Here is a 461373-nt window from a genome sequence, read left to right on the forward strand (position 1 = left end):
TCTTTAAGACTGAGACGCATATCATCCAGTTTTTCCCATTCGCGGGATAATGCCTCCAGGTAGCCGCCATTTTTGTCATCGTGGCAGTGTTGCTCTATCAGATTAAATAGTTCGATAGCATAGTTGAGTGCTTCTTTATTTTTGGTCGCTTTGTAATATTCTGAGAGACCGTAAATTGCAAAGCCCTGTGCGTATGTCTGTTTACGGCCATCCAGCATCTCTCCTTTGTGGGAGATGCGCCAGTATATGCCTTTGTAATCCTGATCCCAAAAATATTTGATCAGATATTTATAGGCGCGTTCAGCTATTTTCAGATACTTGTCTTCTTTTAGAAAGTTGTAGGCAGAGGCGAAAGTCCAAAGAATACGGGCATTGAGTACGGCTCCTTTGTCAGCTGTTTTGTCCGGCTTGCCGTAGTTGTCTACTTCTCCCCAGAAACCGCCGTTTTGGGTGTCAATAGTATTTTTACTCCAGTATTCAAGAATATTTTTGTATTCTGTTTTAAGTCCCTCTTTTAGTGTTGCATTGTTCATTGCTGAGTCTTTGGTTCTTAAAAATAGTGAATCATTGAGCCGGGTGTCAGATTTTGGTTGTATTTTAATTAGTGCTTGTCCATAAACTAAGTGTTTGAAATATAAAGTTCAAATACCAGCCTTGCGAAGTCATAAAAATCAAGGTGTTTTTTTTCGTAAATGACTGTTTTTAGCAAGTATAGCACTTTATAGACAAACACTAATTAAAGTGACGAGAACGTCCTATTTGTTTAGTTCCATGAATTGTTTGTTGCTGTCGATTAGCCGGTTGATGCTATCTACCGATTCGGCGGAGCGATATTTGTCCTGTGGCGAATTGAGGCAATAATCAACTAGTTGATCGATACTTGACACCGCAACATGCATGCGTGTATCGGATGAAGCATAGTAGATAAATACAGTGCCGTTTTCGTCGTTGATCCAGCCATTGGAGAAAACCACATTGGAGACATCGCCAATGCGTTCGTTTTTTAACGGGGCTATAAAATGACCCGCCGGCTTGTGTGTCACAATCCATGGTTTTTGTAGATCAGTCATGAACAGATAAAGCGTGTAACGTAAGCCCGCCGCTGTGTTGCGTACGCCGTGGGCCAGTTGCAACCAGCCTTTGTCAGTGCGTATAGGCGCAGGTCCCAAACCATTTTTTACTTCATAGATGGTGTGATAGGCTTTGGCATCTACAATAACTTCTTCTTTTATTTCAGCATTGGTAATGGTTTTTGAAAGACCAAAGCCTATGCCGCCGCCTTTTCCGGTATCGATGAAGCCATCCTGTGGACGGGTGTAGAACGCGTACTGACCGTCAATAAAATGAGGAAATAGCACGACATTACGTTGCTGGCCGGTGGTTGATATAAGGTCGGGTAAACGTTCCCAGTTTGTCATGTCTTTGGTTCGTGCAATACCTGCAGCTGCAACGGCACTACTGGTGTCGCCATTTTGCGCATTGGGGTCTTTTCTTTCGGTGCAGAAGATGCCATATACATACCCATCGTCGTGTTTTGTTAAACGCATATCGTAAACGTTGGTATCAGGTTCTTCGGTTTGCGGGAGGGTGATTGGCCGCTCACGAAACCGAAAATTGTCAACTCCATTGGGACTTTCGGCTATGGCAAAAAACGATTTGCGGTCGTTACCTTCAACCCTTACTACCAGAAGATATTTGTCATTCCATTTAATGGCACCTGAATTAAAAACTGCATTGTAGCCAATGCGTTCCATAAAATTGGGGTTTGTTTCAGGGTTTAAATCAAAGCGCCAATGGAGTGGTACATGATTACGGGTCAAAATGGGATTTTTATAACGCGAGTAAATACCATTCGTGCTGAATAGCGCTTCGTTTTTTTCTTGTAGCAGTTTTTCGTACTCCGCATTTATCCTTTCGTATCTGCTTGTGAAAATTCCGTTCCCCATATTTATTGTTTTATTAATGGTTTTTTACTGTTAGGTTTCGAATTTGATAAATCAGGTTTGCGCTAAGAGCAAAAATGATTTTAATCATTACAATAATGCTGTGACATGTCTTTCACTTTAAATAAACTGGTTCGATAGGTTGAGACAGTCTGAGTATATCATTTTTGATTTTTTATTTTTGGTGTTAGAGTCAGCATTAAAACATCATGACCGGCTAATTTGGTTTTGATATTTTTTTCTGTGGTGCCGGAGTCTTTCCCGGTCCAAACGTTGCGAATTTTGTATGTCGTGGTGTTGAAATTGGCTTGTCGTTGAGCAAAATCGTCGTTAACAATATTTTCTTTCCAGTTGAATTTAAGTTCTATGGGCAATTCTCCGCGATTCAGGAAGCATACGGCCCAACGATCTTCAGTCAACGGTTTGAACCATATTTCAAGATCTTTTTCTTTTTTATATTGTAATCCTTGTATGCCTAACTTATCCTGATTTACGGCGATGACTTCAGGGTTGGTTAGAATATCTATGGTTTCCTGGGTGATGTTTCTCAGGTCGTTGCCGGCAATGAGTGGCGCTGAAAGCATTGCCCACATTGAAAAGTGAGCGCGGTCTTCGTTTACAGACATCCCGTTGCCAACTTCCAACATATCGGGGTCGTTCCAATGCCCGGGTCCGGCATATTCGCGCAGGCCTTCCTGCATATCTAAGATTTGTAATACACCCCATGAAAACCATCCGCCATGGTCGTGTTTACAATCCCAACAAAGGTAAATATCGCCTGTGGTGCGCCACATGTGACCAATATCCTGCGCCCATGTCCAGGGGCGAGCGGTTCCCCATTCACACATGCTGAAGAGGATGGGACGTCCTGCCTTGTATAGTGCATCCCGCATGGTGGTATATGCTCCAATGGGATTAATATTATCGGTGTTACACCAGTCGTATTTAAGGTAGTCAACTCCCCAATGGGCATACTGCAGTGCATCCTGATATTCGTATCCGCGACTGCCTGGGCGACCGGCGCAAGTTTCGGTTCCTGCATCCGAATAGATTCCGAATTTTAATCCCTTTGAATGTATATAGTCGGCCAATGCTTTTATTCCTGATGGAAATTTTTCCGGATCAGAATGAATGAAACCCAGACTATCGCGTTCTCCGTGCCAACAGTCATCAATAATTATATATTCATAACCGGCATCTTTTAAGCCGCTTGTAACCATTGCGTCGGTGATGTCACGAATCATCTGCTCATTGATGTCGCAACCGAAAATATTCCAACTATTCCAACCCATCGGGGGGGTGTCTGCAATATGTTCGTATTTTTGGCTATAAGTCATTTTTCCTAATGACAAAAGCAGAAGAGCGACTATTATTTTCTTTTTCATCCTAAAAGTGTTTGTAATGAAAACTAACGTAGATTCAGTAAGTTAGAGATTCTGTTTATTAAGGTGCAAATTAGTGGGTTATTGACGCTTTGACAAATACAATTTTATCACTTGCTTGTAGATTTGTATGATGTTATGAAACGAACATGAATTTTAGCATTCTAAAATACACACAGTAGAATGATTAAAATTCATCGAGAGTTCCATATGACCATTGAAAGATAAATTTAATCATATGAAAAACTATTGATGGATTTTTGTATTTCAATTTTTGCGGTGCCCAATCTGTTTTTTTTTGATTAGTTTAAATTTATTTTAAGTTCATAGTGTTGTTTCATAGGAATTTAGTGTCGCCGATTCCTGACCTCTGTTAAACTTTATCTGTTAAGGATGGTTCATTTTATTAATTTTGCAGGCACCACTGACGACTTCCTTTAAGGCGAATTGGATTGTTGTTGGGGTTATTAATGCTACTTACCGATCATTAAACTATTAAAGTATGTCTTTGATTCCTTTTACACATTTGCATGTGCATTCGCAATATTCTATTCTTGATGGTCAGGCCAGTGTTGCGGCATTGGTCGAGAAGGCGACTGCCGACGGAATGACTGCGATGGCATTAACCGATCATGGTAATATGTTGGGGATTAAGGTCTTTTTCGATATTTGCAAAAAGAAAGGAATTAAACCAATTGCCGGCGTGGAGGCTTATGTGGCTGAGCGAACCATAAATAACCGAGAAGATAAAGTCCTCGACCGGTCGGGTCGCCATCTTATTTTGCTGGCTAAAAACATGAAGGGTTATCGCAACCTTTTGAAGTTGACTTCAATTGCTAACGTGGAAGGTTTTTTTTATCGGCCGCGTATTGATAAAAATTTATTGAAAAAGTACAGTGAAGGATTAATTGTCTCTTCGGCCTGTTTGGGGGGCGAGGTGCCCCGTAAAATTATGCAGGGTGATTTGGAGGGAGCGCGTGATGTTATTTTATGGTATAGGGAAGTTTTTGGTGACGATTATTATCTCGAATTGCAACGACATCCCGCTAAGGATCCTCGTATGCGTCAGGCTGTATACGATCATCAGGTAATGGTGAATGAGAAAATCCTTGAGTTTTCAAAAGAATTGGGGGTGAAGGTTATTGCTGCCAATGATGTTCACTTTGCCGATGCGGATAAGGCCGAAGCTCACGATATATTGATTTGTATGAACACGGGTAAAGACGTGGACGATGAAACCCGTATGCGTTACACACAGCAGGAGTGGTTTAAATCAACTGAAGAAATGAATCAGCTTTTTGCCGATGTGCCGGAAGCCTTAATGAACACTCAGGAAATTACCGATAAGGTTGAAATTTATGAACTCAATTCGGCTCCTATTATGCCGTTGTTTCCAATACCTGAATCGTTTGGTACTTATGAACAATATCAAAATAAGTATCCGGAAGCTGACTTGAAGGAAGTGTATGGTGCCGAACGTTACGAAAAATTGGGCGGCGATTATCACCATTTGCTTCGTGTTAAGCTGGAATCCGATTATCTGGAACATCTTGCCTACAATGGGGCTAAAAGAAGATATGGCGATCCTATTCCTGAAAAAGTGAAAGAACGCGTTGAATTTGAGTTGGGTACGATTAAAACAATGGGCTTTCCGGGTTATTTCCTGATTGTACAGGACTTTATTAATGCAGCCAGGAATATGGGCGTACAGGTTGGCCCGGGACGTGGATCCGCTGCCGGATCGGCCGTTGCTTATTGTATTGGTATTACTGATGTTGATCCAATTAAATTCGATTTGCTCTTTGAACGGTTTCTTAATCCCGATCGTATCTCAATGCCTGATGTCGATATCGATTTTGATGACGATGGCCGTCAGCAGGTACTGGGGTGGGTGGCCGATAAATATGGACACGATAAAGTGGCTCACATCTGTACCTTTGGAACAATGGCTGCCAAATCGGCTATCAAGGATGTAGGACGTGTGCTTAAGCTTCCATTGTCTGAAACAGACCGTATCACAAAAAAAATTCCTGATAAGCCGGGAACTAAACTTTCAAACGCTTTTGTTGAGGTTGTAAAGCTTGAAAAGGAGAAGGGGTCGTTGGATGCAGCGCGCGATTTTATTTCTAAGAAGTTTGCTGAAGCGCGTTCAGCAGAGAATGATAAAGAGGCCACCAAATATGAAATCTTCCAGATTTTTGCTGAAGAGATAGATAAAGGGCGACGCGAAGGCGATGAGATCTTGCTTAAAACATTGAAACTGGCCTGTGAGTTGGAGGGTTCTATTCGGCAAACCGGCGTGCATGCCTGCGGTGTGTTGATTAGCCGCGATCCGTTGGATGAGCACATCCCGCTAATGCCTGCCAAAGATGCAAATCTGTTGGTAACACAGTACGAAGGAACTTTGGTGGAATCTATCGGACTGTTAAAAATGGACTTTTTGGGTCTTAAGACGCTTTCTATTATTAAGGAAGCGTTGGAGGCAATTCGGATATCTAAAGGCAAAGTGCCTGATTTGAACGCGATCAATAGTTACGACGACAAAAAAACGTTTGAGCTGTTTAGCAAAGGTGAAACAACGGCAATTTTTCAGTTTGAATCGGCAGGTATGAAAAAGTATCTGCGGATGCTTCAGCCAAACCGTTTCGAGGATTTAGTGGCGATGAATGCGTTGTATCGTCCCGGACCAATGGAGTATATTCCCAATTTTGTGGCGCGTAAAAACGGACAGGAAGATATTGTATATGACCATCCGTTGATGGAACCTTATTTGAATGACAGTTATGGCATCACGGTCTTTCAGGAACAGGTGATGCTTCTGTCGAGGGCGCTGGCCGGTTTTACCCGCGGTGAATCCGATACGCTTCGTAAGGCGATGGGTAAGAAGCAGATGGCTATTATGGCCAAATTGAAGGAGAAGTTCGATTCCGGTTGTAAAAATAATCCCGCTTTTATCGATGGCTGTAAGCAGAATGGGAAAAAACCGGAAGAGTTGATTAACAAGATTTGGAAAGACTGGGAGGCTTTTGCCAGTTATGCTTTTAATAAATCGCATGCTGTTTGTTATGCCCACCTCGCTTATGAAACGGGGTATTTGAAAGCGCATTATCCGGCCGAATTTATGGCTGGCGTTCTAAGTCGTAATTTGAATGATATTGGCAAGATTACCACCTTTATGGAGGAGTGTCGTCGCATGGGTATTGAAGTGCTGGGCCCTGATATCAACGAAAGTTTTCTCAAATTTACGGTGAATAAGAAAGGGGCGCTTCGTTTTGGAATGGCAGCTATTAAAGGTGTTGGCGAAGGGGTGGTTATTGAAGTTATTAATGAGCGGGAGAAAAATGGTCCTTTTAAGGATGTTTATGACCTGGTGGAACGGGTTAATCTTCAGGTGGTGAATAAGAAATCGATGGAAGCGTTGGCCGGCGCCGGTGCCTTCGACAATTTGAGCAAATATCACCGTGCTCAGTATTTTGCTCCTTTTCAGGGCGAAGAAGGAACGTTCCTTGAACGTTTGTTGCGTTATGGCAACCGCTTTCAGGCTGATAAAGCGTCCTTGCAAAGTTCTCTGTTCGGATCGGTCGATCTGGATGTTGAAATTAAGAAACCGGAGGCGCCTGCTTGTATTGAGTTTACTAACATCGAAAAGCTCGACCGTGAGAAGGAATTGGTGGGGATGTATATTTCGTCGCACCCATTGGATCAGTATAAACTGGAATTACGTAATTACTGCAATTTTCAGCTTAAGGATTTTGGTGATCTGGAAACGGTTAAAGGAAGGGAATTTACAGTGGGCGGTATGGTCACCAATGTTAGGGAGGGCGTTACACGCAACAAAGGAAGTCAGTATGCCATCCTGACATTGGAAGATTACAGCGGGTCACATGATTTTGCCTTTTTTGGGCGCGATTATGTCGATTTTGGCAATTATTTGCGAAACGGCATGTTCCTGATGATTAAAGGACGTGTGCAGGGCAAAAAATTTAAACCCGAAGAACTGGAAACCAAAGTAAATCATATCAGTCTTTTGGAGGAGGTGCTGGAGAAGGTCCGATCGCTGAAAATGCGCATCCCTTTGCAAAGTCTCACCAACGAAGTTGTTACTGAATTAGCGCATCTGGCATTGGAAAATAAAGGGAAGGTGACTCTTTATTTTCAGGTGTTTGATGAAGATGAGGAGCGGCAGAGTGTGCAGCTTTTGTCGCGTTCGGTAATGGTTAGTCTTACACCTGAGTTGCTGCAGTTTTTTGAAGATAAGCCGGAAATTGCAATGTCGCTTTCTTAATGTTATCTTTAAACGACGAAGGGGTTTTTGTAAGAAAAATGTATATCTTTGAACAACGTTCACTTTTTTCTGTTAATTACTAAACAAATCGGGCACATGATTTGTAGGTAATAGATGTTTAATCATATTTTCTGAAAACTAGATAATTATGGCTATTGAAGTAACTGATGCTAATTTTGAAGAACTGGTTCTGAAATCAGATAAACCTGTTCTTGTTGATTTTTGGGCTGAGTGGTGTGGACCATGCCGTATGGTAGCCCCTATTGTGGCCGAATTGGCCGACGAGTATAAAGACCGTGCCGTGGTCACTAAAATGGATGTTGACAGCAATCCCGAAATTTCTGTGAAATTTGGTATTCGTAATATTCCCACCATTCTTTTCTTTAAAAATGGAGAGGTTGTTGACAAGCAGGTTGGTGCCGTGCCAAAAACTATTTTGGCATCTAAATTAGATGCAATTGTATAATTAGTGTCTGTCCATAAACTAAGTGTTTGAAATATAAAGCTCAAATACAAGGCTTGTGAAGTCTTAAAAATCAAGGAGTTTACTTTTCGTAAATGGCTGTTTTTATGGCAAGCATAACGAAGAAGTTGACTTTATAGACAAACACTAATTAGTGTCAGCAGGGAAACATCATTTTTTTGTTACGCGCGCTTTAGCAGGCTTTAAAAATGAAGTTTTCTTATCTGCCTCCGGCGTTCCCGGATAAGCACTAATAATAAAATAAAAAAACCGCGATATATATTGTCGCGGTTTTTTTATGCTGTTTGCTCTGAATAGTGTCTCTTTTTGAGACTTTCATGCATAATTAGTGCCTGTCCATAAAGTCGGGAGTTTGAGCTAAAAGTTCAAATTTAGGGCTTGCGAAGTCCGGTAATGTGAGTTAGCGATGGTTGCTGGGTTTTTTCAGGACAGGCATAACGCATTTTATCCCATTATCATTCCAACAATAGTAGCCGATAATAATGATGCCAGAGTGCCGGCCAAAAGGGCTTTCATGCCCAGTTGTGACAGCATAACCCGTTTACCGGGTGCCAGTGAGCCTATGCCGCCAATCTGAATACCTATTGAGGCAAAATTGGCAAAGCCGCACAGTACATATGTTGCCATTACTATCGATTTCTGAAATACAAAGGCGCCGGTGGCTTTCAATTCACCTAAGCTGACATAGCCTATAAACTCTGTCATTATAATTTTTTCACCAAGCACCCGGCCTACCAGATCCATATCCTGCGGACTAACACCGATCAACCACATAAGTGGGGCAAAGAGATATCCCAGTATAAATTGAAGCGATAATTCGTTATAGCCTCCATTGGTTGCGGTGCTAATTAATTCATTTATGTTAGTCCAGTTCCCTATTTTTATGAAAATGAAATTGACCATTGCGATTAATCCGATGAATACCAGCAGCATTCCGGCCACGTTTACGGCTAATTTAACCCCTTCCGAAGCGCCGTTCGATATCGCATCCAATATGTTTTTGCCGATTTTTTCTTTGCTAACATCCACCTCTTTATTGATGGTCTCTGTTTGGGGTAATAATATTTTGGAGATGACTATAACCCCTGGCGCTGCCATTATAGAGGCCGCCAGCAAATGTTTCGCATAAATAAGTTCCTGAACGGGATCTCCGCCCCCTAATACTTTAATGTAAACAGCCAGAACACCTCCAGCCAGCGTGGCCATACCGCCTGCCATGACCAATAAAATCTCTGATTTAGTCATTTTGTCGAGGTATGCTTTAATCATAAGTGGTGATTCAGTCTGACCCAGGAAAATGTTCCCGGCTACCGAAAGGCTCTCTGCTCCCGATAGACGAAGCAATTTTGTCATGCCCAGAGCCAGCACATAAACTACTTTTTGTATGATGCCAAAGTAAAACAGAATACTCGTCAACGCTGAGAAAAAAATAATTGTGGGTAATATGGTGATGGCAAAGTTCAGCAAGGGTGATTCTATAACACCTGAGGCATAACTGGCAAAGAGAAATTCGGTGCCGGCTTCCGTAAAACTTAAAATTTTAACGAATATTTTACCTACAACGTCAAATACTGATTGGATAAATGGAATGTACAAAATACTTAATGCCAGCACCAGTTGAATGCCGAGGCCTGTCATCACAACCCGCCAGTTGATGGCCTTGCGGTTGGCGCTGAATAACCAGGCTATGCCAATAATAACAACCATTCCCAATAGGCCTCTCATTAAGCTGTTGAAGCTAAACCCGGCACTTGATGCCACGACCACTTCGCTGAGCGGACTGGCCGCCGCAGCCATTGATGTTGATACACCGGTAAATAAGGCCAGTACGGTCAGTATTATTGTTTTGTACATCCTGTCATTACTTTTGTCTCCGTTTAATTTCGTCTCGTATTTCTGAGGCTTTTTCGTAGTTCTCTGATTCAATGGCTTTGTTGAGCAGTTCCTGTAATTCGTCAATTGTTTTGGATCCCAGCGGATTGGTGGTCTTGGTTGTCGCCTTTGGCTGGTTGGCAGCCGCCTCCGGGGGTTCATTTAAATCGAGTACGATACCTGCTTTGGTTAAAATATCTTCGTAGGTGTAAATGGGGCAGTTAAATCGTAGAGCCAGTGCTACAGCATCAGAAGTGCGTGAGTCTATGCGCAGTAATTCGTCGTCTTTAAGGCAAACCAATTCAGAATAAAAAATGCCTTCTTCCAGTTTATAAATAACAACTTCAATAAGTTGTATTTTGAAGGCGGTGGCGAAATTAAGGAATAGATCATGTGTTAACGGGCGCGGCGGTTCTAAACCTTCCAGTTTGATGGCTATGGACTGTGCTTCAACGCCGCCTATTATGATGGGGATGCGGCGTTCTCCTTCTTCTTCGGCCAGCACCAGTGCATAAGCTCCCGATTGTGTTTGCGAATATGAGAGTCCCAGTATGTTGAGTTTCACTTTCTTTTTCTCCATGGAAACGACTTTTGATATTCAGAGTGTTTCAGGTTTCAATGTATTTTAATAAACCCGGTTTTGCTGTTAACAAATATAGGAATTTGTTTTAATGTGCGGTTTTCTTATTCCGTTTTACTATCCATTTTGCATCATTGGTTTCTTCCAAACCAACGGTATTAGTGATGGTATAGCCAAATTGAAAAACCATAATAAAAAGACACTCATCACAATTCCAATACTATTTCCAGATACGAGACTGAATAATATTATTCCTATGGAACCACGTAACCCAAGGTCCGCAATAGCAAATGAGGGTAGCATGGTGATGCCGCCAAAATAAATTGCCACCAATGCAATGTGTGATGGATGCGTTACAATGCCAAAATAGTACAGGATAAGCCAAAATTGAAAGCAAAAAACGGTGTATTTAAAGATGGTAAAAAAGATGACAAGGGCTATTTGTCTGTATCTGAAATTGCGTACGAATAAAAAAAATGAAGTTATCTTTTGTACTATATTGATGTTTTTCAGGAGCTTTACGCCAATCAGCAGCAGTATTTGTCCGGTTAAGATTAATAGGACAAAGTAACCGGCATATTTCATCAGTAGCAGTTCAAGCTTGCTGAGCATGGCCGGGTCCGATACGATGGCCCGGTTTAGACACAGAAGCCCGGTGATAGCGCCAACACCCAGAACAATATTTTGAATCATGATGCCAAGCATGGAGACCAGGAGACCACGTGAGCGCATTTCGGGCGGCAAGTAGATCACTCTCGATGGCGGATCGCCCAAACGTCCGGGCGTTATCATGCCGGCTTGCAAGCCTTTTAGTACCTGAAAAAATGCTTCTCTGAATGTTAATGGATAAATAATTTGTGTGAGTTGTTGCCATTTCAGACTTTCAAGCGATAGAGTGCTTATACTTAACACTATTTGTGCTATTATTATTAGTCCAAATTTGGGGCTGTGTTTGCTTAAATGATTGTAGAACGCATCCCACTGGTCAAATTGATATAACTTGTATATCACAAAAAAAACAGCCGCCAGCGTTATTATGACCTGGAAGGTTTGAAGCAGTTTTTTTTTGATTGTTAATTCCATTGACCTTGTTTTTCCAATTGAATATCTATTAATAGTTGACGTTGATATGTGCTTGTTTTGATCTTTTTGTTATAACTGACCAATCGCTGCGTGAATTTGGTATATTGGGCTTTTTATCACTATTTTATGCGGTGTAATGATGAAAAAAATATTAAATTATGCAAATCATTGGTCTGTTGGTTCAATGGTTTTAAAAAAATTCTACCTTTGCAGCACCCAAATAAGGTACAATGTTACGAAATGTATCTTTTTTAGCCAAACTATAGTGTTCAACCTGTTATTCACGGCGTAATTATGGACGATGACTCGTGTAAGACCAAAAAAATATTTAGGGCAACACTTTCTGAACGATCTGGACATTGCCAGACGAATCACTGAAAGTCTGCCAACCCCTCCGTCTCATGTCATTGAGGTGGGGCCGGGAATGGGAGTACTTACCCAATTTTTAATTCAACGTCCCGATATTAATCTGCGTCTGGTTGAAATTGATGCCGAATCGGTTACTTTTCTCTACAATCATTATCCTCAGCTTAAAGATCAGCTTATTGAAGGGGATTTTCTGAAACTGGATTTGAAGGCTTTGTTCCCGAAACAATTCTCCGTCATTGGTAATTTCCCATATAATATTTCAAGCCAGATTTTTTTTAAAGCTTATCACAATCGTCACCAGATTCATTCGGTTGTAGGCATGGTGCAACGTGAGGTGGGTAGGCGTATAGCTTCAGGCCCGGGATCAAAAGAATATGGGATTTTGAGTGTGCTGCTTCAGTCTTTTTTTAATATCGAATATCTGTTCACCGTTGATGAAGGTGTTTTTACGCCTCCACCCAAAGTGAAGTCTGCGGTTATTCGTATGGTTCGAAACGAGGTGGATCAGTTACCCTGCGACGAAGATTTGTTTCTTAGAGTCGTGAAGGCTGCTTTTAACCAACGTCGAAAAATGCTGCGCAATAGCTTGTCTAAAATAGCTTTTGACCTTCCTGCGTTAACGCATCTGCCTATTTTTAACAGACGACCCGAACAAATGTCTGTTATCGATTTTCAGGAATTGACGAAAATGATCCAGATGCATCCTTTGTGTGAATGAGTTTTGTTTATGTGTAACTGTTTAATCTTCCGGCTATGGCAAATTTTGAACTGACAAGAGAGCTGATTGACCAACTCCAAACTCTTATTGAACAGAAAAATGAAGAGCTGCTGACGGAAGTCCTTAAGGAGTTGCATCCCGCCGATATTGCTGAGATTTATGATGAGCTCAGTATTGATGAAGCCAAATATCTTTATTTTTTGCTCGACGACGATGTCGCCGCCGATGTCCTCATTGAGTTGGAAGAGGAGGATCGTGTCCGCTTTCTGAAAGCATTGCCCAGCGAGGTGATTGCCCGTCGTTTTATTGGTAAGATGGACTCCGATGACGCGGCCGATGTTATGTCTGAGCTGGACGAGGAGCGCCAAAAGGAAATTCTGTCCTATCTGGATGATATTAACACGGCTGGTGATATCGTTGATCTTCTAACGTATGGCGATAATACGGCCGGTGGATTAATGGCGAAGGAGTTTATCAGAGTGAAGGAGTCATGGAGCATTATCACCTGTTTACGAAGTATGCGGCGCCAGGCCGAAGAAGTCGATGAGATTTATTTTGTTTATGTGGTGGATAATGACGGGATACTCAAGGGAACCCTTTCTCTGAAGAAAATGCTGCTCAGTTCTACCGATACTTTGGTTCGCGATATTTACAATCCGGATGTAATTTCTGTGGGCGTGGATATTGACTCTGAAGAGGTGGCTAATATAATGGATAAATATGACCTGGTAGTGCTGCCGGTGATTGATGGTATTGGACGACTTGTGGGACGTATTACTATTGACGACGTGGTTGATGTAATGCGGGAAGAAGCCGATAAAGATTACCAAATGGCTTCGGGTATTACGCAGGATGTTGAAGCAGGTGATAGCATCTGGCGTTTGACCCGTGCTCGCATACCATGGCTAATTATTGGTCTGGTGGGTGGCCTTTTCGGATCGCGTGTCATTGGTTTGTTCAGGGGTAACATCTCTGCTTTTCCGGAGGTTGCCTTTTTTATGCCTATGATTGCGGCCATGGGTGGTAATGTCGGCATTCAGTCTTCTGCCATCATGGTGCAGTCTATTGCCAATGGCACCCTGGGGCTTGAGAGTAATTTCAGGAAATTGACGAAAGAACTGTCGGTGGCATTGCTCAATGCTTCAGCACTCTCAAGTCTCGCTTTTTTGTATAATTTCTTTATTGGCTCTGGTTATGCTTTAACTTTTACGGTTGCCTCTGCCATGTTTTCGGTTGTAATGTTTGCCTCTTTGTTTGGAACGTTTTTACCATTGCTGCTTGATCGTATGAAGATTGATCCCGCCGTGGCCACAGGCCCATTTATTACCACGCTCAACGATATTACCGGCACTTTTGTCTATCTTACGTTGTCGGCGTATTTTTTTACTGTATTTAATTAGTGTTTGTCTATAAAGTCAACTACTTCGTTATGCTTGTCATAAAAACAGTCATTTACGAAAAGTAAACTCCTTGATTTTTATGACGTCGCAAGCCTCGTATTTGAAATTTATATTTCAAACACTTAGTTAATGGACAGATACTAATTAGTGCCTGGATTGGAATCCGGTTTTAGTCAACTATGTACTAGCGAACCAGTTCGGGTTCGATTTCTGTATAGGAAGTTAAGCCTCCGATGGTGACAAACAGGTGTTCCTTCTTGCGCAACTCTTCTTTAATTTTCTAAAGCAGCTTTCTGCCTGAACGTTGGCTTTTGCTGGTGATCTGCTGCAGATCCTTGGGATATATACAACTTCGCTGTAAAAGCATAATCCATATTTTATCCATACTGAAAGTACCCTTCAAATTTTCGAAAAGCCTGCCAAAAACCGGAACAAATCCGGACAGCCGGTATGACCGTTCCCGGAAGGGAGGTTTAGCCACTGAAATGATTGCACTATAATTTGGTTTAACTCAAAAATTTTTGATTATGGCAAAACAGAAAGTAATTTATTATTAATATAATGCTCATTACTGTTAAAGCAGTAATCTAATAAATATCTTCTTAATTGATCATGCAAAATAGTATATTTTACCTTTTTGGCAGTAAAATGTGCAATATAGATTTGTTTTTATTATACGAATACACTAATTTTACCGCTTTAACGAGAATTTCATGTTGGAACCAGAGGTATTAGCAAATATCATTCGTAAACACCGGAAAGCTGCCGGGCTTAGCCAGCTACAGTTAGCAGAAATGGCAGGTGTTGGTAAAACTGTGGTCTTTGATATTGAGAAAGGTAAAGAAACAGTACAACTCAATACTTTGAGAAAAATACTGAAGGTACTTAATATACAAGTGCAATTAACAAGTCAATTAATGGACCAAATTTTGAGTGATGAGGGCAGCTAAAGTATTTGTGAATGATCAGGAGGCCGGTCAATTAAAGGAGCTGGATTTTGGTAAGAAATATACCTTTGAATATCTTTCAGATTACCATGGAGATCCCGTGTCTATTACAATGCCCATTCAACCATCCAGCTATGAATTTGATTCATTTCCACCATTTTTTGATGGATTGCTCCCGGAAGGTTACCAGTTGGATGGACTCCTAAAATTCAGGAAAATTGACCGTAATGATTTTTTTTCTCAACTTATGGCGGTAGGAGACGATTTGGTAGGTAACGTAACCATAAAGGAGGTTGAAGAATGAATCGGTGTCCAATAACCTACGAAAATTTTGAAGAAGGTATTTACAGTCCCAAAGGACTAAAACGATTATCTCCTGCTTTGAAAAAGCTGGCATTGCTTGACTACACTGCTGAGGAGTTAAGGGCCGAGGCTATGCAGCGGGCCTCTAAAATGTCAATACAGGGTATTCAGCCTAAATTAAGTGCTGTACTGAATATCAAAGATGGACGATTTGAAGTGGTGGATAAAGGAGGCAAATATATTTTAAAACCACCTCACCCGATTTTTCCGGAACTTCCACAAAATGAAGACCTGACAATGCGGCTTGCCGGATTTATTGGAATTGAAGTCCCTGTACACGGATTGGTTTATGGGAAAGATGGATTGCTCACCTATTTCATTAAGCGTTTTGACCGAAAAGGGCAAAAGGATAAGATTGCCGTGGAAGATTTTGCACAACTGGCTGGTTTGAGTCGTGATACAAAGTATAATTACTCTATGGAAAAGCTGGTAAAGTTGATCGATGAGACCTGTACTTTTCCTGCCATTGAAAAAAGCAGGTTATTCAAACGGGTTCTTTTTAACTATCTGGTTGGAAACGAAGATATGCATTTAAAGAACTATTCTGTCATTATCCGGAATGGGAAAGTGGAACTTTCACCAGCCTATGATTTTTTAAACTCATCTATTGTATTGAAAGGTGATATAGAAGAAATTGCGCTAACACTAAAAGGCAAGAAAAGTAATCTAAACCGCTCAGATTTTATTTATTATTTAGGTACTGAACGCTGTGGTTTAACCGATAAAGTGATTGAAAAATCATTATCCTCTGTACAACAAGCCATTCCTACATGGTTTAAGCTTATTGATAACAGCTTTTTGACTGATGTAATGAAGGAAAAATACAGCGATTTGCTTAAGCGCAGAATACAAATTCTCGGGTTATTGAGTAGCTTGTGAGGATTGTTTTATAAGAAGGTGTTATGTAAATATAGCTTGGGGCAGTTTGTTCTTTGGCGCGCGAAACGGTGGACATGGTTGGAGTGAAGCGGCTTTTTGTTCCCTAAGCAGTATTTTCCCCGTTCTATTCTGGAAAGTATTTTCTTATGTGCCAGATTTTCGACCAGCTCATTGACATCGTCGAATCGGTCACTGGCAAGCTGCTTTAATTCGTTTAACGTAAAGATATCCATCTCATAATCATCCAACATCAACAGGAAGCTAATTTGATTCTGTGTCAAATTTTCTGATATATAGGTACCTCTTGCCATTATAGTTTGATAATGTATAAACCCAAATAATTAGGGTTTATACATTGTTGAAATATACAACAATCATTAAATAAAGCAATAGGTGTTTGTTGGTTACTCTTGTTTGTCTTTAGCTTCTTTTGAAAAAGAGAAGAGGTTGAACATCTCCTTTTTACTACCTTTATTAGGACCCTTACTAAAAGTGTTCAGGTAAATGAGGCTTCAGCGATGCGGATTGTAAGATGGTTCGTGTTTGATGTCAATATGCTGTTTTACAGCCGTTTGAATTGATTAACTAAAATTAATGAATCATGGTTCACCGTACAGGTCTCATTTTTTGCTGAATTTGTCTAAATCGAACTGATTTATAAAAATTCCAAAAGTATGTAAATCAACGATTTTCAGGCGTGTAAATATAACTGTTAGTCATTTTGTCGGTATGCCAGCCCGAAAATTTCCCCGGCAGATGAAAAATCTTCATTTTCAAAGCTCGAAAGTTGTGAGTTTACTGGCGTAAAAGTTTTTTTTGAAAGCCTAAAGCCGGGGTTGCACTTGATGGACAGGGACTAATCAGAGCCTGTCCACAAACATTAGTTAGCCGGAATATAAATTGTGCCTGATAAGGGGGTGTACTTAATCTGGTAACTGCATGTTTCTTCCAAAATCCGTTCTAAAAAGCTTCGGGTATTGTCGGGATAGGTTACCGGAATCGGTTTCCCGTTATGCAGCCAGCTTTCAAACATCTGATTCGATTCGTTTTTTAGGTTATTTATAACTGTTACACCCATGCTTTGTAGCATGACGGCATTGTGCTGTTGCTCAAATTGTCCCCGCATTGGGATCACACACAGTTTCTTGTTTAAGAAAAGAGATTCGGCCGGCGTTTCGAACCCGGCAGTGCAAAAAACGCCTTTCGATTTAGCGAGACTTTCGGTAAAAGCCTGGTGGTTGATGGGGCGAATGATGATGTTTTGAAATGAATATGGCACACGTGAATGTTTTGAAAAAACTTCCCATCTGATGTCTCTAAAGCGTGCCAGAAAAGCAATTATTTTGATGTCGTCGTAAGCCGGCAGGTAAACCGTGTAATGTGACCCTTCTTGTTTGGGTTGTTGCCTGATGTCATTTCTTATTACAGGCGTGGTGATCCGGTCACCCAGTTCTTTGAAGTGAAAGCCATAAGCTTGTTTGGCCGGCGCGTAAGTTTTCATGAAGAATGTCGCTCCTCGGTTAACACCACGCGGTCGGGGGGCATCGGGGTGTAAAATGGCGGACTGGTGGCTGATGCCAACACATTTTACGCCTTTAAGTTTGGCAGCCCATGCCGAAACCGGTTCAAAGTCGTTTATTACAAGGTCGTACTGGCGTACAGGCAGTTGCCATATTTCTTTAATGAATGAAAAGAGGGAGTTGTTGTGAAGGGTTTGCCTATAGTCAATGCCGCCATTTTTGCCAAAAACGAACCCCATACCTTTTAGTTTGTACCGAATGGGATAGGGAATAGAAAGCTCGCACTGACTGCCACTCAACAAAATATCGACTTCAGCATAATCGTTTAAAATGGGCAAAATTTCCCGCGCCCGTGCCATGTGTCCGTTCCCTGTGCCCTGTATTGCATATAATATTTTCATACTAAATAGTTTTCCTTTTGGTTGTAAGAAGAACCTTTGACTTTCTATTTCGGTTTACCGTTTTTGTGTTGAGGCGCTTACATAATGTTTCGTTTTTTTTAAGAGCCTGTTCATCGGATCGGGTTTTTATAAAAAGGACGTTTTAATTTCTCAGTACAAGAATAATTATCAAATAAGAATTAATTGTGAGCTGAAGGCTAAATTTGTGTTAAGTTAATTCGTTGCTCATAATAGCCGGGAGCTGAATTTTACAGACCGGTTTCAACCACTGCTTTTTATGGGGACCTGCGGCTTCTCAACGGGCAGTAATTAGTCTATCATGCTATGACTCAGAGGTCTGTTGTGGTATTCTTATTTATAGTGCGTCAGCGCTCGTTTTTATTGAACTATCTGCCTTCCCAATCGTTTTATCTATCGTAAAAATAACTATGCTTTTTTACGGTTTTAATGACCGGAAAACTTTCTGCATATTTGTAGTACGATTAGATGTCGGATTTTTAAGGCCATCTAATCAAAAAAAATAAAAAATGGCAAATATTCTTGAGCAACGACGACATCGCCGAAAACCCGATTGGCTGAAAATTCAACTTCCCAATACTTCCGATTACAAATGGATGCATAAAACCATTAGTGATCATAAATTGCATACGATATGTACCAGTGGTAAATGTCCTAATTCGGCCGAATGCTGGGGCGCAGGAACCGCCACATTTATGATTTTAGGTGATATATGTACCCGTGCCTGTAAGTTTTGTAACGTTAAAACCGGTCGTCCGGAGGCTGTGGATCTGACTGAGCCTTTTCGTATTGCCCGTTCTATACAGATTATGAAGTTGCGGCATGCGGTTATTACATCGGTTGATCGTGATGACCTTGAAGATGGGGGCGCCGGGGTTTGGGTTGATACCATTCGCAAAGTGAAGGAAATGAATCCCGGTATCACACAGGAAGTTCTGATTCCTGATTTTCAGGGTATGACCAACCTGGTTCAGCTAATTATTGATGCACAGCCGGAAGTGATCAGCCATAATCTGGAGACGGTACGCCGGTTAACACCACAAATCCGGTCCAGGGCTAAATACGATGTAAGTCTGTCTGTGCTTAAATATATTGCTGAGGCAGGTGTTGTGGCCAAATCTGGTATTATGCTCGGTTTGGGTGAACAACCCGATGAGGTGCTCGCCACAATGGACGACCTGGTGGCAGTGGGTGTGAAAGTTTTAACTATAGGACAATATTTGCAGCCATCGGTTAAGCATCTCGAAGTTCATGAATATGTTAATCCCGAACAATTTAAATTTTATGAGGAAGAAGGACTTAAACGTGGTTTTAGGTTTGTAGAGAGCGGCCCGTTGGTGCGCTCGTCTTATCATGCCGAAAAACATATTAACGCCCTTAAGTAATTTTTCTATTTTATGTTACATACTACTCGCTTCGAAAATCTGGGACTCATCGATTATAAGAAGGGATGGGACTATCAGGAGCAACTTTTTAATGGCGTGGTGGCCGATAAGCTTTTTAATCGTGAGCATCCCGACCAGGTTCGGACAATAACACATCGTTTGCTGTTTTGTGAACATCCGCATGTATTTACGCTTGGTAAAAGTGGGGCTCCTTCTAATTTATTGATATCGGACGATTTACTTAAAAAGATTGATGCCGTATTTTATAAGATTAACAGGGGCGGTGACATAACCTATCATGGACCCGGTCAGATTGTGGGGTATCCCATTTTCGATCTGGAAGAGATGCAGCTGGGTATTAAGGATTACATCCATTTGCTGGAAGCTGCCATTATATCAACGCTCGAAGAATTTGGTATTGTTGCTACCCGTTTGGACGGCGCCATTGGGGTATGGCTCGATGTTGATGACCCGCAACGTACCCGAAAAATTTGTGCCATTGGTGTCAGAGCCAGCAGGTATGTATCAATGCATGGGTTTGCCCTTAATGTGAATACCAACCTAGATTATTTCCGTTACATAAATCCCTGTGGTTTTGTCGATAAGGGGGTCACATCCATGCAGGCGGAACTGAAGCAGGAAGTGGATATGGACCGGGTAAGGGCGACCCTTCTAAAACATATAACAAAGGCTTTTAAGTTGAATATCGATTAAGTAGTGCCTGTTCATAAACTCAGGTGCTTGATACAAAATGTTCGAATTCAAGACTTGCGAAGTCCGAAAAATGTGGGGTTACGCCTGTAGATGACCATTTAGTGGACAAAAGGAACGCGGAAGCAGGCCTTTTCTGAGCACTAAGTCGGATTGAAATATCATGGCGACACGGGTAAAAACCCTATATTTGTACTCACATTTGAACATGTAATAGTGCATGATATAAACTGGCTTAGTTTATTCGGCAGATTAAAGTGCTGTTTGTTAACAGTTACTGTTATCTTCATATTGTCGGAAGTACCATATTAAAACCCTGATGGAAAAGCGTTGGACCATAAAAGAAAAAATGAATCAAGAAGTTGTTGAAGACTTAAGTAAGGCTATCAACGTTAATCCAATACTGTCCGAACTTCTGGTTCAACGTGGCATTTGCACCTTCGATGAGGCCAAGGCTTTTTTTCGTCCCGCGTTGTCCGACTTGCACGACCCATTTTTGATGAAGGATATGGATATTGCCATTAACCGTCTGGAGTCGGCGATGCGCAACGGTGAACGGATTCTTATTTATGGTGATTACGATGTCGACGGTACCACTTCGGTCGCTTTGGTTTATTCCTTCCTGAGTCGTTTTTATGGCAATATTGATTATTATATCCCCGACCGTTATAACGAAGGCTATGGCATTAGTAAGAAAGGGGTTGAATACGCTTACGACTCTAAGTGCCGTTTAATCATATCACTCGATTGTGGCATCAAAGCGGTTAACCGTATTCGGGAGGCGCGTCAGATGGGTGTCGATTTTATTGTGTGCGACCACCATACGCCCGGCGAACAGTTGCCGGTGGCTTTTGCTTGTCTTGACCCCAAACGTAACGATTGTTCATATCCCGATAAGAATCTTTCAGGTTGTGGCGTGGGTTTTAAATTCCTTCAGGCTTTTTGCCAGCGACGTAACCTCGATGAAGAGTTGTTGTTTGATTATCTTGATCTGGTAGCGGTGAGCATTGCTTCCGATATTGTTCCAATTATCGGCGAAAACAGAGTGCTGGCCAGTTACGGTCTGAAACGCTTAAACGGGAATCCCGGGACCGGGCTGAAAAGCATTATCAAAATTGCCAATATGGAGAACCGGGAATTTCTTATCAGCGATATCGTTTTTAAGATTGGCCCGCGAATTAATGCCGCCGGACGTATTGAGTCGGGACGCGAAGCCGTGGAACTTCTCATCAGCAGCGACGAGCACCTGGCCAGGCGTATGAGTCATAATATTAACCAGTTTAATGAAACACGCAAGGATCTGGATCGTCTTACCACGCAGGAAGCGCTCGATATGATCGCCGCTGACCCCCGGTTGCAGAAACGCTATTCAACGGTTCTTTATAAGCCCGAGTGGCATAAAGGGGTGATTGGAATTGTTGCCTCACGGTTGACCGATAATTATTACCGCCCAACCATTATTCTGACTCAAAGTCAGGGTATGGCCACGGGATCGGCACGTTCGGTTGATGGTTTTGACGTTTATAAAGCCATTGATGCCTGCAGCGATTTGCTCGAAAATTTTGGCGGGCACATGTATGCTGCCGGCCTTACCATGAAACCTGAGAATATCCCGGCTTTTATGGAACGTTTTGAAGATTATGTGCGTGAAACAATTCTACCCGAGCAACTGGTGCCCCAGATTGAAGTCGATGCCGAGATATCTCTGAAAGATATTAAACCTAAGTTTTTTGATATCCTGAAGCAGTTTACGCCCTTTGGACCGGGCAATATGAAGCCTGTTTTTGTGACGCGAAGAGTGCAGGATTATGGGACCAGCAAATTAGTGGGCAAGGATCGCGATCATTTGAAACTGGAAATTATTGAAGAGGTTTCAGGTGCCATAAAACAGGGAATTGCGTTTGGCATGGGACAGTATATCGATCGTATCAAGGCTGGTGAGCCTTTTGATGTTTGTTACTCCATCGAAGAAAATGTGTTTAATGGCAAAACGTCCATTCAAATTATGGTCAAAGACATCAGATTTTCTTATGCGGACGATGAGACGCCCGACTTTTAGCACCTACCGCCAAAACAGCTCCGCCTAATACCATGGCTGCTCCCATATAGGTTAGTGGCGTCATGCCCGGGGCCTCAAACCAACTGACGTCAAGCCAGAGTAAACTCTCCATTATTATAAATGTAATGACCGGGTTAAGGGTTACAATAATGCTTATTTTATTGGCTTCGGTGTATTTCAGAGCGGCCGATAAACTGCCATAGGCTATGAGTGTGTTGAGTGCAACAAATAGTAATAGAAGCCATATCAGTACTGTATGCGGCTGAAACAGCGCGCCGAAATCTACAAATGGGAGATAAAGGAGTGTGGGTACAGCATATAATATCAGGTTGATTTGCATGGGGGGTATCTTTCTGACCAGTATTTTATTGATAATGGCATAACAGGTCCAGGTCCAGGCGCCTGCCACAAGGTATATTACACCCAGTTTTATGTGAGCCGCTTCGGCGGGTACGCTGTTCATCTGTTGAAAGAAAAAGAAGAAAAACCCAACGGCGGCCAGGATAAACCCGGATATTTTTAGTGGCGACGAAGGCTCTTTGAATCCAATGAATCCGACAAAAGCCAACGTAACGGCTCCCAGCTGAATAATCACTTGCGAAATAGCCGGCCCTGCGTAGTGAACCCCTTCCTGAAAACCAATGAAGTTTAAACCGAGTAAGAGCCCTGCCAGCAATAATAAGGCCGGTGGACGTCGTAAAATGACCAGTTGTCTGGGTTTGCGTATAAGAAAGTAAACCAGTAACATGACGAATGAGGCGGCAAAGCGCCACCATACAATGGTATACGAATCTATGTAATAAGGGTCACTTTTAGTGCTATAGCCAGCAATCCCCACATAAAGGCTGTTACACAGGCCAGCAGAATGCCCTTCGTTGAGTTGGTCATATCGACAACATTATAATTGAAATGACAAAAATAGAACAACCCAGCTATAAATTTATATTAGAATCAACTATATTTGTGTGAATAATTTATCGGCATTGACAAATGGCTTTATTCTTTTGTTCGTGCCTGTTTGCAAATGGCTGTAACGTCATTTGTTGGTATTTGTAAATCCGAATTAATAAAATCTATTGAAATGAGAAATCAAATTAACCCCAGATGTATTATAGGTCTTGTTCTGGTTGCTTTATTGACGCTTCCGTCCTGTAAGATGGGGCGTAAATCGCCGGGTGACACAGCGCAAAAAGAAGTTAAACTTGATAAAGAGAAGGTGGCTAAAGACGTTCGTGAGTTTGTCTACCCATTGCCAACCAGCTTTGAGGTGACCAAAATGCTAAACCGTATCGGAGCGGCCTATATCCTTTCTTTGTCAAATCCTACAACCAATGTCGAGAAATATCTCACCGAAAAAGCAAAGGCGCTTAATCTGGGTGTGTATAGTTCTGATCTTAGTTACGCCAGTACTTACAACCAAAAACAAACCACCATTGATTATATGAATGTGTCGAAAACACTTATTGACGCATTAAATATTTCGGCAGCTATTGATCCTGATCTCATTGAAAAGGTGGAAGCGATTGAAGATAATAAGGAAGAAATGATCACTCTTATTACCAATACGTTTTACGATACCTATGAGCACCTCAATCGTAATGGGCGCAGCGCTGTTTCTATGTTGGTGATTGCAGGCAGCTGGGTGGAAGGTTTGTATGTGGTGACTCATATCACCGAAGACACCTACAACGATAAGGAAATGGTTAAAATTGTTATGGAACAAAAGTCTTCGCTCAACAAACTGGTTGAACTGATGAATGTGGCCAGTGACGATCCGGCAATTGCTGAAACTTTGGCATTGCTCAAACCGGTGCGTGATATTTATAATTCAATTGAAAACGGTGCCATTACCGAAGCACAGGTGAATGCTATTACCGCTGAAATTGCAAAGGTAAGAGCAGCTATTATTGAATAGTAATCAGCTCAAAAGAACTTTGTTTGAAATATACGCGGATTCTTTTCGGGTTTCGTGGAAAACTTTTTATCTTTGCAGCCACTATTTTAAGTAGGTTGTATTAATCGTAATTATTTGAAACATGCCCGTAAAGATTAGATTAACAAGACACGGACGCAAAAGGTATGCTTACTACCACATTGTGGTAGCTGATAGCAGGGCGCCACGAGATGGCAGGTATATTGAACGGATTGGCTCTTACAATCCCAACACTAATCCTGCTACTATCGACCTGAATTTTGACAAAGCCATTCAATGGCTTGCCAACGGTGCCCAACCTACTGACACAGCCCGTGCAATCCTCAGCTACAAAGGTGTTATGATGAAAAAACACTTGCTGGAAGGAGTTAAAAAAGGTGCTTTTGACGAAGCAGAAGCAGAGCGTCGTTTTAACAAATGGATGGAAGAGAAAGAAGCTAAAATCAATGCCAAGAAAGAAGGTCTTGCCAGTGATAAAGCCAAAGTTCTTAACGATCGTTTGGAAGAAGAAGCCAGAATTAATGCTGAAAGAGCCGCTCAAATTGCTAAGAAAAAAGCAGAGTTGGCTGCCGAAGCTAAAGCTGCTGAAGTGGTGGAAGAAGCCCCTGAAGCTGAAGCTGCTGCTGAAGAAAGTGCTGAGGAACCTAAGGCTGAATAGTCTGAGTCTGAAAATTCTTCAAAAAAATAAGCCTGTCTGTTTTTACAGACAGGTTTTTTTGTAATTTTTGCCTATGATTTTGAAAGAACAACTGGTTAAATTGGGTGTATTGGCGAAGCCTCATGGTGTGGCAGGCGAGGTATTGCTTCGTGTTGTTCCGCAATGGGAAGGCTATTCGCCCGATCCTTCGTTTCTATTTGTGGATTTGAATGGCGGACTGGTCCCTTTTGAAGTGTTGACCATGCGCGAGAAAAATGACAGTGATCTGCTGGTGTCGCTCGACACCATTCAAACGGGTGACGATGCCCGCGCTTTGCAGGGCGCTGATGTTTATATTGAAGAAGAGGCCCTTGGCGAGCCCGGGGATGAAGAGGTCTCCCTGCGTCAACTGATTGATTATACCGTATCCGATGTTAACCGTGGCCTGTTGGGTAAGGTGACGGATGTGTCAGACTCCCCTGTGAACCCCTTATTGCAGGTCGATTATAACGGTAAGGATGTTCTGATTCCTTTTCAGGCGGATTTTATTCATCACATTGATCCTAAAAAACGAACCATATCGCTTCAAACTCCTCCGGGGCTTATTGATTTGTATCTGGAATAAGACAACCGTTTTCGAAGCGGTTAAATATTTGTCGCCACTCATCCGGAATGACCATGCTTTTGCTGGTGCCATAATAAAAGCCTGACAAAACAGAATCGTTCACAGCTTTGGGCTCCTTTTCTGCCGGATTGATGATCCATTGTAACATACGAATACTTTTGTTGCCCAGCTTATATATTTTTGTGCGAACTTCAATGTTTTCGCCCGGCATAATTTGTTTGTAAAAATCCGTTTTGTAGCTGACAATAACCAGTTGGCGGTCATCGCTTCCCAATATATCGCCCAGCGTTTCATCAAAATAGCTGATTCGCCCCATATCGAAAAACTCCTGTATTACCGCATTGTTAACATGCCCCAAACGGTCAATGTCGTTAAATCGAATTTGAAGCGTAACGCTATGGTTGAATGATATATCGTGGTGCATGGATGGTTATTCTTTAATGATTGTTATTTCTCCGTTGGGCCCCAGTTGAAGAACACCGGGAGCCCGGCTGTTTAAACGCTCATCCTGGCTGTATAAAGCCGTGTAGCCGGCCGAAGATTGAATGGTTTCATCAATTTCATCCGTATGGTTTGCCATTTGGCCATTACTGCCGGCTGTAATAATTAATAATGGTTGTCGGAGGCGGGTGCATAACGCCGAGAAAAAGGGATCCTGATAATAACGAATGGCCAGTTGTTTTTCTTGTATTAACAGGTCGGGTACTCTACGGGCTTTATTCAGGATGATGGTTAATGGTTTCTCGCTCATCTCCATTAAATCGAAGGCTAAATCGGGTATCTCTTCAAAATAATAGGTGAGTCGGTTAACGTTATCCGTTAAAAGAACGATGTTTGAGCCGGGTGTTTTTTTGCTTAGAAAAAAGAGGTCTTTGGCAGCTTCTTCGCTCTGTGGCGTTGTGGCCAGACACCATCCGGTGTCCAGCGGCAGTAAAACTTTGCCGCCTTCTTTAAGCGCGGTTACTGCTGACTTTAAATCCGGTGCTTCGTATCTTTTTTCCATTCTGTCATAATAAAGAATGCAGGCAAAAATAGTGCTTCCACCTTTTGCCTGCAAGTATTTATTCTACCTTATATTCAGAAAATTATACAGCGACGTCGAAATCGCGCAGCGCATTGTTCAACGATGTTTTTTTGTTGGTTGATTCTTTGCGTTGTCCGATGATTAAGGCGGCGGGTACCTGATACGATCCGGCCGGGAATTCTTTGGTATAGCTACCCGGAATAACAACCGAACGTGGTGGTACATAACCTTTGTAGATAACCGGTTCGTTACCCGTAACATCGATGATTTTTGTGGAGCCGGTGAGGACTACGCCTGCGCCCAGCACGGCTTCGGAGCCTACGTGACAGCCTTCGACCACAATACAACGTGAGCCGATAAAGGCATGGTCTTCAATAATTACCGGTGCTGCCTGTATGGGTTCCAGAACGCCGCCAACCCCTACGCCGCCACTCAGATGAACGCCTTTACCTACCTGTGCGCAACTGCCCACGGTGGCCCAGGTGTCGACCATGGTGCCCGAATCAACATACGCGCCGATATTAATATAAGAGGGCATCATAACCACCCCGCGTGCGATATAGGCGCCATAGCGTGCTACAGCATGTGGTACCACCCGGACACCCAGTTCTTTATAGTTGTGTTTCAGCGCCATTTTATCATGGAATTCGAAGGGGCCTACTTCTATGGTTTCCATTTGTTGCAGAGGAAAATACAAAATGACGGCTTTTTTAATCCATTCGTTCACTTTCCATTCGTTGCCATCGGGCTCGGCAACACGAATAATACCTTTGTCGAGTTGCTCAATGACTGTACGGATGGCTTCCTGTGTCTCTTTCTTTTCCAGGAGAGCATGGTCATCCCATGCCTGTTCTATAATATCTCTCATTTTTATATATTAGGTTAATTTGATGACTTTTGTTTCGATTTGTAAAAATAGTGGATTCGTGATGCAATGGCTAAAATTATTGGTCCTCATATTGTTAACAAATCATAAAATGGACCGGTTTAGGTTGAGTTGGTTCATTATTTGACATTACTAATTTAGTTGTTCAAAGTGTTTAACAAGCGATGGTGACTAACTTATGAATCAAATCAAAATTCTTTTTGCGTTATTAATGATACAATATCCTTTGTTGGTTCACAGTCAGCAGGATTCGCTTGTTAAGGTAACCGGCGTAATCCGGGCCGAGTCCTCTAAGGCCATCATCCCGCATGCCACCATTGCCAGCTACAGTCGCGTTGTGATGTTTATTGCCAACGACGAAGGCCGGTTCAGCATTACCGTACCACAAAACGATAGTTTAAAATTTACAGCTTTGGGCTTTGAGCCGGTTACGGTACGTGTGATTGATTTGAAGGTAGACTCAACGAAAAATATAGCGGTTTTTTTAAGACAACATTCGTATGCCATTAAGGAGGTGACTGTTAAAGGTTACAATGGCATTTTTGACCCGTTAATTTTTCAGAAGCATCTGCCCGAAGAGGAGTTGATTCAGTTAAATCTTCCTGGCAACTTTGGTTCACGAATGAGTAAATTACCTCCCAATGAGCGCCCTTTAGTGGGAAAGCCTACTGTATTATCAGCCGTTGCCAGTCCTGTAAGTGCTGCTTACAGTTTATTTAGTAAAAGAGAAAAATCATTACGTCATCTCACTAAGGCCAGAACGCAGGAAATTCAATGGGATCACCGGGAAGCTGTTGCCGGGCGTGACGTGATAGCTGCCGTTTCAGGTTATAAAGATGAGATGTTGGAAGCATTTCTTATTTATTGTAATATCCATCTTAAAATATCGCCCGCCGATACCGGAACTTCCGCTACACGTAAAATTGAAGCTCTGCTTGAAGAGTATGAGAAACTGAAGAAGGAATAGGCGGAAATGCACAGCTCTGTATTGTCAATCATTTTTTTTAAGTCCTGATCTCGTTTGAGCGAAGTCCTGATCTCGTTTCGGCGAAGTCTTGATCTCGTTTCGGCGAAGTCTTGATCTCGCTTCAGCGAAGTCTTGATCTCGTTGCGGCGAAGTCTTGATCTCGTTACAGCGAAGTCTTGATCTCGTTTCAGCGAAGTCTTGATCTCGCTACGGCGAAGTCCTGATCTCGCTACGGCGAAGTCCTGATCTCGCTTCAACGAAGTCTTGATCTCGCTTCAACGAAGTCCTGATGTCACGCCAACGAAGTCCTGATGACGTTGAAACAGGATGCCCGTCTCGTTTTATTTGTGTTTGTAGATTGTTTCAGTTAAAATCGTTTATTGGTCAACTGATGGGTCAAATTCTTCCAATTGAAGAATTCTGTGGGAGCCCAGTTCTTTATGGAGGCTCCAAATGGCATCGTTTCTGTTGCCTTTAATCAGGGCTACATGCCGAAGGGTGTCGGGATAGCTTAATCCTTTTGTATTTAGGTTCTTAACATTATGAAAAGTGAAGGCAGGTCCTTCCAGGGGATAAACAGCTACATTTTTGAGCACAATATTTTTTGACTCGGCAAATTCGGCACCCAACTTTGCGGATATGCGAATGTTCTCAAGGTGTATATTTCTGATATTCATTTCGGGCAGACCGTTAAAAAGCATGGCTCTGCGTGTGTTTGCAGAGGTGATGTTTTTGAAGTGAAGATTTCGGAATTCAGGTGTTTGGTCTGAGACTGGTGGAATATCCTTTTCCAATATGGCACTGGCATTTCCGTCGGCCAATACTTCGGTTGCTGATTTGCCGTCGTAATAAAGGTTGAATAGGAATGAGTCGGTTGTAATATCATTCATGGTAATATTTTCCACGAAAATATTTTCCACAACCCCGCCGCGGCCACGTCGGCTTTTGAAACGAATTCCCGCATCAGTGCCCAGAAATTGGCAGTTACGGACCAAAATATTACGCACGCCGCCTGACATTTCGCTGCCGACAACAAATCCGCCATGGCCCTTAAACACGATGCAATTATCGATGATGACATTTTCAGTCGGCCGGGCTCTTTTTCGTCCGTCCTCATTTTTGCCGGATTTAATACAGATTCCGTCGTCACCCACATCGAAACTACTGTTAACAACGATGGTGTTTTTGCACGATTCCAAATCAAGACCATCGCCATTTTGGGCATAGGAGGGATTACGAACTTTGATGTTGTCAATAATGATGTTTTCGCACATTAGCGGATGTAGATTCCAGCTGGGTGAGTTGGAGAAGGTAACCCCGTGAAGAAATATGTTTTTGCACTCAATAAAGCTGATCATTACCGGACGGAGGAAGTCTTTTACCGACAGCCATTCTTCTTCGCTTTGTAAGTGCCGTGGTACATTCATATCGCTGACGGTGTCGCCTCTCAGCGCTTTTGCTGTGGGGAACCAATAGTCGCTGCGTTTGAACACGCCGCCGCGCGCAATAAAACTATTCCATTGGCTTTCAGTTACATTTTGTTTTTTAACAGGCCGCCACGCATCGCCTGATCCATCAATAGTGCCATAGCCGGTAATGGCTATATTTTCCAAATTCCGTCCTGAAATAGGTGACTGGCAGCGTCGGGTATCGAGCCCTTCGAATATTGTTTCAACCAAAGGATACTCATTAAAATTACGACTGAACAGAATTAAAGCCCCTTTATCCAGATACAGATTGACGTTGCTTCTGAATGTGATTGGTCCTGTGAGCCATATCCCGGAAGCGACAAATAGCGTACCGCCACCTTTATCGGCCAAAGTTGTCATTGCTTTTTCAAAGGCTTTGGTATTTGTATGACGGCCGTCACCGATTCCTCCCACTTCCGTTATCGAGACCACGAAATCAGGAAATTGGGGCGGGGAGAGAATCGGCATGTTAAAGGGCAGACCTTTATAATAATCTTTGTAGGCATACTGATTGTCGGAGGTGGAGGATGCGCATCCCGACACTATAAAGGGTAAAAGAAGATATAAATATATTTTTAGTATTTTCATGTGTTTACAATGCGTTTGTTAAGGTCAGATGGAACTCGCCGAATTTAATGATCCTCTTGTGTGTGAAATAATTACTCATGACTCGTTTCATCATATTTGTGGTCTCACCAGGTCTGAAATATTGTTATAATGCTCCAATTATTATCTGAGTATAGATGACTGTATTTATTTGTTGTCTGCCTGATTTTTCGGGTCGATAGTATGACGCACAGCAGAATCAAAAAACGTTTTAATGTAAAATTTTAACTGTAAATACATTATTGTCCAGTTTAACCACGCAGGTGTATAGACCACGCGGCAACTGATGTAAGTGTTTCAGCACAATTTGATTGTTTGTGATGCTACAAGTTTTGTCAAATACCAGACTGCCGGCTAAATCGTATATCTGCACTGTTGCTTTACTTTGGGTAATAGCAGGGCCGATAGCGATGTAGACGAAATCGCTAAAAGGGTTCGGAAACAGCGAAATGTTGCTTTTGTCAGTAACCGGGTTTATGATTGAAGTGGCCGTTCCGGCATGCAGATCATGAATTTCATCGGAAGACAGAGCGGAGCTGTATATGCGCACATCATCCATATTTCCCGGGAATGGGGTGTTATAATAGCCATCACAATTTCCCAGTATCAGGTCGGTGGTCACGCCAACGCCGCCGGTTGTGATATCTGATCTTGAACCAACCGGCATTCCGTCAATATAAACCAGCAGTTTGTTATCATCTTTGTTTCTGACACAGGCCAGATGGTGCCATTCATCGTTAAACCATTGATTGGCATTGGCAATATCCAGATTTGATTTGTTCGCATTGTCATCGATGGCAAAGGTCAGGATATTTGATTTGTACTGTATTCCTATCCATTTGCCGTTACCACCATTTACGGCGTCGTGCATCCCTTTATGAAAGAGATATGAGTCGGCTATATTGCCGGGCGATTTAAACCATAAAGTAATGGTGAACGATTGATCGTTGAGCCAGATGTTTTCATTGTGCGGAAAGCGCAGATATGAGGCTGTTGGTGTGCCGGGGAAATAGATGGCATTTGCAATTTTGCCGCTCGCCCATTGCGGGGTAAAACCAACTGATTCGGCCATGTTGTTTGTTATAAGGTCAACGGCCCCGGTTCCTGATGTTTCATCAAACGGGAGGTGTAACAGCAACTCCCTTTCAACCATTTCGGCGGTTGTAAAGTGCCAGATATCACTCAACGATTCTCCCAGTACATTGGTGGCTTTAACCTGCCAGTAGTAGGTTGTGCCCGGGTCAAGCGATTCAACCAACAAAGACCGGCCTGCGATATTCTCTGCGAGCAAAGAGAGGTCATCCTGTGATAATCCCATGTAAACATTAAAATATAACGCGCCTCCCAAAACGTTTGTATTATTGGTCCATTCTAAGGTCAGATTGCGGTAATTTACCTTCGGCTCACTATCGGCGGGTATGGGGTTAACACTTGTGAAAGGGGCTGTTGCCTCGCCTTGTGTTGCAATACTGTATACGTCTGAATAAGCCGATGTTTTGGTACTGCCGACTGATTTTAATCTGAAATAATAGGTGGTGCCGCTTTGCAGGTTTTCAGTTTTGTACGAATCTGATGTTTGGTCAATGCGGGCTACTTCAGTAAATGCGGTATTGTCGTCACTTATTTCTATGATAATTTCATGCGTTTCAGTCTCTTCGTCATCCCATTTAAGTGTAATTGAGGAGGTTGTTAAGGCTTTGGCTGTGATAGCCACGGGGTATTTAAGAAATGGGGTAGCTGTTGAGATGCTGTTGATGTATCGTTCAATGTTGGTATAGCCATCTTCACCGGCTATCATGGCATCGTCAACCGCACTGTTTGTGCCAAGTATAACTTCCCATTCGTCAGGGATGCCATCGTTATCTGAATCTGTTAATACCGGGCCCCGGTATATTTTTCCCGGGCCATTGGTTGGCAGCTCATTTTCGGAACTGATTGTAGCACCCAGGGTTCCCAATGATGTTAACTGGTTAATGAGATAGGTGTCTACTTCGTCACGGGCAGGCAGTATTTTGCCGACGCTGTCAACAATCCAACTGTATGCTTCGTTGGCCGTCATAAGTATCGGGATATCGGGGTGCTTTTGGGGTATTTTATTGACATCCGATTCAGGAATTTCGTCCCAGTAGTCCGGGCTTTCAACCCAAAATGCAGGTCCGTAGTCCGGTTGTATTGACAATACGCCATCCAGCAACCCGTTTTTGTTTGAATCGTGATAATTTCCGCGGGCGTAAAGCTGAAAATTTTCATTGGCTCTGGAATAAGGGGTGCTGCTAGCGCTGGGGCCATTTATAAAGTAGTTGTTAACGATGGTAGCCCATGAAGTTCCTTCTGAATCGCCTAAAATGTAGCAACCGCCTCCGCCCCAGTTGTAAACGACATTGTTAACAAACTGGTTCAGTCCTTTTACTTTCGGATTTCGGGTGTGATTGTCAATATACAGGTTGCGAATCAGAGAAACGCCGCCATTGGTTTGAACCAATCCTCCGGCCGAATGGCTTAATAAACCTTGCCCAATAATTGAATTTTGAATGGTAATATTGGTTGGTTCGGTGCCTTTATTATCCCAGCTGACAGAGAATGTTTCATCGCGTCCCCATGTTACTGAAACATGATCAAATATCATATTTGAACCATTGGCAATGCCGGCTGCATCTTTTCCGCTGTCGCCACCTATGCCCATTCGGAATGCCATATTTCGGACAATGATATTGTTGGCGCCAGAGAATGAAACGCCATTACCGTAAACAACAATGCCTTCACCAGGTGCTGTTTGCCCCGCAATGGTCAGGTTTTTTGAGAAAATGAGTCTGCTTTCAATATTAATGATTCCGGCGACTTCAAAGACTACAATTCTGTTGGGTTGGCTAACGGCTTCCCGCAGCGAGCCGGGGCCATTATCATTCAAATTGGTGACCTTATATACAGTTCCGTTTCGCCCACCTGTGGCGTACCGACCGAAGCCAACGGCGCCGGGAAAGGCCAGTTGTTGTCCAAAAGATGAAGCTACCGTAAGCAATAGCAGGAATAATAAAAGAATCTTTCTCATAATGATGACATTAGAAATGAAACGAACATTTTACTGCAAGATAATTATAATTTGTTGCGGGAATATGAAGCAACATGTTCGTGTTTGGCTTAAATCTGATAGTCAGGATTTGACTGTTTGTTTAATATAATATGACGGGTTGTTTTAAGCTTAAGCCAAATTCTGACTATCAGTTAATTATAATAACAGCAGGTTTTTAAGTCTTTTAAATTTTATGACCGTTCTTAACTGAAGGTCTGGTTAGTGTCTGACTTTTACCTTATTCTACAATTATCTTTTTAACAATAACCTCTTCGCCGGTCGAAATTTTAATTAGATACAGTCCGGACTCTCTGTTGTTTAAAGATACTGGTATGTTGTTATTGTAAACCGGCTGGCTGAATACCAATTGTCCGATGGGATTATATACCTCCACAGAAACAACCTTTTGAGTTCCCGTTAGTATTGTAAATTCACACCATCTACAATTCTGATTGAACAAGATTGGTGAATTATTGTTACATATTTATGCATATTTATGCAATTAATGAACGAATAATTAGTACCACTCGCTCCTTTTTTGTAAGGATTTGAGGGCTTTTCAATATAAAATGAAAGAAAAACGAAACTTTTTATTGTAAAACCATTTGCATTTATGACAAAATTCATACATTTGCAAAGAACAATTATAAACAACGATTTAAAAACGGTTCGCAAAGCTATTACAGCTCTATAAAATTGTAGTTATTATGAAACTTTTTGTGTCTCTACTTCTCAATGTCATTATTATTCTCGTGGTCAACCAATAGAGAAGTGAGATAGGTATGTAAAAAGTTTATAAAAAAATATTTAAAACCCCTCTCACTTCAACGGTGAGAGGGGTTTTTGCTTAATAGAATCGTTGATCTTTGAACAAAAACGTTTAAACGTATTAAAACATCCCTGTAAGGGGAATAAAATATACCAGGTTATGAAAATTCCATTGAGGAGTAATACTACTACACAGGGCCGCCGAATGGCCGGAGCCCGCAGTTTATGGCGTGCCAATGGTATGAAGGATGAACAAATGGGCCGGCCATTAATTGCCGTGGTCAATTCATTTACTCAATTTGTTCCCGGGCATGCGCATTTACACCAAATTGGTCAGGATGTTAAAAGAATGATTGAGCAGCAAGGCTGTTTTGCGGCGGAGTTTAATACCATTGCCATTGATGATGGCATCGCCATGGGGCACGACGGCATGCTGTACTCATTGCCTTCGCGCGATCTGATAGCCGACAGTGTTGAGTACATGGTTAATGCACACCGCGCCGATGCCATGATCTGTATTAGCAACTGCGATAAGATAACACCGGGTATGTTGATGGCCGCCATGCGGCTCAATATCCCGGTGGTTTTTGTTTCTGGTGGGCCCATGGAAGCCGGCCGGCATGGTGACAAGGCGCTCGACCTGGTGGACTCGATGGTCATGGCTGCCGATGATAATGTGTCTGATGAGGATGTCCTGGCGGTTGAACAAAATGCTTGTCCTACCTGCGGTTCGTGCTCAGGAATGTTCACGGCTAACTCAATGAATTGCCTGAACGAAGCTTTGGGACTGGCACTTCCGGGAAACGGAACCATTGTGGCAACTCATGTTAATCGGCGTAAGTTGTTTGAAGATGCTGCCAATATGATTGTTAAAATGGCTTATCGCTATTATCAGGATGGCGACACTTCGGTACTTCCTCGTAATATTGCTACCAAAAATGCTTTCATGAACGCCATGACACTTGATATTGCCATGGGCGGGTCAACCAATACGGTGTTACATTTGTTAGCTATAGCCCACGAAGCTGAAGTCGATTTTACCATGAAAGATATTGACCAGCTGTCACGAAAAATACCGGTGTTGTGTAAAGTGGCTCCAAGCAGTCAGTATCATGTTGAGGATGTTAATCGTGCCGGCGGTATTTTGGGCATCTTAGCCGAGTTAGACAGGGGTGGTTTGGTTGACACTTCGGTTGGGCGTGTTGATTTTCCATCATTGGGCGAAGCCATTTCGGCTTATGATGTTATGAATGAAAATATTGATTCTAAAAATAAGGAGATTTATCAGAGCGCGCCGGGTGGTTTTGTGAATCTTAAACTGGCCTCCCAAAAGGCAATGTACGGCAGCCTTGATCTTGACCGTAATGAGGGCTGTATCCGTTCTGTTGAGCAGGCTTATTTTAAAGATGGTGGATTGGCCGTGTTATATGGAAATATAGCAAAAGACGGTTGTATCGTTAAAACGGCAGGTGTGGATGCATCTATTTTCCATTTTGAAGGCAAGGCGGCGGTTTATGAATCGCAGGACGCTGCCTGTGATGGAATCCTTTCAGGTGAAGTACAGGCCGGCGATGTGGTGTTTATAAAATATGAAGGACCCAAAGGCGGACCCGGTATGCAGGAGATGCTTTACCCAACCTCTTATATTAAATCGCGTCATTTGGGTGAGAAGTGTGCTTTGGTTACCGACGGGCGTTTTTCAGGTGGCACATCGGGCCTTTCGATTGGTCATGTGTCGCCCGAAGCAGCTGCAGGTGGCGCTATCGCTCTGGTAAAAACGGGCGATAAAGTGGTTATTGATATTCCTGAACGAACGATTAATGTTATCGTTAGTGATGACGAACTGGCCAAACGACGACGTGCCGAAGAGGCGAAAGGCGTTGCAGCATTTAAACCTCAACAACGGGAGCGGATGGTTTCCAAAGCGTTAAGGGCCTACGCCAGCATGGTTACATCGGCCGATAAAGGTGCCGTTCGGATCCTGCCCGGTGAGCAGAAATGATTTAGAGAGTAATCCCAGTAAAGCAGAAATGCCATGGAAACACAATTTCAAACAGTTATGAAAGAAACGAGCACGCAGACCATTCGTACAACAGGTTCAGATGCCGTTGTTCAATCTCTTCTGAAAGAAGGGGTGAAGACTATTTTTGGGTATCCCGGTGGCGCTATTATGCCGGTTTATGATGCCCTCTATGACTATAAGAATAAACTTCACCATGTGTTGGTCCGTCATGAACAAGGAGCTGTTCACGCCGCACAGGGCTTTGCCCGTGTCACCGGGGAAGTTGGTGTAGCCATTGTCACGTCAGGCCCCGGGGCCACCAATGCCGTTACAGGTATTGCTGATGCGATGATTGACTCAACACCTTTGGTGGTTATCAGCGGTCAGGTGGTTTCAACGTTGTTGGGAACTGACGCTTTTCAGGAAACGGATGTGGTTGGCGTTACCCAGCCTATTACCAAGTGGAATTATCAGGTTAAAAAAGCGGAAGATATTCCTTATGCTATAGCCAGGGCTTTTTATATTGCCCGTACAGGACGTCCGGGTCCGGTATTGCTCGACATTACCAAAGATGCGCAATTTGCCACCTTTGATTTTGCTTATGAGCCGGTTAAATTTATCAGAAGCTACGTGCCGGTGCCGGAGGTGAACATTAAACATATTGAAGCCGCAGCTCAACTGATTAATTTGTCGAAGAAGCCTTTGGCCCTGGTTGGTCAAGGGGTTATTTTAGGAAATGCAGAACTCGAGCTTAAGGCGTTTCTCGAAAAAACCGGAATTCCTTTTGCATGGACTTTGTTAGGCCTGTCGGCTTTGCCCACATCACATCCGTTAAATGTTGGAATGTTGGGAATGCATGGTAATTATGGCCCTAACATTAAAACCAACGAAGCAGATCTGATCATTGCAATAGGTATGCGTTTTGATGATCGTGTGACCGGTGATCTTAAGGCGTACGCTACAAATGCTAAAATTATTCACCTGGAAATTGATGCGTCGGAAATAAATAAAAATGTGCATGCCGATGTGCCGGTTCTGGGTAGTGTGAAGGATTCGTTACCCATGTTGACACAAAAAGTGAATGCGGCTAAACACGACGAATGGCTGGCTGAGTTCAGGGCTTGCGACCGCATTGAAAATGATCGTATTATTGCCAGAGAATTACATCCCGAAAAGCCCGGATTAACAATGGGTGAAGTTGTTAACAGAGTGTCGGACGCCTTTGATGACGATGCCATTATGGTAACCGATGTGGGACAGCATCAAATGGTTGGATGTCGTTATTTCAAGTTTAAACAGAGCAGGAGTGTTGTTACATCCGGTGGATTGGGAACCATGGGATTTGGTCTGCCCGCTGCCATGGGTGCTAAGCTTGGAGCCCCCGACCGTCCGGTTTGTTTGTTTGTAGGCGATGGTGGTTTTCAGATGACCATTCAGGAATTGGGAACAATCTTCCAGACCGAAATCCCGGTTAAAATTGTGTTGCTTAACAATAATTTCCTCGGGATGGTACGTCAGTGGCAAGAGTTATTTTTCGACAAGCGGTATGCTTCTACCGAATTGATAAATCCGGATTTTCAAACGATTGCCAAAGGATATTATATTGAGGCTCAAAAAGTAACCGAAAGAGAACAACTTGATGAGGCCATTCAAAAAATGATTGACCACGATGGCCCTTATTTGTTGGAAGTTGTAGTGGAGAAAGAAGGCAACGTTTTTCCAATGGTACCCTCGGGTGCTTCGGTATCTGATATTCGACTTGAGTAGAAATGCACATTGGAATAATCGTTTTAAACAGTTAAAACTATGAAAATGAAGGAAGAATTCACACTTACCGTATTTTCGGAAAACCGTGTGGGGCTGCTCAGTCAGATTACCAACGTTTTTACGCGACGCCATCTTAATATAGAAAGCCTTACAACCTCCGAATCGGCTATTGCCGGTATTCATAAGTTTACCATTGAAACTTATAGCACCCGCGATGAAATTGAAAAGGTTGCCGGCCAGATTGAGAAGAAAATCGATGTCATTAAAGTTTATTTTTATACTATCGATGAGATTATTCATCAGGAGGTTGCGCTTTATAAGGTAAATGCCGAATCGTTGCTCAATGGCAACGAAATAGAACAACTGGTTCGGAAATATGGCGCACGCATACTTGAAGTGACAAAGGAATATGCCGTGATTGAAAAAACAGGGCACAAGGGTGAAACACAGGAATTATTTGAGAAACTGGATAAGTTTGGCGTTTCTCAATTTACACGTTCAGGCCGTATTGCAATTACCAAAGCTAAAACGGAATTTCTGGATTCATACCTACGCAAAATTAGTGAGGAACAATCAGAATTGAATTAATAGATTAGCTTATCATATTTAATTAATCATAGTTATGGCAAAAATTAATTTCGGTGGTACCGAAGAAAATGTAGTTACCAGGGAAGAGTTTCCTTTGGAAAAAGCACGCGAGGTGCTGAAAGATGAAGTGATTGCTGTTATTGGTTACGGCGTGCAAGGCCCTGGCCAGTCGCTGAACCTGAAAGACAATGGCTTTAACGTTATTGTTGGCCAGCGTAAAGATTCAAAATCATGGGACAAGGCCGTTGCCGACGGCTGGGTGCCGGGAAAAACACTCTTCCCCATTGAAGAGGCGCTCGACAAAGGAACTATTATTCAATATTTATTGTCTGATGCTGGTCAGATCTCTGTATGGCCTACCGTTCAGAAATATCTGAAGCCCGGCAAAGCACTGTATTTCTCTCATGGCTTTGGTATTACCTATAAGGAGCGTACTGGTATTGTTCCTCCCGCCGATGTGGATGTGATCCTGATTGCCCCCAAAGGTTCAGGAACCAGCCTTCGTCGTATGTTCTTGCAAGGTCGCGGGTTAAATTCAAGCTATGCTATTTTTCAGGATGCCACGGGTAAAGCCAAAGAACGCGTTATTGCTTTAGGTATTGGTGTTGGTAGTGGTTATTTGTTTGAAACAACATTTAAAAGAGAAGTTTACAGCGATCTTACCGGTGAACGTGGTACTCTTATGGGCGCTATTCAGGGTATTTTTGCTGCACAATACGAGGTGTTACGTAAGAACGGACATACCCCTTCCGAAGCTTTTAATGAAACCATTGAAGAGTTGACCCAAAGTTTGATGCCTTTAGTGGCTGAAAACGGTATGGATTGGATGTATGCCAACTGTTCAACCACCGCTCAGCGTGGTGCTTTGGACTGGTGGAAGAAATTCCGTGATGCTTCTCTTCCTGTATTTACGGAGCTGTATAGCGAAGTGGCCAAGGGAAATGAAGCTCAGCGTTCCATTGATTCCAATAGTCAGTCTGATTATCGTGTGAAACTGGATGCTGAACTCAAAGAATTACGTGATTCGGAAATGTGGCAGGCCGGTGTTGCCGTGCGTAAGCTGCGTCCCGAAAATCAATAATTTTTTAGAGATCCTGAGGGCATACACCTTTGGGATCTCTTACACCTTTTGATTTTTTGCATCACTTTTTCTTACCAATTTTATCCGGGTATCCGGACTAAAAGAGACAAATATGAGCAACAACAAAGTCTATATTTTTGACACCACCTTACGCGATGGCGAGCAGGTACCCGGATGTCAGCTGAATACCATTGAAAAAATTGAAGTGGCTCGTCAGTTGGAAAAACTGGGTGTGGACGTCATTGAAGCCGGATTTCCGGTCTCCAGTCCGGGTGATTTTAACTCGGTCGTCGAAATATCAAAAGCCGTATCCAATCCTACTATTTGTGCTTTAACCCGTGCCGTTAAAAAGGATATTGAAGTGGCCGCTGATGCCCTTAAGTTTGCTAAACGTGGCCGCATTCATACCGGTATAGGAACGTCGCCATATCATATTTTCAGTAAACTCAACTCAAACCCTGAGGCCATTATCGAAAGGGCTGTTGAAGCGGTGAAATATGCTAAAAAATTTGTTGAGGATGTTGAATTTTATGCCGAAGATGCCGGCCGGTCTGATAATGAATATCTGGCCAGAGTTATCGAAGCGGTTATAAAAGCAGGGGCTACTGTTGTCAACATTCCCGATACAACCGGTTATTGTTTGCCGGCCGAGTATGGTGAAAAAATTGCTTATCTGGTTAATAATGTACCCAATATCGATAAAGCCATTATTTCAACTCATTGTCATAACGATTTAGGTATGGCTACCGCCAATACTATTTCAGGAATCATCAATGGCGCCCGCCAGGTTGAGGTGACTATGAATGGCATTGGCGAACGCGCCGGAAATACCTCGCTCGAAGAAGTGGTTATGACGCTTAAATGTCATCACGATCTGGCATTGGAAACGGGTATCGATTCCAAACAAATCATGAAGACTTCCGGTTTGGTGTCTACACTGATGCGTATGCCTATCCAGCCAAACAAGGCTATTGTTGGTCGTAATGCTTTTGCTCATTCTTCGGGCATTCATCAGGATGGCGTACTGAAGAGTCGTGAGAATTACGAAATAATTGATCCTGTTGATGTTGGGGTTAAAGAATCATCCATCGTTCTTACTGCCCGCAGCGGACGTGCTGCTCTTAAGCATCGTTTGAGCGTTTTGGGCTATGAATTGGAACCTTCGCAACTGGACAGCACATATAATAAGTTTCTCGATTTGGCCGACCGGAAGAAAGATATCACCGATGAGGATCTGGAAATTTTGATTGGTCATGAACATAAAACGGATAAGCAGTCGCTCAAGTTGGTTTCATTGCAGGTTATGTGTGGTTTGTCTATTATTCCCACTGCAACTGTTCAGGTCAGTTTTAATGGCGATGTGTTTACCGAAACGGCTTCGGGTAACGGACCTATCGATGCCGCTTTTACGGCTGTTAAAGCTTTGACAAAACGGCGTGTGCGATTGGAAGAGTTTCTTATTCAGGCTATTACCCGCGGTAGCGACGACCTTGGTAAGGTACATGTACAAGTGGAGCATCAGGGCCATATTTATTATGGTTTTGCGGCTCATACCGATATTGTCACCGCTTCGGTGGAAGCCTTTTTGGATGCATTGAGCAAAATATTGTAATGAAAAGCCATTCAAAGACAGGCCCGGGACGATTGTCATTATAGGAGAATTGGTGGAGTCTGTTTTAATCCTGGCGTTAAAAGATAGTATAGAAATAATCATTAAAATTAGAATACATTGGCTGGAAAAACACTTTTCGACAAAATCTGGGAAAAACACGTTGTGGACAACGTGGCAGGAGGTCCCAGTGTATTGTATATTGATCGTCATTTGGTTCATGAAGTAACCAGCCCGCAGGCTTTTGGTGGGTTGAAGGCGAGAGGGATTAAGGTGCGACGCCCTGATAAAACCGTAGCGACGCCCGACCATAATATTCCTACCATGGAGCAACACCTCCCTATCCATGATGAATTAAGCCGTTTTCAGGTTAACAAGTTGAAAGAAAATTGCGAAGCCTATGGCGTACAGATGTATGGGCTGAATCATCCGTATAATGGTATTGTGCATGTTATCGGACCGGAACTGGGCATTACCCAACCCGGTATGACCATTGTTTGCGGAGACAGTCACACCTCTACGCATGGTGCTTTTGGCAGTATCGCTTTTGGTATTGGTACCAGCGAGGTTGAAATGGTCCTGGCAACACAATGTCTGATGCAGACCCGCCCTAAAACCATGCGTATCAGTGTTGAAGGTCAACTGAAAAAAGGGGTGTTAGCTAAAGATATTGTTCTTTATATTATCTCACAGATTTCAACGGGTGGTGCCACTGGTTATTTTGTCGAATTTGCCGGCTCTGCTATTCGTAGCCTGTCGATGGAAGGACGTATGACCATTTGTAATATGAGTATTGAGATGGGAGCCAGGGGTGGCATGATTGCGCCTGACGACACTACCATTGAATATGTAAAAGGACGTGAGTTTGCTCCCAAAGGAACAGAATGGGATAAGAAAGTGGCCGAATGGAAACAGTTGCCATCTGATGCCGATGCTGTTTTCGACAAGGAGTTAACTTTCAAAGCGGAAGATATTGAACCCATGATTACCTATGGAACCAATCCCGGTATGGGCATTGGCGTTTCTCATCATATTCCGGAAGTGAAGGATATTGAAGCTGCGACTCAGACAACTTTCAAAAAATCGTTGGCTTATATGGGCTTCGACGCCGGTGATGCCATGATTGGGAAGAAAGTGGATTATGTTTTTGTGGGGAGTTGTACCAATGGTCGTATTGAGGATTTGCGCTTGTTTGCCCAATTTGTTAAAGGCAAAAAGAAAGCGGATAATATTACGGCATGGATTGTTCCGGGTAGTAAGCAAGTTGAAAAACAAGCTGAAGAAGAAGGTTTGCGGGAAGTTCTCGAAGAAGCCGGTTTTTATTTGCGTCAGCCCGGCTGTTCGGCTTGTTTGGCCATGAACGACGACAAAATTCCGGAAGGTAAGTACGCTGTTTCTACGTCTAACCGAAATTTTGAGGGCCGACAGGGCCCCGGCGCTCGTACAATGCTGGCCAGTCCTCTTACGGCTGCTGCAACGGCTATTAAAGGCGTAATCACCGACCCCCGGTCGATGCTTTAGCGGCAGATGGTTTTAATTACTTGAATGATTCATTTTTCAAAAAGAATAAGAAATATGCCAATAGATAAATTTGTTACACTCGAATCGAGTTGCGTTCCATTGCCGATCGAGAATGTTGACACCGACCAGATCATCCCGGCCCGTTTTCTGAAAGCTACCACCCGTGAAGGGTTTGGCGATAACTTGTTTTGCGACTGGCGGTACGATAAGAATGGAAAGCCAAAACCGGATTTTATTCTGAATCAGTCAACTTATTCGGGAGCCATACTGGTAGGTGGTAAAAATTTTGGTAGCGGCTCCAGTCGCGAACATGCCGCCTGGGCTATCTACGGATATGGATTCAGAGTGGTAGTATCCAGCTTTTTTGCCGATATCTTCAAGAATAATGCCCTTAACAACGGTTTGTTGCCCGTTCAGGTTTCCGATCAGTTTTTGGCTAAATTATTTGAAGCCATCGAAGCCAATCCGGCTGTTAAAGTTAAAGTGGATTTGGAAGCTCAGACAATTAGCATTCCGTCTTTAAATCTTTCCGAAGACTTTGATATCACGCCTTATAAAAAGGAATGCTTGATTAACGGATACGACGATATTGATTATCTGTTAAGCATTAAAAATAAAATTGAAGCCTGGGAAGTTAATGCCTGAGCTTCATAATGGTTCGTAATCCCGGAGCATACAGACTTCGGGGTTATTGCCATAAATTTCGTTTGAAATTCTTATATCATGATGAAGAACACCATTGAAGTAATGGACACCACCTTGCGGGACGGTGAACAAACCACAGGCGTCTCTTTTAGTGAGTCTGAAAAATTGGCCATTGCCAGACTTTTGTTGGATGAGCTGAAAGTAAATCGTATTGAAGTGGCTTCCGCTCGTGTGTCCGACGGGGAATTCAGATCCGTTAAAAGAATTACAGAATGGGCTCAGAAAAATAATCATCTTGAAAAGATTGAGATTTTGGGTTTTGTTGATCAGACGGTTTCGCTCGACTGGATAACCGAAGCGGGCGGTAGGGTCCTCAATTTGCTGACCAAAGGTTCTTTAAAACATTTGGAAGGGCAATTGCGAAAAACACCCGATGAACATTTGGCGGAGATTCAGTTTGTGATTGATGAGGCCGCCAGGCGTGACATTATCGTTAATGTATATCTGGAGGATTGGTCCAATGGTATGTTGAGCTCCATCGATTATGTTTATTACATGGTTGATTACCTCAGTAAAGCCAATGTTAAAAGAATTATGTTACCCGATACTTTGGGTATTTTAAATCCTGATCAGACCTTTACGTTTTGTAAAGCAATGACCGATCGGTATCCTCATGTTCATTTTGATTTTCACGCCCATAACGATTATGATTTTTCGGTGGCCAATGCATATATGGCTGTCAGAGCGGGTGTGAGAGGTGTGCATACCACCGTTAATGGGTTGGGTGAGAGGGCCGGGAATGCGCCTATGGCCAGTGTGTTGGGTATGATGAATGATCATCTCAAGATTAACAATACTTTAAATGAGCATAGTCTCACTCATGTGTCGCGGATGGTAGAATCGTTTAGCAGTATTCGTATTCCTGCCAATAAGCCGCTCACTGGCGAATATGTGTTTACACAATGTAGTGGCGTTCATGCCGACGGCGATAATAAGGACAACCTTTATTTTAATGAGTTGATGCCCGAACGTTTTGGCCGGGTTAGACAATACGCATTGGGTAAAACATCCGGTAAAGCAAACATCTTAAAAAATCTTCAGGAGCTGGGCATAGAACTTAATGCCACTGATTTGAAAAAAGTGACCCAGCGCGTTATTGAATTGGGTGATAAAAAAGAGTCGGTGTCAGCCGAAGATTTGCCTTATATCATTTCCGACGTCTTAAAAACAGGCGATGCCAAAGAAAATATAAAATTGCTGAATTATAGTTTGAATTTGGTGCGTGGCATGCGGCCGTTGGCGAGCATTAAAATTCAGATCAATAAAAATATTTATGCTGAGACAGCCGTCGGTGATGGCCAGTACGATGCTTTTATGAAAGCCCTGTGGAAAATTTATGAGCGATTGGATAAAACGCATCCGGTACTCGCTGACTATTGGGTTTCTATTCCTCCCGGCGGTAAGACCGATGCGTTGGTCGAAACGGTTATTACCTGGAAAAGTAACGATTATGAATTTAAAACACGTGGTTTGGATGCCGACCAGACTGAAGCCGCTATTAAGGCGACGTTGAAAATGCTTAATATCGTCGAGAACAGCGATTTCAAAATAAAAAAATAGTTTAAAACATAGCAAAATGAAGCTAAATATAGCAGTTTTGGCCGGTGATGGTATCGGCCCTGAAATTATTGAGCAGGCCTTGAAGGTGACCAAAGCCGTTTGTGTCAAATTTGGTCATGAGTTACAATACAAACATGCTATTACCGGGGCATGTGCCATCGATAAGGTGGGCGATCCTTATCCCGCTGCGACGCACCAGCTTTGTATGGATAGTGATGCCGTTTTGTTTGGTGCCATTGGCGACCCGAAATTCGACAATGATCCGACAGCCAAAGTGCGGCCCGAGCAGGGGTTGTTGCGTATGCGTAAACAGTTGGGTTTGTATGCCAATCTGCGCCCCGTTGAGACGTTTGAGTCATTGCTCCACAAATCACCATTGCGTCAGGACCTGGTGAAAGGGGCTAATTTTATGTGTATCCGTGAGCTGACCGGCGGCATTTACTTTGGCGAAAAAGGTCGAAGTGAAGATGGTAATATGGCGTATGATAATTGCGTGTATCACCGCGATGAAATTGAGCGTATACTGAAGTTGGGGTTTGAATATGCTATGAAGCGCCGAAAAAAACTGACGGTGGTCGATAAAGCCAATGTACTTGAGAGTTCTCGCTTGTGGCGCCAGATAGCACAGGAAATGGCCCCTCAATATCCTGAAGTGGAAACCGAATATATGTTTGTGGATAATGCTGCTATGCGCATCATTCAATGGCCTAAAAGTTTTGATGTAATGGTCACTGAAAATATGTTTGGAGATATTTTAACCGACGAAGCTTCTGTTATTACCGGTTCTTTGGGCCTTTTGCCTTCTGCGTCAATTGGTTTGCATACCAGTGTGTTTGAGCCAATCCATGGATCATATCCTCAGGCTGCCGGTAAAAACATTGCGAATCCAATAGCTACAGTGCTTTCGGCGGCAATGATGTTTGAGTATGCCTTTAATTTGACCGACGAAGGGGCGCTAATACGAAAAGCCGTAACGGCTTCTCTCGAAGCTGGTGTCGTCACTGAAGATATTGCCGGTGACGGTAAAAGTTATAAGACTTCTGAAGTGGGTGACTGGCTCACGGATTATGTTGCTAACAATTAATATCGGTCTCATCCCGGCAGGTTTTTTGTATCTGTCGGGTTTTTTTATTTTAAGCCTGTTATATTTGTATTATTAACATGATGATTATGATTCGTCTTTTACAGGCTTTTGTGTTTTTATTGTTGCTTACGGCTTGCGGAAGCCGAACAGAAACACCTCCGTTGTCAGGTATTTTATGGGGTGGAGAAGGTAACCGGATAATTTTACAATCGGTTTCTGATTCCTTATTGGTTAACGATACGCTGTTGATAAATCATGTTGGCGAGTTTCAATGGCGTCCTGATACAGTGATTCCAGGTCTCTATAAGTTGTCGAAATATACTGGACAAAGTGCCATTGTTGTTTTGGACGGGATTGAACCCGTCGTATTGGATGGTCAATATTTCAATTTCCCGGAACTACTATCTGTTAATGGACCAGTGCCTTCCGATGGTTTTTTGCACATCGATAAACTGGCTGTTAGCTGGCGTCAGGCACTTGAAAGTGAAATTGTTGCAACGGTAGATTCTAACTGGATTCCCAATAGAGCCAGGGTAGCACTTCTTCATCATAAATTAGATTCTATTGATCAGAACTATCATGCGTTGGTGTTCCCGCAAAATGGCCATCCTTTGTCACAAATGTATGCATTATTGCAAACTGCCGGGAACCGGCATCTTTACCATTTAATCGCCGATAGTGTTTTGTTTGTCTCTGTGACTCATGCATTACAGCCTTATTCTTATTTAACGGAAGTGAAACATTTCCTTCGGAAAACCGAGAATTTGAAAAAGGTGCTTTATAGCCGGCAACGATTGGTACCTGGCGCCTTGTTTCCTGATTTACCTATTAACGATAGTCTGAATTTTTCAGATTTAAGGGGCCAGATGGCCTATCTGGAGATATCGGATGCGAGCCGACAAAAGGGCCCCTCTTTTATTTCGAATCGCAACGACAGTCTGGTCTCTGTGCGTATTCTTTTTGATACCATTTCTGCATTGTCACCCAAAGGGTGGGATTATAGCAGCTGGAAAATTAAAGAGAATGACCGTGTCAGAATGACCAATGATTTAGGGCTTATTCAACTGCCGTCTAATTTTGTGATTGATACTTCCGGGGTTATTATAGCCCGCGATGTTTGGAATAGTCAGCTTGGGGCGGTGCTGGAACAATTAGTGAAAAAATAACTTATCTTTAGGATTTTTTACCATTACTGCTAAACTTCAATATTGTTATTATCATGAGGTATTTCATCTCCGTTATTTTGGCGGCTCTGCTATTGAGCTGCGGCAACAACAACCGTTTTATTGTACAGGGAAGCATTGACAATGCTGTTGGTGATACGCTTTTCTTCTCCCGCATGGATCTGGGAGGCGATGTGGTGCTCGACAGTACCATTGTAAAAAAGAACGGATCGTTTCGCTTTAAACAGGAAGCACTGTTATCGCCGGCATTTTTTAAGTTGAGTCTTTCGTCTGACAATTACATCACTTTGTTAGGTGATTCAACCGAACACATTGAAGTAACAGCCGACAAAAATCAGTTTGTTACAGGTTATCGTGTTAATAATTCTGAAGGTTCTGCGCTGGTGAAGAATTACAGTCTGGGTGTTATTCATCTTCGTAATTCGGTTGATAGCCTCATTAAAGTGTATTCTCATTTGTCTGATGATCAGAAGTTGATGCAAGTGGATACCATAAACAAGCAACTGGCAGAAACTATAGCGCAATACAAGCAAAAAACCGGACAGAAGATACTGGAATCTCCACGCTCGTTCGCCGGTTATTACGCTTTGTTTTTAAATTTATCGGATGGTTCTCCAATAATGAATGTGCGTAATAAAAATGATCAGGTTTATTTCTCCGCTTTGGCAACCAGCCTGAATTTGTTTTATCCCGAGTCACCACGTGTTCGTCAGCTTTATAATATGGTGCTTAGTGCAAAAGCTGAAGAACGAAGGGCACGTATCCTTGATATTATGAATAATGCTGAAGCCTCTAATTTACCTGATATTTCTATTCCCGATCGTAATGGAAATGAGGTGTCTCTGGCATCTTTAAAGGGGAAAGTGGTCTTGTTATCCTTTTGGGCTTCGTGGGACAAGGCGTCGTTACGCGAAAATGAGCAGTTGAAAAGTATCTATAAAAAATATAGCGATAGAGGGTTTGAAGTTTATCAGGTGGGACTGGAGCGAAGTAAAGTGTTGTGGGAGAATGCAATTGTTAAAACGGGATTGCCCTGGATTAATGTAACTGAATTACAGTATACCAGCTCAGAAGCAGCCCGTTTGTACAATATTCAGCAGATTCCTGCCAACTATTTGATCGATCGAAAGGGTGAAATTATTGGAAAGAATTTATTCGGTTCGCGGTTGGAGAATAAATTGAAGGATATTCTTTAAGAAAAAAATGTCATAGTTTCTTTGAATAATTGATCTTTGTGAAGAGTTCAACAATTAAGTAGTGCTTGCAGGAAAGGTGCAGACTTTTTTCTCAAGATGTTCATTTTAGAGGTCGGGGTTATAAATTTGGATTTGCAAGAGGTGTTTTTAGTTTGAAGATTTCAACATGGTTGCATTCTTCGCTTCAGCCTCTTAACTAATTTGATCTGCAATACTCAATGGTTTGTATCCCAGCTTTAAAGACTTTATGATGTGAAATGATTTATTTTCAATGAGAATGTAATGAACTTTTGTTTTACATATTTGATGCATTGTTCTCTGAAAATTAAATAAATACGTTCAATTGGTTGAGGGCGGATTCTGTTGGTTATGTTTGGAAAATATCCTTAAAAACAGATATATTTGTCGGTTATTAAAAGGAATGACCTTTTGCTTTTATAAATAGTTTGATTTGGTCTTAGAAAAGAAGATATATTTTGCTTCCGACGCTCATTTGGGAGCTCCTACAATTAAAGATGCCCGTGCGCATGAACAACGGCTTGTTCGATGGTTGGATTCTATTAAGGATACGGCGCGTGAGGTTTATTTGGTGGGTGATATTTTTGACTTCTGGTTTGAGTATAAAAAAGCGGTGCCAAAAGGGCACGTCCGGTTTTTGGGCAAATTATGTGAGTTGACCGATGCCGGTATTCCGGTTCATTTCTTTACCGGGAATCATGATATCTGGGTGTTTGATTATTTGCCGGCCGAGACAGGTGTTATAGTGCACCATAAACCGTTAATTACGGATATTGATGGCAAGAAGTTTTTGATCGCTCATGGCGATGGGTTAACGCCTTACGAAAAATCCTACAATCGTTTGAAATCTGTCTTTACAAATCCTTTTGCCCAATGGTTATTCAGGCATATCCACCCCGATTTTGGGATTTGGTTGGCTACCTTTTGGTCACGTAAAAGCCGGGAGAAGAATCAGAACAGCGACGGCGCTGTTTTTAAGGGGGAAGATAAGGAATGGTTGGTTCTTTGGGCCAAAGAACAACTTGAGAAAACTCATTACGATTATTTCATTTTTGGCCACCGACACGTGGTTAAAAATTTAGCATTAAATAATACAACACGATTTATTTATCTGGGCGACTGGGTCAAACATTTTTCGTATGGGGAATGGGATGGCTCAGATTTTGAGCTCAAATTTTTCAAAGAGTAGAAACGATTCTTGAATTTGAAAGCATGTGTGCAAAAAAAAACATTTATTCTGTTATTGCCGGTTCTGGTAGTTATATCCCGACGGTAGTTGTAAAAAACGAAGCCTTTGTTAACAGCGTGTTCATGAATGAAGACGGTAGCCGTATTGAAACACCTGGTGAGGATATTGTCAAAAAATTCGAACATATTACCGATATTGTGGAGCGGCGTGTGGCTGAACCTCAGTATGTGACCTCTGATATGGCAACCTTTGCTGCAAAAGAGGCTCTGAAAGCTGCCAATTGTGATCCCGAAACATTGGATTATATTATTTTGGCTCACAATTTGGGCGATATGAAACAAGGCACTTACTATCCTGATGTGTTGCCAACGATTTCGTCGAGGGTGAAGTTTAAGCTGGGTATTAAAAACCATAAAGCGGTGGCTTATGATATTACCTTTGGTTGCCCAGGCTGGATTCAGGCCATGATTCAGGCCGATTATTATATCAAATCGGGCGATGCTAAACGTGTGCTGGTGATTGGAGCTGATACCATTAGTCGTTCTTCAGACCCGCACGATCGCGATACCATGATTTTTTCTGATGGCGCCGGAGCGGTGGTTCTTGAGGGACGCGAGAGTGATGTCCCCGTTGGGATGCTCAAACATTCTATTCGTACCGATGTTATTGATTACATTGATTTGCTTACTATGGGCGATTCATATAATCGTGATTTGAAAGATGGGAAGATGTATCTTAAGATGTTGGGTCGCAAGCTTTATAATTATGCGTTGACCTACGTGCCTGAAGTGGCCAAGGAATGTTTAACTGCTAACAACATGGAGTTGAGCGATGTGAATAAGGTGCTGATTCACCAGGCTAATGCAAAGATGGATGAAGCCATCCTGAAACGTTTGTTCCGTTTGTACGGACAGAAAGAGGCTGATTTAAGTGTGATGCCAATGACCATTCGTACCTTGGGAAACAGCAGCGTGGCTACGGTACCAACCTTATTCGATCTTTTAGTAAAAGGAAAGATGGAGGGGCATTCGGTAAAATCGGGCGATAACCTCATGATGACTTCTGTGGGCGCCGGAATGAATATTAATGCTTTTATGTATAAAATGCCGTAAGGTATTTGTTTACGATAGTTTGAGCTCATCCGAAAAATCGGATGAGCTTTTTTTATTCTTATTCATCTTCGTCGTCGTCCAACGAACCTGTTTTGCCGCTTATTTCAGGGAAAACTGAACGTGTTTCCGCTTTGCTGAGTGCTTCCACACTTTTTAGTTTGCGTTGTATGGCACGGGTGCGTTTGCCCATTACATCGTCAAGTTGATTGAGACCGGTTTGGATGTTTTTCTGTGCTTTATCCATCATACCACCGAAATTTTCAAATTCATTTTTCACAGCGCCAAGTACTTGCCAGACTTCACTACTGCGTTTTTGTATGGCCAGGGTTTTGAATCCCATTTGTAAGCTATTAAGGATGGCTGCCAGAGTGGTAGGGCCTGTTACAATGATTTTGTAGTTGCGTTGTAAATCTTCCAGCAGTGCAGCTTTGCGCACCACCTCGGCGTAAATGCCTTCAAAAGGCAGGAACATGATGCCAAAATCGGTAGTAGCCGGCGGATCCAGATATTTGTCGCTGATATCACGGGCCATTTTTTTTATGGTTGATTCGAGATTTTTCTGTGCCAGCAAAATTTTTGACTGATCACCATCGTCGTAAGCTTCCTGAAGCTGTTCATAAATATCTTTGGGGAATTTGGCATCCACAGGCAGCCAGACGGGTGTGCCCGCATCGTCTCGACCTGGCAGCTTTATGGCAAATTCCACAACATCAGAGCTGCCGGCTTTGGTTTTAACATTGGCCTGATACTGGTCGGGTGCCAGAATCTGTTCCAGCAGCATCGATAGCTGAATCTCTCCGATGCCACCGCGCATTTTTACATTACTCAAAACTTTTTTTAATCCCCCGACATCGCTGGCCAGATTTTTCATTTCGCCCAGGCCTTCCTGCACGGCTTGAAGCTGTTTGCCTACCGTCTCGAACGATTGACTGAGCCTATCGTTGAGGGTCTTTTGTAATTTTTCGTCCACTGTACGACGCATTTCATCCAGCTGCTTGGTGTTATCTTCGCGTATGAATTGAAGTTGTTTTTCAACGGCCGTTTTAACCTCTTTGACGTTGTCGGTAGTTTGTTTGTTAATTTCGTTTTGTTGTATGGCAAAATCACCGAATTTCTGACGTAATAATTCATTTAAGGTTTTAATGTTTTCGGTGAATTTTGTCTCGAAAGTGGTGAGTGCCGCTGATTGCTCTTCACGCGCTATTTTGTTGTTGTCGAATGTCTGCTTACTGAAATCGGCCTGTTGATGACGCATTTCATCATATTTAGCCTTCAGACTGTCGTTAAGTTCTTTTACATTAATTGCTAATTGTTTGCTGAAGGCGTCCAGCGAATTGGTCAGTTCTTCTCTGTTAATTTTTGATAGTTCGTTTGTTTCGGTGCGGTTACGTTGAAATTCATCGCGAATCGATTTCTCGGTCCGGTCCAGTGAATTATTAAAATTTTGTACGGATTGATCTATCTTTTCCAAATTTGAGTTTAAATTATTCTCGTTTTTTTTTGTCAGGAAAAGGACCAGATGAATGGCCGACAAAACCACCAGTATTATTAGCAATGTTTCAATCATGTTGTGTTGATTTATAAAATGATTTTCGAAGATACTGAAAAATGAAAGTACGCGGAATAGATTTTTTTTTGATCACCATTTCTCAGGTAGCAGAACTCCGGTTAATGCGGTGTAAATAATGTAGAAGGGATAAAGTAGTGAACATAGAATAAATGGCAGAATTGAAAGGTGGGTGTCGTAAAAAATGGTGCCGGATTTTAGAAAGGTGTAATCGCTGACTAACTTAAGGACAAAGGCAGTCAGTACACCCCAAAGTGGCAGTAGGGGCAATAGAATAGTTGCAATGAAAAGCAGGAGATTTACAACAAAAACAAGACTGGCCAGAAGGATGGCGTCGCGGTCGGTGTAGGCGGTACTTTTGCCGCCCCAACGTTTCCTTTGTCGGAAAAAGTGACGCCATGAGGCAACGGGTACAGTGTAAACCATCGCTTTTTTATTATGTAGAAATCGTATTTTATAACCTTCCTTTTTAAAGGCATGAAGAAGAAACACATCATCACCTGAGGCCAGATGCTGGCCTGCCTGTTTATTAACGACTTTTGTCCAGGCTTGTTTCTCAAAAATGAGATTAGCCCCGTTGCCAAATACCGGATGGCCAGCCATTGCCATCGCTGCGCCACTCATTTGAAGCGACAGGAAATCATTTCTTTGGAAGAGGTGAAAGAAAGTGTTTTTACCCGTGGTTAGCATCACAGGGCCTAAAAGCATGGCCGTTGGTTCTGCGGCGTATTCTTTTAAAATGGTCTCTAGCCAGTAAGGCGAGGGGATACAGTCGGCATCGGTGGTCACAATTAGTTGGCCTGTGGCTGCTTCGATGCCTTTTCTTAGAGCTGATTTCTTGCCATAACCATCGGATTGGAGTACCTGTGCTTTTTCTATGAGCCAAAGGTAATCGTCGTCGGTTGAATGGTCGTTAACGGCGATTATTTCGTAGTGGTCGGCTGAAAGACTTTGTTGTTGCAGGTGTTTAATCAGGTTTGGCAGTGATTGGATTTCGTTATGAAACGCAATAATTACCGAGATACGGGGAAGCGGAGCCTTTCTTAATGGGTGTTTATCCGGTCTTTTTTTTTGCCAATGAAAACGCAGCCATAGAATTACTGTGGCATAAATAATGCTTGTTAGCAAAAGTGCTATGAGCATTATTTTATTTGGCGTTGATTGATAACACCCAGTTCTCCATACGGTATTTGTTGAGAATAATTTCCTGACGACGAAGCGCCTCGCTTACACTGGGATGCCATTCGGCACTTACTAAATAACGGCCATTTTTTTCAATTACTGAAGCATTTTTAAAGCCTTTATTAATAAGCTGATCTTTTAACGTTTCGGCACCGCTTTGGTTTTTAAAACTGGCCACTATCACGTGGTGTTGACGTGTGGTAACGGAAGTCGTTTTGGGGCTTTCAGGTTTTGATTCGGACCCTGAGTTAGTCGCTGTGCCCGTTGAATCGATCGGCTCCATTACGGTCGGTGTTGGAAGTGGTATTAAAACTTCAGTGTTCGATTCTGCTGTGCCGAATATACGTTCTGAAACCCCCGTAAAGAAGTAGAGTATAGACATCCCTGCCAGCAAAAGGACTATGATGATTAAAGCCCATAACCATCCGGGAACAGATGTATTTTCTTTTTTGGGAGGTGTTAAATCGGGTGCTTTTTTAGGTTTCGGCTTTGGCGTTTCCTTCTTTTTGATTGGTGTCTGATGTGGCGGTTTAACTTCTGCTTTTTTTGTTGATGTGTCAAGATCCAACAAATCATCTTCATTTAAAGTTGTTTGTTGTGCCGAAAGCGACTCTTCTTCTTTTTTATCAATGGGTTTTTCTACCGCTTCATTTATGTTGACAGCAGGTGTTGGTATGTTGGTCTTTAATTCTTGATTCTCTTTGGGTGATTCTTCCTTCATTTCCACTTTTTCGTTTTCCGGAATCTCTGCTTCAAAAGCTAGCGTGGTCCCTTCTTTTTGTATTAATGTGCCTATTCCTGCAATTTTAAATTGTTCGTTTTGTTTCAGGGTTTCTTTGATTTCGGCGACAAATTCATGAATGCGTACCAACGCCTTGTCTGAATTGATGCCTTCAGCATCACAAATATGACTGACCAGCAAGCCATCGTTAAAACTCAAAAAGTTATTGAAAAGGATATGTTGCCCTTTGTCGTGTGATACGATAAAAGCCCCAAAATCAGGTATGATAACACGGTTGTTGTTGCGGATTAACTCCTGTAAGTACTTTTCCATAGAATTGAGTTTGAGTTCCGGCAGGTTGCCTCTCAAAATTGGGTTTGTAAACGAATAGTTAAAGATATAAAGTTTTTATTGAAAGTTAAAAATAACGATGATTATTTGATTTTGTGGACTTTTCTGGGTGTTGTTAATTCGATTTTGACAATAGAGATCAGTTTCTACGTTCTGTTTGTGCTCAAAATGGTTATTTGCATCGGTATTCTTGCTTTTTTTTGAACTGCGAGAGCCTTGATTTGGGGTTTTATAACTTAAGCTGCTTATTTTAACGGGCAGGTGCTATTTTTGAGGGTTAAAGAAGTTTTTTGTTATGAGTTGCTTTGATGACTGCATCGATTACATTGTGTTTATTATCCGATCGATGGTTTAATATTCGTATTTAACCGAGGGAAAGATGAATAAAAAAGCCCGACAAATTATCTGCCGGGCTTTTTTTGATCTGTAAAATACTGTGTTATTTTTTCAACAGCGCGCAAACTTTTTCGAAGACTGCTTCACCTGTGAATCCGAATTTTTGGTCGAGTACTTTGTACGATGCTGAATAGCCAAAGTGGTCGAGACCTACCGTTATGCCATTGTCGCCAATCAGACCCTGCAAGGTTACCGGCAATCCGGCGGTGAGGCCAAAACGAGGTACACCCGGCAGTAATACTTCATCCTGATAGGCTTTGGGCTGGTTCCGGAATAAGCCTTCTGAGGGCGCAGAGACAATTTGAATTTTCAGTCCCTTTTTCTGACGAAGTAAATGTGCGCCTTCAATCAAAGTTGCGACTTCAGAACCGTTGGCAACGAGAAGAATGTCGATTTTACCGGCATCTTTGCTTACGATGTACGCGCCTTTTTTCGCCTGTTGTGATTTTTTAAAGTCATTATCCGGCAAATTGGTGATGTTTTGACGTGATAAGATCAATGCCGTTGGCGTTGTCGTGTTTTCCAAGGCCATTTGCCATGCCACGGTGGTTTCTTCGGCGTCGGCAGGACGTATCACCAACATGCTGTTGTCCCCTTTGTGGTTTTTTAATTTTTCCAGCAAACGAATTTGGGCTTCCTGTTCAACGGGCTGGTGAGTTGGGCCGTCCTCTCCAACTCTAAAGGCGTCGTGTGTCCACACATATTTAACAGGTAGTTCCATTAATGCTGCCATGCGAGCTGCTGGCTTCATATAATCGCTAAAAACGAAGAATGTACCGCAAACAGGGATGACTCCACCATGCAAGGCCATTCCGTTTGCCACGGCAGCCATGGTTAGTTCAGTGACTCCGGCCTGTAAAAATGAGCCTGAGAAATCGTTTTTAGTGAAGGCTGTTGTTTTTTTAAGAAATCCATCTGTTTTGTCTGAATTGGCGAGGTCGGCACTCATCACAATCATGTTTTCAACTTTACCCGCAAATGCTGCCAATACAGTTGATGATGCAGCCCGTGTGGCACTGTTGGCTTTTTGTTCGACGGCTGCAAAATCAAATTTAGGAGTTTCTTTGGAGAAGAAAGTCTTGAATTTAGCTGCTAATTCAGGATTTTCAGCTTCCCACGCTTTTTGTTCAGCCTTTTTCTGTGCCGCATATTTAGCCTTCTCGGCATTGGCTTTGGCGTAAAGTTCAGCTACTTCCGGGAAAATACGGAACGGATCTGCTGGATCTCCACCCAGATTGGCAATGGTTTTTTCAAACGAAGCGCCGGCCTGGCTGAGCGGCATACCGTGAGTGCTTACCTGACGCTCGAAGTTTGAGCCGTCTTCCTTAACAGCTCCTTTGCCCATGATGGTTTTACCGATAATCAGAAAAGGTCTGTTTTTTTCTGCCTGTGCTTCTTTTATGGCTGCGCGAATTTCATCGTGGTTGTTGCCGTCGATGGTTTTGACAGCCCAGCCCCATGCTTCATATTTTTTGGCGGTGTCTTCGGTGGTTACAGCCTTGGTTTTTGTTGAAAGCTGAATGTCGTTGCTATCATAAAACATGATGATATTGCTAAGGCCTAAATGACCGGCCAGACGACCAGCGCCCTGTGATATCTCCTCCTGAACGCCTCCATCCGAAATGAATGTGTATATATTGTGTGACATCCATGAACCAAAACGATTAACCAGGAAGCGCTCTGTAATAGCGGCGCCAACGGCCATGGTGTGTCCTTGTCCCAGAGGTCCGGAAGTGTTTTCAATACCGCGGGAAAAATCAACTTCGGGGTGTCCGGGGGTTGGCGTTCCCCACTGACGGAAGCCGGCTAATTCGTCCATGGTATAGGTTCCCGTTAATGCTAAAATAGAATAAAGCATGGGAGACATATGACCGGGGTCAAGAAAGAAGCGGTCGCGGTTTACCCAGCTGCGATCCTGTGGATCGTAGTTTAGAAATTCGGAAAACAGTACGTGCACAAAGTCAGCACCGCCCATGGCCCCACCGGGGTGACCTGAATTGGCCTTCTCGACCATTGCCGCTGACAGGATTCGAATGTTATCTGCAGCCTTTTTTGATATTGCATTATTCATATTGCGTGGTGATTTATATGGTTTACATTTTATTTTTGCTAAGTCGTTTTTAATGTGAAACAAAAATAAACATTTTTTTTGCAACTCATAAAACTAACTGATTATAAGTCATGACATTTACAACTTTGTGTGTGGAACAGGTCAGAACAGCTCAATTTAAAGCACTGTAATAAAATAAGCCAGCGATTGTTTTGTTGTTTCTTAACTGTTTTTGGTTTGAGTCATAACTTTAAAAGTACTTTTTACTTTTATGCGAAAGTAATTATCTTTTGAATAATAATTGTAGTTTTTTTTATTTTTGATTGAGTTTGTGAAAAAAATAGAACGTTTGGCTTGGGTTTGCTAAAGTGTTGTAGTTTCATAATTCGATAGGATAAAAGTGAGATCTGCTTTTTAGTGATTGTCCATAAAGCAAAAGTTATACTTTTCAGACAGCCCTGACAGGGGCTTTTTTATTTATTTTTTAATGAAAAAATGAAATACAGCTGATGGCTGGTTAAAAAATGGATTCTTTTTTAATCTGTAAGTCTTGACTATTTATTTTTGGCGGGAGTTAATAGCTTTATTAATGATGTTAAAAAAAATCTGTCTATAAAGTTCAGTTTTATCTGGCTGTAAGCAAAGAAGAAACAGGGATGAGCCATGAGAGTCATCTTTCATTGCGGGTGCTATTATTGGCCGAGTCTGTCGGATACCTGTACATTGTAAATATTGTATGTGATGAGAAAATTTTTAGTAATTGTACTGATGTTTAGCTGTTCATTTAACTTGTTGTTAAGTGGGCAGGAATACAAATCTTTTGAGAAGAAAGAAATGGTTCAAAATGGGGATACTTTGAAATATAGAATTCAATATCCTGAAAAGATGAAACCCGGCAAACATTATCCGTTAGTTCTGTTTCTTCACGGTGCAGGCGAGCGGGGTAACGATAACGAGAAACAACTGGTGCATGGGGCCGAACTTTTTCAAAATAACAAAAATAATAGGAAAGAGCCTGCGGTGATCATATTTCCCCAATGCCCGGAGAATATAATGTGGACGCATCGTACCAAGGAAAAAACAAAGGAAGGTATCTGGAAATTTGAGTTTCCGCTCTACAACGCGCCTACCAAACCTGCGGCAATGGTAAATATGCTCGTTGACGATATCATTAATTCTGGTATCGTTGATACAAAACGGATATATATAATGGGACTTTCAATGGGAGGAATAGGCGTGCTCGATTTTTTATGTCGTTGGCCTGAGAAATACACCGCTGGTGTTGTGATTTGTGGTGGTCATAATCCTGACTTCATTAACAGATATTATAATACGCCCATTTGGTTTTTTCATGGCGCAAAGGATGATGTAGTTCCATTAAAATACTCTCTTGATGTGTATGATAAATTGCATGACGTCAACCCGAAAACCAAATATACCATATATCCTGATGCGAATCATAATAGCTGGGATTCTGCTTTTGCAGAACCGGACTTGTTAAAATGGCTGTTTAAACAAAAGAAAAATTGAAATTTTTTTGATTCTTGTTTATCAATAAAATTCTATATAGTGCTTGCAAGCACTAATAAAAAATTATACTACGAAGCCACTTAAAAGGCGTAATGTAACAAAGGTAAGGGCCGTTTTCTTAATTTAAACGTGAAAGTAATGACTAAATACATTCTCATTTTTTTAATTCCCGTCTTGCTTCAATGTTCTCAGGCAGGTCAAATGCCAGGCATCTATAATGTTTACGATTATGGTGCAAAAGGTGATGGGATAACCAACGATCAGATAGCCATTCAAAGTGCCATTGACGCATGTAAAGGCAAAGGGGGCATCGTTTTATTGTCACAAGGAAATTTTCTAACCGGCCAATTAGTGCTGGGGAGTGATATGACCTTAAAAGTTGATTCCTCAGCGATCCTGTTAGGAATTCAATCTGACAGCGACACTGCTTACCCTCGTCACAAAATCGAGACTCAATTTCCCAATAGGATGTTACAGGATTGCCAACGTCGGTTAATTTATGGGAACCATGTGAAAAATGTTAGCATAACCGGGAAAGGGAAAATTGACGGTCAGGGATTTTACGATCCCTGGATGAATGTTAAAGAGCTGGGAACTGAGAAAGACAGACCTTCTATACTCGCATTTGTGGGGGCTAAGAATATTACTGTTTCGGATATTACCATGGTCAATCCGGCTTGTTGGACTCAGGTGTATATTGAATGTGATAGTGTTAATATCCGTAATATTAATGTGCACACCGGTGAATTGACACCAAACCGCGACGGGATTGATATTGTTGATTGCCATAACGTGTTAATAGAAGATTGTGATATTAAATCTGAAGACGATGGCATTTGTTTTAAAAGCGGAAGTGAGTATGGTTGTAAAGAAGTTGTTGTTCGCAACTGCACCATTGATAAGCTGAATGTAAATGCCGGTAATTGTTTTAAGCTTGGAACGGATGGCTTAGGTAGCTTTATAAATTTTCAGGTTTCTGGCTTAACACTGAAAAATGCACATCAGAATTCGGCTCTGGTTATTGAGTCTATGGATGGGGCGGTAATTGATAATATAACCTTTAGCGATTGTGTTATTTCTAATACAGGACAAGCCATTTTTATGCTTTTGGCTGATAGAAAAAGAACTGTGCCGGGAAGAAAATCACGAATTGGAAGCATCTCAAATGTTCATTTTAAAAATATTAGGGGAAGTGGTTTTACTATGCAATATCCCTCTATTATTACCGGGATTAAGGGGCACAATATCCAAAATGTAACCTTTGAAAATCTTAATTTTGAGTTAAAAGGAGGAGTTAGCACCACCAATCAAACGGTTATGGAGTATGATGGTAAATACCCTGAAGGAAGCAAATTTGGTAACACGAATGCACATGGCTTTTTTATCAGGCATACCGATCGTGTTGATTTCATTAATTGCAATATAACTACCGAATTGCCAGATGCCCGTGACTGGCTTGTACATGAAGATGTGAAATGCGTAAATATCAACTAATCAGGAAGACAGAGATTCTGACTCAATTTGACAAAAAGGCGCTGCTTAACGGTAGCGCCTTTTCTATTGGATAATAGTTTTATCATTTATTCATAATGTTTAAAGAGATACCTCATAATCAATACAAATGTGATGTGCCATAGTATGTCTGTTTTTATAAGTTGGGCACCAGTATTATGGTGCCGACATGACTGTAAATCAAATAATTGCTTCGCTTTTTTATCGAGTGCCTCAGTGGTTTAACCTCTCTCTTCTATTCGGGTTGTCCTGATAAACGATGATCATTGTTTGTTTGTCGATAAAATTTTCCCAACTGTCGATCATATAATATATAAGAAGGATGAACAAATACATTTGTATTAATAACAAAACAGAAATTTAGCATTGGAATAATAAAAATTCATTCCATGAGAAGAATAAATTCTGGTCAGTAAACAAAAGTATTTGAATTGAGCAATTAAGTATGCAGGTCGCTTATTTGAAAGAATATAGTTAGCCAGGTCCTCAAACACTTTAAAATAACAGTGATGGCAAAAATATTTGAAGAAGTCGAGTTATTTGATCCTATTTCGTTAGAAGAAATGGATAAGGTGAAACTAATGAACCGCACCGACACCAAATATTGGTTTCATATAAAAGAGCTCCATCGGTTGCTCGAAATGGTTAAGGCAGATTATTTTATTTTAAATATGCACAACGAGGTTGCGTTGCCTTACGAAACCGTTTATTACGACACAGATGTAAACAGTATGTTCATAGCCCACCACAACGGTAAATTAAATCGGTATAAAATAAGACGACGGAGCTATGTTTCCAGTGGTATTAGTTTTTTAGAGGTGAAATTCAAAAGTAACAAGGGCCGAACCATAAAAAAACGCATCTCAAGCGATTTCGAAGAACGTCGTTTCAATGAGGCTGAGGACACATTTATCCATGGCATCACACCTTTTACGGTTGAAAGTTTAAGACCCTCACTCATCAATAATTTTTCGCGCATCACCTTGGTTAACAGAAATTTTAAGGAGCGTTGTACCATCGATTTTAACCTGACTTTTAAAAGTGACAACCATCAGGTTGCGCTTAACAACCTGGTTATTGTTGAAATTAAGGCGGATGGTTGCTCCTCCGAATCATCGCTGGCCAGAGCGTTGCGTGATCAACGAATCAAATCCTCAGGATTCAGCAAATACTGCATCGGTCGAACCGTTACTGATTATTCTCTAAAACGAAATGCTTTTAAGGATAAAGTAAGGAAGATTGAAAAAACAATAAACACAACAGGATTGTATAACAATTAATTGAGAAAGATGAATATAACGGAAATGGTGGCCAATACATCGCAGCATGTAGTTCACGGCAATTTTGAGGCGTTGCTCAACTGGGCAGAAGACCTGCGCTTTTTAGACATTAAAATAATTAATGTGTCTGATTTTACAGAACTTGTTGTACGACTGGCATTAAATCTATTCGTAAGTTTTTTGGTTGTGCATTTTATGTATGCGCGTAACAGCCGAAGAAAAGATTTTTATTTTAGCTTCTTAGCAGTTGGTACCGTTGTTTTTCTATTGAGCTTTTTGCTTAACAGCGTTAAACTCGAATTGGGGTTTGCACTTGGTCTCTTCGCCATTTTTGGCATTATCCGCTACCGAACCGATGCCATTCCTATTAAAGAAATGACCTACCTTTTTATTGTTATAGGCATCTCGGTTATAAATGCTTTGGCCAACAAGAAAGTAAGTTATGTGGAGCTCATCTTTACCAACTCGGCTATTGTGTTTGGGTTATGGCTGCTCGAAAAGCGGTTGATGCTTAAACAGGAGGCATCTATAAAGCTTATTTATGAAAAGATTGAAAATGTGAATTTACAAAAGGAAGCGGTTTTAATGGCAGATTTAAAGGAGCGTACCGGTATTAATATTAGTCGTTTTGAAATTGTTAAGATTGATTTTCTTAAAGATGTGGCCCATATCATTCTCTATTACAATGTGAACGAAAAATATTAACACAAAACTCCACTTTTTATGAGAAGATTTCAGTCAAATAAAGTCAATTGCTTTTACGACCTTTTTAAAGATCCTTTTACTATGGTTAAATCAATTGTGCGAATTGCTGTTGTGTTGGTGTTTGTTCTGGCACCCCGGCAGGTTCAGGCGCAGGAGGTTAATAATGAACTTGAATACCGGTCAGGGATTGATTTAAGCTACAAACTCAATAAAAAACTGAAGGTTAGTTTTGTTCCCGAAATTCGGTTTGACGATAGTTTTGATTTCGATAAATACCTTTTCGAGGGCGGATTAACATACAAACCGTTGAAATTTTTGTCGCTTGAAGGAACCTACCGGTATACTGTTAATCCACGAACGGGCAAGGATACTGAGTATTCCAACCGATTTGGCTTATCGGCAAAAGCCGAAAAAGAATTGGGTCGTTTTGATGCCGGGTTTAAAATTAGGTATACCAATGATGCGGATGATGGGGCGTCGGACGATGAATTTTTTCGCTACAAATTGTCGCTTGGCTACAATATTCCAAAGAGCAAACTGACCCCCGAAATTGCCATGGAGGCTTTTCAACAGCTGGGAAATGACGGCGGTCTGTATAAAATGAGATTCTCGGCGGGTGCTGATTATAAGTTGTTTAAAAATAATTATCTGGGCCTGTCATACAAATTAGATTATTATCATACCGAGTATCTGAACAAGCATATAGTTTCACTTGGTTACAAAATTAAATTTTAGAAGTTGAAGATGTGAAACGGGCAGGATAGCCGTCTTTTACAAAGATGAATGATTATCCGGCGAGTTCCATGTAACATTAACAAACAAATTATAATTCATGAAAAGAATAAGTTTGATAGCAACGGCAATTTTTATTATGATGTTTAGCGCTTGTCGCGATGATGAAAATATCGTTTTAGATGAGGAAGAGGCTGAAGAAGAGGTTGTTGATACGGCTGATTATTCCGATTGGGACGATGCCACTCACAGTAAGAATGCTGAACTCAATTACGATGTGGTGTTTAACCAAAACGAAGTGTTACGTTTCGATATTACAATTGATCCCGACGATTGGTCGGAAATGCAATCAGATCTGGCTTCAATTTTTAGTTCTGGCAGTAGTCGGCCCGGACAGTCTCTCGACTTTGACAACCCTCTGTTTGTGCCCTGTTCATTTACCTTTAACGACACCGAATGGTACCACGTGGGTATTCGGTACAAAGGCAATTCAAGCCTGCAATCGGCTTATCAATCAGGTAATAACAAACTTTCCTTTAAACTCGATTTTGATGAGTTTGAAGATGATTATCCGGCCATTAAAAACCAGCGTTTTTACGGATTTAAACAGCTGAATCTTAATAATAACTACGACGACGCCTCGCTAATGCGCGAAAAAGTGGGTGCTGATCTGTTTCGTCAGTTTGGACTGGCTTCGGCGCAAACGGCATTCTGTGTGGTGTATATTGACAATGGCAGTGGTCCGCAATATTATGGCGTGTACACATTGGTTGAAGAAGTAGATGATACGGTGTATAAAACGCAGTTTGAGCAATCCTCCGGGAATCTTTACAAACCCGATGGTGATGCGGCTTCCTTTGCCAGCGGAACGTACGATACCGATGAATTCTATTTGAAAACCAACGAGGATTCGGCCAATTATTCGGATGTGAAAGCTTTGTACACTACTATTAACAGCTCCCTGCGCACGTCCGATGTTGAAACCTGGAAAACCAATCTCGAAGCTGTGTTTGATGTTGATGTTTTCTTAAAATGGCTGGCAGCTAACACAGTCATCCAAAACTGGGATACCTATGGTAATATGACTCATAATTATTTTTTATACAATAATCCCGAAACCAGTCAGCTTACATGGATTCCGTGGGATAATAACGAGGCTTTCCAAACCGGAAAACAAAACAGTGCATTGAGTCTTTCGATGAGTGAAGTGAGCAGTAGCTGGCCTTTAATAAAATACATTATTGATCAGTCAGAGTACAATGAGGTTTATGAGTCTTATTTACAGAAGTTTATTGATGAAGTGTTCATCCCTGATGAGATGATTAGTAAATATTCAGCCTACTACGATTTATTGAAAGATTATGCCTATGCTGAGGAGTCTGGTTACACCTATATTACTCGTGACAGTTATTTTGACTCAGCGGTCGAAACGCTTAAAACGCATGTTCAATCGAGAAACGATGCAGTGAGTTCATATCTGCAATAAAATATAATTATCAGCAACCCGGGGGAAAAAGAGATTGGCTTTTCAAGCCAATCTCTTTTGTTTATTACTGTTCGGGCTGCCATTGTTCTTCATTAATTTATTAGTCCTGAACGGGTATATTATAAACATGATGGGTGGCGCCCATTATGTTTTTTTATGCAAAAGACCAGGTCAGGCGAATTTTTAGCTTCGGTATGTAAACAAATTATTACTTTTATTCCTGATAAATAAAGAACTTCGCTTTTACGGGTTTTGAATGTATAAACCATGCCGTTTACGACTGACGAATATGCTGCTAATGCGTAATGGCTGGGATGACATCAACTGAAATATTGAGAACCGGTACCGTCCGTCATTTTTTGGCGGGAAATAATAGTTAACGTCAGATTTTTAAACAGATGAAGCGAACCATGATAAAGTATTTCTCACACAGGGAAATGTTTATACGGCGAGTTTCATATGACCATTAAAAGGAAAATTTATAAACACATTAAAGGAATAAGAAAATGAAAATTGTTGCCGACGATAAGATATTATATATCAAAGGGGCTTTGGAGCCCTATGCTGATGTGGTGTATAAAGAAGGGAAAGCCATTACGGCCGAAGATGTTAAGGATGCCGACGCGTTGTTGGTCAGGACCAGGACCAAATGCAATGGTGAATTATTGTCCGGTTCGTCGGTACAGATGGTGGCCACAGCAACGATAGGTACCGATCATCTGGATACGACATGGCTTGAGGGTGCCGGTATTGAGTGGGCCAATGCCCCGGGATGTAACTCCGGCTCGGTCCGTCAATATATTGCTTCCATATTATCGCATCTTATATTGGACGGGGTCAATCCGGCTAATACGACGCTCGGTATTGTAGGTGTTGGGATGGTTGGGTCAAAGGTCGCGCAACTGGCAGGTGCTTTAGGTTTTAAGGTGTTGTTGAATGACCCGCCACGGGCGCGTCGCGAGGGGGCCGATCTATTTACGCCACTACACGATCTGCTAAAGCAATCTGATATTGTCACTTTTCATACGCCATTGAATATGGCAGGGCCTGATAAATCTTTTCATTTGCTCGATTCATCGACGGTAAAGCTGTTAAAGAAAGGGGCGGTGGTTATTAACTCGTCGCGTGGCGAAGTGACGCAGACCGAAGCCTTGCTTCATGGTCTTGAGCAGGGTATTATTTCCCGATTGGTTCTTGATGTTTGGGAGAATGAACCGAATATTAACCCCGTTTTGCACGGTCGTGTATGGTTTGGAACGCCGCATATAGCCGGTTATTCGGCCGACGGAAAGGCCAACGGCAGTACGATGGCGGTGCAGGCGGTCAGCCGAAAGCTGAATCTTCCAACGGTTAACTGGCAGCCGTCGCACGTGCCAATGCCCGACAATACCACCATTCCGGCCCCCAATAGTATTGATACACCTCTTCAGATGGTTGCACAGGCCATTCTTGAGACCTACGATATTGCTGACGATTCGGAGCGACTGCGGCGCACACCAGATTTATTCGAGCAGTTACGGGGCAGTTATCCGGTAAGGCGTGAGTTTCAGTTGTGGAAAGTTGAAACACGACATAATTATCCGGCCGCAGCGCTTCGTCTTTTCAAGGATTTGGGGTTTCAATTGGTTTGACGTGATGAGGATGATGCCATACGCCTTGTAAATAATATTGTTCCAAACAGAAATGCGATGGAAAAATATCGCAATAAATACCGTATTCCTTCAGCCCGGTTACAACATTGGGATTATGGCACCAATGGGGCCTATTTTATAACCATTTGCACCGCGCATCGCCGGCATTATTTTGGCGCAATTGTTCAGAAAAGATTAATTGCATCAGAATTGGGTATATTGGCCCAACAATATTGGATGGAAATCCCCAATCATTTTTCATTTATTGAATTGGGTCGTTTTGTCGTAATGCCCAATCACGTGCATGGTATTTTAATTGTTGATAAAAAAATGAACGTATCAACCGACGTTCCACCCGTTTCGCCAACCCCACCACCCGATGTGCCAACCCCGGCCCCGCCCCCGACCAATAAAACGGGTGGTTTTGCCGGAAACAAAAATCCAATGATTCATGAAAATATATCGCGAATTATCCGATGGTACAAAGGACGATGTTCATTTGAAATGCGAAAAATAAATAACGGTTTTGGGTGGCAAACGCGTTTTCACGATCATATCATTCGTAACCATGCCGAATACAAACGTATTGACCAATATATTGCCAATAATCCCGCGAAATGGGATGATGATACGTTTTATATCGAATAAATGAATGTGGGATATTTGAAATCGTGAACCATCATTCAATACCACAAAATGGTGATGATTGTAATGATAACGCCCAGCAAAAAACCGGTATATATTTGTGATGGTTTATGGGCTCCCAGTTCCAGACGGGCCGAGGCGGTGATACCTGCAACCATCAGCAGCAGTATCAGATAAAGCGTTAAATCGAGGTTATAACGGATTGACAAGGCTATAATTAAACCGACGATGCCACCTATGCCCAGCATGTGAAGACTGATTTTCCAAAAGGTGGTAATAATGGCCGATATCGTTATTGCCAGCAGTGAGGCGAATAAGAAATGATTGATGACCCCCGATAATCCCATTTTTCGCAGTAGAACCAATCCCAGGTAGTTGAATACGGCGGTGACGACCAAAGGCAAAAGCCGTTCGCGGGCCGTCTGCATGTTAAACGTTTGTATGATGCGAAACTGGTAAAACAACGGCAACAGCGATGCAGGCAGAATTAATGTGGCAAGCAGTACCGTGATATATATGACCCGCTGTGCGTCGAAGGATAAGAATGACAGATGCGTCCCCGAATTAAAGATGATGAAAATGCCCAGCAGTGGCATCAGCATTGGATGAAACAGAAATGATATAATCCGGCTCAGTGATTTCATGTTATGATTTAAAGTTCTTTTCTTAATCGTGCAACGGGTATGTTTAGTTGTTCCCTGTATTTGGCAACGGTTCGTCGGGCTATATTATATGATTTCTCTTTCAGTATTTGTGCCAATCGATCGTCGGTCAGCGGTTTGTGTTTGTCCTCATTGGAAATGCACTCTTCCAGTATCTTTTTTATTTCGCGGGTACTCACCTCTTCGCCGCTATCGGTTTGTAGTCCTTCGGAGAAGAAGTATTTTAAAGGGAAGATGCCAAAATGTGTTTGTATGTATTTGCTGTTCGACACCCTCGAAATGGTTGAGATGTCGAGGTTGGTGATGTCGGCAATGTCTTTTAAAATCATGGGGCGCATACGGGTTTCATCCCCTTCAACAAAATAGTCTTTTTGATAGTTGAGGATGGCTTCCATCACCGTCATAAGGGTGTTTTGTCGTTGTTTAATGGCATCGATAAACCATTTTGCCGAGTCCAGTTTTTGTTTGACAAACATCACCGCATCTTTCTGTTCGCGGCTTTGATTTTTTTTGTTGGACTGGTATTCGCTGAGCATCGTGGAGTAGGTGTTACTGACGCGAAGCTCGGGTATATTACGTGAGTTCAGGCTTAACTGAAACTGGCCGTCTTCCACCTCCAGAATGAAATCGGGAATGATGAGCTGGACGGCTTTGGTCATGGGGTTACTGTACGAACCACCGGGTTTGGGGTTGAGTTTAAGAATCTCGTCCATGGCATCTTTCAGATCATCATCATCAAGATGCAGACGGCGGGCTATTTTGTCGTAGTGCTTACGTGTGAATTCCTCGAAATGATGTTTCAGAATCAGGTAAGCATTGGCCACAACCGGATTTGTCTGGTCTTTTTTTGCCAGTTGAAGCAACAGACATTCTTTCAGGTCGCGGGCACCTACGCCCGGCGGGTCAAAGTCCTGCACCACTGCCAGTATCTCAAGTGCTTCGCGTTCGCTGATCTCCAGGTTTTGAGAAAAAGCCAGATCGTCAATGAGCTCATCTACTTCGCGGCGCAGATAGCCATCTTCATCAATATTCCCAATGATGTATTCCGCAATGTTGCGTTGACGTTCGTTGAGAATTCTCAGTCCCAGCTGGGCAATGAGGTTTTCATGAAATGTGGTGCCATTTGAAAACGGAATGTCTTCCTGCTTATCGTCCTTGGAATAGTTGCGTGCCTGTAATTTGTATGCCGGGATGTCGTCGGTACTGATGTAATCGTCAAACGAGATTTCATCTTTTTCTTCTTTGGGCTCACGTTCTTCAGGTTCCTCGTCGCCATATTCCGTACGCTCGTTATTTTCGTCGGCATATTCCAAAACAGGGTTACCCTCCATTTCTTCCTTGATGCGTTGCTCAAGTTGAAACGTTGGTATCTCCAACAACTTAATCACCTGTATTTGCAGTGGCGATAGTTTCTGAAGCAATTTTTGTTGTAGACTCTGTTTTAGCATAAGTGATTTTGTATTGATGCCTTATCCCTGCAACAAAAATACTTTAATTTCGCTAATTAGGAAAAAAGAGAGGGGTTAAGACGTGGGAATATTCCTTAATGTCAATTTTTAAGGTGGAGGCAATCGCAACGTCATTCAAAATTTATGGCACCTTCATTAAGGTCGGGTTTTTAGCAGGCACCGGTTTTGTTGGATGAAAAAGGATGTTTTGCTACTATCAATAATTTTTTTTATTTTCAAAAGAATCTTTCTTTGTATTCATGATATTGTGTTGATGTAGTTGCCTGATACGATTCGTAATTTTAAAAAGTTGTTTGAGTGACCTTTCGGAGGCCTTTGTTTACGGGGCTTTCACGAGGGGGCAAAAAGTATTGATACTTTTGCCCAAAAGGATCAATACTTTTGCCTGAAAGTATCAATACTTTTCCCTAAAAGTATCAATACTTTTTATTGAAAGTATCGATACTTTCTTTTGAACGGATCAGGACTCTTTTTTTGGCCATTTAAAAAGTGATTGAAATTTGTTCTTTTTTGTGTTAAAAAATGGCTGTTTGATGTCTCGATATGTAACGTGAATTTATAAAACGGAATTTAGGGGTTTGTTGTATGTTGCCTTTTGGGAAGAAATAAATACACACTCATCAAAATGGATTAATGTATGGAAAGAAACCTGTTGGGGTTTTAACCGACGGATGAATGTGGCATTTCTTTGGTACTAACAGCAGTCATAGATGTATCTTCCGATTTTATCGGCCGACCAAAATTTTAAAGCGGATCCACATCGGCTGCAACAGCCACATAGCGCCATCGTTGTTGCGACAGAATGGTGTTGATGCAGTTTTGCATGAGTTGTTTCGATTTAGTGACCGATGCTTTGCGTTCCATCTTGAGCATGATTCGTTCCAGATACAGATCCTGGATCTTATTGATGGGTGGCATCTGAGGTCCTAATACGCGGCTGCCAAAGACTTTTCGTAATTCGTTGCCCAGCGCTACCGCAGCCTGGTGGGTCACATTCTGATTTTTATGACGGATGGTCAGATGCACCAGCCGGTAAAAGGGCGGGTATTTGTAAGCCTGACGTTCCTCAATTTGTTGTTGGTAGAAAGCGGCAAAGTCGTTGCGTTTAACAAAATCGATGACCGGATGTTCGGGGTTGGATGTTTGCAGAACAACGGTGCCCCGGCGGTTTTTGCGTCCGGCACGGCCACTAACCTGTGCCATCATCTGGAAGCTGCGTTCAAAAGCGCGGAAATCGGGATTGTTAAGCATTCCGTCGGCGTTGAGAATGCCCACCAGGCTGACGCGGTCAAAGTCCAGTCCTTTGGTGACCATCTGGGTGCCAACGAGTATGTCCATCTCTCCGTTTTCGAAGGATGAAATGATATTTTCGTAGCCTTTTTTGCTGCGTGTGGTATCTAAATCCATACGAGCCACCCGAGCTTCGGGAAACAATTGTTGTATTTCTTCTTCTACTTTTTGTGTGCCAAATCCGCGCAGTTCCAGCGATGGGTTGCCGCAGGCGGGACACGTGGTGAAGGTGGGGGTTGTGTAACCGCAGTAATGGCACACCAGATGATTGAGATGTTTATGGTAGGTGAGGCTCACGTCGCAGTGGGGGCATTTGGGGATGTGTGCGCACATGGTGCATTCCAGATAGGGTGCAAATCCGCGCCGGTTTTGAAACAGTATCACCTGTTCCTTGCGATTGAGGGCCGTAGTCATGGCTTCTGTCAGGGCCGGACTGAACAAGCCCTTCATGGTTTTTCGGCGGCGGGCATCGCGGGTATCAACCACCACTATGTCAGGGAGCTCAATGCCTTCGTAGCGGGTTGACAGCTCCACCAACTTGTATTTGCCCGTTTGGGCATTGAAGTAACTTTCGATGGACGGCGTGGCGGTGCCTAACAGTACATTGGCATTGAACTGCCGGGCCATCACCAGCGCCACATTACGGGCGTGGTAGCGCGGTGCCGGGTCGTATTGTTTAAAGGAGCTTTCATGTTCTTCATCCACAATGATGAGCCCCAGATTGGTGAATGGCAGGAAGATGGCCGAGCGGACGCCTAACACCACTTCGTAGCCATTGTGCTGAAGCAGGTTGTTCCACACTTCCACCCGTTCGGCATCGCTGAATTTGGAGTGGTAAATACCCAGTTTATCGCCAAAATGAGCTTTCAGACGGCTGGTGATTTGGGTGGTGAGGGCGATCTCAGGCAGCAGGTACAGTGCCTGCCGTCCTTGTTTTATTGCGTCGTCGATGAGGTGAATGTACAATTCAGTTTTCCCGCTGGAGGTCACGCCGTGAAGTAACACCGGCCGGTTTTCGTTAAACCCTTCCTTAACTTCATTGAGCGCTGTGTTTTGTTCGTCCGACAGCGGTTTTTTATCTTTTAACGTGTTCTCCCAATTGTCGAGACGTGATACCACGTGCTGGCTTTGCTGTAATATCTCTTTTTTAATGAGTTCGGCAATGGGAGCCGCGCTGCTGTCGCTGGCTGTCAGTAATTCTTTTTTTGCTATTTCACCTCCTTTTAATGCGGACTCCACGCCGCCGGACTTCTGCAAAAACGTCATAAGACAATGAAGTTGTTTGGGCGCCCGCTCCAGTTGTTCAAACCGAAGGCGTAAATCGTTTTCGTTATGAATGCCCGGGTGAAGCGATAAAAAAGGTTCTTTTTTGGGGCGATAGGATTGTTGTATGCGTTCGTTTACGAATACCGCTTCCAGTTCAATGAGCTGTTTTACTATGGGGTAGCTGTTTTTGAGGCCGGTAACATCGTTGATTTCCTGTATGGAAGCCTGTTTTTTACCGGAAAGAAAATCGAGTATTTCCGATTGTTTATTTGATAGCGGGCTTTCGGCCTCAAAGTCGGAATTGCAGGCAATGCGTGTTTCGCTTTCGAGTTTGAGACCCGATGGCAGTGCGGCTTTGTACACTTCGCCCAATGTGCATTGGTAATAGTCGGCAATCCACTGCCACAGTTGTAATTGGTCGGTTGTTATGACCGGCGCATCATCGAGCACCGACAAAATGGGTTTGGTTTCGTAGGCTTCGGGCGCTTTGTTGTGCAGACTGAATACCACGCCCGATAGCATTCTTTTTTTCCCGAAGGAGACCACCACGCGGCAACCGGTCTGAACCTCATTTTTGAGTTCAGACGGTATTTCATAAGTGAATAATAGTGGAAGAGGAACAGGTAAAATAATATCGGCAAACATATAATTTTTTTTAACCAGCACAAGCCTTGAAACTCCAACTGGACTTGATGATGTAAAGATATAAATATTGTAAGGATTCTTACTTTAAAACATGTGGCGTTGCTGATGAATCCTTTTAGGTGTTTTGTTTATGCGGTTGTACGTCAGAGTGATGCTGTTGTTTTGTTGTTAGTGTAAGACGCGGGTGCTGTTGCAGCAATGTTGTTTGTTGGTAAACTTATATTCCCGTTGTTTGTTTTTTGTTTCATGAGGGTTGATTTTGAAAGGAAACAGTGAAAATTGGTGTGTTGGTCACCAAAAAAGAGCTTTTCGTCAACATACATGAAAAAGATTGAGAAAACATTACGTAATTGTAATGGGTAAATTGTCATAATTTCATAGAACGAAAAGTTACACAGCCTTAACATTCTCTTCAAATGGAATTGTTTTTGGAGAAGTATCTTTAACAACGCTAAAACGAACGACCGGGATGTAAAAAGTTAATTATCAATCTGCAAAATTCCTGTACTATGACGAACTTCCGTTTTGAAAATCAGATTGACCAGAATGCCGTGCTTACGGAAGATACGCTTAATGAAAGAATTATTAAGCTTTGGTCAAAAGAGACGCTCTCGAATGAGCGTTTTTATCAAACAGGCTACGAAACGATATTGTATAACCAGAGCCATTATTATGCCATAGAGACGGTGATAACGTCGGTTTTGCCATGGGATAAGGAGCTTTTACTTATAGGTTCGTCGGAGGCTTGTGTGGTTTTGAAGGAATTGGTGCAGAAGCATGCTATAGCCGGTCATTTAATGAGCGACGAAACCATCAACACCACCAATGTTGCCAATGCTTTGCAGTTTTATCCTGAAATTTCGCATGTATTGATTCATATTGAATCGGCCGAATGGCTGGAACAATTTGCCATCGGCGATATTTTGAAGGCGATAATTCTGGCGGGTCGCGAGATAATTGTTAGTTGCGATGCTTCTGTTACGGGATTGGATGATGTTGTTAAAAGTATGATTGCCTATTTGGTGGGGCCGTTTGACGCCAGTGATGCGCAGTCGTTTGTGGTTGCCCGGCGCAACAAGCTGGTACAGACCGAAGGCAATGCCCGTAGCTTGCATTACGATTTGTATGCCAACTGGCAGTGGTCGATGCGCAAACGTACGTCGGTGATTGAGCCGATGGTGTTTCAATGAAAGGTAGATTATTTTTTCTTGAATATAGCAGAGCGCCTCATTTTGAGGCGTTTTTTTTTGTGCCGATAACGGGGTGCTGTTTTTTTTTGCGTGAGGGATTGGAGTGAAAAGCCCACAGCGGTTGTCTGCCCGATGTGTGATATGAAGCCAAAACCATGATGTGCGGTTATTTTAGTGACGAAGTGGTGATTAGCGAGGACTTGCAACGTAAAGCCCGACCCGAGGAACGAGGGGCACGCCCTGCAAAGGAATGACGTATAACCGTTTTATGAGGTTTTAAAAGGATGACGTTTGAAACCGGGGGTTGGACGGAATATCTTTTAGGGCGTAAATGGAAGGTTTTTGCCGGTGGGTTTTAATTTTGAATAATTTGGGTTTATCTTTGCAATTTATTTGTAGTGAACTGAAGGCTTGAAATTTTTACAATTTATTATACAATGAGTCATCTTGAGTTAAGTGAGCAGGAGCTTGTCCGCCGCGAGAGTCTTAAAGAATTGAACCGTTTGGGTGTGGAAGCCTATCCGGCAGCCCAATACCCGGTAACGCATTATACCGATGAGGTGCTTGCCAAATTTGATGCGTCGCCCGACGATTTTAAAGAGGTGTGCATGGCGGGCCGTATTATGGGTCGCCGAATTATGGGTAGTGCCTCGTTTGCCGAGATTAAGGACAGTAAGGGTCGGATTCAGATTTATGTGCGACGGGATGATATTTGTGCCGGCGAAGATAAAACCATGTATAACAAGGTTTTTAAGCGCTTGCTTGATATTGGTGACTTTATTGGCGTTAAGGGACATGTTTTTAGAACCCAGACGGGCGAGATTTCGGTGCATGTAACAGAACTTACCGTGCTGTCGAAATCGCTGAAACCGCTGCCGGTGGTCAAAGAGAAGGATGGCAAGGTGTACGATGCCTTTACGGATGCCGAACAGCGGTACCGGCAACGTTACGTTGACCTGATTGTTAACGATCAGGTGAAAGATGTCTTTATAAAAAGAAGCCGGATTATAAATACCATGCGTGAGTTTTTTAATGAGCGTGGTTATCTGGAGGTTGAAACGCCTGTTTTGCAGCCGATACCGGGAGGTGCTACTGCGCGTCCGTTTATTACGCATCATAACGCACTTGATATTCCGTTGTACCTGCGTATAGCCAATGAGCTGTATCTGAAACGTTTGATTGTAGGCGGTTTTGAAGGGGTGTATGAATTTGCCAAGGATTTTCGTAACGAAGGAATGGACAGAACCCATAACCCTGAGTTTACGGTCATGGAAATTTATGTGGCTTATAAGGATTACCGCTGGATGATGGATTTCACCGAGGAAATGGTTGAGAAGGTGGCAATGGCGTTACATGGCACAACGCGCCTTCAGGTGGGCGATAAGGTGATTGATTTTAAGCGGCCGTATAAACGGGTGACGATGATTGATGCCATTGCCGAACATACAGGAATTGATATTTCGGGTATGGATGAGGCGCAGCTTCGTGAGGTTTGTAAAAAACTGGACATTGAAGCCGACGACACCATGGGCAAAGGAAAGCTGATTGATGAGATTTTTGGTGCTAAATGTGAAGGTAATTATATTCAGCCTACATTTATTATTGATTATCCGGTTGAGATGTCGCCGTTGTGTAAGAAGCATCGCGATAACCCGGAACTGACCGAGCGTTTTGAGCTGATGGTGAACGGTAAAGAGCTGGCAAATGCTTACAGTGAGCTTAACGATCCCATTGATCAGCTGGATCGTTTTCAGCAGCAGTTACGCTTGTCGGAGAAAGGCGACGATGAAGCCATGTTTATTGATATGGATTTTGTACGTGCGCTGGAATACGGCATGCCTCCTACTTCGGGTATGGGGATTGGTATTGACCGGTTGGCAATGTTTATGACCAACCAGAGTTCTATTCAGGAAGTGCTGTTGTTTCCCCAGATGCGTCCGGAGAAAAAGCCGGTGGTTGATGGTGATGATAAGTTTACGGCGATAGGCATACCGACCGACTGGGTGGCTGTGGTACGTAAAGCCGGATTTCAGAAGGTGAAAGATTTAAAAGATTTGAATCCCAATAAATTACATCAGGACTTGTGCGGTCTTAATAAAAAGCATAAAATGGAATTAACAAACCCTTCGAAGGAAGATGTAGCGGGTTGGTTAGCTAATTTAAATGCATAAATTATGGACGTAACAACGTCGCGAATAGGGATAATCGGAAGCGGGAGCTGGGCAACGGCTATCGCGAAAATGGTGCTGATAAATGAGACTCATATTTATTGGCATTTCAGAAATCCCGATAGTATTAAGCAGTTTGAGAAACTCAAACACAATCCGAATTATCTTCAGTCTGTAATTTTTGATACCGAAAGGATCACGTTTACGACAGACATAAATGAAGTGGTGAGGAATTCGGATGCTCTGATATTTGCCAATCCGTCGGCTTTTTTGAAAGGCATGGTGTCGGCATTAACAGAGCCGCTGACCGATAAATTTATTGTCTCGGCGATTAAGGGACTGGTGCCCGACGAAAATCTGGTGGTGGGTAGTTATTTTCATAAGTTTTATGATGTGCCATTGAATCAGATTGCTGTAATATCGGGTCCTTGTCATGCCGAAGAAGTGGCGCTGGAACGTTTGAGTTATCTGACTATTGCCTGTCAGGATGTGAAAAGAGCGCGTGATTTTTCGTCAAAGGTGCAGTGCAGCTTCATTAAAACAACCATTACCGACGACATTTACGGAACAGAATATGCGGCCGTGCTGAAAAATGTGATGGCAGTGGCTTCGGGTGTTTGTCATGGACTGGGATATGGCGATAATTTTCAGGCGGTACTTATCAGTAATGGTATTCAGGAAATAAAACGTTTTGTGGATACGGTACATCCTATTATGCGCGACATCAAAAGCTCGGCCTATCTGGGTGATCTGCTTGTAACGTGTTACTCGCAGTTTAGTCGTAACCGCACTTTCGGGACTATGATTGGCAAAGGCTACTCGGTAAAAAATGCCCAGTTGGAGATGCTTATGATTGCTGAGGGGTATTATGCGGTGAAAAGTATTAAGGAGATTAATGATAAATATAAGGTGAATATGCCCATCACCGATGCGGTGTATAATATTATATATGAAAAAATTTCGCCGGCTATTGAGATTAAATTACTAACCGATTTGCTGCGTTAGTAGTGGCGTGGCTGACTTTGGCAGCCCGGTGTGAAGCTCTTTTTGTGGCAGAATGTTTTTGATAGCCGGGGCAACCGGTTGACGATGTGATAGCTGTTTGTATTTGCTCTTTTACATCGTGGCTTTGAAAATAGAAATTACAACTAAAATATACTCTATATGCAAAAAATTACCATCGACATTTCGAAAGCTGAAAGCTTCCTGTCGGCCGGAGCCGTAAAGGGTCTGGCAAGTAATGTGCTATCGCAACAGCAAAAATTACACGACAAATCGGGCGCCGGCAATGATTTTTTGGGCTGGCTCGATCTGCCTTCTTCCATTGCTGCTGATCATTTAACCGCTATTAAGGAAACAGCTGCTCGTTTGAGTGCTCAATCGGAGATTGTGGTGGTGACCGGTATCGGCGGCAGTTATCTGGGTGCGCGCGCCGTTATTGACGCGCTGTCTGATTCGTTTGATTTGTTACGTACCAATCGTAAAGCTCCGGTTGTTGTATATGCCGGTCAGAATATCGGAGAAGATTACACCTATGAATTGTTAGATCTTTTGAAAGATAAGGATTTTTCGGTGGTGGTGATTTCAAAGTCAGGAACGACAACCGAACCGGCTTTGGCTTTTCGTTTGTTGAAAGGCTTGCTGGAGAAGAAATATGCGACTGATGAGGTTAAAAATCGCATTGTGGCTGTCACCGATAAGAGTAAGGGTGCATTGCGCACTTTGGCCGATCGCGAAGGTTATCAGACTTATGTGATACCCGACGATGTGGGTGGCCGTTACTCGGTACTGACGCCGGTTGGTTTGTTGCCCATAGCTATTGCCGGGGTTGATATTGAGCAATTGGTTCAGGGCGCCCGCGATATGGAAGCAGCTACTGCTCCCAACGTGGCTTTTGAAGAAAACCCTTCGGCTGTTTATGCGGCTGTTCGTAATTTATTGTATCAGCAAGGTAAGAAGACTGAGATTGTGGTGAATTTCAATCCCAAATTGCATTTCCTTTCAGAATGGTGGAAACAGCTTTTTGGTGAGAGTGAAGGTAAAGATAATAAAGGCATTTTCCCCGCAGCTGTTGATTTTACCACCGATTTGCATTCTATGGGTCAGTGGATACAGCAAGGCGAACGTAACATCTTCGAGACGGTTATTTCCATTGAGAATGTCGATAAAAAAGTGGAGGTTCCTACCGATAAAGATGATATGGATAAATTAAATTTCCTGGCCGGGAAGCGTGTTGACGAAGTCAACAAAATGGCTGAGCTGGGAACTTTGATGGCTCATGTGGATGGCGGGGTGCCTAATATTCGTATTTCAGTGCCTCAGTTAAATGCTTATTATCTGGGTCAGCTGATTTATTTCTTTGAGAAAGCTTGTGGTATCAGTGGCTATGTGTTGGGCGTTAATCCTTTTGATCAGCCCGGCGTAGAGGCTTATAAGAAAAATATGTTTGCCTTATTGGGTAAGCCCGGCTTCGAAAAGGAAACCGCCGATATTCGTAAACGATTGTAAGTTTGAGAGGCCTCGTTGTTTAGTTGGCCTCTGCCGGAAAAATTCGATTGCTGCAATATGCTTTTCCTCAAATGATTATCTGCGGGAGTCAGCTCACATTTTTTTGATTATGCGAGTCTTGATTTTGAACATTTCCGGTGAAGTATTGTGTTATGGAATGACTGTAAAACAATGGGTTAATAAATATGACGGTGACCGTCGGGATAGAACCGGCGGTCACCGCTTTATTTATTCCTGTTCCAGTTCCATTAGAATTTGATCGCCAAATACTGCGTCGTTGGTCTTTATGTGAACGGCTTTTACTTTGGCATTACAGACCGCCAATACCTGATTTTGCATTTTCATGGCTTCCAGAATCAGCAGCGGTTCTCCTTTTTTTACGAGCGTGTCTTTGGTGACAAATACCTCGCATATTTTGCCCGGCATGGGCGACTTTAGAAGAAGCGTCTTGTCGTTGTCGCGCTCCGAACTGTTCATCGCTTTACGTTTAACCACGGCATCGGGCTCCACAACAAATTCATATCGGTTGCCATTTACTTCGACGGTCAGCCGGTTTTGTTTTTTGTGAACGAGTTCGCCGGTATAGGTTTGTCGACCTATTTTGACCTGGCATTTTCCATCTTCATCTTTATGGATTTCACGTTTCTTGCGTTTGCCAATAGTGAAGCCGGAAGTGGCAAAATAAAATTGTCGTGAACCTGTCACCACATATTTTTGTAATTTTTTCAATTCCATTTTTAAAAGAGTTTATTCCACATACGCGAAATCCAGGGCGTGGCATTTTCTGTTTTCATTTCGCCATAGCGGATGTTTTGCATCTCGTCGAGGTAGTATTGCAGGGCCATTAAAGCAGCCGCTTCTTCTTCATTGGCTTCCTGGTGAAAGGGCGTTTTCATACCGGCAATGAAGGCGGTGTTGAAATTACCGGATATAAAGCGGGGATCGTGTAACACGGCTTTGAAAAACGGGATGGTTGTTTTTACGCCTTTAATCCGGCTGCGTTCCATGATTTCAAGGGCGCGTTCAAGGGCTGCTTCCCGGTTGCGGCCCGAAACGATCAGTTTGGCCATGAGCGAGTCATACATCGAGGGTATGACAGATCCGGGTACAAATCCTGAGTCGACGCGCAGACCCGGATAAGCGGGGAAGTTCATTTCATCAATGATGCCAAAGTCGGGCGAAAAAGCAGCTTGCACATCTTCGGCATTGACGCGGAATTCGATGGCCCACCCTTTCTTTTTGACGTCTGATTGCTTAAATGTTAGTGGTTCACCACAGGCGGTACGTATCTGCCATTCAACCAGATCGAGACCGGTGATGGCTTCTGTAACAGGGTGTTCCACCTGTATGCGGGTATTCATCTCCATGAAATAGTGCTGTCCTGCCTTATCCAGCAGAAATTCCACAGTCCCCAATGTGAAGTAACCTGTTTTTTTAACCAGCGCCAGGGCGTCGGCCGTCATTTTTTTTCTTAATTCGTCTGTCAGCGCCGCAGACGGAGCTTCCTCCAGCAATTTCTGATGATTGCGCTGAATGGAGCATTCCCTTTCGAACAGATGGACGGCATTTCCATGTTTGTCGGCCAGTACCTGTACTTCAATGTGACGGGGTTCTTCAACATATCTTTCAATGAGCATGGCGCCATTGCCGAAGGCATTTTTAGCTTCGTTAACGGCCATTTTATAGGCACTTTCGAGTTCTTCGGGTTGATGCACGATGCGCATGCCTTTACCGCCACCGCCGGCAAGGGCTTTTAAAATGACCGGATAACCCGTCTCTTTTATTACCTGTCGGGCTGCTTCTATTGATAAAATGGGTTGGTCGCTGCCTTTTACAACGGTTAAGCCTGTGTCAATGGCTATATGCCGGGCCTGATTTTTATCGCCCATTTGTTCAATGAGTTGCGCGTCGGGGCCAACGAAGACAATGCCGGCTTCGTTGCATAGCTTAGGCAATAAGGGGTTTTCAGAAAGAAAACCATAGCCGGGGTGAATGCCTTCTATCTTATATTGCTTCGCATAAGCTACAATTGCTGCTGCATCTAGAAATATGGAGCGCGAAACGTTTTCGTCGGGCAGAACAATCACTTCGTCGGCCCAACGCAGGTAAACGGCATTGGCTTCCTGTGGTGTTTGAAAACAGAAAGTTTTTATATCCATTCGGTTGGCTGTTTTCAGCAACCGGATGGCTATTTCCCCTCTGTTGGCAATTAATAATGATTTAATCATGGTCTCCATTTTTGATGTTATAAAGGCATATTGCCATGTTTTCGCGGCATTTTATCCATGTATTTGTTTTGTAACAGATCAAAAGCCGAGATGAGTTTGCGTCGGGTAATGGCTGGGTCAATGACCTCGTCGATGTATCCGTATTCATCGGCGATATAAGGATTGGCTGTTGTTTCGCGATATTCTTTGATCAGCTGTTGTTTTAGTGTTTCGGGATCCTTGCTTGCGGCGAGTTCTTTACGGTGCAGTATTTTTATGGCCCCTTCGGGTCCCATCACCGCCACTTCGGCCGTAGGCCATGCAAAATTAAAGTCGCCACCCATGTTTTTGCTGTTCATAACAATATAGGCGCCGCCATAGGCTTTACGTGTTATGACGGTTATTTTTGGTACTGAAGCTTCGCCAAAGGCATAGAGTAGTTTGGCGCCATGACGAATGAGGCCAGCCTGTTCCTGTTCGGTGCCGGGCAAAAAGCCGGGAACATCTTCCAAAACCAGCAAGGGGATGTTAAATGCGTCGCACAAGCGAACAAAGCGTGCGGCCTTGACCGACGAGTTGACATCGAGAACGCCGGCAAGCACTTTGGGCTGGTTGGCCACGATGCCAATAACCTTTTTGTTGAGGCGGGCAAAACCGGTGATCATATTCATGGCGTAATTTTCAGCCACTTCAAAAAAGCTGTCCTGATCCACCAGATTGTCGATTACATTCAGCATATCGTATGGAACAGTATTCTCGTCGGGAATAATGAGGGATAGCTTTTCGGGTCTGGGAGGTTCTATACATTCATTGCCTGTTGACGGGGGCAGCTCGATGTTGTTGGATGGCAGATATTGTAATAGTTTACGTACGCCCATTAGGGTAAATTCTTCATTGTCGTAAACGAAATGAGCTACGCCGCTTTTGGTGGTGTGTATGTCGGCGCCGCCCAATTGTTCGAAGGTGACGTCTTCGTTTAATACTTCTTTAACGACTTCGGGACCCGTGACAAACATTTTGGACGTGTAACGCGTCATAAAAATGAAGTCGGTGAGGGCTGGAGAATATACCGCCCCGCCTGCAGCAGGGCCCAGAATGACCGATATTTGCGGAATGATGCCGGAGGAACGTATGTTACGCAAAAAGATACCACCGTAGCCCGACAAACTGCCGATACCTTCCTGAATTCTGGCGCCACCGGAGTCGATGAGGCCCACAATAGGATGTCCCATTTTTCGGGCCATGTCCTGAACTTTCATGATTTTAGCGGCGTGCGCTTCGCCTAATGAGCCGCCTAAAAAACAGAAATCCTGGGCGTAACAAAATACTTTGCGGCCATTCACCAGTCCGTGACCTACAATAACACCGTCGCCGTAGGCTGAGTCTTTGCCGTCGCGGGCACGTACAAAGGCATCCAGTTCTTCAAATGTGCCGGCGTCAAATAAAATTTCAATTCTTTCGCGGGCGGTTAATTTTCCTTTTTGATGTTGTCTTTCTTCGTAACCGGCGCCGTATTGCTCCTCCAGTTTATTGCGCCGGTCCTGAAAACGGATAAATGCACTTCTGTTGTCTTGTTGCATCGGTTCTGTTTTAGTATTTATTGCTTGTCAGAAAAGTTTGATTTCTGGTTTACGCTTGTCCTAAGAATGGTTACTTACGGCGGTAAACTGCCATTTTTCGGACTTTGTAAGCCTCTAATCTGAACGTTTCTTATTAAGCACTCATTTTCTTGTTTATGCTATTTAATTGTCCGGTCATCTTTAAATTATCCCGTTAAAATCTGTGTCCGGGGATGTCTGTAAAGTCAAACTTTTGCGTTGCAGATGCACACAAAATGGCACTTACGAAAAGGAGACGCCTGTTTTCGGGGTGTCGTAAGTCTTTGACCTGAATCTTATAATTCAAAAATCAGACATTCTGTCGGCAGTATCTTCCAAGCCTATGTTTTCATGCACAGGCTACACGTCAGTCTATATGTCTTTTTTAATACTGAGATAGTCATTTCTTTATTAGAAGGAGTTGGGCGAGCGTGTATTTGCTATTGCTTTATCCCGCGAAGGCAACTGCCTTTATATATTTTGTTGATATAGTTTAATTTATACGTTATGCTTGCCATGAAAACAGTTGTTTACGAAAAGTAAACGCCTTGATTTTTATGGCTTCGCAAGCCTTGTATTTGAACTTTATATTTCAAACACTTGGTTTATGGACAGGCTCTATTTACGTTTGCTTCTTATATTTCACCTTTCCATCTGTCTTCATATCAGTTTGAAATTGTTAGTTCATGGTTTCTGATTCAATCGCTATGGTATTATTTGTTTTGTTGATTACTAACAGAAATCAGGTAACTGAGGCATGTCTTACAACTGCGGTATTGGATCTTACAGTTGTGCGGCAGCTTTACACTGTCAACTAATTTTCTGTTAAACCCGTGTTGTAGGGAGTGTTACTTCAAAATAGTATTGAACGTAGGTGCAAATATACGATTATCGAAAGTAACGCAAGTCTTTTGTCCCATAAAACATAGGGGTTACTGGCCTTGTAGGCTTTGATTGAGCTGATTTTTTGTTAATTACGTCAATTGCTGATTTTTCATTTTAAATGTTAATTTTTATTGTTGTATGAACACAGCGACCTCTTTGTTCAGTTTGTTTTTAATGGACTTCGTCTCTTCGTGAGGATATGCTGACAATGAAGGGTTTGCAGTGAGACGTTTGAATCGGAAATGGTTTTGGCTATTTAGAGTCTGTCTATAAAGTTCAACTTCTGCGTTACGTTTGCTCTCAAAATGGTCATTTACGGGAGTAAACTCACATTTTTCGGACTTCACAAGTCTTGAATTTGAACTTTATATTTTAAACACTTAGTTTATGGACAGGCACTATTTAGTGTTTGTAAGAAATGTGATATTTCTGCGTTACGGTTGTCCTCACAAAGGTCATTTTATATAAAAATGTTTTTTCTAGTTTCATAAGCCTTGAGTTTAAAGCGGCGGACTTTATGCACCAGTGCTATTACAGATGACAAACCCCGTTAAGCAGTAGTTGCTCAACGGGGTTTCATTTTATATTTAGTGTTTGCGAAGATAGACCAACTTCGGTGTTATGCCTGCACTCAAAATGATTAGTTACAATAGTCTATTTATATTTTTTGAGTTGTGCAAGCCCTGAAAATGAGGGTTTGTTATCTGTCTCCCCAGTTTTCGGACAAACACTATATTATGTAGATGTTATAAAAACATGAGAACCATTATTTGTGCCAGCAGTACGCGTAAAAACATAACCAATGGGTAAACAGTGGCATAAGCTGTTGATTGTGCCTGACCGGGAACGATTGAATTGGCAAATTCCAGTGCCGGTGGATCGGTCATTGATCCGGCCATCATTCCGCAAATGGTAAGGTAGTTGATTTTCATCAGGCGGGCAATAATGCCAATGATAAGTAGCGGGATAAAAGTGATTGCTGCACCATATAGCATCCAGGTGTATCCGCCATTAACAATGGTTTCGATAAAGTGTTCGCCCGAAGATAAACCGACGCAGGCCAGGAACAGAACAATTCCTAATTCACGGATGAACAGGTTGGCACCTGGAGTCATATAGAAGTTCACTTTTCCGATTCGGCCTTTATGACCAAGAAACAGAGCAATGACCAGAGGACCACCTGCTAACCCCAGTTTTGCCGGTGCCGGTAGACCCGGGATGGCTATGGGAATACTCCCTAGAATAACACCTGCCAGAATACCAATCAGAACGGGGATAATGTTAGGATGTGATAATTCTTCGGTTGAATTACCCAGGAATTTTGCTGCTTCGGCCAATGACTTACGTTCTCCTACAATACGCACGGTATCGCCAAAATCCAGCGAATCTTCTTCTGTGGCCATAAATTCTGTTCCGGCCCGGTATATACGTGTTATATTAACGGGGAAACGGCGGGACAGACCTATTTGACTAATCGTTTTGCCAGCCAGTTTCTTGTTGGAGAAAACAACATGCATCATACCAAGGTTACCTGTAACTTCTATGTTGCCGGTTTTTGATAAGGACCCTACTTTCAGCTCCAGCGTTGGGAAGTTGTCTTCGGTTGAAACACCATATAAATAATCGTTTTCGCGTAGTATCTCATCTTCGTCGGGCATGAAGAATTCGCCGTCGCGGTACAATCGTGATAACCTAAACTCATCATTCAGGGTAGAGCGCATAAAAGCAACTGTTTTGCCTACCAGTGCCTGATTGATAATTTTGAGATTGATGGCCACTGGTTTGCCCGACAGTCCTGATACTTCTTTTTGATATTTGGCTGTTTCGTCTTTAACCGAGATACGGAATAATACCCGAAGTAATAACATGGTCAGTATAATGCCGATGATGCCAAAGGGGTAGGCAACCGCATATCCCATACCTGCAACCTGAGCCAATTCGCCCGAATGGCCTATTTGTTCGGTAATGACCTGTTGGGATGCGCCAAGACTGGGTGTATTGGTTACTGCTCCGCACATCACTCCGACAATGACCGGTATTGGTAAGTTAAAGGCAATTTTTAAAACCACGGCAACCAATATTCCCAGAACGACAATTCCGGCAGCCAGGAGGTTTATTTTTAGGCCGTTGTTGCGAAGCGATGAAATAAACCGGGGGCCTACTTCTTGTCCGATAGAATAAACGAACAGGATAAGTCCGAATTCTTTCACGAAATGGAGCATTTCGTGATTGGCTTCAGCGCCCAGATGGCCTAAAAATAGCCCGGCAAACAGAACGCCTGCAATACCTAATTTTATGCGAAATATCTTTATTTTACCAATAAGGATACCCGCAATTCCCACAAGGCTCAGAAATACGAGCGTTGAGGGCACGCCACTCTGCGTGAATAGCTTAATTAATTCCATTGTGTTTGGTTTATGATGAGGTTTTGTTTTTTTTAACAATTAGGCGCGAGGATTTTTATTACCTGACACGTTGCTGATTTGTTTTTTTCATTTTGGTCTTGGTTGCATCGTAACGGGTAAGCCGTTGTTCTTGTGATTCTTTTTGTTATACGAAATGTTATTTATGTCGATTTTTCTTGCGTAGCAGTTGATTGCAATTGTAGTTTTTTTTAAAGATGTTTTAAGTTTTCGTTGTAAAATCACGGCAACAAAAATACGATAAAGATGTTCAAAGCTTGTTTTTTACCTGTTTAAAACTTTATTATAAATGTTAAATAATGATTTAATTTCAGGCGTTTTTGTTTTGAATGTTAAACTTCATTAATGTCTTACTAGCTCCGGGTTTAAGATATATTTCGTATAGGTACTTTAGGACAGGCGTTTGGAATATACGATTCGGAATTTCGGATTGCGGAGTTTGATAAATTTGAGTTTTTTGGTGTGAATGAGATCTAAAAAGCAGGCCTGACTATTGGTAAACTCTATTTTGCGTTGAGTTGTCATGCTCTTTTAATGGAAGGCAAGATCCTTTCTTCAATTTTCCCTATCTTTGAATTTCTAAAACAATAATCGGCAATGATTGACCAGTCAACGGTTGACAGGATAATGGAAACGGCACAGATTCAGATCACTGATGTGATATCTGATTTTGTGAATCTCAAGAAAAGAGGGATTAATTACATTGGTAATTGTCCTTTTCATAATGAGAAAACGCCGTCGTTTATTGTATCTCCCAATAAGGGTATTTTCAAGTGTTTTGGTTGTGGCAAGGGTGGTAATGCTGTGAATTTTTTGATGGAACATGAGCAGATCACCTTTGTAGAAGCCATAAAGCTGTTGGGACATAAGTTTCATATTCCCATTGAAGAGAAGGAGGCGACGCCGGAGGAGCAGTTGCAGCGCAACGAGCGTGAGAGTATGATGGTTGTGACCGACTATGCGACTAAATTTTTTATTAAGTCGCTCTACGAAACCGATGAGGGACAATCGGTTGGATTGGGTTATTTTCGTCAGCGAGGTTTTCGTGATGATATTATTAAAAAATTTCAGTTGGGGTATTCGCCCGAACAACGTGATGCTTTAACCAAACAGGCACAGTCGCATGGTTATAAGCTCGAATTTCTCGAGAAAACAGGTCTGTCAATTGTCCGTGATGATTATAAGGCCGATCGTTTTCGCGGGCGTGTTATGTTTCCCATTCATAGTTTGTCGGGTAAGGTTATAGCCTTTGGAGGACGGGTGCTTAAGACGGATGCCAAAACGGCCAAGTATCTGAATTCCCCGGAATCTGATATTTATCATAAGAGCCGCGTTTTGTATGGCATATACCAGGCGCGACAGGAGATTGTGCGTCAGGATCGCGCTTATATGGTGGAAGGCTATACCGATGTGTTGTCGTTTCATCAGGCAGGTGTCACCAATGTGGTGGCTTCGTCGGGCACGTCGCTTACGGTGGATCAAATTAGATTGATTTCTCGGTTTTCGCCTAATATAACCATTATTTACGATGGGGATAATGCTGGTATTAAAGCTTCCTTACGTGGTATCGATTTGGTGTTGCAGGAAGGTATGAATGTGAAGGTTTTGCTGTTGCCCGACGGTGAGGATCCCGATTCGTTTGCAAAGAAAAAAGGCGGAGAGCAGCTACAGGAATATATCAAAGCCCATGAAACTGATTTTATAAGGTTTAAAACTTCGCTTCTATTAAAAGAAAGTGAAGGCGATCCCATTAAACGGGCGCAGCTTATTCAGGATATTGTTCACACCATATCGGTCATTCCCGACCCTATTGTGCGAACGGTTTACGTTAAGGAATGCAGTAGTCTGCTGGAGGTTGACGAACCGGTTCTTTATGGTGAAATAGGTAAACTTCAGAAGCGAAAACAGGGTAAGGAGTTGGTGGCTCGCGGGGCGTCGGCGAGGCAGTCGGGCCCGCAAATGTTTAAACCCCAACAGCAGGAAACCGTTTCTAAGTCCAATTCGGCCAATCCGCTCGAAAATGAAGAACATGAAGTGTTACGATTTCTTATTAAATACGGGACTTATTCGTTGGGCCCCGTTCAGCTGGGCGATGAGGTCAGAAATATGACTGTGGCCGAGTATATTATTCATGAGTTGCGGCAGGATGAACTCCGCAGTGTCGATGAGGTTCATAACATCATCATTGATCTTTACGAGCAAAAGATGAATGAGCCGGGTTTCTCAGTTGATAAGGTGCTGGTTGGACATTCTGATCCGAGGGTCAGCTCTCTGGTCACTGATCTCATTGTTCGCGAATACCCTCTGAGTCGTATCTATAAACGTTACGGTGTCGTTAAAACAGATGAGGATGTGCTGGATGTTTTAGTGCCCAAAGTGGTGACCGAACTCAAGTGGCGGTTGGTTAAAAATCATATTGAAAAGATTGGCGAGGAATTAAGAATTGCCGAACAGGCCGGACAGAGCGATCGGGTCAATGAACTGATGACAAAGATGGTTCAGCTCCAGCAAGTAATGGTGGTTATATCCAAACAACAAGGCGAACGAACTATTATTTGATGAAATGACCGGAATGAAAGTTTTTCACACAGTGGAACGATTGTATTTTGGACGTTTCATCAGTCAATAAAAATAAATTATAAGCGGAATAAATGAAGACTGTTTTTCGGAATGAGCCCTCTTTTATTGAGAGTGTGATACGTAAGTGCGATATCTGTTTTGTGGGGATGGTGACGCCTGAAGGATTTCCTTATGTTATACCCATGAATTTTGGATTTAAGGATAATGTTATTTATCTGCACAGTGCCCCTGAGGGTCGATCAATTAGTGCTTTGGAGCACAATCCTAATGTTTGCATTACTTTTAGCACCGATCACGAACTGGCTTTTCAGCATCCTAAGGTGGCCTGTAGTTACCGTATGAAATCAAAAAGTGTATTAGCCGTTGGAAAGGTTCAGTTTGTTGAAGATATGGAGCAGAAACGAGAGGCGCTTAATATTATTATGGCGCAGTATTCGGATAAACATTTTGACTATAACGACCCGGCAGTGCGTAATGTGAAAATATGGATGGTTCCTGTCGATCAAATTAGTTGTAAGGAATTTGGGACACCTCACGAGAAATAATGTGACTGTGATTTTTGCAGAATGGTGTTGTATAAAATATGGCATTCTGGCAAAGCGTCGGTTTTAAAATATCGCCAATGGTTTTGAACTACATTTGGATAGCCTTTTTTTTGATCGCCTTTGTGGTGGCTTTGCTGCGACTTATCTTTTTGCAGGATGTGGGCATTTTTTCGGAGTTGGTGAATGCCACCTTTGATAATGCTCGTACCGGTTTTGATATATCCATAGGGCTCACAGGGGTTTTGACCTTGTGGATGGGTTTTATGAAGATCGCTGAGAAAGGCGGTATGGTTGATTTAATGTCGCGGGCTATCGGGCCTTTTTTCAGTCGTCTGTTTCCTTCGTTACCCAAAAATCATCCGGCTTATGGCAGTATGATGATGAATCTGGCGGCCAATATGCTTGGTCTTGATAATGCTGCGACTCCTATGGGCTTAAAGGCGATGAAAGAGATGCAGTCGGTTAACAAAGTGAAAGATACGGCGTCGGACGCTCAGATTATGTTTTTGGTGCTGAACACCTCAGGGCTTACGATTATTCCTGTGACTATTATGGTGTACAGGGCACAGTTTGGGGCCGCTAATCCCGCCGATATTTTTCTTCCCATATTATTAGCCACATTTTTCTCCACATTGGTGGGGCTTGTCACTGTTTCGTTGATACAGCATATTCGCTTGTGGGACAAAGTTATTCTTACTTATCTGGGGGGGATGACTTTGTTGGTTGTATCTGTCATTTGGGGTCTTTCGCAAATGGATAAAGAGCAGATGCGGGTTGTGTCGCTGCTGGCGGCTAACCTGATCTTGTTTTTATTTATTATCATTTTTATTGTGCGCGCCGTCATACGTAAGGTTAATGTGTACGAAGCTTTTATTGAGGGAGGTAAAGAGGGTTTTTTTATTGCGGTTAAAATCATTCCTTATCTGATTGCTATTTTGGTAGCGATAGGAGTTTTCCGGGCTTCTGGCGCGATGGATTTTGTTGTTGACGCCGTGGCTCGTGTCGTTGCTTTTTTGGGTGGTGACACTGATTTTGTAGGTGTTTTACCTACAGCGCTGATGAAGCCACTTAGTGGAAGCGGTGCCCGTGGAATGATGATTGATGCCATGAATACTTTTGGTGTCGATTCGTTTGTGGGCCGTCTGGCTTGTACCGTTCAGGGGGCTACCGATACCACTTTTTATATCATTGCCGTTTACTTTGGCTCTGTGGGTATTCGTAATACCCGCCATGCTTTAGTCTGTGGCCTGGCTGCCGATTTTGCCGGCATTATAGCCGCTATTCTTTTGGGCTATTTTTTCTTTAGTTGATGTTTAGGCGGATTGTTATCTTAAAACACGTTTTTTATTCCGTTAAAGTTCACTCTGAATTCTGACGGTGTACTGCCTTGTTTTTTTCTAAAAGTGCGGTTGAAATTTGAGATGTTGTTAAATCCACTTTCATAACAAATTTCTGAAATGCTTTTTGTCGTTTCAATCAGCAGACGGGTGGCATAGCCCAGTCTTATTTCGTTGACAAATTCTATGAACGATTTACCGGTACGTTGTTTTATTAAACGGCTGAATGAGACCACCGACATGTTGAGTAAATCGGCTGCTTCGTTGAGCATGATCTTATTATTGAAATTGGCTTTTACATAGTTGTATATTTTTTCAATTTTTTCACTGTTGTGGAAGTCGTTGTTGTTTTGAAATGAGATGTTTGTGAGTAAATGTTGTCCGCGTGAAATCGAAAGATCATAGAGTAATGACTGAAATTCAAGAAAGGAGTCAAACCCTCTTTTTTGTGATAATGATACAATGCGAGGTTCAATTCGTTGTGTGGTTTCTTTCGTGAATAGAATGCCTCTGTTGGCATTGGTCAAAAGATCTTTTATAGGTTTTAAAAGATTTTTGTTGATGAGTTGCCCCTCAAAAATATCACGGGGAAACTGGATGGTTATTTCATGCGCCAGTTCTTTGCCTGAATTGTGATAATTTTCCCATCCATGATAGATGTTTGGACCTACCATAACAAGTTCATAATTATCTATTTCACCTATGTGATCGCCTACAATGCGTCGCCCACCTTTTGCATTAACGATGAAGTTTAATTCATACTCCGGATGAAAATGAATCGGAAAATTAAAAAGGTTTCTTTTCCGGTCGAAAACCAGGAAACAGTCATCTTCGTTGAGTGGCGTAATTTCCCGGTGTATTGTTTCTGGTAAAGACCCCATATGTTAATATGTTTTATTGTTCGTGTACAAATTTAATAATATCTTGATCATATTGTATAGGTATATGCTATTAAGTGGTGTTTGAGATGTGTATCTGCCTGTATTTAAGTGTTGTTGTGTTGTTTATTTGGTTTTAATCAATAGTTTGTATCTTTTTATTAGCCTGTGAATGTTTTATAATTACTTGTTTTATAGTCTTTTATACTTGCTTTGTAGATGTTAAGATTTGTGCTTGTTTATTAATAATACGCAATAATGACAAGATAGTATTTTTAAAATTGGAAGCATAACAGGATCTTTGTGATACGTATTTTTTTGCTTCATTTTAAAATTGTCTCGCTATGAATAAAGTGATAGGTTTCTTTTTTTTCGTGTTTGTGATGGCTGCATGTAGTTTTGGTAAATCGTCTGAATCAGCATTCGTAAAAGTGAATGACGGGCAGTTTACGGTGAACGGTCGACCTTATTATTTTGTGGGAACAAATTATTGGTACGGTGCAATACTAGGTTCGGAAGGCGAGGGGGGAAATCGTGAGCGCCTTATTAAGGAACTGGATTTAATGCAGTCGGTAGGTATTACAAATCTGCGGGTTTTGGTGGGGGCCGAAGGTGGTGAAGAGCGCCCATGGCGTGTTTGGCCCGCTTTGATTACCGAACCTGGTGTTTACAATGATACGATACTTGACGGGCTTGATTTTTTCATGGCTGAACTTGCTAAACGCAAGATGTATGCTGTTTTATTTCTTAATAATAGCTGGGAGTGGTCGGGTGGTTATTCTCAATATCTTAAATGGAATGGTTATGGCGATATTCCTTATCCGCAGGAAGGGCATTCATGGTCTGATTTCATGACCTATGTGTCGCAGTTTCATTCTTGTCAGGCCTGCATACAACAAAATTATGATTTCATTGAGTTTATTATCAACCGAAATAATCGATACACTGGAGTAGCCTATAAAGACGACCCAACTGTTATGACCTGGGAAATAGCCAATGAGCCACGGGCTTTCTCAGATGATAACAAGGAAGCTTTTGCGCATTGGGTGCGCCAGACGGCATCGTTTATAAAAGAGCTGGCGCCCAATCAGCTGGTAACAACAGGTTCAGAGGGAGAGTGGGGCTGCGAACAGGATATGGATTTGTTTACCCGTATTCATGCCGATGAAAATGTGGATTATCTGACATTTCACATCTGGCCTAATAACTGGAGTTGGATTGATAAGAATGACATTCCCGGGACGCTTGATGTTGCCATTGATAATACGGCTACCTATTTTGAGAACCATATAAAGGTTGCCCGGGAGCTCAATAAGCCGGTGGTATTCGAAGAATTCGGGTTGCCACGCGACAATTTTTCTTTTTTGCCAGGGACTCCTACTACTTCACGTGATCGATATTATCAGTTTGCTTTCGACATGGTGTTGAAGCATGCCCGCACTAATGATGTATTGGGCGGAGTCAATTTTTGGGCTTTTGGTGGGTATGCACAACCGGTTCCCAGGCAAGTATACTGGAAAAAGGGCGACGATCTTATGGGCGATCCGCCACAAGAAGAGCAAGGTTTAAATGCCGTGTTTGCAGAAGATTCTACCATGAATTTGATTCGTATTTTTAGTGATCAACTGAAAGGAGAGTTGGGGAAATGATTAAAGGTGTTGATGTTTCCACTATAATTTAAAAATGATTAAAAAGTATTGAGATTTGTTATTTAATTATTAGGAAGTTTTATCGCAAGGTTCTAATTTTGGCTTATATTTAGTAAGTGTAATTGTTACACCAATCGTTTTTAGTGTTCTGTTAATTAGGAATGGTTGGTTTTTTTTGATTCAGAAATGCTTTTGTTAAAAAAGGTGTAAAATGATTACAAAGTATTCTGTTTTAATTCAATCACGGTTTTCTTAAAGATGCGTTTCTATTTATACTCAATTTAATTTAATTCAAAAACTATGAAAAGAAGAGATCTGATTTTGATTCTTTGCTTGTTTTTAGGATTCACCACGTTTGCCCAAAAAAGGGTGACTGGTGTAGTCTTTGATGAACAGGAATATCCTGTTCCAGGCGTTACTATCCTGGAGAAGGGAACTTCCAATGGCGTTATCACTGACATCGATGGTAATTTTGCTATTGATGTAGCAGATGATGCTTCGGTGTTGGTATTCTCTTTTGTGGGAATGGAAAAGCAAGAGGTCAGTGTTGGAACGCAAACAAATTTGCGTGTTGTGTTATCCTCGGCCACGTCCGATTTGGATGAAGTTGTGGTAGTTGGCTATGGTGTTCAGAAAAAGAAACTTACCACCGGAGCTACAATTCAGGTAAAAGGTGAAGATCTTCAAAAATTGAATACTGTGAATCCCTTAGGAGCTTTGCAAAGTCAATCTCCTGGTGTTAATATCGTGCAATCTTCAGGTATGCCGGGCGAGGGTTTTAAAGTTAATGTGAGGGGGCTGGGTACCGTTGGGAATTCTTCGCCATTATATGTTATTGATGGTGTTGCTGGTGCTGATATCAACGTGTTAAGTCCGTCCGATATCGAGTCAATCGACGTGCTTAAAGATGCTGCGTCGGCTGCTATCTATGGTGCGCGTGCTGCCAATGGGGTTATACTTGTAACTACTAAGCAAGGTAAAGCTGGTAAAATGGTTGTAAGCTACGATGGTTATTATGGGGTACAAAATGTGTATAAAATGCCTTCTTTATTGAATGCAAAAGAGTATATGCAGATGCTTGATGAATCAGCCTTTAATAATGGGTTGTCTGGTTATGACTGGGCCAGTTATTTGGGCGGGACCGATGAAGGTAGCCTCTACAACAAAATAATGAATGGTGAGTGGAACGGGACCAACTGGCTGGAAGAAATCCGTGTTAAGAATGCTGCTACGCAGAGTCATGCTTTAAGTATTACAGGCGGCTCTGACGTCAGTAAAGTTTCTTTAGGTTTTTCCTATACCCAACAGGAAGGGATTTTTGGTAAGCCTGTTCAGACAATGTATGAAAGATGGACAGCCCGTTTAAACTCTGAGCATATTGTATATAAGAATGATGCTTTTGATGTTTTTACAGTGGGTGAAAATTTGACTTATAGTTATGATTCTCGTGATGGGGCACAGCAAATAGGCAATATTTACGGTAATGACATTCATAATATGTTAGTGGCTTCGCCATTAATGCCTGTTTATGATGAGGATGGCAATTATTTTGATTTGGAAGACAAAAAAGCAACCGGGTATGAAAACTATAATACCAATGAAGCCAATCCTATTGCATATTTGGATCTGCATAATGGTCAAAATTTAAGTAAAAATTATACATTACAGGGTAATGCCTATTTTGTATTGCAACCCATTAAAGATTTGAAATTAAGAAGTAGTTTTGGCTATAAGTATCGTGGTGAAAGTTACAGATCTTATTCTCCAACTTTAGAGTTGGCCTCTTCCGGGAATGGTTTAGCTACCGAGAACGGAACCCAACAGCGCATGAGCATGGGCTTTCAATGGCAGCTGGAAAACACTATTTCTTATGTTTTTAATACCGGAGATAATTATATTGATGTGTTGATTGGACAATCCATTGAAAAGTACGGATTGGGTGAAGATATGGATGTCTATAATGCTAAGAATAGCTTTACAGGGTTCGACTATGCCTGGTTAGATAACACTTCTGGTACAACAGCCGGAGTCACGAGTATTGGAGGTTCACCCTGGACCGAAGGTGCCCTGTCTTCTTTCTTTGGCCGTGCCAACTGGAATTTTAAAGAGACTTATATGGCTTCTCTTATTATGAGAGCTGATGGTTCTTCTAATTTTGCCAGTGGAAATAGATGGGGGTATTTTCCTTCTGTTTCAGCGGGCTGGGTATTGACCAATGAAGCATTTATGGAGCGATTTGCCGGCGCCGTTGATTTTTTTAAACTTCGTGGTAGCTGGGGTCAGAATGGTAATGCCGATATTGACCCTTTCCAGTATATTGCAACAATTGGTTTTCCTAAAGAAGTGAAATACTCTTTTGGAAATGTTAAGGATGATCAAGTACAGGGTGCCTATCAGGATATTTTAGCTAGTCCTGATATTTCATGGGAAACTTCAGAGCAAATAAACATCGGTCTTGATGCCCGGTTTATTAATTCTCGTTTAGGTTTGGCTTTTGATTATTATGTAAAGACTACCAAGGATTGGTTGGTTTTAGCGCCTATTTTGGCTACAGACGGGACAAACCCATCGTTTATTAATGGTGGTGACGTGGAAAATAAAGGTGTTGAATTGGCGCTCAACTGGAACGATCAGGTTGGCGATTTCAGATATGGTGCTTCTTTAAATTTTGCTCATAACAAAAATGAGGTGACGCGTATTGCCAATAGTGAGGGCATTATTCACGGTGAAACCGACATCCTTAGCCAAGGAACTTCCGAAATGTATCGCGCCGAAGTTGGTAAACCAATTGGTTATTTTTGGGGATTTAAAACGGCAGGCATTTTTCAGAATCAAGAAGAAATTGAGGCTTATAGAGCAAGCTCCAAAGGGGTGCTCGATAATGCTCAACCAGGTGACGTGATTTTTGTTGATACGGATGAAAATGGTGTTATTAATGATGATGATAAGGTGGAAATTGGGAATCCAAATCCTGATCTCACTTTGGGATTTAATCTTAATTTGGGATATAAAGGTTTTGATTTTTCTGTCACTACCAATGGTGCTTTTGGGCAGCAGGTTGCCAAATCATACCGTTCATTCGCCGATAGTGAGAAACAAAATTATACGACCGAAATATTTGGCCGCTGGTACGGTGAAGGCACTTCCAATAAATTGCCGAGATTAACGCCTGGAACACATACCAATTGGCAAAATATCTCAGATATTTATATCGAAGATGCTGACTACGTTAAGATTCAGAATTTAACGTTAGGTTATGATTTCAAAAAACTCTTTACGAATATGCCGTTGAGTCAGGCGCGTTTATATTTTTCTGCTCAGAATCTTTATACTTTTACTAATTATTCAGGCATGGATCCAGAAGTGGGATATGGTAATGGGGACGACAGTAACTGGTCCAGAGGAATTGATTTAGGATTTTATCCAAGTCCTCGTACTTATTTGGTTGGTGTTAATCTTAAATTCTAATTGTTTATCATTATGAAGAAACTATTATATTTTGTTCTTGGAAGTGCTTTAGTTTTATTTTCAGGTTGCGATGATTTTCTGGATACTGAAAGCTATACTCGAAAGGACACAACTAATTTTCCTCAAGATGCTGAGGATGTGGAAATGGCCCTGGTTGGTGCTTACAATACTTTGAATACGGCAGTCGCCGACCCTCAAAATACTTATTTTTATGCTGCGGAACTGGCTTCTGATGATCGGTTTGGTGGCGGAGGTGAGAATGATAAGCTTATGCAGGCATGGGATAAAATTATGAATTATAGTACCGATGCTTCACAACCTTTCTGGAAAGCCAGATATTATGGCATATTTAGAACCAATAGTGTGATCAATTCCGTTGAAGATATTGGCCTTGAAGGGGATGATATCGATGTTTTGAAAGGGGAAGCTTTATTCCTTCGTGCATTCTTTTATCATGAATTGGCAGAAATGTATGGTGATGTACCTCTTTTCACGACGACCTTAACGTCTAATATTCCAAGGACAGATGTTAATTTAGTTTATGCTCAAATTGCTTCCGACCTGAAGGAATCTATTGGTCTGTTGAAATCGGAACCCTATGATAATACGGAAGCAGGGCATGTTACGAAATGGGCTGCCGAGGCTTTGATGGCTCGGGTGTTTTTGTTTTATACCGGGTTTTATGAAAAAGAGACCTTGCCTTTGGTGGATGGTTCTGCTGTCTCTAAATCTGAAGTAGTTGCCTGGCTGGAGGATTGTATTGATAATAGTGGGCATGGCTTGGTGGGCGATTTCAGAGATTTGTGGTCTTATACAAATCAATATACATTGAAGGATTGGCCTGCAATGAGCAGCGCTGTTGGGGTTGATGGTGAACCGCTGGCATGGGCCGGTGATGGAAACAAAGAATCTGTTTTCGCTATTAAGTTTTCTAATTTCGCAGATTGGAATACAACTATTGGATATTCAAATCAATATATGCTTCACTTTGGGATGCGAGGTGGACAGCCTTATGCAAACACTTTCCCATTTGGACAAGGCTGGGGAGCAGGGCCTGTTAATCCTCAGCTCATTGAGGACTGGAAAGCCTATGAAGATAATGATATTCGTCGTGACGCTTCGGTGATTGATGTTAACACTCTGCCCGATTATTCTTTCGGTGGTTGGAATGATTTTATGGAAGAGACCGATTACTGGCAGATGAAATGTATTCATGCCACGGCCAAAGATGGTACTGATGCCGATGGCAATGATGTTTATGTATCGTCATATTCTGTTCTTGAATTCGGATCAACTGATAATTTTCAGTTGGATGGGGTTAATGATTTGATGTTAATTCGTTTTGCTGATGTTTTGTTGATGCATTCAGAGTTAACTGAAACCAATAACGGAATGAATGAGGTGCGGCAGCGTGCCGGTTTATCTGGTAAGCCTTATACCTTGGAAAATTTAAAGAATGAGCGTCGTTTTGAATTGGCATTTGAAGGTCGTCGTTGGGCTGACATTCGTCGTTGGGGTGATGCACCTGATTTATTGGAAAAACAGGAAGGACAGCCGATCTATCGTGCCACCACTGCTACAACAATGAAAGCTTTTGGTGGTGGCTATCGTGCCAGATACGAGGCGACCAATGGTTTCTTTGCAATTCCTGAATCAGAAATCAATTTATCGAATGGCGTTCTGGAACAGAATCCTGGGTATATTAATGGTGATGGCGCATACCAGGGATGGCAGGGTGTTAATTAATCTATAAAATAGGAAATTATGAAAAAAATATATTTGGCATATATAGCTGCTTTTCTCATTGTTGCTTGTGATCCCATCGAAGATCGGGATCAATTAGAAGGTAACGTGGCTGTTACAGATTTAGATCTTTCGGTTGATCCAATTGTTGAAAACGGTCTTACAACAAATAGCTTTATTGTAGAGAATAATTCCCCGCTATTGAGTCGATGGATCACTGACAGAGAACAGATACAAAATTCTTATTGCACAATTTCGTGTAATACGGCTGGTGATCAGGAGGTTAAGTTTGTGGGTCTGAACGGCGATGGCTCTTTCTTGGAACAACTATTCCCGATATATGTGGACACAATGGTCAATTTACCAGCTAATGTTAAGGCACGGCTGGGAATCGAGTATGCCGATGATGGTTCCGTTGATAAAACATCGGCTCCTTATTTTTGGGGAAAGGCTGATTATACAATTGACGTTGATTATGAAATTAGCATTACTCAGGAGAAAGATGGTGATGTTTTAGGTAATAAACTGACTATTGACTGTGGGGCACCTTATTTGTGTAACTGGACGTTCGGGACTGCCGTGGCCGACAAAAATAAATGCGATATTTTTGTCACCAGTACTGGTACTTTTACGCTGAGTCTTAATTTGACAAAGTCGGATGGAACTGTTATTGAAAATGCTTTTGTTCAGGATTTTGAGGTTGAGAAATTGACCTATGTGCCGCAAGTTTTGTTTGATTTATTTGGTGACTTTGTGGCCAATCCCGATACCTCTAAGACATGGCAATGGGCGCGCAAAGGTAAAGTTTGGGCCAACGGTCCTCTCCGCGGATTTACCGATCCTGGTAGCGGATGGTGGCAAAATGAGTATGCTGACATGGTTGCGCGTCAGGACGGTGAAATGACCTTTGAATTCTCAGATTTGTCTCTGACTAAAGTTGTTACAGGTGGCGATGAAACTATCGATGCCCCAGGAGAATACAAAGGTGGTGTTGTCGTTGATCTCGGGACCAAAACAGAAGGTTATTCTGTAGGTACAATTAAGTTGGACGGTATTACTATATTGAATGGAGTTGATGTTAATGATGGCAATAAGGCTTTTGTTGAAGTCTCTTTGGTTAAAGCATCAGCAAATACTTTGATATTAGGAGGTGATAGCGATGGAACAGGACAAACCTGGTTGTATAAATTTGAAAATGCCAATCCAGTAGAATAAGTAAATCATTTTAATTAGTTTAGCCCGGAGTATCTTCTCCGGGCTATTTTTTACAGTGTAATGATTGTGTTTATTTTATGGTAATATGAAGTGGTTTATATTTTTTTTATTCTGTTTTTTCGGATGTTCTGATAATTACATAAGTTATACTGTTCAAGGAACAGTTCCGAATGTTTCTTTTAGTGGGGAGTATATTTATTTATTTCCTTTCAATAATAATGATCTTTCAATGCTTGACTCTGTGCTTGTTGTTGACAGATCTTTTGTGTATCATGGCCTGGCCGACTCGGTTTATATGATGGTTGTGAGGGCTCGTAATCCTAATTCTCGTTTCGAATTGGAAGATATGTTATTTATTACCCAACCTGGAGATATTACAATTAATTTAAGTGAAAGTAGTTTTGTTAGTGGAACGCCATTAAATGATTCTATTCAAAAGTGGAAAGATGGCAAGGATATATATCGGGAAAAATTAATGAAGATGGGCGATGATGCTACTGTCGATTCTAATGTTAAGGGAGAAATTATCGAATTTCATTATCAGATGGCTTTAAATAACAAAGGAAACCCTTTTGGTCGTTTTGTCGTTTCTATGATGGGCAATTTGTTTAGTGAAGAGCAACTGTCTGAACTATCTCAGTAATCCGTTGCCTATATTGTACTCTAATTTAGGTCTTCGATTTGTTTTTTAGAATGTAACTAGTAACATATGATTAAGAAATTTCTACGGGGAAGGATAGCAGAATCTGTATTGGGGTCTGGTTTATTTGGCATTTTTGTGTTGGTTTTCTATGCATTTTTTTATCCGTATCATCTTCATTTTCAAGAGCAATTTCAGCTATTTATTTATACCGACGATTATCTTTTTTCGTTTATCAAAAGACCGGGGGGCTTAAGTGATCTTTTGGGTAATTTTTTAGTGCAGTTTTATTTTTACTCATGGATAGGGGCTTTTGTGATCGCGTCTTTGCTTGTTTCTCTGCAAGTTTTAGTTTTACGTCTTATATTGCGTTTTCATGCTGGAGCGTATCAGTCCTTTTTTTTACCGCTTTCATTTATACCTGCAATTCTATATTGGGCTTTGTTATGTAATGAAGATTATTTATTGGGTGGTTTAGTGGCGTTGGTGTTAATTTCCTGGTTGATGTTACTTTATGCCAGAGTTTCTACGCGCTGGGGAAAAGTAATATTAGCTTTTGTTCTTTTACCGGTTTTTTATTGGATGGTAGGAGGAATTATCCTCTTTTACGTCATTTTTATTCTATTATATGAATGGTCTCATAAAGAGTCTAAGTTTCTTTTTTTTCTCAGTTATGCTTTAATAGCTTTTGGGCTGATTTATATGGTCGCTATTTTGGCTAAAGGGCCTTTGGGGTTAATGTATCCTACTCCTTTCCTACTCGTTGGCGTGCGTTTTTTTAGGTATCCTGCAATATTGCCTGTTATAGTTGGCATAGTCGCATTGGCGGTGGTTTTTATTCCTTTTTTTAGTCGGTCTATTATAGGTAAATCGGGATGTAATGTGAAGCTGATTCTTTTTTCTCATTGGTTTCTGCTCATTGTGGGTAGCGCTATACTGATTCATTTTTCAGCAGATATGGACAAAGAAGAAATAATGGCTTATGATTTTAATATACGTATGCGTCGGTGGTCGCAGGTTGTTGATATGGCTGAACAGAAAGCGCCTTCGTCACCTTTGACTGTTGCATGCCTAAACCTGGCCTTAGCCAAAACGGGGCTGATCGGCGATAAATTGTTTTCGTATTATCAGAATGGGACCCAAGGGTTAATTCCGGATTTTAAAAGAGATTATCTGTCTTCTTCTGTTACAGGTGATATTTATTACCATTTGGGGATGATTAATACCTCACAAAGATATGCTTTTGAGGCCATGGAGGCTTTGCCTGATTATCAAAAAAGTGTTCGGTCGGTGAAGCGGTTGGCAGAAACAAATTTAATCAACGGGAACTATGACCTTAGCCGTAAATATCTTCGATTGCTTAGCCGTACAACCTATTATAAAAAATGGGCGCGCTTGGTCTTAGATCGCATTGGCGATGAGGATTTTATTAATTCACAAGAGGAATGGGGTTCATTAAGACGGTTTAAACCAACCAAAGATTTCTTTTTTAGCGAAAGGGAGAAAGATATGATGCTGGGCTTGCTCTTTACTCATAACCCAAGCAATAAATTGGCCTTTGATTATCTGTTGGCTTACTGTTTGTTGAATAAGGATTTGCCGCATTTTGTGGAATATTTCCCTTTGGGACTGCATCTTTTTCAGCACCGTATACCGAAAAATTATCAGGAGGCCATTTTTATGTATAATGAATTGGTTACTAATGAGGCAGACTTAATTAATATCCCAATTGATGATGTAGTTAAAAGACGCTTTGTGCAGTATGCACAAATTTATAATAGTTCGGATAATGCGAAGCATATTTTAAAGTCGGACTTTGGAGATACTTTTTGGTGTTATTTGCATTTTTAATCGTTGGGTTTTTAACAAGTGAAATTATGGGTTTAAAAGCTATTGTTAAATTATTTTTGGGCGTAATAGTGTTGTGTACTTCCTGCAGTGACTCTGTTAATATTGTTGAACGTCCTGTTTTGCCTGATATTTTTCCTGATTATGTTGGTGTGACTGTGCCTGTTTCCATAGCGCCGCTTAATTTTCGGATTGAAGGTGATTTTACTAAAATTTCGGTCACCTTTTCCGGATCTAAGGGCGATTCTTTTGTTGTAGAGGGTGATAATGCAATTGCAATTCCCGCTAAAAAGTGGAATAAATTATTGTTGGCTAACAGCGGAGATAGCATCCTGATTTCTGTATTGGGCCATCAGGCCGGAGAGTGGATTCGATTTGCTCCTTTTTCTGTTTACATTAGTGACGACCCTATAGACGGCAGTTTAGTATATCGCCGAATTGCACCAGGTTACGAGGTTTATAGTCACATGGGGATTTTCCAGAGAGAGTTGTCAAATTTTGATGAGAAATCGTTAGTTGAAAACACGCTCTTCACGGGGTCTTGCATGAACTGTCATACTTTTAATAATAACGACGGCTCTGAGATAATGTTTCATGTACGTGGTAAAGTTGGAGGTACTATCATTAAAACCGATAGCGGAATTGTGAAGCTCAATACCAAAACGGAATTTACAATGGGGAAATTTCAATATTCTTATTGGCATCCTTCTAAGAAGTATATTGCCTATTCGGTTAATAAAACCTCTCAAACTTTTCATACTGCTGATGCGAATCGGGTTGAAGTATTTGATGCGGCTTCTGATGTTGTAGTATACGATTTGGAAAATAACAATATTATAACCAGTGATTTGTTATTTTCAGACGGTAGCTTTGAAACGTGGCCTATGTTTTCGGCAGATGGAAGAAGTCTTTACTTTGCATCTGCTTCGGCAAAGTTGGTGCCTCAGGAACTCAAAGAGATTAAGTATAGTTTATGTCGTATTGCTTTTTATCCTGAAGACGGAACATTCGGTTCTGATGTTGATACTTTAATTAATGCGACAATGACAAATAAGAGTATTGCCTTCCCAAGAATGTCTCCTGATGGGAAGTATATAATGGTTACTCAGTTTGATTATGGTAATTTCCCTATCTGGCATAAAGAAGCTGATTTATATCTGCTTAATTTGAGCTCGGGGGACTATTTTCCTTTAGCTGAAGTGAACAGTGGCGATGTGGAGAGCTATCACGGTTGGTCTTCCAATGGTAGGTGGTTTGTTTTTAGTAGTCGTAGAGTTAATGGACTCTACACGATGCCGCATATCGCTTATTTCGGCAAAGATGGCAAACTGGGAAAACCTTTCCTCCTACCTCAAAAAGATCCTAATTATTACGATAACTCATTTTATTCTTTTAACATACCCGAATTTGTTAGAGGGGAAGTTAATATTGATGTTCGCGAACTGGAAAATGTCATTAATAGCCCTGGTCAGGACGTTCGATTTACGGATGGAAAACAGATGGTTGAGGATAAAAATTGAACCCTAAAAAATTGGCATTTATTAAATAGTGCTTGCAAGAAAGGCCAGATTCTTTGTTATGATTGTCCTTAAAGAGATCATTAACCAAAGTGATTTTACCTTTTTTAGACTTCGCAAGCCTTTAATTTAAATATTTCTTATCAAGCAACTGAGTTTTTTGCTGATATTATACAGCAAACTAAAAAAGGGTAGTCTTGTAAAATGAATAGAATTTATTCAATAGTTGAACCGGAAAAAGATGGAACTTTTGAGGCGCAATTAGGTCAATGTCTGAACTCTATAGATCAGTGCGCTGATGCAAATTCTCAATTGTATAGATTAGTGTTTTTTGTGTCCGTAAATTCCAGATCAGAATATGTAAACTACTACGGTTTGGTGGCTAAATCGGTCTATGATAGATGGGGAGAGGGTAGTCCTGTCTTTTCGGTTATTGCGCAATCACCACTCGGGGCGTGTAAAATCAGAGTCGAAGCCGCATGGATTAGTTGTGTGGTAACTGTTAATCGTTTGATCATTAATGAGAAGAGGGTTGTTGAGCTCGTTTTTCCTGATGGAGTCAGAGAGGTTTGGGCGGCTGTACATAGCGATTGGGGCGCTGATTGTGGCGTTTTTGATTCAGCAAATGTCGCTTTTGAAAATATGAGAGACATCCTGAAGGAATTTGGTTTTACTTTTAATCATGTTGTCCGCCAATGGAATTATATCCCCGGCATTTTACAATGCCATGATTTTCAGAAGCAGTTGTCGCAGAATTACCAGCTGTTTAATGAAGTTAGAAGCTATTATTATTCTATTTACCGAACGAAGGATGGATTCCCTGCTGCGACAGGTATTGGAACTTCTTTTGGCCCAGTCTGCATTGAATTTTGTGCTTTATCGGATGATGTGGATTCTTATCCGGTTTTTAATCCTGCACAAGTAAATCCATATCAATATGGTCAATTAGTTTTAGGGTCAGGGTCGGCCCAGGGTATGGACAAGAAGCAACCGCCTCAATTTGAACGCGCCAGGCTTGTGTTGTCAGGAAGTCAGTCTTTTGTTTACGTTTCGGGTACAGCCTCTATAAAAGGAGAGCTTACTGTTGGCGTTGATGATGTTGTACATCAAACCCGCACAACTATTTCTTTATTAGAGCAGTTAACAGCCGTTGAAAATTTAAATAGGAGTTTAAATGGTCAGACTATCTCTGAGGCTCATTGGTGTCTTGTTCGTGTTTATATTAAGAATCAAGAAGATTTCATCCTTGTTCGCAAAATATGTTTAGATTATTTTGGCGAAAAGGTTGCAATGTTTTGCGTGCAAGCTGATGTTTGTAGGGATAATTTGTTGGTCGAAATTGAAGGTGTGATGTCGATATCATGTTCCAATTAGTTTGACTGGTTTCTTTGGTTTCAGGAGAATACTTTACGTTTTTGGTAACAGTCTCTTTTATTGTGATATTGCATCTAATTTGCTTGTTTATAGTTGTCTATATCTGAGGCCAAAAATGGTTGTAAAAACTTGTTTTTTTAGGCTTATCGTATAGCTTTTGATGTAAAATTGTCTTTCTTAATAAGTCGGAGATTTCTTTAATCTTTACAATAGCGGTTTCACTCACGATATTTTTTAAGTTTTAATGTCTACCGTAAGGAATATTACCATTTTATCTGATTTTGATAAAATAGTATTTGTGTCAAATAGCAATTTCTTTGATACGGGAAGTTGTTTTTTTTATCAGTTATTAATAAAGGATTGTTTTAAGGTAAAAATATTTGATGCGGTTTTTTGGCTAAATGGTATCCTTTAGCTCGTTATTATTCAGATTTTTCGTACTTGTTATTTTCGGTTTTTACATTGTGATGAGTTGTTGGGTTAATATAAATTATTTGTTCTTTTATTGTTAATAGACATTAACAGAAAAATATAATTGTATAAAATTTGGATAAAATAGTATTAGTAGAAAGGTTGCTTTAAGTTTAAATTTATAAATTATTTACTGAATGTTATGGAGTCATGCTACTTTAGTGTAACTATTTTACTATGTATTGATTACGCATAACTTGAGTTTTGTAATTTTTAAAATTAATCTTATGTCCAAAAAAATGCGTTTGTTATCTGTTTTTATTTTGTTTTTTAGCCATTTTTTGGTTTTTGGACAAACAAAAACAGTGACAGGAAGGGTGACGGATAATTCCAATGAACCTTTACCCGGTGTTTCAATTGTTATTGAGGGCACTACTAATGGAGTAGTGACCGATATAGATGGTAATTATAGTATTCGTTTGACCGAAGGTCAGAGTGTTTTACTTTTTAGTTTTATCGGTTTTGACGTTCAGCATGTTGATGTTGGTGACCGTACGGTTGTCAATGTTGTTTTGCAGAACTCTGATCTCAGGCTTGATGAAGTGGTTGTGGTTGGTTATGGAACCATGAAAAAAAGTGATTTGTCAGGCGCTGTTGTACAGGTTAAAAGTGAAGAGTTGATGAAAGGAAACCCTGTTAGTAGCATTAATCAAGCCATGCAAGGCAAACTGGCCGGAGTTACCGTAAGTCAAAACGACGGCGCACCTGGAGCAGGAGTTTCTGTTCTTATTCGGGGAACGAATTCTTTTTCAACCAGTTCCCAGCCATTGTATATTGTTGATGGTGTTCCATTCGGAACGGCAGGAACCCCTTCAAGTGATGCCAATAGCAACAATAACCAATCGGCTAACCCACTGGCTCTGATTAACCCGCATAATATAGAATCTATTGAGGTGTTGAAAGATGCCTCGGCTACCGCCATTTATGGTTCCAGAGGGGCTAATGGTGTGATTATTATTACAACTAAAAGAGGATCGGCGGGAAACGATAAGATTGAAGTTTCGGCTAATTTTAGTGTTTCAGAAATTGGCAAGCGTGTAGAGATGCTTGATGCCTACCAGTATTCTAGCTATATTAATGAACAAACACTTAATGATGCACAGTATCTCGGGTCTTCGTATACTAATTTGCCTTACCCCGGAACCTGGGCTTATAGCTATGACGGTGAAGGAAATATTATTCCGGAGACGGGGAAATATACGCCAATTCCCAAAGATTATCTTAATCCCAGAACGATCTATGATAGCTACGGTAATTCATCAGTTATAAGTAGTACCGATTGGCAGGATGAAATTTATCAAACAGGTTTTTCGCAGGAATATAACGTAGGTGTTTCTGGTGGTAGTGACAATGGATGGCATTCTTTCTCGGGTAACTATATGGATCAGGAAGGTATTATATATGGATCAGGTTATGATCGTTACTCTTTATCAATGAATATTGGTAAAAAGATGGATGACTGGATTGAAATTGGTATGACTTTGAACTATACTAATTCTACGACCAATTTTGCAAAAAGTAATGCTTATGATTATAGTATTATTCGTTCTGCGTTAATTTTTCCGCCAACTTACGATCCGGGTGTGGAAGCAAACGTTTCTGACGAACTTAGCTGGCTGGCTGCAAATCCTTATATGTACGTGAGAACCACCAAGGATGAGTTGGTTTCAAATAATGTATTTTCTTCAAGTTACGCCGAATTGAAGTTTACCGATTACCTTAAATTTAGGCAGAATATAGGTCTCTCTTATTCTAATAATAATCGAAGTACTTATTATGGACGTCATACCCAGGAAGGGCGTGAACCTACCAATGGACTTGCAGGGCAGAGTGATAATTGGTGGCGGGGCACTACTGCAGAATCAATTTTGACTTTTAATAAAATATTTAATAACATTCATAATATCAATGCGGTAGGAGCATTTACCTATGAAGAAGGAAATTATGGAAGTAAATCGATGACAGCGAAGAATTTTCCTTCGGATGAGACGGGTGAGTATGATATGAGTCAGGGGCTGGAACCACAGGCTTTACAAAGCGGTCGTGGACAAAACAAGTTGGTTTCGTTGCTGGGTCGTGTTAATTATGTACTTAATGGAAAGTACATATTTACGGCTTCCTTTCGTCGTGATGGATCCAGCAAATTTGTTGAAGGGAATAAGTTTGCCAATTTCGCTTCAGGTGCTGTAGCCTGGCGTTTGTCTGAAGAGCCATTTGTTAAAAATCTCAATGTCTTTAGTAATTTGAAACTGAGAGGTAGTTTTGGTCAAACGGGAAACCAGGGTATTAGCAGTTATCAGACACTACCAGTACTTGCGACAGCAAATTATCCGCTTGGAGGATCTTTAAGCAGCGGTTTTGCTGAACAAAGCTGGCGTGGTCCCCTGAATCCCGATTTAGTATGGGAAACAACCGATCAATATAATGGGGGAATCGATTTTGGTTTTTTGGATAACAAAATCAGTTTTACCGTTGACTATTATTATAAAAAGACGTCTGATTTATTGCAGAATGTAAAGATTTCTAATAGCACCGGATTTAGTGGCATGTGGACTAATTTTGGAACTGTTTTGAACGAAGGTCTTGAACTTAGCGGTAATTTTAATGTGTTTACCAATCCTCTCTTTAAATGGAGTATTGATGCCAATATGTCTTTTAACCGCAATGAGATTGGTGGACTTCATGCCGACCAGTTTGCTCAGGAATTATGGTATTCTGCTGATCAGGCATTTATTCAACGCAATGGAATGCCTATCGGTGCTATTTATGGTTTTGTTGAAGATGGTTTTTACGATAATGAGGCAGAGGTGCGCTCTCGAAAAGAGTACGAAGGGGCTGCTGATGCCGTTGTTAAAGCGATGGTTGGTGAAATTAAATATCGGGATTTGGACAACGATGGGTACATTACCGATGTAGACAGAACGATTATTGGTGATACCAATCCTGATTATGTCTTTGGGTTAACCAACAACTTTTCATATCGGGATTTAACTTTAAGCTTCTTTATTCAGGGGTCTGTTGGAAACGATATTTTTAATGGTAACCTAATGGATATTAAAATGAGTAACATCGGCAATGTTACTGAGGATGCATATAATCATAGATGGACTGCTGATAATACCGCGAATGCCCAATGGCCTAAAGCCACGGGCGGTTATTCTCGTGTATGGAAATTATCCGATCGTTATGTTGAGGATGGTTCCTACATTCGGTTGAAAAATATTAATCTGGGTTACAACCTTCCTTCAATAGTTAAAGGCGTTCAGAGTATTAATATATATGGAAGTATTACCAACTTGTTAACCATTACTAATTATAGTTGGTTCGACCCTGACGTAAATGCCTTTGGAACTGATGCCTCAAGAAGAGGCGTGGATATATATTCGTATCCAAGTGCCAGAACTTATTCCTTGGGGGTTAAAGTTACTTTCTAATCATAAAAAAATTGTGTGTGATGAACAAAAAAATAATATACTTTGCTTCCTTAGTCTTTTCTATAGGAATCATTACAGGATTATCTTCCTGTGAGGAGATGCTTGAAGAAAAGCCATTTGACTTTATCAGTGGCGTGGAAGATTCTGATGCTGGTGCTGATCAACTGGTTATTGGAACCTATAGTTATCTTCTTGATGATATGTTCAGGTGGGATGAGTTTCCTAAAGTCTTGGATATGGATTGTGATTATGCGACGGGTCCTGACTGGTCTCTTTCCGAAATTGGAGCCGGAAATTTTCAAGGAACGATGGATCCTGTGTGGAATAAATCTTATACCTTAATTCATCGTGCTAATAATGCAATAGAAGTGATTAGCACAATGGGAAACGTTTCGGAGAGTAAAAAATTAAATGATCTGGGTGAACTAAAGTTTCTTAAAGCGTGGGCCTATTTTTTATTGGTTAGAGCTTATGGTGATGTTCCTATCTATTATGAGTCTGTCAATCAGGGAACTGACTTTAATCAGCCGCGGCAATCCATAGCTACTGTTTATGAATACATTATTGAATTGTTGAAAGAGGCTGAAAAGGGGATGTATACCAATCAGAATTCAAATTATGTGGAAGGTCGCGCTTCTGCTGGCGCTGCGGCTTCTTTGTTGGCTAAAGTATATGTTACCATTGCCTCGGCCTCATTGCCGTCAGGTGATGTTATAGTTAAAGGAGGAGTACCTTATGTTGAGGTCGATGGTGAAAAGGTTTTTACCAACCCCGTTAGTACCACTTTTACAAAGAATCAGGTAGCAGGATATGAGACATTTGATTCTAAGGAATATTTCCGTTTAGCCATGGAGAAGGCCGAGCAGGTGATGAATAAAGAGTACGGCGAGTACGGCTTGCTTAGTTTTGATAATTTGTGGTCACAGGCTTATAAAAACAAGACGGAACATATATGGAGTATCCAGGCCAAATCAGGAGATAGTAAATATGGTATGGGCCTGACGCTTTATTATACCGGTATTGAAAATTCTTCGGGTGTAGTTATTACTGGACTCTGGCATGGTTTGCGTGACCATTGGTACAAGCTTTTCGAAAAAAATGATCTTCGCGTAGCTGATGGCGTTATTCACCGCTGGATACGTTCATACCAAGATACCGAACAATGGCAGGGAGGCTCTTTTTATCCTAATAACGATGAGTGGTCTATTAAAGCACGCGGGTATTATGTGACGGGTGAAGATACTGTCAGAACCGACCCAATTACAGGTGAGCCATTTCAAAAGGACCCTTTGTTTGATGATGGACGCGACTATCAAAATGATAATAGCTCTGCCTACATTGCATTTCTTACTAAATATTATGATGCATCAGACCGTACTCAAAGTAAAACTGACGTTAATTGGCCTGTTTTGCGATATGCAGATGTGTTACTTACTTATGCTGAAGCTGCCAACGAATACAATGGTGCACCAACAGCTGAAGCTTTAAATGCGCTTAATTTGGTAAGAGGAAGAAGTAGTGCTTCTTTGAAGAGTTTGGATGGCGCCAGTGGTATTGGCGATTTGGTTAGTTTCAGATCGGCTGTACTTGAAGAAAGAGCCCGGGAATTAGCTCTCGAAGGCGATAGACGTTGGGATTTGATTCGTTGGGGTATTTATTTGCAGGTTATGAATAGTATTGGTGGAAATGATGAGGTAGGCATTCGTAAAATTAGGGAAGAAAAGCATTTGCTATACCCAATACCCACCGATGAGGTGCTAAACAATTCAGCTATTAATAAGAATAATCCCGGTTGGTAGTGTGTGATAGTTCATTTGAATTATTAACAATCGGACAAATTGATGTGATATGAAAAATTTTAAATTTCTGAACAAATTTTTATGGGGAGCGTCATTTTTATTGTTGACGGTCTTCTCTTGTGAGGATATTGTTACATATAACGATGGTTATGACGACCAGCTTACTTCCACCGGCGCTCCGGTAATCGATAGTATTACTTATATGCCAGGTGAAACCGCTATTGAGACGGCTTCTTTAGACGAAATGATAGCTATTTATGGTTCAAATCTGAGCAACGTTGAATCGGTTTTATTTAATGATGTTGAGGCTGATTTGAAATTAATTTATGCAGTTAATTCGAGGATCGTGTTGCCTGTGCCACGTGAGTTTCCGGAAGTGGTTACCAATAAGATAACTTTAAAGACGAAGTTGGGATCCACGGAGACTGATTTTATGGTTAGTATTCCTCAATTGCAGGTTACTGGTTTGTACAATGAATTTGCAACCGCAGGGGATACCGTCAAAATTTTAGGTAAGAATTTCGATCTCTACGATATTTCGGAGGAGTCGGGCGTTGTTAAAATTAATGACTCGCAGGTGCCCATTCTTGAGTCCTCAGCTGAGTATCTGATTGTTAAAATACCGGAAGGAACACCCGATGCAGCAATTATTTCTGTTAGCAGTCCTTCAGTGGACGTGCCGCGTGAAATTTCTTTCAGAGATAAAGGTTTTCAGATCCTGAACTTTGAAGGCACATGGGGAGATACGGATTTGTTTAAGACGGATGGGTCCAACACGGGTGACCCTGTTTTACCTTCAGGCATTGATGCAATGTTAAGAATTACTGGTTCTTTTGATGCGTGGTCGTGGAATGTTCCATACGGAGGCGGATTTAATTTCTCTGATCAGGAAATGAGCGACAATATGGATGATTACTATTTCAAATTTGAAATGCTGACGAAGAGTAATAAGTCATTGGCCATTGGTAATCTGATTATTAATGGGTATAGCTGGAATCCAGGAGCTGGAGGAGTCGCGTTTAACACATATAATAAATGGAAAACAATGACGTTTGAACTCACTGATATTTTTTCTGCCCTGGTGGTTGGCGATTGGAATGGCTTTAATATTGTTTTTCAACCTTCTGATGCAGTGGAGCCTGATTTTAGCGTTTGCAATATGCGTATCGTGAAAAAGTTGTGATGTTTTAATACCTACAGGAGTTGTGAATGAGTACATCCTGTTAATTTAATTTATATGACAATGAAAAAAGGAATTTTTAATATAAAGAGTGGATTGGAGCTTTGTCTGTTCTTGTCTTTATTAGCGTTTTCAGCTTGTGATGAGGATGACAAAGATATCCCTGAAATTATTGGTGAAGTGCCTACTGTTAAGAGTTTATCCCCCAGTCAGGATCTTCGGCCCGGAGACCTCATAACCATAACTGGGACCTTGCTTGATCAAGTTAAACAATTGCGTATTGGGAGCTCTTACCTGTTGGGAAGCGATGATTTTGAGGCTTCCTCTTCCGCTACAAGTCTGGTTTTTGCATTGCCCGCTAAAGCACCTGCAGGAGAAGTATACCTGGTGTCTGCCAGTCAAACTATTCCGAACGTTTTAGCCGGGTCTGTGACCTTGGTCAAACCTATGATATCTGAAGTTTCTCCTCTGGTGGTAGATGTTGCTACCAATGTGGTAATTGAAGGTGCTGATTTGGATCTGGTGAGTACTATAAGTATAGGTGATGTTATTCTTACCGACCTGATTCTTAATGAGACGAATACGGAAATTCAGGCTACTTGTCCTGAAAATATTAAAGGTGGTGTGCTGGTTCTTACAATGGCTAATAATGATGAGATTGAATTTGGAACACCTCTGACATTATACGTGCCACCTATTTTGCCCGAAATTGCCTCTGTTTCTGATGGCTTCCTGGGTGGAACTATTACGATTACAGGGAGTAATCTTGATATGGTGACTTCGGTGTCGTTTGGTGAGGGTAATGAGGTTAGTGATTTTGTGTCACAAACTGCTTTTAAACTTGAGGTACTGGTTCCAGCTTCTGCTTCTACAGGCGATGTTACAATAACACTTGACAGTGAAAATGGAGCCGTCGAAAGTCCTGCTTTTAATATTTTAGGTATCGATCCGGCGCAGTATGTCTTTTTCGATTTTGATAGTAAAAATTTAGGCTGGAAAGATTTGGGTGACGTTATTTCTGATGCAGAGTTGTCTGTTGATGGTTCTAAATTTTACGAAGTTAATGCCACCGTGGATGGTAATTGGACTACTTATTTTGCCGATAATACGGCCGGACGACTTAATCTTGAAGGGGTTTCTGCTGACGGTTATGCCGTTAAAATGGATATTAATGTGATTAATATCAGTTCGGGTATTGTTTTAAAATTTCGTTTAGGTTCTTACTGGTATGTTTGGAATATTGGTGATGCGTATTCTGCCTCAGGAACCGATGGATGGACTACGGTTTATTTCCCATTAAATCAATTTAAGGATGACAATGGTAATGGCACGGCTTTAACTACAGCGGCATTGAATGATGCCAGCCTTGTTAATGAATGGGCGCTCACTGCAGGTTGGAATGGTGGTGATGTTCATGTTAGAATTGATAATGTTGGCTTTGATGTTATGCCTGAGTAAGGTTTTGTAAATTTTTAAAGGGCATTTGTGTAATGAATGCCCTTTAAAAATTTAAACCATGTAAAGGTTAAGTTTCTGTAATTTAATTTATTGGTGTTTAAGTTTTAAATGATTGTCTGACGTTGTCCCAAAACTGGATATTTGTCCTGTAAGGACAGGTCATTTCAGCCCATTACATCGTCGTGGAGTATTTTAGTGTTTGCAAATTGTGACGGATTAAAAAGGTTTTTTTTGGCGGTTTGCGAAGCTTGAAGAATGTTAGTTTAATGGTGTAAATAGCCATTTCGAAAGCGTTCGTAACGCAATAACTGGAAGCTTATTGCTGGCATTATTTAAATGAAATTATCTGTGCCGAAAGCCCGGATTAATTTATCCTGCCTTTATCTGATCACTTACATTTAAGTTTTTTTGAATGCCACGCATTGGCTGTGACTGAAGTAAATTGTTCAGGACGTAAACTAAATTAGGGATTTAAATGGATATTCATTTAAATTTATTTTGCAGTATCGTGATACTAAGAAAATATTAATAACCTCGTTATAAAATCACTTGTTTACGCCTGTTAAATTGCTTTTATTGATTTGGCGTGTCTTGGCTTCACGTTTTTTTATACGATACTCAGAAATAATTAAGTTTTTTTTAACTCAATATAGAGATAGCTTTATTAATAGGCTAAATACATTTTAGTAATGACTTTTTTAATGGAATAATATGTTTCTAAAAATCCCTGTTTATAGTATTCTCATTTCGTTATTTGGTATTATTGCTTCATGTGCTAATTCGGATAATGAAAATGCGATAGCTCCTAATTTTTTGTCATCAACGCCTATTGACGGTGCTGATGATGTAGATATATCACAAACTGTTAGTGTTGTTTTTGACGAAGTGATTTCCCTGGTGCCCAATCATGGTATTACTGTTAATAACGAACAGGTGGAGGTAATTGTCACTGATCGGACGTTAACTTTGGAAGTGAATTTGGAATACGACAGTAATTATATGGTTGTGATACCAGCAGGGAATGTCAAAAATTTGTCAGGAGTAGTACTTCAGCAAACTATTGAATTTTCTTTTACAACAAGGATGGCCCCCTCTGCTCCTGCCTTTTATAGTAGTACCCCAATTAATGGAGCAATTCACGTAAATACTTTTTCTCAGGTTCGTATTCAATTTGATCAGACGGTTGAAAAGACCACTAATTTTAAGCTATCTCTAAATGGAGTCGCTGTCGCTGCCACAATCAGTGATAATATTCTTACCGCAGAAACTAATTTGGAACCAGGAGTAGAGTATGAGGTTCGGTTGGATGCCGGATCTGTTGTCAATCTGCAAGGTCTCACTCTGCAAGATGATATCGCATTTTCTTTTTTTACAGAACCGGTTGCCGAAGTTTCGTCGGAATTAGTTGTGTCAACCCCTTCATCACAAGCGGTTAATGTTTACAATTTTCTTAAAGAGAATTATGGCAAAAAGTTGATTTCTGCTACCATGGCTAATGTGAATTGGAATATTAATGAAGCGGAATGGGTTTATTTTCATACCGGGAAATATCCTGCTATGGCGACGTTTGATTATGTTCACTTGCCTTATTCTCCGGCTAATTGGATTGATTATTCCCAAATTGATTTTGTGGAGGAATGGTGGCGAAATAATGGGTTGGTAAGTGCGGGATGGCATTGGCTGGTTCCCGCTTCGTCAACGGAAGTGGACAATATTCAAAGTTACACATATAAACCTGAAGAGACTTCTTTCGATGCCTCGAATGCCTTGGTAGAAGGAACCTGGGAGAATGATTTTGTGAAGGCAGATTTACAAAAGATTGCCGGATATTTAAAGCTTTTGCAGGAACGAAATATCCCTGTTGTATGGCGTCCATTGCATGAGGCGGCTGGGAATATTTATGCTTATAATAATGGCAAAGCTTGGTTTTGGTGGGGAAGCGATGGCGCAGAAACTTATAAGGCGTTGTGGCGGTTTATGTTTAATTATTTTGAAGATAATGGCATTAATAACCTGATTTGGGTCTGGACGACGCAAACCAATGATGCTGATTTTTATCCGGGCGATGAATATGTTGATATTATTGGTAGAGATGTTTATAATAATCTTGATTCACAAGAGATTTCCGGGCAATTTGAATTGATTCAATCAACGTATCCCAATAAAATTGTGACTTTAAGCGAATGCGGTTCTGTCGCTGATATCTCAGGGCAATGGCAAAGTGGCGCCAGATGGTCGTGGTTTATGCCGTGGTACGATTATGATAGGACCAATGACGTTAACGAAGCCGATTTTTCTGAAACTGATCATGAACATGCTAATGCTGCCTGGTGGAGTGATGCCATGAGTCAGCAATACGTCATTTCCCGTGATGAGATGCCGGATCTAAAATAATGTCCTTTTTATTGTTTGGTAAATGTAAAGCTAGTAATCAGGAATGAGTGTGGGTTGCCTGATTTTGTATTAAATGTACGTAAAATGTTAGTCCCGTGGGTTTTAAAAGTAAGATAGTTGGTGCGATAATTCTTTTCGCAGGAGTTTTGGCTTCATGTCACAAAGAGCCTTATTCGGTGGTTTTTAGTACTAATGAAGGGTTTTTGCAGGATGCGAATGGAAGTGAGTTCCTAATCAGGGGCGTTAATGTCCCTTTTGCCTGGCATCCTGTGAAATCGTACCAGGCTCTTGACGAAATTGCCCGACAAAAGGCGAACTGCGTTCGTATTGTTTGGGAAAGCTCTTTGCCGGCCAGTGGTCTTGATTCTATTCTTCAAAAGAGTATAGATTTAAATATGATACCAATCGTTGAGTTGCATGATGCTACCGGCGATTCAACAGCTACAAAACTTTATCAAATGGCAACCTATTTTGTCAGCGATGAGATGAAGTCTGTAATTCAAAAATATGAGTCCTATCTGTTGATTAATATTGCCAACGAATGGGGTGATAATAATCTTAAAGCTGAATATTGGCGAGACGCTTATAAGGAATGTATTTCTCTTTTGCGTAATTCGGGTTATCGATCTACTATTGTGATTGATGCACCCGGATGGGGGCAAAATATCGATCCTGTTTTGTTGTACGGTCAAGCACTTATAGATTACGATCCTTTGCACAATTTGTTGTTCTCCATTCATATGTATGGTTCCTGGAACGATGAAGAAAAAATCAGACACGCCCTACAGGACGCCGTAAATCAATCTCTTCCCATTGTAGTGGGTGAGTTTGGTTATCATTACAATGAGGGTAATAATAATCTGAACTGTAAGGTTAATCATGAACAAATATTAGAGGTTTGTGCTGAGTTGAATATAGGGTTTTTAGCGTGGTCGTGGAGTGGTAATAATGAAGTAAATCAGTGGCTCGACCTGGTGACAAATGACGATTGGAAAACGTTGACTGATTGGGGGAAGGCGATTTTTAACTCTCCTTTGGGGATTAAGGAAACAGCCCGTAAAGCCAGTGTTTTTAATGATTAGTGAGAGTGTGGGATGAAACGAGCCATGAGAACATCTTTTTGTACAGAAGGAACGAAGTTTGGCAAAGTGAATGATTATGGTATATGAGTTCTGTTATTTTTGAAAAATAAAACGGTTACGGTTATGAGTAAAGTGTTGATAATATTAGCTGTGCAGCTGTTGTTTTGTACAAGCTGTTCAAAAAGCGAGAATAGCACAAGGCCGGCTCCGCAATTTGAAGCAAGTACACCTGAGAATAATGAAACCAAAGTAAAACTTTCAACCAATGTTGAAGTTGTTTTTGATGAGGTGATTTCTTTGGCTGCCAATCACGGGATAATGATTAATCAAGCGCCGGCAGATGTGACGGCTTCTTTTACGAAGTTAATTTTTGCTGTTGAATTAGCCTATGATACCAGTTATTCAATCAGGATTCCCCAAGGTGCTGTTGTTAATACTTTTGGTGTGCCGCTGGATTACGATGTTCAGTTGTCTTTTTCCACTGAAGAGCAGGTTGAGATTAATTCTACTTCCCTGCAATTTGTGGCCAATATGGGTGTTGGATGGAACCTTGGCAATACTCTGGATGCAAAAGGAATTGATGAGACAGTTTGGGGAAATCCGAAAACGACGAAAGATTTGATTGATGCAGTTCATGCCAAAGGATTTAAAACTTTGAGAATCCCGGTGACCTGGCAGTATCATATGGGGCCAGCGCCCGATTATACCATCGAAAAGGTGTGGCTCGACAGGGTTGAGGAGGTCGTGAATTATGGTCTGGAGAATGAGATGGTTGTGATCGTGAATATTCACCACGATGAAGAGTGGATTGTCCCGGAATATGATAATTTGGCGGTTGTAAAAGATCAATTGGGAAAGGTCTGGACTCAGATAGCCGTTCGTTTTAAAGATTACAGTGATAATTTAATTTTTGAAACACTGAATGAGCCCCGATTAAAAGATTCTAAGGAGGAATGGACAGGGGGAACTACCGAAGGGCGCGATTGTATCAACCAATTGCATCAGGTGGCTGTTGAGTCTATTAGAGCTACCGGGGGCGGTAATGACAAAAGGTATATTATGGTTTCTCCTTATGCCGCCTCCTCAAGCCAGGTGGCCATTGATGGGTTAATATTACCTTCATCTGTTAATCTTATCGTTTCCGTGCATAATTATTTCCCTTATGAATTTGCTTTGGCAGTAACGGGTTTTAGTACCCAATGGGGTACCGATGCCGAAAAAATAGCGCTTGAAGCCGAACTTGACCGTGTGGTTAATAAATTTATTAATAACGGAATAGCCGTTGTAATGGGCGAGTGGGGCAGCTTGAATCACGATAATTTGAGCGAACGTGCTGAGCATGCTGCATATTATGCCAACGAATGTATTCTTAGAGGGATTTGTCCTGTTTGGTGGGATAATGGAAATCTCAGTGATTTTGGAATCATCAACCGGGATAGTTATCAATGGGCTTTTCCTGAGATTGCAGAAGCCATTGTTAATGCCGGTAACAATTAAAACTTCAATAAAGCGATTCGTTAGAAAGTGTTTCTTTACACACATAAATGACCAATTCGTGTCGTTACGATAATGCATTGTTTTTGAATTTTTGATTAGGACGTCACAAAGACAAGGCTTTTGAAGATTTAAAACTGAAGGAGCCTATTTATTGTTTAGCTTTGCGTACATTTTTGAGATATGCTATCAGCAAAATTATTTTTTCAGGAGCGGAAGTTTTTTGCGCCTGCATTTATGTATGCCTCGTTTGCATTAGTGTTTAGTACGTGGATTATATACATCCCCTTTATTGTTGAAAAGCTTCAGATATCAGAAGGCAAACTTGGCGCTGCCTTATTTATGGCTTCTTTGGGATCGTTGGTAATGATTCCTGCCAGTAACAGATTGATCGATCGTCTTGGCGTCGGTCGCCAGGCTTTTTGGGGTTTTATATTGTATGGCACCTCATTGTATGGCATCTTTTTGGCTTCGAATTACACCTGGCTTATTATTGCGTTGTTTTATTATGGTATGACCAGTGCTGTGTTTTCCATTGCTTTAAATTCAATGGTCGCAGAGATTGAAAAGCAGGCCGGCAAGTATATCATGACCGGGACGCATGGATTTTGGAGTATTGGGGGTATCATTGGAGCTTCGTTGGGGAGCTTTGTGGCCGGGAAGTTTAACATGCCATTGGTGCATATTACCGTTTTATTGGTGGTATTGTTAACCGTTCAAGCAGGTCTGCGGAAGGAATATATTAATGTGAAAAGTACGGTACGTATCAAAAGTGTCAGTCGTTCTTTCCCTTTTAAACCATTGGTGATTATTGCGTCTATTGCCATGTTAATGATGGCTTCAGAAGGCGCCATTGCCGATTGGAGCGGATTGTTTTTAAAGCACGTGGTAATGGTGGCAGTGCAATATCTGGGTTTGGGTTATGCCTTTTTTTCAGGGGGTATGGCTCTGGGACGTTTTACCGGCGATGCTTTGAGCTACCGGTTTGGCTCGTGGAAGCTTTTAAGTTATGCCATGGCAACGAGTTTGTTGGGCTTTGGCCTGGTGTTGACCACCGTTCCTCTGGCAACTTTCTTCGGTTTCTTTGTTATTGGTCTGGGCTTTTCGATTATAGTGCCGGAATTATATCGTTTGGCATCTAATATTGAAGGGGTACGTGCGGCCGATGGTATTTCAATCATTGCAGCGACTTCGAATATAGGTATGCTTGCCGGTCCGGCTTTTCTTGGTTTTATTGCCGAAGTGTATGGCCTGTTTTTTAGTTTCGTCGCTCTCTCCTGTTTTGTTTTGTTGGCATTGGTCCTCACGACTGTGCGCAAAGGCTAATTTCGATTATGATGTTGCCTAGACTGTTTAAAATGTGTTATTTGCAATAACAAAAATTTGGCGTTTTGATTTTTTCGTCTAAATTTGTAAATAGTTGTTAATTTATTCTTAACTGGTGTTTGTCCGAAAAGACTTGTGTTGCATAATAAAATTTTATTTTTGAGGATTTTGAAGCTTTGAGAATGTTAGTTTATTGTTGTGAATAAACATCTTGAGAGTACGCATAATATAGGGTCGGATTTTATAGTCAGACTTAAAATGCATGCAGCAATTTAATATCTATGAAGAAATAAAACAGCTGTAATTTTAAAGAGTCGTTTTATTTGGCCTTAACGTGAACCGCTTTTACTGATGAAAAGAATATATGTTTTGATGTCTCTAAGTCATTGAAATTAATGTTCTTAATTTGTGATGAGTTTCATTCGGCCTAAAACAAAAATTAAATTTTGTGCGAATGAAACATCTATTTCTACTTCTTTTTCTGTTTTTTGAATTTGTTGCGTTTGGACAGGTGACTGAATATTTTGACGAATATAGGGTGACCCGTACAAGTGATCTTAGTAAAGAAAAAAAATTGTTGAATGAAACAGAGCATTTAACAGAAATATTGCTTCCCTATTTTAACGATTCCTTATTTTATGTTCGCCAAAAGGCTTACTCTTTCATTTTCCGGAAAGGTATGTCTGTTGCAGCCAGTGAAAAAGCATCTTATATTATTTTATTATTAAAAGGGTGTGATGATGCCGATGGTGGTATTATAGGGCAGAATATGATGTGGTTGCAATCATTTAGCCGTAGCGATTATACCGACGATGCAAAGTTTTTTATCAATAAGTTGCTTAATAAAAAACGGTTGCCACACCGAAAGCGATTGATCATGTTGGCAGGATATGTTGGAGCGGGCAAAGAAATATTGCAGCGACAATTGCTACAGCAAAATTTATCTTCCAAGGAACGTTGGTATATCCATTTAGCATTAGCCCGTTTGGGCGTGCAACAGAGTATTGATTTTTGTTCTCAAACATTTGATTCATTGCCTCTCGATAATAATTTGGTAGAATATGTAATGCCGGATATTATTTATACCCGCCAGAAGGCTTTATTGGATTTATGTATTGAACACCTTAATAGCGACCAGCTGGCCTGTATGACTGCCGATCCTGACAATGAAAAGCCTGTTTTATGCGGGTATCGAATTTTGGAACTATTGGCGCCGGTTATCGAAAGCTTTCCGATTGGTGTCAGTGCAATTGGTGGTCTTGATACGCCCGATTACCGTGCGGCATTGTTAACGGCTCGTCAATGGTTTTTTGAAAATCAGGATTTTCACGTGCGAGCTGATTTTTTTTGATGGTTGTATATAATTAGAGTCTGTCCATAAACTAAGTGTTTGCAAGAAAGCTTTTGTGAAAGATAAAGGAAGTTTCATTTTTGAGGTTTGCGATGCTCGAAAAATGTGAGTTTACTGGGGTAAATGACCATGTTGAAAGCGAGCGTAACGCAAGAATTAGTTGTAACAGTTAAAATTCTAACCTAACATGTTGCATAATAATTATTTATATTGGTTTTGTCTTTCCGTTTTTGCCTTGGCGATGTTTTCTCGGGGTGAGGTTAATGCCGCTCAAGTTGACATTCTGGCTCAGGTTGAGCAGTTGAGAGTTGTTAATGAGAAGAAAATTACGGCTGCTTTTGAAGCGATGGCTGCGGTTAAACAAGCTGGTGCTTATATTGATTCATTTTCCGATTTGGTGGAAAGTGGTGAGATAACCTTGCCTGTAGGAGTCAGAAAAGGTGATTATGAGCTTATCATCAGGGAGATTACCTATAATCAGGAGACCGGTAAAAATCGTGTTTATGCCTCTTGTGCCTTTAAGTTTAAGGAAGATGGACAAAAAATTGCTTTTGATGGATACGCCGATATTGAAGGTCAAAAGGGTTTGGGAACAAATGGCTTTCTTGAGTTGATAAGCCCTGTGAGACGTGATTTGGGACATGGTTTAATTCTTGTTTTTAATGTCGGGACAAAGGTTAATTTTGGGTGTGATGGCGTTGAATCTTTTTATGCTAAGATGGATTTATTGGTTGATTCCACTAAAATTAAACCAGTGGATGCAAATGGTAATTGCACAGGTGGCATGCTTAGCACTTCTTTTGATTCTTACTTTGATGATTTCGATAATTTTACGGCGAGCCTCGATTTTAATCAGTCGTTCGGTTTTGAGGGGCTTGATGGTTTCGTTTTTACGCTGCATGGCGCGACATTGGACCAAAGCGATGAATCTACACCCGCTATGGCTGTATTCCCCCAGGATTATGGAGTGGAAGCAGATGAAACAATGCGTAACTTATGGAAAGGCGTCGCAGTGACGAGTGCTTCTGTTGTTTTGCCCAATTTTTTTTCAAAATCGTCTACGAACCCCGAGGGCGATCAGGAGAAACCTATGACCGATAGAATTACATTGGCATTAGAAAATGTAATTATTGATGCTAATGGCTTTTCAGCTAAGTCCGTTACCAGTCCTGATATTTTTAGTAGTGAATTATTGGATAAAGATAAGTGGGATATTTCATTGAGGGAGTTTTCGTTGGAGCTACTGAAGGGGGATGTTGCCGGTCTTGGCTTCGGTGGTGATATTAATATTCCGCCGTTTGGTAAAAATTCGTTGTTACCCTATAAGGCTTCTTTTAATCATAGTACCAATAATTATGATTTTCAGATAGGGTTGTCGGGAAAATATGACTTTCCTGTTTTAGGCAGTACTGTCGATTTAAACAGTAATTCCTATATCGAGATTGAAGTTGCAAACGGAGGAATATATCCGACTATTAATGCTTGTGGTTTACTGTCTGTTAATGCGCCGCTTAGCAATAGAGATGATGCAAAAAAGTTGAAAATACCCGATATCCCATTTGAAAATATGCAGATCAGTCGTTCTGCTCCTTATTTTAAAATTGGCTCAGTAGGCTTAACAGGTGAATTGAAATCACCTGAGTTGGCAGGCTTTCAGCTTAAAATTGACAGTATTGCTCCTTTTAACAATGATGAAGGCAGTGGTTTAGCTTTTAATGTAGGCGTAAAGTTAAGTGAGATTTTTGGCGGTAACGCCGGCGTGCAATTGTATGGTGATTATGTGGGATGGAAGTTTGATCACGTTGGTGTCGATGAGATTTTTGTGGATTATAAATCGGGCGGTTATAGTATGAGTGGCTCTGTGAAATTTGAAGATGGTGATGAAATATATGGGACAGGGTTTCGGGGCGACATCACATTTGGATTGTTAAATAAGTTTCAGTTTGATGCTGTGGCGGTATTTGGCAAAAAAGATGATTATCGGTATTTTTTGACCGATGTATTTTATGAAACGTCGCCTGCTTCAGGTCTAATTCTCGCGCCTACGCCTATCTCTTTCTACGGTTTTGGTGGTGGTTTGTATCGAAAGATGCAACAATCCAGTGGTTTGGGAGCTCATAGTGATTTTGGAAAGTCGCTGTCTGGGATCAATTATGTGCCGGATAAAAGTGTAGGGATGGGTTTTATGACATCTACAAAATTTGGGTTGGCAGGCGTTTCAGCGGCTTTTAATTCAAAAGTGAGTTTCGAAATTCAGTTTAATGATGATGGCGGGTTGAATTTTGTACAGTTACGGGGAGATGCTGCTTTTATGGATGACCCCGCTAAATGGGGCGGATTGGCTGATAATATTAATGAAGCTGTTGGAAAGTTGGAGCAGAAAGGTGGAAAGCTGAAACTTTCTGCTAAAAGTGACTTAGCTATTCCTGAAAATAAAAAGTCGGGATTTTTAACGGCTTCATTGTTGATGGAGTATGATGCGGCCAACCATGTTTTTAATGCAGACTTGAATTCTTATCTCAATGCCGGGTTTATAAAAGGGGTGGGTGACAATGACCGAATGGGCTGGGCTTCAATACGCATTGCTGATGATAAATGGCATGCATACCTTGGAACACCTAAAGATCGGCTTGGGGTGGAAATATTGGGATTGACCCGTACTGACAGTTATTTTATGATTGGTGATGATGTGCCTGAATTGCCAAGTCCTCCCGATAAAGTACTTAAAAATTTGAGCCGTTCCAAACAGCTGAAGCTATCTAATCGTAGTACTTATGATATGGCACAGGGTAGCGGTATCGCTTTCGGACAGTCAATGAGTGTTGATTTCAAGGCTGAGTTGATGCCTTTTTATGCCTCGATGGGTGTCGGTATGGGGGCTGAATTCCTTTTGAAGAATTATGGCGTTAACGCCTATTGCGCCGGAGGTGAACCCCCTTTGGGTATTAACGGGTGGTATGCCAGAGCGCAAGCCTGGGCATGGGTGGAAGCCGATATTGGCTTACAAGCCACATTGTTTGGACATCGCAAAAAGTTTAGCATCCTTGACATTGCGGCCAGTACCTTATTGGAAGGTGCCGGACCTAATCCTTTTTATTTTTCGGGTGCTGTGGGTGGTCGGTTTAGTGTGATGGGAGGACTCATATCCGGGCGTTGCGATTTTGACTTTGAAATAGGTGATGAGTGCAAGGTTATGGGCGGTAGCCCTTTTGGTGAAGAAATTATTGCTCAGCTAACACCTTCGGCAGGAGAGTCGGATGTGAATGTGTTTGTGGCTCCACAGGCAGTGTTTAACATTCCGGTTGGTCTGGAAATGGAAGTAGAAGAGGATGAAGGAAAGAAAGCCTGGTATAGGGTAACTTTAGAGGAGTTTAAATGCATTTATAAGGCAACTGGGAAAGAGGTTGCAGGGGCTCATCAGCTAACCGACGAAGGACGTGTACTGGTACTTGATCCAGACGAGGCTTTGGAAAGTCAGTCTGACCTACTAGTGCGCGCTAAAGTTGGTTTTGAACGCCTCGTTAGTGGTGACTGGAGAAAAGTTTTGGATTATGATGGCAAACCCGTTTATGAAGAAAAGGAAGTGGACTTTAAGAGTGGCGACCGACCAAAGTTTATTTTGCCTGAACATGTTAAATACAGCTATCCGGTGGACCGGCAATATAACTACTATTCGGATGAGTACGATCAGGGCTATTTGCTGTTAAGTGAAAATTATAACTATTTGTTTTCTACTGAAATACCTGAAGGATATACCCAGGAGCTACGACTGACAGATAGCAATGGAAGTTCTCAGAATACTGAGTTTTCTTATAAAACACATGCTGGTGGAAATGAAATAAGGATGGAGATTGATTTTTCTACTGCTGCTTTTAACTTTAAAAATGATGAGATTTATCGGCTTGCTATATTGAATATACCGGAAACTATTTCCGCCCTAAGCGATAATATCTCCACCACCACCACCCAATTGGGTGAGGCCGACTCCCTGTTTGTCCAGAAAAAACAAGCCGAGGGCACCTTGGATTTACTTGAGGAGGATCAAATTTATGCCATGAATTTTCGAACCAGCTCATATGATACTTTTACAGAGAAGATCGGGAATGTGAAAGGGAACTCAGGACATTTATGGCAATTGTACCCACATGTTAATAGAATAGATTGTGGATTGTATGATTATTCTTCTCTTACAGAAATGTTTGATTATAGCGAGAACAATATGCCGGATGCCACCGACAATATGGTTCAGGTTAGCCCCCTTTATAATTCCACACCGTGGTTTATAAACCAAGTTAAGCCGCTTATCTATGGCAATGTGGATGTACTGAGAGCATCTGCAACTGAAGGGCTGATGCCGACCGGTGAGCCGGGAGTGGTAACCATAGGTGCTTATTCTACATCCAATAAGCTCACTGACGAGATGGTGAGAATGAACAATCGGGCAAATGTTAATCCTTTTGGTGCATTGAACAATGAAGTCACTTATTATATTGACAGGGATTATAAATATCTGCGCCGTGTTTTGGCTAATACTATAGTTGATAGAAAATTGAGAACTGAAAATCTTGCACGTTTTCTTGCAACCAATCATATTCCTGATCAGACATCCGGTAATTATGGTTTGGAGATACGTTATGTGTTGCCAGGAAAAGGAATCGTAACTTCAAAGATAGAGCGAATCATTGAAGTAAAATAGATTTTCATCGAATGGATATAGAACGCCATAAAGAGAATTTATATTTAACATCATAATATGAAACGAGCCATGAGAAAGCTTCTCACAAAGGCGCATGATTATCGTAGTGAGTTTCATGTGGCAATTGAAAAGCAAATTTTAAACACCTGAGAGTTATGAATTTATTACTCAATTTAATCCTTGGTATCACAGTTTTTTCCTTTGTTTTTACAGAACGTGAAAAAGAAGAAATCATACTTAGCGGCATTTTTTTTAAACCCACGGAATTTTCTCCGAAAGATGGCGAGATTATCGCCGGGCTTGAATCTGGGATGTCAAACATACGTTGCGTGAAGAATATCAATTAAGACTTTAATTATTTCTGTTGCTTCTTTAACCAGCAGTATGTTTGCTTTGCCTGTCAGCTTTTATAATTAATCACTGAGACTATGAATCTGCTTCGAAAGTTATTGGCGTTTATTATTGGACTGTTTATATTTTGTTCTCCTGCATTGGGGCAGGAGGATAATAAGAATCAATTCAAATACTGTATTGCTATTAAGCAGACGTTTGAGTCATGGGGTAATTGTAATCATGGTAAACCCCAGTTTGTTAAGGCGAATTTAAAACTGGAAACAAGTGGTAACAATCTAGTATCGGAAGAAAAAATAGCCTCGGAAGATTTGGGTGTAATAATTGCATTTAGTGAAACATTTAAAAGATCTTCTGATTCCAATATAGACCTTCCGAATCTAGAGTATGATAATAAAGCTTTAGAGGGGGTTGTTATTAATACTGAGGCGAAGGACATTAGAGTGGATACAAAACTTAGTTATACTGCAACCTCAGAAACTTGGAGAGTTGGGGTGAATGAGCCTGTGAGCGGAAGTGCCTCTGACCCTTGCAGCTGGCTTAATTTATCGGGAAACCGGGAGGGTTATACTATGTTTACAACTGTAATTATTGATGATCCTGTTATGATTAACTCTTTGCGGCAAGAACCTTTTGATGCGGAAAGTGAGTACTTGCAATTGGAATTCAATAATTTTTATTTGTCTGCTGAACATCAGGATGTTGTCCTGCAAATGAAGGTGAATTATGGTAAGCATGAGTGGGAAGACTTGAAGGAATTCAATATTAGACCTGGAAAGAAAGCCTATATTTCCTATTTTGATATTGCCGGCAACAAAAGTGATTCAAATTCTAATTATTATACATGGCTGGATAAGCCGATAAAATTTCGGATTAAAAAAGTGCTTCTAAACGACAGTATAACCTACGGTAATACAGTAGAAGCAACGTTTAATAGCAACGGGCCCCAATTCAGGGTTAAAGAAGTCAGGCGCATCTGGTGTGTAGATGAGCCAATTATTGAGGTTGAGTTTCTGGATCAGATGGAGATTGCAGCCATCGATGATGCAGCGATTAAATGGGAATTAAGGGGGCCGATTGCCGAGGCTGTACCTTGTGTCGGTAAAAAAGTTTCCGGCAATACCTACAGGATTGAGCCCGAATCCTCAACCCCTACAAGTCCTTTTACGACGGCTGGAACGTGGACCATTCAGCTGCAGATGACCTCCAGATCGGATTTGAAATTTGCTACAGAAACATTTGTTATACCCGAAGTGCTTGAAAAAGTAGAAGCTCAGCAATCTGCGGCTCTCTTCCCAGCTAGCGAACCAAAATATCACCTTCTTAGCGAAGAAGATCCTTATGCAATTATTAATATTTCCGATTCCGATAATCGTTTGCCTTATGTCATAGATAAAGTGGTGGGTGAGGATACGCTATTCGTTGATTCGTTGCATGTACAACCTTCTAATTTTTCGCTATTGTCGGAAAACGAACAAGATGCCATATATCAAAATTTCGTGAATAGATATTATTATATGGAAAAAGGGAAACGGAATACAAATTGGGAGAAGTACTTTTATTTGAGGTTTAATGATTGGTTTTTTGAGAATAAGCGGCCGGTTAAAACAACGATCGCTAACAAAACTAACTTTGGGAATTGCAGTTCTTCGTTTAGCTTTGAATATCTCTTTGTTATGTCGGACAATGCAAATTTTTTGGGAAGTGCTTATTTTTATAATTTAACAAATTCTAGACCCACTGGATTCATAATTAAGTTGACTTATGAATCCCAACAGATGGCAGAACAGTACCATTCTTTTTGGAAGAATTTTGCAAGAAGTGATGAGTTTTCATTTGACGAGGGTACGGCCTCGTCAGGGTCTAATTCGTTCAACCCGGGAACATGGTTAAGAATTGATAATGCAGGGCTTTGTGAGGCAAAATATCATACTTATAGTTACACTTCTGTATCTACTGGGGTGCCAGTTAACTATCAATTGGTTAATTATAATGGTTGTTCAATTGTTGGCAAAGATAATTCTGATAATTTCCATTTGGTGGGCACTCTGGGTGACGCATTTGGATTAAAGGTTGATCTTCCAGATTATTTTGACGGAATAATTGATGACACAGGTACAAAGTGTGCTTATCGAAATGAGGATGGCTCAAAACTTTTTTATTATGAAAGAGGAACAGGTGGAGTCCGTTTCTGGTCAGGAGCTCTGATTAAAAATATTCGATATATCAACACTACATCATTTCCAAATTACATTGTTTACGAAACAGCCTCAGGCGATAGATACCAGCAATTTTTGATTGATGAATCGAATAAGCAAGATGTCGCAGATCGTTTTTTTAGCACTGAAAGTTTATATATTGATTGGTATGATGATTATTTAGAGGAACAATGGCAATTATTTCTTTCTAATAATTACGGTTATCGGCTTTATAACCATACGTCAATAAATCCACCAAAAGCCGAGACTTACATCCTCACAGATAAGGATGGGTGTTCTTATGAATTTTTTATTGAAGTTAAAGTCCCTGAACAGCCTGACTTTGAAATTATCCAAAAAACGAATCCAAGTTCAAATTGCTCTTCAGATGGTATTGCAACTTTAAAGTGCACCAAAGGTTCTTTGCCTCTTAGCTACACTTCAGGGATAATTACTAGTTTAGATACGCCTTTTACTATTGAGGGGTTGAGCTGGTCAGACACAATTGAGTTTTATAATTCTGAGACGAGTCTTACGTATGCTTTCCCAGTTTATTTTGAGGATAATGCTTCTGGAATTCAAAAGATTACTACTGCACCACAAACCTGTGAATCTGCCCCCGACGGCTCTATAACGGTTCACTTTGCCACAAACTCAACTGGTAGCAAAACGTATAAATTAAAGAATTTACAGGGGGAATTGAAACGTGAAATTATTACAGATAGTAACGTGTGGACGTTTCCTGACTTAGAAGGGGATTTATCCTATCAGGTTTTCGTAGAAGTTGATGGATGTACCCTTGGAGGGGATTCTGTAATTGTTGTGGAAAATGAGGTTTTTACAATGCGTGTAGATGAAACTAATGCTGATGAAATTGGAGGGCTTGGGAATGCAAAAATTACTTTAAGCAACCTGCCAACCAATCCAACTTGGATTGGAGAGGCTTTTACTGAGGATATTACTACAAAAGACTATTCAGTTGGTTCATATACCATAAAAGCATTAGATGAAGGTTGTGTGACGCAATACACCTTTGACATTTTGGAACCAGGATTTTCTGGAAGTATTGAAGTGTTGAAAGACGATGAGGGTTTTAAGTTAGATGTTTCTGATTTAGTTTTTAACGATTTAATTAGAGACGGGCATTTTGAGATAAAGGATGTTGGGGGTGAAGAATATGCCTTTAATCAGAGTCTTTCAGACGGAAAGGTTTATGTTATAAATTTAATCTACGATGGGAAAATAAAAGAAGTTTATCGCTTTTCTAATGCTTTATTTAACACAAGCTCATTGGCGCACAGTATAGAACTAAGTCAACAAGTATGTCCGGATGACGAAGTGCAGGTCAAAATAGTGCCTGAAAGTACCGAAAGTGACTTTAAAGTGAACTTTGATGGGTTGTTTCTCGATGATTTGGAGACTTCGACGAATCAGGCAACACTGGAATATATGGTTCAAACTTCGGAAAGCCAAATAATAAAGATAGCCACAAGTCAATTGAATGTAAATAAAGTGCTCCAGGCTAATCGATCTGTGGAGATTCCTCATACACAAGTCGTTTCTGGACGTGTTTCGTTTGCAGATATTTCCTGTCACGGCCTCAACAACGGTCAAATTTCTATTCTGAATCCATCCGGTGGCAGCGGCAGTTATGCATGGCGTTTGGGCAATAGCGATGTGTGGATGGATACTGCTCAGGTTGCAGAAAATTTACAACCAGGGAATTATGATGTTTATATAAAGGACGATGTAAATAATTGTCCGGAAGTAAATGTGGGTTCTGTTACTCTTGAGGAGCCTGATGAAATGGTTGTGGCCGACTCCTCCTGGGTTGCTCCGGTTTGCTCGGATGGAAAAGGTTCGGTTTCAATGTCTGTGAGCGGTGGTAATGAGTGGTATAGCTTTGTTCTGAAAAATGATAGTACTGAGTTGGATGCGTATCCAATGGAGGAGTTTACCGATGAAACGAGCGTGACTTTTGACAGCCTGGTTGCTGGTGAGTATATACTTACTGCTACCGATCCTATGGGGTGTGCGGTAGATGCACAATTTGTGATGGAGCCTTATGATAATCCGGTAATTGATGGTATTTTGGTTGAGCCAGTTGTCTGTAATGGTGAAAGTAATGGTTCTATGGAAGTTTTGAATACGACTGGAACAGCTGATCCCGACTCGTTGTTTCTGTTTGATTTAAATACGCATGAACTTGGGCGATTGAAATGTCCTGATCAGAAGTTTGAGGCCCTTTCCGCCGGTACCTATAGGTTATTGTTGCACGACGTCAACGGGTGTGTTTCTGATACAGTGCAAAGAGTTGTTTATCAGCCGGATTCTTTGAGGCTGGAAATCGACACAATTCGTTCTGTTATAGGTAAGGGAACGGATTCGGGGTATATATTGAGTCGTGTGACGGGTGGAAATACAGCACAGGCAATGACTGCGTTGCTAACTCCATTAAATGGTTCTTCGCCGACAGTCCGGCAGCTTTCTGTCAGCGAACAAATTCCTTTTGTTTTTACTTCACTTAAGGCGGGTGCTTATCAGGTTGAAGTAAATGATTATAAAGCCTGTTCTGTAACAAGTGCTCCTATAGAGGTTTTTGAGCCTGATGAGGCATTGAGAGTTGAGGTGATTGATGTTCAAAATGCATTATGTAAGGCCGCCATTGGTAGTTTTACCATTCAGGGCGCCGGAGGCTGGGGCGATTACGTCTATAGGCGGGCAACCGATAATGGTTTGGCTCCAATAAAGACTTTTAACCGGTTATCGGCCGGTTCGTATAAGGTTTTTGTGGAAGATGCTTTGGGTGCTTCTGCTGATACCACCATTGTTATTACCGAACCCGATTTGCTTACCGTTGAAGAGGCTGGTGTTGTATTGCCTACTTGCAACGATAATGGGGTGCTTGAAGTGGCCGTTGATGGCGGAATGTATCCTTACAATCTGGTTTTTAAGGGGGATGCTGATACAACAAGGATGACGATTCCGGGCCGTTATTCTTTCAGCAACCGGTCGGTTGGTGGTTATCGGCTTGCTGCCATCGATAATAATGGTTGTAGAGCTGTTGTTGAGTCTTCTTTATCGGATAGCCTTCTTTTGTCGATTCAGGACATTGAGTCAGGCGTGCCTTCAAAACCCGGGTCTACGGATGGCTGGATGCGTGTTAAGGTTAAGGGTGGAAGGGAACCTTTGTTTTATGAATGGCGGTGTTTGACAGAAAATGCAACGATTTTAACGGCTGACAGTGCCACTGTATTAAATATTCCTTCGGGTTATTATCAGGTAACGGTTCAGGAAGCCGGTGGCTGCACTGTGTCACGTAAGCAATATTTACACGATGTTAGTGATGGGCTGTTGTCAATTACGGCAATTGGACATGAAACTTCATGGCAAGCCAATGATGGCTATGCAAGTTTTTCATCGGCCGTTTTGGATATTACACGTGTTGAAGTTTATTATCCCAACAATGCCGTAGTGCAATATGCAGGTAATGAGGATTCTGGTAACTTTAATATTGACGAAGCAACGTTTTCATTGACCAATCTCACTGGTGGTGAATATTTGGTTTTTGCTTATTCTGATGCAGGTGTTGAAGTGGCCGAATTTGAGATTGATACTTACGAGGCGTTCAAGTTTGGTAATATTGAGGTGCAGGATGTTGCGGCTCGCGGTGATGCGTCGGGTGTTATTAACGTCACGGTTGAAGGGGGTGTCCCTGATTATGATTTTCGATGGGAAGCCCTTGACGGTGGTAGTTTAGAGAATGCAGGTTCTGTGAATTATTTCAATGAGAGTATTGTGGAAGGAGTGCCGGCTGGAAGTTATCGTGTGGCGGTGACAGATATCTATGATAATTTAATTGAGACGGTTGTTGATGTTGCTGAGCCTTCTGCCAGATTGAATATTGTGGTGTCGGATATAACAAATCAGAGTTGCCGCGATTCTGTTGATGCTTATGTTGAAGTTGAGGCTTCTGGTGGGTGGGGTGACTATCAGTTTAGCTATGCCGATAAAGACAATTATCAGGATCTTAATCGTTGGGACGCCTTGCCCGTGGGGCGACACTGGGTTTATACCATTGACAAGAATGGAGGTGCTGATAGTATTTTCGTGATTATTGCAGAGCCTCCTTATCTGCGTGCTTCCCAGGTGCTGGTCGATAGTGCTAAGTGCTATAACGATGCCAGTGGAAAGGTCCTTTTCGACATCGAAGGAGGCACCGGTCCCTATCGGTTTGCTTTGGTTGATGATCCGTTAGTTTGGAAAAGTACCACCGAAATGGTGGATGCCGGAGACGGGCTTCGTGATTATTTTGTGGACGACAGATTGCCTGAAGGTCATCGGGTTTACCGTTTTACCGATGCCAATAACTGTCATAGCCTTGATACCCTGGCTGTATATATTCCCCAGCCCGATGAGTTACTTCTCAGCTTTACCGATGTTGTGCATACGACTTGCAATACCGACAATGGCAGTATAGAGGTTGGATTAAAGGGTGGCACCCTGCCTTATCGTTACGAATGGATCGATAATTCGGGCACAGTAATCAGCACTGCGCCCAGTGTGTCAGACCTGCGGCAACATGGTTTTTATTCACTGGATGTGTGGGATAAGTATAATTGCCATCTCCAGTTTGAGCAAACGATAAAGCCTTCTACACGGCCTGTTATTACAGATGTTGAGACCAATCCGGTGTTGTGTTATGGAGATAGTAACGGATCGGCCTCAATTACAGGGGTGGTCGCAGCTGAGCCTTATGCGCCATATCGTTTTTATTGGTCTGATGGCCAAACCGGGGATTCTGTTTCAGGTTTGGCTGCAGGTAGCTATTATGTGACCATACGGGATACTAACTTGTGTGAAACCACCAACTTTTTTGATATTAATACGCCCGATACGCTTGGCTTAAGCTTATTACAACTCCGAAATGCACATTGTTTTGGGTACAACGATGGGTTTATAGAAGTCAAGCCTTTGGGCGGAGTGGAAAACTACAGATATTTGTGGAGCAATGGCGATACAACTAACAGGGCGGTTGACCTTGTGAAAGGTGATTATCATCTTATTTTTACCGATGGTAACAAATGTGCCTTTGAGCAAAGCTTTTTTGTTGATGAACCTCCGATGGCAACGGTTAATATTGGTGACGATTTCACTATGTGTCCCGGCAATTCGGTGGTTATTGACGGGCGCGATTTTGCATCTCACCAATGGCAGTGTAACGGAGACATTGTTTCGGATGAACGATATATTACGGTTTCCGATGAAGGCAATTATTTCCTGAGGGTGACCAACGATATTGGTTGTTTTGCCTATGACACCATCACGGTAGCTATTGGGAATGATGCTTTGCAGGCCGATTTTTTGATGACTGCAGAGGCCTTTATTGGTGATACGCTTATGCTTTTTGAGTTGTCAAATTTGCCATTAGACAGTTTGTCGTGGTCGTTTCAGTCAACGGCATTTGTCAATGCAACGCCAGTGGGTGTCGACGATTATATTCTTCATTTAAAGACACTTCAGGAGGGCATGTTCAATGTTTCGCTCTATGCCTATTCGGGGGGCTGCTTCTCAAAACGGATGAAACAGGTAGAGGTGCAAAATGGTGAATATGATATGGATGGTGACGATTTATTGGGTTATAGCGATCCGCTCATTGAGTCGTTTATTGTTTCACCCAATCCCAGTAGTGGCCTTTTTAATGTTAAAGTAACGCTTCGCGAGGAGGCTGAAATACAGTTGTCCGTATTTAGTATTAGTGAGGGGGCCAAACTTGAAGAGAGAACTCGTAGCGGGTTGAAGGTATACGCCGAACCATTTGTGCTGACCAATGTCAATACAGGTGTGTATGTTGTAATTCTTACCGCCGGCAATGAGAGGCGTCAGGTTAAAATAGTAATTGAATAAGCTTTAATTGATGCGAAAAATTTTAATCATATTATTGTTCTTTTTTCGGATGTTTGGGGCTCCGTTGTGGGCGCAAAGTAACTATCCCATATTTGTGTCGCCCACGTTGATTCCACCCTATTCGCTCAATTTAAGCGATTACTGCGCGTATGGATCACAGCGACTGATGGTCTCTATTGTGGTAAACGATCTTGAAGTTGCTAATTTACCTGTTAAGTTGCATATTAAAATGGAAACGGCAGGTGTAACCATTGAAACGCCTGTAACCATTAATACTACACCTGTTTTTATCGATGGTGGTAGTGCGACTATTCTGTTTGGTGAAGATTTGTGGGATTATTTTAATCCGGACAATCTGCAGTTTCGGGGTTACAGCAAAGAGGCCTATCGAAGCACCGGGATGTTGCCCGAAGGGTATTATAAATTTACCGTTGAGGTGCTACACTACCATACCAATCGTGTCATTTCAAATGCGGGAAGTGCGATGGCGTGGATGGCTTTGGGAAAACCGCCGGTGCTGCGTTCGCCTGTTAATGAAGGGCAGCTTGGGCAATATGCAGGTATTCCGTTAACATTTTCGTGGCTGGCGAGTAATGTTGGCAGCCCGGTGTCAGCAGGTACGGTGCGCTATAAATTCGAAATGTGGGAGATGCGTGTGCCAGGCGTTAGTCCTTATAATGTGGTCGCATCCATGCCTGTGTTTCATGAGTCTGTCACGTCCGGAACATCCTATAGTTTTAACCCTGCCGCTGTAATGTTGGAAGCTGGGATGAACTACGCATGGCGCGTTACGGCTTACGACGAAAGTGGGCTGGTCCCCTTTGAGCAGGATGGTAAAAGTGAGGTCAGAACATTTACCTACAAAGCACTTTGCAAAGGCATCGATAATATTGAATCGACGGTGTCAGGTCTGAAAGGCGTTTTTTCATGGTTGTCCGAACCTACCCATACATCCTACAATGTGGAGGTGCGTAATGCTGACATGAGCTGGTTTTCGGCCAACGAAACGTTCGATAGTAAAGTAACGTTTTATGACCTTCAACCCGGACAAACCTATGAGCTTAGGGCGCAGGCTGTATGCAATGGAGACCCTGCCTCGACCAGTGATTTTTCAGACTGGGCAGAACTCCGCATTCCCGAATCGGAACCTCTGATCGATAAAGAGGAATGTCCCAACTGTGGTTGTGATGATGTTATTCCGACTGTTGAACTGACTAATTTTGAGCTTCGTAACGATTTGTTGCCAGGTGACATACTAACCAATAAAACCGGGACCACTCGTTTTATCGTTAAAAGTGTCGAGCAACAGGGAGATGGTATCTACAAAGGGGTCTTTTTATTTTGGGCTGAGATATGGGGTTTAAAAATTCCATGTGAGTTTTGGGATCTGCAGGTGAATACCGATAATGTTATTGTTAACATGGACTATAAAAGTATCGATGATCCTACTTTTATGTTCGATGTGGATGAGATGGTTGAGGCTTATAGTGATTTGCTTGACAACGCGGCTGTTCTGCTCACTGACGTCACAGTTAATGACACACTTTGGGTCACGGAATCCTATGATGCCCTGTTTGTTGATAAAGACGGCAGTCTGATAGCCATCACTTATGGTGAAGATGGTTCGGTTATCGATTCATCGGTTATAGCCAATGAGCAGAATCTTGATAACACGCTGATAAAAGCTAAGGACTCAACGCCTTTAGTGGTGACCCGCAACGGCGATGTTATGGGACTTGAGGAATTTGAAGAAACGGGCGGTAATAGTCAATTACTAAAAAATTACAACGAAGCGAAAGAAACGAATGAATTGGCCGCTACCGGAATGGTGGATTTTGTCGCTGCAGGTGATCAAAAGTATGGTTTTGATGCTTATTCAGATATAAAAAAGAGTATTGAAGCTCGTTATCCATCGTTAGCCAATGGCTATCGGCCTGCATTTAAAAGTGTGTCAAGTTATGGCCTCGATAAGGTGGGGGTAGATGTTTCGCCGGCTGTAACTTTTCGGGATGAAATGGGCGTGCCGTCAGCGGTTATTGGTGATGGAGTTGCCTTACGTGGCGCACAGGATGGCAGTATCAGTACATTGTATGCCTACCGTTCTGAGAATGATTCTACCGAGACGGTCGTTGGTAAGCTTAATGTGGTGAGTTTTGACAATGAAGCCAAACAAGTTCATATCATATCAGTTAATAACGCAGCTTTACCCTCGCCTTTAGAACTTCAACAAACACTAAATGACGTTTATCGACAGGCAGTCACCACATGGACGGTGGTTCAGGAAGATCCTGTTTTTGTTGACTTCCCGGGTGGCGTTATGACGCACGGCGGCTCCGGAGGTATTCAAACCTACAACGCTGATCAGAATGCAATAGTAGATGCCTTTGTTACCAACGACCGTCAGCTGCAACGCGGTGACTTGTATCTTTTTTTCGTGAAAGATGTTACCTTTAAAGATCGCAGTTTGTCAGGATATATGCCCCTGCAACGTCAGATAGGTTTTATTTACGGCAACCCGACCCTGAAGGTCGTTGCCCATGAGTTGGGACACGGCGCATTTAACCTGCGCCACACATTTAGTCCCCAGGCCCTGATTGCGCCCGAAGGGAAAACCCAAAACCTGATGGACTATGCCGGTGGTACCGAGCTGTGGAAGTACCAGTGGGACTTAATTCATGACCCTCAAAATATGTTGTTCGCATGGGCTCAAGATGAAGAGGAAGGGGCTTTGAAATCGGGAGATGATTTAATTACCGATGTATTAGGCAAAATTAGATGTGCCAAAGCTTCAAACAGAAGTAAAATATTTATTGGTTCAAATGGTCGTTATGTTTTAGGAAAAAATAAAACTCCTGAATTTTATGCTGAATTATACTTGGATGACAATAAAAGTAGATATGATTATTATGATATAAACCTTACATATACAAAGACTGAGTACAATTCTTCAAAGTATAAATATGATTTTGGAAATGATTTATATATCATGGTTAGCAAAGAAAAATCAAATGTTTTTGAAACATATTTAAGTAATTCCGATTTTACCACAGAATATAATACAATCTCACAACTTATTGCTAATGATAAAGCTTCTGAAGCAATTGATGAATTATATGATTTCTCATACTGTGTTTATGAGAAGCTATCTATTCCCGAACGCAAAAAATTACTATTAGCATTTGCAGATAAAACATTCTTACCTGAGAATTATGAAGATATGGTTTTGAATTTACTGCGTTCTTCATATACATCAGGAGAAAAAGAAGGAGCTAAAGCGGCATTAAATGCAATATTTAATAAGCGTGTTGAAAGGGGTATTGTGGGACAGCTTGCAGATAAGAGAGAGAGAACTTTATTTGATGTTCTAACTTCAGGTATGGATGATGCTAATGGTAAAGCAAACTACTCGGAATGGATAAAGGAATTGACTAATCTGTTCACCATTGCATATAGTGAAGAATTGAAAAATGGGAAATATCCCGATGGGGTAACTGTATTTCCAAACGGAATGGCAATTTCCAGTTCTACGCCATACTATTTTTATAATTGGAATTATGTAGGAGGTTCGGATGTGTCATTATATCTTGATAAGTACAGGTTGAATTTGGTAAATGGAACGAAAGAAGTTCGACCTAATGACATAATAAATATCCATTTTGGTCGTGATTTTGAGTTCACTCCTGAAGGTACAAAACCTGTTATTGCTATGCCAGCTTTTTGTTTGGTTTACCTCTTAAACCATGAACAGTCTAAATTAAAAGCTGATGTTGCTAAATTTATAATTACATCGGTCAATATATACGGAGCTTCACGAAAGTTAATTGTCACAAAAGGTAGTAAGTTTTTAGCGTCACTTGCGCTATTGAAAGAAGTTGCAGACCCTGTTTTTGGTAATGAAGATTTTCAAGCGTGGGCAGAAAAAGAATTAGGTTTATCTGCTCAGTTCTTTAAGATGTGGGACTATATAAATGCAATTGAAGTGACAAAGGCAAGTGCTAGTTCTATTGTTGGGGTAGTTACAAAACAAAATTGGTTTGGCACATTTTACACAAACTGGAAAGCAATTCAGGCAAATGAACAGCTTAAGAATAAAATTACTGCAGCAAAAGTAAAAGAATTGAATCAGGCAATTAACGATGTTAAAAACCATTTAGATAATGAAGGTATTGTTTACTAAAAGAATTAAAAAGCAATTATTAAAGACTTATGAATATGTTGCAGCTTTATGCGTTTTATTTGTTGTATTGTCTTATTTTTCTGTTCCCACGATTCTTAAGGGTAATATTAATGAAATTGAAGGGACAGTATCGGATATTTTTTTAAAACGAGAAGACACTTGGGCTAGGACTGCAGGCTCTAAAGGCTATATTGATTATTACGATATTTTTATAAGTGGTGTAGAGAAACCTTTTAGAAGCTATTCATTAGAAGAGCTTAAAATGTTTGGATTAGATTCGCTCAAAAAAAAGGAGGTTAGAATGATATATTTCCAGCATGATGATTATAAGGTGATAAATAAACTATATATTGATAGTAATGCAATTATTAAATCAATCAAAATAGGCATATTTCCCTTTGCTTTGTTCGTAGGTTTAGCTGTTATTACATTAGTTTGGTCTATCTGGGGCTTTTACATAACTTATCTTGCTTCTGATGAGAAACGAAAAGAAGTATTAGGAGAGTAAGTGTTATAAAATTGATTGAATTTTTCTCTTAGCAACAAATGCTTCAATTACGGAGAATATATTTTTTCGGTCTTCGTCTTCGAACTTAGAGACTTCAATAATAAGTTTTTGAATGTCTTTATCTATTTCCACATCCACCTTTCCAGTAAGGTAATCTAATGATACATCGAGAATATCTGCAATTTTACGGGCAATCTCCCCCGCTGCCGCACGAATCCTTTCGTGTGGTTTTAATTAATTGCTTAGTTAAATTAGCTTTAAGTAGAATTGCCCCCGCTACCGCACGATTGCATCGTGTGGTGTAATAACTAATGTCAACTGACAATTCAATAAAAATAATTATTTTAGTTCAACCAAGTTAATGTATCAGGGATGAGCTGAAATTATAAATTTAATAATCCTTTAGGCGTTTATTTTGTGAGCTTTGCAGTAGTTGATTGGCTAAATTTAAGGCCTGTGAAGTCATAAAAATCAAGGAGTTTACTTTTCGTAAATGACTGTTTTTATGACAAGCATAACGCAGAAGTTGATTTTATAGACAAACACTAAACAGAATAAAACCAAACCAATGAGTCGTAATTATAAATTCCATAATCCAGAAGGCGTATACTTTGTAAGTTTTGCAATTGTAGAGAGGCGCGATGTATTTACCAGAAATGAGTATAAAGATATTTTACCAGAGATTATAGTGGATAACAAGGTTTATTAGAAGGAGTAGTTGTAATAAAGTAAAACCACACGAGAGGAATCGTGCGGCAGCATGGGGTGAATGGCCAGAGGCCTGGGTGATACAACGTAGCGGGACGCTACGCCGAACGGAGAAACGACACTCAAACACATTAATCATCACCGGAGCCATCATCGATGCCGCAGTGTAAAGACGCACAGCCGTGCGTCTCCATATTAGGGCCTATGGCACCAATGGCCTAACCACAAAACACAAAAAAACATAACAGCATGGAGCAATCCTGCAGGAACAAACGCAGCCGATGAAAAAGAAATCATCTTTTTTTTTTATGGCGACCAGTCCGGAAGGAAGCCGTCGTTAAATACGCCGGGGAACTGGGTGAGTCAGTCACCTGGTCTTAGAATCTTTCACATTGAATGCACAACCTGATGTCGTTTTGTCGAAGTCTTGATGTGGCTGCGTCGAAGTCTTGATCTCGCTGCGCCGAAGTCTTGATGTGGCTGCGTCGAAGTCTTGATGTGGCTGCGTCGAAGTCTTGATGTGGCTGTGTCGAAGTCTTGATGTCGTTATATCGAAGTCTTGATGTGGCTGCGTCAAAGTCTTGATGTGGCCGCACCGCTGCCGCACGAGTCCCCTCGTGTGGTAAACTAAACTAAGCTAAGCTAAGCCTTTGGAATTTATTGAGTACTTAGAAATGATATATAGCCCCATTTTGCTTTTGGGTGGAATGGTACTATTGGGGTCAAAATGTACCCATGTGTCGTATTTAATATTTATGAGCAAAATGCTAAGCCTCTAAAAGAAGGTTCTATTGTATTGTATATTTTTTTAAAAAGATTCATGATTTTTAATTGTTACCGCAAAGCCTGTTTTGCTGTGTCTCCCATCTTCCAAACGCCATGTTTCTGCCACATTATTAAAGGTGCCCTCATGAAAAGATTTCAACACATGAAGAGCAATAATTTGCTTCTGTTTTTGCTTTTTAGAAGTTGTTTTGAGTGGCTTCTGAAGCCCTTTGTTTATAAGCCTTTCAGAAGGGGGCAAAAACTATCAATGCTTTTCCCTGAAACTATCAATGCTTTTTGGGAGAACCCTCAACAGATTGTTGGAAATCTGTACGATAAGATTTTTGTGGTTGGAAAAAGTAAGTGACATAATTTTTCTATCTTGCATATAATTACATTTCTTTAGCCGCAAGCGAGAACTGCTTTTTGTACTTTATTAAGTGTAAAAATCGGGAAATGGCTTATTTCTGCTGCCATTTATTTTTGGTTTAATACGCGTCGTGTTTAGTGCTTGCAAATAAAGCTTGTAGCCGAATTGTTCAACTTTTAACCCAGCAAGTCCAGATATTATGAGTCATGCATTAACTTTACCCCCTGTCAGTCAGCCATCCCGGGTTGTAGTATTTCTCTTTTTCTCTTTTTTTCTCTTTTTTTATTTTGTAGCAATATTTGAAAGCAGCGCCCAAACAGCAGGAGTAAAAGTGTTGGGTAGTCCGCGGGATTCCGCAATATTATTGAGGTGGGCACCTTCTTCACCTGCGGTATGGCGGTTGGGTAACCAATATGGTTACATGGTAGAGCGTTATACCGTGCTTCGTGATGGTCAGATACCGGACACAATCGAGGGCTTATTATTGCTTAACGATCCGGTGCATCCACAACCTTTGGAGAAATGGGAGCCTTTTGCCGATGACAAATATGTGAGCATAGCGGCCGAGTGTCTGTTCCATTCGCTTTATAAGGGGATTAGCAGTGGAGGCAACCCGCATGTTGTGTATCAGATGTATAAGGAGGAGCAGCATCGTTATAGCTTTGCTATGTATGCAGCAGATCAGTCATTGGTAGCCGCCGGGTTATCGGGTTTATACATGACTGATGCATCTGTCAGACCCAATGAAAAATATCTTTACAGGGTATTTATTTCTTGTCCCGACTCACTGGCTGTTGATACCGGGTCGGTCTTTACAGGGCTGTCTGAGTTTCAGCCTTTGCCCAGGCCTCAGCCGCCTGTCGCCCTGTGGGATGACAAGAAAGTGTCGTTGTCATGGAATATCTTTTATCTTAATCATATTTATAGTAGTTACGTGTTGGAGCGCTCTGGCGATGACGGTAATACTTTCGATCGGGTGAGTGATAATGCTATGGTGCAGTTGACCGACGACGATGTGTCGGCTCATTATATGTATCATACAGACACGTTGCCTGATAATCAAACAGTATTTTATTACAGGGTAAGGGGGGTTAGTGCTTTTGGTGAGTTGGGACCGCCTTCTGATTCCATATATGGTAGTGGTCGTCGGCATATCACCAGGGCGCCTGTGGTGGTGAATAAAGAAGTGATTGATAATAAGCAGGTGCGATTGACCTGGGAGTATCCGGCGGATATGAATCCTTATATTACGGGTTTTAAGGTTTATCGTTCCACGGGCCCTAAGACTCATAAAAAGGTTGTTTTAAATGGGCGTGATCCGCAACAGCGTTTTTTTACTGATTCAATGCCTGATATGACCAATTATTACCTGGTGTCGGTTTATGATGAGACCGGGGAAATGATAACACCGGAGACAATCTATGCGGCGCGGGTAGACAGTTTTCCGCCTGTAGCGCCGGTTGGATTAACAGGAAAGGTGGATTCTTTGGGTGTTGTGACAATTAGCTGGCTGCCCAATGGCGAGACCGATCTGCAGGGTTATAGGGTATATATGTCAAACCATCCTTCATTTGAGTATTTATTGGCGACGCCGTCGGTCGTAAATGATACTGTATTTCGCGATTTTGTCAATATTCATACGCTGACACGTTTTGTATATTATAAAGTGACAGCCATTGACGTTCGTGAAAATCAGTCCTCTTTTTCAGAGAGTCTGGAGTTGCAACGGCCCGATGTTATTGCGCCTGTGGCACCAAGGCTGTTATCGGTGTCGGAGACGAAGGAGGGGGTTGCGTTGAAATGGGTTAACAGCTCGAGTGACGATGTGGCGAATCATTCTATTTATCGGAAAAAGGCGTCGGACACTCTGTTTGTTCGTCTGGCTAACCTGTCGGATACCCGTGAGGAGATCTCCATCTATCAGGATCAGACGGCCGTGAAAGGCGATGCGTATTCGTATTATGTGATTGCAGAAGATGAGAGCGGCTTATTGTCCCCTGCATCTAACCAGGGTTTTATTCGTTTATCGGGTGATTCACCCGAAGGTATTCAATTGAGTTTTGTTCAACGAATTGATCGTGTGATATTGCAATGGAATATTACCTGTTCTAAAAAAGTGGCACGTGTGGTGGTTTACAGAAGTGAGGGCGATAAACCCATGCGTCTTTATGGAAATTCTGTTGAAGACGTATTTGTTGATGCGGTTTTGAGTCCGGGTACGGTTTATAAATACAGGGCTAATGCCGTGTACACCGATGGCTCAGTCTCGCCCATGAGTTTGCCTGTTACTGTTGAATTTTAAAAGCTGACTTTTTTTACCTGTTTAATATTAACCATTTAGGTATGCCTAATCCTTGCCGTATTATAATTAGTGCTTGCAAGAAAACTATCGTGGTGGATAAGAAATCTTTACTTTTGAGGCTTGCGAAGTCCGAAAAGTTTGAATTTGCAATGGTAAAGGACCATTTTGAAGACAAGCATATGGCAGAGGTGGGGTTTCTCATGCGCGTGCTAATTACTTTTTTAGTGTTTGTTTTGATGAATGTCCGGGCATTCAGTCAGGATGTTGAGCAAGTGGTTAAAGCCCCTATGCTAATTACAAATGGGGGCTTTAATGTGAGCCAGATAGCTTATTATTCGCCAGATTCAGTCGCAATGGGGAATGATTACGCCTGTTATTTATCAGGTAATTTTAACGCCTCTTTGTTTGGGGTCATTCAGTTGCCTTTTTCGTTTGCCTATACCAATAACCAGGCGACGGCCAGTTTACCGCAACCTTTCAATCGCTTTTCTTTGTCTCCTTCGTATCGGTGGATTACTACGCATCTGGGTTATGGGGCCATGTCGTTTTCGCCTTATACCTTGTCTGGTCATGAGTTTTTGGGCGGAGGGGTGGAACTGGCGCCTGATAACGGATTTCGTTTTTCTGCTCTTTATGGTCGTTTCAGGAAAGCGGTGTCGGTCGATAGTATTGGCGAACAAACGCCTTCACCTCGGCGCATGGGCGGGGGCATTATGATTGGATATGATGGAGACCGGCTGGCGGTGTCGGTTAATGTTTTTAAAGCCAAAGATCAGATTAGCTCCATTGATTGGACTGACGATCCGGCTTTTGAAGGTGTGAAGCCGGGGGATAACCTGGCTGGAAGCATGCGCCTTAGTTATCGCACGGAAAATGGATTTCTCATGATGGGCGAATATGGGGTAAGCGCCATTAATCGTGATATTAGTAGCAGCGATAGCCTGGCAACTGATTTTGGCGATCATCTTTTTAATGGTAATGGCGATGTGACTGTCCATCATGCTTTCAAAATGGCCATTGCGCAAACTACTTCGTTGGGCCGTATTGGCGCATCTTACGAAAGAGTGCAACCCAATTATACTACTTTTGGGGCCTATTATTTCACCAACGACTTTGAGAATATAACGGCAAATTTGTCTTCTACTCTCTATAAAAAAGTGACTATTGGACTTGATGCGGGCTACCAACGCGATAATTTGGAGAATCAGAAAACCAATACGGCCAAACGGGCTATTTATTCGGCCAATATTTCGGCGCCGGTCACTAATCGGTTGTCGTTGGGTGTTGCCTTTTCTAATGTTCAGTCGTATATGCACATTAAAGATATTTATGACGAAGTAACACGGTCAAATGAGTACCAGGATCTTGATACGCTTAGCTTTACGCAGCTAAACAGGTCGTTGTCCGTCAATGCTGGTTATGTTTTGCGGGCAACAGAACAGCAGCGGCAGAATCTGAACGCCGTTTTTTCCTGCCAGGAGGCCTCCGAACAGCAGAGCGATGATCGTCGGTATGTGGGTAGCCGGATTTATAATTCAACACTTTCGTATCTGTTTGCCGTTACGCCCTCACGTTTAAGTATGGCCGCCACGGTTAATCATAATCAGAATAGTATGCCCGGGATGACTATGCACGTGCTCAGTTACAATGTGTCGGTGCAAAAAGTTTTTGTGAAACAGTTCCGTACGGCTTTTACCGGTACCTACAGTAACTCGTTTAATGCCGATGATGCCATTGCAAATATTGTTAATTTAAGGCTCACGGGTGGTTATGCGCTAAAAAAACGACATAATTTTAATTTAAGCCTTGCAATGGTTAATAATCAGGCTCAACGTGGGCATACTACCAATTATTCCGTTAATCTTTCCTATAGTTATGTTTTCGATATGAAGTTGGAACGAGGAAAGGATCGCTTAAATTTTGAGGGTCATTTTTGAATTCTGAATTATTCTTATGACGGTTTGCGAAAATTAAAAGTTCCGTGTGACAATGACTGGTCAAACGGAACTGAAACCCGTTGCTTTTTCTCCGAAAGGAATTTAACAAAATTGCTTCTCTGATAATACTATAAAATCTGCAAGGGGTATTTCATTAAACAACTAAATCTAGCACTTTTTTTAGAGATGTTTTAAATGTTATTTCCTGACCAATAGAACTATATGTGTTTTTTAAGGGGCGGCTAATTATTAATATTTTACAACTTTTATATTTGATTGTATTAACTGCCAGAGGTTATCCTTAGCACGAATATTGTTTTTAGTAACATACGTGCCAGTAAGTAACGATTTTACTATTAACTGGGAACAATGGGCATTGTTGAAGCTGTTAAGTAATCTTAATTTTGAATTAACCTACTACTAATAGATGGAAGACTTTATTTAATCCTTGTGCCTGTACTTTTGCTTGTTTCATGCATTGCATCTGTTTTATTAAAAAGTGGTAAGAATACGATGGCGGTAAATATTAAAGCTTTAATGGTTTTAAGTGTTGCTGGTATCGCATGATGGTGTAGAATAAGTTAGTATTATAAATCATTCAGGTAATATTAGTTTAGGGTGAGAGTGAATAATAAATTAGGAATTTATGAAAAGAAGAGAATTTGCGAAGTTAGGTTTATTTTCAGCTGGAGCGCTTATTTTTCCATTTGGGTGTAGGATGAATTCAACACCTCCAATAATTGGTGGTGATGAAAAGCTTTTTTTGAATGAGCAGGATTTTGAACGAATAAGAGAAAATATAAAACGTTTTGATTGGGCAAAGAAACGTTTTGAAGTTTTAAAGAATAATGCTTGTAGGTCAGAAGATGAGTATTTTAATAGTCATTGGAGGGGCAGCTGGCGCCAATGGTCAACCGGACAATATTTGAAATATATAGCAATATATTACCGGCTAACTGGTGAAGACACAAATTTGATTCAGATTAAAAAGCATCTGATAAATGAATTTAAGTTGGACAAGATGGAAACCCCCTTCAATAAATTAGGGTTGCCGGTCAGCAAGGCAATCTGGTCATGGGGGATGTCTAGAATGAATTATTTCTGGGCATGGGACATGGTCAAAAACCATCCACTGATGAGCTCGATCAAGGATGCCTTAATGATCCGTTTTGAAGAGATTACCCGACAGTATTTTCAATATGAGGATAACTTTATTGGGCGATTGGGGAATACTCAGTTTTGGGGTATATCAGCAATGGGGGTCATGGGATTTTTAACATCAAATGAAGAAGCTATTGAACGCTCTATTAACGGTAAATTTGGCTTTAAAACTGTTCTTGAAAATAAAATACGGGATGGTAAGTTTTGGCCTGAACCAACGAATTACACCATCCACTATGTATTATGTGCTATGAGTTTATTGGCTGAAGCTTCAAGGATGAATGAGTATGAGGATTTATACCATTATGTATCTCCAGGTGGAGGTTCAATGAAAGGTATAATTGACGGATTGTTCGAAATATGCTATCCCCAGGGTTTATTAGTTTCGAATGGAGATGCAGCTTATCGTGCTATCACAAATTCAAATGGAGAAATAGTTAAGAATCAATATTCTGGAGGATATCTGTTTGATGATCCGTCGGATCGCGTGGTAAACAAATTTGAAATTTTTTATAAGGCCTACAAAGACCCAAGATATGCATGGGTGATTAACAAGCAAGAAGATCGTTTTTGTTTGGATGTGACTGTGTGGGGTGACAATACGCTTACTCATGGAATACCTTTGGAAAACGAAGCGGTTCCATCATTCAAAAGCTCGGTATTTAAGAGGTTTGGACATGCTTTGATCAGCACTGTGGAGGGTGAAGAGTATTGGAATGGTAAAAGTAATATCCTACATGTTCGAAATGGTAATACCACACAATACCACGGAAACGATGATCCTTTCCACATAGACCTCTTTGTAAACGGGAAAATGATATATCTTGACTGGGATTTAAGCTGGAACTATTTAGCCCCAAAACCTTCAAGAAACAATCGTAATAAAACCCCAATTTCGCATTACAGTTTAGGGCATAATACGGTGGTAGTCGATAAAAAAGGACCCGATAAGAGAAGGTATCAACTCCCTCAGCGCGTTGAAGAATTCAACGATATTGTTTTTTCTGAGATTGAAGATAGTGGCCGAATGAAAACAGTCTCGCTTGAGGGATCGATCTATAATGGTGTAACCCAAAGACGAACACTGGGAATAACTCCCAACTATCTTGTTGATATATTCGATTGTGTCAGTGATGATATTCACACTTATGACTATATTTTACATGATGAAGGCCGCTTTGAATTTTACACAAAAATAGATCTGGAAGATTATGATGATTTTAATAAGGATTACAAACTGGAACCGATAGATTCTGAATCAAAGGAAGAAGGTAATTCCTGGTTGAGAAAAGGTAAGAAAGGTTTCGTTAATGAATCCTGGCAGGGTGGTTTTACCGATGAGGATGAAAAACGTGTCATAATAAATGTTGGAGGCGAAGAGGGGACTGAGGTTTTTGCAACAAACACACCGATGTTTGTCGGCAATGGATGGGATGATACGCCTGAGAACATAAAAAGGATCTCCAAGCCAGTACTTATTATCCGACGGGTATGTAAAGCAACAAAATTCATCGTGGTACATCAACTGACAAATCTGGATAAACCGTTTAAAGTGAATAGGGAAAGAAATAAAATTGAGATTATTACAGCGGATTATTCGGATGTGATAGAACTAAAAGGTGATAGTATTTCCCTGACATCGAAATGATATTTCAGGTTATTTGAATCTTTAACGCATATCTTATGAAACGAGTCATGGAAATTGTTTTACACACAGAAGTATGATTATTCCGGCGAGTTCCATATGACCTTAAAAAATAAATTATAATCATATGAAGGTATTAAAAAGATGTGTGTTTCAAGTTTAATTATCGGTCTGTTCCTATTGGTTTTATATGCTCTTCAGAAGCAAGAAAAATTAATCAAAACAGGCAACAATTAATATGTAAACAGAAGGACTCAACTTTCCCGGTTCTGTAATGCTTGATTCTTTAAAAGTTGAAGCTTCGGAGATTAAGGAAACAAACAAAGATTGTGTTTTGAAAGAAGTAATTTATGACGGTCTGCGAAAATTAAAAGTTCCGTGTGACAATGACTGGTCACACGGAACTGAAATGGTGTTAGCAAGAAATTTTCAAGGCTTGTGAAGTCCTGAAAATGTGAGTTTACTCCCGTAATTGACCATTCTGAGGACTAACGTAGCGCAGAAGTCGGACGCTTCTGGTAAGCATTTAATATATGCGTTTATTTATCAGGCTTCTAAAGCTTGTTTAATATCTGCAATAATATCATCCGCATTTTCGATGCCTACTGAAAAACGGATTAAATCAGGTGCCACGCCGGCAGCTATCAACTGTTCGTCGGTTAACTGGCGGTGTGTGTGACTGGCCGGATGCAGCACCGAAGTACGTGCATCGGCCACATGGGTCACGATGGCGGCCAACTTCAGGTTATCCATGAATTTAATGGCGACTTCGCGTCCGCCTTTTAAGCCAAATGACAATACGCCACATGAGCCGTTGGGCAGATATTTCTGGGCGAGGTTGTAGTAGGTGTCATTTTTTAAACCGGGATAATGAATCCATGCCACTTCTTGTCGGTTTTGTAAGTATTCGGCAATCTTTTGGGCATTGTTGCAATGTTGCTTCATGCGTAAGTGCATTGATTCCAGCCCCAGGTTGATCAGGAAAGCATTTTGAGGCGACTGAATGGCACCCAAATCGCGCATTAATTGCACCACCGCTTTGGTGATGAAGGCGCCTTTGCCAAAGGTTTCGGTGTAGGTGATGCCGTGGTACGACGGGTCGGGCTGGGTGAGTCCCGGGAATTTATCGGCATGGGCATTCCAGTCGAAATTTCCACTGTCAACAATGGCGCCGCCAACGCTGCTTGCATGGCCATCCATGTATTTTGTGGTTGAATGGGTGACGATATCGGCGCCCCATTCAATGGGCCGGCAGTTAATAGGTGTGGCAAATGTGTTGTCAATGATTAAAGGTATGCCATTGCTGTGGGCCACACGAGCGAATTTTTCAATGTCGAGAACCATCACTCCGGGGTTACTGATGGTCTCAGCAAACAGGAGCTTTGTGTTGGGCCGAATGGCGGCTGCTATCTCTTCTTCTGAAGCATCCTGGTTGACAAAGGTGCTCTCAATCCCCATTTTTTTCATGGTAACGGCCAGCAGGTTAAAGGTGCCGCCATATATTGCTGATGAGCTAACCACATGGTCGCCGGCTGAGCAGATATTAAAGATGGTGAAAAAGGTGGCTGCCTGTCCGCTACTGGTGAGCATCGCGGCTGCGCCTCCTTCCAGTTCGGCTATTTTTGCTGCCACCGCGTCATTGGTGGGGTTTTGTAATCTGGAATAGAAATAGCCACTTTCTTCAAGGTCGAACAAGCGTGCCATTTGCTCGCTGGTCTCATATTTGAATGTGGTGCTTTGATAAATGGGTAATACCCTGGGTTCTCCCTTGCCCGGATGCCATCCACCCTGAACGCAGATGGTTTCTTTACTTTGTTTTTGTGTTGACATATTTTTTGTTCAATTTTTTGATGCTATAATAAAATGACGGGTCTTTAATCTTTTCTTTTTAAATTTTCATAGCTGTAGGTTAATCCGTTTTTTTCATCGGTCATCGGGCCTTCCTGTTCTACCATATCCCAATCATCGTAATTGATATCAGGAAACCAGGTGTCGGCATTTCTAAAGGAGTGATGAATGTGTGTGATGAGGAGGTGGTTGGCCAGCGGCATGAACATTTTATATATTTCGCCGCCACCAATAACGAATAACCTGGATTCATTTTTACAAAGGCTAACAACTTCTTTTGCTGTTGTTGCCATTTCGCAGCCGGGAAGTTTAAGTTCTTTGTTTCGCGTGAGCACGATGTTTCGGCGGTTTGGAAGTGCGCCTTTGGGCAATGCCTCAAAGGTTTTGCGCCCCATAACAATGGCATGGCCGGTGGTTAGTCGTTTAAAACGTTTCAGGTCGCCGCTGATGTAAGCCAGCTGATCATGTTTAAATCCAATGGCCAGCTGTTCGTCGATGGCAACGATGATTGTAATTTTCATAGATGTTGTTTATACCGAGATGGCACCTTTGATATGCGGGTGCGGATTGTAGTTGGATAGTTCAAAGTCTTCGTATTGAAACGCGTCGATTGTTTTAACAGCCGGGTTAATGGTCATCGTGGGCAATGGCCTTGGTTCACGACTGATTTGCAGTTTTACCTGTTCAATATGGTTGGTGTAGATGTGCGCATCGCCCAGTGTATGTACAAAATCACCCGGTTTAAGACCCGTTACCTGCGCTACCATCATTGTGAGCAGCGCATATGACGCGATGTTAAAGGGAACTCCGAGAAAGATGTCGGCACTGCGCTGATAGAGCTGGCAGCTCAGCCTGCCGTTGGCTACATAAAACTGAAACAGGATGTGACATGGCGGCAATTGCATGTCGTCTATCTGCCCAACATTCCAGGCACTAACCAGATGACGGCGCGAATTGGGGTTGTGTTGTATTGAGTCGATGACCTGTTTTATCTGGTCGATATTACCTCCTTTGTAGTCGGGCCACGAACGCCATTGGTAACCATAAATTGGCCCCAGCTCCCCATCTTCTTTGGCCCATTCATTCCATATCTTTACCCCGTTATTCTGAAGGTAGGAAACATTGGTGCTCCCTTGCAGAAACCATAACAGTTCATAAATAATGGATTTTAAATGTACTTTTTTGGTCGTAACCAATGGGAAACCTTCTTCCAGGTTAAACCGCATCTGATGACCAAATACGCTGATGGTGCCCGTGCCTGTGCGGTCTTCCTTTTTAACGCCTTCCTTTAGCACTCGTTTTATGAGGTCGAGATATGCTTGCATGGATTCTGTCTTTTTTGTGAGAGGGTAAATTTAAACATTTTAAATATTATCAAGCAGTGCTATTATACTAATTCGTGCCTGCCTATAAAGTCAGGCGTTTGAATTGGAAAATTCAAATCCGGGGCTGCGAAGTCCAAAAAAAATATGAATCTATTGTGGTATATGACTTTTTTGAGCACTAGCATAATGCGGAAGCTGGATTTTTCTTGCCAGCACTATATCAGCCAATAAACGATAATGATAGTCTGTTAGTAGCGGAATACTATCACCAATGTTCCAAAATAAGACACTTGTGACAACTTGTTATATATATGCCACATATTTGAAGTATTAGGACAAAGTGTTTTTGTTTATTGAGCATATTTTTGTGAAGGTAGATAAAGTATTTTGTATGAATATTAAAAGGATGATAAATGAAATTAAAGTTTGTAAAACGATATCTGGCCGTTTCTTGTTTTTTAGTGGAAGACAAGCTGTTTAAATGGTTGACAACACATGTAATATTATGAGTTTGATTGCAAATCGATGATCTTAAGTCTTGTTAACAGACTTATTAGTTATTAAAGAACAAAATTATTTAACAGATCAAATTTTTATATATGGAAATGCACGGTTTATTTCGTTTGGCGAAAAATCATCTTCGTTACCTAATTGTCATTTTACTATTGTTGACAGTTAACTCCGGATACGCACAGGAAAATAGAAATGCGCTATCTGGTTTGACTATTGAGGGGCAGGTTATTGATGATGAGGGGATCTCTATTATAGGCGTTACGGTAATAGAAAAGGGAACGACTAATGGGACGATCACAGATGTGAATGGGAATTTTACACTTGTTACTAAGAGTAATGAACCTACATTACTTTTTTCGTTTATCGGGTTGGTAAGTCGCGAAATAAAAGTAACGGATAATAATAAGAAGCTCTATGTAAGGATGACCTCTAGTGCTATTAATATCGATGAAGTTGTTGTTGTAGGATATGGTGTTCAGGAAAAGGAGAGTTTGCTTTCGGCAATTGATCAGGTTAGTGGGGAGAATATTGAAAAAATTGGGGCATCAAATGTTTCAGCCGCATTAAGTGGCTTGTCTCCTGGTTTACTGTCAATGTCAACCAGCGGACAGCCTGGCGCTGACCAATCGGACCTCTACATCAGGGGGCGCTCTTCATTAAATGATGATAAGGCACTTGTTGTTGTTGATGGAATAAAAATAGAGGGTGGTTTTGAATATATGGATCCTGAAGAAATATCTTCGGTTAGTATATTGAAAGATGCAGCTGCAACTGCTGTTTATGGTGTTGAAGGTGCTAATGGTGTTGTTATTATTACAACCAAACGGGGTCATAAAGGAAAAGCCAGAGTCTCCGTTAATGCCGATTTTACACTGAAACAGCCCACCGAACCTCTTGATTTGCTGGGTTCCTACGACTCGCATTCTCTGTATAATGTTGCTGCCAAAAACGATAACCAATGGAGTAAATTAACGAGTGATGAAGCACTTCAGCATTACAAGGATCAGGATTTACCTTATATCTATCCTGATGTAAATTGGTACGACGAGACAGTGCGCTCCTTCGCATTTGCTTCAAGAAGTAATATAACGGTTTCAGGCGGAAGTGATTTGGTTAATTACTTTACAACGGTGGGGTATTCCTACGAAGGTGATGCTTTTAAAAAGGGCGATTTTGAGTTGCCTTACGATTCACAAAATTATTTTCATAAAGTAACTTATCGTACGAATCTTGATTTTCAAATTTCTCCTACAACAACGTTCAGCACCGATTTTGCAGGCCGTTTTGAGGAACAAAATGAAAGTGGTGATTTGGATGAGATCATGAATAATATGTTTGAGTATCCATCCTGGGCAACACCCACATATTATCCGTCTGACATTTTGGATTCATATCCTGATTCAAATCCTTTTGCGCCGGCGTATGGGCAAATCAGATATGCCGGTAATTCTGAATTTACAAATAGCGACAATCCGTATATGTCCTTATATGGAAATGGGGTCACTGCAATTAGGCGAAATGTATTAACCGCCAATTTCGTGTTAAAGCAAAAACTCGATTTTATTACTAAAGGATTATCGGTTTCAGGTCGGTACAATTTGTCTGCTAATTATGCCTATACTCAAGATGTTGATTATAGTGCTGAGCAGTATGTGTTGGCGCCTGACGGTTCGTGGTCGAATCTTAGCAACGATGAGGATATTCAACAAAAAGCGCAGTTAAGTAGTCAAGACGCAAAATCAAAAAGTGATCGTTATTATTATAATGTTCAATTTGATTATAAACGTTCTTTTGGAAGTCACCATGTTTCAGCTTTAGGGCTTTGGAGTAGAAGTAAAAGAGTTTCCGGCAGTAATTTTCCAGACTATAAAGAAGATTGGGTGGGACGTGCCACTTATAATTTCAGAAAAAAATATTTAATGGAATTAAGTGGGGCCTACAATGGTACCGATCGTTTCTTGCCGGGAAATCAATTTGGTTTTTTCCCTTCCGGATCCATAGGTTGGGATATAGCCAAAGAATCTTTTGTAAAAGACAAATTTGATTTTTTAAACCAGCTTAAGCTGCGTTATAGTATCGGACAATCGGGAAGTGAAGCTGGCTCTACCAAGAGAATGTATTTCGGCTCTTTTGTTTATGCCGATAAAGGCGATGATATTGATGGTACAAAAGCTGAAGGGTATGGAGATATGTACTTTGGTGAGTATTTTGGAGATCAGGGCGGCTATGTGAGAGAAGATGAGGTTGGAAACCCAAATGCAACCTGGGAAACTGCCACCAAACAAAATCTGGGCGTCGATTTTGCTCTGTTTAACAAGAGGATTAGTGGTAGTGTTGAGCTTTTTAACGAAAAACGTGAAAATATTTTTCTGGATCCATCTAATACCATTCCTCTTTATTATGGTTCAACGGCAACATTTAAAGATGCAAATATTGGAGAGGTTCAAAAACATGGTTACGAAATTTCACTTAATTATTCAGAAGCGCTTAAAAACGGAATAAGCTATTATGTTCGGCTAACTTACGGTTTTAACGAAAATAGGGTGGTTGTTGCCAGTGAACCTTCCGAAACGCCTGAATACCAATCGCAGGAAGAAAAACCCATTGGCACCAATCAAGTTTATATTACCGATGGTTATTTAAATAGTATAGATGAGGTTCTTAATTATGTGACGCCAAGTTTTGGTGGAACTCAATGGCAGCCCGGAGATTTGATGTATGTCGATTACAATGGTGATGGCATGATTGAGTCGGAAGGAGATAAAATCTATTATGGATCGCCAAAGCTTCCGCAAACACAATATGGAATAACCATTGGTGGGCAATACAAGAATTGGAGTGCCAAAATATTTGCCACTGGAGTTGGGTCCCGTAGCATTAATGGGAGTAGTTACCTGGTACCGTTTCGGAGTGAATTGGCTGTTGGTGCCAGAGACATCCATTCCGATTATTGGACGCCGGAGAACCTGGATGCTTCTTATCCTACACTTCATGCTATTAGCGATGGATATAGCCGAATTAATCAAGCCAGCACATTTCAACTATTGGATGCCTCGTATTTCAGAATTAAAAATGCTGAAATAGCTTATAGCTTTAATATCAAAAAAAATCGGTTTGGCGTTGATCAACTGAGATTGACGCTTTCGGGTTATAACCTTTTAACATTTTCAGATATTGATGTTGGTGATCCGGAATTATCAGGGCCTAATAATTACCCTATAATGAGACGGTATACATTGGGATTTAAATTAGACTTCTAAACAGTTTTCTGAAAACATAAAATGTTAATACAATGAGAAAGTATTTTATATTTATTTCACTTGTGGTGCTAATGTCAAGTTGTGAGGACTACCTGGATCAAAGGGAGATTACTGATTCTATTGATGAAACAGAGGTGTTTGGAAGTTATTACAATATGCGGCGTTATCTGGAAGATGGTTATACAAAATTGTATCTTGTTGATGCCACTGAAACCTTTTCTTCGGGTAAAAATCATACCCATGTTTCTCAATTTAGTGACGAAGGTTCAACAAACAGGGATCGGGTTCCTGAATTTAAAAGTGGCGCCTGGATGGAGTACTTTGGTTATAAGTATAATATTTTTGGAGACAATGGAAATGGTATAGTCGAGTTTACAGCACCCTACGTTTTGGGTTGGCAAGGTATACGAATTGCCAATAGAACAATTCAGGAAATTAATTCCCCCAAGGATATTACGCCTGAACAACAAGAGCAGTTGTTGGGTCAAGCTTATTTTATAAGAGCTATGTGCTATTTCCAAATGCTGGAACGTTTCGGCGGAATGCCTTATTTTACAGAACCTTTGGACCAAAATAGCTATTTGGGGTATGAACGGCTTTCTTATCAGGAAACAGCCGCCAAAATTGTAGAGGATTGTGAGCTTGCTTTTCAGTATTTGCCTTTGGAATGGGATTCTGATAATATCGGACGACCGGTTAAATCGGTTGCATTGGCTTTAAAATCGAGAGTTTTGCTTTATGCAGCCAGTAAAACGTATAATCCCGGTAATGATTTGACCAAATGGAAAGAGGCCGCAGAGGCTGCCGATCAACTTATCAAATTTATTGAAAATGAGGATCCGTACCATGAGTTAGTTGATGCTTCAAATGCTATCAATGCCAGGGTCAGTAGTGTAAACGATGCTGATTATGCCGAGCCTGAGATAGAAAGCATTATGGATTACAGAAAAATATTTCTTTATGTTACCAGAAGTCCTGAGACTTTATTTAGTGTATATAGAGAGAGCGTTCGTGCTTCAGGAGGAAACTCATGGAAACGTTATACAACCAATTTAACTTATTATAGTGGCAAGGCTTATTTGCACAACAATACGCTTACGACCAGTTTATCTCCAAACGAAAATTTTGTTGAAAAATATGAAACGGTAAACGGTCTTGCTATTACTGATGATCCGGATTATAACCCTCAAAATCCTTATATTAAGAGAGATCCGCGTTTTTATAATAGTATTATTTATAATGGCGTTAACTGGCCTATAGGATCAACCGATAATATTGTTGAATTATATGAAGTGGGATCCGATGGCACATCCGGAGATGAAAGAACCGAAACCAATACCCCATATCCTCATACAGGATATATGATGCGCAAGTATTGGGCAAAAGGCGGATCTTCATCTGTTGCTGACGGAGGTCCCCGAGAAGTGGAGCTTAATATTCCTTATTTTAGAGTTGCCGAAGCCTACCTAAACTATGCCGAAGCAGCGTTCGAAGCTTCTGGCAGAGGTAATATCAACGCCGCTTATTCCAGCGATGGAACAGGTGCTGCTTATACCGCACTCTCTGCGCTTAATAAGGTGCGAAACCGTGTAGGTATGCCTGATTTACATTCTATGTATCAAAATACGAACCGTTTTATGGATAGGGTGAGAAATGAACGTGGCATTGAATTTTGTTTTGAAGGCGGGCACCGTTGGTTTGATATTTTGCGTTGGCATATGTTGGACCAAATAACTAAAACATACGGTATTCATCTTACCTGGAATGATGATATAACGACCTATCCAACAGGTTATAGGTTCGAAAAATATGAGATTGAAACTCTTGAAAAAACCTTTACCGATAAAAATTATTTTTATCCGATTGATCCGGAGGAAGTATATCAATATCCTGAATTTGAGCAAAACCCGGGTTGGTAAATGTGATGTGGAAAAAAGTGTGGTTTAAATAAAAACGAACTCAAAACACCCTGTTATAAGATGAATAAAGATAGAATTATAGTATTAATGTTTCTAATATTTGCGGGATTTACGATGACGGTAAATGCCCAAAAGAAGCAGCAATTTGAATCTATAGATATATCCGGTCGTGTTTATAGTGACTTCGGAAAACCCTTAGCCGGAGTTTTAATTTTAAACAGTATGGGGAATGTTTCTGTTTCAGATTCAATCGGAGAATTTACTATTAAAACAAAAGTGTTCGATTATATTTCTTTCGAGTTTGAAGGGTATAAAAGAACAATTGTTGAAGTAGATGGTGGTACGGTTAAGGATAGTAAAGTGGTGATGCAACGCAATGGCTTTTTTAATCCTGCTGATGATGTTGATATTCCATTTGGTAAAATAAGCCCGAACAGTTCGACTGGTAGCGTAATTCGTATTTCTGGCGAACAGTTACAGAAACATCCCAGCGGACAGGTTTATGAAGCGCTTACCGGATTGATACCGGGTCTTCAGATAAAACAGACCGGTTCAAGACCAGGTTTGGAAACTTATAGCGTGCAATATCACGGAAATGATGTTATGGTTCTGGTGGATGGGTTGCCAATGACTCAGAATCTTAGTTTAATGGAAGTCGATGAGGTCGTATTTATGCGTGGGGCTTCTGCAACTGCTTTTATGGGGGAAATCGGGTCGGAAGGTTTGCTGCAATTTAAAACAAAGCGCGGTGTAGCAGGTCCACGAAAAATTACGGTACAGGCTGAAACTAATTATGGTTTTCCAACCTCAATGGCCGATATGCAGAATTCCTATAATTATGCGCAGTCTATTAACAATTCACTAATCAGTGATGGCTTGAATCCCTTTTACAGCCAGAATGATCTTGACGCTTATAAAAATCATAGCGATCCGGTAAAATATCCGGATGTCGATTATCAGGATTTGGTGTACCGGGATATGGTTACACGCCAACAATATACTGCTCAGATTACAGGAGGTACAAATAGTACAAAGTATTTTGCTAATTTCTCTTACAATGGAATGCAGGGTATGGAAAATTCATCGGACCGAAGAACCAGCGAGGATTTTAATTTCCGAACGAATCTTGATGTTCGCTTAACCGACTTTTTAGATATGGATTTGGGTTTGATGGGATCATACAATGATCAACATACGCCGCAGATTGGTAGTGGTACTTTAATGAGCAGTGTAACCTCTATTCCTCCAAATGCCTTCCCGGTTATGTTAGGCGACTCTATTTACATTACGTCTCAGCAATATGGCAGAAATTTAAAATATGAGATGGATGAAGCCGGATATATTGATCAAACGGATCGTGTTATGAGTATTAATTTAGGCTTAAATTTCGATTTGGATCAAATAACCAAGGGGCTCGCGTTGAATCTTCGGGGAGCAGGTGATGTGTGGAATCAATCGCAGATAGGTATTAATAACGATGGCGATGAATATGAATTGATTTTTGAACCCTTATATGGCGGCGCAGACACCATGATAATCAATCAAACAGCGTGGGCTGACCCTCAGCTGAGTGCCAGTAGTCTGGGTACTTCCGTTCGGAGACGTTATAATTTTTCAGGTTTGCTGTCGTATAACAAGGTTATCAACGACCATGCTATTGATGCCGGACTTCTCGCTTATTTGTACAGATATGATTTTGATGATGATAATATCGACCGGTTTGTTTCCAATAGCTTTAATCTGAGAACAAATTACACCTATAAGCAAAAATACGCAGCTGAAATTATCCTAAATTACGCCGGGACCAATAAGTTTAATGATGGAAACAATTATAAGTTATTCCCAACGATTGGGGCATCCTGGATTTTGAGCGAGGAAGGGTTTTTACATGAAAGTGCTACAATTGATTATCTGAAATTAAGGGGCTCCTGGGGCCAACAAGGTTATCTTTCATCTTTTAATAACTACTATTCCTTTTTGGACAATTGGCGGATTACCGACCTTACCAAATTAACCGGCGTTGGAAGTAGTACTTCAAGTACGGCAGTTACATATAAGTCGCAAACAGCTTCTAAAGGACTCGACTGGCCGGTGATTACAACTACCAATGTTGGTATGGATGCTGTTTTGTTTGGAAATTTACTGACCGTTCAAATGGATTATTTCCATACCACAAAATCAGATTTGATTGCTCGTGGCGTTATGCTTGATATGGCGGGCGGAAGCTCTTATTATGCCTATCGCAATCAAAATGCAGAGGATGGAGATGCCTTTGAATTGGGATTGGCTTATAATAACCTGATCGGTAATTTACGTTATAGCATTGGTGGAAATATTGGCTATTTTAAAGCTGTGAGAACCAAATATGCTGAACCAAATTATTCTAATATTGAGGATCTGAGAGAAGGTGATGCCACCGATGCCATTTATGGAATGGTTGATAACGGATTATTTGCGACAGATGCTGCGGCTCTGGCTGCAGACCAATATGTTGGCGATGTATTCAAGGATGATATCGCATATCAGGATGTGAATAACGATGGTATTGTCGATACCAAAGATATCAGAGTGATTGGTAATAGTGATCCGCGGATTAACTATGGAATTAATGTCATGCTTGCCTATAAAGCTTTTAGCTTATACTTAAATGGAGCTGGGTTTGCCGGATACGACATTAATTTAAATGGAAACAGCCAATATCAGATTTCCGGTTTCGATTCCCGTCCTGTTAGTATGTACGATGAGTTGCCCAATGGTAAATCGGCTCCCCGTTTAACGGTGCTTGGCAGCGATAACAATTATCGTACATCAACTTATTGGTTAGTTCCTGGTGATTTCTTCCGATTGGAAAATGCTGAATTGGCGTATAACGTTCCTGCAAAACTCACCAGCCGTTGGTTTATATCTTCAGCAAAAGTTTTTGTACGTGGCAAGAATATGTTCGTGATGTCTAAATTTGATAACAGTGATCCGGAGTTTGTTGACGGAGGTTATTCTGATTATCCATTGTTTAAAGAATTTTCATTAGGATTTAATTTGTCATTTTAGGTTTAATTCTAAAAATAATCAGTTGAAACGAGTCATTGGGAGTTTTTAATTTAGTAGTAACAGCTAATCTATTCAATTCTTTATGACCACTCAAAATAATTCAGAATTATGAAAACTAATTATATTAAAATTGTTTGTGCAAGCATTACAATATTAACACTTGCTGGGGGGTGTTCTGATGTCATTGATCCTCAATATGTAGGGTATGAGGAAGATGTGGATGTTTGGTCAAACAGTAAATATGCACATGGTGTTTTGGATAAGGTCTATGACTGGGTGAACGATAATGCATCTGATTTTTATGGCATAGAGGATGATTACTTATCAGATAACTCGGTGCAGAATAATGATGTAACCAGGTTTGCCACAGGCGGAGCAAGCGCATCCTATTATCCCATTGGTAAGTGGGAGTTTCATTACCGGAATATTGTTAATATAAACCAGTACCTCGCATATGGATTGGATATTCCTATCAAAATGGAAGATACCATTCCTTCAAATCGGGTAGAGGAAAAATTATACCGTTTTGGAGAAGCTCATTTTTTGAGAGCCTGGTCCGAGTCTGAATTGCTTAAACAATATGCAGGACCGGTTGATGCTGCAAAAACAAAAATGCTGGGGATCCCTCTTTTAAGGGATGTTTATAGCACTGATGAGATTACTGAAATACCACGATCTTCTTATCAGGCATGTGTCGATTCTATTTTGGCAGACCTTGATATTGCCATTGCCTATTGTCCGTTTTACTACGACGGAAGTAGTGTTCTTACCAGTGTTCAGTATAAAGGGAGGGCAACGCAACGGGCCGCCTTGGCCTTGAAATCCAGGGTACTCTTATTTGCTGCAAGTCCGGCCTACAATGCTACAAACGATGTTGAGAAATGGACGAGTGCTGCTTCTGCTGCCTATGATGCCATTATGATGGATGGCGGTTTATTGGATTTGGGCTCTTTAAGTGATGAGAACAACGAAGAGCATGTGGATGTGATCTGGAAAACGTTATTGTCAAAAAATAACGATATGGAAAATTCACACTTCCCGCCTTCTTACTACGGTTCTGGCCGTTGTAATCCTTCTCAGAGTTTAGTAGATGCTTTTCCAATGGCTGACGGAACGCCCATTGTTGACGATGCAAGTACCTATAATTTTACAAATCCATACGAAAATAGAGATGCTCGTTTTGAAAAGTTTATTGTTCATAATGGAGATCCTTTATACGGATATAAAACGATACAAACATATGTTGGCGGAGCTGATGCTAAAGGCGGACTGAGAAATGACGCCACCAGAACCGGATATTACATGCAACGTTTTACGGTTGATTGCGCAACCGATAGCGATCCCAGGGTCAAGGACGGGAAATCAAGTAGTGGATTTAAATTTGTTCGATTGTTGGACCGCGAAGAGGTGTATCTGAATTTTATTGAGGCTGCAAATGAAGCTGGAACTGATCCTCTGTTAGTTCTTCCAAATATGAATTTTTCTGCTTACGATGTATTCAGAAAAGTAAGGGCCAGAGGTGGCGATAATGCTTTGGATTACACCGACTCGCTTGCCGCAAATGGACTTTTAACCAAAGAGCTGTTTCGGGAAATAATAAAGAACGAACGACGTATTGAATTTTGCTTTAGAGGATTCCGCTATTGGGATTTGCGTCGTTGGCTGGAGCCTTTGGATGTTATCAATGCGGCGGTTACTGGGATGGAGATTATTCGTGATACATCGTTGGGTGTTGAATTATATGAATATAACGTGATAGACGTTGAGTCACGTCGTTACCTTCAAAACACTTATTATGGGCCGCTTCCGTATGACGAGGTCTCCAGATCAGAGGCTCTGGTTCAAAATTATGGATGGTAACCTGGTGATCAAAATTGAAAATCGATAAAATGAAATTTTATCAGTTGTGTTTTTTACGATCAAAACAAATTAAATGTTGTATTATGAAAAATTCGGTTATCTGCGTGGCAATAATAGCGCTGTTATCTTTATATTCTTGTGAAAAGTATGATGACTATTATGGTGATTATGAGTATTCAACTGCCTATTTTGCCAATAGCAGTATGGATAGAAGTGTCATTATTGACGAATACGATTATATTCAGGTTGGAGCGGTTCTCGGTGGAAAAATTGAGAATAATCGCGATGAATGGGTGAAATATGAATTAGTTGACTCATTGGTTACAAATGCGGGGTATGAGGTGCTACCGGCCGATCTTTATGATGTGGAAAATAATAAGCTTGACGGTGTGACAAATGTTATTACCATCCCTCAGGGTTCAATGTTAGGTTTGATGAAAATTAATCTGAAAGCTGAGTTTTTTTCAGATCCAAAGGCCATTTCGTCTACTTACGCGCTGGCATTCAGAATTGTGGATGCATCAACGGATAGTATTGGTAATGATGTAACCATTGTTACTTTTAAATATGTAAGTAATGCTGTCGGAATTTATGATCATAAAGGTATCGCGATTTCTGATGTTGATACATTATCTTATGGCAACGAAGCTGTTGAATTGACTACTAATACACCTGTTGGAACCAATAGTGTGAGAAGTGAATCGGTACTTATAGGATCAGGAAAACTGGTCTTTGATTTAACGATGGATGCCGATAACAATATTGCGTTTTCGAGTGGTGATGGAAGTACCATTGATATAACGCCTGTTGAAGACGGGTTTTTCGACAGAGAAAATGACCACAATATCTATTTGGATTATACTTTCGATTATAACGGAAATACCTATCACGCTCAGGATACTTTAGTTTTTGTGAAACGAGTTATTGATAATGTAATTCAGTGGGACACAACTTATTTTTAAGATGTTGTTTGTGTGTAAGTGTTTTATGGAAATTTAGCTTTCACGTATGAACTATAAAATATCAATAGTAGCGTTCTGTTTCATTTTGTTAGCACAACTGGTTGCAGCTCAAAATGAGACAGATGGAGAGAACGTGGTTGGTGATCATACAATGCTTAATGTAATTATGATTATGGCCGATGATCTGGGTTGGGGGGATGTTGGCTTTAATGGTAATACTAAAATTATTACCCCTCATCTCGATAAAATGAGTAATTCCGGAATCCGGTTTACTCAATTTTATGCCGCAGCTCCTCTGTGTAGCCCATCCAGAGCTGCTTGTCTTACTGGTCGTGATCCTTTTCGACAAGGTATTTATGCTGCCCATACCGGTGGATTACGTGTGGCTGAGACGACCATTGCCGAGATTCTACAAAAAAATGGATACGCTACCGGAATATTTGGTAAATGGCACCTTGGTTGGGTTGAACCCGATGCAATAGATAAACGGGGTTACTATTCTCCTCCATGGCATCATGGTTACGAGGAATGTTTTATCACCAAAAGTGCTGTTCCTACATGGAATCCAACCAAAACGCCGGAGGGTTGGAACGGTTTCGGCTCTACAAAAGACGGTTCGTGGGGTGGATCCCGGTATATTCATAACGGGGTGGTCGTAACTGAGAATCTTGATGGTGATGACAGTCGCATTGTTATGGATCGAACCATTCCTTTTATCGAAAAATCGGTGGAAAGCGGCAAGCCTTTTTTTGCTACTATTTGGTTTCATACACCGCACGAACCTGTAGTTGCCGGGCCTGAATATCTTGCAAAATATCCGGGATTACCTGAAGAGCAGAAGCATCTGTATGGGAGTATTACGGCCATGGATGAACAAATTGGCCGTTTGGTTTCATTTTTAGAACAAAACAATCTGCTTGAAAATACGGTGATATTCTTTTCCAGTGACAATGGCCCCGAAGGACCAATTACCAGGCGAGGGATCGCTTCTGCTGGGCCTTTTAAAGGAACTAAGCACGAGGTGTGGGAAGGCGGCATCAGGGTGCCTTCATTAATGATGTGGAAAGGTCATTTGAATAGTGGCGAGTGTAATGCTGCTGTTTGTAATGTGGATTATTTGCCTACCATTCTGGATATATTAGATTTTAAACAAACAAAGAAACTACCTATTGACGGCGAGAGTTTCCTGCCTGTTCTTGAAGGAAAGAAGTTGAAACGTGAGAATGCATTAGCTTTTGGTTATAAACGATTATATAAGAAAACTGAAAAGTATGCGCTTATCAATGGCGATTATAAATTGGTTATTCCAAAAATGGGAGCTAACTCTTTTTTGTTTAATCTGGAAGTGGATTCTTGTGAGCAAAACGATCTGTCTGAACACGAAGCGCAATTGAAAAATGCTATGTTGGATCAATTGAATAGTATCATTGAGTCGTGGCAGAATAGTGATGATGGAAAAGATTATACATGGTAGTTCTGAATGTGCGTCTTCGTTTAAATTGAAAATTTAAAGAATAATTGGTGCAGCTATTCAGTCAGTATTAAAATGAAACCAGCCATTGACGTATTCCTTTGCACAAACCAATTTCTTTGGTGGATTTCATCGGATACCTATAAGGCACAAATAATTTTAATGAGATGAGAAAAATTCCTTTTTTAGTATTTATAGCTTTTTTGTTGGGTTATTTTCCATTTGTTTCATGCGACAAGGATTCTGATGATATTAACATCGTAGACGAGCCTGATTCAATTCCTGATGACTCGGCGTCCGAGGTTGTTGGAGTTTATATTGAGACACAGGAAGATTTCGATAAATTTAATAATCTATCATATTTACCTGGTGCAAATATATTTTTTGCCGCGGGCAAGTCTTTTAACGGACAATTTGCGCCCAAAGGGTCTGGTACCGCAACTGAACCAATTACTGTGACGGCATATGATCCTGAGACTAAAGAAATTTATTGGGATGATATTGACAACAAGCCGATCATAAACGGGCATGGAACGGTCAATTCTGTTTTTTATCTCTACAATGAAGATAACTGGATAATAAGTAATCTGGAAGTTACAAATACGGATGGAAGTGACGATGATCAGGGTGATTTGAGAGGAATATACGTCGTACAGGAGAATGTGGGTGATGCTGAAAATATTACGATCCGGAATTGTTACGTACACGATGTGAATGGAAAGGTTGAAGGCAAACAAAGGGGTGGTATTCATGTTCGGGTACTTGGAAAATCTATTCCCACAAGAATTAATAATGTACTTATTGAGAACAATGTAGTTAGCATGATAGGAGGTGTGGGAATTGGTAATACTTCGAGTTGGGGAGGTGTCAAGGATGAAGACTATTATCCTTGGGAGAATTATGTTTTGCGCAACAATCGTGTTGAATATACCGGACGTAATGGTATTATTATAAGAGATGGCATCGATCCTCTGGCTGAGTATAATGTTATTGCTTATTCAAGTCGCTATAGTACAGGACATAATATCTTTAATTTTAACACTCTTGGTTGCATCATGCAATACAATGAAGCCTATGGAAATACAGGTGATATTGACGATCATGATCGGGGTGGATTTGATGCCGATTATAATAATGAAAATACCATCATACAATACAATTACAGTCACGACAATCATTGGTTTTGTGGCATTATGTGCAAGTATAATAAAGGTGTAACCATTCGCTATAATCTAAGCATTAATGAAAAACTGGGAGCTTATGAATACGGCTTTCCCGACGATAACGAAATGGAGGATTTGTTGATTCATAACAATACCCATTATTTTGGAAGCGACATTTATCAGGCCGTTCCTTTTGTCAGCCCATCAAAGGTCCGCACGCCAAGAAACACCTCTATGTACAACAATATTTTTTACTTCGAAAATCCTACAAATTGGGGACTGATACCCGATAATACATGCGATGTAAGCTACAATGCCTATTATAATATTGCCGGTTTTGGAACTTACAGTTTGAGTGCGGATCCTTTATTTGTTGATCAGGGTAATGCTCCTTTTGATGTCGATATGACCGATCCCGACCGGCTTTCGGGGTACCGTTTAATGGCGAATTCTCCATGTATTGATGCCGGTATGGTCATTGAAGATAATGGCGGATTCGATTTTTGGGGTAACCCGGTTAACGATGGGAAACCTGATATTGGGGCTTTTGAAATGCAAAATTAAGGATGAAACGAGCATGAGAGTAATCTCTCACACAGGTGAATGATTAATTCCGGTGAGATCCATGTGATCTTAACAAACAAATTATAAACACATGAAAATGTCTGATAACAATTCTTTTTTTTATAAAGGTTTATTCTTTGTTCTGTTGATATTCATGTTTGCCTGTAATCTGGCTAAGGACAATGAAGTTGCCCGGGTGAACCATTTCCCGATTTCAAATGACGAGCTAAAGTTTTGGATGCTCCTTCAAAGAGCAGAGGTGTACAATTATTTTTATGAAAAATATGGCGTTGATGATAGTGACGTTTTTTGGAAGCAGAAAATTAACGGCGAATCGCCTTTGGAGATGCTTAAGAATCTTGCTTTGAAGAAAGCTGTGCGTTGCAAAATACAGCAAATCCTGGCTTTAAATAAAGGGGTGGTTCAACAAATCTATTTTGACTCTATTATGTCAAAAATGAAAGTTGAAAACCAAAGAAGAAGAACAAAAGTTGAAAATGGGGAGGTGGTTTATGGTTCTTTGAAATTTACGAATAGAACTTTTTTTGCTTATGAGTTTGATAAAATGCTGATAAAATTAAAAAGTGAACTTTTAAAGGAGGAACTGAGACCTACGGAAAAGGATTTGAGATTATTGGCTAATGATAAAGATTATTCGTTGGAGGATAATTATGGTTTCTATCAGATGCAGTATGTTGAAAAGAATTACGAAAAATTCATCGATGGGTTGGTTGAGGTTGCCGAAGTTGAGATTAATAATAAGAACTGGAATGCTGTTGATGCCGATTTTAACTAGTGTCAGCAATAATGCGCCATTTTCCCTATACTCTCGTTTCCAAAACAGTCATTTACAACAGTAACCCGCATTTTCAGGGCTGCGCAAGCCTTGAATTTATTTTTTTAGTTGAAAATTATGATTTTAATGGCAGGCACTAATTAATACCTATTCTATATGTCTTGATGTAGCTGTTGCAAACAGTTTGCCTGTCTTTAAAATTTTAAAATATTAAAACAAAATGAAAGCAAAGCTTTATAGTTTGATTGTAATGTGTTTTTGCACTCTCAATGCGATGGGGCTCGATCCCGGTTATCATATTCAACTTGATTTTTCAGATGGATCAAGTGATAATATCTCTGGGTGGACTACCAATGTTAGGTCTGAACACCCAAAAGGAGGCGTGCAAGTTATTAGTGGCCTGTATGCCCGGTTTAGAAATGGTGTGGCAGCCATGAAATCAAATTCTGCTTTCGCCTATGCAGGAACTTTGTCTTTTGTTTTAAAGCCGGATTCTTATGGCACTAATAATCCCTCCTTTAAAGTATATATTTCAACCGATGGAGCAGATTGGGATACTGGATGGACTCAGGTGTTTGAGATAAGTTACGATCAATTGCCAGGTGAAGGGGAGACTTTTAATGTGGACATTAATAGTGGAAGCACCGCCGTTTACATTAAACTGGAGAGCGTAAATGATGATGTTGATGACTCGGGTACGGAGTATTCATTTCAGATAGATGATCTTGAGCTGTCGGATGAGACGCCTGTTTCAGCTGATAATGTGGAAGTAGATGCCTTTGTGGCAAGTTGTATGTCGGTTTCGAGCGAAGCACTTCTTTTTGAAGAGGGAGCTGATAATGTTTATACTGCCCATGATTCTATTGGATTTGATGCTGATTTTAGTCTGCAATGTTTCCCGGTATCTCCTAAAGCAAGCGTTGAGGTTGTAAAAATGGCAAATCCTTATCCGGGGACGAGTGATACGGCTGTGTTTAAAATTACAGCCGAAGATAATGTTAACACTGCCTTGGTGAAGGCCATTGTGGCTCGCTCTGTCTATCAGGCAAAGTTTGGGTTTGTTTCTTCTATCGATGGCAAGACAAGCGAGTTTGACGGTTGGACTTTTGGTGGTAGTCGTTTCCCCTCAGGCAGTAAAGGGAATGGTGGTGCCTATCCGGGTGAAAAGGCCATGCGCCTCTACGAAAGTTCTGGAAGCATTACTTCGCCTATGTTTTCGGGGGTTAGCACGCTGAGCTTTGTCGCCAAATTCTCGAAGACCGATGGCGAAGCTTTAAAGATACAGAAAAGCTACGATGGTATTAATTTTACCGATGTTATTACTTATACGCCTGATGAGGGGCCGATTCCTGCTTACACCTCTGAAAGTGTAAATGATCCTCTATCTGAAACACAAACCGTTTCAATTAACGATAGAAATGTGTACATAAAATTTTTGTATGTCAATGGCGATTCAAAGAGTTCCCGCACTATGATCGATGACATTGCCTGTAAGGCTCTGTATGATCCTGATGAAACCTATGAAGCGGTATTTACGGTTACAGATTTTTATAACAATGTAGTGGCGGGAGCACAAGTTACACTTGGTGATGAGCAGCTGGTAACTGATAGTCAGGGTGAAGTCATATTTACTGATTTGTCTTTTCAAATGGAATCTTTGCCTTTTAAGGTTTCTAAAGGTGATTTTCTTGATAGGTTGGGTTCTGTTTTGGTTAAAAATGACATCAGCAAGAAAGTGGTGCTTACCAGTGAGGAGTTGGATATTTTCCTTGCCCTTGGTCAATCGAATATGGCAGGCAGGGCCGATATTGGCGATAACACCGACACTCTTAATGGAGCGTATTTGTTGAATAGTGAGGATGTGTGGACACCTGCCGTCAATCCGATGAATATTTTTTCAAATATCCGTAAAAGTCCTGAAGATCAAAAGCTCGGACCGTCCTGGTCTTTTGTTAAAACGATTTCGAAATATGTTGAGAATCCTGTTTGCATTATAACCAATGCCAGGGGAGGAACTTCAATTACAGCTTTCGCGAAAGGTGGAACGTATTATGAGCCGTTGATGACGCGCATATCCAAGGCCAATGATTTTGGAACTGTTAAAGGGGCTATCTGGCATCAGGGTGAATCGAACAGTAATAATTTTGGTTCCTATCTTGAACTGCTTAATTCATTGGTTGGCGATATGAGAGAAGCGGTGAATAACGATTTTTATTTCGTTGCCGGACAGTTAGGTGGGTGGTATTCAAAATACGAATCTTTTAATACGAATTTAACCAATATTCAAAGTGTCATAAGTAATTCTGATTATGTTGTTAATGACAGATTATGGCATATTGGTGATTCAACACATTTTAACACCTCTTCTCAGCTTTTACTTGGCGCCAGGTATGCTCAAAAAGTATTGGAAAAAGTTTACGATTTACAAATTGGTGTTTATGAGTTTTCCTTTTCTGACGAGCTGTTCCTGACCAATGGAAATGATACCATTCGATCGGGTAACAGAATTATTTATACAACACTTTGGAGCGATGAATTGACATTTGAAGTTCATGCCAGCGATGGTGAAGTGTTTCAAAGTTTAATGATAAATGGAACCGAAATAAGCAATGTGGACGGAATGTTAAGTTATAAAATTGATCCGGCTTCGAGGGATTCTGTTTTCAATATTGATGTAACGCTTAAAGGTGAGGCATCTCCTGTGAAAATATTATCCGGCGACGAATTGTTTTTCTTCCCAAATCCGGCCTCAGGAAAAATCTTCTTTCGAGGTGGAGCTGATGATAATTACAACGTTTCTGTTTTTGATATGACAGGACGAGTGCTTTTGGAAGAATCCGGGAAACCGGAGTTAGAGATTAATTCTCTTAAGCCCGGGTATTATGTTTTGTATTTGAAATCAGGATCGCAGATGGTTTCAAAACAGCTGATTGTATATTGATGAGATTAAATTGTAACTATTTCTAAACTAAGTGTTTGAATATATCTTGTCAGTTACTTTATTTTTCTTGCTTATACTAACAATAATTTTAGATTGGTTTTATGAAACGAGCCACGAGAGTGAATTCTCACAAATGTGAAAGATTATTTCGGCGAGTTACAGATGGCAATTAAGAAACAAATTATAAATATATGAAACGAACATGAATTTTAGCATTCTAAAATACACACAGGAGAATGATTAAAATTCATCGAGAGTTCCATATGACCATTGAAAGATAAATTTAAACATATGAAACGAGCCATGAGTAGGATTTTTCGCAAAGGAAGATTATTGTGTTGGCGAGTTTCATGTGACCTTAAAAATTAAATTATTACCACATGAAAAGTAAAAGCTTTATTTTTTTACTGGGTCTTATTTTGACCAGTTGTAGTACTCCACATCGGGATTTGGATATTTATCTGTGCATAGGACAGTCAAATATGGCTGGCCGGGCCACGATTGATGAAACTGTTGAAGATACGCTTGAACATGTATTTCTATTTACAAACGATACAACTGAAATGTGGGTTAAAGCGGCTAATCCGTTAAATAAGTACTCGACCATTCGGAAGAGTCTTAAAATACAGAAGGTCGGTCCTTCTTTTTCCTTTGGCGAGGTGATGGCAAAAATGCAGCCGGATAAAGAGATTGGACTTGTGGTTAACGCAAAAGGTGGGACTTCGATTAACCAATGGCACCCCGATAGTCTTTTTTTTAAGGAGGCTGTTCGTCGAACGAAATTGGCTATGAAATACGGACACCTGAAAGGCATTATATGGCACCAGGGGTGTGCTGATGCCCGTAAGTGGAATTCTTATTTGCCTAAGCTGCAATATATGGTCGCTCAACTTCGGAAGGAATTGGGAGATGCTGATTTGCCTATCGTTGTAGGGCAGCTGTCTTATGATAAACCCTTTAGAAAGTCTTTTAATGAAATGCTACTTGCGGTGCCCGATAGTATTAGCCATTCAGCGGTGGTTAGTTCTGAAGGACTTACTACAATTGACAAAACGCATTTTGATACCAAAAGTCAAGTTGTTTTTGGACAACGATATGCAGAAAAGATGATAGGTCTGATCAGTGCTCGCTCAGATAAGCCTGTGGCAGATTAGAAATTTTTATATCGGAGGTTTGTGAAGCTTTCAAAATGATTCTTTACTGTGGCAAATGACCATTTTGAGAGCAAGCGTAACGCAGAAGTTGACTTTATAGACAAACACTAGATAGTGCCTGTCCATAAAGTCGGGAGTTTGAGCTATAAAGTTCAAAATCAAGGCTTGCGCAGCTCGAAAAATGTGAGTTTACTTCCGTAAATGACCATTTTGAGAGCAAGCGTAACGCAGAAGTTGGACTTTATAGACAAACTCTAGATAGACTCTAAGAGATATTATTCAACACTTTATTACCTTTTTAATAGGATATAATTGGGGTGGTAACCCATTTATTTGATAGATGAAACGAACCATGGGAATTGATTCAGACACAGAGGGATGATTAACTTCGGTGAGTTCCATATGACCTTAAAAAACAACATATAATCATATGAAACAGATATTATTATTGCTTTTATTCGGCTTGTTAATTTTTGATAGCCAGGCTCAGGTTAGGTGTGAGTATTCCATTAATTCGAATTGGAAATTTTGTAAAGGGGATATTGATGCTGCCTCAAATGATGCCCGTTGGGAAAATGTTTCAGTTCCTCATTGTTGGAATATTGATGATGTAATGGACGATGAACTTGGCTATTATAGAGATACCGCCTGTTATAAAAGAGATTTGTATATCCCGGGTTCATGGCGTGATAAGGAGGTATTTCTCGTTTTTGATGCCATTGGAATTAGTGCAAGTGTATACATTAACGGACAGTTGGCTGGCAGTCATACAGGCGGGTATACTGCTTTTAACATCCCAATTACAAAATATCTTAATTTTTCAGATGAAGGGAACTCAAAAAATCAACTTTTCGTTAAAGCCAATAACAGTTATAATAAGGATATTCCTCCTTTAAGTGGTGACTTTACTTTTTTTGGAGGTATTTACCGGGATGTTCACCTCGTTGCCTTGGATAAGGTTCATTTCCGGATGGATCAGTATAATTCACAGGGGGTTTTTTGGACGACCCCAAAAGTTTCAAATGAGTCTGCTGAATTAAATTTAAAAGGTGCTTTTTCCAACTCTTTTTCTCGAACAAAGAAAGTGGTGGTGGAACATGTGGTGATGGATAATGCCGGAAAAGAAGTGCTTAATTATGAGAAAAAACGTACTGCTAAAGGAGGCGAATCAGTCAGTTTTGATTGTAAGTTAAAATTGGAGAACCCCAAATTGTGGTCTCCCGAAAATCCGTATCTGTATCGACTAATATCCCGGCTCAAAGTAGATGGAAAGATTGTTGATCAGATTGAAAACCCGATTGCTTTTCGTTGGTTTAAATTCGATGCCGAGAATGGTTTCTTTTTAAATGGTTCGCCTTATAAGCTAATTGGTGCTTCCCGACATCAGGATTTCGCGACGCTGGGTAATGCGTTGGATGATGCCGTACATATTCATGATGTGGAATTGCTTAAAGAAATGGGCGGTAACTTTTTACGCATTGCGCATTATCCGCAGGATGAAGCTGTTCTTGAGGCTTGCGACCGGCTGGGGGTACTCACCTCTATCGAAATTCCGTTAGTAAACAGCATTACAGAATCGGAAGCTTTTTTTCATAATTCTGAAATCATGTTACGTGAAATGATGGCTCAATATTATAATCATCCCAGCATTATAATTTGGGCTTATATGAACGAAATATTTTTGCATACTCCTTACGAAAAGGGATCCGATGAGCTGGCGCATTATCTTCATTCAACGAACCAACTTTTTACAAGGCTCGAAAATATTATAAGGGAAAATGATCCCTATCGTTATACGATGATGGTTGGCCATGGTGGAGGGCAGATTTATTCAGATGCCGGACTGATAAATATTCCAAAGATTTTTGGATGGAATATTTATACCGGATGGTACGACGGTAAAAGCTCAAATATTGGTAAAACAATGGATAAGAGACATGACCTGTGCAAAGGGGTTCCAATACTTGTTACTGAATATGGTGCCGATGTCGATTATCGAATTCATAACTTTGACCCCATTCGATTTGATAAGTCAGTGGAATATGCCATTGATTATCATCAGGAATACATTAAAGCATTTAAAGAGCGGAAGTTCATAAGTGGAATGGTGGTATGGAATCTGGCCGATTTTAGTTCTGAAACAAGAAATGAAACAACGCCACACATTAATTCCAAAGGGCTTCTCACGTATGATCGTAAACCGAAAGATACTTATCGCTTTTATAGAGCTAATTTCGGCGAGGAACCTTATTTGGAAATAGGATCAAAGGAATGGAATTTTAGAACCGGTCAGCAAATTTTGGCGGATAATGATTTTGTAGAGCAGCCTGTTCAGGTATTTTCAAACCTGAAGGAAGTTGAATTCTTTCAAAATGGTCGCTCTCTGGGGCGAAAAGAGGTAATTAACGGGATTGCGACGTTTAATGTGCCGTTTAAACAAGGTGAAAATCGATTGTTAGTCAAATCTGCGTTTAAGGGTTATGATGTTGCAGATCAGGCAAGCATCAAATTTAACATTGTGCCTAAGGTGCTTGATGATCCGGATCTTCCATTTCAAACCTTAAATATTAGTCTCGGTGACAAGCGATTTTATACCGATTATAAAAATCATGAAAACTGGTTACCTGCTCAGGAATATTTTCCTGGAAGTTGGGGGTATGTTGGTGGTGAAGTTTATAAGATGAAGAATACCAAAAGGCAAAATTTTGGTAGCGATATAAATATTATTGACAGCGATATGGATGCTGTATATGCAACGCAACAGCTTGGAATTGATGAGTTTCGGTTTGATGTGCCGGATGGAATTTATGCCCTGGTGCTTCATTTTTGTGAGCTGTCATCAAATGTTAAACGTCAGAATTTGATCTATAATTTGGGAAGTAATGGTGATAACACTGAGAATAATGAGGAACGGGTTTTTTCTGTGACTCTCAATAATAAGGAATTTATCAGTAATCTCTCAAATAACGAGGAGCTCCTGCCTGAAAAGGCTGTTTCATATAAAACAACAGTTGTTGTAACTGATGGCAAAGGTATTTCTGTTAAGTTTGATGCAATTAAAGGTAAACCCATATTAAATGGCATTCAGTTGCGAAAGAAATTGTGATATGGAATCTTTTTTCCTGACGATTTTATCATGTTAACTGATCAACCTGTACATTGTTTTTGTTAGTAAATCCGGCGAGTTTTAATATTCGCCGGATTTTGTTTGTTATTGGCGATTCAGAATATGACTAGAATTACGGCCAGGTGGCTGATGACTTTGCATCGTTTTATTCAACATACCCACATAAGGGAGGCGGAGTAGGCGCCCTAAATTCAGTCGTTTGTATCCTGAAAAATAAATGACCAGTCCCTCAATAAATGCAACGCCGAAGTAGGGCTCTACAGACAGTGATTGTTCATAAAGTCGGTCGTTTGACCTGTAACACAGCTCTTAATGGTTGCGCCGCGATTTATCCTGGATATATTCACTCGGTGAAATGCCATATTGTTTTTTGAACGAGCGTGTGAAATAGTTGTGAGAGTTGAAACCCACGGCATAACCTATTTCATTGATTTTTAGCTTCCCTTCATCCATTAATTTTATCGCATTCTTAAGACGTATATTTCGAATAAATTCAGTGGCAGATTGATTGGTTAAAGTTTTTAATTTTCGATACAAGTGCGTCCGGCTAAGGTTTAATTGTTCGGCCAATTTTTGAACCGATAAATCAGGATCACTTATATTGGCCTCTACCACGCTTACAGCTTTTAAAAGCAATTTTTTATCTAAATCAAATGATGAGTATTGATCTTCCCAGTTTTGGCGGTTGGAATCAAATGATTGTCGAAGTATTCTTCTTGATTCCAGTAAACTATTTATTTGCGCAATAAGTAACTGTTCATCAAATGGTTTTCCTAAGTATGCATCGGCGCCGGAATTGAGCCCGGTTATCCTGTCTTTGACGGAATCGAGCGCGGTAAGCAGGATGACCGGAATATGGCTGGTTTTAATATCTGTTTTTAACGTGTCGCACAGTTCAATTCCATCCATCTCTGGCATCATTATATCCGAAATCACTAAATCAGGAAATAGGGTATTTACCTGTTCCATCGCGAGTTTTCCGTTTCTGGCTTTTGCTACCCTGAAATAATTTTTTAATATGTCGCTTATATAATTTAGTAATTCAACATTGTCTTCAACTATCAGGACAAGAGCATTTTCATTAATTTCGTCTTCTTTGTTGAAGCTTTGTTTCTCATTTACTGCGGGGGTATTTTGAACCGAATAATTGGAAATAGTTGTTTCAATGGTTTCATCTGAATTGTTAAACTGTAATGATTCCGATTGATTTTGAGGTAGATAAATAGTGAATTCAGTGCCTGTATTTACCTGGCTATTTACTATTAACGTTCCTTTATGAGCTAAAATGTAGTTTTTGGCTAATGATAAGCCTATTCCGGTGCCTTGCCGGGTATCGTTAATTTGATAAAATCTTTCGAAAATTGCCGCTAAGTGTTTTTCAGGTATTCCGTTGCCCGAATCAGAAACGGTTATTTCTAAAAAATTATTTGTGATTTTTTCTCCGATGGAATAGGTATTACCCGAAAATTGTGAAACATGTTTTGCATTACTATATATTTCCAATAGTATTTCACCACCATCGGGAGTGTGTTTAAATGCATTTGATAAGAGGTTGAATAACAGTTTATCTACCTTGTCAGGATCAAAATCCATTTTAAGTTTCGATAAATCGGTGACGAAATTAAATTTGATATTCCGGATTTTTGCATTTTCTTCAAAGCACGAATAGATGTTACGACAAAAAGCTATGATTTCTGCATTTACCGGATTCAGCTGTAGCTTCTCTGAGTTTACCTTTCTAAAATCCAGAAACTGATTGATCAGACGCAATAAACGGTCTGTATTGTTTTTTATCAGTTGCAATTGTTTATATGATTCTTCTGGTTGAGCTTCGTTTTTTAATAAGTGATTAACAGGTCCCTGAATTAGTGTCAGTGGTGTCCTGAATTCGTGAGATATATTGGTGAAAAATTGAAGTTTTAGCTGGTGCAGTTTCTCCTTGTTTTTTCTGTTGATTCTTTCTAATTCAATTTCACTCTTAAGGATTTGTTGTTTGATAGATTGTTTTCTGATAAAATACAGAATAATTAAAAATGCCAAAATGTATGTAACATACGCATACCATCGCAGCCAATAGGGTGGAATAATTTCAATGAATATTTTAGTGGAATTCTTATTCCACACGCCGTCATTGTTAGCCGCTTTTACTTCGAAAGTATAATCTCCCGGCGGAATTTTGGTAAATGTTGCTGTTTCATTGTACTCAATATTAATCCAATCATCGTTAAACCCAATTAATCTGTATTTGAATCTGTTTTTTGATGGATCAATATAGTTGTTTGTAACAAACCTAAATCCAATGGAGTTTTGGGTGTAGTTTAACTTGAGGTATCTTGTTTTTTCTATTACATCATCTAAAATTTTTGTCTTTTCTCCAGGTATTACAAGCTCATTATTGACATAAAGCTCTGTGATTATAGTGGTGGGTGGTGTAAGGTTTTTGGTAATATTTTCAGGTTGAAACCGGATGAATCCATTGGTGCCTCCAAAATAAAATACGTCATTAGAGCAGATCGCCGAATTAGGGTTGAATTTATTGTTTAGTATGCCATTGGTGTTATTAAAAGATCTGATGGTCTTTGACTTCGGTTCAAATAAACAAAGCCCTTGATTAGTGGTTAGCCAAAGGCGATTGTTTTTGTCTTGAAGCATTGAAAATATTTCATTGCCTGTGAGGCCGTCTTTTGTGGTATAATGATCTGTATTATATGTTACAGTGTTGAAATAGTCAAGCCCTTCACCGTTTGTCCCAATCCATAAATTCCCTTCATCGTCTTCAAGCATGGAATAAATGAAATTACTGCTTAAACTCGTGGAATTATATTCCTCATGAAAGAAATGCTTGATTTCCTGGGATCCTTTTTTTAGTAAATTAAGCCCATTGCGGGTCCCAAACCAGATATTCCCATGCTTATCTTCTAGAATTTGTCTGACATTGTTGTTCGATATGGTATTTATATTTAACGGATTATGAATAAATTGTGTGAATTTATTTGTCTCAAAATTGTAAAAATAAGCGCCATTTGGATAATTACTCACCCAAAGACCTTCATCGGTTGCCAGTAAATAGAGTGCTTGAAATCCTTCGGTGAAAGGTGGGGTCAGTTTTTTGAATATAGTTGACGATTTTGTTTGATATAAAACGCCATGGCTGTATGTCCCGACCCATAAAGTGCCATTTTTATCGAAGCACAAGGATTTAATATTGCTTACGCTAATGCCATTGTAAGTCACTTTAGTCTGGGTGATTTTTTTCGAAATGGGATCAAAATAATTTAAATTGCCGTCTTCGGTGCCGACGATTATTTTTGAACTGTTCGGCACTTCTGTAAACGAACTGACAATATTAAAGCTTAATGAATTTTTCGAACTCGATTGTGTCTGATGATTGAAATAATTGCTGTGTTTACTGTGGAAGCATAAACCACCACAAAATGTCCCAAACCAGATGTTTTTTTGAGAATCCTGAAACAAGGACCAAACAGAATGGCTTGGCATCTCAGAATAGTTTTGCGGATTAATGACCGAAATGACCTCGTTGTTTTTAATAATGGCAATTCCTTCGTAAGTGGCTGCCCAAATCTGCCCAAGTTCGTCTTTTACTATACTTCGGACCTGATTGTCGGGAATTGCTGTTTGATCGTTATTCTCCGATTTGAAGTAGGTCTGTACCGATCCATCCAAATTTAGACAAAGCAAACCATTTGTTTCATAAGCGATCCATAACTTATCCTTGTCAATTAATGAGGAATGAATCGGCTGGGGGTATGCTTTTGAAAAATAGTAAAACGTATCTGAATCCTTGAGCTTATAATAAATTTCGCCGTCAGTGTAAAATACCCAAATAGAACCTTGGTCATCATTTGTGATAAGGCTTACTTTATTTGTTTTACCATCAATGTTTTTGTAAAAAACCTGCCTCTTATCTATGTTGAGAGTGCCAAACCCTTTTTCATCAGAAAACCAATATGTGCTGTCTTTCGTTTGGAAAAATGAATTGATATCCTTACCCGATAAATTGCCAAATTGATCTTTCAATGTGTAGCTACTGAAGTTGTCTTGTTTTCTGTTATACAGACAGAGTCCATTTTCAGTGGCAATCCATAGTCTGCCATATAAATCTTTATGAAGTTTATTGATTCGGTTGGTAGCGATACTGTTTGTGTCATTCTGGAAATGGCTGTAGCGTTTAAAGTCAATCGAGTTATAACGGTATAAACCATCGTTTGAACCAAACCATATAAATCCCATTTCATCTTCGGCTATACACATTATTGAATTATATGTGACGCCTCCCTCCGGGGTTACTCTTGTTAATGAAATAGAGGGTTCTGTATTCGCATTTGTATTTATTGAAAGCGCAATAAATATTATACAGGCAATGATGAATTTCATGTGTTTGAAATTTGTTTGTTTTTGTCACATGGATCTCCCATGAAAATAATGATTCTTCTAATTGAGAATTCCTTTCTCATGGTCGTTTCATGTGTTTGTAATTTGTTTGTTTTTGACACATCTAACTCGCCAAAACTAATCATACTTCTGCTTGAAAAGCAACTTTTTGTGTTCGTTTTATCTGATTGTCTTTTGTTTTTTAGGGTAACAAAGAACTCGCATGAGATAATTATTCCCCGGTATGAGATCTTATTATCCGGTAACAGCAATAAAATTCAAATGCTTGATAAAAAATTTTCAAATTCAAGGTTTGTGAAGTCCTGAAAATGCGGGTTTTTGAAGGTGAAGGTAAATGCCCATTTTGAGGATAAGCATAACGCCAAAGTTTGACTTTTGTTGCAAACACTGTTTGTTTCGATTCTGATGAATGCTTCGCATTTTATTTCAATTGACACATGAAACCTTGCATGAAATAATTATTCCTCCTTGTTTGTCAAATTTTCCTGACATAGTTTTTTTATGTGAGTTTTAGTCTTTTTTAAGAATCAACTTTATGCAATATACACTTTTTAAGGCATTTTGATTAGCACAAATGTCGTTTCAGGGAACATGTTTATTAGTAAGGAACAATATTACAATAAATTGGAATCCTTGATGTAATCTTTCATTGTTTAGCATTTTACATTTGTAATGTTAGATGTTGTATGATTTATATAAATAAAACAAAAGTAAAATTTTATGAGATTATATGTTTTTTTGGGGGTGCTTCTTTTTTTGGCGGTTTCCTGTAAAAGTAATGTAACGCAAAAACAATCTGACTCAGATCAGGAACTGTTAAAAAATATTTATGATCAGGAATTTTATGCTTTGAATTTGGTCAATAATTATAACGACAGTGACTATAGAATATTTCCCAGAACTATTGGTGCCAATGGGAAGTTGAAAAAAGTTGGTAGAAAAGACTGGACAAGTGGCTTTTATCCCGGCGTTCTTTGGATGATGTATGAATTAACCAATGACACAATGTGGATGAAAGAGGCGGCTAAATTTACAGGTCTTCTTGAAAAAGAGAAATATAATGGCGGTGATCATGATATTGGTTTTAAAATGATGTGTAGTTATGGACAGGGTTACAAGCTTACAGGCAACAAAGCCTACCGTGAAGTATTGATTCAGTCTGCACGTACTTTAATAACTCGTTTTGATGAAAAGGTCGGTTGCATACGATCATGGGATCATCATAAAGATAAATGGCAGTATCCGGTTATTATTGATAATATGATAAACCTGGAATTGCTTTTTTGGGCCAGCAGAGAAACTGGTGATTCTGTATTTGCCAATATTGCCATTAAGCATGCTCAAACGACCATGAAAAATCATTTTAGATCTGATTATAGCACCTATCATGTGGTGAGTTATGACACGATTACCGGTAAAGCGCTTAAAAGGCAGACGCATCAGGGGGCTTCTGATGAGTCATGCTGGGCAAGAGGGGAAGCCTGGGCTTTGTACGGTTATTCAATGGCATATAGGGAAACGCATTTGACGGAATTTTTAAGCCAGGCCGAAAAGGTTGCTAATTACATTTTAAACGTTGCTAAGCTTCCTGAAGATAATATTCCTTATTGGGATTATAGTTTGGCCGGTCTGCCCAATGAACCGCGCGACGTTTCTGCCGCAGCTGTTATGGCAAGTGCTTTTTTTGAGTTGTATTCGTTTGGTGTTGAGAACGGCGAGCAGTATCTGGAAGCGGGCAACAAAATAATGAAATCACTCCACTCTGAAGCTTATTTTAATGAAACCGGCACAAATGGTGGCTTTTTACTACGCCATTCAACCGGATCAAAGCCTTCCAACTCAGAAGTTGATGTTCCTCTTATTTATGCCGATTACTACTTTTTGGAAGCATTGCTAAGAAAAAAACAAATAGAGAATAGTCATTTACAATCTGTTAAATTAAAAGGATAGTCATGAAAAAAAATCTACAAATTTTGAATCTTTCATTAGCATTTATGCTATTTGCATCGCTGAATATCTTTGCGCAGGATTTCCATTTTACGCAAGGATTTGAAACCTCTTCTACGCCTGATGGTTGGGTGGCTGAAAATGTTTCTTATTCAAGCTCTACTAAAAATGCGGCCAATATGGTTGCAACAGATGCTGTTTATGCGGCAAAAATGAAAACGGATGAGTCCTATTCTTCGTTACAAACTCCCAAAATTAATGGTGCAACAGATTTAACGTTTTGGTGTAAAGTAAAGGATGCTGACATTGTCCCAACTGTTAAAATACAGACTTCAACAGATGGTATTGAGTGGACTGATTTTGTGACTAATCCCACGGGGTTGGACCTTGAAAATACATCAGATTTCCAAAATGTTACCGTTTCACTTAATATTGAGGGTGATGTTTATGTCAGGTTTTATGTCAGTTCTGAAACACCAGGTACTTCAAGTAAGGGCACATTAACGATTGATGATATTCAGATTGGCAAACCTGCTCCCGCCGTTAATGATGTATCTCTTTCATCATTAACCATCGATGGTGTGGTAATAGATAATTTTGATTTTACCAATACCAGTTATTCGGTTGAAATACCTTACCATGGAAATTATACAGTAGCCGCTGAAACCAATAATCCAAACGCAACGATTGAAATCACCCAGGTGAGTGATATTGATGGTACCGAGGCTGAAAGAACAGCTTCCATTGTTGTTACTGGCGAAGACGGTGTAAGTCAGGCCACAACAACGGTTGTTTTTGTCAGATCTGATTACTTTTTTAAAGAGGGATTTGCGTCTGACGCAGTAAGTTTACCCGGTTGTGTGAAGAGTCATACTTATCAATCGGCCAATAATGTGCCTGCTGGCAATCAAAATCTATACCCGGGCGACGAGGCTTTGAAGTTTACCGGAGGACCTGAAACTGACCCGGGTTATATCTTAACGCCTAAAATTAAAAATGTTGGAACGCTTACATTTTGGGTGGCAGCGCAGGCTGTTTTCGAAGGTCAGAGTTTAACCGTATATGTAATGAATGGTAATGATAGTACCGAAATGATAAGTCTCGATTATAATGAGCTGACGGTTGATTGGCAGGAAGTGGTTGTTCCTATTAATGAAACGACTGATTCTATTCAGATCAAAATAAGAGCGATTTGTGATATTAACGATGAATCTACCAGCCGGATTTGGATCGATGATCTATTGCTTACGGCTTATGAAAAATCAACGTCAGTATCAGATTTTGACGCGCCTAAGGTTCAGGTTTTTCCCAATCCTGCTATTGATAAATTAAATATCCAATTGCCGGACGATTTTTATCAAAGTGCCGAAGTCTTTAATATGGATGGCCGTATGGTGTTACATGAGGTTATTAATTCTGATCAATTAACCTTAAATATTAGTGGTTTAAGTAAAGGGATTTATGTGATATCTTTATCAGGCGAGAATAAAGTTTATAAAGCGAAATTTGTAAAGGAATAATGCTATAGCTGAAGGTGGGTGTTTGAATCTAACTATTTTTTAGGATGAACAGATCAAACACCCATTTTTTTATCCATTTTCATTATTTCTGTTTTATCCGTATTGCTAAGCCATCCAATTTGGATTTGTATATAAAGTTGAGCGTTTGATCGAGGCCATGCAGATTCAAAATTTTCGAAGCTTAAATCGTGGTTTTATTATTAAAATAATTGTTTTGAATGCGGGTTAACCGGCGAAAATGGTACTTTTTTGTAACTCTGTTTTATTAGTGCGAATGGTTTGTGTCAGTTTTTGAAGAGATTATAAGTTTGAATGAGTAATTTATTATTACCCGGTATTATTGAATTTAATTTTAATAAAAGAAATGAATCGACTAAATATTGCTTTGATTCTAATGCTTTTATTGTCAGCTTGTTCTGAAGCTGTTGGTAGAAAGCCAAATGTTCTCTTTATCTCAATCGATGATTTAAACGATTGGGTTGGCGCATTACATGGAAATAACCAGGTGTTAACGCCAAATATGGATCAGCTTTTCGAACAAGGGGTGTTATTTAGCAATGCACATTGTTCCCAAGCGGTATGTACAGCTTCCCGCAATTCCTTACTCAGCGGGATTCATCCATCTACTTCTGGATGGTATGCTTCAACTAAAGCAATGCAAGCGACCTATGACAAGGTGATGGGTGACCATAAAATGCTGCCTCAATATTTCAAGGATAACGGTTATGAAACCTTGGCCGTTGGTAAAATTTTTCATAACGGTGTTAGCGATTATAAAGATAAAATAACTGATTTTTGGGATGAAATAGCGCCTGACTATAAAGTCCCCAAAGACTTAAGAGACAGGGGAAATGGTTACAAGGGTAACCGGTTCTATCCATTCCCCAAAAATGGGAGTCAAATCGTAAATCATTACGGAAAGGAATTTTCCAATGGCCAATCTTTGTGTTATGGCGCGCTGGATCGTGAAGATATGCCCGGTGGTAAAATGTTTGATGAGCTCATTGCTGAATGGGCCATTGATAAATTAAATGAAGAACATGAGAAACCCTTTTTTCTCGCTGTAGGTTTTGTACGACCTCATGTACCCTATACCGCCCCCAGAGAATTTTTTGATTTATACGATTTCGATTCCATTAAATTACCTGAGATGCCGGCAGATGAAATGGCGGACATTCCTTTAATGGGTAAGTCTATTGCCTACGGAACTATTAATGGAGGGGATCATTATGCGGTTACAAATTTAAGTGATACTTACTGGAAGGAACTTATTTATGGTTATCTGGCATGTGTTTCTTTTGCTGATCATGAATTGGGCAAGGTTATCGAAGCATTGGAAAACAGTAAATATGCCGATAATACGATTGTTGTCCTATGGTCCGACCATGGTCAGCATCTTGGTGAAAAACACCATTGGCGCAAACAGGCGCTATGGGAAGAATCCACCAGGGTGCCTTTGTTCTTTAAAGTCCCTGGAATGGATGCGGCCGGTGAGGAATGTGATGAAGCGGTCAGCCTTTTGGACATTTATCCTACACTGGTGGATTTATGCAGCCTGCCGGATGATTCTGTATTAGAAGGAAATAGTATTATTCCTTTAATCAAAAATCCTCAATCTTCCTGGGACAAGCCGGTTCTGAGTACCTGGTATTACAAAAATCATTCGGTGCGTAGCAATAAGTGGCGTTATATCCATTATCGTGATGGAGGTGAAGAATTGTACAATCATCAAAATGATCCGGGCGAGCATGTTAATCTTGCAGGTGACCCTGAGTTTGAAGATGTTATTAAGGAACTGCGGAAATACCTGCCTCAGCACGATGCACTACCGGCCGGCTCTGATAAATGGGCAGGTGATGTTTTGGACCGAAGAATCAAGCATTGGATGGACAACGATTCAATCCCTTATTGGCTCAATTAGTAGTCGGGAGTTTGAGCTGGGAAGTTCAGATCCAGGGCGTACGCAGCTCGAAAAGTATGGGTTTATTGGTCTAAATGATCATTATGAGTGTAAGTATATCACAGAAGTTGGACTTACTTATTAGTACTATTATTGAGTTTAACTTTATCACAACAGAGTTAGCTATTATAAAGATAAAATAGCTGATTTTTTGGACGAAGTAACACCTGACTATAAGGTATCCAAAGATTTAAAAAACAGAAAATGGTTCCCATGGTAATAGGTTTTATTTATATTTTAAATATGGCAGTTAAAGAGTGAACCATGATGGAGACGTTTTAAATAGAAAACGATGAAAAGTGCATTATTTCAGTTTCTGTATTTATTTATAATTGTTGTTTTTCCGGCAATTGAAGTTTTAGGAAGTAAATCAACACGCATTGAACAAGTGTCCGCAGAATGGGATAGTTATTCTGCTGCCTATGATACTTATGTAAGAGCCGGATGCCATGAAAAAGAGAGTTTTGGCGCTGAACCTACTTCGGAATATGGCAATACTGCATATACAGACCAAGGTTCGACAACTGATGCATCTTATAATTCTCGTGTATCGGCATTCAATGCTGGTGATGAATCTGACTGTTTCAATGGGGCAACTGCGGGAACCGATGATGACATTATTCGGGATAATAAGCCGGGTAATATTATAAATACGGCCGATTACCCCTATTGGCGAGCCTTGGCAGACACTTCAGCTCTTTTCGCAGCAATGAAAGAGGATGCGCTTAATAATGATGGTACTGAGACCCGTGACGTCATGGGCGCAAATGCGTTATTATATGTCCTCGATCCGCAGAACAGAGCGGCTTATATTGCAAATATCTATGATCAATTTGAGTCCAGAATCCGGACTATGACTATCCCGATCAGTGCCTATTCATCTGTTAACTCTCACGAATTGTTTTTTGCTTTGCTGGCGCTGGACGTTGTCCGTTATGATATGGATTCCGATGCTCTTGCTGAATGTGAGGGCTGGCTTGAAGAAAAGATCTTTGACTTGGTGCTTGGCCGTTGGGACCCTCATGCCTGGGCTATGAGAATGTTATGGTATAAGTATAAAGGTGATGAGGCTGATTTTCAGGCCGCAAAACAGGCGTTTGATACCGGTCTGTCTGAACATTATATGCCCGACGATGGCGTGTCTCCAGCGGGTAATGGTTACTGTGTACAACGTTGGAATAGTATTGAACGTAGCGTTAAAAATACCACCTTGAATATTATGGAATACATGGGCTACAACGAGTACTATACCAACCCGGGAATTATCGGACTTAAGGAGTATATGTATGGCTATGCCGTGGCGCCCTTTGGACGTATTTTATTGTATGGTGATTCCCGGGATACTGAGGCTCAGGTGCCATGGCATCTCGAGGGGGATAATACGATTTTGTCGCCTCACATTGTTTCTGCTGCCCGTTTTTCGCCCGATGCCTATAAATATGCGATGTGGGTATTGCGTAATGGGGCTGGTGTCACCAATGGAAAACTAAAGGGTTATTTGTCCAATTTCTTGATTATGGCGGGCACGGCAGAAAAGAATGATCCCATAGGTTTTAATACGGATGATGCTCAATTGGCGCCGAGTCGAACATTTAAAAATTATGCTGTCTTTTTAAGCCATGAACAGTCCACTGACGCCCTCTTTTTAAGCATGCTGAACCTCACCGGGAACACTGAGTATCATACTCACTATGAGACCAATGCTTTAGCAATGGCTGCTTATGGCGAAATTTTATTGCGTAATGCCGGCTATGATGGTCCGGGTAACGATGTGACGGTAGATGGGGTAACAGCTACTTTTGATTTTTTGCATTCCGATTCAGAGGCGGCTAACGCCTTAACGATTGGTGGCAAAAGACATACGGAAAAAACGGGTGATGGCATACTCGAAGGCCTGCTGGGTTTGGATATTGAATATTTTCGCGGATCAGGCTCTGCGGCTATTGCAGGAACCCATTTAAGAGATGTGGTCTTTATGCAGCCTTCCAATGGCGTAAATGGTTACTTTTTAGTAATGGATCACGTCACCACAGATAATGCCGATGATAATGTAAACATTACCTGGCATCCCAATGCTTCAATACTTAAAACTATTCAAGGTGAAACCGAGTATTTCTCAGAAATAAAAATGGCCCCTGGTGCTCACGGACCTCGACTGTTTTCTGAAAATGAAGCGACATTGACCACTTTCCTTGGCACAAAGCCTGCTTCTGTGGAGATAAAACGGACGGCTAATCAGTCCAGATCAGGATATGCCTATGCGGCAGATTATATGTATGCTAATTATTGTACTCTGAATAATAAAGCTGACCTGCTAACGGTCCTTTTCCCGGGCGATAAGAGCCATACAACGGGCGATATGGATAGGATTAAATCAGGTGCATACTTTGGCGTTAAGATTGTACAGGAAGCTATTCAGGACATTGCTTTTACATCAGATGGATCAACAGCTGCCAGCTATGACGCGACTGATTTTAAAGGCGAAGACGTGGTCTACCGCAAGTCAGAAGGTCAATTCATTTCTTTCTTTGTGAAAGGGCTGTTATTTGATGATTCGGATTATGGTTTTCAGTCGGAAGATCCCGTTGCTCTTTATTTGAAAGCGTCTTCCGGCTCAGGTGGCATGAGCGGAAAGATCAACTCAAAGGGGACTGTTGTTACCTTCTATTGTCCGGGTATAGAATCGGTGCTATTGGATGGCCGTGCTGTGGATGTTATAGAGTCAGGTGCCGGTTGGATAAAGGTAGAGGTGCCTGTTGGAACGTTTAATGTAAGTATCGTTTCTAATGCAACGGTATTAGTGCCTCCTTTTTGGTCTGAGAAATCGGCACTGTCTGCTTTAGCCTGTCCCTCCTGAACAATAACTGCCTGTAACCCGGAGATATGATATTTATTAATGGACAGTCGGACTTTTTACAGATAAAAATTGAATAATATGTACAAGATAGTAGGATGTTTAATGTTATTGTTCCTGGCCGGTAGCTGTTCAATGGAAAAGAAGTCCATTGAATTGGACAGGCCAAATGTTGTATTTATTTCAGTCGATGATTTAAATGACTGGGAAGGCGCATTAATGGGACATTCGCAGGCTATAACACCGAATATGGATCGGCTTTTTAAGCAAGGTGTGTTATTTACCAATGCTCATTCTTCACAAGCGGTTTGTACTGCATCCAGAAATTCGGTCCTTAGTGGTCTTGACCCTTCTACAACCGGTTGGTATAGTTCTATTAAGGACATGCGCAAAAACTATGATCAGGTGATGGATGGCCATATGATGCTTCCTGAATATTTTAGGGCTAATGGCTATAATACCTATGCAACGGGGAAAGTTTTTCATGAAGGAGAATCTGATTTCCCCGATAAAACCTCGGATTTCTGGACCGAATATTCCCCCCATTTTTGGAATAATATGGAGCCTGAAATTAAAAAAGCAGGCTTTGGATATCGTGGTCGAATGTTTTATCCTTTTCCAAAAAACGGGGGACAGTTGGTCCAGTTATATGGCGAGGATTCCATCAATAATTACTATCGGCAGACCAATCGGTTTTATTCGTTGTGTGGAGGCCCTTTGTCTGAGGATGAAATTCCTGAAAAAGGAATGTATGATGAGCAAATTGCCAGCTGGGCCATTAATAAGATTAATGAAAAGCATTCCAAACCATTCTTTCTTGCCGTAGGATTTATTCGGCCGCACGTACCATATACAGCGCCCCAAAAGTATTTTGATATGTATAATATGGATACGTTGGAGATTCCCTCTGTCCCGGATAATGAATTTAATGACATCCCTTTGATGGGTAAGGCAATTGCTTATGGATATGCGCCCGGCGGAGGGTGGTATAATGTGGCTCAAAAGAAGGAGATTTTGCCCGAACTGGTTCAGGCTTATCTGGCTTGTGTCACATTTGTGGATGATCAAATCGGAAAGGTGATGGAGGCGCTCGAAAAAAGTCCAAACGGCAAAAATACTATTATTGTTTTATGGTCTGATCATGGCCAGCATCTGGGCGAAAAACGTCATTTCAGAAAACAGGCGCTTTGGGAAGAATCAACACGCGTACCTCTTTTCTTTAAAGTCCCCGGTCAAAAAAAACGTTCGGTCAATCGGGATCAGGTGGTTAGCCTTTTGGATATTTATCCGACGTTGGTCGACCTTTGTGGGCTTCCGGTGTCCGAAAAATTGCAGGGTAAAAGTTTGGTGCCATTACTTGAAAACCCGGATGTCAAATGGGATAAACCTGTTTTGAGTACCTGGCTTTATAAAAATCATGCTGTGAGAAGTGATCGTTGGAGGTATATCCATTATCGGGATGGCGGAGAGGAATTATATGATCACCAAAATGATCCTGGCGAACATGTAAATCTCGCAGGCGAACCCAAATTTGAAAATGTGATTATGGAACTCCGAAACTACTTGCCGAAATATGATGCATTACCGGCAGGTTCTGATGAATGGACTGGAGATGGCCTCGATCGGATAATCAATAGCTGGGCGGCGAATGATTCCATTCCAATGTGGCTCAGATAATTATTCAATATTGTTAGGCCTCTCATTCGTCGTCGTAAACTTGAGCTGGATGTCGAACTGAAAGAAAAATACAGTGAATTTATTCGAAAGCAAACACATGATGTAGTCATGAAACGAACCAGGAAAATTGTTTCACACTCCGAAGTATGATTAATCCTGATGAGTTCCGTATGACAACTGAAAGACAAATTATAATCAGATGAAAAAAATAACATTAATAGCTTTTTTCACATTGGCAGTTGCCTTGCTTTCCAAAGCACAGGAAACACGTCCCAATATATTATTATTAATCGCCGATCAGCACAGCGGTAAGGTTTTAACACAAAACGGTTATCCGTATCTTAAGACCCCCGGCATAGATAAATTAGCCGACGAAGGGGTCACTTTCACCAGGAGTTATTGCACTTATCCGGTATGCACTGCTTCAAGGTCTTCTTTTATGACGGGCGTAATGCCCAGTAAAAGTCAGCCCAACCTTACTTCCTATCCCGGTTTGGGCAATGCTTTGAAAAATGCGGGTTATGAAACCGCTTATTTTGGGAAATGGCATGTGGGTCACTCAAAAATTAAGAAGGTTGAAGACTGGCATGGATTCAGTGTTTATAAAGACGAAAGAGATGATTCAAAAACAGAAGCTATGACCATCGACTTTTTAAAGCAAAAGCACGATGCCCCGTTCTTTTTGGTGTCATCTTATCTAAACCCACACGATTGCTGTGAACTCGCCAGAAATATTTCGGGTCTGGGGGATAATTATCATGATGGACCGGTTGAAGAGAAAATGGCTGTTGACCAATGTCCGCCACTGCCCGTTAATTTTGCAATTCCACCGGATGAGGCAGAAGGTTTTTATTGTCGAAGAACGCCGGATCCTTCAGATCGTGTTATGTTTGGTAAGCATCCGGTGAAATATTGGGGCGAAACCGAATGGCGACAATATATGTATGGTTACGATCGCTTGGTTGAGAAAATGGATAGTCACATTTTAAGTGTTGTAAATACACTCGAAAAACAAGGTTTACTCGAAAATACTATCATCTTTTATACTTCTGATCATGGTGATGGTCATGCTTCTCATCAGTGGAATCAAAAAATGAATTTTTATGAGGAATCGGTCAATATTCCCTTTATCATTTCCTGGAAAGGACATACTAAAGCCGGCGTAATTGATTCTAAGGTTTTATTATCCAACGGGCTGGACTTGTATCCTACTATTTGTAAGTTAGCAGGTGCTGATTATGATGAGTCTCTGTTGGGCGAAGATATAAGTCAATATTTGCTTGGACATTCAAAAAAATTAACTAAAAAACGCAAGTATGTTGTTTCTGAAATCAATCAGGAAACCAAAACTGAAGATGGAAAGGTGGTTTTTAAAGGACGAATGGTCGTGAGTCAACGATATAAATATTTTCTCTTTGATGGTGGTGAAAACCGGGAACAGTTCTTCGATCTGAAAAATGATCCGGGTGAACTGAAACCTGTTACTGATGATCCTAAATATAAAAAGCAGCTTAATATTCATCGTCAATATCTTAAGGAATGGATTGAAAATGCTTCGGATGAATTCTTAATTACCAATATTCCTCAGATTTAGTTTGTGAATGATTGTTGCTGCCACCTTCTTTCTCAAAGACAAAGTGCTGACTATTGAAATGTTAAAATTTGAATATAATGATTATCAGCAAGCAAACTAAGGTGTCTGTAGATAAAGGTGGCAGTATTGTTCGAAACATCGTAGTCTGTAAAATTTTATGATGAATCGGGTGGTAAGGGTGTTTCTTAATACAGGGAGATTTTATCGGATGTCTGGACATCGTAAATGATTTGTAATGCGGAGGGTATCGATCCAGCCATAACGGACTAAAAGTAGTTTAATATTTTTTGAATTTTAAAGATCTTACTATGAGGACAATAATTGTAATTCTTTTTTCTGTTTTATTATTTAGTGGTAAGCAGAATGAGCATAATATTGTTTATATCAATACGCAGGCTGATTTTGATCGGTATAAAAACGCCGAATTTGAACCGGGTACGCAAATCTTTTTCGCGGTTGGGAAATCATTTAGCGGACAATTTGCTCCAAAGGGGTCCGGCACAAAAGATCTGCCGATAAAACTTACTGCTTATAATCCTAAGTCAAACAAAGCTTATTGGGACGACATTGACAATAAACCTATTATTAACGGGCATGGAGAAGTAAATTCTCCAATTTATCTGTACAATGGTGCTTTTTGGGAGATTAACAATCTTGAAGTGACCAATACAAATGGGACAGACGAGGAGCAGGGGGATTTAAGAGGCATATATATTGTGGCTGAAGATGCCGGGATTATAGAAAATATTACTGTTAGGAATTGTTTTATTCACGATGTAAACGGCAAAGTTGAAGGCAAGCGTCGGGGTGGAATACACGTGCATGTGAAGGGCAAAAAAGTAAGAACTAAGTTTCATAATTTGCTCATTGAGAATAATTATATCAAGAATGTGGGCGGAGTAGGTATCGGAAATTCCTCAAGCTGGGGCAAAATTAATTCCAATGATTATTACCCCTGGACGGATTTTGTTATCAGGGGCAACAGGGTGGAATATACCGGAAGAAATGGAATTATAGCCCGTGTGGGGGTTAATCAGATTGTTGAATATAACGTTTTGGCTTATAACAGCCGCTATAGCACCGGACATAGTGTTTTTAATTTTGCATCGATTAATTGCATTATGCAATACAATGAAGCTTATGGAAATACCGGGGATCCCGGCGATATAGATCATGGCGGATTCGACGCCGATTACAATGCCAGGGGAACCATTATTCAATATAATTACAGCCATGATAACAACTGGTTTTGTGGCATTATGCGACGTTACAACCGCGATATTACCATCCGCTACAATATTAGTATTAATGAAAGATTAGGAGCTTACGAATATGGCTTTCCACAGGATGATGAGGCCAGAGGCATCTGGATTTATAATAATATTCACTATTTCAGGGCGGGCCTGAATGCCAGTATCTTTGCCAGCCCCGGGAAGGTTCGTACGCCGAGCTATTCTTATTTCTATAATAATATTTTTTATTTTGAAGACAAAGGCACCTGGGGGGTTGAGCCCGATGAAACCTGTGAATTCAGAAATAACCTTTTTTATAATGTGGCGCCAAAAGGTAAAGGTGCAATTGTTGCAGACCCTCTTTTTGTAAATCCGGGGAAGGTCGATACAGATATAGACATGCATGATCCGGAACGATTGGCAGGTTACATGCTCAAGGATAACTCGCCTTGTATAGACGCCGGAATTGTGATAAATGACAATGGCGGCAAAGACTTTTGGGGTAATCCGCTTGGAACTGAATCTATTGATATAGGCGCTTATGAGCAGCAGAAGAATTAGTGTCTGTCCATAAACCAGGTGTTTGAAATATAAAGTTCAAATATTCGGTTTGCAAAGTTCTGAAGTGTGAGTTTGCTATTATAAAAGACCTTTTTGAAAGCCCGGGTGACGAAAAAAAGGCGTTCCTTGCTGACCCGGGCAGAGATAATTTTAAATCTAATTTTGACATATTATGTTATCGAAATTTCTTTTGTTAGTTGCATTTTTATATAGCACCCTGATTTGTTTCGGTCAGACCAGTCCAAATATTCTGGTCATCATTACGGATCAACACTCCGGGGCTATATTGAATCAAAAGGGGTATGACAATGTACAAACACCCGGTATTGATAAAATTGCAGAGCAAGGTGTTACATTTACTCGCAGCTATTGCACTTATCCCGTTTGTACTGCATCGCGAAAGTCTCTTATGACCGGGATGATGCCGAGCCTGGCCACTCCAACCAATTATACTTCTATTGCAACTAAACTGGCTGATGCGGGGTACGAAACGGCTTATTTTGGAAAATGGCATGTGGGCTCAACGGATATCGGTGAAGTTAGCGATTGGCACGGATTTCAGACGTTTAATGATGGTAATGACGACACTGAGATATCTGAATGGAGCCGGGATTTTCTTAAGCAGGATCATTCTAAACCTTTTTTCCTTATCACCTCTTTTCTGAATCCTCATGATTGTTGTGAATTGGCCAGAAATATTTCCGGTGAATCTGATTCTTATCATGATGGTGCGGTTGAAGAGCAAATGGATACTGCCTATTGTCCGCCAATACCTTTTAATTTTGCGATTCCTGAAAATGAGGCAGAAGGAATATCTGCCCGAAGGAACCAGGATCCGGGTGATAAATATTGGGATACTAATCCGTATAAACTATGGACTGAATCCCAATGGCGACAATATATGTACGGTTACGATCGCTTACTTGAAAAAGTTGATGCGCATGTGGAATCGGTTTATGATGAAATGAAAGACCAGGGGTTGTTAGATAATACCATCATTATTTATACTTCCGATCATGGCGATGGTCATGCTTCTCATCAATGGACTCAAAAAAAGAGCTTTTATGAAGAAGTGGTCAATATTCCTTTTATTGTTTCCTGGAAAGGAAAAACCAAAGCAGGAGTTATCGATAATAAAACATTGGTGTCTAATGGACTGGATTTGTATCCAACCATTTTGAAAATGGCAGGAATAGAGATTCCGGACTATTTGCAGGGAGAAGATCTCAGCGCAAGCTTTTTAGAAGATGCTGGTGACGAATCGCCTCTTGAGAGAGAGTATGTCGTTTCTGAAATTAAACAATCGGTTTATAAAAGTAATACGCCGGGTGATTTTGATGGACGAATGCTTGTGACGCAAAGATTTAAATATTTTTTATTCGATAATGGAGCCAATAAGGAACAGTTATTCGACCTGGAAAACGATCCGGGAGAGCTTTCCCCGGTTACTTATGATCCGGCCTATCATGACGATCTTATTGCCTGCCGCAATATGCTTAAAGAATGGGTGGCCAATAACAATGATGATTTTGATGTGGATGCGGCTCTGTTTTCCATCAAATATAATGCGAAGCGGCTGAATAACAGTGTGCCGATTATCACACAGGAAATGTTTACAGAAGCCGGTGCTGAAGAGGAAGGTGAAGATATTAACGGGCCGAGTGTAATTCGTATTCCTGATTGGATTGCGCCGGAGAACCGTGCCGACCCGGAGGCTGTTTACTATTGTTATTTTGCGCATCACAAAGGGGGGTATATCAGAATGGCCTGGGCCGCCGAAATCGAAGGACCATGGCATTTGTACCAGGTCGGTGCAGATATTCCTGTTGGCGATCGTGGTGTGCTGGATTTGGGCGATGACGTTATTAACCTTGATAATGGGATCGTTATTCCCAATAACCATCTTGCATCCCCGGACGTTCAGATAGATGATGAAAATCAAAGAATCGTAATGTATTTTCACAGCGGTTCATCGACTTATGTAAATGGCGAGAAAGTGAAAGATCAGTTGACTTATGTTTCTTACTCACCATATGGTCTTGATTTTTATGAAAATATACAACCCGTATTTTTGGGCGATTCATATTTCCGTGTGTTTAAATACAAGGATGATTTGTATGCTTTTTCCAATGGTGGAAGTATTTACAAAGCTCTGGATGCAGATGATCCATGGACGCCTCCTACAGGCTTTGATTTCACAACTAAACTTTGGGAAAAAAGTTCCTTCAATCCTTTTCAATCTGATATTACGGATATCGATGGAATTTCATCTTCCGAACTGCGGGTGCGGCATACGGCCATTAGATTAGTGGGCGATGAATTACAGGTCTTTTATAGCCGAAGAGGCGATCTGTTGGAAAATATCCAGATGTCAACAATCGATTTAAGTGCCGGCGATTGGAAACAGTGGGATGCCACCTATCCCCCCTATCAAATTTTACAATCATCACCCGGTTGGGAGGGTGGAGATCTGACTCCGGCTCCCTCTGAATCAGCCAGTGCTCCCGAAGATGTGAACCAGTTGCGCGATCCTTATGTGTTTGAAGATGTGGATGGTTCTCTCTATTTGTTTTATGCCGGTCGTGGTGAAGATGCAATAGGCCTGGCTCAACTTTATGAGGCACATGCGGACGTGAGCGCGACTAATCCCAGGCAAGATGCTTATGTTGAGGATGGGGGGGCTTCAGATACGAATTTCGGGACAACCTCTGTTCTTAAAGTTACCCAGGGAACCGGGTCTGACCTTCTTAATAAAATTTATGTGGAATTTGATCTAAGTCAGATTGACGAAGCCGACCGGGCTTTTGTCAGACTTTATGCTGAGTCTGAAATTGCCTGCTCTGTAACTGCTTATGAAACTTCAGATGACTCCTGGATTGAAGATGAAATTACATGGAATAATGCCCCTGAAATAGGGGTTGCCATAGCTACAACCCAAATTGGCGCCGAAAAAGGATACTATGAATGGGATGTGAGCAATTATGTTAAGGAAAATGTGGGGGGAAGTGTAACCATTGCTTTCCTGGATGCCTCTGCAAGTGATAACACGGTACGATTTAGCAGTCGTGAAGGTGAAAATAGCCCTGAACTGAGAATCTTTAATTATAGCTCAGAATATAAAATGCCACCTGCAGCTCCTGCTCCGCTTTCCGTCAGTGCAGTCTCTCCTTCCGGAATTAATCTTGTTTGGACCGATAACTCAATTAATGAAGATGGTTTTATAATAGAGCGCAAAACAGGCGATGGCGATTTCATGGAAGTAGCTACCATGGGGGTTAATATTACTTCCTATAGCGAGACAGACCTGGAGAGTTCTACCAATTATACATATAGAGTCTCTGCCTTTAATGACCAGGGACTATCGGAATACTCAAATGAAGCTTCGGCAAAAACGTTTTCAACTAATTTTGTCTCTTTTTCATATAATGTTCTCGAGGATGCTTTTGTCAGAGGGGGCGAATCCGCCAATAGTAATTTTGGAACAGAATCAGATCTTATCGTCAAAACAGGTAATAAAGAGAATTTCTTTCGTAAGACATTGCTCAAATTTGATTTGAGCAATGAAAATATTACAGTTGACAATTTGAGGAGTGCTGTTATCAGACTTTATGCAAATAAGGCCGAAGATTGTACTATTACTGCCTCGGAAGTGGATGACAACTGGACGGAGACTTCTGTTACCTGGTCAAGTGCTCCTGTCTCGGTAAATTATATTTCAACCGCCCAAATTTCTGCAAAAGGCACCTATTATGAGTGGAATATTACGCCGTATCTAAAAAATCAGATTTCGGAGGATGGAATTGTTTCTGTCTGTCTTGAGGAGCTGGAAGGTGTGGGGGCAGATGTTTTTTTCAATAGTAAAGAGGCGGCTGGTAATAGGCCTGAATTAGTAATTAGCGTAGATGAGAGCCCCCTAAGTACGAACGATCGGCTTGATAATGGATGTTTAATCAGTCTGTATCCAAATCCTGTTTCTACTGTTTTAAATGTTAATGCTGGGGATTGTACCATAAACAGAATTGTTATTTATAACCTGACTGGTCAAATCGTATTAAGTGAGAAAGTGGTGTCAAATCCTTTCCGGATTGATGTTGGTTATCTTAATGAAGGCATTTACTTACTCAAAGCGATAGGTGATTCAGAAGCTTATACCTTCAAATTAAATGTGAATAGTAGCGAAATATGCTTAAAATAGGATGATTTTTTAAAATAGTGTTTGCCCGAAAGCTCCGGTGGTAGCTTATAAAACTTTATTTTTGAGGCTTCAATATCTGCGTAAGCCTGAGTCCCCTGTCGTAATAACCATTTTGCGAGCAATCGCAACAAAAAAATGGTGTGTACTTGCCGATACTATCTGATACACGATTTGGAATTTTATAATTCGCCCAATTCGTGCCTGTCCATTACTTTAGTGTTTAAAATATAAAGTTCAAATTAGTTCTCAAAATGTGAGTTTGCTGTTGTAAACAACCATTTTGAGAGCAAGTGTTGATAGACATTCATCAATTATTTCCCGACATCAATGGTTGTGACAACCGGATAATGATCTGAGTAGTCCATGCGTAGTCGTTTGTACCCCGCAGATGTGAATGCCTGTGAGTGGAATATGTAGTCAATGCGGAAGTTGGGAAGCTGTCCGTTATAAGTACCGCTAAAGCCAAATCCCGATTCACGGAAGGCATCTTTTAGGTTGCCCTTCATTTTACGGTAAGTATATGACACCGGTGTGTCATTAAAATCGCCACATACAATGACCGGGTAGGGCGAATTCATTACCTGACGGGACAATGCTTCGGCTTGTTTGCTGCGCATCAGAAAGGCTCTGTTTAGCTTGCTGAATATGTTTTTTAACCCTTGTTTCTGCGAATGGGTCATGCGGAAGTCGAGACTGTCTAACACCTGTAGCTCGTGTGCGTTAAAGCCTATCGATTCCAGATGATTATTGAAAAGGCGGATTGTTTTGCCGCCGATGTTCAGATCTGCGTAGATCGACAGGTTGTTGCTGTTTTCAAATCGTATTACACCGCTGTTATTTATGGGATATTTGGAAAAAATGGCCAGTCCGTATCCGGTATTGCCTTTATGGGTTTTTAAATACTCCACGTGCTTGTATTTGTATCCGCGGAAGCGGGCTGCAATGGCATTGGGGGTGTATTCTTTTTTTCGTAATGTGGTGTAGTATTCCTGAAAACAGAGAATATCGGCATTTTCGTTTAATAACGCTTTAAAAATGACTTCGGGTGTGCCTGTCAGACCTGAATTTTTGTAGAAGTCGAACAACCGGGTATTGTAGGTCAGTATTTTTACCGGTTGCGCCATGAGTTCGGGTGACGCAGCCGTCCCTTTTATCTGAAATACGTTTTGCCAGCTGTTCCAGGTGATCACAAGGGCCAGAATAGGCAGTATAAAATGCCATTTTTTGCGCGCTATCAGCCAAAAAGCCATTGCTAAGTTAAAGAGCCAGAGAAGCGGAAATGCGAAGCCCGGGAAAGCGAAGATGTTAATATTTGCCGGGTTAACATACGATGTTCCCATTGCGCCGATTAATAGAATGGCCGGTATTACAACCAATAAAAGCTGGACTGAAGAAAAGAATTTTTTCAAGGAATGAGTCATTTGTTTGATGGCGACAAAATTATTGGTTTTGTACCAGTGTGTCAATAGCAATTTATTGGCAACCTGAATTAACGATCTTTGCTGGCATCAAAAAGCATCTTTTTCTCTGTTTGTGTGAGACTATCGTAGCCGCTGTTTTTTATCTTTTCAAGGATGCGGTCGATCTCTTTTTGACGTTGTACTTTAAGCGTGTTATACTCCATATCGGTTAACGGGCGTTTGTGCGATACCGTGAGGTTTGTTTTTTTGGATGGCCAGTTAAAAAAAGCTGAACCGCCGATCGTTGGCTTTGTCGCCGGAAGACCTTTGGAAGCCCAGCGCCATCCCAGGTAAAGCCCCATCAGCGCGCCTCCGATATGCGATAAGTGGCCTCCGGTATTACTCATGTTAGGGATACTGACGATGTCGATAACAAAAGCTATTAATGCCACATATTTTAAACGCACTTCGCCAAAAAACATAAGGTTTACGGGGTGGTTGGGCTGATAGGCGGACACGGCGAATAGAATGGCCATAACGGCTGCTGAAGCGCCCAGAAGCGTTGATGAAGCTGAAAATTGCCAGAATCCCGGTATCAGATTAAAGGCCAGAATATAGAATGCTGCTCCTGCCAGACCGCCATATAGGTAGGTACGTAACAGCAAACGGCTGTTAATGACGTGGGTAAATAGCTTTCCAAACCAATATAAATACAGGATGTTAAAGATCAGATGAATGAAGTCGTAATGCAGAAACATATAGGTGACCGCACTCCATGGGTGTGTCAGTAATGAAACTGGCGCCGATGGCACTGATAAAAACAGTATCAGAGGCTGTATGAAATCGCCATTGCCTGTTGCCAGAACCATAAGGAGCTGGATGAGTCGCAAAACCAAAAATACGCCTATGTTGATGTATATTAGTCTTGTTAATACCGAGCCGTAGCGGAACGATTCTTTTATTTCTCTGTATATCGACATAGCTTTAGTTAATAGTTAATGCCTTTCCGTTGCCAGTATTTGATGAGTATAAAACCAAATAACATACCTCCCAGATGCGCGAAGTGCGCCACATTATCGCCCGAGAAATTATGGATACCCAAAAATAATTCGGCCACACCGTACATCATTACAAAATATTTGGCTTTGAGCGGAATGGGTGGAAATAACAACATTAGTCGCAAGTTGGGGAATAGCATGCCAAAGGCCAGCAGAATACCAAATACGGCCCCCGATGCCCCTATTGTTACATGGGCATTAAGGAAGTCGGCACGGTAACCAAACAGATATTCGCGTGCTAAACCGGCTGCCATGTCCGGATCTGTGTTTGCTAATTTATTGTAAGCTGCCACAAACGCATCGAAATTTTCTTTCATTGCGTACGTGCTTATTTTCAGGTTGTTGTTGATGAATAGCTCCAGGTTTTCGTGCGTCGAGTTATTCATGTAATGGGTGATGGCTTTGAGCATTGGCATAACATCAATGTATTGCGTCATGAGGTGAACCAATGCGGCGCCTATACCTGTTACCAGGTAATAAAACAGAAAACGTTTTGGACCCCAAACGGATTCCAGCATGCGTCCAAACATAAACAACGCGAACATGTTGAAAAAGACGTGTGAAGGATCGGGGTAGGCATGTACAAACATGTAGGTGATCAGCTGCCAGCTCCTGAATTTGTCGGCCATAGGCAAATGTAAACCCAGATACTCCTCTATGTTGATACCCATGGAGCTGTGCAGCACTATGCTTGCCAGATAAACCAGAACGTTTATTATGAGGAGGTTTTTGACCACCGGTGGCATCCCTCCAAAAGGTGAATTTCCAATACGCATATAATTTCTTTTAAAGCAGGATTACCTATTTGGTGAAAGCCTGACTGTTTTGATCTTTTTATTTCTATTCTGCAATAAGAAGCCCTGACAACCCGAAAGTGAATTTCAGTGTTACGTTGTTGGTCTGAGAATGGAATAGCATTTTATCGTAAACAATAATTTAGCGGAAACGTTTTTCCAGTTCTTCATTGTCAATGATTGAAATAATGGTTTGTCCCCCTGGTGTGTAATGAGCCATTTGACAGGAAAATAAATTTCCTACCAACAGGGCCATCTCTTCCTGGGTAAGTGTTTCACCATATTTCATACAGGCATTGCGTGCCATGATGGCAGCCAACTGCTGTCGTACTTCTTCACCCGGATTTACTTCTCCGGTTTTATAGGCTTCTAACAGGTTCTCCAAAAGTTGTGCCGTATTCACATTTTCAAATTCAGAAGGAATCCCTTTCACTGTAAAAGTGTTATTCTCCTCCTTAATATCGAAGCCAAAAATGGCCAAATCGTTTTTTATGTCTTTTAACAAGGCTGTCTCTTCGGCGTTGAAACTTAATGGTTCTCCAAATAAGAGTTGTTGAGTGGTGCTTTTGCGAGTTTGTATTTTGTTGAGAAAACGCTCGTAAAGGACCCGTTCGTGTGCGCGGCGTTGGTCAATAATCATCAACCCCGATTTTACCGGCGTGAGGATATAGCGACTTTTAACCTGGAAATAAGCCGCCGAAATTTCGGGTGCCTCATTGAGTGAGGTATTATTTTGCGGCATGTCAATGTTATTGCTGCGCGATGGCAGGACAATGGTTTCGGGTGCCTCAAAATCATCGGGCTCGCTGCCGGCTTCTGATTCGAAACCATTGTACAGCGATTCCCAATTGCGTGGTGCGGACTGGCGGTTGTGCGTTACGTTATTGCCCGTGTTGAAGGGGTTGTAATCCGGGTTAAAATGAACTTCCGGGATTTTGACCTCCGCATTGGGATTGAGCGTTGGAATGTTGACTTGTCCTTCGGTGTCGAAATCGATGGATGGTACGATGTTAAATTTTCCCAAACTTTCGCGTATGGAGGCGTTGAGTACTTTCCATATCAGTTTTTCGTCGCTGAATTTTATCTCTGTTTTGGTTGGGTGAATGTTGACATCAATATATTCAGGGTCAATGTCAAAAAAGATGAAATAGGTGGGGATGGCATCCGGCGAAATAAGGTTTTCATAGGCATTCACAATGGCCTTGTGCAGGTAGGGGTGCCGCATAAAGCGATTGTTGACGAAGAAATACTGATCGCCGCTGGTTTTACGGGCGCTTTCAGGTTTTCCGGTGAACCCTGTGATGTTAACCACTGTCGCATCACTATCTATCGGTATGAGCTGTGTATTAATCGATTTATTCATCATGCCGGAGATGCGCTGACGCAGATTGGCTGCCGGCAGGTTCATCAGCAGCAGATTGTTGTGCGTAAGTTTAAAACTTACACGTGTGTTGGCCAGTGCCACGCGTTGCACTTCGGTAATGATATGCCGGAGTTCGGTGGTGTCCGACTTCAGAAATTTACGACGGGCCGGGATGTTGTAAAAGAGGTTGCGGATGATGAAGTTACTGCCTTTGGGGCAGCTTACCGGTTCTTGTTTCTCAATTTTTGAGGCCGCTATTTCTATGTGAACGCCCAGCTCGGACTCTTCGCGTCGTGTTATCAGTTCTACCTGTGCCACCGCGGCTATTGAAGCCAGTGCTTCACCCCTGAAACCCATTGTGCGAATGGAAAACAGATCGGTAGCCTGCCGTATTTTTGAGGTGGCATGACGCTCAAAAGCCATACGGGCATCTGTCTCTGACATGCCTGTGCCATTATCAATTACCTGAATCAACGTGCGTCCGGCATCTTTTATTACTATTTCTATTTCTGTGGCTCCGGCATCAATGGCGTTTTCTGCTAATTCTTTAATGGCCGAAGCAGGACGTTGTATCACCTCCCCGGCGGCTATTTGGTTGGCCACCGAATCGGGTAATAGTTGGATTATATCTGCCATCTGTTTTCCTGCACTTTTTTTGGTGTGGTTGATGTTATGTTGCCCTTTTTTTGTGTTATAGAAATTTGCTGTACCAGTCGTATCCGGCATTTAACAAATAATAAAACAGGGCCATGAGAATGATCAGAATCACTACAAGACGTAAATTTGAGGTGCGGCGTTCTTGTTGTCCGGCGTCGTAGCGGGTCCTTATCTTTGGCCGCATCTGTCCTTTTATGCGGCTCTTGAAGGTCGATTTATCCTCTTCGGTGTCGGCCGAGGGTGAAAGCCCCAACTCTTTCCTGATGCGCCGTTCTCTCTCAATGCGTTCTTCCCTGGCCTCATCATAATATATTGGCTGAAGGTTAAACTTGCGGTTTGAGGGGGTTTTTATGAATGAAAATTTCATAGTTGCTTTTTTTTTAAGCTGTTAACCGTAGTTAAAAGTTCTTTTTAATACAATGTATATAGTGTGCCAAATTGTTTTAACTTTTCTATAGGGGCCCCTGAATATGTTTTCTCGTCACAAAAATACAAAATTGTATTGGTCTTTGCAGATTTCTTCTTTTGCTGTAGTAGGCTTGTCGCATAAATGGATCAATGTCTTTTTATCATCCACCGGGTTTTAAATTTTTGCATTGTCAGGGTTAAGTTTTTGTTTTTTATTACCTTGTATGGGTTAAACCTTAAACTTATTAACTCATGCTTGTAAAAACATTTGGTGCGGCTGTTACTGGTATCGATGCTATTACTATCACGATTGAAGTGGATATATCGCGTGGTATTCGCTTCTTTTTGGTCGGGCTGCCTGATAATGCGGTTAAAGAGAGTCAGCAGCGAATTGAATCGGCTTTTAGGGTCTACCATTACAAATGGCCGGGTAAACAGATTGTTATTAATATGGCTCCTGCCGATACCAGGAAGGAAGGCTCGGCGTATGATTTGCCCCTTGCTATTGGTGTTTTGGCCGGTGATGAGTTGGTGTCGGATACCATGATTGGTGACTACATTATGATGGGTGAGTTATCTCTGGATGGTAGTCTGAAACCTGTGAAAGGCGCATTGTCGATGGCTGTTTGTGCTTTACAGGAAGGCTTCAAAGGCGTTATTTTACCCGTATCCAATGCCCGTGAAGCGGCTGTGGTTGAAGGTCTGGAAGTTTATGGGGCTTCTAATATCGGCGAAGTCATTGATTTTTTAAATGGCAAAGGGGGGTTGCAACCCACGGTGGTCGATACCAGAGCTGAGTTTATGAAAGGGTTATCCGGGAGTGATCTTGATTTCTCGGATGTGAAAGGGCAGGAGAGCGTGAAACGGGCAATGGAGGTGGCTGCTGCCGGAGGACATAATATTATCATGATTGGTCCCCCCGGATCCGGAAAGTCTATGCTCGCCAAACGTTTGCCGTCTATTTTGCCGCCGTTGCAATTATCTGAGGCGCTTGAAACCACTAAAATTCATTCCGTGGCCGGAAAACTGGCAGGTCATACTGCGCTTATTACTCAGCGTCCTTTTCGCAGCCCGCATCATACCATTTCTGATGTTGCTTTGGTAGGGGGTGGAACCTATCCACAGCCGGGCGAAATATCACTGGCTCACAATGGTGTGCTGTTTCTGGATGAGTTACCCGAATTTAAACGGGCTGTGCTCGAAGTGTTGCGTCAGCCCCTCGAAGATCGACAGATTTCTATCTCCAGGGCGCGTTTTGCATTGGATTATCCGGCCAGTTTTATGTTGGTGGCCAGTATGAATCCTTGCCCTTGCGGGTATTACAATCATCCTGAAAAGAAGTGCGTTTGTAGTCCCGGCGTGGTGCAGAAATATTTAAGTCGTATTTCGGGTCCGTTGCTCGATCGCATCGACATACATATTGAAGTGGTACCTGTTCCGTTTAACAAATTGTCGGAGGCGCCTGTTGCCGAAAAAAGCAGCGCCGTACGTGAGCGTGTCATCAGGGCCCGCGAGAGGCAGCAGAAACGCTATGCCAAATATCAGAATGTTTATTGTAATGCGCAGATGAGCAGTAAGATGCTCCGCAGCTATGCCATGCCCGACGAGGCTGGTAGCCTGATTTTGAAAAATGCCATGGAGAAGCTTGATTTGTCGGCCCGCGCGTACGACCGCATTCTAAAGGTGTCGCGTACCATTGCCGATTTGGAAGGCGCTGATACCATACAGGCGCACCATGTGGCCGAAGCCGTTCAGTATCGAAGCCTCGACCGTTCAGGCTGGGCCGGTTGATTAGAGTCTGACCATATGAAACGAGCCATGGGAATTGATTCACACACAGAAGTATGATTATCCGGCGAGTTCCATATGACCACTGAAAGATAAATTATAAACATATGAAACGAACATGAATTTTAGCATTCTAAAATACACACAGGAGAATGATTAAAATTCATCGAGAGTTCCATATGGCAACTGAAAAACAAATTATAAACATATGAAATATAAAAAGAGTTTGGGTGATAATTCTTCCCAACTGGTTGATGGCAGTTGTTTTTATTTTTGGTGACTGATTAAATAAATATCTGTTTTGTTTGATCAAATTTATTTTTGTTTTAAAGTTATAAAAGCCGTTATTTTGTAACCTATTTTAAGCAGTTCTATGATAAAAAAAGAAGAAAAAAAAATTTCAGAAGAACCTTTAGAAGAAAAAACACATTTGGAAAAAGATATGACTGCAAACAGTTTAATGGATCCTATTGGCAGGTTAATGGGGCTTAGGTATAAATCACATCCCTGGCATGGTATTGATATTGGGGCTAAAGCGCCCGACGTGGTAACTTGCTTTATTGAAGTGGTGCCTACCGATACAATAAAATATGAAATTGATAAAGTAAGTGGTTATTTGCGTATTGACCGTCCTCAAAAATACTCAAATGTGGTACCAACTCTTTACGGGTTTATTCCGCAAACCTATTGTGGCGATAAAGTGGGGAAATACTGCGCCGATAAAACCACGAAAACGAATATTAAAGGCGATGGCGACCCGCTCGATATTTGTGTGCTCACCGAGAAAGATGTGATGCATGGCGACCTGATAGCCGAAGTTATTCCAATAGGCGGCTTCCGGATGATCGACGGCAACCAGGCCGACGATAAGATCATTTCGGTGCTTAAAGGGGATGTTGTATATGGCGGTTTTACCGATGTCAGCGATTTGCCCGAGTTGGTGCTGGAGCGTCTAAAACACTATTTCTTAACGTACAAGGACATGCCGGGCAAGACGCGGGAATCGGAAATTACCCATGTTTATAATGCCGCGGAAGCACGTGAGGTTATAAAATTATCGATGGTTGACTATGAGGCGCGTTTTGAAAAATTACGCAATGCCTTATCGTCGTATTGATTTTAATGAAACGCCCGAATGGGGGCTGTAATCCGAAAATAAGTCTGTGGTATTGATAGTTATTGGTGTGAACAAGTTTTAATGCCATGGCTTATTAGTACATGATGAATTTCCCGCCTATCGAAATAATATTTGCTTTAAAGCCTGTATTTCTGCTATAGTTATTGAATAACAGGTCGATGCTTTTTAAGCCTAATTTCCAGATGTGTCTTTCTGTGAAGATGTCTGTATAGCTCACCCCAACGCCAAACTGATTGGCATTGAATTTGGATAAATCGTAGTCGGACGTATAGAAGGCCTGTGTGGAGACGTGTTGCTCATACGGTGCAAAATAATTGGCGCCCGATTGGTTATAGAACCGGTACGATGGGTATATCGTGAATTTATCCGTTATTTTGATGGGAAGCTCTATGTTTGCTGTATTTGATTGAATGCCCCAATCATCCGTATAGAATCGGTAATATCCCCTTACCACAATAATTTGATTAATATAGTAGTGTAAACGACCGCCAATGGCATACTTAAGCCTTGAATCCGGTAGCCGTTCAATGTCATCTGCCAGTTGAAAATTTTCGATGTACGAGTTTTCTACGTCTTGAAAATAGACTCTTTGAAACGGTGTTGATAATAAACCTTTTTGTTGGATAAAATCGAGCGCTACTGAGACTTGTAATTTTTTTGATAGTATCTGAGAAAATGAAATTCCCAATGCATAGGAGTTTCGACCTTTGTTGTCAAAAGGCTCGAATGATGGACTATAATTGGCATTACCCGTTATGGTGTATGCGTTAATGTTAAAAGGATGCTTATTGCTGCCGCCATCCAGCTCAACCGGGTATATGGGATGCCATGTGTCGAGATACATATTTGCATGTATCCCCAATTCCGTATTCTTTTCATTGAATAGTTTGGCATAGCTGCCTCCAAAACCAAATGAGGAATAGTCGAATTCGTTGGAGGCGGATAGTTTGGTTGACCAAATTTGGTTTCTGTCATCAGAACTATGACTGTACGAAATGGTTGCATTGCTCCACAAATCGCTTGATGATGCGCCCGAAGAGGCCTGATAAGGGTCGGCTGGTTTATCTCCGTCAAAAGGATTAATATTGCTGGAGGAGGCTGAGCTATAGGCCGAAATGCTGCCGTCGATGGTTAATATATCGTCATCATTTAAAGGAATAGATATCACAATTGACCCGGCACCATCGATTAACTCCTCTGTGCCGATACCGCCTCCAACAGCCGAATTATCGCCGTCCTGTGAATAATAGCTGTCGATAAAATCGACTTCAACCGTTTCAAGTACACGTTTTTTATAAACGTTTGCTTCATCGGGAATCTGCTCCTGCGTGTATCCAACGGTTGCAAGTAACATTAAAATGACTGTTCCTATCGTTTTTTTCATCCTGATTATTTCTTAATTTATAGACATTTCAGGCAAATCACCATGATGATGCGTCTGTGTGAAATCTCCTCTTATGACTCGTTTTATAGCTTAACAGCGGTTTTTTGTAATTGACAATTGGTTTAATTACAGCCACAACCGCCGCCCGTTTTTCCTTCATCGGCACCTACGGCAGCTTCCCGGTATGAATGAAAGGTTGACACATTGCGTTCTGTAGTTCTGTTTGATAACGCCATGTCTGGATCGTTTATATAGATTTTCTCATATTCTTTTAATGTCGCACACGAAGTAAAAAGAACTAAGGTGATTGCCAAAAGACCAGCTTTTTTTATCATAATTTATTGATTTTAATATTGTTGGATGTGAATATAGCCCCCTCGTCATCTATTATTACGCATTCAACTTTGGGTAATTGGTTAATTCTGTTTAAACCCACCTCTTTGCCCATCACGAACACGGATGTTGCCAATGCGTCGGCCAATTCGGCTTTTGGTGCGAAAACAGTGACACTTATGATACCTCTTGACGGATAACCTGTTCGGGGATCAATAATATGTGAGTAGCGTTTATTGTTAAATCGTACATATTTTTCATAATTGCCTGAAGTTACTACAGCTCCATTGCTTATTGGGAGTGTTGCAAAAACATGGTTTTTATTCAGCGGGTTTACTATGGCCACAGTCCATTTTTCTCCATTTGGTTGATTTCCCCAGGTTTTTATATCACCCGACGCATTTATGATACCCGATGTGACACCGGCATCCACTAAAATTGATGCCGCTTTATCAGCCGCATAGCCTTTGCCAATTGCCCCGAAACCAATTTTCATCCCTTTTAATTTCAGAAATACAGTATTGCTTTCTTTGTTTAAAATGATGTTGGTATAGCCAACTTTAGCAACGGAGGTCTTAATCTCTTCATCGGTTGGCATGGACGTCATGGTGCCATCAAATCGCCATAGCTGACTCATACCGGCAAAACTAATGTCAAAAGCCCCATCTGTAAGATGTGATATAGCCAGAGACCGCTCTATCAGCTGAAATAATTCGGCACTTACTTTTACCGGTTTAATACCGGCATTGCTGTTGATTTCTGATGTTTGTGAATTCTCATCCCACGATGATATGAGCTTTTCAATTCGTAAAATTTCATCCACAGCCATGTTAATATATTGCCCGGCCTCCATTGAATCTTTGGCTGAAACGGTAATCTCAAAACGGCTTCCCATCAATAGCAGCGTTTGTTTAAATGGCTGTGCGGCACATGAATGATGAATTAAAAGGACCAAAGCAATTTTGATAATGAGCTTCATCTGTTTGTTTTTTGTTCTTGACGGCTACCTGATGTTTTTACGAAAGACGCATCTCCGTATGTGAGCGTTTTTTATTATGATGATTGCATGTCTGTGCTATAAATAAAAGGATTCCAGTATTTTAATGTAGTCTTTGGGCGATGTTTTTTTATAACCTGTGGCACCCAGTACCGTCCCGTTCTTGTCGAGGACCAACACATATGGGAAGTAACCGCTTTTGTTATACATTTCAGCCAATTGGTTGTTTTGGGCCTGTTGTTTTTCATTCAACATATTTTCTTTTTTTCGTGGAAATTCAGCCTTGAGCATCACAAAATGGTCTTTGGCATAATCAATAAATTCGTTGGTGCTCCATATTTCTTTGTTTAGTTTTATGCATGCTGCGCACCAATCCGAACCCTGAAATACCAATATGATTGGTTTGTTATCTTTTGCGGCCATCGCCTTTGCCTGTTCAAAATCTGTTTGCCATACCTGGGCGTTACCATAGCCTGTTGCAAATAGAAATAGAAGTAAACCAATAGTGCTTGTTTTCATATGTTTATAATTTGTTTTTTAAGGTCATATGGAACTCGCCAGGATAATCATTCACCTGTGTGAGAGATCCCTCTCATGGCTCGTTTCATTTTTATATTTTTTTGAAAATAGATGTTCTCTTTTATGTTTGTTCTAATGCCAGCAGAGACCATTATGTCTTGTTGATTTCAGAAATGTTATAATACAAATCAAGCTTAGTTTAAAAACCACGTGTACTTTCAGGAAAAATCACGTGTGATTTTAAAAAAAACACGTGTGTTTTTTTTAAAATGACGTGTGTTTTTTCAAAAAAGACGTGTGTTTTTTTTGAAACCATGCGTATGTTTTTGTTATCAATCACTGATATTGCTCTGAGCCTTTGTTTTTCGGGCTTTTGGCGTGCATTAAGTTTTGTTGTAAATGGTTTTTAAATTTTAATCGGTTTGCCGGATCGTTTAGCCCATAACATTGAAACTGTTCGGAAGATGGTGCAGCATGCCATTTATTTTTGATGCTTTTAAATGAGGTATAACGACAATCATGAAACATTGAATTAACAGGCATTTGTCTGGTGCCCTCCATTTGATTATCCTAAACAGCCGACAATACTGAAAAGTTCATTTTCGTATTGCCGGCTGCTGTTATGTAATGGTTATCAGTTAATCACATCAGGTTCCCAACCTTTGCAGTCGCTTGTTCAGTTGTCGTAATCTGAAGGTTTCGAAGTAATGTATGATACGGCGCAACACATCGAGGTAAAGCATTCCGTAAAGTATTGCAATGCCTAACCATATAACAATGACATTAAATACCGGCGTAGAGATGGTAAGCGCGCCCAAACGTTTGGCCGGCGCATAAAAGTGGGCGCGTCCCCACCGGCCGGTAGGTTCCTTAAAAACCGGGTTCTTTTTCTGAATAAATGTGTTGTTCACGACTTCAAATTGGAGCACCTCTTTTCGGGCCAGCAGCCAATCAGCCAATGCATCGTTGTAATATTTCTGTTTGTATTTTACCACTGCATCTACCGATCCTTTTTCCTGAATGAGTGCTTCTGTTTTTTGGTCTTTTAAATGTGAATAATAGCTGTATTGATTGATGAATTTTTGGTGAGCCCGGTTTAGCTGCTCCTTAATTGTTTGGTGTTGCGACGATGTAATATTTTTGTTTGTCGGAAGATTTATTGTGATCAGGTCCGGAACGGCCTGTTGTAGCTGCTGCAGGCCCGATAGTAATAGCTTTGTTTGTGTTTCTGCCTGTGTATTACCTCGCTCCTGCTCCCACAAATAGGCATCGTTGATGCGCATCAGCTCAGGAATCAGGGTGCTGACGTAATACGAACTTTGACTCATGGCCTTTTCTACCTCAAAAAAATGGGATTCGTAGGCGTTGTTTTTAAATTGGTTAACGGTTAGTGCTTCATATCCCCATCGCGTTACCATGACGTCGCCTATGCGCGGAACAAATTCGCTGGAGGTGAGAGTGGGGTGTAATTTGGTGAAATCTACTATAACACCGCTAAATAGCAGGTGCGGCACCAATATCAAGGGTATCAGAACATAAATGGCAACCACCGAATTAAGTCCGCTGCTGATGTTGAGTCCGATCATATTGGAGAAGCAGGCTACCGAGAACAGTATGGCCCAATAGCTAAATGTCAGTCCCTGAATTTCGAGAATGTAATTGCCTATTAACACAAAACTAAGTGTCTGAAAGGCTGATATGATGAACAGGACAAATATTTTGCTGTTTAAGAAACTGAAACGACTTAGGTTTAGAAACGATTCTCGTTTTAGCAGTTTCCGATCTTTTATGATTTCTTCGGCGCTCACATTTAGTCCTATAAACATGGCTACTACCACACTCATAAACAGGTAGGCCGGTATATTGACGTTGCCCGAGAACAGATAGGTGGCATTGCCTGATCCCCCAACTACGAGGTATTTGGTGCAAAAGCCCAGAATCAGTGCTAAAATAGGCGCTTCAAGGATGTTGATGGCCAGGTATTGTTTGTCTTTGAGTTTTGACAATGCATCGCGCATGGCAAAAATGCGAAACTGTTTGCGTCGTCCTGGTATGCTAAACCAGTTTTTGGGTAGCGGCTCTTTTTTCTCAAGGTCAGTACGCTCCTTCCATTCGTATTTTTTTTCGAAATTGTCGAGGTAAAGCTGATACCACTCCTGAGGTTTTACTTTTCGTTTACGGATGAGTTTACCGTAGGGGTTTACCATACGTGCCTCAACGATACGCAGTGGTTGCTCTGTTTTGACGTTGCCGCAGACGTAACACTCTCTTTCTTCCGGGTTAACATAGTTGGCTTCTTTCTTGAAATAGGCAATGGCATCCATTGGGTTGCCGCTGTATATGATGCGACCGCCTTTGTCTATCATTAATAACTTGTCGAGTAATTTGTATAAGTCGGACGATGGTTGATGGATATTGATAATTACCAGTTTCCCTTTTAAAACCTGGCGTTTTAGCAATAACATAACTTTTTCCGAGTCCATACTTGATAAACCCGATGTTGGTTCGTCAACAAACAGTATCGATGGTTCACGTATCAGTTCCAGCGCAATATTTAAACGTTTACGCTGGCCGCCGCTAAGTATTTTGTTGAGGGGGGTTCCCACGACCAAATCGCGGGCTTCTACCAGATCGAAGTCCGAAAGGGCATCTTCAACCTGTTTTTTTATTTCTTCTTTTGTTAAGTTGTTGAAACAGAGCCGGGCGTTGTACCAGAGGTTTTCAAAAACGGTTAGTTCTTCTTTCAACAAGTCATCTTGTGGCACATAACCAATGAGACCATGTAGCTTTTCTTTTCCCTGGTGTAAGTTGTAGCCATTGATAAGTATGCGGCCGGCGTCTAATTTATAGTTACCGTTAAGAACATTCAGCAGGGTTGATTTTCCGGTGCCACTGCCCCCCATAATGCCCACCAGTTGCCCCGAGCGGGCTGTGAAACTGAACGGGTGAATGCCTGTTTGGTTGTTATTGAATTTGTATGAAACGTCAATGGCCCGGTAGATGATACGGCCGGCTTCTTTTTGATGGATGAATTTTTCTGCCACCCGGCTGTAATAGACGGGTGGCATCATTGAGGTCTTGATAACCGAGCCTACGGCCAGCGTATATGCGCGGTTGCGTTCTATTTTGTGCCCGTTGAAATAGAGGTTCCTGTCGCCTGAATATCTGAAAATAAAGGTGTTGGTGCTGGTGATGTGTAGAACCCAGACTTCCACCTGCTGTTTGGGGTTAAAAAGTAATTTGACGTCGGGGTGAGGTTTTTCGTTGCTGCCGCTGATGTATAGAAGAAGATTTTTGTCTTTTACCTGTAGCGGATCATGCAGAATGAATTGCTTCAGGTTGTCATAATCCGATGGTTCTATTCGGAATTGCTCGGCTAACAAATTGAGAAAACGGGTTTCGGCATCGCCTACCTCTTCATCTTTTGTGAGAAAGTCGAGCAGTTGTGCCAGCAGGATGATTTTGGGTTCCTGCTCCATTTCTTCATTTATTTTAGAGGCAATGCGCAGAATTCGTGAGAGGTTTTCGCTGCTCTGTTTTTCTCTAAGGTCCGGGTTATCGTTGAAAACTTCCGAATGGTAACGGTTGAGATAGACATCAAAACGCCCCAGGTATTGATTGACGTATTCGTTGTTGAAGTGCTTCGAAAGAAAATCCTGTACCATGGGACGAGCGCGTCCTGTTTTACTCTCCTTTCCAATGTCAGTTAGCAGGGCAAATAATTGCATTAAGGCTTCCAGCAGGGTTTCACTCATTTTTTGTCCAGGATTTAAGGAATCAGCAATCTATAAATCTGGGTGAAAGATAATAAATTTTCAGTTTGAAAGCGAAGATGGTTTTGCTTTGAAAAATAAAAGGTTGCCTGTCAGTCCGATAAAATGTGCATCGTCTGGCAAACAACCTTGTTTTATGCGAAAAGTTCTGTGTTATTGTTCCCTTTTTAGCATTTGTTCAATGCCCATCTCAAGACCGGTTAGTTCAGCCAGCCCTTTTAACCGGCCAACGAGTGGATAACCGGGGTTGGCCTGTCGGCTGTAATCATCGAGTAGTTTTATGCCATGGTCGGGACGAACCGGCATACGGGTGTCGCTGCGTCCTTCTTTGATGCGTCGCTGCTGTTCTTCCAGCAGAGCTTTCATCACTTCGTACATATCTACTACGCCGTGAATGTGTCCATATTCGTGGAAACATCCGTCGGGAAGTAATTGGTTGTTGCGTAAGTGAAGGAAGTGGATGCGATGACCAAATGAATGAATCATATCTACCAGTTTATCGCTGCTCCGAACCGATAATGAGCCGGTGCAAAAAGTGATGCCATTTGAGATGGAATCCACCTGTTGGGTGATCCATTCAAGATCTTCTTTGGTGCTAACAATACGTGGTAATCCCAATACCGGAAACGGTGGGTCATCGGGATGAATGGCCAGTCGAACGCCATTGGCTTCGGCCACAGGAATCACTTCAGTCAGAAAATCTTTCAGATGCTGGCGCAGACGGTCTCTGTCAATGGCTTTATAGGTGTCGATGAGCTCAAGGAATACTTTTTTGTAATCGGGCGTTGAGCCATCAACGGCCCCGTCAATAAAGCCCTGCGTTACCACAATAATATTGTAGGCCAGTTTTTCGGCTTCGGCAGGCGTCATCGATTTGAATCGTTCCCGCGCCTTCGCAACGATGGCGGCAGGATAATCATCTTCTGCGCCCGGACGCTTTAATACATAAGCATCGAAAGCCACAAAAGTGGGGAAGTCAAAATACATGACTTCTCCGCCCGATGGTAGTTTATAATGCAGGTCGGTACGTACCCAGTCGAGTACCGGCATGAAGTTGTAGCATACCGTATCAATGCCGCACTGACCAAGGTTTGTTAACGACTCCTTATAATTGTTTATCAATCGGGGCCAGTCAGCTGATTTGGTTTTGATACCTTCCGAAACAGGCAGACTCTCAACCACGCTCCAACGCATGCCTTGGGCTTCGATGGCCTTCTTTACTTTCATAATTTCGGCAACCGGCCAGACTTCGCCGTTGGGGATGTGGTGTAACGCCGTAACAACACCTTCAATACCCATCTGTTTCAGATCCGACAAGGTTAGCTCATCTTTTTGAAAGCCAAACCATCGCCATGTTTTTTCAAATGCCATAGATGATTATTAATTGTTATACGCCGCTAAAAGCACTGAATCCACCGTCAACAGGAATAATGGCGCCGGTGATAAAACTGGCTGCATCGCTACATAAGAATTGAACGATACCATTTAATTCGGTGATGTCTCCAAAGCGTTTCATGGGTGTTTTAGCCAAAACTTTTTTGCTTCGTTCGGTATATGATCCATCGGGATTGATGAGTACAGCCCTGTTCTGGTCGCCAATAAAGAAGCCTGGTGCAATGGCGTTAACTCTTACTTTTTCATCAAATTTGGTGGCGAGTTCCATGGCCAGCCATTGTGTGAAAATATTAACACCTGTTTTTGCGACTGAATAACCGGGAACGCGTGTGATGGCATTGTAGGTTGCCATTGATGATATGTTTATGATACTGCCACTGCCCTGCTTGGCCATGGCTTCTCCAAATACGAGCGCTGGATATACCGTCCCGTTCAGGTTCAGGTTGGTGACTTTATTGAAGTCTTCGATCTTCATGTCGAAAACCGTTTGCTCTTCAGTTAAAGTAGCGCCCGGCATATTGCCTCCGGCTGCATTGATGAGAATGTCAATACGACCCCATTTTGACATGATTTCTTTGCGGACGGCTTTTAAACTGTCCATGTCCAGTACATTACATACCAGACCTGTTATTTCTCCGAGCTTTTTAAGATCGCTAATGCGGTTGTCCAACGCTTCCTGACGGATGTCCAGAACAATGACTTTGGCGCCTGCTTTTAACAACGCTTTGGAGATACTACTTCCCAATACGCCCCCGCCACCGGTTACGATGGCTATTTTATTGGCAATACTAAAATTTGATTCCATATTTTTGTTTTTTATTTACGCCTTCGCGCAATGAAAATTAATTTATACAATGTGATTATGTCTCAAAGGCAAATTTAAGGCTTCTGAGTTCTCCCGACAAATACTATATTTGCATTGAATTGTATTCATTTTGCAAAATGCTAATGTTAAAAGATTCCAGAAATATTATGCACGAACAGGTGGTTATTCCTGGCGGCAGTCCCATTCGTGTTAAATGGAATGATTTTCCTCATTTTACTTTTCCCTGGCATTTTCACAGTGAATATGAAATTGTGTATATATTAAAGAGTCACGGAACACGTTTTATTGCCGATTCATTGGCGCCTTTTGAAGAGGGTGATTTAGTTTTGGTGGGTAGCCAGGTGCCCCATTATTGGAAAAACGACAAGGCTTTTTATGATGAATCAACGGCTCTGAGAGTTAATGCTATCGTGGTTCAGTTTTCGGGTGATTTTATGCGTCAGGCAATACTTGACTATCCTGAAATGGGGCACATAAAGGAGTTGTTGAATCGTTCTTCGCAAGGTATTCATTTTTCTTTGTCGTTTGCCAGACGCTACGACGGGTTGATAAAGGCATTGTTTCAGAACAAAGGCTTTAGCAGGTTGTTAAAGTTGTTGGAATTGTTGGATGGCATGGCCCGAACCAAAGAGTATTGCTTGTTGGGGAGCCCTGATTTTGATCAGCAAATGCCCGAAATAAGAGATCATCGGTTAAATAAAGTGTTGAATTATATTAGTCTGAATTACACCCAAAAAATGGTGGTGTCGGAACTGGCCTTTAAATTTGGGATGAATGCGGCAGCTTTTAGCCGGTTCTTTAAATCTAAAACCGGAAAGACGCCGGTTGAGTACATCAATGATATGCGGATAAATTATGCTTGTAAGTTACTGCAAAATGGTGATCTGTCTGTTTCGCAAACCTGCTTCGAATGTGGATTTAATAATTTGTCGAATTTTAACCGTATTTTTAAAGGTAAAATGAATATGACGCCCAAAGAATATTTGGTTCAGTTGGGAGGCTGGTGATAAATTGCGATTGTCCGGAAACGTCTGTGGCCGATAAAAAAGTTTTATTCTTGATGTTTTAGAAATTTCTGAAATGTGAGTTTAATGGTGTAAATGACTGTTTTGACAGCCACCGTAACGAGAAGGTGAACTTTATTGCCTGACTTTAAATGCGTCTGTAGGATGTTTTTCGACGTTGTAATTAATGATGTTGATATAGAAATTGGCTTCACTGAAATGGTTTGGTTTCTTTGTAGTCTTAAAATAAATTATATATGACCAGAACGGAATTGTTAAAGGCTGTGGCTCGTGAGCGTATTTTGTTACTCGATGGGGCTATGGGCAGTTTAATACAGAAGTATCAACTGAAGGAGGCTGATTTCAGAGGAGAACGATTTGCGAATCATCAGTCGTCGGTTCAGGGCAATAACGATTTGTTGTCGTTAACGCGCCCCGATATTATTTCTACCATTCATCGTCTGTATCTGGATGCCGGTTCCGACATTATTGAGACCAATACGTTTAATGCCAATCGGATTTCTCAGGCCGATTATCATATGGAGGGGCTGGTGTATGAACTGAACAAGGTGTCGGCACAACTGGCAGCTGAAGCTGCTGCTGCTATGTCCACGCCTGAGAAACCCCGTTTTGTGGCCGGGTCTATGGGCCCTACCAATAAAACGGCTTCGTTGTCGCCCGACGTGAATAACCCCGGTTATAGAGCTGTGACCTTCGACGATCTGGTGGAGACTTATGCTGAGCAGGCTGTTGGTCTACTGGATGGCGGTGTGGATATGTTGCTGCTCGAAACGATTTTTGATACGCTGAACGCCAAAGCGGCCTTGTTTGGAATCAAAAGAGAGCTCAGAAAGAGGCATCTCGAAGATTTTCCTGTCATGGTGTCTGTCACGGTGGCAGATGCCAGTGGGCGTACCTTATCGGGACAAACGCTTGAGGCGTTCCTGATATCAGTGGAACCCATGCCGTTGTTTTCCATTGGTCTTAACTGTTCGTTCGGGGCCAAAGAATTGAGAAGTTATGTGGAAGAATTAGGCCGCAAAACGTCTTTGCTAATTAGTGCTTATCCCAACGCCGGACTGCCAAATCAGTTTGGCGATTACGATGAAACGCCCGATGAAATGGCGCCTCAGATTTTTGAGTATCTAAATCAGGGGCTGGTGAATATTATTGGTGGTTGTTGTGGTACTACACCTGATCATATCGCTGCTTTTGCACGTTATATTAAAGACGGGAAGCCACATGTGCCACCGGTATTAAAACCGCAAACAAAGTTAAGTGGACTGGAGCCGTTGGTGTTTTCTGCTGAAATAAATTTTGTGAATGTGGGAGAAAGGGCTAATGTGGCCGGGTCTAAACGTTTTGCCCGTTTAATTAGTGAGGAAAAGTACGAAGAGGCTTTGTCGGTAGTTCGCGACCAGGTGGATGGTGGAGCTCAGATTATTGATGTTAATATGGACGATGCCATGCTAGATGCGGAGAAGGAGATGGTGACTTTTCTCAACCTGATGGCGTCGGAACCCGAAATAGCCCGTCTGCCTGTCATGATCGACTCGTCACGCTGGAGTGTTCTCGAAGCCGGATTAAAATGTATGCAGGGTAAATCGGTGGTGAACTCGATCAGTTTAAAGGAAGGTGAAGCTGTTTTTCTGGATCATGCAGCTAAAATTCGTCAGTATGGCGCGGCAGCTGTCGTGATGGCTTTTGATGAAAAAGGACAGGCCGATAGTTTTGATCGTCGCATTGCTATCTGCAGCCGTGCGTATAAGTTGTTGACAGAGAAAATAGGGTTTCCGCCCGAGGATATTATTTTTGATCCCAATGTGCTGGCTGTTGCAACCGGTATTGAAGTTCATAATAATTATGCCATCGATTTTATTGAGACCACCCGTTGGATAAAGGAAAATCTGCCACATTGCAAAGTGAGCGGTGGTGTCAGCAATCTTTCGTTTTCTTTCCGGGGTAACGACAAAGTACGTGAAGCCATTCATTCGGTGTTTTTATTTTATGCTATCAAGGCTGGCATGGACATGGGTATTGTTAACCCCGGAATGTTGCAGATTTATGATGAAATAGAACCTGAATTACTGGAATTGGTGGAGGATGTCGTATTAAACCGACGCCCGGATGCCACTGAGCGGCTGGTTGATAAGGCTGAAAGTTATAAGCTGGAGCCCACCGATGCTGTGGTGAAACATGATGCATGGCGCGACGAAACGCTGGAGAACCGTTTGCAGCATTCGCTGATTAAGGGGATTGTCGATTATTTGGAGGAGGATTTGATGGAAGCCAGAGCCATATATCCATCTTCACTCGATATTATTGAGAAACCCCTGATGGATGGAATGAATGTAGTGGGCGATCTGTTTGGATCGGGAAAGATGTTTTTACCGCAAGTGGTAAAAACGGCTCGTGTGATGAAAAAGGCCGTTGCCTGGTTGCAACCTTTTATTGAAGAGGAGAAGCGGGCTTCGGGTCAGGAACCCACAAAAGCCGGTAGAATATTGATGGCTACTGTTAAAGGGGATGTTCATGATATAGGTAAAAATATTGTGGGCGTTATACTGGCTTGTAACAATTACGATGTGATTGATTTGGGCGTGATGGTGCCGGCAGCGAAGATTCTGGAGGAGGCTGTGAAGCAGGATGTTGATATTATTGGGCTGAGCGGACTAATAACGCCTTCGCTGGAAGAGATGGCTAATGTGGCCCGCGAAATGGAACGCAATGGTTTTACCATGCCGTTACTAATTGGTGGTGCCACAACATCGGCTGTGCATACAGCGGTTAAAATTGATCCTTTTTATTCGGGTGCGGTGGCTTATGTTAAAGATGCCTCAAAGAGTGCACAGGTTGTGGGAGCCTTGATGTCACCGCGCGATCACGATAGTTTTATAAGCGGTATAAGTGACGAATTTAAGCGACTTAGGGTCGCTAACGATAATAAAAAGAAGCGTTCTTATCTTTCGTTGGCTGCGGCACGCGAAAAAAAATATACCATCAATTGGGATGCCGGTCAGGTGCATGTACCCCTTAAGCCTGGTATTCATGTCTTTGATGATTATCCCATTGATGAGATTATCCCTTTTATTGACTGGACGTTTTTTTATCACGCGTGGCGTTTAACAGGTAATTATGATGGGATGGATGCATTAACCGATGCGGATTCGGTTGATATTTGGCTGGAGAGGTTTAAGTCTGACGACGCTAAAGCAAAAGCCGGCGAGGCACTTAAATTATATCGTGATGCATTGCAGATGCTTCAGAAGATTAAGGATGATAAAATGGTGCGTCCCAGAGCCGTTATCGGTATTTGGCCGGCCAATTCGGTGGATGATGATATTGAAGTTTATGATGTTGATGATCCCGGAAAAAGAATGTGTACTTTTCATCACATCCGAGAGCAGCAGGAAAAACCAGGCAAGAAGAATTATTACTGTTTGTCCGATTTTGTGGCTCCTAAAGGGAGTGGTGTGAAAGATTATATTGGTGGTTTTGCGGTATCGGCAGGCGAGGGTATAGAACCATGGATTGAGAAATATGAAGCCGATAGTGACGACTACAAAGCCATTTTGCTTAAGTCGCTGGCCGACCGTCTGGCGGAAGCGCTGGCTGAGTTGATGCATTTTAGGGTGAGACGCGAGTTCTGGGGCTATCAGCCTGATGAGGTATTTGATCATGATAGCCTTGTGCGGGAACGGTATCGTGGTATTCGGCCGGCGTTAGGTTATCCGGCCTGTCCTGATCACAGTGAGAAACGGGCATTATTTGATTTGTTGCATGCCGAAAAAAATGCGGGTATCTCTTTAACTGAACATTTTAGTATGTACCCTAATGCCAGTGTTAGTGGTATCTATCTGGCACATCCCGAAGCTATTTATTTTGGGGTCGGTAAAATTCAGTCCGATCAGGTTGAAGATCTGGCCCGACGAAAAGGGGTTTCTGTTGCAGAGGTGGAGAAATGGATTCCTACAATGTTGGCTTATAAATAGTGACTGTCCGTAAAATTAAGTATTTGAAATATGAAGTTCAGCGTCATTATAATTAAGGTGTTTCCTTTTCGCAAATGGCTGTTTTTATGGCTAGCATAATGAAATCGTTGGACTTAATAAACAAATTCCAGATCGTTGTATTGTTTCCTTAACTGTGTCAATTATGTTAACAGCTGCCCAGATGATTCGGGAGGTCTCAGCTCCTTCTTTTTCGTTTGAATTGTTGCCCCCGTTAAAGGGGAACAGTATCAAACGTGTTTTTAATACGGTGGAGGTGTTAAAGGAATTTAAGCCTTTGTTTGTAAATATTACTTCGCATCGTGATGAGGTGTATCAACACGATGAGGAAAGCGGGCTGGTGGAACGTCTGGTTTTTCGTAAAAGACCCGGTACTGTGGCAGTTGCGGCGGCCATCAAACACAGGTACGGTCTGCGGGTGGTTCCACATATCATTTGTAACGGCTTCACAAAAAGTGAAACGGAATATGCGTTGATCGATCTGAATTTTTTGGGTATTCATGATTTGTTATTTGTGCGGGGCGACAGTCGTTATCAGGGTTCTCATTTTCAGTGGCGGGACGGAGGTCATAAACATACCCTGGATTTAATTCATCAGGTGACTGAACTTAATAAGGGGCATTTCCTCGATTCAACAGCAACTGAAGTTTTTGAAACGCCTTTTAGTTTTGGTGTAGCTGGTTATCCCGAGAAACATGTTGAAGCGCCTGATTTGGATTCGGATGTTTATTGGTTGAAAAAAAAGGTGGATGCGGGTGCCGAATATGTCATTACCCAGATGTTTTTTGATAACAACCGCTTTTTTGATTTTGTGAAGCGTTGTCGAAAGGTTGGAATTGATGTTCCCATCGTGCCCGGGTTGAAACCGGTAACGACCAAAGACCAGTTGAGCGTGCTCCCCGATATTTTTAATATACAATTTCCAACTCAGCTGGCTGCTGAGCTACGTCGTTGTAAAACCGATGAAGACGCTGCTCGGGTTGGCGTGGAATGGTCTGTTTGTCAATCTAAAGAGTTGCTGGCAAACGGCTTTAATCTGATTCATTTTTTTTCGATGATGGCGACCGGCAGTGTGAGTAAGATTGCCGGACAAATCTATTGAATGAGGTTTGAGTTTATCCGTCTTTTAGGTTATATTCGTATAAATCTTCATTAAATATGATTTGTTATGCTTATAAGATCCGTAAATCCTGCAACAAATGAGGTGGTTCGTGAGTTTGAAGAGATGCAGATGAGCGAGGTCGATGAAGTTCTCGATCATTCATTAACCGCTTTTTATAATTGGCGCAAAGTTTCGCTTGATAAAAGACGTGATTTAATCCTTTGTCTGGCTGTTTTATTGGAGGCCCAACGCGAAGGCTTAGCCTATAATATCAGTATTGAAATGGGTAAGCCAATTCGTCAATCACGAGCCGAAATTGATAAGTGTAGCTGGTTATGTCGTTATTATGCCGATCACGCTGAGGCTTTTTTGTGCCCCGAAGTGGTGGAAACTTCATTTTCCAGTTCTCGCGTGGTTTTTAGACCGTTAGGTCCGGTTTTGGCCATTATGCCATGGAATTTTCCCTTTTGGCAGGTGTTGCGATTTTCAGTGCCTGCATTGTTGGCCGGGAATACGGTGATTTTAAAACATGCCTCAAATGTTTCGGGGTGTGCTCTGGCCATTGAACAGCTCATGAAAGAGGCCGGTTTCCCATTTAAGGTTTTTCAAACTATTTTGTTGAGTAGCAACCGTATCAGTAGGGTGATTGGTGACAGGCGTATTCGGGCTGTTACATTTACCGGCAGTACGCCGGCAGGACAAGCAGTAGGTTCTGCTGCCGGGCAAAGTCTGAAAAAATCGGTCCTCGAACTGGGAGGAAGCGATCCTTATATTATTTTGGCTGATGCCGATGTGAAAAAGGCGGCCGAAGCCTGTGTGAAAGCCCGACTTGCCAATGCCGGACAGAGTTGTATTTCGGCGAAACGTTTTATAGTGGAGGCCCCTGTTTTTGACGAGTTTCAGCAATTTATGGTCCAGGGATTTTCTAAAGTGAAGATGGGCGACCCCCTCAATGATGATACTGATTTGGGGCCTATAGCACGGGTCAATTTGCGGCTCGATCTGGAGGCTCAGGTTAATAATAGCATTGAAAAGGGGGCCGGGTTGGTTTTGGGTGGTGCTATGGCGGGTATTTCTGGTAATTATTATCCGCCGACGATACTGAATGATGTGAATTCCGGAATGCCTGCCTGGCACGACGAGTTGTTCGGCCCTGTGGCGGCTTTGATAAAAGTACAAAATGCCGAGGAGGCCGTTTCTGTTGCCAATGACACTAATTATGGGTTGGGAGCGGCGATTTTTACCTCCGATTTGGATCGTGGTATTTATTTGGCCGACAATGAGCTGGAGGTAGGAACTTGTTTTGTGAACGATTTTGTTCGGTCCGACCCCCGATTACCTTTTGGAGGTGTTAAGGATAGTGGTTATGGCAGAGAATTGGGCTTGTTCGGATTGCGTGAATTTGTGAACGTTAAAACGGTGGTGGTGTGCTGATGGATTTTGCTAAGGCATTTGAGAAGGCCACTGCTTTGTGCGCCCGTAAAGAATACTGCGTTTCTGAAATGGTGAGCAAGTTGAAGAGATGGGAGACGCCGGAAGAATTGATTCCCCAGGTGATCGAAAAGTTAAAGGCAAATGCTTTTCTCGATGAAAATCGATATGCCCGGTTTTTTGTGCGCGATAAGTCTAAATTTAATAAATGGGGCGTTCGGAAGATTGCCTGGGCTTTGCGTCAAAAAAAAATTCCCGAGGATATTGCCGGGGAGGCGTTGGCTCAAATTAGTGCAGATGATTCGTTGGATACGTTGATAAATTTACTCTCAGGTAAAAACAGAACCTTGAAATTTGATGATCCCTATAAACGAAAAGCGGCCCTGGTGCGTTTTGCCATGTCAAGAGGATTCGATTATGAGATGACTCTTAAAGTTGTGGAGCGTTTTTTGTAACTTACCGACGATGAGTTTAAAGAGATCTGTGTCATTTATGTGAATGATATATTTGATCCTTATTGTTCGATAATAGCATCTGAAAACCTATATATTATGAACCGCATATTTTTAATCCCTTTTTTATTTTTTTTGTGTTATCCGTTGTCTGCCGAAACAGCGCGTAAGCCTCACTGGGTGAAACACAGGCCTTCGGGCGATGCGTATTATATCGGGATTGGCATGGCGCGTAAAGAGGCATCAGGCATGGAATACGCCCGTGAGGCGCGCAATTATGCGCTTCGTGAGTTGAGCTCTGAAATTAAAGTGACCGTGGCTTCCAATTCCATATTGAGTCAGTTTGAAAATAATTTTCAGTTTCGGGAGCAGTTTGAATCTAAGGTTTATACTTCTGTTGAACAGACTCTGGAAGGTTATGAGGTTCAAACCTGGGAAAATAAGAAGGAGTACTGGGTCATGCTACGCTTGAATAAGCAGCAATATGCCATGCGGCGTCAGCAGAAGCTGGATAAAGCCAAAATGTTGGCTTCAGGTTATTTTTCCGAGGCGCGCAGGAGTGTGTCTAAAGGAGATGTGGTGGCGGCTTTGACTTCATATTACAAGGCCGTAGAGGCTTTACAGGATCATGTTGGTGAAGATTTGACAGATCGTTCGGTGGACGGAACCGTGAATTATGCCACTGATATAATGAGCGATTTGAGGTCCTTGTATCGCAATCTCGAATTTAAGGCCGCATCGGGAACCTATCAGGCTGCTTTTTCGAAGTTATCCTCCCAACCGTTAATGTTAAATGTCAGGTTTTTTAATGATGGACAGGCTTTCCCGGTGGCGGGTTGCCCTGTGAAATTTGAATTCTCATCGGGCGATGGTGAATTGAGTGCCGATGCTGTTACCGAGGCAGATGGAATGGCTAAGGCCCTTATCACCCGTTTTATTTCAAAGCGAAAGCTTCAAACAGTTACAGCCAGTCTGGATGTTCAATCCTTACTTAAAAATACGGGTATCGAAAGTGATCTGGTGAAATGGTTTTTGCCCCAGTCTGAGATTCCTATGGCGTCGTTTAAAATAGCATTGCAGCGGTCAACGGCTCTTTTTTCTGCCGAGGAGGTTGTCTTTGGCTACAAGGACGATCGTCTCACTTTCTCAAATTTGGTAAAGTCGGTGTTGAATGATAATTATTTTTCTTTTACTAACAATCCCGATAAGGCAGAATATGTGGTTAAACTGCAGTTGCAGTTTCGTAAAGGAGAAGAAAAAAAGGGAACTGGTTACGCTGTGTTCCTGGTACATGCCGATATGTTTATAACGATTTATGACGTTGTGCAGCAGACGGAGATATTTTCTGAGAGTTATACCGACGTGAAGGGGATGTTACCGGGAAGTTATGATAAAGCTTTGCGTGAGGCACGTGATAAGCTGATGCAGAAGGTGGAATACGAACTATTGCCCCGACTGGATAAGCTGGATATTTGATGGTTTGTAATGGGGAAATGGCATTTCCCTCCTGATACCGGTGTTTTACTTATTGTGAGGAAAGGATGTTGGCCGGATGAATGGTATATATTATGCCCGGCAGAGCGGTGATGGCCGATGTTACGTAGAATAATAAGCTTAGTGTTACGGCTGTATTGGCATTGACTCCCAGTTGAGTGGCACCCCACATGAAGACCATTTCGCGTGCCCCGATTCCTCCAAGCGTTATTGGTACCGATCCGGCTATTGCAGAAAGAAAAAACAGGAACAGATAATCATCGTAACCGGAGCTGTTATTTACCCCCAATGATTTTAGAATCATGACCGCTGCAATCATTTGTAAACTTTGACTAAGAAGGGACCATAGCAGCGTCTTTATAAAGCCGGGTTTGAGTTTTTCGTTAAAAAAACAGAGAAAGAGGTAATAGCCCAGGGCTATCAATGGAACGGTAATCCAGAGCCATTGTCGTAGCGGAATTTGTATTTCAATAAATGCAACGAGCACTGCCAGCATCATTACAATGATTGCCAGTCCGCTGACGCGGTCAGAGAGAATGGCGCCTATTGTTTGTCTAAGATTATTGTTTTCGTGTTTGTGAATGAGATAGACTTTGAAACCGTCACCGCCTACACCACCCGGTAAAAAGAGATTGTAAAAAAGGCCCAGCCAGTAAAGCCTTAAATTTTGGATAAAAGTAATATTCAAGGGAAGCAATTTGAACAGAGATAGTAGGCGGCGTGACGCAACAATTTGTGACCCGATAAAAAATATCAGGGCTATCAGAAGCCATGCATAATCGGCTGAGGTGATTTTTTCCCAGGTCTTGGCGAGATTGATGTTGGAAAAAACGTAATACAGCGCAGCCGAGCTGAGTGTTATTTTGAGAATTAAATTGAGTAGCTTTTTTCTGCTCATAAATTGAACTCCTTTTATAAAAGGTGTAAAATTATAATTTTATTTAATTTTTGCTAATCGGGCAGCTGTTTGTCTATCAGTAAATGTGCCAAAAAAGAAGCAGACCCCAAAGAATTATATCTTGTTGGATCTGCTTTTGTGTGTTTGAATCAGCAATTATGTATTAGTCAAGAAGCATTTCGGCTAATTCTTCTTCAAAGAAAAATTCTTTTTTTCCGAAGGCCGGTTTTAAGTCGTCTATCCATAGTGCCTCAGAGCTGTATTTGGCAAAGAAAGGACGTGTGGTCCACTCTTTATTACGGCCTTGTATAAATTCCATTACAAATACTTTTTCGCCTAAGACTTCAGTTACTCCCACAATGCGGATTTTACCTGCTGTGCATGACATGCTGGGCCCGCGCACGGTTCTTGAAATGCCACTTACTTTGTTATAGGCGCGTCTGAATATGTCCCATGCCCGAACCAATGGTATGCCGAAATATTGCTGGGCACCGGTGTCACGTGCTATAAACATATAATATGGTATCATTCCCAATTGTACTTGTTTCTTCCACATTTCCGCCCATATTTTGGGGCTCGCATTAATGTGGTTGAGTAATGGCGATTGGGTTCTTATTTGTGCGCCGGTACTTCTGATGCGTTCAATGGCTTTTTTGACCGCTTCAGTGCTTAATTCACGCGGATGGTTAAAATGGGCCATGAAGGAGAGTGACTTCCCGGCTGCAGTGATTTTTTTGAAGATTTTTAGAATGTCGTCAGCATCGGGATCGGTAAGGTATCGATAGGGCCAGAATGTCAGTGATTTAGACCCGATACGGATGGTCTGAAGATTGGGAATATCCGCCTCAAGGATACTGCTGATATAAGCATCCAGAATATTGGCTTTCATTACCATAGGGTCTCCCCCTGTAATCAGAAGATCGGTTATTTCAGTATGTTCTTTCAGATAACCTATTATCTGATCAACCTCTTTCATGGCGTATTTCAGATTGTCCATACCGGTAAACTGTGGCCATCTAAAACAAAAGGTGCAGTAAGCATGGCATGTTTGTCCCTGCGATGGGAAAAACAGCATGGTTTCATTATATTTATGTTGTGCTCCGGCTAGTTTTTCACCTTTAAAGACGGGCACATTATGACTTTGTCCGGCAGGATGGGGGTTTAGTTGGTGCCTGATCTCATTGGCTGCTTTTTTGATGTCTGCTTCGCTTGCGCCGGAGGTCATAAGATAAGAGATGCGATTGAAGTGTTCTGTGCGAAGCATGTCCTTTTGTGGGAAGTTGAGGATAAACATGGGATCAGATTTATAATCATCCCAGTTAATTAACTCGTTTACCACATAATTGTTTGTTTTAAAGGGTAACACGTTCGCTACTACATCTATATTATGCAGGTCTTCTGCACTTATTTTTGCGATTTGGTCAATCTGTTTGTAGTTACGTGCCGTGTAAATTTGATACTTCATGGGCATGTTGATTTATTTGGTTGTTACAAAAATGCATAACTCGTCTGGTACGGGTTCTAGGCGTAGCAATCAGAGATTGATGAAATCGGTTAACTGGCTTGAGAGACAAAGGCCTGAAGTAACGAGGCCTTTTATTCATAATTTAATCAAATATACAACTATAAAAGGTTTTATACAACCTTTTATTCGAACATTTTTTATTTATTTTCAAATCCGGATTGGGTGTTTTCTGAAATAGAGTTAGTTGTTAACGAATTAACTGGGCTCTGTTGGTGTCGAGTTTCAGAAAGATAAACAAGAGGATTGTAAAACCCCACAGGGAGGAACCGCCATAGCTGAAAAAAGGTAACGGAATGCCAATAACAGGTGCCAGACCAATGGTCATACCAATGTTAATTGCCATGTGAAGAAAGAATATGGCTGCAACGCTATAGCCATATATTCTGCTGAAATTTGAGTGTTGGTGTTCAGATAGAATGACCAGGCGGATTAGTAAAGCCAGAAAAATCAGAATGACACCGGAAGTTCCGATAAAGCCCCACTCTTCGCCAACGGTACAAAAGATAAAGTCGGTGCTTTGTTCGGGTACGAAGTTGAATTTGGTTTGGGTGCCTTGCAGGAAGCCTTTCCCGGAGAACCCTCCTGAGCCAATGGCTATTTTTGATTGGTTGACGTTGTAACCGGCGCCCAACGGATCGTCTTTTAACCCGAGCATTACCAATATACGGGTGCGCTGATAATCGGTCAGCACTTTTTCGAAAAAGTAATCGGTTGAATAGGCAAATCCTATGGCCCCCCAAAATAAGGTGAGCGATATGAGGATGTGCTTTAGACGTTTTGACAGTGCGTTGTATAGAAGCCATAGGCTACTGAGAATAGCGCCCGATAACATAGATTGGTATTGGTTAACCGTATCGGAGGATGCACGGGTGATTATCGCCATTAGTGTATAGCCGGCTATTGCCACTATGATGGCAATAAAAGTGATTTTTCCGGTTTTTTTTAAAAAAAGATGAATAATGGTTGATGCGTATAATAGTCCAAGTATTAGTTGGTTGGAAATTAGAAGTGTTGATATGAATACAGCAATGGCGATAACACCAAACAATAGGATGTAAGGTGTCATCCCTTCCCTGAAAAATACGATCAGAAAAGCAAAAAATACAAGAGCTGACCCGGTATCATTCTGAAGAATAATAATGAGTATGGGGGCTAACCAAAGTGCTCCCAGGGTTAGTCTGTCGGGCCATTTGGTCAGTGAGAATTGAAATCGACTCATGAGTCTGGCAATGGCCAGCGTTGTGGCTACTTTTGCGAGTTCGACCGGTTGAAATCTGAAAGAGCCAACTTGAAACCATGAATGGGCTGCGTTAACTTCTACCCCTATAAAGATCACGGATATTAAAAGAATTGTGGTTATGATGTAAAATATGTTGGCAAATTCGACATAGAACTTACTGTCGATTAGGAAAATGAATCCTATTGAAATAGTAGATATGCCAATCCACAGTAATTGCTTGGTATATTCTTTGTCCATGGAAAGACTAAACGGAACGCCGGGTTCGGTATTCGCGGCATAAATGTTAAGCCATCCAAAACCAACCAGCAGGACGTATAGAATGACTGTTAACCAATCGATATTTTTCAGGGCTCTCGTACTGTTACTTGTCATTTTTTCCTGTCAAATTAAGGTTTAACATACGTTCTTCAAGCCATTTTCGCGATGGCTGAATGGCCCCTTTAAGGTACGATTCGGTGAGCAGACTGGCAATAGGTGCGGCTGATGACGACCCAAAACCGGCATTTTCTACATATACGGCAATTGCTATTTGGGGGTCGTCCTTCGGTGCGAAAGCGATAAATATACTGTGGTCTTCACCATGGGGATTTTGAGCGGTACCCGTTTTTCCGCAAATGGTGATGCCTTTAATACGTGCTATTCTTGCTGTTGATTCAAAGTCACTCCAAACAGCTTGTTCCATTCCTTCAATTACTGTCTCGAAATGATTTTCATTAATATTGGTGTTGTGAGTTGTCTTAAATCTTGAGGGGACAGTATCTGATTTGATGCTTTTAATCAGGTGTGGTGTCAGGTAGTACCCACGGTTGGCTATTGTTGCGGTCATGTTTGCCATTTGGAGTGGCGTAACAAGCATCTCACCCTGTCCAATGGCCAGCGAGATGACGGTAAGGCCTGCCCAACTTTTATGATAAATTCTGTCGTAATAACTACTGCCTGGTATGTTCCCTGTTCCTTCGCTCGATAAATCACTGTTCAGACGGTTGCCTAATCCAAAACGTGTGACATATTCACGCCATATATCCAAAGCCTTTTGTGGTGTCTCGTATTTGGGATTGTCAATCATGTTTCTGAAAACATTACAATAGTATGCGTTACATGATGTGCAGATGGAATGAATCAGATCAAGCGGCGATTGGTGATGGTGACATCCCACCGATAACCCTCTTGTGTGATAACCACTATTGCAGGTGAATTCCGTTTTTGGTGTGACAATGTTTTCCTGAAGCCCTATCAAAGCCATCAATGTTTTAAAGGTTGATCCCGGCGGATAGCTCGACATGGCGGCCCGGTTAAGTAAAGGTGAGAGGGTGTCGTTTGATAACACCGGAAAATTGACCGAGCGTTGACGGCCAACAAGTAATGTGGGATCGAATGATGGGGCTGATACCATTGCCAGGATATCTCCGGTGGAAGGCTCAATGGCGATGATGCTGCCTGTTTTGTTTTGCATGAGCTTTTCGGCATATGCCTGTAATTCAATATCCAGTGTCAAAGTAATGTCTTTCCCGGCAACTGCGGCTGTATCAAGACGTCCGCCACGCATGGGGCCTTTCTCACGCCCATGCACATCAACCATTACATATTTTGCCCCTTTTTTACCTCGCAGAAACTTTTCGTAGGTGTATTCAATGCCGTTAACTCCGGCGTAGTCACCCAATGAATAATACGGATCCTCTTTGAGTAATGACTCGGTGGCTTCGGCAACATAACCAAAGACGTGCGCCGCATTGGGATACTCATATTTTCGTACGGTTCGGCGTTGTACAAAGAATCCTTTGAATTTGTATTGTTTCTCTTGAAAAACAGCGTATTGTAAGGTCGACATTTGTTTGTAAAAAACCGATGGCTTAAAACCTGATATTTTGTTTCTCCTGAGATTTTGTTTGATTTCATTGAAGAAGCTTTCGCATTCTTCTCTTGTTATTGTAATGGATTCACAAAATTCGGTGGTGTCGAAGGGCACAACTTCGCGTGGTACGATCATTAAGTCATACACGGGTTGATTTGAGATCAGAAGTTTGTGATTGCGGTCGTAGACCAATCCGCGAGCCGGATATTCCGTAATTTTTCGTTGCGTGTTACTGGCTGCTGAGAATTTATATGAAGGGTCTACAACCTGAAGCACGAATAATCGTATGATAAACAGAATGCTTATCAATACAAAAATCAAGATTATGACGATGCTTCGATTGTTATTTCCCATGATCTGATCTTAAAAGCGTTTTTCTTTTTGATGGCCAAACAACATGGCAATTGTAATAATGAGAAGGGTAAATAGAGTGCTTACTGTTGTTTTCCATAAAGTGGCAAAGATGTTGGCAAAAGTAAAGGCTTCAATGAGAAAGAGAAACAGGTGGTGTGCAAATACTGTGATGGCACTGTATTTTAGAAACCATGAAAAACCAAAATAAGAGGGCGTGGGCAGGCTGCCTGGTTCATAGCCATCGCGGGGAGCCAGAAAACGCAGTAGAAAAGGCCTCAGAAAGGCGATGAAAACCGAAGCTGAAGTATGCATCCCCAGTGAGTTTAAAAAAACATCCATCAACAGTCCCAAAAAGAAGCTGATAACCAGTAATAACCAATCCGGAATCTCCACCGGAAGCGTCAGGATAAATAATACGTACAGAAAAGGGTTGATGTAACCACCCAAATTTAGGTTATTAAGTATTATAACCTGAATAAGGATAATAATAATGAGATTGAATAGATATCGCCCTAAATTGTTAATCATCTTCTGTTGTTTTTTCCAGTTCTTTTTGTTCCTTTCCGCTTATCTTTTCGACGACTTCAACATAGGTGAGACGACTGAAGTCAACCGATAATTTTACGGTGATTTCGTAGAATCCCTCGCCTTGTTTCAGCTCGTAATTTTCGATGGTTCCAATGAGAATACCTTCCGGAAAGATGGCTGAATAACCGCTGGTGATAACCGCATCGCCCACCGATAGTTTGGCATGGCCTGGGATTTCATAGAGGGTGGCCTGTCCGGGCGCTCCTCCTTTCCAGGTTAGTGAGCCAAAAAAGTCCGAATCTCTGAGTTTAGCTGAAATTTTTAGCTGAGTATTTAAAAGTGAGATGACGGTGGCATAATGGTCCGAGACATGTCTGGTAATGCCAACTAAGCCGCGCGCCGAAATAACGCCCATCCCTGATTTTACGCCTTGTAATTTACCAGCATTGATGGTCAGGTAGTTGTGTAGCTTGTTGACGGAATTATTGATGACTTTTGCAGGGGTGAAGAGGTACTGACTGTCTCTTTGTGCTGTGAATTGCGGTGAGTTGTGTTTTTCAATCTCCCCACTTGAGGCGTAGTCGTATACCCGGCTTCTTAACAATGCATTTTCTCTCGACAGTTCATCGTTGGCTCTTCGAAGCGAGAAGTAATCTCTAAAATTGGAGGTTAGTTCAAAGATGCTGGTTGCCAAACGTCCCGAAGAATTTAAAAACAATTGATGTTGATGCTGATTGTAGTTAACCAGTAAGTAGAAACTCAATGTTTCAAACAACAGAAACAATAGAAAGAAATGATATCTGAGGATGAACCGAATGATGTTTCTCATGGTTATGAAAACGTTTTTAAACTCCTAACATAACTGTTGGTTGTTGCCGTATAATTAAAAGTATAAAGAGACCGTCTGCCTGTATTATGTTAGTATTTTCAGGGTTTGAGGTCTCTTTATTTGGCTTATATTGCTGTTAGCGAATAAGAAATTGAAATTTGTGGCGATTTTTAAGCGCTATGCCAGTGCCGCGGGCCACTGCAAGCAAAGGGGTTTCGGCGATGTGGAACGGGATGTTTAATTTATTGGTTAAACGTTTATCTAATCCGCGTAACAACGCTCCGCCGCCGGCCAGATAAATGCCTTTGGCTACTATGTCGGCATACAATTCAGGCGGCGTTTGTTCCAGTGCATTAAGAATGGCCGTTTCCATTTTTGAAATAGATTTTTCCAGACAATGCGATATTTCCTGATAGGAGACAGGTACTTCAATGGGAAGCGCTGTCATCTGGTTTGGCCCACTTACAATGTAATCAGCAGGTGGCTCATCCAACTCAGGCAGCGCTGATCCTACCCTTATTTTTATTTCTTCAGCGGTTCTTTCGCCTATCTTAATGTTATGTTGACGCCGCATATACTCCATGATATCGGCGGTGAGATCGTCACCGGCAATACGGATGGATTTATTGGTGACAATGCCGCCTAAGGAAATAACGGCAATTTCGGTGGAGCCCCCACCGATGTCAACGATCATATGACCCTCTGGCGCTTCTATGTCGAGGCCAATACCCAGTGCAGCGGCCATGGGTTCATAAATCATATAAACCTCACGTCCCCCGGCATGTTCGGCCGAATCGCGTACCGCACGTATTTCAACCTCGGTGCTCCCCGAAGGGATACATACCACGATGGTTAAAGAAGGCGTAAAAAGACGTTTTTTATTTTGATCAATCATTTTGATCATGCCACGAATCATTTGTTCTGCAGCATTGAAGTCGGCAATCACCCCATCGCGAAGTGGACGGATGGTGTAAATGTTATCGTGGGTTTTCCCGTGCATTTGACGGGCTTTCTCTCCTATGGCAACCAATTTGTCGGTTCGTCTGTCAAGGGCTACAATGCTCGGCTGATCCACCATGATTTTGTCATTATGAATAATGACGGTGTTAGCGGTACCCAGGTCCATTGCTAATTCCTGAGTCAGAAATGAAAACAATCCCATTGATTTCGTTTTTAATGTTTGAAATGTCTGTTTCCGGTAAAGACCATTGACAGATTGTTTTGATTGCAATAATCGATGGTGTCCTTATCACGAACTGATCCACCGGGTTGAATAACCGAAGTAACTCCGGCTTTATGCGCAATTTCTACTGAATCGGCAAAAGGGAAAAATGCGTCAGAAGCCATAACAGCGCCATCCAATGAGAAATTGAAAGAGGCTGCTTTGCTGATGGCATGTTTCAGGGCATCAACCCGTGATGTCTGTCCTACGCCGCTTCCCACTAATTGTTTGTTTTTTGCTAAAACAATTGCATTCGATTTTGAATGTTTTACAATTTTATTGGCAAATAACAAATCTTCTATTTCGGAGTCCGATGGCGTCGTACTTGTGACAGTTTTTAAGTCGGCAGGTGTTTCAGTCTTCAAATCACGATCCTGAATCAGAACGCCATTTAACAGCGAACGTGAGGTCGTTGAGCTGGTTGTTTTTGCTTTTTGAATCAGTATGATTCGGTTCTTTTTTTGTTTTAATATTTTAAGTGCTTCCTCGTTGTATGTTGGTGCTATAACTACTTCGAAAAATATTTTATTCATTTCTTCTGCTGTGGCTGCGTCAATTTCGCGGTTGGAAATGATGATTCCGCCGAATGCCGATAATGGGTCGCCGGCTAATGCGTCGATCCATGCTTTGGTGAGGTTGTCGCGAGAAGCCAGACCACAAGCGTTGTTGTGTTTTAGAATGGCAATGGTAGTATCATCAAAGTCGTCTATTAATGCGGCGGCGGCATCTATGTCTAACAGGTTATTGTATGATATTTCTTTGCCGTGCAGTTGTTCAAACAATTGATTGAAATCGCCGTAGAAAACACCTTTTTGATGTGGGTTTTCGCCGTAGCGGAGGCTCATATTGCCATTGATGGCCTGACGTGAAGCCGGGAAATTGTCTTCATTGAAATAGTTGTAGATGGCCGAATCGTAGCCCGAAGAGACCGCAAAAGCTGCCGTTGCAAACCACCGTCTTTCTTCGAGGGTGGTTACGCCCTTGCCTGTTTTAAGTATTTCAAGTAAACGTGTATATTGTTGTACCGATGGAACAATAACAACGTCGTTGTAATTTTTCGCGGCGGCTCTGATTAAAGCAATGCCTCCGATGTCGATTTTTTCAATAACACTGGAATGATCAGCCCCGGAGGCTACCGTTGCTTCAAAAGGGTAAAGGTCTACAATCACAAGGTCGATGCCCGGAATTTCATATTCGTTCATCTGCTCCTGGTGTACCTTGTCTTCGCGGCGGCCTAAAATGCCTCCGAAAACTTTTGGATGTAAGGTTTTTACTCTGCCTCCAAGTATCGACGGATACCCTGTGAGTTCTTCAACGGGCGTCACTTTTATACCTAATTTTTCAATAAAAGTTTGAGTGCCACCGGTTGAATAAATTTTTACACCTTCCTGGTCAAGTGTTTTAACTATTTCATCTAAGCCGTCTTTATAGAATACGGAAATCAGTGCGCTTTTAATTTTTTTGGGAGTGCTCATTTTTCTTTGTTAATAATGGATAGACGCAAAAATAAGAAAATAAGCACAGTTAGCAACGTGTATTATGTTTTTTGTTTTTAGATTTAATGGGGCTTTAATTATTGGACGTAAAGAACTTGTTGGCGATAATGTGTGATTAATGCCGTAAACTCTAAATGAGGTCTTTGTTTTAAACTGAAAGTAATGTTGGTTTTGATGAGGTGATACATTTTTCTACTATACCCATCTGCTTTTTTCAATTGGCGTAGCCGGCCGTCATGATGCTGATTTTTATGTTTTTAATCGGATATAATTTTTGGGCACAGGCTTCGAGGGTGGCTCCGGTAGTAATAATATCATCAACCAGCAGAATGTGGTGATTTTCGAGTGAGGACGAGTTGACGACGAAAAAGTTGTCTTCGACATTTAACCATCGTTCGTAGTGTTTTTTGTGAGTTTGTGAGCTGTGGTGTGTTTTTCTGAAAAGGATGGAAGTGTTTACGGAAGCGCCTGTCATTTCGGCGATGCCTTTGGCCAAATATAAGCTTTGGTTATAGCCTCGTGATTGTTGTTTTCGTGGATGTAAAGGTACCGGGATGATGGTGTCAGGGTTTTCAAATAGTGTTGATTTCATTATTTTTTGTCCCATTAATCGACCTAAAAAAATGCCTGTGTCAGGTTTGTTTCTGTATTTTAACTGATGGACCAGTTGTTGCAGTAATTCGCCTTTTCGAAAGTGAAAAGCTGAGGCCGCAAAGTGTATGGGAACGCGTCCCCAAAATGTTTGAAACACAAGATTATTGGGTTTGTTTTCGAAGCCTGTTGATGGAAGATTGGCGGTGCAGGCTCTGCATAAAATCATCTCATTTTTGTTAAGCAGGATATGACAATGTAGGCAATGGTCCGGAAAGATTAAGGTTGATAATCCATCCATATAATTTTTAGCCATGCTTTTCAAGCTTGTCATCATTTTTTGAGGATTAATGTTTGAGTAATAAAAATCAGGTATTTTTTTTAAAATGTCAAATTGAAAACCTCTTCTCACCAGCGGGCCTTATTTTGGCGTATTGTTATTACATTTGAGACGTTAAACGAAAGTGTATGAGAATTCATTTTATAGCCATAGGAGGCAGCGCAATGCACAATCTGGCCATTGCCTTGAAGCAAAATGGACATATTGTCAGTGGATCGGATGATGAGATTTTTGAACCCAGCCGGTCGCGATTAACTAATCATGGGTTGTTGCCTTCAAAAGTTGGCTGGCAGCCTGAAATTATTAATGATTCTTTGGATGTTATTATTTTGGGGATGCATGCCCGTCCTGATAATCCGGAGTTGCTAAGGGCGCAGCAGTTAAAGTTGAAGGTTTATTCATATCCTGAATATCTTTATGAACAGTGTCGCAATAAAAAGCGTGTTGTTATTGGTGGTAGCCATGGTAAAACCACGGTGACGGCAATGATTATGCATGCGTTGCAGTACAATAAGGTGGATTTTGATTACATGGTTGGAGCGCAGTTGGATGGCTTTGACACCATGGTTCGGTTGTCGTCTGAGGCTCCGCTGGCAATATTTGAAGGTGATGAGTATTTGTCGTCGCCTATAGATTTGCGACCTAAATTTTTGTGGTATAAGCCTCATTTGGCTTTAATTACAGGTGTAGCCTGGGATCATATAAATGTCTTTCCGACCATCGATGCGTATAATCTTCAGTTTAAGTTGTTTGTGGAATCGGTTCAGCCAGGTGGTTACATTACCTGGTTTGGTGAAGATGAGGTGTTGGGATCTATAATGGAGAATGCCTCAAATGTTAAATCGGAAAGCTATTTTTCAGTTAAAAATAAACTGGAAAATGGTCGGTCGGTTGTTTTGTTTAATAATCAGGCTTATTCTGTACCCGTCTTTGGATCTCACAATTTTCAGAATATGGCCGGAGCAATGAATATTTGCAGGGAACTAGGGGTTTCTGCGGATGACTTTTTGTCATCGATGGCTACTTTCAAAGGTGCTTCAAGGCGGTTGCAGATTTTAGCCGAGAAGCCCGGCGGAACTGTTTTTTATGATTTTGCTCATGCACCTTCAAAGGTGAAAGCTACTGTTAAGGCCGTTAAAGAACGGTTTCCGGAGCGTAAGTTAAAGGCCATTCTTGAATTACATACTTTTAGTAGTCTGAATGCGGCTTTTTTGCCGCAGTATCTTGATTCTATGGCTTGTGCCGATGAGGCATATGTCTTTTTTAATCCGGAGGTTCTGGCTCATAAAAGGTTGCCCGCTATCACGTCCCGACAGGTGGCAGTTGCATTTAATATTCCTGAATGCAATGTGGTTACGACCACTGAGGCTGTGGCCGGATTGATTCGCGCAACGTCTTTGGAAAAATCGAATTTGTTGGTTATGACGTCGGGGAACTTTGGGGGGTTGAAACTACAGAAACTGGTCGATGAATTGTAATTGGATGTGATTTAAAAATAGATAGAGTTTGAACTTTTCAGCTCAAATTTCTGGGTTCATCGACAGATACTAAATAGTGTCTGTCCATAAACTAAGTGTTTAAAATATAAAGTTCAAATTCAAGGCCTGTGAAGTCATAAAAATAAAGGAACTGACGAACGAAGTAAAGGCACAAGCAAAGCTATTGCTTTGATTATGCTCTACTAAGGAGGAAGAAGACGGAGACAGTTTACTTTTCGTAAATGATTGTTTTTATGACAATCATAACGCAGAAGTTGATTTTAATAGACAAACACTAAATAGGCGGTTCACATACAGTGACCGCCTATTTGGTTGGAGTTTGAGTAACGCGTTATTTTTAGCGTCGAATAAATTTATAATGTGGACCAAATCTTTCAAAGGCTGCACGGTCAAGCATCTCGCGATGGTTGGGGTGGGCCACTGATATAATCAGGCGGGCGCGTTCCTGAAAAGTTTTGCCATACAGGTTTACAGCCCCAAATTCGGTCACCAGCCAATGCATGTTGGCACGGGTTGTTACCACGCCTGAACCCTCCAATAGTGTGGGGGATATTTTCGAGACACCTTTGGCCGTGACTGAAGGCATGGCTATAATAGGCTTTCCTCGTTCAGAGTGCCCCGCACCCCGGATGAAGTCGATTTGTCCGCCAACGCCTGAATAAAAAGTCGTTCCTATGGAATCGGCACAAACCTGTCCGGTTATGTCAACTGCCAAAGCTGAATTGATAGCTGTTACTTTGTTATTTTTGCGGATGATATCAACGCTGTTGGTATGGCAAACGTCCATCATGGCAACCATTGGATTGTCGTCAACGAAGTCATAAAGAGCCTGCGATCCCATTAAAAAGGAGGCAACCATCTTTCCTTTGTCAATTTGTTTCCGTTTACCGTTAACAACGCCTTTCTCAACTAACGGAAGAATTCCATCGGAGAACATTTCTGTGTGAACACCTAAGTCTTTATGGTTTCCCAGTTCGGCCAATACGGCGTTTGGAATGCCGCCAATGCCCATTTGCAGGCAGGCGCCATCTTCCACCAATTCGGCCACATTACGGCCAATGGCTTTTTCGGTGTCGGATAGGGGTGCGTTGTTATGAATGAAAAGAGGTTCGTCGTGTTCAACCACGTAGTCTATTTCGGTGAGGTTGATCATGGCGTCACCCCAGGCACGCGGCACGTGCTTGTTGACCTGAGCAATTACGATGTCTGCATGTTCCACAGCAGCAAGGCTGGCGTCTACCGAGGTTCCTAATGAGACAAAACCATGTTTGTCGGGTGGTGAAACCTGAACCATAGCAACATTAACCTTAAGGTAGCCTTGACGGATGAGCTTTTGCGTCTCACTTAAAAAGACAGGAATATAATCGGCAAAGCCTGCTTGTGTTGACTTTCGTACATTGGCACCTACAAAGAACGATTCCAGTTGAAAAACTCCTTCAAATTCAGCGTCGGCATAAGGCGCCGGACCTTCGGTGTGAATGTGCTGAATTTTCACATCCTCAAATTCTTTGTTCCGGCCACGCTCAACCATAGCTCTGATGAGTGCATGCGGTGTTACGGCAACACTGCTTAAATGTATTCTGTCGCCTGACTTAATGACTTTGACTGCCTCTTCGGCGGTGACTTTTTTGTAGCCCATCTGTTTGTTGTTTAATTATTTATTATTTAATCTGGTTTTGCCCGGAATAGATATGCAGGTGAGCTTCCATCCTGCCTGGGGTTGAACAAAAAACGACTTTCTCTGTTTTTGACCTGAATAGGGGGACTTACTATCACTACGAGTAGCTTTTTCCCGGTTTGTAGGACCTGTTTTCTGAAAACCGAAGCAAAAATACCATTTTATCTTTATTTTGTCATGGTCTGAAAATCTGTTTAATATCACATTTTCTCTCTTTTTTGAGGATCAATTTGGGCCGATTAATGTTTTGTTGTAATGGAAAAAAAATTGTCAGATATACGTACCGATTTTATAAAGGGTGGGCTAGAACGGGATGATTTGTCCCCGGATCCACTGACTCAAATTCAACAGTGGGTGGAGCAAGCTGTTTCTGCTAGGGTTGATGAACCAACGGCTATGTTATTGTCGACGGTTGATCAACAGGGAATACCTGATGCCAGAGTTGTCTTGTTGAAAGGAATTGAAGATGGGCTTATTTTTTATACCAATTACGAGAGTGTAAAAGGTCAGCAATTGGCTCAGAACGCAAATGTTTCAGTTGTCTTTTTTTGGCCTCAACTTGAGCGTCAGATACGTTTACGCGGCGTTGCTGAGAAATTATTGCCCGCCGCGTCCGATGTCTACTTTGCATCCCGGCCGCGCGAAAGTCAATTGGGGGCATGGGCGTCACCCCAAAGTTCCAGCATTGAGTCGTATGAATGGCTGGAGAAGAACTATTTTTTTTATGTGGATCGGTTTCAACAAACAGATGCGATACCGCGCCCGCCCTATTGGGGTGGTTATAGGGTGACGCCTTTGTCTGTCGAGTTTTGGCAGGGGCGTCCCGGACGTATGCACCAACGTTACAGGTATGCGCGCAATGAGGCGGAAGCATGGCAGATTAATGTCTTAGCGCCTTAGATGGTTAATGCGTGAAATACCTCCTCCAATGATTGTTGATGGGGAGTTGCTTCGAGTATCATGGTCCCGTTGTGTACTGCATAATTAAATATGGCAGGACGTATATCAATTTCTGGGTGGCCTGTTAGGAGCCATCGGTCGCCTAACAATTTTGCTTCTTCGATACCCGGAATTGTTATGATTTGTTCAAATTCAGGTCGGGGTTCAAACAGTACTTCAACTGTCATACGTTTAGTCAGACCGAGATTTTCCAGTTTGTCGGGATGTTCATCGGCTACAATCTGACCCTGATGAATGATAATGACTCTCTCGCAGATGGCTTTTACTTCTTGCATGATGTGTGTGGAGAGAAGTATAGTCTTCGATTTTCCTAATTCTTTGATGAGCTCCCGTACGCCGGCAATTTGGTTCGGATCAAGACCAGTCGTTGGTTCATCCAAAATCAAAACTTCCGGGTCGGGAAGTAGAGCCTGAGCCAGACCTACTCTTTGCTTATATCCTTTCGACAGTTGTCCCGTTTTTTTATGCCTTTCAGGCGTTAATCCGGTTAATCGGATGATTTCTTCTACTTTGTCTTTTAAATTCGGTATTTTATATATAGAGCCTGTGAAATGTAGATATTCGGTTACATACATATCCGCATAAATGGGGTTTTGTTCAGGCAGATATCCTATCTGTTGTCTGAATCCGGTGCTGTTTTCATTGACATTAAAGCCACAAACTCTGGTTTCGCCTTCAGATGCGGGCAGATAACCGGTCAGAATTTTCATCATTGTTGATTTGCCTGCACCGTTAGGCCCCAGAAAACCAACAATCTGGCCGCTTTTAATCTCAAATGAAACGTTTTTAAGGGCGGCCTGGCTGCCATAATATTTAGATACGTTGGAGACGGAAATTGACATTTTTTATTTTTTATGGCTTAAAGTTATGAATTTTCGATTTAGAGAGGATAATTTAGCAGCTTAAAACAGAACTATTATGTCTTTTTTAGAAGCAAAGCCTTTGTACTGTAATTCATTATTTCAGTATCAACGGAATAAAACCTTTGAAGTAAAGGTTGGGAATCTGGTGATTGGCGGTTTAAATCCTATCCGGGTGCAATCAATGACTACGACTAATACTTTGGATGAAGAGGCGACAGCGGAACAAAGTATCAGAATATGTCAGGCCGGTGGCGAGTTGGTCCGTATTACGACGCAAGGGCGACGCGAAGCTTCGGCTCTTGAGGGTATTATTGACAAAATTCATCGTCGTGGTTTTTCTTTTCCCTTGGTGGCTGATATTCATTTTAATCCAAATGCCGCCAATATTGCTGCAACCTGGGTTGAGAAAGTGAGGATAAACCCTGGCAATTTTACCGATGGGGCTAAAAAGTTCAGAAATAAGGTATATTCCGATGACGAATATCAGACCGAATTGCAAGAGATAAGAAACAAGCTTTTGCCATTCCTCAATATTTGTAAAAAGCATAATACTGCTGTGCGTATTGGTGCTAACCATGGTAGTTTGTCCGATCGGATAATGGCCAGATACGGCGATAATCCCAAGGGTATGGTGGAGTCGTGTATGGAGTATCTCCGGATTTGCAGAGAGGTGGATTTTCATAATATTGTGTTAAGTATAAAATCGAGTAACACACGGGTGATGGTTCAAACGGTGCGTTTGCTGGTCGCTACAATGAAAAGTGAAGGGATGAACTATCCGCTTCATCTGGGTGTAACGGAAGCCGGTAGCGGCGAGGATGGCCGGGTGAAGTCGGCTGTTGGTATTGGAGCGCTTATGGCCGATGGTTTGGGTGATACCATTCGCGTTTCGCTGACCGAGGAGCCCGAAATGGAAATTCCTGTGGCGCGTGAACTGGTGACACATTTTGATCAGTTGACAGATACTCAGCCGGTGGTTCCTGTTTCATACGATCAGTATCATCCTTATGAGTATGTTCATCGCCAAACGCATGTGGTAGCTGGTTTTGGTGGTGATAATCCGGTTGCTGTAATGGCCGATGTTAAAGGAAAGGAAGTTCATGCCAGTGCTTTTGTTCCTGATGCTGTTCTGGTGGATTTTGAGGATCAGCCGTTGCCTGACAGCTGGTCGCAGGCGGTTCGTATTATCAATTATAGCGAAGGAATTAAACCCTCTGATAAACGGCTAGTTTTGTTTTCCAAAGAAGAGTGGTTGTCGTTACAAATGGGCGGTCCTAAAATGGTAGCACTGACAGAAAACGATATCGACGATTCGCTGCTTCGTGCACTAAAAAATGATTCACAGGTGGTGATTTATCTCAGTACAAATCATCGTAATGGAGTGGCGGCACAGCGCGCTTTCTTTTTGTGGCTGTTGCAGCACGAATTGACTCATCCGGTGGTGGTAGCCCGTAGTTACAGGTCTGATGATGAAGAAAAAGTTCAGATCACGGCTGCTGCCGACACCGGCATGTTGTTTTTGGATGGCTTTGGGGATGGGCTCTCCTTGAATTTGCCCAATCTATCGTCAAAGTTTAATGTTGAACTAATGTTTGGGATTTTACAGGCGTCCAGGGTCCGGTTTTCAAAGACTGAGTATATCTCTTGCCCCGGTTGCGGACGGACGTTGTTCGATTTGCAATCGACAACGGCTTTGGTTCGTGCAAAGACAGGGCATCTTAAAGGTTTGAAAATGGCTGTGATGGGTTGTATTGTTAATGGTATTGGCGAAATGGCCGATGCTGATTATGGCTATGTAGGAGCCGGACCTGGTAAAATATCTCTGTTCAGAAATCGGGAATTGGTACTTAAAGCCATCCCTCAGGAGCAAGCTGTTGATAAACTGGTTGAATTAATTCGGGAGAATGGTGATTGGGTTGATCCTGAGTAGTTTATCTGTTGTTGATATCTTTATTGGCACTTTAGTGTGTTGTTAGTCAGATTGTTATGCTGTTTTAGCGGTGTTGCGATACCTTAAATATCTTAACAGAATTTCTGTTTCTTTTAAAGAAAAGATTAACTTTGGCTTTCATCGAAGAAGTTTTTTTTCGTTTTGCTGTGAATTTTAAACTAAATGTTATATGGCAAAAGTTATTGCTCTCGCTAACCAAAAGGGTGGGGTTGGAAAGACCACTACAGCTATTAATCTTGCCGCCAGTCTGGCTGTGCTTGAATATCGTGTTTTAGTTGTGGATGCCGACCCCCAGGCTAATGCTACCTCCGGATTGGGGTTTGATTTGAATGAAATTGAATATAGTATTTACGAATGTATTGTTGATAAAGTTGATACAAATAAGGCGGTTTTAAAAGCTGAAATTGAGAATCTTTTTTTGCTGCCTTCACATATCGACTTGGTGGGTGCAGAAATTGAGATGCTTAATATGCCTCAGCGCGAGTATGTGTTGAAAGAGGTTCTTGACAGTGTTCGCAACGATTATGATTTTGTATTAATTGATTGTTCACCGTCACTGGGGTTAATAACGGTAAATGCGCTTACTGCCGCCGATTCTGTTATAATACCGGTTCAATGTGAGTATTTTGCACTCGAAGGATTGGGTAAATTGTTGAATACCATTAAAATTATTCAGGGACGACTTAATCCTGAATTGGAAATTGAAGGCTTTCTGTTGACCATGTACGATAGCCGTTTGCGGCTCTCAAATCAGGTAGTTGAAGAAGTTCAGACACATTTTCAGGATATGGTATTTGAAACGTTGATAACCCGAAATATCAAGCTTAGCGAAGCTCCGAGCTATGGTAAAGCGGTAGTTATGTACGATGCCGCATCGAAGGGGGCTCTGAATTATTTAAATTTGGCCCGGGAATTACTTCAGAAGAACAATATGACTAAGATGGATAACGATAAAAAGGTAATCGATTAATTTTTTTTGATACTGAACCGATAAAATGGCAAAGAAAAACGCTTTAGGACGCGGATTAGGCGCACTAATTGACAATACTGAAGATGTCAGAAGGAATAACGTTCGTCCGGCTGCATCTATTATGGATATTGATATTGATAAGATTGAGACCAATCCCTGGCAACCTCGTTCTCATTTCGACGAGGATCGTTTGGAGGAATTGGCGACATCTATCAAGGCAGTCGGTATTGTTCAACCACTGACATTACGTAAGATGGGTGAGAATTCTTACCAGATTATTGCCGGTGAGCGTCGTTTTAGAGCCTCAAAATTGGCTGGCCTTAAAACGGTCCCTGCATATGTGCGTGATGCGAATGATGATATCATGCTGGAGATGGCTCTGGTGGAGAATATTCAGCGGGAAGATCTGGATCCTATTGAAGTGGCCATTAGTTATCAGCGATTGATTGATGAGTGTAGCCTTACTCAGGAAAGCCTTTCGGACAGAGTGGGTAAAAAACGTTCTACTATAGCCAATTATTTACGTTTACTGAAATTGCCCGCTGAAATACAGTTGGGTTTACGATCCAGACAGATTTCGATGGGCCATGCGCGTGCCATTATTAGTGTTGAGGATTCTAAAACTCAGCTAGGTCTTTTTGAACAGACTATAAAAAATGACCTCTCAGTGCGTAAAGTTGAAGAATTGGTACGACAATTGAGTGTTAAGTCAGATAATGAGCCGAAAGAGAAAAAGTCCGGAACTCATGATGAAGGATATGGAGATTTGAAACACCAGTTGTCTAATTTTTTCAAGACCAACATCCAATTTTCCAGAAATGAGAAGGGTAAAGGAAAGATTGTTATTCCTTTTCATTCGGATGAAGAGTTGGAAAAGATAATTACGATTCTGGATAAGGCTAATAGCTAAATTGAACGGTTATTCTGTGGTAAAAAAAAAGTTAAAGAATTGGTTGCAGGCTATATGGATCAGCTGTATGCTGATGATAATGCCTTCCGTTTTTGGCCAGTTAGCCGACTCAACCAGACAGACAGCGCCATCTGTAAATGCGAGTGATTTGTTGAGACCCAGGCATTCGCCTCATAAGGCTTCTATATATGCTGCTGTTTTACCAGGTCTGGGTCAAATTTATAATAAAAAATACTGGAAGGTTCCCATTCTTTATGCTGGAATTGGCGGCGTCATTTATGCCATTCAATTCAACTCCACTTATTACGAAAAATACCGCTCTGCTTATCGTGATTTTTTAATTATGGATCCTCTCAATAAGAGTTATGAAGAGTTCGTTCCTGCCGGTTTAACCATTGAGGATGTTGAGGGGACTTATGCCGATTGGTTTGAAAATGCGTTGGACAGTAAGCGTAAGTATTATCGTAGATATCGTGATATAAGTTACTTCGGAATGGTAGCTGTATATCTTGTTCAGATTATTGACGCCACTGTTGATGCTCATTTTAAAAACTTTGAAGTGAGCGATGATCTTTCTCTTAATATCGATCCTGTTATTTTACCATCACCTGAGTTGCCTGTTGGAGGAGCTGTTGGCTTTCAAATGAGAGTGACTTTTTAATGTAGTTCCTTAATATTCGGTCGTGATAAATGATCTCAGATGCAGAAATGATTATTTCCGGCGTGTTCTGTGACATCATAGTAAATAAATTATAATCACATGAAACGATCATGCCAGAGATTTTTGAGAGAGAGGGGGGTGATTGTCTTTATGGATTTTCCTTGTAACCTTAACAAACAAATTATAACCACATGAAAATAGCGTTTCTGATTGGAGTTTACCTGTTGGTGTCCTGCGGTGCATGGGCCAAGTCGCCTGATGAAGACAAGCTGCAGGTTACTATTGACGAGTATGAAAATAATTTGGACAGTCTCATTACTCTGTGGCATGCCCGTACGCTTTCAGATTCATTTGTGCTAGATTCAATCAACGAAAATGAGGAACAGTTGGTTGAGGAGTTGCCCGACTCCTTGTATATTAAACGGCTGGCGGAAATTCAATCGCCACTTGTTTTTCCATTTAATAAACAGGTGAAATCTTATATTAAATTATATACCCAAAGGCGACGGGATCAGGTGTCGCTTATGCTGGGACTGTCTGATTATTATTTCCCAATTTTTGAAGCGGCCCTGGATGCTCATGATATGCCGTTGGAATTGAAGTATTTGCCTGTAATAGAGTCGGCATTGAATCCCAGGGCTTTTTCACGCGCGGGAGCTTCCGGTTTGTGGCAGTTTATGTATTACACCGGCAAGCAATATGGTTTAAAGGTGGATTCGTATGTTGATGAACGACGTGATCCTTATTATGCAACTGAAGCTGCGGTTAAGTTTTTGTCTGATTTATATGATATTTATGGCGATTGGTACCTGGTTATTGCGGCCTATAATTGTGGTCCCGGAAATGTTAACAAAGCCATTCGACGTTCAGGGGGCAAACGTAATTTTTGGGAAATTTATTATCGATTGCCGCGCGAAACAAGAGGTTATGTGCCGGCTTTTGTTGCTGCGGCTTATACTTTTACCTATGCACGTGATCACAATATAGTGGCTTCGCGGGTAACATTGCCTTTGGCTACTGATACGATTATGGTTTCACAACCACTTCATTTTGATCAGGTCGCCGATTTGATTCGTGTGCCAAAGGAAGTGCTTCGTGAGCTTAATCCCATGTATCGCCGCGATGTTGTCCCAGCTGGGAAACAGGTTTATCCTTTGCGTTTACCTTTTATTGATGCAACGTTGTTTGCTTCTATTGAAGATACCATATACACGCATCGGCGTGAGGACTTTTTTCCGGGAGGAAATGTTGTTGTAGAACCTTCTTCAGACTCGCATTCGGTGGTGGCCCCTCCAGGATCTAAGCCGGTTTATTATAAGGTGAAATCGGGTGATGTGGTAGGCTTAATTGCCGAATGGTTTGATGTACGTCTGTCAGATCTCAGGTATTGGAATAATATTCATCGTAACATGATTCGTGTGGGGCAAAAGCTGGTGGTGTATGTTCCACAGGGTAAAGTGTCGCATTATGAGGAAATAGCACGAAAGCATGGCACGTCAGGAGCTGTGTCTGCATCTGCATCGGTTTCGAAGGCCGTTCCTTTAGATGCCGGCTCGGGCAATTATGTATATCATACCGTGCGTTCCGGCGAGAGTGTCTGGTCAATAGCCAAACAGTATCCCGACGTAACCACCGATGATATTCTCAGGATGAATCATCTTACAAATGGCAGCAAAATAAAGCCGGGTCAGCAATTAAAAATTAAGCCCCGGTCCTGATTTTTTACCTTTCGGACTGCCATCATTATGCGGACGTTTGATTGGCAAACTTTTTGTCGTGTGATTCGTTGTTACAACTATAACTGGAGGTTTTGTTATGATGAATTTTCCTTTATTACTTATTTTTATTTTTTTTGCGTTGGCCAGCTGGCTGGTTAGTTCTCAACTGAAAAGCCGTTTTAAACGGTATTCTAAGAGTTATTTGCAAAGTGGTTTGTCGGGATGTGATGTGGCTGAAAAAATGTTACGCGATCATGGTATTACTGACGTTCGGGTTTTGTCGGTAACGGGCCGTTTGTCTGATCACTATAATCCTGCCAATAAGACAGTCAATTTGAGTGCTGAAGTATACAACGGACGTAGCGTTGCCTCGGCTGCTGTGGCAGCTCATGAATGTGGCCATGCGGTTCAGCATGCGCAGGCTTATGCTCCTTTGAAGTTACGTTCGGCTCTGGTACCTTTGCAAAATGTGAGCGCTCGTTTGTTGAACATCATTTTTATTTCAATGTTTGTGGGTGCTTTTTTGCTGCCGAACCTTATTTCATTTGATTTGGCTTTACTTGTAATAATTGCTTGTTATGGTGTTTTTACATTGTTTGCTTTTATAACACTACCCGTTGAAATTAATGCCACACATCGGGCTTTGTTATGGCTTAACCGAGCCGGTATTACGGGCGGTCAACAGCAAGCTGAGGCCAAAGACGCGCTTAAATGGGCTGCCTATACTTATGTGGTAGCTGCTTTATCAGCCCTTGCTACTCTTTTGTATTATGTTATGCTGTTTGTGGGGCGAAGAGATTAATTAATTTTTAAGAGAGATTTGTAATTCTCGCGGGTTTGTGCCGCCTGAATATTTCGGAGTCAGATAAGGAAGCTTCATTTTTGAAGCTTCCATTTTTTGATCTTATTGCGATCTGGCTTGTTTTTGGCTGATTTTCATCAATATCGTATGTTCATTGATAACTTATTCAGTCGCTTTTTTGTTTCAGCGTATTTGATGGATGGCGTTATAGTCTTTTATAATCGTTTCCAGAAATTCGGTGTCGGACAGGTTGCTTTCGACGGCAATTTTTTTTGCAATGGCCTGGCAGGCTTTTCGTTGTATTTTTTCTTTTTTGCTTTCGTTTTTTTGTCGTCCTGAAATTTCCAAAACTTCTTTAACTGTACGAATGTCTTCATCCGACAGATATTCCACTTGTCGGAATTGTGGCTCGTAATTATCTTCTATTTCTTGCCAGATTGAGGTTTTTAAATCCTTTTTACGGGGTAGTTTTAATACGGTGGTGGCAGCTGCCAAATCGCCTAATCGTTGCCCTTTGCCATTGAGGATAATAATGAGAACTGCAATGGCGCCCATAAATATCGTAATATCCACGAGTCTGAAAATCCATCTGATAAAACAACTGCCGGCGGTCAGTGCCGAACCATCGGTTTTTATTACCTTGGTACGCAGAATCATTTTTCCCGGGCTTTGACCGTTGAAAAGTAATTCGAAAATGAAATGGTATAAAAAAATCGGAATGAGAAATATTAGTTGCCAGATAGCGAAATCGATGTCCAGTTGAACAAAAATAATTAAAGCACCTAATAAATAGATGCCGCTAATTAATTGATCAAGAAGTGTGCTCAAAAGTCGATCGCCTACGCTGGCAATTGGATATTCAAGGGTTACATTTTGAGATGTATTGAGTTGATAGGTTTCCATTTAACGCTTTTCTGTTAGGCATTATTTCTGTAAAATTAGTGAAATATTATATTTTATTGAGCAATAACTGCTATTTTAGACGTTGTTTAATGTTTAGCAGTTTTTAAGGTGCGACTTTTTTATTTGAAATTAGTATGCGTATTTCGTTTTAGTACGAAAACTTAAGTGCTGATAATAAATGTTTACATTCAAGGTTTTAGCAGTGCGAAAAGTGTTCGTATGCTGATGTAAATGAGTGTTTTGAGTACAGGTGTAATGCGGAAATTGGCTTTTTTTAGACAAATTCTAAAGTACATTCACGGACTTCAGTTCGGGCCTACACCTTAATTGTCAAGGGATGAAAGAAATTGCATTTATTAGTCGAAATAAAAAGAAATGGGAGGATTTTGAGCATCAGATCCATCATAAGGTGTCTGTAACACCTGATGAACTGGCTGATTATTATATAGAGTTGACGGATGATTTGTCGTATGCTCGGACATTTTATCCGGGGTCGTCTATTGTGGGTTATCTAAATAGTTTGACGGCCGTAGTTCATAATCTTATATACCGAAATAAAAAGGAGAAGGGCAGTCGATTGTTTAATTTTTGGGTGACTGAGTTACCCCTTTCGGTTTATAATTCGCGGCGTGATTTTTTGATTTCACTTCTTATTTTTGTCGTTTCCTTTGTTGTTGGTTTGGCTTCGGTGTATGCCAACGAAGATTTCTTGAGAGTTGTGCTGGGCGATAGTTATGTCAATACAACGCTTGATAATATCGCGAAAGGAGATCCATTTGGAGTGTATGGATCCTCCGAATCGCTTCCAATGGCTGTGTTTATTGCCGCCAATAATATAAGGGTTTCGGTAGTGGCTTTCGTTATCGGAGTTTTTACGCCAATAGCCGTGGCTCTTATTTTAGCTTACAATGGCATTATGACTGGTGCTTTTTTGGGTTTTTTTATGCAGCGTTCCATGGGGTCAATGGCGGCTTTAACAATTATGCTTCATGGAACCATGGAATTGTCGGCTATTGTTTTAGCTGGTGGAGCCGGTATCCTGCTTGGTAAAAGTATCTTGTTTGTTGGAACTTATCCTCGTAAAATTGTTTTTGTGAGGGGGGTACGACAGGGAACGAAAATTATTCTTGGACTGATGCCTTTTTTTATTGTGGCTGCCATCATTGAAGGTTTTTTTACCCGTTATTATTTAGAGGTGTCACCGTTACTGTCTGGCGGGGTGATTTTTGTGTCGTTGGTGCTAATGATTTGGTATTTTGTTATTTACCCCAAAAAAATATATTTGCAAAACCTTAATATTACTCAAAATGGAAATGTCAGAAAAACCAACCGTTGAACTTGAAAAAAGACGTGAGTTTTCAGAAGTTATTAATGCTACTTTTTCCTTCGTCGGGCAGGAGTTTAAATCATTATTAACTGTGGTCGCGCTTTATGCCGGATTATTTATTTTAGCATCAACTGTTTTAGCCATCGTTTTTTCGGGGAATCAGTTGCAGGTGTTGCTTGATCGAATGCAAAGCGGTGATTTATCCGGTTTTAGTGCCGGTAATTTTAGTTTCTTATATGTCTCTTACTTGTTTTCGTTGTTGTGTATCGTTGTGTTATCTGGTCTTGTGTCTGCCTATATGGTTGTTTATGCTGAAAGGGGTAGAAGAGGATTTGTGCACGCTGATGTCTGGAAAACGTTTATAGCATCTTTTGTTCGCCTTTTGCTTCTTTCGCTTTTAATCCTGTTGATATTCGGTTTGGTTGCTGGTGTTGGGTCTATAGTTATAGGCGTTCTGGCTACGTTATCGATGCCTGTGATTGTTAAAGCAATTGTGATTTTTTTTGCTGTGATTGCCTTGATCGCTGCAATGTGTTATGTGTGGGTTCCTTTATCTTTATCGCATATTGTTTTGTATAACGAGCGCAACGGTGTGTTTAACGCAATCAGCCGCAGTTTTAGTTTGGTAAAAGGGAATTGGTGGCTTTCCTTTGGGGTGGTTTTTGTTTTGGGACTGGTGGTAACTGTTCTGAGTTCTTTTTTCTCTATCCCGGCTTTTATGTCAGGTTTGTTTAAGGGTATTACGGCTGCCTCAGGTGAAGCGACAATGGACGTTACTTCTATGTCTTTTGTTCTTACAACGGTAATTAGTAGTTTGGGACAATATTTTATATATCCTCTTATTTTTGTTGGTGTAGCAATTCATTATTTTAACCTTCGCGAACGTTACGATAATAATGATTTGCTGCGGCGGGTTGAACAAATGAGTGAAGAAGCATAGTGGTTTTTTGCCTTATGTGCACGATTAAAATAGTTTTTTGTGGTTAAAAGATTTAATATTTTTCTTTGCTTGTTTTTTTGCCTTTATGGCGGATTCCCGGAAACAGTTTGCGTGGCGCAATCCGTTGCTGACAAAGCGGTTATTCCCTGGGATGAAAGTTCTGTGGTAGAGGTTCGCCGGCCGCCGGAACAGGAATTGAATGCACTCAGGCAAAATCCGGAATATTTTTATGACCGGGATGACCGTGAACCTAATTTTTGGGATCGCTTACTGGCTTTTTTGTACCGTTACTTATTTCAAAGTATTGGTGAAGTAAGTGCTGTAAAATACTTTTTATCGGCATTGGTTGTTTTGGTATTTGTCGTAATCATTGTAAGATTATTGAGGATTCCGGTAACTGGCTTCTTTTCTTTTTCGGCCAAGGTGCAGGGAAGCGATCTGACATTGGTAAACGATGAAAGCAGACGTGAAGATGAGCTTGAACAAATGCTGATGCTATACAAAAGCAATGGCGCTTACCGGGAAGCTATTCGTGTGTTATATCTTATTTGTCTGAAGAAGTTGGACCGAGGCGGTTTGATTCGTATGCGCGAAAATAAAACCAATCGGGAATATCTTTATGAGTTGAATGGTGATGCCGATCGTCGTTTTTTCAGACATATTGCCCGTATATATGAGTATGTGTGGTATGGTCATTTTGAACCCGATGCCGAAGCATTTAATAGTATAGAGGTTGATGTCCGAAAGCGCTTTTCGACTGATGGAAGGGAGGTGCAAAATGGCTGAGAAAAAGGCGCCTAATTGGTTGTGGTTTGTTCTTCTTTTGGGGCTGGGACTGTTAGTTATTGTCGTTATTAAGGCACCTAAACCGGTTGACTGGACCGTTAGTTTTTCTAATCGTCATGATGTTCCGCTGGGAAACAGGTTGGTTTATAGTGTAATGCCAGCATTGTTCCCCAATCAAACAATGATCGAGGCGCATTCTGAAATAGACCACTTTCTCGGCGATTTGCCGGACACGTACAAAAATTACATCATCATTAATAATAAGGTCGAAATGAGTAATGATGAATTTCAGGCAATGATTGACAGAATTAAGGATGGCAATAATGTCTTTATTGCAGGAGAACACTTCTCGCAGAATTTTACGGATAGTTTGGGGTTGGATATTTTTTATAGTGTCGCATTGCCAACTGTTTTGACCAACGATTCCGTTGGGTTTAATTTTACAAATAAAAGATTAAAAACGGCCTACGATTTTTGGTTTCGGAAGGCAATTTCAAATAATTATTTTATTGCTTACGATACAGTCAGGACGTCTGTGTTAGGCTATAATCATGAAGGTAAGACCAATTTTTTGAGAATGAAGATCGGTGAAGGGTGGCTTTTTGTTAATTGCAATCCAATGGCTTTTTCAAATTATCATCTTTTGGAGAAAAATAATGCCGATTACATTTTTGGCTGTTTGTCTTATTTACCGGTGGCTCCTACTGTTTGGGATGAGTTTTATAAAGCGGGTAATAAAAGAATTGCATCCCCTTTGGTGTTTATTTTGTCGGACCGCAGCTTGCGGGTGGCCTGGTTTGTATTTTTAATTGGGGTGTTGATTTATTTTGTTTTTGAATCAAAACGAAGGCAGCGACCTATACCGGTTTTGGCTAGACCTGAAAACAAGTCTTTGGCTTTTGTTCAAACGGTGGGGCAACTCTATTTTTACAGTGGTGATCATTTATCTATAGCAAAAAAAAGATACCTTTATTTTGTTGATTTTCTTAAAACACGCTACTATATCAACTTTGGAAGTGATGAAAGTCGCTTGATTGACGAGGTGGCATTGAAGTCGGGTTTGCCTGAACGCAGTGTTGCTTCTTTGTTTAAAATGGCGCGCAGGCTTAATATTGTCAGCCGTATTTCAGAGGAGGATTTGCAACAGTTTAATAATCAGCTTGAGTTTTTTTATAAAAATTGCAGATAACTATGACATTTGACGAAAGTACTCCAAATAATGAAGAGACCTTGTTCGAGAGTCGCATCAAGGTTCAGGAATTAAATCATGTGGCCTTCCGCATCCGGAATGAAATATCGAAGGTTATTGTAGGCCAGGAAAAGGTGATTGATCTTTTGTTGACCGCACTGCTGGCCAACGGACATGTGTTGATAGAAGGGGTGCCCGGCGTAGCAAAAACTTTGGTGGCTAAGCTTTTGTCGCGTAGTATTGATACTGAATTTTCGCGTATTCAGTTTACACCCGACCTGATGCCTTCTGACGTATTGGGAAACACTGTTTTTAATGCCGGGAGTTCCACTTTTGAATTTCGGGAAGGTCCGGTTTTTTCCAATCTTGTATTAATAGATGAAGTGAATCGCGCTCCGGCGAAAACGCAGTCGGCGCTTTTTGAGGTGATGGAAGAGCGGCAGGTGACGACTGATGGTGTCACACGATTTCTGACGGCGCCTTTCTTGGTGCTGGCCACACAGAATCCAGTGGAGCACGAAGGGACTTATCGTTTGCCAGAGGCTCAGTTAGACCGTTTTTTGTTTAAGATTGAAGTGGGTTATCCGACGCTCGATCAGGAAGTAACCATACTTCAGAATGCCTGTGAAAGGGGTAGTATGAAAGAACCCGATGCGGTGATGCCGGTTGTTTCAGCCAATGAAATATTGGAATATCAGGAGCTGGTTCATCATGTCTTGATAGAACCACAACTGCTGCGTTATATTGCTACCATCGTGGATCGAACACGTAATAATAGCGCGCTTTATTTAGGCGCCAGTCCACGTGCTTCGTTGGCGGTTATGAGGGCTGCCCGTGCTTATGCCGCATTGGAAGGTCGCGATTTTGTGACGCCCGAAGATGTTAAAGAGGTGATTTATCCCGTGCTTGGTCACCGTATTATATTGTCGCCCGAGAAAGAGATGGAAGGCGTTAAACCGGAAGCGGTGATTCGGCAGATTGTTGATTCGGTGGACGTTCCCCGTTGATTTTTGTAAGTAATTATTTGCACTCGTTTATAATGTTCAGGTCTTTGTTTGTTCGTCGTCGGTTTTATGTTGCAATTTGGGGGATCAGTTTTCTTTTCCTGATCTCTTTTTTTGTAGAGCCCTTATTTTTAGTGGCCTGGATTGTTTTGGGTGTGTTTTCGGTATTATTGTTTTTTGATCTGGCTCAGCTTTTCGGACCTCGAACAAAGATGGGTCTCATTGGCAAAAGGCAGTTGCCGATACGGTTTTCTAACGGCGACGTCAATGAAGTGACATTAGAAATTGAGAATTTATTGACGCATTCGCTGAAAGTAGAGGTGATTGATGAAATTCCTTATCAGTTTCAGAAACGCGATTTTACTGTGAAAACAACATTAAAGCCGCGTCAACCTCAAAAAATAACTTACGCTGTGACGCCGGTTGAAAGAGGCGTGTATAGTTTTGGTCGTTTGCATTTATTTGTGTGGACTTTGCCCGGTTTTTTTTCAAGACGGTATTCATTTTGTCCGAAGGATGTTTCTGTAAAGGTTTATCCTTCTTTTATACAAATGCGACAGTTTGAAATAATGGCTGTTGGCAATCGTTTGAGTGAAATTGGGGTTAAGAAGATACGACGCATCGGTCATCATTCCGAGTTTGATCAGATTCGTGATTATATTAAAGGAGATGATGTACGAACCATTAACTGGATGGCCACTGCCCGTAAGGGGCATTTAATGGTTAATCAGTATCAGGATGAGAAATCGCAGCCTGTTTTTTCAGTTATTGATATGGGGCGGACCATGAAAATGCCTTTTAATGGCATGACATTACTGGATTATGCCATTAATACCAGTTTGGTTATTTCTAATATCGCATTATTAAAGCATGATAAGGCCGGACTTATAACTTTTGATCATCAGATAAGGGCTGTGGTTCCCGCTAATCGGGGTGGTAACCATCTTCAAACTATTATGGAGGTGTTGTATCAGCAAACACCGGGTTTTTTAGAACATAACCTTGAGGCTCTGTATGCGGCTGTTCGTCGTCAGGTTCATCAACGTAGTCTGCTTATTTTTTTTACCAATTTCGAGAGCTGGCGATCGGCTCGTCGTGAAATGTTTAGTCTGGGACGATTGGCTGCCAACCATCTTCTGTTGGTGGTCTTTTTTGAAAATAGTGAAATTAGTTCGCAGATACACCAGATTGCTGACGATACTGAATCAATCTATCAGCAAGCTATTGCCGAAAAATTTGTGTACGACAAGAAAATGATTGTTCGTGAACTGGAGCGATATGGTATGTCTGTTATTCTTACAACACCTGAAAAATTGACGGTGGATACTGTTAATCGTTATTTGGAGCTAAAGGCACTTGGTCGCATTTGATTACTGACAGCAAACTTTTCGGCTGTTTAAAGTGGCGTTTCAAGAATTCTGTGGAATGAATTCTCTTGAAACGATTTTTTTTCACTTATTTTTATAGCATAGTTTTTTTACAGGAAGTTTTTATGCGACGAATGCTGAAGTTTGGTTTTTTGATTGTAGCTGTCATCAGTTCCTTAATGGCTGTTTCTGCCCAGCAGACACGACCCAAAGTGGGTCTTGTGCTTAGTGGCGGTGGGGCCAAAGGGTTAGCCCATATTGGCGTTCTAAGGGTTTTGGAGGAGGCTGGCATTCGGCCCGATTATATTACCGGAACCAGTATGGGTAGTATTATAGGAGGTTTGTATGCCATTGGTTATAGCGCAGAGGAGTTAGATTCTATTGTTGGAGGAGTGGATTGGGGACAACTTTTGTCAGATGGGATTCCTTTGTCGGATGTTATTCCTGAAGAAAAACATGATTATAGCCGGTTTCATGTTGAGCTGGACATAGCTAAAGGTAAGTTGATTCCGCCGGCCGGATTTGTGAAGGGAACCTCTATTTCTGGTCTGTTAAGTCGTTTGTCGTGGCGCGTGGCTGGGATTAAAGATTTTGATAATTATCCCATTCCTTTTAAGTGTGTGGCTGCCGATTTGGTGAGTGGAGAGCAGTATATTTTTGACAATGGTGATTTTGCGACTGCTTTGCGGGCCAGTATGGCTATTCCCTCTTTTTTTTCGCCGGTATCAATCGATTCAATGATGTTGGTTGATGGTGGTGTGTTGAATAATTTTCCTGTAAAGTTGTGTAAGGAAATGGGCGCCGATATTATTATCGGTGTTAATGTTGATGGAAGTGATTCGCAAAAGTCAGAATTGACCACCCCAATAGGTGTTCTTGTTTCTGCGGCAATGATTGGTAATAATTCGTTGATTCGGGAACAGCTCCCATATGTGGATATTCTTGTTAAGCCTGATTTGAAAGGGTATAGTGCCGGAAGTTTTTTTGATGGTGAAACGATTATTGCCCGCGGCGATTCAGCTGCCCGTTATAAGATGAAGGAGCTTGAAGCTTTAGCTGCCCGTTTGGATTCTTTTTCTTGCCAGCAAGTGAAGACCCCGTCTGTTCAACCCGATAGTATCCGTATTTCGCAAATAAGAGTGCTGGGTCTTGGCGGAATCAGTTTCAACTTTTTTATGTCCTCGTTCGGGATTGCTCCAGGTGCGACGATTAGTGGATCCGATTTGGATCGCGGCATTGGTCGTTTAATGGGTACACGGTATTTTGAGTCGGTGACTTATCGGATTCAGCCTATGCGTGAGGGTTATTTGCTGGAGATGAGAGTCAAAGAATCGGCACACGCACGTTTTAAATTCTCTTTGCACTACGATAATGATTACAGGGCCGGTTTTATTACCAATCTCACGCTTCGAAATGTGCTGTTGCGTGGTAATCGTTTGTCGGGGACTGTTGATGTGTCCGAAAAACCACGGTTGAATCTTTCTGTTATTAATTATTTTGGTGAGAAACAGCGGACGGCTTCACGCCTGGAGGTCAACTGGGAGAATAATGATTTCCCGGCTTATTTATCCGATGGATCGGTCTTTGGTCGTTTCAGTCATTATTATTTTTCTTCGTCGGCTGGTTTTATGTCTTCATTGGGAAACCGATGGGAGTTTAATAGTATGTTGCAGTATATTCGTTCAGTAAATGCGGTTGTTAGTGGGTTTTATGAATTGTCGTATGCCGGAGTCGATCGTTTTGGAAATGAATATTTTAGAGCACGAGTTACCGGCAAACGCAATACGTTGAATCGGAGATATTTCCCTGTTAAAGGCAGTGAGTTTTTCTTTGATGTAAATGCCATTGTCGATGAGAGTGTGGTATATCATGGTCCTCTTGATGCCCGCGATAATGTTAGCCAACTTATTTCGACTAGCGATGATAATGTTTTTTCGTTCCATTCCTTTTATCAGCCATTTTTACGTTTGTCGCACAGGTGGGTGGTGAGTCCCCGTATCGAATCGGGCTATGCTACCGGCGATTTGCCTGTAACAGGTATGACTTATGTGGGTGGAACTCCTTTTCAGAGACGTAGTAATGAGATTAGTTTTGTAGGGTTAGCCTCGCGGGAGCTGATTGTCCAAAATTATGCCATGGCACAGCTGAATCTTCGTTTTTCTTTGGCCAGACAGGTTAATGTGACGGCTACGGTGAATGGCATTTACTCAGAGAATCCTTATTCATTGGTTTTTTATCCCGTAACACTTCCGTGGGAAAAAAGTGTAAGAGGTGGCGGACTGCTGCTCGAATACGATAGCTTTTTAGGTCCTATGCAGTTAGGATTGTCGGGTAATAGTTTGAATAGTGGGCTGCGGTGGTATTTAGGGTTTGGTTATTCGTTTTAATTTTTGTGGTTGTAACGTTTTCCTGTTTGCCAGCTTTGTTGGTTCTTCATTGATTATTACTATTTTTGTACTTCCTTTGATTTAAAAATATTGTTTCATGCTGAATAAGATTGAAAGTTTGCTTCAGGAAATTAAAAGCCTGAAAGCTGATTCTGCTGATGCTGCCGAGCAGCTGCGGATAAAGTATTTGAGTAAAAAAGGTCGTGTTTCTTTGCTGTTTGAGGAGTTTAAAACGGTGCCTGCCGACCAGAAAAAAGCGGTGGGGATGGCCCTAAACCAGTTAAAGAAAAGCACGCAGGATGTTATTCAGCAATTAAAAGATACGTTCAATCGTGACGAAGGCGCTAATGGGCAGATTGATTACACATTGCCAGGGACATCGCGCCCTATTGGTAGTCGCCATCCATTGGCAGTGGTACGCAATGAAATTGTAGATATTTTTGCGCGGTTGGGATTTACGGTGTCGGAAGGACCGGAAGTGGAAGATGACTGGCATGTTTTTTCGGCTTTGAATTTTCCCCCTGAACATCCCGCCCGCGATATGCAGGATACCTTTTTTGTGAACAAAGATCCCGATGTATTACTACGAACTCATACTTCTTCGGTTCAGGTTCGCGTGATGGAAACACAACAGCCCCCCATTCGTTCTATTTTCCCCGGTCGGGTATTTCGAAATGAAGCTATTTCAGCCCGTGCGCACTGTATGTTTCATCAGGTTGAGGGCTTATATGTGGATGAAAAGGTGTCGTTTGCCGATTTAAAACAAACATTGCTTTATTTTGCCAAGGAGTTTTTTGGCGAACAGTCAGAAATTCGTCTGCGTCCTTCTTATTTCCCGTTTACTGAGCCTTCGGCTGAAATGGATGTCAGTTGTTCTATTTGTGGCGGAAAAGGTTGTAATGTTTGTAAATATACAGGTTGGCTCGAAATTCTGGGTTGTGGTATGGTTGATCCTAATGTGCTTGATTCATGCGGCATCGACAGTAAAAAATATTCGGGTTTTGCATTTGGTATGGGAATCGAACGTATTGCTATGTTGAAGTATCAGATAAAAGATATCCGTCTCTTTTTCGAAAATGATGTCCGGTTTTTGGAGCAATTCAAATCGGCTCTTTGATAATATAATATCTGTTTGATGATCAAAAGCTGTTCTTTTATAGAACGGCTTTTTTTGTGCTTTTAATCCACGTACTGCTGACACATTCCTCGGTTTATAACTATCTTATTTATGCTAATAACTTGTTTGTTAGTGTTTTGTGTTTTTGTGTTTTGTTGGCATGATTCTGTTAGTACTAATGGTATTCTCACAATATAATTGTAATACTAAATTAAACCATTGAGTCATGAAAATTTTAAGAGTAAGTATTGTATTGATGTTCGCGATAATGTTGTTATCGCCTGTTTTTTCAAATGCTGATGGATTCAGAACGGATAATTTTCAGGAGGTCGTTAAATCGGAGGTGCCTGTAGAAGAATTGCCCGAAGTTATAACCAAAGCACTGGCTGACAGTGAATGGTCCGACTGGACTGTTTCATCTGCCGTATTGGTAAAGGAAGAGAGTGCCTCTTATTATCAAATTGCACTTGTAAAAGATGACAGTAAGAAAGAAGTTAAAGTTTCTCCGGAAGGAAAACTTCTTTAACATTTGATTACACCTGTGGAGATTGCGTTTCTATAAAGGATGTGATTCTACAAATAGGGGAATGTCTCCACAGTTGCTTATATTTTATAATTTAATTAATACACATATTATCAGAGCTTTACAATTGTTGGCACGATATTGTATAGTTACATATTCAGTGATTAAGATTAAAAACCCAAATTAAGTATATTATGAAAAGGATAGAGTTCTTTTATTATTCATTTGTTGTGTCATTTACACTGTTTTTGTGTTCTAATAGATTGAGTGTGAAAAATAACGTTGGGCGGTTACGCCGTAATTTTAAAGTAAGAACTTTGTCCTTTATTGGATAAGCGTTTGTTGAGTAGTCCTATATTGATTCGTTTTAGTTGAAAAAGGCAGGAGAAAAGTCTCCTGTCTTTTTTTTATGCTACGTTGCATGGTAATTGTGCATGCAAGAAAAGTTCTGCTTCTGTGTTACGCTTGTTCTTAAAAGGATTGTTTACCATAAAAAAATATTTTTATCAGGCACCTGACGCTTATTGCAAATACTATCTAAAATTATCCATGTTACAGACATTAAATCCTATAGTTATAAAAAAAAATCATAGCTATGAAAGATAAATTCTATACCTACAAAACACTGTCAATGTGAAGTCCGAAATAATTGAATTTGATATCTTAGTAAGAATTATCGCTTTTTTGCTAATTCTCAAAAAGCTTTGTGTTAGATGTTTAAGTTAAGGCAGCTTAACTTTGGTGTATTCTCTGTTCGTTAATAATTCTTTTTGTTACGTCTGAGTCAAATCTGTCTTTATTTTTTTGCAAATACAATTAGCGAAAGTAACTAATTAGAGTCTGTCCATAAACTAAGTGTTTAAAATATAAAGTTCAAATTCAAGGCCTGTAAAGTCATAAAAATCAATGAGTTTACTTTTTGTAAATGACTGTTTTTATGACAAGCATAACGTAGAAATTGACTTTATAGACAAACACTAATTAGTCATCTATCGTTATTTTTTGGATTTATTGGATAGTTTTATCTGAAATTTTCTGGTGATTTGCAGATCGTTGGTGTTTTTTAGAATCGATGTTTAGCTGCCATTGGGTTTTCCCTTACTCTTTTCTTATATTTGATGGACTCTTGTTTTGAGTGCCAGCAGACTTCTGTACGTTAAGTCGATTCAAAAGGATCTCAATGTTTTTTTTTAGACACGAAACAGGAGTGGAGTTAATATTTAGTTTGGATTAAAAATTTGTTGATGATACGTGTCCTTATTGTTGAAGATGACTTGGTTTTTGCAAGGATTTTAGAAGGCTTTCTTAAAAAGAAGGGCTTTAATCCTGTTTTTTCTACCAGTGTTAAATCCGCCGCTGATTTGATTCGTAAGGAACATTTTGATATTTGTTTGCTCGACTACCGACTTCCCGATGGGACTGGTTTGGATGTGATACAGTTGTTGAAAGACGCCGGTCGTCCATATAAAGTAGTGGTCATGACTAGTTTTCATGATGTTCGCACTGTTGTTCAGGCAATGAAGATGGGCGCTGCTGATTTCATAACTAAACCGGTTAATCCTGATGAGTTATTGATGTTAATTAATCATTTACTGGCCGATCAACAGACGACAAAAAAAAGTGAGACGGGAAAATCTTCGGAATTGCATTTTGTAACCGGGACCAGTGTTGCTGCCAGCCGACTTGAAGAGTACATAAAATTGGTGGCACCAACCGATATGTCGGTGATTATTGAAGGTGAAAGTGGTACCGGGAAGGAGTTTGTAGCTCGTAAGATTCATGCCAATAGCCGTCGTTCAAAGGCCGTGTTTGTGCCGATTGATTGTGGCGTGTTGTCGAAAGACCTGGCTGCCGGTGAGCTTTTTGGATATGTGAAAGGGGCTTTTACGGGTGCCTTGTCCGATAAAAGAGGGCAGTTTGAAATGGCTTCGGGTGGTACTTTATTTCTGGACGAAATAGGAAACTTGTCGGTTGATGTTCAGGTGAAACTATTGCGAGTGCTTCAGGAGAAAGTGGTGCAGCCGGTAGGCAGCGAAAAACTGATTCCTGTTAATGTGCGTATTATTGCGGCAACCAACGACAGTTTGTTTAGTAAAGTGAATGAGGGTTTGTTTCGCGAAGACCTTTATCATCGGTTAAATGAGTTTAAACTACAGGTGCCGCCATTGCGAAACCGTGAAAATGATTTGCTTATTTTTGCCCGGCATTTTAAAGATGAAGCTAATTTGGAATTGGGCCGAAATGTTGAGACGTTTTCGGACGAGGTGTTAGTCTTGTTTAAAGATTACGACTGGCCAGGTAACTTGCGTGAATTGCGTAATTGTGTTCGCCGGATGGTTTTGCTATCAACAGGCCCTGTTGCGGGTAAAGAGTTGCTACCCGAAGAGATGCTTTACCATATGCGGCATTCCAATGTTACTTCTTCAGAAACTGATTTGAAGATGATTCAGGCCGACATTGAGAAGACTCGAATTGAAGATGTTTTGAAATCGGTTAAATACAATAAATCGAAGGCGGCACGATTGCTTAATATCGATCGCAAAACCCTGTATCATAAAATGGCCCGCTATGGTCTTGACCAGTAAGTGTCGTTATTAAATTTCCTTTTGTATTTTTGAGACTTCCGCCAGAAAGCCTTGTGTTAAAAGACAGTTTTCGGCCAATTGTTCTTTTATTGTGTTGATTGGAGTGCCTTTCTTTAGTAGCGTTTCGGTATCTCTTAATGCGCCTGATACGTCGCGGGCTCCCACTTGCCCGGTGCGTCCGGCCAGTCGGTGAATGATAAGCAACGTGTTTTCCATATCTTCATGGTTGATGCACTTTTTAAGTTCCAGCAGATCCTTTGAGGTTTCTTCTGAAACTGTGCTCATTATGGTTCGTAAAAAATCGGGATCATCGACTGAGAGTTTCTGGAGATCTGAAATATCTATTTTAATTTCTTCAGTTGGTTTACGTTCTTGTTTTATTTCGTGAAGTATTTCTAACAAATCGGTTTCCTTAAATGGTTTGTTAACGATGGCAGTAAAACCTTTGCTAATTATTCTCTTTTTATCTTCGGGCATTACTTCTGCAGTTAACGCATAGATATCAACGCGTTGTTTTGCTATGGTCTTTATCGTTTGGCAAATTTGTGTCCCGTCAATATCGGGCATGCGTATGTCGGTGATGATAATGCCGGCCGGTTGTTCTTTGTATGCCTTAATAAGCTCTTCTCCTTTGCTAAAGGTTCGGTGTTTAATTCGATTTTTTTCCAGTATGATATGGCATAGATTAAGAATGAGCGGATCGTCATCAGCAAGGTAGATTAATCCGTCATATTTTATCTCTTTGGTGTTTGATACGTTTTGTTCCGATGTTTTATCAACATGGTTGTATGGAATGTTGATTGTAAAAGTACTTCCCTGATTGATGGCACTTTTTAGGGTTATGGTACCTTTTTGCAGCTCTGTTAATTGTTTGCTTATGCTCAAGCCTAAACCGGTTCCGCCAAATTTTGAGCTAATGGACGTGTCGCTTTGTGAATATTCTTTAAACAAGCGTGGTATTTGTTCTTCACTGATGCCTATGCCCGTATCTTTTATTTTTATATTGAGATTTTTAGTGTTGTAGTCGGCTTTTATAGTTACATGGCCTTCTTCGGTAAATTTCACGGCATTTCCCACAATATTAAACAGAATTTGTCGCAAGCGGTAGGCATCACCTATTAGTGAGAGTTTTTCATCGAAGGTGCATTTTAGTTTCAGTTCTAATCCTTTTTTGTCGGCAATCGGTTTTAAGCTGTCAATTACAGTTTGTAGTTCTGTAAATGGCTGGAAAGGTTTGGTCTCAAAAACCATTTTGCCTGAAGTGACACTTGAATAATCGAGTACTTCGTTGACGACTTGAAGCAGGTGATGTGCTGATTGATAGATGGCTTCTGTGTTGACGGGCTTCTCGGGCTGTAGACGTGCCTGTTCGGCATAGCCGTATATTGACTGAAGTGGTGTCCTGATTTCATGACTCATGTTGGATAAAAAGTGTTTCCTGGCTTCTGCTTCGTCGCGGGCTTTTTGGTGGGCCACCTCCAATTGTTTGCGGTAGCGGTTACTTTTTGATAAGTCGAATATAATCAGGATGAATAGTATTATTGAGGTGGAAATAAAAATGACGGCAATGGTGTTGAGTAATTTAATGGCTTTGGCAGCGGTGGTGAATGATGCTCTTGTTTCAGCATTTTGTTGTTCCATTTCTTCCTGCTCCACCTGGTTGATAACTGAGATTATTTCCTGAACAAGAAAGTTGTTGGTGTTGAGTAGCTTAACTTGTCGGTTTTGTAGAATGGCCGATAGGTGTTGTCTCTGCGTTGATATGTCTTCCAATGATTTTTCTACTTCCCGAAGTAACGAGTCTACCCCGTTATTTATGGTATCCTTTTGATTGCGTGTTTGTGATGTTTCTGTTAAGGCGGTTGCGTCTGTTTCTTTTCTTTTTTTATTCTTGTTTCGGCCAAATATCCGATTCCATATGTTTTCGTTTTGTTCCGTTTCTTGTTGATTTATTGTATCGGACGGCGCAGGTGTCATGCCCTCAGTCGCTGGTATTGTGTGGTTTGTCTCTTTAAATTGGTTGTTTTGGTTAATCTGTTTAATGAGATTGGTCAGGCCCGGGTCGGTTTCCAGCCGGTGTTGAATTTCGAGATATTGCGTTACGATTTCTTCGCGATTGTGTAGTTTGTCTTCAATGTCGCTGATGCGTATTAATTGAAGCGGGTCGTTTTCAAACAGTGTTTTTAGTGTGTCAATGGTGTCAAATATACTGTCGGCCATATAGAAGTAATTTGGCGAAAGTTCTTTTCTGCCACTTGCTGTTTCTTCCTGTAGTATATGATTTAATCTGGAGATATTCCTGAACAGATGATTAACCTGTATCAGCCGTTGGTTGGGTTTGGTTAATTCATCAATATTTCCGGTTATTTTTTCAAACGCTTTGCCGATGGATGAGTGAATGGTAAAGACGGTCAAAAAACCTGCAATAGTCACCAGAGTTACCTTTCCGGCAATGGTGCCAAAAAAGCCGTAACTTAAAATTTTATTTTTTAAATATTTGAAATACGCTAAAAGTTGTTTCACTGCTTTTGTTTTGGGTTCATAGTCAGTTGTAAAGGAGCAATTTCTTCGCCCCAATAAATTGTCGTATGTGGAAAAGGAATTTCAATATTTTCTTTGTCGAAGGCTTTTTTTAGTCGTCCTCTGTATTCGCGGCCAACCGACCATTGATCGCCGGGTCTTGTTTTTATCCGGGCCTTTATAATCAGAGCACTATCGGCAAATTCTTCCAACCCAAATATTTCTAATGGTTCCAGTATTTTTGATGAAAGCGTAGCTTCGTTGAGCAGTTCGTTACCCACCTGTTGCATAACTTCGGATACTTTATCCAGATCTTCTTTGTAAGCCACGCCAATATTAAGTACTACGGCCGACCAGTTTTTTGTCATATTGGATAATGAGCTTATTTTGCCGTTTTGGAAGATGTGAACCACGCCTGATAAATCGCGAAGGGTGATGGTTCGTAACTCAATACGTTCAACCAAGCCGGCTGTTCCATTGATGATGGCTACGTCGCCTGTTCTGATTTGATTTTCCAGAAGCATGAAAAAACCTGAAATATAGTCGCGTACAAGTTCCTGAGCTCCGAAGCCTACGGCCAAGCCTAATATCCCGGCACTGGCAAGCAGGGGCCCAATGTTGAGTCCGAATTTGCTCAGAATCATGATTGAAAAGATGGTGATGAGTGTTACCTTTATGGAACTATGAACAATCCCAGTGAGCGTTTTAATTTTTTTTTCGGCCTCAAGCGTATCTATCGCATCAATGTTATCGGCTCTTTTAATCAGAAATTTGCGTAGCTTCTTGGTTAAAAATTTTACCATTTTAAGCAAAATCCAGAGAATGAGCAGGGTAATCATGATGCCTGGAAGCTCTGTTATGGTCCAGGTGGTTAATTTAGAAAGTAGTTCTTCCCAAAAAGAGGAGGTGAAATATTGGCCCATGTATTTGTTCGTTTGTTGTAGTGTGGTCTTTTTATTTAGTACACTAAATTAGTCATTGGTTCTGATAAATCGAAATTTGGGAATCTTTAAATAAAGCGGGGATAACATTTTTTGTTATCCCCGATGTTGAACCAATTAATATAGGCTCCGGTTTTTGATATTGTGTGATTTTTTATTCCAGAATTTTAATTTCTGTAGTTAGTGGAATGGCCTTTTTATACATGGCCGATACACCACAATACTTCTCTTCTGACAGGCTGACAGCCTTTTCAATTTTTTTTATCGGCAGATTTGTGCCTGTGAATTCATATATAACTTTCATTGCTTCAAATGTTTTGGGGTCTTCTTCGGTCAGGTCTCCTTCTACTTTGATATTTAGTGAATCGTATTTTACTCTCATTTTTTTCAAAATTAAGACGACATCCATACCGGTACATCCCGCCAGTGCTAACAAAACAAATGGTTTAGGGCGCGGCCCTTTGTTATGACCGCCCACTTCCGGTGATGCGTCAATCGTTATTTTGTGGCCATTGAGTTCGGTTTCAAATGCCATATCCCCGGCCCAGCTTAAGTTTACTTCTGTTTTCATAGTCTGTTATTTTTTAGCGTTTTTTTGCCTAAATTACCAACGGCTGTCAAGTAAGTATATATATAGATTATTGTATCTATCACGCAAATTTAAACTTTATTTCTATCTTTGTTAGGTTTTTACTGTGTTATAACATCTCTTATTATAATTTTGTTTATTAATATGAGAGTGAGAGTTGTGTTTTAGGAGCTTTCACTGGTAGAATGCTTTATTTTAATTATTAACCACTAACGTTTTTTTCTCATGAGAGTGGATGAGCGAGCTTCTGTTTCTGAATTGCCCGATCTGGGGAATTATGAGATTTTTCGGGGATTAACCAAGGAACAGGTTGAGTTGGCAACTCAGAGTATGATTTGCAGTTATTACCGCCGGGGATCAATTATATATAATGAGGGATCGCGTATTGTTGGTAGCTATATTGTGACCAGTGGTGCCCTGAAAATATATAAGACAGGTTTCGATGGTAAGGAGCAAATTATCCGGTTTGGGAAAAAAGGTGATTTGATCGCTTTTCGGTCTGTTATAAGCGATGAATTGGCGTGTACGACTGCTGAGGTGATTCAGGATTCAACGCTTTGTTATTTACCGGGGGAGTTGTTAACGGGTTTTCTCAAGCATAATTCTGAATTCGCAATGGATTTGATGCGGTTAACCTGTAAGGAGCTGGGCGAGTCTAATAAGTTTTTGACTGATATTGCACAAAAAACGGTTCGGGAACGGTTGGCTGAGATGCTTCTTTTGCTTATGGACACGTTTGAACTGGACGAAAGTAATACCATTCAGGTTGCTTTGACGCGTGAAGAATTGGCCAATATGGTTGGCACGGCCACCGAATCGGTTATTCGTTTGCTTTCTGAGTTTAAGGCTGATAAATTAATTGAAGTTAGCGGTCGGCGTATCCGGCTTTTAAATATTCCCAAGCTTATTCAGGTTGGGAATGTATACGTTTAGTTAGTTAGTGCCTGTCCATAAACTAAGTGTTCGAAATATAAAACTCAAATTCAAGGCTTGCGAAGTTATAAAAATCAAGGCGTTTACTTTTCGTAAATGACTGTTTTTGTGACAAGCGTAATGCAGAAGTTGAATTTATAGACAAACACTAGTTCGCTTGATTTTTTCCATTCAATGGTGTGTTAACAATCTGTGATATTCGTGGTTTTGTATAACCAGAAAAGGATGCTCTGTCCTCTTTTTAGGGTTGGTTATTCACCTGAATGTACACCACCAGACTGTTCTGTTTGGTGGTTTTTAATATGATTATATTTTGTTTTTTAAGGTCATCTGGAACTCACCAGAATTAGTCATACTTCTGTGTGTGAAGCAATTTTCATGGTTCGTTTCATTTAGTTTATACCAGATAAATTTTTAATGGTGGAATGGGCAAATCTTTGGTTCCTCTTGATTGTCCTGCGGCTGATATAGAATCAGGGAGTGACACAATGGTATTAGCCTGCAGTGCCGATAATGCGGCGGCGCCGGTAGGGGTGAATAATTCGGTCTCAATGGGGCCTGCTGTTACCGGAATGTGGTTATTCTTAATCATGATTTGAGTGGCGGGTGCCGGAACTTTCAAGGTGCCGTGCGAAAAACTGATTGAGCCGCCTCCATAGCTCACAGGTTCTACAAGTTGGGCATTTGTTGATGCTTGTAGGTCTTGTAAACTTATTACTGCCCCTGTAATATCTATCAGTATATCCTGCGCCTCGTGAAGCCAGGCTTCTGGCATGCCATGATGATGGTGGTGGTTGAGGTTATGATCGTGTTCATGCTCCTCATTATCGTGATGATGGTTATCGTGATGATGGCTTTCCATGTTGAAATCGAAGTTATCATGTGCTTCTTTTTCTGCCATGATAAGTTCTTTGAGCATCTGAAACCCAAATTTTCGGTATTCTGGTGTTATTTTTAAATCCTGAAATAAATGTTCCAGCAGATGCCAGGCTTTGTGTGATGACAAATGTCCGTGGTGATGTTCCACATCAATCAGCATACGTGAACAGTTATCACTGGTTTTCACATGTTGTACATTGGCACGTCCAATCATTTCTGCGGCCATTAGCATGGCGTCGGTTACTTTGTTTTTATCGGCACCGGCATCTATTAATGCGGCGGCAAACATGTCACCGGCAAAGCCGCCTTGTGGGTTGATGTATAGCTGTTTCATGTGTTGCTATTTTTTTTGATTTTTTGCAATTAAACCTGCTACAACAGCTGCTCTTACGCCGCCGTCGATGTTTACAACGGTGAGGTTTGGGGCACAGGATGCCAACATTGATGTTAGTGCGGCTTCTTTAGCCCTGAAGCCATAGCCTACTGATGTTGGTACTCCAATAACCGGCAACGGAACCAGCGAAGCAACAAATGGAGCAAGTGCACCCTCCATTCCGGCAACGACGATAACGGCGGCCACTTCTTTTTTTATGCCTTCTTTTATGGCTTCTAAAACCCGCGTTGGATGGGCTATACCTCGGTCTTCGTAAACCAGTGCATTAACTCCGATGCTTTTTAACGTTAATTCAGCTTCTGCTGTTATGGGGTGATCGGCTGCACCGGCACTAATTAATAAAATATGTCCTTTGGCTGATGGAAATTCACCCAATACCAATAGGTTCGGACTTTCATGAATCTCTGTTTTTTCTTTAAAATAGTCGGCTAGCGCTTGATTGTATGGGCTTCTTGATATTAAAACACGCGAATGGTGCTGCAACAGACTGTCTGAGAGTTCTATGGTTTGTGATAACGTTTTGTATTCACCATATATTATTTCCGGAATGTTGAGGCGTGCACCCCGGTTGATGTCAGCAATGTAGTTTTGGGCTGTTTCAATCCAATCGAGCGTGAAGTGCTTGTGCGCTTCATGACGATCCATTTTCCCATCTTTAATATTATTGTAAAGTTCGTCAAATGTCATTTTTGTTTGTTTTAATGACTTTAGCAACAAAGGTGCTAATTTTTTGCCAATATGGGTTGTCCTATATTGGTGTTTGTTGTTGTTTATTTGGTAATTGTTTAAAAATGTTAATTTTTTAAATTTTGACGGATTGTGTTTTGTGTTGCTGTATGTGATTTACTATTAGGTTTTTATGACCGAGGTGATAACGTGCCAATTTCGTTTTTGAAAACGTTTTTTTGTTTTATAAATAATTTCATCAAACTTTGGACGTTTTTTCGTCCGTATAAAATGACTTTTATTTTTGTAAGTTATTGTTATATGCTTTTTTACGATATTTTGGGATAAATTGGGTCTTTGGCTCGTTTCACATTGAACAATGAATCAATTAATATAATTATGGAAGCAAATGGTTATTTGTCGATGGTATTGAATACCATTGAGAAAAATTCTGATTTGTCGGCTTTCAGTGACTACAAAGGCGGTAGCTATACATACCGGGAAGTAGGAGAGCTTATTTTTAAATTGCACTTTACATACCGCGAGTTAGGAATTAAAAAGGGGGATAAAATAGCCCTTATTGGGCGTAACATGTCTAATTGGGGAATCGTTTATCTGGCAACGGTTACTTACGGCGCCGTTATTGTCCCTATTTTGCCTGATTTTCATTCCAACGATATTCACCATATCGTGAATCATAGTGAATCGGTTTTATTGTTTTCGACCACATGGATGTTCGATAAAATAGATGATACCAAGATTTCACATGTTAAAGGGGTTATTTCGGTTAATGATTTTAAACCTTTGGTGGATGTTAAAGGAAAAATTGAAAAGGCGTTTAAGAAGGCCGAGACGGAACTTCGTGCCAAACCTTTTGATGTTAGACGTTTAAATTTGCCCAAAGTTGGCGCTGAAGAGGTTATGGTTTTATCTTATACTTCTGGAACAAGTGGTTATTCTAAAGGTGTTTTGTTGCCGCATCGAAGTATTTGGTCCAATGTTTTGTATGCCGATGAGAAGTTGCATATGAAACGGGGTGAACGGGTGGTCTCTTTTTTGCCTTTAGCTCATGCGTATGGTTGTCTGTTCGAGTTTTTGTGGCCATTTACAGCCGGGTGCCATATTACATTTTTGACAAGAACTCCCACGCCTCAGATTATTACGGAAGCTTTTAGAGATGTTAAGCCGAATCTTATATTATCGGTTCCGCTTATTTTGGAAAAGATTTTTAAACGACGTATTCAACCAACTCTCGAAAAACGACCTTTGCGTGCTTTGCTTAAGTTGCCTATTGCCAATAAATTAATTTATTCGAAGGTAAGAAAGACTTTGATCGATACTTTTGGCGGTGAGTTTAAAGCGATGGTTGTTGGAGGGGCCGCTTTAAACAAGGATGTGGAGGCTTTTCTGAAAAAAATTAATTTTCCCATTACGGTTGGTTATGGCATGACGGAATGTGGGCCTCTGGTTAGTTATGAAAACTGGGACGAGACAAAATCCGGGTCTGCTGGGCGCGTTGTTCATCGAATGCAGGTTCGCATCGATAGTGATGATCCACAGAATATTGTGGGTGAGATTCAGGTGAAAGGCGATAATACCTTATTGGGATATTTTAAAAATGATGTCGCAACTAAAGAGATATTTACCGTTGATGGATGGGTTCGTACGGGTGATTTAGGCGTGGTGGATAGCGATGGTTTCATTTTTATTCGTGGTCGTAGTAAGAATATGATTTTAGGTTCTTCAGGGCAAAATATTTATCCGGAAGAGATTGAGGCCGTTATTAACAATAAGGAGATGGTGCAGGAATGTCTGGTGCGCGAAAAAGATGGGAAAATAGAAGCCTTGATTTATCCTGATTATGAAGTTTGCGACAGGGAACGTATGAGTCACGGCGAAATTGATGATGTTTTACTGGCTTTAAGGAAGGAAGTTAATGAAGAATTGCCGGCTTATATGGCGGTATCACGAATGGTTCTTTTTCCGGAAGAGTTTGAAAAGACGCCAAAGAAAAGTATTAAACGTTATAAATATGTTAATTGAGTGAATGATTTTATTTTTTTAGAGTCATGACGCGAAGTGTTATTATTGTTGCTGGTGGTAAAGGCTTGAGAATGAATAGCGCTATGCCAAAGCAGTTTATCTCTGTTGGTGATTGGCCTGTTTTAATGTGGACTGTTAAACGTTTTTGGGAATATGACCAACAAATGAAAATTGTGGTTGTTTTGCCCGATGATCAACAGCAGGTTTGGCTGTCGTTGTGTAAGACTTATTCTTTCTCTGTTGAACATGAGTTGGCAGTGGGTGGCTCTACGCGTTTTCACAGTGTTCTGAATGGCTTGCAAATGGTTGGCGATAGTAGTCTGATTGGGGTACATGACGGTGTGCGGCCTTTCGTGTCGGTGGCAACCATTGACCGGTGTTTTGAAGCGGCAGATTCTTTTGGGGCAGCTGTGCCTGTGTTGCCGTCCGTGGAGTCGATCAGGGAGTTGAAGGATGATGCAACCTCTGTGGCACGTAACCGTGCTGCCTTCTGTATGGTTCAGACACCTCAGGTGTTTAAGGCCGACTGGCTTTTTAAAGCCTATGAGCAACCGTGGAGGGCTTCATATACAGATGATGCTTCGGTGGTTGAAGCGGCGGGTTATTCCATTTCGTTGACGGAAGGAAATCGTGAAAATATAAAAATTACTTCGCCTTTCGATCTGCTTGTTGCTGAAGCTATTTTGAACGCTTCAGCAACCCAACAATTATAAATAGTGTTTTTATTAATAGAAACTGAAGGGTTAGAACAAAAATGATAGCTGCGCCAGAAGGAATATTTATTTGGTAGGCAACAAAGAGTCCGGCCAGCGAGCCTGTAACTGCCCATAAAACCGACCATATGATGATTTTTTTGAAGTTGTTGGCAAACAGCATCGCGGTGGTTTGTGGTATGGTAAACAGACTTAAAACGAGTATGATACCCATGGCCCTGATGCTTACTACAATGGCCAGAGAAACCAGTATCGACATGGCATATCTGAAAAACACGACTTTTGTACCCATGATGCCTGCAAACTCGGGATCGAAGGCTGTCTGCACGATTGGCCGGTAAAAAAAACTGAAAAACAGACCTGTAATAGTGGCAAGAGCCAATAATACGATGAGATCTGTTGTTCCAACCGACAGAATACTACCAAATAAGAAGCTCATGAGATTGGGCGTGTAACCCGGTGTAAGAAATACAAATATGATCCCGATGGCCATCCCCAGAGACCATAATATCGCTATGACACTGTCTTCTCTTATTTTGCCATGTTTTGACAGCCATTCAATGCCTGTGCCTGTAAGTACGGCAAATACAGCTGCTCCAAGGAACGGATTTAGTCCCAGATAATAGGCCAGTCCGATGCCGCCAAACGAGGCGTGGGTGATGCCGCCGCTGATAAAAACAATCTTTCGCGATACCACATAGGTTCCAATCATAGCCGCTATTAAACTCGTTAATAGAACTGCTATTACGGCATGACGAAAAAACTCGAATTCAAAGAGGTTGATAAAATCATTCATTGTTCGTGTATTTTTAAAACGCGGTGTGGTACTTGTCCGTGCGTGATCAGTTCTATGGGACAGTTATAACTTTTCATTTGTTCGGCGGTAATTTTGTTGCCAGGGTGGTAATGTAACCCACCGTTGACGCAAGCGATGGTTTTAACCATTGACGAGATGGTCCCTATATCGTGACTAACAAGCAATATGGCCATGTGTTGGTTTAATTCGCTCAGACGACCGTAAAATTCGCCTTCGAAATTTTTATCTACATAGGTATTTGGCTCGTCTAAAATTAATAATTGGGGCTCATTAACCAGTGCTCTTGACAACATGACTCGTTGCAGCTGCCCTCCCGAAAGTTTTTCAATGGGGCGATGGGCCAGTTGCACAATGCCGTTTTCTTTCATCACTGTATTTACCTTTTCTTTTTGGCTGCTGCTTAAACGAGGCCACCATTTTGAACCGGTCTTTAATCCCGATTCAATAACATCTCTTACATTGATGGGGAAAGCCCGGTCAATCATTGATATCTGTGGCAGATAGCCAATGGATATTGGCCCACTGGGGAAAATGATTTGCCCGGTGTATGGTTTTATAAGTCCCAGGATGGTTTTTACAAAAGTGGTTTTTCCGCCGCCATTGGGGCCTATTATGCCAATAAAATCTTCCCTTTTAACGTCGAGTGAAACATCCTTTAAAACTGGTCCCTCGTTATAGCCTACGGTAAGGTTTTTTATCTGAAGAATGGTTGTTCCCATTTTGCTGTTTTAGTTTTTGGACGTTGACAGATGTCTTTCAAGTGAACCGGTTATGCGTTTCATCTCTTCCAGCCAGTTATAAGCCATTGGATTTATTTGCTCGATTTGGATATTGGCTTCGCGACCGATGAGTTGTGCGTTTCGTATATCATATTCTTCCTGAATGAAAATGACCGGTATATTGTCGTTTTTGGCCTTTTGAATGAGGTCTGCCAGAAATGCTGGTGATGGTTCTTTACCATCTTGTTCTATCGAAATTTGTGTCAGTCCATAATCGCGCGCCAAATAAGTAAGTGCCGGATGAAAGATGAGAAATTTCTTCTGTGGCAGCAGGCTGACAAGTGTGTCAGTTCTTTGACTGAGAATTTTCAGGCTGGCCATAAATTGCACGTAATTTTTTTCAATCGTGTCGGTCAGTAGTGGAAAGGTATGCAGCAGGGCTACTTTTAAACGAGGCATGAAAAGTGCAACGACTTTGGGTGACATCCAGATGTGTGGATCGATGCCATCGTTGTGTGAGTGGTCGTTATGCGTTTCGCTACTGTTGATAAGATTTAGGCTGTCGGATAAGTTGAGAATGACCATATCCGGACTTAGCTCAGTGAGTCGTTTTAACCAGGTTTGCTCATAGCCCAAATGTCCCATGCTTACATAGAGTCTCGATTGCGACATGTTTTGAAGCTGTTGCGCTGTAGGTGCGTATGTCGCATGGCCTGCACCCGGAGGAACCATTACATTTACTTTCACTGATCCGCCCGTGAGCTGGTCAATAAAAAATTTTTGGGGTAAAATACTAACGGAAATTACTTCTCTCGTTTTATCAGCCGATTTCATTTTACAACCATTGGTCATGAAAATCGTCGTTAATAGGATTACAATGCTAATAAGGTGATATCTGTTCATGGTTAATGATTTTTAGAATCGGTTGATTGGGGTTTACTATATATTTTTTTGTTGCACTCAGGGCATATTCCTTCAATGACGACCTGGCTGGATTGCATGGAATAACCCCCGGGTAGCATATCTTCCTGTATTTTGATCTGTGGCATACAAACCAGGCGGTCGCACTGACAACAATGAAAATGTGGATGATCATTTTTTTTATGTTCCCCCGCTAATTTGTATTTAACGGTGTGGACGTCAATTGTTATTTGATGAATAATGCCCTTGTTGAGTAGCGTCTTGATAGTACGGTATAGTGTTACACGATCTATATTTTCGCAATTTTGTACCAGTACCTCTTCAATTTCCTTCTGTGTTAAGGCTTTGGCAGGTTCCAGTAGTGCTGCCACAACCTGACGTCTAATGTCTGTGATATTTAGCTTTTTGCTTCTTAGAAGCTCGTCCGCGAAATTATAATTTGCAACCATGTTGCAAAAATACTCTTTTTTTTCGGGGCTGGCAATCTTTAGCTTTGATTTTGTGTGCTTAATCTTTTTTTGTTTTCATGATTTTATAGCCATTATTTGGTGTGAAAATAGGCTTGGAAATTGTTTTGCGGAATATAAAGTTGATGAATTGATAAGCTTTTGTCTGGCAATTTGTTTGTTAGCCAAATAATTTTCTCTAATTTTGCAGTCCGAAACAATTTCGCGGGGTTAGAAGAGATAAATGAGAGTAGTTTATCCACCTCCGGAAAATAACAGTAAATTTTAACTAGATGTACGCAATTGTAACTATTGCAGGTCAGCAGTTTAAGGTTGAAAAAGACCGTAAAGTGTTTGTACACCGATTGAATGCAGAAGAAGGTGCTTCTGTTGAGTTTGATGAGGTTTTGTTGGTTGAAGATGAGAGTGGAATCAAAGTGGGAGCGCCTGTTTTGGCAGGTGCAAAAGTAACCGCTAAAGTATTGTCTCATTTGAAAGGTGACAAAGTTCTCGTTTTCAAAAAGAAAAGACGTAAAGGCTATCAAAAGATGAATGGTCATCGTCAGTTTTTGAGTCAAATTCAAATTGAAAACATTCAGATTGGTTAATTAAAAAAATTATCGTGATATGGCACACAAGAAAGGAGTAGGTAGTTCCAAGAACGGTCGTGAATCGGAAAGTAAACGACTGGGCGTAAAAATCTTTGGCGGACAGTTTGCTAAAGCTGGAAATATCATCGTACGTCAACGCGGTACTCAACACCATCCCGGCGACAATGTAGGTATCGGTAAAGATCATACTTTGTTTGCTTTGATTGATGGAAATGTTGTTTTCCGTAAGAAAAAAGACAATCGTTCTTTTGTCTCGATTGAGTCTGTTGCTGCCGAATAAGTAACAGCAGAAAACACTTAAAATGTCTCCTGTTTTTGTTACTTTCGTAACAGATTCAGGAGATTTTTTTATCTATTGATTTTTAACCATTTTGTTATGCTAACACTGCGACAAATTCAGGATAATAAAGAAGGGGTTATCGAGCGTCTTAAAATAAAAGGTTTTGATGCCACTGACCTTGTAGAACAGATTATTGCGTTGGATAATAAGCGCAAAAATACCCAGTCGGAGTCCGACGGACTTCAGGCTGAAATGAATGCTTTATCGAAGTCTATTGGTCAGATGTATAAAGATGGCAAGGCTGAGGAGGCCATCGCTGCCAAAGCTAAAACTGCCAGCTTGAAGGAGCAGATTAAAGAGTTGACTTCAACGTTGGAAACGACCGAACAAGAATTACAGAATTTGGTGGTTTTGTTGCCTAACCTGCCCCACGAATCTGTGCCTGTAGGAAAAGGAGCCGAAGATAATGTGGTTGTACGCGAAGGAGGGGTTATTCCGCCGTTGAAAGATGCGCTTCCCCATTGGGAGTTGGCAAAAAAATATAACCTGATTGATTTTGAATTAGGCGTGAAATTAACTGGTGCCGGCTTTCCGGTTTACCGAGGAAAAGGGGCTAAGTTGCAACGTGCTTTGATTCAGTTTTTTCTGGAAGAGGCTACAAAAGCAGGTTTCGAAGAGATCATGCCGCCTTTGATGGTCAATGAAGACTCGGGGTTTGGCACCGGTCAGTTACCCGACAAAGAAGGGCAGATGTATCATGTTGGTGTGGATAATCTGTATCTTATTCCTACTGCCGAAGTGCCGGTAACCAACATATATCGTGATGTTATTTTGAATGCCTCTCAGTTGCCAATCAAGAATTGTGCTTATTCAGCTTGTTTTCGTCGTGAAGCAGGATCGTACGGTAAAGATGTGCGCGGTTTAAACCGTTTACACCAATTTGATAAGGTTGAAATTGTGCAGGTGGCACATCCTGCTAAGTCGTATGAAGTGTTGGAAGAGATGGTAGCGCATGTGCAGTCGCTGGTGGAAAAGCTGCAATTGCCCTGGCGTATTCTGCGTTTGTGTGGAGGCGATTTGAGTTTTACTTCTGCTTTGACGTTCGATTTTGAAGTCTTTTCGGCTGCACAAAAACGTTGGTTGGAAGTGAGTTCTGTGAGTAATTTTGAAAGCTTCCAGGCCAATCGTTTGAAACTGAGGTTTAAAGAGGATGGGGAGAAGAAAACCCGGTTGGCGCATACCTTAAACGGCAGTGCTTTGGCACTTCCCCGTATTGTGGCCGCATTGCTCGAAAACAATCAGTTTGAGGGAGGCATCAGAATTCCAAAAGTTTTAATCCCGTTTTGCGGGTTCGAGGTCATTGATTAATTTATTGGCATGGCATATTTTATTTTTAATACGTCCTTTTATGTGAATGAGCAGCGGCTGGAAGAGTGGCGTTTGTGGTTAAAGGAGGATTTGGAGCCCTTGGCACACAATACTGGGACTGACATCAATAAAATTGGACTTTTTGAAGTTTTATCGGAAACACCGGGCGACAACCTGGTGTTTTCATTTCAATGGAGATGTGGTTCAATGCGTGATGTTGAACGGCTGGATGCTTCGTTAGCGCCGGTTTTACAAAAAGTACCCGTTTTATTTGGCGACGAAATCACTCATTTTAGTTCTATTATGCAACACGTATTATGACTGTAAAAGCGCCTGGAGAGCGGATTATTCTGGGTATTGATCCAGGAACCACAATCATGGGGTATGGTGTGCTACTGGTTCGTGGTAATATGCCATCGATGGTGGCAATGGGTGTTTTGGAGCTAAAGAAATACTCCGATCATTATTTGAAATTAAAGAAAATATTTGAGCGGGTGGTTCAGTTAATTGACACTTATCACCCTGACGAAATGGCCATAGAGGCGCCGTTTTTTGGTAAGAATGTGCAGTCGATGCTAAAGCTGGGACGTGCACAGGGAGTGGCAATGGCAGCGGCTTTGTCGCGTTCGCTCCCCATTTTTGAATATGCACCATTGCGTATAAAACAGGCTATTACCGGACGGGGTAGCGCATCCAAAGAACAGGTTGCCTTGTTTTTGAAACAGTATCTGAAGTTACAGGAGGACCCTAAATATCTGGATGCCACCGATGGACTTGCTGCAGCTGTTTGTCATTATTTTCAGGCCCGCACACCTGTGGGCGGTGGTACTGTTAAAAGCTGGAAGGAATTTATAAATAAACATCCTTCACGGGTGAAGAAATAGCGGAGCTCCGGTTAGAAGATCGCTTTTTACTGTTTTTGTTTTAATTCAGTTCTTATCTTTTCTGCAATAGCAGCCATTTCTTCCCCACTCAGTTTTAGTTTGGGGTTTGAAAAATTGATGTCGGCTTCGGTTTGTAATGGGACCAAATGCATGTGTGCATGTGGTACTTCCAGGCCAAGAACAGCAACTCCAATTCGTTGACATGGCATGCTTTTTTGGATGGCACCGGCCACCTTTTTTGCGAATACAATAATGCCTTTAAGGGTGTTGTCGTCCAAATCGAAAAGATAATCCACCTCTTTTTTGGGAATTACCAGTGTGTGTCCCTTGGCAAGAGGATTTATGTCCAGAAAAGCGAAATAGTTATCGTCCTCAGCAATTTTGTAACAAGGTATTTCGCCATTAATAATTTTGGTAAATATGGAAGCCATAGTATTTGAAGTTTGTTGAACAAAGATAACGACTTTTGTTGTTTACAACAAAGTTCATGAGGCGATTAAAAAAGGCAGAAGGCAGAAGTTGAAACTCCTGCCTTCTGCCTTTTTGCTGACTTATCAGCACAAAAGACTATGTGAAACAGCTATCTTATAATGATATTTCCAGTACTTCAAAGGTTATTAATCCGGAAGGGACCTGAATATCTACTTTGTCACCGACTTTTTTGCCCAGTAAACCTTTGGCAATGGGAGTCGTGATGGCTATTTTACCCGATTTAAGGTCGGCTTCACTTTCCGACACCAACTGATAAGTCATGACTGCCTTGTTCTTCATGTTTTTCAGTTTAACTTTGTTCAGAATCTGAACCTTAGAGGTGTCTAATTTGGATTCGTCAATAACCCGGCTATTCATAATAGCTTCTTTTAGTTTTGCGATTTTCATTTCCAAAAGACCTTGCGCCTCTTTGGCCGCATCGTATTCCGCGTTTTCAGATAAATCTCCTTTATCCCGGGCTTCCGCAATTTGTGCCGATATCTTTGGCCGTTCAATGGATTCCAGTTTGTTTAATTCTTCACGTAATCGTTTCAGGCCTTCTTCAGTAACATAACTAACACTTGACATGTTTTATTCCTCCTGATGTTTAAATATGGTTAAAATATAAAAGAATCCCGGACACTTCCGAGACCCTTTGGTTACTAAAGTAACTTTTGTTAAAATGTTTGATTTGATTGTTTGGCTTAGCTCTTGTGAAGAGACATTCTAAAAAACAGGCCGTTTTAGAATTTCAGTATAAACTATCGCTTTTCTCAGATCGATGGGTTCATCGTCAAACCCTGTTGAGGCGATCGTTTGACTGTCGTCATCCTCTTTTACTAAGTTTTTTGAGACAATCTTCGACGATATCCTCGAAACCCGCTCGGGTCTTTTTCGGTTGTCTCTGCTTTTTATGCGTTGATATCCGGAACTGTTATACACCATCTTAGGGGGACGCATGACTTCCGGTTGCATGCTTGATGTTGGTATAGTGATTGGTTTTTCTTCTTTTACCTCTTCAGGCGATGGCTCCGGCGTGTCAAACCAATCACTTAAAGTCGGAAATGCCTCCTGAGGCACCTCTGTATATTCACTTTGGGGTACGGACGTACCGTCCTGTTTGGTCCCCCTGGTTTTTCTTATGATGCTGAAAACCAAGGCTCCAACCATCGCGATAATGTAAAATATGTCGCCGAATGAATCGCCCATAGTGAGATAAATAATTAGTAGCTAAATTAGCCGTAACAAAACAATTTACCAAATAAACTGACTGTATTTTTTTATTTGTGCGTATTTGTCTGTTTATTTGATGTTATTCACTTATTGTAGATTGAAGTTTATGGAGCAACGTTTTTTGCGTCGGTTGATGGGGGTGTTTATACTGTTGGTATTGGTTCTGGCGTGCGATAAATCGGAGATGCCGGTGCCAAATGTGCATTTTGAAGTTTATGTTGACCTGACCTTGCCTCAGTTTAATAAGCAGATGTTTATTTTTAATTCCGATGGCAGGCAGAAGGCCGGGGTGGCAGGAGTCATTGTTTATCAGAATACACTGGATTCTTATTATGTTTATGAGAGATACTGTCCATATGATGGTGATTCAGGCGGCGTGGTTGATCTCGACGAGAGTCGTTCAGCTGCAGTTTGTTCTACCTGTGGTTCTCAGTTTCTTCTGGGAACATCGGAGGGTGGTGTTTTGGAGGGGCCTGCAACCTATTCGTTGAAGACTTATACAAGTCGTAGAGAGGGAAAATATCTTATTATTTCTAATTGATAATGTCTGCCTTTGCTTTTATAGCAGCTAGCTATGACTTTTTTTAGTCAAAAATAGCTGGAGCGTATATTATTAACAATCCCGCTACCTGAGAGCAAGTATCACTCTTGGTTAGCGGGATTGTTGTGATGTATTTTTAATATCTGTAAAGATCAGATTTAAATGGTCCGTTGGGGTTAACACCTATATATTGGGCTTGCTCAGCGGTTAATTTAGTTAATTTGACACCGAGTTTGTCTAAGTGAAGACGAGCCACTTCTTCGTCCAGATGTTTGGGTAGCGTGTAAACACCCAGTTTGTAATCATTTTTCCAAAGTTCAAGTTGGGCCAGCGTTTGGTTGGTAAATGAGTTACTCATCACAAAACTGGGGTGACCTGTGGCATTTCCCAGATTAACCAATCGTCCGCGTGAAAGCAGGGTGATGCTGTGTCCGTCAGGAAACAGGAATTTATCGACTTGCGGTTTAATGTTGATTTCTTTTATGCCGGGATATTTTACCAGTTTTTCAACTTGAATTTCATTATCGAAATGGCCGATGTTACAGACAATGGCGGTGTCTTTCATATTAGCCATATGGTCAACGGTGATGACGTCGCGGTTCCCAGTGGTGGTGACAAATATGTCAGCGCGGTTTAAGGTGTCTTCAATCGTTGTTACTTCGTAGCCTTCCATGGCGGCCTGTAGCGCACAAATAGGGTCTATCTCAGTAATAAGTACGCGTGCTCCAAAACCTCGCATGCTTTGCGCACAACCTTTACCAACATCGCCATAGCCGCATACAACAACTGTTTTACCTGCCACCATGACATCAGTGCCTCTTTTTATGCCGTCAGCCAGACTTTCGCGACAGCCATATAGATTGTCGAATTTTGATTTTGTTACCGAGTCGTTAACATTGATGGCAGGGAACAGAAGTTCTCCTTTTTCCATCATTTGGTAAAGCCTGTGAACACCTGTGGTGGTTTCTTCGCTGACGCCACGGATTTTTGAGGCTGCTTTTGTCCATCGTTGACTGCCGGCAGTATGTAATTGATCCAGAAGTTTCATTAGTTCCTGGTAGTCTTCTCCTTCATTGCTGTAGTCTTGTTTTAGCAGGCTGGGATCTTTTTCAATTTCAACGCCTTTGTGGATCATTAATGTGGCATCGCCACCATCATCAACAATAAGATCGGGGCCAACGCCATCGCCAAAATTCAGCGCCTGTTCGGTACACCACCAGTATTCTTCCAATGTTTCACCTTTCCAGGCAAATACCGGCACGCCGCTTTGGGCAATGGCAGCGGCAGCGTGGTCCTGAGTTGAGTATATGTTACAGCTGGCCCAACGAACATTGGCGCCAAGTTCAACAAGGGTTTCAATTAATACGGCGGTTTGAATGGTCATATGTAGTGAGCCCATTATGTTAGCCCCTTTTAACGGCTTTTTATCGCCGTATTTTTCACGTAAAGCCATGAGACCGGGCATTTCTTTTTCGGCGATTTCTATTTCTTTTCGTCCGAATTCAGCCAGACTCAGGTCTTTTACTTTGTAGGTTTGTGTGCTCATAGTGTTCTTATTTTCTTTTGATTAGTACTTGTCTTATTATTATTTCATCTTTTTGAAGTTGTTCTTTTAGCGCTTCAATGCCGGAAAATTTCATTTCGTCACGGATGCGTTTTTCAAAGTAAACCACAATTTCTTCCGAGTAAATATCCCGGTTAAAGTCCAGTATGTGAACTTCAATTGAGCGATGGTCCATTTGGTGGTTTACCGTTGGCCTGACACCTATGTTCACCATGCCGTTAAATAGTTTCCCGATGACTTTTACGCGGCAGGCATACACCCCATCCGGTGGCACCAGTTTGCTTCGTTCCTGAAGCATCACGTTGGCTGTGGGGTAGGCTATGGTTCGCCCAAGTCGTTGTCCGCCAACAACGGTTCCTGAGATGGCGTACGGATAGCCCAGCAAGTGGTTGGCTCCTCCGATGTTACCTTCTAACAGAAGTTGTCGTATTTTGGTTGAACTTGGATGGTCGCCATTGACATCTACGTGACGAAACTGTGTGAGTTGGAAATTGTGTTTGTGCGACAGCTCTGTCAATTCGTTAAAAGTAATCCCTCCCTTTCCAAATTTATGATTGAAGCCGGTAACCAGATGCTTCACATGAAGTTTTTTTACCAGAATTTCTTCGGTGAAGCTTTGTGCTGTGTAGGCCGCTAATTCGGCTGTAAACGGGAGGATCATCAGATGATCGATGCCTGTTTCGCTAATTAGTTTTGTTTTTTCCTCCAAAGTTGTTAGCAGTCGCAGCCTTTCTGCATCCTGAAGTAACACTTGTCGTGGGTGTGGCCAGAATGTGATGACCAGTGATTCGGTGTTTTCGGCAACAGCAAGTTCTTTCACCTTTTCGAGAAGGGCCTTGTGTCCGGGGTGTACGCCGTCAAAGGTCCCCATTGTTATTACCGGCGACGGACCTGAATAATTATTTAAAGATGAATGAATTTGCATGATGTTAGTCTGCTTCTCAGATGATGTCCAGAATTTTCTCCAGCGGTCGGCCAATGACAGCTTTATTGCCATTAATAACAACAGGCCGTTCAATGAGTTTAGGATTGTTCGCTAAAATGTCAATCCATTCATCGTCGTTTAATTGTTTGCCTTTGAATTGAGTTTTGAACAGTTCTTCATTTTTTCGTACCCAATCGAGTGGTTTGATATTTAATTTTTTTAAAATATTTCGAATCTCATTGGCGGACAGCGGTTGATCGAGATAGCGGATTTCTTCTACTTCGAGGCCTTTCTCGTTCAGAAATTTAAGAACCGAGCGACTTTTACTGCAGCGTGGATTATGAAGTATCTGTATCATTTTTTTTTATTTTTTATCGAATATGTCATCGGCGCCATATTGCATCAGGTAAGCTTTTATGAATCCATCTATTTCGCCGTCTAACACCGCTTGTATATTGCTTGTCTCATGGCCGGTACGAACGTCTTTTACCAGTTTATAAGGTTGAAGAACATACGATCTGATTTGGGATCCCCATTCTATTTTTTTCTTTTGGGATTCAATTTTGTTTTGTTCTTCGAGGCGTTTACGTAGCTCTATTTCGTAGAGTTGTGATTTTAGGTTACGCAAAGCATTTTCTTTGTTTCCGCCCTGCGAGCGCGATTCGGTGTTTTCAATGACGATACCTGTTGGTGCATGCCGTAAGCGAACGCCTGTTTCTACCTTATTAACATTTTGTCCGCCGGCACCGCTTGAACGAAATGTTTCCCAGGTGATGTCGGCTGGGTTAATTTCTATTTCGATACTATCATCTATGAGGGGGATAACATATACCGAGGTGAATGAAGTCATTCGTTTATTGGCCGAGTTGAAAGGGGATAGCCTTACCAGTCGGTGAACGCCGTTTTCGCCTTTAAGGTAGCCATAGGCATAGTCGCCTTCAAATTGTAATGTAACAGTTTTAATACCGGCTTCTTCGCCATCCAGGATGTGTTGGACGCTGACTTTGAATTTGTTTTGTTCGCCCCAGCGCATATACATGCGCATGAGCATTTGAGCCCAGTCCTGACTTTCGGTGCCGCCGGCCCCGGCATTGATTTTCAGAATGGCTCCCATTCTATCTTCTTCTTTCTGGAGCATGTTGCGTAATTCCAGCTCTTCGGTTTTGGAAAAAGCTTTTTTATAGGCCGCATCGATGTCCGTTTCTTCCGCTTCGCCTTCTTTATAAAAATCGTTTAGAACCAGAAGGTCGTCAATCAACGTTTTTATTTCGTTGTAACCGTTGACCCATGCTTTCAGGTCTTTTAGCTTTTTCATGTGGGCTTCTGCTTTTTTGGCATCATTCCAAAAATCAGGCGCCTGTGTTCTTATTTCTTCTTCTTCTATTTCTACAGTTTTACGATCGATGTCAAAGATACCTCCTTAACGCCAGCTCGCGTCCACTCAAGTCTTTTATCTGCTCAGGTGTTACCATAATTTTGTTTGTTTTTTCAGGTTGAAAATCAGGCCGCAAAGTTACTAATTTTATTTTAATGGGGTTGGGTTGATTGTGAGACTTTTGAACACAAAAAAAGCCCGACATTTTTAATAAAAAATGTCGGGCTGAAGGGTGAAAGACCGGGTTCGAACCGGCGACTTCCAGAACCACAATCTGGCGCTCTGCCAACTGAGCTACAATCACCATTTTTAAAGCGGTACAAATATAAAGTTTTTTCTTTTAATTTTGCAACACCAGAATCAAAATGGCGTGTTCTTTTTTTTATGAGGAATCGGGTTTTTTGTTTTATCCGAAAAACGGGTGGATGGTGATTTGTTTTTAATCAAATAATTAGTGCCTTTAAACAAGGTGTCAGGAAAAATAATAGATAATTTTAATCAAATGAAATTTTTTACCTTTGACGAAGATTTAGACAGGCAGGTGAAGCATATTCGCTCACGAATCCGTCTATTAATGAATGGTGAAGTTGCTCAGCAGTTGCGTGACAGTGGATTAGATTATCCTAAGATGTATGGGGTATCCTTAATCCATTTGCGAAAGTTATCGCAGGAGTTTCAGCCGTCCAACGGGTTAGCCGATCGTTTGTGGAATTTGGCGTTCCGTGAAACACGTATTTTGGCAACCATGCTGGCAAAACGCGATGAATTATCTGATGCCTTGCTTGCGGAGTGGGCCGATGGTATTACCAACATAGAGATGGCCGAACAAATGGCCTTTAATCTATTGGGGCGACGTGCCGGGTCGAAGGAGATTATTGAGTCGTGGTTGTTGCATCCTCAATTATATGTTCGATATGCCGCTTTAATGAGTATTGGGTGGCAGTTTCGGTTTGTGGGTAAAGAGTTAACTCCCTGGGTGAAGCAAAATTTATCTGCCTTGGAAGCGCTTACCAACGAAGCGAAGCTGGTGCATCCTGTTTCGCACTGTTTAAAAATGGCTGGCCGTTACGACGCGGAACTTCGACCTTCGATAGCTGATTTTGCAAAAGAATGTGCTGGGAGCGATGATAGGGTGCTTAAGGAGGCTGGTCAAGGAATTTTATTTGAATTTGAAGCGGCTGAATAGTTTTCGTCAAGAGTAATTTTTGTTTTCTTTAGCATATTTGAAGTTTGTTTTTGAAGGGGGAATGCAATGATTGCTGTTTTAACAGTATTTGAAAGCTTTGAGAATAGTACTTCTTTAAAATTTTTGTGGCAGATATAGAAGTTCCATTTTTGAAGTTTGAGAAGTCCGGATAATGTGAGTTTGAGGTGGTAACTGATTATTTAAAAGATAAGAATAAAGCAGAAGTAGGACTTTTTTTGCAAGCACAAAATAGTTTTTTTTGTCTGTTTACTAAGTAATTGAAAAAATTATACCAATGAAAATATTACCAGTAATTGATAAGTCAACTACAGCCATGTTTCTTGATGTGGTGAAGGTTGTTTACAAGGGAGATAATAATTATGTACGTCCGCTGGATGTTCAGATTGAAGAGGTTTTTAATCCTCAAAAAAATAAATTTTTTAGTCATGGCGAAGCCATTCGTTTTGTGTTGGTTGACGATAATGGTGGCGCTATAGGTCGGGTGGCTGCTTTTATTAATGAGAAAAAAGCGACTGGTTTTGTCCAGCCAACAGGAGGAATGGGCTTCTTTGAATGTATTAATAATAGAGAGGCTGCCTATATGTTATTTGATGCGGCCAGGGATTGGCTCGCGGAGCGTGGCATGGAAGCAATGGATGGTCCCATAAATTTTGGTGAAAACGATAATTTCTGGGGCCTTTTGGTTGAAGGTTTTTCTCAACCGGCATTTGGAATGCAGTATAATCCTCCTTATTATGTGGCGTTTTTTGAGTCGTATGGCTTTAGAAATTATTTTGAGCAGGTTACCAATATTCTTGATTTACAAAAGCCCTTTCCGGAGCGTTTTTGGAAAATTGCCGGTCGGGTGGTCAGTCGTGAAGATTATTCTTTTAGGCATTTTTCTGTTAAAGAGGCCGATAAATTTATTGATGATTTAATTGAGGTTTATAACGATGCCTGGCGTTTTCATGAAAATTTCACCCCTATGGAAGCCGAGGTGCTTTATAATACGCTTAATGATGCGAAGTCGTTTATGGATGAAGAGATGATTTGGTATGCGTATCATAAAGATGAACCCATCGCTTTCTTTGTGATGTTTCCGGATATTAATCAAATTATTAAGCATTTTAAAGGGAAGATGAATCTTTGGAACAAGTTGCGTTTTGTGTATTATAAATGGACCAAAGAGATGACGCGTTCGCGGGTGGTAATTATGGGCGTTAAGCCGCAATATCAGCGTTTGGGAATTGAGTCAGGCATTTTTTGGCACTTGCGTGATGTGATGGCCAAACGGCCGCATATCACTGAAATGGAATTGTCGTGGGTTGGCGATTTTAATCCTAAAATGAGGGCGCTCCATGAATCGATGGGCGCTACCTTTGGCAAAAAACATATTACCTATCGTATGGTTTTTGATCCCGCAAAACGTGACGTGCCCCAACGGGCAGGCAGTATTCCGGTAGATACAAAATACAGGGACAAAGAATCGTAGAGATTATTGAAGTTGCTTGTAATTAGTATTTGTATATAAAGACGGTTGTTGTTCGTGTGCATAGTGTGCGTTCAGTGGTCGTAAAAAATCCATAGAGTTGCCAATTGTCTGACATAATCAGACAATTGGCCTTTGTCCTTTTTTTGAGAATTATTTTGAAAAATGCCTTTAAAAGGTTTGGGTTTTATATTGTGAATACATATCTTTGTCGACCGTTTTTGGAGTCAAATAGATTGTATTAAATTAGTTAGAATTGAATTGCATCGGGCTAAGTTATCATCAGATGTTTCAGTTCGGAAACTTTAACAAATAGAAAAATGAAACAGGGAATTCATCCGGAAAACTATCGTTTAGTGGCTTTTAAAGATATGTCAAATAACGATGTGTTTATAACCCGGTCGACCGTTAACACGCGTGAAACAGAGGTTGTTGACGGTGTAGAGTATCCAGTTGTAAAACTTGAAATCACTAGCTCATCACACCCTTTTTACACCGGTAAAATGAAATTGGTTGATACTGCAGGGCGTGTTGATAAGTTTAGGAACAGATATCAAAAACATTTAGATAGTCGTAAAAAATAAACGATTGTCGTCAATATTTTATCAGAAGCCCCGGTATAAGCCGGGGTTTTTTGTTTTAAATTCATTCATCTAATTTGGCACGGCTATTGACTTGTAGTGGAGATGATTTTTAACAGATGCTTTTGCGTCATTTTGGCAGAAGCAGATAAATTTTGATATGGAAAAAATTAAGATATCTGTCAATCCTATTGATTTAAGTGATTTTATGGACTCAAATGCTGAGTTTATACCTATTGTGGAGGATGAGGGTTTCCAGCCTGGTGAAGAGGAAGCTATTTCTAAAGAGGATTTGCCATTGTTGCCATTGCGTAATATGGTTTTATTTCCCGGGGTGATTGTACCTGTTTCCATAGGTCGGGAGAAATCGCTGAAGCTGGTTCGGGATGTTCAGAAAAATAAAAGTTATGTGGGGGCTGTGGCTCAGAAAAATGCTGATATAGATGAGCCGGGCGGCGATGATCTTTTCAGGGTTGGTACCATGGCTAAGGTCCTTAAAGTGCTTGAAATGCCCGATGGTTCTACCACGGTGATTATTCAGGGACGCAAGCGATTTGAGTGGAAAGAGATAGTGGCCGATGAACCCTACCTCAAGGCCAGAGTCATGATGCTTGATGATGTTTATCCTGAAGGCGACGATAAGCGGGAGTTTGAGGCTGTCGTTAGCTCTTTGAAAGACTTATCGCTTCGGATCATAAAAAACTCGACTCATTTACCGCCGGAAGCTGCTTTCGCACTTAAAAATATTGAGAATGCTCTTTTTCTTATCAATTATATAGGTGCCAATACTGAGATTAAACTGGAAGAGAAACAGCGCATCCTGGAAATGGATAGCCTGAAAGATCGTGGCCTGGTGCTGGTTGAGCATCTGGTAAAGGCCGTTCAGTTACTGGAGATTAAGAATGATATTCAGTCGAAGGTAAAACAGGATATGGATCAGCAGCAGCGTGAGTATCTTTTGCATCAGCAAATGAAGACGATACAGGATGAGCTGGGAGGTAATCCGGTAGAGCAGGCGGTGGCAGAGCTGGAAGAAGCCGCTCAGAAAAAGAAGTGGGGCAAAGAAATTAGCGACGTTTTTCAAAAGGAAATTGAAAAGTTACGTCGTTTAAATATGACATCGCCAGAGTATTCGGTGCAGTTTAATTATTTGCAGATGATGCTTGATTTGCCCTGGAATGAATATACGGTAGATAATTTTGACCTTAAAAGGGCTGAGCGCATTCTTGACAAGGATCATTACGGTCTGGATAATGTGAAGGAGCGCATCCTTGAGCATTTGGCTGTTTTGAAGCTTAAAGGTGATCTAAAGTCTCCTATTCTCTGTTTGTACGGCCCTCCCGGTGTTGGTAAAACTTCTTTGGGAAAATCAGTAGCCGAGGCTTTAAAGCGTAAGTATGTCAGAATGTCATTGGGCGGACTGCACGATGAGTCGGAAATTCGAGGCCATCGTAAAACGTATATCGGTGCCATGCCTGGTCGTATTATTCACAATATTAAGAAGGCGGGTTCCTCAAATCCGGTTTTTATTCTCGATGAGATTGATAAAATAAGTAATAGTTTTCAGGGCGATCCGGCATCTGCCTTGTTGGAAGTGCTTGATCCGGAACAGAATTCTACCTTTCACGATAATTATCTTGATCTGGATTTTGATTTGTCGAAGGTGATGTTTATTGCGACGGCAAATACGCTTAATAATATATCGGCGCCATTGCTCGATCGTATGGAACTCATTGAAGTGAGCGGTTATGTGCTGGATGAAAAAGTTGAGATTGCCCGTCGGCATTTGATTCCCCGACAAATGGAGTTGCATGGTGTGGAGAAGGGAACGGTGGTGTTGAGTAAAAAAGTATTGGCACAAATTGTTGAAGGTTATACCCGTGAGTCGGGCGTTCGGCAGCTGGATAAGGTGTTGGCTCGTTTTTTCCGTAAAATAGCATTGAAAATAGCGAAGGGAGAGGCAGTTAAGAAAACTGTGAATCAGCAGGATGTGGAAACCATTTTGGGCGTGCCCCGATTTAGTAAGGATAGCTGGGATAAGGGAGCCGATATTGGCGTGGTTACCGGCTTAGCCTGGACTTCTGTTGGTGGTGAAATTCTTTTTGTGGAGACCAGCTTAAGTAAGGGGAAGGGCAACCTGACTCTCACAGGGAATCTGGGCGACGTCATGAAAGAGTCGGCGGTACTGGCGCTCGAATATTTGAAGTCGCATGCCGATGCTCTGGATATTGATGCTGCTGTTTTTGAGGAAAAGAATGTGCATGTGCATGTTCCGGAAGGGGCAATTCCCAAAGATGGCCCTTCAGCCGGAGTTACTATGGTAACCTCAATGGCCTCAGCATTTACACAGCGAAGGGTGAAGTCGCGTTTGGCCATGACCGGCGAAATAACGTTGCGCGGAAGAGTGCTCCCGGTTGGTGGTGTTAAGGAAAAAATTCTGGCTGCTAAACGGGCCGGCGTTAAAGATATAATTTTGTCTAAGGAAAATTTGAAGGATGTCAATGAAATCAAAGATCTTTATATTGAAGGTCTTACCTTTCATTATGTTGAAACGATTTTGGAAGTTTTGAGTCTGGCCCTTGAGAAATAGGGTCAGAATACTTCGCTGGCTTGGAGGTATTTTGTCTCAAAGTTCTCAATGAGGGTTTCCATATCTGGTGTAAGCCTTGCTAAAGCCCTTTTGATAAATGCTTTGGGAATGTGTTGAAAGTAGGCCTGAGCCAAAGCACCTGTTATACTTGCGATGGTGTTTGAGGGGCCGCCAATATAGATGGCAATACGAATGGCTTCTTCGAAGTCGGAGGCCTCAAAAAAGGCCGATAAAGCTGCGGGTACCGGCGTGTTGAGATGGTTGCCTTCTTCTATTTTTTGTTTCCAGTGCTCGGCTTTGAGCGTCAGGTCATAGCCAAAATGGACTGAGATAAATGATTTAATCTCTTTACGGGTAGCGCCGCTTTTTGCCATGAAAATTGAAACAGCCGCGGCCTTGGAGGCTTCAACTCTTATGGGGATATTGTGTGTGAGAACCGTTGACTTTTCGGCTTCATGGAGTGCTTCTTCAATGTTTTGTGCTGCAAAACCGATGGGGCTTATTCGTCGTGCGGCACCATCGCCATCACTGATATAGGTTTCGTCACTTTCTCCCCTGATCCAGTTCAGAAAGTTCTTCCGATAGCCGGCATTCGGGTATTTTTTTACCCAGCTGGCAAGTGAGCTTTGATAATCGGTGCCGTTGAGGATTGAGTCGGCCGTTGCCATCGTGAGAACGGTATCATCTGTAAAAGCTGATGTAGGCCTGAAAAGTTGAAAGTCTGTTGATATCAGATTTTCATGAATAAATGCCGACCCGATGATGTCCCCAATTATAGCTCCCTTCATATCGATTTGTTATTTTGTTAGGTAGGAGCGAATATCTAAAGTTTTAAAATAAAAACAAATTTTTTTTATGATTCTTTTTCAGGGATTTGACCAGTATATAATTTCATGATGTGAAGATAGGCGGTCGCTCCTGTGGAGGTTGCATCGGCAATGGCGTGAGCTTTCTGGTAGAAAGGTTCACGTTCGGCGATCTTTTCTTTTATAAATGTGAGTAGCTCAGCATCCGATTTACCGGCAATGAGCGGTCTGGCAGCGCGGGCCGGGAGTAAGCGTTTCCTTAGTTCTTCGGGCGACAGTTGCAGATATATTGTCAATCCATTTTTATTCATGATATCCATGTTGTTATAGTAACATGGCGTGCCGCCTCCGGTTGCTATTATCACTTTCTCCAGTTGAATAATTTCTTTTAATGCTTCATTTTCTTTTTTGCGGAATTCCTGCTCTCCATGAGCCTTAAATATCTGCGCGATGGTTTTGTTTTGCTGATTTTCAATGTAATGGTCAAGATCCAGAAATTTCCATCCTGTCTCTTTAGCCAATAGCTGACCTACTGTTGATTTTCCGCTGCCCATAAAACCAATTAGAAATACCCGTTGGATTTTCATGCCGAAGGCTTTAAAAGTGATTGCCTGACGGTTTTAGACCCGTCAGGTTGTATAATTGAATTAGAAAATTGACATTTGGCCATCGTTTTCATCCTCTTCCTGGTTGTTGTCATGTGATGTTGACGGCGGTTCTTCGTCTGTTGTCTCATTGCGCACGACTTCCGGTTTGACGATGGGTTCCAGTTCATTTATTTTTGAAACCTGGAAGGTGGTTAGTCTTTTTCCTTTGGCCTTGAAACCTTTTACATTAATGAACTCTGCAACCTCTACAATTTCTTTTTCACGATTTTTATCGTCGCCGCCAAATCTGATTTCCAGGCGGGGATAATCAACTTTGGTCAGGCGAACCAGTCTCGATTTTGGATGATCTCCGATGAAACGTTGTGGTTTGTTGCCCGGTTCAGCCTGAAAACGTTTTATATAGTAATAGTTTTGATCGGCGTCGAAGTATACAGCTGACCACACCGTTTCGGAATGAAATTTTTCGATGACAAGAATGTTGTCTTCGTAATGATTACTCAGGTCGAAGTTGGTTTGGTAAAAATGACCGTCTTTTGTAACGACTATAATGGAGTCCTCGTTATGAAACTCACCGAGATAAGTTCCCCGCCCGTCAGCATTTAGTCTTAATACCTCGGGTTCGTACCATATTTTGCGGCCGCCAAGTGTTGATTCTCCTTTTCGTTTCAGAACAATTTTGTTAACCTCATTTTTTGAGAGGATATTTCCCTGGGCATTTCTTCCTTTTACGGCCAGATCGCCCATATTGTATTCAAAGATGAGGTTGCGGATGCGGGGGCGAGGACGCAAAGTGACTTTAATTATTTCTGCTTCTCCATTTGGGTTGGCGCTGAAGTACAGAACTTCCGATCCGTCGGTTCCTTTTGTAACGTTGTATTCTTTATCGCGGGTAATACCGGTTACAGCAAATCGTTTGACGTAGGTGGCGCCATGTTTCCCGTCGCGATACGCTAAATTATAGATGGTTCTGTTATCGTTGCGCTTGAATATGGCCAAATGAATAACGTTATTTCCCACAAAGGCTTTGTCCTGCACTTTGGTGATGACATAACGGCCGTCTTTGTAGAAAATAATGATGTCATCAATGTCAGAGCATTCGCACACATATTCATCTTTACGCAATGCGGTTCCTACAAAACCTTCCTCGCGGTTGATGTACAATTTTTCGTTTTTAACAACCACTTTGGAAGCCTCAATATTTTCTAGATTACGTATTTCTGTTTTGCGGGGAAATTTGCTGCCAAATTGTTTTTTCAGCCTTTTATAATAGTCAATGGAATAAGGTATAATGTTTTGCAGGTGATATTCTACCTGCTCCATTTCTTCTTCGAGGGCAATGAGAATTTCATCCGCTTTATTGGCGTCGTAACGTGATATTCTTTTAATTTTTATTTCAGTCAGCTTAATAATATCATCGCGGGTTACATCCCGGCGTAACTGACTGGTAAAGGGTTTCAAGCCATGATCAATGGTTTGTATGATGGCTTCAAAAGTCTCGCACTCTTCAATGCGTTGATATATTTTGTTTTCGATGAATATACGCTCCAACGAAGAGGCATGCCATGCTTCTTCAAGTTCATCCTTGCGTATTTCCAGTTCGCGAGTGAGCAGGTGGACGGTGTTGTCGGTATTGGTTTTAAGAATTTCGGTAACACCAATAAAGCAAGGTTTGTTTTCTTTTATTAAGCATGAGTTGGGTGAGATGGAGACTTCACAGTCGGTGAAGGCATATAGCGCATCAATGGTTTTGTCGGGCGATGTACCGCCCGGCAAGTGAATCATGATTTCCACATTCAGAGCTGTGTTATCATCTATTTTTTTGATTTTAATTTTGCCTTTTTCAACCGCTTTAAGTATTGATTCAATCAGTGTTGTAGTGGTCTTCCCAAATGGGATGTCGGATACGATTAGTGTTTTAGCATCCAGTTTGCTGATCTTGGCTCTGACTTTTACGGCTCCGCCGCGAATTCCGTCGTTGTATCTCGATACATCAGCAACGCCTCCCGTCGGGAAGTCGGGGTACAGTTCAAACGGTTCGTCTTTGAGATAGTGAATGGAGGCGTCAATCAGTTCGTTAAAGTTGTGCGGAAGAATTTTTGAGGCCAGTCCAACCGCAATTCCTTCGACACCCTGAGCCAGCAACAAAGGGAATTTAACAGGTAGGGTTATGGGTTCTTTATTACGGCCGTCGTAGGTGGGTTTCCATAGGGTCGTTTTCGGATTAAAGATGACCTCATGAGCAAATTTGGTCAGTCGGGCCTCTATATATCGGGGCGCGGCTGAACTATCGCCTGTAAAGATGTTACCCCAGTTTCCCTGGGTGTCAATGAGCAGTTCTTTTTGTCCCAGTTGTACAAGGGCGTCGCCGATGGATGCATCACCATGAGGGTGAAACTGCATGGTGAAGCCAATAATGTTGGCTACTTTATTGAAGCGACCATCGTCCATACGCCGCATGGCGTGAAGAATACGGCGTTGAACCGGTTTGAGCCCGTCGTTGATGTGAGGAACGGCTCTTTCCAAAATTACGTATGAGGCGTAATCGAGGAACCAGGTGCGGTACATGCCTTTAAGTGGAGATATTTTGGCGACGTCGGCGTTATCGTCGGCCGGAGAATTGTCGGGGTTAAAGCCTTCCTCAGGATTTTTTTCTTCGTTTTCGTCAAAAGTATTATCGTTGTCCATGGCGGTTTTTCTCTTTGTTATAGTTCCAGATGATTACAACATATCCTCATCCACGACCAGATTGTCGATGATGAAATTTTGTCGGTTTGGGGTGTTCTTGCCCATGTAGAAATCGAGCAGTTCTTTTGCCGCATCTTCTTTTCGCATGCGCACCTGATCGAGCCGTATGTCTTTGCTGATGAAATTGCCAAATTCATTGGGCGAGATCTCTCCTAAACCTTTGAATCGCGTAATCTCAGGATTGGTTCCGAGTTTTTTGATGGCGTTTACGCGTTCTTCTTCTGTGTAACAATAACGGGTTTCCTTTTTGTTTCGTACTCTGAATAGAGGTGTTTGTAGGATATACAAATGACCATTCTTAACCAGTTCGGGAAAAAACTGAAGGAAGAAGGTTATCATTAGCAATCGGATGTGCATGCCGTCAACATCGGCATCGGTCGCAATAATCACGTAGTTATAACGCAATGCGTCCAGTCCGTCTTCGATATTTAGTGCAGCCTGAAGGAGGTTGAATTCTTCGTTTTCGTAGACTACTTTCCGGGTTAATCCATAGGTGTTGAGAGGCTTACCGCGAAGACTAAAGACGGCCTGAGTGCCCACATCGCGAGCCTTGGTGATTGAGCCGCTGGCCGAATCCCCTTCGGTTATGAAGATGGACGATTCAGATTTTCGCTCATGGTTTGAATTGTAATGGATGCGGCAGTCGCGCAGTTTTTTGTTATGAAGACTTACCTTTTTTGCCCGTTCTTTGGCCAATTTTTGAATGCCTGAGATGGCCTTGCGTTCTTTTTCTGAATCCAGAATCTTTCGGTTCAGTATTTCGGCCGTTTCGCTGTCACGGTGCAGAAAATTGTCGAGGTGTTGTTTTACGAAATCATTAATGTAGTTGCGCACCGAAGCACCGCCGGGTCCCATGTCCTTTGAGCCCAGCTTGGTTTTTGTTTGTGATTCAAAAACGGGTTCCTCTATTTTGATGCTTACCGCTGCGACTACCCCTTGACGAATGTCGGCGACATCAAAATTTTTATTGTAGAATTCGCGTACGGTTTTAACCAATGCTTCCCGAAAGGCGATCAAATGGGTTCCTCCCTGTGTTGTGTGCTGTCCGTTGACAAAGGTGTAATATTCTTCACCATATTGACTGGTATGGGTGATTGCAATTTCCAGCTCTTCATCTTTTAAATGAATGATCGGATAGATGCCTGTCTCGGTCATCTTTTCATCCAGCAGATCCAGTAAGCCGTTTTTCGATTGAAATATTTTGTCGTTAAAATGAATGGCCAATCCCGCATTCAGGTAAGTGTAATTCTTTAACAGATCCTCGATGTATTCTTCCCGGTAGTGGAAGGTTTCAAAAATTTGAGGGTCGGGATAAAATTCGATTAACGTTCCATTTTTACCGGAATTTTTTTCTACCGGGTACTCGGTGACTAGTTCTCCACGCGAAAAATCTACTTTTTTGGTTTCCCCTTCACGGAACGCCTGAACGGTGAAAAATTCTGATAATGCATTGACTGCTTTAACACCAACGCCATTCAATCCCACCGATTTTTTAAATACTTTACTGTCGTATTTGGCGCCAGTATTCATTTTAGAAACAACATCAACTACTTTACCGAGAGGAATACCTCGCCCATAGTCGCGTACAGATATTTTTTCTTCGTTTAGTGTAATTTCAATTTTCTTTCCAAAGCCCATCATATACTCATCAATGGAATTGTCCATCACTTCTTTCAGAAGCACATAAATACCATCGTCGGCATAAGTGCCATCACCTAGTTTGCCGATGTACATCCCGGGGCGTCGACGAATGTGCTCTTTCCAGTCAAGTGTTTGAATGGAGTCTTCTGAATAATCTTGAATCATACTATGGTAATATTTTAATAGACAGTTGATTTATCACACGAAATCATTGGGCCGATAAAAGGTCAGGCAGTCTCTCTATTGTACCTGTCCTATCTCCAAAAATCTCCCAAATATAAAAAAAAGCGTTCATCGGCGGTAATTTCTTTTTTAACATTTTTTTTAACTGTCTGCTTTGTAGTTGTTTGGCCGTTTGAAGTATTATTCTTACCCCTTATAGGCTTCAAAAGTCCGCCTAATATCGTCATCCTTCCACCTCCGTGGCTAAAAAGGTTAATACTTTTGAATGGTTTCTGGTTTTTGTTTAGAACCGTTATCAACGAAGCTGTTTTTACTTGTTTGTAATATTAATATATTTTTAAAGATATGAAGACGAATCTGTTAAATGTAATGCTAGGGATTTTTTTGTTGCTTGGTTGTCAAAATGTTGTGTCGCAGCATTTGGTGGTAAAGCCGGACTCCTCGATTGCAGTTATTCAACCAACAATGTGGGGGTTGTTTTATGAAGATATTAATTTTGCAGGAGACGGGGGGCTGTATGCTGAGTTAATAAAGAATCGTTCCTTTGAGTTTTATAAGCCTTTGATGGGATGGGAAATCGAAGGTGCTAGTTTTGAGACTGCAACTGTTTTGGTTCAAAACCGAATGGAGGGCGAGTCGCAAAATCCTCGATATATTGAGGTTAAGATTAAAAGTCCCAAGGCTTCTGTAGCCTTGAAAAATAATGGTTTCCGAGGTATGGGACTGAAATCGGGGCTGGATTATAATTTTTCTGTCTTGGCCCGGCAGTCCGATGGTGAAACTATTAGCCTTAGATTGGAACTTCTTAATAGCAAAGGGGACGTGATTGGTTCTGGCTCTGTTACGCCTTCGGGAAAAGATTGGAAGACTTATCATTCAACATTAAAGTCTTCGCAAACCGATGCCAAAGGAAGTTTCCGAATTGTTTTTGAAGGCGCCGGCATCGTTGATTTGGATATGATTTCATTGTTTCCCTCTGATACCTGGAAGAATCGCCCGGGCGGATTGCGAGCTGATTTGGTTCAACTGTTATATGATATGAAACCCGGATTTTTAAGATTTCCTGGTGGTTGTATTGTGGAAGGACGTGATTTAAATGTGCGTTACCAATGGAAAAAGACCGTGGGACCGGTTGAAGAACGTAAAATGATCGTTAACCGATGGAATACTGAATTTGCACATCGTTTGACACCCGATTATTTCCAGTCATTTGGGCTCGGATTTTATGAATATTTCCTTTTGTCGCGTGATTTAGGTGCAGAACCCCTTCCCATTTTAAACTGTGGCATGGCTTGCCAGTTTAATACCGCCGAAGTTGTTGCTATGGACGAGCTTGACCCCTATATTCAGGATGCGCTCGATTTGATAGAATTTGCCAACGGGCCGGTGGATAGTAAATGGGGTAAGTTAAGGGCTGAGATGGGAAGTCCGGAGCCCTTCAATATGAAATATATCGGAATCGGTAATGAGCAATGGGGGCCGCAGTATATCGAACGTTATACTGAATTTGTAAAAGCAATTAAAGCAAAGTATCCTGAGATCGTTATTGTTTCGGGGGCAGGTCCTTTCCCCGAAGGGGTAGAGTTTGATTTTGGAATGCGTGAGCTTAAAAAGTTGAACGCAGAATTGATTGATGAGCATTATTATAAACCGGCGCAATGGTTTTTGGATAATGCTACCCGGTATGATTCATACGATCGGAATGGTCCTAAGATTTTTGCCGGCGAATATGCGGCGCAAAGTGTCGGGATTGCAAGCCCTGACAATAAAAATACCTGGGAGATGGCGATTGCCGAAGCCGCTTTCATGACCGGTTTGGAACGTAATGCGGACGTGGTTAATATGTGTTCCTATGCCCCATTATTTGCACACGTAGAGGGATGGCAGTGGACTCCGGACATGATTTGGTTTGACAATTTAAAATCGGTGGGTTCAGCGAATTATCAGGTGCAGAAGATTTTTTCAACCAATAAAGGAACGAGTGTGGTTCCTGTTCTTTTAAACAAGACCGATAAAGTTATTGGTCAGAATGGACTGTATGCCACTGGTGCTATTGATGAAGAAACGGATGAGGTAATTGTTAAAATAGTAAATGTTACTGATTCGGTTAAAGAGATAACTTTGTCTGTTGATGGTTATGGCAGGTTAAGAACCAATGCGTCGATGCTTGTTTTGAAAGGAGATAAAGAAACGATGAATACCTTGACGAATCCTTTTGCGATTGTTCCTGTGAAATCTTCGGTTAAAGTTGCTAAAGGGCAGATGAAACTCGTTTTAGATCCTTTGAGCGTAAATGTGATTCGGCTTAAGAAGTAAATGTCTTGACTCGTTATTATTCTTTTTGAAGAGTTTGTTGGCTTCGTTGAAATTTTTGTTTCTTGTTGAGCTTCAAATAGTTTGCGATTTTTCGTGAAGGTGCTTGAATAAAAACAAAAATTTCATTGTAGCAATAAAAGTAATTATTACTTTTATGCAGATTTTAAATAAAATTTAAATAGTGTGATATTTTCTTGACGATTAACCGTTTATGTTTTAATATTGACATGAACTAGTGGTTGTCAGCAGTAGGAACAGAGAGGATAATTGCAATTAATTAAAAATGTTAGCTATGTTGGAAAATTTTGAAGTTTGGTTTGTGACGGGTGCACAACTTCTTTATGGCGGAGATGCAGTCGTTGCCGTAGATGGTCATTCAACGGAAATGGTGTCAGGGTTAAATGCGTCTGGTAATTTGCCGGTTAAAGTGGTGTATAAAGGCACTGCTAATTCAGCTAAAGAAGTGACCGCAATCATGAAATCTGCTAATAATGAGGACAGGTGTATTGGCGTAATCACTTGGATGCATACCTTTTCGCCGGCTAAAATGTGGATTCATGGTTTGCAGGAATTACGTAAACCATTGCTTCATTTTCATACGCAGTATAACAAAGAAATTCCATGGGATAAAATTGATATGGATTTCATGAATCTTAATCAAAGTGCCCATGGTGATCGTGAGTTTGGACATATAACGGCTCGTTTACATAAGCCACGCAAAGTTGTGGTGGGTCATTGGCAGGACCCTAAGGCGCAAAAGAAAATTGCTGTTTGGATGCGGGTTGCTGCCGCCTGGGCCGATGCTCAGGATTTACGGATTATTCGGTTTGGTGACCAGATGAATAATGTGGCTGTTACAGATGGCGATAAGGTGGAAGCTGAAATGGTAATGGGATATCATGTCGATTATTATCCGATTGCTGAGCTGGTCGCAGTTCAGGATAAGGTGACTGATGCTGAGATTGCTGATCTGATGAAGACCTATGAAGCCGAATATGAGTTTGCCGATGATTGTAAAGAGGGTGGTAAAAACAGAGGTCAGGTGGTTCATGCTGCACGCATTGAGATCGCTTTACGTAAGTTTTTAGAGGAAAAAGGTGCCAAGGCTTTCACAACGAATTTTGACGATTTGGCTGCCGTTGATCAGTTGCCGGGTTTGGCTTCTCAACGTTTAATGGCCGATGGATATGGTTTTGGCGCTGAAGGAGACTGGAAAACAGCTGCTCTTTTTCGAACCATGTGGTTTATGGGGCAAGGATTACCCAAAGGATGTTCTTTCCTTGAGGATTATACATTGAATTTTGATGGTGAAAATAGTTCTATTCTTCAGGCTCATATGCTGGAGGTTTGTCCGTTAATTGCCGATAAAAAACCGCGTCTGGAAGTTCACCCTCTTGGTATTGGTGGTAAAAATGATCCGGCTCGTTTGGTATTTACCAGTAAAACCGGACAAGGTGTTGCTGCAACCGTAGTAGATATGGGTAGCCGTTTCCGGATGATTGTTAATGTGGTGGATTGTATAGAATCAAAACCGCTTCCTAAGTTGCCTGTTGCCAGTGCTTTGTGGGTTCCGCAGCCTAATTTTGAGATTGGGGCGGCTGCTTGGATTTTGTCCGGTGGTACGCATCATACAAGTTTTTCTTACGATTTAACGGTTGAATATCTTGAGGATTATGCCGAAATTGCTGGCCTTGAATTGGTGTTGATTGATGAATCTACAACGATTCCTGAGTTAAAGAAGGAACTGCGTTGGAATGACGTCTATTATCACCTGAATCGTATTATGTAAAATTGTTTTAAAAATTATAATTGACTATGGAATCTGCTTTTGCAACACTTGACTGGGTAATATTTGCCGTTTATGCGGTTGTTATTCTGGGAATGGGCCTTTTTATCTCAAAGGGCAAAAAGGGCGTTCAGAAAACTGCTCAGGATTATTTCTTGGCCAATAAATCATTAACGTGGTGGGCCATTGGTGCATCTCTTATTGCCGCAAATATCTCGGCTGAACAGTTTATAGGGATGTCTGGTTCCGGTTATGCTCTGGGAATAGGCATTGCCTGTTATGAATGGATCGCTGCTGCTTCGCTCATCATTATAGCAAAGTATTTTATTCCCATTTTTATTGAGAAGAAAATTTATACCATGCCGCAGTTCCTTGCTGAACGGTATTCGAGAGGCGTGAGTACTGCTTTTGCAATATTCTGGCTTTTGATATATGTGTTCGTTAACCTTACTTCGGTAACTTATATGGGTGCGTTGGCCATGAGATCAATTCTTGGTGTTCCATTGATGTACGGTATTATCGGGCTTGCTTTGTTTTCAGGAATTTATTCTATCTACGGAGGGTTGAAAGCCGTAGCATGGACCGATGTGGTTCAGGTTGTTTTTCTCGTGTTTGGTGGTTTGGTAACGACCTATATGGCCCTTGACGCTGTGGGGGGTGATGGTGGAGGCCCTGTTCAGGGATTTAGTACGCTTTTTGAAAGTGTTCGTGATCATTTTCATATGATTGCTACAGCCGATGAGAAACCTGAAGTATTTTCCGATCTTCCGGGTTTAGGCATTATACTTGGTGGTATTTGGTTGACTAATTTCGGATATTGGGGTTTTAACCAGTATATTATTCAGAAAGGTTTGGCGGCCAAATCTATCAATGATGCAAAAAGAGGCTTGCTTTTTGGTGGTTATTTGAAAATTTTAATCCCGCTTATTGTCGTTATTCCAGGAATTGCTGCTTTTTATTTGAAAAGCGATTTGCCTAAAGCTGATGAAGCTTATCCGTTTTTATTAGCTAATTATATGCCGGTTGGCGTTCGGGGACTTGCTTTTGCTGCGCTGACAGCCGCAATTGTTTCATCATTGGCTTCTATGATTAACTCTACTTCAACTATTTTTACGGTTGATATTTATAAACCTTATTTTAATCCAAACGCTACTGATAAACAGCAGGTTTTGGTTGGTCGTATTGTTGCTTTTGCCGCGCTGTTTATAGCTGTGTTAATTGCACCGATGCTGAACGATCTGGGACAGGCATTCCAATATATCCAGGAATATACCGGGTTTATTTACCCAGGTGTTGTCGTTGTGTTCTTTATGGGATTGTTTTGGCGTCAGGCTACCAATAAGGCTGCTTTATGGACGGCTTTAATGACGCTGCCATTAGGTTTTGGTTTCAAATTCGGATTCCCTGAGATGCCTTGGATGATGCGTATGGCTTTTGTCTTTATTATTCTGGCTCTGATTGCGACCGTCATTACTTTTGTTGATAGAAAAGTGTGGACCACAGATACCAAACATATTGTTCGTCCCGCATATATTCGTGCCGGTTATTTGATGCTGATTGTTGGTGTTATTTCAGCTATTATAGGCGTTGTGGGTATTAATATTCACTATTGGGCGAATTATGGTATTGGAAATATTTTTATGTTAGCCGCAGCCTTCATTTTTGTGGGCATTATTCTTGTTTCTAACGAAAAAATTATTGCTGCCGATAAAATGGCTATAGAACTGAATCCGGAAAGTTTTAAAACAGGTAAGGTATTTAACATCGGAGCTGTGGGAATTCTCGTGATTCTTGGTTTGTTGTATGGCATTTTCTGGTAAAAGATTAATTGATATGGATTTAAAACAATTGAAATCAGAAGTTTGTCAGGCCAATATTGATCTTGTAAAACATGGTCTGGTTATTTTTACCTGGGGCAACGTGAGCGCCATCGACAGGGCATTGGGTTTGGTCGTTATTAAGCCAAGCGGTGTGCCTTATGATGGCATGAAACCCGAGCATATGGTAGTGGTTGATTTGGATGGGAATGTGGTGGATGGTGAGCTTAGGCCTTCGTCTGATATGCCTACTCATCTTGAGTTATATAAAGCATTTCCTGAAATTGGAGGTGTTGTACACACCCATTCAACTTATGGTACTGCATGGGCTCAGGCTGGATTGGACTTACCCATTGTCGGAACAACACATGCCGATTATTTTTCTGATTCGATTCCTTGTACACGCGATATGACTGCTGATGAGGTGAAGGGAGATTATGAAAAAGAAACCGGGACTGTTATTGTTGAGCGTTTCAACGGAATAAATCCCAATCATATACCAGGTGTTTTAGTGAAAAACCATGCCCCTTTTACCTGGGGTAAAAATGCGAATGACGCTGTGCATAATAGTGTTGTGTTAGAACAGGTTGCAAAAATGGCTTATATAAGTAAAATGTTAAATCCTAAAATGACCATGAGTGATCATTTAACGACCAAACATTTTGAACGTAAGCATGGTGCAAACGCTTATTATGGGCAGAAGTAAGTCTAAAATTTTATTATGATGCTTAAAAAATATGTTATAGGGCTCGATTATGGTTCTGATTCTGCCCGCGCTGTTATAGTTGAAACGGGATCGGGTGAAGAGATCGCCACCTCGGTTAAGCACTATCCGCGTTGGATGGACGGTAAGTACTGTGATCCTGCTAAAGATCAGTATCGTCAGCATCCATTGGATTACATTGATGTAATGGAGTATATTGTTAAGGATTCATTGCAGAAAGCAGGAGGTGATGTTGCTGCTAATGTTGTAGGTATATCATTTGATACAACTGGTAGTACCCCTGTGTTTACCAATGAAGCTGGAATACCATTGGCTCTGTTACCTGAATTTGCCGATAATCCCAATGCAATGTTTGTGTTGTGGAAAGACCATACGGCAGTGCGCGAGGCTGCTGAAATTAACGAGCTAGCGCATAAGTGGAAAATTGATTATACGCAATACGAAGGCGGAATCTATTCTTCTGAATGGGTTTGGGCAAAGGCATTGCATGTGTTGCGTCAGGATCCGGCTGTTCGTAAAGCTGCTTACTCATGGATTGAGCATTGCGACTGGATGCCGGCACTTATAACCGGGAAGCAGAAGCCTAAAGAGGTGGTCCGTAGTCGTTGTGCTGCCGGACATAAGGCTATGTGGCTGGAAGCATGGGATGGACTTCCCTCTGAAGAGTTTCTTACGACACTTGATCCCATGTTAGCAGGGTACAGGGACCGTTTGTTCCAGAATACTTATACCAGCGATGTCAAGGTTGGAAATCTGACGACTGAGTGGGCTGACCGGTTGGGGTTAACCACTGAAGTGGCCGTCGGTGTGGGAGCATTTGACTGTCACATGGGGGCTGTTGGCGGTGAAGTAACACCCAATGTGTTGGCTCGCGCCATTGGAACTTCTACCTGTGATATCATGATTGCACCGTATGAGCAGATTGGAGATAAATTGATCGCTGGTATTTGCGGACAAGTGGATGGTTCAGTTATTCCTGGTTATGTTGGGCTTGAGGCTGGGCAATCGGCTTTCGGCGATATTTATGCCTGGTTTAAGAAGGTCGTGGCATGGCCAATGGAAAATATATTGTCCAAGTCTTCGTTGATTGATGCTGAAACGAAAGCAAAATTGATTGAAGAGACGATGGATAAGATTATTCCTGAGTTATCGGAGGCCGCCAGTAACATTTCTCTGGAAGAGTCAACGGTTATTGCTGTTGATTGGATGAATGGCCGTCGTACGCCCGATGCCAGTCAGGAAGTTACCGGTAGTATTGCCGGACTAAAACTGGGCACCTCGGCACCCCGGATTTTCCGCGCTTTGGTTGAAGCGACTGCTTTTGGTTCAAAGGCTATCGTCGACCGGTTTGCCAGAGAGGGTGTAGAGCTAAAAGGTATTATTGGCCTTGGTGGCGTCGCCAAAAAATCGCCTTTTGTCATGCAAACGTTGGCCGATGTGTTGAACATGCCTATTAAAGTGGCCCGTACCGAGCAAACATGTGCTTTTGGTGCTGCTATGTTTGCATCTGTTGTTGCCGGCGTTCATGGGTCGGTGGAAGCAGCGCAAAAAAGTATGGGTAAAGGATTCGAAAAGGAGTATCTTCCCAATGCTGCGAACGTGAAAAGGTATCAGAGTATTTATGAAAAATATGTTGAACTCGGTAAATTTACCGAGATTAACAAGTTTTAAGTTCTTGTTTAGATGTGACTTTTCTTTAACAGGGAAATTCATTTATGTAGAAGGCTATCCTCTTTTGGATGGCCTTTTATTTGTTTAGGGAAAATTATACTTCTGGGGTGTGCTTCTATTGATGGATATCTATGCAGGTAGTTTCACATTTGATATCATCATGGTATGTATTGACGCCGTCTGTTTTGAGGTAATAGATGACTGAATTTTAACTGTAAAGTAAAGAGTCGATTATATATATAACAAAGAGGTTGCCTAAAGTTTTTAGACAGCCTCTTTTTATTATTATTTTAACGCCGATTATTTATGAACGCCAAAGCGCATAATCGTTGTTGATTGGAATGTTTCGCCGGGTTGTAAAATGGTCGTCGGGAATTGCGGTTGGTTGGGAGAGTCAGGAAAGTGTTGTGTTTCCAGACACAGACCTGTATGAATGTTGTAAACACGTTGACCGCATGATTGTGTTCCATCCAGAAAATTTCCAGAATAAAATTGCAAGCCCGGTTGGGTCGTTAATAGTTCCATGTAACGTCCGCTTTTTGGGTCTTTCAGTTTTGCAGCTAATTGGAGCCCTTCGCCTGTATTTAACACATAATTATGGTCATATCCTCCTTCTACAGAGTCAATGCGAGCGCCTACAGCAGTGGGTGTGTTAAAGTCAAAAGGAGTTTCTTCAACAGCGACTATTTCGCCGGTTGGAATTAAAGTGGAGTCAACAGGCGTATAAGCTGCTGCATTGATCGTTAATTCGTGATCCAGAATGGTGCCTTCGCCTGCCAGGTTGTAGAACGAGTGATTGGTCAGGTTGATTGGAGTTGCCTTGTCGGTAGTGGCTTCATAATCGAGGTGAAGGTCGTTTCCTTTGAGGGTGTATGTTACGGTAACATTCAAATTGCCAGGGTAACCCTGTTCGCCGTCCGGGCTTAAGTAAGAGAGTTTCAGTGCAGGTGCTTCTGCATTTTCGATGGGAGTTGCCTGCCAAACAACCCTGTCGAATCCTTTTTCACCACCATGTAAATGATTTTCACCATCGTTAGTGACCAATTGATAGTCTACGTTGTCGAGGGTAAATTTGCCTTTGGCAATTCGATTGCCATAGCGGCCTATAAGTGCACCAAAGAAAACACGGTTATTTTCATAATCCGATAAATTGTCGAAGCCAAGTATTACGTTGGTGGAACTGTCGTTTTTATCCGGTGTTTCAATGGCTACAAGTGCGCCGCCAAAGGTCATAATTTTTACTTTCATACCGGTGGTACTTGTGAGTGTGTAAAGATCAACTGTTTCCCCTGTCGAAAGTGTGCCGAATACTTCTTTTTGGATGTTTTGTTGCTTAGGGCTGCAACATGAGCCTAAGCCCAATGCTATGATAAGCGTTAAACTTATCATAGTGATGGCGTAATTTGACTTTTTCATAGATAAATATTTTTTAATGTGCCTTAAATTTAAGCAGTTTTTTGAATAAAAGTATTTTTTGCTTTTATTATTTTTGCTTTATCCCGTTCACTGGAGTCTGTTTCTGCTTTTTATCTTTTTTTACCCCACAAACCTGTTCCATCGGGAAGAATGCTGCTAAAAAGAAGCGTCGGTTTTTGATTCTCCCAATCCCATCCGCTAAATATAACACATTCCAGATCATTCAGCATAAGCTTGTCTCCTTTTAGCTGCCAGCTGGAGAAATCACTGTTCTGAATGGTTTGATCCTTATTGAAGTTTATTTTTTTGGATACATTGAATGCTTTTTTGTTGTAATGCCAGCCGCCCGGGGGAATTTGTCCCTGCCACAGACTCGTCTGAGCCTTGGGTTCCTGCAGGTGTATAATTTCCCATTCGCCCGTGAGGTCTGCTTTTTTTATTTTTTGTTGGGGTACGGGTAGGTAGCGTTCCGGTGAAACGACTGGCCAGCCTGATGAGAGCCATTTTATTTCACGTACATGCATCCGGAGCATTAAGTTGTCTGGCGCCAAACGTCCTTGGTGGAACATGTAAAAACCGTTTTGATTTTCGATAACGCCACAATGTCCATTGCCCGACCAGCCAGGTTGATTTTCAAATTGATAGGAGTGTGTTAGGATGGGGTAGTTATTGGTTGTGTCTGCCATATCGTTGCCAAAGAAATCGTAGAATGGTCCTTGTGGCCGTTCCGAACGTCCCACACGTACATTATAGAAGGTAAATAGGGGATCGTATGAAACAAATAGATAATACATTTTTAGTGTCTCATTGTAAATTATCTCCGGCGCTTCAATGATTTTATTTTTTCGGTCGGCTCTGGTTGCTGTCAGATGCCCCATATCTCCCTCTTTGAGTGTTTTCCCTGTTTGTGGGTTCAGCTCAACGCAATGGAGACCTGAAAAGAAGGAACCGTAATGCATCCACATACGGCCGTTTTGAAAGTCGGTTATCACAGACGGGTCAATGGCATTCATTGAGGTGGCGGGCCCACTTTTGATTACGCACCCCTTGTCTGTCCAGGGACCTTCCGGGGTCGTTGCTTCAGCAAGTCCAATATAGGAGGTCTTTTTCCCAAATGTAGAGACCGAATAGTACAAGCGGTAAATGTTTTTATATTTAACTACTTTAGGCGCCCAGACATTTTCAGCCCCTTTGTTTCCTGTTAACCCATGTATGTAGGCCACAGCTTCGCGGGGAATTGTGTCCAGGGCCCAGCCTCGGAATTCCCAGTTTACCAGGTCTTTGGATCTTCGTATCTGGATGTTACCCACCGGTTCGTCGATATCGAAAAATGGAACATCACGTGGAATGTAATAGGCATCTGTAGAGTAGGCATAATAGAAGCTGTCAGCTTGGATGACCGATGGATCGTGTACATTTGCGGTTCCCCATAGCGATCGGTGGCTCAGAGAGGATATGTCTGAGTAATCGTCTTTATAAGGGTTTTCAGAAGGGGATTTTACCGTAGGTTGGCAGGCCGTTCCCAGGATAATTATAAGCGCAGGCAACGCAATATTCAGCCGTTTTTTTAGTAATAGCATATTTGTTGTGTTGAAATGATAATTTGTTTCGTATGATACTTCTTCAAAAGTATCTACTGTTCGATCTTTTTGAGTGGAAAATGGTGTTTATAAAGGGGATTTTTGAGTAATTAGTTGATTGATTAATATTGGCTTTAGTGGTTTATTCTTAATTTTGATCCAAAAGGAGCTAATGGGAGTGCATACGAGGATATTGTTTACATGGTCTGTAAATTTTTTGTTGGGATTGGTTTTATTCGAAACCCAGACCGCTGCTGCTGTATCAACCGATTTCAATTATCATATCCGGTATCTGACAATTGATCAGGGGTTATCTCAAAACACAGTGCATGCCATTGAAAGGGATTCAAGAGGCTGGATGTGGTTTGGAACCGGGAACGGACTAAGCCGCTTCGATGGGTACAGTTTTGTTAATTTTCATAAGCCTGCTATTCCTTCCAATCTTGTTAATGCGCTGGTTGAGACAGCCGATCGCCGACTGTGGATTGGAACCTCGGGTGGATTAGCTTATCTGAATTTGGCAACTGGTGATATCAGTACGTTTCAGTTATTGGATGCAACGGGAAATCCCGTTAATGTGATTTCCCTTTATGTTAGCCAGAATGGTTGCGTTATGGTTGGCTCTCTGGAACAAGGCTTTTTTGTGCTTTGCCCAACCGATGAGGGGTATAGAACTTTACATTTTGATTCATCCAACAGTGCCCTTTCGGGCAATCATGTGTCTTCTTTTTTGCAAATGTCCGATGGTAGGTTGCTCGTGGGAACGAATCACGGTATTGTGGTATATGATTTTCAACGGGAGGTGGTGTACCCATATAATCATGGGAATCTGGAAGGAGCCCTGATTTTATCGTTGTTCGAGAGCAACGACGGGGATTTATGGGTCGGAACTTTTAACGGGGTTTGGGTTTTTAACCCTGCAACCAGACGAAATGAGTGGTTTTTTCATGAGCCTCTAAATGAGGGAGGCCTTAGTCATGGACGGGTTAATGATATTGTACAGGATTTTAAAGGCACTATATATCTTGCAACGTTAGGCGGTGTGGATGTTTATCAGCCAAAAACCAATTCTTTTCGTGCTTTCCCGGTGCGGAAAGTGGCGGGGTTTTCTTTAAACAGTATGTTCATTAATGTGGTGTTTATTGATGAGGAAGGGAATGTTTGGATAGGAACTGAGAAAGGTGGAGTAAACCAGTTTAGTTTATATCAGAAGCCTTTTGATTATTACGTTCATCAGATCAATAATTCCAATAGTTTGTCGCATGCCACGGTTAATTCTATATTGTCGGATTCTACATCGCTCTGGATTGGAACGGCAGGTGGTGGCCTGAATCACCTGGATAGAAAAACAGGCCGGTTTAATTGTTTTAATCAAGACCCAGCCAACTCATATTCATTGCCGGGTGATTTTGTGACGACGTTGGCTTTCGATGACCGGCATAATTTGTGGGTGGGAACATGGGGGGCCGGACTGGCCAAAATGTTGCCCGATGGTCGTTTTAAACGGTTTCTGGTTCCTGTTGCTAATCCTGAAACTAATTACGAGAATTCTTTTATCTCATGTGTTTTATTTGATGGAGCCAATGACTGTTTGTTTATTGGTACTGAAGGCGGATTAGCGGTGTTGGATTTGAAGAGTGAATCGTTTTTGAAGATTGATGATGAGAATCCGCTGTCAGCCATTAATGAGATCGGATGGCTCATTAAAGACAGAGAGAATGATGTGTGGGTTGCCACGCGCAATGGTCTTTATTATTTCCGGGCCGATCAGGATTTTCGTTTAGGAGATACGCTTTGCCGGAATACCCAGGTAAACGTACTGAAAAGAAATGAGGCGTCAGACAGCATCGGATTGAGAGGCAATTATTCTACTTATTTACTGGAAGATGCAGCTGGTAATATATGGGTGGGTACATACGGCGATGGGCTGTTTAAAATATCCAAAGAAGAAGATCATTTTAAATTTCAATGTTATTCTGTTGATCAGGGACTGAGCAATAATGTCGTTTATGCCATTCAGCAGGATGAGGCCGGTTTTATCTGGGCGAGTACCGATTATGGTTTGTCAAGGCTTAATCCTGAAAATGGGTTCATCGATACTTATTTTTCTGATGATGGGTTGCTCAGCGACCAATTCTACTGGGCCTCATCATACAAATCAGACGAAGGGGAGTTGTTTTTCGGGAGTGTTAATGGGTTGAATCATTTTTACCCCTCTCGTTTTCCGGTTTATCCTTATCAGCCTGATGTGGAGATTTCCGCCCTTCGTATTTTTAATGAACCGGTGGGGGTTGGTGAGCGGCGACATGGAAAGGTGGTGTTATCGGCCCCTATCTCAGAAATGAAGGAGATCTCTCTTTCTTTTCAGGATAATGTTTTGTCGCTTGAGTTTTCGGCGCTCGATTATTACAATCCTCGTAAAACCCGTTATGCTTATCAACTTGAGGGGGTTGACAGAAATTGGGTCGAAGTGCCTTCTGATCATCGTATTGTGACCTATACTAATCTTAAAGGAGGAAGTTATCTCTTTAGGGTTAAGGCGGCTAATAGTGAAGGCACCTGGAGTAGCTCTGAAAAACATCTGGTGATTACGGTGCGGCCGCCTTTTTGGCAGACGACCTGGTTCATGGTGGTTTTAATTATCGTTATTTTCGTTGTAAGTGCTATTTATATCCGGCATCATACCAAACGTCTGATCCTGGAAAAGAATAAGCTGGAAAGTATGGTGAAGGACCGGACCCGAACGATTGCGCAGCAACGCGATAAAATGGGACTGCAAGCTGGCGAATTACAGGTGGCGAATGATCGTTTGAAACGTAGAGGGGACCTTATTGAAGGTCAAAAAAAGGAACTGGAGGCCAAGAATCAGGAGATATCTGAGCAGCGCGATCGTCTGGTCGAATTAAATCAGGAGATTGAGAGTATAAATCAAAACAGAATGCGCTTTTATACCAATATTTCACATGAATTTCGTACGCCGCTTACTCTTATTATTTCGCCTGTTGACCGATTGATGAATGAGATGAAATTGCCCGATGCGGCACGTGAAATGCTAAAAACGGTTCAAAGAAATGCCCGACGGCTCAATTTGTTAATTGACCAGCTTCTGTTTTTTAGAAAAATTGAAACGGGCAATTTATCTGTTCGGTTATCAAATACAGATATTAACAGCTTTGTTGCCGATGTGTTTCATGCTTTTGACGAGTTGGCAGCTCAACGAGAGATTAAGTATTTGCTGAAAACTGATGTGGGGGACGCTTTGTGTTGGACTGATACCAATAAACTGGAGAATATTCTTTATAACCTCATCTCGAATGCATTTAAATATACCCCGTCTGGTGGTTCAGTGACTGTAAAAGTTGCATTGACAGCTGTGTCCCATGAGGGGAGTGCTGATCCTGTTTTGAACATTCAGGTGGCCGACTCAGGCGTCGGTATCGATCAGTCGCAAATTGGTAAAATATTTAATCGCTTTTTCAGATCTCCCAATGGCTCAAATATTAAAGGTTCTGGTATTGGATTGTCACTTACACGAGAACTGGTTGAAGTGTTAAACGGACATATTGATGTAGAGTCAAATCCTCACCAGGGAAGCTGTTTTACCGTTACAATTCCATGCCGTAAAGAGGACTACCCCGGTGCCGAAATCAATGAGATGCCAGCTTTCAGTAATACGGATTTATCCGAGAAAGTGCAGGTTATTATTGATAGTATGAGTGATAATGAGCCTTTCCTGGCCGATCTTGATAGCGACTCTAACGAACCGCTTATATTGGTGGTTGAAGATAATAGGGAGTTGGCACTTTTTATTGCGAACTCATTAGCTGGGATCTACCGGGTGTTATTGGCTGCCGATGGGAAGGAAGGCTATAACCTTGCCCGTAAGAATGCGCCGGACATTATTGTTTCAGATGTTATGATGCCCGTTATGGATGGCGTGGAAATGTGCCGCCAATTGAAATCTAATTTATATACCAGCCATATTCCGGTGATTCTGCTTTCGGCCAAAGCTTTACTCGAAGATCAGATGGCCGGTGTTCGTGTTGGTGCCGACGACTACATCCCAAAGCCATTTAACCTTGAGCTTTTGCGTGTAAAGCTGCATAACATGATTGAAACCAGACGTAAAATGAAAATGATATTTGCTTCCGAAAAGGAAGTGAATATCCCCAGGAGTGGAAAGGTGGCATCTATCGACGATAAATTTTTAACTAAATCGTATGAAATCATGGAGGCCTTCTATTCAAACCCCGAGTTTAGCGTCGAGTTATTTGCCGAACAGATGTTTGTGAGCCGGTCGTTGTTGTATAAAAAATTAAAGGCATTGGTTAATTTATCACCCAATGATTTTATTACTATTTATCGTTTAAAAAAATCTTTGCCGTTATTGGCTGCTAAAAACAGGTCAATTAATGAAGTGGCTTATAGTATTGGTTTCAACGATCCTAAATATTTTAGCCGTGTGTTTAAGAAGTTTTACAAAAAAACGCCCAGCGAATACCTCGATGCCATTTGAGGTATTCGGTAATCAGCAGCCTTGGTTTTGACTTTTGAAACGTTTTTTTGCTGTGAATACTATCTGTCGAGGATGGATTTTTCCAGCTCCTTCCAGATTAAATCTTTTAACTGAGGGATTCCTTTGCCGGTAACGGCTGAAATAAATACATGCGGGATGTTGTCCGGAAGTTCGGCTTCGAGTTCTTTTTCCAGTTCTTCGTCCAGAAAATCACTTTTTGAAATGGCCAGAATGCGGTGTTTATCCAGTAATTCAGGGTTGTATTCTTTCAATTCGTTAATCAGAATATTAAATTCCTTTTTGATGTCCTTGGTATCAGAAGGTACCATGAACAACAGAATTGAGTTACGTTCAATGTGTCGCAGAAAGCGGTGCCCGATGCCTTTTCCCTCGTGGGCGCCTTCTATAATTCCGGGAATATCAGCCATAACAAATGACTTATGGTCGCGATATTCCACAATACCCAGATTTGGAATGAGTGTAGTAAAGGGATAGTCGGCAATTTCAGGTTTGGCAGAGCTTACGGCTGCCAGTAAGGTGGATTTGCCGGCATTGGGAAAACCGACCAGTCCTACGTCGGCTAAAACTTTCAGCTCCAGAATAGCGGCCAGTTCTATGGCTGGCTCGCCGGGTTGTGCATAGCGCGGGGTTTGGTTGGTGGCTGTTTTGAAATGTGTGTTTCCCTGACCACCCCGGCCGCCTTTGGCAAGTATGACTTCTTCGTTATGTTGGGTTATCTCAAACAGAACTTCCCCCGTCTCGCCATTTTTAACCACGGTACCTAACGGAACTTCAATATATTTGTCTTCGCCATCAGAGCCAAAGGAGCCTTGTTTACCCCCCGATTCTCCATGTCCGGCGAAAATATGACGCTGATACTTTAAGTGTATCAGCGTCCAGTAATTTTGATTGCCTCTTACAATTATATGGCCGCCACGTCCTCCGTCTCCACCGTCGGGACCGCCTTTGGGAACGAATTTCTCACGTCGCATATGCGTCGAGCCCCGTCCGCCGTTTCCCGAACGACAAAAGATTTTGACGTAATCTACAAAATTGGTACTGGCCATATATGTTTTGTTGGTTTATTGTTTATTCTTCTATAGCGTTGCTGATGCGGTCAAAGATCTCATCAATTGTGCCAACGCCTTTAATTCCTTTATAGGTACCTTCCGTCTTATAAAAACCAATAACAGGGGAAGTTTGTTCTTCGTAAACTTTGATTCTTTTTTCGATGGTCTCCAGATTATCGTCCGAACGACCTGAGGTTTCACCTCGTTTCAGTAGACGACTTATTAATTCTTCGCGGTTGACTTCTAAATTTAGCATCACGGAGATGTCTTCACCTCGTTTTTGCAACATTTCTTTGAGTGCTTCAGCCTGTGCCACCGTACGTGGAAAACCGTCGAAAATAACCCCTTTGGCATCGGTTAACCCGTTTAGTTTGTTCTCCAGCATACCAATGATGGTTGCGTCGGGAACCAATTCGCCACGGTTAATAAACTGAGCCGCCTCTTTTCCAAGCTTGCTTTCAGCTTTGATTTCTGCTCTCAAAATGTCGCCGGTCGAAATATGTGCCAGCCCAAATTTTGCTATAATTTTTTCGCTTTGCGTACCTTTTCCAGACCCGGGAGGGCCAAAAATAATTACATTTAACATCTTTTGAATTTAATCTATGTGTTTTGAAGTTGAGTGTTTTGTTCTATTGGGGATAAAAAATTGACGTCTGTGCTTTGACAAATGCGGTATCTTTATTCGATAACGCTGTATATGTCGGGCAAATTACGTCCAAAGCCGTTGTAGTCCAGTCCATAACCAACAATAAACTCGTTTGGTATTTCCAGACCGACATAATCCAGTCGCAGATCTTTTTTATACGCCTCGGGTTTAAACAATAAAGTGGCAACATGAACGTCTTTAGCGCCCAGATCCTTCAGTTGTTGAATGCTGTTTTCGATGGTAATACCGGTGTCAACAATATCTTCAAGTAACACAATGGTTCTGCCTTTCAACTCTTCGTTGAACCCAATCAGCTGTTTAACCTTTCCTGTGGTACCCATTCCTTCGTATGAAGCGAATTTCACAAAACTGATTTGACACGGAAATTCGATTAGCTTCATCAGGTCGGCCGAAAACATAAATGATCCATTGAGGATGCAAACCATCAGCGGATTTTTGTCCTTTAAATCGTGGTTAATTTTTTCTGCTATTTGCCAGATCGCTTTTTTAAGATCGCTGGCAGGGATAGAGAGGCCGAACTCTTTGTCTAAAAGTTTGATGCGCTTCATTAATAGGTCTCCTTTTAAAATGAAAATGCAAAAGTATAAAAAAAAGGAGTATTAGTCGTTCTTTTTTGCGATTCTTCTATTGTGTTCGCGTTTCTTTGCTTTGAAAGTGAGGTTTATATTTGAAAAATGTTGCCGTGTCGTCGGGCTCTGATCTTTCTGCCGTATTGTTTTTGGGGATTTCAGGTGTCTGTAATTTGTTTGTTGAGGTCACCCGGAACTCACCGCAATAGGCATTCCCCTTAGTGAGAGGTTGGTTTTATGCCCGTTTCATATTATTTCCTCAATTCCCGGTTTTATATATCATAGGATTAAACCTCAAATTGCAATACATCGGCTAAAAACCTCATTTCGCCGGGCCGAAAACTAATTTTTAAAACCGGAATGCTCAATTATTAACTTTTAATGCTTGATTCTTTAAGCGCAAATGTCTTCGCACCATTTCTATTTCTCATTTCTTGTATCGCGAACCTCAATTCTTAACTTAAAACTGACAATGCGTCAGTTGTGAACCTCATTTCTCAACCTCCGAACCTCATTTCTTGATCCCTGTACCTCATTTCTTGATGTCTGACTGTCAATGCGTCAGTCGTTAACCTCATTTCTTAACCCCTGTATCTCATTTCTTGACGCCTGACTGCTAATGCGTCAATCGCGAACTTCATTTCCTGAACTTTTTTGTCAGATGGTTGATTTTGAGAATGTTTATTTTTAACTTGTTTCTCAGTTAACCCATTGACCTTATGTGTTATGGATAGTTATAATGACGCGCCTATTTATTTCTGTGGATCGGGAATCTTCTGCAAGTCGCCCTTTCAGTTTTTATTCATCTGCTTTTTTTTGTGGTGCGTATTCCCTGTAATTCTTTTTTCTCAGCAACCTTATGGCGACCCGGAGGCTTATGTACTGGGTAAATCTGGAACGGTTAGTACTTCTCCGTGGTCTTTGTACGCTAATCCTTCGGGATTGGCAACGTCAGTACGTCCTGTTTTTGGCATGGGATACAGCAACGATTATCAATTGCAGGAGCTCAGCGCCCGAACCCTTTTGATGGTCTGGCCGGGCAATGGCTGTGTAATAGCGGGAGGCGTAATGCAGGATGGCTGTGAGGCTTTTAATTATCAGCAGTATAATGTCGCAGTGGCGCGTCAGATGGCGCCGTGGCTGCGCATGGCTGTGCGGCCGGTGCTGACTGTCCGACATCAGTCGGGCGTGTCTGATGAGACTGTTTTTACAATGGATGCCGGATTTCAGATTTTACCGGTCAACAATGTCACGCTGGGATTTTACAGTACCAATCCGGCGATGAGCAAATGGCAATATGCCGATGATTATACGGAATATTATCCTACAACAGTGGCCGTTGGGGTAGCCTATCGGCCTGCCAATGAGCTTGAAATGGAATTTGGTATTTTGAAGCTGACCGATACATCGCCTTTATTTTCATTTGGCATTACCAAACCTGTTTTTGACAGGGTTATTCTTCGCGGTGCTGTTTCAACATCGCCTGTGCGCATTGGACTGGGAACGAGTGTTAAATGGCGCGCGTTTTCCTTCGATGTGGGGGTTCGTCATCACGCCTCCCTGGGGATTTCTTCATCTTTTGGTTTGTTATATTATTTGTTTAAAAGCTAATAGGTTCTGTAATGCGGTATTTTATTAGTGTTTTAATTGGTTGTGGTATTGTGGTTATGCCAATTTGGTCACAATCGGAGGATGATGTTCAGTTGTGGGCTTCCGAAATTGTGGAACAACTGGCTGCTTCGGCCGATGAAGAAGCTGACTATTCTTATTTATTGGATGAGCTTTTGCGGTTACGAATGAGTCCTTTGCGTATCAATTCTGCGACGCGTGAGGATTTTGAACGTATCCTGTTTTTGGATGATGATCAGATTGAGGCTTTGTTGTATGCCCGGCATCAGTTGGGTCGGTTTACATCTTTGTATGAGTTGCAAATGGTTGAAGGGTTTTCCCGTCAGACTATTGAATGGCTGGCTCCGGTGATAATTTTTGATGAGGTGACTGAGGATGCTCCCAAACGGGTTGTCTTTAAAGGCGATTGGCTGGTAAGGGTTCAGGCGTTGGCCGAAATCCCTGCCGGTTACAAGGATAACGAGGCTGGCGAAACGGCTTATGCCGGCAATCGGCTTAAATTTTATTCGCGTTTGCAGATGGTGCCAACAGCTAATCTGGAAGTGGGGCTTGTGACGGAAAAGGATGCCGGCGAACCGGCTTTCTCGGAAGAGATAAAAACGCTCGATTATATCAATGGCTATATCAGCTGGAAACCGAAAGGTGTGATTAAACAGATTATTTTAGGGCAGTACAGGATGCGCGCGGGGCAAGGGCTTGTTTTACAGTCGTCATTAGCCCCACGAAAAAGTAGTATGGCAACGGCGGTCAGAAGCCGATATCCATCTTGCAGGCCTTCGTTGTCGGTGGCAGAGTCAGGCGGGTTAAAAGGTGCTTTGTTGTCGTTGGGAAGTGATTTGTTTACGGCAACGCCTTTTTTTTCATATCAAAAACGGGATGCATCCTGGGATGAAGATGATTCTGGTAATATTGTTTATCGGAGTCTTAAAACCGATGGTTATCATCGTACCGTTAATGAGTTGTCTCAAAAACAACAGGTTGGTGAGATGATTTATGGTTTGCAGCTAAAATATTTTTTGGGGCGTTTTATCCTCGACGCAGGTCATCTGGAGTATCAATTGCGTCATCCGGTCGAACCGGAATTAAAGCCTTATAACCGATTTTATTTACGTGGTACTTCGCACCGTAATAGCTGGCTGTCGGTGGATGGGGCGCTTTTCAATATTCATTGTTTTGGTGAAGTAGCCTATGATTACAGTGGCAAGCCGGCTTACTGGATTGGCACCCGTCAGGAGCTTCCCGGTTCTGTCAGTCTGGCTTTTTTCTGGCGGCGAATTCCGGTTGATTTTCAGTCGCCTTTGGGTGCCCCGCTGACCGAATCGTCGGTGTCTGCGGGCGAAACAGGCTGGTATTTGGGCCTTGAGACCGGTTTGCCGGGCCGTTTTTCGTTGGCCACCTACTTCGATTATTTTGACAATAAGTGGTTGCGGTCGCAGACCAATGCGCCTGCCGATGGATTTGATTTCCTTCTTGAGTTGAAGCACGCTATCACCCCTATATGGCAGAATACATTCCGGTACCGGCATAAGGAGAAAGTTGTTGATTCGGATTCCGAAACGCCAGACTACCCCGTGGAACAGGTAAAAACCAACCAACTCAGGATTCAGTCGCGATACGATGCCTCTGAAAAATGGCGTTTTACCACTCGCATGGATATGAATTTTATGTCGACTACGGACCATTCACCTCCTATGGGATTTTTGATGGCGCAGGACATCCGGTTTGCCAATAATAAATGGGTGCTTACAGCCAGATATGCACTGATGGATACGCGCGATTATGCAACGCGTGTATATGCTTATGAACCTGATGTACTCTATGGGTTCTCGGTCCCGTCCTATTATGGAAGAGGTTCGCGTTGTTTGTTACTTGTCAGGTACAATATAACCCGCAAATGGGATGTGTGGTTGCGTTATGCCTTATGGAATTACAGCGACCGCGACCAGATTGGATCGGGTTATAATCTCGTTGAGAGCAATAAAAGCAATGAGATAAAGGTTCAGATGCGATGGAAATTTTAATTGGTCCCGGCAATAAAATTCAGGTACTCCATACGAAAGCTTCATTTTTGAGGCTTTCGAAGTTTGGATAAAGAGGGTTTACTGTTGCAAACGACAATTTTGACAGCATAAATAACGAAAAAAATGACGTTTCCCGGCTGACACTAGTTAGAGTCTGTCCCTAAACTAAGGGTTTAAAATATAAAATTCAAATTCAAGGCTTGCGAAGTCATAAAAATCAAGGAGTTTACTTTTTGTAAATGACTGTTTTTATGACAAGCATAACGCAGAAGTTGACTTTATAGACAAACACTAGTTACCTACTTCCGAAATAAATTTAATACGCACCATTCTGATCTCTTCTTCGGTGAATTCATCTTCTCCAAGTTCATCCAGTGCTGAGGCAATGTCATCTGTTTCTGCGTCTTCCTTGAAATAAAGGAAAATGTCGTCCCGGTGATCTTCGTCCATCACCTGATCAATGTAATAGTCGATGTTTACCCTGGTGCCACTATAAACAATGGACTCCAGCTCCTTTAATAGCTCATTCATCTCTATGCCTTTGCTTTCGGAGATGTCATCAAGGGGCACTTTGCGGTCAATGCTTTGGATGATGGAGATTTTAAGTTTTGATTTGTTGGCAACAGACTTTACGACCATGTCAATGGGTCGCTCCAATTCGTTTTCCTCTACATGCCGATGAATGAGTTCTACAAATTCTTTTCCAAATCGTTTGGATTTGCCGGCGCCTACTCCCGGCATGGTCTGCAGTTCTTTCAGGTTGATGGGATAATAAGTCGACATGGCTTCCAGCGAAGGATCCTGAAAAATAACAAATGGCGGCAGATTTAATTTTTTTGAAAGTTTTTTGCGCAGGTCTTTAAGCATGGAGAAGAGAGTCGGATCCATTGAGGCTGAGCCGCCTGCCGAGCGGGTTTCTTCCTCCATCTCATCGTAATTGTGATTTTCGGTGACCATAATGGGGTAGGGGTGTTTCATATATTCCTGCCCCTTTTCACTGATCTTCAATAGCCCATAATTCTCAATGTCTTTGTCAATTAATTCAGCTATGAGAGCGTGTCTGAGAACCGCCTTCCAAAAGTTTACTTCTTTATCAGCGCCGCAGCCAAATACGTCGAGCGTTTCATGGCCGTATGATTTTATGGCAGAACTTTTTTTGCCTGTAATAACATCAATAACGTAATCGGCTTTAAATTTTTCTTTTACTTCCGAAATGACCTTCAAGGCTGTGGATATGGACTTCTGTCCGTCAATTTGTTTTTTGGGATGCAGACAATTGTCGCAGGAGTCGCAGTTTTCCTCCGTGTAATTTTCACCGAAATAATGCAGCAATAGCTTGCGTCGGCAAAGAGATGTTTCAGCATAAGCCACCGTTTCAAACAACAATTGTTTGCCTATTTCCTGTTCGGCCAGCGGTTTGCCCTGCATAAATTTTTCCAGTTTTTGGATGTCTTTATAGCTGTAAAAGGCAATGCAGCGCCCTTCACCACCATCGCGCCCGGCACGGCCTGTCTCCTGGTAATAGCCTTCCAGACTTTTGGGAATGTCGTAATGAATAACCATTCGTACGTCAGGTTTGTCAATACCCATTCCGAAGGCTATGGTAGCTACAATGACGTCAACATCTTCGTGAAGAAATTTGTCCTGGTTGCCCGAACGTGTACTGGCATCCATTCCCGCATGGTAGGGTAATGCCTTGATGCCGTTGACGATTAACAGCTCAGCCAGCTCTTCCACCTTTTTGCGGCTTAGGCAATAGATGATGGCCGATTTGCCAACATTTTCCTTTAATACTTTAATGATTTCTTTTGAAGCATTTATTTTGGGCCGTACTTCGTAGTACAGGTTGGGCCTGTTAAAGGAGGATTTATAAACATGCGCATTAAGCATGCCCATGGTTTTTTGTATGTCGTGCTGAACTTTAGGGGTGGCAGTTGCTGTTAAAGCAATGACCGGGGCTTCACCTATTTCGCTGATGATGGGGCGGATGCGTCGGTATTCCGGACGGAAATCATGTCCCCACTCCGAGATACAGTGCGCTTCGTCGACGGCGTAAAATGAGATCCTGATCTGTTTTAAAAATTGTATGTTTTCATCTTTGGTCAGCGACTCGGGTGCAACGTATAGCATCTTGGTCTTTCCGGCTAATACGTCTTCTTTTACCAGGTTAATGGCTGCCTTGGTCAATGATGAATTAAGGAAGTGGGCCACACCGTCGTCTTCGCTGTAATTCCGGATGGCATCTACCTGATTTTTCATCAGCGCTATTAACGGCGATATGATAATAGCTGTTCCTTCGAGGATCAGAGCAGGTAACTGATAGCATAGCGATTTCCCCCCACCTGTGGGCATTAATACAAATGTATCATTCCCATCAAGAACATTTTTAATGATCTCTTTCTGATTTCCCTTAAAAGTGTCGAAACCAAAGTGCTTTTTTAGTTGAGCATTTAAATCAATGTGCTTTGTCATAGTCCGACTCGCGTTGTTCTTCAGATTATTGAATTTTATTTTTTGGGGGGTTAATTTTTTAACAAGAAAACAAATATATAAGAATTCTGTCAATCAGCTATCAATCGGTTGCTTCGAACGTGTGTGTAAAGAAATATAAATGCCGATGTTAAGAACAAATATAGTGTTTCATTTTATTTTAAAAATCGATTGTATCTGTGTAAAAACGGGTGATTGTTTAAATCCGTTTCATTAATATTTATGAAGGTAAGAAAAGTTTTATTTATTCACAAAAAAGTTTTTTTTGCCTGTTAAGGGGTGTTAAAATAAAAAGATGTGGTTGATTTTTCGCTTTTCCGGGGTTTGCGTTAACTTTGTAAGCTGGTTGTGTATGGATCTGTTTTTATATGGTATAAACTATCTTTTTGTGAATGTCAAAGTCAAATAATAGTGAGATGTCGTTTTTGGATCATCTCGAAGAGTTAAGATGGCATATTGTGCGGTCGTTTGCGGTGGTAATGATCTTGGCCGTGCTTGCATTTATCTTTAAGTCCTTTGTTTTTGATACTGTAATAATGGGCCCCAGCAGACCTGATTTTTTCACTAACCGTCTGTTTTGTTTGTTGGCATCACGTCTTGATATGCCGGCTTTATGCATTAATCAGGATCAGTTGGCGTTTCAAAATATAAGTATGTCGGGACAGTTTACGATGCACATTTGGGTGGCGTTTGTTGCGGGTGCTGTGGTCGCTTTTCCCTATATTTTTTGGGAGTTTTGGCGTTTTGTGCGACCGGCGTTGTACGAAAATGAAATTAAACATAGCCGGGGGGCTGTATTTGCCACCAGTATGCTTTTCTCCATGGGAATCCTTTTTTCCTATTATCTCATAGCGCCTTTATCGGTCTATTTTCTTGGAGGGTACCAGGTGAGTCCCAATGTTGAAAATATCATTAATTTCGGTTCTTATGTTTCAACAATTGCCAGTATTGTTTTGGCCGGAGGAGTGATGTTTGAGTTGCCTGTGTTTATTTATTTCTTAAGTAAAGCGGGGCTGGTTTCAGTTCCTTTTCTTAAAAAATACCGGCGTCATGCCATTGTTGTTAGCTTTGCACTGGCAGCCGTTATTACGCCGCCGGACGTTATTAGTCAGATAATGGTTTGTCTGCCTTTAATAGTGTTGTATGAGGTAGGCATAGTTATTGCTAAAAGAGTAGAGAAAAAACGCGAAAATGAAGAGGTGGCTTAATCTTGTTGTAATTACGAAATATTAATAGAATGGACAATTCCGGATTGGTATTGCATACGAAGAATCTTGTGAAACGATACAAAAACCGAACGGTGGTGAAAGGGGTGTCGGTAGAAGTGAAACAAGGCGAAATTGTTGGTTTGTTGGGGCCTAACGGCGCTGGAAAAACCACGACTTTTTATATGATGGTAGGGTTGATTCAGCCTAATGAAGGCGATATTTTTCTTAATGATGAAAATATTACGCGTGAGCCGATGTATAAAAGGGCGCAGAAAGGCGTGGGTTACCTGGCCCAGGAGGCCAGTGTTTTTCGAACGATGAGTGTGGAAGACAATATCCGGTCTGTGCTGGAAATGACAACACTTTCTAAAGCGGATCAAAGACAACGTGTAGAGGAATTGCTGGAGGAGTTTAGTCTATCTCATATTCGTAAGAGTAAGGGGATTCAGCTTTCCGGCGGCGAGCGTCGACGTACTGAAATTGCCCGTGCGCTGGCCATTAATCCAAAGTTTATTTTGCTTGACGAACCCTTTGCTGGTGTTGACCCCATTGCTGTTCGCGATATTCAGGAAATTGTGGCCAAGCTGAAATTTAAAAATATTGGAATTTTAATTACCGATCACAACGTTCACGAAACATTGTCGATAACCGACCGGGCTTATCTTTTGTTTGAAGGTAATATTCTGAAGGCCGGATCGGCTGAGGAACTGGCTGAAGATCCCGATGTGAGGCGGGTTTATTTGGGCGACGATTTTATTCTTAGGCGAAGAAAATTTGATGTGAGCTAATCTTTTCTTTTTTGGCTGAAAAATTTTATGGAGGGGGTTGCAAGGATAAAAAAAAGATTTTACCTTTGCACGGCGTTTTTAAGCGGACGTGGCGTAATTGGTAGCCGCGCCAGACTTAGGATCTGGTGCCGAAAGGCGTGGGGGTTCGAGTCCCTTCGTCCGCACTGTTAAAGCTTCTAAAAACCGCCTGGCTAACGATGTTTATCGCGAGTGAGGCGGTTTTTTTAGTTTAAAGTTGATGCGCGTGATTGAAAGTGGTGGATTTGCACCATTGTAATTGCTTCATTATCTTTGCGGTATTTAAATATGCTGTCGGTTTTTGATGCGTAGTTGAAAATGGTTCAGTTGTATTTAGTATCAGCAAGAAAACTCAAGTGTTTGATGAGAAATATTCAGATTTAAAACTTGCCAATACCGATAAACGAGAGTTTCCTGATGAAATGACCATTTTGAGGACAAGCATAGCACAGAAGTCGGACTTTTCTTGCAATCACTATTTGTGTATTTATTTTGACGATAAATTGTTGATGGACAACGCGGATTTTTTGTTTTTTTCGCGTCGAAACATCAAACCAGTAACTTAATTTAATTATTAACGGATGAACATCTCTAGGGAAAACATTGATGAGCTTAATGCAGTGATTAAACTGACCATTGAGAGGGAAGATTACGAAGCACGTGTTGCTGACGTTCTGAAAAATTATCAGAAGAAAGCGCAAATGCCGGGTTTCCGTCCCGGTAAGGTTCCTGCCGGTCTGATCAAAAAAATGTACGGCAATGCTGCGACTGTTGATGAAATCAATAAATTGGTCTCTGAGAATCTTTCAAATCATCTGACCGAAGAAAAACTTGAAATTCTGGGAGAACCTCTTCCTAGTGAAAGCCAAAAACCTATTGATTTCGATAATCAAAGTAGCTTTGAGTTTGCTTTCGATATTGCTTTGGCACCCAAGGTGGAGATGAAATTAACCAAGCGTGATAAAATTCCTTATTATACCATTGAAATGACCGATGAATTGGTCGATGGTCAATTGAAAAATATTACAGGTCGCTTTGGTGAAAATAAAGCGGTTGAGACTGTTTCTGCCGAGTCATTGGTTAAAGGAAATATTGTTCAGTTGGATGATGCCGGAAATGTCCTTGAAAACGGAATTTTTGCCGAAGACACTGTTTTGTCGGTGAGCGTTATTAAAGATAAGAAGGAACAGAAAAAATTTATCGGAAAAGCTGTCGGAGAAGAAGTCGTTTTTGATGTAAAAAAGGCTTTCCCTAATGATACCGAGGTTTCTTATATTCTTAAAATTACCAAGGAACAGGCTGCTGAGGTTACTGGTTCATTCCGTTTAACCATAAAGGAAATCACTGAATTTGTTGAGCCCGAATTGACTCAGGATTTATTTGATAAAGTGTTTGGTGCCGGCGTTGTTTCTTCAGAAGAGGAAATGCGTGCCAAAGTAAAGGAAGATCTTGAGAAAAATTATTTGTTGGAGTCTGATTATCGTTTTTCGGTGGATGCCCGTAATAAATTGACCAATAAAGTTAATTTGAAATTGCCGGAAGATTTCCTGAAACGATGGATGAAAGCAACTAATCGCGGCGATGAAAAATTGACCGATGAGCAGATAGATAAGGATATGCCTTCTTTCCTAGAAGATTTAAAATGGCAGTTGATCAAAAATGAATTGATTAAGGCCAATGAGTTGAAGGTTGAAGAATCAGATGTGGTGGAGTTTGCCAAGAAGTCGGCTAAAGCACAGTTTATGCAGTATGGCCTTACTAATATTCCCGATGATTATATCGTCAATTATGCCATGGATATGCTGAAAGATCAACAACAGGGCCGCCAGATGGCCGAAGGTGCTATTACCGATAAAGTGATCGCTTATATTAAAGAGGCTGTTAAGCTGGATGAAAAAGTCGTGACACGCGACGAGTTTAACAAGTTATTTGAGAATAACTGATCCTGAAAATTGAACGCTCAATTTTGATTTAGTGTATTGGTATTCGGCAGTTCCATTGGTTTTTTATAATTTAGTGAATTGCTAATTTAAAATTATTAGAGATGACAGATCCAGGAGATTTTTATAAGTATGCTACCAAGCACAGAGGTATCAGCAGTATGGTAATGGAGCAGTATTCTTCTATGACCGACAGCTATATCTCCCCCACCATTATTGAGGAACGTCAGTTGAATGTGGCTTCCATGGATGTTTTTTCCAGGTTGATGATGGATCGTATTATCTTTTTGGGGTTGCCAATTGATGATTATGTAGCCAATATCATTCAGGCTCAACTGCTTTATCTTGATTCAACTGATCCATCCAAGGACATCTCAATTTATTTCAATACCCCGGGCGGTTCTGTTCATGCAGGATTGGGTATTTATGATACCATGCAGTACATTACATCCGATGTGGCGACAATATGCACCGGAATGGCTGCTTCGATGGGGGCTGTTTTACTCACTGCTGGTACCAAAGGGAAACGCTCTGCGCTTCGTCATTCGCGGGTTATGATTCACCAGCCTATGGGCGGAACGCAAGGTCAATCTGTTGATATTGAAATTACAACTCGTGAGATTGTTAAGATGCGTAAAGAGCTTTATACCATTATAGCTGAGCACTCCGGAAATACGTTCAAGAAAATTGAAAAAGATTCGGATCGTGATTTCTGGATGACAGCAGCCGAAGCTAAAGAGTACGGTATGATTGATGAAGTCTTGGTGAGAGAGAAAAAGAAGTAATCATTTTTTTCAAAGATAGAGATTGTGCAGAATCGGCCCTTAAGTGCCTGATCCTGCATTATCTGTTTATTGATAGCAGGAGGTTTTTGTATGGATAAATGTTCGTTTTGTGGTCGTAGTCGTAAGGATACTAATCTTTTAATAGCTGGTGTCTCAGGACATATCTGTGACAGTTGTATTGAACAGGCACATTCTATCTTGGCAGAAGAATTTAAAAAGAAGGATTCTTTTGACATTAATGGGGTGAAGGTGTTGAAGCCGATGGAGATAAAAAATTTTCTTGACCAGTATGTGATTGGACAGGATGAAGCCAAAAAGTTTTTGTCGGTAGCCGTTTATAACCATTATAAACGATTAATGCAGCCGCCTTCGTCTGAAGAGGTAGAAATTGAAAAATCGAATATTGTCCTGGTTGGTGAAACAGGAACCGGTAAAACATTGTTGGCCCGCACCATTGCGCGTATGCTGCATGTCCCTTTTACCATTGTCGATGCAACGGTCTTAACCGAAGCTGGTTATGTGGGCGAAGATATAGAAAGTATCTTAACCCGGTTGTTACAGGCTGCCGACTATAATGTTGAAGCGGCTGAAAAGGGGATTGTTTTTATTGACGAAATAGATAAAATTGCCCGTAAGGGTGATAATCCTTCTATTACACGCGATGTGTCTGGTGAAGGTGTTCAGCAAGGACTTCTGAAATTGCTCGAAGGTTCTATTGTAAATGTACCACCACAAGGCGGACGTAAGCATCCTGACCAAAAAATGATCCCTGTTAATACCAAGAATATCTTGTTTGTTTGCGGTGGTGCCTTTGATGGTATTGAGCGCAAAATTGGCCAGCGTTTAAATACCCGCGTTGTGGGGTATAAGGCCGGCGAAAAACGTTACGAACTCGATGCCAATAATTTGCTTCAATATATTGCGCCTCAGGATTTGAAATCGTTTGGACTGATTCCTGAAATTATAGGACGACTGCCTGTACTCACTTATTTGAACCCATTGAATCGTGATGTTTTGCGTAAGATTTTGACGGAGCCGAAGAATTCCATCGTTAAGCAATATGTCAAGCTTTTCCAAATGGATAAAATTGAGTTGGAATTTGAGGAAGAGGTGCTCGATTATATTGTTGATAAATCGTTGGAGTTTAAATTGGGTGCGCGTGGTTTGCGTTCTATTTGCGAAACAATAATGATGGATTTTATGTTTGAAACACCCGGAACAAAAACAGGGAAGTTGAAAGTTACGCTCGCAATGGCCCGTGAGAAGATTGAGAAAGCAAATATGATTTTGCTTCAGGCAAGTTAATGTAGGTTTTTATACGAAATATAGAAGGTCAGCTCTCTTAGGGTTGGCCTTTATTTGTGTTTTTTTTAGCGACAAATTCTCGTACTTTTTTGATCAGTTTATCACAGGTGCTGAGCGATATTTTTGTTACTTTTAGTTTTGTTAAGAAATTTAAGTTTTCATTGGGAAGTGGCGACGATTGATGCCGTATTTCTTTTTGAATATGTCTGTATTCTGAATGTTTAAAGTAATATATAATAAATCGTTAACTTAATTTTATTGTTTATGCTTACTTCTATTTTTGTAATTGTACCTCTAACGTCATTATTGGCGTTATTGTTTGCCTGGATTTTTTTCCGGCAAATGATGAAAAATTCGGAGGGAAATGCTACTATGAAGGAAATTGCCCAGCATGTTCGTGAAGGGGCAATGGCTTACCTTAGTAGTCAGTATCGTGTTGTTATTAAGGTGTTTGTAGTCCTGGTCGTTTTGTTGGCCGTTTTGGCTTACCTGGGAGTTCAGAATCCTTTTGTGCCTGTGGCCTTTTTGACGGGTGGTTTTTTCTCCGGTCTATGTGGTTATCTGGGTATGAAGACCGCCACACATGCTTCGGCACGCACGGCTCAGGGGGCTTCCGAGTCGCTGAATAAGGGGCTGAAAATTGCTTTTCGCAGTGGTGCCGTAATGGGGCTGGTTGTTGTTGGATTTGGTCTGCTGGACATTGCCCTCTGGTTTTGGTTTCTTAATGACATTATTTTTACACCCGAAAACATGGCTAATGGCCTTCAGTTTTTGGGCCTCCCTTTTGTGCATCCTGCTACTGGTGAGCATCAAAAAATGGTGGAAATTACTGCGACCATGTTAACCTTCGGAATGGGTGCTTCTACACAGGCTTTGTTTGCACGTGTTGGTGGTGGTATATTTACCAAAGCAGCCGATGTGGGTGCCGATCTTGTTGGAAAAGTGGAAGCTAATATTCCTGAGGATGATCCACGAAATCCTGCTACCATTGCCGATAATGTAGGTGATAATGTAGGCGATGTGGCCGGTATGGGTGCTGACCTTTATGAGTCGTATTGCGGTTCTATTTTGGCCACGGCTGCCCTTGGAGCTGCTTTGCCGGGGTTAACCAACGATGGACAGTTAAGGGCTATTATTGCACCTATGATTGTGGCCGCCATTGGTATTTTGCTTTCAATACTTGGTATTTATATGGTTCGGGCCAAAGAGTCGGCAACACAGAAGAATCTGTTAAATGCGCTTTTGGTTGGTACCGGTGGAAGTTCTGCTTTGATTTTGTTGGCCATAGCCGGGTTAGCCTGGTTTGATTGGATTTCATGGGGTGTTTTTGGTTCTGTGGTAGCTGGCTTAGTGGCCGGTGTTATTATCGGACAGGGAACCGAATATTTTACTTCTGATGAATATAAACCGACAAGGGGTATTGCGCGTCAGGCTTTGAAAGGTCCTGCAACCACCATTATTGACGGTATGGCTGTTGGAATGTTTTCTACCTGGATTCCGGTGGTTACCATTGTTTTTGGGATTATTGCAGCCTACGGTTTTGCCGGCGGTTTTACGCATTTTGCTCAGGGCGTATATGGGATTGGATTTGCTGCTGTGGGTATGCTGTCAACGTTGGGCATCACTCTGGCCACCGATGCTTTTGGTCCCATTGCCGATAATGCCGGTGGAAATGCTGAAATGTCGGAGTTACCTGCCGAAGTAAGACAGCGTACCGATGCGCTTGATATGTTGGGCAACACCACCGCGGCTACCGGTAAAGGTTTTGCTATTGGATCGGCCGCTTTGACTGCCATGGCTTTGCTGGCTGCTTATATGGAAGAAGTACGCCTGTGGCTGGGAAAAATGGCTACGGCTTCTGTTGATGGGTTTAAAGAAGTGGGCGATGTCTTGTTTTTTAAAGGTCAGATGCCCTCAGTTGCCGTTGAAGGCAAACATTTTATTGACGTAACAACGGCTTCTATTCCGGATTTTGTTTCGGCTTATGATCTGTCGATCTTTAATCCGTTATTAATAGGTGGTATTTTCCTCGGTGCTATGATGGCTTTTGTCTTTTGTGCATTAACCATGAAGGCTGTTGGTCGTGCTGCCGGCGATATGGTTGAAGAGGTGCGTCGTCAGTTTCGTGAAATAGTGGGCATTATGGAGCGTAAAGCAAAACCTGATTATGCCCGCTGTGTTGCTATTTCAACTAAGGGAGCTCAGAAAGAGATGGTGTTACCTTCTTTGTTGGCCATTGCAGTGCCTGTTGTTGTAGGTCTGGTTTTTGGTGTTGCTGGTGTTGTCGGTCTGCTTATGGGAGGTCTGACAACGGGCTTCACACTGGCGTGTATGTTGAATAATGCCGGTGGCGCCTGGGATAATGCCAAAAAGTATATTGAAAAAGGTAACTTTGGTGGAAAAGGAAGTGACGCGCATAAAGCCGGTGTTGTCGGCGATACTGTGGGCGATCCTTTCAAGGATACTTCCGGTCCTTCGCTTAATATTCTGATTAAATTAATGACGATGGTGTCGGTTGTTATGAGTGGCTTAACGGTTGCATTTTCTATATTCTAATAAATAAGTTTGCAATCTGTAAATAGATTTAAATGCTTGATGAGAAATTTTCAAATTCAAGGCTTGCGAAGACTGAAGAAATGTAAGTTTACTATGGTAAATAATTATTTTTAGGAGCAGCATAACCCCGGAGTTGAATTTTTCTACAAGTTCTAAATATATAGCCCACGGTAAAAACCGTGGGCTATTTTTATAGTAGTGGGCTTACTAATCGAGCAAATGATTCTTTTATTTTTTCCTTTTTTGAGCGGTTCATCCAGTCTTCAGATATGATCAATCGACTGTCAGTAAGATCTTCTTCAAAAGTTCTTCTTAATTCGAGTGCCGTTTCTTTATCAAATACAAATGCCGAAACTTCAAAGTTCTGTTCAAAGCTTCTGAAGTCCATATTGGCAGAGCCCACCATGCTTACAATATCGTCCACAATCATCACCTTTGAGTGTAGAAACCCTTTCTGGTAGAAATAAAATTTCACATTGGCATCCAGCATTTCACGGATAAAGGAGTGCGAAGATAAGTGTGTGATGAACGCATCGCTTTTTTCCGGAATAAGAATCCGGACATCAATATTTCCCATTGCCGCCGTTTTTAATGCCATAAGAACGCCTTCGCTTGGCATGAAGTAGGGTGTGGCGATATATACATATTTTTTGGCTGATGCCACGGCCTGAAAAATTCCCATCATGATGCCCGGCCAGTCCGTGTCGGGGCCACTGGCTACTATTTGAACCAGTTTATTACCTGTGGGTGGTTTTGTGGGGAAATATTTTGGATTTGATAATTCTGTTTGGCAGACAAAAAACCAGTCGGTGAGGAAGATGGTCTGCAGTGTGTTAACGGCATCGCCTTCAAGCCGAAGATGTGTGTCGCGCCAAATACCCAGCTTCTCGCTGCCGTGCAGATAGCGGTCGGCAATATTGATGCCGCCCAGGAATCCTATTTGACCGTCAACGATGATTATTTTTCGGTGATTTCGGTAGTTTACCTTGCTGGTAAATGCCGGGAAACGGACCTGCAGGAACGAATATACCTGAATGTTGGAGGCCCACATTTCTTCAAAAAAATCCTTTTTAAGTTGCCAGCTTCCCACATCGTCAACTATTAAACGTATCTCTATGCCTTCTGCCGCTTTCTCTTTCAGCAGTTTTTTTACTTTTCGTCCGATGATGTCTTCCGAAAAAATGTAATATTCCAGATGAATAAATTGTTTTGCTTTTTTTAGTTCTGCAAAGATTGCTTCGAAGGTTGGGATGCCATTGTTCAGAATGTCAATTTGATTGCCAATGGTTACAACGGCATTGCTGTTGTTTAACAGCAGCGATATGAGGCTTCTTTTTTCTTCGATTTCGGCGGATGTGAATTTTTCGCCTTCGGTAATCTGAGTGATTTGGGCATGTGCCAGACGGCTGAGATTTTCATGATTACGTAACCCTTTGCGCGCAATTATTTTTTCTTTTCTTAGATTTTGTCCGAAAAAAATGAAAAATATAAAACCAATAACCGGTAGTAGAATCAGAACCAGGACCCATGATATTGTTTTGACCGGATTGCGGTTTTCCAGAATGGTGAATATAACTACGACTAAGATGCTGACGACGTAAAGTCCAATTGCTATTGGATTGATGATTCCTATCAGGTGATGAAATATTTCCATGCTATAATTGATATTCGTGGGTAATGGGCGGACTGTTAGGCTGCAGGGTTGTATTATAGAGCGTTTATCTGGTCGCTAAATTATTAAATTGTTACGATAAATAAGTAGCTCGCTGTCGGTTAATATTTGTCGTTGAACTGGCATTTTGCCGGTAGAGGGAGCCTTTATGCCGTTCTCAAACCATTTATTTCCAGTAAATACACGGGCTTCATCCCATAATCCGGATTCGATAAATGCGTTAAGTAATTTGGCGCCGCCTTCAACAATAAGAGATTGAATACCTCTTTTGAATAAGGTGTTTAAAATGAAATGAACAGGCATTGTGTTTGATGGCACGACAATTTGTTCCACTTTTTGCAGGGATTCGTCTTTATGGCCGGTGAATAACAGGGTTGGGATGGTTCCGTCAAACAGTGCCAGATGCCGGGGTAAGGCATTTTTCCGGTCCAGTACGATTCGTAACGGATGTGGTCCGCTCCAGTCTCTCACCGTCAGTGAGGGGTTGTCTTTTAAGGCTGTTACTGAGCCTACCATAATCGACTGTTCGCGACTTCGCCAGAGGTGTACTAAACGGCGGGTCGATTCGCTGGTAATCCAGTTTGGCCGGTTGTCGGTTTCTGCTTTTCGGTTGTAGTCAATTAATCCATCGCGGGTCTGTGCCCATTTTAGTATGACGTAGGGCCTTTGTTGCTCGTGGAAAGTAAAGAACCGGCGGTTTATTTCACGGCTTTCTTTACCGAGGGTCCCTACTACAACGTTTATCCCAGCTTCTTTCAGCATCTGAATGCCTTTGCCTGAAACGGCTGAGAAACTGTCGGTGCAACCGATTACTACGCGGGGTATCTTTTTTTTAATGATGAGTAACGAGCAAGGGGGTGTTTTACCATAATGGGCACATGGCTCAAGGTTGACATAAAGGGTGCTTTCTTTTAACAACGATTGGTTTTTAACAGAGTTAATGGCATTAACTTCGGCATGGGGTAATCCTGCTTTTTGGTGAAAACCTTCGCCTATAATTTGGTTGTTGTGAACGACGACGGAGCCAACCATCGGGTTTGGCTGCGTGAGTCCTTCTGCCTGACGCGCCAGGTCCAGACATCGTTGCATGTATTTTTCGTCTGTGGTCATCTTTGCTCGGTATGCAATTTGTGTGATTTGCTAATATATGTTTATTTTTGCACTAATTCAGATTTTTAATGTTATAAAAGCCTTACGATGCCGAGTGTTCGTCAAATTGATTTATTGATACGTAATGAGCTCGCTCCGTTGGTTGGGGACGATGAAGCCCGCAGCTTTTCATTGCTTATTTTTCACGCTTTACGGGGATATGAACGTAAAGAAATGTTGCTTTTTGCCGATGAGAAAATGACCGAAGCTGAAACGATTTCTGTTTCTCAAATCATTGGCCGGTTGAAACAGAATGAACCTATTCAATATGTTTTGGGACAGACCGAATTTATGGGTTTGATTTTTAAAACGGATAGGAGGGCATTAATACCACGACCCGAAACCGAGGCGTTGGTTCAGTGGATACTTGATTGCTTTCCAAACGATGATTTTAATATTTTGGATATCGGTACAGGCACCGGATGTATTCCTGTCAGTATAAAAAAATGTCGGCCGGGGATACAGGCTTCAGCCTGGGATGTGTCGCCTGAGGCTTTGGAGCTGGCAAATGAAAACGCCTGTGAGAATGGCGTTCAGGTTGATTTTGTTTTGCAGAATGTTTTGTCTGCATTGCCTGCTGTCACTCCGATGCTGGATGTTATGGTCAGTAATCCACCTTACGTGACTCAAAAGGAACGGCCATTTATGAATGCCAACGTAATTGATTATGAGCCTCACTTAGCTTTGTTCGTCGAGGATGATCAACCTCTGGTATTTTATGACGTTATTGCTCAACTAGGACTATCGTATTTAAAGCCGGGCGGAAGTCTTTTTTTTGAGATTAATGAAAATTTTAGTGATGCCACAGTCGGGTTACTGCTGGGTATGGGGTATTGTGATGTGATGTTACGGAAAGATATTTTTGGTAAAAATCGTATGTTAAAGGCAATCAGACCTGTTGGCGGTAATGTTGTCGGCGATAAAAGCAGCACTCATTAAGCGTATTTCATCAAAGAACAGGAAGAAGTTTTCTTCTAAAAAAGGATAATGCGCCTCTATTGTCCGGACAGCTTCTATACTGTGATTCGGCAATGATGAATGGGTTGCCATAATGTTTAGCGTTTTACTTATCCCTTCAATATGTTGATAATTTTCCAGTCGTCGGCTTTTGATAAGAAATGGTAAAAATTGTTTCACTTTGGGTGGCAGGCTGAAGTAGCGTCTCATCAGTATTTGATGAGCTTTGTTTACGTATGTTTTTAACTCAATTTCCGAGTAGCGTTCCCAGTTTTTTGCCAGGATATGATCCATTACAATATCAATAACGACCAGAGAATACCTTTGATAAAGCGGCCTGAAAATTTCTGCATTTATTTTGACCAACGGATGTTTGTCGGTGAATGAATCTATTCTTCGGTGCAGAATAATGCCTTTTTGTATATCCTGAATGTATTTGTTATGATTGCGCCCTTTCACATAGTCGCCAATAAAATTGCCAACCATTATTTCAGGATTGTTGCCTGATAAATACAGATGTGCCAGATAGTTCATTAGCCCTTTGTTGAACATCAGTAAAATTAGTCAAATATTGATTGTTTAGGTCTGATTACTTGAAAAAGGAGTCGTGGTTTAGGTCAAGTGGTTGGTAATTAGAGATCTGTAAAGTTATGCTCATTCGTTTTGTTGACTGATCCTAATTATTGCGTCGCTCTCATTTTAGTGTCAGCAAGAAAATAGGACCTTTTTGTTACTCTCGTTTTGAAAATGGTCATTTACATCGTCAGCCTCATATTTCTCAGATTTTGCAAGCATTGAATTTTAATAAACTGGCTTAAATGCCTGATTTTATGAATAGGTGTTGCCTGAATATCTCGTTTCTTATCTAATTAACTAAATATTTATATTTTGTTATGTGTATAATTGAAATTATTTCCACTAGAACTCGTTGATCAAATTTTTTTGTTTGTTTGTCAATCATTCGTATTCACTTGTCAATTTTTAGAAATTTTTAATATCACTGAGTGCGTAATATGTCCTATTTTTACAGTTTTTTTGCTTGTTTGAGCTGCCATAATTGAATTTTTTTAAAAAAAATAGTACAAGTTAATTGCCCTAAAATTTATTTATCAAAATTTTTTATGCGTTCATCACTAGAACTTGTTTATTGATCAATTATTGACAGTTTCCGAGGAAATATGTTAAATATCTGCTTTACTTTTGGTGAAAATTTTAAATAATAATCACAGTTAATTCCTATCAACTTATTAAATTATGAAAAGAATTATTACGCTAATTACCGGTATCGTATTGATTTCCGGTCTATTGTTAACAAGTTGTATTAAAAATGAAGAAGCCGATGGCGTAAAAGCTTTACGTATGGCTCAGGCTTCATACATTCAGGCTAAAGCCAATCATGAAGCAGCTTTAATTTCTGCTGATTCTATTTATCAAGCAGCTTTGGCAACAATTCAACAAGCTACGGCTGATAAAATGGTTGCTTCTACTGAATTGGAAATTGAAATTATGCGGGCTGTTCAACAATCTAAATTAGATCAGGCTGTTGCTGAAGCTCAGTCAGATTTAGCAGATTCAAAGGTTTTGTTGGAACAGGCGCTTCGTGCTTTGGAAGCAGAAATAGCTCAATCGGAAACGGAAAATCCTGCTCTGGATGAGTACATGACCAAATATAAAGCGGCTATTGCTAAAGTTGAAGGTTTTAGAAGTGATATTATAGCTAAGCAAAAGGAAATTAATCAAACAGAGATCGCTGTGACTTTTGGCGGAGCTTCTGATTTCTTGTTGAATGCTTTGGCTCAGGCTAAAAGCGATCTTGATAAAGAAGAAGATTGGAAGGTAAAATATGCTGCAGCCAATGAAGATCCGACTGCTATTTACAGTGATTTGAATGCAGCTGAAGTAGCTTATGCCGGTCTTTTAGCTGATCAAACTGATTTACAAGCTGAAATTGATGCTGCAAATACAGCCGCAACTAAAGCCGGTGATTTGGTTCAGGATGCTTTGGATGATTATCAGGATGCTCAGGATATGCTTGATGATATAGCCGATTTTACTTCTACTGAAGGTTTCTTTGGTCAGATTGATGGCGATATTCTTGAAGAGGTAACGGGTGAACCAGGTGCCGGCGACGATTCATATTATTCTTTGGTTGATTATGATGATATGATTCAGGCTCAGGGCGAAGTTGTTTCTTCTGTTCAGGAACAAAGAACTTATTATCAAAATCAATTGGCTGCTGTAACAGCGTTGTATAATGCTTATAAAACGCCTCTTAATAATGCACAAACGGCTCGTGACGCTGCTTTGGCTGCCTATAATAGTGCGGTTCAGGCTTATAATGTGGCTTTACTGACAGCTCAGGATACCGATCCGGTAAGTGATGCTACTTCTGCTCCTGCTGTGGTGGCTGCCAATAATGCTATGTCTGATGCATTGACTGCCTATAACGATGCTAATGATGATTTAACGACTATAAAAAATGATATTGCAGGGGCTGCTGTTAGTTTCGGTATTTCTGATTCGGAAGACAATGCTTATAGTTGGAACAGTAACTTTTACAACTGGTTTGGCAATAATGATGTAGAAATTGAAGATTTGATAGAGCACCTGACTGATATTACAATTCCTGACATTCAGGAATCTATTGATGATGAAACAGCTGATCTGGAAGAATTGCAGGCCGATCGTGCCGTTGTAGTAGCAGTTATTGCTTATTATGAAAACATGTTGGGTGCTGACCCAACGGCCGCTGTGGACGCATTGAAGGATGCCTATTTTGTTGCCAGAGATGATTATTTTGCTGCCAATGACGATGTGGATGCGCTCAATGATGAGATGAGTGATTTGAATGAAGAGATCGGGCTGGCACTTGCTGTTAGAGATGCCTTTGAGGGGGATTATAACCGTATTAGTAATCGTTTGGAATCATTTGATAACACAATTGCTAACCTGAATGTTGATATTGATGATTTGCAGGAACAGATTGATAACGCAAATATTACTGATGTAGATTATCTGGAAGGGCAACTTGCCAATTTGGAAAGTGAACTGGAACATCTTCAGGAACAGCTTACAGTTGAAGAAACTAAGGCATCCAATTATTTGGCTTTAATTAATCTTGAATTATCTGGTGAGTAATTTTTGGAATGAACTTCTATCGGCCGGAAGCTTGCTTCCGGCTAATCTTTAAAATGTTTAATCCAAAAAATAAGCCTGATATTATGAGAAATATAAAAGTGTTATGTCTGTTGGTTTTTACCCTTGCGTTAATTGAAGGGAATGTTCAGGCGCAGGGCTATGGGCCACAAGCAGGCGATAAATCAGTAGCGCTGAAGTTTGGAAGAGCGGTTTCTTTTGGCGATGTTTCCTATTACGAAGTTAACAATGGTTTGTATCCCGGTAGTGTAGTAAATGGCGTATCCGTTTCTGAACCTACGGCTTCAAGTTATTCTTCCTATAATGACCTGACAAATATTATCGGCATAGAAGCAAAATATTTTGTCACTTCACAAATTGCTGTAAGATTGAGTGCCAGTGGTACTTTTGGCGGATCTCCATCTCAGGATTATGTGGATGGTGTTGATGATCCAACGGGAGAGTATTACCCGGGTACTTATCAACCTTCTTTTAGAATGTTTGAGGGGCGCAGTCGAATGCAATATTTTCTTGATTTAGGTGCTGATTATTATTTGTCGTCCAAGTACGAACGTGTTTGTCCGTATGCCGGCATTCAGTTTAATAGTATCTATAATCAATTGGAGATTTTTGATGGCTATCGCGGACTGGATGGAAATGGTGAGGTCATTCCAACTTATGATACCCGCAGAGGTGAATCTTATTCCCTTGGTGGTAGTATTGTAGGTGGAATTGATTACTATTTATCGGAAGGAATGTACCTTGGTATTGAAATAAAGGCTGTTAGCTATATGTATTCAGCTAAACGCGTATTTTATCAAACCGGAATGGAAGCCAACGATGTAGATGCCCATACCACTTCCTTTTTGGCACAGCCTGTGCTAAAACTGGGATTTAGGTTCTAGTTTAGTTTATTGTTCTTTTTAAAAAAAAGCAGCCCTTTATTTTTGGGGGCTGCTTTTTTTATGGAGTCAAGCGTTATTATGCTTCTCCTGCTTTGAGCAATAACGAAAGGATATCTGTGGCTGCTTTGGCAACTGAGGTTCCGGGGCCAAAAATTCCAACAACGCCGGCATCGTAAAGATATTGGTAATCCTGATGAGGGATCACGCCCCCGGCGATAACCATTATATCTTCGCGACCCAGTTTTTTAAGTTCTTCAATTACTTGCGGAACCAGTGTTTTATGTCCGGCGGCCAATGAGGATACACCCAAAACATGAACGTCGTTTTCTACGGCTTGTTTGGCGGCTTCTGCCGGGGTTTGAAATAAGGGCCCCATGTCAACATCGAATCCAATATCGGCATAGCCTGTTGCAACGACCTTGGCGCCACGGTCGTGACCATCCTGTCCCATTTTGGCAATCATAATTCGCGGTTGGCGACCTTCGGCTTCGGCAAATTGACGGGCCAAAGCACGGGCTTTTTCAAATTCACCGTCGTTGCCGGCTTCTGCGGAGTATACTCCATTTATTGAACGTATCACAGCTTTATACCTTCCAACAATTTTTTCGCATGCATAAGAAATTTCACCCAGCGATGCGCGCTTTTGTGCGGCATCAATCGCCAGTTCCAGTAAGTTGCCTTCGCCCGTTTCGACACATTTGGTGATGGCTGCCAATGCGGCTTTAACATCTGATTCGTTACGCTCGGCACGAAGTTTTTTCAACCTTTCTATTTGGGAATTACGAACTGCTGTATTATCGATTTCAAGGATGTCGATGGGGTCTTCAGTTTCCAAACGGTAACGGTTGGTGCCCACAATCACTTGTTTGTTACTGTCAATTTTTGCCTGCGTTCGCGCTGCTGCCTCTTCAATTCGCATTTTAGGCAGTCCGGTTTCAATGGCTTTGGCCATTCCTCCCATTTCCTCAACTTCCTGGATGTGAGCCCAGGCTTTTTCGGCCAATTCTTTGGTTAATGATTCTACGTAGTAAGACCCGGCCCAGGGATCAATGGCTCTGCAAATTTTGGTTTCCTCCTGAATGTATATTTGTGTGTTCCGGGCAATGCGAGCCGAGAAATCGGTGGGTAATGCAATGGCTTCGTCCAATGCGTTGGTGTGGAGCGATTGGGTATGTCCCAGTGTCGCAGCCATTGCTTCAATGCAGGTACGGCCGATGTTGTTATATGGGTCCTGTTCGGTCAGCGACCATCCCGATGTTTGAGAGTGGGTACGCAGCGCCAGTGATTTTGGGTTTTTGGCATCAAATTGTTTCACAATTTTAGCCCAGAGCATACGAGCCGCCCGCAATTTGGCTATTTCCATAAAATGGTTCATCCCGATAGCCCAGAAAAATGAGAGCCGAGGAGCAAAAGCATCAATATTTAAGCCCGCTTGTGTTCCGGTGCGAAGATATTCCAATCCATCGGCCAGCGTATAGCCCAATTCAAGGTCGGCGGTTGCTCCCGCTTCCTGCATATGGTAACCTGAAATGGAGATACTGTTAAATTTGGGCATGTATTTGGACGTGTACTCAAAAATATCTGCAATAATGCGCATTGAGAATTCTGGCGGATAAATATAGGTGTTACGCACCATGAACTCTTTCAGAATGTCATTTTGAATGGTGCCTGATAGTTCTTCGAGTTTTGCGCCTTGTTCTAATCCTGCTACGATGTAAAAAGCCATTACTGGAAGTACTGCTCCGTTCATGGTCATGGAGACTGACATTTTGTTCAATGGAATGCCATCAAAGAGGATCTTCATATCGAGGATCGAATCAATGGCCACGCCTGCTTTTCCTACGTCGCCTACAACGCGTTCGTGATCAGAATCATAACCCCGGTGGGTTGCCAGGTCAAAAGCAACGGATAACCCTTTTTGGCCGGCCGCCAGATTACGTTTGTAAAAGGCATTTGACTCTTCGGCTGTTGAGAAGCCGGCATACTGACGTATAGTCCAGGGACGCATCGCATACATACCCGAGTATGGGCCTCGCAGATAAGGAGGTAAGCCGGCGGCATAGTTCAAATGTTCCATACCCGCCAGGTCTTCTTTGGTGTAGACAGGCTTCACAGGAATGCGCTCCGGTGTTACCCAATCTTTTTTGATGCCTTGCTTTTGTTCCCATGTTTTTGCATCGACGTCACAAGGGCGTTTTTTGATGTCTATTTTTGAAAAATCTGGTCTCATTTTCGTTTTATTTTAACACCAACACACATTTTATCGAAACGACTGTTTGTTTTGATATCGCCTGCATTTGAGTTGTTTCCGGGACAAGGGGTGATTCTTCTATGATGTTGTTTTTTGACCTTGTCGCTTGCAATAAATGAAGCAGGGTTAATCTGTTAGTAACATACGTCATTATATGATATTCGTGCGTTTTTGTGCCTTCGCGTTTAGTGAATTAAAACTTGATTAAACTCCTTGAGCGTTTCCAGCAGGTTGGTCCGAACATGGATGAAGTGTTTGATACCTTGCGCTTTTAACTCGTCCATGCATGCAGGAGCTCCGGCTACAACTAAAATGGCTTTATTGTTCAGAGCCTTGAAGGCTTTGGGTGCCGCTTCTGCATATTCATCGTCCGATGAGCAAATGACAACGATGTCGGCATCTGCTTTGAGTGCCGCTTCAGCACCTGCTTCAGGCGTTTCAAAGCCCAGATTATCGATTATTTCGTATCCGGCACAACCAAAGAAGTTACCTGAAAATTGTGACCGGGCCAGCCGCATCGCCAAATTTCCATAGGTCAGCATGAATACTTTAGGCCTTTTGCCCGCTTTTTCGGTAGCTAAGCGCAATGCCTCAAATTCTTCGGCTCCACGGTACAGATGAATTGGTTCCACATCTGTGCCCTGGCTTTCATTTGTAAAGACTTTGGTCTCATCAATGGTCTTTGCCACGGCTTCGGAAGTATTCGGATATTGGTTGGTTCCCAAAAGGGCGGCTTTACGCTGTGCCAACTCTTCATTTTTAGCTTTTGCCGCTGTTTTAATTTGATTTTGTATGAATCCTCCTTTTAAAGCTTCTGTATAGCCGCCTTTTTTCTCTACTTCAAGGAATAATTTCCAGGCTTCGTTGGCGATACTGTCGGTAAGATTCTCGATGTAGTAACTACCGGCCGAAGGATCGGTTATTTTATTCAGATATGCTTCTTCTTTCAGCAGCAGCTGTTGGTTCCGGGCTATGCGCTCACTAAATGCGGTGGGTTGACGGAAGATTTTGTCAAAAGGTTGAACGGTTAATGAGTCGGTGCCGCCAATGGTGGCACTCATTGCTTCTGTTTGTGCCCGGAGAACATTTACATAAGCATCGTAAATGGTTTTGTTCCACTCAGATGTTTCACAATGAACAACCATTTTTGCGGCTTCGATTCCAACGGGTTTGTACGCCTCAATAATTTTGGCCCAAAGTAACCGTCCGGCACGGAGTTTGGCAATCTCCATGAAGTAATTTCCACCAATACCAAAACTGAATCGTATGCTTTTGGCTGCCTCGTTAATGGTTTTACCACGTTTAATTAATTGGGCTACATAGTCATTGGCCATCGCCAGTCCAAAACCCAGCTCCTGTACAATGGTTGCACCTGCATTGTTGAAATGTTTGGCGTTGACTGTTATAGATTGAAAACCGGGCAACTTCTGGTTTTCCTCCACTAACAGTGCTGTTGTGTCAAACAATTCGTCTACCGGTACGCAACTATTACCGCTGATGGTCAGTTGTCCCAACGGATCGAAGTTGAGTGACCCTTTAGCCGTTTGCAAATCACGGTTTTGGTCTTTTAATACTTCGATCAGAATTTTCAGTAGTTTAAGATTGCCGTGTTTGGTTGAAAAATTCAGTTCAACATCATTGCTGGTAATGTGTTTTAATAGCGTCGCAACGCTTTCTTTGGTTATGAACTTTTCATCTTCAAAAACGAACCCGATGGCATTTACTCCTTTAGTGAGTAAATTAAGTGCCTTCTCGTTGGCCTCGGCGGGTTTTAGGACGTTGATGTCCTGACGAACCAGCCATTGGTTTTTTGTTTTAGTTCCCCTAACGAAAGGGAATTCACCCGGGAGACTGTTCAGGTAACCGATGTTGTTTAAGTCCTGCTCTCTGTAAAAAGGTTGGACATTAAACCCTTCGTTGGTTTTCCAGACGAGTTTTTTTTCAAAATCAGCGCCTTTTAAATCCGCTGTTATTTTAGCCATCCATTCTTCTGTCGAAACAGGTGGAAATTCACTAAACAGCGTTTGATTCGATTTATCTGCCATAATATTAACTGTTTATTATTGCACGTTAACAGATTGTAAAATTAGCCCTTTTATCTCACATTGAAAATTATCAAAAGTGTATAAATAGGTGTTATTGAGCAGAAGAAACGATGTTATATAGGTTTTTAAGGGCTATTATTGTTTGCTATTCAGGCGGCTTTTGATATTTTTACGCTTGCGGAATAGAGCAGTGGTGTTATGGTTGTTATAGATAAATGGCGTCACTGGTTATTATTTCCTAAGTTTATGGAATATGTTTGTTGTAATAAAATTGTAATTAGTGTTTGTTTTGAAATTTTGTGGCAGATAAGAGTGTCTCATTTTGAGTCTTGCGCAGCCTGGAAATGGGGGGACTATGACTATGGTACCATTCTTAGGACGATTAGAACGCAGAAGTTGGACTCAATTTGTTTTTGAAATGATGTTATCTGAGTGATGTGTTTTTTTTAATTAATTAGAATCTGTCCATAAACTAAGGGTTTGAAATATAAAGTTCAAATTCAAGGCTTGCGAAGTCATAAAAATCAAGGCGTTTACTTTTCGTAAATGACTGTTTTTATGACAAGCGTAACGTAGAAGTTGACTTTATAGACAAATACTAATTAGGTTTGTATGTCTCTGTTTTGTTAGTGATGTGTCCATTTTATTGGCTGTAATATTCGGATATTGTGTTTTATACGGACATTTATTTGTAAATCTTTTTATATGAAAATCCGGCAATCATTAGTGTTAATTTTGTGGGTCGCTTTGATGGCATCATGTGCCGTTGACACACCCGAAAGGACCGTGGTCCCTTTTTATATTGGAACATACACTTCAGCTGGTTCTGAAGGTATTTATGTGTCGGATTTAGATACGGTGTCTGGCGCCCTTTCATCACCCCGATTGGTTGCTTCTGTTGCTAATCCCAGCTATGTGAATTTTACTGCTGATGGTCAATATCTTTTGGCTGCAAGTGAGGCTGGTGTTGATGCGCCTGATTTGTTTGTTTATCGCAGGGAGATCAGTGATAATTCATTAACATTGGTTGATAGTTTGTTTGATGAAGGTAGTGGCGCCTGTTATGTAAGTGAAGTTGGTGATGGGTGGGTGGCTTTAGCTCATTATTCATCAGGCGACGTTGTTTTTATCCCTATTGCAGAGGACGGGACGTTGGCTAAAAATAAGGTTGTTCGATATGTGCATGAAGGGAGTGGTCCCGACTCAATGCGTCAGGAACAATCACATGTTCATTCAGTGATTCCTGATTTGGAGGGGCGCTACGCCTATGTCGCAGATTTAGGAGCCGACAAGGTGATGGTGTATGAGGTGAAAGCTGACACTGTTGTGCCCGTGAAAGCTGTTTACCTGGCTCCAGGGGCAGGCCCGCGTCACATGGCTATTCATCCTTCGGGCGACTATATGACAATCATGAATGAGTTGAACTCAACAATTGATTTGTTGGTTAAAGATTCAATGAATATCTATTCGAAATTACGAAAGTCGGTGGCTTTGTTGCCCGACTCCACAGCGCGAAGTAATACCGCTGCTGATATTCATTTTTCGGCCGATGGAAAATATTTGTATGCCACTGTCCGTGGCGTTGACCAATTGTTTATGCTCTCAGCCGGTGATAAAGATATTGGTGTGATGGGGTTTGTGAATGAAGGGATAGAGTGGCCACGAAATTTTTCGCTGGATCCTTCCGGTCATTTTGTTCTTGTTGCAAATCGCAACGGCAATAGCATTATCGTTTACAAAAGAGATCGTGCCTCGGGAATACTGACACCTACATCCGGTAAAATTGTTTTGAATCAACCTGTCTGTATTCGTTTTTAGTCAGGTTATTTTCTTTTTCTGTATTTTTGCCCATATGATAGGAGCGGATTCTGACTTTTATAAGAAGTTTAGCGTTGAATCGAAGCATAAGGCGCGTAGTAATAAAATTTTTTTAGAACGACTGCGAAAAATGCGGCCAGTATCATTGGATCTGGTGGTTGGTAATTTACATGACGAGGTTTTTAATAAGATTGATTGTCTTGAATGTGCCAATTGCTGCAAAACAACAAGTCCTATTCTTATTGATAGGGATATTGATCGGATAGCACGCCGATTGCGCATGAAACCGTCCCAATTGATTGATGCTCATTTAAGGCTCGACGAGGATGGGGATTATGTGTTTAAAGAAGCCCCTTGTCCATTTCTAATGCCGGATAACTATTGTATGATTTATGAAGACAGACCACGTGCCTGTCGTGAATATCCGCATACCAATCGAAAGCGGTTTTATCAGGTTTTGAAATTGACTTATCATAACACGTTGATTTGTCCGGCGGTATTGCAGGTTGTGGATGGGTTAAAGCAACAATATGACAGATGATGCGTTTAAGAAGTTAGGTTTTATATGTCAGTAAAGCTTATCAAATGTTATGGCGAAATTACTAACCCGGTTTATTTTTTAAAATATTACAAATGACACGAAGGATTCTGACGGTTTTATTTTTGTTGATTCAGACGGTGGCTTTGGTCGCTCAGCGTGGAGGAGAATCGTTGTATGGGATCCTTGATGTTACCCCATCTGCCCGTGTGGCCTCGTTAGGGGGAAATCAGGTTGGGCTTTCTGGTGCCGATATATCAATGTTGTTAAACAATCCAGCCATGCTTAGCTCGCGCCTGACACGGCAAGCTTCGGTCAGTTATGCCCCTTATGTGGCCGACATTAGTTATGGCTATGGCGGATTTGCCTGGTCAGTTGAGGGTGTTGGTAATATATCTGTTGGTTTTCAGCATGTTAATTATGGCTCGTTTAAGGGTGCAGATATTTCTGGTCTGAAAACCGGTGATTTTTCAGCCGGAGAGACTGTTATTCAACTATCCTATAGCCGTAGTTTAAGCGAACGCTGGACGGCGGGCTTGTCATTGAAGCCGGTAGTAAGCAAAATAGAGGCTTACGATTCGTGGGGTATAGCTGCTGATGTGGGCTTATTTTACCGCCATCCCGACGAATTGTTGACGGCGGGTCTGGTCTGGCGCAATTTTGGGCACCAGTTATCGGTCTACGACGCAGGATCTTTGCAAAGTTTACCAGGCGATTTTCAGATTGGCGTCTCCAAAAAGCTGGCACATGCACCATTTCGATTTTCATTAACCGCACAGGATTTGTTCACGGGTTCGTTGTCGTACGATTTGGCAGATGATGAAGGCGGAACTTCTCTTGATGATGGTGATTCGTTTGGAAAGAAGATGATGCGGCATTTGAGGCTTGGTCTTGAGTTCGTTCCTTCTGATAATTTTTATGTGGCAGCGGGTGTTAATCCACGTCGGCGACAAGAATTGGCCATTGAGGCTAAGACTTCAACAGTGGGCTATAGCTGGGGTTTTGGACTCCGGATTTATAAATTTCATTTTTCCTACGGTTCAAGTCGTTATCATTTAGCAGCCTCTTCAAATTATTTTTCCATTACGACAAATCTTTCTTCTTTTTAAGTCTCTTTAAATCTATTTTCTTTTACCCTCTCAATTAATTTGTAACTTTGTTTGCCTGATTTTTTTCGTTTTTGAAGTTTGACTTTATTATTATGTAGTTCTGATTCAGGCTTTTAAATTGTTTATGAAAAAGGAGTTAAAGAAAATTATTATAGCCATTGATGGTCATTCATCCTGTGGAAAAAGTACGGTTGCCAAAGATATAGCACAACGGTTTGATTTACGTTATGTTGATACTGGCGCCATGTACCGTGCTGTTACTTTATTTGCATTGCGCAAAGGTTTGATAAAAGGGCAAACGGTTGATGCCGATACGCTGCAGTCAAAAATGGAAGAAGTGGAGGTCCTGTTTAAAAAAAATCCGGTTACAGGCATTGTGGAGACTTTTCTTAATGGGGCGAATGTTGAAAAGGAAATTCGTACTCTGGAGATTAGTAGTCGTGTTAGTGTTGTAAGTACTTTTGGATTTGTTCGACGCCGTTTGGTTCAATTGCAGCAGGCAATGGGGCGCGAAGGTGGTTTGGTTATGGATGGCCGTGATATTGGAACTGTGGTTTTTCCGAATGCTGACCTTAAGATATTTATGACAGCGGCGCCTGAAATTCGTGCCAAACGTCGTTATGACGAAATGATTGAGAAAGGTGAACAGGTCGATTTTAATTCGGTTCTTGAAAACGTTAAACAACGCGATTTTATCGATAGCACCCGGGCTGAGAGTCCTCTTATTCAGGCACCTGATGCATGGTTGTTGGATAATGGTCATCTCGACAGGTCGCAGCAGCTTTTTTTGGTAGTTGAAAAATTGAAAGAGCTGGGGTGGCTTTAACACATTGATAGGTATGAACAGTTTTCTGGAAGAGGCATTGAAGTTAGGACTGGTTTTGGAGATTGATAGTAAATCAGGATTTTGTTTCGGTGTTTCGAGGGCGGTCAAAATAGCTGAGACCCATTTGCAAGAAGGTGCTAAATTGGTAAGCATGGGTGATATTGTTCATAACGATCAGGAAATTCAACGTCTGCGTCAAAGTGGTATGGAAACCGTTGTGCATGGGAGTGATGCCGACCTTAAAGGTAAAACAGTTCTTTTTAGAGCTCACGGTGAGCCGCCTGCTTCGTATGCGGAAATGAAAGCAATGAACGTTGAAGTCGTTGATGCAACCTGCCCTGTTGTGCTTAAGTTACAGGAACGGGTTAGGCAGGCTTGGCTGACGGCTAAAAAGGAAGGTGGTCAGATTGCTATTTATGGAAAGAGAGGTCATGCTGAAGTAATTGGATTGGTTGGACAAACAGAGGGAGAAGCTATGGTTTTAGAGTCACCTGACGACGTGACATTACTTGATCCCGATAAGAAAACAATTCTTTTTTCGCAAACCACAAAAAGTTATGAGGGTTTACAGGCACTTGAAAATTCGATTCGTCTGTTTCTTAATCATGCCGAAGATTTAAAGGTACATCGTACTATTTGTGCTCAGGTTGGAAACAGGGTGCCCCATTTATCACTGTTTGCAAGTAAATTTGATTTGGTGCTTTTTGTGGGAGGCGCAAAGAGCAGCAATGGAAAGGTGCTTTTTGAAGTTTGCCGAAATGTTAATAATCGTACTTATTATGTTTCGTCAATGAATGATGTCCAGCCCGGATGGTTGGATACAAAGACATTGTCTGTTGGAATATGCGGAGCTACTTCCACGCCGCAGTGGTTAATGGAGCAGGTGGCTGAACGTTTTTCGGAAGTGTGGATCAGTTGCAGAGAGAGAAACTAAATATAATATATATGACTGGAATTAAAAAAATTGCAGTGCTTACATCAGGTGGTGATGCACCTGGAATGAACGCTGCGATAAGAGCTGTGGTTAGAGGCGCCATCTATAATGATTTGCAGGTGATGGGCGTTTACCGTGGCTACGACGGGTTGATTAAAAATGATTTATTTGAGATGACTTCAAAGTCGGTGAGTAACATTATTCAGCAAGGCGGAACTATTTTGAAGTCGGCACGCAGTAAGGAGTTTCGTACGCCTGAAGGTCGGAAGTTGGCGCACGATAACCTGGTGCAAAATGAAGTGGATGCTTTGGTGGTTATCGGTGGCGATGGAACATTTGCGGGTGCACGTATTTTTGGACTGGAGTTTAATTTCCCGGTCGTAGGTATTCCGGGTACCATTGATAATGATTTGTATGGAACCGATTATACCATTGGTTACGATACCGCTTTGAATACCGTGATTGATGCAGTCGATAAAATACGCGATACTGCCAGTGCTCATAGTCGTCTGTTTTTTATCGAGGTAATGGGACGCGATGCTGGTTTTCTGGCTCTGCGTGGCGGTATTGCTTCTGGTGCCGAGGCCGTTTTGGTGCCAGAAATTGATACCGATTATCAACATTTGGACACCTTTTTGCGAAATGGGTTTAAGAAAGAAAAATCTTCAAGCATTGTACTTGTTGCCGAAGGCGAAAAAATTGGTGGTGGTGCCATAAAAATTGCTGAGAAAGTAGCTCAGGAGCATCCAAATTACGATGTTAGGGTGACTATTTTAGGACATATCCAACGTGGTGGTTCACCTTCGGCTTATGACCGTGTGTCGGCAAGCCAGATGGGCGTTGCCGCTGTGGAAGCACTCCTTGACGACCAGAAAAGTATTATGATCGGAATGGTTAACCGTGAAATTGTTTTCGTTCCTTTTAATAAGGCTCTTAAAAATAAAAAATCATTAAATCCTGATTTGTTACGTCTGATTGATGTTTTGTCAATATAATAAGAGCATCTTTTAAGTTGAATGATATTCCTTGAATACGCTTAAATGTCTTCTTTCCCAATGATGACGTTTAAGCGTTTTTTATCTGTTTTTTTTATTTCGGGTGCGTTAACGAAATGTGTGTAAATAAATGTTTGCTGTGTCGTTATCGTTCTGATAATATGTTTGTTATTGTGTGTTTTGTATTTTAGTTAATTCTTTAATTAAAACATTTATTACTGGCAAAAGACATGTTTCGTGTGCGAAAACGGTTTTTTATTTTTTTAGAAATATGTTGATATTCAGGTGTTTATTTTATGTTTAAATGTTAATTAAATTTAAATGTTAAAATGAAGCCATTAAAGTTTTCGTTCTTGAGTTTCTCGTATATAACTTTGCCGCGCTTATTTTAGTGTTAGCAAAAATCTTAAGTGCTTGATAAGAAATTTTCAAATTCAAGACTCGCAAAGTCCGAAAAATATGATTTTACTTACGTATATGACCATTTTGAGGATAAGTGTAACGTAGAAGTTGGCCTTTTCTGGCAAGCGCTATCTATTAAATCTGAAAACAATTAAATTTTAAAATATGCAACTGAATCGTCAGACAGCAAAGGAAGCAAAATCTTATCCTACAAGAATTTTGCAGTTTGGAGAAGGAAATTTTTTAAGGGCATTTGCCGATTGGATGGTAAATGTGATGAACAAAAAGATTGATTTTAACAGCGGTGTTGACGTGGTGCAGCCATTGGCAAAAGGAATGGTTGATATGCTTAATGCACAAGATAATCTTTATCATGTTTATTTGAAGGGTATTAAAGATGGTCAACCGATAAAGGAATATACTTTGATTGATGCCATAAATAAATCGATCAATCCATATAGTGAGTTCGAGACGTATCGTGAGAGTATTTTAAATCCGGAGTTGCGTTTTGTGATTTCAAATACCACTGAGGCCGGTATTAGCTGGGATGGAACAGACCGTTTGGATATGAAACCACAAAATTCATTTCCCGGCAAGGTTACTGCTCTTTTGTATGAGCGATTTAAAACTTTTAAGGGCGATCCGTCAAAAGGTTTAATTTTCTTTACCTGCGAATTGATCGATCACAATGGAGACATGTTAAAGAAATTTGTGAAACAGCATGCCGAAAATTGGCAGTTGGGTGACGGTTTTAATGATTGGTTGGAGAATGCCTGTTGTTTCTGCAGTACGTTGGTCGATCGCATTGTTCCCGGCTTTCCAAAAGATGATATTAAAGAGATTCAGGCAGAAATAGGCTTTGAGGATAATCTGGTAGTTGTAGGTGAATATTTTCATTTTTGGGTTATTGAAGCACCGGAATGGGTAAGGGACGAATTCCCTGCCGAAAAGGCTGGCTTGGACGTTAAGTTTGTGAAGGATATGACCAAATACCGTGAACAAAAAGTACAGGTGTTAAACGGATGTCATACCGGTAGCTATGCTGTTTCTTTTTTGAGCGGTATTGATACGGTTCGTGAGGCTTACGAAAATTTAGAAGTGGGCGATTTTATGCGTGATTTGGTATACGATGAGGTGTTACCGGTGCTGGACGGCACGGAGAGCGAGTTGAAATCGTTTGCCAAAAAGATTCTTGAACGTTTCCGGAATCCATATATTCGTCACCTGTGGCAAAGCATTGCTCTTAATGCTATGTCGAAATGGGAGACTCGTAATCTGCCTACCTTGCTGAATTATTACAAATCAAATAATAAGTTGCCGCAAAAACTGGTTTTTTCATTGGCTGCGATGATTGCCTATTTTAAAGGAGAGTTTGGAGGAAAAGCTTATCAGGTGCAGGATGATCAATGGATTTTGGATTTTTACAAGGAGGCCTGGAATGCTTGTGATGGTCGTCCTATCTCAATATATGAGCTGGTTGAAAAGGTGTTGAAGTTGGAGAAGGTTTGGAAACAGGATCTTAATAATGTGCCAAATCTCACCATCTCTGTGAGTCATTATCTGTTTTTAATTGAGCAGGTGGGGATGAAAAAGGCTGTTAAAGCTGTTTTGAGTAAAAATAATGCATTGATGCAGAATTCCTAATAATGACTGATTAAACAAATTTTATGGCAACGTTTTTTTTAATTCACCCGTCTGATAATGTGGCTGTCTGTATCGAGTCTGCGCAGGCTGGCGAGATGGTAGAAGTTGGTGATTACAGGGTGCCGCTTATTGAGGCGGTGCCGGTTGGTCATAAGGTGGCTTTGGTGGATATTCAGGAGGGCCAGGATGTGGTAAAATACGGTGCTCCTATTGGTCATGCTATCTTAACAGTCAAGGCCGGTAGTCATTTGCATACGCATAATGTTAAAACAAATTTGTCGGGCGAGTTAACCTATTCTTTTAATCAAAAGTTAACTCGTTTAAATAGTGAAATTCGTAATCTCACTTTTAACGGATATAAGAGATCCAACGGTAAAGTCGGCATTCGGAATGAATTGTGGATAGTGCCTACTGTTGGTTGTGTAAATGGCCAGGCACAGCAGATTATTAATCGTTTTGTGCAGGAAGTGCATCCTGATGATATTGATGGGGTGGAAGTTTTTAAGCATAATTATGGCTGTTCACAATTGGGCGACGATCACGTTAATACGCAGAAAGCGTTGGCCGATGTCATAAATCATCCCAATGCTGGTGGTGTTTTGGTGATGGGACTTGGATGTGAGAATAACCAGATTTCGCAGTTGAAACAATATATTGGAGAGTACGATGGTGAACGGGTTCGTTACCTTGTAGCTCAGGAGGTGGAAGATGAGATTGAGGTGGGCGTGCAGGCTTTAAAAGAGGTTTATGCCATTATGCGTCAGGATAGACGTGAGTCCGTGCCTTTGTCAGAGCTAAACGTTGGTCTTAAATGTGGTGGTTCTGATGGCTTTTCCGGGATTACAGCTAATCCGTTGGTTGGGGCATTCTCCGATTTTTTGGTGGCACAAGGCGGAACAACGATTCTTACCGAGGTTCCCGAGATGTTTGGTGCCGAAACAATACTGATGGCGCGTGCCGAAAATCATGAAGTATTTGATAAAACGGTATCGTTAATCAACGATTTTAAAGCCTATTATCAACGTCATAACCTGCCGGTATATGAGAATCCTTCGCCGGGCAATAAAGCCGGTGGTATAACAACGCTTGAAGATAAGTCGTTGGGATGCACTCAGAAAGGTGGAAGTGCGACAGTTGTGGATGTCTTGAATTATGCTGAGCCATTGAAGAAGAAAGGGCTAAATCTGTTGTCCGCTCCGGGCAACGACCTGGTTGCTGCTTCGGCATTGGGATTTAGTGGTTGTCAAATGGTTTTATTTACAACCGGGCGTGGCACCCCGTTTGGTAGTTTTGTGCCGACAATGAAAATTTCTACCAATTCTGATTTGTATCATAGAAAACGCAATTGGATTGACTTTAATGCCGGCGAGCTTCTCGAAGGCAAAACAATGGATGAATTGCTTGAAACATTTATCCTTTTTGTGATAGATGTGGCCAACGGCCATAAGCTTTGTCACGAAAAAAGTGGATTTAAAGAAATCGCTATTTTTAAAAACGGCGTGACTTTATAACGGTTGGAAAACAATAGACTGGAAGGCGCAAAGAGTGTTATGCTCTTTGCGCCTTTTTGGTAGAGTGCATTTAGATTCTAAATGTTGAAGTGTTAATGTTCCTTTTTGAGGTGGGTTTTGCGTCTAATCTTTATAATCAAATAGTTTGCGGATGAATGGTAACATAAAGTTAATACGGAAACTACAACGAATGAACACCGATTTGGTTTAATATTAAATTGTTGTTTTATAACCTTCCCTATTTGGTGGCTGAGTCTTTGTTAGGAATGATGTTGCTTTTATTTTATATTTGTTTTTAGTGTAACAGTAAAGCTTATGAAGAAGCGTCCTGTAAAAGCAGTGATAATATCTGATATTCATTTGGGAATATATGGAAGTAAGGCTACTCAGGTATATCAGTATTTGAAAAGTATTCAGCCTGAATGGCTTATTTTGAACGGCGATGTTTTTGACGGATGGCGTTTTTCAATTAAGTATTTCCCGCCTGAGCACATGAGGGTCGTTCGATATTTGCTTAAAATGGCCGAAAACGGGGTTAAACTTATTTATATTCCGGGGAATCATGATGAAGTTATGCGTCGTTTTGTGGGTATGGATTTTGGCTTGCTGAAGGTGGAAAACAAATTGTTATTGCAATTTGATGGAATTTCTACCTGGATTTTTCACGGCGATGTTTTCGATGTGGTTATGCATCATTCCAAATGGCTGGCTAAGATGGGTGCGTTGGGTTATGGAATACTTACTGGTATTAACCGTTTCGTGAATAGATTGTTGCAATTTTTGGGGCGCGATAAAATTTCTTTGGCTGGTAAAATTAAGGATAAAATTAAAGGTGGTGCCAAAGATAGTGTATCGCAGTTTGAATTAATGGTGGCTTCGCTGGCTATTCGTAAAGGATATCATTACGTGGTGTGTGGTCATATTCATCGTCCGGTAAAAAAACGTATTATGAATTCTGGTGGAGTGGTCACTTATCTTAATTCAGGCGATTGGGTGGATCACATGACGTCATTGGAATTTGAAAAGGGGGACTGGCAGTTGAAGTATTGGAGTGATGAGTTGACCGAACGAGTGGCCGATACCGAAGTGGAAGAACATCCGCAGAGCACTGACGATGCCTTTTTGGCTGCTTTTAAGGAAGTTTTGAAGAGTTAATTTAACAATTCAGACGGGTATTTGTTAAGAAGGGGGTACAACCTCTTTTTTTTATTGTTAATTTTGAAGGAATTGAATTATGGCATATAGCGAAGATGCATGGAATGACTTGATGCTGAAGGTGAGCAAGCATTTTAAAGTGACAGCCGATTTTGAGTTTATGCTGTTCATAATCGGGGTGCAGGAACGTGGTTCCGGGTTTGCGGAATACACCCGCGACGAGAAATGGGATTTGGTTAATCTGGCTAAATGCCGATTGTATACTCGTTTGGGTTATCTTCGAGAAGATGGACATGACGACGCTAACTGGCCGGTCTTTTCGGAAGTAAAAAAAATGAGAAGTATCAGTCCGTCGCTTCAGCAGCGCTTGTTAAAAGAAGCCATGATAGATTATTTTGATGAAGTGTGGAGTCAATAGTCAATTGTGTTTTACGGTTCGAATTATAACTTTGCGAATATTCGTAATTGTGAAACGAGACATGAGTAAGGTTTCTTAAAAAAGCGGATGGTTCTATCGGCGCGTTCCATGCGACTAAAGAGCGCAAATTTTAAACAGATGTAACGAGCCATGAGGAATTGATTCACACACAGAAGTATGATTATCCCGGCGACTTCCATATGACCTTGAAAAACAAAATATAATCATATGAAACGAGCCATGAGGAATTGTTTCACACACAGAAGTATGATTATCCTGGCGAGTTCCATATGACAACTGAAAAACAAATTACAATCATATGAAAAAAGTATTTTTTATTTTGCCGGTTTTGGCCCTCTTTTATTTTTGGGGATGTGCTCAGGAAAAACAACCATTGGTGCTTATTGAAACCCCCTATGGTAATATGAAGGTGAAATTGTATGATGAAACGCCGAAACATCGTGATAATTTTCTGAAATTAGTGGAAGATGGTTTTTATAATGGAACATTGTTTCATCGGGTTATTAGTGATTTTATGATACAGGGTGGTGATCCGGAGTCTGTTGATGCCCCCTCTCATCGTCGGTTGGGAGAGGGAGGTCCAGGGTATAATATCGAGGCTGAAATTGTATTTCCAAAATATTACCATAAGAAAGGCGCTTTGGCAGCTGCCCGTCAGGCGGATCAGGTTAACCCCGAAAGGAGGTCTTCTGGTTCCCAGTTTTATATTGTTCAGGGCGAAGTGCTGGATACGACGCAGCTGGGACAGATTGAACAGATGAAAATGCAGCAGCAGCAACAAAAGGCAATGATGGCTTATGTCATGCCTTTTCGGCATCGGCTTGCTGTTATGCAGCGTCAGGGCGATAAGAAAGGAATTCGTGAGTTAATAGATAGTATCAGGGTGGTTGCTGCTCCTGAAATAGAAGCTTTGGCACCCTTTAAATTTACGACTGAACAACGGCAGGCCTACACTACCATAGGCGGAACGCCACAGCTTGATGACGATTATACGGTTTTTGGTGAGGTGATTGAAGGTTTGGACGTTATTGACAAAATTGCGGCTTTAAAGACGAATTCTATGGATAGGCCTTTGCAAAACGTGCCTATTATGATGAGTGTTATCGAAGAATAGAAAAGTTTGGTTATTATGCGCCTTTTTAGATTGGTATTTGTATTTGTTTTTTTGTTTGGGGAGCTCACTTTTCTCAATGCTCAGAAACCCGTGTATTATGTGTTGATTAAAACCAATATGGGTAATATGCGGGTTAAGCTATATAATGAAACGCCAGGGCATCGTGACCGTTTCCTGAAATTGGTGAACAACGGTCATTATGATGGGACTCTTTTTTATCGCGTTATAAAGGATTTTGTGATTCAGGGGGGAAGCTCTGATTCGCGCAATGCACCACCCGGAAAGCACATCGGTTATGGGAGTTCCTCTGATATTATATCCTCTGAGTTTGTAAAGAGTCGTTTTCATAAGAAAGGCGCTATTTGCGCACCTCGTCAGCCCGAAGATGTTAATCATTTTCGGATGTCTGATATCTCTCAGTTCTATATTGTTTACGGTCGGGTTTATACCAATGAGGAGATGGATATTATGGAGAAAAAGGTGAATAATCCCATCAAAAAGAAATTACTGGAGAAGTATTATTATCCAAAAAAGGAAGAACTAAACCGGTTAAAGAAAGAAAGCCCCGCTGATTATAACAAATTGTTGCGTGAGATAAGGTCGCAGGTGGATTTTGATTTTAATTTGGCCGATCGTTTGATTTTTACGCCTGAACAACGCGAAGCCTATTCAACTGTGGGTGGTTTGCCTGAGTTAGATGGCGATTATACGGTTTTTGGAGAAGTGGTTGATGGTCTTGATGTTATTGATAAGATTGGCCGGCTGTCCACCGATAAAAATGACAGGCCCTTGACCGATGTGAAAATTTTTATTGAAGAATGTGATTAATAAGATTTTAATGATGGGTCTGATAAAGTTGTCTTGTTGTTTATTTTTAATGCTGTTTGTATTTGGTTGTGGTGCACCGTCTGAAAAAAAAGACATTTCGAAGCCTGCGATTTATGGCTCTTATAAAAGTAATGTGACCGCAATGGTCGATGTTTATACTGCCGATCATTATACCCGTCGACTGAAAAATGGGTACGGGTTTTACGTGGCGCCTGATGTTGTCGTTGCTCCTTTGAGTCTTGTTAAGGGCGCTTACCGTGTTAAAATTTCACCCACAGGTACCAGCCAGATGTTTCCCGTTAAAGGGTATACTGCTTATGATTTGAATCGTAATTTGGTCGCATTGAAGGTGCAGCGAAAAAATAATAATTTTATTAAACGTTACCGGTTTAGTGATGTTCCATCAGATACTTTGTACACGCTGTTTCGTAAATCGCGGCAGCTTATGGTAAATAAAACGAAAATTGATTCATTGGTACAATCAGATTCTGTGAGTTACTATGCTGTGGAGGCTTCTTTAGAGTCTGGTAAGCCTGCTTTCTTTTTACAGCATGCATTGGCCGGTATGGTTTTGAACGACGACGGGAGTTCGTTTAGAGTAATTGATGCGTGTTGGATCGATACTCTTTTGGCGCACCAGTTAAAACAACCCAAACCGGTTATTGATCTTAGTGGAAAGACAAATAAAGTTTATCCGTCTTATAAAACCATACAGGGTTTTCGTATCGTTACCGACCAGGGTGCTATTGTTATTCGTTTGTACGATGATACGCCTTTGTATCGCGACAATTTTATAAAGCTTGTGGCCGACCAGTTTTATGATAGTCTTTTAGTTCATCGTGTACTTAGAGGTTTTTTGATTCAGACAGGGGCTGCTGATAGCCGTTATGCTTTACCTGAAGATATTGTGGGATGGCAAGGCCCCGGGTACACGTTGCCCATGAAGGTGGTGCCGGGTATCTTTCATAAACGTGGTGCTGTGGCGGCTTCTAAGCTCCCTGATGCGCGTAACCCGCGTAATACATCTGATGGATCTCAGTTTTATATTGTGTCGGGACGTCCTTTTACCGATGACGAACTGGATGATCTGGAACAGGAAAAGGGTATAACGTATACCGCTGAACAACGTCGTGTCTATACGACGGTGGGTGGTGCTCCTTATCTTGATAACGACTATACCGTTTTTGGAGAGGTGGTGTCGGGAATGTCTGTTGTTGACAGGATTTCGATGGCTCAAACAGATGCCGACGACCGTCCTGTTGACGATATTCGGATTATTCGGGTCGAGATGATTCGTAAGTAATCAGCTGTTTTTTATTTGGCATCGAAAACGCAGGTGCTAAATAAGAAATGTTCAAATTTGCGGCTTGCGAAGTCCCCAAAATGGGAGTTTTTTATGATTACAGATTATTTTGAGGACAAGAATAACGCAGGCTTTAGTTAATCTAAAGGAATGGAGCTATTCGTTCCGATTTTTTTAATACTTCGATGATAGATCCATAGGTGGTTGATGTGAAGTTTTTTATTTCGGCCGGGTTCACCCAAAAAACTGATTCAATATTTTCTTCGGTTTGCGGCGTTGGTAAAAGACTGCCGTCGTAAATCATTTCAAACCATTTGGTTTCCTTGAAGATGTGGCGATCGTTAAGCCGGTAGGTGTGGTAGGTTGAAGTAAGCTTTTTAATGATGCGAATTTCGTGAATGTTGCACTCTTCTCTGACCTCGCGGATGGCGGTTTCTTCAAAGGATTCATCTTTTTCAGTTTTTCCTTTGGGTAAGTCAAAATGATTGAGTCGATTCATGCCTATAAATCGGTTTAGTTTAGTATTCCATACCAATCCGCCGGCGGCCGGAAGATTGGTGAAACAGGCTTTGAAATTTTGTAATAGTTCAAATTTGTTATGCCAGTAAATATATGCCGAAGTTTGGGTGGTGTCTTGCTCAAAGTCGTTGATAAAGTGGCGTAATTCACCCTGATTTGAATATTTGAGTATGCTGTTGAAGTCGTTTGCCAGATCGTTGTTTATCTGGTCGGTTAAATGAATGACCCGGTCCTTGAAAAAGATTTTATACATTTGCGTACATAAAAAAAGGAGGGAAAACTCGTAAGCTGAGACATAATTAGTCCTGTATTGGTAACTCAGGTGAATTTAAACCCTCAAAACAAAATTATTACAGATGAAGAATATTGAAGAAACTATTGCTCATCAATTGTTACAAATTAAAGCAATAAAATTACAACCGGCAAATCCTTTTACCTGGGCTTCCGGTTGGCTTTCGCCTATTTATTGTGATAATCGGAAAACATTATCTTATCCGGAGGTGCGTACTTATATTCGTGATCGTTTTGCCGACCTTATCCGGACCAGTTACGCTGATGTCGACGTGGTGGCCGGTGTAGCAACCGGTGCTATAGCACAGGGTGCGTTGGTCGCAGAGGCTTTGGGAAAGCCTTTTGTATATGTGCGGTCGGCACCTAAAGGTCATGGCCTTGAAAATTTGATTGAGGGCGAACTGAAAACGGGTCAAAAGGTTGTGGTTATCGAAGACTTGATTTCTACCGGTGGCAGTAGCTTGAAAGCGGTGCAGGCCATTCGTAAATCCGGTTGTGTGGTGAGCGGTATGTTGGCGATTTTCTCGTATGGCTTTCAAATTGCGGCCGATCAGTTTGCCGCTGAAGGGGTAACACTTACAACTTTGAGTAATTATCAGACTTTGCTAAAAGTGGCCGTCGATACAGGCTATGTGACTTCTGAGCAGGTTGAAACACTGGAACAGTGGCGGCATAATCCGTCTGAATGGAAAAAATAGTTTAAGAATGACGCAGTTTGAAGGCCCTGTAAAAGCCATCCCTTACGATGCGATGGTGGTTTATAATTTTTTGTCTGATTTTTCAAATTTTGAACATTTGTTGCCGGCTGATAAGGTAACCGACTGGGAAAGTGATGGTGCGTCCTGTCGGTTTAAGGTGAATGGTGTTGGTGAGCTTGGTTTGCGGATTGTTGATAAGGAGCCTGGTGAAACCATCAAGTATAGCGCCGATGGTAAAACGCCTTTTAATTTTTTTCTTTGGATTCAGCTGAAGGAAAAGGCCAAGGCTGACAGTCGTGTTAAAGTGACTGTTAAGGCCGATTTAAATCCTATGATGAAGATGATGGTTTCTTCACCCATTAATAAGTTTTTGGAGGTGTTAACCGAAGCTATTGCCGGCTATCATTATCAATGAAGATCGAAACTGACTTCTTTAAAAGCGTAATTTCGTAATTCTCCGGATGCTGTTTCTAATACCAGATGTCCGGTGGGTTGTATTTTTTTTATGCTGGCGGAGAAAATTCCGCTGTCATCAATGAAACGGTGTTGTCCGTCTTTTCTGTAAAGATGATTCATGTACCGTTGATGTAGGAGGTGGTCGTCGGCACTGGCTAACCATTCATAATAGGTATGAACAAATTCACTGATGAATTGATTTAGGAGTCGATCGGTGTCATAGGTTTTACCGGTAATTTGTTTGAGTGAGATTGGATTAGGTGGGTCGGAGATGAAAACCGTTTGATTGACGTTTAGGCCAATGCCGATGATTGAATCTTCAATTTGGTTGCCTTTCAGACTGTTTTCTATTAAAATCCCAGCTATTTTTTCGTCGTGGTAATAAATGTCGTTGGGCCATTTTATGGAAATGCCTTGGGTGTATGTATTTAGAACATTTATCATAGCCAGTGTAACTACCTGTGTGATTCGGAACTGATGGTGAACAGGGAGGAAGTCGGGACGTATAATGATCGAGAATGTGAGATTTTTACCCGGCTGGCTTTCCCAGCTGTTGCCCATTTGGCCCCTGCCAGCCGTTTGCTCATGGCTTACCACTACCGAAAAATCGGCTACATGTTTGGCTTTATTTATTTCATAAAGTTTTTGGTTGGTGGATCCAACCGATTCGAAACGATAGATGACAGGCTGTTTCTGATTCATTTTAATTTTGGCATTGTTTGTGCAAAGATAAATCCTGTTGGGATTTTTCAAGGGTGAAATTAGATAATTTAATGGCTCGAAAGTATTATCTTTGAACAAATATAAGCTTCTTCTTGTCTCTTTAATCTTATGAATAGACGGGGATGCGGTTGTTTAGAAGCGCCGGATATTAAATTCTGCCTTTAATGCTTGCAGACTGAACATCTGTGGATAGAAAATGTTAATATTATAATTGTAATGACAGAACGACAGGAAGAGATGACAAGTCAGCAGCTGGTAAAAGCTGTTGTTGAAGGAATTCAGGAAAAAAAAGGGGTCAATATTTCAATACTAGATTTAACTTCCATTGAAAATACAATCACTAGTTATTTTGTGATTTGTGATGGCGACAGCAATGTGCATGTGTCTGCTATTGCCGAATCGGTGGACGATTATGTGCGTGAGCATATCGGCGAAAAACCATTCCACATAGAAGGACGTGATAATGCGCAATGGGTGTTGTTGGATTATATGGATGTTGTAGTTCATGTATTTCAGCGAGAGGAAAGAGCGTTTTATAATCTCGAAGCTTTATGGGCCGATGGCGGCCGCGAAGATATCCCTAATTTGTTTTAATTTGTATTATTAGCAACAATTATAATGGCTGAAGAAAAGAAAAATAATTTGGAAGGAGGCGATAACAAGCAATCCTCCCCACGTATGCCTCAGTTCAATGCTTATTGGATTTATGGAATTATCTTATTGGCACTGATAGGGGTTAGTATTTTTAATGTGGGGCAGAGTCCTAAAGAGATACCCTGGAGCGTGTTTGAACAGGAGGTGCTCCCCAAAGGTGATATGAAAAGCGTCGTTGTTGTCACCAATCAAGGAGTGGCTGAAATAACGTTTAAAGATGGAACTCTGGAGAAATATTCCAATATTTTTAAAGACGAACAATCAATTCCTAGTACCGGACCGCAATTGCTGGTGAAGATTCCAACCATCGATAAATTCGAGGAAGCCCGTAAAGAAGCCGAAGATAAGTACAATGTAAAAGTGCCTATTGAGTATGAGGAACGAACCAATATGTTTCGGGACTTTTTTATGATGATGTGGCCTATTTTACTCATCCTGGGTGTTTGGATTTTTATTTTTCGGCGGATGGGCGGACAGGGCGCAGCAGGTGGCCCTGGTAATATTTTCAGTGTGGGGAAATCCAAAGCCCGTATGTTCGATAAGGATGCTACGGTTAAGGTGACTTTTAACGATGTAGCCGGGCTGGCAGAAGCCAAACAGGAGTTGGAAGAGATTGTTGAGTTTTTGCGAAAGCCTGAGAAATTTACTGAATTGGGTGGTAAAATTCCTAAAGGTGCCTTGCTGATCGGTTCTCCCGGTACCGGAAAAACGTTGCTGGCGAAAGCGGTGGCAGGTGAGGCCAATGTCCCTTTCTTTAGTATGTCGGGGTCCGATTTTGTTGAAATGTTTGTGGGTGTGGGTGCTTCCCGGGTACGTGACTTATTTAAAAAAGCAAAAGAAAAGGCCCCGTGTATTATTTTTATTGATGAAATTGATGCCATTGGCCGGGCACGTGGTAAAAATGCCAACTTTAGTGGCAACGACGAACGTGAAAATACGTTGAATCAGTTGCTTACTGAAATGGATGGGTTTGCAACCAATAGTGGGGTTATTATTTTGGCCGCTACCAACCGTGCGGATGTTCTTGACCGTGCATTGATGCGTGCGGGACGCTTTGACCGGCAGATTGCGGTTGATTTACCCGATTTGAATGAACGAAGAGAGATTTTTGAGGTTCACTTGCGTCCGTTGCGTTTGTCTGATGATGTGAAGTCTGAATTTTTATCCCGCCAGACACCTGGTTTTTCTGGAGCCGACATTGCCAATGTTTGCAATGAAGCGGCTTTGATTGCCGCACGTAAGAATAAAAAAATGGTGGAGAAGGAGGACTTTCTGGATGCCGTGGATCGTATTGTTGGCGGACTCGAAAAGAAGAATAAAATTATATCCAAGGGCGAAAAGCGTGCCGTTGCATTTCATGAAGCCGGACATGCTGCCATCAGTTGGTTGCTCGAATATGCCCACCCGTTGGTGAAAGTGACCATCGTACCTCGTGGTAAAGCTTTGGGGGCTGCGTGGTATTTACCTGAAGAACGGTCTCTTAATACTTATGAGCAAATGCTGGATGAGATGTGTGCTACTTTGGGCGGACGTGCCGCTGAGGATCTGATTTTTGGTCGTATTTCAACCGGCGCTCTTAACGATTTGGAGAAGGTGACACGTCAGGCTTATGCTATGGTGGCCTACTTCGGGATGAGTCCTAAAATTGGGAATCTTAGTTATTTTGATTCTACCGGGCAGAATGAATATACCTTTCAAAAGCCTTATAGTGAGCAGACGGCGCTTTTGATTGACCAGGAAGCTTCACGTATTATTGAAGAGCAATACGTTCGTGCTAAAAAAATCCTTGAAGAGAATAGTGATAAGCACAAACAGCTGGCAGAATTACTCCTGGAGCGGGAAGTTATTTTTAGTGAAGATTTAGAGCATATCTTTGGAAAACGAGCACTTTCTGAACATGTAATTGAAGAGGATAGTAATGGCCATAAGGCTGTTTCCAATGGCTCTGACCAACCGGCTGCTGATGATGTAAAGGTTGATGCGAATGATGCGAAAGTGTAATGTTCTGAGTAAATTGTAGCCTGTTTTTACAGGTTGTGCTTACTGTTAAATAATCTTTGTCCGGATACTCCTGAGTATTCGGACATTTTGTTTTTTTAGTGCAAATGACATAGGTCTGGATTTAATGTTTTGATAGTTGGTGAAACTTAAATTTTATAAACTCAATCTTTGTGTTATTTTTGTACTGGCTTAAGATAGTATTTTTGACTTCCGACAAATGTTATTGTTTGTTGTTTATGGCTATAACCTGACTTTAGGCAAGGTAGGTCTGTGATTATTTTCAATTTGAATTGAATGAGTAATTTTTGGCAACGGGTTTTGACAGGTATCATTTTTGTGATTGCTGTAATCGGAGGGTTGTGGTGGAATGAGTATTCCTACCTACTTATTTTTCTTACGGTCGTTATCCTCGGAATGTTGGAATTTGTTGAGCTCTTAAAAGTCCGTAAACCGATTAGTGCACAGGTAGGTTGGGCACTTTTCATTGGAAGTTATTGGTATCTGACTGTTTTTTTTGTTTTGCGAGGTAATATATCTCCGTTATGGCTTATGTTTATCGTTCCTTTGCTTATCGGGGTGTTTATTACAGAGTTATACCGTAAGTCGGAAACGCCGTTGCTCAATATAGCTGTTACATTATTGATCCCTTTTTATATTGCTTTGCCGTTTTCTTTTTTGCACTACCTGGCTTTTCATGCCCAGAGCTATTATGATTTTAGTCTGCTTATGGGATTTTTTGTCCTGATTTGGGCGAATGACTCAGGCGCATACTTAGTGGGGGTGACTATGGGTAGACATAAACTGTTTCCGCGAATTTCGCCTAAAAAAACCTGGGAAGGTTTTTTCGGTGGGCTTGTTGTTACCCTGATAGCAGCTTCAATTATATCCTTATTTTTTAAGGATTTAATAGTTGTAACCTGGTTGGTAACCGCTTTGATTGTTGCTGTGATGGGTTCGTTGGGTGATTTGGTTGAGTCTATGTTAAAAAGAAGTGTTCATGTTAAAGATTCCGGGTCTATCCTGCCCGGGCACGGAGGGGTACTCGATAGGTTTGATGCTGTTATTTTTGCTGCACCGCTCATGGTGAGTTACTTGATTTTATTGCAATTTTTAGCTTAATTTTATATAGATTTAATTTTTTAACCTGCATGACAATTCATAAAGAGGGATTAAAAATCCTGGGAGTAATCCTTTTAGTATTAGCTGTTTTAAATGCTATTCCGGCTTTCTTTGTGGCATCGCCAATGGTTTATTTGTGCTGGTCTTTACCGGCTTCAGCCATTTTTTATTTTTTAGTTGTTAATTTTTTCCGCAGTCCGCGGCGTGAAGGTTATCTGCATGATAACGCTATCATAGCACCTGCCGACGGCAAGATTGTGGTGATTGAGGAAGTTGAAGAAACGGAATTTCTGAAGTGTAAGGCCATTCAGGTATCTATATTTATGAGCATATTTAATGTTCATATTAATTGGTTTCCGGTGAATGGTATTATTAAATATTTTAAACATCAAAATGGTAGGTTTCTGTCTGCCTGGCTGCCAAAGGCGTCAACCGAGAATGAACGTACCACAGTGGGTATCGAAATGGTCGGTGGTAAACAGATTGTTGTCCGTCAGATTGCTGGTGCTTTAGCACGGCGTATCGTCTGTTATGCCGAAGTTGGTAAGCCTTCTGTTCAAGGCAGTCAATTAGGGTTTATCAAGTTTGGTTCGCGAGTTGATCTTTTTTTGCCGGTGGGGACTCGTATTGATGTTAAATTGGATCAGGCAGTTAGAGGTAAGCAGACCATAATAGGCTGGTTGGAGAATTAAACTTTTTTTTGTTATTAGTGCCACATTGATTCAGCGAAATAGCCGGTCAATGTGGCTTTTTTGTTTTAGTCAATCTTTGTCTCATGCTTTTCGATGTTCAACGAAAAAAACTACAGGATGTCTATGAGACGCCCATTATACAACAGACGGCTTTTTGGTCGGAGGTGAAACGCAATCTGGGTGTCGAAACGATGGCCTTTGATTACAGGGTTCGTCCAACAGATTTGTTTAGCAGTAAGGGGATGAATGCCTCTGTTGTGTCTGACTTGTTGGTGGTGAATCAGGAAGTTGATAAAAACCATTCTATAGCTTATGTGCCTTACGGTCCTGAGTTGGAACCTGATTTTAGTTCTCAGGGACCGTTTTTAGAAGAATTAGCTGAGTCGTTACGCGGATTTTTACCAGAAACAACCATGATGATTCGTTTTGATTTGTTTTGGAAATCATATTGGAGCGATGAGGATGATTTTTTTGATAAAAATGGTTTTTGGAAAGGGCCACCTGAACGGAGAATTCAGGAATTGAGATTTAATTATAATACCGAAAATTGGCGATTTCGGAAAACGGCTTCCAATATATTACCTTCTAATACTATTTTTCTTGATCTGCGGAAGTCAGAAGAGGACTTGCTTCGATCAATGAAGCCAAAAACACGTTATAATATTCGATTGGCTTATCGTAAGGGCGTAGAAGTGCAGGAAACCGGCGTGGAGGAATTGGATGTTTGGTATGATTTGTATAAGCAGACTGCCCTCCGAAATGGTTTGTTTTTGCACGATTTAAGTTATTTTAGAGCCGTGCTAAAGGCACGTGCTAATGATAGTCGTTCGCCAGCTGATGTTAGATTATTAGTTGCGAGAATTGATGACAGGCCTTTGGCGGCGATGTTTTTGGTAATGACGGGTCGTCGGGCCACTTATCTTTATGGCGCTTCGGCTGGTGAGGGACGTCAGTTTATGGGTAGTTATGCCCTTCAATGGGCGGCTATTATCACAGCTCGCCGAAATCAATGTCTGGAGTATGATATGTTCGGGGTCGCCCCACGACCCGACCCGGAGCATCCTATGCATGGATTATATCGCTTTAAGACCGGTTTTGGTGGTAAAATACACCACAGTTTGGGCAGCTGGGACTATCCGTTTGACGAGGATGTGTATCATCATTTTTCAGTTTGGGAGATGACACGACCCGGATATCATGTATAATACTTAGCCAGTTTTAGTACCTACTGCCTGAAAATGGAGGGGAAGCAGCTTGCAAAGGGAGAGTGATCATTTATTTTGGAGATGAAATGCTTTCCTCTCTGTTTTTTATGAAAGAGTGAAGGTTTTTAAATCACTGTTTCCATAGCTTTTGCTTGCATTTGGAGGTTTGATTATCGTAAGAAAAAGTGTACCCTTCCATTATCTTCTTTTTGGTTGCGCATTTTTTGTTGCTTGTTTTGTAGTTGTTTTTCTACAAATTTATTTCTGAAATTTTCTTCAGGTGATGGTGCAGGTGATAGCGATAGATTCCCTTCGGGTGAAATGAGATAGTAGGCTGGTGTTGCCATAATATTGTAATCATCAAGAATTTTCGGTTGAGCAGCGAAATTGAGGAAATCCCATTTGTAATTTTTGCCATCGAGGTAATTTTGGGCATCATCAATATCATTATCTACTAAAACAGTGACTATTTCGAGGTCTTTTCGAAATATTTTTTCCAATTGCGCCAGCGTTTCCAAATCCCGACGGCAGGCATAATTTTGGGTATGCATGAAGTTCAGATATATGAATTTGCCTTTGTAATCGGCCAGTGAACGTTTTTTGCCATTTTCATTATAGAGAACGAAGTCAGGCGCTTCTGTCCCCGGACGTAATTTGGTGAGTTGTTGATATTGCTGGGATGCCAGCTGTCTGACTTTTTCAGTTGAACCATATTGAATGGCGCTTTTTGTCAAGAAAAGAACGGTGTTTTCGTCTATGCGGTTTTCATCCAAACCTTGATATAACCCATAAAGAAGCATCAGATCTGCCAGCTCTTTATTGTTGCCGAAAATGGTGTCGGTAATAACAATATTGGTGAGAGAGTCGAAACGTTGCCGATAGCTTAATTCTTTTCGTACCGAATCTTTTATGTCATCGGCCAGGCCGTCGGGTAAAAAGTTTTTGAATAGTAGGGTGAATGCTTCACGGTATTTCGGCAATTCATAATTGACGGATTGATTTTTCAGATATTTGTTTATGAGTTGTCGTTCCTGTCTGGGGTGAGCTGAAAGCCGTAGTTTCAGAAATGATAGCTGTTTGTGTTGTTCGAACAGAGGATGCTTAAAGGTGTACTTTTTTGTTAATGAGTCTTCGATGGTTTTAGCAATTTGGTCGCCTCCTTTTAAAGCCAGACGCATGGCATTTTTGTTGAACAGATAGTCAAAATCATAACTAAATTCTACCATTTGACGGTTTAATGCTCTGGCATCTTTGTTTATGATGCCCATAATTGTCTCATCAGGCCGAAAGAAAGGATTTAACCGTTCGCTTTCGCGACGTTGGATAAATGGAGGCAATTGCAGTTGATAGGTGGTTTCCGGTTCCAGGTATATAAAAGCCCTGGTTCTACCTAAATCGGTATAGGCATATGTGATTTTATTTAAGGGTAGAGTGAAATCAAAATGACCCGACTCGTCAACATACATCGATGCGAGGTCACGGGGCGTTTGCAGATATAAATTTTCTGTGGTTTTAAAAACCAGATGATAGCCGGCATAGTCCTTGTGAAATCCTTTGATACGAACGCTGTCGCCAGTTGTTTGGGCATGTCCCCATGTGAGGAAACTAAATGTTGCCAGCAATCCGAATAAAATTTTCATCCGTAAAATGTGTGGTTTGTTATAGTTTGAATGCAACTTCCTTCTTATAATTTGTTTTTCAGTTGTCATATGGAACTCGCCTAGTTTAATCATCCCCCTGTGTGAGAGTTCTCTCACATGGCCCGTTTCATCGGCTTATCAGATGAACGGTCTTCGAAGGCGTTTATTTTATGTCATATTGCTTCGATTGAAGAATGTGCACGCTACATGTTTTAGTTATTATTTTTTAAGATCAGATTGTATATTTTTTCAGGGATAAACATGGAGGCATCGCCGTTGTGTTTTAAAATATCGCGCACAATGGAGGAGTTTACGGGTGTGTGTTCAGGTGTTGTCAGCAGAAAGACCGAATCGACACCCGACATTTGTCTGTTAACCTGAGCAATGGCACGTTCATATTCAAAGTCGGCCGCTGTTCTTAATCCTCTTAATATGGCATGGGCTTTTTTTTCTTTGACAAAATCGACCGTCAAATTGGAAAATTTTTCTACCGAGACACGGCTATCTCCATCGAATAGCGTTTTTATAAAGGTTCTGCGTTGTTCTATATCAAACAGATAGTGTTTGGCCGAATTGTAACCCACGCCAATAATTATGTGGTCAAACAGATTTAATCCTCGTTTTACAATGTTTTCATGTCCCACTGTAAAAGGGTCAAATGAACCCGGGAAAACAGCAATTCTTTCCATGTCAGCAGTTTTGTTGAGGTTGTAAAAATTCAAAAAATATGTGATATCCCCAAAGTTTATAGTCTTTAATGCTTATTTGATTTTTGAGGTAACCTCTGAGTTATTTTTTTGTTCTGGTCAGGTGTCGTTTGATGGTAGCCTTTTGTTTCAATCATAATTTATTTAGTGCCTGTCCATAAAATCGGGAGTTTGAGCTATAAAGTTCAAATCCAAGGATTGCGAAGCTCGAAAATGGGAGTTTATTCCTGTAAATGACCATTTTGAGAGCAAGCGTAATGCAGAAGTTGGACTTTATAGACAGACTCTATTTAAAGGAAAAAAAAGGCAGGTTTTGAACGTTAATTCAAAACCTGCCTGTGAAATATTATTTTAATGTATCTCTTAGCTGTTTTAAATTACAGCCAGATGCTTACGACGCTACTTGATTTTGCGTTTCCGGTTGAAGATATTGCAGTAACTTTGTAATACATTTTCACATTTTTACCTCTGTCGCAATCGGTGGCTGAGGTACTTGTGGTGGTTTCAACCAATGATTTGTATGACATGTTGGATGATGTGGCCACATACACTTTGTATTTAGTCGCATTCTCGGCGCTGTTCCAGGTGATTTTTACGCAATTACCGTCCAGCTCCAATTTTACATTGGTTGGTGCACCAGGAATGATTTCTTCTGATACAGGCTCTTCAAATTTTACTTCCTGAACAACGGTTTCAGCCAAAGTTTCGCCATCCTTATTTTTGGCGACCGCTTTAAGATAATAGGTTTGTCCGTCGACATAATTCATATCATTTTTATAGGCATATAAACGAACGATTTTGTTGTAAGTCCAACTGGGGTAAATATAGTCATCCGTATTGGCCAATACAAATTCGCCATCCTCTGATGTGGCACTATATAATTCTAAAATCAGGTCACCGGTGTCAGTCCATTCACTTTCATCTGAAAACAGGTCGGATGCAACGACCTTAACGCTTAGTGTTAAGCTACCGTCATATTGTCCATCGTAACCATAATCAGTTATTTCCATAAACACTTCCTTTTTTGAGGTTGTCAGTGTTATTTTGGCTTCGTCGGTTGAATAGGCTGTTTCTTCGCCATCGGTGTTGAAAGCATAAAAATAGAAGGAGTATTCTGTTTCTGATGTTAATGAGTCAAAATCTACGTTGTTTTCGCCTTCTGATACGACTTCAATTGTGGCGATAGGTGTAGAGTTGTCCGTTTTGGCTTCTGAATATATGTTTATCCCGGCGCATGTCCCGGTGTAATTGAACTGGATGGTTGCGCTTGAATCAGTGACTTCTGTCGCTGTTAGGTTGGTTGGAGCCGCCGGAGCTTCTACTTTATCTTTAATGAAAGTAATCTCTCCTTCTGCAATTTTTACAGTTTCTGCATCGTCTGAGTAGGCTTCGATTGTAATTACATCTTGCTCTTCGATGTCTGTAAGCACTGCGCTTGTGCCGCCGACATAACTCCTGTGGGTGTCTTCCCCATTTATAAATAACTTGTATGAATAAGCGCCATCATAGGCATCCCATGTTACTGAAAGCGAACCGTAAGAATATGAGTATTCGATATTGGTCACTTCGCCAACTTGGATACCGTCGTCGTCATCTTTTCCACAGGCACTCATTAATAATGCGAATGCCAGAATACTGAATAGTTTAATCTTTTGCATAATAGTTTAGTCCGTTTGTTACGATTGTTAATTAGGTTTTACTTCTGATTATACACCCAGAAAAATTCCGGTGTATATTTGAATTTTCTTTTCATTGATTTTGGATAGCAGTCCATGAAATCTTTGTTTTCTCCGAACAGATCGACAAATTCTTTATTTCTAAAGGCGCCAAATAGGAATGGAATACCTGCCGGGCTTTTAATTAATTGGCTTAGTTTTTCGCCGTTTTTCACAACTCTGAATGCGGTGTAAAAATCACCCATTTCGCCGCCTCCAAAAAGCAGAGATCCAATACTGAATTCACGTCCAAATGAAACTTGTTTGACGCCTAAGTCTACATAGACTTTGTATTTTTGGTCGAAACCGTTATTTACCAAAAGCATTAATTTGGAGGTCTCTTTTCCTTTTTTGGAAATGTTAGTAACAACTTTTTCCAGAATCACCGGCGTGTAGTACTTCTTTTTATCGAAGGAACTAAACTGAGTGATGTTAAAAGGCAGGTTTTTTTGCGCTACATTACTTGCACTTTTACCGCCAATGTTAATGTTGACATTTAGTTCGATATCTTTATCAACAAATTTCATGTCGGGGAAGAATACTACACGGGCCACTTCTTTGGGTTTTATTTCATGCAGTTTCCCGTCTTTTCCATGCCATTGCCATTTGTTCATCTTTACCGTCATCCCTTGTTCAAAAGAACCTTCTATTGATTCTCCCGAAGTTAGTGTGATGGTTCCTTTGCCGGGTATCGGAAATTTATCAAATCCTTCCCTGAAAGCGACACATTCGGTTGTTGGTTTTTGTGCCCATATCATCGAGCTGAAACAGAACAACACAAATAGAAATTTTAATTTCATCTGCTGTTTTTTTTATGAAACATTAATTTTTAAACTATAAACGTCGCGTAAAACTGATTGCATATTTCTGCCGGCCGGCAAAATGTGAACACGTTTCGCGGTACAAATATATTTTTATAATGTTTTCACAAAGTAGGCTGTGTCTATGTTTTAAAGTTTCAGGACTGTTTTTTTAAGTTTTCGGACAATTGGATAATCAGGTCAAAATGATTTCCAGTACGAATATTTTGTTAATTTTGTTGGCTTCAAAAAAACGACTCAATGAATACAGCCGTCAGTTATTCGAAGTGGACATTTATTTTAGTTCTTATTGTTGGTTTTTCCTGCCAGCAAAAACCAACAGCATTCGATGCAGCTGTTGGAGAGGTTTATCAAAAAGCCATAAGCAATCATCGAACAAAACGGGATTCTCTCGACTACTTTTTTTATCAGTGTCAGCAATATGATACACTTCTGTTATCTGATTTATCCAGAGCTCAGATTTGTCATATTAAAGGTCTGATGTATGAAACGCAATTGAAATATGATAGCGCCAGCGCTTGTTTCCTTTATGGCGCATCATTACTTTCCAATGATACTTTAAAGGTCAAATTACTTCTGCGTGCCGCTTGTGATGTGGTTCGAATTTCAAATTTTGATGAGTACCAAAAGGTGATGGATGAAGCAGGGGAATTGGTGAAACAGCTTGATGACCCTGTGCAGAATGCTGCTTTTTGGGGTGCGAAAGGTGATTATAGCGTAGAAATAGAGGATTTTAAACAGGCTGTATTGTGTTATTCCCAAGCAGACAGTATTTTGGAGGCAAATGGTATTTTGAGGGTTCGCGATTATTACCAAAATAGAATCGGGCTTGCTTATCGAAAATTGTCAAAATTCCCCTTGGCTTATGAGGCTTTATTGAAGGGTATTGAGTTGTCAAAGCTTAATAATAATATGGCCAGGCTGGTTACCGGTTACATCCAATTGAGCCGTGTGTACCGAACCGCTCAACGATATGACGAAGCCTTAAAATGGCAGGAAAAGCAGTTGTCTCTGGCCTCTGAATTGAATGATAGAAGTCAAATAAGAGAAGGGATTGAACACATGGGTATTATATATACCGAAAAAAAAGAGTATGATTTGGCTGAGGACTATTTTATTGAAGCCCTCGAAATTGCTTATGATATCAATGAACCTTCAGCTATTGGTGATGGATTGGCTAACCTGGGAAACTTTTATTATCGTAAGGGCGATATGACAAAAGCCATTGACTATTATAATAGAAGTTATAGTTATAGAAAGGCGCATCGTAATAGGGATATTGCAATATTAAATAGCCTTTTTCATTTGGGTGACGCTTATCTTGCTGTTAAAAATGTAGAATTGAGTGAGTATTATTTGACAAAAGCTGTTCAGTTGGCCGACTCGACACAGGAAATAGGTTGGGCTGTGACGGTTAATAAAAGGTTGGTTGAGTTGTATCGGTCAACCAAAGATTATGAAAAATATGCCAAAGCGTTACAACATTATATTGAAGTAAAGGATAGGTGGAATAAAGTGAAAGAAAATACCAAATTTAGCCAGCTATCTATTCAATACGAAACCCTTCAAAAAGAAACGACTATTGCTTTACAGCGAGAGCAATTAAAAACCCGTACGCAGCTGCTGTTTCTATTTGGTAATGTTCTTTTAATTATTGTTTTAATTGTTTCGGCGGTGCTTGTTAATAAAAAAATACGAGAGCGTGCGCTTCGGGTTATTTATAATCAGCAACTTTTGGTTAATGATCAGCGAAAAGTAATAAGTAGTTTATTAAAGAAGACGGTCTCATTTAAGCCGGATCAGTGTGACAACAAAATGCTTTCCGATTTGTTGACTCTTTTGGAAGATCAACATATTTACCAAAACTCTGATTTGTCGCTTGAAATGTTGGCTCAGGAGATGGGTACCAATACAACTTATGTGTCTCAGCTGATTAACAAAGAGTTTGATTGTAATTTTAAATCGCTTGTTAATCGTTATCGCATTAACTATTGCAAAGAGCAAATTAAAGTCAATTCAGGAAATCTGGTCATGAAGAATGTTGGTCTTATGGCTGGATTTAAATCTCAGTCGACGTTTTATGCGACCTTTAAGGCTGAAGTGGGAATGACGCCTCTTCAGTTTACGAAAATTTCGCAAATGGAGAAGAACTTAAAGGTTGGTTAATTCGCTTTTTTACTTTCAAAAATAAATTTTTAAGGATGAAGTATCGCAGATTAGGTAGAACGGAGCTTAAGGTTTCTGAAGTCTCACTGGGAACCTGGCAGGTGGGGGGAAAATGGGGTTCTGGTTTTGATGCTAAAAATGCCGGCCGTATTATTGATGCGGCTATTGATCATGGCGTTAATTTTATAGATACGGCTGATGTTTACGAGGATGGCATGAGTGAAAAAGCTGTGGGACGGGCGGTTCGTTCGCATTCCAATGAAATATTTGTCGCGTCGAAATGTGGTCGGCAGATCAATCCTCATATTAATGAGGGGTATACGCCTGATGTGTTGCAGAAATATGTTGAAGATTCGCTGCGTCGTACAGGTTTGGAGTCGCTTGATTTAATACAACTGCATTGTCCTCCTACCGAAGTATATTATCGTCCTGAGATTTTTGAGCGGTTTGATCGTCTCAAAGAGCAAGGTAAGATAAAGAATCTTGGGGTGAGTGTCGAAAAGGTGGAAGAAGCTTTAAAGGCCATTGAGTATCCCAACGTGAATACGGTTCAGATAATTTTTAATATTTTTCGTCAGCGACCGTCTGAACTGCTGTTCAAAGAAATCAAACGCCGGGATGTTGGTATTATTGTTCGCGTGCCATTGGCGAGTGGATTACTAACCGGAAAATTTTCCGAATCCTCTCATTTCGAACCAACCGATCATCGTAACTTTAATCGCGATGGGAAGGCTTTTGATAAGGGCGAGACCTTTGCGGGCGTTGATTATCATTTGGGGCTTAAAGCGGTGAATAAGCTTAAAGATCTGTTTCCCCAGCGTAATTTGGCAGCCGTCGCTTTGCAATGGATCCTTCGTTTTGATGAAGTTAGCTGCATCATTCCTGGTGCTTCACGTCCCGAGCAGGTGCAATCCAATATGTCAATCTATGATGAGCAGCCTTTATCTGATTCAGAAGTGGCTGAGATTAATAAGGTGTATGATCAATTGATAAAGCCTGAAGTTCATCATCTTTGGTAAAATTTTATTCATGGAACAATTAACGTTAACAACACCGGCGGTTTTATTTTCTGCTATATCTTTAATTTTGCTGGCTTATACCAATCGATTTTTGGCTTATGCCGCATTGGTTCGTAGTCTTTACGATAAATTTATGCTGTCACATGACTCCTTGTTGCTGAACCAGATAAAAAATATGAAACAACGCCTCAGGCTTACTCAGGCTATGCAGATACTGGGCATTGGGAGCTTGTTATTGTGCGTCTTGTGCATGTTTTTGGTTTATGTTCATTGGCAGACTTCGGCCAAGGTGGTGTTTGGAGTTGCGTTGGTATTGTTGATATTATCATTGGCTTTATCCATTCGCGAAATTCAAATTTCGGTTAAAGCGATTGATTTGCAGTTGGGGAGTATGAAGAATCAAAAACAGTGATTTTAATGTTGCGTGAAATATGGATTGTAATGTCGTTGATGAGCCGTAAATCTGTTCCTGGTTCTTCGTTTTAATTTTTTGTTTGTTTTATAAAAAGTAAATAGTGTTTGTCTATAAAGTCAGCTTCTGCGTTATGCTTGTCATAAAAACAGTCATTTACGAAAAGTAAACGCCTTGATTTTTATGATTTCACAGGCCTTGAATTTGAACTTTATATTTCAAACACATAGTTTATGGACAGACTCTAAAATAATAATAGTATTCAGTTTTAGTTTTTATCTATATCGTGTTTGTAAGAAATTTTTGTAACAGATAAGACAGATTTATTTTTGAAGTTTTTATAGGTAACTAATTTATTTTTAAAGGGCGTATGGAATTCACATACCCAGTTTTGATTGGTAATTACCCCTTTTTCTATGCATGCTGGTTTTAACGCTTTGAGAATATTGTCAACCCTTTTGAGCGCATGGATAATGCAGAAATTGGATTTTACAGGCCATTCTAATTGTTTGTATGCGATAGTGTTAGTGAATTGTTTATAATTAATTAGTAATATGGTTACGTGTGAAAGCATTGTTAGTTGTCACACTTTATTGAATACGATTTTTTGAGTTAACTCTGACCGGTAGGGTGAATTACCACTTTTATCCGGTTTTTTATTGTGTAACAATTTAAATAAGAATGGAGCAATTGATATCGCCACGTGCGGAGATTCATCCCGAAGCAGTATTGGGAAAAAATGTAGTTGTTGAGGCTTTTGCAAAAATTGATAAAGATGTAATTATTGGCGATGGCACCTGGATAGGTGCAAATGCTGTTATTTATCCAGGTGCACGTATCGGAAAAGAATGTAAAATATTTCCAGGTGCTGTTATTGCCGGAGTCCCTCAGGACCTTAAATTTAAAGGTGAATACAGTACTGCTGAGATTGGCGATTTTACCACTGTCCGCGAGTATGTGACCGTGAATAGAGGAACCGCTTCCAAAGGAATTACTAAAGTAGGGAGTCATACTTTACTGATGGCTTATACCCATTTAGGTCACGATACGTTAGTGGGTGATTATTGCGTTATTGCCAATAGCGTTCAAATTGCCGGAGAAGTAGAAATCGGTGATTGGGCTGTTGTAGGTGGTGCCAGCGCTATTCATCAGTTTGTTCGCATCGGGGCTCATGCCATGGTTTCGGGTATGGCTGGTGTCCTCTCGGATGTAGCACCCTATACTAAGGTGTTTGGATTACCTGCCGCTTACATCGGAATTAATTACATTGGGTTAAAGCGTCGCGGGTTTAGCAAAGAACAAATTGAAGTGGTGCACGATGCCTATCGCGTGTTTTATCAGCAGGGGATGAATGCCTCTCAGGCTGTGACGTATATGAAAACTTATCTTGAAAATACTGAACAGTTGGTCGAGATTATGGATTTTATTACTTCTTCAAGGCGCGGAGTAATCAAAAATAGCTTTAAAAAGTCAGCGGTTACTGAAGAGAGTGCATAGCCTATTAATTATTTAGATATTGAAAGCCCCGGGTGTCATTATACATCCGGGGCTTTTTTGATCTTGAATTATTTTTTCAGACTGTATCGTCTTGTTTTTGAGTTTTTAAGCTTGGGGCGGCCTTATTAATAGGTCGCTGTTTAGTGCTTTGCTTTATATTCTTTAATGAGTCCGATGAAATCATCGAATAGAAATTCTGTATCTGTTGGCCCGCTGGAAGCCTCAGGGTGAAACTGTGTTGAGAAGAACGGTTTGGTTTTGTGTTTGATTCCTTCATTGGTTCCATCGTTAATATTAACAAACAGCGGTTCCCAATCTTGTTTTAGGGATTCAGTATCGAGAACAAAACCGTGATTTTGACTGGTGATGTAGCAGGTGTCGGTTCCAACTTTACGTACAGGATGATTGTGTGCCCTGTGACCGTATTTTAATTTGTGTGTTGATCCGCCGGCAGCTATTCCCATTAATTGGTTTCCCAAACAAATACCAAAAATAGGCTTATCGCCATCGAGTGCTTTTTTGATGTTGTCGATGGTCTCATTGTAAACAGCGGGGTTGCCTGGTCCGTTGGATAACATCACGCCATCATAATCTTCTTTTGAGAAGTCGTAATTCCACGGCACGCGAATGACTGTTGTATCGCGTCTTAATAAGCATCGTAATATATTGTATTTGGCACCGGTGTCAACCAAAATTATTTTATGTTGCCCATTGCCATAGGTTTCTTTCTCGTCGGTGCAAACCTGTGCAGCCAGATTCTCTAAATCGGGATTGTAGAATTCGATGTCCTGTTCGTCGGCAATAATCTTGCCCAGTAGCGGGCCTTTTTCGCGGAGTATTTTGGTGAGCTCCCGGGTGTCGATATCGAAAATGCCGGGGACGTCATTTTCTTTGAGCCAGTCGCTTAAACTTTCGCCGGCGTTCCAATGGCTGTATTCAAACGAATAGTCGGATACGATGAGTCCTGAAACATGAATGCGGTCCGATTCATAAAATTTAGGGATGCCATTTTCCTTTGTTTTGGATGGCACCCCGTAATTACCAATGAGAGGGTAGGTTGAAACCAATATCTGACCCTTGTACGACGGGTCCGTAAGGCTTTCCGGATAACCTGTCATGGCGGTATTAAAAACCACCTCTCCGGCTATGGAACGATGACTACCAAACGATTTTCCAACAAATGTGGTTCCATCTTCCAGAACCAGTTTAATCTTTTTTACTTCAGGCATACCTGTGGTATTGTTATGGTTTTTACTGCGCTTTGTCAGAATGCAAAGTTAATAATTCTGTCCATTTTTTTTACAATTAATTCGCTCTAATGTATATTTATTCTTATTAAAGTTCTGATGATTGAATATTTATTCGTTTTATTGTAAGGTTATTCGTTAACGTTTATTAAGACTTAGTTTAAATTACAGAAAATCAGCCCTTTCTTCTTTTAAATATGTAAATAGCTATCTATTTTTATAAACGAATAAAAAGAGGGTTTCATAAAAATTTGACACATTTATTTGTCTGATGACGCATTTTGATCTGAATCTGGATGTTGCAGGCGGTTGACAATTTTGATATTTATAATGAAATTCGGGTGTAAACAGTTTTCCTTATGAAGAATATTATTCCATCGGTTTTGCTTGCCATTGTATTAATAATTATGGTGGTTCACCTGTTTCATCGGCCTGAATTGCCCAATCTGGCGCAGTATCAGTTGCGGCAGGCTTATTCTACCAAACCGGCATCGCGTGTTGATCACGCTAAGTTTGTGGAGCTGCAGCGGGTTTTTCAAACACCGCAGGATGTTACTGAAGCCTGTATTTCGTGCCATAATCATAGCCATACTGAAATTATGGCTTCTAATCATTGGAACTGGGAGCGAACATCGTATATCGAGGGCCGGGGAATCGATCGTGTTGGGAAGCAGAATGCGCTTAATAATTTTTGTATAGGGTCAAATTCCAATGAGCAGTCGTGTGCGGTTTGTCATATCGGTTTTGGAATGACAAATAATTTGTTTGACTTTGAAAATGCGCGTAACGTTGATTGCATGGTTTGTCATGATCAGAGCGAGGCGTATTACAAAGGCACGGCGATGGCTGGTTATCCCGATCGATCGGTAAATCTTACTGAGGTGGCGCAGCATGTGGGCCGACCCGATAACCTTAATTGCGGTGCTTGTCATTTCTATGGCGGCGGCGGAAATAATGTGAAGCATGGCGATTTGGAAGAAGCTCTCCTGGCCTGCGATCGGGATGTGGATGTTCACATGGCTGCCAATGGCATCAATATGACTTGTGTGGACTGCCACGAAGCTACAAATCATAAGATGAAAGGGACACTGTATTCGGTGTCGTCGACTCATGTTAATCGTTTAACGTGCGATGATTGTCATACAAGCACGCCACACATGAACCGCATGCTGAATCTTCATACTGCGCGTGTGGCTTGTCAGACCTGTCATATTCCCATTTATGCCAAAGAAAATGCGACCAAAATGGCCTGGCATTGGTCTGATGCCGGGAAGTTGAAAGATGGAAAGCCCTTTGTTATTGACGATTCGTTGGGAAATCATGTTTATGCCTCTATTAAAGGGACCTTTGAATGGGCCATTAATGTTACGCCTGAATACGCCTGGTTTAATGGTCATGCGACGCATTACGTGCTGGGCGATAAGGTTGATACTGTTCCGGTACAGATGAATCGTTTGTTGGGTTCTGCAGCCGACAGTGAATCGAAGATTTTTCCGGTGAAGGTGCATCGAGGCGATCAACCCTACGATCCAAATACTAAATTACTGATTCAGCCCAAATTGTGGAGTGCCGCCAAAGGCGATAGCGCCTTTTGGATGGATTTTGACTGGAATGAGGCTGCCATGGCAGGGATGGCTCATGTGGGACTGCCTTATAGCGGCGAATATGAGTTTATATCAACGGAGATGTACTGGCCGCTTAATCATATGGTGTCGCCTAAAGATCAGTCGCTTGATTGTGCCGCGTGTCATACCCGTAACAATGGTCGTCTGGCAGCTCTGAATGATTTTTATTTGCCCGGTCGTGACCGTTATGCGGGTCTTGACATGATGGGTAAACTGATGGTATGGGCTGCTCTTTTGGGGGTTTTAATACATGCTTTAGCCCGTTTTGTTACAGCCATAAAAAATAAAGAAATAACATCGCACGATATTGATTCCAATGTGTAACTGATATTTGAAGCGAGTTGTTATAATTGTTTAAAATACAAAAGTATAGGCGCGTTTTATGTGACCTTAATAATTAAACGATAAACAGATGAAGAAGGTATATATATATAAACGGTTTGAGCGTTTTTGGCACTGGTCGCAGGCTGTGCTGATATTATTTTTGGCCCTGACGGGTTTCGAAGTGCATGACTCCATTCATCTTTTGGGGTATGAAAAGGCGGTGATTTATCATCAAACAGCAGGGTGGATGCTTCTGGGATTAATTGGACTGGCAATTTTTTGGCATGTTACAACCGGCGAGTGGAAGCAATATATTCCGTCATTTTCGAAATTGTCTGCTCAAATCAGGTATTATACTTATGGTATGTTTAAAGGAGAACCGCATCCGACTCATAAAACAGCCCGCAATAAGCTTAATCCGTTACAGGCCGTTACTTATCTTGGGTTTAAACTGGTGATGGCGCCTTTGTTAATTGTTACCGGTTTGATGTATATGTTTCATAGAACCATTGATGCCAATAATATGGTTCTTATCAGTGATATACCGCTTGAGATAGTGGCATGGCTGCATACCCTGGGAGCTTATCTGATTTTGATGTTTATTATTATTCATGTGTATATGACGACTACCGGAACGACTCCAATTTCAAATCTAAAAGCTATGTTGACGGGTTACGAACTGTTGGAGGATGAGCAGGACGATGTTAATAATGAAAAAGGAAATGATGAAGACTAATCAATACATGGATCCTTATCTGGCTGGGATACTGCTGGGTTTGGTGCTTTTGGCCACCGTTTATATTACCGGTCGTGGATTGGGAGCCAGTGGCGCAGTAAAGAGTGTGGTGGCCTCGGGCGTTAAGGCGACAGCGCCTTCGCATTACGAATCGGTGGCAGTGTATAGGGCGTATGCCGCAGAGCATCCGGATGGCACCATGAAATCATGGCTGGTATTTGAAATGCTGGGCGTGATTATTGGGGCTTTTATTTCAGGTCTTTTAGCAGATCGTATTGGTTTGAAGCTTGAAAAGGGACCTGCTGTTACAAATAAAACGCGCATCATTACAGCCATTATTGGTGGTGCATTATTTGGATTTGGCAGTCAACTGGGACGTGGCTGTACCAGCGGTTCGGCCCTGAGTGGTATGGCGGTGATGTCGCTGGGAGGTATTGTGACTATGCTGTCAATATTTGGTGGCGCTTATGCCATGGCCTGGTTTTTTAAAAGGTTGTGGTTGAAGTAGACGATACCGCTGGGTAATTTTTATCTAAACTTATCAAGCACCTGAGTTTTCTTGCTAACTCTAAATTGCTAAATTATGGGACCTTTAGTACCGGATATCATCAGTAATGAATTCAATTATTTTATCGCCATCATTGTGGGCATCGGTTTCGGCTTTGCGCTTGAGCAGGCCGGTTTTTCCAGTACCAAAAAACTGGTGGGGCTGTTTTATGGTTATGACTTTACCGTTTTAAAGGTGTTTTTTACCGCCGGAGTCACTGCAATGATAGGAATATTGCTGCTGGGGCATTTGGGGTTGTTGAATCTCGAATATGTTTTTGTGAATCCTTTTTTTGTAAGGTCGGCTATTGTGGGCGGACTGATAATGGGCGCCGGGTTTATTATCGGCGGCTTTTGCCCCGGTACCAGCTTTTGTGCCGCTGCTATCGGAAAAGTGGATGCCATGGCTTTCATCGTTGGGGCTGTTATCGGGATTTTGGTTTTTATGGAGGCCTTTCCATTGTTGGAGGATTTTTATAAAGCCGATGCCTTGGGGCCGGTGGTGATAGCCGACTTTTTTAATATGTCGAGAACTTCGTGGGCCGTAATTTTGACGGTCGTGGCTGTTTTGGCCTTTATTGGCGTGACGGTTATACAGCAGAAGGTAACCGGCAAAATGGCTGATTGGCGCAGACCTAATATTATTAAAATGATGAAGTGGGCTTTGGGGCCTGTTTTGGTTCTCGTGTTTATTGTTGCTACGCCAACGCGTGATGAGTATGTCATGGCGAAATTGGAGAAAAAAGCCCAAACAGGCGAATGTACGCCACGCGTCATCGATTCCGATAAACTGGCTTATGAGTTGGTGAATAATTATTATGCTTATAATGTGATTGATGTCCGCTCGAAAGCTGAATACGACTCATTCCATATCGCGACGGCCATAAATATTCCATTGAATGAACTTGGTAACCTGAGCTACCGGCCTTTGTTCAGGCAGCGAATCAAAACCAACCTTTTTTATGGTAATTCTATGAAAGAGGCCAGCAGGGCGTGTTTGTTGGCCCGGTATCATGGCGATAAAAATGGACTGGCTTTAAGGGAGGATGCCGCGGCGTTTCGGGAGCTCTTTTATGGACCTGTTACGAAAGATAGTCTTTTAACCAAACACGAATTAACGGTGTATTTGTTTCGGAAGGATGCTGCACAAAAAATGCGCGAGATTGAAGTGGCTGTCTCAAATTTGTCGAAGCCTGTGGAAAAGAAAGTGCGTGTGGTGCAGGGAGGCTGTAGTTAACACATTACCAAAAAAAATTGTTAAAAGCCGGGAGATGATTTGACTCTCCCGGCTTTTTGTTATATTAAACCCAGATAAAGCGGATTCCTATTACTAATAAACCTGCTAATAGAACGATGAAGGTGAATAGTACAAGGTCTGTTTTGCGGTTATTCTTTTTTTTATCTATTTGAGCTTCCATTTTATTTCTTTGTTAATTCAACATTTTAGGGTGCACAAAATGCCAGAATGCAGCTGTACATCCGATTTAAATTATGTCATTCTTTGTTGTAGAATGATGATCGTCAAAATGTTGAGGTTAACAGCGAAGGGATCGGATCCGTATGAAGAGAGGCGTCGCCGAAATTAAATGGTTACAATCACAACACCGTAAAGACGTGGTCTTCCAATCGGGTTGTTTTGATTCCGAAAAAGTTCGGGAAAGCGGATCCCATCCCTGGAACCATTCACTGGCTCCAAACGAATAAGTGGTTAAACTTGAATAATAGATGAAGGGTAACTGCGGTAGTTCCTGGAACTGTGACTGAGATATTTCGTTACGGGCCGTGACTTTTTCAAGGTCATTGTAGGTGACGGCCGCAACATACGACAGGCTCCTTGACCACGAAAGGGTGATCAGGATAATACTTGTCAGTAAATACAATGCAGATGTTGTTTTGCGACTGGTCATTTGTTCCAATTCTTTCGTTACAAAGATAATGATTTAATCATCTGGCATTGTTTTTTAGTCTTAAAAATAAAATATTGTATGATGTAATGATGTTCCTGTGGTTCTTGTTGTTGTGGAAAGTTTGGCTGGTGTAATAGTGCTTGCAAGAAAAGTCCAGTTTTTGCGTTATGCTTGTTCTTAAAATGGCCATATACGCCAGTAAATTTACATTTTTCAACCTTCGAAACGAGTATGTTTAGTTTTTATCTTTCCGACTTTCTAAACTTCAATTCCGGTAAAATTATTAAAATTTCATCCTCTAAATCTCCTTTTTGCCAATATACTATATAGTTTATTTTCGCCGCAGAGAGTTTATATCCTTTAGTCTCAAATTCTATAATTTTCTTTTTGTAGCTATTTGAAAATTTTACTACACAATTTCCATTTTTGTCAGAACACCCATTGCTATTTACAATTAGTTCATCACCGCATTTGAAGTTAGTTATAATATCCTGTTTAGAAATAAAATAGTCTAACCAAATATCTTTGTGAGACAGATGCATCACCAACGAGTTTGAAGGTCTATATTGAAAGTCATCGCTTATTCGTACTATTTTTTGACAAGAAATGTCGTCAAGGTAATTACCATTTAAATGAATTATTAGGTTTTGTTTAGCACGTGTCATTGCAACGTATAGCAGTCTTTTTTTCTTATCATCATCCGGATTATCACCATTCAGCATTAAGAAAATATTGTCAAACTCTTTACCTTTAGCCTTATGAATGGTAGAAACAAATATTGTTTCTACATTTGTAATAACAAAATCTTCAAATTTAGATTCCTTCACAAAAATCTCAAAATCAGATTGATATTTTTTTCTGGGATTGCTTAATTCAAAATCCTTAATTAGGTTAATACAAATATCAATCTTAGTGCTTTCCTTATATTTCTGCCAGAGGTTTCTTTTGGCAGTTTTCCAATTATTATCGCTGATAACAAATTTTATTTCAGAAAATTTAAGTTGCTCAATAAAATATCGTATCTCGACTAAGTTATATAAGCTGAAGCCATCATTGGATTGAATAAGTTTTGCCGGCAAGCCATTATTTAGTAAAAGTCCTTCTATTTGTAATGCTTCCGCGTTTGTCTGCGTTAAAACACAGGTCGTTCCTTTTAGATCAGAAGATAATATGCTTTTTACGACAGGTTCAATGAGATTAGAGCTGGAATACTTAATTATTTTTAATAATCCTGTTTCGCTTGTATGGGCAATGATAGGTGTAACTTTAAGGCGATGAGTAATTTTCTCAACAAATTGATTTGTAAATTCTACAAGATTTGCCTTGCTGCGGTAATTTTCAATTAGTTCAATTTTTTTGGCTTTTTGTTCTGTAATAAATTGTTCCAAATATTGAGAGCTCGCCCCTCTAAATTCGTAGATATTTTGGTCATCATCGCCAACGGCAATTACTCTCATTTCTTCATTTTGCTCCATCAACGCTTTGATTAACTCAAATTCATGACAATCCATATCTTGAGCCTCGTCAATAACCAAAACAGCTTTGGTTATGCGATTTATTTCAATATCCTCATTCCTGATTTTTTTAACAGCAGTACTAATAATAGTTTGTGATTTTTCGATTGACCCAACCTTGCCTAGCAAATCAAAACAATAGGCATGAAACGTTTTTATTTCAATAAAACCAGCTGCATTTCCAATTAAATCAATCAATCGTTTTTTAAACTCAGTTGCCGCTGCTCTTGAAAAAGTGACCATTAGTAGTTGTTCATGTTTCACATTTTCCAGAAGCAGCAAGGAAGCGAGTTTATGCACCAACACCCTGGTTTTGCCGCTGCCAGGCCCAGCTGCTACAGCAATATACGGGGAGCTCTGGTCTTTTATTATTCCTAATTGAGAAGGCGACAATTCTCCGAAAAGTTGTCTGAATTTCGCAGGAGTGATATTTCTTTTTATTTCATTTTGTCTACTGCCCTTAAAATATTTGTTCAAAAAAGACGCATAATTCAGTTGAAAATAATCTTCAACAAACTGTAATGCTTCTCTATAATCGCGAATCATTTTTTTAGCATATTCACCTACAATATGGATTTGCTGTATTTTATTTTCATAGAATTGGTTTAGTTTTTTATAGTCTTCCGTTTTATATCTTTTCTTATTATCCTGTTCAAGACGTTCAATGGTTAGTTTATTATAAACCACCAGAAAACCGCCTTCAATTTTTATGGCCTCAATTCTGGATAAATAGAATAAAGCATCTTCAATATCTGCGATTTTGATATTAAGCTTAAATAAAGCGTTTTGTTTTTCATATTCTTTTTTTAGTTGATGAACTGAGAACTCAACCAAAACTTGTTCTTTATTTGCCTCATTAGGGGATAGATTTTGGGCGCTTTTTACGTAAAGATAATCAACAATAAAACGGGCTAATTCGTGTCGTTTTTCGAGTTTAGCAATTAATTCCGTTTTTGAATAATTGGATACAATGATTAAATGATTTTTTGAAAAATCGTATTGTTTTCTTTTTAACCAATTTTTAATAACCCAGAAGTTGATTATGGTTCTTATCTTATTCGGTGAAGCGTCTGTACATCCTGAAACTTCGGCCTGCTCGTTCAGTTCCTTAATGTGAAAAGACTTTTCCTGTTCGTCAAACTGTGATGCCAGAAATTTCTCTATTTTACTAATTGAATTAACAATGCTTAGTGAGCGGTTTTTATTTTCATCTCTTTTGATAAAAGCTGTTAAATCTTTTGTGTCAGCGAGTATATTCTCTTCCCGTAATAGATTAACAACATTTATAACCTCCTCTTTTACAATTCCTAAATGGTCTGAAATATAGTCTATTCTTGATTCAGCTGCTTCATCAGTTGCCTGCTTTCTACTTTTACTTGAGAACAGTTTTTTGATAATTCGAACCGCTTGTTGTTTTTGTCTCTCATTAAATTTTTGCGATACGTTTATTTTTTCAATGGCTTCTTGTGCATTTTTGGATAGAATACTATTGGCAAAAATCCGCGGCATATTTTGCCCTCTTTTAAGATATCCGGCTTGTTCTAATGCGGAAATAGCAGTGGTAACTCGGGTTTCTATCTCAACTACATTGTCGTCCCAACCAGCTTTCCGCGCAATTTCTAATGCAGAATTAGAAACCGTTGACCGAAATCGTGTAATATCTTTTATCGCTTTCCAAATTTGTTGAATCTCTTTTATGTTTAATTTACTTTGATTGAGTAAAATAAAATGCTTGCTTAAATCTTCTTCATTAAAAAGGACATAACAATCGGCTGTAATATTCTCGTCCCGCCCAGCACGCCCAGCTTCTTGAATATAATTCTCAAGGGAGTCTGACAATTCATAATGAATAACCATCCCCACATCCTTTTTGTCAACTCCCATTCCAAAAGCAGATGTTGCAACCATTATGTTTACATCGCCACGAATAAAAGCGTCCTGGTTTTCTGACTTTTCCTGCTTATCCATTTTCCCATGATAGGGCTTTGCCAGATATCCATCATGTGATAGTCTCTCTGCAATTTGGTAGGCTTTTCTTGTTCTTGAAACATATATAATTGTTGGGCACTTTTTACCATCTATCAAATTTCGTAACGCATCGTATTTGTCTTCTTCGTTATCTTTGGGAATTACCTTATAGTTAAGGTTTGTTCGTGATGCTTTAGAACTAAATATCTCTAATTGTAAAGAAAGTTTTTCTTGAAAATAATCCTTGATATCCTGAATTACATTCTGTTTTGCTGTTGCAGTGAAACAAGATACCGGTATCCCATTTTCAAGGTTTTTCTTTTCTTGTAATGCTTTAATAAATTCGCCAATATAAAGGTAATCGACTCTAAAATCCTGACCCCACGATGAAAAACAGTGCGCCTCGTCAATGACGAATCGCACAACATTTCGCCCAAGCAATAACCTTTCAATTGATTTTGACCTTAGTGATTCCGGTGAAATATACAAAATTGACGCAGCTCCATTTTCAACTCTCTCGAAAGATTTTGCTCTTTCAATAGGATCTAGTAAACCATTTATTGTAACAGCTTCTGTGATGTTTGAATTTTCCAGATTATCTACCTGGTCTTTCATTAAAGATTGAAGAGGCGAAATAACGACTGTTAAGCCCTTTACACTTTCTCCACTCATCAGGGCAGGAACCTGAAAAGTGATTGATTTACCACCTCCGGTAGGGAACACTGCCAAAATGGACTTATTGTTAATAGCAGCTTTAACCGCATCTTCTTGCAACGTTTTACCTCCATAAGTTCTGTACGAATCAAACCCGAAATATTTTTTTAATCCAATTTTCGAATCGAGTGATTGATTGCAATAAGGACATCCTGACAAACAGTGATTGTTTCTTAATAAATACATTACTCTTTCGACTTCGGGATAATTCTTAATGACCCAAGGAGGTGTTATTGAATACCTGCTATTAGCGTTTATTAATGCCAGACAGTAAGCTAATTCTACGGGCGTTTCCCGAATTAATATTTCCAAATCAACATTGTGGCAAATTTTATCTAAAAAAAAATTCTGTATAAGACGGGCAATGTTAATATCGGAGATCGAATAATCAATAAAACTAAAGAACCAGCGAAATTCTTTTATGTCGCCTAATAATGTAACATAAATCTGTTTTAATTCATTATGCGTTTCCTGGAATGCTGATATTTCATCATAAAATAAGTCTTTAGCCTTTATTGCGTCGTTTAACGGATTATTAAGTTCTTCCGTTTGGAGTTTATCATCTTTTAAGAGTGCATGATAAGGTTTGCCGGGAAATAATAGAGGTGATAAATATAGTGTATCAATAATTTTAATGTTTGATAACACCCTATTTGTAGATTTTTCAATATATGGCAAGTCGTGGTTAATGATGTTATGACCACATACATATTCCATCTGACTAATAAAATTTAAAAGTTCCGAGACTGAATTCGAATGTAACCGTAATCCACTATCAGTTGTGCCACCAACATCAAGTATTTTTTTGCTTTTAACGTCGACTTCGGTATCAATGAAAACTATCTTAGTCATAGCTGCTGGTAAATGTAAGCCTTTTCTCGGCATGCACCCCGATGTTAACAGGCAGGTGTTGGCGTTGATGCTCGTGCAAGTTTATAAAAATTAAAAACAAAAAAAGATGTTAAATTTAATTTTGTTACGACATTGAAGATCCTTGTTTTGTTGTTTTATAGCCTTCAACAAGTAGAAAAGCAAAGGTGAAATCCTCATTAAAGGACCATTACCATTTGAGGAAACGTCAATGCACAAAAGTCCTTTATGTTCAGGTCGGATTCCTGGTACGCCTGATAAAGGCGTGTGAATGTTGATAATGTCATCCTCATTTTTTGCCGTCAAAGTAACGGCACTAGACGGGAGCGTGCAAGATGTAGGAGTCCGAAGGCTTACGGTATTGTTATTTGTCAAAAAATAGGCAGACTCAGGATTTATCGTATAGCAGGAGTTGCAGAATTTTCCGTCATGAGTTTGTTTTACTTCTTACAATTTTTACAACACGATTATATATTATCTCGGCTAAATTCCAGTCATACCCATCAAAATTAGTTGTGTTATTAAATTGAATAACAACGGCATCAATGTCTTTGTGGTATTTGGCAATACTTTGATAGCCCACCAGCAAACCGGTATGTTCGTAAACGTAAATGGAGGAGTAAATATCTTTTTCCCCTTCATTAAACACCGAACCATCGTTTAATGCGCGTAAAAACAGGCCAACATCTTCGGCCGTCGCTAACATTCCTTGTTCCTCGTTTTTAAAATCGGTGTCAACGCCAACATAATAGCCACTCATCACATCGTCCATATTCACTTCGCTAAGCGAGCCGAATGTATTCTTTAGGCCAAGCGGTATCAAAATTTCCTCCTTGATATATTGAAAATGGCTATAACCTACTACCTTATCAATGAGGTCAGCAATCAACATATAATTTGTGTTTGAATAGCCATAATCCTTATCCGGTTCAAAGTCTGCCGGTAAATCCAGTGCATATTCAAGTGTTTCCTGCTTATTTTTTGGTGGTTTTGTCCAATAATCAGGATGATCCACAAAATTGGGAATGCCACTCCGATGCTGCAACATCATCCTCAGGGTGATTTTTTCTGCGTTTTCAATACGACCGATAAGTTCCGGAAAGTAATCAGCAAGTGTTTTATCTAAAGACAAACGGCCGTCTTTGACTAATTTTGCGGCAGCAACCGCCACATATAGCTTGTTAATGCTGGCAATTTTGAACAAGGCTTGCGGATAGGCAGGTATTTTCTTTTTCCGGTTGTGCCAGCCTGCCGCATAAAACTGCGGTGGCTGCCCTGCCTGATCCACATAAACAATCATGCCATCAAATCCATGATCAATGGCTTCATTTAGTTGTTCCTGAACCGTATCAGGCAGTGGTAAAAGCCATGCCTTCACCAAAATCCATGGGACGAACCACAAAGAGGATATGCTTGCAATGATAAATACTATTCTGAGTATTCGTTTTATCTGTTTTTTTGCCATACTATCTCAAAATAATGCATTCTTAATTTTTCATAGGACTCACTGATATGTGCTGTCTATAAAGAGAGGCCTTTATAGACAGGCACTAAGTTTAGTTTAAATTGGATCATGAAACCTGTATTAAAACAGCTTTTATCGCTGTTGCTTTCTTCCTGCTTTTTTACGTTAGATGGGCTTCAATTAAAATACCAAAAGAAACTTCAGAACTAATAGCCGCGGTTATCGGGGATATTCCACTTCCAATATTTCACCCGGCAATTGTTTTATCAGCATATTCTTAATGCCTAAACCATACACATATCCGGTAATTGTTTTTCCTTCACCTAAAACATTCCCGGTCTCGGCATATCCATCGCCAACTTTATAGCCTTTGTATGATTTCCCTGTTTTGTATAGATATATTTTGTCAATGGAACATGTTTTTATTCTGAAATTGCTTTGTTTGGTTTTGTACAAAATTTTTAACCTGTCATTACTTTGGATGGATAAAATTGTCCCCTGCAGAGTCTTTTTATATAAAACAGAGTCTCCAATGCTAAACAATTCATTGGAGAAATCACCATCTCCAATTAGTTTTAAATATCTTTCTGAATAAACATCAGTTGAGTTGTCAGAGGCTGGTTTTACAACATCAGCACTCAGTATTGCCTTTGTTTGGCTTACTATCGGCCAAAATGAATTTTTAAAATCTAACGTAAAGTTAAAGTATTGTTCATTTGGTTGTAATGGCCTGTTTTTGATCATGTCCTTTTTTGCTTCAAGTACTAAAGCGTCTTTTGTCATACCCCCAATACCACATATTTTTTTCGTTTGGGATACACCAATCGCCATGTCTACGTACTCAATCCTTTTTTCGATGGTGCCAGAACTTATAGTTCCATGATGAGATGCACATGAACTGACTAATAAGCCAATAATAAAACTGAAAATTAACTTTTTCATAGTTGAATTAATTTAATGAATGTCGGTGTTATAACATTTTTAATAGGTGATGCACAAAAATTATTTATGTTCAGGCGGGATTCCTGATTAAATGTTGATAATGTCAGCCTCCTTTTCCTGCCATCAAAGTAGCGACATACGACTGAAACGTGAAATATGCAGGAGCCTGGAGGCTTATCTTAACATCGTTCAAAAACAGGTCCTCCCTTCCGGGACTTTTTGAAATCAACCATCTAAATTATTGAAAATTAATAGTTATCAAAAAGAATAAATGAAAATTAATTTTAAGGCAAGTTACCGATAGTCAAAGTTTTTGAGTGGCAAAAACCAAGAATTAATATTTTATGGTTCGAACTCGAAATTTCCCATGCACGCTTGTCGTGTTTTAGAAATTGCTAATTACAAACTGTTAACTGACAAAAAAACAAAGCAGATGCGTAATTTTTTTTGTTTTTGTCGAACAAGAGCCGCCGATATGGGTTTATGATAATGAAATATCTAGCCGGCATTTTAAAGATATTATAAAAAAAAGTCATAATTTGTGGGATAAAACAAAACCAATGGGAAAGGCTTCCAACGTTGTCAACTTTTATATTGAAGGGTTTAAGACCATGCCCAACTGGGCGCGCACCCTTTGGATTATTATTCTTGTAAAGCTTTTTGTGATGTTTGTGGTGTTAAAATTATTTTTCTTTCAGAATGAAATGAAGATTCATTACACCACCGACGAAGAGCGAGCCAACCATGTCATTGAACAGATTACCAATCCATAAAATTTAACAGATGCTTGAGAATATCGATTTTACGCTTGTTAATTGGTCGCGGGCACAGTTCGCGCTAACAGCCATGTTTCACTGGATTTTTGTCCCGTTAACCCTTGGGCTTGGTTTTATTATGGCCTATATGGAGTCTATTTATTTCAGAACGGGCGATCCGGAATGGAAGCGGATTACTAAATTCTGGATGAAATTATTTGGCATCAATTTCGCAATCGGGGTGGCTACCGGTATCATTCTGGAGTTTGAATTTGGCACCAACTGGAGTAATTATTCCTGGTTTGTAGGTGATATTTTTGGTGCGCCTTTGGCCATTGAAGGAATCATGGCCTTTTTCATGGAAAGTACTTTTATAGCCGTGATGTTTTTTGGCTGGGATAAGGTGAGTAAGCGATTTCACCTGACGGCGACCTGGCTAACAGCTGTGGGGGCCAGCCTCTCGGCGGTGTGGATATTGGTGGCAAATGCCTGGATGCAAAATCCTGTGGGAACCACGTTCAACCCGGATACGGCCCGTAATGAGATGGTCGATTTTTGGGCTGTCCTCTTATCCGAAACGGCCGTTAATAAGTTTGTTCATACCATTACCTCCGGATTTGTGTTGGGGGCTATTTTTGTGATTGGCGTCAGTAGTTGGTTTCTTATTAAAAAAAGAGAGTTTCTGTTTGCCAAACGAAGTATTGTTATTGCCGCGACTTTTGGGGTGATAAGCTCGGTCATTTTAATTGCTACGGGCGACAGCTCAGCCAAAGAGATTGTGAAAACACAGCCCATGAAGTTTGCTGCTATGGAGGCCCTTTATGAGGGGCAGACCCATGCCCCGTTGGTGGCTTTTGGTATTTTGAGCGGCAAAGAGCATCATAAAAATATGACGGCCGACAGTCAATCTGATTTTCTGTTTAAGATTGAGGTCCCATCTATGTTATCAGTCCTGGCCTATAATAGTCCCAAGGCTTATGTTGCGGGCATGAAAGATCTGATCTTGGGCAACGAGGCGCAGGGAATCATGTCGTACAAAGAAAAAATCAGGCGGGGTTATGAAGCCCAGCAAACCCTGAGAGCTTATAAAGCAGCACAAAAGGACGATCCGCAAGGTGAAACATTTTTGGCGCTGAGAGCGAAGTTTGAAGATCAGGCTTTTATGGATAACTATTTCCGTTATTTTGGGTATGGCAATTATTACCATCCCGATCCGGCACAACTTGAGAAGAATGCCTTTACCATGGTGCCCCCAATTTCCATGACGTTTTATGCGTTTCATATCATGGTGATATTGGGTGTTTATTTTCTGGGTTTGTTCATCGTTTTTCTGTTTCTGGCTATGCGCGATCAATTACATGATAAAAAGTGGCTGCTCTGGGCTGCTGTGTGGACTATACCTTTGGCTTATGTGGCCTCGCAGGCAGGATGGATTGTGGCAGAGGTGGGGCGTCAGCCCTGGGTTATTCAGGATTTGATGCCCACAATGAAGGCTGTGACTCAAATTGATACAGGATCGGTGATGATCACTTTCTTTCTTTTCACAGTCACCTTTATCGGACTGGCCATTGCCGAGGTGAAAATTATGCTTAAACAAATTAAAGTCGGACCTAAAAAAGGAGGAAACAAATAATGTTTGAAACTTTATCACATTTGGCGCTTCAGCAATATTGGTGGATGATTATTGCTGTTCTTGGGGCAGCTCTGGTTTTCCTTATGTTTGTGCAAGGCGGTCAAACGCTTATTTATACCATTGGTAAAACGGCCGATGAACGTTCTATGATTGTTAACACCCTGGGTCGTAAATGGGAATTCACTTTTACCACGTTGGTGACGTTTGGTGGCGCCTTTTTTGCCTCCTTTCCGCTCTTTTACAGCACCAGTTTTGGGGGTGCCTACTGGGCCTGGATGGTTTTACTCTTCGCATTTATTTTTCAGGCCGTATCGTATGAGTTTCGGAGCAAGCCTGAGAATTTTTTCGGGACAAGAGTGTATGAAGCTTTTCTTCAATTTAACGGCTTTGTAGCTACTTTCCTGTTGGGCGTTGTGGTGGCTACGTTTTTTACCGGGTCACCCTTTTTCATCTCCGACATGAAAGAGATGAGCTGGCAGGCGCCTACCCGTGGACTGGAATTGCTCCTTAATGTGCACAACCTGACTCTGGGTGTGGCTGTTTTATTTTTGGCCCGTACCCTGGGTTTACTTTATTTTATCAATACCATTGATGATGAGGTCATCCTGAAACGAGCCAAAAAGCACTTGTGGTATAATGCCATTCCTTTTGTGGTGTTCTTTCTCACATTTGTGGTTTGGCTGATGCTACGCGATGGGTTTGCCGTGGTCCCCGATACAGGACTGGTATTTATGCAGGCTAACAAATATTTTTTCAATCTTATTGAAATGCCGGTTGTTTTGGTGTTGTTTTTATTGGGCGTGGTGCTGGTGCTGTCAGGTATTGGGGTGTCTGTTTTTACCAATAAAACAAATGGAATATGGTGGACCGGCTCCGGAACTTTAATGACCGTGTTTGCACTGTTTTTGGTTGCCGGATTTAATAATACCGCTTTTTATCCCTCCAGCTACGATATTCAAAGTTCGTTAACCATTGTAAATGCTTCTTCCAGTCATTTTACGCTTACGGTGATGAGTTATGTGTCGTTGCTCGTACCATTTGTGATAGCCTATATATGGTACACATGGCGTGCTATTAACAAGCATAAGATTAATAAGGAAGAATTAAATTCACACGAATCGCATATTTATTAATGCTAAACAATTGATTTATGACTCATTTTGCCGCTATATTCTGGTATCTTTTTTTGGTTGCTGTGATTGTTGGTAGTTATTATGCTTCAGCTTATGCCATTAAACGTTTCGATAAAAAATGGAAGGAGACGACTCTGGCCGAAGAAAATGAGCTGACGGAAAGTTGATTCTTTTTGCTGTGTTATGATTTTTAAACCGATGATTGAGGCTCCCTTTTTTATTTTTGAAACTTCTTGATTATGGTTTGAACCATGTTTCGGCTTCAATGATTCGGAAGTGGTTTTTTGATCATTCCTTATTTTAAGGGTACTGAATAAAGGTTTTTCATTGTCTGAATATAAACAGGCGATATCCGGTTTGGGATGTCGCCTGTTTTCGTTAAGTGCGCTTTCTATAGTGTCTGTTCATAAACTAAATGTTTTAAATATAAAGTTCAAATTCAAGGCGTTTACTTTTCGTAAATGACTGTTTTTATGACAATCGTAACGCAGACGTTGACTTTACAGACAAACACTATTTGGTTACCATCAGAACGATGGAATATAAAATGTAAAGCAGAATAATAACCGACAGTCCGCCAACACCCAACAGCGCCAATGAAATAATGGCCGCCAGTAATAATACGTAACGGTGGATGTTTTCTTTGAAGCCAAAGCTTTTGAATTTGAGCGAAAACATGGGTATTTCACTTACCAGAAGTCCGGCAAAAACAGCCACAACAGCCAGTATCATCCATGGGGCGACATTTTGTAACAGACTTTGGCCACCGGTGTAAAGCATATATACCAGTGAAACGGTAAACATGCCGGTTGCCGTGGTGGTGAGACCGATAAAATTTTCGGTCTGACGGGTGTCGTTATTAAATTTGGCCAGTCGCAGGGCCGCGAAAACGGTCAGCATAAATGGCAGCAGAACCAGTATTTTTTCGGTTGTACCGAGGGCCATAAAGTTGGATTGCCAGCTGCCGGTGAGCAAAAAATGCATCAGCGATGAAAAAACGGCGGCCGGTGCCAGTCCAAAGCTAATGAGGTCGGCCAGCGAGTCCAAATCTTTGCCGATGTCACTATATGCCTTCAGGGCCCGGGCTGCAAAGCCGTCGAAGAAATCAAAGACGGAAGCCAGTAAAATGCACCAGGCTGTTAAGTCGGGACGGCCATTGATGGCCAAATAGGTGCCTATCGCACCCAGTAACAGGTTGCCCGATGTTAGGGAATTCGGAATGTGACGTATTATTGACATATCTGTTTATTTTCGGTGATATGCAAAGCTAAAATTTATTTTGTTACATAGATAGAGTCTGTCCATAAAGTCGGGAGTTTGTTATGCTGATCGGTAACCTCATATTCAGAAACAAATCCGATGGTCCTATTTTAAGCCTGCATTTTCAATAATATTTTCAGATGTTTTGCCGCTAATTCAAGCGGCATTAGTGGTTTTGCCTTCCCGTCCAGCACATCAATGAAATGTTTTGACAATTCGTTGTCGTCATCCTGTGTCGATACGTCTATTTCATAAGTTTTGGTGGTGGCATTGCCTTTGCCATCATTCGTAACCCCAAACACTTCTACGATGTTGGAGTCCCAGGTGCAGTATGATAGTTTAATGCCCCCTTTGGTGCCATAAATCCGCGTTTCGTTTGTGGCTTTCATATTGGCATGTGCCGCCCGTTCCCAGTAAAGTTTAAGCCCGCTGTTGAACTGTAATAGTGCGGCAAAGTGTTCCTCTACATCGTAGATTGGTGTGCCGGGATCTTTCTGGTCCAGATGACTGCGTAAAAACAGCGGATTCACAGCCGTTAGCTCCGGCAGGTCATTCATCACACCCAGATGAAACGACAGGTCGTATACGCCCCAGTCCATAATAGGACCGCCGCCCGATTTGGATCGGTCCAGAAACCATTTGGCGGACGGATGGTATTCTATTCCGGGTCGGCTTTGCATGGCCACTGAGTTGTGGTGTATATAATAGATCTCACCCAATATGCCGGACTCTATCAGCTCTTTTACAAACCGGTATTTGGGCTGTAAGCGCGCATGACGGCAGGAGCATTCCAGCACCTTCAGTTCCGGATGCCGCCGATGGGCCTTTACTATTTTATCTAGGTCCTCAGCCGATATGGCCATGGGCTTTTCGAGTAACACGTGCTTCCCGGCCGCCAGCGCGTCCAATAGCATTTGCGAATGCTGGTCGGGTGGTGACGCGATGACTACTGCCTCAATTTCGGGGTCGTTTAACAGATCATGGTAATTGGTTGACCCATGGGGTATGTCATATTTATTTTGAAAAGCTTTTAAAAGCGTCTCATTTTTGCGGGCTACACGCGTAATTTCAACGCGACCTGTTTTTTGTAAACCCAACGCATGTTTTTCGGCTATCATGCCTGCTCCAATAAGACCTGTTTTGTATTTCTGCATAGTGTATGATGTTATATTTTTTAATGCGCCATGTTTTTGAGCCTTATTGTTATCGGAATGAAGCGGGCCGGGAGAATTAATTTCCACAAGGAGAAGAATTCGTCTGGCGAGTTCCGTCTGGCAAAAACCGGGTATTAAGATACAAAACATTGAGATAACGAGGCAACCAATTTAGTTGGAGACTTTGTTATATAATAATTGCCTCACCAACCAATCCGTTTTTGATTCATTTCTTCGACCTCTTTGAGGTCGGATGTTTGTGCCCAATAATTAACTGCAAACATCAGAACGCCTCTGGCGTCCAATAGTGTGCACATAAAAAAAATTCCCTCCACTTCAAAAAATGGTCTTTTGTCGATATGTAAATGACCTTCCACTTCAAAACGTGATGTTTTGTACGTTTGTAATGGCGGCCCGAACATGGCGGTGGAATTCAGGTAAATTTCATTTTTAAGGTTTGCGTAGCTCCCCAAAGGTGTGTTTACTGTTGTTCGTGACCATTTTTACAGCGGGCGTAACGAAAAACGGAGTGTTTGTCTGATGACACGAAATATGACAAATTGCAGATTTTTTGGACTTAAAAATTTGAAACGAAAATAAAATATCATAGTTTTGTGATGAATTAAGACATTTAGAGATGATTTTTATTCTTCACATCAACGCTCATCATCATTTCCTTTCATAGAAGGGTGAGCTTGTTGTGTGTATAATATTACAAAAAGGCTTACCCCATCGTGGTAAGCCTTTTTTTGTATTCAAGTAATAACTTAAAAACTGAAATCATGGATACGACAGTTAGAATTGCGCTTCAAAAAAAAGGCCGTTTGTTGGATGATAGTCTGGCTTTATTGAAGGAGTCGGATATTAAATTTAATATCGGCAATGGCCGTTTGGTGGCTCAATCAACGGCTTTCCCCATTGAAGCTTTGTTTTTGCGCGACGATGATATACCACAAACGGTTCACGAAGGAGTGGCCGATATAGGTATTGTGGGCGAGAACGAATACCTGGAAAAAGGCTACGATTTGGATGTCGTTAAGCGTTTGGGTTTTAGTAAGTGTCGCTTGTCTCTGGCCATCCCCAAGAGTGATCATTATACCGGGGTGGGCTGGTTTGATGGTAAAAAGGTGGCCACGTCCTATCCTGAAATTCTTAAGAAGTTTTTTGCCAAAGAGAAAATCAACGCTGAAATTCATGAAATTGCCGGATCGGTGGAGATTGCCCCGGGAATTGGTTTGGCGGACGCCATATTTGACATTGTCAGTTCGGGGAGCACTCTTGTTGCCAATAGCCTGAAGGAGGTGGCTGTGGTTATGAATTCGGAAGCCGTTTTGGTGGCCAACAAAAATCTGGACGACGAGAAACGTGAAATTCTGGATCAGATGTTATTTCGTTTTCAAGCGGTGCAGTCTTCCGATTCAAATAAATACATTCTATTGAATGCGCCCAACGACAAAGTGAAGGATATTGTCGCCATTTTACCGGGGATGAAAAGTCCCACTGTTCTTCCATTGGCCGAAGCAGGTTGGTCGTCGGTACACTCGGTGATCAGTGAGAAGAAATTTTGGGAAGTTATTGATCAGTTGAAGGCAAACGGGGCGCAGGGCATCCTTATCATCCCCATTGAAAAAATGATTTTGTAAAAAAATAGTTATGCAGCGTTATATCTATCCACCGGTTAGCGAGTGGCCGTCGTTATTGCAGCGACCCAAAATGGATGTGTCGGAACTTTTTGAATCGGTACGGACTGTTTTAAATGATGTGAAAACAGAAGGCGATGTGGCTTTGCATCGTTATTCCGAGAAGTTTGACGGATTTACCGGACCCGGTTTTAAAGTAACAGCGGCCGAAACAGAGAGTGCGGCCGCGTTGTTGTCGCCCGAATTAAAAGCGGCCATCAAACAGGCGGCGGCCAACATTCTGAAGTTTCATAGCGCGCAGCAACTAAAGGTCGAAAAAGTAGAGACACAGCCCGGTGTTATTTGCTGGCAGAAAAGTGTGGGGATCGAAAAGGTCGGGTTGTATATTCCGGGTGGCACAGCGCCGTTGTTTTCAACCGTGCTTATGCTGGCTATTCCTGCGTCCATTGCCGGCTGTCAGGAAATAGTGCTTTGTACGCCGCCCGATAAGACGGGGGCCATCCACCCGGCTATTTTGTTTGCCGCTTCGGTGGCAGGGGTGAAAACAATCTACAAATTGGGCGGCATACAGGCCATTGGTGCAATGGCCTATGGTACCCAAAGCATTCCCAAAGTATATAAGATTTTTGGCCCCGGGAACCGATATGTAACAGCTGCCAAACAGCTGGTGAGTCTGGCCGACGTTGCTATTGATATGCCGGCGGGACCTTCGGAGGTATTGGTGATGGCCGACGATAGTGCCAGGCCTGCTTTTGTGGCTGCCGATCTGCTCAGTCAGGCTGAGCATGGGGCCGACAGCCAGGTGATTTTGTTAACCACAAGCCAGTCGCTACTGGATGAAACGCTTGCCGAGGTAGAGAAACAGGTGGCTTTGCTGCCACGTGAAGATGGCACCCGGAAGGCATTGACCGAAAGTCGTGCCATTTTGCTGCATTCGGTGGATGAAATGATTCGTATGAGTAATGCGTATGCACCTGAACATTTAATTTTATCCGTTGATGAGCCCGAAACGGTGGTTGATAAAATTGTGAATGCCGGTTCTGTTTTTATGGGGCATTTTACGCCCGAAAGTGCGGGCGACTATGCGTCCGGAACCAACCATACCCTGCCAACCCATGGGCACGCGCGTGCCTATTCAGGTGTTAATCTCGATAGTTTTATCCGCAAGATTACCTTTCAGAAAATCAGTGAGTCGGGATTGCGGGAGTTGGGGCCTGTGATTGAACAAATGGCCGGCGCCGAGAAGTTACAGGCGCATAAAAATGCCGTTACAATAAGGTTAAATAGTTTAAAGTAGATGTTTTTATGAAACGAGCATGAGGGTACCTCTCACTCAGGTGAATGATTATTCCGGCGAGTTCCATGTGGCAACTGAAAGACAAATTATAATCATATGAAACGAACATGAATTTTAGCATTCTAAAATACACACAGTAGAATGATTAAAATTCATCGAGAGTTCCATATGACCATTGAAAGATAAATTTAAACATATGAAATCTTTAAAAGAATTATTGCGCCCCAATATATTAAAGTTACAACCATACTCATCGGCACGTGATGAATACACCGGCGACGAAGGCGTTTTTCTTGATGCCAATGAGAATCCTTTTAACGCGCCTTATAATCGCTATCCCGATCCTTATCAGCGCAAGCTGAAACAACTTGTTGCGGAAATAAAAGGGGTGCCTTCCGATCATATCTTTTTGGGGAATGGCTCCGACGAAGCCATCGATTTAATATATCGTGCTTTTTGTGAGCCGGGACGCGATAATGTGGTGTCCATCGATCCTACCTATGGCATGTATCAGGTGGCAGCCGAAGTGAATAATGTGGCCGTGAAAAAAGTGCTTCTTACCACTGATTTTCAGCTCGACACCGCCGCATTGTTACAGGCGGTGGATGACAATACCAAATTGATGTGGATTTGTTCGCCCAACAATCCGACCGGCAACTGTTTCCAAACGGATGAGATTGTGAAACTGATCACTTCTTTTGAGGGTGTTGTTGTGCTGGATGAGGCCTATATCGATTTCGCACCGGGCAAAAGTCTGTTGTCTCAGCTGTCGCGTTATCCGAATTTAATCATCCTTCAAACATTTTCAAAAGCCTGGGGAATGGCCGGTATTCGTCTGGGGATGGCTTTTGCTCAGCCGGAAATTATTCAGGTTTTAAGTCGAATAAAATATCCCTATAACCTGAATATTTTGTCGCAACAGAAGGCCCTTGAACTGCTATCGAAAAATGGGCCTCGTTTCAATGAATGGGTGAAATTGTTGGTTGATGAACGGGCGCTTTTGGTTAAACAGTTAAATCAGTTGCCTTTTGTACTGAAAGTTTATCCATCGGATGCCAATTTTGTTCTCATTCAAACAACCGATGCCACAAAGATTTATCAATTTCTTATTGCACAAAAAATTATTGTTCGCAATCGTTCTTCGGTTTCCCTGTGTGCGGGATGTCTTCGTATTACTGTTGGTACGCCCGGGGAAAATGTCGGGTTGATAAAAGCTTTAAAAAAATATCAGTAATTATAACGTAATGGTTAAAATGAACTAATTATGAAAAGAATAAGTAATAGAAGCGGGAGTAACGAAAGAAATAACGTTTCCTTGCTGACATTAAGTATCATTATTTTGGGTATGCTAATGAGTGCAACAGTTTATAGTCAAACAGCCATCAATCTTTGGGATGGAACGGCTCCTTTTAATAAAAAAGGCATTCAGGTTCAGGAAATTAATAAGAACGCCCGTATTTCGAGAGTTACGGTTCCGCAGTTGTTTCATTACGCTTCGCAGGTAAAGAGTGCTGCGCAGAAACCGGCTATTGTCATTTTTCCCGGTGGCGGTTACGTTCGTGAGGCGTTTGATCATGAAGGTACAAAGGTGGCAGAATGGTTTTCGGCTCTGGGCTTTGATGCTTTTGTGGTAAAATATCGTTTACCCGATGACGATCTGTTTGACAATTCCTGCTATGTGCCGTTGATGGATGCCCAGCAGGCTGTTTATTGGGTGCGCAAACATGCCGCTCAGTATGGCATAGATCCTCATAATATTGGTGTGATCGGATTCTCAGCAGGGGGACATTTGGCCGCTTCGGCTTCAACACTGTTTGGTGACCCTGTCAATGAAGCCCTCACGACGGAGGATGTTCGTCCCGATTTTTCATTGCTCATTTATCCTGTTATCAGTATGTCTGATGCCTATACTCATGCCGGTAGTAAACGCAATTTAATAGGGGATAATCCCACAGATGAGTTAACCAATCATTTTTCGCTCGAAAATCAGGTGACCGAAACAACGCCTAAAACATTTATGATTCATGCCTTTGATGATGGTTCAGTGCCAGTGGCGAATACCGAGATGTATGCGACAAATCTGGCCGGTAAAGGTGTGGATGTGACAAAAATTATTATTCCCAGAGGCGGTCATGGTTTTGGCTTTCGCACAACAGGTGCTGCTGCTTATTGGACAGGGTATCTTGAAACCTGGTTGCGGGCAAATGTTCTGGGGAAGTAGCAGTTTCTTTTTTTTTTTTGACAGATGAAGTGATCATATCTGATGCCCGCCCCACTGGCTGTTTTAGATGAACGTTTCATCCTTTTTACGAACAAATTATTTATGAAGAAAAAAGTTCTTTTCATCGATCGCGATGGAACAATTATAATGGAACCACCTGTGGATTATCAGGTGGATAGCCTTGAAAAACTCGAGTTCTATCCCAAAGTAATACGTAATTTGTTTCTGATAGCTTCCAAACTCAGTTTTGAGCTGGTAATGGTTACAAATCAGGATGGTCTTGGTACATCATCTTTTCCGGAAGAAACATTCTGGCCGGCGCATAACAAAATGATGAAAACATTGGCCGGAGAAGGCATTCATTTTTCAAAGGTGCACATCGACCGGTCGTTTCCGGAGGATAATGCGCCCACCCGAAAACCACGTACCGGCATGCTGACCGAATATTTAAGCGACGAGTACGATATGGATGCGTCGTTTGTCATTGGTGACCGGTCCACGGATATAGAAATGGCTAAGAACCTGGGATGTCGTGGCATATATATAAACAATAGTAGTGACGCGGCTGACGGGCTGGAGAAAGCGGGACTGGCGGCTCATTGTGCTTTTATTTCGGACGACTGGGATGCTATAACGGCTTTTTTGTTTCGTACCGATCGCACGGCTGTGGTTGACCGCAATACTGCGGAGACGTCCATCCACATTGAACTGGATCTGGACGGCACAGGCAAATGTGACATCGCTACGGGACTTCATTTTTTTGATCACATGCTGGAGCAGATTGGCCGTCATTCCGGTGTCAATTTAACCATTCATGTCGATGGCGACTTACAGGTGGATGAGCATCATACCATCGAAGATACCGGTCTGGCGCTTGGAGAAGCTTTTAAGAAGGCGCTGGGCGATAAAAGAGGTATTGACCGTTATGGCTTTTGTCTGCCAATGGATGACGTGCTGGCACAGGTGGCCATCGATTTTGGCGGCCGCCCCTGGTTGGTATGGGAGGCCGATTTTAAACGCGAAAAAGTAGGTGATATGCCCACGGAGATGTTTGTCCATTTTTTTAAAAGCTTCTCCGATGCTTCATTGAGTAATATTAATATTAAGGCCGAAGGCTTTAATGAGCATCACAAGATTGAAGGTATTTTTAAGGCTTTGGCAAAGGCGATTAAAGCCGCCATTCGAAAAGATCCATTCAGTAATCAATTACCAAGTACCAAAGGGGTATTATAGAGGTGCCTCTTTGTTGCCGGATGATGACTTTGTGTGCTCTTAATTTCAGAGTGCGTCAACCGGGAAATACCATTTTTTCGTTACGTTTACTTTTAAAGCAGTCATTAGTGCCTGTCCATAAACTAAATGGTTGAAATATAAAGTTCAAATTCAAGGCTTTCGAAGTCTTAAAAATAATTTTTTTATTTGCCTCAACTGTTTTTTAAGCAATAGATAGGGGCGATACGCATTAAGTTGAAAAATATTTGCTGACAAAAAGTTAGGGCTTCGTTATTATTCTGTTGCTCAATTGTGAAAGAAACGGGTGATTCGTTACTTTTGTCGATATTATATTTCTGAAAAATTATTGAATGGATTTTCATCATAAAACTTTATGGATTACCGGTGCGGCATCGGGAATGGGTAAGTCTGTATCTCTGGCTTTGGCGCATTATAATACAACACTTGTGTTAAGCGACCGCGATGCCGAAGGGTTGGCAGTAACGGCGCGCGAGGCCGAAAAGGCCGGGGCCCGTGTTCGTGTTGAGGTGCTCGATATGAGCGACTCAGACGCAATTTTTAGTACCGCCCAACGGGTGATTGATGACGGGGTGATTGTGAATGGTTTGTACCATTTTGCAGGCATAAGTCAGCGTTCGTTGGTGACAGAAACGCCTTTGGAAAATGATCGTAAGATCATGGAAATAAATTTCTTTGGCGTGGTGGCTCTCACAAAAGCTTTACTTCCGGTTATGATTACCAATGGCGGCGGGCAGTTGATGGCAACATCCAGTTTGGTTGGGAAGTTTGGTTTTCCATACCGTTCTGCCTATTCTGCGTCGAAGCATGCTTTGCATGGCTTTTTTGAATCTATACTGGCTGAAAATTACGATAAGAATATAAGAGTTAGTTTATTGATAGGCGGCCGTATTCATACTAATATCTCAAAGTTTGCTCTGAATAAGGAGGGGCATGAATATGGGAAAATGGATCCCGGACAGGCTGGGGGTATTTCGCCCGAAAAGGCGGCGCGTCAAATTATTAAAGGATTGACCCGTGAGCGGTTGGAGATACCTGTGGGGGGCAAGGAATTGCTTATTCTGCGTATTAAGCGGTTTTTCCCTTTATGGCATTCAAAATTGGTCCGCAAAATTAGTCCGGTGTAAATGATGGCTCCGGCGTGGGCTTGTAAATAGAGTCTGTCCATAAACTAAGTGTTTGAAATATAAAGATCAAATTCAAGGCTTGCGACGTCATAAAAATCAAGGCGTTTACTTTTCGTAAATGACTGTTTTTATGACAAGCGTAACGCAGAAGTTGACTTTATAGACAAACATTAAATAGTCTCAGTAAGAAAACTTAAATGCTTGATTAAAAATGTTTAAATTCAAGGCCTGCGACATCCGAAATGGGTGAGTTTACTATTGTAAATAAACTTTTTGAGGATAAGAGTAACGCAGAAGTTGGACCTTTTTTGCAAGCACAAAATAATTATTATCTATGACGAAAAGAATTAACGGAATACAGCAACTTGGTGTTGGCGTCACGAATCTGGAGGAAGCTTTTAAGTGGTATCGGACTCATTTTGGGATGGATATTAAGATGTTTGACGATGAGGCTGTTGCCGAATATATGCTTAACCACACCGAAGGAAAGCCGCGTCCGCGTCGGGCTATTCTGGCCCTGAATATGGAAGGTGGCGGCGGTTTTGAAATTTGGTTGCATACGGGCAAGAAGCCTGCGGCGCCTCTGTTTCAGCATCAGCTGGGCGATTTGGGTATTAACATCGGGAAACTGAAAACGGCCGATGTGGAGCGCACTTATCTTAAGTTTCAGGCCGATGGGCTTGATTTATTGACGGCTGTTGAAAACCGTCCGGACGGAACACCTCATTTCTATCTTAAAGATATTTATGGGAATATTTGGGAAGTGGTGTCTCATTCATTTGTGAAATTTCCACAGAATAAAACCACAGGTGGTGTTCTTGGAACCGTTATAGGGGTGAAGCGTATTGAAGATAGCTTAAAGGTTTATCAGGATATTCTGGGCTACGATCAGGTGGTGTATGACGAAACGGCTGTCTTTGATGATTTCAAGGGACTCCCCGGTGGTGAGCAGGAATACAGACGGGTGTTGTTAAAGCATTCAAAAACTTATTCAGGGAGTTTCAGTACTTTGTTGGGGCCTTCGGAAGTGGAATTGGTAGAAGCAAAAGGACGTGCGCCTCGCGATATCTATGAAGGACGTATATGGGGCGATCCGGGTTATATTCATATTTGTTATGATATTAATGGCATGGATGAGCTTCGTGAAGAAGTGAAAGAAAAAGGTTTCCCCTTTACGGTTGACAGTGCCAAAGCCAAAGATTCTTTTGACATGGGTGAAGCCGCCGGTAATTTTGCTTATATACAAGCACCAGAAGGCACTTTGATTGAGTTTGTTGAGACGCACAAAATTCCTTTGCTTAAAAAACTAGGCTGGTATCTGAATTTACGTAAAAGAGGCGAGAAGCCACTGCCCAATTGGATTTTTAGATTATTTGGAATGATGCGGGTTAAATAGAGTCTGTCTATAAAGTCCCAATTTCTGTATGCTTGTTCTCAAAATGGTCATTTACGGGAGTAAACTCACATTTTTCGAGCTGCGCAAGCCTTGAATTTGAACTTTATAGCTCAAACTCCCAACTTTATGGACAGGTACTAAATAGATAGCCGAAACATTATATATTGAAACCAAAAACATCCGGTGGAACCCCACCGGATGTTTTTTTTATCGTTTATTCAGAGTAACGTATTCGCTGCGTTCACCGACGTTTTTGTAGGCCGGTCGAATAATACGTGCCGACGAAGTCACCTCTTCGATGCGGTGAGCCGTCCAGCCTGCAACCCTTGCCATTGCAAAAATTGGCGTGTACAATTCTTCGGGCAGACCAATGCATTGATATACAAATCCTGAGTAGAAGTCGACGTTGGCGCATACGATTTTTGCCTGTGGCCCTTTAAATTCATAGAAGGTTTCAGGCGCCAAACGTTCAATGAGTTCGTAAAGATTGTATTCCGCTTCGAGGCCTTTTTCTTTGGCCAGCAAGCGAGCCTTTTCTTTAAGTAACACGCATCGTGGGTCGGAAAGGGTGTAGATGGCATGTCCTATACCGTATATTTTCCCTGTCTTATCAAATGCGTCTTTCTTAAGCAACTTTAAAAGATAGGCTTTTACCTCTTTTTCATCCGTCCAGTGTTTAACATTTTCTTTGATGTTGGTCATCATGTTAATTACCTTGATGTTGGCGCCACCATGTAAACCGCCTTTCAGGGAGCCCAAAGCCGCCGCAATGGCTGAGTAGGTATCGGTTTGTGCTGAGCTGACCACGCGGGTGGTGAACGATGAGTTATTACCACCACCATGTTCGGCGTGAAGTACGAGCGCCAGATCCAGCAGGTCGGCTTCCAGCTTCAGGTATTTTTCACCTTTCAGCATGTAAAGAAAGTTCTCTGCCAGACTCAGATCCGGATTTGGATGACGTATAACCAACGATTTGCGTTGGAAAGAGTGACGCATTCCAAAATAGGCGTAGGCTACAATGACCGGGAAACGAGCTATCAGACTGATTGATTGTTTGATGAGGTTTTCGGGTGAGTAGTTCTCAGCATCATCATCGTCGGTATACAATCCCAGGACTGTACGGGCCAGCATATTCATGATGCATCGTCCGCGCAATGAAAGAATGAGATTTTTTGACAGTGAAAACGGCAATTCCTGTTCCAGTTTGATGATGTCGGTGAATTCTTTTAATTCCTGCGTCGTTGGCAGTTTGCCCGAGAGTAACAGGAAGGCAGTCTCTTCGAATCCATGACGACCGTCGGATTGGAAGCCGTGGGTGAGTTGTGTAATTTCATAGCCGCGGTAATATAATTCACCATGCGCGGGTTTTATGTTGCCATCTGCGTCCTTGGTGTATCCCACAACGTCACCGATGTTGGTCAGGCCGACCAGGACCCCCGAAAAGTCAGCATTTCGCAGGCCTCTCTTTACATTGTACTTGTTGTAAAGCTCTTTGTCAATCTCGCAAGATTGAACAGCGGCTTTGGCTAAGTTTTCCAGTAATGCCATTGTTGTATTATTTAAGTTATTAATTTTCCAATTGCTGAGGTCACCTCGTCGAAAGTAAACTGTGCGACAATGGCCTCCATCTTTTGTTTTATTTGCGAATTACATAAATTACCGATGCTTCCTTCATGGGTGTGATGAATGCTGTCGGGTACTGTAAACTGATCGTTTTCGATCTCAATGCCCACTTGTTTATAGGCTTCTCTGAATGGCACACCCTGAAGGACCCGTTTGTTGACTTCTTCAACGCTGAAGGCATATTTATACAACGGATTCTTCATCAGATCTGTTTTGATGGTCATGTTGTCAACGGCAAAAGTCGTAATCTCCAGACAACTCATCAGTTCATCAAAAGCCGGGATGAAAATTTCTTTTATAATTTGTAAATCTCTGAAGTAACCCGACGGCAGGTTGCCGGTAATAAGGGTTATCTGGTTGGGCAGCGCTTGCAGTTTGTTGCATTTGGCCCGGATGAGTTCAAAAACGTCGGGATTCTTTTTGTGTGGCATGATGCTCGACCCGGTGGTCATCTCAGCCGGTAACCCTATGAAACCGAAGTTTTGACTCATAAACAGGCAGGCATCCATGGCCAGCTTGCCGATGGTCGATGCTACCGATGCCATGGCCATGGCCATGCTGCGTTCCATTTTGCCGCGTCCCATCTGGGCATAGACCACATTATAACTCATATCGTCAAAGCCCAACAGCTTTGTGGTTAAGGTTCGGTCAAGCGGGAATGAGCTTCCATACCCTGCGGCAGCTCCCAGCGGATTTTGGTTGACAATGCGCCAGGCTGAAAGTAAAAAGTGCATGTCGTCCGACAGACTTTCGGCATAAGCGCCAAACCATAAGCCAAACGATGAGGGCATTGCAACCTGCAGATGGGTGTAGCCCGGCATGAGGTCGTTTTTATGTGCCTCACTTTTTTCCTGCAGCGCATTAAAAAGTGTCATTATGGCTTCGGTGAGTGTGCTGATGCGATGCCGGGTATACAGCTTTAAATCGAGTAACACCTGGTCGTTACGTGACCGGCCGCTGTGTACCTTTTTGCCCGTGTCGCCCAGGGCGCGCGTCAGCATCAGCTCTACCTGCGAGTGCACATCTTCAATTCCTTCTTCGATGGTGAAATTTCCACTGAGCGTTTCTTTGTAGAGTTTTTTAAGCTCAGGCAGTAACAGGGCCAGATCGCCTGACGGCAGCAAGCCTATCTTCGAGAGCATGGTTATGTGCGCCATGGTGCCTATGATGTCAAATGGTGCCAGTTCTACATCCAACTCCCGGTCTTTACCTATGGTAAAATCTTCAATTTTTTTGTCGACAGGTGTTCCTTTGTCCCAGAGCTTCATAAGTGATAATTTTGTTTTTAGGTCTTGTACGACTCGTTATTTATTTAATACAAGGCCTACTGTTCAGGCCCGAAAAACAGAACGAAAAAATGATGTTATCAATCTGTTTCTTTATTTATAGTTTGGCTGTAAAGCCCAATTTGTGCGTTACCCTTGCTCTCAAAATTATAATTTACAGCAGTAAATTCATATTTATAGAGCTGCGGAAGACTTGAATCTGAATTTCCCAGTTTAAACTTCTGCCTTTTTGGACAGAAATAGGTTAGGTTGTTCTATTTGTGCTTACATTTTTATTGAAAATGATTGGCTTTGATTTCTGAATGATGTAAAATCTTACCATCAAATTACATATTATTGCAAATATAACCATATAGCACTGGCTTTGTGTTAAATTAAAGAAAAATATCTTTAATCTTTGAGGATTTAATGCTGTAACGTTTGGTTTGAATTATCGCTGACGTCGAGTTGATCAAGCAAGTTGATGTATCTTTCTGCTCCCTGCTTTATTTCGTCTATCAGTATATATTCGTTGGCCGTATGCGATCGGGCCGAATCACCGGGGCCCATTTTGATCGTTGGGAAGTTCATTAATGCCTGATCCGATAATGTGGGTGAACCAAACGTCTTTATATGTAATCTTTGTCCTTTTTGTACTATCGGATGGTTTGTCGGGATGCTTGATGAATTTAGACGGAACGAGCGTGGTTTTAATTCACAGCTCACTTCTTTTGTAAGAATTTCAAATATCTCCTGGTTGGAATAGCATTCGTTGACTCTGATGTCGATCATAAAAGAGCACCGGTCCGGTACAACATTGTGTTGTGTGCCTGCATTGATCCCTGTTACGGTCATTTTTACCGGGCCCAGAAAGTCTGACGTTTTTTGAAACTGATAGTTTTTGAGGTGATCAATAACAGGCAAGGCCTCATAAATAGCGTTAATACCTTCGTTACGGGCGGCATGTCCGGCGGTTCCTTTCACCACTGCGTCAATAACCATTAATCCTTTTTCGGCCACGGCCATTTGCATTTGTGTTGGTTCACCCACAATGCCCAGATTTATGGGCCCCAGATGGGGAAGTAACAGGGCGATTCCATTTTTCCCCGAGACTTCTTCTTCGGCTGTGGCGGCATAGATCAGGTTGTAGGGCTGTTGCTTTTGCGACAGATATCTGAAAGCGGCCAGCAGTGTGACGAGAGGGCCGCCGGCGTCATTACTGCCCAGACCGGTCAGTTTCCCGTTTTCATCAATGGGGGTGAATGGATCCGTCAGCCATCCGGCTGCCGGTTTTACGGTGTCGATGTGCGAATTTAGTAAAAGGGTGGGCCGGTTCATGTCATAGCCTTCAGCAATCACCCATATGTTGTTTTGTTTTCGTTGGGGGCGTAGATTCATGCGCCGCAGCGTTTGCTCCATAACGTCGGCTGCTGACTGTTCCTCGCGGCTTAAAGAGGGCGTGGCAATCAGTTGTTTCAGTAACAGAATGGAGTCGTGAATGAGGCTGTTTATCATGGTTTTCAACGCAAATAATTATAATATAACACCCTTAATTTTCCCGATATAAATTTTAAAAATATCGGATTGTCTCTGGGATGTGTGATGTTTATTTTAACCGCAGAATGGTTCCCTTGTTGTTGGGGTCGGACAGGCCGCTGATATTAGTGATTCGAATCTGGTAAACCCCTTTTTGCAGGGCGTCAAATCCGTTGTCCAATTTTGGGATCATTCCTTCGACCACTATTTTTTTATCTTTTAATTTTTGATATTCCTTGGGCGTGATTAACGGAATTACAGCATTTTCATCCTGTGTGTCAGATAAAACACCTTTTTTTTCGAAGCAAAAGACCAGGGTGACCTTGTACGAATCAGCCATTGCTGCTGCAACGGACGAGGCGATGGTATCGGCATTGGTGTTGAGCAGGTTGCCTTGCCCATCGTGGGTGAGAGGTGCAATGACGGGGATTGTGTCATCGTTCAGCAGCTTGCTCAGTGCCGCACTGTTCACGACTTCTATGTCGCCCACAAAGCCATAATCGATGGGGCTGTTGCTTCTTTTCTTACTGCGGATGATGTTCATGTCGGCACCGGTCATGCCAATGGCATTTTGAGCATGCGACTGCAGGCCGGCTACAATATTTTTATTGACCAGACCGCCATAAACCATGGTTACCACTTCGAGCATGGCAGTATCGGTAATTCGTCGTCCTTCCACCATTTTAGTTTCTATGCCCAGTCGCGTGGCCATGGCCGTTGCCGAGCGTCCGCCGCCATGAACCAGTATTTTAGGGGATGGCAGTGCCGCGAAATCTTTTAACAGCTGCTGAAGGCTATCTGATTCTTCAACGACTTTGCCACCTACTTTTACGATGGTTAATTCCTGCATAATGCTTTTGTTTAGTTGTGAGTAAGAGTATGCATCCTCCGTTAAATTCTTTTTTATTCTTTCTCTTCGGCAATGGTTTGTAACATGCGTTTGAGTACAGTTTGGGCCGATACTACACGGTTGCCGGCTTCCTGTATCACAATTGAGTCGGGACTGTCAATCACCGCATCGGTCACAATCATATTGCGACGTACCGGCAGGCAATGCATGAATTTGGCCTGGTTGGTGAGAGACATCTTTTTTTCGTCGACCGTCCAGCTGCGATCCTGTGATAATACTTCTCCATATTGGGTGTAGCTGGCCCAGTTTTTTGCATAGATAAAATCGGCCCCCTGGAATGCTTTGTTTTGGTCGGGTTCGTAAGCGACGCCTTCCATGAATTCGGGTGCCAGATCGTAACCTTTGGGGTGTGTCACCACAAAATCGACATCCGCGACTTTCATCCATTCAACAAAAGAGTTGGGAACGGCCTGTGGCAGTGCGCGGGGATGCGGCGCCCAGGTTAGAACAACTTTGGGGCGTTCAACCGTTTTGTACTCTTCAATGGTTATCAGGTCGGCAAAAGCCTGTAGCGGATGACGCGTGGACGATTCAAGGCTGATGACCGGACGGCCTGAATATTCAATGAACTGAGTGAGTATTTTTTCGCTGTAATCGTCGTTTTTATTCTCAAATTTGGCGAATGAACGTACCCCTATTATGTCGCAGTATTGACCCATCACGGGAATGGCTTCGCGTAAATGTTCGGCTTTATCGCCATCCATAACCACGCCAAACTCGGTCTCCAGCTTCCAGCCATCTTTGTTAACATCGAGAACAATTACGTTCATTCCCAGGTTCATGGCTGCTTTTTGTGAGCTGAGGCGGGTCCGTAAACTTGAGTTGAAAAAGATGAGCAGTAGCGTTTTGTCTTTTCCCAATGTTTGATCGGCAAAAGGGTTGTCTTTAACTGTACGGGCATCTTCAAGTGCTTTATGTAAGTTGCCTATGTCTTCCGGTTTCAAAAATCTTTTCATGGTGGCTGTTTTTTTAGAGCGGAGAGGCATGCATGGTGCGTGGCTCTTTTTACTCTTGTTTTTTATCGTCTGTTTTTTGTTTCTGAATCATATAAATAGAGTCTGTCCATAAACTTAAGTGTTTGAAATATAAAGTTCAAATTCAAGGCGTTTACTTTTCGTAAATGACTGTTTTTATGACAAGCGTAACGCAGAAGTTGACTTTATGGACAGGCACAAAATAGCCCCTAGGGACGTGTTAATCCATCACTTTCGATGATCCATTTGTAGCTTGTTAACTCTTTGAGAGACATGGGGCCGCGGGCGTGTAGCTTTTGCGTACTGATGCCTATTTCGGCGCCCATGCCAAATTGTGCCCCATCGGTGAAAGCGGTTGATGTATTGGCGTAAACAGCTGCGGCATCCACTTCTTTAAAAAAGCGGGCTTTATTGGTTTCACTGGTGGTGATAATGGCTTCGCTGTGCCGGGTGCTGTAAGTGGCAATGTGATTCAGTGCCTCTTCAATATTGTTAACAGTTTTGACGGAAAGCCGGTAAGCCAGATGTTCTTTTCCAAATGAGGCATCGGTGGCTTTGGTCAGCAGCTTTTCGGGATAATGGTTTTGTAATGCGGCAAATGCCGGTTCGTCGGCTTCAATGACAACGTCTTTTTGAATCATTGGAGCCATTAGTTCTGCCAGATCTTGCAGCCTTGAATGGTGGATGATAAGACACTCCAATGCGTTGCAAATACTGACCCGGCGTGTTTTGGCATTAAATATTATTTTTTTGCCTGTTTCGAGGTCTGCTGTTTCATCAAAGTAGGTGTGCACTACGCCGGCTCCGGTTTCTATGACCGGCACTTTGGCATTGTCGCGAACAGAAGTGATCAGTGCTTGTGATCCGCGCGGAATCAGTACATCGATATAACCCACCGCATTCATCAGGTCGCGGGCTGCTGAACGGTCGGGTGGCAGCAATTGCATAACTTCTGTGGATACGTTGAATTTACGCAGACTATTATGTATTAACTCTGTGATGGCACTATTTGAATGCCAGGCATCGGTGCCGCCTTTTAAAACCGCCACGTTGCCGGTTCGGAAACAGAGGGCAAATACATCGAATGTTACATTGGGGCGTGCTTCGTAAATGACGCCAATAACGCCTAATGCGACACGTATTTTCTTAAGGAAGAGTCCGCTTTCGGTTTTATATTGTTCCATCACCTCGTTAATGGGCGATGCCATGGTGGCTACATTGCGAAGGTCGGCAGCAATGGCTTTGATGCGTTCTTCGGTGAGCATGAGCCGGTCGTAACGCGGATCACTTTGTGGCATTTGCGCCAAATCAAGCTGGTTGGCAGCTAAAAGAGGCTGTATGTTAGCTTCGGCCTGGTGGGCCAGTTCTAATAGTACCTTCTGGTTGGTATCGTTATCTACATGAACCATGTTGATAACGGCATCTTTTGCTTTTTTGATCTGGTCTGTTGCACTCATAATTATGTTGGTGTTTATTGCTGTTTTATGTCACTTGTCAGACAGATTGTAATGTTATTTTGGGGTTGTCTGATCATCTGGTATTATGGATACAGAAAGAGGTAATCGTAATGTACCAGTGGCCTGTATTTTTTGTCGGACATGTGCTCTAAAGCCTTTTTACGTTCATATTGAGCTTTTCCAATGCCAATCAATTTTTTATTGGGGTCGATGATGCGTAATAAATCGCCCTTTTGAAATTCCTGCGGCATTTTTGTGACGCCGGCAAGTAACAGACTGTTTGCTTTTTTTGAAAAGAGGGCTTCACGGGCTCCCTCATTAATGTGTACCTCGGCATGGGCAAATCCGGCCGAATAGGCCATCCATTTTTTAACGGCAGGACTTGGCATACCCGGCTTGAACAGGGTGTGAGGCACTTGCTCGGGATGGTTGGTCAGGTTCAGAATAATGTTGTCTCTGGTGCCGTTGGCAATATGAACGGCAATGCCTGAAGCCGCTGTGTTTTTAGCGATTCGTCCTTTGGTGAGCATGCCGCCACGTCCGAAATCGCTTTTTTGAGCGGTGACATAGGCTTCCAGATCAGCTTTCCCGGGATCCAGACATTCAATAAGTTTGGATGACGGATCTTTTGGGTCGCCATTAAAAACACCATCTACATTGCTTAGTATGAAAAGTGCTTCCATATCCATCATGGCAGCGACTAATCCGGCCAGTTCGTCGTTATCGGTAAACATCAGCGCCGTGACCGAAACGGCATCGTTTTCATTGATGATGGGGATGATGTTGTTTTCGAGCAGTACGGTCAGGCAATGTTTTATATTCAGATAATGTTCGCGTGTACTAAAATCCTGTTTAGTCACCAGAATTTGAGCGCATGTCATACCGTGCGATTCAAATAATCCGGAATAGGTAGTCAGCAGTTTTACTTGTCCGACTGATGACAGCAGCTGACGTTCGGCAACCGGGTCTTTTTTTGGAGGCGATGGCACCAGACTCCGGCCCGAAGCAACGGCCCCTGACGATATCAGAATGACTTTGAGCCCCTGCCGGTGCAGTTGCGCTATCTGTTCAGTAATATGCCCCATTCGGGCCACATCCAAATGATTGTCGGAGCGGGTCAAAACATTTGATCCTATTTTTATGGCGACTGATTTATACACTGTCTTATGTCTGTGACGGTTTATTTTTGCATTGATTTCAGGGCTGTCATCATACCTTTAATGATAGATGAACTGAAGCCATGATGTTCCATTTCGTTTAATCCTTTTATGGTAATGCCTCCCGGCGTGGTGACTTTATCTATTTCCGTTTCGGGATGATCTCCTGACGTGAGGATTAGTTCTGCGGCTCCTTTCATGGTTTGCGCAGCCAAATGGATGGCATCGGCGGGTTTAATGCCGGATTCTACGCCGCCCTGGGCCGACGCATGCAGGTAGCGAAGCGCGTAAGCAGTACCACATGAGGCTATTACGGTGACGGCCGGCATGAGGCTCTCAGGTATCATCATTACCTCACCCACTTGCCGGAATAATTCGTTTACCACGGCATTGTCGGTGTCGGAGGCATTTTGTGATGAGATGCAGGTCATTGATTGACCGATGGCTATTGCTGTGTTGGGAATAACTCTGAAAAGCGGATGATTGTTCACTGTTTGCGAAAGATCGCTAAGAGAAATACCTGCTGCCAATGAAACAATGATGGCTTCTTTTTTTAGGGCCGGTTTTATTTGACTTAGGACATCTGTAATTTGCCAGGGTTTAACCGCCAGAATGACGACATCTGCATTATCTGTTGCTTCCGTGTTACTGCTTCCGGTTACAAAGCCTTTGCTGGACAGAGCTTCCAGTTTGTTGGCCGACCTGCGGGTGATGTGAATGGCCGCAGCCTGCAAATAGCCGCTTTTTATCAATCCCAATGCGATGGCGCTGCCTAAATTGCCGGCTCCTATAATGGCTGTTTTTTCTGGTTTGTGTTGCATGATGTCATTTTTTATTACTGCTCGTCGGTTTTTTCAACGGAGACTTTTATGTGACCCCAGTTTTCGCCTTTGCGGATGCGATGAAGCTGCATTTCGCTTATGCCAAATTGCTTGGCAATAATACGAAGTTTGGTCTTTCGTTGGGGGTCGAGTAATTTCTTTTTAAGACGCATCACCTGAGTTGATGTGAGCTTTGGTCCTTGTGAAGGGCAGCGTTCTTTGGCTTTTGCCCTTCCTTCAATTACACTGGGGTTGCCCTGTTGGTGAATAAAGACTTCTTCTTTGCTGGCCCACCTCAGGTTTTTTGCAAAGTTATTGCTTTTATTATAGTCACAGTGTATTACAAAATTTTGTCCTTTACGCGGAGGATTCAGAAAATATTCGGCTACCAGTTTATGTACGTATAATGTTGTTGATTTTCCGTTAGGACGAACCGGTAACGTTTTGTATCCTTTAAGACAACCTCCTTTTACCAGTTTGCCATCCTTCAAGGATTCGCAATAACTCAGAATACGGCCATAATTACTGATGGCGTAGTGTTTTCGGAGAGCGCCGTCGGGAAATCGAATCTCTTTCCACTCTTCGTTCCAGTGAGATTTAATCATTGTGAGCTTTTTTGGGGTTAAGTGTTATTCTTTTAATTTAGTATTTCTTTGAGGCTTTGAATAAATCGGTCGGCCATGGCTTTGGTGAGGGTGAGCGGGGGTAATAATCGAATGATATTGGTTGACGATACACCGGTGAATATTTTTTTCTCTTCAACCAATGTTTTCCGAATGGGTGCCACAGGACCGTCAAATTCGAGACCAATCATTAACCCCTTGCCACGTACTTCCTTGATGTTTGATATTTTTTTTAATTCCTGAATCAAATAAGACCCAACTTCTTTGGCATTGTTAATCAGTTGTTCCTGCTCAATAACTTCCAGTACCGCCAGTGCCGCTGCACAAGCCAGATAGTTGCCGCCAAAGGTTGTGCCCAACATGCCATGAGAGGCTTTGAATTCAGGTGCTATTAATACGCCTCCGATGGGAAAACCATTGGCCATTCCTTTGGCAGTCGTGACGATGTCAGGTTGTATGCCCGATGTTTGGAAAGCAAAGAAGGAGCCTGACCGGCCATAACCCGACTGTATTTCGTCGAGGACTAAGCAGGCCCCGTATTTTTTGCAGAGAGATTTTAATTGTTTCAGAAAATCGTTGTCCGGTAACCGGATGCCTCCAATACCTTGTATCCCTTCGATGATAACGGCACATACATCTTCTTTTTGAAGCTCAGCCTCAACGGCTGCTGCATCGTTTAACGCCACAAACGTTACCTGATGTCCTTTGTTTACGCCCGACTGGATAACCGGATTATCTGTGGCTGCCACGGCCATTGATGTTCGGCCATGAAAAGCTTTGCTGAAGGCTATTACTCTGCTTTTCCCAGTATGAAAAGAGGCCAGCTTAAGGGCATTTTCATTGGCTTCGGCGCCTGAGTTGCACAAAAATAGCCGGTAGTCGGTAAGGCCGCTTATTTGTCCCAGTTTTTCGGCCAGTTGCAACTGCATGGGGTTTTGCACTGAATTGGAGTAGAATCCTATGTTTTCCAACTGTTTTTCAATGCGTTTGATGTAATGCGGATGGCTGTGACCGATGGAGATGACGGCGTGACCACCGTATAAATCCAGATATTCAGTGCCTTGGTCATCCCAAACAGTGCAGTTTTTTGCCTTTACCGGGGTGACGTTCATGAGTGAATAGACTTCAAATAGTTTCATCTTGTTGTAAATTGGTCTCTCCATTTCCTCTTATGAGAAAATTAGGGGGTGTTATTTTGCATTTCTTTAAAAAGCCGAGGGCTTCAAATAAAGGCCTGTTTTTTCATTGAGGCCAAAAATAAGATTCATATTCTGTACAGCTTGACCCGAGGCACCTTTGGTAAGGTTGTCGATGATGCTGGTGATATGTAGTTTCCCATTGTGTTTTTCCAAATGCAGCAGGCATTTATTGGTGTTAACCACCTGTTTTAAATTAATGGGTTCGTCCGAACGCGATGTGTAAGCTGCTTTGGCATAATAATCGTCATACAATTGATTGGCTTCGTCAAGCGATAAGCTGCAATCAAGATATACTGAAGCCAGTATGCCGCGGGCAAAATCGCCGCGTAAGGGAACAAAATTTACGGGTTGATCAAAATCTGGCATTAGCTGAACCAACGATTCGCCTATTTCGATGAGGTGTTGGTGCTCAAAGGCTTTATAGATAGAAATATTGCTGTTTCGCCAGCTGAAATGTGTTGTGCCCGATGGCGCTTGTCCGGCACCTGTTGACCCCGTAATGGCATGGATATGAATTTCGGAGAGTAGCTGGCTGGCTGCCAAAGGCAATACAGCCAGTTGAATAGCTGTTGCAAAACAACCGGGATTTGCTATTTTATTGGCTTTGACAATAGCCGGGCGGTTGAGCTCGGGTAAGCCATAAACAAAGTCGCGTGCTTTGGCCTTGTGACGAAAATCCTGACTCAGGTCAATGATTTTTACCTTTTCGGGGATTTGGTTTTCATTGATAAATGATACCGATTTGCCATGTCCCATGCAAAGGAATATGACATCCACCGTCTCAAAATCCGGTTTTTCTGAGAACGTCAGATTGGTATCGCCTGTCAGATCGGTGTGAACATTGTAAACCGGCTGACCGGCATGACTGCTACTCACGATCCAGGTTATTTCAGCCTGTGGATGTCCCAATAGTATTCTCACCATTTCACCAGCCGTATAACCTGCACCGCCTACTATTCCTGTTTTAATCATTGTTGGTTGATTTGGTCAATTTTATTTAAAGTTCAGCTTCTTTGTTGTGCTTGCCTTTAAAATGTTTAGTTATAACATTAAATTTCCATTATCCGGGGCTCGCCAGCTTTTAATATGAACTTTTCAGCTCAAATATCTGACCTGATGGACAGGCACTAAATATCTAATTGTCCTTTGTTGACGTTGTTGAAAATTTTGAGGTAGTTTGATGAAATGGTCGTGAAACCTTTTACATCTTCGCCATTCCATGCTTTGTTTTCTTCGCCGTATTCTCCAAAATCGTTCTTCATCAGGTCGTGATTTGATTCAATGCCTTGCATCTGGAAGTGGAATGGCATAAGTTTGATGAAAACTTTTCCTGTTACATTGTTTTGTGAGTTTTCGAGAAATGCTTCAATGTCGCGCATTACTGGTTCCAGGTACATGGCTTCGTGTAAAAGCATGCCATACCAGTTTGAAAGTTGTTCTTTCCAATACATCTGCCATTTTGTTAAGGTGTGCTTTTCCAACAGATGGTGTGCTTTGATGATAAGCAGTGGTGCAGCGGCCTCAAAACCGACGCGTCCTTTGATGCCGATAATTGTGTCGCCTATGTGCGTGTCCCGACCTATGGCATACGCTTCACCGATTCGTTCAATTTCTCTTATGGCATCAACTTTATTGGTAAATGTTTTTCCGTTTACAGCAGCTAGTTCGCCTTTTTTAAATTCCAGTTCCAGTTGTTCAGAGCCGGTTTTTGTTGGTTGACTTGGATAGGCCTCATCGGGCAGACATTGATTGGAGGTTAAGGTTTCTTTTCCACCAATACTGGTTCCCCACAAACCTTTGTTGATTGAATACTCCATTTTTTTCCAGTCGCGAACAACGCCTTCTTTTTTGAGGTAGTTAATTTCTGTTTCGCGGCTTAATACTGCATCTCTAATAGGTGTGAGTATTTTAATGTCGGGTGCCAAAATTTGAAATGTGAGGTCGAACCGTACCTGGTCGTTACCTGCCCCGGTGCTGCCGTGTGCGATGTATTGAGCTCCTGTTTCGCGGGCATAGTTAACAATGGCTATGGCCTGAAAAATTCGCTCAGACGATACTGAAAGGGGATAGGTGTTGTTTTTTAGCATATTGCCATACACCATATAACGAATGCATTTATTATAGTAGGTGTCGGTAACATCGAGTGTGATGTGTTTGGTAACGCCCAGGGCGTAGGCGTTTTTTTCAATTTCTTTCAGCTCTGTTTCAGAGAATCCGCCTGTATTGGCTATGGCTGAATAAACTTCAAGGTTTTTTTCTTTGGCCAGAAATTTTACGCAGTAAGAGGTATCCAGACCACCGCTAAAGGCTACTATAACTTTTTCTTTCATATGATTATAATTTATTTTTTTAAGGCCATATGGAACTCGCCGGGTAATCATCCACCTGTGTGAGAGATTACACTCATGGCTCGTTTCATATGATTATAATTTGTTTTTCAGTTGCCATATGGAACTCGCCGGGATAATCATACTTCTGTGTGAGAGATTACACTCATGGTTCGTTTCATATGTTTAAATTTATCTTTCAATGGTCATATGGAACTCTCGATGAATTTTAATCATTCTCCTGTGTGTATTTTAGAATGCTAAAATTCATGTTCGTTTCATATGATTATAATTTGTTTTTAAGGTCACATGGAACTCGCCGGGATTAATAACACTTGTGTGGGAAAAAAATTTATGGCTCGTTTCATATTATTATGTGTTTGGGATTCCGGTTTATTGGAATTTATTGTACGATATTTTTTTTGCCGATTACAGGAATAGGGCCAAAACCCTTTGCAATAGGTTTTTGTGATTGGTTTTTTTTGGACCTTTCAGAAAAACGAATTTTTTGAAACCTAACCATCGCTCGTAAACTTTTAGTTTCTTTTGTGGAATATGCGTGTCTGTATCTTTATTCGTCTTGTTCGGATCGTATAACATGCCTGTACATAAGCAATGTTTGCGATTGGTACGCAGCAAAATATCGTAGTTGATACAGCTTTGACAGCCTTTCCAGAATTGCTCGTCGTCGGTTAGCTCTGAAAAGGTAACCGGCTTATAGCCTAATTCGGAATTAATTTTCATCACTGCGAGCCCTGTGGTTAGACCGAAAATTTTGGCGTTGGGATAGCGTTTGCGCGAAAGCTCAAAAGCTTTACGTTTAATGTCACGGGCCAAACCATGGCCTCTGAATTTGTCCACAACAATTAAACCGGAGTTTGCGACAAATTTTTCGTGCCCCCATGATTCAATGTAACAAAAACCGGCAAATTCTTTGCCTGACAGCGCAATGATGGCTTTGCCTTCGGTGATTTTTAGATTTACATATTCGGGGTTCCGTTTTGCAATACCGGTACCCCTTACCTTTGCTGCGTCAGCAATGGTTTGAAGGATGGTATCCACATAATTCAGATGTTTATCTGAAGCTATCTGAATGGTAATTTCGTTGTCCATTTAATATTGAATATAAACCTGATTTTATTTTTTTATAATTCTGATCCTGATATTTTATTTTTAATACCAGGAATAAACAGCGACAGCGCGTCTGTTATTTGTGTCCGGCTAACGCCTTCTCTGCATATTAAAAGAATGGTATCGTCGCCGGCAATGGTGCCTAATATTTCGAACGGGCTGTGGCTATCGATCACAGATGCCAGTCCGTTGGCAAACCCCGGCCGGGTTTTTATAACCATCATGTTACCCGAAAAATCTACCGACAGAAAGCCGCTTAACGGAAATTCTTCATGAAAGCGTTCGGTTTCAGTCGTGCCTGGAGGTGACTCCGGCAATATATAAATATAGCTGCCTTCGTGGTCGGGCTGTTTGGCTACCTTTAAGGCCTTTAAGTCGCGCGACAGTGTTGCTTGCGTGGTTTTAAAGCCTTTTTTTTCCAGTAAAGCCAATAACTCTTCCTGGCTGCCAACCTTGTTGTTTTCAATTAGGTTGACGATTGTATTTATGCGATGTGTTTTTATCTTCATTTGTGAAGATTTTTTTTGTTCGTTAATTTGATAGGAGAGCTCGTTTATCAAAAACCGGAGCTATTTCCTTTCTGTGAATAAATATTCATTGAAAGTGTAAAATTATTCATTATTTATCATCCTAAAAAGGAAAAAGTGATTTTTTTGATTGAATAAAGAAACTTTTTTTGTGGTAATAAAATCTAATTTTCATTGATTAGCAAGGCAAATTAGTCTGTGTTAATGAGTTGAAGTGATTTATTCATAAAATATGCAAAAATGTGATTTCAGATGTATGGAATTGTTCCAATATGATGTAACTTTGTAACCCGATAATGTAAGTGATTGTAATCCTAATTAATACGACTCTATCGATGAAGAAAGCAGTAAATAAGGTGGTCATTCTGGGTTCAGGCGCGTTAAAAATTGGTGAAGCCGGCGAATTTGATTATTCCGGATCGCAGGCCATCAAAGCGCTGAAAGAGGAAGGTGTTTACACGGTTCTTATTAACCCGAATATTGCAACCGTGCAGACATCCGATAAGCTGGCCGACAAAATTTATTTTTTGCCCGTTACCCCTTATTTTGTTGAACAGATATTTAAAAAGGAGAAGCCCGATGGACTTCTCCTTGCTTTTGGCGGACAGACCGCACTTAACTGCGGGGTCAGGTTATACGAGCAGGGAACTCTTGAAAAGTATAACGTGCGGGTGTTGGGAACACCTGTTCAGTCAATTATAGATACTGAAGACCGGGAAATTTTTGCCGGTAAGTTGGGTGAGATTGACGTGAAAACGCCCAAGAGTGTTGCTGTTACCTCTATTAAGGAAGCTTTAAAAGCTGCTGAAGGAATCGGGTATCCTATTATTGTGCGGGCAGCTTATACCTTGGGTGGTATGGGAAGTGGTTTTTGCAATAATGCAGAGGAGCTGCAAACACGTGCCGAAAATGCTTTTTCATATTCCAATCAGATTTTGGTGGAGGAGTCGTTGAAGGGTTGGAAAGAAGTGGAATATGAAGTGGTGCGCGATGCCTATAATAATTGCATCACCGTTTGTAATATGGAAAATTTTGATCCTTTGGGAATCCATACCGGTGAAAGTATTGTTGTGGCACCATCGCAGACGTTAACCAATTCGGAATATCATAAATTACGTGAACTGGCCATTAAAATAGTCAGACACATTGGCGTTGTGGGCGAATGTAACGTGCAGTATGCCCTCGATCCTAATTCAGAAGATTATCGGGTTATTGAAGTCAATGCGCGTTTGTCGCGTTCCAGTGCGCTGGCTTCCAAAGCAACGGGGTATCCGTTGGCTTTTGTGGCGGCTAAATTAGGGCTTGGTTATGGGTTGCATGAGCTTAAAAATTCGGTTACCAAAGTTACATCAGCCTTTTTTGAACCGGCGCTGGATTATATTGTATGTAAGATTCCCCGTTGGGATTTGAATAAATTTACCGGTGTTTCCAAACAAATCGGATCCAGCATGAAGAGTGTTGGTGAAATAATGGCTATTGGTCGTTCTTTTGAAGAAGTTATTCAAAAGGGACTTCGAATGGTGGGTCAGGGAATGCATGGTTTTGTCGGCAACCAGCCGCTCAAAATTAAGGACGTCAGGACAGAGTTATCAGAACCTACCGATCAGCGGATTTTTGCAATTGCCGAAGCGATGGAACAAGGTATGGGTGTTGAAGAGATTCACGAATTGACCCGTATTGATAAATGGTTCCTGGAAAAATTGAAAAATATTTCCGATTTGAAAAGCAGCATGTCAAACTATTCTTCGCTGGAGGGTATGCCCGAAGATTTGTTGCTTGACGCCAAAAAAATGGGTTTTTCCGATTTTCAGATAGCCCGGGTGGTATTAAAAACGCCTTCGGCAAAAATGGAAGAAGGATTGCTGAAGGTACGTGAATACCGCAAAAGTTTGAATATTCTGCCAGTGGTAAAACAAATAGATACCATGGCGGGCGAGTTTCCGGCGCAGATCAACTATTTGTATCTTACTTATAATGGTAAGTTTTCGGATGTGGAATTTGAAAAAGATGGTCTCTCGGTTATCGTTTTGGGTTCCGGCGCATATCGTATTGGAAGTAGTGTGGAGTTTGACTGGTGCAGCGTTAACGCCGTTGAAACGGTTAATGAGCAGGGTTTTCGTTCGGTGATGATTAACTACAATCCCGAAACGGTTAGTACCGATTATGATGTATGTAGCCGTTTGTTTTTTGACGAGCTGACGCTTGAACGGGTTTTGGATATTGTTGATTTGGAAGCTCCCAAAGGTGTGGTGATTTCAGTGGGAGGACAGATTCCGAATAATTTGGCGATGCGTTTATATAAGCAAAAGGTGCCAATTATGGGTACTTCGCCTGAAGATATTGATCGTGCTGAGAATCGTCAAAAATTCTCTTCGTTGCTTGATGAGTTGAATATTGATCAACCTCGCTGGAGCGAACTGACTTCTGTTGATGATATTTTTTCATTTGTGGACGTAGTGGGTTTCCCTGTTTTGGTGCGACCGTCATATGTGTTGTCGGGGGCTGCCATGAATGTGGTCAGTAACCGCGAGGAGTTGCAGCATTTTCTCGAGCTGGCGGCTAATGTGTCGAAGCAATATCCTGTGGTTGTTTCTGAGTTTATTGAGCAGGCCAAAGAAATTGAATTGGATGCAGTGGCTAAGGATGGAGAAGTTATTGTTTATGCCATCTCTGAGCACATTGAGTTTGCAGGCGTTCATTCGGGTGATGCCACCATTGTGTTTCCGCCGCAGAAGTTATATGTGGAGACCATACGTCGCGTAAAGCGCATTTCACGCAAAATTGCTGCGGCACTGAATATTAGCGGTCCGTTTAATATGCAGCTGTTAGCGAAGGATAATGATATAAAGGTGATAGAGTGTAATCTTCGGGCTTCGCGAAGTTTCCCGTTTGTGTCGAAGGTGTTGAAGGTTAATTTGATTGATATAGCGACCCGTGTGATGCTGAATATTCCTGTGGAGAAGCCGGGTAAGAGTTTGTTTGAGTTAGATTATGTGGGGATAAAAGCGCCGCAGTTTTCATTTGCGCGATTGCAGAAGGCCGATCCTGTTTTGGGTGTCGATATGGCCTCGACTGGTGAGGTTGGCTGTATTGGGGATAATATTCATGATGCGGTTTTGCAATCCATGCTTTCGGTAGGATATCGGATCCCTGAAAAAAATATTTTGATTTCATCAGGTCCTTTGCGCGACAAGATAGAGTTACTGTCCAGTGCCCGTATGTTGGTGGAAAATGGATACAATCTTTATTCCACCGCCGGTACGCATAAGTTTTTCCATGAAAACGGCGTCGAAAGTATTTTGTTACATTGGCCCGATGAGCCGGATCAACACCCTAATACGATGGAGTTTATTCACGAGAAAAAGTTGGATCTGGTCGTTAATATTCCTAAGAATTTAACGAAGGGTGAGTTAAAAAATGGCTACCAGATTCGTCGTGGAAGTATCGATTTTAATATTCCGCTTATCACAAATGCCCGTTTGGCCAGTGCTTTTATTAATGCATTTTGTCGAATGGGAATGGACGACATCTCTATTAAAAGCTGGGATGAGTACAAATAGAGTTTATTTCTGACGTCCAATTCCTGTGTTATCAATTGTAATGATAGCTTTTGGTTCTGGACGTTTTTGGAGGAATATAATATTCAGTGTAAAGTTTGATTTGTTTTCGTAAAAGCCAACCTGCATCAGGTTGGCTTTTATTTTGAAACTGGAATTGTATTTATTTTTACAGATAGCGGACAATGATCTGACAATGACATTGTTTTAATACCTCCATTGTCTTTATTTTGCCAGGTAACATCCGAATGTGGAATAAAATGTTGATTGCTGAAGAGGTAGTCCAGTTTACGATTCCAGAAGCCACGGCCATCCACAGTATGAGTATAGTAAGCGGCGTTGTTTTTTATATAATCGTTGATTGATACCGCCGATGAATAATTGTCGTAAAATGGTTGCATCCAATTTATTTCTTGACTGTAATCGTCGGCTTCAAAGTCGCCATCGGTGCAAAATGAATCCGGAAATCCTTTTGTCTTCAGAGTTCCGGGCGGCAGAGAGTTAAAGTCGCCTGCTAAAATAAAGGTTTGTTGAATAGGTTGCAGATATTGTAGGATAATATCCAATTGTTTTTTCTTGGTGCCATCACTTGAATAGGCTTCGCAGTGCGTGGTTAGTAGGCGCATTGTTTCACCATTTAGGTTTATTTCGCAATCGAGCAGGCATCTTTTCAGATAAAAATATCTGACAATTGCATTTTGTTCCTCAATTTGAGGTAAGGCAATTCTTTGAGCCTTTGACAGTGGATGCTGACTGAAAATAGCCAATCCTGAATTCATCCGACCCAGTCCGTTTGAAGGGATGTGCGAAGCCTTCCATTGGGGTGCATATACGGCATAATTAAAATGTGTGTTTTCTAATAGCCATTGTACCTGATCAACAAAAGCTGTGCGTTTACTGTCTGTGTCTATTTCCTGAACCATGAGGATGTCAGGGGTTGTTTGTGCAATAAAATGGGCAATACCACTCAGGTTATTGATTACTTCCTCTTTTTCCATGATAACGCGGTTGCCGATGCAATCGAAAAAAAAGTCAATGCGACCTCCTCCAAACTTCAGATTCCAGGTCATTATATTTAAAGTGTCTTTTTTATCCGGTGTCTGAAGCTGCGATGCCTGATAATAGGTGACATCCTTATCTGTGAGTTTTGTATTAAAAGGGTCGCAAGCCGATAGTAGCATGAGACACATAAGAGCGATTTTGTGGTATTTTTTGGTTTTCAAAGTGTCATATTTTGTGATGTTGAACCTTCCTGAACATTAATTTAATTTTCGGATTTTGTTGATAGTTAGTAATTTAACTATATGTAAGGCATTAAGATATTTCACTCCTCCGTAAAAGTATAGGTTTTTATCTCGTTTCGCATTTACTTTGTATACAAATGTAGTCCAAGTTTGTTTTACGTCTTTCGTAATAGTAGTTAGCAAACTCTCCTTCCCTTACCTAAAAGGCAGTATCCTGCTTTCCCTCGGGGGCTGCCACAGATATCAAACCTGACAGATTAACGAATCTGTCAGGTTTGTTGTTTTATAGCTATGTCAATTAATGTTTTTTTACTGGTTGCATTTGTCCCGATGCGAATCTTCTATAGTCTGATTATCATTATCGGTTTATTTTGATAAAACGAGTGGCTAAGTGGGGTTCTTTTTTCGATTTTGTTTTGCGATTAGTTTTTTTCTAGTGCTATTTCTAGTCGGTATTCCTTTTTAATGGCAGACCGTTTTTGAGGGTAAGTCTTAAATTTATTTGAAGTTTTGATGTCGGCAGATATCAAAGTCGTTGTTGTTTCGTCTTTTTTTTGTTTGAAAAGCATCTCTTCGTGTTAAAGTAGGGCGTGACAAAGCATTAAATTATTTTTTTTAATTGTTTAAAAATGAAGTGTTTATATGTGTGTGGGCATTAAGATGTTGCGGGCGGTTGTAAATCTGTAGGATTTTAGGTCGCTTCGCCTTTACTTTGTAATCAAATGTAGTCTAAGTTTGTTTACGTCTTTCGTAATAGTAGTTAGCAAGCTCACCTTACCCCTTCCTTGATAGCAGTATCCTGTATTCCCTCGGGACTGTTATAGATATCAAACCTGATAGATTAACGAATCTGTCAGGTTTGTATTTTTTATTACTTTAGCAGCAAATTAATATCAAGGGAAGACGTGTTAAAGCTACTATTATTTTTATCTGCATTATTTATTCTGGGGTTCATTTCTTGTTCCACTGGTAATATGACTACAATTGATACCCAGTTGGCCTTGGCTGATAGTCTTATGGAAGAGAGTCCGTCAAAAGCTATGGAATTACTTAACGAGGTTGATCTTACGGATCTGGACCCTCAAAATCAGTCTTATTACAATTTGCTTTATGTTATTGCATCCGATAAATTATTTTATAGTTTTGATAATGATTCTGTTATTAATAGCGTCGTTGATTACTATAGTCGGATACCTATAACTGAAAATTATATTCGCGCGCTTTATTATAAGGCTATGGTGCGGTTTCAAATGGGGGAATCTGACTCACTGGTGTATGATATGCTTAAGGAAGTTGAAAATTTAATTATTGAACATCCGAATATCGTGCGGCCAGAATTAGTCGTTAAGGTCTATTTTTATTTGGGAAGGATTAATGAAGATAACTCCCAGTATGAACTTACAGTATACTATTATCAAAAGGCTAGGGGTATGGCGCAATCCAGTGGGTACATGGATGGTTTTTTTGCCAGTTCTATCGCTTTAGCTCAATTTTATTCAGACGGTAAGGATTTTGAAGCAGCACAGCAGATCCTTTTAAGACTGGATACTATTGGTCATTTGCCAAAATATTTGGTTTACGATTTAGTGAATTCGTGGGGTGCTTATTATGCGAATACCGATCAAAACGATAAAGCATTGCGTTCTTATTTAAAGATGGAAGTTTTGTCTGATTCTGTAGGAGCCCAGCGAAAAATGTGGCTGTCAAGTCTTTATCATACCATATCTAAGATCTACAAACAAAATAATGTAGAAGACTCAGCTTTGATATATGCAAAAAAATCGGTGCAGGCAATTACCGATTCTTCTTTTCAAATGAGGAATTATACTTATTTCAAGAATTTGGCAGATCTGTCTCTGGATAAAGGGCTATTTAAAGATGCAGCAATGAATTATCGGGAGGCGTATCGTTGGTTATCCGATAATTTGGATAAGGAAAAGGAAAAGCGCATTCTTGAATTGGAGAAGAAATATGATTTAACGCGAGCTACAGTTGAATCCTTAAAGCAAAAGCAACGCTTTCAGTTGACAATCGTTTTTAGTGTTTTTATTCTGTTAAATCTCTTGTTTTGGGTTTATTATTATCGGCAACGCCTTTATCGGAATAGGCTGGCGCTCGAAAATGAGCGGCTTCTCCGAAAAACATCTGATCAGGCACTCATTCATCAACAGGAAAAAATTCAACAGAATCAGCATTTATTAGTTATATATCAATTGTTAGCTCAAAAACATACAGGGGTTCAGGCGTTTATGGAGAAGTTTGCGCAGAGATTTATCAAGGATGAGCGCAGTATATTTGAAGATATAACTAATGAACTTTCGATACTTAACCGGGAGTTCTCCAGTTCGCTTCTGCAGACCATTAATGATAGCTTGTTTATTAACTACATAAAGCTACCAAGTGCAGATTTTTTAACTAATGCCGAAAAGGCTGTGTTGTTTTTGTGTTTGTTACAGGTTCCTTCGGCTCAAATTGTTTCACTTCTAAATATTTCAACGAACAACCTAAGAGTTCGGAAATCAGCGGTCAGACGTAAACTTGCTTCTATTGCGGATAAAAATCCGGAAATTGAATCTCTTTTGGAGACTTTATAACGGTTGCCTACTCGTTATTAGGCATTAAGTTCTATTTTATAATTTACTTATAATCAGTGTGTGCGGTGCTTGAATGGCATTAAGTTTTTTGGATCGTCCTTTTTTTGATTGTTTTTTGTTCGTAAAGTTGCGTACTTCGCAGATCTATAAATATTTAAATATTACTATTATGAAGGGGACGTTTATTTATATCATGGTTTTGCTTTTAAGTATTCCTTTTTCTCTGGGTGCATCTAATCCGGATCGAGAAACGGATAAGATTGAATCTCCCAATCCCGGTCGAATTCTAAAAACGTTAAGTTCAGCCACTTTTGTCGTTGATGTTTATGAGTCTTTTCTCAGTGTTTTTTCTGCTAGTTATGTTGGAGAAGCAGGGATTGAGGTGGTAAATTCTTCCGGAAGCGTGTTGATAGATGACTATTTCTCATTTGATACCACCAACGAGTGTCTTATTGATATTAGTTCTTTGGCCGCAGGTGAATATTCGGTTTGTATTACTTATGGATCTACAGTAGATACTGTAATATTTACAGTAGAATAATTACAGATTATCAGGTTGTTTGTCGTTTGATTGTTATTCTCTGACTGCGGTTTAATATCGCAGTTAGAGAATGAAAGCCTCTGATTTTTTGGTTTGTTTAAAGTAGAAGCGTCCCGGTAACGCTGCTGTTTTGGCAACTATTCAGAGGCTTTTTTTATATTGTGGCGTTTCTTGTATGTCGAAATTTTCACGTAATCGGGTATCTCAGTTTGAAAACATTGTTTGTTCCGTAGTTCGGAAAGTGCACGTTTACTGCCGTAAGTGACCAATTCTAACCTGCGAGTAACCAAAAGACGTTTCCCTGCTGACTCTCTATGTAAGTATCATCATAAATTCACTTTCCAGAATATCGTTGTCAATGACATCTGGTTTCCATATTTTCCAATTGATGAGATATTTTTTCAGTATTAAGAAATAGGTCAGCGGAAATTCATTTTTTTGCCATAGTTGGACATAATTAAGTAAACCCTTTTGTTTAATAAGTCTGTCGAGTTCACTGATAATCGTTAGATAAAAATCTTTAAGTTCGAAATCGCCGCTGATTTTACGCAGCGGCATTTCTTCTCCAAATGGTACCGCTGTTTGCGTCAGATTGAGATGAATGGTATTGCCATCCGGAGACGAAAGGTCAAGTACCAGAATAAATTCATCACAATACCATTCTACAACTGCGCTGTTTTCTTCGTCCCAGAGGTGGCTGGGCTCCTGGATTATAGAGACCATGGCTTGTAATAAATCACCCAACGGGTCGCATACATTTATTGTATTAAAGCTGAGTGTGGTATCTTCTATTACAAATAGTCCTTTGGCTTTTCCTGTCCCTACAAGATCGTATTTAAACTTAAGTTTTGATGTCATTGGTTTTAGTTCACTTTAAAAGTTGAAAATATGAAAAATACTTTAAGGGGCATCTGTTTATCTTTTTTTTGTTTTCAGGATAATGAAACTGTATTCGTTTATTATAGTATAACGGGGCCTAGGACTATTTAGATTTTTTAATGACGAATCAAATGCAGGTTGTTTTAAGAACAATTATTTTATCCATTTTGTTGATGGGTTGTGCCCTTTTGTTGCGGTCTCAGAAGCGGTATGACAGTGCTCCGGCCAGTTTTTTTCTGCCCGAAGTTCCGCCGGCTGTTAATCAGATCTTTGCAGCGGGCCTGGTTTCTTCCGGGCTGGACGAAATGGGAGGTGTTTTTAGTCCCGATTTTAGCGAGTTTTATTTTACGGTTCGACATAAAGCTGACTATACGGTCATTTTGCGTATACGTTACGAGGACGGTTTTTGGCGATATCCTGAGGTTGTCTCTTTTTCCGGTTTGTATCAGGATGCTGATCCTTTTATTACAGAAGACGGCCGTCGGATGTTTTTTGCCTCAACACGTCCTGTGGGGACTGATGGACACGCTTCGGATTGGAATATTTGGTTTATTGACCGAGTCGATGGCGTCTGGCAGGAGCCAATATTTTATAGTCATAATACCAGTCGAAATGAACGTTCTCCAACGGTCAGTAGCCGGGGCGACCTGTTTTATTCTGTTGATGATAATTCAAGTTTGATAACTTATGATTTTTTGGCTACGAATATATGGATGGCACAGTCAGACAGTGATGGCTGGCAATTGCCGCATGTTTTGCCCCGCAGTGTAAATAGTGAGTGGGCCGACTATACACCTCTAATATCTTTGGATGGACAATTCCTGGTGTTTGCATCCAATCGTGCCGGAGGAATGGGCGCTTCCGATCTTTATTATTGTTCGCGGCTGACCGACGGAACCTGGGGGGAGGCCGTTAATGCCGGGCCTGAAGTTAATACCAGTGAGTCGGAGCACTATCCTTCCTTTACGCCTGATGGTAAGTTTTTATTGTTTGCTTCCGACCGAAAATTGTTGTTGCCAAAGAACCATGAACCATTAACTTATACTATTCTTAAGCGACTTGGGCTTGGTCCCGGGAATGGTTTTAATGACATCTATTACCGGAAATCATTGCGGTAAATCGTGTCAGTTAAAAGAATCTGTTCTAGAGTTCTCAATAGGTTCGTTTATAATTTTATACTCGATTTCCCAACTAGCGAAAGGAGTGTATTTGTATTTTTTAGTTCACATTTCAGACTTTATGGAGAGGCTCTGAATGGGGTTGTGTTTACTTCATTTAATTGGGTTTTGGGGTTATATTAATAAGTGATGTGGGAATATAAAGGTGGTGTTATTCGACATTTTCGCCATGTTTGATTACTTTTGTAAAAAAAAAATGGTGATTAAGGAAGCGCGTTTTATAACGAGCAGTCAGGATGCCGCTAAATGTCCACCCCCTGATAAACCAGAGTATGCATTTATTGGTCGTTCCAATGTCGGGAAGTCTTCTCTTATAAACATGCTTTGCCGTTACCGGAAGCTGGCGAAAGTTTCATCAACCCCTGGAAAAACTCAATTATTAAATCATTTTTTGATCAATGAGGAATGGTATTTAGTCGACCTTCCTGGTTATGGTTATGCACGTACTTCAAAATCGAATCGTGAGTCGTTTAACGCTTTGACGATGGCTTATTTGGCTGGTCGTGAAAATTTAATGTGTCTTTTTGTATTGATTGATATACGCATCCCGCCGCAGGAGATTGATTTGGCTTTTATGCGTAAAATGGGAGAGGGGCAATTGCCTTTTGCCATTGTTTTTACCAAAGCAGATAAATTAAGACCCCAGGCAATTACCAATGCAATAGAAAATTACAAACTTCGATTGCTTGAAGAATGGGAGGCGATTCCAGGAATGTTTATCACGTCGGCTGAGAAAGCGAGTGGCAGGGATGAGTTATTAAATTACATCGGAACGCTGAATCTAACCTGGAATACCGAATAGCCATTTATAAATCTGTAATCATTTTACGGTTAAGGAAAGTGTTTTTTCTTAACTTTGCGATATTTAGTTTCAATTTTAAACAATCTGAAAAACAGCAAATTGATGCCACCCAAAGCACCTATTAAGATTTTTTCGGGATCTCAAACTCGTTATTTGGCCGAAAAAATCAGCGCATGCTCCGGTCAGGAATTAGGTAATGTGAACCTGATAAGGTTTAGCGACGGTGAGTTCGCTACCGCATTTGAAGAAACTGTGAGAGGCGCCCATGTGTTTCTTATTCAGTCAACCTTTCCGCCATCCGACAATCTTTTCGAGTTATTGATGATGATCGATGCGGCCAAGCGCGCTTCGGCCTATAAAGTTGTGGCCGTGATGCCTTACTTTGGTTTTGCCCGTCAGGACAGGAAGGATCAGCCCAGGGTCTCAATCGGAGCCAAACTGGTGGCTGACGTGCTCAGTACCGCCGGGGTCGATCGTATTATTACGATGGATTTGCATGCCGATCAAATTCAGGGCTTTTTTAATATCCCCGTTGATCATCTCTACGCCTCCAGCATTTTTATGCCCCATATTAAACAGCTTAAATTGGAGAATCTCGTGATTGCTTCGCCCGACGTGGGTGGCACTAAACGGGCTAATTCGTATTCTAAATTTTTGAATGCGCCAATGGTTATTTGTCATAAGCACCGGTCTAAAGCCAATGTTGTGGATGAAATGCGTATTATTGGTGATGTGGCTGGTAAAAATGTGGTTATTCTGGATGATATGATTGATACGGCAGGTACCGTATCAAAGGCTGCTGATATGATGATGGAGCAAGGTGCTATAAGTGTAAGAGCTTTTGCTACACATGCTGTTTTGTCCGGGCCGGCCTATGAGCGGATCGAGAATTCACAACTGACCGAACTGTATGTGACCGACTCAATCCCTTTAAAAAAGAAGTCGTCCAAAATTAAGGTTCTGAGCGTGGCATCCATGTTTTCTGACACCCTGGCCAGAGTCTATAATTATCAGTCTATAAGCACGCAATTTATTATGTAATTTTTATATCTTTGCAGCCCCTTAGGAGGGAATCGTGTGATGGGAAAATTAAGGTTGATCATCATCCGAAGCTTAATTTTGAGTAGCACAAACTAATTATTTTAACATGCAAACAATTGAAATTAAAGCGTTTAAACGCGAAAATGTGGGGAAAGTCGCCACGAAAGAACTACGGGCCGCCGGTAATGTTCCTTGTGTATTATATGGGGGTAATGATGTGGTTCATTTTTATGCTGCCGCTAAAGACTTTAACAAATTGCTTTTTACGCCCGTCGTTTACATTGTGAAATTAAATGTTGAGGGAACTGTTTACGATGCAATTATAAAAGATGTTCAGTATCACCCCGTTAGCGACGAGGTTATACATGCTGATTTTCTTCATGTGTTTGATGACAAACCTATTGTTGTTGAATTGCCCGTTAAACTTACCGGTTTGGCCGAAGGTGTAAAAGCTGGTGGTAAGCTGACTTTGGAGCAACGTAAACTTCGTGTTAAAGGTTTGGCTAAGGATCTACCTGAAAATTTACACATTGATATTTCTCATTTGGGACTTAGCAAAGGAATGCAGGTTGGTGAACTTGAATATCCTAATATTGAGTTACTTAATGCTAAGAATTCAGTGGTTGTATCAGTTAAATTGACGCGTGCTGCTCGTGCCGCACAGCAAAAGGGATAATTATACTATCTTATATGAAAACCTCCATATTTACCGTATGGGGGTTTTTGTGCATATATGATTTTTTTTAGGTGGTATTTATATTCTTTTTGTGCTAATTTTGCTGGTTTATAAAGAGTTAATATGTTTCAGAAAATTTTTAACCTGTTCCGTCGAGGCGTTGATGAGCAGGAGGCTTTTTCGTCTGATATGAAATATTTGATTACAGGATTAGGTAATGTAGGCTCCGAATACGAAAATTCCCGCCATAATATTGGATTTGATATTTTGGATCATTTGGCTGGTCAGGAAGGATTAAAATTTGAGGATGGTCGATACGGATCGGTCGCTTATTATAAGTATAAAGGGCGTATGTTTGTTCTCCTTAAGCCTTCAACGTATGTTAATTTGAGTGGTAAGGCGGTTAATTATTGGTTAAAGCAGGAAAAAATTCCGGTTGAAAATTTGTTGGTGGTTGTCGATGATTTGGCTTTGCCATTCGGAAAATTGCGCGTGAAACCCAAAGGCAGTGATGCTGGTCATAATGGCTTGAAGAGTATTCAGGAAACATTGGGACATAACCAATATGCGCGGTTGCGTTTTGGGATAGGTGATAATTTCCGAAAGGGCCATCAGGTGGATTACGTGCTGGGAAAGTGGGATACCAATGAGCGAAATGAGTTGCCCGAAAGATGGGAGCTCGCTGCTGATATTATTCGGAGCTTTGGGACTATTGGTGTTGCACGTACAATGAATCAGTTCAATAATAAGTAAATGGTTATGACGACCGCGGAATCAGTTCGAATCGATAAGTTTTTGTGGGCGGTTAGGCTCTTTAAAACACGCAGTTTAGCCACCGAGGCCTGTAAAAAAGGGCGGGTGTTGATGGATAATGTTACTGTGAAATCGTCCCGAACCGTTAAGGCTGGCGATGTGATTGCTGTTAAAGAACCTCCTATTTTGAAGAAATATGAGGTGCTTCGTGTTGCTGAAAAGAGAATGGGTGCTAAGTTGACGTCTGATTTTATTCGTGACGTTACACCGGCCGATGATCTGGAAATTTTAAAGTTGACACAAATAGCCAATTCGATGAATCGGCAAAGAGGATTGGGACGACCCACTAAAAAAGACCGACGCGATTTGGAGGGCTTTTTTCTGGATGGAACAGATGATTTAAATGATGATGATTAAAACAACAATATGTTAGCAGCCCAGAAAAAGAAACGTGAAAATATTGCCGAGTACATTATATATATGTGGCAGGTTGAAGATTTGATACGTGCCAATCATTGCGATATGAATCGTATCAGAGTTACTATAATTCCTCAGTATAAAGATTTGGCGCCTGAGGTTCAATTGTCTGTAATTGACTGGTGGGATAATCTGGTGGAGATGATGCGGCTGGAGCATAAAGAGGAAAAGGGCCATCTGCAAATACTGGTGAATACTGTTAATGAAATGAATACCTTGCATCATCAGTTGCTGGCATCACCTAAATATTTGTCCTATCAGATGCAATTTAATGCTGTAGTACCGTTGATAAAGGAGCTTGAATTGAAGACGCAGCCACGGCCCGAAAATGATATTGAATTGATGTTAATGGCCATTTATAGTTCTTTCCTTTTGAAGTTAAAAGGGCAACAGGTGACGAATGAAACCCAGCAGGCTTTGACCGTGTTTGGTCGATTCCTGGCTTTGTTGTCGAAGTTTTATAAAGACGATCAGGCCGGTAAGATCGATTGGGAGGATGAGGTTTAGTTTTTGGGCGGCAGGTAGCATCTGCTTCTGTGTCCAAATAGTCGGTAACGGTGACGTGCTACCAACCGATAAATCCGTTGCGAAAATGAAACTGGTAGCAGCTGGATAATTCTACCAGCTAGTTGACAGATTCCTTTTGACATTTTCATCAATTCTGTTACTGCCTCTACACCCATTATTGCTTTTTTATTTTTAATTATCACCACTTCGTTTGGGGCCTGACTTAAGTGGTAATGCAACAATTCTTTTTGGCCTTCGGGCGACTGCATAGGTATCAGTCTGACCTTGTTGCCGAGGCATTTTATCAGTCGTTGCGCAAAATGGCTGCATAATACACAATAGCCATCAAAAAGTACGATTATTACTTCGGGCTGCATTCGTGTAGTTTATGGTATTAAAAAACCGGTTGTCAGTAAGTTAACAACCGGAGTTTCATAATGGTTTCTCGTTTCTTATTTATTGAAATTTGTAACCCCTTCTTCAAGCCATTTTATATAGGCTTCCACATCTGTGTTGAAGCTTCTTGTTGCTGTCAGAGGCGTTTCGTTGTGGTTTAGCAGCACGTAGAATGGTTGGCTGTTATTGCCGTATTTACTAATTTGAAAATCACTCCATTTATTACCTATTGTTCTGATTTTTCGACCTGTTTCTTCCGATACATATTGTTCGTTAACCGGCAGTTTGGTTCTGTCGTCGACATATAAAGCGATGAGGATATAATCGTTGGCTAGTATCGATTGTACACGGCTGTCGGACCACACGTTGTTTTCCATGGTTTTGCAGTTTGCGCAACCGAGGCCTGTAAAGTCAAGAAAAACTGGTTTATTGGCTTCTTTGGCAGCTTGAAGTCCTTCCTCATAATCAGTGTATTTCATGAGACCATATACGCCTTCTTTAATACTTGATCCTTTGTAATCAGAGGTATTACTGACGGTATTTGTTGATATAACTTTTTGTTTGCTTAGGTCAAAGTCTTGCGTTTCTGTCGATGGCAGAAATGCGCCTATGGCTTTTAGTGGGGCTCCCCATAAGCCGGGAATCAGATACATCACAAATGCAAAGGTGCCAATGGCTATGAATAAACGAGGAACGCTTAGAAATGGCAAGTCACTGTCGTGCGAAAATTTAATTTTACCGATTAAATACAATCCCATTAGCAAGAAGATGGCAATCCACAGTACCAAAAAGACTTCGCGGTCAAGGATTCCCCATTGGCCTACCGAGTCGGCAATGGAAAGAAATTTAAGAGAGAACGCCAATACGACGAAGCCTAATACGACTTTAACGGCATTCATCCATCCTCCAGATTTTGGGAGTGATTTCATGGCCGTTGGGAAAATGGCAAATAGGGTAAATGGAATGGCTAATGCAATGCCGAATCCTAGCATCCCAATGGCCGGAGAAAACAGATCTCCACCAGTGGCTGCTTCAACCAATAAGGTTCCAACAATGGGGCCGGTGCACGAAAATGATACCAAAACAAAGGTAAGTCCCATAAGTACTACACCTAACAAACCACCGGCCTGATCGGCTTTACTGTCGAGTTTGTTGGACCATTTTGCCGGCATGGTGAGTTCGTACGCTCCAAAAAATGATGCGGCAAAGAATATTAATATGCCGAAGAAAATAAGGTTGAAAACGGGACTGGTAGCCAGCTGGTTTAAAGCTCCTGCTCCAAATATGGCTGAGATAAGTAATCCCAGAAATACGTAGGCTACAATAATGGTTAATCCGTAGAAAAATCCATCGCGAAGGGCTTTGGCCTTGTTATCTGCATTACGCAGAAAGAAGCTGACGGTGAGCGGAATCATCGGGAAAACGCAGGGCGTGAGTAGGGCGGTGAGCCCTCCCAGCAAAGCCAGTAAGAATATTCCCCAATAGTCAGCACCGGCCGTATTGCCTGCGTCTTTAGGAACTTCAAGTTGAAACTCTATGGTGTCGGGGGGCAGGCAACGTTCATCGTCACAAGCCATAAATTCTACGTAACCACTTATTGTGATGGGACCGTTGCCCGTTATTTCTATATCACGGGTAAATGTCACTTTATCGGAAAAGTAACCCAGCTCCATTTGGAAGGCTTCGTCAAATACCATTTTGGGGTCTTTACTTTGCTTCAATTCACCCGTGATGGTATAAGCTTCAGACGGCTCAAAATTGATGGATGTGGCTATTGGACCACCTTCCGGAATTGTGGTTGAGTATAGGTGCCAGGGGTTGTCTATTGTCGCCTCTGCAATTACTTCAACGGTGTTTTCGCCAGTTGATTTTATTGAGAAGTTCCATTTTACAGGCTGAAGTACTTGTGCCTGTGTGGTAACTGATGCTATGAACATCAGCAAAAATAGAGCGATGCGCTGTCTCATATTATGTGACTTTTATTATATATTTAATAATTTACATATTTCGGAAATCAAATATAAATCTTATCTTTTTTAACTTCAAAATATATGCAATTTAACCGTTGATAAGACAAAATGTTTCGTGTTTGTTTGAATAATATTTTTTTACTGACGGAAAGCGTTTTGCCTGTTTTTTTAAGTTTTCATTTCTTAATTTGGGGTAAATATGAAGGTAAAAAAAGAGGAACTCTTTATGAGTTCCTCTTTTTATTTGTTGTGTTGAGGTTTAGATTACTCAAAAGATTCGTAAATGTAAGTATTTACATATGAACCATAGCCCTGGTCTGAAGCAGTTTGTGTTTCAGGCATATCGTCTTCGTTGTAGGTGTATGTATATTCAGATACATCAGATTCTTCTTCTCCATCATAAATCCAGGTTTCAGTCATTTTGGTAATGTTATTTGCTGAAAACAGAGCCGGATCTAAGAAGGGGGCGACTGGATATACTCTAAGTGGATTTGATTTGCTGTCATAAACATAGGCCTCTTCATAATAAACAGACATTTCGTCACTTGATTTAAGCAGCAATTGATCGGGATTAATTTTGATGGCTGGTTTTAAAAGTGATGCTTTGCTTTTTGGAGTTGAAACCAGATCGAAGTCATTGCTATAGGTATAGCTAACAACTTTTGTCAGGTTATTGTCTGACCAAGTGTAGTCAGAATATTCAAATAGGATGGACTGTCCTTCAAAAGTGTAATAATCTTCAACTTTTTTGAGTTGCATCGCACTGTTAAAGATGAACTTAGATTCATAAGCCATCCCGTCCTCGGTTCCTTCTACTGTTGCTGTGCTACCACTCCAGCTTATTTCAACGGAGGAGTCGTCATCCGGATAATCCTCATCAGTGTAGTCATAGCCGGTTAACTGGCCGGCACTATTATAGGTGAATGTTTCTGTTTCTGATCCGGTCACGGTTTTAATAACCCGATTGTCGTCGTTGTAGGTGATGTAGGTAATATCTCCATCATAACTATCCCCGTTGTAAATTTCTGATTCATGAATCTCGGCGATTCGGTTATCTCCGCCTATAAGTTCAATAGGATCTGTGCTTATGGCCGAGTCATTGTCATCATCGTCACTACATGCTGCGAAAGGGGTTAAAAATAAAGCAGATAAAAGTAAAAACGAAAGTCTTTTCAAAGTTTTCATGTGATAATTTTAATTGGTTAAAAAATTAGGTTAATACATTTTAGTTAATTAAAGGGAGTGATGCTCTTTATTTAAGTGTTAAATACTCTTAATTTTTATTTTTGTTACGTTTAATAGTAATAAGATTATACCTTTTGTATAAAAAACTGGTAATCAGTGTTTAGTTTATTTCTCGTTTTTACCGGTCGTCCTTTAAGTTGTAATTAGAGTGTTTTTTGAATTTTGTGTTAAATAGTAGACTGCTACAGTTTTGTTATTTTATTTGTTGACGAATAAAAGTTTAGCAAATTCAGTCAGGTAGATACGCCAGTTATTCCAGGTGTGCCCGCCTTCACTTTCGCGATAGGTGTAAGGCATGTTTTTATCATCCAGTATTTTCCGGTAATTGGTGACGGGTTCATACAGAAAGTCTGATTTGCCAATGCCTATCCAGTAAAGCTCGTAGCCATTATTTTTTTGGTTGTTAAGAGTTTCCTGCCAATTGCTGTACACTTGCGATGTGGCATTTACATCGGGTAAGATGGCCGGAGAGAATAGCCCAATATAGTTGAAGGTGCTAGGATAGAATCGTGATATATGTAATGCGTGAAAGCCACCCATTGAGAGACCGGCGATGGCGCGATGCGTTTTTTTTGGAACTGTTCGGTAGTTGTCGTCAACAAACTGCAGAATATCTTTGAAAGATATTTCGAAGGAGCCTTCCATGGTTTTTGGCAGTTTCATGGTTGGCTGAACGAAGCCTTGACTTGACTCCCCCGGCGCCGCTGTTTGCGACACATTGCCATTGGGCATCACAATCAGCATTGGCTGCACCTTACCTTGAGCAATCAGATTATCCATGATTTGAGCGGCACGTCCCAGAGCGATCCAGGCTTCTTCATCACCACCCATGCCATGCAACAGATATAATACCGGGTATTTCTTTTTGTTGTTTTCATAGCCCGGTGGTGTGTAGATTGTCATTCGGCGCGTTGAACCCAACGTGGGAGACGGATACCAACGACGTGTTACCGTACCGTGCGGGACATCCTGTATTTTGTAGTAATCGCCTTGTCCACCCTCTATTAGAAAGACGTTGGTTTGTGATGCTACGTCCCGTATCAGGTATACGTTTGACGGATCATTCATTCGTAATCCATCTACGTAGAAGGTATACCCGTAAAGGTTCGATTCTAAAGGTTGTGTCGTAAACTCCCAAATGCCAGTTTCTTTCTTTGTCATCAAAACTGAGCCCGGAATCCAGCCTTCCGAAGGCATCCAGTCGCCGGAGAGTTTTACCTGACTTGCCTGTGGCGCATATAGCCTGAATGTTACTGTTTGGTTGGCATGTATTTCGGGCGATTTTATTTCAGCGCCCTCCCACAATGATTGTTGCGAATGTGCGGAGAAACTTAAGAATAGTAGCAGGAGTGTAACTGTTGGAATGGGTTTCATGATTGTAGCTTTTGTTATCAGTAAATGGTTGTAACATTTCAATTGCACTCTTGAAAGATACAAAAAAAGGAGCTACTACAGAATCTGTAATAGCTCCTTTTATTTCACATCTTACTACCAGGGTGAATTTTGTTTCATATTGGGGTTATTATCAAGTTCATTTTCCGGTATAGGATAATATTTGTGTTTTGGAGCGAAATTTTGATAGCCAACCACTTGACTTTCATCAAGCGTTTCTTCCAACAAATCCCATCGTCGCAGATCGTAAAAGTGCAGTCCTTCACGGGCAAATTCCAGGTTGCGCTGATGCCGTATTTCTGTCATCATTTGTTCACGGTTATAGCTTTCCATCTCTGTTAATTTGTTGGTAAGTTGAGCCCTTTCACGTATGCGATGGACTAAAGGAGCGGCATCTTTTACCTTATCTCTCATGGTATAGGCTTCGGCTAGCATTAATAAGACATCTGCATAGCGCATGCCGTACTCATTAAGTTCCGATTTCCAATCACCTTCGTTTTCGTTCCACCAGTTTTGATTTTTCTTTAGCCAGATTTCATCTGGGCCCCATGTGGTGTTGAATATTCTTTGATAGTAAACACATTCCGGGTAATCCCATGCCAGAGTCGCTGTAGCCCTGGGATCTATTCCTCCATCAACTGTTGATTCCTGTAAAAATGCGTTTAAAAGGGCTTTTGTCGGATAAAGCTCAAACCATCCACCCACTTCACCAGGGGCACATTCCTGCGCAATAAATGTACTTCTTGATTTGCTGGCCGGATTATCAGTCCAGATGTCGGTGCCTCCCAATAAGCTGAATTGGAGTTCAAAAACGCTCTCTACGCCATTTTCATGTTTGCCGTCAAAAAGCTCCGCATACACGGGTTGTAATGCATAACCGTATTGTGTTTCGTTGCCGACAATTAATTCCAGCGTGGTCTCTGCATTTTCCCAAAGTCCTTGGTATAAATAGGCACGTCCCATATAAGCCAGTACCGTTCCTTTGGTAGCACGTCCCTTTTGATTTGCATCATATTGCGTTGGTAGAACTTTTAATGCGGCGTCGAAGTCGCTGATACATTGTTCCCAAACGGCCTCAATGGTCGATTTTGATTGATAATAATCATCAGAGGTTGCTGCTAATGCTGTTGTTATAGGTACTGATCCAAAGTCAATCGCTAAAATCATATAATTGAGTCCCCTGAGGAATCTGGCTTCTGCGATAAGCTGATTTTTGACATTTTCGTCAATTTCCATTTCAGGCCCTTTTTGTATTACCTGATTGGCTCTGAATATACCTTCATAGCAACCTTTGTACAGATCGGAAGAGCTCCCGTTGCTAAAGGTGTTTAGGAACGTCGAAATTTCGTAGCGGTCTCTGACATCATTTCTTATTGTGAAATTTTCGGTTCTGCCGGCTTTAAGTTCCCAGTTGATTGTTCCATAATGTCCCGTGTAATCATCGATTAACGAGTTATAAATGGTTGCAACTGCTGAATAAAGGTCATCTTCGGTTTGCCAGAAATTTTCGTTGGTGACTTTGTTGGGGTTTTCCAGTTCCAGAAAAGATTCCGAGCAACTCCCTAGAACAAAAGTCAATAGCGCTAAAATGAAATATTTTATTTTCATAATTTTTGTTTTTTATCTTAACTGTTTAATTGTCTGCTTTCTAAAAGGTCATTTGTAAACCAATATGAAAAGCTCTGTTAAGAGGATATTGTCTGAAATCAATGCCTCGGCTGGAAATAGAACTGCTGCCGATGTCAGGATTATAGCCGGAATAATCCGTTAGTGTGAATAGATTGTCAGCCCCAACATAGATTCTGGTTTGATCGATGGAATATTTGTCGAGCCAGCTTTGGGGAAATGAATATCCCACTTGAATTGTTTTACATCTGAAATACGACCCGTTTTCAAGAAATCTATCACTGTTGTCAACGCCATTGCCGTTGGGATCAGACAAATCCAGCCGCGGAATATCCGAATTGGGATTGAAAGTGTATGAGTTCAGTAATTCTGTGGAGTAATTCGATGTAAAACGTCCTGATTCTGTATAGGTACGAATGCCGTTAAATATTTTATTGCCGCTGGTACCCTGAAAGAAAACGCTGGCATCGAAAGCTCGCCAGGAGGCTTCAAGTCTCAGACCATATTCAATGTCGGGGAAGGGACTGCCACAATACACCCGGTCGTTACCATCAATTTTGCCATCATCATTGGCATCAATAAACCGAATATCACCAATTTGTGCATTGGGTTGTATTAATTCTCCTTCTTTGCTGTGTTGTTGTATTTCGGTCTCTGATCGAAACAAACCATCTGTTTTGATCAGAAAAAACGAATACATTGGGTAACCTACTTTGGAATAAGTTACAGAGGGTCCGTTGTGCGTTGCATTTCCGCCTGCCAGAACTTGCGACCCCGTGCTTAACTCTTCTATTTCGTTTTTTGAGTGTGACAATGTTCCGGTTATGGAATATTTAAATTGTGAATCAGATGACGTGCCGTTATAGTTAAGTAAAACTTCGAAGCCATTATTGGACACTTTCCCGGCATTGTTGTATGGGTCGTTACCGGCACCTACAGATAACGGAATCGGAACTCTTAGCAACAAATCTGTTGTAATTTTGCGATAGAGATCAAAATTAAGGTTTATTTTTCCGTTGTATAAACCTAAATCTAAACCAACATTTGAGGTTGTTGTGGTTTCCCATTTTAAATTTTCCGGAACATACTCCGTTTGTATGTTTCCTACCCAAAGAGAGTTTGGCTCTCCCACGCCATAACTGATAGCCGAGCTTATGAGGCCCATGTAAACGTAATCTCCTATCTCCTGGTTACCAAGTTTACCATAACTCATTCTTAATTTAAGCTGAGGAATAGTTGGATTTAGTCCTTCGAAGAACGATTCATTCGCAATATTCCAGGCCAAAGAGAGCGATGGGAAATTTCCCCATTTATTAGTCTGGCTGAAACGCGAGGAGCCATCCCGGCGAAAAGTTCCGGTAAATATGTACCTGCTGTCGTATGAGTATATGAGACGTCCGAGGTAAGAAATCATGGTGCTTTCATTTTCATAGCCATTGGCGGCTGGTTCTTCTGTGCCTGAGTCCATAACCCATTTGCCATCAGGCATCCCTTTTTTCGAAGCTGAGAATTGCCGGTAGTGGTCGTTGTAGGCTGTTTGTCCTATTACCGCATTAATTGAGTGAACTTCATTAAATGTTTTGTTGTACGACAAGGTGTTTTCTATTTGCCAATACTCCGATATGCCACTCATTTCGTAGATGTAGTTATTTTGATTTCTAAAGAATGACCCAACTTCATATCGGGCTTCCGTACTGGTGTTTTTAGATTCTGTAGCAGTCAGTCCCGAGCTGAATTTGTATTTCAGCCCATCCATAAGATCCACCTCGGCAAATAAGTTTATTAGTGCTTTGTAATAATTGCTTTCATCGTTTTTGAGGTTTAGTGCTGCTACCGGGTTAAAAATGTCAAGAACCGAACCGTAGGCACCACCATAGCCCCCTATTGCATCTTTGTTGTATATGCTAAAGGCAGGAACCATTAATGCGGCTGATGCAATTACGTTTCCAGCCTGCCCGGATACACCCGGCTGGTTTTGAGTTGATTCTTTAGATAAAAGCACGCTTTCTCCGATTTTGAATCGGCCTTTTTTGAAATCGGATTTAAACCGAAGATTCATTCTGTCATAACCGGTTTCTTTAATAACACCATCTTGATTCAAATATCCCAGAGAAATGCTGTAGGTCACATTTTCACTTCCGCCGTCGGCATTAAAGGATATGTTTTGAATTGGCGCATTTCTGAAAATTTCGTTTTGCCAGTCTACGCCTTCACCCGGTACTTCCGGATTGATTGCAATGGATGGAAGCTCGATCCCTGCGGCTTGAGTTGATGCTGTTACGATTTTAATCCATTCATCGGTGTTGGTAAGTTTTAGTTTGCTGGCTACCTGCTGTACGCCAAAATCGGCGTTTACATGGATGACTACCGGACCCTTTTTCCCGGATTTGGTTGTGATCAGAATTACACCGTTGGCGGCCCTTGATCCATAAATGGCTGCTGCAGAGGCGTCCTTTAAAACCTGTATGGATTCGATGTCGCTGGGACTGATGTTGTTCATGGATGAGACGGGTATGTCGTCAACAAGAATCAGTGGCGTGTTGTTATTGAGTGAGCCGGCGCCTCTAATCTGGAATCGCATACCTGCTCCTGGTGCACCGCCTGCTGATTCAATATTAACACCCGCAATTTTTCCTTGAATGGCAGTTCCCAGATTGGTGTTGGTTTGCTGATCCAGATGCGCTGATTTTAATACGCCAACAGCACCAGTTAAGTCACTTTTTTTTACGGTTCCATAACCAATAACAATTACTTCATCAAGGCCCAATGAGCTTTCGGTCATTGTAACATTAATTTTCGTTTGTCCTGCGACCGCAATTTCCTGGGGCTCCATTCCTACAAATGAAAAGATCAATATGGCATCTTGCAACACATTTTGTAATTCATAGTTGCCGTCAATATTAGTAATTGTTCCAATGGAAGACCCTTTGATTACAATGGATGCCCCCGGAATTGCAGACCCCTGACTATCGGTTACGTTTCCACGTATAGTTATTGGCTGTGTCTGTTGATTGTTATCGGCAGCTAATACTTTTGGTATCAGAATAACAAAATTGTTTTCAATCTTGTACGTAATATCGGTCCCCTCGAATATTTTGTTTAAAACTTCATTTAAATCAGCCTGTTGAAGATTTAAATCAACTTTGCGATGGGTATCGATAAATTTAGAACTATAGGCAAACTTATAATTAGTTTGCGTTTCAATGTTCTTCAAAATGTCAGAAATGCTGGCCCCTCTGACATTTATGTCTAGCTTGCTGTCTATCTGGCTGTACAGTGCAGAAGCAGATAGTTGGCAACTGAATACAATAAGCATTGCTACCAAAAGTTTCATAACTTTTGGTAGTGTAAATTGAGTTCTGTTGAAGACGCTGAGTCTCCGTAAGTACCACTTTTTTTTCATACATTTGTGTATTGAATTAGACAAAAAACATATTTGGTTTTCAGGGAGATGCTGCTACATCTCCCTGTTTTTATTCTAAATCTGTATATTTTGAGTATCTGCGCTGATCCAGCGAAAAAATGATTTCTTTGTTTTGACTTTTTATCTTAACGGGTAGTGCAATTCTTATAAGATCCAGTATCTCCTGCAGTGATTCATTACTGATAGTTGTACTGAATAAGAAGCTTTCCAATTCTTTGTCGTTAACAGTCACCTTTATTCCATATCGTTTCTGCAATTGTGATGCTATTTCGCGGAAGGGCGTATCGTAAAAATATAGCTTTCCGTCGGTCCATGATGTGAATAATTTTGTATTTACTTTTTTTACTTCCCATCGGTTGGCGGATTTTAAAAGACCGGCTATTTCTCCTGGTTTGAGAATTCTTATTTGTTTGTTCGATTGAAAAGACGTTAGTTTTACCGATCCTTCTTCCAAAACAACAAAAGCTTTGTCGGACGTGTTATAATCCTGAATGTTGAATTTTGTTCCCAATACCGTTACTTTTAGTTGGCTGGTTTGAACTCTGAATGGTCTCATTGTTTTGTGTTTTACTTCAAAGTATGCTTCACCGGTTAGCTTGACATTTCGGCTAAATAAGAAATGAAGGGGAGAGTATTCAAGTGAAGAGGAGCTGTTGAGCAACACCGTACTACTGTCAGGAAGTAGTAATTTTAGCGTTTGCCCGGCTCCTGTATTAAGAACTATTTTTTGTTTGTTGATAATTGGAAGCGCTGTTATAAAGCTTATTAGAAGACCTATGGCTATTAACCCGGCTGCTTTGCGTAGGTTTAAAAACAGGATACTTCTTTTTTGTGGAGCACTAATTTTAATTTTTAGTTTTTCCCATTTTTTCCATGTAGAAAGAGAAATAGGTTTTTCATCGTCGTTTAACCAATCTTGTTTAAGCTTTTGAAACAAGCGCTTGTTGTTTTCACTATCTCTCAGGCACTTCAATAATTGTAGCTGCTCTGCATGGGTAGCATTTCCTTCAAAGTATCTTTTTGCGAGATTTTCGATGTTCATATTTTTTATATTTCATATATATTACAGCTGAGTTGTTAAAAACCCTACTATGAAATATAAAAAATGTTTCTTTTTTTCTGCTTTTGCAAATTTGTTGTTAATGCTGTTTGATGAAAAAGATGATGAGTAGAAGGATGTCTGTGGAGTAATGTGTTGAAATATATGATATTATCTTTTCTTTTCCCACTGAGAGTTGTTTTTCCACGGCTTTTGTTGAAATTCCAAGTTGTTTGGCAATTTCACGATTTTTAAGATTCTCGAAGCGGCTTTTTTTAAAAATGAGTTTACAACGTTGAGGTAGTTTCTCAATGGCAATATCAATATCCTGTAATAGTCTTTCTTCCAGCGATAGCTCTTCCTGATCCAAATAGTCGATATGGGTAAGATACTGGACTTGTTCAATTTCTGCTTTGTAAGCCTCGTTGTTTGTTTGAAGAAATTTTGTGTGTTTAATATAATTCAGGCATCGATTTCGGAGCGAAACATACAAGAGTCCATTAATCGAGCGGGTTTCGTCTATTTGTGCGCGTTTTTCCCAAAATGAAACAAATGTCTCCTGTACAAGATCTTCTGCAATATCAATTTCTTTGATAAATAATTTGCAATAGTTGATAAGACGTGGATAATGATTTCTGAAAATAACTCCGAAAGCGTCTATATCACCTGCTTTAATCTTTTTAGTTATTTCAGTAGAATTCATTATTCTATTTTAACATTAGGTAATAAATTTATATAAATATAATGTAATTGACAATTTTGTTTTGTTATGGTCTGTATATAAACAAAAACAGTCATTTCTGTATTAAGAAACGACTGTTTTGTGTGTGATAATTTGCAAGCTATTTTTTTAGCTCAGCAAGGCTTTCTTTTATGACGGCAATTTTTGCTTCAGCATCGTTTTTCTTTTGCTGTTCGGTTGCAACAACTTTTTCAGGCGCACTGTTTACAAAACGTTCGTTGCTGAGTTTTTTCATTACACCGGTCAGAAATCCTTCAGTGTATTTAAGTTCTTCTTCCAGTTTCTTTATTTCTGCTTCTACGTCAATATTGCTTTCTACAGGAATGAAGAATTCGCTCGATTTTACAAAGAAAGATGCAGCATCTGTAATTTTTGTTTCAACTTTGTCGATGGTCTCAATGTTCGTGAGCTTAGCAAGTACCGCATCAAATTTATTGACGTATCCATCTTCACCAGCCATTACTTTGAGTGTGATGGCATCGCGGAATGGAATGTTGTAATTTTTCCGCACGGTACGAACGGCTGCTACGGCCTCTTTAACGAGGTCAAACTGATTCAAGATATCGGTGTCGAAATCTTTTGTTGCGGGCATTTGACTGATCATAATGCTTTCACCATCCTTACGTTCGGCCAGTTGGTGCCATATTTCTTCGGTGATGAATGGCATGAACGGATGAATTAAGTGCATCAAATCATCCAAAAAGGCGATGGCTGCTTTGTATGTTTTGCCGTCGATGGGCTGTTGGTAAGCTGGTTTAATAATTTCGAGAAACCAGCTTGAGAAGTCATCCCAGAAAAGCGTGTAAACTGACATCAAAGCATCCGAAACGCGGTATTTTTCAAAATGATCATTGATAACGGCCATTTCTTTTTGTATGCGTTGTGCGAACCATTCAATGGCGAGAGCTGCACTTTGCGGTTGTGCAATGTTGGTATCCACATCCCACGATTTCACCAATCTGAAAGCATTCCACATTTTATTGGCGAAGTTACGACCCTGTTCCGGTAAGCTTTCGTCGAAACGTAAATCACCGCCGGCGGGCGAGCATAACAGCATTCCCACCCGAACTCCATCAGCGCCAAAGGTGGCAATTAAATCAAGCGGGTCGGGGCTGTTGCCCAGTGATTTGGACATTTTGCGGCCTTGTTTGTCGCGTACCATGCCGGTGAAATAGACATTTTTAAAGGGTAATTTTCCTTTAAATTCGTATCCGGCCATGATCATTCGGGCTACCCAGAAAAATATGATGTCGTGCCCGGTAACCAAATCGTTGGTGGGGTAGTAGTAATCAATTTCATTTTTGTCGGGATTGAAGCCGTCAAAAACCGAGATGGGCCATAACCATGAGGAGGCCCAGGTGTCAAGCACATCTTCGTCCTGATGCAGATCGGACATGGTGAGATTTTTATTTCCGGTTGTTTTTTGTGCTTCAGCCAGAGCTTCCTGATCGGTTTCGGCAACAACAAAGGAACCATCGGGCAGGTAGTAAACGGGTATGCGGTGTCCCCACCACAGTTGCCGGGAGATACACCAGTCTTTTACATTCTCCATCCAATGGCGATAGAGGTTTTTGAATTTGGCCGGGTGAAATTGTATCTCGTCATTCATCACCGCGTCGAGGGCTGGTTTTGACAGGTCGGCCATACGAAGGAACCACTGGGTGCTCAATTTGGGTTCAATCACTTCGTCGGTTCGTTCAGAGTAGCCTACTTTATTGTTGTAATCTTCTACTTTTACAAGATTGCCTGACTCTTCCAGCGATTTTTCAATTTTTTTACGTACCACAAATCGATCTTCGCCAACGAAAAGACCGGCAGCCGGACTTAATGTGCCGTCGTCATTCAGGATGTCAATGCTTTCGAGGTTGTGACGCATTCCTATTTCGTAGTCGTTGATGTCATGTGCCGGCGTGATTTTTAAACATCCGGTTCCAAATTCCACATCTACATATTCGTCCTGAATGATGGGGATGGAGCGATTGATGAGGGGCACCATGACGCGTTTTCCCACTAAATGCGTGAAGCGTTCGTCGTTGGGATTGACGCATACCGCTGTATCACCCAAAATGGTTTCGGGACGTGTTGTGGCAATGGTTACATATTCATCGGTGGTGCCATCAACCAAATATCGGATATAGTATAGTTTCGATTTGAGTTCTTTGTAAATGACTTCTTCGTCGGATACGGCCGTTTTTGCTTTGGGATCCCAGTTTACCATTCGGATACCACGGTAAATATGCCCCTTTTTGTATAGGTCAACAAACGATTTAATAACGGCTTTGCTACGTGCTTCATCCATTGTGAAACTGGTCCGATCCCAGTCGCACGAAGCCCCCAGCTTTTTTAACTGCTCCAGGATGATGCCGCCGTGTTTGTGCGTCCACTCCCAGGCATGTTCCAGAAATTCATCGCGGGTTAGTGAGTTTTTGGAGATGCCTTGTTCGCGTAGTTTATTCACCACTTTGGCTTCGGTAGCAATGGAGGCGTGATCGGTGCCAGGCACCCAACAAGCATTCTTCCCGGTCATGCGAGCACGTCGCACCAGAATGTCCTGAATGGTATTGTTGAGCATGTGTCCCATGTGTAATACGCCGGTGACGTTGGGTGGCGGAATGACAATGGTGTATGGTTCGCGTTCATCGGGTACCGACTTAAAAAAGCCTTTGTCCATCCAATATGAATACCATTTTTCTTCGCTTTGTGAGGAATCGTACTTACTTGCTATCTCCATGATAATAATTTATGCAGTTCTCTGTTTTTTTAGTTAATTAGTGTTTGTCTATAAAGTCAACTTCTGCGTTACGCTTGTCATAAAAACAGTCATTTACGAAAAGTAATCGCCTTGATTTTTATGACTTCGCAAGCCTTGAATATGAATTTTTTAGCTCAAATTATTGGTTTTACTAACCGGCACTAATTTACTCTTATAAAAAGATGGGTTAAAATTAAACTGCAAAAATAGAAAAAAATAGGGAAGAAGTTGATGGATTGGAAAATCTCTATAGGTCAATCGATATTCTGAGCCCCCAATTGGTGTATTCGCCATTGGAAAAGCCTGCATAAATTCCTGCATTTATAAGCATGAAAATGCGACTAATGCTGTATCCGGTCTGCAAATAGTGTGGCGTGACGTCGCTGTTAAGGTAGCTTAAATGGATGTTCTCGTTCCAGATGGTTTGACTTAACAACGGAAGTCGTTTTAACAACAGCCAGGGTGATGAATAGGTGACATTGCCCCTCATGTACCAGTTGTTGGTAGAGGTCAGGTAGCTGTCTTTCAGCATCAGTTGCCTGGCTGGATCTCCGAAGACAACTGGAATTTGCGATCCTGCAAAATGTCTGAAGCGTGAGAAGTGTACTTGCTCATTACGTACAAATTTACCAATATTTACATTCCATGATAAAGCGGGCCGCATCATAAGATCCGACTCTTTAAAGGCTCCGGCTTCAAGTAACAGATAGTCGTTGTCGGTGTCAAACCAACCGGTGGCGTGTTCAGCACTCACATGAAATGTTGGATAGTCGGATTGCAGCATTTCTTTTCGTCCTTTTTCAATACGATAATAATAAAGAGGTGTGTATGCCAAAGAGACTTTTGTTATGAAGGCATTTTGAGCTTCAAAAAATTGGTTGTTATCGTTCTTATTAATAATGGTGTTGGGATGGTAATCGTTGTTTTGTTTGAAGAAGGAAAAGTTGGTGCTGTTGTTGAGTGGTGAAAAGTCGTGATATGAAGCTCCAACAGTAAATCGCAGACCATTTGTAATGTCAATTTCATTTTGTAGCGCAACGAAATCGTCGTTGTAGAGACGTAGGTAATTTTCCTTGAAAAGCAGTGACGAAGCCATATTTAACAGCGGTGCTACGTCGCGCTCTCTTTTGTATGATCTGCTGCCGGTAGCTGCCGTAAGTGTTAGTAAGCCACGGTTTAATGGCGCGTAGTTCTGTTGTATAGAAATGTTGCCAAAGAAGGATTTGCGGTTGAATGCGTAGCCGCCTTTAGCTTCAATTTGTAAGGTGTGGAGCGAATCCTGCTTCCATGAAAATTTAATTTCCTGGTGATATTTCCAGCCATCCACTGCATTGAAGCCGATGGCAGAGAGGTTGAAAAGTCCCTTATAGCTGAATTTGGCATCACCATCTTTAGGAAATTCAGTTCCTGACATAATCGCTTTTCTTGTTTTTGAGAAGCGGGATTTTTGTTTGATCGTATCAGCGATTGACGAGTCGGTTGCCGCTTCAGGTCGATTGGCGTGTTTGGATAAAGCCTCGGCTTCGATGGCGGTGAGTGGAATGGGACGCACGGTTTGCCAATACAGCGAGTCTCTTTTTAACGAGTCTTTGCGAATAGAGATGTCGTAGCTGCCTTTTATTTCCATCACAGGCTTTTCTTTTTTGTGTTCTTTGGCCTTTTTTTCGGTTAGTGCTGCCAAACGCATCATATCCCTGTTGTTTAGGTCTTCTTTTTCGATGATTTTAGCAATTTTTTGTTCCGTTTTTGAAAGTGTTGGTGTTTCTTGTTCTTGTTCTGAATCAACGTTTTTAAGGTTTTCAATTAAAGGCGGAACAGTCAGTTTTTCATCTTTTTCAATGTGGGTATATTCTACTGCCGCAACGTATTGCGCATCCGCAGCCAGTCCCATAATGGCGGCGTTAATCTCAAAGAGTTGATTCACTGGTAACCATATCTCTTTGTTAAGAGGCGCATAGACTTGTTTGAAGTGAATGTCGCCAAAAAAAGTAGTGAGATTGAAGTCTACAGAGTAAATATTCCATAGCCCATCAACCAGATAAAGATCACCACTGAATAACTGTTGGCTTTTGCGACGAGGAATGACTTTTATTTTGTTGACAATGATGTTTCCTTCTTTTATATAACCTTCGTAACGGTATTTATAATGACGCATAGCTTGTGGTGACAGGGGGGAGATGTAGTTTTCGTTTTCGGGCGAGTAGAAGCTGGAATTGATGTAGCCGATGGGGGAGTTTTCGTCCATGTTATTTTGAAAATTGGATTGGCTGCTGATTACGGTATGCCTGAATGTGTCAGGAGCTACGAAGGTGATTTCATTCATCGATTCAATCGTGTAGATTGGTCCAACTTCAATTTTAGAGTCGTTAACTCTTATATCCATGTTTTTTCGTAGCAGTCGTGGAACTTTTTTTACCTGCAATGAGCCTTTAAGGTATACATTGGCATCATAGCGTTTGGCTTGTCGTAAATAGTAGGGTGCCAGACTGATGGCCTTTCGCATCATGGCATAAGCCGGATCTTCACCGCCCGAGTATACTTTTACTTCATCAATTTTAAAATGAACCGATTCTAATTCAATATTGAGTTCGGCTGTTTCTTCTTCGGTTATGGAGATGGTATGATCCTGGCTTCGCATGCCCAACGACTGAAAGGTGAGGTGGTATGTGCCGGCCGGTAATGTTATTTCGTAGTTGCCTTCGTTGTTAGAGATGGTGCCGGTGCGCAATTCACGAATAAAGAGGGATACTCCGGGTATGGGATTTTTTTCCTTGTCGGTGATGGTTCCGTGAAGCACAGCGCCCTGAGTCATTGTTGATACCAACAGTAATAGTGAAAGATGAATTAGTCGGGCGGAAGGGATGGTTTTCATAGAAATTTTCAATTTGGATGTATATAGCGTGTGTTTATGCAAAAAAAATGCCTAAATTGATTTTTTATGGAATGCGGAAATTTATCTTAATTTTAGACAGCGACAACAAAGAAATGAATTAAATGGTTATTTTTGTCACACTATAAAAATTAAAGAGCGCCTAAACAAGAATATTTATCATTGTTTTATGAGTAAAAGTCCCTTTATTTTAATTTTATCTGCATTGCGACAACTGCTGCGAGCGGAAAAATGAATTTTCATTTTTCTGTATAAAAATTCATTTTTCATTTTTTTGATATTCATATATTGTTAAGTTACAGGGCGTGAATCAGTCTTGTTAAGATGTGCGTTTTTTTTAAGAAACTAAATATTATGCCTGTTATATCCAACCGGGGCACCCAAATGCCCGCGTCTCCTATTCGACGTTTGGTTCCTTATGCCGAAGAAGCCAAAAAAAATGGGGTTAAAGTTTATCATTTGAATATTGGTCAACCTGATATTCAAACGCCAGAGGTTGCGTTTGAAGCCATGCATCATTTGGATATGAAAGTGGTGGAATACAGCCATTCGGCTGGAAACGAATCCTATCGTAATAAGTTGGCGGTTTATTATCGTGAAATGGGGGTTGACATTAATCCCAATCAACTGATGATTACCACGGGCGGTTCGGAAGCTATTTCATTAAGTTTTTTGAGTTGTCTGGATATTGATGATGAAGTGATTGTGCCGGAGCCGTTTTATGCCAATTATTATGGTTTTGCTTCTTCAACCAGTATTAATGTGGTGCCACTGACTTCCGATATTGACAGTAGTTTTGCGTTGCCCTCTTTTTCGGAGATCGAGAAGCTGATAACTCCGCGCACCAAGGCGATTTTTATTTGTAATCCCAATAATCCTACCGGTTATCTTTATTCGCGCGAAGAGCTTGAGAAGTTGAAGGAAATTGTTTTGAAATACGATTTATACCTTATTTGTGATGAGGTATACCGTGAATTTTGTTACGATGGAGCCCGTCATACTTCAATAATGGAACTCGAAGGGTTAGAAGATCATGCCATTATGATTGATTCCGTGTCGAAGCGGTACAGTGAATGCGGTTTGCGAATAGGAATGCTGGTGTCACGTAATCCAAATATTATAGCAACTGCGCTCAAGTTTGCACAGGCGCGTTTGAGTCCGCCGTCATTGGGGCAAATTGCTGCTGAGGCTTCACTTGAAACGCCTCTGGATTATTTTAAAGCGGTAAATGTTGAATATAATAAGAGGCGTAATTTTTTGGTGGATGAATTAAATCGTATACCCGGTGTTTTTACGCCTATGCCTAAGGGTGCTTTCTATACGGTGGCTAAATTACCGGTGGACGACGCCGATAAATTTTGTCAGTGGGTGTTGAGTGACTTTAGGTACGAAAATCAGACTGTTATGATGGCGCCTGCTTCCGGTTTTTATATTACGCCCGGGAAAGGTAAGAACGAGGTGCGTTTGGCCTATGTGCTTAATGTTAAAGATCTGACGAAAGCTTTGGTGGTACTGCGAAAAGCCCTTGAAGTTTACCCCGGACGAATGACTATTTAGTGTTTGTCTATAAAGTCAACGACTTCGTTACGCTTGTCATAAAACCAGTCATTTACGAAAAGTAAACTCCTTGATTTTTATGACTTCGCAAGGCTCGTATTTGAGCTTTATATTTCAAACACTTAGTTTATGGACAGGCACTATTTAGAGCCTGTTTATTAAGTTGTGAATTTGAGCTGAAAAGTTTGAATTACTGACTTTTGAAGATTAAAGAATGTGCGTTTATTTTCGTAAATGACCATTTTAAAAGCGAGAGTGACGAAAACATAATGACGTTTCCTTGCTGACACGATTTAACTATTGTTATGCGTTATAAGATCCTGTTTCTTTTGTGGGGTGTATTTTTGTTTACAGTTAAAGCGGTTGATCCACCTCGTCTGATTGTTGTGCTGGTGGTGGATGAGTTGAACAATGACCTGCTGAATCAACTTCAACCTGATTTTTCACAGAATGGGTTTAATGCTATTGCCCGTAGCGGATTTCGGTATATGTCAATGGTCAGCACCGAATGGTCGGGCTATCCAGGAACACGCATGGCTGGATTGTTTTCGGGTACCACGTCGGCGCGGCATGGCATCATAGGTGAGAAGTGGTTCGATTATCGAAAATATGAATTCACCAGACCATTGACGGGCGACTCGTCGTCGTTAATTAAGCATATTTATTATCGCGACGCAAAATCTTTATCCGATTATCTGAAATCTTATTACGGCTATTCGTCACAGGCGGTGGGGTTTTCATTAAATCAACCATGGATGATTCAGTCTTTGGGTTATTCGCCCGATGCTTTTTATTCGTTTGATCTGCAGAGAGGTGTTTTTTTTAATGCTTTAAATCCTTCTGATACAACTGCCGCTTGGTGCAATGATTTTAACCGGAAAATTATGCCGCAAAATTTGTTGAATCAACCTTGGGAGCCAGTGAAGGAATTAATTCATTATCAGGCGTATAAAAATCGTAATCCACAAGCTGATTCTAGAACCTTTTTTTACAGTATGAAAAATGGGACGACGCTCCCTTTTGAGCGTGTGCCCGGATCACCTCGTGGTAACATGCTTTTGCGAGATGCGGTAGTCTCTTTTTTGGCTGCCACTGATATGGGGAAGGATGAAATACCTGATTTGCTTACCATTGGTTTTTCTATTCGTCCTTTTGTAACAGCTCCTGCTGTATCTTTGTCTGTTGAAAAAGAAGATATGCTTTTGCGGCTGGATAAGGATGTGGCGTCGTTGGTTGATTTTTTGGATGTGGAAATTGGTAATAAAAATTATTTACTCGTTGTTACCAGTGCAATGAACCCGAGTGTTGATAGAATTAACAGTGGCAAGGAAGCTGAAAATACTGGGTGGGTCAATTGCAATAAAATGGAGTCGTTACTTAATCTATATTTGATGGCGCATTATGGCCAAGGCAAATGGGTGCTCGGAATTTCTGATCATAATATTTTTTTGAATCGTCGTTTGATAGCGGAAAATAATTTATCATTAAAAACGGTAGAGGAGAAATCGGCTTTATTTTTGCTTGAGATGTCGGGCATTGAACGGGCAGTCCCAACTTATGATATGCTTTTGTCGCCGCCCCTTAGTGAGCCATTTGTCTCAAATTATTTTCCCATGCGAAGTGGGGATCTTTTATTCAGTCTGCGCCCGGGGTGGCAAACAAAGCCGTCGGTCTGGGGCACCACACAGCTGGCCGAAAGTAGCGCTGTTAAAGTGCCGGTGCTCGTTGATGGCTGGATTACTTCAGAAGGGATAAGTATTGAGCCAACAGATCTGTCGGATTTGGTTCCCCTGATTCTTAATCAGATGAATATTGATTTTCCTGCTGTGCCTGAGGATGATGGTTCGGCCGGATTATTCCCCGCCGTTAAATCTAAGCCTTTATTTCCTTAAGATATTTTTACCAGTTTTCGGCGATTGTTAAAAACTCATCCAGTAACAACGGATCTTTTTCAAGTATGTTTCCAACGATTATCATATCGGCGCCTGCCGAATACGCTTTTTTTAGCTGCTCTGATGTTCTGATACCGCCACCTATTAGCAGAGGAATTGAAATAGCCTGTTTAACTGCTGCTATCATTTCGTAGGGAATGGCATTAAGTGCACCTGAGCCGGCATCCATATAAATTAGTTTCAATCCCAACATTTCTCCTGCCATGGCTGTTGCTACGGCAATGTCCGTTTTGTTGGCTGGTATGGGGCGTGTTTGGCTGATATATTCGACCGAGGTAGTGCATCCTCCATCAATAAGCATATAACCGGTTGGTATGATTTCCAGATTGAGCCGGCGTAATTGAGGTGCCGCTGCAACATGGTGTCCTATTAGCAAATCGGGATTGCGACCTGAGATCATTGACAATAGAAAAATGCCGTCGGCCCCCTGAACAATATGGGTGGGATGCCCTGGGTAAAGAATGATTGGCAGGTTTAGTTCTGCTTTTAAAGTCTCAATAACTGGTGCTATGGGTGATGAAATCAGACTGCCACCAACCACCACAAATGGAACAGCATGATTTTTCAGTACGGCCGAAAGTTGAGACAATCGATGCTCATCCAATTTATCGGGGTCGATGAGCGGCAGAAGTTTTTTTGTCTGCTTATCTTGACTGTTTTTAATGATATTGTAGATCATAATTGTTGTCAATCAGGGTTACCAGTTCCACACAAGGTAATAGTGTTTGGTCACCAGATAGTTTAAATGGTATTTGTTCCATCCGGAGTCAGTTAATACCGCAGCCTCAAAAGAGCCCTCTTGCCCGGCCTTGAAAGGTTTTACCCGGATTTTAGTTTTAAATTCAAGGCCGGGATTATTCACTGCTTTATAAATTGTTTCTTTGGCACACCACAATAAAGCGTGATAAAGTGATTCTTTTTGATGGGGGATGAATGCCTTTTCATCCGGATGAACAAAGCGATCGGCAAGTTTCGAAATGCGCGTTGACGGATATTCAATGTCTATGCCTGTCATCTCTTTTTCAGATACTACAACGGCTGCAAAATTATTGGTGTGCGTAATGCTGAAACAAATGTTTTGGTTTTCCAGATAAGGTTTTCCGTGGTTGTCATAGCTCACCAAAGGTACACATTTTCCTAATTGTTTCAGTAATATGCGTGAGGCCAGCCACTCCAAACGTTTTGATGGATGCGATATCTGTTGTAATTGCTTTGATAAATCGGGAGTGTCGTAGTTGATCAGCTTGGTTAATTCCGGCTCGGTTTCTGTGATATGCCAGACTGCCAGCCGACTGTTATTTTCTGCTTTTTCAAAAATAATGGGCATGAACATTAATTTTTCCAGCGTATGGATTCCATCAGATGCTTCACATCTTCAGACAGAAAATTGATGACAGGTGCCAGTGAGTCTTTATTGGGGTGCGTATAGAAATACAATGAACCCCTAAGAAAATGGCGCGTGCTGTCGGTTGCAAAGAATTGTAATGGAGAGGCGGCATTCCCTTTGATTTCAAACAGCATGCCATAGATATGATGTGTTTCGTCTACCATTACTTGTTCGTTTATGGCATCGGCTTTTACGGAATGGTTATAAGCCAGTTTGATGTTATCTTCATAAAGATCGTAAAGGTTATCTTCAACTGTTTTATAGCTTATGTGGATACGTGCTTTGTACTCAGGAAAATATACGTTGAGCCAATAAGGCTCTGATGTCGGAGCTGTGCTAGGTTCTATTACTGCGTATTTGGGATATTCAAATGAGTAGGGTAACACCGAATCCAGTAATTGATAACTTCGTTCTTTGGGTAGCTCAATTCTGAAATAGCCACGGGGGCGGGGCGTCTTTTTTTCCTGACACCCGGTAATTAAAATCAGGGATAGTATGGCTAATGCTGTTCCTGCTTTTTTTAATGAAACCATATTATAGAATTGATTTTTTGTTATTTTTTGAGGACTGAAAATTTTATTTTTTTGATGCGTCGGTTGTCGGCCGACATGATGGTGAATTGATGACCGGCGTAGTTTATGATTTCATGTTTCATGGGTATTTCGCCGCGTAATTCGAGCAGCAAGCCGGCAATGGTTTCAGCTTCGCCCGACACTTTGCTAAAGGTGTTTTCGGGCAGGCCTGTTATGCGCAAAAAATCTTTTAGAAGAGTTTTTCCCTCAAAAAGATAATCACCGTCGGGTAGCATCACAAAGTTAACCTCTTCTTCGTCCATTTCATCGCTAATATCGCCAACAATTTCTTCCAGAATATCTTCGAGAGTTACAATGCCGGCTGTTCCACCATATTCGTCCACCACTATGGCCATGTGATTTTTTCGGGCTTTAAATTCATGTAGCAGATCGTTTAATTTTTTGTTCTCGGGTACGTAATAGGCCGGACGTATGAGTTTTTGCCACTGAAAAGTATTGTCAAGACCAAGGTAAGGCAATAAATCTTTTACATAGAGGATGCCTTTTACATCATCGGGACCATCATCATATACCGGGAATCTGGAATAACCTGTTTCTATTATTACGGCAATTATTTTTGATAATTCGCTACGAATGTCTATGTCTTCAACGTCCACTCGGGCCGTCATTATTTCATCCACTGTGATGTTTCCAAAGTTAACAATCCCCTTTAGTATCTCTTTCCCTTCTGTGACTTCGTCATTGGTTAATTCCAAAGCCTGCGAAATATCATCCATCGAAAGGCTTTTCATTTTTCTGGCCAGTCGTTTGTTTACGATATTGGTGGATTTAACCATCAGTGTGCTTATCGGCTTAAATATTTTGAGGAGGACGCGCAACGGATATGCCATGTAGCGCGCAAATTTTCTGGGGTAACGGCCGGCGTATATTTTGGGGAGAATTTCTCCAAAAAACAGAATCAGAGCCGTGATGAAGACGGTCTCAAAAATGAATTTTACCACGTTGGGGTCGTCAAAAGTAAAGAGCTCTGTAATAATAAATGACGACAGTATTACAATGCCAACATTCACAAAGTTGTTGCTAATGAGAATGGTGGCCAGCAAATATTCAGGTGTTTTTAAATTTTCCAGTACTAACAGATTGGCACGGCCATTCAGAACCCGTATCTCTGCTAAATCGTGAGGTTTAAGCGAAAAATAAGCTACTTCGGACCCTGAAATCAGCGCCGAACTTATTAATAGCAGCAGGGTGGTGATAATGGCTATTATTAGTCCCAGTGTGATAGGCTGAAGATGAATAAATAAAAAAGCCGATGTGATGTTTAAAAATGGTTCTGGTTCCAAACTTTACATATTAAAATGGTAAATCGTCTTCCACGTCATTGCCCGTATCGCCGGCAAATGGGTCGTTGGCCTGATTGTCGGGTTGTGGCGATGCACTGTTTTGAGCTGGCGACGCAGGATTGGCCGAATGTGACGTCTGATTCTGGGTTATGGCATTGTCATCTGATGCTGGTTTTCGTCCTACAAAGTTAATAACATCGGCCACAATTTCGGTAATATATCGTTTAACTCCATTGGCGTCATCGTATGATCGTGTTCTGATTTTTCCTTCCACGTAGAGTTGAGAGCCTTTTTTTATATAATTTTCGGCTAATTTGGCCAGCCCCCGCCAGGCTACGATGTTGTGCCATTCTGTGCGATCGGGGATTTCTTGCCCGTCGCGTGTTTTAAACCCGCGTTCTGTTGTTGCCAGAGAGAAGTTTGCTACAGCCACATCGTTGTCGAAATATTTTATTTCCGGGTCCTTGCCCACATTTCCTAATAATATAACTTTGTTTACCATGATGTTGTGTTTAAGTGATTAGGTGTTAATGTCTTTTTATATATTATTCTACCCGACTAAATTACAAAACTACAAAGGAATTAAAAAACATCATGTAATCAGTTTTGGGAAAATATGATTCAATTTATCTGAGATAATTTTAGGCACTGGCAGATGACTTACTTCATCGTGGTTGTAAAACTGAATTTTTTGTTCATTGATGACCGATGGAATAGATGATTTGTGTTCTGTTATAATATAAAAAAAACGAATATGTAGTTCCTGATGGGTTAATTGATGTCTGATATCCTGGTCTTTTTTAATCAGCCGTTGATTGTCGTAGGACCAGTTAAGTCGTTTTTTGAGCTGTGCGATGCTTAACAGCCTGGTGTCCTCAATTAGCGGGAATTGATACATGTCTTGCCATATATCTCCTGATTGTCGCAGGGTTAAATAGACCTCCTGCCCTGTAAGAATAATGAGGTAGTTGAAAAATCGCCGTGTACGTTTTGTCTTTTTACTTTTAACAGGCAGGTTTATTGTCTGGCCATTATGGGCTGCCTGGCAATTTAGATATAGAGGACAATCAGAACATTTGGGAGATGTGGGCAGGCATATTGTGGCGCCAAGATCCATGATGGCCTGATTGAAGTCGCCTGGATGATTTTGTGTAATTAATTGGTTGCCCAATGTCTCGAATTGTTTTTTGCCCTCGGTGGTGTCTATTGGTGTATGAATGTTGAAGTATCTCGATAATAGCCGGTAGGCGTTTCCATCAATGGCGGCATGTGGCAGGTTAAAGGCCATTGAAGCGATGGCTGCTGCCGTGTACGGTCCAATGCCTTTTAATTTTAGCAGGTCTTTTTTTGAGTCGGGTATTTTTCCATCGAATTGTAGCATAACCTGTTGAGCGGCCTGATGCAGATTGCGTGCACGACTGTAATAGCCCAATCCTTGCCATGCTTTTAAAACCTGTTGTTGGTTGGCGTTGGCCAGTGTGGCTACATCCGGGAAGAAATTAAGAAAGCGATAGTAGTAGTTTAACCCCTGAATAACTTGCGTTTGTTGGAGTATAACTTCTGATATCCAGATTTGATACGGATCGGATGTTTTTCGCCATGGTAAATCTCTTTTGTTTGATTGATACCATTTTATAATTGTTCGACTGAATTCTGTCATTTTTTAAAAATTATCCAAAAATACGTCTTTTCGTTTTTTTTTGAATGCAAAAGCATTTATATTTGCACACTGAATTTGGAAAAAAGCTGTATAATCAACTGATAATTAAATAATTTTCTAAGCAATGACAAAGGCTGATATTGTAAACGAAGTTTCGAAAAATACAGGTATTGAGAAGGTTACAGTTCAGAAGACTGTTGAAGCCTTCATGGAGACTGTTAAGGGAAATCTGGTTAAGGGTAACAATGTTTACCTGAGAGGTTTTGGAAGTTTCGTTACCAAGAAAAGAGCAGAAAAAACTGCCCGGAACATTTCAAAGAATACTACGATTATCATTCCGGAACATTTCATTCCATCATTTAAGCCCTCAAAAAGCTTTATTTTGAAGGTGAAAAATAACGTAAAATAAAAATTTTAATTTTTAAAACGAAGCACCATGCCAAGTGGAAAAAAAAGAAAGCGGCATAAGATGGCCACGCATAAAAGAAAAAAGAGATTAAGAAAAAACAGACATAAGAAGAAATAGTCTGTTCTGAAAGGAACTTAAAGAACAAACAGAAAGATGTCTGTTTGTTCTTTTTTTTAAGATTTAACGATCTTTGAAATTATTTATTAATCAATTCGTAACATAGTGAGTGCAGAACTATTTGTTGATGTTGCTCCTGATGAATTGACCATTGCTTTACTTGAGGACAAGCGTTTAGCTGAGTTACGCAAGGAACAAAGCAGTGTTCATTTTGCCGTTGGTGATATTTATGTGGGCAAGGTTAAAAAAATCATGCCCGGTTTAAATGCTGCTTTTGTTGACGTAGGGTATGAGAAAGATGCTTTTTTACATTATCTGGATCTTGGACCACAATTTCGAACCCTTCAAAAATATGTCAACGTAATACGGTCAAAGAAGGGAGGAACAGCGATGCACAAGCTAAAATCGGAGAATGATATTGACAAAAACGGAACAATAGCTGAAGTTTTGTCACCGGGGCAGGAAGTGCTGGTTCAGGTTGCTAAAGAGCCGATCTCGACCAAAGGCCCCCGATTAACTTCAGAAATTTCAATTGCCGGACGTAACCTGATATTAATTCCTTTCTCAGATAGGGTATCGGTGAGTCAGAAAATTCAAAAACCCGAGGAACGAAATCGTTTAAAACGTTTGTTGCTCAGTATAAAACCCAAAAATTACGGTGTAATTATCCGTACTGTTGCAGAAGACAAAAGAGTTGCCGAGTTGGATAAAGAATTAAGAACTCTCGTTAAGCGTTGGGAGGATTCGTCATCAAAATTAAACAGTGTTAAATCACCTGGTTTGGTTTTAGGTGAAATAGGACGGACCACAGCTTTCTTGAGAGATCTTTTTAATCCCTCCTTTCAGGGGGTATATGTAAATGACCAGGAGGTATATCGCGAACTAAGTGATTATGTGGAGCTGATTGCTCCCGGTCGTGAAAAGATTGTAAAATACCATAACGGCAATGTCCCTATGTTCGACCAGTACGGTATCGAGAAGCAGATTAAAGCGTCTTTTGGACAAACTGTTTCGTTTAGAAGCGGTGCCTACCTAATAATTCAACATACCGAAGCGCTTCATGTGATCGACGTGAACAGCGGTAACCGTTCAAAATCGGCGAGTAACCAGGAAAGTAACGCCGTGGATGTAAATGTGGCTGCTGCCGAAGAAATTGCCCGTCAGTTAAGACTTCGGGATATGGGTGGTATTATTGTTGTCGATTTTATCGATATGCAGGATAATGACCATAAACAAAAGGTTTTTGAAAAAATGAAGGAAGCCATGGCTTCCGACCGGACAAAACACAATATTCTTCCGTTAAGTAAGTTTGGACTAATGCAAATAACCCGGCAAAGGGTGCGTCCTGAGATGCACATTGCCACTGAGGAGAAATGCCCTTCGTGTTTAGGAAGTGGGGTAATTAGTCCATCGATTTTGTTTACTGATCAAATTGAAAACAGCCTCCGATTAGCTGTGCAAACGCAAAAATTAAAGAAGATGACCCTGAGGGTGCATCCGTATTTGTATGCTTATATTAAAAAGGGTTTCCCGTCCATGATTATGAAGTGGCGATGGAAATATGGCTTTGGTATAAAGGTGCAACCCTCCGATGCTTTAGCATTTTTAGAGTTCAAGATTACAGACCATAAAAATAGAAAGGTCGATCTCAATTGAGATCGATCTTTTTTTATGGCCTGAAGTGTAAGTGTGCCAACAGTCCTGCTTTTCCATTGGTATGAATGAGGGCCATTTTTATGTCCGATTCGTTGTTAGTTCGACAGTGTATGGCCGCGTCTTCACCTTCGGTGAACTCGCTGAGGTAGTGAAGCGTAATCTTTTTAATTGGAATGGACGTAGGCATCTGGTCGTGTAACGTGTCGAGTAACCATTCCACATAGCGGGTGTTATTGACGTGTCGGTTTATGTCGAGATCCGAGTATCTTACTTTTCTTATTTCGCATGGCGATGAATAATTAAAGGTTTCAGGTTGTTCAATGGATTCTGGAATGGCTTTATGGTCCGGTTCAAATGGCATGTTTGTAAGATGCGGTGCGGGTCGCACCAATCGTTTGGTTTCGCTGTTTACCATGAGCCATTGTGAGGTGGCTTTTACATAGTCCTCAGTGCCATTACTGATGGTAAAATCACGCGATGTTAGTAGTTTGTCGAGGCACCGTGGCCAGGTTTCGATGATGCAGGTTTCATCCATTGTCGGCAATTTTTTTATCTCTAAAGTAATGGCGTGCAGAACCCAAAATATATTTTGTTGTTTCAGTTGATGATACCCAACCCCCAGTACTGAAGCATGTTCGTGAGCAGCTTGCTGCATACCTCTTAATATGGCGGGGATAGAGATTGTGCCAGCGGTTGTTAAGTCGAAGGATGCGACTTTGAGTTGGTGTTTGTATGATGACATTTTGCCTTTTTTAAATAATTTCGTGTAATAATTTATCGCTTATTTTTAAACCCGGCTTACCGTTTATTTTGTCCTTTGATCTGATTTGACGATAATATGGTGATCCGGTTCAGGGCTTGAGAAGTCCGTAAAATTGGATTTTACAGCAGTTAATGACCATTTAAAAGACCAGCATAACTGAGAAGTTGAACTCTTTTATAAAAATTTTTCGCACCATTGGTTAAATCGCTTCAGTTGCTCTGGCCCGAATTGACTCAATTTTTCTCTTATTTGTATTAATGATTTTTCTTTGGTGGGTTGTTTCCCTTTGCTGTAAAATTTGTCGGCAAAGCATAAAATTTCTTCTTCGATAGTGGTCGGCAACATGTCGCGATGAGGCAGCGGGAGATTACCGGTTTCTATGTCGTGTAATGATAATCCAGCGCCTGTGTGATGTTCAGCAAACATCGCCAAATGTTGCGCTCCTGATTTTTCCAGCATTTCCCGGCCTATTACGCCGTGTCTGATATATGGTGCTGTGCCGTGGCAGTCAATGTCTGGTGCATTGGTGGCAATGATGCCGATGTCGTGCAGCATTGCACCGTCGGACAGCAGTTGTTCGTTTGCCATAAGCTCGGGATGCCGACTTACAATCTCAAGTGCTTTGTCCCGTACCAGTCTGCTGTGTGTTAAAAGCAGGTCTCTTACTTTACGACCTTTGGGGTAATATTGATTTATGATTTCTGTTACCATAATTGTTGAACAAAGATAGAAAAAATGTCAAATATTTAATTGTGGATAAATAAGTCTTTTATTATTTGATATTTGTTAGTGTTTGCTCTATTTTTGTAATAAAGATATTTGTGTCCACAATTAATTTTAGTTAGATCAGAAATCTTTATTTTGAGGTTTTTGAAGCTTAAAAAATGTGAGCTTAATATCTTAAGCTTAAATGATTTTTAAGAAAGCGAAAGCAACGTCAAAAATGGTGCTTTTTTGCTGACATTAAGTAACCAATAATTATAAGCAGATGGAAATTACAAATGAACAGACAGTGGGCGGGTTAGTCGCTTTTAATTTTAAGACGGCAGATGTTTTTAGTCGTCATGGAATCGATTTTTGCTGCGGCGGTGATATATCGCTGGCTTCTGCAGCGCAGCAGAACAACATAGCAGTTGCTGATTTGGTTGAAGAGCTGCAGCAGGTGATACATGCCCGTGATGTTGAGTCTGATTTAATTGGGCGCCTCTCTTTGGATGCTTTGGTGGATTATATTATTGAGAATCATCATCAGTATATCCGGGAAAACGTTAAGATTATACCTCCGTATCTGAATAAACTTGTAGAGGTGCATGGCCGGAATCATCCTGAATTAAAGGAAGTAAATGAACTTTTTTCGGGGGCTGTTAGCGACCTTTCAAATCACATAGTGAAAGAGGAACTCGTATTGTTTCCATATATTAAAGTTTTGGTTGAGGCAATGCAAAATGGTGTTCCCGTTGAAGATCCTGGTTTTGGAACGGTAGAGTCGCCGGTTATGGCTATGATGGCCGAACATGATGCGGAGGGAGAACGTTTTCGCACTATATCAAAACTGACGAATGGGTATACGCTTCCGCCTGACGGTTGTAATACCTTTCGTGTAGGGCTCGAAAAACTCAAAGAATTTGAGACTGACTTACATCGACACATTCATTTGGAAAACAATATCTTATTTCCCAAAGCGATCGAATTGGAGAAAAAATTGATAAATTCGCGAATCTAAAACAGATTTATTCAAGGATATGTTGTCAAAAGCAGCGGAATACGCTATCAGGTCTTTGGTTTATATTGCTATTAGCAACCGGGACGGGCATCGTCCCGGTTATAGGGAAATAGCCAAAGAAATTGAGGCCCCTGAACAATTTACAGCAAAGGTGCTGCAGGGGTTGGTCAGAAACGATTTTATTAAATCAGTACGGGGCCGAGGAGGGGGATTCTTTTTTGCCGCTGAGAGTAAGCCGCTCACCTTGTTGGCGGTTATTAACCAGGTGGAGGGCTATGAGCTGTTTACCCGTTGTGGTATTGGCTTAAGCCGTTGTTCGGACGAAGCTCCATGTCCCATTCATAAGCAGTATGCCGTAGTGCGTGATCAGTATCGGCAGCTGGCAGCCAATACCACCATTCAGAGTTTGGCAGATAAAATTATTTCCGGGGATGCAGTGCTTAACCGACTTCCAACTGTCCATTAGAACGATAGTTTTTTTATATTTGTGGAGAAAACGGTTATAATTAACTAAATACTCCGTAAATGACAGCTTTTTTACAAGCCAATAATATTGTTAAGCGTTATGCCAATCATTTGGCGTTGGATAATGTTAATGTTGCAGTTCCCGAAAATACTATTTTTGGTTTGTTGGGGCCCAATGGCGCCGGAAAGACAACCCTGATACGAATTATCAATCAAATTACAGGGCCTGATACTGGGCAGGTTTTATTTAATGGCCAACCGCTAACCGGTGAGCATATTTCTCAAATTGGTTATTTGCCCGAAGAACGAGGCCTATACAAGAAAATGAAGGTGGGGGAGCAGGCGCTTTATCTGGCGCAGCTCAAAGGCATGAGCCGGCAGGAGGCTTTGAAAAAATTGAAGTACTGGTTCGAGAAATTTGAAATTGAATCCTGGTGGAATAAGAAAGTTGAAGAGCTGTCAAAAGGAATGCAGCAAAAAATTCAGTTTGTCGTTACCATCCTTCATAAACCCTCTCTTCTCATTTTTGACGAGCCATTTAGTGGCTTCGACCCCATTAATGCCAACCAACTGAAAGAGGAAATCATTAATCTTAAAAAGGAAGGTTCAACCATTATTTTTAGTACTCATAATATGAGTTCGGTGGAAGAGTTGTGCGATAATATTACTTTAATAAATAAAGGAAAGGCTGTTCTGACGGGTGAAGTTGCGCAGGTTAGGTACCAATATCGTGATAATCTGGCGCAATTGGAATATTCGCAGGCATCTGCTTCGATTGAGGATTTGTTGAAACAGCATTTTATTATAGAGCAAAAGGGGCGTGTTAACGGTCATGATTTGTTGGTTGTTAAGATGCCGGAAGATGCCGTTTTAAACGAACTCATTAAACTGGTGTCGCCCTATTGTCATATTCATAGTTGTTTTGAAGTTCTCCCAGGGATGGATGAGGTTTTTATCAGGGTAGTGGGACAGAATGAGTAATTGAAAAGAGTAATTCGAGTCAATGTCTCGTTAAGAATCAGTGCCTGACCGTAATTCAAATATCAATAATTATAACTTAATATCTTTCAGGCGAAACAGCCATGATTATTGTTTTTTTTGTTTAGGTGCTGATACACATATAGTTGTTATATTTCCCCAATAGAAAAATATAAATAGCAGACACATGAATAAAATTACGTTGGTACTTCAACGCGAGTATCTTACCCGGGTTAAAAAGAAGAGTTTTATCATTATGACCATACTAGGTCCCATTTTGTTTGCTGCCATGTTTGTAGTGCCTGCCTGGCTTGCGTCGATGGAAGATGACGAAGCTAAAACGGTGGCTGTGATTGATCAAAGTGGATTGTACCAGGGC

Annotated in this window: 334 protein-coding genes and 2 tRNA genes (2 of these 336 cut by a window edge); 201 read left to right on the forward strand and 135 right to left on the reverse strand. The window is 41.3% G+C overall.

Translation table 11 applies throughout. The features are described from left to right. The 3 genes from ACT3CD_RS00885 to ACT3CD_RS00895 form a co-directional block, all read right to left on the reverse strand. Positions 1–533: the start of an AGE family epimerase/isomerase gene (locus ACT3CD_RS00885; protein WP_444642035.1), read on the reverse strand. 655 nt of this gene lie to the left of the window's left edge; the window shows 533 of its 1188 coding nt (coding positions 1–533); it begins with the start codon at positions 531–533; its stop codon lies beyond the left edge, outside the window. Positions 534–755: 222 nt separating this feature from the next. Beyond that, positions 756–1946: a glycoside hydrolase family 130 protein gene (locus tag ACT3CD_RS00890; protein WP_444642036.1), complete on the reverse strand. Its 1191-nt coding sequence runs from the start codon at positions 1944–1946 to the stop codon at positions 756–758. A 158-nt stretch (positions 1947–2104) separates the two neighbouring features. Further along, positions 2105–3328: a glycoside hydrolase family 27 protein gene (locus ACT3CD_RS00895; RefSeq protein WP_444642038.1), complete on the reverse strand. Its 1224-nt coding sequence runs from the start codon at positions 3326–3328 to the stop codon at positions 2105–2107. Between the two features lie 499 nt (positions 3329–3827). Here ACT3CD_RS00895 and dnaE point away from each other — a divergent pair, with 499 nt between their 5' ends. Beyond that, complete coding sequence (gene dnaE, locus ACT3CD_RS00900; RefSeq protein WP_444642040.1) at positions 3828–7610, forward strand: DNA polymerase III subunit alpha; 3783 nt, start codon at positions 3828–3830, stop codon at positions 7608–7610. Between the two features lie 148 nt (positions 7611–7758). Continuing rightward, on the forward strand, positions 7759–8076 hold the full coding sequence (gene trxA, locus ACT3CD_RS00905; protein ID WP_444642042.1) for a thioredoxin: 318 nt from the start codon (positions 7759–7761) through the stop codon (positions 8074–8076). 462 nt (positions 8077–8538) lie between these two features. On the opposite strand, the gene ACT3CD_RS00910 is transcribed toward trxA, so the two are convergent. From ACT3CD_RS00910 to ACT3CD_RS00920, 3 genes are all read right to left on the reverse strand, one after another. Next, a complete protein-coding gene (locus ACT3CD_RS00910; RefSeq protein ID WP_444642044.1) occupies positions 8539–9948 on the reverse strand; it encodes a NupC/NupG family nucleoside CNT transporter in 1410 nt (469 codons plus the stop codon). 7 nt (positions 9949–9955) lie between these two features. Continuing rightward, entirely contained in the window at positions 9956–10546 is a 591-nt protein-coding gene (locus ACT3CD_RS00915; protein ID WP_444642046.1) for a bifunctional nuclease domain-containing protein, read from the reverse strand. 117 nt (positions 10547–10663) lie between these two features. After that, the gene (locus tag ACT3CD_RS00920; RefSeq protein ID WP_444642048.1) at positions 10664–11629 is read right to left on the reverse strand and encodes a hypothetical protein; all 966 of its coding nucleotides are present in this window, start codon (positions 11627–11629) and stop codon (positions 10664–10666) included. Between the two features lie 301 nt (positions 11630–11930). Between ACT3CD_RS00920 and rsmA the strand changes: the two genes are divergently transcribed. From rsmA to ACT3CD_RS00945, 5 genes are all read left to right on the forward strand, one after another. Further along, positions 11931–12716 carry a 16S rRNA (adenine(1518)-N(6)/adenine(1519)-N(6))-dimethyltransferase RsmA gene (gene rsmA / locus ACT3CD_RS00925; protein WP_444642050.1) on the forward strand — a complete coding sequence of 262 codons (786 nt, stop codon included), beginning with the start codon at positions 11931–11933 and terminating at the stop codon, positions 12714–12716. A gap of 35 nt (positions 12717–12751) precedes the next feature. After that, a complete protein-coding gene (gene mgtE / locus ACT3CD_RS00930) occupies positions 12752–14116 on the forward strand; it encodes a magnesium transporter (RefSeq protein ID WP_444642052.1) in 1365 nt (454 codons plus the stop codon). A 713-nt stretch (positions 14117–14829) separates the two neighbouring features. Then, complete coding sequence (locus ACT3CD_RS00935; protein WP_444642054.1) at positions 14830–15066, forward strand: helix-turn-helix domain-containing protein; 237 nt, start codon at positions 14830–14832, stop codon at positions 15064–15066. Further along, complete coding sequence (locus ACT3CD_RS00940; RefSeq protein WP_444642056.1) at positions 15053–15367, forward strand: HipA N-terminal domain-containing protein; 315 nt, start codon at positions 15053–15055, stop codon at positions 15365–15367. Before ACT3CD_RS00935 ends, ACT3CD_RS00940 begins: the two co-directional genes overlap by 14 nt. Beyond that, positions 15364–16305 (forward strand): HipA domain-containing protein, encoded by a 942-nt coding sequence (locus ACT3CD_RS00945; protein ID WP_444642058.1) that lies wholly within the window; start codon positions 15364–15366, stop codon positions 16303–16305. Before ACT3CD_RS00940 ends, ACT3CD_RS00945 begins: the two co-directional genes overlap by 4 nt. Positions 16306–17185: 880 nt before the next feature. Here the strand turns inward: ACT3CD_RS00945 and ACT3CD_RS00950 are convergent. Further along, positions 17186–18226: a glycosyltransferase family protein gene (locus ACT3CD_RS00950; RefSeq protein ID WP_444642060.1), complete on the reverse strand. Its 1041-nt coding sequence runs from the start codon at positions 18224–18226 to the stop codon at positions 17186–17188. 527 nt (positions 18227–18753) lie between these two features. Between ACT3CD_RS00950 and lipA the strand changes: the two genes are divergently transcribed. The 3 genes from lipA to recJ all read left to right on the forward strand — a co-directional run bounded on the left by lipA (position 18754) and on the right by recJ (position 22399). Continuing rightward, the gene (gene lipA / locus ACT3CD_RS00955) at positions 18754–19629 is read left to right on the forward strand and encodes a lipoyl synthase (protein ID WP_444642062.1); all 876 of its coding nucleotides are present in this window, start codon (positions 18754–18756) and stop codon (positions 19627–19629) included. Between the two features lie 12 nt (positions 19630–19641). Then, complete coding sequence (gene lipB, locus ACT3CD_RS00960) at positions 19642–20343, forward strand: lipoyl(octanoyl) transferase LipB (RefSeq protein WP_444642064.1); 702 nt, start codon at positions 19642–19644, stop codon at positions 20341–20343. 316 nt (positions 20344–20659) lie between these two features. Beyond that, complete coding sequence (recJ, locus tag ACT3CD_RS00965) at positions 20660–22399, forward strand: single-stranded-DNA-specific exonuclease RecJ (protein WP_444642066.1); 1740 nt, start codon at positions 20660–20662, stop codon at positions 22397–22399. On the opposite strand, the gene ACT3CD_RS00970 is transcribed toward recJ, so the two are convergent. Next, positions 22359–23237 (reverse strand): DMT family transporter, encoded by an 879-nt coding sequence (locus ACT3CD_RS00970; RefSeq protein ID WP_444642068.1) that lies wholly within the window; start codon positions 23235–23237, stop codon positions 22359–22361. The two genes, recJ and ACT3CD_RS00970, sit on opposite strands and share 41 nt — an antisense overlap. A 243-nt stretch (positions 23238–23480) precedes the next feature. On the opposite strand from ACT3CD_RS00970, the gene ACT3CD_RS00975 reads away from it, so the two are divergent. The 3 genes from ACT3CD_RS00975 (at position 23481) to rimM (ending at position 25594) form a co-directional block, all read left to right on the forward strand. Further along, positions 23481–24314, forward strand: coding sequence for a hypothetical protein (locus tag ACT3CD_RS00975; protein ID WP_444642070.1), 834 nt, complete (start codon positions 23481–23483; stop codon positions 24312–24314). 121 nt (positions 24315–24435) lie between these two features. Beyond that, complete coding sequence (locus ACT3CD_RS00980) at positions 24436–24990, forward strand: 30S ribosomal protein S16 (RefSeq protein ID WP_444642072.1); 555 nt, start codon at positions 24436–24438, stop codon at positions 24988–24990. Between the two features lie 73 nt (positions 24991–25063). After that, positions 25064–25594, forward strand: coding sequence for a ribosome maturation factor RimM (gene rimM / locus ACT3CD_RS00985; protein WP_444642073.1), 531 nt, complete (start codon positions 25064–25066; stop codon positions 25592–25594). On the opposite strand, the gene ACT3CD_RS00990 is transcribed toward rimM, so the two are convergent. The 3 genes from ACT3CD_RS00990 to ACT3CD_RS01000 all read right to left on the reverse strand — a co-directional run bounded on the left by ACT3CD_RS00990 (position 25572) and on the right by ACT3CD_RS01000 (position 27486). After that, positions 25572–26018, reverse strand: a complete 447-nt coding sequence (locus tag ACT3CD_RS00990) for an acyl-CoA thioesterase (protein WP_444642075.1) — start codon at positions 26016–26018, stop codon at positions 25572–25574. The two genes, rimM and ACT3CD_RS00990, sit on opposite strands and share 23 nt — an antisense overlap. A gap of 6 nt (positions 26019–26024) precedes the next feature. Next, positions 26025–26597 carry an L-threonylcarbamoyladenylate synthase gene (locus tag ACT3CD_RS00995; protein WP_444642076.1) on the reverse strand — a complete coding sequence of 191 codons (573 nt, stop codon included), beginning with the start codon at positions 26595–26597 and terminating at the stop codon, positions 26025–26027. 82 nt (positions 26598–26679) lie between these two features. Further along, positions 26680–27486 carry a 2,3,4,5-tetrahydropyridine-2,6-dicarboxylate N-succinyltransferase gene (locus tag ACT3CD_RS01000; protein WP_444642077.1) on the reverse strand — a complete coding sequence of 269 codons (807 nt, stop codon included), beginning with the start codon at positions 27484–27486 and terminating at the stop codon, positions 26680–26682. Positions 27487–27682: 196 nt separating this feature from the next. Here ACT3CD_RS01000 and ACT3CD_RS01005 point away from each other — a divergent pair, with 196 nt between their 5' ends. Beyond that, positions 27683–28471, forward strand: a complete 789-nt coding sequence (locus ACT3CD_RS01005) for a carboxypeptidase-like regulatory domain-containing protein (protein ID WP_444642078.1) — start codon at positions 27683–27685, stop codon at positions 28469–28471. Positions 28472–28848: 377 nt separating this feature from the next. Here the strand turns inward: ACT3CD_RS01005 and ACT3CD_RS01010 are convergent, their stop codons facing one another. The 3 genes from ACT3CD_RS01010 to ACT3CD_RS01020 form a co-directional block, all read right to left on the reverse strand. Then, on the reverse strand, positions 28849–30528 hold the full coding sequence (locus tag ACT3CD_RS01010) for a glycoside hydrolase family 28 protein (RefSeq protein WP_444642079.1): 1680 nt from the start codon (positions 30526–30528) through the stop codon (positions 28849–28851). Between the two features lie 229 nt (positions 30529–30757). After that, a complete protein-coding gene (locus ACT3CD_RS01015) occupies positions 30758–33595 on the reverse strand; it encodes a LamG-like jellyroll fold domain-containing protein (RefSeq protein ID WP_444642080.1) in 2838 nt (945 codons plus the stop codon). 259 nt (positions 33596–33854) lie between these two features. Beyond that, positions 33855–34076, reverse strand: coding sequence for a T9SS type A sorting domain-containing protein (locus tag ACT3CD_RS01020; protein ID WP_444642081.1), 222 nt, complete (start codon positions 34074–34076; stop codon positions 33855–33857). Positions 34077–34544: 468 nt separating this feature from the next. Here ACT3CD_RS01020 and ilvD point away from each other — a divergent pair, with 468 nt between their 5' ends. The 13 genes from ilvD to ACT3CD_RS01085 all read left to right on the forward strand — a co-directional run bounded on the left by ilvD (position 34545) and on the right by ACT3CD_RS01085 (position 51000). Then, on the forward strand, positions 34545–36386 hold the full coding sequence (gene ilvD / locus ACT3CD_RS01025) for a dihydroxy-acid dehydratase (protein WP_444642082.1): 1842 nt from the start codon (positions 34545–34547) through the stop codon (positions 36384–36386). A 33-nt stretch (positions 36387–36419) separates the two neighbouring features. Next, a complete protein-coding gene (gene ilvB, locus ACT3CD_RS01030) occupies positions 36420–38153 on the forward strand; it encodes a biosynthetic-type acetolactate synthase large subunit (RefSeq protein WP_444642083.1) in 1734 nt (577 codons plus the stop codon). Between the two features lie 39 nt (positions 38154–38192). Next, positions 38193–38741 carry an acetolactate synthase small subunit gene (gene ilvN / locus ACT3CD_RS01035; protein WP_444642084.1) on the forward strand — a complete coding sequence of 183 codons (549 nt, stop codon included), beginning with the start codon at positions 38193–38195 and terminating at the stop codon, positions 38739–38741. Between the two features lie 34 nt (positions 38742–38775). Then, positions 38776–39822 carry a ketol-acid reductoisomerase gene (ilvC, locus tag ACT3CD_RS01040; protein WP_444642085.1) on the forward strand — a complete coding sequence of 349 codons (1047 nt, stop codon included), beginning with the start codon at positions 38776–38778 and terminating at the stop codon, positions 39820–39822. A 112-nt stretch (positions 39823–39934) separates the two neighbouring features. Continuing rightward, the gene (locus ACT3CD_RS01045) at positions 39935–41434 is read left to right on the forward strand and encodes a 2-isopropylmalate synthase (protein WP_444642087.1); all 1500 of its coding nucleotides are present in this window, start codon (positions 39935–39937) and stop codon (positions 41432–41434) included. 117 nt (positions 41435–41551) lie between these two features. Continuing rightward, positions 41552–42952, forward strand: coding sequence for a 3-isopropylmalate dehydratase large subunit (gene leuC, locus ACT3CD_RS01050; protein WP_444642089.1), 1401 nt, complete (start codon positions 41552–41554; stop codon positions 42950–42952). A 54-nt stretch (positions 42953–43006) separates the two neighbouring features. Further along, entirely contained in the window at positions 43007–43597 is a 591-nt protein-coding gene (gene leuD, locus ACT3CD_RS01055; protein WP_444642091.1) for a 3-isopropylmalate dehydratase small subunit, read from the forward strand. Positions 43598–43675: 78 nt separating this feature from the next. Next, entirely contained in the window at positions 43676–45217 is a 1542-nt protein-coding gene (locus ACT3CD_RS01060) for an alpha-isopropylmalate synthase regulatory domain-containing protein (RefSeq protein ID WP_444642092.1), read from the forward strand. 16 nt (positions 45218–45233) lie between these two features. Then, entirely contained in the window at positions 45234–46301 is a 1068-nt protein-coding gene (gene leuB, locus ACT3CD_RS01065) for a 3-isopropylmalate dehydrogenase (RefSeq protein ID WP_444642094.1), read from the forward strand. A gap of 86 nt (positions 46302–46387) precedes the next feature. Then, positions 46388–47467: a hypothetical protein gene (locus tag ACT3CD_RS01070; RefSeq protein ID WP_444642096.1), complete on the forward strand. Its 1080-nt coding sequence runs from the start codon at positions 46388–46390 to the stop codon at positions 47465–47467. A gap of 53 nt (positions 47468–47520) precedes the next feature. Further along, complete coding sequence (locus ACT3CD_RS01075; protein ID WP_444642097.1) at positions 47521–48681, forward strand: thioredoxin-like domain-containing protein; 1161 nt, start codon at positions 47521–47523, stop codon at positions 48679–48681. 451 nt (positions 48682–49132) lie between these two features. After that, entirely contained in the window at positions 49133–49888 is a 756-nt protein-coding gene (locus ACT3CD_RS01080; protein ID WP_444642099.1) for a UDP-2,3-diacylglucosamine diphosphatase, read from the forward strand. A gap of 23 nt (positions 49889–49911) precedes the next feature. Further along, the gene (locus ACT3CD_RS01085) at positions 49912–51000 is read left to right on the forward strand and encodes a 3-oxoacyl-ACP synthase III family protein (protein ID WP_444642100.1); all 1089 of its coding nucleotides are present in this window, start codon (positions 49912–49914) and stop codon (positions 50998–51000) included. Positions 51001–51058: 58 nt separating this feature from the next. Here ACT3CD_RS01085 and ACT3CD_RS01090 read toward each other — a convergent pair whose 3' ends face one another. The 4 genes from ACT3CD_RS01090 to ACT3CD_RS01105 form a co-directional block, all read right to left on the reverse strand. Further along, positions 51059–52567, reverse strand: coding sequence for a DNA recombination protein RmuC (locus ACT3CD_RS01090; protein ID WP_444642102.1), 1509 nt, complete (start codon positions 52565–52567; stop codon positions 51059–51061). Between the two features lie 72 nt (positions 52568–52639). Next, complete coding sequence (locus ACT3CD_RS01095; RefSeq protein WP_444642103.1) at positions 52640–53710, reverse strand: glycosyltransferase; 1071 nt, start codon at positions 53708–53710, stop codon at positions 52640–52642. A gap of 4 nt (positions 53711–53714) precedes the next feature. Then, positions 53715–54803, reverse strand: coding sequence for an SPOR domain-containing protein (locus ACT3CD_RS01100; RefSeq protein ID WP_444642105.1), 1089 nt, complete (start codon positions 54801–54803; stop codon positions 53715–53717). A 457-nt stretch (positions 54804–55260) separates the two neighbouring features. Beyond that, positions 55261–57288 carry a transketolase family protein gene (locus ACT3CD_RS01105; protein WP_444642107.1) on the reverse strand — a complete coding sequence of 676 codons (2028 nt, stop codon included), beginning with the start codon at positions 57286–57288 and terminating at the stop codon, positions 55261–55263. 720 nt (positions 57289–58008) lie between these two features. Here ACT3CD_RS01105 and ACT3CD_RS01110 point away from each other — a divergent pair. From ACT3CD_RS01110 to ACT3CD_RS01145, 8 genes are all read left to right on the forward strand, one after another. Further along, positions 58009–58797, forward strand: coding sequence for a dienelactone hydrolase family protein (locus tag ACT3CD_RS01110; RefSeq protein WP_444642109.1), 789 nt, complete (start codon positions 58009–58011; stop codon positions 58795–58797). A 138-nt stretch (positions 58798–58935) separates the two neighbouring features. After that, positions 58936–60291, forward strand: a complete 1356-nt coding sequence (locus tag ACT3CD_RS01115) for a glycoside hydrolase family 28 protein (protein ID WP_444642110.1) — start codon at positions 58936–58938, stop codon at positions 60289–60291. Between the two features lie 527 nt (positions 60292–60818). After that, positions 60819–61589 carry a polyphosphate polymerase domain-containing protein gene (locus ACT3CD_RS01120; RefSeq protein ID WP_444642112.1) on the forward strand — a complete coding sequence of 257 codons (771 nt, stop codon included), beginning with the start codon at positions 60819–60821 and terminating at the stop codon, positions 61587–61589. Positions 61590–61598: 9 nt separating this feature from the next. Continuing rightward, positions 61599–62294 (forward strand): DUF4956 domain-containing protein, encoded by a 696-nt coding sequence (locus ACT3CD_RS01125; RefSeq protein WP_444642113.1) that lies wholly within the window; start codon positions 61599–61601, stop codon positions 62292–62294. Positions 62295–62312: 18 nt separating this feature from the next. Continuing rightward, entirely contained in the window at positions 62313–63029 is a 717-nt protein-coding gene (locus tag ACT3CD_RS01130; RefSeq protein ID WP_444642114.1) for a DUF2490 domain-containing protein, read from the forward strand. Between the two features lie 97 nt (positions 63030–63126). Beyond that, positions 63127–64512, forward strand: coding sequence for a CotH kinase family protein (locus ACT3CD_RS01135; protein ID WP_444642115.1), 1386 nt, complete (start codon positions 63127–63129; stop codon positions 64510–64512). 506 nt (positions 64513–65018) lie between these two features. Beyond that, positions 65019–66143, forward strand: a complete 1125-nt coding sequence (locus ACT3CD_RS01140; RefSeq protein WP_444642116.1) for a 4-phosphoerythronate dehydrogenase — start codon at positions 65019–65021, stop codon at positions 66141–66143. Between the two features lie 57 nt (positions 66144–66200). Next, positions 66201–66791: a transposase gene (locus ACT3CD_RS01145; RefSeq protein ID WP_444642118.1), complete on the forward strand. Its 591-nt coding sequence runs from the start codon at positions 66201–66203 to the stop codon at positions 66789–66791. Positions 66792–66826: 35 nt separating this feature from the next. On the opposite strand, the gene ACT3CD_RS01150 is transcribed toward ACT3CD_RS01145, so the two are convergent. The 3 genes from ACT3CD_RS01150 to priA all read right to left on the reverse strand — a co-directional run bounded on the left by ACT3CD_RS01150 (position 66827) and on the right by priA (position 72120). Further along, on the reverse strand, positions 66827–67432 hold the full coding sequence (locus ACT3CD_RS01150; RefSeq protein WP_444642120.1) for a PAP2 family protein: 606 nt from the start codon (positions 67430–67432) through the stop codon (positions 66827–66829). An 8-nt stretch (positions 67433–67440) separates the two neighbouring features. After that, the gene (rpoN, locus tag ACT3CD_RS01155; protein WP_444642121.1) at positions 67441–68898 is read right to left on the reverse strand and encodes an RNA polymerase factor sigma-54; all 1458 of its coding nucleotides are present in this window, start codon (positions 68896–68898) and stop codon (positions 67441–67443) included. Between the two features lie 765 nt (positions 68899–69663). Next, on the reverse strand, positions 69664–72120 hold the full coding sequence (gene priA / locus ACT3CD_RS01160; protein ID WP_444642123.1) for a replication restart helicase PriA: 2457 nt from the start codon (positions 72118–72120) through the stop codon (positions 69664–69666). 509 nt (positions 72121–72629) lie between these two features. Between priA and ACT3CD_RS01165 the strand changes: the two genes are divergently transcribed. From ACT3CD_RS01165 to ACT3CD_RS01180, 4 genes are all read left to right on the forward strand, one after another. Further along, positions 72630–73310, forward strand: a complete 681-nt coding sequence (locus tag ACT3CD_RS01165) for a hypothetical protein (protein ID WP_444642125.1) — start codon at positions 72630–72632, stop codon at positions 73308–73310. Positions 73311–73747: 437 nt separating this feature from the next. Next, entirely contained in the window at positions 73748–75481 is a 1734-nt protein-coding gene (gene lysS / locus ACT3CD_RS01170; RefSeq protein ID WP_444642126.1) for a lysine--tRNA ligase, read from the forward strand. Positions 75482–75484: 3 nt separating this feature from the next. Next, positions 75485–76483, forward strand: coding sequence for an NAD(P)H-dependent glycerol-3-phosphate dehydrogenase (locus ACT3CD_RS01175; protein WP_444642128.1), 999 nt, complete (start codon positions 75485–75487; stop codon positions 76481–76483). A gap of 159 nt (positions 76484–76642) precedes the next feature. After that, complete coding sequence (locus ACT3CD_RS01180) at positions 76643–77986, forward strand: glucose-6-phosphate isomerase (protein WP_444642130.1); 1344 nt, start codon at positions 76643–76645, stop codon at positions 77984–77986. A 228-nt stretch (positions 77987–78214) separates the two neighbouring features. Here ACT3CD_RS01180 and ACT3CD_RS01185 read toward each other — a convergent pair whose 3' ends face one another. The 4 genes from ACT3CD_RS01185 to ACT3CD_RS01200 all read right to left on the reverse strand — a co-directional run bounded on the left by ACT3CD_RS01185 (position 78215) and on the right by ACT3CD_RS01200 (position 85081). Beyond that, positions 78215–78721, reverse strand: coding sequence for a biotin/lipoyl-containing protein (locus tag ACT3CD_RS01185; protein WP_444642132.1), 507 nt, complete (start codon positions 78719–78721; stop codon positions 78215–78217). A 2-nt stretch (positions 78722–78723) separates the two neighbouring features. After that, the gene (locus tag ACT3CD_RS01190) at positions 78724–80214 is read right to left on the reverse strand and encodes an acetyl-CoA carboxylase biotin carboxylase subunit (RefSeq protein ID WP_444642134.1); all 1491 of its coding nucleotides are present in this window, start codon (positions 80212–80214) and stop codon (positions 78724–78726) included. Between the two features lie 17 nt (positions 80215–80231). Continuing rightward, a complete protein-coding gene (locus ACT3CD_RS01195) occupies positions 80232–81773 on the reverse strand; it encodes an acyl-CoA carboxylase subunit beta (RefSeq protein WP_444642136.1) in 1542 nt (513 codons plus the stop codon). A 1649-nt stretch (positions 81774–83422) separates the two neighbouring features. Further along, complete coding sequence (locus tag ACT3CD_RS01200) at positions 83423–85081, reverse strand: putative transporter (protein WP_444642138.1); 1659 nt, start codon at positions 85079–85081, stop codon at positions 83423–83425. Between the two features lie 615 nt (positions 85082–85696). Between ACT3CD_RS01200 and dnaG the strand changes: the two genes are divergently transcribed. The 3 genes from dnaG to ACT3CD_RS01215 all read left to right on the forward strand — a co-directional run bounded on the left by dnaG (position 85697) and on the right by ACT3CD_RS01215 (position 89534). Then, positions 85697–87658, forward strand: coding sequence for a DNA primase (gene dnaG, locus ACT3CD_RS01205; RefSeq protein ID WP_444642140.1), 1962 nt, complete (start codon positions 85697–85699; stop codon positions 87656–87658). Positions 87659–87750: 92 nt separating this feature from the next. Then, on the forward strand, positions 87751–88224 hold the full coding sequence (locus ACT3CD_RS01210) for a pyridoxamine 5'-phosphate oxidase family protein (protein ID WP_444642142.1): 474 nt from the start codon (positions 87751–87753) through the stop codon (positions 88222–88224). A gap of 77 nt (positions 88225–88301) precedes the next feature. Beyond that, the gene (locus tag ACT3CD_RS01215; RefSeq protein ID WP_444642144.1) at positions 88302–89534 is read left to right on the forward strand and encodes a nucleoside recognition domain-containing protein; all 1233 of its coding nucleotides are present in this window, start codon (positions 88302–88304) and stop codon (positions 89532–89534) included. A 20-nt stretch (positions 89535–89554) separates the two neighbouring features. On the opposite strand, the gene ACT3CD_RS01220 is transcribed toward ACT3CD_RS01215, so the two are convergent. After that, positions 89555–90442 carry an AraC family transcriptional regulator gene (locus ACT3CD_RS01220; RefSeq protein ID WP_444642146.1) on the reverse strand — a complete coding sequence of 296 codons (888 nt, stop codon included), beginning with the start codon at positions 90440–90442 and terminating at the stop codon, positions 89555–89557. Positions 90443–90783: 341 nt separating this feature from the next. Here ACT3CD_RS01220 and ACT3CD_RS01225 point away from each other — a divergent pair, with 341 nt between their 5' ends. From ACT3CD_RS01225 to ACT3CD_RS01350, 26 genes are all read left to right on the forward strand, one after another. Next, a complete protein-coding gene (locus tag ACT3CD_RS01225) occupies positions 90784–92088 on the forward strand; it encodes a glycoside hydrolase 5 family protein (RefSeq protein ID WP_444642147.1) in 1305 nt (434 codons plus the stop codon). 300 nt (positions 92089–92388) lie between these two features. After that, on the forward strand, positions 92389–95556 hold the full coding sequence (locus ACT3CD_RS01230; RefSeq protein ID WP_444642149.1) for a SusC/RagA family TonB-linked outer membrane protein: 3168 nt from the start codon (positions 92389–92391) through the stop codon (positions 95554–95556). Between the two features lie 12 nt (positions 95557–95568). Further along, complete coding sequence (locus ACT3CD_RS01235; protein WP_444642151.1) at positions 95569–97302, forward strand: RagB/SusD family nutrient uptake outer membrane protein; 1734 nt, start codon at positions 95569–95571, stop codon at positions 97300–97302. 18 nt (positions 97303–97320) lie between these two features. Then, entirely contained in the window at positions 97321–98514 is a 1194-nt protein-coding gene (locus ACT3CD_RS01240; protein WP_444642153.1) for a hypothetical protein, read from the forward strand. An 85-nt stretch (positions 98515–98599) separates the two neighbouring features. Beyond that, positions 98600–99157: a DUF4369 domain-containing protein gene (locus ACT3CD_RS01245; RefSeq protein ID WP_444642155.1), complete on the forward strand. Its 558-nt coding sequence runs from the start codon at positions 98600–98602 to the stop codon at positions 99155–99157. A gap of 66 nt (positions 99158–99223) precedes the next feature. Continuing rightward, positions 99224–101005 carry a DUF6057 family protein gene (locus ACT3CD_RS01250; RefSeq protein ID WP_444642157.1) on the forward strand — a complete coding sequence of 594 codons (1782 nt, stop codon included), beginning with the start codon at positions 99224–99226 and terminating at the stop codon, positions 101003–101005. Positions 101006–101031: 26 nt separating this feature from the next. Beyond that, positions 101032–102522, forward strand: coding sequence for a TolB family protein (locus ACT3CD_RS01255; protein WP_444642159.1), 1491 nt, complete (start codon positions 101032–101034; stop codon positions 102520–102522). A 201-nt stretch (positions 102523–102723) separates the two neighbouring features. Then, positions 102724–103893 (forward strand): chorismate transformation enzyme, FkbO/Hyg5 family, encoded by a 1170-nt coding sequence (locus ACT3CD_RS01260; protein WP_444642160.1) that lies wholly within the window; start codon positions 102724–102726, stop codon positions 103891–103893. 698 nt (positions 103894–104591) lie between these two features. Beyond that, a complete protein-coding gene (locus ACT3CD_RS01265; RefSeq protein WP_444642162.1) occupies positions 104592–107798 on the forward strand; it encodes a SusC/RagA family TonB-linked outer membrane protein in 3207 nt (1068 codons plus the stop codon). A 20-nt stretch (positions 107799–107818) separates the two neighbouring features. After that, a complete protein-coding gene (locus ACT3CD_RS01270; RefSeq protein WP_444642163.1) occupies positions 107819–109597 on the forward strand; it encodes a RagB/SusD family nutrient uptake outer membrane protein in 1779 nt (592 codons plus the stop codon). A 49-nt stretch (positions 109598–109646) separates the two neighbouring features. Continuing rightward, complete coding sequence (locus ACT3CD_RS01275) at positions 109647–110780, forward strand: glycan-binding surface protein (protein WP_444642165.1); 1134 nt, start codon at positions 109647–109649, stop codon at positions 110778–110780. A 60-nt stretch (positions 110781–110840) separates the two neighbouring features. Further along, positions 110841–112235 (forward strand): glycan-binding surface protein, encoded by a 1395-nt coding sequence (locus tag ACT3CD_RS01280; protein WP_444642167.1) that lies wholly within the window; start codon positions 110841–110843, stop codon positions 112233–112235. Between the two features lie 711 nt (positions 112236–112946). After that, positions 112947–114629, forward strand: coding sequence for a glycosyl hydrolase (locus ACT3CD_RS01285; RefSeq protein WP_444642169.1), 1683 nt, complete (start codon positions 112947–112949; stop codon positions 114627–114629). A gap of 95 nt (positions 114630–114724) precedes the next feature. Next, positions 114725–115711: a cellulase family glycosylhydrolase gene (locus ACT3CD_RS01290; RefSeq protein ID WP_444642171.1), complete on the forward strand. Its 987-nt coding sequence runs from the start codon at positions 114725–114727 to the stop codon at positions 115709–115711. Between the two features lie 123 nt (positions 115712–115834). Beyond that, complete coding sequence (locus ACT3CD_RS01295; RefSeq protein WP_444642173.1) at positions 115835–117208, forward strand: cellulase family glycosylhydrolase; 1374 nt, start codon at positions 115835–115837, stop codon at positions 117206–117208. Between the two features lie 180 nt (positions 117209–117388). Then, positions 117389–118531: an MFS transporter gene (locus ACT3CD_RS01300; RefSeq protein WP_444642175.1), complete on the forward strand. Its 1143-nt coding sequence runs from the start codon at positions 117389–117391 to the stop codon at positions 118529–118531. A 454-nt stretch (positions 118532–118985) separates the two neighbouring features. Next, positions 118986–119882 carry a hypothetical protein gene (locus tag ACT3CD_RS01305; protein WP_444642177.1) on the forward strand — a complete coding sequence of 299 codons (897 nt, stop codon included), beginning with the start codon at positions 118986–118988 and terminating at the stop codon, positions 119880–119882. Positions 119883–120069: 187 nt separating this feature from the next. After that, complete coding sequence (locus tag ACT3CD_RS01310) at positions 120070–124578, forward strand: hypothetical protein (RefSeq protein WP_444642179.1); 4509 nt, start codon at positions 120070–120072, stop codon at positions 124576–124578. Positions 124579–124733: 155 nt separating this feature from the next. Then, positions 124734–124925: a hypothetical protein gene (locus ACT3CD_RS01315; RefSeq protein WP_444642180.1), complete on the forward strand. Its 192-nt coding sequence runs from the start codon at positions 124734–124736 to the stop codon at positions 124923–124925. A gap of 81 nt (positions 124926–125006) precedes the next feature. Continuing rightward, the gene (locus tag ACT3CD_RS01320; RefSeq protein ID WP_444642182.1) at positions 125007–133034 is read left to right on the forward strand and encodes a hypothetical protein; all 8028 of its coding nucleotides are present in this window, start codon (positions 125007–125009) and stop codon (positions 133032–133034) included. 10 nt (positions 133035–133044) lie between these two features. Further along, a complete protein-coding gene (locus tag ACT3CD_RS01325; RefSeq protein WP_444642184.1) occupies positions 133045–137211 on the forward strand; it encodes a hypothetical protein in 4167 nt (1388 codons plus the stop codon). Then, the gene (locus ACT3CD_RS01330; RefSeq protein WP_444642186.1) at positions 137192–137719 is read left to right on the forward strand and encodes a hypothetical protein; all 528 of its coding nucleotides are present in this window, start codon (positions 137192–137194) and stop codon (positions 137717–137719) included. Before ACT3CD_RS01325 ends, ACT3CD_RS01330 begins: the two co-directional genes overlap by 20 nt. 1618 nt (positions 137720–139337) lie before the next feature. Beyond that, the gene (locus ACT3CD_RS01335) at positions 139338–139559 is read left to right on the forward strand and encodes a hypothetical protein (RefSeq protein ID WP_444642187.1); all 222 of its coding nucleotides are present in this window, start codon (positions 139338–139340) and stop codon (positions 139557–139559) included. Positions 139560–139761: 202 nt separating this feature from the next. Further along, on the forward strand, positions 139762–141864 hold the full coding sequence (locus tag ACT3CD_RS01340) for a fibronectin type III domain-containing protein (protein ID WP_444642189.1): 2103 nt from the start codon (positions 139762–139764) through the stop codon (positions 141862–141864). 92 nt (positions 141865–141956) lie between these two features. Next, positions 141957–143801, forward strand: a complete 1845-nt coding sequence (locus tag ACT3CD_RS01345; RefSeq protein WP_444642191.1) for a hypothetical protein — start codon at positions 141957–141959, stop codon at positions 143799–143801. Between the two features lie 646 nt (positions 143802–144447). Further along, entirely contained in the window at positions 144448–146610 is a 2163-nt protein-coding gene (locus ACT3CD_RS01350) for a hypothetical protein (protein WP_444642193.1), read from the forward strand. Positions 146611–147153: 543 nt separating this feature from the next. Here ACT3CD_RS01350 and ACT3CD_RS01355 read toward each other — a convergent pair. Genes ACT3CD_RS01355 through ACT3CD_RS01365 form a run of 3 tightly spaced genes read right to left on the reverse strand, consistent with a single transcriptional unit; the run spans position 147154 to position 149780 of the window. After that, complete coding sequence (locus ACT3CD_RS01355; protein WP_444642194.1) at positions 147154–148437, reverse strand: O-acetylhomoserine aminocarboxypropyltransferase/cysteine synthase family protein; 1284 nt, start codon at positions 148435–148437, stop codon at positions 147154–147156. 44 nt (positions 148438–148481) lie between these two features. Further along, positions 148482–148976, reverse strand: a complete 495-nt coding sequence (locus ACT3CD_RS01360) for a dihydrofolate reductase (RefSeq protein ID WP_444642196.1) — start codon at positions 148974–148976, stop codon at positions 148482–148484. A 9-nt stretch (positions 148977–148985) separates the two neighbouring features. Then, positions 148986–149780: a thymidylate synthase gene (locus ACT3CD_RS01365; protein WP_444642198.1), complete on the reverse strand. Its 795-nt coding sequence runs from the start codon at positions 149778–149780 to the stop codon at positions 148986–148988. Positions 149781–150379: 599 nt separating this feature from the next. Between ACT3CD_RS01365 and ACT3CD_RS01370 the strand changes: the two genes are divergently transcribed. The 11 genes from ACT3CD_RS01370 (at position 150380) to ACT3CD_RS01420 (ending at position 172537) form a co-directional block, all read left to right on the forward strand. Further along, positions 150380–153553: a SusC/RagA family TonB-linked outer membrane protein gene (locus ACT3CD_RS01370; protein ID WP_444642200.1), complete on the forward strand. Its 3174-nt coding sequence runs from the start codon at positions 150380–150382 to the stop codon at positions 153551–153553. Between the two features lie 32 nt (positions 153554–153585). After that, on the forward strand, positions 153586–155472 hold the full coding sequence (locus tag ACT3CD_RS01375) for a RagB/SusD family nutrient uptake outer membrane protein (RefSeq protein WP_444642202.1): 1887 nt from the start codon (positions 153586–153588) through the stop codon (positions 155470–155472). A gap of 60 nt (positions 155473–155532) precedes the next feature. After that, positions 155533–158520: a SusC/RagA family TonB-linked outer membrane protein gene (locus ACT3CD_RS01380; RefSeq protein WP_444642203.1), complete on the forward strand. Its 2988-nt coding sequence runs from the start codon at positions 155533–155535 to the stop codon at positions 158518–158520. A 108-nt stretch (positions 158521–158628) separates the two neighbouring features. Beyond that, positions 158629–160380: a RagB/SusD family nutrient uptake outer membrane protein gene (locus ACT3CD_RS01385; protein ID WP_444642205.1), complete on the forward strand. Its 1752-nt coding sequence runs from the start codon at positions 158629–158631 to the stop codon at positions 160378–160380. An 83-nt stretch (positions 160381–160463) separates the two neighbouring features. Next, positions 160464–161342: a BT_3987 domain-containing protein gene (locus tag ACT3CD_RS01390; RefSeq protein ID WP_444642207.1), complete on the forward strand. Its 879-nt coding sequence runs from the start codon at positions 160464–160466 to the stop codon at positions 161340–161342. Between the two features lie 46 nt (positions 161343–161388). After that, positions 161389–162816, forward strand: coding sequence for a sulfatase-like hydrolase/transferase (locus ACT3CD_RS01395; RefSeq protein WP_444642209.1), 1428 nt, complete (start codon positions 161389–161391; stop codon positions 162814–162816). A 164-nt stretch (positions 162817–162980) separates the two neighbouring features. After that, positions 162981–164540: a hypothetical protein gene (locus tag ACT3CD_RS01400; RefSeq protein WP_444642211.1), complete on the forward strand. Its 1560-nt coding sequence runs from the start codon at positions 162981–162983 to the stop codon at positions 164538–164540. Between the two features lie 91 nt (positions 164541–164631). Continuing rightward, positions 164632–165336, forward strand: coding sequence for a hypothetical protein (locus ACT3CD_RS01405; protein WP_444642213.1), 705 nt, complete (start codon positions 164632–164634; stop codon positions 165334–165336). A 220-nt stretch (positions 165337–165556) separates the two neighbouring features. After that, positions 165557–168277 (forward strand): sialate O-acetylesterase, encoded by a 2721-nt coding sequence (locus ACT3CD_RS01410; RefSeq protein ID WP_444642215.1) that lies wholly within the window; start codon positions 165557–165559, stop codon positions 168275–168277. 380 nt (positions 168278–168657) lie between these two features. Next, complete coding sequence (locus ACT3CD_RS01415) at positions 168658–169431, forward strand: sialate O-acetylesterase (RefSeq protein WP_444642217.1); 774 nt, start codon at positions 168658–168660, stop codon at positions 169429–169431. Between the two features lie 430 nt (positions 169432–169861). Beyond that, positions 169862–172537, forward strand: coding sequence for a glycoside hydrolase family 2 TIM barrel-domain containing protein (locus ACT3CD_RS01420; protein WP_444642219.1), 2676 nt, complete (start codon positions 169862–169864; stop codon positions 172535–172537). A gap of 330 nt (positions 172538–172867) precedes the next feature. Here the strand turns inward: ACT3CD_RS01420 and ACT3CD_RS01425 are convergent, their stop codons facing one another. Beyond that, a complete protein-coding gene (locus ACT3CD_RS01425; protein ID WP_444642221.1) occupies positions 172868–176953 on the reverse strand; it encodes a hybrid sensor histidine kinase/response regulator transcription factor in 4086 nt (1361 codons plus the stop codon). Positions 176954–177691: 738 nt separating this feature from the next. On the opposite strand from ACT3CD_RS01425, the gene ACT3CD_RS01430 reads away from it, so the two are divergent. The 8 genes from ACT3CD_RS01430 (at position 177692) to ACT3CD_RS01465 (ending at position 194511) form a co-directional block, all read left to right on the forward strand. Further along, positions 177692–178921 (forward strand): glycoside hydrolase family 88 protein, encoded by a 1230-nt coding sequence (locus tag ACT3CD_RS01430; protein ID WP_444642223.1) that lies wholly within the window; start codon positions 177692–177694, stop codon positions 178919–178921. A gap of 2 nt (positions 178922–178923) precedes the next feature. Further along, the gene (locus ACT3CD_RS01435; RefSeq protein ID WP_444642225.1) at positions 178924–180438 is read left to right on the forward strand and encodes a T9SS type A sorting domain-containing protein; all 1515 of its coding nucleotides are present in this window, start codon (positions 178924–178926) and stop codon (positions 180436–180438) included. 364 nt (positions 180439–180802) lie between these two features. Next, on the forward strand, positions 180803–182359 hold the full coding sequence (locus tag ACT3CD_RS01440) for a sulfatase (RefSeq protein ID WP_444642227.1): 1557 nt from the start codon (positions 180803–180805) through the stop codon (positions 182357–182359). A 331-nt stretch (positions 182360–182690) separates the two neighbouring features. Then, a complete protein-coding gene (locus tag ACT3CD_RS01445; RefSeq protein WP_444642229.1) occupies positions 182691–185255 on the forward strand; it encodes a hypothetical protein in 2565 nt (854 codons plus the stop codon). A gap of 78 nt (positions 185256–185333) precedes the next feature. Further along, positions 185334–186929 carry a sulfatase gene (locus ACT3CD_RS01450; protein WP_444642231.1) on the forward strand — a complete coding sequence of 532 codons (1596 nt, stop codon included), beginning with the start codon at positions 185334–185336 and terminating at the stop codon, positions 186927–186929. Between the two features lie 199 nt (positions 186930–187128). Further along, positions 187129–188523 carry a sulfatase family protein gene (locus tag ACT3CD_RS01455; RefSeq protein WP_444642232.1) on the forward strand — a complete coding sequence of 465 codons (1395 nt, stop codon included), beginning with the start codon at positions 187129–187131 and terminating at the stop codon, positions 188521–188523. A 308-nt stretch (positions 188524–188831) separates the two neighbouring features. Continuing rightward, positions 188832–190316, forward strand: coding sequence for a hypothetical protein (locus ACT3CD_RS01460; protein ID WP_444642234.1), 1485 nt, complete (start codon positions 188832–188834; stop codon positions 190314–190316). Positions 190317–190488: 172 nt separating this feature from the next. After that, positions 190489–194511 carry a CBM96 family carbohydrate-binding protein gene (locus ACT3CD_RS01465; protein WP_444642236.1) on the forward strand — a complete coding sequence of 1341 codons (4023 nt, stop codon included), beginning with the start codon at positions 190489–190491 and terminating at the stop codon, positions 194509–194511. A 311-nt stretch (positions 194512–194822) separates the two neighbouring features. Here the strand turns inward: ACT3CD_RS01465 and ACT3CD_RS01470 are convergent, their stop codons facing one another. From ACT3CD_RS01470 to ACT3CD_RS01490, 5 genes are all read right to left on the reverse strand, one after another. Then, positions 194823–195920, reverse strand: a complete 1098-nt coding sequence (locus ACT3CD_RS01470; RefSeq protein WP_444642238.1) for an endonuclease/exonuclease/phosphatase family protein — start codon at positions 195918–195920, stop codon at positions 194823–194825. Between the two features lie 80 nt (positions 195921–196000). Further along, the gene (locus tag ACT3CD_RS01475) at positions 196001–196891 is read right to left on the reverse strand and encodes a rhomboid family intramembrane serine protease (protein WP_444642240.1); all 891 of its coding nucleotides are present in this window, start codon (positions 196889–196891) and stop codon (positions 196001–196003) included. 8 nt (positions 196892–196899) lie between these two features. Then, the gene (locus tag ACT3CD_RS01480) at positions 196900–197745 is read right to left on the reverse strand and encodes a rhomboid family intramembrane serine protease (protein WP_444642242.1); all 846 of its coding nucleotides are present in this window, start codon (positions 197743–197745) and stop codon (positions 196900–196902) included. Between the two features lie 160 nt (positions 197746–197905). Continuing rightward, positions 197906–199762: a DNA mismatch repair endonuclease MutL gene (gene mutL, locus ACT3CD_RS01485; protein WP_444642244.1), complete on the reverse strand. Its 1857-nt coding sequence runs from the start codon at positions 199760–199762 to the stop codon at positions 197906–197908. A 55-nt stretch (positions 199763–199817) separates the two neighbouring features. Beyond that, positions 199818–200150, reverse strand: coding sequence for a hypothetical protein (locus ACT3CD_RS01490; protein WP_444642246.1), 333 nt, complete (start codon positions 200148–200150; stop codon positions 199818–199820). 293 nt (positions 200151–200443) lie between these two features. Here ACT3CD_RS01490 and ACT3CD_RS01495 point away from each other — a divergent pair, with 293 nt between their 5' ends. Beyond that, positions 200444–201982 carry a YifB family Mg chelatase-like AAA ATPase gene (locus ACT3CD_RS01495; RefSeq protein ID WP_444642248.1) on the forward strand — a complete coding sequence of 513 codons (1539 nt, stop codon included), beginning with the start codon at positions 200444–200446 and terminating at the stop codon, positions 201980–201982. A gap of 370 nt (positions 201983–202352) precedes the next feature. Further along, complete coding sequence (locus ACT3CD_RS01500; RefSeq protein ID WP_444642250.1) at positions 202353–203096, forward strand: inorganic pyrophosphatase; 744 nt, start codon at positions 202353–202355, stop codon at positions 203094–203096. 94 nt (positions 203097–203190) lie between these two features. Here ACT3CD_RS01500 and ACT3CD_RS01505 read toward each other — a convergent pair whose 3' ends face one another. The 7 genes from ACT3CD_RS01505 to ACT3CD_RS01535 all read right to left on the reverse strand — a co-directional run bounded on the left by ACT3CD_RS01505 (position 203191) and on the right by ACT3CD_RS01535 (position 212323). Next, positions 203191–204501: a DUF3570 domain-containing protein gene (locus ACT3CD_RS01505; RefSeq protein ID WP_444642252.1), complete on the reverse strand. Its 1311-nt coding sequence runs from the start codon at positions 204499–204501 to the stop codon at positions 203191–203193. 122 nt (positions 204502–204623) lie between these two features. Continuing rightward, the gene (locus ACT3CD_RS01510) at positions 204624–204836 is read right to left on the reverse strand and encodes a DUF4266 domain-containing protein (RefSeq protein ID WP_444642254.1); all 213 of its coding nucleotides are present in this window, start codon (positions 204834–204836) and stop codon (positions 204624–204626) included. Next, entirely contained in the window at positions 204833–205813 is a 981-nt protein-coding gene (locus ACT3CD_RS01515) for an FAD:protein FMN transferase (protein WP_444642256.1), read from the reverse strand. The genes ACT3CD_RS01510 and ACT3CD_RS01515 overlap by 4 nt, the downstream gene beginning before the upstream one ends. Before the next feature lie 96 nt (positions 205814–205909). Beyond that, positions 205910–206350, reverse strand: coding sequence for a thioredoxin family protein (locus ACT3CD_RS01520; protein ID WP_444642257.1), 441 nt, complete (start codon positions 206348–206350; stop codon positions 205910–205912). Between the two features lie 647 nt (positions 206351–206997). After that, positions 206998–210105, reverse strand: a complete 3108-nt coding sequence (locus tag ACT3CD_RS01525; protein WP_444642259.1) for an ATP-binding cassette domain-containing protein — start codon at positions 210103–210105, stop codon at positions 206998–207000. 171 nt (positions 210106–210276) lie between these two features. Next, the gene (gene uxuA / locus ACT3CD_RS01530; protein ID WP_444642261.1) at positions 210277–211494 is read right to left on the reverse strand and encodes a mannonate dehydratase; all 1218 of its coding nucleotides are present in this window, start codon (positions 211492–211494) and stop codon (positions 210277–210279) included. Positions 211495–211510: 16 nt separating this feature from the next. Further along, a complete protein-coding gene (locus tag ACT3CD_RS01535; RefSeq protein ID WP_444642263.1) occupies positions 211511–212323 on the reverse strand; it encodes an SDR family oxidoreductase in 813 nt (270 codons plus the stop codon). A gap of 143 nt (positions 212324–212466) precedes the next feature. Between ACT3CD_RS01535 and ACT3CD_RS01540 the strand changes: the two genes are divergently transcribed. The 6 genes from ACT3CD_RS01540 (at position 212467) to ACT3CD_RS01565 (ending at position 221819) form a co-directional block, all read left to right on the forward strand. Continuing rightward, a complete protein-coding gene (locus tag ACT3CD_RS01540) occupies positions 212467–213351 on the forward strand; it encodes an AraC family transcriptional regulator (protein WP_444642265.1) in 885 nt (294 codons plus the stop codon). A 254-nt stretch (positions 213352–213605) separates the two neighbouring features. After that, positions 213606–217340, forward strand: coding sequence for a methionine synthase (gene metH / locus ACT3CD_RS01545; protein ID WP_444642267.1), 3735 nt, complete (start codon positions 213606–213608; stop codon positions 217338–217340). A 163-nt stretch (positions 217341–217503) separates the two neighbouring features. Beyond that, positions 217504–218460 carry a methylenetetrahydrofolate reductase gene (locus ACT3CD_RS01550; protein WP_444642269.1) on the forward strand — a complete coding sequence of 319 codons (957 nt, stop codon included), beginning with the start codon at positions 217504–217506 and terminating at the stop codon, positions 218458–218460. Positions 218461–218526: 66 nt separating this feature from the next. Continuing rightward, positions 218527–219894, forward strand: coding sequence for an NAD-dependent succinate-semialdehyde dehydrogenase (locus ACT3CD_RS01555; protein ID WP_444642271.1), 1368 nt, complete (start codon positions 218527–218529; stop codon positions 219892–219894). Continuing rightward, positions 219894–220346, forward strand: a complete 453-nt coding sequence (locus ACT3CD_RS01560) for a regulatory protein RecX (protein ID WP_444642772.1) — start codon at positions 219894–219896, stop codon at positions 220344–220346. Before ACT3CD_RS01555 ends, ACT3CD_RS01560 begins: the two co-directional genes overlap by 1 nt. A gap of 96 nt (positions 220347–220442) precedes the next feature. Further along, positions 220443–221819: an LPP20 family lipoprotein gene (locus ACT3CD_RS01565; protein WP_444642273.1), complete on the forward strand. Its 1377-nt coding sequence runs from the start codon at positions 220443–220445 to the stop codon at positions 221817–221819. Between the two features lie 49 nt (positions 221820–221868). Here ACT3CD_RS01565 and ACT3CD_RS01570 read toward each other — a convergent pair whose 3' ends face one another. The 9 genes from ACT3CD_RS01570 to ACT3CD_RS01610 form a co-directional block, all read right to left on the reverse strand. Beyond that, a complete protein-coding gene (locus tag ACT3CD_RS01570) occupies positions 221869–222735 on the reverse strand; it encodes a lysylphosphatidylglycerol synthase transmembrane domain-containing protein (protein ID WP_444642275.1) in 867 nt (288 codons plus the stop codon). Positions 222736–222898: 163 nt separating this feature from the next. Then, positions 222899–224200, reverse strand: coding sequence for a KamA family radical SAM protein (locus ACT3CD_RS01575; protein WP_444642277.1), 1302 nt, complete (start codon positions 224198–224200; stop codon positions 222899–222901). 247 nt (positions 224201–224447) lie between these two features. Further along, a complete protein-coding gene (rodA, locus tag ACT3CD_RS01580) occupies positions 224448–225872 on the reverse strand; it encodes a rod shape-determining protein RodA (protein WP_444642279.1) in 1425 nt (474 codons plus the stop codon). Further along, positions 225862–227706 (reverse strand): penicillin-binding protein 2, encoded by a 1845-nt coding sequence (gene mrdA / locus ACT3CD_RS01585; RefSeq protein WP_444642281.1) that lies wholly within the window; start codon positions 227704–227706, stop codon positions 225862–225864. The genes rodA and mrdA overlap by 11 nt, the downstream gene beginning before the upstream one ends. Positions 227707–227715: 9 nt before the next feature. Further along, a complete protein-coding gene (mreD, locus tag ACT3CD_RS01590; RefSeq protein ID WP_444642283.1) occupies positions 227716–228234 on the reverse strand; it encodes a rod shape-determining protein MreD in 519 nt (172 codons plus the stop codon). Then, positions 228227–229063 carry a rod shape-determining protein MreC gene (gene mreC, locus ACT3CD_RS01595; RefSeq protein WP_444642285.1) on the reverse strand — a complete coding sequence of 279 codons (837 nt, stop codon included), beginning with the start codon at positions 229061–229063 and terminating at the stop codon, positions 228227–228229. The genes mreD and mreC overlap by 8 nt, the downstream gene beginning before the upstream one ends. Before the next feature lie 136 nt (positions 229064–229199). Next, positions 229200–230225, reverse strand: a complete 1026-nt coding sequence (locus ACT3CD_RS01600; RefSeq protein WP_444642286.1) for a rod shape-determining protein — start codon at positions 230223–230225, stop codon at positions 229200–229202. An 11-nt stretch (positions 230226–230236) separates the two neighbouring features. Continuing rightward, entirely contained in the window at positions 230237–231760 is a 1524-nt protein-coding gene (purH, locus tag ACT3CD_RS01605) for a bifunctional phosphoribosylaminoimidazolecarboxamide formyltransferase/IMP cyclohydrolase (protein WP_444642288.1), read from the reverse strand. Positions 231761–231995: 235 nt separating this feature from the next. After that, complete coding sequence (locus ACT3CD_RS01610) at positions 231996–232709, reverse strand: ComF family protein (protein ID WP_444642290.1); 714 nt, start codon at positions 232707–232709, stop codon at positions 231996–231998. Between the two features lie 131 nt (positions 232710–232840). On the opposite strand from ACT3CD_RS01610, the gene ACT3CD_RS01615 reads away from it, so the two are divergent. Continuing rightward, positions 232841–234190: a UDP-N-acetylmuramate--L-alanine ligase gene (locus ACT3CD_RS01615; protein WP_444642292.1), complete on the forward strand. Its 1350-nt coding sequence runs from the start codon at positions 232841–232843 to the stop codon at positions 234188–234190. Between the two features lie 358 nt (positions 234191–234548). On the opposite strand, the gene ACT3CD_RS01620 is transcribed toward ACT3CD_RS01615, so the two are convergent. Next, entirely contained in the window at positions 234549–235850 is a 1302-nt protein-coding gene (locus ACT3CD_RS01620; protein ID WP_444642294.1) for an acetyl-CoA hydrolase/transferase family protein, read from the reverse strand. Between the two features lie 294 nt (positions 235851–236144). On the opposite strand from ACT3CD_RS01620, the gene pdxH reads away from it, so the two are divergent. Next, the gene (gene pdxH / locus ACT3CD_RS01625) at positions 236145–236789 is read left to right on the forward strand and encodes a pyridoxamine 5'-phosphate oxidase (RefSeq protein ID WP_444642296.1); all 645 of its coding nucleotides are present in this window, start codon (positions 236145–236147) and stop codon (positions 236787–236789) included. Here pdxH and ACT3CD_RS01630 read toward each other — a convergent pair. Then, a complete protein-coding gene (locus tag ACT3CD_RS01630; RefSeq protein ID WP_444642298.1) occupies positions 236786–237691 on the reverse strand; it encodes an ATP-binding cassette domain-containing protein in 906 nt (301 codons plus the stop codon). The genes pdxH and ACT3CD_RS01630 overlap by 4 nt on opposite strands. Before the next feature lie 76 nt (positions 237692–237767). On the opposite strand from ACT3CD_RS01630, the gene ispG reads away from it, so the two are divergent. The 6 genes from ispG to ACT3CD_RS01660 all read left to right on the forward strand — a co-directional run bounded on the left by ispG (position 237768) and on the right by ACT3CD_RS01660 (position 244724). Continuing rightward, the gene (ispG, locus tag ACT3CD_RS01635) at positions 237768–239642 is read left to right on the forward strand and encodes a (E)-4-hydroxy-3-methylbut-2-enyl-diphosphate synthase (protein ID WP_444642300.1); all 1875 of its coding nucleotides are present in this window, start codon (positions 237768–237770) and stop codon (positions 239640–239642) included. Positions 239643–239832: 190 nt separating this feature from the next. Beyond that, positions 239833–240633, forward strand: a complete 801-nt coding sequence (locus ACT3CD_RS01640; protein ID WP_444642302.1) for a ParA family protein — start codon at positions 239833–239835, stop codon at positions 240631–240633. 25 nt (positions 240634–240658) lie between these two features. Continuing rightward, entirely contained in the window at positions 240659–241543 is an 885-nt protein-coding gene (locus ACT3CD_RS01645) for a ParB/RepB/Spo0J family partition protein (protein ID WP_444642304.1), read from the forward strand. Positions 241544–241559: 16 nt separating this feature from the next. Next, complete coding sequence (locus ACT3CD_RS01650; protein ID WP_444642306.1) at positions 241560–242204, forward strand: DUF5683 domain-containing protein; 645 nt, start codon at positions 241560–241562, stop codon at positions 242202–242204. Between the two features lie 191 nt (positions 242205–242395). After that, positions 242396–243922 (forward strand): transglycosylase SLT domain-containing protein, encoded by a 1527-nt coding sequence (locus tag ACT3CD_RS01655; protein WP_444642308.1) that lies wholly within the window; start codon positions 242396–242398, stop codon positions 243920–243922. A gap of 97 nt (positions 243923–244019) precedes the next feature. Further along, positions 244020–244724 (forward strand): zinc metallopeptidase, encoded by a 705-nt coding sequence (locus ACT3CD_RS01660; protein WP_444642310.1) that lies wholly within the window; start codon positions 244020–244022, stop codon positions 244722–244724. Positions 244725–244907: 183 nt separating this feature from the next. Here ACT3CD_RS01660 and ACT3CD_RS01665 read toward each other — a convergent pair whose 3' ends face one another. Next, positions 244908–245627 carry an RDD family protein gene (locus ACT3CD_RS01665; RefSeq protein WP_444642312.1) on the reverse strand — a complete coding sequence of 240 codons (720 nt, stop codon included), beginning with the start codon at positions 245625–245627 and terminating at the stop codon, positions 244908–244910. A 337-nt stretch (positions 245628–245964) separates the two neighbouring features. Between ACT3CD_RS01665 and ACT3CD_RS01670 the strand changes: the two genes are divergently transcribed. From ACT3CD_RS01670 to ACT3CD_RS01715, 10 genes are all read left to right on the forward strand, one after another. Beyond that, positions 245965–246963 (forward strand): stage II sporulation protein M, encoded by a 999-nt coding sequence (locus tag ACT3CD_RS01670; RefSeq protein WP_444642313.1) that lies wholly within the window; start codon positions 245965–245967, stop codon positions 246961–246963. Beyond that, positions 246935–247894 carry a hypothetical protein gene (locus ACT3CD_RS01675; RefSeq protein ID WP_444642315.1) on the forward strand — a complete coding sequence of 320 codons (960 nt, stop codon included), beginning with the start codon at positions 246935–246937 and terminating at the stop codon, positions 247892–247894. Before ACT3CD_RS01670 ends, ACT3CD_RS01675 begins: the two co-directional genes overlap by 29 nt. A gap of 39 nt (positions 247895–247933) precedes the next feature. Continuing rightward, a complete protein-coding gene (locus ACT3CD_RS01680) occupies positions 247934–248680 on the forward strand; it encodes a DUF4129 domain-containing protein (protein WP_444642317.1) in 747 nt (248 codons plus the stop codon). Then, a complete protein-coding gene (locus ACT3CD_RS01685; protein WP_444642319.1) occupies positions 248673–249869 on the forward strand; it encodes a DUF4350 domain-containing protein in 1197 nt (398 codons plus the stop codon). Before ACT3CD_RS01680 ends, ACT3CD_RS01685 begins: the two co-directional genes overlap by 8 nt. 2 nt (positions 249870–249871) lie before the next feature. After that, the gene (locus ACT3CD_RS01690; protein ID WP_444642321.1) at positions 249872–250876 is read left to right on the forward strand and encodes an AAA family ATPase; all 1005 of its coding nucleotides are present in this window, start codon (positions 249872–249874) and stop codon (positions 250874–250876) included. A gap of 32 nt (positions 250877–250908) precedes the next feature. Continuing rightward, positions 250909–252243: a DUF58 domain-containing protein gene (locus ACT3CD_RS01695; protein WP_444642323.1), complete on the forward strand. Its 1335-nt coding sequence runs from the start codon at positions 250909–250911 to the stop codon at positions 252241–252243. A 122-nt stretch (positions 252244–252365) separates the two neighbouring features. After that, entirely contained in the window at positions 252366–254627 is a 2262-nt protein-coding gene (locus tag ACT3CD_RS01700) for a patatin-like phospholipase family protein (protein ID WP_444642325.1), read from the forward strand. Between the two features lie 97 nt (positions 254628–254724). Then, positions 254725–255744 carry a phenylalanine--tRNA ligase subunit alpha gene (gene pheS / locus ACT3CD_RS01705; protein WP_444642327.1) on the forward strand — a complete coding sequence of 340 codons (1020 nt, stop codon included), beginning with the start codon at positions 254725–254727 and terminating at the stop codon, positions 255742–255744. 226 nt (positions 255745–255970) lie between these two features. Beyond that, positions 255971–256270 (forward strand): hypothetical protein, encoded by a 300-nt coding sequence (locus tag ACT3CD_RS01710; protein WP_444642329.1) that lies wholly within the window; start codon positions 255971–255973, stop codon positions 256268–256270. Between the two features lie 1241 nt (positions 256271–257511). Then, entirely contained in the window at positions 257512–258852 is a 1341-nt protein-coding gene (locus tag ACT3CD_RS01715; RefSeq protein WP_444642331.1) for a sigma-54-dependent transcriptional regulator, read from the forward strand. Between the two features lie 9 nt (positions 258853–258861). Here ACT3CD_RS01715 and ACT3CD_RS01720 read toward each other — a convergent pair whose 3' ends face one another. From ACT3CD_RS01720 to ACT3CD_RS01730, 3 genes are all read right to left on the reverse strand, one after another. Further along, positions 258862–261375 carry an ATP-binding response regulator gene (locus ACT3CD_RS01720; protein WP_444642333.1) on the reverse strand — a complete coding sequence of 838 codons (2514 nt, stop codon included), beginning with the start codon at positions 261373–261375 and terminating at the stop codon, positions 258862–258864. Next, the gene (locus tag ACT3CD_RS01725; protein ID WP_444642335.1) at positions 261372–262295 is read right to left on the reverse strand and encodes a mechanosensitive ion channel family protein; all 924 of its coding nucleotides are present in this window, start codon (positions 262293–262295) and stop codon (positions 261372–261374) included. The genes ACT3CD_RS01720 and ACT3CD_RS01725 overlap by 4 nt, the downstream gene beginning before the upstream one ends. A 172-nt stretch (positions 262296–262467) precedes the next feature. Then, positions 262468–262884: an OsmC family protein gene (locus tag ACT3CD_RS01730; RefSeq protein ID WP_444642336.1), complete on the reverse strand. Its 417-nt coding sequence runs from the start codon at positions 262882–262884 to the stop codon at positions 262468–262470. Positions 262885–263127: 243 nt separating this feature from the next. On the opposite strand from ACT3CD_RS01730, the gene ACT3CD_RS01735 reads away from it, so the two are divergent. Next, the gene (locus tag ACT3CD_RS01735) at positions 263128–263835 is read left to right on the forward strand and encodes a Crp/Fnr family transcriptional regulator (protein ID WP_444642338.1); all 708 of its coding nucleotides are present in this window, start codon (positions 263128–263130) and stop codon (positions 263833–263835) included. A gap of 397 nt (positions 263836–264232) precedes the next feature. Here the strand turns inward: ACT3CD_RS01735 and larC are convergent, their stop codons facing one another. Next, positions 264233–265048, reverse strand: a complete 816-nt coding sequence (gene larC / locus ACT3CD_RS01740) for a nickel insertion protein (RefSeq protein WP_444642340.1) — start codon at positions 265046–265048, stop codon at positions 264233–264235. A 6-nt stretch (positions 265049–265054) separates the two neighbouring features. Further along, positions 265055–265795 carry a nickel pincer cofactor biosynthesis protein LarB gene (gene larB / locus ACT3CD_RS01745; protein ID WP_444642341.1) on the reverse strand — a complete coding sequence of 247 codons (741 nt, stop codon included), beginning with the start codon at positions 265793–265795 and terminating at the stop codon, positions 265055–265057. Positions 265796–266173: 378 nt separating this feature from the next. On the opposite strand from larB, the gene ACT3CD_RS01750 reads away from it, so the two are divergent. Beyond that, positions 266174–267817: an AMP-binding protein gene (locus ACT3CD_RS01750; RefSeq protein WP_444642342.1), complete on the forward strand. Its 1644-nt coding sequence runs from the start codon at positions 266174–266176 to the stop codon at positions 267815–267817. Between the two features lie 26 nt (positions 267818–267843). Beyond that, positions 267844–268530, forward strand: coding sequence for a 2-C-methyl-D-erythritol 4-phosphate cytidylyltransferase (locus tag ACT3CD_RS01755; protein WP_444642343.1), 687 nt, complete (start codon positions 267844–267846; stop codon positions 268528–268530). Here the strand turns inward: ACT3CD_RS01755 and ACT3CD_RS01760 are convergent. The 4 genes from ACT3CD_RS01760 to ACT3CD_RS01775 are packed head-to-tail and all read right to left on the reverse strand — an operon-like array spanning position 268496 to position 271436. Further along, a complete protein-coding gene (locus ACT3CD_RS01760) occupies positions 268496–269326 on the reverse strand; it encodes a metal ABC transporter permease (protein ID WP_444642345.1) in 831 nt (276 codons plus the stop codon). The genes ACT3CD_RS01755 and ACT3CD_RS01760 overlap by 35 nt on opposite strands. Next, positions 269323–270066, reverse strand: a complete 744-nt coding sequence (locus tag ACT3CD_RS01765) for a metal ABC transporter ATP-binding protein (RefSeq protein WP_444642347.1) — start codon at positions 270064–270066, stop codon at positions 269323–269325. The genes ACT3CD_RS01760 and ACT3CD_RS01765 overlap by 4 nt, the downstream gene beginning before the upstream one ends. A 9-nt stretch (positions 270067–270075) precedes the next feature. Next, entirely contained in the window at positions 270076–270969 is an 894-nt protein-coding gene (locus ACT3CD_RS01770) for a metal ABC transporter solute-binding protein, Zn/Mn family (RefSeq protein WP_444642349.1), read from the reverse strand. Positions 270970–270971: 2 nt separating this feature from the next. Then, positions 270972–271436, reverse strand: coding sequence for a Fur family transcriptional regulator (locus ACT3CD_RS01775; protein WP_444642350.1), 465 nt, complete (start codon positions 271434–271436; stop codon positions 270972–270974). A gap of 290 nt (positions 271437–271726) precedes the next feature. Between ACT3CD_RS01775 and rplU the strand changes: the two genes are divergently transcribed. The 5 genes from rplU to ruvC all read left to right on the forward strand — a co-directional run bounded on the left by rplU (position 271727) and on the right by ruvC (position 274576). Continuing rightward, the gene (gene rplU / locus ACT3CD_RS01780; RefSeq protein WP_444642352.1) at positions 271727–272041 is read left to right on the forward strand and encodes a 50S ribosomal protein L21; all 315 of its coding nucleotides are present in this window, start codon (positions 271727–271729) and stop codon (positions 272039–272041) included. Between the two features lie 19 nt (positions 272042–272060). Next, positions 272061–272324, forward strand: coding sequence for a 50S ribosomal protein L27 (gene rpmA / locus ACT3CD_RS01785; protein WP_444642354.1), 264 nt, complete (start codon positions 272061–272063; stop codon positions 272322–272324). A 96-nt stretch (positions 272325–272420) separates the two neighbouring features. After that, positions 272421–273692, forward strand: a complete 1272-nt coding sequence (serS, locus tag ACT3CD_RS01790; RefSeq protein ID WP_444642356.1) for a serine--tRNA ligase — start codon at positions 272421–272423, stop codon at positions 273690–273692. A gap of 9 nt (positions 273693–273701) precedes the next feature. Next, positions 273702–274013: a DUF4286 family protein gene (locus ACT3CD_RS01795; protein WP_444642358.1), complete on the forward strand. Its 312-nt coding sequence runs from the start codon at positions 273702–273704 to the stop codon at positions 274011–274013. Beyond that, positions 274010–274576: a crossover junction endodeoxyribonuclease RuvC gene (gene ruvC / locus ACT3CD_RS01800; protein WP_444642360.1), complete on the forward strand. Its 567-nt coding sequence runs from the start codon at positions 274010–274012 to the stop codon at positions 274574–274576. The genes ACT3CD_RS01795 and ruvC overlap by 4 nt, the downstream gene beginning before the upstream one ends. Before the next feature lie 26 nt (positions 274577–274602). Here ruvC and ACT3CD_RS01805 read toward each other — a convergent pair whose 3' ends face one another. The 3 genes from ACT3CD_RS01805 to ACT3CD_RS01815 form a co-directional block, all read right to left on the reverse strand. Continuing rightward, positions 274603–275007, reverse strand: coding sequence for an HIT family protein (locus ACT3CD_RS01805; protein WP_444642362.1), 405 nt, complete (start codon positions 275005–275007; stop codon positions 274603–274605). A 154-nt stretch (positions 275008–275161) separates the two neighbouring features. Then, positions 275162–275635: a transcription elongation factor GreA gene (gene greA / locus ACT3CD_RS01810; protein WP_444642364.1), complete on the reverse strand. Its 474-nt coding sequence runs from the start codon at positions 275633–275635 to the stop codon at positions 275162–275164. Positions 275636–275773: 138 nt separating this feature from the next. After that, complete coding sequence (locus ACT3CD_RS01815; RefSeq protein WP_444642366.1) at positions 275774–276256, reverse strand: hypothetical protein; 483 nt, start codon at positions 276254–276256, stop codon at positions 275774–275776. Between the two features lie 130 nt (positions 276257–276386). On the opposite strand from ACT3CD_RS01815, the gene ACT3CD_RS01820 reads away from it, so the two are divergent. Continuing rightward, positions 276387–276821, forward strand: coding sequence for a Rieske (2Fe-2S) protein (locus ACT3CD_RS01820; RefSeq protein ID WP_444642368.1), 435 nt, complete (start codon positions 276387–276389; stop codon positions 276819–276821). Positions 276822–276957: 136 nt separating this feature from the next. On the opposite strand, the gene ahcY is transcribed toward ACT3CD_RS01820, so the two are convergent. The 5 genes from ahcY to ACT3CD_RS01845 all read right to left on the reverse strand — a co-directional run bounded on the left by ahcY (position 276958) and on the right by ACT3CD_RS01845 (position 280990). Next, positions 276958–278367 carry an adenosylhomocysteinase gene (gene ahcY / locus ACT3CD_RS01825; RefSeq protein WP_444642370.1) on the reverse strand — a complete coding sequence of 470 codons (1410 nt, stop codon included), beginning with the start codon at positions 278365–278367 and terminating at the stop codon, positions 276958–276960. Between the two features lie 7 nt (positions 278368–278374). Further along, positions 278375–279382 carry a bifunctional riboflavin kinase/FAD synthetase gene (locus ACT3CD_RS01830; RefSeq protein WP_444642372.1) on the reverse strand — a complete coding sequence of 336 codons (1008 nt, stop codon included), beginning with the start codon at positions 279380–279382 and terminating at the stop codon, positions 278375–278377. Further along, positions 279327–279668 (reverse strand): arsenate reductase (glutaredoxin), encoded by a 342-nt coding sequence (gene arsC / locus ACT3CD_RS01835; protein WP_444642374.1) that lies wholly within the window; start codon positions 279666–279668, stop codon positions 279327–279329. Before arsC ends, ACT3CD_RS01830 begins: the two co-directional genes overlap by 56 nt. A gap of 6 nt (positions 279669–279674) precedes the next feature. Then, positions 279675–280782, reverse strand: a protein-coding gene (gene prfB, locus ACT3CD_RS01840; RefSeq protein WP_444642376.1) for a peptide chain release factor 2 whose coding sequence is annotated in 2 segments (ribosomal slippage) — positions 279675–280718 and positions 280720–280782 — 1107 coding nt in all. Because the reading frame shifts where the segments join, the coding sequence is not laid out codon by codon here. 133 nt (positions 280783–280915) lie between these two features. Further along, positions 280916–280990: transfer RNA gene (locus tag ACT3CD_RS01845), tRNA-His, on the reverse strand. A gap of 197 nt (positions 280991–281187) precedes the next feature. Here ACT3CD_RS01845 and ACT3CD_RS01850 point away from each other — a divergent pair. From ACT3CD_RS01850 to lon, 4 genes are all read left to right on the forward strand, one after another. Then, positions 281188–281871 (forward strand): DNA alkylation repair protein, encoded by a 684-nt coding sequence (locus tag ACT3CD_RS01850; protein ID WP_444642378.1) that lies wholly within the window; start codon positions 281188–281190, stop codon positions 281869–281871. Between the two features lie 295 nt (positions 281872–282166). Next, positions 282167–283363 (forward strand): GNAT family N-acetyltransferase, encoded by a 1197-nt coding sequence (locus ACT3CD_RS01855; protein WP_444642380.1) that lies wholly within the window; start codon positions 282167–282169, stop codon positions 283361–283363. A gap of 317 nt (positions 283364–283680) precedes the next feature. Continuing rightward, the gene (locus tag ACT3CD_RS01860) at positions 283681–283944 is read left to right on the forward strand and encodes a type B 50S ribosomal protein L31 (RefSeq protein WP_444642382.1); all 264 of its coding nucleotides are present in this window, start codon (positions 283681–283683) and stop codon (positions 283942–283944) included. A 157-nt stretch (positions 283945–284101) separates the two neighbouring features. Then, the gene (gene lon / locus ACT3CD_RS01865; protein WP_444642384.1) at positions 284102–286531 is read left to right on the forward strand and encodes an endopeptidase La; all 2430 of its coding nucleotides are present in this window, start codon (positions 284102–284104) and stop codon (positions 286529–286531) included. Positions 286532–286533: 2 nt separating this feature from the next. Here lon and ACT3CD_RS01870 read toward each other — a convergent pair whose 3' ends face one another. The 4 genes from ACT3CD_RS01870 to ACT3CD_RS01885 all read right to left on the reverse strand — a co-directional run bounded on the left by ACT3CD_RS01870 (position 286534) and on the right by ACT3CD_RS01885 (position 292496). Further along, entirely contained in the window at positions 286534–287319 is a 786-nt protein-coding gene (locus ACT3CD_RS01870; RefSeq protein WP_444642386.1) for an ADP-ribosylglycohydrolase family protein, read from the reverse strand. A 65-nt stretch (positions 287320–287384) separates the two neighbouring features. Then, a complete protein-coding gene (locus ACT3CD_RS01875; RefSeq protein WP_444642388.1) occupies positions 287385–287924 on the reverse strand; it encodes a shikimate kinase in 540 nt (179 codons plus the stop codon). A 60-nt stretch (positions 287925–287984) separates the two neighbouring features. Beyond that, entirely contained in the window at positions 287985–290630 is a 2646-nt protein-coding gene (locus ACT3CD_RS01880; protein WP_444642390.1) for a DNA gyrase/topoisomerase IV subunit A, read from the reverse strand. A 33-nt stretch (positions 290631–290663) separates the two neighbouring features. Further along, positions 290664–292496, reverse strand: coding sequence for a DNA topoisomerase IV subunit B (locus ACT3CD_RS01885; RefSeq protein ID WP_444642392.1), 1833 nt, complete (start codon positions 292494–292496; stop codon positions 290664–290666). A 363-nt stretch (positions 292497–292859) separates the two neighbouring features. Between ACT3CD_RS01885 and ACT3CD_RS01890 the strand changes: the two genes are divergently transcribed. From ACT3CD_RS01890 to ACT3CD_RS01910, 5 genes are all read left to right on the forward strand, one after another. Continuing rightward, positions 292860–294830: an alpha-L-arabinofuranosidase C-terminal domain-containing protein gene (locus ACT3CD_RS01890; RefSeq protein WP_444642394.1), complete on the forward strand. Its 1971-nt coding sequence runs from the start codon at positions 292860–292862 to the stop codon at positions 294828–294830. Positions 294831–295122: 292 nt separating this feature from the next. After that, positions 295123–296619: an L-arabinose isomerase gene (gene araA / locus ACT3CD_RS01895; RefSeq protein WP_444642396.1), complete on the forward strand. Its 1497-nt coding sequence runs from the start codon at positions 295123–295125 to the stop codon at positions 296617–296619. A gap of 26 nt (positions 296620–296645) precedes the next feature. Further along, entirely contained in the window at positions 296646–298436 is a 1791-nt protein-coding gene (locus ACT3CD_RS01900) for a sodium:solute symporter family transporter (RefSeq protein WP_444642398.1), read from the forward strand. A 13-nt stretch (positions 298437–298449) separates the two neighbouring features. Continuing rightward, the gene (locus tag ACT3CD_RS01905; protein ID WP_444642400.1) at positions 298450–299139 is read left to right on the forward strand and encodes an L-ribulose-5-phosphate 4-epimerase; all 690 of its coding nucleotides are present in this window, start codon (positions 298450–298452) and stop codon (positions 299137–299139) included. A gap of 15 nt (positions 299140–299154) precedes the next feature. Beyond that, positions 299155–300828 (forward strand): ribulokinase, encoded by a 1674-nt coding sequence (locus ACT3CD_RS01910; protein WP_444642402.1) that lies wholly within the window; start codon positions 299155–299157, stop codon positions 300826–300828. Between the two features lie 300 nt (positions 300829–301128). On the opposite strand, the gene ACT3CD_RS01915 is transcribed toward ACT3CD_RS01910, so the two are convergent. After that, positions 301129–302244, reverse strand: a complete 1116-nt coding sequence (locus tag ACT3CD_RS01915) for an aldose epimerase family protein (protein WP_444642404.1) — start codon at positions 302242–302244, stop codon at positions 301129–301131. A gap of 110 nt (positions 302245–302354) precedes the next feature. Beyond that, positions 302355–303824: an arabinan endo-1,5-alpha-L-arabinosidase gene (locus tag ACT3CD_RS01920; RefSeq protein WP_444642406.1), complete on the reverse strand. Its 1470-nt coding sequence runs from the start codon at positions 303822–303824 to the stop codon at positions 302355–302357. A 172-nt stretch (positions 303825–303996) separates the two neighbouring features. On the opposite strand from ACT3CD_RS01920, the gene ACT3CD_RS01925 reads away from it, so the two are divergent. Beyond that, a complete protein-coding gene (locus ACT3CD_RS01925) occupies positions 303997–308340 on the forward strand; it encodes a two-component regulator propeller domain-containing protein (RefSeq protein WP_444642408.1) in 4344 nt (1447 codons plus the stop codon). A 59-nt stretch (positions 308341–308399) separates the two neighbouring features. Here the strand turns inward: ACT3CD_RS01925 and obgE are convergent, their stop codons facing one another. The 3 genes from obgE to hpt all read right to left on the reverse strand — a co-directional run bounded on the left by obgE (position 308400) and on the right by hpt (position 310625). Further along, positions 308400–309407, reverse strand: a complete 1008-nt coding sequence (gene obgE, locus ACT3CD_RS01930) for a GTPase ObgE (RefSeq protein WP_444642410.1) — start codon at positions 309405–309407, stop codon at positions 308400–308402. 22 nt (positions 309408–309429) lie between these two features. Then, on the reverse strand, positions 309430–309996 hold the full coding sequence (locus ACT3CD_RS01935; protein ID WP_444642412.1) for an adenylate kinase: 567 nt from the start codon (positions 309994–309996) through the stop codon (positions 309430–309432). A 92-nt stretch (positions 309997–310088) separates the two neighbouring features. Beyond that, positions 310089–310625: a hypoxanthine phosphoribosyltransferase gene (gene hpt / locus ACT3CD_RS01940; RefSeq protein ID WP_444642414.1), complete on the reverse strand. Its 537-nt coding sequence runs from the start codon at positions 310623–310625 to the stop codon at positions 310089–310091. 747 nt (positions 310626–311372) lie between these two features. Here hpt and ACT3CD_RS01945 point away from each other — a divergent pair. Further along, positions 311373–312257: a hypothetical protein gene (locus ACT3CD_RS01945; protein ID WP_444642416.1), complete on the forward strand. Its 885-nt coding sequence runs from the start codon at positions 311373–311375 to the stop codon at positions 312255–312257. Between the two features lie 11 nt (positions 312258–312268). Further along, positions 312269–314296: a ComEA family DNA-binding protein gene (locus tag ACT3CD_RS01950; protein WP_444642418.1), complete on the forward strand. Its 2028-nt coding sequence runs from the start codon at positions 312269–312271 to the stop codon at positions 314294–314296. Between the two features lie 291 nt (positions 314297–314587). Here the strand turns inward: ACT3CD_RS01950 and recQ are convergent, their stop codons facing one another. Continuing rightward, complete coding sequence (gene recQ, locus ACT3CD_RS01955) at positions 314588–316768, reverse strand: DNA helicase RecQ (RefSeq protein WP_444642420.1); 2181 nt, start codon at positions 316766–316768, stop codon at positions 314588–314590. A gap of 410 nt (positions 316769–317178) precedes the next feature. Here recQ and tatC point away from each other — a divergent pair, with 410 nt between their 5' ends. The 7 genes from tatC (at position 317179) to ACT3CD_RS01990 (ending at position 325386) form a co-directional block, all read left to right on the forward strand. Continuing rightward, positions 317179–317994: a twin-arginine translocase subunit TatC gene (tatC, locus tag ACT3CD_RS01960; RefSeq protein WP_444642421.1), complete on the forward strand. Its 816-nt coding sequence runs from the start codon at positions 317179–317181 to the stop codon at positions 317992–317994. Between the two features lie 29 nt (positions 317995–318023). Continuing rightward, entirely contained in the window at positions 318024–318782 is a 759-nt protein-coding gene (lptB, locus tag ACT3CD_RS01965; protein WP_444642423.1) for an LPS export ABC transporter ATP-binding protein, read from the forward strand. A gap of 82 nt (positions 318783–318864) precedes the next feature. After that, positions 318865–318946, forward strand: a tRNA-Leu gene (locus ACT3CD_RS01970). 435 nt (positions 318947–319381) lie between these two features. After that, positions 319382–320743, forward strand: coding sequence for a trigger factor (tig, locus tag ACT3CD_RS01975; RefSeq protein ID WP_444642425.1), 1362 nt, complete (start codon positions 319382–319384; stop codon positions 320741–320743). Between the two features lie 101 nt (positions 320744–320844). After that, a complete protein-coding gene (clpP, locus tag ACT3CD_RS01980) occupies positions 320845–321525 on the forward strand; it encodes an ATP-dependent Clp endopeptidase proteolytic subunit ClpP (protein ID WP_444642427.1) in 681 nt (226 codons plus the stop codon). Positions 321526–321615: 90 nt separating this feature from the next. Then, the gene (gene clpX, locus ACT3CD_RS01985) at positions 321616–322830 is read left to right on the forward strand and encodes an ATP-dependent Clp protease ATP-binding subunit ClpX (protein WP_444642429.1); all 1215 of its coding nucleotides are present in this window, start codon (positions 321616–321618) and stop codon (positions 322828–322830) included. A 264-nt stretch (positions 322831–323094) separates the two neighbouring features. Then, the gene (locus ACT3CD_RS01990) at positions 323095–325386 is read left to right on the forward strand and encodes a sodium-translocating pyrophosphatase (RefSeq protein ID WP_444642431.1); all 2292 of its coding nucleotides are present in this window, start codon (positions 323095–323097) and stop codon (positions 325384–325386) included. 190 nt (positions 325387–325576) lie between these two features. Here ACT3CD_RS01990 and cls read toward each other — a convergent pair whose 3' ends face one another. Beyond that, positions 325577–327040, reverse strand: a complete 1464-nt coding sequence (cls, locus tag ACT3CD_RS01995) for a cardiolipin synthase (RefSeq protein ID WP_444642433.1) — start codon at positions 327038–327040, stop codon at positions 325577–325579. 75 nt (positions 327041–327115) lie between these two features. Continuing rightward, positions 327116–328168, reverse strand: coding sequence for a bifunctional diaminohydroxyphosphoribosylaminopyrimidine deaminase/5-amino-6-(5-phosphoribosylamino)uracil reductase RibD (ribD, locus tag ACT3CD_RS02000; protein ID WP_444642435.1), 1053 nt, complete (start codon positions 328166–328168; stop codon positions 327116–327118). A gap of 87 nt (positions 328169–328255) precedes the next feature. On the opposite strand from ribD, the gene prmC reads away from it, so the two are divergent. Continuing rightward, the gene (gene prmC / locus ACT3CD_RS02005; RefSeq protein WP_444642437.1) at positions 328256–329146 is read left to right on the forward strand and encodes a peptide chain release factor N(5)-glutamine methyltransferase; all 891 of its coding nucleotides are present in this window, start codon (positions 328256–328258) and stop codon (positions 329144–329146) included. Here the strand turns inward: prmC and ACT3CD_RS02010 are convergent. After that, complete coding sequence (locus ACT3CD_RS02010; protein ID WP_444642439.1) at positions 329087–329698, reverse strand: acyl carrier protein phosphodiesterase; 612 nt, start codon at positions 329696–329698, stop codon at positions 329087–329089. The two genes, prmC and ACT3CD_RS02010, sit on opposite strands and share 60 nt — an antisense overlap. 720 nt (positions 329699–330418) lie before the next feature. Between ACT3CD_RS02010 and ACT3CD_RS02015 the strand changes: the two genes are divergently transcribed. Both ACT3CD_RS02015 and ACT3CD_RS02020 read left to right on the forward strand, forming a co-directional pair. Then, positions 330419–332302 carry a hypothetical protein gene (locus ACT3CD_RS02015; RefSeq protein ID WP_444642441.1) on the forward strand — a complete coding sequence of 628 codons (1884 nt, stop codon included), beginning with the start codon at positions 330419–330421 and terminating at the stop codon, positions 332300–332302. 83 nt (positions 332303–332385) lie between these two features. Next, positions 332386–333204: a BT1926 family outer membrane beta-barrel protein gene (locus ACT3CD_RS02020; protein WP_444642443.1), complete on the forward strand. Its 819-nt coding sequence runs from the start codon at positions 332386–332388 to the stop codon at positions 333202–333204. Between the two features lie 76 nt (positions 333205–333280). Here the strand turns inward: ACT3CD_RS02020 and scpA are convergent, their stop codons facing one another. Then, the gene (scpA, locus tag ACT3CD_RS02025; protein ID WP_444642445.1) at positions 333281–335434 is read right to left on the reverse strand and encodes a methylmalonyl-CoA mutase; all 2154 of its coding nucleotides are present in this window, start codon (positions 335432–335434) and stop codon (positions 333281–333283) included. A 206-nt stretch (positions 335435–335640) separates the two neighbouring features. After that, a complete protein-coding gene (locus tag ACT3CD_RS02030) occupies positions 335641–337500 on the reverse strand; it encodes a methylmalonyl-CoA mutase family protein (protein WP_444642447.1) in 1860 nt (619 codons plus the stop codon). A gap of 705 nt (positions 337501–338205) precedes the next feature. On the opposite strand from ACT3CD_RS02030, the gene ACT3CD_RS02035 reads away from it, so the two are divergent. The 13 genes from ACT3CD_RS02035 to ACT3CD_RS02095 all read left to right on the forward strand — a co-directional run bounded on the left by ACT3CD_RS02035 (position 338206) and on the right by ACT3CD_RS02095 (position 352116). Continuing rightward, a complete protein-coding gene (locus ACT3CD_RS02035) occupies positions 338206–339318 on the forward strand; it encodes a lactonase family protein (RefSeq protein WP_444642448.1) in 1113 nt (370 codons plus the stop codon). Between the two features lie 34 nt (positions 339319–339352). Continuing rightward, positions 339353–339859, forward strand: a complete 507-nt coding sequence (locus tag ACT3CD_RS02040; RefSeq protein WP_444642450.1) for a YkgJ family cysteine cluster protein — start codon at positions 339353–339355, stop codon at positions 339857–339859. A gap of 92 nt (positions 339860–339951) precedes the next feature. Further along, complete coding sequence (porQ, locus tag ACT3CD_RS02045) at positions 339952–340965, forward strand: type IX secretion system protein PorQ (protein WP_444642451.1); 1014 nt, start codon at positions 339952–339954, stop codon at positions 340963–340965. A gap of 124 nt (positions 340966–341089) precedes the next feature. Then, the gene (gene cmk / locus ACT3CD_RS02050) at positions 341090–341791 is read left to right on the forward strand and encodes a (d)CMP kinase (RefSeq protein WP_444642453.1); all 702 of its coding nucleotides are present in this window, start codon (positions 341090–341092) and stop codon (positions 341789–341791) included. A 13-nt stretch (positions 341792–341804) separates the two neighbouring features. Next, positions 341805–342725, forward strand: coding sequence for a 4-hydroxy-3-methylbut-2-enyl diphosphate reductase (locus ACT3CD_RS02055; protein ID WP_444642455.1), 921 nt, complete (start codon positions 341805–341807; stop codon positions 342723–342725). Between the two features lie 11 nt (positions 342726–342736). Continuing rightward, positions 342737–343720: a 6-phosphofructokinase gene (gene pfkA / locus ACT3CD_RS02060; RefSeq protein WP_444642456.1), complete on the forward strand. Its 984-nt coding sequence runs from the start codon at positions 342737–342739 to the stop codon at positions 343718–343720. A 567-nt stretch (positions 343721–344287) separates the two neighbouring features. After that, positions 344288–345766 (forward strand): tagaturonate reductase, encoded by a 1479-nt coding sequence (locus ACT3CD_RS02065; RefSeq protein WP_444642458.1) that lies wholly within the window; start codon positions 344288–344290, stop codon positions 345764–345766. Positions 345767–345789: 23 nt separating this feature from the next. Continuing rightward, positions 345790–347277 carry a UxaA family hydrolase gene (locus tag ACT3CD_RS02070; RefSeq protein ID WP_444642460.1) on the forward strand — a complete coding sequence of 496 codons (1488 nt, stop codon included), beginning with the start codon at positions 345790–345792 and terminating at the stop codon, positions 347275–347277. A gap of 315 nt (positions 347278–347592) precedes the next feature. Beyond that, a complete protein-coding gene (locus tag ACT3CD_RS02075) occupies positions 347593–348432 on the forward strand; it encodes a UDP-2,3-diacylglucosamine diphosphatase (RefSeq protein ID WP_444642462.1) in 840 nt (279 codons plus the stop codon). 79 nt (positions 348433–348511) lie between these two features. Next, on the forward strand, positions 348512–348850 hold the full coding sequence (locus ACT3CD_RS02080) for a hypothetical protein (RefSeq protein WP_444642464.1): 339 nt from the start codon (positions 348512–348514) through the stop codon (positions 348848–348850). A gap of 319 nt (positions 348851–349169) precedes the next feature. Next, the gene (locus ACT3CD_RS02085; RefSeq protein WP_444642466.1) at positions 349170–349985 is read left to right on the forward strand and encodes a peptidylprolyl isomerase; all 816 of its coding nucleotides are present in this window, start codon (positions 349170–349172) and stop codon (positions 349983–349985) included. Between the two features lie 15 nt (positions 349986–350000). Further along, positions 350001–350813 (forward strand): peptidylprolyl isomerase, encoded by an 813-nt coding sequence (locus ACT3CD_RS02090; protein WP_444642468.1) that lies wholly within the window; start codon positions 350001–350003, stop codon positions 350811–350813. A gap of 10 nt (positions 350814–350823) precedes the next feature. Continuing rightward, positions 350824–352116, forward strand: a complete 1293-nt coding sequence (locus tag ACT3CD_RS02095; protein WP_444642470.1) for a peptidylprolyl isomerase — start codon at positions 350824–350826, stop codon at positions 352114–352116. A 142-nt stretch (positions 352117–352258) separates the two neighbouring features. On the opposite strand, the gene ACT3CD_RS02100 is transcribed toward ACT3CD_RS02095, so the two are convergent. Next, positions 352259–352888, reverse strand: a complete 630-nt coding sequence (locus tag ACT3CD_RS02100) for an NUDIX hydrolase (RefSeq protein WP_444642472.1) — start codon at positions 352886–352888, stop codon at positions 352259–352261. Positions 352889–352991: 103 nt separating this feature from the next. On the opposite strand from ACT3CD_RS02100, the gene pyrE reads away from it, so the two are divergent. Both pyrE and ACT3CD_RS02110 read left to right on the forward strand, forming a co-directional pair. Next, entirely contained in the window at positions 352992–353624 is a 633-nt protein-coding gene (gene pyrE / locus ACT3CD_RS02105; RefSeq protein WP_444642474.1) for an orotate phosphoribosyltransferase, read from the forward strand. A 7-nt stretch (positions 353625–353631) separates the two neighbouring features. After that, complete coding sequence (locus ACT3CD_RS02110; protein WP_444642475.1) at positions 353632–354039, forward strand: SRPBCC family protein; 408 nt, start codon at positions 353632–353634, stop codon at positions 354037–354039. Here ACT3CD_RS02110 and ACT3CD_RS02115 read toward each other — a convergent pair. Next, positions 354033–354782, reverse strand: coding sequence for a biotin--[acetyl-CoA-carboxylase] ligase (locus ACT3CD_RS02115; protein ID WP_444642477.1), 750 nt, complete (start codon positions 354780–354782; stop codon positions 354033–354035). The genes ACT3CD_RS02110 and ACT3CD_RS02115 overlap by 7 nt on opposite strands. A gap of 237 nt (positions 354783–355019) precedes the next feature. Between ACT3CD_RS02115 and rsfS the strand changes: the two genes are divergently transcribed. The 5 genes from rsfS (at position 355020) to ACT3CD_RS02140 (ending at position 360474) form a co-directional block, all read left to right on the forward strand. Continuing rightward, positions 355020–355397, forward strand: coding sequence for a ribosome silencing factor (rsfS, locus tag ACT3CD_RS02120; RefSeq protein WP_444642479.1), 378 nt, complete (start codon positions 355020–355022; stop codon positions 355395–355397). A 24-nt stretch (positions 355398–355421) separates the two neighbouring features. Further along, the gene (gene ftsH / locus ACT3CD_RS02125; RefSeq protein ID WP_444642481.1) at positions 355422–357458 is read left to right on the forward strand and encodes an ATP-dependent zinc metalloprotease FtsH; all 2037 of its coding nucleotides are present in this window, start codon (positions 355422–355424) and stop codon (positions 357456–357458) included. Positions 357459–357752: 294 nt separating this feature from the next. Next, positions 357753–358577: a phosphatidate cytidylyltransferase gene (locus ACT3CD_RS02130; RefSeq protein WP_444642483.1), complete on the forward strand. Its 825-nt coding sequence runs from the start codon at positions 357753–357755 to the stop codon at positions 358575–358577. Between the two features lie 29 nt (positions 358578–358606). Continuing rightward, the gene (locus tag ACT3CD_RS02135) at positions 358607–359269 is read left to right on the forward strand and encodes a phosphatidylserine decarboxylase family protein (RefSeq protein WP_444642484.1); all 663 of its coding nucleotides are present in this window, start codon (positions 358607–358609) and stop codon (positions 359267–359269) included. 83 nt (positions 359270–359352) lie between these two features. Beyond that, positions 359353–360474, forward strand: coding sequence for a lipid II:glycine glycyltransferase FemX (locus ACT3CD_RS02140; protein ID WP_444642486.1), 1122 nt, complete (start codon positions 359353–359355; stop codon positions 360472–360474). Positions 360475–360644: 170 nt separating this feature from the next. On the opposite strand, the gene ACT3CD_RS02145 is transcribed toward ACT3CD_RS02140, so the two are convergent. From ACT3CD_RS02145 to ACT3CD_RS02160, 4 genes are all read right to left on the reverse strand, one after another. Next, positions 360645–362114, reverse strand: a complete 1470-nt coding sequence (locus ACT3CD_RS02145) for a TlpA family protein disulfide reductase (RefSeq protein ID WP_444642488.1) — start codon at positions 362112–362114, stop codon at positions 360645–360647. A 212-nt stretch (positions 362115–362326) separates the two neighbouring features. After that, on the reverse strand, positions 362327–362803 hold the full coding sequence (coaD, locus tag ACT3CD_RS02150; RefSeq protein WP_444642490.1) for a pantetheine-phosphate adenylyltransferase: 477 nt from the start codon (positions 362801–362803) through the stop codon (positions 362327–362329). Positions 362804–363198: 395 nt separating this feature from the next. Further along, on the reverse strand, positions 363199–364479 hold the full coding sequence (locus tag ACT3CD_RS02155; protein WP_444642492.1) for a fibronectin type III domain-containing protein: 1281 nt from the start codon (positions 364477–364479) through the stop codon (positions 363199–363201). Positions 364480–364517: 38 nt separating this feature from the next. Further along, positions 364518–365336, reverse strand: coding sequence for a hypothetical protein (locus ACT3CD_RS02160; RefSeq protein WP_444642494.1), 819 nt, complete (start codon positions 365334–365336; stop codon positions 364518–364520). Between the two features lie 261 nt (positions 365337–365597). Between ACT3CD_RS02160 and ACT3CD_RS02165 the strand changes: the two genes are divergently transcribed. Genes ACT3CD_RS02165 through ACT3CD_RS02175 form a run of 3 tightly spaced genes read left to right on the forward strand, consistent with a single transcriptional unit; the run spans position 365598 to position 368954 of the window. After that, on the forward strand, positions 365598–367523 hold the full coding sequence (locus ACT3CD_RS02165; RefSeq protein ID WP_444642495.1) for a tetratricopeptide repeat protein: 1926 nt from the start codon (positions 365598–365600) through the stop codon (positions 367521–367523). 35 nt (positions 367524–367558) lie between these two features. Then, positions 367559–368542 (forward strand): aldo/keto reductase, encoded by a 984-nt coding sequence (locus ACT3CD_RS02170; RefSeq protein ID WP_444642497.1) that lies wholly within the window; start codon positions 367559–367561, stop codon positions 368540–368542. A gap of 10 nt (positions 368543–368552) precedes the next feature. Next, entirely contained in the window at positions 368553–368954 is a 402-nt protein-coding gene (locus ACT3CD_RS02175; protein WP_444642499.1) for a DUF2721 domain-containing protein, read from the forward strand. Positions 368955–369222: 268 nt separating this feature from the next. Here the strand turns inward: ACT3CD_RS02175 and ACT3CD_RS02180 are convergent, their stop codons facing one another. Continuing rightward, entirely contained in the window at positions 369223–369528 is a 306-nt protein-coding gene (locus ACT3CD_RS02180) for a hypothetical protein (protein WP_444642501.1), read from the reverse strand. 107 nt (positions 369529–369635) lie between these two features. On the opposite strand from ACT3CD_RS02180, the gene lpxA reads away from it, so the two are divergent. Continuing rightward, complete coding sequence (gene lpxA / locus ACT3CD_RS02185; RefSeq protein ID WP_444642503.1) at positions 369636–370451, forward strand: acyl-ACP--UDP-N-acetylglucosamine O-acyltransferase; 816 nt, start codon at positions 369636–369638, stop codon at positions 370449–370451. Positions 370452–370591: 140 nt separating this feature from the next. Here lpxA and carA read toward each other — a convergent pair whose 3' ends face one another. After that, positions 370592–371680 (reverse strand): glutamine-hydrolyzing carbamoyl-phosphate synthase small subunit, encoded by a 1089-nt coding sequence (gene carA, locus ACT3CD_RS02190; protein ID WP_444642505.1) that lies wholly within the window; start codon positions 371678–371680, stop codon positions 370592–370594. 377 nt (positions 371681–372057) lie between these two features. Here carA and ACT3CD_RS02195 point away from each other — a divergent pair, with 377 nt between their 5' ends. The 4 genes from ACT3CD_RS02195 to ACT3CD_RS02210 all read left to right on the forward strand — a co-directional run bounded on the left by ACT3CD_RS02195 (position 372058) and on the right by ACT3CD_RS02210 (position 376166). Next, positions 372058–373647: a tetrathionate reductase family octaheme c-type cytochrome gene (locus ACT3CD_RS02195; RefSeq protein WP_444642507.1), complete on the forward strand. Its 1590-nt coding sequence runs from the start codon at positions 372058–372060 to the stop codon at positions 373645–373647. 88 nt (positions 373648–373735) lie between these two features. Then, complete coding sequence (locus ACT3CD_RS02200; RefSeq protein ID WP_444642509.1) at positions 373736–374383, forward strand: cytochrome b/b6 domain-containing protein; 648 nt, start codon at positions 373736–373738, stop codon at positions 374381–374383. Further along, the gene (locus ACT3CD_RS02205) at positions 374370–374891 is read left to right on the forward strand and encodes a YeeE/YedE thiosulfate transporter family protein (protein ID WP_444642510.1); all 522 of its coding nucleotides are present in this window, start codon (positions 374370–374372) and stop codon (positions 374889–374891) included. Before ACT3CD_RS02200 ends, ACT3CD_RS02205 begins: the two co-directional genes overlap by 14 nt. A 75-nt stretch (positions 374892–374966) precedes the next feature. Continuing rightward, positions 374967–376166 carry a YeeE/YedE thiosulfate transporter family protein gene (locus tag ACT3CD_RS02210; protein WP_444642512.1) on the forward strand — a complete coding sequence of 400 codons (1200 nt, stop codon included), beginning with the start codon at positions 374967–374969 and terminating at the stop codon, positions 376164–376166. A 298-nt stretch (positions 376167–376464) separates the two neighbouring features. On the opposite strand, the gene ACT3CD_RS02215 is transcribed toward ACT3CD_RS02210, so the two are convergent. The 4 genes from ACT3CD_RS02215 to ACT3CD_RS02230 form a co-directional block, all read right to left on the reverse strand. Next, on the reverse strand, positions 376465–376836 hold the full coding sequence (locus ACT3CD_RS02215; protein ID WP_444642513.1) for a hypothetical protein: 372 nt from the start codon (positions 376834–376836) through the stop codon (positions 376465–376467). Between the two features lie 242 nt (positions 376837–377078). Beyond that, positions 377079–381917, reverse strand: a complete 4839-nt coding sequence (locus tag ACT3CD_RS02220; protein ID WP_444642515.1) for a RecQ family ATP-dependent DNA helicase — start codon at positions 381915–381917, stop codon at positions 377079–377081. Between the two features lie 412 nt (positions 381918–382329). Further along, positions 382330–383367 carry a serine hydrolase domain-containing protein gene (locus tag ACT3CD_RS02225; RefSeq protein WP_444642517.1) on the reverse strand — a complete coding sequence of 346 codons (1038 nt, stop codon included), beginning with the start codon at positions 383365–383367 and terminating at the stop codon, positions 382330–382332. Between the two features lie 219 nt (positions 383368–383586). Further along, positions 383587–384309, reverse strand: coding sequence for a DUF6567 family protein (locus ACT3CD_RS02230; protein WP_444642518.1), 723 nt, complete (start codon positions 384307–384309; stop codon positions 383587–383589). Positions 384310–384869: 560 nt separating this feature from the next. Here ACT3CD_RS02230 and ACT3CD_RS02235 point away from each other — a divergent pair. The 4 genes from ACT3CD_RS02235 to ACT3CD_RS02250 are packed head-to-tail and all read left to right on the forward strand — an operon-like array spanning position 384870 to position 387997. Continuing rightward, a complete protein-coding gene (locus tag ACT3CD_RS02235; protein WP_444642520.1) occupies positions 384870–385082 on the forward strand; it encodes a DUF4492 domain-containing protein in 213 nt (70 codons plus the stop codon). 10 nt (positions 385083–385092) lie between these two features. Beyond that, positions 385093–386697 carry a cytochrome ubiquinol oxidase subunit I gene (locus tag ACT3CD_RS02240; RefSeq protein WP_444642522.1) on the forward strand — a complete coding sequence of 535 codons (1605 nt, stop codon included), beginning with the start codon at positions 385093–385095 and terminating at the stop codon, positions 386695–386697. After that, on the forward strand, positions 386697–387830 hold the full coding sequence (gene cydB / locus ACT3CD_RS02245; protein WP_444642524.1) for a cytochrome d ubiquinol oxidase subunit II: 1134 nt from the start codon (positions 386697–386699) through the stop codon (positions 387828–387830). Before ACT3CD_RS02240 ends, cydB begins: the two co-directional genes overlap by 1 nt. A 17-nt stretch (positions 387831–387847) precedes the next feature. Next, entirely contained in the window at positions 387848–387997 is a 150-nt protein-coding gene (locus tag ACT3CD_RS02250; protein ID WP_444642526.1) for a hypothetical protein, read from the forward strand. A 346-nt stretch (positions 387998–388343) separates the two neighbouring features. On the opposite strand, the gene ACT3CD_RS02255 is transcribed toward ACT3CD_RS02250, so the two are convergent. From ACT3CD_RS02255 to ACT3CD_RS02265, 3 genes are all read right to left on the reverse strand, one after another. Continuing rightward, positions 388344–389069, reverse strand: a complete 726-nt coding sequence (locus tag ACT3CD_RS02255; RefSeq protein ID WP_444642528.1) for a CDP-alcohol phosphatidyltransferase family protein — start codon at positions 389067–389069, stop codon at positions 388344–388346. Positions 389070–389200: 131 nt separating this feature from the next. Further along, positions 389201–390244 carry a Gfo/Idh/MocA family protein gene (locus ACT3CD_RS02260; RefSeq protein ID WP_444642530.1) on the reverse strand — a complete coding sequence of 348 codons (1044 nt, stop codon included), beginning with the start codon at positions 390242–390244 and terminating at the stop codon, positions 389201–389203. A gap of 203 nt (positions 390245–390447) precedes the next feature. Next, the gene (locus tag ACT3CD_RS02265) at positions 390448–390717 is read right to left on the reverse strand and encodes a hypothetical protein (protein ID WP_444642532.1); all 270 of its coding nucleotides are present in this window, start codon (positions 390715–390717) and stop codon (positions 390448–390450) included. A gap of 309 nt (positions 390718–391026) precedes the next feature. Between ACT3CD_RS02265 and hisG the strand changes: the two genes are divergently transcribed. The 7 genes from hisG (at position 391027) to ACT3CD_RS02300 (ending at position 399176) form a co-directional block, all read left to right on the forward strand. Next, positions 391027–391887: an ATP phosphoribosyltransferase gene (gene hisG, locus ACT3CD_RS02270; protein ID WP_444642534.1), complete on the forward strand. Its 861-nt coding sequence runs from the start codon at positions 391027–391029 to the stop codon at positions 391885–391887. 10 nt (positions 391888–391897) lie between these two features. Then, positions 391898–393181: a histidinol dehydrogenase gene (gene hisD / locus ACT3CD_RS02275; protein WP_444642535.1), complete on the forward strand. Its 1284-nt coding sequence runs from the start codon at positions 391898–391900 to the stop codon at positions 393179–393181. Positions 393182–393377: 196 nt separating this feature from the next. Then, positions 393378–394415, forward strand: coding sequence for a histidinol-phosphate transaminase (hisC, locus tag ACT3CD_RS02280; RefSeq protein ID WP_444642537.1), 1038 nt, complete (start codon positions 393378–393380; stop codon positions 394413–394415). A gap of 30 nt (positions 394416–394445) precedes the next feature. Then, positions 394446–395402, forward strand: a complete 957-nt coding sequence (locus ACT3CD_RS02285; RefSeq protein ID WP_444642539.1) for an alpha/beta hydrolase — start codon at positions 394446–394448, stop codon at positions 395400–395402. A 102-nt stretch (positions 395403–395504) separates the two neighbouring features. Next, positions 395505–396635, forward strand: coding sequence for a bifunctional histidinol-phosphatase/imidazoleglycerol-phosphate dehydratase HisB (hisB, locus tag ACT3CD_RS02290; protein WP_444642541.1), 1131 nt, complete (start codon positions 395505–395507; stop codon positions 396633–396635). 350 nt (positions 396636–396985) lie between these two features. Further along, positions 396986–397780 carry an SDR family NAD(P)-dependent oxidoreductase gene (locus ACT3CD_RS02295; RefSeq protein ID WP_444642543.1) on the forward strand — a complete coding sequence of 265 codons (795 nt, stop codon included), beginning with the start codon at positions 396986–396988 and terminating at the stop codon, positions 397778–397780. A 334-nt stretch (positions 397781–398114) separates the two neighbouring features. Beyond that, the gene (locus ACT3CD_RS02300) at positions 398115–399176 is read left to right on the forward strand and encodes a VOC family protein (RefSeq protein WP_444642545.1); all 1062 of its coding nucleotides are present in this window, start codon (positions 398115–398117) and stop codon (positions 399174–399176) included. Positions 399177–399383: 207 nt separating this feature from the next. On the opposite strand, the gene ACT3CD_RS02305 is transcribed toward ACT3CD_RS02300, so the two are convergent. The 14 genes from ACT3CD_RS02305 to argR all read right to left on the reverse strand — a co-directional run bounded on the left by ACT3CD_RS02305 (position 399384) and on the right by argR (position 414708). Next, entirely contained in the window at positions 399384–400724 is a 1341-nt protein-coding gene (locus tag ACT3CD_RS02305) for a citrate synthase (protein ID WP_444642546.1), read from the reverse strand. Positions 400725–400735: 11 nt separating this feature from the next. Further along, entirely contained in the window at positions 400736–402067 is a 1332-nt protein-coding gene (argH, locus tag ACT3CD_RS02310) for an argininosuccinate lyase (protein ID WP_444642548.1), read from the reverse strand. Between the two features lie 423 nt (positions 402068–402490). Next, complete coding sequence (locus tag ACT3CD_RS02315; RefSeq protein ID WP_444642774.1) at positions 402491–403579, reverse strand: M20 family metallo-hydrolase; 1089 nt, start codon at positions 403577–403579, stop codon at positions 402491–402493. 91 nt (positions 403580–403670) lie between these two features. Continuing rightward, positions 403671–404450, reverse strand: a complete 780-nt coding sequence (gene argB, locus ACT3CD_RS02320; protein ID WP_444642550.1) for an acetylglutamate kinase — start codon at positions 404448–404450, stop codon at positions 403671–403673. Positions 404451–404503: 53 nt separating this feature from the next. After that, entirely contained in the window at positions 404504–405466 is a 963-nt protein-coding gene (locus ACT3CD_RS02325) for an N-acetylornithine carbamoyltransferase (protein ID WP_444642551.1), read from the reverse strand. 227 nt (positions 405467–405693) lie between these two features. Next, positions 405694–406941 carry a glutamate-5-semialdehyde dehydrogenase gene (locus ACT3CD_RS02330; protein WP_444642553.1) on the reverse strand — a complete coding sequence of 416 codons (1248 nt, stop codon included), beginning with the start codon at positions 406939–406941 and terminating at the stop codon, positions 405694–405696. Positions 406942–407024: 83 nt separating this feature from the next. After that, a complete protein-coding gene (gene proB, locus ACT3CD_RS02335; RefSeq protein WP_444642555.1) occupies positions 407025–408101 on the reverse strand; it encodes a glutamate 5-kinase in 1077 nt (358 codons plus the stop codon). A 20-nt stretch (positions 408102–408121) separates the two neighbouring features. Continuing rightward, positions 408122–408919, reverse strand: coding sequence for a pyrroline-5-carboxylate reductase (proC, locus tag ACT3CD_RS02340; RefSeq protein ID WP_444642557.1), 798 nt, complete (start codon positions 408917–408919; stop codon positions 408122–408124). Between the two features lie 14 nt (positions 408920–408933). Next, on the reverse strand, positions 408934–409524 hold the full coding sequence (locus ACT3CD_RS02345; protein WP_444642559.1) for an NUMOD4 domain-containing protein: 591 nt from the start codon (positions 409522–409524) through the stop codon (positions 408934–408936). A 32-nt stretch (positions 409525–409556) separates the two neighbouring features. Continuing rightward, positions 409557–410681 (reverse strand): aspartate aminotransferase family protein, encoded by a 1125-nt coding sequence (locus tag ACT3CD_RS02350; RefSeq protein WP_444642561.1) that lies wholly within the window; start codon positions 410679–410681, stop codon positions 409557–409559. A 66-nt stretch (positions 410682–410747) separates the two neighbouring features. Continuing rightward, the gene (argC, locus tag ACT3CD_RS02355) at positions 410748–411713 is read right to left on the reverse strand and encodes an N-acetyl-gamma-glutamyl-phosphate reductase (RefSeq protein WP_444642563.1); all 966 of its coding nucleotides are present in this window, start codon (positions 411711–411713) and stop codon (positions 410748–410750) included. A 155-nt stretch (positions 411714–411868) separates the two neighbouring features. Continuing rightward, a complete protein-coding gene (locus tag ACT3CD_RS02360; RefSeq protein ID WP_444642565.1) occupies positions 411869–413071 on the reverse strand; it encodes an argininosuccinate synthase in 1203 nt (400 codons plus the stop codon). A 426-nt stretch (positions 413072–413497) separates the two neighbouring features. Further along, the gene (locus ACT3CD_RS02365) at positions 413498–414181 is read right to left on the reverse strand and encodes a GNAT family N-acetyltransferase (protein ID WP_444642567.1); all 684 of its coding nucleotides are present in this window, start codon (positions 414179–414181) and stop codon (positions 413498–413500) included. A gap of 32 nt (positions 414182–414213) precedes the next feature. Next, positions 414214–414708 (reverse strand): arginine repressor, encoded by a 495-nt coding sequence (argR, locus tag ACT3CD_RS02370; RefSeq protein ID WP_444642569.1) that lies wholly within the window; start codon positions 414706–414708, stop codon positions 414214–414216. Positions 414709–415061: 353 nt separating this feature from the next. Between argR and carB the strand changes: the two genes are divergently transcribed. Further along, positions 415062–418286, forward strand: a complete 3225-nt coding sequence (carB, locus tag ACT3CD_RS02375; protein ID WP_444642571.1) for a carbamoyl-phosphate synthase (glutamine-hydrolyzing) large subunit — start codon at positions 415062–415064, stop codon at positions 418284–418286. Positions 418287–418423: 137 nt separating this feature from the next. On the opposite strand, the gene ACT3CD_RS02380 is transcribed toward carB, so the two are convergent. Continuing rightward, positions 418424–419506, reverse strand: a complete 1083-nt coding sequence (locus tag ACT3CD_RS02380; RefSeq protein WP_444642573.1) for an endonuclease/exonuclease/phosphatase family protein — start codon at positions 419504–419506, stop codon at positions 418424–418426. A 995-nt stretch (positions 419507–420501) separates the two neighbouring features. Here ACT3CD_RS02380 and ACT3CD_RS02385 point away from each other — a divergent pair. Both ACT3CD_RS02385 and ACT3CD_RS02390 read left to right on the forward strand, forming a co-directional pair. Then, positions 420502–422121, forward strand: a complete 1620-nt coding sequence (locus tag ACT3CD_RS02385) for a helix-turn-helix transcriptional regulator (protein ID WP_444642574.1) — start codon at positions 420502–420504, stop codon at positions 422119–422121. A gap of 169 nt (positions 422122–422290) precedes the next feature. Beyond that, a complete protein-coding gene (locus ACT3CD_RS02390; RefSeq protein ID WP_444642576.1) occupies positions 422291–422662 on the forward strand; it encodes a DUF3244 domain-containing protein in 372 nt (123 codons plus the stop codon). A gap of 312 nt (positions 422663–422974) precedes the next feature. On the opposite strand, the gene ACT3CD_RS02395 is transcribed toward ACT3CD_RS02390, so the two are convergent. After that, on the reverse strand, positions 422975–423520 hold the full coding sequence (locus tag ACT3CD_RS02395; RefSeq protein WP_444642578.1) for a hypothetical protein: 546 nt from the start codon (positions 423518–423520) through the stop codon (positions 422975–422977). 152 nt (positions 423521–423672) lie between these two features. On the opposite strand from ACT3CD_RS02395, the gene ACT3CD_RS02400 reads away from it, so the two are divergent. The 7 genes from ACT3CD_RS02400 to ACT3CD_RS02430 all read left to right on the forward strand — a co-directional run bounded on the left by ACT3CD_RS02400 (position 423673) and on the right by ACT3CD_RS02430 (position 428975). Beyond that, positions 423673–424659, forward strand: coding sequence for a TolB family protein (locus tag ACT3CD_RS02400; RefSeq protein ID WP_444642580.1), 987 nt, complete (start codon positions 423673–423675; stop codon positions 424657–424659). Between the two features lie 256 nt (positions 424660–424915). Beyond that, positions 424916–425521 (forward strand): ribosome biogenesis GTP-binding protein YihA/YsxC, encoded by a 606-nt coding sequence (gene yihA / locus ACT3CD_RS02405; protein WP_444642582.1) that lies wholly within the window; start codon positions 424916–424918, stop codon positions 425519–425521. 102 nt (positions 425522–425623) lie between these two features. Then, a complete protein-coding gene (locus ACT3CD_RS02410) occupies positions 425624–426562 on the forward strand; it encodes a ribose-phosphate pyrophosphokinase (protein ID WP_444642583.1) in 939 nt (312 codons plus the stop codon). A gap of 106 nt (positions 426563–426668) precedes the next feature. Beyond that, on the forward strand, positions 426669–427238 hold the full coding sequence (locus ACT3CD_RS02415; RefSeq protein WP_444642585.1) for a 50S ribosomal protein L25/general stress protein Ctc: 570 nt from the start codon (positions 426669–426671) through the stop codon (positions 427236–427238). A gap of 123 nt (positions 427239–427361) precedes the next feature. Then, complete coding sequence (gene pth / locus ACT3CD_RS02420) at positions 427362–427991, forward strand: aminoacyl-tRNA hydrolase (protein WP_444642587.1); 630 nt, start codon at positions 427362–427364, stop codon at positions 427989–427991. A 6-nt stretch (positions 427992–427997) separates the two neighbouring features. Then, positions 427998–428408, forward strand: a complete 411-nt coding sequence (locus tag ACT3CD_RS02425) for an RNA-binding S4 domain-containing protein (RefSeq protein WP_444642589.1) — start codon at positions 427998–428000, stop codon at positions 428406–428408. Between the two features lie 9 nt (positions 428409–428417). Further along, positions 428418–428975 carry a DUF4924 family protein gene (locus tag ACT3CD_RS02430; RefSeq protein WP_444642590.1) on the forward strand — a complete coding sequence of 186 codons (558 nt, stop codon included), beginning with the start codon at positions 428418–428420 and terminating at the stop codon, positions 428973–428975. Here the strand turns inward: ACT3CD_RS02430 and ACT3CD_RS02435 are convergent. The 10 genes from ACT3CD_RS02435 to ACT3CD_RS02480 form a co-directional block, all read right to left on the reverse strand. After that, complete coding sequence (locus ACT3CD_RS02435; protein ID WP_444642592.1) at positions 428972–429352, reverse strand: thiol-disulfide oxidoreductase DCC family protein; 381 nt, start codon at positions 429350–429352, stop codon at positions 428972–428974. The two genes, ACT3CD_RS02430 and ACT3CD_RS02435, sit on opposite strands and share 4 nt — an antisense overlap. A 75-nt stretch (positions 429353–429427) precedes the next feature. Beyond that, complete coding sequence (locus ACT3CD_RS02440) at positions 429428–431338, reverse strand: cytochrome c biogenesis protein CcdA (RefSeq protein WP_444642594.1); 1911 nt, start codon at positions 431336–431338, stop codon at positions 429428–429430. 267 nt (positions 431339–431605) lie between these two features. Beyond that, positions 431606–432526 carry a hypothetical protein gene (locus ACT3CD_RS02445; RefSeq protein WP_444642596.1) on the reverse strand — a complete coding sequence of 307 codons (921 nt, stop codon included), beginning with the start codon at positions 432524–432526 and terminating at the stop codon, positions 431606–431608. Positions 432527–432784: 258 nt separating this feature from the next. Beyond that, complete coding sequence (locus ACT3CD_RS02450; protein ID WP_444642598.1) at positions 432785–433960, reverse strand: esterase; 1176 nt, start codon at positions 433958–433960, stop codon at positions 432785–432787. 114 nt (positions 433961–434074) lie between these two features. Further along, a complete protein-coding gene (locus ACT3CD_RS02455) occupies positions 434075–435586 on the reverse strand; it encodes a RagB/SusD family nutrient uptake outer membrane protein (RefSeq protein ID WP_444642600.1) in 1512 nt (503 codons plus the stop codon). Between the two features lie 40 nt (positions 435587–435626). Next, on the reverse strand, positions 435627–438938 hold the full coding sequence (locus ACT3CD_RS02460; protein WP_444642602.1) for a TonB-dependent receptor: 3312 nt from the start codon (positions 438936–438938) through the stop codon (positions 435627–435629). A 139-nt stretch (positions 438939–439077) separates the two neighbouring features. Then, positions 439078–440070: a FecR family protein gene (locus ACT3CD_RS02465; protein WP_444642604.1), complete on the reverse strand. Its 993-nt coding sequence runs from the start codon at positions 440068–440070 to the stop codon at positions 439078–439080. Positions 440071–440167: 97 nt separating this feature from the next. Continuing rightward, complete coding sequence (locus tag ACT3CD_RS02470) at positions 440168–440770, reverse strand: RNA polymerase sigma-70 factor (RefSeq protein WP_444642606.1); 603 nt, start codon at positions 440768–440770, stop codon at positions 440168–440170. Positions 440771–440909: 139 nt separating this feature from the next. After that, the gene (locus ACT3CD_RS02475) at positions 440910–443540 is read right to left on the reverse strand and encodes a valine--tRNA ligase (RefSeq protein ID WP_444642608.1); all 2631 of its coding nucleotides are present in this window, start codon (positions 443538–443540) and stop codon (positions 440910–440912) included. 268 nt (positions 443541–443808) lie between these two features. After that, a complete protein-coding gene (locus tag ACT3CD_RS02480) occupies positions 443809–446433 on the reverse strand; it encodes a DUF5686 and carboxypeptidase regulatory-like domain-containing protein (protein ID WP_444642610.1) in 2625 nt (874 codons plus the stop codon). A gap of 372 nt (positions 446434–446805) precedes the next feature. Between ACT3CD_RS02480 and ACT3CD_RS02485 the strand changes: the two genes are divergently transcribed. After that, the gene (locus ACT3CD_RS02485) at positions 446806–448008 is read left to right on the forward strand and encodes a pyridoxal phosphate-dependent aminotransferase (RefSeq protein WP_444642612.1); all 1203 of its coding nucleotides are present in this window, start codon (positions 446806–446808) and stop codon (positions 448006–448008) included. A 305-nt stretch (positions 448009–448313) separates the two neighbouring features. Beyond that, the gene (locus tag ACT3CD_RS02490) at positions 448314–449900 is read left to right on the forward strand and encodes a hypothetical protein (protein WP_444642614.1); all 1587 of its coding nucleotides are present in this window, start codon (positions 448314–448316) and stop codon (positions 449898–449900) included. Positions 449901–449907: 7 nt separating this feature from the next. Here the strand turns inward: ACT3CD_RS02490 and ACT3CD_RS02495 are convergent, their stop codons facing one another. From ACT3CD_RS02495 to mutY, 6 genes are all read right to left on the reverse strand, one after another. Continuing rightward, entirely contained in the window at positions 449908–450639 is a 732-nt protein-coding gene (locus ACT3CD_RS02495; protein ID WP_444642616.1) for a geranylgeranylglyceryl/heptaprenylglyceryl phosphate synthase, read from the reverse strand. A gap of 18 nt (positions 450640–450657) precedes the next feature. Beyond that, positions 450658–451287 (reverse strand): 4'-phosphopantetheinyl transferase family protein, encoded by a 630-nt coding sequence (locus tag ACT3CD_RS02500; RefSeq protein ID WP_444642618.1) that lies wholly within the window; start codon positions 451285–451287, stop codon positions 450658–450660. Between the two features lie 5 nt (positions 451288–451292). Then, on the reverse strand, positions 451293–451880 hold the full coding sequence (gene gldD / locus ACT3CD_RS02505; RefSeq protein WP_444642620.1) for a gliding motility lipoprotein GldD: 588 nt from the start codon (positions 451878–451880) through the stop codon (positions 451293–451295). Positions 451881–451900: 20 nt separating this feature from the next. After that, entirely contained in the window at positions 451901–453223 is a 1323-nt protein-coding gene (gene gldE, locus ACT3CD_RS02510; RefSeq protein WP_444642621.1) for a gliding motility-associated protein GldE, read from the reverse strand. 10 nt (positions 453224–453233) lie between these two features. Then, positions 453234–453725, reverse strand: coding sequence for a single-stranded DNA-binding protein (locus tag ACT3CD_RS02515; protein ID WP_444642623.1), 492 nt, complete (start codon positions 453723–453725; stop codon positions 453234–453236). 90 nt (positions 453726–453815) lie between these two features. Beyond that, positions 453816–454883, reverse strand: coding sequence for an A/G-specific adenine glycosylase (gene mutY, locus ACT3CD_RS02520; RefSeq protein WP_444642625.1), 1068 nt, complete (start codon positions 454881–454883; stop codon positions 453816–453818). 124 nt (positions 454884–455007) lie between these two features. Between mutY and ACT3CD_RS02525 the strand changes: the two genes are divergently transcribed. Next, positions 455008–455292 (forward strand): HU family DNA-binding protein, encoded by a 285-nt coding sequence (locus ACT3CD_RS02525; RefSeq protein WP_444642627.1) that lies wholly within the window; start codon positions 455008–455010, stop codon positions 455290–455292. Positions 455293–455514: 222 nt separating this feature from the next. After that, positions 455515–457065: an Rne/Rng family ribonuclease gene (locus tag ACT3CD_RS02530; RefSeq protein WP_444642629.1), complete on the forward strand. Its 1551-nt coding sequence runs from the start codon at positions 455515–455517 to the stop codon at positions 457063–457065. A 13-nt stretch (positions 457066–457078) separates the two neighbouring features. Here the strand turns inward: ACT3CD_RS02530 and ACT3CD_RS02535 are convergent, their stop codons facing one another. Both ACT3CD_RS02535 and ACT3CD_RS02540 read right to left on the reverse strand, forming a co-directional pair. Beyond that, positions 457079–457807 (reverse strand): acyl-[acyl-carrier-protein] thioesterase, encoded by a 729-nt coding sequence (locus ACT3CD_RS02535; protein ID WP_444642630.1) that lies wholly within the window; start codon positions 457805–457807, stop codon positions 457079–457081. Between the two features lie 195 nt (positions 457808–458002). After that, positions 458003–458539: an HDIG domain-containing metalloprotein gene (locus ACT3CD_RS02540; protein WP_444642632.1), complete on the reverse strand. Its 537-nt coding sequence runs from the start codon at positions 458537–458539 to the stop codon at positions 458003–458005. A 277-nt stretch (positions 458540–458816) separates the two neighbouring features. Between ACT3CD_RS02540 and ric the strand changes: the two genes are divergently transcribed. From ric to ACT3CD_RS02560, 4 genes are all read left to right on the forward strand, one after another. Continuing rightward, positions 458817–459551, forward strand: a complete 735-nt coding sequence (gene ric / locus ACT3CD_RS02545; protein ID WP_444642634.1) for an iron-sulfur cluster repair di-iron protein — start codon at positions 458817–458819, stop codon at positions 459549–459551. Positions 459552–459570: 19 nt separating this feature from the next. Beyond that, positions 459571–460017, forward strand: coding sequence for an RrF2 family transcriptional regulator (locus ACT3CD_RS02550; protein ID WP_444642636.1), 447 nt, complete (start codon positions 459571–459573; stop codon positions 460015–460017). A 59-nt stretch (positions 460018–460076) separates the two neighbouring features. Next, the gene (locus ACT3CD_RS02555) at positions 460077–460997 is read left to right on the forward strand and encodes an ABC transporter ATP-binding protein (protein ID WP_444642638.1); all 921 of its coding nucleotides are present in this window, start codon (positions 460077–460079) and stop codon (positions 460995–460997) included. 184 nt (positions 460998–461181) lie between these two features. Then, a protein-coding gene (locus tag ACT3CD_RS02560; protein WP_444642640.1) for an ABC transporter permease crosses the window boundary here: on the forward strand, positions 461182–461373 show its start. The gene runs 1152 nt beyond the window's last position; only the first 192 of its 1344 coding nucleotides appear in the window; it begins with the start codon at positions 461182–461184; its stop codon lies beyond the right edge, outside the window.

Origin of the sequence: Geofilum sp. OHC36d9, from assembly GCF_052400685.1 — a bacterium.
GTDB lineage: Bacteria > Bacteroidota > Bacteroidia > Bacteroidales > Marinilabiliaceae > CAZHHH01.

Bases quoted from the DNA above. Each gene is read 5' to 3' on its own strand.
- porQ (WP_444642451.1), top strand. From the start codon at position 339,952: ATGACACGAAGGATTCTGACGGTTTTATTTTTGTTGATTCAGACGGTG.
- ACT3CD_RS01440 (WP_444642227.1), top strand. From the start codon at position 180,803: ATGAATCGACTAAATATTGCTTTGATTCTAATGCTTTTATTGTCAGCT.
- ACT3CD_RS01105 (WP_444642107.1), bottom strand. From the start codon at position 57,288: ATGAATAATGCAATATCAAAAAAGGCTGCAGATAACATTCGAATCCTG.
- ACT3CD_RS01700 (WP_444642325.1), top strand. From the start codon at position 252,366: ATGCGACGAATGCTGAAGTTTGGTTTTTTGATTGTAGCTGTCATCAGT.
- ACT3CD_RS02065 (WP_444642458.1), top strand. From the start codon at position 344,288: ATGCAACTGAATCGTCAGACAGCAAAGGAAGCAAAATCTTATCCTACA.
- ACT3CD_RS02230 (WP_444642518.1), bottom strand. From the start codon at position 384,309: ATGAAAAAGTTAATTTTCAGTTTTATTATTGGCTTATTAGTCAGTTCA.
- ACT3CD_RS01295 (WP_444642173.1), top strand. From the start codon at position 115,835: ATGAGTAAAGTGTTGATAATATTAGCTGTGCAGCTGTTGTTTTGTACA.
- ACT3CD_RS01665 (WP_444642312.1), bottom strand. From the start codon at position 245,627: ATGGAAACCTATCAACTCAATACATCTCAAAATGTAACCCTTGAATAT.
- ACT3CD_RS02350 (WP_444642561.1), bottom strand. From the start codon at position 410,681: ATGAAACTATTTGAAGTCTATTCACTCATGAACGTCACCCCGGTAAAG.
- lon (WP_444642384.1), top strand. From the start codon at position 284,102: ATGGAAAAAATTAAGATATCTGTCAATCCTATTGATTTAAGTGATTTT.
- ACT3CD_RS01425 (WP_444642221.1), bottom strand. From the start codon at position 176,953: ATGAAATTCATCATTGCCTGTATAATATTTATTGCGCTTTCAATAAAT.
- leuD (WP_444642091.1), top strand. From the start codon at position 43,007: ATGCCAATAGATAAATTTGTTACACTCGAATCGAGTTGCGTTCCATTG.
- ACT3CD_RS01100 (WP_444642105.1), bottom strand. From the start codon at position 54,803: ATGGAAAAGTACTTACAGGAGTTAATCCGCAACAACAACCGTGTTATC.
- ACT3CD_RS01815 (WP_444642366.1), bottom strand. From the start codon at position 276,256: ATGGGCGATTCATTCGGCGACATATTTTACATTATCGCGATGGTTGGA.
- larC (WP_444642340.1), bottom strand. From the start codon at position 265,048: ATGAAACAGCTATACATCAACCCACAAGGCGGCTTTGCCGGTGACATG.
- argH (WP_444642548.1), bottom strand. From the start codon at position 402,067: ATGAAGCTCTGGGACAAAGGAACACCTGTCGACAAAAAAATTGAAGAT.
- ACT3CD_RS01430 (WP_444642223.1), top strand. From the start codon at position 177,692: ATGAGATTATATGTTTTTTTGGGGGTGCTTCTTTTTTTGGCGGTTTCC.
- pyrE (WP_444642474.1), top strand. From the start codon at position 352,992: ATGAAGAATATTGAAGAAACTATTGCTCATCAATTGTTACAAATTAAA.
- ACT3CD_RS02260 (WP_444642530.1), bottom strand. From the start codon at position 390,244: ATGCAGAAATACAAAACAGGTCTTATTGGAGCAGGCATGATAGCCGAA.
- mutY (WP_444642625.1), bottom strand. From the start codon at position 454,883: ATGACAGAATTCAGTCGAACAATTATAAAATGGTATCAATCAAACAAA.
- ACT3CD_RS02210 (WP_444642512.1), top strand. From the start codon at position 374,967: ATGGGACCTTTAGTACCGGATATCATCAGTAATGAATTCAATTATTTT.
- ACT3CD_RS01550 (WP_444642269.1), top strand. From the start codon at position 217,504: ATGTTAACAGCTGCCCAGATGATTCGGGAGGTCTCAGCTCCTTCTTTT.
- ACT3CD_RS00980 (WP_444642072.1), top strand. From the start codon at position 24,436: ATGCCCGTAAAGATTAGATTAACAAGACACGGACGCAAAAGGTATGCT.
- ACT3CD_RS00920 (WP_444642048.1), bottom strand. From the start codon at position 11,629: ATGGAATTAACAATCAAAAAAAAACTGCTTCAAACCTTCCAGGTCATA.
- ACT3CD_RS01150 (WP_444642120.1), bottom strand. From the start codon at position 67,432: ATGAAATCACTGAGCCGGATTATATCATTTCTGTTTCATCCAATGCTG.
- ACT3CD_RS02100 (WP_444642472.1), bottom strand. From the start codon at position 352,888: ATGTATAAAATCTTTTTCAAGGACCGGGTCATTCATTTAACCGACCAG.
- ACT3CD_RS01900 (WP_444642398.1), top strand. From the start codon at position 296,646: ATGGAATCTGCTTTTGCAACACTTGACTGGGTAATATTTGCCGTTTAT.
- lysS (WP_444642126.1), top strand. From the start codon at position 73,748: ATGAGTCATCTTGAGTTAAGTGAGCAGGAGCTTGTCCGCCGCGAGAGT.
- ACT3CD_RS01070 (WP_444642096.1), top strand. From the start codon at position 46,388: ATGATTCGTCTTTTACAGGCTTTTGTGTTTTTATTGTTGCTTACGGCT.
- ACT3CD_RS01110 (WP_444642109.1), top strand. From the start codon at position 58,009: ATGAGAAAATTTTTAGTAATTGTACTGATGTTTAGCTGTTCATTTAAC.
- ACT3CD_RS01375 (WP_444642202.1), top strand. From the start codon at position 153,586: ATGAGAAAGTATTTTATATTTATTTCACTTGTGGTGCTAATGTCAAGT.
- ACT3CD_RS01355 (WP_444642194.1), bottom strand. From the start codon at position 148,437: ATGTCAACACAAAAACAAAGTAAAGAAACCATCTGCGTTCAGGGTGGA.
- carA (WP_444642505.1), bottom strand. From the start codon at position 371,680: ATGCCTGAAGTAAAAAAGATTAAACTGGTTCTGGAAGATGGAACCACA.
- ACT3CD_RS02080 (WP_444642464.1), top strand. From the start codon at position 348,512: ATGGCATATAGCGAAGATGCATGGAATGACTTGATGCTGAAGGTGAGC.
- ACT3CD_RS01645 (WP_444642304.1), top strand. From the start codon at position 240,659: ATGGCAAAGAAAAACGCTTTAGGACGCGGATTAGGCGCACTAATTGAC.
- ACT3CD_RS02325 (WP_444642551.1), bottom strand. From the start codon at position 405,466: ATGAAAAGATTTTTGAAACCGGAAGACATAGGCAACTTACATAAAGCA.
- ACT3CD_RS00935 (WP_444642054.1), top strand. From the start codon at position 14,830: ATGTTGGAACCAGAGGTATTAGCAAATATCATTCGTAAACACCGGAAA.
- ACT3CD_RS01405 (WP_444642213.1), top strand. From the start codon at position 164,632: ATGAAAATGTCTGATAACAATTCTTTTTTTTATAAAGGTTTATTCTTT.
- ACT3CD_RS02140 (WP_444642486.1), top strand. From the start codon at position 359,353: ATGCTTTTCGATGTTCAACGAAAAAAACTACAGGATGTCTATGAGACG.
- ACT3CD_RS02295 (WP_444642543.1), top strand. From the start codon at position 396,986: ATGGATTTTCATCATAAAACTTTATGGATTACCGGTGCGGCATCGGGA.
- greA (WP_444642364.1), bottom strand. From the start codon at position 275,635: ATGTCAAGTGTTAGTTATGTTACTGAAGAAGGCCTGAAACGATTACGT.
- ACT3CD_RS02095 (WP_444642470.1), top strand. From the start codon at position 350,824: ATGATGGGTCTGATAAAGTTGTCTTGTTGTTTATTTTTAATGCTGTTT.
- ACT3CD_RS01655 (WP_444642308.1), top strand. From the start codon at position 242,396: ATGAAAATAGCGTTTCTGATTGGAGTTTACCTGTTGGTGTCCTGCGGT.
- prmC (WP_444642437.1), top strand. From the start codon at position 328,256: ATGCCGAGTGTTCGTCAAATTGATTTATTGATACGTAATGAGCTCGCT.
- ACT3CD_RS00950 (WP_444642060.1), bottom strand. From the start codon at position 18,226: ATGAAAATATTATATGCAATACAGGGCACAGGGAACGGACACATGGCA.
- ACT3CD_RS02030 (WP_444642447.1), bottom strand. From the start codon at position 337,500: ATGGCAGATAAATCGAATCAAACGCTGTTTAGTGAATTTCCACCTGTT.
- ACT3CD_RS02555 (WP_444642638.1), top strand. From the start codon at position 460,077: ATGACAGCTTTTTTACAAGCCAATAATATTGTTAAGCGTTATGCCAAT.
- clpX (WP_444642429.1), top strand. From the start codon at position 321,616: ATGGATAAATGTTCGTTTTGTGGTCGTAGTCGTAAGGATACTAATCTT.
- ACT3CD_RS01395 (WP_444642209.1), top strand. From the start codon at position 161,389: ATGAACTATAAAATATCAATAGTAGCGTTCTGTTTCATTTTGTTAGCA.
- ACT3CD_RS02085 (WP_444642466.1), top strand. From the start codon at position 349,170: ATGAAAAAAGTATTTTTTATTTTGCCGGTTTTGGCCCTCTTTTATTTT.
- ACT3CD_RS02485 (WP_444642612.1), top strand. From the start codon at position 446,806: ATGCCTGTTATATCCAACCGGGGCACCCAAATGCCCGCGTCTCCTATT.
- ftsH (WP_444642481.1), top strand. From the start codon at position 355,422: ATGGCTGAAGAAAAGAAAAATAATTTGGAAGGAGGCGATAACAAGCAA.
- ACT3CD_RS01490 (WP_444642246.1), bottom strand. From the start codon at position 200,150: ATGAAATTTTCATTCATAAAAACCCCCTCAAACCGCAAGTTTAACCTT.
- purH (WP_444642288.1), bottom strand. From the start codon at position 231,760: ATGAGCACTCCCAAAAAAATTAAAAGCGCACTGATTTCCGTATTCTAT.
- ACT3CD_RS01180 (WP_444642130.1), top strand. From the start codon at position 76,643: ATGCAAAAAATTACCATCGACATTTCGAAAGCTGAAAGCTTCCTGTCG.
- ACT3CD_RS02135 (WP_444642484.1), top strand. From the start codon at position 358,607: ATGACAATTCATAAAGAGGGATTAAAAATCCTGGGAGTAATCCTTTTA.
- ribD (WP_444642435.1), bottom strand. From the start codon at position 328,168: ATGACCACAGACGAAAAATACATGCAACGATGTCTGGACCTGGCGCGT.
- ACT3CD_RS01435 (WP_444642225.1), top strand. From the start codon at position 178,924: ATGAAAAAAAATCTACAAATTTTGAATCTTTCATTAGCATTTATGCTA.
- ACT3CD_RS01265 (WP_444642162.1), top strand. From the start codon at position 104,592: ATGTCCAAAAAAATGCGTTTGTTATCTGTTTTTATTTTGTTTTTTAGC.
- pfkA (WP_444642456.1), top strand. From the start codon at position 342,737: ATGACTGGAATTAAAAAAATTGCAGTGCTTACATCAGGTGGTGATGCA.
- ACT3CD_RS01670 (WP_444642313.1), top strand. From the start codon at position 245,965: ATGAAAGAAATTGCATTTATTAGTCGAAATAAAAAGAAATGGGAGGAT.
- ACT3CD_RS01695 (WP_444642323.1), top strand. From the start codon at position 250,909: ATGTTCAGGTCTTTGTTTGTTCGTCGTCGGTTTTATGTTGCAATTTGG.
- ACT3CD_RS01250 (WP_444642157.1), top strand. From the start codon at position 99,224: ATGATTAAGAAATTTCTACGGGGAAGGATAGCAGAATCTGTATTGGGG.
- ACT3CD_RS01890 (WP_444642394.1), top strand. From the start codon at position 292,860: ATGAAGACGAATCTGTTAAATGTAATGCTAGGGATTTTTTTGTTGCTT.
- ACT3CD_RS01450 (WP_444642231.1), top strand. From the start codon at position 185,334: ATGTACAAGATAGTAGGATGTTTAATGTTATTGTTCCTGGCCGGTAGC.
- ACT3CD_RS01400 (WP_444642211.1), top strand. From the start codon at position 162,981: ATGAGAAAAATTCCTTTTTTAGTATTTATAGCTTTTTTGTTGGGTTAT.
- ACT3CD_RS02175 (WP_444642499.1), top strand. From the start codon at position 368,553: ATGGAACAATTAACGTTAACAACACCGGCGGTTTTATTTTCTGCTATA.
- ACT3CD_RS02225 (WP_444642517.1), bottom strand. From the start codon at position 383,367: ATGGCAAAAAAACAGATAAAACGAATACTCAGAATAGTATTTATCATT.
- ACT3CD_RS02205 (WP_444642510.1), top strand. From the start codon at position 374,370: ATGATGAAGACTAATCAATACATGGATCCTTATCTGGCTGGGATACTG.
- ACT3CD_RS01330 (WP_444642186.1), top strand. From the start codon at position 137,192: ATGAAGGTATTGTTTACTAAAAGAATTAAAAAGCAATTATTAAAGACT.
- ACT3CD_RS01060 (WP_444642092.1), top strand. From the start codon at position 43,676: ATGATGAAGAACACCATTGAAGTAATGGACACCACCTTGCGGGACGGT.
- ACT3CD_RS01600 (WP_444642286.1), bottom strand. From the start codon at position 230,225: ATGGGATTGTTTTCATTTCTGACTCAGGAATTAGCAATGGACCTGGGT.
- rimM (WP_444642073.1), top strand. From the start codon at position 25,064: ATGATTTTGAAAGAACAACTGGTTAAATTGGGTGTATTGGCGAAGCCT.
- ACT3CD_RS02365 (WP_444642567.1), bottom strand. From the start codon at position 414,181: ATGGACAACGAAATTACCATTCAGATAGCTTCAGATAAACATCTGAAT.
- ACT3CD_RS00995 (WP_444642076.1), bottom strand. From the start codon at position 26,597: ATGGAAAAAAGATACGAAGCACCGGATTTAAAGTCAGCAGTAACCGCG.
- ACT3CD_RS02250 (WP_444642526.1), top strand. From the start codon at position 387,848: ATGACTCATTTTGCCGCTATATTCTGGTATCTTTTTTTGGTTGCTGTG.
- ACT3CD_RS01830 (WP_444642372.1), bottom strand. From the start codon at position 279,382: ATGGCAATAAAGCTGTCATTGGCCGACCGCTGGAGAAAATTCTGGACA.
- ACT3CD_RS01085 (WP_444642100.1), top strand. From the start codon at position 49,912: ATGTGTGCAAAAAAAAACATTTATTCTGTTATTGCCGGTTCTGGTAGT.
- hisB (WP_444642541.1), top strand. From the start codon at position 395,505: ATGAAGAAAAAAGTTCTTTTCATCGATCGCGATGGAACAATTATAATG.
- ACT3CD_RS01460 (WP_444642234.1), top strand. From the start codon at position 188,832: ATGAGGACAATAATTGTAATTCTTTTTTCTGTTTTATTATTTAGTGGT.
- ACT3CD_RS01005 (WP_444642078.1), top strand. From the start codon at position 27,683: ATGAATCAAATCAAAATTCTTTTTGCGTTATTAATGATACAATATCCT.
- ACT3CD_RS01950 (WP_444642418.1), top strand. From the start codon at position 312,269: ATGCGGTATTTTATTAGTGTTTTAATTGGTTGTGGTATTGTGGTTATG.
- ACT3CD_RS01320 (WP_444642182.1), top strand. From the start codon at position 125,007: ATGAATCTGCTTCGAAAGTTATTGGCGTTTATTATTGGACTGTTTATA.
- ACT3CD_RS02315 (WP_444642774.1), bottom strand. From the start codon at position 403,579: ATGATAAACAGCCTCATTCACGACTCCATTCTGTTACTGAAACAACTG.
- ACT3CD_RS00975 (WP_444642070.1), top strand. From the start codon at position 23,481: ATGAGAAATCAAATTAACCCCAGATGTATTATAGGTCTTGTTCTGGTT.
- ACT3CD_RS00990 (WP_444642075.1), bottom strand. From the start codon at position 26,018: ATGCACCACGATATATCATTCAACCATAGCGTTACGCTTCAAATTCGA.
- ACT3CD_RS01385 (WP_444642205.1), top strand. From the start codon at position 158,629: ATGAAAACTAATTATATTAAAATTGTTTGTGCAAGCATTACAATATTA.
- lipB (WP_444642064.1), top strand. From the start codon at position 19,642: ATGTTACATACTACTCGCTTCGAAAATCTGGGACTCATCGATTATAAG.
- ACT3CD_RS01770 (WP_444642349.1), bottom strand. From the start codon at position 270,969: ATGAACAGATATCACCTTATTAGCATTGTAATCCTATTAACGACGATT.
- argC (WP_444642563.1), bottom strand. From the start codon at position 411,713: ATGATTAAAACAGGAATAGTAGGCGGTGCAGGTTATACGGCTGGTGAA.
- ACT3CD_RS01145 (WP_444642118.1), top strand. From the start codon at position 66,201: ATGGAAAAATATCGCAATAAATACCGTATTCCTTCAGCCCGGTTACAA.
- ACT3CD_RS00910 (WP_444642044.1), bottom strand. From the start codon at position 9,948: ATGTACAAAACAATAATACTGACCGTACTGGCCTTATTTACCGGTGTA.
- ACT3CD_RS01540 (WP_444642265.1), top strand. From the start codon at position 212,467: ATGTTAAAAGATTCCAGAAATATTATGCACGAACAGGTGGTTATTCCT.
- argR (WP_444642569.1), bottom strand. From the start codon at position 414,708: ATGAAGATAAAAACACATCGCATAAATACAATCGTCAACCTAATTGAA.
- ACT3CD_RS02195 (WP_444642507.1), top strand. From the start codon at position 372,058: ATGAAGAATATTATTCCATCGGTTTTGCTTGCCATTGTATTAATAATT.
- ACT3CD_RS01140 (WP_444642116.1), top strand. From the start codon at position 65,019: ATGAAAATTGTTGCCGACGATAAGATATTATATATCAAAGGGGCTTTG.
- ACT3CD_RS02495 (WP_444642616.1), bottom strand. From the start codon at position 450,639: ATGATCTACAATATCATTAAAAACAGTCAAGATAAGCAGACAAAAAAA.
- ACT3CD_RS01465 (WP_444642236.1), top strand. From the start codon at position 190,489: ATGTTATCGAAATTTCTTTTGTTAGTTGCATTTTTATATAGCACCCTG.
- ACT3CD_RS01805 (WP_444642362.1), bottom strand. From the start codon at position 275,007: ATGGCTTCCATATTTACCAAAATTATTAATGGCGAAATACCTTGTTAC.
- carB (WP_444642571.1), top strand. From the start codon at position 415,062: ATGAAGAAAGCAGTAAATAAGGTGGTCATTCTGGGTTCAGGCGCGTTA.
- ACT3CD_RS02430 (WP_444642590.1), top strand. From the start codon at position 428,418: ATGTTAGCAGCCCAGAAAAAGAAACGTGAAAATATTGCCGAGTACATT.
- ACT3CD_RS02015 (WP_444642441.1), top strand. From the start codon at position 330,419: ATGAAAAGAATTATTACGCTAATTACCGGTATCGTATTGATTTCCGGT.
- pdxH (WP_444642296.1), top strand. From the start codon at position 236,145: ATGGAAAAAAAATTGTCAGATATACGTACCGATTTTATAAAGGGTGGG.
- ACT3CD_RS02170 (WP_444642497.1), top strand. From the start codon at position 367,559: ATGAAGTATCGCAGATTAGGTAGAACGGAGCTTAAGGTTTCTGAAGTC.
- ACT3CD_RS01415 (WP_444642217.1), top strand. From the start codon at position 168,658: ATGAAAAGTAAAAGCTTTATTTTTTTACTGGGTCTTATTTTGACCAGT.
- ACT3CD_RS01640 (WP_444642302.1), top strand. From the start codon at position 239,833: ATGGCAAAAGTTATTGCTCTCGCTAACCAAAAGGGTGGGGTTGGAAAG.
- ACT3CD_RS02385 (WP_444642574.1), top strand. From the start codon at position 420,502: ATGACTACAATTGATACCCAGTTGGCCTTGGCTGATAGTCTTATGGAA.
- ACT3CD_RS00890 (WP_444642036.1), bottom strand. From the start codon at position 1,946: ATGGGGAACGGAATTTTCACAAGCAGATACGAAAGGATAAATGCGGAG.
- ACT3CD_RS00915 (WP_444642046.1), bottom strand. From the start codon at position 10,546: ATGGAGAAAAAGAAAGTGAAACTCAACATACTGGGACTCTCATATTCG.
- ACT3CD_RS01875 (WP_444642388.1), bottom strand. From the start codon at position 287,924: ATGAAAATCCAACGGGTATTTCTAATTGGTTTTATGGGCAGCGGAAAA.
- ACT3CD_RS00940 (WP_444642056.1), top strand. From the start codon at position 15,053: ATGAGGGCAGCTAAAGTATTTGTGAATGATCAGGAGGCCGGTCAATTA.
- ACT3CD_RS01220 (WP_444642146.1), bottom strand. From the start codon at position 90,442: ATGGGGTCTTTACCAGAAACAATACACCGGGAAATTACGCCACTCAAC.
- cmk (WP_444642453.1), top strand. From the start codon at position 341,090: ATGAAAAAGGAGTTAAAGAAAATTATTATAGCCATTGATGGTCATTCA.
- ACT3CD_RS01305 (WP_444642177.1), top strand. From the start codon at position 118,986: ATGAAACATCTATTTCTACTTCTTTTTCTGTTTTTTGAATTTGTTGCG.
- ACT3CD_RS01095 (WP_444642103.1), bottom strand. From the start codon at position 53,710: ATGCTCATAGCACTTTTGCTAACAAGCATTATTTATGCCACAGTAATT.
- ACT3CD_RS02470 (WP_444642606.1), bottom strand. From the start codon at position 440,770: ATGAATTCTACTGAAATAACTAAAAAGATTAAAGCAGGTGATATAGAC.
- hpt (WP_444642414.1), bottom strand. From the start codon at position 310,625: ATGAAGCGCATCAAACTTTTAGACAAAGAGTTCGGCCTCTCTATCCCT.
- ACT3CD_RS02465 (WP_444642604.1), bottom strand. From the start codon at position 440,070: ATGAACATCGAAAATCTCGCAAAAAGATACTTTGAAGGAAATGCTACC.
- ACT3CD_RS02390 (WP_444642576.1), top strand. From the start codon at position 422,291: ATGAAGGGGACGTTTATTTATATCATGGTTTTGCTTTTAAGTATTCCT.
- ACT3CD_RS01270 (WP_444642163.1), top strand. From the start codon at position 107,819: ATGAACAAAAAAATAATATACTTTGCTTCCTTAGTCTTTTCTATAGGA.
- ACT3CD_RS02415 (WP_444642585.1), top strand. From the start codon at position 426,669: ATGCAAACAATTGAAATTAAAGCGTTTAAACGCGAAAATGTGGGGAAA.
- ACT3CD_RS01570 (WP_444642275.1), bottom strand. From the start codon at position 222,735: ATGAGCAGAAAAAAGCTACTCAATTTAATTCTCAAAATAACACTCAGC.
- ACT3CD_RS01730 (WP_444642336.1), bottom strand. From the start codon at position 262,884: ATGAAAACAGAAGTAAACTTAAGCTGGGCCGGGGATATGGCATTTGAA.
- ACT3CD_RS02425 (WP_444642589.1), top strand. From the start codon at position 427,998: ATGACGACCGCGGAATCAGTTCGAATCGATAAGTTTTTGTGGGCGGTT.
- ACT3CD_RS01500 (WP_444642250.1), top strand. From the start codon at position 202,353: ATGATAAAAAAAGAAGAAAAAAAAATTTCAGAAGAACCTTTAGAAGAA.
- ACT3CD_RS01710 (WP_444642329.1), top strand. From the start codon at position 255,971: ATGAAAATTTTAAGAGTAAGTATTGTATTGATGTTCGCGATAATGTTG.
- rsfS (WP_444642479.1), top strand. From the start codon at position 355,020: ATGACAGAACGACAGGAAGAGATGACAAGTCAGCAGCTGGTAAAAGCT.
- mrdA (WP_444642281.1), bottom strand. From the start codon at position 227,706: ATGGGAAATAACAATCGAAGCATCGTCATAATCTTGATTTTTGTATTG.
- ACT3CD_RS02240 (WP_444642522.1), top strand. From the start codon at position 385,093: ATGCTTGAGAATATCGATTTTACGCTTGTTAATTGGTCGCGGGCACAG.
- ACT3CD_RS01360 (WP_444642196.1), bottom strand. From the start codon at position 148,976: ATGAAAATTACAATCATCGTTGCCATCGACGAACAGCTGGCCATTGGA.
- ACT3CD_RS02145 (WP_444642488.1), bottom strand. From the start codon at position 362,114: ATGAAAATTTTATTCGGATTGCTGGCAACATTTAGTTTCCTCACATGG.
- ACT3CD_RS01630 (WP_444642298.1), bottom strand. From the start codon at position 237,691: ATGTCAATTTCCGTCTCCAACGTATCTAAATATTATGGCAGCCAGGCC.
- ACT3CD_RS02285 (WP_444642539.1), top strand. From the start codon at position 394,446: ATGAAAAGAATAAGTAATAGAAGCGGGAGTAACGAAAGAAATAACGTT.
- ilvB (WP_444642083.1), top strand. From the start codon at position 36,420: ATGGAAACACAATTTCAAACAGTTATGAAAGAAACGAGCACGCAGACC.
- priA (WP_444642123.1), bottom strand. From the start codon at position 72,120: ATGTTTGCCGATATTATTTTACCTGTTCCTCTTCCACTATTATTCACT.
- ACT3CD_RS01090 (WP_444642102.1), bottom strand. From the start codon at position 52,567: ATGATTGAAACATTGCTAATAATACTGGTGGTTTTGTCGGCCATTCAT.
- pth (WP_444642587.1), top strand. From the start codon at position 427,362: ATGTTTCAGAAAATTTTTAACCTGTTCCGTCGAGGCGTTGATGAGCAG.
- ACT3CD_RS00895 (WP_444642038.1), bottom strand. From the start codon at position 3,328: ATGAAAAAGAAAATAATAGTCGCTCTTCTGCTTTTGTCATTAGGAAAA.
- ruvC (WP_444642360.1), top strand. From the start codon at position 274,010: ATGACTGTAAAAGCGCCTGGAGAGCGGATTATTCTGGGTATTGATCCA.
- hisD (WP_444642535.1), top strand. From the start codon at position 391,898: ATGCAGCGTTATATCTATCCACCGGTTAGCGAGTGGCCGTCGTTATTG.
- ACT3CD_RS01390 (WP_444642207.1), top strand. From the start codon at position 160,464: ATGAAAAATTCGGTTATCTGCGTGGCAATAATAGCGCTGTTATCTTTA.
- ACT3CD_RS01620 (WP_444642294.1), bottom strand. From the start codon at position 235,850: ATGGGCTACAAAAAAGTCACCGCCGAAGAGGCAGTCAAAGTCATTAAG.
- ACT3CD_RS01760 (WP_444642345.1), bottom strand. From the start codon at position 269,326: ATGAATGATTTTATCAACCTCTTTGAATTCGAGTTTTTTCGTCATGCC.
- ACT3CD_RS01380 (WP_444642203.1), top strand. From the start codon at position 155,533: ATGAATAAAGATAGAATTATAGTATTAATGTTTCTAATATTTGCGGGA.
- ACT3CD_RS02490 (WP_444642614.1), top strand. From the start codon at position 448,314: ATGCGTTATAAGATCCTGTTTCTTTTGTGGGGTGTATTTTTGTTTACA.
- ACT3CD_RS01300 (WP_444642175.1), top strand. From the start codon at position 117,389: ATGCTATCAGCAAAATTATTTTTTCAGGAGCGGAAGTTTTTTGCGCCT.
- ACT3CD_RS02360 (WP_444642565.1), bottom strand. From the start codon at position 413,071: ATGAAAGAAAAAGTTATAGTAGCCTTTAGCGGTGGTCTGGATACCTCT.
- rplU (WP_444642352.1), top strand. From the start codon at position 271,727: ATGTACGCAATTGTAACTATTGCAGGTCAGCAGTTTAAGGTTGAAAAA.
- ACT3CD_RS02305 (WP_444642546.1), bottom strand. From the start codon at position 400,724: ATGGCATTACTGGAAAACTTAGCCAAAGCCGCTGTTCAATCTTGCGAG.
- pheS (WP_444642327.1), top strand. From the start codon at position 254,725: ATGCTGAATAAGATTGAAAGTTTGCTTCAGGAAATTAAAAGCCTGAAA.
- proC (WP_444642557.1), bottom strand. From the start codon at position 408,919: ATGCAACACAAACCAGAAAAAACAGCCATTATAGGAGCCGGCAATTTA.
- ACT3CD_RS01370 (WP_444642200.1), top strand. From the start codon at position 150,380: ATGGAAATGCACGGTTTATTTCGTTTGGCGAAAAATCATCTTCGTTAC.
- ACT3CD_RS01010 (WP_444642079.1), bottom strand. From the start codon at position 30,528: ATGAAAATACTAAAAATATATTTATATCTTCTTTTACCCTTTATAGTG.
- lipA (WP_444642062.1), top strand. From the start codon at position 18,754: ATGGCAAATATTCTTGAGCAACGACGACATCGCCGAAAACCCGATTGG.
- ACT3CD_RS01480 (WP_444642242.1), bottom strand. From the start codon at position 197,745: ATGCGTATTGGAAATTCACCTTTTGGAGGGATGCCACCGGTGGTCAAA.
- ACT3CD_RS02550 (WP_444642636.1), top strand. From the start codon at position 459,571: ATGTTGTCAAAAGCAGCGGAATACGCTATCAGGTCTTTGGTTTATATT.
- ACT3CD_RS02525 (WP_444642627.1), top strand. From the start codon at position 455,008: ATGACAAAGGCTGATATTGTAAACGAAGTTTCGAAAAATACAGGTATT.
- ACT3CD_RS02235 (WP_444642520.1), top strand. From the start codon at position 384,870: ATGGGAAAGGCTTCCAACGTTGTCAACTTTTATATTGAAGGGTTTAAG.
- cydB (WP_444642524.1), top strand. From the start codon at position 386,697: ATGTTTGAAACTTTATCACATTTGGCGCTTCAGCAATATTGGTGGATG.
- ACT3CD_RS02515 (WP_444642623.1), bottom strand. From the start codon at position 453,725: ATGGTAAACAAAGTTATATTATTAGGAAATGTGGGCAAGGACCCGGAA.
- ACT3CD_RS01525 (WP_444642259.1), bottom strand. From the start codon at position 210,105: ATGAGTGAAACCCTGCTGGAAGCCTTAATGCAATTATTTGCCCTGCTA.
- ACT3CD_RS01135 (WP_444642115.1), top strand. From the start codon at position 63,127: ATGAAAAGAATAAGTTTGATAGCAACGGCAATTTTTATTATGATGTTT.
- ACT3CD_RS01575 (WP_444642277.1), bottom strand. From the start codon at position 224,200: ATGAAGTATCAAATTTACACGGCACGTAACTACAAACAGATTGACCAA.
- rpmA (WP_444642354.1), top strand. From the start codon at position 272,061: ATGGCACACAAGAAAGGAGTAGGTAGTTCCAAGAACGGTCGTGAATCG.
- ACT3CD_RS01505 (WP_444642252.1), bottom strand. From the start codon at position 204,501: ATGAAAAAAACGATAGGAACAGTCATTTTAATGTTACTTGCAACCGTT.
- ACT3CD_RS02220 (WP_444642515.1), bottom strand. From the start codon at position 381,917: ATGCCGAGAAAAGGCTTACATTTACCAGCAGCTATGACTAAGATAGTT.
- ACT3CD_RS01230 (WP_444642149.1), top strand. From the start codon at position 92,389: ATGAAAAGAAGAGATCTGATTTTGATTCTTTGCTTGTTTTTAGGATTC.
- ACT3CD_RS02455 (WP_444642600.1), bottom strand. From the start codon at position 435,586: ATGAAAATAAAATATTTCATTTTAGCGCTATTGACTTTTGTTCTAGGG.
- ACT3CD_RS01860 (WP_444642382.1), top strand. From the start codon at position 283,681: ATGAAACAGGGAATTCATCCGGAAAACTATCGTTTAGTGGCTTTTAAA.
- ACT3CD_RS01410 (WP_444642215.1), top strand. From the start codon at position 165,557: ATGAAAGCAAAGCTTTATAGTTTGATTGTAATGTGTTTTTGCACTCTC.
- ACT3CD_RS01340 (WP_444642189.1), top strand. From the start codon at position 139,762: ATGAGTCATGCATTAACTTTACCCCCTGTCAGTCAGCCATCCCGGGTT.
- tig (WP_444642425.1), top strand. From the start codon at position 319,382: ATGAACATCTCTAGGGAAAACATTGATGAGCTTAATGCAGTGATTAAA.
- ACT3CD_RS02435 (WP_444642592.1), bottom strand. From the start codon at position 429,352: ATGCAGCCCGAAGTAATAATCGTACTTTTTGATGGCTATTGTGTATTA.
- ACT3CD_RS02075 (WP_444642462.1), top strand. From the start codon at position 347,593: ATGAAGAAGCGTCCTGTAAAAGCAGTGATAATATCTGATATTCATTTG.
- dnaE (WP_444642040.1), top strand. From the start codon at position 3,828: ATGTCTTTGATTCCTTTTACACATTTGCATGTGCATTCGCAATATTCT.
- metH (WP_444642267.1), top strand. From the start codon at position 213,606: ATGACCAGAACGGAATTGTTAAAGGCTGTGGCTCGTGAGCGTATTTTG.
- ACT3CD_RS01990 (WP_444642431.1), top strand. From the start codon at position 323,095: ATGCTTACTTCTATTTTTGTAATTGTACCTCTAACGTCATTATTGGCG.
- ACT3CD_RS02180 (WP_444642501.1), bottom strand. From the start codon at position 369,528: ATGCTTTCACACGTAACCATATTACTAATTAATTATAAACAATTCACT.
- ACT3CD_RS01870 (WP_444642386.1), bottom strand. From the start codon at position 287,319: ATGAAGGGAGCTATAATTGGGGACATCATCGGGTCGGCATTTATTCAT.
- ACT3CD_RS02410 (WP_444642583.1), top strand. From the start codon at position 425,624: ATGCCACCCAAAGCACCTATTAAGATTTTTTCGGGATCTCAAACTCGT.
- ACT3CD_RS01675 (WP_444642315.1), top strand. From the start codon at position 246,935: ATGGAAATGTCAGAAAAACCAACCGTTGAACTTGAAAAAAGACGTGAG.
- ACT3CD_RS02540 (WP_444642632.1), bottom strand. From the start codon at position 458,539: ATGGTAACAGAAATCATAAATCAATATTACCCCAAAGGTCGTAAAGTA.
- ACT3CD_RS02200 (WP_444642509.1), top strand. From the start codon at position 373,736: ATGAAGAAGGTATATATATATAAACGGTTTGAGCGTTTTTGGCACTGG.
- hisG (WP_444642534.1), top strand. From the start codon at position 391,027: ATGGATACGACAGTTAGAATTGCGCTTCAAAAAAAAGGCCGTTTGTTG.
- lptB (WP_444642423.1), top strand. From the start codon at position 318,024: ATGGACAATTCCGGATTGGTATTGCATACGAAGAATCTTGTGAAACGA.
- mutL (WP_444642244.1), bottom strand. From the start codon at position 199,762: ATGGCAGATATAATCCAACTATTACCCGATTCGGTGGCCAACCAAATA.
- ACT3CD_RS02460 (WP_444642602.1), bottom strand. From the start codon at position 438,938: ATGAAACTTTTGGTAGCAATGCTTATTGTATTCAGTTGCCAACTATCT.
- ACT3CD_RS01200 (WP_444642138.1), bottom strand. From the start codon at position 85,081: ATGGAATTAATTAAGCTATTCACGCAGAGTGGCGTGCCCTCAACGCTC.
- ACT3CD_RS01905 (WP_444642400.1), top strand. From the start codon at position 298,450: ATGGATTTAAAACAATTGAAATCAGAAGTTTGTCAGGCCAATATTGAT.
- ACT3CD_RS01520 (WP_444642257.1), bottom strand. From the start codon at position 206,350: ATGAAAACAAGCACTATTGGTTTACTTCTATTTCTATTTGCAACAGGC.
- hisC (WP_444642537.1), top strand. From the start codon at position 393,378: ATGAAATCTTTAAAAGAATTATTGCGCCCCAATATATTAAAGTTACAA.
- trxA (WP_444642042.1), top strand. From the start codon at position 7,759: ATGGCTATTGAAGTAACTGATGCTAATTTTGAAGAACTGGTTCTGAAA.
- ACT3CD_RS01255 (WP_444642159.1), top strand. From the start codon at position 101,032: ATGGGTTTAAAAGCTATTGTTAAATTATTTTTGGGCGTAATAGTGTTG.
- ACT3CD_RS01325 (WP_444642184.1), top strand. From the start codon at position 133,045: ATGCGAAAAATTTTAATCATATTATTGTTCTTTTTTCGGATGTTTGGG.
- ACT3CD_RS01120 (WP_444642112.1), top strand. From the start codon at position 60,819: ATGGCAAAAATATTTGAAGAAGTCGAGTTATTTGATCCTATTTCGTTA.
- ACT3CD_RS01610 (WP_444642290.1), bottom strand. From the start codon at position 232,709: ATGATGACAAGCTTGAAAAGCATGGCTAAAAATTATATGGATGGATTA.
- ACT3CD_RS02440 (WP_444642594.1), bottom strand. From the start codon at position 431,338: ATGAGACAGCGCATCGCTCTATTTTTGCTGATGTTCATAGCATCAGTT.
- ACT3CD_RS01565 (WP_444642273.1), top strand. From the start codon at position 220,443: ATGAACCGCATATTTTTAATCCCTTTTTTATTTTTTTTGTGTTATCCG.
- ilvD (WP_444642082.1), top strand. From the start codon at position 34,545: ATGAAAATTCCATTGAGGAGTAATACTACTACACAGGGCCGCCGAATG.
- argB (WP_444642550.1), bottom strand. From the start codon at position 404,450: ATGCAGGAATTAACCATCGTAAAAGTAGGTGGCAAAGTCGTTGAAGAA.
- ACT3CD_RS02215 (WP_444642513.1), bottom strand. From the start codon at position 376,836: ATGACCAGTCGCAAAACAACATCTGCATTGTATTTACTGACAAGTATT.
- ACT3CD_RS01945 (WP_444642416.1), top strand. From the start codon at position 311,373: ATGGATAGTTATAATGACGCGCCTATTTATTTCTGTGGATCGGGAATC.
- ACT3CD_RS02055 (WP_444642455.1), top strand. From the start codon at position 341,805: ATGAACAGTTTTCTGGAAGAGGCATTGAAGTTAGGACTGGTTTTGGAG.
- gldD (WP_444642620.1), bottom strand. From the start codon at position 451,880: ATGGTTTCATTAAAAAAAGCAGGAACAGCATTAGCCATACTATCCCTG.
- ACT3CD_RS01285 (WP_444642169.1), top strand. From the start codon at position 112,947: ATGTTTCTAAAAATCCCTGTTTATAGTATTCTCATTTCGTTATTTGGT.
- ACT3CD_RS01475 (WP_444642240.1), bottom strand. From the start codon at position 196,891: ATGTCGATATACAGAGAAATAAAAGAATCGTTCCGCTACGGCTCGGTA.
- cls (WP_444642433.1), bottom strand. From the start codon at position 327,040: ATGGAAATATTTCATCACCTGATAGGAATCATCAATCCAATAGCAATT.
- ACT3CD_RS01925 (WP_444642408.1), top strand. From the start codon at position 303,997: ATGGGAGTGCATACGAGGATATTGTTTACATGGTCTGTAAATTTTTTG.
- ACT3CD_RS01850 (WP_444642378.1), top strand. From the start codon at position 281,188: ATGAAATTTTTTACCTTTGACGAAGATTTAGACAGGCAGGTGAAGCAT.
- ACT3CD_RS01210 (WP_444642142.1), top strand. From the start codon at position 87,751: ATGAAGACTGTTTTTCGGAATGAGCCCTCTTTTATTGAGAGTGTGATA.
- ACT3CD_RS01165 (WP_444642125.1), top strand. From the start codon at position 72,630: ATGACGAACTTCCGTTTTGAAAATCAGATTGACCAGAATGCCGTGCTT.
- ACT3CD_RS01750 (WP_444642342.1), top strand. From the start codon at position 266,174: ATGGAAGCAAATGGTTATTTGTCGATGGTATTGAATACCATTGAGAAA.
- lpxA (WP_444642503.1), top strand. From the start codon at position 369,636: ATGGAGCAATTGATATCGCCACGTGCGGAGATTCATCCCGAAGCAGTA.
- ACT3CD_RS02255 (WP_444642528.1), bottom strand. From the start codon at position 389,069: ATGTCAATAATACGTCACATTCCGAATTCCCTAACATCGGGCAACCTG.
- serS (WP_444642356.1), top strand. From the start codon at position 272,421: ATGCTAACACTGCGACAAATTCAGGATAATAAAGAAGGGGTTATCGAG.
- ACT3CD_RS01555 (WP_444642271.1), top strand. From the start codon at position 218,527: ATGCTTATAAGATCCGTAAATCCTGCAACAAATGAGGTGGTTCGTGAG.
- ACT3CD_RS01115 (WP_444642110.1), top strand. From the start codon at position 58,936: ATGACTAAATACATTCTCATTTTTTTAATTCCCGTCTTGCTTCAATGT.
- ACT3CD_RS01455 (WP_444642232.1), top strand. From the start codon at position 187,129: ATGAAAAAAATAACATTAATAGCTTTTTTCACATTGGCAGTTGCCTTG.
- ACT3CD_RS01690 (WP_444642321.1), top strand. From the start codon at position 249,872: ATGACATTTGACGAAAGTACTCCAAATAATGAAGAGACCTTGTTCGAG.
- recQ (WP_444642420.1), bottom strand. From the start codon at position 316,768: ATGACAAAGCACATTGATTTAAATGCTCAACTAAAAAAGCACTTTGGT.
- ACT3CD_RS01350 (WP_444642193.1), top strand. From the start codon at position 144,448: ATGAAAAGAAGAGAATTTGCGAAGTTAGGTTTATTTTCAGCTGGAGCG.
- ACT3CD_RS01765 (WP_444642347.1), bottom strand. From the start codon at position 270,066: ATGGGAACAACCATTCTTCAGATAAAAAACCTTACCGTAGGCTATAAC.
- ACT3CD_RS01445 (WP_444642229.1), top strand. From the start codon at position 182,691: ATGAAAAGTGCATTATTTCAGTTTCTGTATTTATTTATAATTGTTGTT.
- rodA (WP_444642279.1), bottom strand. From the start codon at position 225,872: ATGACAAGTAACAGTACGAGAGCCCTGAAAAATATCGATTGGTTAACA.
- ACT3CD_RS01660 (WP_444642310.1), top strand. From the start codon at position 244,020: ATGATGAATTTTCCTTTATTACTTATTTTTATTTTTTTTGCGTTGGCC.
- ACT3CD_RS01715 (WP_444642331.1), top strand. From the start codon at position 257,512: ATGATACGTGTCCTTATTGTTGAAGATGACTTGGTTTTTGCAAGGATT.
- ACT3CD_RS01190 (WP_444642134.1), bottom strand. From the start codon at position 80,214: ATGATTAAATCATTATTAATTGCCAACAGAGGGGAAATAGCCATCCGG.
- ACT3CD_RS02445 (WP_444642596.1), bottom strand. From the start codon at position 432,526: ATGAAAACTTTGAAAAGACTTTCGTTTTTACTTTTATCTGCTTTATTT.
- ACT3CD_RS01725 (WP_444642335.1), bottom strand. From the start codon at position 262,295: ATGGGCCAATATTTCACCTCCTCTTTTTGGGAAGAACTACTTTCTAAA.
- ACT3CD_RS01310 (WP_444642179.1), top strand. From the start codon at position 120,070: ATGTTGCATAATAATTATTTATATTGGTTTTGTCTTTCCGTTTTTGCC.
- ACT3CD_RS02330 (WP_444642553.1), bottom strand. From the start codon at position 406,941: ATGAGTGCAACAGACCAGATCAAAAAAGCAAAAGATGCCGTTATCAAC.
- scpA (WP_444642445.1), bottom strand. From the start codon at position 335,434: ATGAGACCAGATTTTTCAAAAATAGACATCAAAAAACGCCCTTGTGAC.
- mreC (WP_444642285.1), bottom strand. From the start codon at position 229,063: ATGAGAAACATCATTCGGTTCATCCTCAGATATCATTTCTTTCTATTG.
- ACT3CD_RS01795 (WP_444642358.1), top strand. From the start codon at position 273,702: ATGGCATATTTTATTTTTAATACGTCCTTTTATGTGAATGAGCAGCGG.
- ACT3CD_RS01920 (WP_444642406.1), bottom strand. From the start codon at position 303,824: ATGCTATTACTAAAAAAACGGCTGAATATTGCGTTGCCTGCGCTTATA.
- ACT3CD_RS01280 (WP_444642167.1), top strand. From the start codon at position 110,841: ATGAAAAAAGGAATTTTTAATATAAAGAGTGGATTGGAGCTTTGTCTG.
- ACT3CD_RS01880 (WP_444642390.1), bottom strand. From the start codon at position 290,630: ATGGACAACGATAATACTTTTGACGAAAACGAAGAAAAAAATCCTGAG.
- yihA (WP_444642582.1), top strand. From the start codon at position 424,916: ATGGTGATTAAGGAAGCGCGTTTTATAACGAGCAGTCAGGATGCCGCT.
- ACT3CD_RS02070 (WP_444642460.1), top strand. From the start codon at position 345,790: ATGGCAACGTTTTTTTTAATTCACCCGTCTGATAATGTGGCTGTCTGT.
- ahcY (WP_444642370.1), bottom strand. From the start codon at position 278,367: ATGAGCACACAAACCTACAAAGTAAAAGACCTGAGTCTGGCTGAATTC.
- ACT3CD_RS01755 (WP_444642343.1), top strand. From the start codon at position 267,844: ATGACGCGAAGTGTTATTATTGTTGCTGGTGGTAAAGGCTTGAGAATG.
- ACT3CD_RS01855 (WP_444642380.1), top strand. From the start codon at position 282,167: ATGAAAATATTACCAGTAATTGATAAGTCAACTACAGCCATGTTTCTT.
- ACT3CD_RS02020 (WP_444642443.1), top strand. From the start codon at position 332,386: ATGAGAAATATAAAAGTGTTATGTCTGTTGGTTTTTACCCTTGCGTTA.
- ACT3CD_RS01125 (WP_444642113.1), top strand. From the start codon at position 61,599: ATGAATATAACGGAAATGGTGGCCAATACATCGCAGCATGTAGTTCAC.
- mgtE (WP_444642052.1), top strand. From the start codon at position 12,752: ATGGCAAATTTTGAACTGACAAGAGAGCTGATTGACCAACTCCAAACT.
- uxuA (WP_444642261.1), bottom strand. From the start codon at position 211,494: ATGGCATTTGAAAAAACATGGCGATGGTTTGGCTTTCAAAAAGATGAG.
- ACT3CD_RS01935 (WP_444642412.1), bottom strand. From the start codon at position 309,996: ATGTTAAATGTAATTATTTTTGGCCCTCCCGGGTCTGGAAAAGGTACG.
- ACT3CD_RS01820 (WP_444642368.1), top strand. From the start codon at position 276,387: ATGGAGCAACGTTTTTTGCGTCGGTTGATGGGGGTGTTTATACTGTTG.
- tatC (WP_444642421.1), top strand. From the start codon at position 317,179: ATGTCAAAGTCAAATAATAGTGAGATGTCGTTTTTGGATCATCTCGAA.
- ACT3CD_RS01245 (WP_444642155.1), top strand. From the start codon at position 98,600: ATGAAGTGGTTTATATTTTTTTTATTCTGTTTTTTCGGATGTTCTGAT.
- ACT3CD_RS01335 (WP_444642187.1), top strand. From the start codon at position 139,338: ATGAAAAGATTTCAACACATGAAGAGCAATAATTTGCTTCTGTTTTTG.
- ACT3CD_RS02395 (WP_444642578.1), bottom strand. From the start codon at position 423,520: ATGACATCAAAACTTAAGTTTAAATACGATCTTGTAGGGACAGGAAAA.
- ACT3CD_RS01315 (WP_444642180.1), top strand. From the start codon at position 124,734: ATGAATTTATTACTCAATTTAATCCTTGGTATCACAGTTTTTTCCTTT.
- arsC (WP_444642374.1), bottom strand. From the start codon at position 279,668: ATGATACAGATACTTCATAATCCACGCTGCAGTAAAAGTCGCTCGGTT.
- ACT3CD_RS02480 (WP_444642610.1), bottom strand. From the start codon at position 446,433: ATGAAAACCATCCCTTCCGCCCGACTAATTCATCTTTCACTATTACTG.
- ACT3CD_RS02115 (WP_444642477.1), bottom strand. From the start codon at position 354,782: ATGAATCAGAAACAGCCTGTCATCTATCGTTTCGAATCGGTTGGATCC.
- ACT3CD_RS02165 (WP_444642495.1), top strand. From the start codon at position 365,598: ATGAATACAGCCGTCAGTTATTCGAAGTGGACATTTATTTTAGTTCTT.
- ACT3CD_RS02090 (WP_444642468.1), top strand. From the start codon at position 350,001: ATGCGCCTTTTTAGATTGGTATTTGTATTTGTTTTTTTGTTTGGGGAG.
- ACT3CD_RS02450 (WP_444642598.1), bottom strand. From the start codon at position 433,960: ATGAAACCCATTCCAACAGTTACACTCCTGCTACTATTCTTAAGTTTC.
- ric (WP_444642634.1), top strand. From the start codon at position 458,817: ATGGAAATTACAAATGAACAGACAGTGGGCGGGTTAGTCGCTTTTAAT.
- larB (WP_444642341.1), bottom strand. From the start codon at position 265,795: ATGACATTTGACGAACTTTACAATAATATTAAAGATGGGAAAATGGAT.
- ACT3CD_RS02040 (WP_444642450.1), top strand. From the start codon at position 339,353: ATGATAGGAGCGGATTCTGACTTTTATAAGAAGTTTAGCGTTGAATCG.
- ACT3CD_RS01735 (WP_444642338.1), top strand. From the start codon at position 263,128: ATGAGAGTGGATGAGCGAGCTTCTGTTTCTGAATTGCCCGATCTGGGG.
- ACT3CD_RS01495 (WP_444642248.1), top strand. From the start codon at position 200,444: ATGCTTGTAAAAACATTTGGTGCGGCTGTTACTGGTATCGATGCTATT.
- ACT3CD_RS01015 (WP_444642080.1), bottom strand. From the start codon at position 33,595: ATGAGAAAGATTCTTTTATTATTCCTGCTATTGCTTACGGTAGCTTCA.
- ACT3CD_RS01175 (WP_444642128.1), top strand. From the start codon at position 75,485: ATGGACGTAACAACGTCGCGAATAGGGATAATCGGAAGCGGGAGCTGG.
- ACT3CD_RS01235 (WP_444642151.1), top strand. From the start codon at position 95,569: ATGAAGAAACTATTATATTTTGTTCTTGGAAGTGCTTTAGTTTTATTT.
- ACT3CD_RS01185 (WP_444642132.1), bottom strand. From the start codon at position 78,721: ATGGAATTGAAAAAATTACAAAAATATGTGGTGACAGGTTCACGACAA.
- ACT3CD_RS01275 (WP_444642165.1), top strand. From the start codon at position 109,647: ATGAAAAATTTTAAATTTCTGAACAAATTTTTATGGGGAGCGTCATTT.
- ACT3CD_RS01365 (WP_444642198.1), bottom strand. From the start codon at position 149,780: ATGCAAGCATATCTCGACCTCATAAAACGAGTGCTAAAGGAAGGCGTT.
- ACT3CD_RS01685 (WP_444642319.1), top strand. From the start codon at position 248,673: ATGGCTGAGAAAAAGGCGCCTAATTGGTTGTGGTTTGTTCTTCTTTTG.
- ACT3CD_RS01075 (WP_444642097.1), top strand. From the start codon at position 47,521: ATGAGGTATTTCATCTCCGTTATTTTGGCGGCTCTGCTATTGAGCTGC.
- clpP (WP_444642427.1), top strand. From the start codon at position 320,845: ATGACAGATCCAGGAGATTTTTATAAGTATGCTACCAAGCACAGAGGT.
- ACT3CD_RS01240 (WP_444642153.1), top strand. From the start codon at position 97,321: ATGAAAAAAATATATTTGGCATATATAGCTGCTTTTCTCATTGTTGCT.
- ACT3CD_RS01535 (WP_444642263.1), bottom strand. From the start codon at position 212,323: ATGGAATCAAATTTTAGTATTGCCAATAAAATAGCCATCGTAACCGGT.
- rpoN (WP_444642121.1), bottom strand. From the start codon at position 68,898: ATGCTAAAACAGAGTCTACAACAAAAATTGCTTCAGAAACTATCGCCA.
- ACT3CD_RS01560 (WP_444642772.1), top strand. From the start codon at position 219,894: ATGGATTTTGCTAAGGCATTTGAGAAGGCCACTGCTTTGTGCGCCCGT.
- ACT3CD_RS01045 (WP_444642087.1), top strand. From the start codon at position 39,935: ATGAGCAACAACAAAGTCTATATTTTTGACACCACCTTACGCGATGGC.
- ACT3CD_RS02110 (WP_444642475.1), top strand. From the start codon at position 353,632: ATGACGCAGTTTGAAGGCCCTGTAAAAGCCATCCCTTACGATGCGATG.
- recJ (WP_444642066.1), top strand. From the start codon at position 20,660: ATGGAAAAGCGTTGGACCATAAAAGAAAAAATGAATCAAGAAGTTGTT.
- ACT3CD_RS02400 (WP_444642580.1), top strand. From the start codon at position 423,673: ATGCAGGTTGTTTTAAGAACAATTATTTTATCCATTTTGTTGATGGGT.
- ACT3CD_RS02475 (WP_444642608.1), bottom strand. From the start codon at position 443,540: ATGGAGATAGCAAGTAAGTACGATTCCTCACAAAGCGAAGAAAAATGG.
- ACT3CD_RS01615 (WP_444642292.1), top strand. From the start codon at position 232,841: ATGAGAATTCATTTTATAGCCATAGGAGGCAGCGCAATGCACAATCTG.
- ACT3CD_RS02130 (WP_444642483.1), top strand. From the start codon at position 357,753: ATGAGTAATTTTTGGCAACGGGTTTTGACAGGTATCATTTTTGTGATT.
- obgE (WP_444642410.1), bottom strand. From the start codon at position 309,407: ATGGCCAGTACCAATTTTGTAGATTACGTCAAAATCTTTTGTCGTTCG.
- ispG (WP_444642300.1), top strand. From the start codon at position 237,768: ATGTCTTTTTTAGAAGCAAAGCCTTTGTACTGTAATTCATTATTTCAG.
- ACT3CD_RS01885 (WP_444642392.1), bottom strand. From the start codon at position 292,496: ATGATTCAAGATTATTCAGAAGACTCCATTCAAACACTTGACTGGAAA.
- ACT3CD_RS01260 (WP_444642160.1), top strand. From the start codon at position 102,724: ATGAATAGAATTTATTCAATAGTTGAACCGGAAAAAGATGGAACTTTT.
- ACT3CD_RS01130 (WP_444642114.1), top strand. From the start codon at position 62,313: ATGAGAAGATTTCAGTCAAATAAAGTCAATTGCTTTTACGACCTTTTT.
- mreD (WP_444642283.1), bottom strand. From the start codon at position 228,234: ATGATTAACAATTTAGGGCGATATCTATTCAATCTCATTATTATTATC.
- ilvN (WP_444642084.1), top strand. From the start codon at position 38,193: ATGAAAATGAAGGAAGAATTCACACTTACCGTATTTTCGGAAAACCGT.
- ACT3CD_RS01910 (WP_444642402.1), top strand. From the start codon at position 299,155: ATGATGCTTAAAAAATATGTTATAGGGCTCGATTATGGTTCTGATTCT.
- coaD (WP_444642490.1), bottom strand. From the start codon at position 362,803: ATGGAAAGAATTGCTGTTTTCCCGGGTTCATTTGACCCTTTTACAGTG.
- ACT3CD_RS01225 (WP_444642147.1), top strand. From the start codon at position 90,784: ATGAATAAAGTGATAGGTTTCTTTTTTTTCGTGTTTGTGATGGCTGCA.
- ACT3CD_RS02500 (WP_444642618.1), bottom strand. From the start codon at position 451,287: ATGCCCATTATTTTTGAAAAAGCAGAAAATAACAGTCGGCTGGCAGTC.
- ACT3CD_RS01915 (WP_444642404.1), bottom strand. From the start codon at position 302,244: ATGAAAAAGTCAAATTACGCCATCACTATGATAAGTTTAACGCTTATC.
- ACT3CD_RS01510 (WP_444642254.1), bottom strand. From the start codon at position 204,836: ATGATAAAAAAAGCTGGTCTTTTGGCAATCACCTTAGTTCTTTTTACT.
- ACT3CD_RS02345 (WP_444642559.1), bottom strand. From the start codon at position 409,524: ATGATTAAATCTCACTGGAACGAAGAGTGGAAAGAGATTCGATTTCCC.
- ACT3CD_RS01515 (WP_444642256.1), bottom strand. From the start codon at position 205,813: ATGAAGCTCATTATCAAAATTGCTTTGGTCCTTTTAATTCATCATTCA.
- ACT3CD_RS02035 (WP_444642448.1), top strand. From the start codon at position 338,206: ATGAAAATCCGGCAATCATTAGTGTTAATTTTGTGGGTCGCTTTGATG.
- ACT3CD_RS01420 (WP_444642219.1), top strand. From the start codon at position 169,862: ATGAAACAGATATTATTATTGCTTTTATTCGGCTTGTTAATTTTTGAT.
- ACT3CD_RS01775 (WP_444642350.1), bottom strand. From the start codon at position 271,436: ATGGTTGCAAATTATAATTTCGCGGACGAGCTTCTAAGAAGCAAAAAG.
- araA (WP_444642396.1), top strand. From the start codon at position 295,123: ATGTTGGAAAATTTTGAAGTTTGGTTTGTGACGGGTGCACAACTTCTT.
- ACT3CD_RS00945 (WP_444642058.1), top strand. From the start codon at position 15,364: ATGAATCGGTGTCCAATAACCTACGAAAATTTTGAAGAAGGTATTTAC.
- ACT3CD_RS02155 (WP_444642492.1), bottom strand. From the start codon at position 364,479: ATGCAAAAGATTAAACTATTCAGTATTCTGGCATTCGCATTATTAATG.
- leuB (WP_444642094.1), top strand. From the start codon at position 45,234: ATGAAGCTAAATATAGCAGTTTTGGCCGGTGATGGTATCGGCCCTGAA.
- ACT3CD_RS02160 (WP_444642494.1), bottom strand. From the start codon at position 365,336: ATGAAATTAAAATTTCTATTTGTGTTGTTCTGTTTCAGCTCGATGATA.
- ACT3CD_RS02010 (WP_444642439.1), bottom strand. From the start codon at position 329,698: ATGAACTATCTGGCACATCTGTATTTATCAGGCAACAATCCTGAAATA.
- ACT3CD_RS02535 (WP_444642630.1), bottom strand. From the start codon at position 457,807: ATGTCATCATACAAACACCAACTCAAAGTCGCATCCTTCGACTTAACA.
- rsmA (WP_444642050.1), top strand. From the start codon at position 11,931: ATGACTCGTGTAAGACCAAAAAAATATTTAGGGCAACACTTTCTGAAC.
- ilvC (WP_444642085.1), top strand. From the start codon at position 38,776: ATGGCAAAAATTAATTTCGGTGGTACCGAAGAAAATGTAGTTACCAGG.
- dnaG (WP_444642140.1), top strand. From the start codon at position 85,697: ATGATTGACCAGTCAACGGTTGACAGGATAATGGAAACGGCACAGATT.
- ACT3CD_RS02300 (WP_444642545.1), top strand. From the start codon at position 398,115: ATGACGAAAAGAATTAACGGAATACAGCAACTTGGTGTTGGCGTCACG.
- ACT3CD_RS01000 (WP_444642077.1), bottom strand. From the start codon at position 27,486: ATGAGAGATATTATAGAACAGGCATGGGATGACCATGCTCTCCTGGAA.
- ACT3CD_RS01215 (WP_444642144.1), top strand. From the start codon at position 88,302: ATGGTTTTGAACTACATTTGGATAGCCTTTTTTTTGATCGCCTTTGTG.
- ACT3CD_RS01195 (WP_444642136.1), bottom strand. From the start codon at position 81,773: ATGCAACAAGACAACAGAAGTGCATTTATCCGTTTTCAGGACCGGCGC.